Below are 461,373 nucleotides of genomic sequence, written 5' to 3'. Positions count from 1 at the left end.
AGGAGGACCATGCCGATAATGCCTCCGGGGACGGGCCAGCCGACCGCCGACGACAGGACCGCCCCGACGGCGTAGAGGCCGTAGAGGACGGCGAGGCCGGCGACGGCGCGTGCGACGGTCCGCGGCGGCGGGATGCTGTCTGCGCTCATCCTGTTCTCCCTCGTTACCTTCCGTGCTGCAGAAGAGAAGTTCCTTCTCGTGGAACCTATCGCCCCCGCAGGGCGCTCTTGGCGTCGATCATCGCATGATTGACAGACAAGTCATCAGTACTTACGATCGTGACGAACCGAACCACTTCAAGGAAGAAGGTCCGTTGTGTTCGCATCAGGTACGACGCGGCGAGTGACGATGACGACTGCCGCACTGACCGCCACCGCCCTCGTCCTCACCGCCTGCGGTCGTTCCGACGCCGGGACGACCGTCGAGACGGCCGAGGCGATCGACGGCTCGCCCGCCACGGGGGAGATCACCATCTGGGCCGCCGAGAACGAGGGCCGGGCCCTGTCGGCCACCGCCGAGGAGTTCCAGGCGGCGAACCCCGACGTCACGATCACCGTGACCCCGGTGTCGTTCGACGAGCTCCCCCGCAAGGTGGACACGGCCATCGCCAGCGGCGAGGTCCCGGACATCATCCAGCCGAGCACCGGTCTGCAGTCCTACGTGTCCGCGGGCGGCATCGCCCCCGTCCCCGACGGTGTCACCGACACCTCCGACTTCTTCGACTCCGCGGTCTCCGCCGTCACCTTCGACGACGTCCTGTACGCCGTGCCCTGGTACGTGACCGTGCAGTCCTTCTACTACCGCGCCGACCTGGCCGAGGAGGCCGGGCTGGACGCCCCCACCACCTGGGAGGAGAACCTCGAGTTCGGGGCCGCCCTCCGGGAGGACGGCGCCGACAGCGGGACCTTCGTCGCGCCGTCGGGCACCCTCGCCTGGCAGACGATCCTGCCGATGATCTACCAGGCCGGCGGCTCCGTCATCGACGACGGGGAGTTCACCCTGGACACCCCCGAGGTCGTCGAGGCGCTCGGCCACTACCAGGAGTTCTTCGCCCAGGACATCTCCGACGTGCAGAAGGTGATCACCGCCGCCGGCGAGATCGAGGCCGCCTTCGCCGACGGCAGCATCGGGTCCTACATGACCGGGTCGTACTCCTACGACTTCGCGCTCGACGCCCTGGGCGGCGACGCGTCGAAGCTCGGTCTCGCCCCCCTGCCGGAGGGGCCCGTCAACGGGATGGGCTACATCGGCGGTTCCGGGCTCGCGGTGATGGCCGACTCCGACAACCAGGAGTCCGCGTGGAAGTTCGTGCGCCACGCCACGTCCCCGGAGAACGCCGTGGCCGCCTACGAGGTCTCCGGTGTGCTGCCGGCCAACCAGGCCGCCTGGGAGTCCGGGGCGCTCGCGGAGAGCCCGACCGCCGAGACGTTCGCGACCCAGCTCGAGAACAGCGTCCCGCTGCCCCAGGTGCTCACCTGGACCCAGATCCGCGACCTGCTGGCCACCTACGGCGAGCAGCTCGCCCGCGAGGTCATCACGCCCGAGGAGGCCGCGGCGGAGATGCAGCGCGAGGCCGAGGCGATCGGGACGGGAGAGCAGTGACGACGCTCGCACCGAAGGCCCCCGGCCGGAAGAAGCGGAGCTCGCAGGCGCTGGCCGGGTGGCTGTTCTCCCTGCCGTTCGTAACGGTCTTCGCCGTCTTCTTCGCCTGGCCCATCCTCTGGTCGCTCTTCATGAGCCTGACGGACATGACGAGCCGGGACCTGCGCACCCCGTTCAACGTGGAGCTCGTCGGTCTCGACAACTTCGCGGCGGTCCTGAGCGATCCGGTCTTCTGGCGGTCGCTCGGGAACACCGGGGTGGTGGTGCTCGTCGCCGTGCCCGCCGTGCTGGTGATCGCCCTGTTCCTGGCCGTCGCGCTGAACCGCGGCATCCGCCGGGGCAAGGGCTTCTTCCGCACCGTCTACTACGTCCCCGTGGTCACGAGCATCGTGGCGATCGCCGTCGTCTGGAAGTTCCTCTTCGCCGACAACGGCACCGTGAACGCGATGCTCGCGACCATCGGGATCGACGGGCCGGCCTGGCTCGCCGACACCTTCTGGGCCCTGCCGACCATCATCCTGCTCGTCATCTGGCGACTCTTCGGACTGGTCATGGTGCTCTTCCTCGCCGGCCTGCAGGCCATCCCCCAGGACGTCCACGAGGCGGCCCGGGTGGACGGCGCGGGCTCCTGGCGGCGGCTGGTCTCGATCACCGTCCCCATGCTCGTCCCCACCATCCTGCTGGCGAGCGTGCTCATGACCGTCTTCATCGTGCAGGTGTTCGAGGAGCCCTTCGTCATCACCCAGGGCGGTCCGCTCAACTCGACCCAGTCGGCCGTGATGTACATCTACGACGAGTTCGGGTTCGGGCAGTACGGGACCGCTGCGGCCGCGAGCTACATCCTCTTCCTGGTCATCGGCCTGCTGTCGCTGATCCAGTTCCGAGTCCTCAGGAGCCGTACATGATCGACACGCCCCCTCAGGTGGCCCCCCGCTCGGACGCGGTGGTGCCGGACCCGTCGTCACGGCGGCGCCGCGGCCGGTCGCCCTCGGAGAGCCGGGGACCCGTCGCCACGACGGCGATCTACGTCGCCCTCGTGCTGGGCACGATCGTCACCCTCAGCCCGCTCGTGTGGAACGTGCTCAGCTCGTTCAAGCCGTCGGGCGAGATCCTGCTGGCACAGAGCTGGTGGCCCGAGACGTTCACGCTGGAGAACTTCTCGCAGCTGCTCTCCGGCGGCGAGTTCCCCCGGTACTTCTTCAACAGCGTCGTGGTGTCCGTGGCCATCGTGCTCGGCAACATCCTGCTGTGCTCGGCGGTCGGGTACGCCCTGGCCAAGCTGCGGTTCCCGGGTCGGGGCATCGTGTTCGGCGCGGTGCTGGTGACCTTCATGGTGCCGTCGCTCGTGCTGTTCGTGCCGCAGTTCGTCACCGTCGCCAGCCTCAACCTCACGAACACCTACGGCGGGCTCATCCTGCCGCTGATCATCACGCCGCTGGGCGTCTTCGTCATGCGGCAGTTCATCTCGCAGCTGCCCGACGAGCTGCTCGAGGCCGCGCGGATCGACGGGTCCGGCGAGGCGCGCCTGTTCTTCCGGATCATCCTGCCGCTGTGCGGGCCCGCGGTGGCGACCGTCGGGATCCTGTCGTTCGTGATGTCGTGGAACAACCTGCTCTGGCCGCTCGTGGTCGCGCAGACGAGCGACATGTACACGCTGCCGGTGGCCCTGACGACGATCTCGCAGGCCGAGGGGAGCGTGGCCTACGGACCGCTGCTGGCCGGCTCGCTGCTGACGATCCTGCCGATCATCGTCGTCTTCGTCTTCTTCCAGCGCTACTTCATCGCCGGCATCGCCTCGACGGGAATCAAGTGACCACGACCTCCGGACCGACGACGCAGCGGTGGTGGGACTCGCCGTTCCGGCTGCTGCAGACCAACCTGCGCGAGGACGACGTGCTGCTCGACGCCGAGGCGTCGGTCGACCAGCTCGTCGACCTCGGCTACGACACCTGGCTGTGCAACGCGGGCGGGATCTCGTACTTCTACCCGGTGCACGAGCCGTACCAGCGTGCCGCGCCCCGACTGGCGCAGCGGGCCTCCGGCGACATGGTCGGCGACGTGGTCCGCGCGGCGCACGCCCGCGACGTGCGAGTGCTCTCCCGCTTCGACTTCTCGCGGCTGCCGGCCGACGTCGTCGCGGAGCACCCCGACTGGGCCTTCCTGGACCAGGACGGTCGTTGGTACACCGAGGACGGGTTGACCGCGATCTGTCCCCGCAGCGACTACCACGAGGTGCTCGCTCCGCGGATCCTGCGCGACTTCGTGGAGCGCTACCCGGTCGACGGCGTCTTCTTCAACTGGTTGCAGTACCCCGAGGTCGCCTACAGCGGTCGGTACAAGGGTGTCTGCCAGTGCGACCGGTGCCGTGCGGCCTTCGCGGACGCCCACCCCGGCGTTCCCCACCCGACGGCGCTGGGCGAGCCCGGCTACGACCGGTGGCTCGACGTCGCCCAGCAGCGGCTCACCGAGCTGGCCGAGCGCTACTCGCGGGTCGTCAACGAGGTCCGGCCGGGAACGCCGCTGATGCTCGCCGACGTCCGGATGGACATCGCCTTCCTCGAGATCAACTCCTCGCTGGGCGGGCACGACAGCGACCGCTGGTGGGTCCACACGCCCGGCGAGATGGCGAGCCTGCACCGGACGTCGGACCCCCGGGTCCCGGCGCTGGTCCACGCGTCGGTGAACATGGGCCTGCCCTACCGGCAGATCGCGGAGGAGCCCACGCAGTTCCGGCGCTACGTCGCCCAGGCGCTCTCCCGGGGGGCGCTCCCGTCGTCGGTGGTGGTCGGCACGGTCGACGTCGGCAGGTTCCCCTGCCTGCCCGCGGCCTCCGACCTGCTGGGACTCCTGCGCGAGCGGACGGACCTGTACGCCGACTACCGGTCGGCGTCGACGGTGGCCCTCCTGCGCCCGCGGGGCGGCACGGCGATGAGCGCCATGCAGCACACGGTGGACCACGCCGAGTACCGCGGCGTCTACACCGCCCTGCAGGAGGCCCACGTCCCGTTCGACGTGCTCGGGCTGCAGTACCAGGAGCAGCTCGTCCACGACGACGTCGTGGCGCGCTACGACGTCGTGGTCGTCCCCGGCACGGCCGGGATCGACGAGGCGTTCGCCCGCGCCCTGGACGACTTCGTCCGGGGCGGAGGGTCGCTGGTGGTCACCGGAGACGGGTTCCGTGACGGCCGGCCCGTGCTGGAGTCCGCGCCGGCCGCGGCTCTCGTCGAGCGGTTGTCCGGGATCGCGGAGCTCGGTGGCCGGTACGTCGGTCCGTCCGACGACCGGGTCGACGTCCCCCTGCACCCGGTGATCGGGCACTTCGACCGGGTGGAGACGCAGGGCGGCGTCACGTCCGGGGTGCTCGCGCTGAGCACGCAGACGCCGTTCGGGCCGCCGGAGATCACCGGAGGCAACACGACGTCCGGCGGTGATCCCGCGCTGCTGCACGGCACGTTCGGCGCCGGTCGCACGAGCCAGCTGCCGTGGGCGGTCGGCGCCACCGTCCACCGTTCCGGTCTCACGGCCCTCGGCGACCTCGTCGCCCGCGAGGTGGAGGTCCTGCGTCCCCGTCCGGAGATCGTCGGGGTCGACCTGCCGCGCGGCGTGGAGCTGACCGTCGGCGTCAGCCGAGGCCGCGTGGTCCTGCACCTGGTCAACCACTCGGGCGGGCGGGGCGACCGCGTCCGCGAGCCGATCCCGATCACGGGATCGGTGACCCTCACGGGGGCATGGGCGGCGCTGGCCGCGCAGGGCGTCCGCGCGCTGGTCGCCGATCGCCGTGTCGTTCCCCTCGAGGTGACCGACGGCCTGCGGGTCCCCGTCACCGTCGACGACGTCCTGGAGGTAGTCGAAATTGGCTGAGCTCACCCGCAACCTGCACCGGGCCTTCTACCCGTCCCGGCTGCCGGGCGACCGGGAGCCGCTGCTGCTGCTCAACTCGCTCGCGACCACCACCGAGATCTGGGCACCGATGATGTCGCGGCTGACCGCGTCGACGAGCGTGCTGTGCGTCGACTACCCCGGGCACGGCCTGTCCCCGGCCCGGGAGATGCCGGCCGATCTCGACGACCTCGCGGCCTCCATGCTGGAGGTGCTGGACGAGTTCGGGATCGAGCGCGTCCACGTCGCGGGCGTGTCGATCGGGGGGATGGCGGCGCTGCGCCTCGCCGAGCTCGCCCCGGACCGCATCGCCTCGATCACCGTGATCGGATCGACGCCGGTGATGGACCGCAGGATGTGGCAGGCCCGCAAGGAGCTGGTCCAGCAGTGGGGGACCCGGGGGATCGTCCCCGACGTGCTCGAGCGGTGGTTCACCTCGACCTACGCGACGGCGTACCCGGACGTCGTGGCGCAGTACACGACCATGCTCGAGGGCACGGCGGACAGCGCCTACGCGGCCTTCTGCGACGTCCTGGGCCCGGCCGACCTGCGCAGCGTGCTGTCCGCGATCTCCTGCCCGACGCTGGTGGTCTCCGGGTCCCACGACGCCGCCGCGACCGTCGAGGACGGCCGCACGATCGTGGACGCCGTCCCGCACGCCCGTCACGTCGTCGTCGACGGGGCGGCCCACATGCTGCAGGCCATGGCGACGGACGCGGTGGCCGACCTGATCCTGGAGCAGGTCGGCCGCGGCACCTGAGAGGAATCCGCCCCACGTACGAGGGCCCGTCGACGGACTCAGCCGTCGACGGGCCCTCGTGCGTGGGGGCGTCGCTCCCTAGGAGGTCGGCTCGAAGGCGCGGCGCACGCGCAGGTGAGCGGAGTCGAGGTGGTCGGTCAGGCGGCGCACCGCGGTGTCGGCGTCCCGGGAGCGCAGGGCGTCCAGGACGCCGGAGTGCTCGGCCGCCACGTCGGCGATCGACGCGCGCCGGTGCCCGGCGCTGCCGATCGTCAGCAGGATCTCGCCGGTCACCATCTCGTACATCCGGGCGAGGCGCTTGCTCCCGCTGGCCCGGACCATGGAGGAGTGGAAGTCGATGTCGGCGCGCACGAGCCCGGGCCGGTCGTCGAACTCGCCGGCGATGTCGAGCGCTCGCTGCGCCTCGAGCATGGCGCGCGGCACCTCGCCGACGTCGGCGAGGAGCCGCGCCGCCGTGACCTCGATGGTCGTGCGCGCGAGGAAGAGGTCGTCGACGTCGTCGGCCGTGAGCTCGGTGACGGTCGCCGACTTGTAGGTGGCGCGCTGCAGGAGGCCGACGCCGACCAGGCGCTCGATGCACGCCTTCGCCGTCGGCCGGGCGATCTCGTACTCCCCGACGACGCGCGCCTCGGTCACGCGTTCCCCCGGGGCGATCTCCCCGGTGGCGATGCGCTGGCGCAGGGAGTCGAAGACGGCGTCGCTCAGCGTCGTGGTGGACACGGGGATCGGGGAGGTCGGAGCGCTCACGCGGCCATTATGACACAGAAGGTGAGATTGTCAGACAGGTTTACCCTCGTGTGAGGAACGGCACCAGCCGCTCCACGACGGCGTCGGGCCGCTCGACCGGGAGCCAGTGCGCCCCCGCCAGCTCCTCGTACCGCGCGTGCGGCACGGCGTCCGCGATCGCGCGCAGCATCGCCGGAGGTGTCGACGGGTCCGCGTCGCCCGCCACCACGAGCGTCTCGGCCGCGACTTCGGGCAGGGACGGGCGCAGGTCGAGCGCCCCGACCGCCTCGGCCGTGCGGGCGTACCCCTCGGGGTCGGTCCCGACGAACATCGCCCGAGCCGCCTCGATCGCGTCCGGGTGCTCCGCGGCCCAGCCGGGGGTGAACCACCGGGCGAGGGAGCCCCCGGCCAGTCCGTCCAGCCCCTCGGCTCGTGCGGTCGCGGCCCGGTCCTGCCAGACCTGCTTGTCGGGGAAGTACGCGCTGCTGCACAGCACCGCGAGGGAGGCCGTCCGCCCCGGGGCGCGCGCTGCCAGGGAGAGCCCCACCATCGCGCCGAGCGAGAGGCCGACCACGTGGGCACGCTCGACCTCGGCGGCGTCCAGCACCTCGAGGGCGACGTCGGTGAGCGTCTCGATCGTGATCTCGTCGCGCAGCGGGCTCCCCCCGTGCCCCGGGGAGTCGTAGCGCAGGACCCGGAAGGACGGGGCCAGCGCGTCGGTCACGTCGTCCCACAGCTCCAGCGGGGCGCCGAGCGGGTTGCTCAGCAGCACCGTCTCGCGCCCGGGGCGGGGCTCCTCGCTGGCGGTCCATCGCACGTCGGTCATGCCGTTCCTTCCGTGGAGAGGAGGGCGAGCTCGAAGTCGACCACCTGGTCGACGACGAACTCGAGGTGGTGGTCGGTGGTCGTCGGGACGACGTCGGCGGCCGCCCGGGTGAGGCGGACCGTCGCCCGCGGGTCGACGCCGCGGACCCGGACGGTCAGCGGTCCGACCGGGCGGAAGTGCTCGACCGCCTCGTCCTGCGCGCCGGGGTTGTCGAGGTTCACCAGCGCGACGGCCACACCGTGGGCGGTGTGCCAGCTCCGGACGTCCACGACGCCGTCGCCCGCGACCGTCACCGTCGGTCCCTCGGCCCCGAGCGCCCAGGAGGCGAGGCCGCCGAGGACCGCCCGGTGCTCGGTCGCGCGGTCCACGAAGAACCGGGCGTCGAGGTCGGCCCCGAGGAACGCCCGTCGACCGCCGTCCTCGTGCCAGGCCAGGGCCTGCTGCCCGCCGGCCGGCGGCAGGCCGGCGGCATGGGTCGGGATCATGTGCTCCGAACGGTTCCACTCCATCGCCGTGGACACCGTGTCGTCGACCCGGTCGAACCCCACGAGCCAGTTCCCGCCGGCGACGACCTCGTCCGGGGCGAGCTCGGGGAGCATCCGGCGGACGAACGGCTCGTCGCCCACGTGCAGGTAGGACACGAGGTCGAACCCGTCCGGCGGGGGCGCCGTCCGCCGGATGCCCACGAGTGCGCCGACGGGGTCGCCCGGGTGCGGCGCGCCCCAGGCGTCGACCAGGCCCGCGGTGCCCACGACGAGAAGGTGGCCCCCCTCCGCCACGAACCGCTCGACGCGGGACACGGCCTTCGTGCTCAGGGCCAGGCCGCTGGGCAGGACCAGCGCGGAGAGGCCGTCGAGCGACTCGGTGCCGTCGGCCAGGACGAGCTGGTTCGGGATGCGGCAGCGGGACAGCAGGAGGTGCCACCCGGCGACGGCGTCGCCGACGGCGGGCCCCGGCGTCGCCGCGCCCCACGCCTGCAGCCAGGCGCTCTCCTGGGACCAGACGATCCCGACGTCGGCCACGGACCGGCGGTCCGTCAGGACCTCCGCGTTCTCGGCGAGCCAGGCGTCGAACTCCACTACGCCGTCGACCCAGCGCCGGTTGTGCTGCTTGCCGGAGACGGCGTGCCACACCGGCAGCTCGCCGTGGGCCAGGGCCTCGGCCATCTGCAGCCGCAGCTCGGCCGGCTCCTTCGAGGTGTGCCGGCCGCCGCCGCGCAGGCGGGCGGTCGACTGGATGCGACCGGCGGGTCGCCCGGCGGCGACGGAGCGCACCACCTCCGAGCTCAGCCCGACCTCCCAGAGCCCGTGCGAGGGGGTGGTCCGTCCGTAGTCCCCGGACCGGTCCTGGTTGTCGCACATGACGAGCGTGAGCTCACGGGCCCACTCGTTCCACGGCAGCCCGCCGCCGAGGTTCGGCACCGCGGAGGTGTTGAACGACAGCCCCGGACCGAGGCGGCGCGTGAACGCCACCAGGTCGCGCATCCGCTCCAGCGCCGTCGTGCGCAGGAAGCGGACGTACTGCCGGAACGTCGGGTCGGACGGGTCGTCGGCGACCGGGTAGTCGACGGACCCGCTGAACGCGCGCCACCGGGCGAGGCAGCGGTCGCAGTAGCACGCCATGCGCAGGGACGGGGGTGCGAGCGCCACGGTGGGGAAGCCGTTCGTGAAGAATCCGGCGACGTCGTACCCGTCGACCACCTCGCTCAGGAGGTCCGGCAGGTACTCCGTGAACAACCCGGAGTTGATGCACGAGTAGTACATCTCGTTCTCCAGCCGGTGGCCGCCGGGCTGGCCCCAGGTGCCACCGGTGACGTCGTTGAGCGTCCGCGAGCGGCCCTCGGCGTCGGTCATCATCCACTCCGGGTGCAGGTCCCGGAAGCGCTGGTCCACGACACCGACGTCGAGCCGCCCGATCACCTCGACGCCCTGGGCGCGCGCCGCGTCGACCAGCTCGCCGAACAGGTCACGTCCCGGGACGCCCTGCGCGACGGGGTGTCCGGCCAGGCGTGTCGGGTGGTAGGCCATGATGCCGCCGCAGTTGAGCAGGACGGCCTCGAGCCGCATGCGTGCCCACAGGTCGGCCCAGTAGTCGACGTCCAGGAGCCGGACGTCGTCCTCGGTCAGGTTGACCTGACCGATGCGCGTGATCCCGTCGAGACGGGTTCCTCGCGTCGTCGCGTGCGTGGTCGTCGTCATCGTGCGTCGGCTCCTGTCGTCGCCATGGTCTGCTGCGCCTTCTTCTCGCGACGCATCCGGTGGAGCAGGGGCTCCGTGTACCCGTTGGGCTGCTCGGCGCCCTCGAGGACGAGTGCCCGCGCCGTGCGGAAGGCCGTGCCGGGCCCGGTGGGTCCGACGAGGGGTTCGTACGCGGGGTCGTGGGCGTTCTGCTCGTCGACCACCCCGGCCAGGCGGTACAAGCTCTCGTCGACGTCGTCGACGCCGACGACACCGTGGGTCAGCCAGTTGGCGAGCAGCTGGCTGGAGATGCGCAACGTCGCGCGGTCCTCCATGAGGGCGACCCCGTCGAGGTCGGGCACCTTCGAGCACCCGACGCCCTGGTCGACCCAGCGCACGACGTAGCCGAGGATCGACTGGACGTTCGTGTCGAGCTCGGTGCGCACGACGTCGGCCGGGATCTCGCCGTCCGCCAGCGGCGGGACGAGAAGGTCGTCGAGCGGCGCGCCGGGACGGCGGCCGAGCTCCGCGCCGACCGCGAAGGCGTCGACCTCGTGGTAGTGCAGCGCGTGCAGCGTCGCCGCCGTCGGCGAGGGGACCCAGGCGGTCGTCGCCCCGGCCCGCACCTGCGCGCCCTTCTGCTCGAGCATCGCGTGCATGAGGTCGGGCATCGCCCACATGCCCTTGCCGATCTGGCCGTGGCCGAGCAGGCCGCTGGTGATCCCGGCGTCGACGTTCGACCGCTCGTAGGCGGCCAGCCACGGCTCGTCCCGCATGGTGCGCTTGGGGACCACGGGACCGGCGTGCAGCGAGGTGTGGATCTCGTCCCCGGTGCGGTCCAGGAAGCCGGTGTTGACGAACGCCACGCGCTCGCGGGCGGCGTGCAGGCACGCACGCAGGTTGACCGAGGTGCGGCGCTCCTCGTCCATGATGCCGATCTTGAGGGTGTTCGGCCGGAGCCCGAGCATCGTCTCGACGCGGCCGAAGAGGTCGACGGTGAAGGCCACCTCCGCGGGGCCGTGCATCTTGGGCTTGACGACGTACACGGAGCCGGTGCGCGAGTTCCCGCCGGCCGTGGGGCCCTGCAGGTCGGCGAGCGCGCCGAGCGCCGTCATCGCGGCGTCGAGGATGCCCTCGGGCACCTCGTGCCCGGCGCCGTCGCGGACGGCGTCGGTGGTCATGAGGTGCCCGACGTTGCGCACGAGCAGCAGCGACCGGCCGGGCAGCCGGAGGGTGCCGCCGTCGGGTGCGGTGAAGAGGCGGTCCTCGCGCAGGGTGCGGCGGAACGTGGTCCCGTCCTTGGCGACGTCGGCGCCGAGCGACCCGCGCATGAGCTCCCACCAGTTGCGGTAGCCGAGCGCCTTGTCGGCCCCGTCGACCGCGGCGACCGAGTCCTCGAGGTCGACGATCGTGGTCAGCGCCGCCTCGACGAGGACGTCGGCCACCCCCGCGGGGTCGTCCCGCCCGACCGGGCGGGTCCGGTCGAGGACGATCTCCACGTGCAGGCCGTGGTGGCGCAGCAGCACCGAGGCCGGGTCCCGACGGTTCCCCCGGTAGCCGACGAGCACACCGGGGTCGACCGGCGCCGTGGGGCCGTCGCCGGTGACCACCACCAGCGACTCGCCCTCGACGCGGTAGCCGACGGCGTCGGCGTGCGAGCCGTGCGCGAGCGGGGCGACCGTGTCGAGCAGCTCGCGCCCTCGCCGCACCGCCGCGGCGCCGCGACGGGGGTTGTAGCCCGACGTCCTGGCCTCCGGCCCCTCGTCGGGGATGGCGTCGGTCCCGTAGAGGGCGTCGTAGAGCGAACCCCACCGGGCGTTCGCGGCGTTGACGGCGAACCGGGCGTTGAGCGCCGGGACGACGAGCTGGGGTCCGGCCGTCGTGGCGATCTCGGGGTCCACGTGCTCGGTCGTGACCGCGACCTCCCCGGGGTCGGGCTCCAGGTAGCCGATCTGCTCCAGGAACGCGCGGTACGCGGCCGGCTCGGGGGCTCCGGGGTGATCGGCGTGGAACCGGTCGATCTGCGCCTGCAGGCGCTCTCGTGTGGCCAGCAGCGCGCGGTTGGCGGGGCCGAGGTCGTGGAAGAGGACGGCGAGGTCTTGCCAGAACCGGGCCGGGTCGAGCCCGGTCCCGGGCAGCGCGGACTCCTCGACGAACGCGACGATCTCGGCCGCCACGTCCAGCCCGGCGCGCGTCGCCCGCTGCCCGCTCATCGGGCGGCCTCCGGGTCGGCGCCGAGGCGGGCCAGCACCTCGGCCGCGATCTCGGCGTCCTGGTCCGGGTGCCCCCCGGCGACGCCGAGACCGCCGACGTGCAGGCCCTCGAACACCAGCGGGACGCCCCCCTTGATCCGGGTGAGCAACCCTCCGCTGCCGTGCTCCAGCGCCACGGCGAGCTCCGGGGACATCTGCGCGGTCGGCCGGCCGGTGGAGGCGGCGGTCGCCGCCTTGCGTCGGCTCGTCTCGAGGCTGTGGGGAGTGGCGCCGTCGGCGCGGGCGAACGCGACCGGCGTCATGGCGGGGTCGACGACGGTGACGACCGCGCGCACGCCGGAGCGCTCCGCGACCTCGAGGGCGATCTCGACGGCGCGTGCGGCGGTCGCGTAGGTGATGGCGGGTCTGAGGGTGTGCGTGGACATCTGTGCTCCCGTCGGCGCCGGGACGGCGGTACGGATCGGTGGGTCGGGGTGATGCGACGACGGCGACGCTGCTGGCGCATCCCCGCCACCGTAGCATTAAATGGAAAAGCAGTTCCGTAGAACGGAAATCGGAGGGGTCAGGACACGGCAATCGCGCGGATCGCCGTGTGACATCAACTGTCAGGCAATGTATCTTGATTGGCAATAAGCGCGGTAGCCCTCGACGAGGAAGGACTCCATGGACGACGAAGCCCAGGACGCGGGCGGGCGGACGCTCGCCGTGAACTGCTCCCTGCTGATGAAGGACCTCCCGGTCGCCGAGCGCCTGGAGCGCGTGCGGGACGCCGGCGCCACCGCCGTCGAGTTCTGGTGGCCCTTCCCCACGGCCGACCCGGACCCCGTCGAGGTCGACGCCTTCGCCACCGCGATCGAGACCTCCGGTCTGGACCTGGTCGGGCTCAACCTGTTCGCCGGCGACATGGCCGGTGGCGACCGGGGCGTGCTGTCGTGGCCGGGTCGGGAGGACGAGCTGCGCGCGAGCGCCGAGGTCGCCCGCATCCTGGGTCGGCGACTCGGCGTCCGGCGCTTCAACACGCTCTACGGCAACCGCTCCGACGCCTTCGACCCCGCGGTGCAGGACGCGCACGCCGACCGGATGCTCCGCGAGATCGCCCCGGTGCTCGGGCAGGACGGGGGCATCGCCATGATCGAGCCGGTCAGCGGTGCCGAGGCCTACCCGGTCCGCACCGCCGCGGACGCCGCCGCCGTCGTGGCGCGGGCGCGCGGCTCCGCCGGACCGACGAACGTCGGCATCCTGCTGGACCTCTACCACCTGGCGGTCAACGGCGACGACGTCGTCGCGGCGATCGAGCGCTTTGGCGCCGACGCCGCGCACGTGCAGCTCGCGGACGCCCCCGGCCGCGGGGCGCCCGGGACCGGCGACCTGCCGCTGGTCGACTGGGTCCGGCGGCTCCGGGACGTCGGCTACACCGGTCACGTCGCGCTGGAGTACGCCGACACCTCGCACGACCCGCTCTCCCTCGTGGACCTCGACGCATGGAAGGACCTGGCATGACCACCATCGGATTCATCGGACTCGGAGTGATGGGCGCTCCCATGGCGGCGAACCTCGTGACCGCAGGGTTCGACGTCGTCGGCTACAACCGGTCGGAGCCCAAGCGTGCCGCGCTGGTCGAGGCGGGTGGCCGGGCCGCCGGGTCCGTCGCGGACGCGGTCCGCGGGGCGGACGTCGTCGTCACGATGCTCCCGGACAGCCCCGACGTCGAGGCCGTGGTGCTGGGCGAGGACGGGGTGCTCGAGCACGCCGCGCCCGGGACCCTGCTCGTCGACGCCAGCACGATCCGGCCCGACGTGAGCCGGGTGGTCGCCGAGCGCGCCCGCGAACGGGGGGTGCGACCGCTCGACGCGCCGGTCAGCGGTGGCGAGGCCGGCGCGGTCGAGGGGGTCCTCTCGATCATGGTCGGTGGCGAGGCGGCCGACTTCGACGCGGCGCAGCCCGTGCTGCGCGCCGTCGGCTCGACCATCGTCCACGTCGGACCCGACGGCGCCGGTCAGACCGTGAAGGCGGCCAACCAGCTCATCGTCGCGGGCAATATCGAGCTCCTCTCCGAGGCCCTCGTCTTCCTGTCGGCGCACGGCGTCGACCTCAAGGCTGCCGTCGACGTGCTCGGGGGCGGACTGGCCGGCAGCACGGTGCTGCAGCGCAAGGCGCCGGGGATGCTGGACCGCACGTTCGCACCGGGGTTCCGGGTCGACCTGCACCACAAGGACCTCGGTATCGTCCTCGACGCGGCCCGGGCGGCCGGCGTCGCCGTCCCGCTGGGCGCGAGCGTCGCGGACCTCATGGCGTCCCTGCGCGCCCAGGGCGGCGGGTCGCTCGACCACTCGGCGCTCCTGCTGCAGGTCGAGCGTTTGTCCGGCCTCGCCGCGGACGAGCTGGGGGACTCCGCGGATGCGTAGGGCCGCCGAGCGGCGACTCGTCGTCTCCCAGGTCGCGCTGGACGACGAGGCCGTCCGACGTCTGCACGGGCTCGCGACGGACTTCGACGTCGTCGTCGAGCGAGCTCCGTCCGCCGAGCTCCTCGCGTCGGCCGAGGTGGTCGCCGGACGCATCGATCCCGAGCTGGTACCGGCCGCGTCGGCGTTGCGGTGGAACCACCTGTGGACGGCCGGGGCCGACGCCGACCTCTCCGCCGAGATGCGCACGGCCGAGCAGGTCGCGGTGACGTCGTCGGCGGGCAACGGTGCCGTGCCGCTCGCCGAGCACGCCCTGATGCTCATGCTCATGCTGGACCGGGACGCACCCCGGCTGCTGACCGCACAACGCAAGCGGAGCTGGGACCGGTTCCGGCACCCGGAGCTGGCGGGGCAGACGGTCGGCGTCGTCGGCATGGGTGCGGCCGGGCAGGACCTCGTCGGCAAGGCGCGGGCGTTCCACCTGCGGGTCGTGGGCCTGCGCAACCGCCCCGAGGTCGCCGTGCCCGGTGTGGAACGGATGTACGGCCCGGACGACATCCTCGCGTTCGCCGCCGAGTGCGACTACCTGGTCGTCGCCGCGCCGCTGACCCCGCAGACCCAGGGGATGATCGATGCCCGGGTGCTCGCGGCCATGCGGCCCACGGCCGCTCTCGTCAACGTCTCACGCGGCGAGATCATCGACGACGACGCACTGCTGGCGGCCCTGACCGAGGGCCGGCTCTCCGGGGCCGGCCTGGACGCGCACACCGTCGAGCCCCTGCCGGCCGACTCGCCGTGGTGGACGGCACCGGGGGTCATCGTCACCCCGCACAACGGAGCGACCACGCCCCAGACGCTCGACCGCGCCGTCGCGATCTTCCTGGAGAACGTCGAGCGCTACGTGGACGGCAGACCGCTGCGCAACCTGGTCGACAAGTCGTCGGGGTACGCGCTGGTGTGAGGCAGGTGGCGGGGACGGTCCGAGGTCGGGAGGGCGCCGTGCGCCCTCCCGACCTCGGTACAGTGCTTCCGTATCGTGAAACAGGGTTCGGAGGCAGCGTGGCGGAGTCGAGGCAGCCCGGGAACGTGCAGTCCGTGGCGAGGGCCTTCGGGCTGCTCGAGGTGCTCGGTGAGCGCGGAGGGCAAGCAGGGCTGAGCGAGCTCGCCGAGGCGACGGGCCTCGCGATGCCGACGATGCACCGGCTCCTGCGCACGCTGGTCCAGCTCGGCTACGTGCGCCAGCTGCCGTCCCGCCGGTACTCGCTGGGGCCCGGGCTCATCCGTCTCGGCGACCGGGCGACCCGCCTCCTCGGGACGTGGGCACGGCCGGCGCTCGTCGAGCTCGAGGAGGCCACGCGGGAGACCACCAACCTGGCGCTGCTCGACGGGGACAGGGCGGTCTACGTGGCACAGGTGCCGTCCCACCACCAGGTCCGCATGTTCACCGAGGTCGGACGTCGGGTCTTCGCGCACTCGACCGGCGTCGGCAAGGCCATGCTGGCCCAGCTTGACGACGAGGACGTGGTCGCCATCCTCCGGCGGGCCGGCATGCCGCGGTACACGGACAACACCCACACGACGGAGGCCGGGCTCCTGGCCGACCTGGACGAGATCCGCACCCGCGGGTACGCCGTCGACGAGGGGGAGCAGGAGGTCGGCGTGCGCTGCTACGCGGTCCCGGTACCCGGTGCGCCCACGCCGACCGCGGTCTCCGTCTCCGGTCCGGACACCCGCGTCACGCTCTCCGCCGCGCGATGGATGCTGCCCGCGCTCGAGCGCGCGGCCGACGAGCTCGCCGACGCGCTGAGCTCCACCGAGCCGGACCTCGCGCCGCACTGACCCTCCGGTCGGCCGTCGGCCCGGTCAGGTCCCCAGGACGAAGGTCTGGATCGCGATGACCGCGGCCCCGCGCGCCCACTCGGTGAACGAGGGGCTGAGCGTCGCGATCACGGGGTCGTGCGCGAGCGGGTCCCGGTCCGCGTGCAGGCCCGCCTGCATCGCCTCCCGCGCGACGTCGGCGAGGCGGACCCCCTCGCCCCCGAGCACCACCCGCTCGGGCATCGTGAAGTTGGCGGCGGCGGCGACGAAGCGGCCGAGCGCGCGTCCGGCGTCGTCCACGACGCGGCGGGCCGCGGGGTCGCCGTCCTCGGCGAGGTCGAGCGCCTCGTCGTAGGCGACCTCCCGGCCGAGGGCGACCGAGACCTGCGTGGCGATCGACCGGATCGTCAGCATGGCCACCGCGCACCCGCGGTGCCCGGCGAAGCACGGGGGACCCGACGGGTCGAGCGGGTGGTGGCTGGCGAGCCCCAGGCTCGCGTCCTCGTTCGTCACGAGCCGCCCGTGCGCCACGAGCCCGAAGCCGACCCCGGCCCCGACGGTGATCAGCGAGAACGTGGCGGCGCCGTGACCGGCGCCGAACCAGTGCGTCGCCTCGGTGAGCGCCGTGACGTCGTTCGAGACGACCACGGGCAGGCCCGTGCGCGAGCGCAGCATGTCGCCCAGCGGGACGTCTTTCCAGCCGAGGAAGGGGGCCCGGACGACGTCCGAGGCCTCGACGACGTGTCCGCCGAGGGCGACGCCGACCGCGGTGACGTCGGCCGGTGACCCGGCGGCCAGCTCGCTGATCAGGCCCGCGACCGTGTCCGCGACGGCGAAGGGCGAGTGGTCGTCCAACGGCGCGTCGGCGGAGGCCACCACGCCGGCACGCAGCGTCGTCAGCACCCCGTGGGCGGTGTCCCCGGTGATCTTGACCCCGACGAAGTGGTGCGCCTCGGGGACGATGTCCAGCGGCCGCGACGGTCGGCCGACCCGCGATCCGGCGGGGGAGTCGTCGACCTCCACCAGCAGGCCGGCGTCGAGCAGCGGCTTGGTCAGGCGGGTGAGGCTCCCGGCGGAGAGGTCGAGCCGACGGGAGAGCTCGGCCCGCGACAGGGGGCCGTCGAGCAGCACGTCGAGCGCGACGGCGTGGCCCGGTCCGCTGAGCGGTCCCCACGGTGCTGGCGTCATCGCCCCAGTGTGGTGGATTAAATTCCACGGCTCAACAAAGCAGGCGCTGTTACTTCAACTCCAGAACGAAGGACTCCCTCGAAAGTGAAGTTGCTCACGTCCATCGGGGATCTTGACACCCCTATTAGTTCTGACGTAGAAATAACTAGTACCGACGACGAAGAGGTCACCATGACGATGCAGACAGACCTGGCTGACACCGCTGACACCGCTGACACCGCTGAGACGGCGGCCGCCACCATCCCGGGCCCGACCGACGGGCTGTGGCACCTGCGGGCCGCCGGGGTCAGCCTGGTCCTCGAGGTCGCCCGCAGCGCTCTCCCGCAGATCCTGCACTGGGGCGCCGACCTGGGGGACCTGCCCGCGGACGAGCTGGACGCCCTGCGCGCGGCGGCCGTGCCTCCGGTGGCCTCCGGCACCCCCGACGCCCCCGTGCCCCTGACGATCCTGCCCGAGCAGTCCGCGGGCTGGCTCGGCACCCCGGGCGTCACCGGCCACCGGGACGGCGCAGACTTCTCCACGCGGTTCCTCGTGGAGCAGGTGCGGCTCGTGCACGACGTCGAGCGCGACGGCGCACCCGTGGCGCACCGGATGACCGTCGACGCCCGCGACGCCGAGGCCGACCTGACCCTGCGGATCGAGATCGAGATGCTCCCCGGCGGACTCGTGCGTGCTCGCGGGCGGCTGCGGAACACCGGCGCCGCGGTCTTCACCGTGGGCTCCCTCGACCTCGCGCTGCCCCTGCCGCGCGAGGCCGACGAGATCCTCGACTTCACCGGCCGCCACCTGCGCGAGCGCAGCCCGCAGCGGCACGACTTCGTGGCCGGGACCCACCTGCGCGAGTCCCGGCGCGCACGCTCCCACGACGGGACCCTGCTGATGACCGCCGGACGCCGCGGGTTCGGCTACCGCTCCGGCGAGGTCTGGGGCGTGCACGTCGCCTGGTCGGGCAACACCCGGACCTTCGCCGAGCAGGGCATGCCCACCGGCGAGCGGCTGCTCGGCGCCGGCGAGCTGCTCCTGGCGGGCGAGGTGCGGCTGTCCACCGGCCAGGCGTACGAGAGCCCGTGGGTCTACGCCTCCTACGGCGACGGTCTCGACGAGCTCTCCCACCGGTTCCACACCTACCTGCGTTCCCGGCCGCAGCACCCCGGCTCCCCGCGCAAGGCGCTCGTGAACGTCTGGGAGGCCGTGTACTTCGACCACGACCTCGACCGGCTCACCGCGCTCGCCGACGCCGCGGCCGCCGCCGGCGTCGAGCGGTACGTGCTCGACGACGGCTGGTTCCGCGGGCGCCGCGACGACACCGCCGGGCTCGGCGACTGGACCGTCGACGACGACGTGTGGCCCGAGGGCCTGCACCCGCTCGCCGACCACGTCACCGGGCTGGGCATGGAGCTGGGCCTCTGGTTCGAGCCGGAGATGGTCAACCCCGACTCCGACCTCGCCCGCGCGCACCCCGAGTGGATCCTGCAGACCGGGAACCGGATGCCGCCGGAGGCACGCCACCAGCAGGTCCTCGACCTCGCCCACACCGGCGCCTGGGAGCACGTCTACGGCCAGATCGACGCGATCCTCGCCGAGTACCCGATCGGCTTCGTCAAGTGGGACCACAACCGCGACCTCGTCGACGCCGGTCACACCGCGACCGGCGGGGCCGGCGTCCACGCCCAGACGCACGCCGCGTACCGGCTGCTGGACGCGCTGCGCGCCGCCCACCCGCACGTCGAGTTCGAGTCCTGCGCGGGCGGTGGCGGCCGGGCGGACCTGGGCATCCTCGAGCGCACCGAGCGGATCTGGACCTCCGACTGCATCGACGCGCTCGAGCGGCAGACGATCGAGGCCGGTACCGGTCTGCTCGTCCCGCCCGAGATGCTCGGCTCGCACATCGGGTCGCCGACGTCGCACACCACCGGGCGCCGGCACGAGCTGAGCTTCCGCGGGGCCACCGCGTTCTTCGGCCACCTCGGCATCGAGTGGGACCTCACCGCCGCCTCCGAGGCCGAGCGGAGCGAGGTCGCGCGCTGGGTGGCGGCGTACCGGCAGCACCGTGACCTGCTGCACCACGGTCGGAGCGTCCGCACCGACGACCCCGACCCCGCCCTGCGGGTGCACGGCGTCGTGCGCGAGGGTGCCGGCGAGGCGATCTTCGCCGTCGTGCAGCTGACGACCGGCGTGTGGGCCCCACCGGGCCGCGTCCGTCTGCCGGGGCTGGACCCGGACACCACCTACGACGTCCGCCCCCTGGCTCCGGGAGACGAGGTCGAGCCGGGACACGGCGAGGCGCTCCCTCCGTGGTGGTCCGACGGCGTGCGGCTCAGCGGGCGGACGCTCGCCGGTGCCGGGGTCCAGCTGCCCCACCAGTTCCCCGAACGGAGCGTCCTGCTCCACGTGACCGCGGTCTGAGAAGCCCTCCCCCCCGAGAAGCTCGCGACGAAGCGACAGGAGCGACGACATGGCAGTCGTGACACCGCCGGCCCCGCCGGCACCCGGAGCCCGCGCACCGCGACGGCTGCGCCCCTCCGGCCGACCGCGCGGGGACCTGCGCGCGGCGATGGTCTTCCTCATCCCGGCGACGGTCGGGTTCGTGGTGTTCTACCTCGTCCCCGCCGTCCGCGGGGCCTGGTTCAGCCTCACGGACTACTCGGTGCTGGCACCACCGCAGTTCGTCGGTCTCGACAACTACCGGCGCCTGGTCGACGACCCGCTCTTCTGGAACGCGATGGGCGTGACCGGCTACTACGTCGTCATCAACATCGTCGTGCAGACGGTCGTCGCCGTCGGCCTCGCGGTGCTGCTGCAGCGGATGACCCGCTCGATCCTCGTGCGGGGTGCGGCGCTGCTGCCGTACTTCGTGGCGAACGTCGTCGTCGCGCTCGTCTGGTTCTTCATGCTCGACTACCAGATCGGCATCGTGAACGTCCTGCTGGGCAAGGTCGGGATCGACCCCCAGGCGTTCTTCGGCGACCCCGCTCTCGCGCTGCCGACGATCGCGCTGATCAACGTCTGGCGGCACATGGGCTACACGGCCCTGCTGGTCTTCGCGGGTCTGCAGACCATCCCGCCGCAGGTCTACGAGGCGGCGTCGCTGGACGGGGCCTCGGCGTGGCGCCAGTTCCGGTCGATCACCCTGCCGCTGCTGCGGCCGGTGCTCGCGCTGGTGCTCGTCGTCACCGTCACCGGGTCGTTCCAGATCTTCGACACCGTGGCCGTGACCACCGGCGGCGGCCCGGTCGACGCCACGCGCGTCATCTACCTCTACATCTACGACCTGGCGTTCGCCCAGCTCGACTTCGGCTACGCGTCCGCGCTGTCCGTCGTCCTGTTCGCCGTCCTGCTGATCGTCGCGCTCGTGCAGCTCCGGCTGCTGCGGGCGGGCGAGTCGGACAACTCCTAGGAGGCCCCCCCGTGTCGACGACGACCACCACCCCCTCCACCGCGGCCGGGCCGACCACGGCCCCGGCCGGGCCCCGACGACCGGCGCGCCGCCCGATCCCCTGGGGACGCATCGGCGGCTGGATCTGCCTCGTGGTGATCCTGCTGATCACGATCTTCCCGTTCTACTGGATGCTGCGCACCGCGCTGTCGGACAACCGGGCGCTCGCCCTGGAGGCCGACAGCCTGCTGCCCGCCGAGTTCACCCTCGACGCCTTCCGGCGCGTCTTCGGGCTGACGACGCTCGAGGAGTCGCTCGCCCAGGGCGGTGCCGGTGGCCGGATCAACTTCTGGCTCTACCTGCGCAACTCGGTGATCGTCGCGGCGTCGATCACGCTCGGGCAGGTGCTCTTCTCGGCCATGGCCGCGTACGCGTTCGCGCGGCTGCGGTGGCCCGGACGCAACGCCGTCTTCGCGCTGTTCCTGTCGGCGCTCATGGTGCCGGGCATCTTCACCGCGATCCCGAACTTCGTGCTCGTCAAGGAGCTCGGGCTGCTGAACACGTTCCCCGGTCTCATCCTGCCGACGTTCTTCATGACGCCGTTCGCGATCTTCTTCCTGCGCCAGTTCTTCCTGGGGGTACCCCGCGAGGTGGAGGAGGCGGCGCTCATCGACGGCGCGGGCAGGGCCCGGGTGTTCCTACGGATCGTGCTGCCCATGACGGCGGCTCCGATCACCACGCTCGCCGTGCTGACGTACATCACGGCCTGGAACGAGTACTTCTGGCCGCTGCTCGTGGGCCAGAGCGACGACGTGCGCGTCCTGACGGTCGCGCTGGGCATCTTCCGCTCGCAGACGCCGCAGGGCAGCCCGGACTGGTCGGGGCTGATGGCGGCGACGCTGGTCGCCGCGCTGCCGATCGTCCTGCTCTTCGTGGCGCTCGGTCGTCGCATCGTCAGCTCCATCGGCTTCTCCGGGATCAAGTGAGGACCTCATGCACCGCAGTGACACGACCCCGACCCAGCCCGGGATCGCCCGCCGGCTCCGCCGTCCCGCCGCCCTCGTCGCGACCGGAGTCCTCGCCCTGGCCGGGTGCGCGACGCCGTCGGGCACCGGCGGTCCGGACGGCCAGGTGACGCTCACCTACTGGATGTGGGACGCCAACCAGGTGCCCGGCTACCAGCAGTGCGCCCAGGACTTCGAGGCGGAGAACCCGGACGTGCTCGTGAACCTCGAGCAGTACGGCTGGGACGACTACTGGACCCAGCTCACGGCACGCATGGTGGCCGAGAGCGCCCCGGACGTCTTCGTCGACCACGCCCAGCAGTTCGGCAAGTACGCGAGCTTCGACCAGATCCTCGACATCAGCGATCGCGTGGAGGCCTCCGACATCGACCTGGACCAGTACCAGGACGGTCTCGTCGACCTGTCGCGCGGACCCGACGGCGGGCTCTACGGCCTGCCGAAGGACTGGGACACCGTGGGGCTGTTCTACAACGCCGACATGGTGGCCGAGGCCGGCTACGCGCCCGAGGACCTGTGGGAGCTCGAGTGGAACCCGCGCGACGGCGGGACGTTCGAGGAGTTCCTGGCCCGGATGACCGTGGACGAGAACGGGGTCCGCGGCGACGAGCCCGGGTTCGACCCGAGCCGCGTGGACGTCTACGGCCTCGGGTACAACGAGAGCGGCGGCGGGTTCGGCCAGGTGCAGTGGGCGCCCTACGCGCTGAGCAACGGCTGGACCTACGCCGACACCAACCCGTGGCCGACGTCCTTCGACTACGACGACCCGGCCCTGGCCGAGGCGATCGGGTGGTGGCGCTCCCTGATCGAGAAGGGCTACATGCCGCCCTTGCCCGTGGCGACGTCCGGCATCGGGACGATCGAGTCCCTCGGTTCGGGCGGGTACGCCGCGCTGATCGAGGGCTCGTGGAACTCCCGGGCGATGGCGGAGCTCCAGGGTGTCGACGTCCGGGTGGCGCCCACCCCGGTCGGGCCGACCGGTGAGCGCGCGTCGGTGTTCAACGGGCTGTCGGACGCGATCTACGCCGGCACCGAGCACCCCGACGAGGCCTGGCGCTGGGTCGAGTACCTGGCGAGCCCCGCGTGCCAGGACGTCGTCGCGGCCGAGGGACGGGTGTTCCCCGCCATCTCGAGCTCCTCGGAGAAGGCCGTGGCCACGTTCTCCGAGCTCGGCATCGAGGCCGACGCGTTCGCCGTCCACGTCGAGGACGGGACCGGCACCCTCTCGCCGGTCACGGACCGCTGGTCGGAGGTCCAGTCGATCATGCAGCCCGCGATGGACGAGGTCATGTCCTCGACCGACGACCCGGGTCCGATCCTCGCCGACGCCGACGCCCGGGTGGACCGGGTGATGGCGGACGAGTGACCGGCGGCGCCGGGGTGCCGGTTCAGACCGTCACCCCGGCGCCGAGCGCGACGAGCTCGGACCGGTCCACGATCTTCGTCCGCTCGCGGCCCGACGCCGCACCGAGCCGCTGCTCGGCCGCGTCGATGCGCAGCCATCCCTCCCAGTCCACGACCGGCACGCCCCGCTCGCGCAGGATCGCGTCCGCGGCCCCGGACCCAGGGCGCCGCTGCCCGGTGTCGGCGGCGAGCAGCGTCTCCACGGTCTCCTTGGCGTCCGACCGGGTGGCGCCGATGAGCCCGACCGGGCCCCGCTTGATCCAACCGGTCGCGTAGAGGCCGGGCACGGGGACGCCGTCGCCGTCGAGCACGGCCCCCCGCGTGTGCGGGACGACGTGCCGGACGGGGTCGAACGGCACGCCCGGAACCGGGGAGCCCACGTAGCCCACGGCGCGGTAGACGGCCTGGACGGGATGGTCCTCGAGCTCACCGGTCGGCTCCGCGTGCCCGAACCCGTCCGGTGCCGTGATCTCGGTCCGCAGCCCCTCGACACGGTCGGTGCCGAGGATCGCCGCCGGAGCGCGGTGGAAGTGCAGGTGGACGCGGCGCGAGGCCCGACGGTCCGCGGCGGGCACCGCCGCCCACCGCTCGAACGTCCGCACGACTCGCCGCTTAGGGGCGAGCTGCCGCACCATGCGCTCGGTGTGCTCGTCGCGCACGATCTGCGCCGGGTCGACGACCACGTCGACGTCCTCCTGCTCGCCGAGCTCGCGCAGCTCGCCGGGGGAGAAGCGCACGTCGACGGGTCCCCGTCGGGCGAACACGTGGATGTCGCGGACCGCGTTCGCGGCCAGGCCCCGGCGGACGTTCTCCGACAGGTCGGTCCGCTCGAGCGTCCGGGCGTGGCGGATCAGCATCCGGGTGACGTCGAGGGCGACGTTCCCGGCTCCGACGACGGCGACGGTCTCGGCGTGCAGCGGCCACTCGCGCGGGACCTCGGGGTGGCTGTCGTACCAGGAGACGACGTCGGCCGCGCCGAACGACCCGGGCAGGTCGACGCCCGGGACGTCGAGGCGGGCGTCGCGCTGCGCCCCGGTGGCCACCACGACGGCGTCGTAGACGGACCGCAGCTCGTCGATCGTCATGTCGGTGCCGACCTCGACGTTGGCCAGCAGCCGCACGTCGGGGTGGTCGAGCATGCCGTGCAACGAGTCGACGATCCGCCGGATCTTGGGGTGGTCCGGGGAGACGCCGTAGCGCACCAGGCCGTACGGCGTGGGGAGACGCTCGACGACGTCGACCCGCGTGCCCGGCGCGAGCTCGGTGAGGAGCCCGGCCGCGTAGACGCCCGCCGGCCCGGCGCCGACGACGGCGACGCTCAGCGGCCGCACGCCCCCGGTCACGACGCGCCCCCGCCCTGCGGGATCGCGGTGACGACCGCGTGGTCGCGGGGCACGACGCCGAGCCGTGCCGCACCGCCGGGCGAGCCGAGGTCGTCGAAGAACTCGACGTTCGCCCGGTAGTAGTCGCTCCACTCCTCGGGGACGTCGTCCTCGTAGTAGATGGCCTCGACCGGGCACACCGGCTCGCAGGCGCCGCAGTCCACGCACTCGTCCGGGTGGATGTACAGCGAGCGCTGCCCTTCGTAGATGCAGTCGACCGGGCACTCCTCGAGGCAGCCCTTGTCCTTGACGTCGACGCAGGGCTCGGCGATCACGTAGGTCATGCCCGGCGACGCTAGGACCTCGAGCGCGCTCGAGATCCAGGGTCCCGGGCGGGCCGACGGGTGTGACCCTCGTCTCCGTTGACCTCGACCGGGGTCGAGGTCCTAGGTTCGTCACGGATCATCCCTCCGACCACCGAAGGACACCCGATGACCGTCTACACGCTGCCTGACCTGCCCTACGACTACAGCGCCCTCGAGCCGCACATCAGCGGCAAGATCATGGAGCTGCACCACGACAAGCACCACGCCGCCTACGTCGCCGGCGCGAACACCGCGCTGGACAAGCTGGCCGAGGCGCGCGAGTCGGGCGACCTCGCGGCGGTCAACCTGCACGAGAAGAACCTCGCGTTCAACCTCGGCGGGCACACCAACCACACCATCTTCTGGAACAACCTGTCCCCCGAGGGCGGCGGCGAGCCCACCGGCGAGCTGGCCGAGGCCATCAAGGACCAGTTCGGCTCCTTCGCCGCGTTCCAGGCGCACTTCGCCGCCACCGCCACCGGCATCCAGGGCTCCGGCTGGGCCGTGCTCGGCTGGGACTCCATCGGCCAGCGGATGCTGATCTTCCAGCTCTTCGACCAGCAGGCCAACGTCCCGGTCGGCATCACCCCGCTGCTCATGCTCGACATGTGGGAGCACGCCTTCTACCTGGACTACCTCAACGTCAAGGCCGAGTACGTCAAGGCGTTCTGGAACCTCGCCAACTGGCAGGACGTCGCCGCCCGCCTCGAGCGCGCCCGCACCCAGACCGCAGGCCTTCTCGCCTGACGCACCCCGCACGACGTCGAGCGTCTCTGTTCCTCAGGAATCAGCTCGTGATTCCTGAGGAACAGGGACGCTCGACGTCGTGCGTGCGAAGGACCAGCCCGTGATTCAGGCCGCGGTGGCGGGCCGGGCGTACTCCTCGTCGGTGACGTGCTCCAGCCAGGTGGTGGACGTGGCGGGGTCGTCGGTGTTCTCGAGCATCGCGAGGTGCTCCATGAAGCTGTCCGGCGTCGCGCCGTGCCAGTGCTCCTCGTCCGGCGGGCAGTAGATCGTCTGGCCCTGCCCGGCCTTGACGACCGTGCCGTCGCGGGTGCCGACGAGCGCGAACCCGTTGGTGACGTGCAGCGTCTGGCCACGAGCGTGCGAGTGCCACGCCGTGCGGGCTCCCGGGGCGAACCTGACCTTGGCGACGACCATGGTCTGGCCGGCGTCCTGCGGGTAGGCGATGGGGTCGAGCCACACGTCGCCGGTGAACTGCTCCGGCGGGTTCTTGGTGGTCGGGGCAGCGGTGAGGACCTTCATGGGGTCGTCCTTCCTGTCGTGGGTCAGGCGTGCTCGTCGGTCGGAGCGTCCTGGGTGGAGGTGGTCGGGACGAGAGCGGGGTGGCCGGGCCAGTCGTGCGACGCGGCCCAGCTCGCCAGCAGCCGCAGGCGTTCCTCGGAGGCGCTGCCGACCTCCGCCGTGTAGACGAGGAACGACAGCCCGGGCTCCGCGGTCAGGTCCATGCTCTCGAAGTAGAGGTCGAGGTCGCCGACGACGTCGTGGTGGAACCCCTTGCTGCCGGTGCCGTGGTGCCGCACGTCGTGAGCGCCCCAGCGGGTGCGGAACGCGGGGGACCGGGTGGACAGCTCGCCGACGAGGTCGTGCAGCCCCTTGTCGTGCGGGTCGCGGCCGGCCTCGGTGCGCAGGATCGCCACCACGACGTCCGCCGCGGCCTCCCAGTCCGGGTAGAAGCTCTCGGACCGCTCGGGGTCCAGGAACGTGAACCGCGCGAGGTTCGGCGTCTCGTCACCCGCCGCGAGCACGTCCGCGTAGAAGGCCCAGCCGAGCCGGTTGGCCGCGAGGATGTCCATGCGTCCGTTGCGGACGAACGCCGGGCCCTCGGTGACGGCGTCGAGGGTGAGCTGCAGCGCGGGACGGGCGACCCAGCGCCGGGTGCCGCGCCGACGGGGCCGCACCTGCACGGCACGGTTCGCCGTGCGGGCGAGGTCGAACAGGTGCGACCGCTCGGCCTCGTCGAGCTGCAGGGCGCGAGCGAGGGAGTCCAGCACCGGGTCCGAGACGCCGGAGAGGTTCCCGCGCTCGAGGCGCGCGTAGTACTCGACGCTCATGTCGGCGAGCATCGCGACCTCGCTGCGCCGCAGCCCGGGCACGCGGCGGTTGCTGCCCGGGGGGAGGCCGGCGTCCTGAGGCGTCACCTTGGCGCGACGCGAAGTCAGGAACTCACGTACGTCCTGGCGGTTGTCCATGCTTCGACGGTACGAGCGGTCGGGGTGACGCGCGAGGTACTGCCAGTACACCTCTCGTCAGTGCCTCGCGGGAACGACGGATCCGTCGTTTCCTGGAGGCAGTCGAGAGGAGCACCATGACCACCTGGACACCCGACGAGCTCAGCGCGGTCGGCGACGCCGGCGAGCTGCACATCGCGCCCGCGCGGACCGACGGCAGCTTCCGCCGTCCGACCACCATCTGGGTGGTGCGGGTCGGCGACGAGCTGTACGTCCGGTCCTACCACGGGCCCGACGGCGGCTGGTACCGCCAGGCGCTGCGCAGCGGTCGAGCCCGGATCGACGCCGGCGGCGTCGAGCGCGAGGTCTCGCTCACCGAGCCGACCGACGACGTCGACGCCTCGATCGACGACGCCTACCGCACCAAGTACGGGCGGTACAGCAGCTACGTCGCACCGATGATCGCGCCCCCGGCCGTCGCCGCGACCCTGCGGCTCGAGCCCCGCTGAACCGCAGCTCACGCAACCCCACCCACGCACCTGAAGGAGATCTCATGACGGACCGCGAACCCTCCGGCGCCGAGCGCATGTTCGGCGACTTCGCCCCGGGCCTCGTGCACTACACCGACGACGTGCTGTTCGGAGACGTGTGGAAGCGACCCGGGCTGTCGCCCAAGGAGCGCAGCCTGGTGACCGTCTCCGTGCTGGCCACGAACGGGAACACCGAGCAGCTCACCTTCCACATCTGGCTGGCCAAGGAGAACGGCAACTCCGAGGAGGAGGTCGTCGAGGCCCTCACCCACCTCGCGTTCTACGCCGGCTGGCCGCAGGCCATGGCCGCCATGGCCGTCGCGAAGCAGGTCTTCCGCGGGGAGTCCTGACCCGGGTCCCGAGGACCCGACCCCCGGCCGCCCGGCGGCCATCGTCCGAACGAGGAGCTCGATCATGCGTGGAGCAGTACTGCACGGACCCGGGGACGTCCGGGTGGAGGAGCGGGAGAAGCCGACGCTGCTGGCGCCGACCGACGCGATCATCAAGGTCACGGCCGCCTGCGTCTGCGGGTCGGACATGTGGCCGTACCGTGGCATCGAGACCGCTCCGGGCCCCATGCCCATGGGGCACGAGTACGTCGGTGTCGTCGAGGAGATCGGTGCCGACGTGAGGAACGTGGAGGTCGGCGACTTCGTCGTCGGGTCCTTCTGGGCCTCGGACAACACCTGCCCGATCTGCCAGGCCGGCTACCAGAGCCGGTGCGTGCACGCGGAGTACGTGGGGATGAACGGCGCCCAGGCCGAGTACCTGCGGGTCCCGCAGGCCGACGGCACCCTGGTGGCGACGCCGGGTCAGCCCGACGAGGACCTGGTCCCGTCGCTGCTGGCGGCCTCGGACGTGCTGGGGACCGGCTGGTTCGGGGCCGTGGCGGCCGAGGCGGGACCGGGCAAGACCGTCGTGGTGGTCGGTGACGGCGCGGTCGGGCTGAGCGCGGTCCTCGCCGCCCAGCAGCTCGGGGCGGAGCGCATCATCGCCATGTCCCGGCACGAGTCGCGGCAGCGGCTGGCCCGGGAGTTCGGCGCGACCGACATCGTCGCCGAGCGCGGTGACGAGGGCGTGGCGAGGATCAAGGAGATGACCGACGGGCTGGGCGCGCACAGCGTGGTCGAGGCCGTCGGGACCCAGGAGTCGATGCTTCAGGCGATCCAGTCGACCCGGGCCGGCGGGCACGTCGGGTTCGTCGGCGTCACGCACGACGTCTCGCTGCCCGGCGAGCTGCTGTTCTTCTCCGCGGTCCACCTGCACGGCGGACCGGCCCCGGTGCGTCAGTACCTGCCCGAGCTCATCGACCTCATCTGGCGTCGTGAGATCGACCCGGGCAAGGTCTTCGACCTCACCCTGCCGCTGGAGGAGGCGGCCGAGGGTTTCGCGGCGATGGACGAGCGCCGCGCCGTCAAGGCCATGCTGCGTCCCTGAGCGCGACGGACTCGACGGGCACGACGACGGCGCGTGGCCTCTCCCCGAGCGGGAGAGGCCACGCGCCGTCGTCGTGCCGGGACCGGACCTGTCAGAAGTCCGCGCAGGTCAGGTACTCGAAGCTCTCCCGCGCGAAGCTCGCGTCGGTCGGTGCACCGTCCATCTCGATGACGTAGTACTTGACCTTGCCCTGGGCCGCCTCCAGGACCGACGGCCAGTCGATGTCACCCTCGCCGACGACGGTCTGGGTGCCGAACGCCGGGGTGGGACCGGACAGGTCGCCGTCCTTGATGTGCAGCAGGTCGATGCGGTCGCCGTACTCCTCGAGCAGCTCGACGACGTCGGCGCCGCCGTCGGTCGCCCAGTAGACGTCCACCTGGAACGCGACGTACCGCGGGTCGGTGTTCTGGGCCACGGCCTCCCACCAGCTCATCGTCTCGCCGGTGGCCGGGTCGGTGACGTCGAGCGCGAACTCGTTCCAGTGGTTGTGGCCGAAGTGCTTGCCGGTGCCGGCCTTGACGGAGGCCTCGCCGGCGGCGTTCATCGCCTCGGCGGTCTCCATGGCGCTCTCCCACGACGTGCTGCCGCCGAAGAACGGGACGCCGGGTCCGGCGAAGCCGCCCGAGCCGGTGTACTTCTGGCCGATGGTCTTCGCGAAGTCGAAGGTCTCCTCGAAGGCCTCGGGGTCGGTGCTGCCGTGGGAGCTCGGCGCCTTGAGACCGTGCTCCTTGAGCAGCGCGCGGAACTCCTCGGCGGTGCGGCCCTCGTAGCTGCCGCCGAACGGCTCCACGTTCTTGTAGCCGATGTCGGCGAGCTCGCCGAGGACGGCGTCGATCCCGATCTCCTGCTGCCAGCCGCTGTAGCTGTAGAGCTGGAACGAGATCTTGCCGGCCGGCACGGAGCGGCCGGAGCACTGGTCCGAGGCGCCGGCAGCCGTGCCGTGCGGTGCGTCGGCGACGGCCGGCGCGGCCGCCACGAGGGGGAGGGCGAGTCCTGCGGCCGCTGCGGTCGTGGCGGCTCGGGTCAGGAGAGAGCGTCGCATCGTCGGGAATCCTCTCGAAAGGGGGCGGTGTCCACCGTCGGACACCTGGAGTCGGGGCGAGCGCCGGCGGTTCCCGTTCGGCGCCCGCCCCGTACTTATGAAAGATAACAGCAGAAGCCGACGTGGCAATACCCCTCTTCGGCGTCCGAGCCATCAGAAGTGGCGGCCGGGGCCGCCGTGGTGGCTTTGCGCCACTGGCATGACCCCGCCATGGATCTCCTTGCCCGTGACGCCGTCGCTCCTGGAGTATCCCTCGTGATCCCCCGCAAGAAAGTCATGACGTCACCACATCGACGTCATCTCTGGCCCACGAGGCACGAGGAGCTGCTCAGTGAACAAGTTCAGGCGATATCTGGCGGGCGCGTGCGCCGGGGCGCTGCTGGCCCCCCTGGTCGCACTGTCCGCCCAGGCGGACGACGCCGACCCGTCGACCACCGCCGCGCCGCCCGAGCCCGGGACGGAGAGCGCCGTCGTCACGCTGCTCACCGGTGACCGGGTGCACGTGACGACCTACCCGGACGGCGCGATCGCCGCCGACGTCGACCCGGCGGAGCGTGCCGACGGCGTCGTCCCGACCTTCAGCAAGCAGGAGTACGACGGCCACACCTACGTGGTCCCGTCGGACGTCGCCGCGCTCGTCCCGGACCTCCTCGACCCGGCGCTCTTCGACGTCCAGGAGCTCGTCGCCGCGGGCTACGACGACACGAGCAACGACGGCATCCCGGTGATCGTCGACTACGGCGACACCGTCCCGACCGCCCGCAGCCGCAGCACCCTCCCCCGGCATCGAAGTCGAGCGCACGCTTGCGTCGATCGGTGCCGTGAGCGCGGACATCGACACGGACGACGCCAGGGCGCTCCTCGCGGCGCTGGACCGGCAGGCCGCGGCCGCAGAGCGCTCCCGCGCCCGGACCGGCGGCATCGAGAAGATCTGGCTCGACCACGAGGTCGAAGGTCTGCTCGACGTCAGCACCCCGCAGATCGGTGCCCCCGAGCTGTGGGAGGCCGGCTACACCGGCGAGGGCATGACGGTCGCCGTGCTCGACTCGGGCGTGGACAGCACCCACCCCGACCTGGCCGGCAAGGTCGTGGCGGAGAAGAACTTCAGCACCTCGCCCACCGCGACCGACCGCCACGGCCACGGCACCCACGTCGCGACGACGATCGCCGGCACCGGCGCCGCCTCGGACGGCACGTACCGTGGCGTCGCCTACGACGCCGAGATCATCAGCGGCAAGGTCATCAACAACTACAACTCCGGCACCATCTCGGACATCATCGCCGGCATGGAGTGGGCCGTCGCGAACGACGCCGACGTCGTCAACATGAGCATCGGCACGCGCCGCCTCTACACCGACGGCACCGACCCGGCCAGCCAAGCGGTCGACGAGCTGAGCGCCGAGCACGACACCCTGTTCGTCGTCGCGGCCGGCAACGACGGCTCCGGCTCCAACACGATCACCGCGCCCGGCGCCGCGAGCTCGGCGCTCACCGTCGGCGCCGTGAACGACGCCGACGTCGTGGCGGGCTTCTCCAGCCGTGGCCCGCGCGCGGGCGACAACGCCCTCAAGCCGGACGTGACCGCGCCCGGTGTGGGCATCGTCGCGGGCCGCGCCGCCGGCACGAGCCGCGGTTACGTCGTCGACGACCACTACACCGCTCTCAGCGGCACGTCCATGGCAACGCCGCACGTCGCGGGCGCCGCGGCCCTGCTGCTCCAGCAGCGCCCGGACCTCACCGGACAGGACGTCAAGGGCCTCCTGGCCTCGACGGCCTACCTCGCGGAAGGCACGGTGTTCGACCAGGGGACCGGCCGCGTCGACCTGCCGTACGCGATGTCGACGACGGTCCTCGCGGACACCGGCTCGCTCAGCCTGGGATTCTTCGACTATCCGCAGGACGCCACCGCTCCGGTGACCCGCTCGGTCACGTACACGAACGTCGGTGACGCCGACGTGACCCTCGCGGCGGACCTCCAGGTCACCGACGAGAACGGCGACGCCCCGGCGGCCGGTATGCTCACCTTGCACGACGACGCCGTGACCGTCCCGGCCGGCGGGACCGCGCAGCTCTCCGTGACCGTGGACCCGACGCTCGGCGAGCCTGGCGTGTACGCGGGCCACCTCACGGCGACGGATGCCGACGGCACGGAGCTCCGTGCGGGGGTGGCCTTCACCAAGGAGGCCGAGCGCTACGACCTCGTGGTCTCCACGACCGACCGCAACGGCCGGCCGGCCGGTGGCCTGAGCAGCATCGACGTCATCAACGTCGACGACCAGGCGCGCTTCTACGAGCCCGCCGTCCGCTACGACGCCGCCGGCACGGCGACGTTCCGTGTCCCGGTGGGCCACTACAGCGTCTCGGGCCTCACGTACTCCTACGACGAGTCCGGCCGGTACGCCGTCGAGGCGACCGCGACGCTGGCGCCCGAGGTCCTGGTCACCGAGGACACCGACGTGAGCTTCGACGCTCGCACCGCCGTTCCCGTCGACGTGGACACCCCGCAGGAGAGCGAGGTGCACGGGACGCAGGTCTCCTACCTGCGCACGGACGCCAAGGGCAGCCCGTACCCGCACACCTGGAGCATGTCGGCCCCGGTCGAGTCGCTCTCGGTCACCCCGACGGAGGACGTCGAGGTCGGCGGGTTCGAGTTCTACCACGCACAGACGCTCCGGGCCCCGGAGATCCGGATGACCGCCGGCGGCAGCCTCGACCTCACCGCCTACTACGCGCGGTACAGCGAGCGTCTCGACGGGGCCCTCGAGACGGAGCTGGTCGACGTCGGCTCCGGCACCGCGGAGGACTTCGCCGCGGTCGACGTCGAGGGCAAGGTCGCGCTGGTCACCCAGGACGGCTACTCGTTCGGCGCGCAGATCGCGGCGGCCGGCGAGGCGGGGGCCGCGGCCATCGTGCTCGCCGGCAACCAGCCGGGGCTCGTCATGACCAACGGCGTCCCCGGTGCGGTCCCGCACCTGACGACGACCTTCGAGGAGGCCGAGGCCGCGAAGGCGCTCATGGTCGACGGCAGCGTCGACCTGGACGTGGTGGCGATCGCGGCCAGCCCCTACCTCTACGAGACGATGTTCCCGGAGACGGGCGGTGTCCCGTCCGAGCTGGACTACGCCGTCACGCCGGAGAACTCGGCGACGGTCACGGCCACGTACCGGGCACAGGTGGAGGGTGTCGGCATCGCCGACACGCGTCACCGCTGGCGTCCCTGGGAGTCCACGGCGTTCGGCCTGCTCCGCATGCTCGAGGCGCCCCTGGTGCGCACCGAGATGGTGACCGCTGGCGACACGCTGTGGGCTCACAACTACTACATCAACTCGACGCCGACGCGCCCGTACAGCGCCTACCTCGCCGACTCCCGTCACCCGTACGAGGCGGGCTCGACCATCGACGAGGACTTCCTCACGCAGGTCATGGCCCCCGGGTTCGCGCTCTACGGGCCGGACACGGCCACCCGCACCGGGGACGCGCTGAACCTCTACGTGCCGGAGTGGACCGACTCGGACGCGCGCTGGGGCGAGGTCTACTACCGCACGGACACCTCGTCGTTCCGGCTGTACACGGACGGTGAGCTGACGGCGCAGAGCAGCCGGGCCCGCGGCACCTTCGACGTGGGCACCGAGCCGTCCGAGCTGAGGATCGAGCTCGACGTGGCCAGGGACGCCGACTGGTGGACGATGTCCACCGAGACCTCGACGGCCTGGACCGTGCAGAGCACGCCGCAGGACGGCGAGACCGAGGTCCTGCCGCTGCTGCGGGCGCGCCTGCAGCCCGACGTGGACCTGCTCAACCGCGCGAAGGCCTCCGCCCACCACGTCGATGTCACCGTCGACCACCAGCCGGGTACCACGGCTGCCCCGATCGCCGAGACCCGCTTCTGGGTCTCGACCGACGACGGCGAGACGTGGCGCGAGGTCCCGGTGCGCCGGCACGGCAAGGACGGGCTGCGCGCCGTCGTCAACCGGCTGCCGGCCGAGGCGGAGTACGTCTCCGTGCGGGTCGAGGTCACCGACACGGCCGGCAACGTGCTGGAGCAGGAGATCACCCGGGCCTACGGCCTGCGCTGATCCCGAGCTGCGGCGGCCCGGCCGCCGTGGAGCCCGTGGCCCCCTCCCGTCCGCACGGGAGGGGGCCACGGGCCGTCCGCCGTCGGTCCTGCGGGAACCGGCCCCACGGGTTGCCCAGCGTGTGCTCCCACGGCGGGCGGTAGCCGGTCGGCTCCGCGGCGGCGCACCAGGCGGGCTGCACGTCGGTGCGGATCACGGGCGCCACCGTCTCCTTGCCCTGGACGAGGACGTGTCGAGCCGGCCGGCGTCCGTCGCGGCCGTGGCTGGTCCGGCGTCCGTCACTCCGTCGCGGTGACGCCGCGTCGTCCCCGCGTGCGTCAGGACCGCCCGGCCGCACCGCCCGCCAGCGCCGCCAGCTCCGCCCGGTTGGCCGCGCCCACCTTGCGCAGCAGGTTCGCGACGTGGAACTTCACGGTGTTCGCGCTGATGGACAGCTGCTCGGCGATCTCGCCGTTGCGGCGGCCGGCGGCGACGAGCGCGAGCACGTCGCGCTCGCGGCGGGTCAGGGCGACGTCGGCGTCCAGGCCGAGCTCCGGCGTGGGCGGGTCCAGGGGCAGCGTGATCGCCAGGTTCGACCCCCACCCGCGGGTCGCGTCCACGAGGAACGTGCCGTGCAGGGCGCTCACCCGCTCGGCGATGGGCCGCAGGCCGTCGTCGTGGACGTCCCGGTCGCCGGAGCCGTCGTCCCGGATCCCCATGAGCAGGTTGCGCCCGTCGCAGTCCCAGTGGATGCGCACCCGCCGGGCGTCCCCGCGGTCCAACAGGCCGAGGACGGCGTTGCGCACGATGGCGCGGGCCTCGTGCGCGACGACCTCCGGCAGCGCACGCCCGGTCGGCGGCGGTTCGACGAACTCGACGTCGAGCTGACCGAACCGGATCAGCGGCCGCAGGTCGTCGCGCAGCAGCGCGAACGCGCCGACCACGGGTTCCAGCATGTTGCCGACCCGGGCCTCGGCGGTGGAGCGCAACGTGACCAGGGCTCCGGAGGCGACGTCGACGGCGGTCGCCCGGGCCGTGGCGTCGTCGAGCCGACGGGAACGCAGCACGGCGAGGATCGACTCGAGCTGCACGGCGTGCCGGTCGGACTGCTCGGCCAGGGCGCGGCGGTACTCGTGCACCAGGGAGTCGGTCGGCGCCGGGGCGGTGTCCACCCCGGCACGCTACCCCTGAACCTGCCCGGACGGGTAGGTCGGCCACCCACCCGGGGCGATGTCAGAGCCCGTCGCCCGGACGCACGATGGCGGCATGCCCGACACCGCAACCATGCTCGACACCCGTTCGACGGCGGCCGCCGCCGTCGACCTCGTCCTCGGCGAGGTGGAGTCGCTCCTCACCCGCATCCGGCAGGAGCAGTCCGACCGGCTCCAGGAGCTGGCCGAGGCGGTCTCCGCGGCGGATCGCGTCTTCGTGCACGGTGCCGGCCGCTCCGGCATCGCCGTGCGCGGCCTGGCCATGCGCCTCATGCACCTCGGCAAGCCCACCTTCGTCGTGGGCGAGACGACGACGCCGGCGATCGGTCGTGGCGACCTGCTGCTGTCCGTGAGCGGCTCGGGCAGCACACCCGGTGTCCTGCGGGCCGCGGAGTCGGCCTGCGGGGCCGGCGCCCGGGTGGCCGCCATCACCAACAACGCCTCGTCCCCGCTCGGCCGCCTCGCCACGGTCACCCTGACCGTCGGCGCCGCGTCCAAGACCGACCACTCCGGGACGGCCTCGGCCCAGTACGCCGGGAGCCTCTTCGAGCAGGGCGTGGCCCTGGTCGGGGACGCGCTGTTCCACGACCTGTGGCAGCGCTCCGGCCTCGCCGCGGCCGACATCTGGCCGCGGCACGCCAACCTCGAGTGAGCGGCCGGCGGCCCGGACCTCCCACCTCACCACCTCGCACCGACGCACGACCGAAAGGCACGACCATGAAGCTGCAGTTCGCCATGGACACCCTGACCACCTCCCAGGCCCTGGAGTGGGCGGCCGCCGCCGCGCCGCACGTCGACATCCTCGAGCTGGGCACCCCGCTCATCAAGAGCGAGGGTCTCGCCGCCATCACCGCCGTCAAGGACGCGCACCCGGACAAGACCGTGTTCGCCGACCTCAAGACGATGGACGCCGGTGCGCTCGAGGCCGAGATCGCGTTCAAGGCGGGCGCCGACCTGGTCACCGTGCTGGGCACCGCCGGTGACAGCACGATCGCCGGTGCCGTGCAGGCCGCCGAGACCCACGGCAAGGGCGTCGTCGTCGATCTCATCGGCGTCGCCGACAAGCCGGCCCGCGCCCGCGAGGTCGTCGCCCTCGGTGCGACCTTCGTCGAGATGCACGCCGGTCTGGACGAGCAGGCCGAGGAGGGCTACTCCCTGGAGACCCTGCTGCGCGCCGGTGGCGAGGCCGGGGTGCCCTTCTCCGTCGCCGGTGGCGTCAAGGAGAGCTCGATCGCGGCCGTGCAGGACTCCGGTGCCCAGGTCGCCGTCGCGGGCAGCTCGATCTACAGCGCCGACGACGTCGCCGCCGCGGCCGCGGCGCTGCGTGCCGCCATCGCCTGACCCGTTCGTAGCACCCCGGTGCCCCGCGCCCCCGCGGGGTACCGGTCGGTCGCCGAGGTACCGGCCGGTCGACGTCTGATGCGTCGACCAGCCGGTACCGCGGCGACCTTGCGGTATCTCGGCGGCGACGAGCCGACCACGCGTCCCGCAGACCACGGCGGGGCCCGGCAGGTGACCAGGCCCCGCCGTCGGCGTTCAGTCCTGCGCCGCGCTGTCGAACTCGGCGCTGCCGATCGTCTGGAACCATTCCCGGACCTGCTCGGGGTCGTCGGTGAAGGTCAGGGCCAGCGACAGCAGCACGCGGGCCTTCTGCGGCGTCAGGTCGAGGCCGCCGACGATGCCCGGGGTGCCCCCGTCATAGATGGAGCCGGAGCCGGTGCGGGTGGTGGTCACGAACACCACGCCCTCCTCGACCCCCGCATCCCGTGCCTCGCTCTGCGCAGTCGAGATGCCGCCCGCGCCGTGGCCGGCGGTCACGATGCCGTCCACACCGTCGTCGACGAGGGCCTCGATGGGCACCGCCGAGGCCTCGACGTGGCTGAAGACGACCTCAGCCGTCGCGACATCGTCGAACTCCACCGTCGACAGGTCGAACGGGGTCTGCCAGGAGTCGGTGCCGCAGTCCTGGATCCGGGCGGGCTGACGCATGTGACGGAAGTTCTGGCCATCGACCGTGCCGAGCGCCCCGTAGCGGCCCCCGTTGAACGTGTCCGTCCGCCAGGCGTCGGTCTTGGTGACCTCCCGAGCCGCGTAGTACTGGTCGTTCATCAGCATGACCGTGCCGTAGCAGGTCGTCTGCTGACTGGCCGCGAGTCGGATGGCGTTGAAGAGGTTCGCCTCCCCGTCGAACGAGAAGGTGTTCGACTGCCGCATCGATCCGGTGAAGACGACCGGCTTCGGCGACTGGACCGTGAGATCGCTCCAGTAGGCGATCTCCGCCATGATGTTGGTCCCGGTGTTGACCACGACGGCGTCGACCTCGTCGTCCCCGAGAATCTCGTTGAGCTGAGTCGACATGTCGAACAGTTCGTGCACGGTAGTCCGTGCCGAGCTGCCCGGGATGGCGCCGTCCACGATCGACAGGTCGGCGACCTCCGCGATGTCCGGCTGGATCCGCTCGAGGATCCCGGCGATACCTTCGGGGACACCGTCGCCGCCGTAGTTCGTATAGTCCGCGGGACCCTCCGCGGTCGACGTGATGGTGCCTCCGCCGTCCAGGATGACGACGTTGGGGAGGTCCGTGCTCGCGGACTCGTCGAACTCGGCTGCCGTGGGGAGCGGGGAGGCGGCGGCCGCGGCCTGCTCGGGGTCGTCCGTCGTGCAGCCGCTGGCGACGAGGGCCAGGGCGAGAGCCCCGACGCCCAGCGGTATCCGAGAGGCGAGGGTGCGACGTGACGTGGCCATGATGAGGACTCCGATCTGTGTCAGGAAAGCCGCCGTCGGGCGGCGCGGAGACCACGCTACGAAGCCCCCGAGGGGTCGTCCGGGCCGGTCAACACCGCAGAAACACAGGGGTTCCGACGGGCCCCGGCGGCGGTCGCGCACCGATCGACGAGCCGCCGGGGTTGCGCCGGCCCGCGTCCGTGCGCGCGCTGAGCGTCAGCACCGTGCACGCTCCGGTCCATCGTGCCGCGAGCTGGGTAACGCGCCCGTCACCCTCCGTCTCGGCCGGCGACCTCCAGGCCGAACCCGTCGAACCGGCGGGCCGACGCGCGGATGGCGTGCGCCAGCGGTCGGAGGAGCGGATTCGAGTCCCCGGACCGGTGGGCGAGGTACGTGCGCCGGAAGTCGGGTGCCACCACGGATCGACGGACTCCTGGTGACGGGTCGGAGACTCCGAGAGCGGGCAGCAGAGCGACCACGATCCCGGCGGCCACGAGACTGCGCAGCATGGCGTGGTCCCGGGGTCGATGCGTCGCCGTCGGCGTGGGTAGTCCCTGGGCCAGGAACAGGCGGTCCACGTGCGGTGGTGCGCCGAGGTGACCAGGAGCCGACGCGAACGGCTCGTCGACGAGCCGCGACAGGTCCCCGGGGTCCTCGTGCAGGTCGTGGCGGTCGTGCGCGGTGACGAGGACCAGCGATTCGCGGAGGAGCAACGAACGGTGAAGGTCTTCGTCGGCAGGCTCCGGGAACCCCCAGACGAACCCCAGGTCCACCTCCCGGGCCTTGATGAGATCCACGACGTCCTCGCTGAGCGGCCGCTCCACGAGTTGGACGTCGGCTCCTGGGCGGTGCCTCGCGAAGTCCGCGAGCGCCGGCGGGACGATCGTGGTGCCTGCCGCGCGGAAGTAGCCCAGCCGGACGACTCCCTCGCGCCCGGACGCGAGGGCTCGGGCGTCGCGACGGAACGCGTCGGCCTCCTCGATCAGGATCCGGGCCTTGTCGGCGAGCACCCGCGCGGCCACGGACGGGCGGATCGACCGTCCCGTGCGCTCGAAGAGCGTCAGCCCGAGGCTGCGTTCGAGCTGGGCGAGGTGACGGGACACGGCCGGAGCGCTGTACCCGCTCTGTCGAGCGGCTGCTGCGACCGACCCGTGGTCGACGACGGCGACGAGGCTGTGGAGCGGGGTCAGGTCATGCATCGTGAACCTGCCGCCAGGTGCCGACGGTGAGGGAGGCGACGCACACGGCTAGTCCGAGGGCTGTCCAGAGCGCGAGACCGTGCTCGAAGCCGGTCGCCGTGCGCAGGCCCAGGGTGACAGCGGGCACCAGGCTGGCGACTGCGGTCGCGGCGTTGAACGTGAGGGCCCCGGCGGTCACGCGGACCCTCGCTGGGAACATCTGCGCCAGTGCGACATAGACGGGTGTCGCGCTCAGGCCGACGGGGACGGAGAAGACCACGCCGCCGGCGACGGCGAGGGGAAGCGACCCGGAGGAGCCGCACAGGAACAGCACGGGGAAGGCGGCGGCGACGCCGGCGGCCGCGGCCGCCATCGTGCGCCGGATCCCGAGTCGCTCGCACACCGGGGCGAGCAGCAGGATGGACACGACGAGCCCCGCGTACGTCGCGGTGTTCGCGACGAGGGCATCGGGCGCGGTCAGCCCGTGCAGGAGCATCTCGTTGAGGTGGCCGCCGAACGCTACGGACAGCCCGATGCAGTAGAGCACGGCGATGCCGACGAAGGTCAGCATCGGCCCGCGCTGCGTCGCCAGCGCATCGGTCACGGGCAGGCGCGCTGCCTGGCGCGGGGGCGGGGAGGGGTCCGCGAGTCCAGGGCTCTCGGATGCTCGTGCGCGCAGGACGATCGCGATCGCACCGAGCGGGACCGTCACCAGGAACAGCACGCGCCATCCCCAGGCGGTCATCGCCTCTGTGGACAGCACCAGGGACAATGCGGTAGCGGCGAGCGAACCGGCGAGCGATGCACCGAACGTGCCCGCGGCGAGCCAGCTGGCCGTGCGGACCTGGCGACCCGGACCGGCGTGCTCCGCGGTGTACGAGACAGCGCTCGACATCTCGCCGCCGACGGCGAACCCCTGCGCTGCCCGCAGCGCGACGAAGAGCACCGGGGCGGCCAGGCCGGCGGCCTCGTAGCCCGGCACCAGTCCCATGGCCACGGTGACTGCGCTCATGAGCAGCACGCTCGTGAAGAGCGCCTTCTTGCGCCCGTGGCGGTCTCCCAGGTGCGCCAGGACCAGTCCGCCGACCGGCCGGACGAAGAATGCTGTCGCGTAGCCGGCCCAGACGAGCAGCAGGGAGACTTCCGGGTCGTCAGCAGGGAAGACGGCGGCGGCGACGTAGGCCGCGACGACTCCGTAGACCGCGAACTCGTACCACTCGATGGCGTGCCCGGACACCGCAGCGGCGAGCGCGCGGCGGCGGGTCCTGGTGGGGTGGGCGACTTCGTCCTGGATGAGCACGTGATGTCCTCCCGTGGCGTCGGAACGCGAGCGACGTCGGCGAACAGACTGCCTCATGGTCGAGCCGCACCCCGGCGGCGGCTCGCACGCTGAGATGCCGAGGCCCTGGGGCTCGTGACGCGCGAGCCGGTCACGAGTCCCCGGAATACCGGACGCTTGCCCGGGGCTTGTGCCTGACGTGCCTCCGACGTCGACGTCCGTGGGCCTGCGCTCCGAGCGCGGGCCGATCCTGCTGTCCCTCATGCTGTCCACGGCCCTGGTGGCCCTGGACGCGACGATCATCGCCACGGCGTCGGCCACGATCGCCCGGGAGCTCGGGGCGTTCGAGCAGGTGCCGTGGCTCTTCTCGTCCTACCTGCTGGCCCAGGCGGTCAGCACGCCGTTGGCGGGCCGGCTGTCGGACATCGTCGGACGCAAGCGGGCGATCCTCGCGGGCGTCGGGCTGTTCTTCCTGGGCTCCGTGCTCTGCGGTGCCGCGTGGTCCATGGGGGCCCTCGTGGCGGGGCGGGTGCTGCAGGGCCTCGGGGCGGGCGCGGTGATGCCGGTCTCCCAGACGATAGCCGCCGACATCTACACGCTCGAGGAGCGCGCCAGGACGCAGGGCTACCTGGCCTCGGTGTGGGCGATCTCCTCCGTCGTCGGACCGACCCTCGGCGGGGTGTTCTCCGAGTTCCTCTCCTGGCGGTGGATCTTCTGGATCAACGTCCCGCTGTGCCTCCTGGCGGCCTGGATGCTGATCCGCCGCTACCACGAGTCCCCGCTCGGCGGTCGGCGCGAGCCTGTGGACTACGTGGGCGCCGCGCTGCTGACGGCGGGCAGCGCCCTGCTGCTCCTCGGGCTGCTCGAGGGGGGCACCTCCTGGGCGTGGCTGTCGGCGCCCTCGATCGGCGTGCTCACGGTCGCCGTCGTCCTGCTGGCGGTCTTCGCCCGGCACGTGCGGCGCGTCGCCCACCCGATCCTGGACCTGCGGCTGCTGCGGCGCCGGGTGATCGGCGTGGCCACGGCGATCTCGCTGGTGGTGGGCATGGTGGTCCTGGGACTGGTCACCTACGTGCCGATCTACGCCCAGGGGGTGCTGGGTTTCGGGCCGCTGCTGGCGGGCTTCGCGCTCGCGGCGATGATGGTGGGCTGGCCGCTGTCGGCGACGAACGCCGGGCGGCTCTACCTGCGTCTCGGCTTCCGGCTCACCGCGATGATCGGCTCGGCGCTGGTGGTCCTCGGCACGGCGTCGACGCTGCTGCTGGGTGCCGACTCGCCGTTGGTGGCGGTGATGGGCACGACGTTCCTCGTCGGTACCGGCATGGGGCTGACGGCGGTGCCGACGCTCATCGCCGCGCAGTCGTCGGTGGACCACGGCGTCCGCGGTGCGGTCACCGGGGTGAACATCTTCGCCCGGTCCCTGGGCTCGGCGCTCGGCGTCGCCGTCTGCGGCGCGATCGTCAACTCCGTCGCGGCGGTGGGTCCCGACGGCACCCCGTCCGGGCCCGACCTCATGGACGCGATCCGCCTGGTGTTCGTCGTGGTCGCGGTCTCCGGCGTCCTGATCGCGGTGCTGGCGGTGTTCCTGCCCGCCGACCGTCAGGCCGCCCGCGAGCGCCGTGCCGCCGGTGGCCGCGACGCTGCGGGCTAGTGCTGCCGAGGTGTTGTGCGCGGGGTCCGACGGCGCTACCTTACACAGTAAGGGGCGTGCGCCCCGGAAGGGGAGGACCTCCATGTGGCACTGGATCGCCGGCCTCGTCGGAGGCCTGCTGGCCCTGGCGCTCGCCGCCGTCGTCGGCCTCGTCGTCTCGATGCGCACCAAGTGGCAGCCGGGGCTGCGCCTCGTCCGGCGCCTCAACAAGCGGTTCACCAACCCGCGCGTGCTGGCCACGGCCGGTCGTCCCGGGGGGTCCGCGGCGGTGATCCGACACGTGGGCCGCCGCTCCGGGCGGTCCTACGCGACGCCGATCGGTGTGGAGGTCGGCGACGGCGTCCTGGTCACCCTGCTGCCCTACGGCCCGACGACGGACTGGGTGCGCAACGTCCTCGCGGCCGGCGGCGCCCAGGTCACGGTCCAGGGCCGGACCTCAGAGGTGACAGACCCCCGCGTCGTACCCGTCGCCGAGGCGTCCGCGCTGCTCCCGGCGGGGGAGCGCCGGCTGGCCGCGGTGTTCGGCGCGACGGAGGTCCTGCTGCTGACGCCCGCCGTGTGAGCCGACGCGGCGCCCCGCCGTCCGGCCGGTTCTTCGTTCGTCCGGAGATCCGACGCGTTCCGTGGGAGACTTCCGGACACCGGGTCGGACGTGCCGTACGCATCGGTACCTCGCGCATGCGGGGGTGGTGCGGTCATCCGCCGGGAGACGGGGGGAGTGGTCAGCATGGCGCCGGAAGGAACGACCGGAGGGGTTCGCGTCGCACGCCAGGGCGCTCTCTGGGTGATGTGGGGCGACATCGACTTCAGCGTCACGCACGCCGTGCGGGACCAGCTCGCGGCCACGCTCGACGGCCGGCCCAAGACGGTGGACCTGACCCGCGTGACGTTCATGGACTCCTCGGGGCTGCACCTGATCCTCATGGAGGTCACCCCCGAGAGGCGACCCGTGCTCGTCGGGACCCCGGACGGCGTCCGCGACCTGCTCGAGCTGAGCGGTGCGATGGAGCTGGTCGACCTCGTCGACGAGCTGCCGCCGCCCGACCCGTCGGGCGGACCGGCGCCAGGACCCGCGCCGATCCCTCCGATCGCCGGCTAGACCCGCCGCCGTCGCGGCGGACGGCCCACCATGCTGGAGCACGCGAGAAGGGACTGCCGTGACCGTACGACAGGACGACGAGCTGCCGAACACGCCCCCGCCCGCCCAGTTCGACGAGGTGGCCCGCTGGACGCTGAGCGAGGTCGAGGAGGTCGCCGGTCTGCGGGCCGACCTCCAGGCGCGGCTGGGTGCTGACGGCTCGGGCGACCTGGCCGCCGTGACGGAGAAGCTCGTGCTGATCGTCTCGGAGCTGGCGACCAACGCCGTGCGGCACGGTCTGCCTCCGACGGTGGTCCGGCTGATGCACGGCACCGACGGCGACTGGCTGCTCGACGTGGCCGACCACGACGTGTCCTCCCCGCCCGTGCCCGCCGGCGACCGGGACCCGGGGCACGGGGGCCTGGGTCTGCGGATCGCCCGGCGTCTCTCGCTCGCCGTGGGGTGGTACACCACCGAGACCGCGAAGCACGTCTGGGCGACCGTGCCGGGTCCGGTTCCGGCGGCGACCCCGGCCGAGTGATCCCGGGCTACGCCGCGCGCTGACCGAGCCACGGGGCCAGCGCGTCCTCGCTGCCCAGCCATGCGAGCCCGCCGTCGGCGATCTCGTCCGAGGCGGCCAGGGCCGCCTGGAACGCCGCGGTCAGCCGCGCGCGCAGGGCCTCGCCCTCGTCCACGGTGCCGGCGCCGACCACGACGATCCGGGTGTGCGGGGCGGCGCCCGCCGCGACCTCGTCCCACGTGCCGAGGTCCGCGATGCACAGCTGGCCGCCCGCGCCGTCCCACAGGCACAGCGAGTCCGGCCGGTTGGCCACGGAGAAGGCGCCGCGCGAGCGCAGGCGTCCGGTGCCGAGCTCCTCGACCTGGTCCAGGAGCCGCTCGGGGTGGAACGGCCGGGACGAGGTGAGCTCGAGGCTCCAGCTCCGGTCGACGTCGGTGCCCCCGGCCGGGCCGCGACCGGGGGCGAGCGCCCCGCGGGCACCCAGGGGGTGGGCGCGGCGCTCGGCGGTCTCGCTGCGGTGCCGGAACGCCGCGAGCTGGTCCACGACGAGGGCGTGCAGCCCGTCGACCCGCCGTGAGTCGGCGCCGCGCAGGCGGTCGACGAGCCCCGAGCCGGTGGCGTCGGTGCCGCTGGTGACGACGACGTCGGCCTGCTCGAGCTGGGTGGCCAGGGCCTCGCCGACGCCGCGCTCGTCGTCGTCGGTCAGGGCCAGGCCGCGCTCCGCGCACCAGTCGTCGCCGAGCAGGTCGTCCTCGACGGAGGCGAGGTCGACCACGACGCCGCTGCTGGCCAGGCGCAGGTTCTCGAGCTCGCCGCCGGGCTCGCACATCGCCGCCAGGCCGCGGGTGATCGGCAGCGGCTCGGCCGTCACGGGCAGGGCGAGCACGACGTCGGTCCAGCGGCCGGTCGCGGCCAGCCGGGCGATCGTGGGGACCGCGTCCTCGCGCACGCAGCACGAGACGCAGGCGTGCTCCAGGGGGAGCGTCTCGTCCTCGACGACGCCGGTCACGTCCACCACGACACGGCGCAGGGCGCTCTCGGCGATCAGCAGGTCGTGCTTGATCGTGACGGTGCTCGGGGCGTCGAAGGCGAGCCCGGTCAGGGCGCTGTCCCGCAGCACGGGGTCGACGCCGACGAGGACGCTGAGCGAGGTGTGGAGGTCCGGCATGGGAATCTTCCTAGATTGAGAATCATTATCAGCAGTGGTTCACTGTAGCCCACGCCGCGTGGCTGTCCAGCGCGCCGGCACGTCCTGAGAGGAGATCCACATGTCCGCCCACTGTCAGGTGCACGGCACCTCGCCGGGCTTCGGGCACTCCGTCTCGCACTCCCACGTGCGGACGAAGCGACGGTTCGACCCGAACATCCAGACCAAGCGCTACTGGGTGCCGTCCCTGGGGCGGAAGGTCACGCTGCGGGTCAGCGCCCGCGGCATCAAGACCATCGACCGCCGCGGCATCGACGCGGTCGTCGCCGACATCCTCGCCCGAGGGGAGAAGGTCTGATGGCCCAGCGCACCGACCTGCGACCCATCGTCAAGCTGCGCTCCACGGCCGGCACCGGGTTTACGTACGTGACCCGCAAGAACCGCCGCACCACCCCCGACCGGCTCGTGCTGCGCAAGTACGACCCGGTGGTGCGCCGCCACGTCGAGTTCAAGGAGACCCGCTGATGGCCAAGAAGTCGAAGATCGCCGCGGAGGCCCGCCGCCGCGAGACGGTCGAGAAGTACGCCGAGCGGCGCGCCGAGCTCCAGCGCGTCATCGCCTCGCCGTCGTCCACCGACGCCGAGCGTGCCGTGGCGACGATGGAGCTGCGCCGTCAGCCGCGCGACGCCAGCCGCACCCGGCTGCGCAACCGCGACGTCGTGGACGGCCGTCCGCGCGCCTACCACCGCAAGTTCGGGCTCTCCCGCATCCGGCTGCGCCAGATGGCGCACCGCGGCGAGCTGCCCGGCGTGACCAAGTCGAGCTGGTGATCACCGCCGTGAAGAAGGACATCCACCCCACCTACGGCCCGGTCGTGTTCCGCGACGCGGGTGCCGGGTTCGCGTTCCTGACCCGGTCCACGCTCGCCGGGGACACCCCCTCCGGTCCGGGTCGGCCCACCGCGACGATCGAGTGGACCGACGGCAACACCTACCCGGTGATCGACGTCGAGATCTCCAGCGCGAGCCACCCGTTCTGGACCGGCAGCGCCCGCGTCGTCGACACCGCCGGCCGGGTCGAGAAGTTCCGCCGACGCTACGGAAAGGCAGACGCCCGATGAAGGTCCGTTCCTCCCTGCGGTCCCTGAAGAACCAGCCGGGATCCAAGGTCGTGCGCCGTCGCGGGCGCACCTACGTCATCAACAGGCTCCACCCGAAGTTCAAGGCCCGCCAGGGCTGAGGAGGACATCATGGCCGTCCCGAAGCGCAAGACGTCCCGGTCACGCACCCGCAGCCGCCGGGCGCAATGGAAGACGACCGCACCCGCCCTGGTGCCGGTCGACGCCGGCGGTCGGACCGTGCAGGTCCCGCCCCGGCTGGCCCGCGCGGTCCGCGAGGGGAGGGTCGACGTGCCGTGACCGGGTGCTGGCAGACTCCCGCTCATGACCGTGCTCGTCGAACCCGCCGGTGAGGCCGAGATCGAGGCGGGTGCCCGGCTGATCGCCGAGTCGTTCCGGGACGACGCCGTCGTGCGCCGGATCGTCCCGGGCGACCACGACCGGGTCGCACGCCTGACCGACGTCTACACCGCGGCGCTGCGCACGGGTGCCTGCGTGTCCGGGACCGTCGACGTCGCCCGCGCCGGTCCCGGCGGACCGATCCTCGGAGTAGCCGCGTGGGAGGGGCCGGAGCGACGGCGTCACCTGCCGACCGAGCTGCGGGAGCTCCCGCGCTACCTGCGGGCGCTCGGGCTGCGGCACCTGCCCGCGGTGAGGTCCCGCCTGGCCCGCTGGGCGCGGCAGCGCCCGGCGACGGCGCACTGGTACCTGGCGGACCTCGCCGTGAGTCCCGCGGCCCGTGGCCGCGGCGTGGGCTCTGCCCTGATCGCGCACCGGCTGGGCGTCGTCGACGCGCAGGCCCGACCTGCGTACCTGGAGGCCACCGGTCCCGGCAACCAGCGTCTCTACGAGCGCTTCGGCTTCCGCGCCCAGGGCCCGGTCGCGGACGACGCCGACGCACCGGTCGGCATGCTGCGGCCCGCCGCGGAGGAGTGACCCGCCCGATCACCGGCCCCGCGTTCCCGGACCCTCGCTCAGTACTCCTCGTACACCGCAGGGTCCTGGTCGTTGTTCCGGCCGTCGGGGCGGGCGAGCCCCGCGACGGCCGCCATCTCCTCGGCGGAGAGCTCTAGGTCGGCGGCCTCGAGGTTCTGGCGCTGCCGGTCCGGCGAGGTCGCCTTGGGCAGGGGCAGCACGCCGAGCCCGACGTGCCAGGCCAGGATCACCTGCGCCACGGTCACGCCGCGGTCCGCGGCGATCCGGGTCAGCACCGGCTCGTCCAGCAGGCTGTTGGCGCGCCCGAGCGGGCTCCACGCCTCGGTGACGATCCCGCGAGCGGCGTCGGCGGCGCGCTGCTCGGCCTGGGGGAAGTAGGGGTGCAGCTCGACCTGGTTCACCACGGGCGTCACCCCCGTCTCGGCCACGAGGCGGTCGACGTGCTCGGGCAGGAAGTTCGACACCCCGATGTGGCGCACGAGGCCGCGCTCGCGGGCCTCGATCAGCGCCCCCCAGGCCTCGACGTACCGGTCCTGCGACGGGTTCGGCCAGTGGATCAGGTACAGGTCGAGGTGGTCCAGGCCCGTGCGGTAGACGCTCTCCTCGATCGTGGCGACGGCCGCGTCGTGGGCGTGGTGCCGCCCGGGCAGCTTGGAGGTGACGATCACCTCGTCGCGCGGGACCCCGGAGGCCCGGACGGCGGCGCCGACCGCCCCCTCGTTCTCGTAGTTGAACGCGGAGTCCAGCAGCCGGTAGCCGGCGTCCAGCGCCGCGGCGACCGTGCGCACGCCGTGCTCGCCGCGCAGGGCGGCGGTGCCGAACCCGACGGGCGGCAGGCTCAGGTCAGCGCTCGGCGAGCGCGGCGTCGACGGCATCGAGGAAGTCGTCCAGGTCGTCGGGGGTGCGGGAGGTGATGAGCGTCCAGCCCTCGGCCGGGTCCACGATCACGGGGGCGTCCTTCCAGGAGGCGCCGGCATTGCGCAGGTCCGTCTCGAGGGACGGGTACGACGTCGCGGTCTTGCCGGGGACGACGCCGGCCTCGACGAGCAGCCACGGTCCGTGGCAGATCGCCGCGACGGGCCGCCCGGACCGGGTGAAGGACCGCACGATCTCGGTCGCGGCGGGCTGCCGCCGCAGCGTGTCGGCGTTGAGGGTGCCGCCGGGCACGAGCAGCAGGTCGAAGCCGGCCGGGTCGACGTCGTCGAGCGTCACGTCCGGGGTGACCGTGCGGCCGGGGTCCTTGTCGCCCACGAGCGTGGCGACGTCGTCGGACGTCGCGGCGGCGACGGTGACGACGGCGCCGCTGTCGCGCAGGTGCTCCAGCGGGACGACGAGCTCGTCCTGCTCCACGCCGTAGTTCGACACGACGGCCAGGACGGTGCGGTCGGTGAGGTCGGTCGCCATGGTTCGCTCCTCTCCTCGGGGGCTCCCCACGGTAGGAGGCTGCTCAGGTATCCGCGCGGCGAGCCCCGCGCCGCCGGCTCAGCCTCCGGCGGTGTCGCGCCGCGTGAGCTCGACGACCGGGATGTGCCGGTCGGTGGCGCGTTCGTACGTCGCGAACTGGGACGCGGAGTCCTTGATGCGCCCCCACACCTCGTCCCGCTCGGGGCCCTGCAGCTCGCGGGCGCGCACCGGGACGGTCTCGCCGTCCACGACGATCTCAACGTCGTCCGGCCGGGCGGCGAGGTTGAGGTACCAGGCGGGGTTGGTGGCCGCGCCGTTGGCGGAGGCGACGACGTACCACCGGTCCTCGCCACCGGGGAACCAGGCCAGCGGGATGGTGCGCGGCTGCCCGCTGCGCCGTCCCACCGTCGTCAGGGCCAGCAGGCGCATCCCCAGCACCCGGCCGCCGCGGCGTCGGATGCGGCGCAGCGCCAGACCGTTGAACCAGCGCACGAGCCGACCCGGCTTGCGCGCTCCGCGGGTGCCGGTCGAGTGGCTGAAGGTCATCGGGTCTCCGATCGTCGACGACCTCCACCCTACGCAGCGCCCCGCTCAGGTCTGCAGGACGGCGTGCTGCGTCGTCGTGCTCTGGGGCAGGTGCCCGAGGAACCAGTCGCGGGCCAGCACGGCCGCCTGGTCCAGCGTGCCGGGCTCCTCGAAGAGGTGCGTCGCACCGGGCACCACCGACAGCTCGTTCTCGCACCGCAGCCGACGCTGGGCCCGACGGTTGAGGTCCAGCACGCACGGATCCTCGCTCCCGACCAGGAGCAGGGTCGGCGCCCTGACCTCGTGCATCCAGTCCGCGGCCAGGTCGGGCCGGCCCCCGCGGGAGACGACGGCGGAGACGTCGTGGCCGAGCTGCGCGGCGGCGCGCAGGGCGGCGGCGGCACCGGTGCTCGCTCCGAAGTACCCGATCGGGAAGTCGTCCCACCCCTGCTCGGCGCGCAGCCACCAGGTCGCGTCCACCAGCCGGGCCGCCATGCGCCGGATGTCGAACACCATCGGCCGCTCCCACTCCTCGCGGGCGGTCAGCAGGTCGAACAGCAGGGTGCCCAGTCCCGCCTCGTTGAGCACCTGAGCGACGTGCCGGTTGCGCGGGCTGTGCCGGCTGCTGCCGCTGCCGTGCGCGAAGACGACCAGTCCCACGGGGCGGTCCGGGACGGTGAGCTGTCCGTTCAGCATGACGGCGCCGGCCCGGATCTCGACGGCCTCGTCCCGTGGAGCCGGAGGATCTGCCGGGTCCCCGACCGGGTCGTCGGGGTGGTTCGCCGCCCGGTCGAGCAGCTCCATGACCTGCCCGTCGTCGACCTGCCGGAAGTCGGCGTACCACTCGCCCACGGCGCGGAAGCCGCGGGGGCTCTCCACGAAGACCACCTCATCTGCCACCTCCTTCAGGGCGTCGAGCGCCGGGGCGGCCCCCACGGGCACGGCGACGACGACCCGTGCCGCGCCGCGCTCCCGCGCGACGAGGCAGGCCGTGCGGGCCGTCGACCCGGTCGCGACGCCGTCGTCCACGACGACGGCCGTCCGGCCCTCGATCGGGACCAGCGGGTGGTCGCGCCGGATCCGGAACAGCCGTCGCTCGAGCTCTGCGCGCTCGGTGGCCTCGGCGCCCGCGAGCTCCTCGGCCGTGATCTGGGCGCGTCGGACGACCTCGTCGTCCACGACGCGCACGTCGCCCTCACCGACCGCACCCATCGCCAGCTCGGGCTGGAAAGGGACGCCGAGCTTGCGCACGACGATCACGTCGAGCGGCGCGTCCAGCGCGACGGCGACCTCGAACGCCACGGGGACCCCGCCCCGGGGGAGGCCGAGGACGACGACGTCCTCGTCGCGCAGCCCGGCGAGCGCCTCGGCGAGGCGCCGTCCGGCCTGGGTGCGGTCGGTGAAGGGCATGACTCCACGATGCGCTGCGGCGGTGCGGGGCAGAAGGGCCGTTGGTCCCGAATCGGCAGGGGACTCGGGTCCCTCCGTCGCGCACCTGTGGACCGCGGGGTCGGCGAGCGGCAGGATGGTGGCGAGGCCGAAGGTGACGAGACCGACCGGTGGAGGTCCACGATGGACGTCGAGAAGAGCAGCGAGAAGAAGAGCAAGAGCGAGCTCCAGAAGCTCTACAAGGCGGTGATGTTCGCGCTCGTCGTCGCGGCGGTCACCAAGGAGCTGCAGAAGGATCCCGCGGACCGCGAGTGGCACGGGACCGTGGCCGGGTTCGTCCCCTACGAGTTCCGGATCCCGACCTTCGCGCGGGCCAAGGAACGGCTGTGGGACCCGGAGGCCGAGCACGTCATCGGCCCGCAGGTCTTCGGCGTCGGGTGGACCGTCAACATCGGTCGTGTCGTCGCGGTGGTCAAGGACCGCTTCGCCGACTGACGGGCCGGCACGGGCTCCCTCAGCAGGGTGTCCCTCACGCGGCCGCTCCGGTCTGGCTGCCGACCTGGCCCCCGGCACGGACATCGGCCGCGCGTCCGACCGGCCGACCCGACCGGTCGGTGAAGTCCCAGCGCCCCGAGCGCCAGCGCATGCTGATGCCCCGTCCGTCGACGTGCTCGTGGTGGTGCCAGCACAGCAGCGCGGCGTTGTCGACGCTCGTCCTTCCGCCGTCGGCCCAGTGGGTGACGGCGTGGTGGACCTCGCACCGGGACGGCGGCTCCGAGCATCCCGGCCAGGTGCAGCGTCGGTCGCGCGCGATCACCGCCCGCCGGAGCTGACCGGTGACCGTGCGTCGTCGTCGCCCGACGTCCAGGGCCGCGCCGTCCGGGCCGAAGACGATGCGGGAGATCTCGCCGTCACAGGCCAGCCGGCGCAGGACGGAGGCGGGGACCGGGCCGCGGCCGTCGGCGAAGGTCGCGACACCGGTCTCGTCGACGACGCGTCGGGCGTCGACCCGCCGGTCGTCGAGGCGCCGTGACGGCGGCGGTGCCGCCGTGCCGCTGGTGCTGTCGACGGTGGCCGGGCCCGAGAGCAGGTCATGCAGCTCGCCGTAGGAGACCATGACGCTCAGGTGCGGCCGGACGGCAGCCCCGCCGCCGACTGCCCCGTGGTCCAGGACGGTCCGGGCCAGGTCCGCGATGCCCTGGGCGCGTCGCTGCGTGGAGGTGCGGGTGTCGTCCGCCGCCGGTGCCCCGACGACGCCGTCCAGCGCGGCCCGCAGCGCCTGGCCGTGCTCCTCGGTGAGGAACCCGGCCACGTGGTAGCCGTCCCAGGTCGGCGAGACCTCGAAGAACTCCTTCTCGCGGGCGCGGGCGTACCCGCGCTCGTCCGACTCCGGGTCGGCGACGTGCGCGAACCGGCGCACGAGGCGGCGGAAGGCCCCGACCGGGTATCGGGCGGCGAGCCCGAGCAGGTACTGCTCGCCGGTGGGCGGGGTCCGTGCGGCCGGACCGGCCTCGACGTCAGCGGCGGCGTCGGGGTCGGTCGACCCCGGCTCGAGCTCCCCCGGTGCGAGACCCGCGACCGGTGCGGCCAGCGCCTCGCGGCGGGCCGTGGAGGTCGGCGCGACGTCCACCATCACGCGCAGGTGGTCCGATCCCAGGTCGCCCTGGCGGGCGGCCGCGGCGCTGACGGGCAGGACGTCCTGCAGCGTCCGGGCCGTGCGGGCCTCCCGGCGGGCCGTCGCGAGGGCGACGTCCTCGGTCCGCGAGAGCCAGTGCGCGAACGACCGTGACCCGTCCAGCGCCCAGGTCCCCTCGTCCTCCAGGCGCGCCAGCAGGCGCAGCCGGACCGCGGCGACGCGCTCCTGGACGGCCCGCAGGCGGGCGCTGAGGTCGGACAGGGCGACGTCGTCCGTCGCGAGAGGGCCGTCGCCGGCCGTGAGCGCCTCGACGGCCGACTCCAGCTGGGCGAGGGCCTGGTGCGGCGACATGGCGGGCGACCTCCTTTCCGGGGACCGGGCGACGTCGCGGGGGGCGCGGCGCCTGGCACGAATCTATCGAACATGCGTACGAACAGCCAGGTCGGCGGACGCTTCCGTGCACATCTGTGGAGGAGCGGAATGTCCACAGGCCCAGCGTCCTGCGGCGACCGCACGCGGGCGGGGACCCCGGACCGTGCGGTGGCCGCGAGGCGTGGGCCGCGTGCGGTCGGCCAGGCCCCGGCGGGGCCGGACTCCGTCGTTCACGGGCGTGTGGAACGCTGGGTGGATGAGCGCGTCCCAGCCCTTGCCCGACCTGCCGTTCGCCGAGCTGCACCTGCACCTCGAGGGGACCCTCGAACCCGAGCTCGTCCTGGAGCTGGCCGAGCGCAACGCCGTCACGCTGCCCTTCGCCGACGTCGACGCGCTGCGCCGCGCCTACGCGTTCAGCGACCTGCAGTCCTTCCTGGACCTCTACTACGCGAACATGGCCGTGCTGCGCACGCCCGAGGACTTCGCGGACATGACCCGTGCCTACCTGGCCCGTGCCGCGAGGGGCGGGGTGCGCCACGCCGAGGTGATGATCGACCCGCAGGCGCACCTCGTCCGCGGCGTGCCGCTCGAGGCCGTCATGGAGGGCGTCGACGACGCGCTGTCCACCAGCGAGCGCGACCACGGGGTCTCGACGGCGCTCTTCGCCGCGTTCCTGCGCGACCGCCCCGAGGGCGAGGCCCTCGACGTGCTCCACCACCTGCTCGGCATGCACGCCCCGATCACCGGCATCGGGCTGGACTCCGCCGAGGCCGGCCACCCGCCGTCGGACTTCGTCCGCCTGTACGACCGGGCACGCGCCGAGGGTCTGCACCTCATCGCGCACGCCGGGGAGGAGGGGCCGCCGGCGTACGTCGTCGAGGCCCTGGACGTGCTCGGCGTGGACCGGATCGACCACGGCGTCCGCTCGCTGGAGGACGACGCCCTGGTCGAGCGGCTGGTCGCCGAGCAGGTGCCGCTGACCGTGTGCCCGCTGTCGAACGTGGCGCTGCGCGGCGTCGACCGGCTGGAGGACCACCCGGTGCTCGACATGCTCGACCGGGGGCTCAACGTGTCGGTCCACTCCGACGACCCCGCGTACTTCGGCGGCTACCTCGACGACAACCTCGCGGCCCTGACCGACTCCCTGGGGATGACGACGGAGCAGCGGGCGCGCCTCGCGGCCCACTCGATCCGCTCCGCCGTCCTGCCCGCCGACCGGCGCGCCGCCCTGCTGGCGGAGGTCGAACCGGACCCGACGTGACAGGGTGGTCACCATGACCTGGGCGCGCACCCTGATCATTCGGCCGGCGGTCCCGTGCTGACCGCGCTCGCGGCGCTCCCGATCGTCGCGATCCTCGTGCTCATGGTCGCGGTCAGGTGGTCCGCGGCCGCGGCGGGAGCCACCGCGGCCGTCGGCGCGATGGTGCTCGCGCTCACCGCCTTCGACTTCGGCGGCACGGGCTTTCCGTTCGGGCCCCTCGAGGGGATCGTCGGGGTGCTCGCAACCGCGGCCTGGGTGGCCCTGACGGTGATGCTGATCATCGGCCCGGCGCTCGGCATCCACCACCTGCAGCAGCGCACCGGCGCCACCAAGGCGCTCGAGGCCGGACTGGCCCGCATCACGCCCGACCCGCGGGTCGCGGCGCTGCTCATCGTCTGGTTCTTCTGCCTGCTCATCGAGGGCGCCGCCGGGTTCGGCACCCCGGTGGCGCTCGCGGCCCCGTTCCTCGTGGCCGCCGGGTTCAAGCCGGTCACCGCCGTCGTCGGCGCCATGGTCGGCCACGCCTCCGCGGTGCCGTTCGCCGCCGTCGGCACCCCCACGCTCGCCCAGCTGGCCATCGTCGACTACGCGCCCCGCGAGCTCTCCTGGGCGGTGGCCCCGTACATGGCCGTCGCGGGGCTGGTGCTCGCGTTCGTCGTCGCGCGTCTCGTCGGCACCCTGCTGCCCGCCGCGGGTCCGCCGTGGACGTGGATGGCGGTCGCCTACGTCGCGTTCTTCGCCCCGAACCTCCTCATCGCACGGTTCGTGGGGCCCGAGCTGCCGTCCCTGATCGGGGCGATCGGCGGGGCGATCGTCTTCGTGCTGGTGGTGCGGTGGGTGATCCGACGACGTTCCCACGTGTCCCGGGCCGCGGCGGTCGGCGCGCTGCAGGCCGAGGAGGACGCCGAGGAGACCGTCGTCGAGGCCGCCGCCGAGGAGCACGCCCCGCCGATGAGCTTCCTCGCCGCGACCGCGCCCTACCTGGTGCTCGTCGTCCTCGTGCTCGTCACGCGGCTGGTCGGGCCCGTCCAGGACACCGCCCGGTCGGTGGTGTGGCGGTGGGAGCTGTTCGGCCACTTCTCCGAGAGCATCGAGCCGCTGTACCACCCCGGCCTGCTGCTGGCGCTGTCCTTCGTCGCCGGCGCCCTGTGGCAGCGCGCCGCCCCGGCCGACATGGGTGCCGCCTTCCGCCGCGCCACGCTCCAGGTGGTCCCGGTGTTCGTCGCCCTGGTGGCGATGGTGACGGTCGCGTTCACCATGTCCGAGTCCGGGATGACCACCCAGCTCGCCGTCGCCGCCGCCGGTGCCGGAGCGTTGTGGCCCGTGCTCTCGCCGTTCGTCGGTGCGCTCGGCACCTTCATGACGGGGTCCGCCACGGCGTCCAACATCCTGTTCACCGAGTTCCAGGACCAGACGGCGCTCGCGGCGGACCTCGACCCGGTGCCGTTGCTCGGGGCGCAGGGCTCCGGGGCCGCGATCGGCAACATCATCTGTCCGCACAACGTCGTCGCGGCCGCCGCGACCGTGGGTCTCGGCGGCCGCGAGGGCCAGGTGCTGCGCCAGGCGCTGCCGGTCGCCGCGGTGTGCCTGGTGCTCATCGGCGCGATGGCCTGGGTGATCGTCTGACCGCCCTCAGCGCACGCTGGACCAGCCCGGGACCTCGCCGGTGTGCGGGGTCCTCCCGGGGACGCGGTCCCTGCCGACCGGCTCGACGCGACGGTCGTTCGCCACCGTCCGGTCGCAGGACGTCGGCTGCTCCGGGGTCGGCAGCGTGACCTGCCCGCCGTCCGGCACCCCGGAGAACGTGGCCACGAGCACGGTCGGCGCGTCCGCGGGGTTCCACGCGGTGTGGACCTTGGTGCCGGGGTCGAGGAACGCGTCACCGGTCGTGTAGCCGCGCTCGACGCAGTCCGACGCCTGCTGGTAGACGAGATCTCCCTCGACGACGGACACCACGACCGGGCCGGGGTGGGTGTGCCAGGGGAAGCGCGCCCCGGGCTGCACGGTGATCCGGGCGACCACGAGGTGCCCGGCGTCCCGGACGCGGATCACCTCGCGACGTTCCCCGGACAGCTTGCGCGTGAAGGTCACGCCGACGTCGTCCGGAAACCCGGCGTGGCCGGCGAGCACCTCGACGGCGATCGGCGGCGGGGCGCCGTCGTCCGTGGTCGCGTTCGCCGTGGTCACGGTGGTGGCCATGACGAGCGTGGCGAGGAGCACCGCGGTCCGACGGCGGAGGCGGTGCAGCGGGGTCGTGCGGAGTCGGACGGTCATGGCGTCTCCCGGGGAGCGGGGGCCGGCCGTGCGCCGGCCCGTTCCTCCTAGCCTTCGACGGCGGGTGCGGGCTGCCCATACGACATCCGTCGTATCCGTGCTCCGGCCCGTACCTGAGGGCGCGAGCTGCTGGGCGGCGTCCTACCGTGGAGTCGGGCGACCCGGGAGGACCGATGACGCACATCGACCCCACGACGGACGACTACGCGGTGCTGCGCGACATCCTCGATCTGGCCGATCCGCGGCGGCATCCGCCGTCGGTCGACGTGGTGGGCGAGATCCTGCGGCACCTCGAGGCGTTGCTGCGGTCCGATGGCGTGGCCTTTCACGCGATGGACGTACGCGACTTCTCCCTCCAGCACGCGCAGGAGTCGTTCATGGGTGAGCTCTACGTGGCCGGGCCGGAGGGGCTGGGCCCACCGGACGTCGAGGCCGACGGGTGCCAGGTGCTCCTCGACCACTGGTGGACCTCGACGTGCAGCCTCATCGAGCGCACGGCGGCGCCCGTGGCGACGAGCATCCGGGAGCACTACAGCGAGCGGCGCTGGGCGCAGCACCCGGTGCGCCGGGACTACCTGCGTTACGACGACGAGATCCTCCTCGGCTACCCGGACGGGCCGTGGAAGTCCCTGCGCCTGCTGGCCGGGCGCGAGGGCGGCCCGATCTTCTCCGACCGCGAACTCACGATCTGCCGGCTCCTGCTGCCCTGGCTGCGTGATGTGCTCGCCGCCGTCGTCGTCCCGCCCCCGCCGCCGGCCGGCTGCCTGACCGAGCGGCAGGTGGAGATCCTGCGCCTGGTCGAGCTGGGCATGTCGAACGCGGAGATCGGCGCGGCGCTGACGATCTCGCCCACGACGGTGCGTACCCACCTGGAGCACGCGTTCGAGCGCCTCGGTGTGACCTCGCGGATGGCCGCGGTCGCCGCGGCGTTCGGCGGGCCGCTCGTCCCGGCACCGAGCGCCGGCGGCTGAGCCCGCCGCGACGGGGACTCGATCCTCGGGTCGTATCAGCCCGCCCGTGCGGTGGCTCCCTGCCAGGAAGAGCGACCGCACGGCCCGACGTGGCCGGGACGCCACCCGACCACGCGTGACCGGTGGAGGACCTGCCGGAGGTGGGGGATGCGACGACACACCAGCCGGGCGACGGCACTGCTGCTGGGAGCGCTGCTCGTCGCCGGATGCACCGCACCGGTGGACGACGACGGCGCGAGCCCCACGCCGTCCGACACCGCGGTCGACGGCGGCACCTCGGCGCCGCTCGACCCCGACGTCGCCGGTGAACCGCCGCTCGAGGGCGGTGAGGAGCCGCCGCTGCCGCCGGACGACGCCGGCCCGACGCTGACCATCGTGGGGCTCCCCGCGGGCGGCGGGGCGGCCGGCCTCGTGGACGACGCCTGGTGCGGGGCGATCGCCGTCGGTCAGGCTCCGCCCGACGGCGTGGAGCTTGAGGTCACCGGGCTGCGGACCGACCCGGGGGGCCTGGAGACACCCGCTCTGGCGTGCCAGGACGTCCCGGCGTGCCTCGGCAGCACGCTGAGCCAGGAGCAGCACCTCTGCGCCGTCGCCGTCGTCCCGCCGCCGGGGGCCGACCAGGTGCGGGTCGCTGTCGACGTCCGCCTGGAGTGCGCGGAGGTCACGGCGTGCGAGGAGTACCGGGCGTCCGTGACGCCGGGCTTCTGGTGGGTCCTCGACCGACCTCTCGAGGCCGGGCCGGCGACCGCGCCGAGCGATCCCGAGGTGCCGGACGAGCCGGAGGGAGCGGACGAGCCGGAGGGACCGGACGAGCCGGAGGGGGAGGGCTCGCCGTGACCCCGTCCCCCGACGCCGGCACGGTCGGGCGCGTCGGCGCGTTGCTCGGCTCGATCGTGGCACCGGCGACCCTGGTCACCGGCATCCTGTTCTACTTCGGCTACGTCTCGACGCGGGCCTACTTCCTGTACTTCGGCGTCGACGTCGACGTGCTCGGCTTCGGCACCCAGGACTACGTGATGCGCAGCCCGCAGCCGCTGCTCGTGCCGATGCTGCTCGTGCTCGTGGTGGGCGCCCTGCTGGTGCTGGGCGACGCGGCCGTGCGTCGCCGTGCCGCCCGGGCGTCGTCCCCGGTGGTCGGACACATGGTGCGCGTGGCCGTGGTCGGAGGTTCCGTGGTGCTGGTCGTCGGGCTCGGTCTCATGCTGGCCTACCCGGCACTGGGCGGCTGGGCGCTGTTCCCCCTCGTGGCCCCGCTGGTCCTCGCCGCCGGTGCCGCCCTGCTCGCCTACGGGCTGTCGTGGGCCCGGCACCGCGCCGAGGCGACCCACCGCGCCGAGGTCACCGGGCACGGCCACGAGGCGACGCAGACGGCCGGCGGGCCCGAGCCCGGGAGGGCGGCGGTCCTGCTGCTCGTCCTGACGGTGCTGGCCGCGGTGTTCTGGGCCACCGCCACGGTGGCGCAGTGGTCGGGGACCGACCGCGCCAAGGCGCGGGCCGCCGACCTGAGCACGCTGCCCGCCGTCGTGCTCGACACGCCGCAACGGATGTTCACGGGCGACGACACCATCGCCGAGACCCGCCTGGAGAACGGCGACCCCGGGGAGCCCGCCTACCGCTACCGCGGGCTGCGGCTGCTCGTCGAGGGGGCCGGGGTGCTGTTCCTCGTGCCGGAGGTCTGGACCGAGCACGGCTCGACCTTCGCCGTGCCGATGGACGACGTCCGGGTGCGGTTCCGGTTCGTCAACGACCCGCCGTGAGTCCCGGTCGCCGCGAAGCGGTCGGCATAGCTGCGTACGTCGCGGTACCAGGCGCAGGTGTCGTCCGCCGGGACGGTCGCGTCTCCGAGCGCCGCCTCCACGGCGAGCACGGCGCGGACGTGGGCGACCCGGTCGGCGACCAGGACCCGGTGCTCCCGGTCCCGCAGCGTGACCGCGTCGGCGAAGTCGCTCCGGTCGCCGCCGCGCCGGAGCCCTTCGCGCAGCGTGGCCTCCAGGTCGTCGTGGACCGCGGCGTACCGCGCCCCCAGGCGCGGCGACAGCCGACCCGCGTCCGGCCCGGAGACGCCCATGCGGCGGAGGTAGCGGTCGAGCGGGTCGCCGTCGGCGTGCAGCGTGCCGCTGCGGATGGCCGTCCAGAACCCGACCGTCAGGGCCGTCCGCTCCCGGCCGGCGTCGCCGGCCGACAGGTGGCCCGCACGGGCACGGTGGAGCGCCTCGAGCGTCCTCCAGTAGGCGGTGTCCGCCAGCAGGTCGACCAGGGCGTCCCGTCGGGCGGCCAGGGCGGCGCCCGTCGTCACCGTCACCTCCGCGAGCGCGGCCAGGGCTTGCGCGGGCCGCGGGCAGGGCAGCCATCGTCCGGCGGTCGGCGTGGGCTGCGGTGTGGGCTCAGGGTCCGCCGGTGCGGACGCCGTCTCTTCCTCCGGGAACTGTCGTGGAGCGAGTGCCGAAGCCTGCGACGCCGGTCCGGTGCTCGTGACCGCATCGCCGGGTAGGCCGAGGAGGCTCACGACCAGCACGGCCGCCACGACGGCCGTGTGCAGCCGGTGAGCGCCGTCGCCGGTAGGTGGTGCTGGGTGGACCATGGAACGCTCCGCGGACCGTGGCGCCGTCGTGGGCACGACGCCGGGTGCTCCTGCACGCTAGGCACGAGGACGTGCCCGCCGGGGGTCGTCCGGGCACGACGGGTAGCGGAGCGGTCCGGATGAGTAGCCGGCGGTCGCGAGCGGTCCTCACGCCGGTCGGAGCGTGGCGACGAGCGCGTCGCGATGGTGCACCCCGAGGTGGTCGTAGACGTGCTGCAGGTGGTTCTCCACGGTCCGGCGCGACAGCGAGAACCGTGCCGCGGCCTCGGCCGGCGTGGCGCCGTCGACCACGGCCCAGGCGATCTCGCGCTGCCGGGGCGTCGGGGTCCTGGGGAGCCACCACGGCTCGGCGCCGTCCCAGCGGTGCAGGAGGCGCAGCACGGCGGCGCGCGCGGTGCCACGCACCGCGGCGTCGAGGTCGTCACGGCGGCACACGGCTCCGAGGAGGCGCAGCGCCGGCGTGACCAGGCCGCCGGCCTCGAGGCGTGCTGCGACCTCGACCGACGCCGACGCGTCGTCGGTGACCCGCGCGGCGGCCGCGGCGTGCGCCAAGGCGCTGATGCCGCCGATCTCCGCGGGCAGACCGGTGGCCACCAGCTCGTGCACGGCGCGCGGTACGACCTCGGCCGGCCCGCACTCGAGGTACACGAGCGCGAGGTACCCGAACCGTCGGGAGGCGAGGCAGCGTCCGACGACGGTCGCGGCGTCCGGTCCGGGCGGTGCGCCTGTCCCCTCGGCGTCGGCGAGGAGGCACCGTGCACGCCAGGTCAGCAGCTCGAGCGGGTCCGGACCGGGGTCGTCGGGGTCCACGAGGGTCGCGGCGGCCTCCCGGGCGGTCGCGACGTCGCCCCGGTAGACCAGCGACCCCGCGTGCGTGGCGTGCTGCAGCTCGGCGAAGCGGAACGGTCCGGGGCCACCGGTACCCGGGGGCGTGCTGGACATCCACACGCTCTCGCGGACGCGGCCGGTGCTGGTCACCAGCAGTCCCATGCTGCCGCCGACCATCGAGATCAGCTCGACGTCGTGACTGGCACGGGCCAGGGAGAACGCCTCGGCGGCGTGCCGTGCCGTGGCGTCGCCGTCGCCGGACTGCAGCGCCAGCCAGGCGCGGGTGAACGGCACCTGGGTGCGCATCGGGTCGGACACGGGCAGGGCGTCGGCCGAGCGCACGAGGGCCGGCAGGTGTGCGCGGCCCTGGTCGGGACCCAGCGTGTTGGCCACCAGGATCGCGACCCCCGACCTGGTCTCGGTCGCGGCCGGCGAACCGTCCGGCAGCGCGGTGATCGCCGCGGCGAGCGCCAGCGGGTCGGCGTCCGGGGGCAGCGGCCGGTAGGTCCACAGCCAGAGCGTGGAGCGCAGCACGAGCGTCCGCGCGTCGTCGCCCGGCAGGTCGGCGAACCGTGCGACCACCCGGTGCGCCCGCTCGAGGTCTCCCAGGGCGACCCCGTGGAAGCGCACCGCCCAGTGCGCGGCGGCGACGTGCTCGGAGGTCCCCTCCAGCGCGAGCCGCTCGAGCCGTGGCAGGGCCTCGTCCAGGCGGCCCTCGAGCGCGAGCGCCTGGGTCTCGACCAGCTCGCGGACCTCGCCGTCGAGACGCTCGGCGACGGCGTGGGCGGTCGCCGTGTCCCCGTGCGCGACGGCGCGGCGCGCGGTGCGCTCGAGCAGCGCGGCCGGGACCGGGCGGGCGGCGCGGTCGTGCCACTCGACGACCAGCCGCGGCGCGACGTCGGCGTCGGGCCGACGGGCGAGCTCGTCGAGGAGCGTGCCGTAGATCAGGTGGTGCCGGGCTTCTCCGGCGTGCAGCAGCCAGGCGCGGCGCAGCGGGTGGTCGACCCGCAGCACGTCGCCCGACGGGTCCACCAGTCCGAGAGACTCCAGCGCGACGAGCTCCTCCTGCCACCGGGCGAGGAGGTCGGCCGGCACGGGTTCCGCGGCCGCGACCAGCTCGAGGACCTCGCGCAGCCGCGGCGGGAGCACGCGGCAGGCCCGGCCGACCAGGACCTCCAGCGCCGGTGCGTCGCGGAGGTCCTCGACGCCGTCGAGCGCGGCCCGGGTCAGCTCACGGACGTAGAGCGGGTTGCCGCCCGACAACGCGGTGATGGCGGCGAGCCGCTGGTCCGGCACCGACCGGTGCCCCGCCCAGTGCCGGACCAGCCGTGCCGTGGAGTCGCCGTCGAGCACGTCGAGCGTGATGCGTCGGACGGCGGACTCGGTGACCAGCGCCTCGAGGTCGTCGGGGAGGGTGGTGGCGTTCCGCTGCGTCGCGGCGAGCCGTACGACCCCTGCGAGGACGGCTTGCCGGACCACGGTCGCCGTCGCAGCGTCGACGTGCTGGGCGTCGTCGATCCACAGGACCAGTCCCGGACGTGCGGACCAGGCGCGCAGCACGGCGGCCACCGTCTGCGGGAGCGGGTCACCGTCGGCGATGAGGCCGAGCGGTGCGAGCGTGCCGAACGGGTGTGCCGCCGTCGTCGGAGCGGCCAGGACGCGCTCGATCGGTGCGTGCACGCGCCCGCCGCCGAGAACGTCGCGCACGAGATACGTCTTGCCGATGCCCGCCGGTCCGGACAGCACGACCGAGTCGCCCGAGGAGAGGGCGGCCTCCAGGGCTGCTCTCTCCCGGTCGCGACCGATCAGCGGCGGCTCGAACACGGATCCCCCCGGGCCGGTGTCCCTCCATGACCGCGTGGACCGCGATGCCCCGCAACCGGGGCGGCCGTGGGCGGCCGGGTGAATGTTCGCGACGTGGCCACGGAGAGCGCCACCGCGTCGTCACCCGGGGACCGGCGCGGCCCCCAGCTGCCACTACCGCGCTGAGCCGACGCGGGCTGTGCCGAGGTCGAGGACGACGTAGCCGTGTCCGTCGAGCTCCACCACGCCGGCCTCGGTCCGCACGCCCCGACCGACGAGCGGCGTGGCGTCGGCCGCGCCCGGCAGGGGCAGCTCGACCGGGTGCCGGCCGGGGTTGAGCACGACGGCGAGCGACCCGCCGTAGGTCGCCGATGCCGTCGCCGTCGGCGTCCGCGAAGCTCTGCGGGTAGATCTGGTGGAGCACCGTCCGGTCGAGGCGGCTCGCCAAGTCTCTGCGGGGATGTCGGACCCTCGTGGACCTGATCCGGGGTCGTGGCGACCACGGTGCTCCTCCTTCGGCGGGGTGGGCGGGGCTCTCCCGCCCACCTGCTGGCGTCGGCCGGGGCGGGTCCCGGGAGGCGCACCTCCGGGACCCGCCCCTCAGCCGGATGCGACGTCACTCGGCGTGCGACGACCTGCGCCCGGAGGAGCCGAACTCCTCCATCTCCATCAGCGGGCGCAGCGAGTCCTCCACGGCGCCGTCGGCGACGTAGTCATGCATCGCGTCGTCCGCGAGCGCGTTGCCGAGTGCCGCCATGATCATGCCCTGGTCGAGGGCGAGGTAGCGCTCGGAGACCTGCCCGGAGCGCACCGCGACGGCGTCGTAGAAGCCGCCCGGGCCGTAGGCGTCGAAGTCCCGTGCGATGTTGCGCAGGTTCTTGACGGCCTCCTGCGGCGCGTACCGCAGGGCCAGGAACGAGGCGTGCGGGGTGACGACGCCGTCGCCGTACTCGGTCGGGGCCTCGGAGCCCTCCCGGCAGCCCTCGTACGGCTGGTCCACGGAGGTGCGCTCCTGGTCGGAGGTGTATCCGGGGCCGTCCATGCCGAGCTGGTCGACGCCGTACTCGCGGTAGCCGCCGGCGGGGTCGTTCGACGGCGAGAAGCCCCAGTAGCCGTAGTCGGCCTCCTCGAGGCCGTGCTCGATCTGCCCCTGGACGTACAGCGGGCGGTTGACGGAACGGTAGACCGATGCATCGCATCCACGGCAAGGAGCCCGAGCCTCCGCCGTGACGACGGTGGCCCGGGCTCCCGGGGCAGAGGTGCGGCGTCAGCTCGGGACGACGGTGCCCTTCCACTCGTACTTGCGGTTGGGCTCGTCGATCGGCGTCTGGGCCAGGTGGTTCGTGTAGTTGGACATCACCTTCTGGGCGATGCCCAGGACGATCTCCAGCACCTGACGCTGGGTGAAGCCGGCGTTCAGGAACGTCTGCACGGTCGCGTCGTCGACCTCGCCGCGCTGACGGACCATGGCCAGCGTGAACGTCCGCAGCGCCTCGAGGTGCGGGTCGTGCAGCGGGGTGCCGTCGCGCAGCGCGTCGATGACCTCGTCGTCGACCCCCATGCCCTTGGCGATCGCCGTGTGGGCCGGAACGCAGTAGTGGCAGGAGTGCTCGACGTTGATCGACTGCCAGACGACCGTGATCTCGTCGGCGTCGAAGCTGGTGGAGCTCTGGAAGAGGCCGTGGAGCTTCTGGTAGCCCTCGAGCAGACCGGGGGCTTCCGCCATCACCGCGTGCAGCCCGGGGATCCGCCCGAAGCTGCGCTTCGAGGTGTCCAGCAGCTCCTGGCTCTCGGCCGGGGCCGTGCTCTCGTCGTGCAGCGTGAAGTCGACCATGGGTCTCTCCTTGTCGTCGCCGTGTGCTGCGTACCCTCTATTCTGTACCGAGCGGTACCAAATAATGCAAGCGCTGCTCCCGACGGTCGATGGGCGCTCGTAGGATGGGGTGATGGGCGTGCAGGAGAGGGCTCCCGCCGGGCGCCCGCGGTCGTTCGACGAGGAGTCGGTCCTCGCGGAGCTGACGGCGCTCTTCTGGCGGCAGGGCTACGGACAGACCTCGATGGCCGACATCGTGGCGGCCAGCGGGGTCCACAAGCCGAGCCTGTACCGCGCCTTCGGGGGCAAGGACGAGCTGTTCACCACGGTGCTGCGCCGCTACCTGCGGGAACGCATGGAGATGTTCACGCGGCTGATCGCCGAGGCCGGTCCGGGCGTCGACGGCGTGCACCGGTTCCTGGACCTCGTCGGCGTCGACGCCGCCTCCGAGCGCGGACGGGACGGGTGCCTGATGGTGATGTCGTCCAACGAGCTGCGCGGCACGCTGGGCGACTACGACTTCGGAGCCGACTACCGCCGGCAGATGCACGAGGTGCTGGGCACCCTCGTCCGGCGCACGCTTCCGGGCGCGCCGGACGACGACGTGGTGCTGCGGCTCCGCACCGACCTGCTCACGACCCACCTGCTGGGCCTGCACGTCGTCATGCGGTCCGGGGCCTCGTCCGAGGAGATCGGACGCTGCCTCGCCGCCATGCACCACGTCGTCGACACGTGGTGACCGGCGCTACTCGACGGTGACCCCGACTCCCTCGGCGATCCGGGTGTTCTCCCGGTTGCCCCGGACGGTGTTGTCGACCAGCCGGACGTCCTCGCCCGCGTCGACCCGGACCCCTCCGGAGTTGGCGACCACCAGGTTCCGCTTCACGAGCACGTCGGTCGGCACGCCGCTCGCGTGACCGTCGTCGCCGGGGTCCTCGGCCAGGTGGATGCCCCAGAAGTCCTCCGCGCGGTTGGACAGCACGGTGTTGTGCCGCACCACGGTCCCCGGTGCGTTGCGCACCTCGATGCCCGACCGCACGTGGTCGCCCCGGCCGCCGGTCACCACGTTGCGCTCCACGACGGTGTCGGGGGTGCCCAGGATGAGCAGGATGCCCTCACGGTTGTTCTTCAGCACGTTGCCGTGGATCCAGTTCCCCGGGCCGGCGGCGTCGTGCTGGGTGGCCGTCCCACCGGTGTTGCCGAGCGCGATCGCCGCGGCGCGGACGTCCTTGACGGTGTTGTGCCGGATCTCGTTGAGGTACTCGTCCTCGCCGTGCAGGTCGATGGCGTCGAGCACGCCGCCACGGATGGTGTTCCCGGCGACGAGGTTGTTGTGGGTGTAGTACTGCAGCAGGATCGCGTGGCGCAGGTGCGTCCCCTCGAACACGTTGCCGACCACCGCGTTGTGCCGCGAGTCGTCGGTGTACGCGTAGCGGTCCTTGCCGGCCGTGCCCTGGATGGAGATGCCGTAGCCGTTGCCGCCGCCCGCCACGCTGGTGGCGTCGCGGAACGTGCCGCCGCGCACCGTGACGTCACGGCTCTTCTCGATGCGCACGCCCATCTTCTGGAACCGCTCGACGACGACGTCCTCGACCAGCACCTGTCGGCTCGCGCGGGATCCGAGGTTGGCCACGACGACGCCGTACGCGGGGCCGCCGCCGGCGGTGGAGTCCTGGTGGTCGGTCGACAGCGGACCGTCGTAGGTCGAGCTCACGGTGAGGTCGCTGACGGCGACGTCCTGGACGCCGTAGCCGCGCAGCACCTTGCCGGACTGCGTCGCGGGGGTCAGCGCGGACTCGAGCACGGAGCCGGCTCCGTCCCCGCGCAGGTCGATGCCGGAACGCAGGGCCACGTTGGTGGTGGGGTCGGCCGGTTCGGTGGTGAGCAGGTCGTAGGTACCGGCCGGAAGGTAGACCTCGTCCCCCGGCTCGGCGGCGTCCAGGGCGGCGCGGATCGCGGTGGCGTCGTCGCCGGTGCCGGCAGCCGGGTCCGCACCGTGGTCGCGCACGTCCACGGTGCGGCCGGTCACGGCACCGGGCTCGGCCGGGCGGTACCTCGTGCCGTCGGGCTCGACGAGCCCGGGCTCGGTCCAGGGCTCCGCGTCCGGGTCCGGTGCGGGCAGGAGGTCGGAGAGGTCGTCGACCACGGCCCCCTGCGGGTTCGGCGGGTAGACGCGGACCTCCGTGACGCTGTTCCAGCCCGAGACGCTGTTGCCGTAGCCCAGGTAGCGCACGTACCGGGCCTGCGAGCCGGTGGTGGCGTCGTCCTCGAGCGTGACCGGTTCGAGGTTCGACGACGTTCCCGAGCTGGCCTGGTCGGTCGCGGCGGAGCGCCAGGTGGTCCCGTCGGTGGAGAGCTCGACGCCGAAGAGCGACTGTCGCTCGTCGCCCTTGTGCCACGCCACGCCGAGGTATCCGACGGAACGCTCCTCGCCGAGGTCGAGCTGGAGCCACTGGGGCTCGTCCGGAGACGAGGTGAGGGACGACCAGCGGGTCGTGGGGTCGTCGTCGATCGCGAACTCGGGCAGGTTGCCGTCGCTGCTCAGCGCGCGTGCCGAGTCGACGGTCCAGTGCGCGGGCGGGTCGACGACGTCGGCCCGGACGGGGTGCGTCGGTGCGGACGGGAGGGTCTGCGCGGCGGCCGGACCGCCGAGGAGACCGAGGAGGAGGGCGGCGGCGGAAGTGGCCGCCACCTTTGGTGCAACGATTCGCCATTGGATCATGGCCAAACTGTGGCACTATGCCGCCGCCGAAGCAAGACCTGGCACGACGATTGCTGCATCGATGCACCAGGCTGATCGCGAAGTGCCCGCTCCTGCCACCCGATCAGCGGGTGACGGGCTCGCTGGAGGAGAGCCTGGCGAGCTCGGAGCGCCGGGGAAGGACCTCCCAGTCGCCGTCACCGGTGCAGGCGTAGGCGCCGACGGCGGCCGCGGTCGCCAGCGCCGTCGGCACGTCCCGACCTGCCAGCGCGTCGGCGAGGAATCCGGCGACGAACGCGTCGCCGGCTCCCACGGTGTCCCGGACGTCGACCGGCACTCCTGGTGCGGAGAACTCGCCGCCCCTGCTCGCCGCGACGGCCCCCTGCGCCCCCCGCTTGACGACGGCGGTCCGCGCGCCGAGGTCTCGCAGCTGCCGCGCGGCCGTCGGGGCGTCGTGCTCGTCGCACCCGAGCAGCGCAGCCTCGTCCAGGCCGGCGAAGACGATCTCGCACCGGGGGACGACTTGCGCGTAGAGGCGTCGTGCGTCGTCCGCGGACCACAGGGACGACCGATAGTTGAGGTCGAACGAGACCGGGACGCCGAACGCGACGGCACGGTCGACGAGGTCCAGGGTGAGGGCGCGGGCCGACGGCGACAGCGCAGGAGTGATCCCGGTCAGGTGGAGCATGCTCGCCGACCGCACCGCGTCGTCGGGGACGTCCTCGGGCCCGAGCCTCGAACCGGCGCTCCCGGCGCGGTAGTACCAGATGCGCGTCTCCATGGTGGAGCGCCGCTCCTTGAGCATCAGGCCCGTGGGTGCCCCGTCGTCGCGCAGGCACGTGGTCGCCACGTCCTCCCCGCGCAGCAGCCGTTCGACCAGGTCGCCGGCGGAGTCCGCGCCGACGCGGCCGATCCAGGCCGCCGGCGCACCGAGGCGACGCAGCCCGATCGCCACGTTGCTCTCCGCGCCGCCCATCCCGAGCGACATCAGCGTGCTGTGCTGCAGCGGCTCCGGACGGGTGCTGCCCACCAGCACCATGGTCTCACCGACGGTGAGGACGGGACCGGGGGCCGTCATCGCGGCGCGACCACGCGCTGGCGCTGCGAACCCAGCCCGTCGATGCCGAGCTCCATCACGTCGCCGGGCTGCAGCCACGCCGGTTCGGCCATGCCGTTGGCCACGCCGGGCGGGGTGCCCGTGTTCACCAGGTCGCCCGGTTCGAGCACCATGTACTGGCTCAGGTGCCACAGGAGCTCGTACGGGTCGAACACCATCGTGCCCGTGCTGCCCGACTGGCGGCGCGCACCGGAGACGTCGAGCCACATGCCCAGGGCCGAGACGTCCCCGACCTCGTCGGGTGTGACCAGCCAGGGACCGCACGGGTTGAACGTCTCGGCGGACTTGCCCTTGAGGATCTGGCCCCCGTGCTCGTCCTGGAACGCGCGTTCGCTCACGTCGTTGCAGACGACGAACCCCGCGACGTGGTCACGAGCATGGTCGGGGCTGTCCAGGTAGCTCGTCCGGCGGCCCACGACGAGGCCCAGTTCCACCTCCCAGTCCAGGCGGGAGAAGCCTCGCGGCGCCCGGACGTCGTCGTACGGCCCGACGAGCGTGTTCGGTGACTTCGAGAACACCAGCGGAAGGGCCGGTACCTCCGCGCCGATCTCGACGGCATGGTCGCGATAGTTGAGGCCGGCGCACAGGATCTGATGCGGACGCGCCACGGGCGGCCCGACCCGCCGTGCGCCGAGCGCCTCGACGAGACCTGCCGTCACCCGGGACTCGACGCGTTCCGCCAGCCACCCGAACCCGTCGGGGAGCGTCGTGGCGTCGATGTCGGGCACCAGGTCGCCGACGTCGACGTAGGCGTCGGGGCCGACGACGACGGCCGGCCGTTCGGCGCCGACCGGCCCGAGGCGTGCGAGCTTCACTGCAGCACCCCGTCCTCGTCGGTCACGACCGGTGCTGTGGCCCCCGTCGGCGACGCGGTCGAGTCCCGCACCACCAGCTCGGGGCGCAGCAGCACCGACCGGCCGGGCTCGCGGTCGTCCTCCTTCAGCGCCTCCTCGAGGCTCAACGACGCCATCCGTGAGATGGGCTGGCGCACCGATGTCAGCGGCGGGTCGTACAGTTCCGCGAGGATGATGTCGTCGAAGCCGACCACGGACACGTCCTTGCCGACGTGCAGGCCCTGGTCACGCAGGCCGCGGCAGAAGCCGAGCGCGGTCATGTCGTTGATCGCCACGATGCCCGTGGGCGGCTCGACGGTCCCGGAGAACAGGTCGTGCGCGGCCTGCCGGCCCACCTGGGCGGCCTCGACGTCCCCGAACGGGGCGCCGCCACCCGCCGTCCACGTCGGCATCGCCGCCGGGTCCAGGTCAGCCCCCTCGAGCGCCGTGCAGAACCCGCGGAAGCGGCCGGTGCGGTTGACCGCCGCGAGCGACCCGGAGACGAAGGTCAACCGTTCGTGGCCGAGCTCGGTCAGGTGGGAGGTCGCGAGGAAGCCGCCCACGTGGTTGTTGATGCTGACGCTGACGACCTCCTCCGGGTCACCGGCCTGCGCCGGTCGGTCGAACGTCACGAGCCGCAGCCCCCGCCGGACGATGTCGGCGAGGTGGTCGAGCGTCGGCAGGGAGGAGCACAGGACGATGCCGCGCACCCCGTCCTCCCACAGCTCCTCGACGTACCGGCGCTCGCGGTCGGGGTCGCGTTCGCTGTTGCACAGCAGCACGTTGCACCCGACGGCCAGGGCCGCGACCTCGAGCTCCCGGGCGAACGCTCCCCAGAACGGGTTGCCGACGGACGGCACGATGAGCCCCACCGTCTGCGTGCGTCCCGTGCGCAGCTGGCGAGCCGCACGGTTGGGTCGGTAGCCGAGCTCGGCGATGGCGCGCTCGATGCGCTCCTTGGTGGCCGGCACCATGCGGTTGGTGCGGCCGTTCAGCAGGTTGGAGACGGTGCTGGGCGAGACCCCAGCGGCTGCTGCGACCTGCTGGATCGTCACGCGTGTCACGCTTCCTCCAACGTCATCGGTGGTGCACGTCATGTGCATCGTTACAACCATCCTAGCCCAGACCGGGGCCGTGGGGCGGTGCCCAGAGGGCCTCGCATCGTGATCATTTCTTGATCTAGCAGGGAGTTGACGTGCCCGTGGCCCTGTGCCTAGTTTAGTGCATCGTTACACCGGCATCGTCGCCACCGGCGAGGTCGACACGCACCAGCCGACCGCACAACGTGAAGGATCAACGATGATCATCAAGAGTCAGTCCCGTCGACGGTTCACGGGCGTCGCCGCCCTGGCCGCCGTCGCACTGGGGATCACCGCCTGCAGCTCGGGCACGAGCTCGGGCACCGACGCCGAGGGCGGCAGCGATGACGTCTCCGGCGACATCACGCTGCTCACCCCGATCTTCGAGGGCACCGACGGACAGCAGCTCCTCGAGGACGAGCTGCTCCCGCAGTTCTACGAGGACTACCCGGACGTCACCGTGTCCGTGGACTACACGACCTACGGCAACCTCAACGAGAAGCTCACCACCGCTGCGGTGTCCGGGGCGGTGCCCGACGTCATGATGATGGGCGTCGGCTGGATCGAGGGCTTCGCCGACCGGGGTCTGCTGGCCGACCAGAGCGAGCTCGGCAACACCGAGGAGAAGCTCCTGGAGACCTACACGCCGGCGATCGTCGACGCCGGGACGTGGGACGGCGGCGTCTACGGCATGCCGATCATGCTCGACACCCGCTACGGGGTCGCCAACATGGAGCTGCTGGAGGAGGCCGGCTATGACGCACCGCCGTCGTCCTGGGACGAGCTCGTCGAGATCTCCGAGGCCCTGACGGTCCGCGCCGACGACGGCACGCTGGAGCGCGCCGGGTTCGACCTGCTCTCGAACGACCCGCGACAGGTCTTCGAGACGTTCCTCTTCTCCGCCGGTGGCGACCTCTTCAACGAGGACGTGACCGAGCCGACGTTCAACGGCCCGGAGGGTGTGTCGGCGCTGCAGCTCATGACCGACCTCATCAACGAGCACGAGGTCGAGGACATCGGCTTCTCCTCGCCGGACGCCGCCGTCAACCCGCTCCTGAACGGACGGGCCGCGATGGGCCTCGCCCACAACAACCTGTGGACGCAGGGACTCGAGGCGGACCCCGAGATGCTCGAGAACCTCGAGCCCTTCGTGATCCAGGGCGAGGGCGAGGGCATGTTCTTCGGCGGCACGTTCGCCACCCGTTCTGCCACGTCCCAGCACCCCGAGGCCGCCCAGGCGCTGCTCGAGTTCCTGGCGAGCCCCGGACCGGCGCTGGCTGCCAACGAGCAGCGCGGCAACGTCCCCGCGCTGACCGAGCTGCTCGACAGCGACTACGTGCAGTCCAACCGGTTCGTCCAGTTCTCGATGGAGAACCTCGACGTGGCCAAGCGTGAGGGCGGCCCGCCCTCGTGGCTCGAGGTCCGCGGCGACTTCGCACCGGCCATCGAGTCGGCACTGCTCGGTCAGGCCGAGCCGCAGGCAGCCCTCGACGACCTCGCCGCGCTCGTCGACGAAGCGATGGCCCGCCAGTAGGACCGACCCGTCTCGGGGCGTCGGGGCGGCCGAGCGCCGCCCCGACGCCCCTCGATCGAAGTGGGAACCATGACAAGCACCGAGACCCCAGCGGGGGCCGGACTCGCCGCGCGCAAACCCGCACCGGTCCGACGCCACAAGTACTCGCGGGCGGAGCGCAAGCTGCGACGCACGGGTTGGCTGATGATCACGCCGGCTCTGCTGCACCTCGCCCTGTGGACCGCCATCCCGGTGGTCGCCACCTTCGCGCTCGGGTTCACCAACTACAACGTGTTCTCCCCGCCCCAGTGGGTCGGGTTGCAGAACTACGTGGAGATCGTCCAGGACCCGGTCTTCCGCAAGGCCACCTGGAACACCATCGTCTACACCTTCTGGACCGTGCCGGTCTCGATGGCCATCGCGCTCGTCATCGCCGTGGCCCTCAACCAGGGCCTGCGGTTCCAGAAGTGGTACCGCACGGCCTTCTTCCTGCCCCAGGTCACCGCGACCGTCGCGATCGCCATGGTGTGGCTGTGGATCTTCAACCCGCAGCAGGGCCTGCTCAACGCCTTCCTCGGCCTCTTCGGCATCCCCGGGCAGGCATGGCTCGCCGACCCCGACTGGGCGCTGTGGTCCGTGATCCTCGTCGGCGCGTGGCAGGGCATCGGGATCAAGATGCTGATCTACATCGCCGCGCTGCAGAACATCGACGGGAGCCTGTACGAGGCCGCGTCGGTCGACGGCGCGTCCACCGTGCGCAAGTTCTTCGCCATCACCGTCCCGATGCTGAAGCCGGCCACGTTCTTCGTCCTGGTCATCTCGATCATCAACGCGTTCCAGGTCTTCGACCAGATCTACGTGCTCACCAACGGCGGCCCCGCCAACGCGACCACGATGATGACCTACGAGGTCTACCGGTCCGCGTTCGAGGAGTTCCGCATGGGAATGGCCTCCGCGCAGTCGGTCGTCCTGTTCATCTTCCTGCTCTTCATGACGCTCGTCGGTCGACGTGCCACCCGAGAGGACCACTGATGGCTCTCCTCACTCCCCGGACCTCCACGAGCCCGTCGGCGACCCGGACCGTCCGCGCGACGAACCAGTCGTCCGTCCGGCGACGCAACAAGCTCATCCTGCACCTGCTGCTGATCATCGGTTCGGTCACGATGGTGATCCCGTTCGTCTGGATGCTCTTCACCTCGGTGAAGAGCCCGGCCGAGCTGGCGCAGTTCCCTCCGACCTTCTTCCCCCACGAGTGGCACTGGTCAAACTACGCTGAGGCGCTCGACGCCGCGCCGTTCGACAAGTACTTCCGCAACTCGCTCATCATCGCCACCGGGCACACCCTCATCACGCTGGTCATCGGCTCCATGGCCGGGTACGCGCTGGCGCGTATCCGCTTCCGCGGGCGGGAGATCATCTTCCTGTCCATGGTCGCGATGCTCATGATCCCGACCTACACGAAGATCGTCCCGCAGTTCCTCATCGTGAAGTTCATGCCCCTGTTCGGCGGCAACGACATCACGGGACAGGGCGGCAGCGGCTGGCTGGACAGTTGGTGGGCCCTGCTCATCCCGGGCGGCCTGAGCGCCATGTCGATCTTCCTTTTCCGGCAGTTCTACCTGACCCTGCCCAAGGAGCTCGAGGAAGCGGCGCGCCTGGACGGTCTCGGCGAGTTCCGGATCTTCGCGCAGATCTACACCCCGCTCATGAAGCCGGCCGTCGCGACGGTCGCCCTGCTGACCTTCCAGGAGAGCTGGAACAACTTCCTGTGGCCGCTGCTGGTCACGACCTCGGACGACCTGCGGGTGATCCAGGTCGGCCTGGCGGTCTTCCAGCAGGTGGAGGCCACCGCCTGGCAGTACCTGATGGCCGGCACCACCTTGGCCACCGTCCCGATGGTGCTGCTGTTCGTCATGGCGCAGAAGTACTTCATCCAGGGATTCACCAACTCGGGCATCAAGTGAGCCCGACCACCTACGAAAGAGGAACCATGCAGCACGTACTCAGCGGGCGCACGGCGCTCGTCACCGGCGGCGGTCACGGGATCGGCGCCGCCCTCGCCCTCGGGCTCGCCGAGGCGGGCGCCGACGTCGCCGTGCACTACGCGCACTCCGGTGACGCCGCGGCCACCGTCGTCGACAAGATCACCGGCATGGGGCGGCGCAGCATCGCCGTCCAGGGCGACCTGACCGACCCCGAGGCGGCGCGCACCGTCGTCGAGTCGGCCGCGGGTGAGCTCGGCGGCCTGGACGTCCTGGTCAACAACGCCGGACACCTGGTCGGCCGCGCAACCGTGGCGGAGATGACCGACGAGCACTGGGCCAAGGTCTGGAACGTCAACGTCTCCAGCACCTTCTACGTCACCCGTGCCGCGGTGGGTCATCTGAAGGCGAGCAGCGCCGGACGCGTGGTCACGATGGCGTCGCTCGCGGCGGAGAACGGCGGCGGTCCAGGGTCCGTGGCCTATGCCGCCGCCAAGGCCGGCATCGTCGGGTTCACCCGGGGGCTCGCCAAGGAGCTCGCCGGTGACGGTGTCACCGTCAACGCGCTCGCTCCCGGGTTCATCGGGGACACCCCGTTCCACGACGCGTTCACGCCGCCCGAGGCGCAGGCCAACATCGTGGCGGGCATCCCGCTGGGGCGTGCCGGTACCGTGGACGACGTCGCCGCGGTGACCACGTTCCTCGCCTCCGACGCCGCCGGCTACGTGACCGGCCAGGTCCTCGACATCAACGGGGGGCTCAACTTCCGATGACGACGGTCCCCACGGCGCCGGGCGGCTGGTGGCACGACTACGTCTGCCCCACGCACCACGTCGAGCTGTCCGGCACCGCCCCCGGGGGCCACGGGTGCCCCCGGGGGTGCGTGGTCGCCGGCGAGAAGTACGACGCCGCCCTGCGCACGTTGGACCACCAGCGCTGTGCCCGCGAGGTGCGATGCCTGGCCCGGACCGGGGAGGCCGCCGACCGGCGCCACGCCGTCGCCCTGCTCGGTGAGATCGCGAAGGTCTACGGCGACGTCGTCGGACCGGGCTGGAACGACGCCGCCGAGTCCTGGATGCTCCGCGGCAGGATGTTCGCCCAGGCGCTCACGGAGGCGCAGTGGGCGGTGCAGGTCGCCGACGCCGTGCTGGTCCTCGGGCCCGAGGCGCACGTCGCGGGCGTGGACGACCTCCTCGAAGGCCTTCTCGCCACCTTCGAGCAGGCCTACGGCGTGCTGGTCGACGAGCGGCAGGACGAGCGCAACAACTACACGGCGTGGCTGTGCGCCGCCGGTGCACTGGTCTCGCGCGCCCTCGACGCTCCGCACGAGGTGGTCGCCACGTGGCACACCCGGGCGCTCGCCCACCTCGAGATCGCCGTCGGCGACGACGGCTGGGAGTGGGAGGGGTCCACCTACTACCACCTGTTCGTGCTGCGCGCGTACCTGCTGACGTTGCGGGACGCCGTCCCTGCGGACCTTCCTCGGCCTGCGGTCGAACGCCTCGCCGCGATGGTGCGGGTGCTCGCCGAGGTGGCGGCTCCGGACGGTACCCTCCCGGCGATCCACGACGGCCCCTACGACCGGGTGCCCATGCACCAAGAGGTGCTCGAGATCGCCGCCATGGCCCGTGGTCTGCTGGCCCCGGCCGGGCTCGAGGCGGTGGCGACGGCGGCCAGGGCACGGCTCGGCCGGGCCGACGACGGCCTCGACCGGCTGCTGGACGGCTGGTTCGGCGGGCCACCGGTGCAGGTCCCCGCGCCGACACGGGGCAGCGTGTACTTCCCGCAGGTGGGTTACGCCGTCCTGCGGGACGACGCCGACACGTGGCAGGCCGTCGTGGACGCCGGACCGCACGGGGGATCCCACGGCCACCACGACAAGCTGGCCCTCTACCTGTACGGCACCGCGCCGTGGCAGCCCGCACCCGGGGTGCCGCCCTATGCGAGCCCGTTGCGGCGTGGTCACTACGCCCGAACCCTCGCGCACCCGACCCTCCGTGTCGACGGCCGGGACCAGCACGAGACGACCGGCCGTGTGGAGCGCTGGGCGCCCGAGGCCGGGCTGGTCGTGACCAGCGCCGAACCGTACCCCGGGGTCCGGGTGCGCCGCGCGACGCGCCTGACCGCCGGTGTCCTCACGGACGTCGTCACGGTGGAGGCCGACGAGCCGCACGAGTTCGTCCTCGCGCTGCGGCCCGCCGTCGACCTGACCGTCCGGCACGTGCCGGACGGTGCCCGGACCACCTGGACGGCCGACGACGGCGCTACCCTGCACGGCACGCACGCCGCCTCTCCCGGTGCCGCGCTCGCCGTCGTGCCCGGCCGGGGGCCGTCGGACGACCCGGCCGCGGTCCGGTCGGTCGCCGACTGGACCCTGACCGGTGATCGCGCGGTCTTCGCCTCCTTGTTCCAGCAGGGCCCGGATCCCGCGCCGGCCCGCATCGACCTCGCGCCCGACGGCGCCACCTTCCACCTGACCACTCCCGACGGGGAGAAGACCATCGAGGGAGCACCATGACCCGACCGCTGCTGATCGCCGACCGTGAGGAGACGCTGCGCGCCGAGCTGCACGACGTGCGCCGCCCGCAGTTGCGCCGCCTGGTGGACGAGTGCGAGCGCCTGACCTCCCTCGAGCTGCCCGAGGAGCACCCCCTGGCGTCCATCACCTACCTGGGTGCGGGCGCCGCGAACCTGGCGCTGGCGTACCGGCTGACCGGCCAGGAGCACTACCTGACCGAGCTGCGGCGCTGGCTCGTGCCGTCCCTGTCGTTCCCGCACTGGGGCCGGGCCAACATGCCGGACCACGACCTGGACGCCGGCTGGATCCTCCACGGCCTCGGCCAGGCCTACTCCTGGGCCGGTGACGCACTGCCGGACGACGAGCGCGAGGCCCTGCGCGACAAGCTGATCCTGCAGGGCACCCGGTTGTACGAGTTCGCGGTGGAGTCCGAGGGCGGCTGGTGGTCGTCGTCGTACTGGCAGAACCACAACTGGATCTGCTATGCGGGGCTCGCCACCGCCGGGTACGCGCTGCGCAACGACCACGAGCAGGCCGCGCACTGGACGGAGCGGGCCAAGGAGAACTTCGACACCGTCCTGGACATGCTGCCCGAGGACGGGTCCAACAACGAGGGCGTCGTCTACTGGCGGTACGGCGTGCCGTGGATCGTCACCTACCTGGACCTGCTCAAGGCCGAGGAGGGCATCGACTGGTTCGCGCGCAGCGACTACCTGCGCGAGACGTTCTGGTACCGGCTGTACCAGGCGGCGCCCGACCTGGAGCGGATCATCGACCACGGTGACTGCCACGACCGACGCAGCGGGCACCCGGTGGCGATGTACTACAAGCTCGCCGCCGAGTACCGGATCCCGCAGTGCCAGTGGCTCGCCGAGAAGGTGGCCGACGACTTCTTCTGGCGCGAGGCCTACGAGAGCGGTGTCCGGCCCGGGGTGCGCGCCGAGGCCTACCAGGAGCTGCTGTGGTTCGACCCGCAGGCGCCCAGCGCGGACCCGTACGACCTGCCGACGAGCCGGTGGTTCCGCGACCTGGGTCTCGTCGTCGGCCGCACGTCCTGGGACGCCGACGCCGTCATGGTCTCGTTCAAGGCGTCCCCGGGCGGCGGGCACAAGGCCTGGGAGACGGCGCACCGCATCAAGGCGGAGAAGGGCTGGACCACCCTGAACGCCGGGCACCACCACCCGGACTCGGGCACCTTCACGCTGCTGGGGCACGGCGCCTACCTGGCGCTCGACGAGGGGTACTCGTCGAGCAAGCGCACCGCGCACCACAACGCGGTGCTCGTCGACGGCAACGGGTTCGTCAACGAGGACCGGTACCACGTCTTCGAGAACCTGCCCTACGAGCACCAGGCGAGCATCCTGACCGCCACGCTGGCGGACGGCTGGGTGCACGCCGTGAGCGAGACCGCGGCGATGTACGACCCGTCTCTCGGCGTCGAGCGTGCCCGCCGCCACCTGGTGCTGACCCCGAGCGGTGCGCTCGTGGTCCTGGACGACCTGCGTGCCGCCGCGCCGCGGACCTGGACGTTCCTGCTGCAGACCGAGCACCCGGCCCGCGCCGAGGGCGACCGTCACTGGGTCGCCGAGGCCGGGACGGGCCGTCTGCGCGTCACGGCGCTGGACGACGCGGTCGACGTCGAGACGGTGCCGACGCCGGTGCACGCCAACCCGACGTCGTCGACCCCGAGCCTGGCGATCGAGAAGACGCTGCACACCCTGCGTCGCTCGACGGCGCCGACCACCCGTGGCCGTTTCCTGACCGTGCTGGAGCCGCGAGCCTGGCACGACGAGGCCCGCGCGGAGGTGTCTGTCGAGGACTCGGGTGACACGGTCACGGTCCACGTCGACCACGACGGCGTCCGCGAGACGGTGACGCTGGATCTCGAGCTCGGCACGCCGGCGGGCGCCGGGACGAGCGGGACCGGGTTCGCGGCCCGCGTCGACGTCGCCGCGACGGCCGGTGCCGGGGCCGGCACGACGGAGTGAGCGTGGCGGCCCGGCCGGAGCACCGCGAGCGCTGGGAGACCCGCACCCTGCGCGCCCTGATGGTGCCCGCCAACCTCGTGCTGGGTGGCCTGATGGCGTTCCTGGTGGCACTGCCCGGGGTGACGCTGCTGCCCGCGCTGGTCGCTCTCGGCCGGGCCTTCTCGGACTGGCACGACGACGGGGACGACGCGGTGGTCACCTCCCTGCTGCGCGAGCTGCGGGCGACGTGGCGCCGGACCTGGCGGGCGGGGATCCTCGCGGGGATCGCCGTCTGGCTGCTCGTCGTCGACGCGTTGTTCCTGCTGGCCCAGCTGGGCACGGCGTCGGCCGGGTTCGCCGTCGTGCTCGGCGGGGCCACGTTGCCCGTCGCGGCCGTCGTCGGTCTCGTCCTGCTGCTGGTCCCGGTGGCCGCTGCGCGGCAGCGTGACGGGACGGTCCGTGACTGGCTGCGCGCCGCCGCGGCGTTCGCCGCCGGGCGCCCGGTGGGCACGCTCGCGCTGCTGCTGATCGGTGCGGCGGTGCTGGCCACCTGCGTGGTGCTGCCCACCCTGGCGCCGTTCGTAGCACTCTCCGTGCCGCTGTATCTCGCGGTCCGGGCCTGGCCGCCGTCGGCCGGCCCTGCGGGCGCGGGCTCGTGACGGGCGGGGAGCCACGGTCCTCGAGAACCGCGCTGTGGGTGCTGTACGGCGACACGCTGACGATGGCGGTCGGCTTCTACATGCTGGTGCCGCTGCTCGCCTACCACTACCTGCAGAACATCGGCCTGACGGTCGCGGTGGTCGGGGTGCTGACGGCGGTGCGGTCCGCGGCGCAGAACGGCGTGATGCCGATCTCCGGCTGGGTCGCCGACCGCATCGGCTACCGGCGGGCGATCGCCGGGGGCGTCCTGATCCGCGCGTCCGGCTTCGCCGTGCTGGGCGCGGTCTCGAGCCTTCCGCTGCTCGTGCTCGGGTCGGTGCTCGCCGGGCTCGGCGGGGCACTGTTCCACCCGGCGTCGTACGCGGCGTACTCGGCGCTCGCCGTCGGGCGCGACTCGGTGCGCGTGTACTCGACGCGGGAGCTGTTCTCCAACGTGGGGTTCGTCCTCGGCCCCATGATCGGGGGCCTGCTCGCCGGGCTGGACTTCCAGTGGGTGGCGTTCGGCTCGGCCGGACTGTTCCTCGTGGCGTTCTTCCTCACCGTGATCGGTCTGCCCCGGGTGCTGCTGGCCGCGGACACGAAGCGGGCGCGGTTCGGCGAGGCGCTGCGGGACCGGTCGTTCCGGCGCTACCTCGTGGTCGTCGCGGCCCTGTGGATGCTGGTGACCCAGCTCTACCTGGTGGTGCCGGTGCGGGCGGCCGACGTGCTGCCGGGAGCGATCGGCGTCGGTGTCGTCTACACCGCGGCCGCGGTGTTCATGGTGGTCACGATGCTGCCGTTGACCGGCTTCATGTCGCGCCACCTCCCGGCTCCGCGGATCCTCGCCCTCGGGTCGGTGTCCCTCGGGACCGGGGTGGCGGTGATGGGGCTGTGGGACTCCGTCGCGGGGCTCGTCGCCGGCGTCCTGACCTTCACGCTGGGTCAGATGCTCTCGCAGCCGGTGATGAACGCCGTGGTCTCCGAGCTGGCCGACGGGCGGGCCGTGGCGTCCTACTTCGGGGCGATGGGACTCGCACAGGCGGTCGGCGGGATCACCGGCAACCTGGCCGGTGGTGCGCTGTACACGCTGGCGGGGACGGACTCCACGTGGGCGAACGTCACGTGGTTCGTGTTCCTCGCCGCGGGACTCGTGATCGCCGCGGTCTTCTGGTTCCGGGGACCGCAGCCAGGGAGCTCCCCGCCCGAGCCGTGACAGGCTGACCCCTCGAACCCGACCGACACCCCGCTGCCGTTCGCCGAGCTGCACCTGCACGTCGAGGGCACCCTCGAACCCGAGCTGGTGATGGCGCTCGCGGAGCGCAACGCCGTGACCCTGCCGAACGACGACGTGGTCGCCCTGCGCCGCGCGTACTCGTTCACGGACCTGCAGTCGTTCCTGGACCTGTACTACGCGAACATGGCGGTGCTGCGCACCCCCGAGGACTTCGCGGACATGACCCGCGCCTACCTGACGCGGGCTGCGGCAGGCGGGGTGCGGCACGCGGAGATCATGGTGGACCCGCAGGCGCACCTGGTGCGTGGCGTGCCCCTCGAGGTGGCCCCGGTGCTGGCCACCAGCGAGGCCGAGCACGGCGTCTCGACCCTGCTGGTCGCGGCGTTCCTGCGGGACCGCCCCGAGGGCGAGGCGCTCGACGTGCTGGACCGGCTGGTCGCGGCGGATGCCCCGATCGCGGGGATCGGGCTGGACTCCGCCGAGGTCGGCCATCCGCCGTCGGACTTCACCCGCCTGTACGCGCGTGCCCGGGCCGAGGGCCTGCGGCTGATCGCCCACGCGGGGGAGGAGGGGCCGGCGTCGTACGTCACGGACGCCCTGGACCTGCTGGGCGTGCAGCGCGTCGACCACGGCATCCGCTCCCTGGACGACGACGCCGTGGTCGAGCGGCTGGTCGCCGAGCAGGTGCCGCTGACCGTCTGCCCGCTGTCGAACGTCGCGCTGCGCGCCGTCGAACGCATCGAGGACCACCCGGTGCTCGCCATGCTCGACCGGGGGCTCAACGTCACCGTGAACTCCGACGACCCGGCGTACTTCGGCGGCTACCTCGACAACAACCTCGCGGCTCTGGAGCGTTCGCTCGGGATGACCGCGGACCAGCGGGCCCGGCTGGCGGCGAACTCGATCCGGTCGTCGTTCCTGCCCGCGGGCAGACGGGACGCCCTGCTCGCCGAGATCGACCACCCCTCCGCGAGGTAGGCGACTCCACCGCGGCGTAGGCCAACATCCCGCGAGGTAGGCAAACGTCTCGCGAGGTAGGCAAGCACTCGCTCACGTCAGGTCGTTGAGCCACCGCCGCGACCGGATACGCCACCCGGCCACACCGATCCGCACGGCCTCCTCCACCAGCACCAGCGCGAACACCAGCACGGGCCCGACGCCGACTACGTCGCGCAGCAGCAGCGCCCCGGGCAGCAGCAGCACCCACTGGGCCCCGACGTCGAGCAGCAGGCAGAACCGCACCTCCCCACCGGCCCGCAGCACACCCAGCACCATGACCATGCTGACGCTCTTGAGCACGAACGAGACGACCAGCACCGCGAACAGGGTCTCGGTGAGTGCGCGGGTCTCGGGCGTGATCGCACCGAACATCCCCAGCACCGCGTCCTGCGCGGCCCACGTGACAACGCAGGTGGCCACCCCGACCAGGAGCCCGAGCCGGACCAGCGCCCACGCCTGGCGGTAGGCGTCCTCGACGTGCCCGGACCCGATCGTGGAGCCGACCACCACGGCGGCCGCGTTCGCGAGCCCGATGGTGAGGGCCAGCGCCAGCGACTCCACGGGGGAGAGGATCGCCAGGGCGGCGGCGGCCGAGACGCCCGTGCTGCCGATCACGGCGTAGAACGCGAAGGATCCCAGGGCCCAGATCGTGCTGTTGCACGCCGCCGGGACGGACAGGCGCAGCAGCGCCACGGTCTGCGCGCGCGTGACGAGACCCAGCTCGGCGCGCGGGAACCGTGCCAGGACGTGCCGCGTGGTGAGCAGGTGCACGGCGAGGAGCCCGGTCTCGACGACGGCGCTGACCAGCGTGCCGTAGGCCGCACCGACGACGCCCAGCCGGGGCGCACCGAGCAGCCCGAAGATCAGCACCGCGTTGAGCGCCACGTTCAGCACCACCCCGACGACGGCGTAGACCGTGCTGATCGTCGGCTGCAGCATCACCCGCAGCCCGGCGGCCACCGCCGAGGTGTAGCAGAACAGCAGGAAGGTGGGGCTGACGATCCGCAGGAACGCGGCGCCCCGTTCGACGACGGCGGCCGAGTCCGTGCCGAGGCCGATCACGGCCTCCGGGACGACGGCGAAGGTGACGAACGCCGCCAGCGCACAGACCGTGGAGGTCGCCCAGGTCAGCCACACCGTCTGGCGCAGCCGCACGGCCCGGTCGGGGCGCTCGCCGCCCCACAGCTGGGCGCCGATCTGCGCGCCGCCGATCGTGAACCCGATGAGGAAGATCGACACGACGAACGTCGCCTTGGACGCGATGCCGATCGCGGCGACGTCGATCTCGGTCTGCGTGCCGAGCATCACGGCGTCGACGACGCTCTTGGAGGAGAACACCACCGTCTGCAGCGTCACCGGGACGGCGATCCGCAGCAGGGACCGGCCGGCCGGGCCGCGCAGCGCCGTGATCACAGCTGCTTGATGACGCGGGCGGGGTTGCCGACGGCGACCGCCCCGGCCGGCACCGACTCGTCGGCGACGCTCTGCGCCCCGAGCACGGCACCGTCCCCGATGTCCACACCCTTGAGGATCGTCGCGCCCGTCCCGATCCAGGCGCCGTCCCCGATGCGCACGGGTGCCGCCGTCGTGCGGGCCGCCTCCCCGGCCGCGCCGCGGCCCCGCAGCGGGTGACCGCTGGAGTCCATGATCGTCACCAGCGGGCCGAACATCACGTCGTCGCCCACCTCGACCAGGTCGTAGGCCACGACCGCCACGCCCTGCAGCGAGACCCGGTCCCCGATGCAGATCCGGCCGGGTGCGCCGTCGTTGACCTGCACCGACGTGAGCTTGACCGGCTGGCTGTGGAAGGTGGGCGCCACGCCCGACTCGACGTAGCACCCCGACCCGACCCGGATCGCGCCGCGGAAGTCCTCCGCCCGCAGCGGCAGCGGGCCGAGCTCGGCGTCGACGGCGCGCGTGAACGCCACCCGGGGCACGTCGAAGAACACGGTGCCCTCGCCGACCTCGACGCCGTGCGCCCGCAGCGCCTCCGTGACCCCGCCCGTCAGCGGCCAGTCGGGTCGGGCGGGGTACAGGTTCTCGTAGGCGACCGGCATCAGGCCGCCCCCTCGGCCTCGCGCCGCGACGCCGAGAGCTGGATGACCTTGTTCAGCGAGTACTTCTCGTTCTGCAGGTCCTTGCCGTAGAAGCTCGTGGTCCACAGGTCGTACTTGCGGTGGATCCGTTCGGCGGCGGTCGCCGAGGACTCCTGGAGGTCGTCGACCTCCTTGGCGTGCGGCCAGTGCAAGGAACGCGCCGCGCGGTCCATGACGAACACGTTGTCCTGCCGGAACAGCCGCACGCCGAGGTCCACGTCCTCGCCGCCCCACCCGGTGAACGACTCGTCGAAAAGCCCGGCGGCGAACAGCGACTCGCGCTCGGCCGAGGCGTGGCACGTCCAGAAGATGTCGAACGGCGCGGGCCAGCTCGTGATGTTCTCGCCGAGGTCGGCGTACTGGCGCTCGCGGACGTCGAGGGCGCCGTGCGTGTGCAGGTGGGCGATGGCGGCGTCGACGTCGGTGGGGTCGAGGTCGGCCATGACGGCCTCGTGGGAGGGGTCCACCTCGAACCCGTAGACGTAGCCGACGACGGCGGTGGGATAGGCCGACTCAGTGTGGATGCGCAGGTGCGTGGCCAGGGTGGTGGTGGCCAGCAGGACGCCGGTGTCGACGTAGACGACGTAGCGCCCCGAGGCGATGGCGGTGCCGATGTTGCGGGCCTTGCCGGCACGGAAGCCGGCGTCCGGCTGCCAGAAGTAGGTGACGTCGAGGTCGTCCGCGAACGAGCGCACGACGTCCTCGCTGTCGTCGCTGCCGCCGTCGTCGACCACGACGACCTCGAACCGGTCGGGCGCGAGGGTCTGGCGCCGCAGGGAGTCGAGGGTGTGGCGCAGCAGGCTGCTGCGGTTGTAGGTGGGGATGACGACGCTGATCTCGGGAAAGGCGGGCACCGGTGGTCCTTTTCTCTCGGCTGCGCGAAAGGGCGGACCGGCCGGGGTCGACGAAGAGCGCGCGGCGTATTCTCGACATTCCGGGGACGGTGGTCCCGGAATATCGACAACCACGACTCGACCGGTCCCGTCCCTGGGTGGGGCGCTGTCAGCCTACGAGGAAATGTCCCGTTGTTCTGGGATCGGATCAGGATGCGAGATCCACGACGAAAAGGGCTTTCCGATGTAGAAAAGGAACGACGACGAAGACGGTCGCGAGCTGATATCAGTTCGCCGCGCCAATCGGAATATGTTCCGTAGAAACCCTAACAAACATTCTCCGACGAGTCGACGTGGGGGAGGCCTGGCCGTGGAGGCCGATGCGGAGGAGCCGGGCCCCGGCCTCAGCCGCCGAGGTCGAGCACGGCGTAGCCGTGCCCGTCGAGGTGCACCACGGCGTCCTCGGTCCGCACGCCCCGACCGACGAGCAGCCTGGCGTCGCCCGCGCCCGGCAGCGGCAGCTCGACCGGGTGCCGGCCGGGGTTGAGCACGACGGCGAGCGAACCGCCGCGCACGTAGGCCATCGGGTAGCCGGTGGCCAGCACCTCGAGCGGTGAACCGACGTCGAGCCGCCTGTCCCGGTGCCGCAGCGAGATCAGGTCGCGCACCAGGTGCAGCAACGAGTCCGGGTCGTCGACCTGGTCGGACACCGTCGGACGGCCGGGGTCCGGGTCCACGGGCAGGTAGGACGACGTCGCGGGCGTCCCGGGACCGAAGCGCCCGGCGTCCAGGTCTCCCCACTGCACAGGGGTGCGCGACCCGGCGCGGTCGTAGGTCGGGCCGAGCCGGGACCCCTCGGTGGTCGGTGTGCCGGGCACGTACCGCATGCCGATCTCGTCGCCCTGGTAGACCGAGGGCATCGCGGGCCAGGTCATGACCAGGACGTGGGCGGCGCGCGCCTGCTCGGCGTCCCGCGGGCCGGCGACGAGTCGTGTGAAGTCGTGGTTCGACGTCGGCAGCCCGACGACGCCGCCGCGTCCCGCGGCGGCGATCGCTGCGGTCGCCGCGGTCCATGCGCGCACGAACGTCGCGGCGTCACCGCGGGCCTCGGCGTCGGCCCAGGCGGGCACGTCGCCCCAGGTGGGCTGGGTGGTGCCGGCGCCGTTGTTCCACAGCGAGCGCAGCGGCAGGCCGTCGTCGTCCCCGCCGAACTGCAGCAGGAAGTCGGCGTGGAAGCCCGCGGGCACGGCGACCTTCGGGTCGCCCCACTCGCTGATCAGGACCCGGCCGGGATAGGTGCGGTCCAGCCAGGCGCGCATCTCCTGCCAGAGGCGTCGCGTCTCGGCGAGCCCGGGGTCGTCCTTGACGAGGGAGGCCGCCATGTCGACGCGGAAGCCGGCGACGCCGCGGTCGAACCAGAACGCCAGGATCTCGCGCAGCGCGGCGCGGTTGGCCTGCGGGCCGGGTGCGTCGACGGGCTGCCGCCACGGTTCGGCCGGGTCGAGGCGCGCGTACCCGTAGTTGAGGGCGGGCTGCACGGGGAAGAAGTTGGGCCGGTAGTACCCGCCGCGCCGACCGAGCCCGGGTTCGAACCCGTCGACGGGCACGTCGCTCCACACGTACCGGTCGTCGTCCGGGTCGTCGATCGCGGCGCGGAACCAGGGGTGCTGGTCCGAGGTGTGGCCGGCGACGAGATCGAGCAGGACCGCGATCCCGCGCCGGGCGGCCTGCTCGGTGAGGTGCTCCAGGTCGGCGTTGGTGCCGTACCGCGGTGCGATGCGCAGGAAGTCGGCGACGTCGTAGCCGGCGTCGGCGAACGGGGAGACGAAGCAGGGACTCAGCCAGATCGCGTCGACCCCGAGCCACGCCAGGTAGTCGAGGCGGTCGGCGATGCCGCGCAGGTCGCCGACCCCGTCGCCGTCGGCGTCCGCGAAGCTCTGCGGGTAGATCTGGTAGAGCACCGTCCGGTCGAGGCGGTCCGCCAGGTCGGTCGTCGCTGGGGTGGTCGCCACGGCGCTGCTCCTTCGTCGGGGCGGTCCGCGACCTACGCGGACCGGTGTGCGGCGTCCACGGTAGGGTATGTAACCGGTTACATCCACCGACGGAGCCGAGGAGGCGTGATGGCGGCGGTGCGACGGCCCACCGTGCGCGACATCGCCCGCCATGCCGGCGTGTCCGTGGCGACGGTCTCCCGGGTCACCAGCGACGACCCGCGGGTCCGGGCCGAGACCCGGGCGCGGGTGCAGGCCAGCATCGACGCGCACGGCTACACGCCCTCGTCGCTCGGCCTGGGGCTCGCCCGACGGCGGCACCAGGCACTGGGCGTGGTCCTGCCCGGCCTGGGCGGGCCGTACTTCGCCGAGCTCCTCCGAGGCGTCGAGTCCGTCGCCGCCGCGCACGACACGGCCGTCACGGTTCTGGGCGCTCACCTGCGCCCCGACGTCGCCGGTGCGGTCGAGCGGCTCGCCCGGCGCACCGATGCGCTGGTCGTCCAGGCCGGCACGGTCGACGACGCGGTGCTCGCCGCCGTCGCCGACGAGGTCGCCGTCGTCGTGCTGGCCGGGTCGCCCCAGCACCCGACCACGGTCCGCACCGACGGCGAGTCGGCGTGCCGGGACGTCACCGCCCATCTCGTCGACGTGCACGGTCACCGTCGGCTGCGGTTCGTCGGCCTCCCGCCGGGCGCGCCCGAGCCGGCCCAGCGGCACCGGGGATTCCGTCGCGCCCTGAGCGAGCGCGGCCTCGTCGAGTCCGGTCCGCCGCTGTCCGTCGGGCTCGAGGCGGTCGACGGCGCCGCGGCGGCACGCGACCTCCGCGCGTCCGGCGACGTCCCCGACGCCCTGGTCTGCGCGAACGACGAGATCGCGTTCGGGCTGCTCGCCACCCTGCCCGGCCTGGGGTACGACGTGCCGCACGACGTCGCGATCGTCGGGTTCGACGACAACGCGCTCGCCGCCCTGGCGGCGCCCCGGCTCACGACCGTTCACCAGCCCACCGCAGAGCTGGGAGCCACGGCCGCCCGGCTCGCCCTCGCGGCGGCTTCCGGGGAGGAAGAACCCACCACCGACCACGTGCTGCCCACCCGGACGGTGGTCCGGGAGTCCTGTGGGTGCTCGCCCGCCCCCGGTGCGCGGCGCTGATCCCGCTCAACCGTGCCCGCAGGACTCCCGCTCGTGGAGGGCATAGGTGGAGTCCGTCAGCCGGAGGATCCTGTCCTGGCGGGTGGCCGAGCCGATCTGGTCGACCGCGCGGGCCGCGATCTCCTCGATGGGTGAGTCCACGCTGGACAGCCGCGGGATGCTGAACCGGCCGGCTTCGCCCACCTCGGCCGCGACGACGGCGAGGTCCTGCGGGACCCGCACGCCGACGTCCGCCGCGGCCCGGAGGAACCCCAGGGCCTGCGGGCCGGAGTCCACGAGCAGCCCGTCGGGCCGTTCTGCTCCTGCCAGGAGCTCCAGTCCGGCCGTGCGGCCGCCGTCCTCGGAGACGTCGGCCCGGAGGACGGTGCTCGAGCCGATCCCCGCCTCGGCGAGCGCGCTGTTCCATCCGGTGTCGCGGCGGGGCGTGATGGAGTACCGGGTCGGGGCGGCGATGCGTGCGAGGCGGCGGCAACCGTGCTCGATGAGGTGGCGTGCGGCCAGGGCCGTGCCGTCGATCGCCACCTCCGGGCGGTCGACGATCAGCACCGGCAGCTCGAACTCGGCGGCCCATCGTGTCTCGTCCAGCGGGTCGACGCTCATCAGGACGATCCCGTCCACCCGGCGTGCGGCGAGCTCGGCGACGTGCTCGCGCTCCCGCTCGGAGCGCCCGTTCGACGTCTTGATCACCACGCTGAGACCGCGGCTGCGGGCGAGCTCGGTCACCCGCTGCGTCATGACGGCGAAGTAGCTGAGCGCGATGTCCGGGAGGATCAGGCCGATGGAGTCCGTCTTGCCGGTCCGCATCGACCGTGCGAGGTTGTCCCGGCGGTATCCGAGCCGATCGATCGCCTCGAGGACCTTCCGGCGTGTCGCTGCGGACACCGGGCGCGGCCCGTCGTTCAGCACGTAGGACACCACGGCGCTCGAGACCCCCGCGGCCCGTGCGACGTCGTTCCTCGTCACCGCCATGCGGCAACTCTACTGGTCAGAGCGCTGCAGTCCTCGCGAAGCAGGGCGTCCGTGCAGGTGAGAGGACTTTTCCTGTCGACGTCTTGCCAGACTCAACACGAGTAGATAGCGTGTGGTCTACACGAGTTGAGCAATGGAGCGACACATGAGTGATGCAGGCGTCACGACGGGCCGGGTGATGGTGATCGGCTCGGCCAACGAGGACTTCGTCTTCGACGTGGAGGCGATGCCCCGTGCGGGCGAGACCGTGGTCGCCGCCGACTTCCATCGGGGCTTCGGCGGCAAGGGTGCCAACCAGGCGGTAGCGGCGGCCCGTGCGGGCGCGGCGACCCACTTCGTCGGCGCGGTCGGTCGGGACGACACCGCAGCCACCGTGGTCGAGAACCTGGTGGCCCACGGGGTGGGGGTCGACTCCGTCCAGCGGGTCGGCCTCCCGACCGGCAGGGCGGCCATCGTCGTCGACCGCGCCGGGCGGAACCAGATCGTCGTCGCGGCGGGCGCCAACGGCGCACTCACGGCGGGCGTCGTCGACGCGGCGCTCGCGGGGCTGGGCACCGGCGACGTGGTCGTCCTGCAGTGCGAGATCGACGCACCGATGGTCGAGCATGCCGCCGTCCGTGCGAGCGGTGCCGGCGCCCGCGTGCTCCTGAACCTGGCCCCGTACGTCGACCTCCGCCGGGAGGCGCTCGTCGCCGCCGACGTCGTCGTCGTGAACGAGTCCGAGGCGCTGGCGCTCTCCGGGGCTCGGGGGAGCGATGCCCGCGACGCCGAGACCCTCGCACGCGCCGCGGGGGACGCGGCCGGCACGGCGTGCCTGCTGACCCTCGGGGAACGTGGCTCGGTCTTCGTCGAACCCGGCGCACCACCCGTCGTCGTGCCCGCCGACGTCGTGGAGGACGTCGTGGACACCACGGGTGCGGGCGACGTCTACGTCGGGACCCTCGCGGCCGTCCTCGCGAACGGCGCGAGCATGCCGGACGCGATGGTCGCCGCCTCGAGCGCCGCGGCGCGCTCGGTCCGAGGGCGAGGAGCCCAGCTCAGCTCGGCGTGAACGGGTCGAGAACGTCGGCCCGCAGCAATCCCTGTCACATCGACGAACTCAACGAAGAGGAGAACCATGATGCACAGGACACGACTGACGGCGACCGCCGGCGCGGTCGCAGCACTCTCCCTCACCGTCGCCGCGTGCGGCGGGGGCGAAGGTTCCGACGCCGGCGGGGAGGTCGGCGGTGAGATCGCCTACTCCTTCTGGGGCAACCCCGACCGGGGCCGGTTGGTGGAGGAGGTCGCCTCCCTCTTCGCCGAGGAGCACCCCGGGGCCACCGTGGACGCCGAGGTGGCCGACTACCTCGCCTACATCGAACGACTCACGGTGCGTGCCGCCGGGGGAGACCTCGCCTGCGCCACCGGCACGCAGACCACCTTCCTGAGCCAGTACGCCGAGAACGGGGTGCTGCGTCCCCTGGACGACCTGATCGAGTCCGGGGAGATCGACACCTCCGAGATCCCGGAGGACGTCCTGGCCGCCGGGCAGGTCGACGGGGAGCAGGTCATGATCCCGACCGGCACGTTCGTGCGTGTCCTCGCCTACAACGCCGACCTGGCCGAGAGCGCCGGCGTCTCCGCGCCGGGCGACGACATGACCTGGGCGGAGTACGCCGACTGGCTGCGGGCCATGCGTGGCGAGCTCCCCGACGGCGTGTACCCCGGGGAGAACGAGGGCGGGATCATGTTCACCCTGACCTCCTGGGTGGTCGGGCACGGCGAGCAGATGTTCGACGGCGACGAGCTCGGGTTCGACCGGGAGCTGCTCACCGAGTACTTCGAGTACTGGATCGGGCTGGCCGAGGACGAGGCCGTCATCCCGCCCGCCATGATCCCCACGATGGAGGGCGCCCTGGAGCTCACCCCGATGGCCACCCGGCAGGTCGTCGCGGGAACGCGGGACATCCCGCACATCTACATCATGGAGGAGGCTCTCGCCGGGGCGGGCGACCCCGAGGACGTGGCGTGGACATCCATGCCGAGCGAGTCGCCGGACCGGCCCGCCAACGTGCTCGGTGCCAACGGCATCTCGATCCCGACCGACTGCGACAACGTGGCGACGGCAGCCGCCTTCGTGGACTTCTTCGCGAACGACACCGACGCCGCCCTCGCCTTCCGGTCCGACAACGGGATCCTCACCAACCAGAGCGCTCAGGACGCCCTGCTCGACGACCCCGAGACACCGGACGGCGTCAAGCAGAACGTCACGATCCTGCAGGAGCTGACCGACGCCGGAGACCTCGCCACGACCACCTATCCCGCGGGCCTCAACACGATGACCAACGAGCTGCGCCGGGTGTACTCCGCGGCGGCCTTCGGCGAGATGTCGGTGGACGAAGCCGTGGAGTCGTTCTTCTCCGCTGCCGACGAAGCCCTCTCCTGAGGCAGCGCACCACACGGGAGCTCCCTGATGACGACCACCACGCAACGCACCAGCTCGCCCGCCGCACGACCGAGGGGCACCGTCGGCCCGCGGTCGCGGCGACGGCGGGAGAACCTGGCCGGCTACGCCTTCATGGCGCCCTGGTTCCTCGGCTTCCTCGGCATCGTCGGCGGACCCGTCGTCGTCTCGCTCTACCTGTCCTTCACCGACTACTCGGTGCTCGGCAGCCCGGAGTGGGTCGGCACGGCCAACTACGAGCGCATGCTCACCGACGACCCACGCTTCCTCTCGGCGCTGCGGGTCACCCTCGTCTACCTGGTGGTGTCGGTGCCGCTGGTGCAGGTGTTCGCCCTGTTCCTGGCCAGCGTCCTGAACCGGGGCATCCGCGGTCTGCCCGTCTACCGCGCGCTCTTCTACGTGCCCTCGCTGATCGGGGGGAGCGTGGCGATCGCGATCCTGTGGCGCTTCGTCTTCCAGGGCGACGGGCTCTTCAACGGGCTGCTGGGGATCGTCGGCATCGACACGGGCTACTCGTGGATCGGTGAACCCGCGACGGCGCTCGACACCCTGATCGTGCTGAACGTCTGGCAGTTCGGTGCGGCCATGATCATCTACCTGGCCGGGCTGAAGAACATCCCGGCGGAGCTCTACGAGGCGGCGACCGTCGACGGGGCGGGGACCTGGCGCAAGTTCGTCTCGATCACCCTGCCGATGCTGAGCCCGGTGATCCTGTTCAACGTCCTGATGAACATGGTGGCCGCCTTCCAGGCGTTCAACACCGCCTACATCGTCAGCAACGGCACCGGCGGGCCGGCGGACTCGACCCTCTTCTACACCTTGTACCTGTACCAGCGCGGCTTCGTCGACTTCCAGATGGGGTACGCCTCGGCACTCGGCTGGGTGCTGCTGATCGTCAGCGCGGCGATCACGGCTCTGCTGTTCGCCCTCAGCCGGCGACTGGTGCACTACGGAGACGAGCGATGAGCACTCTCAACACCACCGAGCCGCAGACCCGCGGGGCCGGCGCCCCGACCCGACGGGGAGGCGCCAGCGGCCGCCGCACCCGCCCGATCGGGCGACCGCAGCTGTACCGGCACCTGATGCTGATCGCGCTGGCGTCGATGATGTTCTACCCGCTGGCGTGGATGCTCGGAGCCTCCTTCCGGGAGGACGGGCAGATCAACGACCCCGGCGTCTGGCCGGGGGAGCACTTCACTCTCGACGGCTACGTCGACGGCTGGGCGGGGGTCTCCGGGGTTCCGTTCCTGCGGTTCATCCTGAACTCGCTGCTGGTGTCGGGCGCGATCGTCGTCGCGAACCTCGTGGCCTGCTCGTTGACGGCCTACGCGTTCGCGCGGATCGACTTCGCCGCGAAGAAGGTGTGGTTCGGGGTGATGCTCGGCACGCTGATGCTGCCGCACCACGTCATCCTCATCCCGCAGTACATCCTGTTCAGAGAGCTGGACTGGATCAACACCTACCTGCCGTTCATCGTTCCGAAGCTGCTGGCCACCGACGCCTTCTTCGTCTTCCTGCTGGTCCAGTTCTTCCGCGCGATCCCGCGAGAGCTCGACGAGGCGGCCCGGATCGACGGCTGCGGTCACGTGGGCATCTTCGCCCGGGTCGTCCTGCCGCTGTCGAAGCCGGCGCTGGCCACCACCGCGATCTTCTCGTTCATCTACAGCTGGAACGACTTCTTCACGCCGCTGATCTACCTGACCGACACCGAGCTCTACACGGTGCCGCTGGCGCTGCGCTCGTTCATCGACGCGACCTCCTACTCGGCCTTCGGGGCCCTGTTCGCGATGTCGGTGATCTCGCTGCTCCCGGTGCTCGGCGTCTTCATCGCCTTCCAACGACTACTCGTCGAAGGCATCGCCACCTCCGGACTGAAGGGATGACACCCATGCGCATCGCCGTCTCGAACGACCACGCCGGCTTCGCACTCAAACCGGTCGTCGTCGATCTGCTGCACGAGCTGGGACACGAGGTCGTGGACGTCGGGACCGACAGCGACGACCCCGTCGACTTCCCCTTGATGACGCAGCGCGTCACCGACCTGGTGGTCGGAGGGCGGGCCGACCGCGGGTTGCTGGTCTGCGGCACCGGCGTCGGCGCCGCGATCGCCGCGAACAAGGTCCCCGGGATCCGCGCCGCCGTCATCCACGACACCTTCGTCGCCCGGCAGGGGGTCGAGCACGACGACGTCAACGTCGCGTGTCTCGGCGCCTGGGTCGTGGGGCGAGTCATCGCCCAGGACGTGGTCCGCGCCTTCCTGGGCGCCACCTTCAGCACGGACGCCGACTTCCGGCGCCGTGTCCAACAGCTCTCCGACCTGGAGACGGCGGCCGCGCGGTCCGGGAGGACCGCGGACGGCGGGCCGGAAGGGGGTCGGTAGGGGACCACCGGGACGGTGGTGCACCGCCGCGCGAGCGTGCGTGGCGGAGACGCAGGATCCACGCGAGAAAGGGCTACACCATGGCGCTCACCGACGAGCGGAAGAAGGAGATCCTCGAGACGGTCAAGCACCTGCGGGTGACTGACATCCGGGACGGTCTCGACTGGATGGGGTACCACCACTTCGGCACGGTCTCCCCGGAGATCCGACCGCTGTGGCGGACCAAGCGGGCGGGCTTCGCGCACACGATGCGCCACATCCCCACCCAGCAGAAGGTCCCGACGATGACCCCGGACGAGTACACCACCTGGGCGTACGAGTACTGGTACGGCGAGGTCTTCGCCAACGACATGGCGGACCTGATCGACGAGACCACGTTCCTCGTCGTCGACACGTGCAACACCCCGACCCCGGCCGTGGGATCGATGGACTCGATGATCTGGGCCGCGCTCGGCGCCCAGGGTGTCCTCACGAACGGCGGTGCGCGGGACACGGACGAGACCCTGGACTCCAAGCACATCGGGGTCTGGTCGCGCTGGGTCGTCCAGCCGATGTACCAGGGCCGGGTGGAGTGGGGAGGCCACAGCGTGCCCGTCGAGATCGGTGGTCAGATCGTGCGTCCCGGCGACCTGATCGTCGCCGACGGCGACGGCGCGATCGTCGTCCCGCAGGACATCATCGACGGGGTCCTGAAGTACGCGATCCAGGAGTCCGAGCAGGACAAGATCGCCCGCGGCTACCTCTTCGACGCCCTCGGCATCCCGCGCAACGAGAGCACCGAGTCGAAGTTCGACGTGCCGACGCACCCGTACGCGCCGACCCCGGAGAAGCTCAAGGCGATGCTCAACCGCGACTGAGCACCCTCGACTGAGCACCCTGCAGGTGGGTGGACCCGGTGCGGGTCCACCCACCTGCCGTCCCCTGAGACCTCCCGGACGGAAGGAACTGCCCTGGCTGTCACCCGGAACGACGTGGCGCGACGGGCCGGGGTCTCCCCCGCCCTCGTCTCCTACGTTCTCAACGACGGGCCTCGTCCTGTCTCTGCTGCGGCGCGCGAGCGCGTGCTCGCGGCGGTCCACGAGCTCGGCTACCGCCCCGACGGGCTGGCGCGCTCCTTGCGCGTCGGGCGGACCAGCACGCTCGGGCTCGTCGTCCCGGACGCGGTGAACCCCTTCTTCGGGGAGCTCGCGCACGCCGTGGAGGACGCCGCCTTCGGCATCGGCTACGCCGTGATGGTCTGCAACAGCGCCGACAGCAGCGCCAGGGAACGTACCTACGTCACGAGCCTCGCCGAGCGCAGGATCGACGGGCTGATCCTGGCCTCCACCTCCGAGGAGACCGACCTGAGCGACCTCACCGACCTCGCGATCCCCGTCATCGCGCTCGACCGTGCCCCCGACGCGGCACCGATCTCCACGATCCGCGTCGAGAACGCCACGGGTGCCTACCTCGGGACCCGGCACCTGGTGGAGCACGCCCACGACCGGATCGCGTTCGTGGGCGGGCCCGACACCGGGGTCTCGACCCTGCGGCGCGAGGGCTACCTGCATGCGCTGCAGGAGGCGGGACGACCTCCGTGGCGCGAGCTGCGCACCTCGGCCTTCACCCTCGCCGCCGGTGCTGACATCGCGAACGAGCTGCTGGCGGGGGACGCCCCGACCGCCGTCATGGTGGCCTCCGAGGTCCAGGCGATCGGGCTCGTCACCGGGCTCGGACGACTCGGTGCCCGGGTGCCGGGCGACATCGCCGTCGTCGCCATGGACGGCACCGCGGCCGGCGCCCATGCGTCACCGCGACTGACGACCGTCGCGCAGCCGATCCGGCGCATGGCGGAGATGGCCGTGACGCACCTGGTCCGCTCTCCCGCGCGGGTGGTGCACGAAGCGCTGCACGGTGACCTCGTGGTCCGGGAGAGCTGCGGCTGTCCGGCCCGGTCGTGAGGCGGGCACGGGCGGGCCCCGGGAGGCGTGCCTCCCGGGGCCCGCCCGTGCCCGACGTCGTCAGCCGCCGTGCGACGACCTGCGCCCGGAGGAGCCGAACTCCTCCATCTCCATCAGCGGGCGCAGCGAGTCCTCCACGGCGCCGTCGGCGACGTAGTCATGCATCGCGTCGTCCGCGAGCGCGTTGCCGAGTGCCGCCATGATCATGCCCTGGTCGAGGGCGAGGTAGCGCTCGGAGACCTGCCCGGAGCGCACCGCGACGGCGTCGTAGAAGCCGCCCGGGCCGTAGGCGTCGAAGTCCCGTGCGATGTTGCGCAGGTTCTTGACGGCCTCCTGCGGCGCGTACCGCAGGGCCAGGAACGAGGCGTGCGGGGTGACGACGCCGTCGCCGTACTCGGTCGGGGCCTCGGAGCCCTCCCGGCAGCCCTCGTACGGCTGGTCCACGGAGGTGCGCTCCTGGTCGGAGGTGTATCCGGGGCCGTCCATGCCGAGCTGGTCGACGCCGTACTCGCGGTAGCCGCCGGCGGGGTCGTTCGACGGCGAGAAGCCCCAGTAGCCGTAGTCGGCCTCCTCGAGGCCGTGCTCGATCTGCCCCTGGACGTACAGCGGGTGGTTGACGGCCCAGGAGTCGGTGCCCCACTCCTCCTCGGGGACGAACAGCGGCACCATGAGTGCCTCGAACATGCTGCCTCCCCAGGTCGGCACGATGTCCATGCCGCGGTAGGGGAGCGTGCCCTCGAAGACGTCGACGCCCAGGTAGCTCTGCCACTCGCCGGACGCCTTGGTCTCCGTCCAGGACCAGTCGCAGGTGGGGGCGAAGGTGCGCACCGGCCCGAAGTAGTGCTCGGCCGGGATCTGCTCCTCGGCGATCCCCAGGTAGGAGGCGATCCGCGGCTCGGTGTTGAACGCGCCGTAGTGGTGGCCCGTGTACCAGACGTCGGTCCCCATGCCGCAGTAGTCGTCGGTGGGCAGGGCCGGGTTGTCCTGGTCGGTGTCCCAGAACCCGCCGCGGATCTGGTTCACGTCCGGGTCGTAGAAGCAGCCGAAGTCCATCCCGTCCCGGATCGCGTCCGCCTCGTCCGCCAGCGACGGCTCGGCGTTCGCGGTGAGGAGCAGACCCGTGGCGAGCCAGCCGTTGTCGACGCTGGACAGGAACGGCTCGACCGGGTCGCCCTCGCCGAGCTCGTCGAGCTTGGCGCCGGTGGCCGGGTCGTACCAGTTGTAGAACATGCCGCTGGCGTCGTGCTTCTCCAGCTCGGCGACGGTGTCCAGCGTGGTCGCCATGCGCTCGCGGGCCTCGTCCGCGCCGATGATCCCCGTGTCGCGCGCGACGACGGTGCTCCACAGGTAGGCGCCGATGTTGGTCGGCGAGGTGTACCCGCCGCGGCTCTCGGCGCTCAGGTCACCGCCGATGTTGTCGTCCGGCAGGCCCGTGGAGTCCACCACGAGGGCCTCGAACGAGGTCCAGGTGTCCTCGGCCCAGTGCTGCAGCAGGCCGGGCGGGGCGCCGCGGGGCGGGGTCGGTCGGTCGTCGGCGGCGCTCGCGGGCATCCCGGCGAGGGCCACGCCGGTGGCCGCGAGCGCGGCCACGAGGGTGCGGCGTCTGGTCATGGGTCGTCTCCTCAACGTCGTCGTCGTGCGAAACGTGCGGGTGCCGCCACCCGGTCGGGTGGCGGCACCCCTCTCCCGGCCCCCGGTCAGGTGGTCGGGAGGCTGCCCGTCCGTGCCACCTTCCCGAGCCAGGCGAGGCTCGGCTTGGGGGTGCGCACGAACGTGCTCCGGTCGACGGCGATCAGCCCGAAGGTCGGGCGGAAGCCGCTCATCCACTCGTAGTTGTCGAGCAGCGACCAGTGCAGGTACCCCTCGACGCGGCAGCCGCCGGCCATGGCCCGTCCCATGCCGGCGAGCGCGTCGCGGGTGTAGTCGATGCGACGGGCGTCGTCGTCGGTCGCCATGCCGTTCTCGGTGACGAGCATTGGGACGCCGCCGGTGATCCGGTGGGAGTACTCCAGCGCCTCGCCGAGGGCCTGGGGGTAGTACTCCCAGCCGGTCAGCGTCTTCTCGACGTCGTCGCCGAACGGGACGGGTTCGCCGTCGGTGCCGATGATGGTGCGCAGGTAGCTCTGCACGCCGACGAAGTCGTCGTCGCGGGCGACCTCGAGGAAGAAGTCCTCGCGCGGCCAGGCGTAGGCGTCGCGGGCCTCCTCGGCTCCGGGCGCGGCCTGGAAGACCTGGTTGGCGATCGACCAGCCGGCACGCACGTGGCCCAGGCCGTGCATGATCTCCACGGCCCGGCGGTGCGCGGCGGCCTGGACCTCCGAGGCCTGCTGGTCGGGTGCGGCGAGGCCGGCGGCGTCGAGATTCGTCCGGCGGCTGGCGCCGAGCATCATCGAGGTGATGTTGGGTTCGTTGATGGTCACGACCCGCTCGACGTCGTCGAGGATCGGCGCGACGGTCTCGACGTACCGGGTGTAGGTGTCGACGGCGTCGGGTGCCAGCCATCCTCCGCGCTCGGCGAACCAGCGCGGCAGCGTGAAGTGCAGCAACGTGACGATCGGCGTGACGCCGGCGGCCAGGCAGGTGTCGATCATGCGGCGGTAGTGGTCGAGCTGGGCGCGGGAGACCTCGCCCTCGGCGGGTTCGATGCGCGCCCACTCCACGGAGAAGCGGTAGGCGTTGAGCCCGGCGTCGGCCAGCAGCGCGATGTCCTCGCCGTAGCGGTGGTAGCTGTCGACGGCGTCGCCGGAGCTCTCGGCGCACAGGCTGCCGGGCTGGTGCTCCTTGGCCCACCAGTCGCTGTTGACGTTGCCGCCCTCGATCTGGTGGGCGGCGGTGGATGCGCCCCAGAGGAAGTCGGGTGCGGTGGGCAGCGTGGTCGCGTCGGTCACGGGGTGGCTCCTTGCGGGGTCGAGCGGATGGGCGGGGCTACTTGATGCCGGTGGTGGCGATGCCCTGGATGATGCGGCGCTGCAGCACGAGGAAGACGACGAGGATCGGCGTCACGATGACGGTGGCCCCGGCGAGCAGCAGGCCGTACTGGACGGTGTTCTGGCCGGTGGAGTACAGGGCGAGCGCGACGGGCAGCGTGTACATGTCGGCGGACTGCACGGCCACGAGCGGCCACAGGAAGTTGTTCCACGACCCGAGGAAGGTCAGGATCCCCAGCGTGGCCAGGGCCGGCCCCGTCTGCGGCAGGACGATGCGGAAGAAGGTCCGGAACTCCCCGGCACCGTCGACCCGTGCGGCGTCGAGCAGCTCGTCGGGGATGTCCAGCATGAACTGGCGCATCAGGAACACGCCGAAGGGTGCGGCCAGGAACGGCAGGATGAGCGCCGCGTAGGTGTTGATCAGGTCGAGGTTCGCCACCAGGACGAACAGCGGCACGAAGGTGATGGTCCCGGGCACCATGAGCGTGGCCATGATGAGCAGGAACAGCGCCTTGCGCCCGGGGAAGTCGATCTTGGCCAGGGCGTAGCCGACCATGGCGCTGAACAGCACCGCGCCGACGGTGACGGCGAGCGCCACGATCACGGAGTTCAGGAAGAACTGCGGGAAGTTCATCCGGTCGAACAGCGCCGTGTAGTTCTCGAGCGTCACGTCCTGGGGGACGAGGGTCGGCGGGAACTGACGGATCTCGCCCTCGGGCTTGACCGAGGACAGGACCATCCAGACGAGCGGGCCGAGCGAGGCGACGAGCCCGACGAGCAGGGCGCCGTTGAGCAGCAGGGCGCGCGGGCCGAACCGACGACGGCGATCGCCGCGGGATGGTGCGGGCAGCTCCGCCGGTGCGGCGCTGGTCGTCGCCGGGGGCAGGGGTGTGGTGGTCACGGGTGCTCCTCTCGCTGCCCGGTCAGTTCTTGGGCCGCAGCAGGCGGAACTGGAGGAAGGACAGGATCGCGATGGCGACGAACAGCAGGTAGCTCATCGCGGCGGACAGTCCGTAGTCGCCGAACCCGAACTGGTTGTAGATCTCGTACGCCACCGAGTTGGTGGCTCCGAGCGGGCCGCCCTGGGTCATGACGAACGGCTCCTCGAAGAACTGCAGGTAGGCGATGCCGGCCATGACGGCACAGAACAGCAGGGTGGGGCGCAGGAGGGGCACGGTGACGGAGCGGAAGGTGCGCACCGGTCCGGCACCGTCCAGGGCGGCCGCCTCGTACAGGTCCTTCGGGATGCCCTGCAGCCCGGCGAGCAGGATCACCATGGAGAACCCCACGTTGCGCCAGACGGCGAGCATGATGAGCGACGGCATCGCCCAGGTGGGGTCGGTGAGCCAGTCCGGACCGTCGATCCCGACGAACCCGAGCACGGTGTTGACCAGCCCGAAGTCGGGCTGCAGCAGGAAGCGCCAGACGACAGCGACCGCGACGATCGAGGTCACGACCGGCGCGTAGAACCCGACGCGGAACACCGAGCGGAACCAGGTGAGCCCGGAGTTGAGCAGCGCGGCGAGCAGCAGCGCGATGCCGAGGGTGAGGGGCATCGCCACCCCGACGAAGTACACGGTGTTGCCGGCGGCCTGCTGGAACTGCGGGTCGGTGACGGCCGTGACGAAGTTGTCGAGGCCGACGAAGTTCACCGCCAGCGGCGAGCGCAGGTCGGCGCCGCGCATGTCGGTGAACGCCATGTACAGCGAGGCGCCCACCGGCAGGATCATGAAGACGGCGAACAGGACCGTGAACGGCAGGGCGAAGCCCCAGGCCGCGTACCCGCGGCGGCGTCGTCGGGCGCTCTCCGGGCGGCGGCCCCGCGTCGCGGGGCCGCCGGTCACCGGCGGCGCGTCGGTGCGCAGCGCCACGGCTCAGCCCAGCCCGTCGCCGATGGAGGTGGCGGCATCCTGCATCTGCTGGGCCGCCTCCTCGGGCTCGAGCTGGCCGTTGACCACCTGTTCGACGACGAGGTTCAGCTCGTGCTCGATCTCGGACCAGGTGGGCAGCGCGGGCGTGGAGCGAGCGGTCTCGAGCGCCTCGCCGTAGACGGCGAGCGACTCGTCCCCGGCCAGGGCTTCGTCGTCCCAGGAGGCCTGGACGGCGGGGAGGTCGTTCGAGATCTCGAACCAGTCCACCTGGACCTCGGGATCGGTGGCGAACTCGACGAACTTCCACGCGGCGTCAGGGTTGGCGGCCTCCGCCGTCACGGCGAGGTTGGAACCGCCGATGAACGAGGCGTCCTGCTCGTCCGGGGGCAGCGCGGTGACGGCGAACTTGTCCGCGAAGTCGTCGCCGGCGGTCGTGAGCAGGTTCGACCGCTCCCACGGCCCCGACACGAAGGCTCCGAGGTCGCCGTCGATGAAGTCCTGGACCTTCTCGTCCTCGACGAGGGTCTGCGGGGCCAGCCCGTCGGCCATGAACGAGGAGTAGAAGTCGAGCGCCTCGACCTGGGCATCGTCGGCGAGCGTGAACTCGCCGGCGTCGTCCACGATCTCGCCGCCGGCCTGCCAGTAGAACGGGAAGTACATCAGCGCGGTGCCGTCGCCGTTGGTCTGCAGGGCGATGCCGTGCTCGGCGCCGGCGTCCTGCATCCCGGCGGCGAACGCGGTGAGCTCGTCCCAGCTCTGCGGCTCGTCGACGCCGGCCTGCTCGGCGAGGTCGGTGCGGTAGTACAGGACCCGTGTCTCGACGTACCAGGGGACGCCGTAGGAGGTGCCGTCGACGACGGTGGTGTCCCAGGCGCCGGGGAAGAACGCCTCGGAGTCGATGCTGTCGGGTGTCTCGGCCAGCCCGCCCAGCTCGACGAAACCGCTCATGAGAGTGGTGCCGGCCTGCAGGACGTCCGGGACCTCGCCCGTCGCCATCGCGGTGTTGATCTTCTGCACGGCGGACTCCCAGGGCACGGGCGTGACCTCGACGGTGACGTCGGGGTTGTCGGCCTCGAACTGCTCGGCGAGCTCGGGCAGGAGCTCGCCCTCGGTGCCCATGGCCCACACCTCCACGGTCCCGGACGCGGGGCCCTCGGAGATCTGGGTGCCCGGCTCGTCGGCGGCGTCGGACCCGCCCGAGCCGGTGCCGGCGTCGTCCCGTCCGCAGGCCGTCAGGCTCAGCGTGAGGACGAGTGTCGAGGCGGTCGCCGCTGCGGCGCGGCGCGATGTGCTGTTCACGGTCACTCCCTTGTCGATCCGTCGAAATTTCGAAACACGCTCTCGAAATCGCCCCGAGACAATAGAGCCGGAACCCCGGACTGTCAACGGGATCATGCGGTTTGCTGTAGCATCTCTATTTCGGAAACGATCAGCAAAGGAGGGGTCGTGGCGGCGGAACAACCCGAGGTGCCGCTCGCGGTCGTGGCGCGCGAGGCCGGCGTGTCCGTGCCGACGGTGTCCAAGGTCCTCAACTCGCGCACGGACGTGGCCGTGGCGACCCGGGAGCGCGTCACCGCCGTCCTGCGCCGGCACGGCTACGCCGTCCGGCCGCGGCGTCGGCGGGCGACCGGCATGATCGACGTGCGGATCGTCGACCTGGAGGGCACCTGGTCCGAGGCCGTCGTGCGCGGCGCGGTCGCCGGGGCGCGCCGGCTCGGGCTCGACGCGGTGCTCGCCGTCGAACCCGATCCGGACGACTGCAGCGCCTGGGTGCGTCACGCCTTGGACCGGGGGACCGACGGCCTCGTGAGCGTCGTCGCCGTCCCGGACGCCGAGGCCCGGCAGGCGCTGGCGGAGTCCGGCACGCCGCTGGTCGTCGTCGACCCCCGGCAGCGTCCGCCCGAGGGCATGCTCTCGGTCAGCGCGACCAACTTCCAGGGCGGCCTGGAGGCCACCGCCCACCTGCTGTCCCTCGGCCACCGGCGGATCGCCACCATCACCGGCGCCCTCGAGCAGGACAACGCCATCGCGCGCCTGGCCGGCTACCGCGCGGCGATGCTGCAGGCTCGGGTCGAGGTGGACGACGACCTCGTGGTCGCCGGATCGTACGGCGTCACGGCCGGGTACGACGGCGTGCAGCGGCTCCTGGAGCTCACCGACCCGCCCACCGCGATCTTCGCCAGCAGCGACGACACCGCGCTGGGCGCCCTGCACGCTCTGCGCGAGCGGAGCCTGACGGTGCCCGACGACGTCTCGCTCGTCGGCTTCGACGACCTGCCGGTGGCGCCGTGGATCGACCCGCCGCTGACGACGGTCCGACAGCCGCTGGCCGAGATGGGGGCCACCGCCGTCGACCTCGTGCACCGGGCGCGCAGCGGGAGCGGGCACACGCTGCGCACCGAGCTCGCCACGAGCCTCGTCGTGCGGGGATCGACGGTGCCGCCCCGGGGCTGAGGAGTCAGGCCGAGGTCGTGTCGCCGACGTCGGCGAGGCGCCGCACCCCGGCCGTGGGCAGCCGGTCCCACCACCGCCGGTAGCGGCGGAACACCGCGGGCTCCCGGTCGGCGAGCATCCCCTGCAGGCGGGCGGCTTCGGCGGCCAGCTCTCGCCACGCGGCGTCGGGCAGCGGCTCGACGACGGCGGCGTCGATGCCGTCGTCCGTCGCCCGCCAGAACCCGACGACGCGCCCGTCCACCAGCACGGTCGCCAGCGTGTCGCCGTTGCGGCGGATCGCCTGGCCGCGCAGCGCCTCGGGCAGCACCCGGGAGCGGTCGGCGTGCGCCAGCAGGAGGCTGTCCCACATGCCCAGCAGGCGTGCGGGGGCGGGGGCGTCCGCCGGCGGCCGCGGGGCGTCGGGCAGGTCGAGCAGCGTGCCGCCGTCGGGCCCGGTGAGCTCCACGAGCTCCGGCCGCAGGGTCTCGACCGCGGGCCCGGTCCAGGGTTTCCGCAGCATCGTGAACTGCGCGAAGTCCCGCTCCGTGGCGGGGCCGAAGGCGGCGAGGTAGCGGCGCAGCAGGTGCACGACGGCGGGGTCGTCGCCGGGTGGCGGCTCGTCGGCGGCCGTGGAGGCGCCGGCGCGGTACACCCGGTCGCGCGGCGAGTACGACCAGGGCGGGCCGGTCGGCACGTGGTGCAGCGGGGCCAGGGTCCGCAGGGCGAACCAGGTGGCCGGGGCCCGTTCGGCGTCCAGGAGCCGGGTGAGCTCGGCGAGGATCTCGTCCTGGGTGCGGGGCCGGTCCACGAAGGCGAGCAGCGCGTCGCGGACGTCGTTCGCCTCGGCGGGCGTGAGGCGGGCCGGGGCGAACCGGCGGTCGTTCAGGCGCGAGCCCCGCAACGGGTGGGTCATCGCCCGGTGGAACGGCGCCCAGTCGTCGCGGTGGACGGCGTGCAGCGTGATCCGCAGCAGGGCGGCCCGCACCACCGCGCCGGTGGCGTAGGCGTCGTCCAGGTCGGCCGGGCGGAACGCGGCGACCCGGTTCCACAGCGCGACGTACGGCGCGGCGGGCTCCTGGGCCTGCAGCGCGCCGACCCGGTGGACGGCGTCCGGCACGGTCAGGTCCGCCCGCTCCAGCAGGAGCTGGCGGGCCAGGGTGGCGCGACCGAGCCCGGCCGGTGTCAGGCGCACCCTCCGAGCCTGGCGCGCGCCACGGCGTCAGGCAATCGGGTGCCGGGACTCAGCGGTTGAAGAGGCGCGAGAAGAAGCTCCCGCCGGCGTTCGGTGCGTCGTCGTGCCCGTCGCACCACTGGGAGGCGGGCACGGAGCGGCGCACGTCGGCGACGTGCTGGCCGCAGCCGCTCCAGGTGGTCTTGCCGCAGGTGGAGCAGGTGGCGGGGAAGCACATGGGTCGTTCTCCTTCTCAGGCGGGGTGTGGGGCTGTCAGGCGAGGGTGAGGAAGAGCTTCTCGAGCTCGGCGGGCGTGAGCCCGTCCTCGGTGGTGTGGTCGGGGTCGACGAGGCACTCCTGCATCGCGTTCGCGACGACGGCGTAGCCGGCCTTGTCGAGCGCGCTGGCGACGGCGGAGAGCTGGGTGACGACGTCGCGGCAGCTCTTGCCGTCCTCGACGGCGGTGATGAGGGCGTCGAGCTGCCCGCGGGCGCGCTTGAGCCGGTTGACGATCTTGCGCTGGGCGGCGGCGTCCTGGGTCGACATCGGTCTGGTCCTCTCGGGAAGGGGTGGGTCAGCGCGCCGGACGGGACGGGGCGGGGTCGGCGGTCTCGGTGGGTGCGGTGCTGACGAGCAGGTCGTCGGCCGCCTGGCCGAGGGCTGCGCGCAGCGTGAGCATGCCGCCGGACAGCGAGGCCGAGTCGAACCCGGCCTGGGCGAGCACGCGGTGGGCGATGTTCGAGCGGACGCCGGAGGCGCACAGCACGCGGACCGGGTGGCCCTTCGCCGCGGCGGTGACCTCGTCGAGCCGCTCGCGCAGCTCGGTGTGGGGGATGTTGAGCGAGCCGGGGATGTGGCCCGAGGCGAACTCGGCGGTGCTGCGGACGTCCAGCACCAGGGCGTCGCGCCGGACCTCCTCGAGCTGGTCGACGTGCCAGATGTGCAGGGTGCCGTCGAGCACGTTGCTCGCGGCCATGCCGGCGAGGTTCACCGGGTCCTTGGCAGCACCGTAGGGCGGGGCGTAGGCCAGGTCGAGGTCGACGAGGTCGGCCACGGTCATGCCGCCGCGGATCGCGGTGGCCAGCACGTCGATCCGCTTGTCCACACCGGCGCGGCCGACGGCCTGGGCGCCGAGCAGGACCCCGTCGCCGGCGCGGAAGTGGATCATCATGTGGATCTGCTCCGCCCCGGGGAACCAGCCGACGTGGTGGCTGGGGTGCAGGTGCAGCGTGTGGAAGTAGACGTCGGTGGCGCGCAGCGCGGCACGGTCGGCACCGGTGGCGGCGGCGGTCAGCTCCCCGACGCGCACGACGGCGGTGGACAGCGTGGGCGGCAGCGGCCGGGCGGTCGCCGGGCGCAGGATGTCGTCCGCCACGAGCCGGCCGGCACGGTTCGCCGGGCCGGCCAGCGCGACGGGGCGACGCAGCCCGGTGACGGCGTCGGTGCTCGTGACGGCGTCCCCGACGGCCCACACGCCGTCGACGTTGGTGCGGCCGTGCTCGTCGATCATGATGGCGCCACGGTCGGTGGCGATGCCGGCCTGCTCGAAGACGGCCGTGTCGGGGCGCACGCCCACGGACAGCACGACGACGTCGGCCGGCAGGCGCGTGCCGTCGGCGAGCACGACGGTGTCGTGGTCGGCGCCCTGCTCGACGGCTGTCGCGGCCAGGCCGGTGCGCACGGTGACGCCGATGCGCTCGAGCTCGGCGGTGACGCGCCAGGCGACCTCGTGCTCCAGCGGGGGCAGCACGTGGGCGGAGAGCTCGACGACGGTCACGTCCAGCCCGCGCGCGGCGAGGGTCTCGGCGGCCTCGAGGCCGATGAACCCGGCGCCGAGCACGACGGCGCGCCCGGCGCCGCGGTCGAGCTGCTCGCGCAGCGCGGTGGCGTCGTCGATGGAGCGCAGGGTGTGCACGCGCGAGGAGTCGAGCCCGTCCAGCGGCGGGCGGACCGCCCGGGCGCCGGGTGAGAGGATCAGCGCGTCGTAGTCGACGGTGTCGGTGCCGTCGTCGGTGAGCACGGTGAGCCGGCGGGACGCGGTGTCGAGGCCGACGACGTCGTGCCGGGTGCGCACGTCGAGGTTCAGCGCGGCGCGGAGCTTGTCCGGCGTCTGGACGAGGAGGTCGTCGGTCTCGGGGATCTCGCCTCCCACGTGGTACGGCAGGCCGCAGCTGGCCCACGACACGTGCTCGCCGCGGTCCAGCACGACGATCTCGGCGCTCTCGTCGAGCCGCCGAGCCCGGGCGGCGGCACTCATGCCGCCGGCGACTCCACCCACGATGACGATCTTCATGGCTGCGAGAATATACCCCTTGGGGTATCAGGACAAGATGACGTCGAGGTGGTCCTCGTCACGACGGCACGTCGCGCGTGCGCGGGCCGACGGCGGTGAGATGGACTCATGGGATCCGCTGCCGCGGCCACGTCACCGCCCGAGTCGCCCTGGGCGTCACCGCCGCAGGCGGTGCTGAGCGCCCTGGGCACGGGGGCCGCGGGCCTGCGGACCGACGAGGCCGCCGAGCGGGTCGCCGCCGTCGGGCCGAACCGCCTCGCGACCGTGCGGCGCGACCCCCTGTGGAAGCGGGTCCTGGTCCACTTCGACGACATCCTCATCGAGATCCTGCTCGTGGCGGCGCTGCTCAAGGCGTTCCTGGGCGACTGGGTCGACGTGACCGTCATCCTCGCGGTGGCGGTGATCAACGCGGGGGTCGGGTTCGTCCAGGAGGGCCGCGCCGAGAAGGCCCTGGAGGGGATCCGCCGGATGCTGTCGGCCTCGGCCCAGGTGCGGCGCGACGACGCCTGGACCGAGATCCCGGCCGACGGCGTCGTCCCCGGCGACCTGCTGCGGGTGAGCTCGGGCGACCGGGTCCCGGCCGACGTCCGCCTGCTGCGCGCGACCAACCTGCGCGTCGACGAGTCCGCGCTGACCGGCGAGTCGGTGCCCACCACCAAACGGGTGGACGCCGTCGTGGCCGACGCCGGGGTCGGGGACCGGACGAGCATGCTGTTCTCCGGCACCCTCGTCGCCGCGGGGCAGGGCGTGGGGGTCGTCACCGCCACCGGGCGGTCGACCGAGCTCGGGCGCATCCAGACCCTCATCGCCGACGTCCAGAGCCTCGAGACGCCGTTGACCCGCCGCCTCGACCGGTTCGGCCGCATCCTGGCGGTGGTCATCGTCGCCATGGCGGTCCTCATGGTGGCCGTCGGGTGGTTCGTGCACGGGTTCGGCGTCGACGAGCTGGTCTCGGCGTCCATCGGCTTCGCGGTGGCCGCCATCCCGGAAGGTCTGCCGGCCCTGGTGACGATCACGCTGGCGCTGGGCGTGCAGCAGATGGCGCGGCGCCGGGCGATCACGCGCAAGCTGCCCGCCGTCGAGACCCTCGGTTCGGTGACCACGATCTGCTCGGACAAGACGGGCACGCTGACCAGGAACGAGATGACGGCCCGGACGGTGCGGACCGCGGCCCGCTCCTTCCTCGTCTCCGGCGCCGGGTACGCGCCGCACGGGATCGTCGAGCTCTCGCCCGACCACGGCGGTCGCCCCGCCGACCCGGCCGCGGACCCGGACCTCGTGGCCGTGGCCGAGGTCATGATGCTGTGCAACGACGCCCGCATCGTGCGCGACGGCGCGACCGACGACGGGTGGGCGCTCGTGGGCGAGCCCACCGAGGGCGCCCTGCGCACGCTCGGCCACAAGACCGGCGTCGACCACGCGGGCTGGCGGCGCGTGGACCTCGTGCCCTTCGAGTCCGACACCAAGTTCATGGTCACGCTCGACGAGGACCCGGCGGGCGGGCTGCACGTGCACCTCAAGGGCGCCCCGGACCACGTGCTCGACCGCTGCGCGACCCAGGTCGGCGCCGACGGCGCACCGGCCCCGCTCGACCGCGCGTTCTGGGACGCCCAGATCGAGGCGCTCGGCGCACAGGGGCTGCGGGTGCTGGCCGCGGCCCGGTCCGACGCGCCGGAGGGGACCACGGAGGTCGACGTGCCCGACGTCGACGGCGGCCTGGAGCTGTGCGGCCTGGTGGGGATCGTCGACCCGCCGCGACCGGAGGCCGTCGACGCGATCGCCCGGTGCCGTGACGCCGGGGTCCAGGTCACGATGATCACCGGCGACCACGCGGGCACCGCGCTCGCCGTCGCCCGGGAGATGGGGATCCATGGCGGTCCCGTGCCGTCCGACACGATGCCGTCCGACACCGTGCTGACCGGGGCGGAGCTGGAGGCGATGAGCGCCGACGAGCTGAGCGCCGTCGTCCAGGACGTCCACGTCTACGCACGCACCAGCCCCGAGCACAAGATCCGCATCGTCCAGGCGCTGCAGTCGCACGGCGAGGTCGTGGCGATGACCGGCGACGGCGTCAACGACGCGCCGGCGCTGACCCAGGCCGACGTCGGCGTGGCCATGGGGATCAAGGGCACCGAGGCCACGAAGGAGGCGGCGGACGTCGTGCTGGCCGACGACAACTTCGCCACCATCGAGCGGGCGGTGGAGGAGGGGCGGCGGATCTACGACAACATCCGCAAGTCGGTGCTGTTCCTGCTGCCCACCAACGGTGCCGAGTCGCTGGTGATGCTCGTCGCGGTGCTGTTCGGTCTCGCGCTGCCGCTCGAGCCGGTCCAGGTGCTGTGGATCAACCTCATCACGGCGATCACCCTGACCCTCGCCCTGGCCTACGAGCCCGCCGAGCAGGACATCATGGCGCGCCCGCCCCGACCGGCGGACGCCCCGATCCTGGACGGGGTCCTGATGCGCCGCATCGTGCTCGTCTCGCTGCTCATCGGCGGGGCGACCCTGTTCGTCTTCTACCGAGCGCGGGCCGCCGGCGTCCCCGTGGCGGAGGCGCAGACGACGGCGGTGACGATGCTCGCCCTGGGGCAGCTCGCCTACCTGTTCAACTGCCGCTTGCTGGACCGCAGCTCGCTGACGCTCGACGTCCTGCGCGGGAACCCTGCGGTGTGGATCTCCGTGACGGTGCTGCTCGTGCTGCAGGCGGGGTTCGTCTACGCCCCGTTCATGCACACCTGGTTCGGGTCGGCGCCGCTCGGGCCCACCGAGTGGGCGTCGGCGGCCGCGCTCTCCGGTGTCGTCTTCCTGCTGGTCGAGGGGGCCAAGGCGTGGGGGCGTACGCACGGCCGGGGGAGTGCGGCGCCCCGTCGCGCGCGCGCCCGGTCGATGTCCTGAGTCGCGGGCGACCGACCGACCGTCGACCGTCCAGGAGAGCGCCGCCGTGCGGGCTGGAGTGATCGGCGGTGTCTGAACTACAGTTTTCGGTATGGCGAAATCTCTGACGCGGCGGACCGGATCGATGGTGTCGATCGCGGCTGCCGCCGCCCTGCTCACCGCGTGCACCACGGCGTCGGGCCAGGACGCCACCGACGACGACCGCCCCGTCGTGCTGACCACCTTCACGGTGCTGGCCGACATCGCCGAGAACGTCGGCGGCGACCACCTGCGGGTCGAGTCGATCACCAAGATCGGCAGCGAGATCCACGGGTACGAGCCGACGCCGGGGGACATCCGGCGGGCTTCCGACGCCGACCTGATCCTCGACAACGGGCTCAACCTCGAGGCGTGGTTCGCCCAGTTCGTGGCCGACGCCGACGCCCCGCACGTCGTCGTCTCCGAGGGGGTCGAGGTGCTCGACATCGCGGACGGCGCCTACGGCGGCACGCCCAACCCGCACGCGTGGATGAGCCCGCTGAACGTCCAGACCTACGTCGAGAACATGGTCACCGCGTTCTCCGACCTCGCCCCGGAGCACGCCGACGACTTCGCCGCGAACGCCGCGGCCTACGACGCCGAGCTGCAGCAGGTGCAGGACGACCTCGTCGCCGAGGTCGAGACCCTGCCGGCCGAGCAGCGTGCGCTCGTGACCTGCGAGGGCGCCTTCTCCTACCTCGCGCGCGACGCCGGGCTGAGCGAGCACTACCTGTGGGCCGTCAACGCCGAGCAGCAGGCCACCCCGCAGCAGGTGGCCGGGGTCATCGAGGTCGTCGAGGCACAGGACGTGCCGGCCGTGTTCTGCGAGTCCACGGTCTCCGACGCCGCCATGCAGCAGGTCGTCGAGGCCACGGGCGCGGCGTTCGGCGGCACGCTGTACGTCGACTCCCTGTCCGAGCCCGACGGTCCCGTGCCGACCTACCTCGAGCTGATCCGGCACGACGCCGACGTCATCGTCGAAGGGCTCACGGGCGCCACCGCCGCAGCCGGGGCGGACTCGTGAGCGGCCCCGGCGGCGCGCCCGCCCTCGAGGCCGACGGCGTCACCGTCCGGTACGGCGACGTGCTCGCCCTGGACGGCGTCACGCTGCGCCTGGGCCGCGGCACCGTGTGCGGGCTGATCGGGATGAACGGCTCGGGCAAGTCCACGCTGTTCAAGGCGCTGCTCGGCATGGTCGACCTCACCGCCGGCACGGTGCGGGTCGACGGCGGCACCCCGGCGCGTGCCCGTCGCCGGGGTGCGGTGGGCTACGTGCCCCAGACCGAGGCCGTCGACTGGGCCTTCCCCGTCTCGGTGCGGGACGTGGTGATGATGGGCCGGTACGGCCACCTCGGGATCACGCGCCGACCGCGACCGGCCGACCACGAGGCGGTCGAGGCCGCGCTGGAGCGGGTGGAGCTCACGGACCTGGCCGACCGCCAGATCGGACAGCTCTCCGGGGGCCAGCGCAAGCGGGCGTTCGTCGCCCGCGGCATCGCCCAGGACGCGCGCACGATGCTGCTCGACGAGCCGTTCGCCGGGGTCGACAAGCGCTCGGAGGCCACCATCGTGCGGCTGCTGCGCGAGCTGGCCGCCGACGGCCGCACCGTGCTCGTCTCGTCCCACGACCTGCACGCCCTGCCGCAGCTCGCCGACGAGGCGGTCCTGCTGCTGCGACGCGTGCTGTTCCACGGGTCCGTCGCCGAGGCGCTGGAGCCGGACAACCTGGCGCGCACCTTCGGGCTCGACGTCTCGGACGCCCGCGGCGGTGGGGCCGCATGACCCTCGTCGACCTGCTCGTCGAACCCTGGACGTTCGACTTCATGGCCCGGGCCTTCGTCACCACGACGATCGCCGCGGTCGTCGCCGCGCTGCTGTCCTGCTGGCTGGTGCTCGTCGGCTGGTCCCTCATGGGCGACGCGGTCTCCCACGCGGTGCTGCCCGGCGTCGTCCTCGCCTACATCCTCGGCGCCCCGTTCGCCCTCGGGGCGCTCGTGTTCGGCGGTCTGGCGGTGGTGCTCATCGGGGCGGTCCGGGACACCGGCCGGGTGAAGGAGGACGCGGCCATCGGCATCGTGTTCACGACCCTCTTCGCCCTCGGGCTGGTCCTGGTCTCGGTGACGCCCAGCCAGACCGACCTCAGCCACATCATCTTCGGCAACGTCCTGGGGATCTCGTCGTCCGAGCTGCTGCAGGTGGCCGTGCTCGCCGTCGTCGGCTCCGCGGTGCTGCTGGTCAAGCGGCGGGACCTGGTGCTCTTCGCCTTCGACCCCACCCACGCCCATGCGATCGGGTTGTCCACCCGGCGGCTGTCCGCGCTGCTCCTGGGCGTGCTCGCCCTGACCGCCGTGGTGACGTTGCAGGTGGTCGGCGTGATCCTCGTCGTGGCGATGCTCATCATCCCCGGCGCGACGGCCTCGCTGCTCACCCAGCGGTTCGGCCGGATGCTGGTGCTGGCGCCGACGATCTCGGCGCTGTCCTCGATCGTGGGGATCTACCTGTCGTACTGGCTGGACGCCGCCTCGGGCGGGATGGTCGTGCTCGTCCAGGGCGCCGTGTTCGCCGTCGTGCTGCTGGCCGGTCCGCGTTCCGCGCTGCTGCGCGGGCGCGCACGGAGGCGCGTCAGGGCACGAGTGTCGCGGTGACCGTCACGACGGCGAGCAGCGGCAGCGTGCCCTGCGCTACGGCGGCACGCCACCGGCGGAGGGACGAGGCGAGCAGCACGAGAGCGGCGGCCAGCATCGCGCCCGTGCCTGCCAGGATAAGCGAGGCGCCGGCAATGTCCGGCCGCGGGCTGTCGAACGGCCCGGTCAGCAGCGTCAGGACGATGCCGGCGACGGCGATGATCGCGAGGAACAGGTTGTAGAAACCCTGGTTGAACGCGAGCTCGCGGGTCGCCGCCGCCTGCTCCGCCGTCGTGCCGAAGACCGCCCGCGCGCGGGTCGTCCAGGCGAACGACTCCAGCCAGAAGATGTAGATGTGCAGGGCCGCGGCCAGGGCGGCCAGGACGAGTCCGGCAGCGATCATCGGTGCTCCTCGAGGGGCGAGGGTGGGACGGTGCTGCCACGATCGTGCCAGACGCGCCGGGCCACCCATGGAGGAGAGCGAACCGTGACAGACCTGACGCCGACCCTCGGCGTGCACTCGGAGGTGGGTCGGCTCCGCAAGGTCCTGGTCTGCCGGCCAGGCCTGGCGCACGAGCGGCTGACGCCCAGCAACTCCGACGACCTGCTGTTCGACGACGTCATGTGGGTGGAGGCCGCCCAGCGCGACCACGCCGACTTCGTCGACGAGCTGACCGTCCGCGGGGTGGAGGTCGTCGAGCTGCACGACCTGCTCGCGCAGACGATGGCGGACCCGCAGGCCCGCTCGTGGCTGCTGGACCGCAAGGTGGTCCCGAACCGGGTCGGCCTGGGGCTCGTGGAACCCGCGCGGGCCTACCTGGACGGGCTGGCGCCGGCAGAGCTGTCCCGGTACCTCGTCGGCGGGCTGTCCACCGCCGACCTGCCCGACGACTACCGCACCGGCTACGTGTCCCTGGCCCACGAGTCGCCGGACGCCCGCGAGTATCTGCTCCCGCCGCTGCCCAACACGCTCTACACCCGGGACACCACGTGCTGGATCTACGGGGGCCTCACGCTCAACCCGCTGTACTGGCCGGCGCGCAAGGAGGAGACGCTGCTGATGAAGGCGGTCTACGCCTTCCACCCCGACTACGGCGACGCGACGGTGTGGTGGGGCGACCCGGAGGTCGACTGGGCCCAGGCCTCCCTGGAGGGCGGCGACGTCATGCCGGTCGGCGGCGGCGTCGTGCTCGTGGGGATGAGCGAGCGCACCTCGCGCCAGGCCATCAGCCAGCTCGCCAAGGCGCTGTTCGACGCCGGTGCCGCGCAGCAGGTGGTGGTGGCCGGCATGCCGCGGCTGCGGGCGGCGATGCACCTGGACACCGTGTTCACCTTCGCCGACCGCGACCTGGTGACCGTCCACCCGCGGATCGTCGACGGCATCCACCCCTACGTGCTCTACCCGAGCGACCGGTCGCCCGGTGTCGAGGTGGTCGACGCCCGGGGCAAGTCCTTCGTCGACGTCGTCGCGGAGGCGATGGGCCTGCCTCGCCTGCGGGTCGTGGAGACCGCCGGCGACGTGTACGCCTCCGAGCGTCAGCAGTGGGACTCCGGCAACAACGCCGTCGCCGTCGAGCCGGGCGTGGTGTTCACCTACGACCGCAACACCCAGACGAACGCCGCCCTGCGGAACGCCGGGGTCGAGGTGATCGAGATCGTCGGTGCCGAGCTCGGGCGCGGGCGCGGCGGCGGGCACTGCATGACGTGCCCGATCGTGCGCGACCCGCTCGACTGACTCGGTCCGTCACCGACGACCCCGGTACGTCGTCGGCGACGGTCGGCCGGGAGCGTCGCGCGCACCCCCGGCCGGCCGCCGCCGATCACCGGCCGCCGATCAGCCGCAGTCGAACGCGTCGTAGGCGACGCGCTCGGTGGCGGACACCTCCTCGCCGTCGATCGTGGCGGTACCCGTCACGGTCGCCTCGCCGGCCGGGACGGACCCGGTGCGTGCCGGGAAGGCCCGGTAGACGCTCCTGCCCGGCTCGACGTCCTCGACCGTCCGGGACCCGTAGGGGGTGTCCACGGTGAGCGAGACCGGGACCTCCTCGGCGTGCTGCGCCCGCACCGCCACGTAGCCGCGGCCGCCCAGGCAGCGCTGCTGCACCGTCGCCTCGACGGCCGGACGGTCCCCGGCGTCGAGCGCCGGGAGCACGACCTGACCCCGCTCCTCGACGTTGCCCGCGACGTCGGTCGCCGCGAACTCGAGGACCTGCTCGGTGTCGGTCAGCGCCCGGGTGAACGGTTCGGTGTACGTGCCCCAGAACGTGCCGGGACCCTCCCACTGGATCCGGTCCACACCGGACCCGGCGTCCGTCGCGGCGAGGGTGACCTCGACGCTCGTGCCGAGATCGCGCACCGTCGCCGTGGTCGCCGGGGCGGTGGTGTCGACCCGGAGGGTGCGAGACCCCTCGCCCACGTTGCCCGCGGCGTCCGTGGCGCGGACGGCCACGGTGTGCTCGCCGTCGTCCTCGAGCACGAACGGCCCGTCGTCGGGGGTCCAGTCCCCGCCGTCGACCGCGACCTCGACCGCGGGGGAGGGATCGCGGTCGTCGGTGGCCGTGACGGTGACCGTCGGGCTGCTGAGGAACCAGCCCGACGTCGCCGGGCCCGGCTCGGCGGACACGGTCACCGTCGGGGCGACGGTGTCCTCGCCGTCGTCCGGGGCCACCACGAACACGGTGGCCTCGGCGTCGACGTCCGTCCCGGTGACATCGCCGGTGACGAAGAACAGGGTTCCGGCCTCCGCGTGGTCGGCCGGGTCGACGGCGTCCCACGTCACCGGGACGCTGCTGTCCCGCGTCCCGTCCGCGTACTCGGCGACCACGGTGCCGGGCAGGACCGGTGCGGTGCCCGCGAGCGTGACGACGCTGACGTAGTCGACGGCGACGACGTCGCCGGGCTCGCCGTCGCGCACGTGGACCGTGCCCTCGACCGGGGCGACGAGCTCCGGGGAGGTGCCCGCGACGGCGAACGACCCGGGCTCGGCCACGTCCTCGGCCGTGACCTCCTCCCACCTCACCTCGACGGTCTCGACCCGGCCGTCGGTGTAGACGGCGTCGAGGTCGGCGGGCAGCTCGGGCAGCACGCCCACGTCGGTGGGCACGTGCACCGGCTCGTGGTCGATCGGCCCGTGCGGGTCGACCGGGTCGGGCTCCTCCGTGCCACCGGTGCCCCAGAGCTCCCACTCGGTGACGCCCACGGCCGAGTAGGAGTCGACGTCGGTGCCCTGCAGGGCGTCGAGGTTCGCCCGGACGCGGGTCGTGGTGACCGGGTCGAAGGTCGTCTCGTTCGGGGTGGTGCGCTCGAGACCGAACCCGCTGGGGCTCGCGACGTCGACGAACTGCTCGGCGTCGGCGTCCCAGTACTGGATCGACCACGACGACGGCACCCGGACGTTGTCGCCGTTCGCGCCGGTCCCGTCCGTCCAGAAGGACATCACCGACCGGTCGACCGTCACCGGCACCGGCCACGAGTACTCCAGCCAGTGGGAGGCGGGGCGTTCCCCGCTCCACGTCGACCAGGCCTGCTCCCAGGTGCCGGTCGGCGCCACCTCGCCGTCGTGGACGGCGTCGAGGCGGTGCCACGGTGCCGTGTAGCTGGCCTCCGGCGTGCCGACCAGCGCCACGTTCGCGGGGGCGTCCTCCGCGGCCGCCGCCACGGCCGGGGCCGTGCCGCCGCCCGTACCGGCCGTCCACAGGGCCGCGCCCGCGCCCGCGACCGCGAGGGCCAGGGCGGTGGCGCCGGCGAGGATCCGCCGCTGCCGCGAGCCGTCGGGGACGTGGCGCTCCCGGGCGCCGAGCGGGACGAGGACCGTGTCGTCGCCGTGCGTGCTCATGCGAACCTCGCCTTCCCCGCCGTGACCAGGATCCGTTGACCGTCGCGACGGCTGAGGAGCCCGTCGGCGGAGAACTGCTCGACGGTGCTCTGCACCGTGCGCAGGAACGCGGCGCGGTCGGCGAACCCGCCGTCGGCCCAGACCGCGTCGAGGAACGACGTGCCGTCGGCGCGGACCGGGTTCGCCACCCGGCTGTCGCGGCCCGCGAACACGACGCGCGGCTCGGACCGCTCGACGTACAGGTGGTACTGCGTGTCGTCGCCGGACCACGCCGGCTCGAAGGTGAGGTCCCCGAGCCGGCGGTACCCGTCGCCCAGGTCGGTGAAGGCGCCGTCGAGCGTCCCGTCCAGCGCCATGTGCGGGTAGAGGGAGAGCCGGAGGAACTCGCGCGACGAGCTGCGTGCCACCAGCACGGTGGGGCCGTTCTCGATGCTCTGGATCACCGGGTTGTCGATCGTGGGCACCGCACGGATGCTCAGCGGCATCGTGACGTCCACGACGTCGCCCGGCGACCAGTCCCGGGACACGCTGACGTACGTCCCGGGGGTCGCGTCCACCTGCTGGTCGACGCCGTTGACCGCGACCGTGAAGCCCCGGCGCACCCAGCCGGGGACCCGGAGCCGCAGGTCGAGCGGTCCGCTGCCCTGCACGGTGAGGCGGCTGGAGCCCTCGAGCGGGTAGGTCGTCTCCTGGACGATCGTGACGCCACGCTCGGGCCACTCGAGCGTGGACGCGAGGAAGAGGTTGACGTAGACGGCGTCGCCGGAGGTGGTGCGGAAGTACACCGAGTCGCGGTACTTCACGTGGTTCTCGAGGCCCGTGCCGCCGCAGCAGGTCCCGGTGTTGCCGTACTCGCGCCACGTCCCGGGGTCGACCGGGTACATGTAGGTCACCTCCGGCGAGGTGTCGGACTGCACGTTCTTCTTCGACCCCACGATCTGGTTGAGGACGCCGCGCTCGTAGTACTCCATGTATCGGGGGTCGAGGGTGTGGAAGAACAGCAGCCGCGACAGCTTGAGCATGTTGTAGGTGGCGCAGGTCTCGGCGTTGCGGGGACCGATGTCCCCGGCGACCGTGTCCGGCGGGCCCCAGTGCTCGCTCTCCCCGTCGCCGCCGTGGGCGTAGGTCCGGCCCGGGACGACCATGTCCCAGAAACCCTCGACCGCGTCGAGGTAGCGCTGCTCGCCCGTGAGGTCGTGGAGCTTGAGATAGCCGGGGAACTGCGGGATGTGCTGGTTGGCGTGCAGCCCGTCGAGGACGTCGTCGCCGGCGGCGCAGGCGTCGACGAGCCGCGTCAGGTCGAAGCACCGCGCGGACGCCAGGTGGGTGTCGTCCCCGGTGATCGCGGCCAGGTCGGCCAGGGACTCGTTCATGCCGCCGTACTCGCCGGCGATGTAGAGACCCCACATCCGGTCGAGCTGCGCGCGCGGGAGCACCGACAGCCGGCCGTGGACCCAGTGCGCCATCGAGGTGGCGATCTCGAGGGCCTGGTCGTTGCCGGTGAGGGAGTACGCCTCCAGCAGCCCCGCGAGGATCTTGTGGCAGGTGTAGTAGGGCGCCCAGATCTCGCCGTAGGGCGCGTACTCCTCGAGCCGGCTGAACTGCCACTCGCCGTACGCGGCGAGGAATCCGGGGTGGGAGTACCGGCCGGTCTCGGCCAGCGCCGCCTGGACCTCGCCGAGGCCCGTGACGATCGCGTCGACCTTGTCGGCGAAGACCTGCTCGCCGGTGCTCGCCCAGGCCAGGGCCACCATCGACAGGAAGTGTCCGCCGTAGTGGCCGCGCAGCAGGTTCGCGGTCTGGGTGTTCTCCCGGCCGGGGTAGTCGTCCGGGCCCCAGGCGTCCTCGTTCGGGTGCCCGAAGCCCTCCCACCCGCCGGGCGGGGCCGCCCCGCGGTCGTCGAGGCCCGCGTTGCGGCGGAAGACGGCGAGCACCCGGTCGACGGGGTACACGCGCGCCAGGTGCAGCATCTGGTCCTGGGACCGGGTGGCGATGCTGGGGGCGAGGTCGACGTCGGCCATCGCGAACGGCCGGGCCGTCCAGCCGTCGAAGGTGACGGTGCGGTCCAGGGACCGCAGGAAGCCGCGGCTCACCGGAGGTGCCGCCGGGGCGAAGGCGCGGACGGGAGGCGCGGTCGCGACGGCGGTCCCGCTGCCGGCGAGCGCGACGGCACCGGCCGTGGCGCCGGCGGCCATCGCGCCGAGGCGCAGGACGGACCGCCGTGAGTAGGTCGGGTCAGGCATGGTGGGTGGACTCCTCGGGTACTCGTCGTCGAGCCGTGGTGTCGTGCCCGGGGTCGCCGGGGGAGGACGACGTCGTCCTCCCCCGGCGACCCCGGGACGGTCTGCCCTCGTCAGGAGCAGTCGATCGCGTCGTGCTCGACCGTCTGCTCGGAGCTCACCTCCTCGCCGTCGACGACGCCCGTCGCGGACACGGTCACGGACCCCGCCGCGGCGGAGACGGACCGCGTGGGGAACGCCTGGTAGGCGTTCTCGCCCGGGGCCACGTCCTCGACCGTCCGGGTGCCGAACGGCGTCGTGAGGGTGAGGTCCGCCGGGACCGCGTCCTCGTTCAGCGCCCGCACCGCGAGGTAGGCCCGGCCGCCGAGGCAGCGGGTGCTCACCGTCGCCGTGACGTCGAGGTCGGGCTCCGACCCGTCGACACCCGGGTCGTCGGCGAGAACGCGCCACTCGGTGACGGCGACGGCCGAGTACGTGCTGCCGTCGCCGTTCGCCTGGAACGTGGCCCGCAGCCGGGACGTCGTCACCGGGTCGAAGCCCACGGTGGTGAACTCCGTCGTGCTCACGTCGTAGGGGTCCGCGCCGGTCACGGGCGCCCACTCCTCGGCCGCGTCGTCCCAGTACTCCACCGACCAGGAGTCCGGCGCGGCGACGCCGTCACCGGTGCCGGCGGGGGAGTCCTGCCAGAACTTCAGCTCCGTGCCGGTGAGCCGGATCGGACGTGACCACTCGTACTGCACCCACTGCGACGACGGGCGGTCGCCCGACCAGGTGCCCCAGAGCTGCGCCTGGCTCGGGTTCGACGGGTCGGCGTCGTCGTGGAGGGCGTCGACGCTGTTCCAGCCCGCCGTGTACGACGTCGACACCGTCGCGATCGGCCCGACGTTGCCGCTGAGCGGCCCGGAGACGTCGGCGGGGATCGTCACGGACCGCGGGGTCCCGACGTTCCCGGCGGTGTCGACGGCCCGGAACGACACCCGGTGCTGCCCCGTGTCGGGGGCGGCGACCGGACCGTCGTAGACCTGCCACTCGCCCGTGCCGACGGCGAACTCCACGCGCGCCACGCCCGAGGTCTCGTCGCTCGCCGTGACCGTGACGGTCCGTGCCGCGGCGTCCAGCTCGCCGGAGGCCTCCGGGGAGACGCTGTCGATCTGGACGTCGAGCGACTGCTCGGCCGAGACGTTGCCCGCGCGGTCGGTCGCGGTGGCGACGACGCGGTGGGCGCCCTCGCCGCTGACGTCGACCTCGGTGGACCGGACGTGGTTCGTGACCACGGGCTCGGCGTCGTCGACCGCCGTGGTCAGCACCACGCGCCCGCCGGAGTCGTCGGTGCCGTCGACGCGTACGCGCACGTCGGAGCGGAACCAGCCCTCGGCGCCGGCGCTGCCGAGCGGGGTGAGCGCGACGTCGGGGGCGGTGTCGTCGTCCGCCGGTGCCTCGGCCGGGATCACGGTCACGTCCGCGCCGACCCGGCCTCCGGCGTACCCGAGCACCGACCCCTCGACGGCGAACGTGCCGGGGACGGCGACGTCCTCGGCCGTCACGTCGTCCCACCAGGCGGGGAGGTCGAGCGTCTCCCCGTCGGCGAAGGTGAGCGGGACCGTCCCCGGCAGGGCGGTCTCGCCGACCTCGACGGTCAGGTCGGGCGTGCCGACCGACACGGGCTGCTCGGCGTGCACCTCCCACTCCTCGACCGCGACCGCGGAGTACGTGCTGCCGTCGGTCGAGGCGTCCAGGACCGCCCGTACCTGCGTGGTCGTCACGGGGTCGAAGGTCGTGTCCTGGAACCCGTCGGTCCCGGTGCCGTAGCCGTCGGCGTCCGGGACCTCGGCCCAGCCGCCGGCGTCGGCGTCCCAGTACTCGATGTGCCACGCGTCGGGTGCCGCCACGCCGATGCCGGTGCCCCGGGGCTGGTCGTTCCAGAAGTCGATCCGGGACCCGGCCAGCCGCATCGGCTGGTCCCAGGTGTACTGCACCCACTGCTGCGGCGGGTTGTCCCCGGTGTACGTCCCCCACATGTCCGGGGGCAGGGGGTTCGGCCGCACGAGCTCGTCGTTGAGCGCCTTCGTCCAGTACTGCGTCGGGACGGGCTCGTTGGAGACGCGGACCGTGGCCTCGTGCGCGACGTTCGCCCGTGGAGTCGTGTCGCGCTCCGCCGCAGGCGTCGTGACGACCGGCTCCATCCGGGGCGGCGACTGGGTGTCGTCCCACTCGACGCGGTCGATCGCCACCGAGCGGCGGAAGTGGTTGCCGCCCTCGGCGTCGGCCGTGTGGTAGGCGATCCACCACTCGCCGTCGAACTCCAGGATGCCGGGGTGGCTCGTCGTCGACGACACCGGCGCCAGGATCCTGCCGCGGGAGGTCCACGGGCCCTGGGGCGAGGAGGCCGTCGCGTAGGCGATGCACGCGTGGTAGGTCGCGGGGGTGCACGACGACGTCGGCCCGGCGTTGTTCCCGGCGTACGCCAGGTAGTAGGTGCCCTCGCGCTCGAAGGCCCACGCCGCCTCGAAGAAGCCCTCGAGCCCCGAGACCGCCTGGATGTCACCGACGGGCGTGCGCATGTCCTGCTCGAGCTCGAGCATGCGCAGCGTGCCGAAGCTGCCCCACCAGACGTAGACGCGGGCGTCGGTGCCCTCGCCGTCGACGAGGACGGTCGGGTCGATGTTGTGGATCGTGTTCGGTTCCGGCACGCGCTGGGAGATGAGCGGGCCGCCGACGTGGTCGGTCCACGGCCCGGTCGGCGAGTCGGACACGGCCACGCCGATGCCGAAGGCGTCGGACGCGGTGGTGTCCCGCTCGGCCACGGGGACGTACCAGTAGTAGCGCTGGTCGACGCCCTGGACGACCTGGCCGGCGTAGGCGCGGCCCGGCGTCGCCCAGTCGAAGACCTCCTCCGGGCGCATGAGGGACGGGTGGTGGGTCCACTCCCCGGCGTCGACGTCCGTCGTCCGGAACGCCCCCCACTCGTTCATGATGAAGTCGTTCTGCGTCGGGCCCGCCTCGTCGTGGCCCGTGTAGACGAAGAGCTGGTCCTGCGCGGTGTCGTTCCCCGGGGCGCCCGCGGGGACCACCAGGGGGGCGGGGTCGGCCGAGTAGTAGCTGCCGTCGGCGAGGATCGGGTTCTCGGTGGACGTGACGGTGTACGGGTCGGCGGCGGCCGCCGGGGCGAGCGTTCCGACGGTCGCGCCCAGCGCGAGGGTCGGTGCCAGCACCCCGACGAGCACGGCGGACCGGGTCCTGCTCCTGCTGCGAGGGAACATGCTTCTCTCCTGGGATCAGGGCCGCGCCCGGGGGCGCGGCCGGCGAGCGGCGGTGACGCGCCGGGCCGGGGCCCGGGACGTCACCGCCGCTGCGACGGCACCTCCGGTCAGCCGCAGCTCGCGGCCTCGTAGGCGCTCGTGACCGTCGACGAGGCGCCCTCGGCGTCCGTCGCGACCACGGTCGCCTCGCCGGCGTCGATCGACGCCGCGCGGGCCGGGAACGCCCGGTAGGCGTTCTTGCCCGGCTCGACGTCGGCGAACTCCTTCGACCCGAACGGCGTGTCGATCGTGACGGCGAGCGCCGCGTCGTCGTCGTTCGTGGCCCGCACCGCGAGGTAGACCTTCCCGCCGAGGCAGCGCGTCTGCGTCGTGACGGACACCTCCGGTCCGGTCGGCTGACCGTCGCCGACCGTGAGCGTCAGGGTCGTCGTCGTGGTGCCGGCCGTGCCGACGTACTCCGGGAGCACCAGGTCACCGTGGATCTCGTACACGCCGGGCGTCTCCACCACCGACGGGTCGTAGTCCCACTCGACGCCGATCGCCTGGTTGTCGCGCGAGCCGTCGTTGTACGAGACCTGGACCGTGGTGGGCAGCCAGGGCTCCTCGCCGACCTCCACGGTCTCGCTGAACTGCTCCGCGCCCTGGATCGAGATGCCGCCCGGGGAGTCCTCGGGCCGCACGTAGATCTGGGCCTCGGCGATCAGTCCGTACGTGGTGTTCGAGCCGTAGACGGTGAACGGGTCCACGTTGGTCTCGGCGACCATGTCCGGCGTGATCTCCTGCCAGGTGAAGTCGACGGTGCCGCGCTGACCGGTGGAGTAGACGACGTCGAGCGACGTCGGCAGGGTCGGCACGGTCCCCGTGACCGTGCGCATGATCACCGGGCTGGCCAGCTCGTCGACGGTGTCCCCGTTGACGCGCCAGCGCAGCACGCCGGTCCCGCCGGCACCGCCCTGGATGCCGGTGATGCGGATCCGCAGGTGGCTCGCCTCGACCGGCTCGAACTCGAGCCGGTTGTACGTGTCGCGCTGCAGGGCGTCGGCGTAGGACGAGTCGCCGGTCAGGGTGACCGGCGTCCAGCTCTCGCCGTCCTGGCTGTGCTCGACCGTGTACGCGTCCGCCTGTGGCATGCGCGTGCCGCCCTGGTCGTCGTACCAGTAGATCTCGGTCGAGGCGACCAGGACCGGCGAGTCCCAGGCGTACTGGATCCACGCCGCGTTCGACTCGCTGGAACCGTTGTTCGGCTGGCCCCAGGTGCCCCAGCCGTTGCCCGCGCCGGGGCCCGAGCTCGAGGGCGTGCTCGGGTCGTTGACGAGGGAGGGGTTCTCCCACGACGCCGAGCCGCTGGTCGAGATCGACGCGGCCGCCCCGAACTCGGCGGAGGCCTCCTTCGCCGTCAGCTCGACCTCGACGTCCCGCTCCGTGGTCAGCTCGCCGTCGTCCGCGGTGAGGCGGAAGACGTAGGTGCCCTCGACGGTCCCGGTGACGGTCGTGGTCAGGGCGTCCGGGTCGCTGACGATGGCGGTGGCGCCCTCCGGGGTGGAGGCCACGGACCACGCCTGGGTGAGCTCGCCGCCCTCGGGCAGCCCGTCGTCGACGACGGTGCCCACGAGGCTCGTGGACAGGTTGCCGTCCTGGGTCAGGTCGGCCGAGGCCGTGACGACGGGTGCGTCGTTGACGACCGCGGGGACGTCCCGCCCGGAGTCGAAGACCTGGATCTCGGAGATCGCGGTCCAGCGGTCCGGGGTGTTCGTGAACGCCACCCGGACACGGTCCGTCGTGACGGTCGGGAACAGGGCCTCGTTGAACTTCGGCCCCGGGATCTTCGGCGCCTTGTACGTGTCCGGCACGCTGGTCCAGCCGCCGTCGCCGTCGGGCACCTGGATCGAGTACCGGCTGGGCTCGTGGTAGCCGCCGTCCTGACGGTCGCTGACGAACCACACCTTGACGTTGTCGAACGACGTCGGCTCGCCGAGGTCGAGCTCGACGTACCCGGTGTCGCCCTCGGTGCCGTAGTTGCCCCAGTACGGCTCGTTGGCGGTCACGCCGTCCGTCACCGCGTCGAGCGACACGGGCCGCTCGGTCGCGCTGATCGCGCCGGGCGTGTAGTTCATCGACCCGGTGCCGGGCGTGTGGAACTCGCGCCACGGGGTCGGGCGCGGTCCGTCCTGGGTGGCCGACGACGAGAGCACCGCGTCGGTGGCCAGGTCGGGCGCGTCCTCGGTGGCGTCGATGCCGGCGGTCTTGAGGTAGGAGACCACGCGCTCGTCCTCGATGGGGGTGTCGACCGCCGCGGGCAGGTCGGCTCCCTCGGTCCCGTCGACCGCGACGGTCAGGCCGTCGTCGGACTCCACGACCTCGTGCGCGGCCGGGTCGTAGACGAAGCGGCCCAGGCCGTCCGCCGCGGCCTTGCGCTCGCCGTCGACGAAGAGGCTGTAGCCCTCGCCGAGACCGTAGTGCGAGCCGTCCGGGTCCCAGACGATCGTCAGGTCGTGGCCGTGGTACCGCAGGTTGTTGACCATGAAGTGGTCGTACCCGAGGTCGATCGGCCAGAGCTCGATCTTGTCGTCGGACCGCGGCTGGATGCCGCCCATGTCCTCGACGTAGATGTAGTTCATGTTGCCGAGCATCACGTGGTTCGGGTTCACGCGGCTGTACGACTGCGTGTCCGGGTTCCAGTTCGCGTAGTACTCGGACTGATTCGGGATCCGGGTGTCACCGTCCGGGTACACGCTCCACGCCATCCAGTCGAGCAGGCGGGCGGCGTACTCGGGGGTGATGTACTTCCCCTCCGGGTCGTAGTGGCGCAGGGCGGAGCGCACCGCGCGGTACTGGACCGTGAAGTTGATGTTGGAGAAGTTGTTCGACCCGCCGATCCCGAACTTGTCCTTGTCGTACTGGTTCGCCGTGTAGAACGGGAAGATCGGGAAGTTGTCCCCGTAGCGCAGGAACCGGAACCCGTCGACGTACTGCTCCGCCTGGTCGGTCGGGATGAGGTTCTGGGCGTAGATGTCGTAGAGGTTCGACTCCTTCGCCGGGATGAGGTCCCGCTCGGCCTCGGACAGCGGGTTCTGGCTGCCCGCCGACGTGGCGCCGTGCGAGGTGCCCGCGAGGAACATCCGCATCTCGTCGCTCCACAGCCGGCCGAGGATCGCGTCGCGGATCTGGTCGGCGGTGTCGCCCATCTCCTGGACCTTCGCGGCGTCGGCGCCGGCCATCTCGTAGAGCTGGCGGGCCGCGTCGAAGTCGCCCCAGACGTAGGCCGACTCGGGACGTTCGATCGTCCACGCCCCCGGCTCGCCGGTGCCGTCCTTCGGGTAGCCGAAGCTGATCGCGTCGGCGTCGTTGCCCGGCATGTAGTTGGTGTCGTAGGCGATCAGCTTGTCGTCGTTGCCGTCGTAGTGCTCGAGCTGCCCGACGCCGTCCCACTCGAAGTAGGACGCGAACCGCTCGGCGACGTCGGCGCCTCCGCCGTGGACGTTGAAGGCCTCCAGGCCCGCCGTGCCGAGGTACTGCGAGTAGTGGTTGTTCCAGCTCGTGTGGCCGGGGCTGTCCAGGAACGCGGACGAGCCGGACAGCTCACCGATGTTGAGCACCTGGCCGTACCCGAGGTACGGGTTGCGGATCCACTTGGTGTCCTGCAGGTGCATCGGCTGGGTGAGCGCGACCGAGTTCTGGTAGAGGTTCGACCCCTCGACGGTCGTCGGGTACTGGTAGACGTACCCGGGCTCGTTGGTGTCGAGGACGTTGTAGCGCTCGCCCCACCAGCGGTAGACGATCGCCTTCTCGATCGGGTCGCTGGGGACGTCGATGTAGGGGATGTCCTGGGCCCAGCGGCGGTTGAACTCCGTGACGCCCTGGCGGAAGGCCTCCGCGGGCTCGAGCACGGCGTAGTCCTCCAGGCTCGGGCGGGTGTCGGGCATCGACGCGCTGTACAGGGCGCCGACGACGGACAGGTCCACCGACCCCCCGGCGGGGACCGTGATCTCCCGCTCGAGGTTCGCGCCGGACCGCTCGAAGCCCGCGGCCTTGAGGTCGACCGTCACCGTGGACCACGGCGTGTCGACCAGACCGTTGTTCGCGCCGCTGGTGAGGGTGTGGCGGCCGGTCAGCTCGTCGGCCGCCTCCCCGGTACCCGTCGCGACGGGCGACGTCGCCCGGACCGTGAACGTGGCGTCCGAGTCGCCGTCGTTGGTGAAGGTGACCGCGGAGACGGCCACGTTGTCGTACGTGATGAACTTCTTGAGGTCGGCCGTGACCCCGGTCGAGCCGACCGTGTAGCGCGCCTTCGCGTGGCTGGGGGCGTTGAAGCGTTCGGCGCCGACCTCGGACACGTCCTCGCCGGGCACGGTCACGCGGTAGAAGTCGCCGAGGTTGTTCGGTCCGCCGGCGTGCGCGTCACCCGCGAAGCCCATGACGCCCCAGCTGCTGTTGCCACGCAGGTAGAGCGAGCGCCCGCGGGTCTGCAGGACGCCGTTGTTCGCCGTCCCGGAGACCCCGAGCACGCGGTCCAGGTAGTAGTCGGTCCCGCCGGCCGCGAGGTCCTGGTCGAAGATCGACTGGTGCATCGAGCCGGCGGTCCACGGGACCCCGGGCTCGAGCGCGGCGGTCGTCTCGGCGACGCCCGCGTACGTCGGGTCGCCGATGTCCATGGAGTCCGTCGTGCCGTCGGTGTACACGCCGACGTCGCTCTCGTTGCCGGGCACGACGTGGTCGTCCGCCGCCGCGGGGACCACCCCCAGCCCGGTCAGTGCCAGGGCGCCGGTCGTCGCGCACGCGACGAGCCTGCTTCTGCGTCTTGCTGACATCACCAAGTCCTCTCCGTCGGGAACCTGCAGGTGCGATCGGACGGATCTGCCGGGCCTGTCCGTCCAGGGCAGGCGTCGTGCACCGAGGGCGGATCGTCCTCGATCGCCGGTTGGGCGACAGTCAAGCACCGGTGCCGAAAGCCTGCAATGGCTTTCGGTGTTTTCGGCACCTGTTTTCTGCCGGGGTGGTCGGGGGAGCGGTGGCGCGGGCGGGCGCTGCCGGCCCGCCGGGACGCAGGACGGCCCCGTCGCGCCGTCTCCGGGGAGGCGACGCGACGGGGCCGTGGGGCGGTGGCGCGCGTGCGGGTCAGCCGGGCGGGCCGACCGGGCTCCGCTCCGCGCGGTCGCGGGCGGCCGACGCCGCGCCCTCGGCGCGGGCGGCGGCGAGCAGGGCGTCCAGGCGCTCGCGGCGCGCGGCGCGCACCGCGCGGAGCCCCAGGACCGTCGCCGCGGCGAGGAGGACCAGGAGGAGCTGGGGCCAGGGGATCGCCCAGGCGGTGACGGTGACGGTCTGCGGCGACGTGGCGGCGTCGACGCCGTCCGCGGGGGTGGGGGTGACCGTCAGGTCGACGGACACGGGGCCCAGGGGCCACACCCGGGGGACCTGGACGGAGGTGCGCACGCTCGAGCCCGGGATGAGGTCGACCGGCGTCGTCGGGGCGCTGCGGGCCTGCGGGACCAGCCCGGCCGCTCCGCTCGCCGCGGCCGCCCGGTCGACGGCGACCGCGACGTTGCCGGTGGCCGTCAGGGTGGCCTCCACGTCCACGGTGCCGGGCTCGAACGGGTTCCAGGAGGAGGCGTGCGCCGCCGTCACGTCCGCCACGGCGACCGCCGCGGAGACCTCGCCGGGCACGTGGACGTCGACGCGGACGCCGACGCGGTTGCTGACCGTGACCGGCCCGTCGCTCGTCGAGACGGCGGCGGCCACGCCCGCCGGGTGGTCGCCGGGCACCGCGTCCTCGGGGACGGCCACGGTCAGGGGGATCACGCTGGTCTCGCCGGCGGCGACGGTGATCTCGTCCTCGAGTCCGATCCAGGCGCCGCCCCCGGTGGGTTCGACGTCGGCCGCCCGGAGGTCGAAGCTGCCGTTCGCGGTGAGGTAGCCGTCCGCCGCGGAGAGGTCGAAGGTGACGCTCGTGGCGCTGCTGTTCGTCAGCGCGACGTGCTCGGTCGTCGATCCGCCGGGCTCCAGCTCCAGGGCGATGCGGCGCCGGTCGTCGGCGCCCTCGGCGTCCGCGGGGGTCAGCGACCAGGTGATGGTGTCGGTGTCGGCCGTGGTCACGGCCGGTCCGGGCGCGGCCGCACCGGCCGTTCCCGGGACGCCGGCGACCAGCAGGGCGGCCGTGCCCGCGCCGGCCGCGAGACGCGCGATGCTCCGGGGCATGGGACCTCCATTCGCGACGGGGTGCCTCGACGGCGTGCGCTCCCGCACCACGGGGCCGCGCGCCGTCGAGGCACCGGTGCCTGCTCTCAGAAGGACTGCTCCATGAGGGTCAGGGTGATGGTGGACGAGTACGACCCGGCCTCGACGTCCGTCGGGGTGCGCAGCGCGAGGTCCGCGGCGACGTCCCACGTCCCGCTCTCCGCGCCCGACTCCCAGGTCGAGACGAGCAGCTCCTGGCCCGCCAGACCGGGGCCGGCGTCCACGGCGCTGTCCACCGGCTCGCCCTCGGAGACGAGTCCCGTGGAGCTCTCCGACAGCAGCGTCGGGGTCCAGCCCAGGTACTCCGCCCCGATCGTCTTCGTCCCGTCGGTGGCGTCGACGAACTCGCCGGCCTGGCCGAGCACGGCCCAGTAGTGGCCCTCGGGGATGTCGGCGGGGTCGCGGGTGTCGGTCACGGTGACGGTCGGCGTCGTCCCCACGAACTGCCGGGCGGACTCGTCCGAGCCCTCCTCGACGAGGTCGACCCCCTCGTTGGCGGCGACGGTCATGGACAGCTCGCCGCCGCCCTGGTCGGTGATGTCGACCGAGACGTCGATCCCCTGGTCGTCCACGTCCTCGGCGGCTGCGGTCCCGGCGCCCACGGTCGCCACCAGCAGCACACCCATCGTGGCGCCTGCGAACCATTGCGTCGTTGCACGTGCGTTCATTGACTTCTCTCCATCGATTCGTCCGGTGCGGTCCGTCGAGCCCGGCCCCGGAGGAGGGATCGCACCAGGTGCCGTCGTCGGCCGGTCGTGGCAGGACCGCGGTGTCCTTCCCCTCCGGAGAGCCGTGCGGGCTCAGCCGTCATGCTCACACAGATCCGGGAATAGTGAAAGGGGTTTCGGCGGGTTACGGTCCCAGTGCACCAGGATTTCGGGCGAATCGCCCGGTCACCGCCGCCGGGCCGCCGGCGCGTCGGTCGCCCGAGGCGCCACCGGGCGCCCGGGGTGGGTCCGGGACAGGTGCGTGCCGTCGTCCGGCAGGTGCCGTGCCGACGCGTCGACGCGCCCGGTCGCCAGGGCGACCCGGCGTCGAGGGCACGAAAAGCGCCGAAACGAACGAAACCGCTTGCCTCAGACGTGGCCGCATGTGAAGGTTCTCGGGAATCAGCAGTATCTCAGCGCCGAGATGTGTCAGACCGTCCGGTCGGGCATCGCGGGCGGAGTGCTGGAGGACGGGATCCTGCCACCACGCTTCGCACCCCTTTTCGGTCGCTGTCACCGAGGAGGACGGCGCCGGGCGACGCCCCGCCGGCCTCACCCGACACGAAGGGCGAGAGACCTGATGAGACACCAGGTGGGAGCGAGGATGCTCTCCGCTTCGCTGGCGGCCGCACTGGCCGCTGCGGCAGGCGTGGTCGGCGTGACGGCGACGGCCGCCGCCACCGACGCCACGACCTCCGACGCCACGTCCTGCTACCAGGCGCCGGCTCCGACGACGAACGCGGCCGTGCTCGCGACGCCGACGGCCTCGTACACCGCGGCGTGGAACGACGTCCGCGCCGTGAACGACGGCACCGTGCTGCACACCGACGGGTCCCAGGACCAGATCTGGGGCACCTACTCCGGCGACCGGCCCGCCCAGCAGTGGCTGGAGCTCGACTGGGAGACGCCGCGGACGCTGACGTCCGTCGGCGTGGCGTTCTGGCACGACAACCCGTCCGCGACCGCCGGCGACGGGGTCGCGGTGCCCGCGGCCTGGACGCTGGAGGCGTGGGACGAGGCGTCGGGCGCGTGGCAACCCGTCGAGCCGGCCGCGGGCAGCGAGTACGGCGTCGCCCCGGACGCGATGAACTCCGTCGAGCTCGCCGCTCCCGTGTCGACGACGTCGCTGCGCGCGACCTTCGACGCGACCGGCGACGGCACCTCCTACGCCGCCGTGGCCGTCAGCGAGCTCGAGGCCCACGTCGGTGACGAGGACGCGTTCGTCGCGGACGACGACCAGGAGCGGCTGGTCTCGGACAGCTTCCACGTCGGTGTCAGCACCGCGACCGGCGGTCTCTACACGCTGCAGAACAACGCCGACACCCCGACCTGCACCAACTACACGATGAACCCGGACATCCACCCGGCGTTCGACATCGACGACTCCCGGTGGACCGGCGACGTGACGCTGAAGGTCGACGGGACGCCGCGGGTGACCGGGCTGTCCGACGACGTGCGGACCGTCTCGCGCGAGGGCGACGCGGTGACCGTGGCGTACACCGGCGACGCGGCGCACCCGAACGGTATCCGCGGGTTCGACCTCGACGAGACCTACACCCTGACCGACGGGGGCAGCGCCCTCGACTGGTCCATCACGCTGGACAACACCTCCGGCGAGTCGGTCGAGGTGCAGGACCTCGCGGTGCCGATGCTCATGAACTCCTGGTGGAACGGGGGCGACCAGACCGGCATCTACGAGCAGAACGTGGGACGGCACTCCTTCGTCGCCCAGGACGGTTCCTACGTCTACTGGCAGCGGCCCAACGGCGTCGGGCCGTTCCTGGTGATGACCCCGAACCCCGGTACCTCCCTGGAGTTCCGGGACAAGGCCCGCACCGGCGAGGGGCCGTTCGGCGAGAACGACCCCGCGTGGGAGGGGCTCGTCGAGCTCGCGATCCACTCGGAGTCCCTGCAGCCGACGCGCCAGGGCAAGATCGAGGGCTACCTGCCCCCGAGCTCCCTCACGCTGCCGGCGGGCGAGGCGCAGACCTACGGCTTCTCCTTCCGGTGGGCCGACGGCTACGCCGACCTGCGTGACGTGCTGTACGAGGCGGGCGTCGTCGACGTCGTCTCGCTGCCGGGGATGGTCGTCCCGCAGGACACGGCGGCGACCCTCGCCGTCCGGGCCCGGGACGGGATCGACGAGGTCGTCGGCGAGGACGGCCGCGACGTCTCGATCAGCCCGACCGGGGAGCGGAACGGCTACGAGACCTACGCCGTCGAGTTCGCCGACCAGGGCCCGCACCAGGTCACGGTGCGGTACGCCGGCGGCCGGGAGTCCGTGCTGCAGTACAACTCCGTCGCGCCCGTCGAGGAGCTCGTCGACGCCCGGGCACGCTTCCTCGTCGACCACCAGCAGGCCCGCGACACCGGTCGCGGCTACGAGGGCGCCTTCCTGCAGTGGGACATGAGCCGGGAGCGGCAGATCACGTGGCACGACTACCCGGGCGGCGGCTGGAAGCAGTGGATGGCCGGCGGGTCGGACGACCTGGGCCTGTCCCCGGCGGCGTTCCTGTCGGAGAAGAACCTGCTGGACCCCGACCAGGAACAGGTCAGCGCCCTCGACTACTACCTCGAGGAGTTCATCTGGGGGTACATGCAGACCCAGACGGACGCCGACGGTGAGCGGACCTACCGGATCTACCACTGGTACGACGGCACGGACGGCTCGTCGCCGGGGACCGCCGACGGCCTCGCGACCTGGCGGGTGATGAACTACCCGCACGTGTGGAACACGTACTACGCCATGTACCGCATCGCATCGACGTACCCCGGGGTCGAGACGGCTCTCTCCGCCGACGAGTACCTCCTGCGGGCGTTCCGCACCATGCGGGCCTACTTCACGCACCCGAACGTCGGCACCCTCGACGACGCCTCGCGGGAGATGGGATCGATGGGCGAGATGACGATGCCCGAGATCGTCGACGCCCTGAGCGCGGAGGACTACACCGCCGAGGCCGAGGAGTTGGAGGGGTACATCGCCACGAAGGCCGACGAGATGCTGCAGCGCGAGTACCCCTTCGCCTCCGAGATGAGCATCGACACCACGGCCTTCGAGGCGACCTACACCCTCGCCAAGCGCTACGGCGACGACGAGATGGTCGACAAGGTGACGCGGGCGTCGATGGCGTCGCGCGGCCTGCAGCCGCTCTGGTACTACTACGGCTCCGACAACCGCCACATGGGGGAGTCGTGGTGGAACCTGGGCTACGAGACCCAGCTCGGCGCGTGGCAGCAGCAGGACTTCCTGCTCACCGACGACGCGGCCGACGCCGGGCTCGATCCGGACGAGGTCATGCGGTCCACCTACGGCGCGTACCTGGCCGGATGGTCCAACATCAACACCGGCCAGATCAGCGAGCAGCCGGTGAACCACGGGGCGGCCTCCTGGCAGTTCCAGAGCCAGCAGGGTGCCGGCGAGGGCCAGTGGGGGTTCATGCCCATGCTGGACGGCTGGTGGGCCTGGTCCGGCGAGGCCGACCTCGGGTTCTGGGGCGGTCTGCGCACCGCGTCGGTCAACGTCGTCGACGACTCCGTCGTCGGTCCGTACGCCTACGGCGGCGAGATGACCCACGACGGCGGGACCTTCACGATCGTCCCGCGGGACGGGGTGCGTCAGCGCCTGGCGATGTACAACCTCGACAGGCTCCACCTCGAGCTCGAGGGGGCCACGTACTCCGAGGCACAGGTGGCCGACGATGCCTCCGACCTGCGGCTGGCGGTCGAGGCCGTCGCGCCCGGTGCGTCGGCGCGACTGACGCTCGGCAACCTGCCGGCGGGGGACTACCGGGTCACCGTGGACGGCGGCGACCCGCGGACCGTCGTGAGCGACGGCGACCGGGCGGTCGTCGACCTGGACGGCCTGTCCGGCGAGGGCGTCGTGACGGTGGTCGACGCGACCGCGCCGGCGACGGCGACGCCGCAGGTGTCGGTGGCGCAGCCGGACTGCGAGGCCGGGACGTCCGGGTCGATCGCCGGTGTGCCGGTCGACGGTGTGGAACGGTACGTGCTCAAGGAGTGGGTCGACGGCCAGGCCGGCGGTCACGTCGCGGCCGGCGAGGTCGGTCCGGGGACGTACGTCGTCCGCGCCTGGCCCGCCGATGGCACCGAGCTGCAGGCCGATGGCGACTGGGAGGCGATCTTCCGCGGCCGCACTCAGCTGATCGTCGAGATCGACGCGTGCGGTCCCGTCGTCCCGGCCTGGGACGCGGAGGTCGTCTACCGGGCCGGCGACCGGGTGGTCCTCGACGGCGCGGTCTTCGAGGCGACCTGGTGGACGCAGGACGAGGAACCCGGCGCGTCGGCCCACGGGTCCTGGCAGGAGATCGCCGAGACCGCGGACGGCGATGCCGTCTGGACGCCGTCGCGGATCTTCCACGCGGATGACGTCGTCGTCCACGACGGAGAGCGGTACGCCGCGCGGTGGTGGACGCGGAACGCCGAGCCCGGCACCACCCCGTGGGGTCCGTGGGAGCCGACGGGCTGACGGCACCCGACCACGGGATCGTGGGTGCACGCGCGAGGGGTGGTGCCGGACGAGGATCCGGCACCACCCCTCGCGCGTCGAGACGTCCCGGTGTCGGGGGACGCGTCCGCGGTGCGCGCGGTCAGGCGACGCGCGGCCCCGTCGAGGCGCGCGGGATGAGGCGCGGGGCCACGACGTGCACCCCTTCGTCGGCCCGTCCGCCGATCGCGTCGAACAGGAGCGCGGCCGCCTGTCGTCCCAGCTCCTCCAGGCGCATGTCGATGCTGGTCAGCTGGGGGCGCGCGTTGAGCGCGAGGATCTCCCAGTTGTCGTGGCCCGTGACGGCGACGTCGTCGGGCACCTTGCGCCCGGTCTCGCGCAGCGTGTCGAGGACGCCGCGGGCGATCTGGTCGCTGCCGCAGATGATCCCGTCGACGTCGGGGTGCTGGGCGACGACCAGACCGGCGGCCGTGCGTCCCCACTCCTCGCTCCACGCGCCGTAGAGGGCGTCGCCCTGCACGATCTCGGCGCCGGCCGCGTCGAGGACCTCGCGCGCGCCGTCGACACGGTCGTGGGCGGCGCCGTAGTCCGCGTCGCCGGTGATGAGCGCGATCCGCCGCCGGCCGCAGGCGAGCATGTGCTCGGCCGCCTGCCGTCCCCCGAGCCGGTTGTCGGTGACGATCGAGGTGTCGTGCGGGTTCTCGGACGGTGCGTAGGCGTAGACGACCGGTACCGGCAGCGGTCCGAGGGAGGGGCGCGGGTCCGGGCGGGCGCCGACGACGATGAGGCCGTCGATGCGGCGGCCGAGCAGCGTCTGCACGTGGTACTTCTCGCGGAGCGCGTCGCCGCGCGCGTCGCAGAGCAGCACGGAGGTGCGGCCGTTGCCGGCGGCGTCCTCGGCACCCATGAGGGTCGGGATCGAGAAGCGGCCCTCGAGGTCGTGCGTCACCAGCCCGATGGTCCCCGACCGGCCGCTGATGAGGTTCTGCGCCATCGCGTTCGGGGAGAACTTCAGCTGCTCGGCAGCGGCGAAAACTCGTGCACGGGTTTCGGCCTTCACCTGGCTCCGGCCGTTCAAGGCTTTCGAGGCCGTCGCGATCGAGACCCCCGCCATCTGGGCGACGTCGGCGAGAGTGGCGGGCCTGCGCTTCTTCTCAGGCTTCGTCGGCATCGTGGCCCTTCCGTCGGCTCGGCGTCGGCACACTCGTCGTCCGACCTACCGTCGACTATATCGGGCAGCGAGGTTGCCGTCAGTCCTTGACACCGCCCGCGCGAGAACCTAATGTGCCGAAAAGGCTTTCGGCCTCGCGTCCGCACCGGGCGTGAACGTTCGACGACGAACTGAGGAGAGCACGATGACGTACCGCACCTTCCGGGGCGCGAAGGGCCTTGCCGCGGTCACCGTGGCCGGTCTGGCGCTCGCCGGACTGACCGCCTGCTCCGACGGCGGCACCAGCGCCGGGAGCGAGCCGGCGGAGATGTCGGCCACCGGCACGGACGACGGCACGACGCTGACGATGTGGACCCGGGCACCGCTGGAGCGCCAGGCGCGCACCCTGGTCGACGCCTACAACGCCTCGCACGAGAACCAGGTCGACCTGGAGATCGTCCCCAACGACGACATGGAGGGCAAGGTCGGCGCCGCCGCCACCAACGGCGAGCTGCCGGACCTCCTGGCCGGCGACGTCGTCCGTCTGCCCTACTGGGTCACCAACGGTCTCTTCACCGACCTGACCGCCCAGATCGACGGGCTCGACTACGTCGACGACATCACCCGCGGCCACGTGGACGCCGGGACCGACGTCGACGGGAACAAGCACACCCTGCCGTTCGTCACCGACATCTCGGTCATGGCGTGGAACAAGGACCTCTACCGCGAGGCCGGTCTGGACCCGGAGCAGGGGCCGACGACCGTGGACGAGTTCCGCGAGCACGCCGAGGCGATCGCCGCCCTGGACAAGGACGGCGTCTCGGGCACGTACTACGGCGGCAACTGCGGCGGATGCCTGGTCTTCACCTGGTTCCCCTCGATCTGGGCCTCCGGCGAGGAGGTCCTCTCCGAGGACGGACGCGAGTCGCTGCTCGACTCCGAGACCGCGCAGGCCGTCTACGACGCCTACGCGGCGATGAACGACGCCGGTGCCGTCGGTGCCGGCTCCGAGGAGGAGAACGGCGCCACCTGGACCGCCCCCTTCTCCAACGGCAACGTCGGCGTGATGCAGTACCCGAACACCGCCGTGTACGCCGCCCAGGAGGCCGGCATCGACGTGGGCGTCGGGGGCATCCCGGGCGTCGACGGCGGGCAGTCGACCTTCCTCGGCGGTGACGCCATGGGCATCTCGAAGGACTCCGAGAACGTCGACCAGGCCTGGAACTTCCTCTCCTGGATGCTCTCGGACGAGACGCAGCTCGAGGTCGTCGCCCAGAGCGGCGACGTCCCCGGTCGCAACAGCCTGCTCGACAACGAGTACGCGCAGGAGAACCCGCTGGCGCTCACCATGAACCAGCTCGCGGCCGACGGCCGGACCCCGGTCGCGGACTACTTCTCCGAGGCCTTCAACGCCGCCAACAGCCCGTGGCTGACGCTCACGCGCAACGCCACCTTCGGGCAGACGGGAACCGTGGCCGAGGACAACGAGGCCATCACGGCCGTCCTCGACCAGTGACCGTGCCGGGCGGCAGGGTCCCCTGTGCCCTGCCGCCCGCGCACCTCCTGCCCGGACCCTCTCTGGAGATCTGATGTCCATCGCTCCCACCCGTCCTCGGGCCGTCGCCGCGGGGACGCCGGACGCCCCGCCGCCACGGCGCCGGCGCCGTGACCGCGGCGTCTGGCAGGGCTGGATCTACGCCAGCCCGACCGCCCTGCTCGTCACGCTGCTCTTCGTCGTGCCGCTCGTCCTCGTCGTGTGGATGTCCGCCGCGGACTGGACGCTGCTCGGCGGCAACTCGGGGGTCAACTTCCCCGAGAACTTCGTCGAGGTCGTCGACCACCGTCTGTTCTGGCCGTCGGTCTGGTTCACCCTGAAGTACACGGTGATCACCACGGCCATCCTCATCGCGCTGGCTCTCGGCCTGGCGATGCTCGTGCAGGAGAGCACGCGCTGGCGCGGCATCCTGCGGACCTCGTTCCTCATTCCCACGTCGCTGGGCCTCGCCTCGGCGTCCCTGCTCTTCTACGCGCTGTACTCGCCGCAGGTGGGACCGGTCTCGCCGGCGCTCGAGGCGCTCGGTCTGGCCGACGCGAACGTCAACGTGCTCGGGACCCCGTCCGGCGCCCTGTGGTCGACGGTCATCCTCATCGTCTGGCGGTTCGCCGGCTTCTTCATGCTCCTGCTGCTCGTGGGCCTGCAGGGGATCCCGCACGAGGTGTACGAGGCGGCACGCATCGACGGCGCCCGGCCGTGGCAGATCTTCGGCCGCATCACGCTCCCGCTGCTGCGCCCGTCGCTGGCGATGAGCACGATCCTGTGCGTCACCGGGTCCCTGCTCGCCTTCGACCAGTTCTTCATCCTGACCAAGGGCGGCCCCGACGGGTCGACGATGACGGTCGTGCAGCTGATCTACAGCTTCGCCTTCGAGTCGAAGCGGGACCTGGGCATGGCCGCCGCGCTGTCGGTGATCGTGCTCGCCGCCCTCGTGATCATCAACATCGTCCAGCTCAAGACGCTGCGGCGTTCGCCGGACGAGTGACAGGGAGCCCGTCATGACTCGACTCAACCGCCTCGCCGGTCGCACACCGTTCTACGTGCTGACCGGTGGACTGGCGATCATCTTCCTCTACCCCATCATCTGGACGTCGATCTCCTCGGTGTCCCCGCAGCCCGGCTCCAACCAGGTCGACGGCTTCGGGTGGGGCAACTACGAGACCCTCGTGGCCTACCAGGACGGCGTCTGGCACTACCTGGGCAACTCGCTCGTCGTGTCGGCCGTGGCCGTGGTGACGACCCTCGTCGTCGCGACGCTGGGCGGGTACGCGTTCGCGCGCTTCACGTTCCCCGGCAAGGACGCCCTGTTCCTGCTCACGCTGGCCATCCTCATGGTCCCGTACGCGGCGCTGCTGGTGCCGCTGGTGATCTGGCTGAAGAACATCGGCCTCAACGACACCCTCGTGGGCGTCGGGCTCGTGCTGGCCGTGTTCCAGCTGCCCTTCGCGACCTTCATGATGCGTATCGCGTTCGAGGCGGTGCCGCGCGAGATGGAGGAGGCGGCGCTGGTCGACGGCTGCGGCACCTTCTCCGCGCTGCGCCGGGTGCTCCTGCACGCGGTCAAGCCGGGTCTGATCACGATCGGGCTGTTCGCGTTCCTCGCCGCGTGGAACGACTTCATGGTGCCGCTGTACCTGGTCAGCGGTGACAACCAGCCGCTGCCGCTGGCGCTGGTCAACATGCGGCAGCAGGTGATGGGCGTCATCGACTACGGGGCCACGCAGGCCGGCGTGGTCGTGCTGACGATCCCCTGCATCCTGCTGTTCCTCGTGCTGCAGCGGCACTACGTCAACGGATTCATGTCAGGAGCGTTGAAGGGATGAGCGTGACCACGACAGCGACGAGGCGGCCCGTGCCGGTGATCCCGGCCCGCGGTGCCCTGCGTCCCCTGGGGCTCGACGAGGTCGAGCTGACCGGCGGCTTCTGGGCCGAGCGCCAGCGGCGCAACGCCGAGGTGTCCATCCCGCACTGCGACCACTGGGAGTCCCGGGTCGGCTGGATCGACAACTTCCGGCACGCGCTCGCCGGGACGGTCGAGCAGCGCACCGGGCGGGAGTTCGCCGACTCCGACGTCTACAAGCTCCTGGAGGCGATGGCCTGGGAGTCCGGCCGCACGAGCGACCCCCGCCTGGACGCGCGGATCGAGGAGATCGCGCTCCTGGTCGAGGCGGTCCAGGACGACGACGGCTACGTCAGCACCAAGTACGGCCGGCCCGGGCAGGAGCCGCGCTACTCCGACCTGGCCTGGGGGCACGAGCTCTACTGCTTCGGTCACCTGATCCAGGCCGCCGTCGCCCGCCTGCGCACGGGGCACGACGACACCCTCGTGCGGGTGGCGCGGCGCGCCGCCGACCACGTCTGCGTCGAGTTCGGCCCCTCCGGGCGCGACGACGTCTGCGGCCACCCGGAGGTCGAGGTGGCGCTCGTCGAGCTCGCCCGCACCACCGGGGAGGAGCGCTACCTCGAGCAGGCGCGGCTCTTCCTCGAGCGGCGGGGGCGCGGCAGCCTGCCCGACATCGAGTTCGGCCGGGCCTACTACCAGGACGACGTGCCGGTCCGGGAGGCCGAGGTGCTGCGCGGCCACGCGGTCCGCGCGCTGTACCTCACGGCGGCCGCCGTGGACGTCGCGGTCGACACGGGCGACGACGAGCTCCTGCAGACCGTCCGCGACCAGTTCGCCCGGACGCTCGCCCGCCGGACGTACCTGACCGGGGGGATGGGGTCGCACCACCAGGACGAGGCCTACGGCGACGACTTCGAGCTGCCGTCGGACCGCGCCTACAGCGAGACCTGCGCCGGCATCGGGTCGGTGATGGTGGCGTGGCGCCTGCTGCTGGCCACGGGCGACACCCGGTGGGCCGACGTCGTCGAGCGCACGATGTACAACGTGGTGGCGACCTCGCCGTCCCGCGCCGGCGACGCCTTCTTCTACACCAACCCGCTGCACAAGCGGGAGCCGGGGGAGGAGGCCGACCCCGACGCGGCCAGCCCCCGCGCGCTCTCGCGCCTGCGGGCCCCGTGGTTCGAGGTGTCGTGCTGCCCGACCAACGTCGCGCGGACCCTGGCGTCGTTCGCCGCCTACGTCGCGACCGTCTCGGACGACGGCGTGCAGATCCACCAGCACGTGCCGAGCCGGATCGCCACGACGCTCGGCGACGGCCGCGAGGTCGAGCTCGAGGTGGAGACGTCCTACCCCGACGGCGGCGACGTCGTCGTGCGGGTGGTCGCGGCGCCGGCGGGGGAGGTCTCGATCTCCCTGCGGGTGCCCGAGTGGTCGGTGGGTCGGGCGAGCCTGGACGGGGAGCCCGTCGACGGACCGGTGGCCACGACCCGGCGGCGCTTCGCCGCGGGGGACGAGGTCCGGCTGCGCCTCGACGTGCAGCCGCGGCTGACCGTGGCGGACGACCGGGTCGACGCCGTGCGCGGCTGCGCCGCCGTCGAGCGGGGCCCGCTCGTGCTGTGCGTCGAGTCGACCGACCTCCCGGCCGGCGTCGGCGTGGACCGGGTCCGGCTCGCGGCGGACGCCGTCCCGCGCGACCTCGACGACGGCGTGCACGTCTCCGGCGAGCTCGTCGAGCGGGAGGAGGGTCCCTGGCCGTACCGGTCGCGTCCCGCGACCACCCCGGGCGCGACCCTCGACGTGCGGCTCGTGCCGTACCACGACTGGGCGAACCGGGGCCCCAGCACGATGCGCGTCTGGATCCCGCAGGACCGCCCGTGACCCGCGCCGGTCGCGCGCGCACCACCGCGCGACCGGCCGGCCGTGGGGCCCGCGTACGCTGGTCCCATGGCCGACAGTCGTGGTGTGAAACCGCCCGTCATCGCCGACGTGGCGCGGGTGGCGGGAGTGTCGGTGCCGACGGTGTCGCGTGTCCTGAACGGTTCGGTGCCGGTGAGCGCCGAGCGCCGGGACCGGGTGCTGGCCGCGGTCAAGGAGCTGGGCTTCCGCCCCAACGGGGCCGCGCGGGCCCTGGCCAACCGCGGTCAGCCCATGATCGCGGTCTTCGCCGGCAACACGACGCGCTACGGCTACGCCTCCACGCTGCAGGGCATCGAGGAGGCGGCCCGGCAGGCCGGGTACATGGTCGTGATCTCGGTCGTGGAGTCGGCGCGGCCGGAGGTCGCCGAGCAGGCGATCGACCACGCGCTGCGGCAGCCGCTCGCGGGTGCCGTGGTGCTGGAGTTCGACCCCCCGGGGGCCGCGGCGCTCCGGGCCGTGCCGGCCTGGCTGCCCAAGGTCGCCGCCGCCGCCGGGAGCAGCTCCGGCGGCGAGTCGGTCCCGCACGCCTACATGGACGACCGTCTCGGGGCCTACCGTGCGACGCAGTACCTGCTCGACCTGGGGCACCGGACGGTCCACCACGTGTCCATCCCGTCGGTGGGCACCGAGAGCGCCCGCCTGGTCGGCTGGCGCGAGGCGCTCACGGAGGCCGGTGCACCCGTGCCGCCCGTGATCGGCGCCGACTGGAGCCCGATGTCCGGGTACGACGCCGGGTCCCGCCTCGCCGCCGACGACGAGGTGACCGCCGTCCTGGCGGGCAACGACGAGCTCGCCATGGGCATCGTCAAGGCGCTGGGCGACCAGGGTCGCCGGGTGCCCGACGACGTGTCCGTCGTCGGCTTCGACGACCATCCGCTGAGCGGGCTGTGGTCGCCGCCGCTGACCACCGTCCGGCAGGACTTCGTGGCGCTCGGACGCCGCGTCGTCGGCCTCCTCCTGGACCAGCTCGCCCCGGGGACGACGGCGTCGTCGGTCCGGATGGTGCCCGACCTGGTCGTCCGGGCCTCGACCGGTCGGGTCGAGGCGGCCGTGCACACCGCGTCCTGACCGCCCCGGTGCCGGATCCCGGGCGCCGGGCCGCGCGTCGTCATGAAAGCGTCGATCAAATTGTGACCACCAATTTCGATGTGAGCGTTGCCATTTCTTCTGATCTACGCTTTCATGGTGGCCACGCGACGACGCCAGAGGCACGGGAGCCACGATGGACAGCACGACCCACGACCGCACGACCCTTCCCCTGTGGGAGCGGGGTGCGCACCTCGAGGTCTCCTGGTCCGACGACTCCCCGGTGACCGCGTACGTCGGCCACGCGGCGGAGGACGCCGCGGGCCGGCACGTCCAGCCGCTGGTCGAGATCCTCGCCGTGGGGCACGGGCACGCCCACGCGAACCTCCGGCACACCGCGACCGCCGTCGGCGCCCGCCTGCGGTACGTCGACCACGAGGTCGGGACGGGGGCGGGGCGGCGCGTCGTGACGGTCCGCCAGCGGGACGAGGTCACCGGTCTCGAGGTGACCTCGCACCTGGTGCTCCCGGACGGCCGCACGTCGCTCCAGGCCTGGACCACGGTGCACCACGGCGGCGAGGAGGAGATCGTCCTCCAGGCGGTGTCGTCCCTCGTCGTGGGAGACCCGGTCGGCGCCGGGCCCGTCGCCGACGTCCAGGTCGTCGAGGGCAGCAGCGAGTGGCTCGCCGAGTCCCGGTGGACGACCCGTGGTCTGCGCGACCAGGGCATGCTCGCCGAGGCCCACCTCGCGGTGCACCAGCAGCAGGACGCGCGGGGGAGCCACGCCGTCGTCGGCCGGGGCGCCTGGTCCTCGGGCGAACGCGTGCCGGCGGGCGCCCTCGCCTCCCGGACGTCCGGGCTGGGGCTCGCCTGGCAGGTCGAGCACAACGGACCGTGGCGTGCGGAGATCGCCGAGCGGCTCACGGCCGCGGGCGACGGGACGGTGTCGCTCGGGCTGTTCGGGCCGACCGACACCGACCACGCGTGGTCCCGCGTGCTGCGCCCCGGCGAGACCTTCACGAGCGTGCCCGTGTCGATCAGCGCCGTCGTCGGCGGCTGGCAGGACGCCGTGGCCGAGATGACGCGCCACCGCCGCCACCTGCGGTCCGCCCCGCGGGCCGGCGGCGCGATCGTCTTCAACGACTACATGAACACCCTGATGGGGGACCCGACCACCGAGAAGCTGCTGCCGCTGATCGACGCCGCGGCCGCGGTCGGCGCGGACTACTTCTGCGTCGACGCGGGCTGGTACGACGACGACGGCGACTGGTGGGACTCGGTCGGGCTCTGGGAACCCTCGCGGGCGCGCTTCCGCGACGGCGGCCTCGACCGGGTGCTCGACCACGTGCGGTCCGCGGGGATGGTGCCGGGCCTGTGGCTCGAGCCCGAGGTCGTCGGTGTGCGGAGCCCGCTGGCCGACTCGCTGCCGCACGAGGCGTTCCTGCAGCGGCGCGGGACCCGGGTGGTCGAGCAGGGACGGTACCTGCTCGACCTGCGCCACGAGAGCTCGCGCAAGCACCTCGACGCCGTGGTCGACCGCCTCGTGGACGACATGGGCGTCGGCTACCTCAAGCTGGACTACAACGTGACGCCGGGCGTCGGCACCGACCGTGCCGCGGACAGCCCCGGCGACGGCCTGCTCCAGCACGCGCTCGCGTACCAGTCGTGGCTCGACGGCGTGCTGCGGCGGCACCCGGACCTCGTCGTCGAGAACTGCGCCTCGGGCGGGCTGCGCGCGGACTTCGCGATGCTGTCCCGTCTCGAGCTGCAGTCGACCTCCGACCAGCAGGACCCGCTGCTGTACCCGCCGATCGCGGCCGGTGCCCTGGTGTCGATCCTGCCGGAGCAGGCCGCGAGCTGGGCCTACCCCCAGCCGGACATGAGCGCCGAGGAGATCGCGTTCACGATGATCACCGGGATCTCCGGGCGCCTCTACCTCTCGGGCCGGCTCGACCAGATGGACGCCGCGCAGCGGCGGCTGGTCCGCGAGGGGGTCGAGGCCGCCCGCTCCTGGGACGACGCCGACCTCGACGGCGCACCGTTCTGGCCGATCGGCCTGCCGTCCTGGGAGGACGACTGGGTCGCCGTCGGCAAGGCGTCGGCGACGCACAGCCGGATCGCGCTCTGGGCGCGGTCGGGCTCCGCCACGACGATCGACCTGACCGTGCCCGAGGGCACGGTCGAGATCCTCTACCCGCGCGCGGCCACGGACGACTGGGAGGTCTCCGAGATCGCGCCCGGCCGTCTGCGGGTACGCCCCGGAGCCGCCCGGCCCGGCGCACGCCTGCTGCAGATCACCCACCCGACGGGCTGACCGACCGACCAGCCCCCGTCCGCACCGGGTCACCGACGACCCGGGAGCATCGAAGGAGTCGATATGAAGAAGTATCTGACAGCGGCCGCCGCCCTGGCCTCGGTCGCGCTCGTCGCGACCGGCTGCAGCGACCCGAGCGTCTCGGAGGCTGAGCCCGCCGCCGGCGACGGTCCGACGGAGGAGGCCGGCTACTGGCCGGAGCCGACCGCCGACCTCAGCGGCACCAGCCTGACGATCTGGGCCGCCCAGAACTCGACCACCGTGCCGGACTCGGTCGTCGGCGAGTTCGAGGCCGCCACCGGCGCCGAGGTCGACGTCGTCACGATCCCGGACCCGTACGAGCAGGGCGTGCAGACCAAGGTCGCCACGGGAGACCTGCCCGACCTGGCCTTCTGGCAGCCGACGGCGTCCATGCTCACGGCCCTCAACGCGCCGACGAACCTGCAGCCGCTCGACGACGCACCCTGGCTGGACAGCTTCAGCCCCGGCGTGCGGGACATCACCGGCTTCCTGGACGACACCCGGTACGCGGCCCTCATCAGCAGCCCGGCCGTCGAGGGCGTCTACTACAACAAGGAGGTCTTCGCCGAGCACGGGATCACCGGGACGCCGGCCGACTGGGACGAGTTCCTCCAGATCGCCCGCGACCTCGAGGCCGAGGGCCAGACCCCGTTCTTCGAGATGGCGGGCGACCGGTGGGCGACCCAGTGGTGGGTGCAGGTCCAGCTGGCCGACGCCGCCGCCGACGGCCTCTGGGACCGGATCAACACCGGTGAGGAGGCGTTCACCGACGAGACCGTCCTCGGGGCGATCGAGACCTACCAGGGCCTGATCGACGAGGGCCTGTTCAACGAGGACATCGCCACGGCCACCTTCGAGGACCAGGGCGACGCGCTGCTCGCGGGCGGCGCCGCCATGGCGGTCCAGGTCAACTCGTTCTTCGGGCAGCTCCAGGCCAAGGCCGACCCGGCCGAGCTCGACGAGACGATCGGGTTCTTCCCGATCTCGCCGAGCGGCAACGTCGGCACCTTCATCCCGGACCAGTCCAACGCGCTGGTCGCGTTCCGCACCGGCGACGCCGACCGCGAGGCGGCCGCCCGCCAGCTGCTGTCCTTCTGGCTCGGCGACGGGTACGAGGGCTTCGTCGAGGCGCAGAACACCGTCTCGCTGCGCACCGACGTCACGACGCCGGACTCCGTGCCGCAGGCGCTGCTCGACGTGCACGACTCCCTCGGCGACTCCGTCGGGTCGATGCAGGCGCTCGCCGTGGCCAACCCCGACCTCTACATCTACCTGGCCGACATGATCCAGGGGACCACCACCCCCGCCGAGGTCGCCCAGCAGACCCAGGACCAGTTCGCCCAGCTCGCGCGCGCCCAGGGCGTCGAGGGCTTCTGACCGACCGTGGTGCCGGGGCCGGACGTGTGTCCGGCCCCGGCACCGTCGAGGTGATGACGTGACGACCCCAGACCTGGCCACCCGGCCACCACGCACCGAGCCCGCGCCGTCCGCCCGCGGTCCGCAGCGCCGTCGGCCGCAGGACCGCCACCGGGCGAACCACCCCGCGCGGTTCCTGCTCCCGGCGTTCGCCGTGCTCGCGGTGTTCTTCTTCCTGCCGACGCTCTTCAACTTCGTCTACGCGCTGACCGACTGGTCCAGCTTCAAGGCCGAGATCGGCTTCGTCGGGCTGCAGAACTTCCGGGACCTGATCACCAGCGGGACCCTCCTGGCCTCGCTGCGCATCACCCTGGTCTACGCGGTGCTCGTCGCGATCTTCCAGAACCTCTTCGGTCTGCTGCTGGCGCTGCTGCTCGAGCGGGACACCCGGGTCAACCGGTTCGCCCGCGTGATGTTCTTCGTGCCCGTGGTGATGTCGGCCCTCGCCGTCGGCTACGTCTTCCAGGCGCTGCTGAAGCCCGACGGCGCGGTGAACCAGGTGCTGTCGGCGGTGCTCGGGCAGCAGATCCAGATCCCGTGGCTCGGGAGCACCACCTGGACGCTGGTCGTCGTGGCGCTCGTGCACGCCTGGAAGTGGATGGGGCTGTCCATGCTCATCTACCTCGCGGGCCTGAAGACCATCTCCGAGGACGTGCTCGAGGCGGCCCGCCTCGACGGCGCGTCGGCGTGGACCACGTTCCGCGAGATCCGGTTCCCCCTGCTGGCCCCGGCCGTCACCTTCAACGTGGCCACCGCGCTGCTCGGGTCGATGAACGGCTTCGACATCGTCCAGGCGACCACCGGGGGAGGCCCGGCGCGCACCACGGAGGTCCTGAACATCTTCATCTTCCGCACGTTCGGCCAGGGCCTGTTCGCCCAGGCCACGACCATGAGCCTGGTGCTCTTCGTCGTCGTGGTGGCCCTCGCGTTCCCCGTCATCCGGACCCTGCGCAAGCGGGAGGAGGTCCTGTGAGCACCACGGCCGTCACCCCCACCCCCGCCCGCACCCGGCGGCGCTCGGTCGCCGACCGCCACGGCGTGTGGCGGCGCCTGCAGCCCGTCGTGGCGGTCGCGGCGGTCGTCGTCCTCGTCGCGGCGCCCCTGTGGGTCGTGCTGGTCACCGCCGGCAAGACCCAGGCCGAGGCGCTCAACCCGAACCTCGCGCTGCCGACCACCTGGCACTACCTGGAGAACTTCACCGAGGTCTGGCAGCAGGGACGCGTCCCCGCGGCGCTCGGCGGCAGCCTCCTCGTCATGGTGCCGGCCGTCCTGGGCGTCCTCGCGCTCGGGTCGCTGGCGTCGTGGATCCTCGCCCGCCGGTCCACCCGTCCGTTCGCCGTGCTCTACGCCCTGGCGATCAGCGGGATCGTGCTGCCCCCGGCGGTCGTCACGATCGTGCTGGTCCTTCGGCAGCTCGGCCTGGCCGGCACCGCCGTCGGCATGATCGGCGTGTACATGGGCATGTACATGTCCACGGTGATCTTCTTCGTCACCGGGTTCGTCCGCACGATCCCGCACGAGCTCGAGGAGGCGGCCCGGGTCGACGGCGCGGGTCCGCTGCGGGTCTTCCGCACGATCATCCTGCCGCTGCTGGTCCCCGTGCTGTCGACGGCGACCATCCTCATCTGCCTCTACGTCTGGAACGACGTCTTCTACGCCTTCTTCGTGGTCGGCGGACGGCTGGACACCCTCCCGCTCAACCTGTTCCAGGTCGCGAGCGCGGGCCTCTACCTCGACAACTGGCATCTCATCTTCGCCTACGTGGTGCTCATGAGCCTGCCGCTGCTGGTCGTCTTCATCGTGGCCCAGCGGCGCATCATCTCCGGCATCACGTCGGGCGCGGTCAAGTAACCACCCACCACACCGAGAGGAACCAGCAATGGCGCTGAGACGAACGACGGCCACGGCGACCGCCGTGGCGATGATCGCCGGACTGGGGGCAGCCGTCGGCGCGATGCCGGCCACGGCCGCCCCCGGGACGGTCGAGGTCGACCTGACCCGGAGCACGGGCGAGATCTACGGCGGCGCCACCGGCGTCCTGTACGGGCTGAGCGACGACGGCGTCCCGAGCGACGACCTCATCGCCGGCCAGCGGCCGCGCACCGTCGCCCAGAAGGCGCCGGGCGGCGAGCAGCACCCCAACGGCGACGCGCTGGAGATCGCCGCCCCGTTCTTCGCCAACGGCGGCGAGCAGGTCGTGGTCTACATGCAGGACGAGTACAGCCGGTGGCCCTACCAGGAGCCGGAGGACGTCCAGGCCGACTACCTGCCCCGCCTGCGCGCGCAGGTCCAGGCGGTGCTGGACTCCGGGCAGGACCCGGAGAGGTTCGCCTGGGTCCCGTTCAACGAGCCCGACTGGATCTGGTACCAGGACTGGTACGGCGGGGACCGGGAGAAGTTCTTCGCCGACTGGGACGCGGCGTACGCCGCGATCCGCTCCGTGGACGACGACGCGCTGATCGTCGGTCCGAACGAGGCCCACTGGCGCCCCGGCCCGGTGCGGGAGTTCCTCACCCACGCCCAGGAGTCCGGCACGGTGCCGGACATCATGGCCTGGCACGAGCTCGGCACCGGGTCGCTGGGCGACGGGACCAACGGCTACCGCACCCGCTACCAGGAGTACCGCGACCTCGAGGCCGAGCTCGGCATCGGGCCGCTGCCGATCAACATCGACGAGTACGGCAACCGGCAGGACATGGGCAACCCCGGGCGCCTGATCCAGTGGCTGTCGATGTTCGAGGACACCAAGGTCGACGCCGACATGGCGTTCTGGACCTACGCGGGCAACCTGTCCGACCACGCCGTCCAGACCTCGATGGGCAACGGCGGCTGGTGGCTCAACACCTGGTACTCCGACCTGACCGGCCACACGGTCGAGCTCACGCCGGAGGCCGAGAACACGCCGGACACGATGCAGGGGATCGCCGCGCTCGACGAGGCCCGGCAGACCGCCACGGTGCTGCTGGGCGGCAACCCCGAGGGCGGCTCCCTGGTCCTGCACGGCGTGGACCAGACCATCGGCGACGAGGTCGACGTCTACCTCGAGACGACCGACTTCACCGGGCAGGAGGGCGAGACCTCGGCCCCGCGCGTGGACCGCGTGCAGCGTCTGGACGCCGTCGGCGGCGACGTCACCGTCACGATCCCGGGCGACGGCGAGCAGGCCGCCTACCGGGTCACCGTCGTCCCGGCGACGTCCGACGCCGTCGACGAGCCGGAGACCGGCTGGTCGGCCTCGTACGAGGCGGAGGACGCCGACCTCGTCGCGGCCCAGGTCTACGACCAGGCCGCCGACTGGGACTACGCCGCGTCCGGGCGGCAGGACGTCGGGTCGTTCAACACCCCGGAGTCCCGGGCCACGTTCGACATCGAGGTGCCGGCCGACGGGACCTACGAGCTGGGGATCCTGCACGGGTCGAACACGCAGTGGGGGCAGCACGCGCTGTACGTCGACGGCGAGTTCCGCGAGCGCATCACGTACTCGGCGACCCTCGGCTGGTCCTACCGCGGCCGGACCGAGGTCCCCGTGGACCTCACCGCGGGGGCGCACACGATCTCGCTGCGCGCGAGCGACGACGACGGTGCGCTGGACGTGCACTACGACATCACCCTCGACCGGATCGACGTCGCCGAGCCGGAGCCCGACACGCTGCACTTCCCGCTGTGGCGCTCGCGACTGTGCGGTGACGTCTCGGTGGACCACTCGACGGCGGCCCGTGCGGTCACCCTCGCGCCGGGTGCGTCGTCCCAGACCTTCGTCGGGGCTCCCGAGGACGGCTACTACGACCTGGTGCGCACCGGCGCCTCCGACGTCGAGGGCACGGTGCAGGTCACGGCCTCGGGTCGTGACCTGGGCGCCGAGGCGGGGTACGTCCCGGCCGGCGCGGCGACGGTCACGACGACGGTCTACCTGCACCGGGGGGTCAACGAGCTCGTGCTGACCAACACCGGTGACACCCCGGTCTCCATCGACGGGCTGAGCACCGTGCGCGACCGGGACGCCGACGCCTCGACCGCGCAGGTGGAGGCGGAGGACCTCGTGCTGGAGGGCGAGGCCGCCGCCCAGGAGAGCCGGTGGGCCTCCCAGGGCACCTACGTCGACGGGCTCGGGCAGAACGGCTCCCTGGTGTGGGAGCGGCCCGCCGACCTCGGCGCGGGGGAGTACGTGCTGAACGTCGCGTACGCCAACGCCCAGGTCAACCTCGGGCACCCGTACAACACCGACGTCGTGAGCCGGTTCGTCGACACGACCGAGGACGGCGGGGCGACCACGCGGTCCGTGTACCGGCACAACTACACCTGGGACGGGTTCTGGGACGTGACCTCGGGCCTGACCCTGGAGACCGACGGCGGCACCCTCCGCTTCGGACGGAGCGACGGGGCCGCGCCGAACATCGACCGGCTCTCGCTGTCGCCGCTCACCCTGGGCACCACTGTCGACGACGGTGCGCAGGACGGGCTCGCGCTCGAGGCGAGCGTGCAGCAGCGCTGCCTGGGTGGCAACGGCTTCGTGGCGGTGCGGGCTGTCAACGGCGAGGACGTGCCGATGGACGTCGAGCTGTCGACGGCCTACGGCTCCCGGACGGTCACGGACGTCGACCCGGGCGGGAACGCCTACCGGTCCTTCCCGGCGCGCACCGGGTCCGTCCCGGCCGGTGAGGCGACGGTGACGGGCACCGCGACGATCGACGGTGAGGAGGTGTCCGCGACCGAGCAGGTGCCGTACGACGCGTTCGACTGCTCCTGACGGGCGCGGCCGGCGGTGACGCCGCCGGTCCGTCACGGCCCTCGTGCTCCGGTGCCCGGAGCACGAGGGCCGCCGTGCGTCCGGGGCCGGTTTCGCTTCTGTTCGTTCCGCGGCCGGAGCGTTCCCCCTGTTGAGAAGCCTGTGGACGGTCGCTAGCGTCGGCTGCGGATGTTGACGTCAACATCCTGGCAACGACGCCGGCTGCCCAGCGGGCAGCGCGAACGAACGGAGAGACGATGAGGTCTCGTCATGCACTCGTCGCGTCGACCGTCGCGGCACTCGTCCTGTCCGCCGCCGTGGTGCCCGCCGGGCACGCGGCCGACGGCGTACCGACCACGGACGACCCGCCGACGTACACGCGGTACGGAGCGATCGACGACCCGGGGCGCATCGCACCCGACTACTTCCAGCCGCTCTGGTACGACACCGACGGTCGGCACGTCCAGGCCCACGGCGGGCAGGTCGTCACGGTCGAGGAGAACGGCCAGACCGTCCACTACTGGTACGGGGAGGACCGCAGCAACGGCTACTGGGACAGCCCCGGCGTCGCGGTCTACCGCTCCACCGACACGCTGAACTGGACGAACGAGGGGATCGCGCTGCGCAGCGTCGCGACGGCGAGCGAGCTGGAGGACCCCTACTTCGACGATCTGTACAACACGGTGGCCGACGACGGTACGGTCGACACCGCGCGCGTCGACGAGCTGAACTACTACCTGAACTCCGCCCAGGCGTCCGACTACACCGCGATCTTCGAACGGCCGAAGGTCCTCTACAACGCCCAGAACGACACCTGGGTGATGTGGTGGCACGCCGACGGGCAGACCAGCGTCGGCGGCAGCACGTACTCGCGGTCGATGGCCGCCGTCGCGGTGTCCGACAGCCCCACGGGCCCGTTCCGCATGACGGGGTCCTTCCGGCTGTACAACCGTGCCGACTACCAGGCGTGCACCGGCTCGGCGGTCCCGGGCCAGGCGCGGGACATGACCGTCTTCCAGGAGGACGACGGCAGCGCGTACATCGTGTACTCCTCCGAGGAGAACCACACCCTCTACATCGCTCGTCTGAACGCCGACTACACGAACGTCGAGCACACCACGACCCAGGACCCGGTCGGCATCCAGTACTCCGAGGACGGGCAGTACCCGTACCTGTTCGCCGACGGGTCGCCGCAGGCCCCCGTGCGCGGGGACGACTTCCAGATCGTCAAGGAGTGCGGCCACCTCGAGGCGCCCGCGGTGTTCGAGCACGGCGGCACCTACTACACGGTCGCGTCCGGGGCGACGGGCTGGGCGCCGAACTCGCAGAGCTACTACTCGGCCGACGACCTCTTCGGCACCTGGATCCGCGGCGTCGAGGCCGACGACCCGGCCGAGAACATCTCCTACGACGCCATCCCCGAGGGCGGCGACGGGCGGCTGTCGGTCGGCGACGGCCGCGGGACGACCTTCGGGTCGCAGTCCACGGACGTGCTCTCCCTGGGGGGCGGGCGGCACGTCTACCTCGGCGACCGGTGGAACAACGGCGCGGCCGACTCCACCTACGTGTGGCTGCCGATCACCGTCGGCGAGGGCGGACGGCTCGAGATGCGCAACCCCGCCGACGAGGACCCGACCGCCTGGGGGTCCGGCTGGGACGCGACGTACTGGGACGACCAGGGCGCGGGCGAGGAGATCTGGACCGTCGTCGACGACGGTCTCCCGGAGACCGTCCTGCGCGGTGCCGACCCGGCCGCCGTGCTCCCCGCGACCGTGTCCGTCCAGGCGGGGACGACGACGTCGGACGTCGCCGTCACCTGGGACGCCGACCTGGACCTGCTCGGTCGGCAGACCGTGACCGGCACGCTGGCGGCCGGCGCCGGTTTCGGCGCCGGGCGCCGGTTCACGCGGGAGCTGACCGTGTGGGAGCACGGCACCGTCAACCTGGCGCGCGACGCGACGGTGTCGGCCTCGAGCCGCACCGGGCTCGCGGCCACCACCGTGGACGGGGACACCCGCTCCAAGGGCTGGGACGACTGGTCCAGCAGCGGGTACCCGCTCGACTCGTGGCTCGAGCTGACCTGGGACGGCACGCAGGAGCCCGACGAGGTCGTGCTGCACACCTACGCCGACGGGGCGGGTGCGACCTGGCCGTCACGCGTCGACCTCCAGTACCGGGACGCCTCGGGCTCCTGGACCGACGCCGGGGTCGGCGCCGACGTCGTGCAGGACCCCGCGGCCGGAGCGCCGGTCGTGCAGCTCGACGCCGCGGGGATCCCGGCGACCACCGGGCTGCGCGTGCTCCTGCACACCGACACCAGCACCTGGCAGTCCGTCGCCGAGGTCGAGGTGTGGGGACCGCTGGGGGACGTCGACGTGTGCAGCGCGGCGGGGACGACCGTCTCCGCGTCGTTCCACCAGACGCAGTACGAGACGATGCCGGCGCAGCGTGCCTGCGACGACGACGGCGCCACCGCCTGGTCGACCTGGGACGGCGGCACCACGCACGACCCGGTGACGTTCACGGTGGACGCGGGCTCCCCGTTCGGGGCCGACGAGATCGTCTTCACCAACACCGAGGGGACCCTCGCGGACGTCAGCGTCGACCACCGTGCCGCCGACGGCACGTGGCAGCCCACGACGGCGCAGGACGTCGCCCCGGCCGCCAACGGGGCGGTCACCACCGTGGGCTTCGACGCGGTGACCACCGACGCGCTCCGGCTGACCTTCGCCACGCCCGGCTCGTACCTCAAGATCAGCGAGCTGTCGGTCCCGGCGCAGGCCCCCGTCGACCTGTGCACCCTCACCGGGACCCAGGTCGCGGCGTCGTTCCACCAGACGCGGTACGAGGCCATGCCGGCGCAGCGGGCCTGCGACGGTGACACCGGCACGGCGTGGTCCACCTGGGACGGCGGCTCGTCGCCGGACGAGGCGACCTACGAGGTGCTGCCCGAGACCGCCGTCTCGGTGGACGAGCTGTCGTTCACGAACACCGAGGGCACCATCGCCTCGGTCGACGTCGCCGCGCGCGGCACCGACGGCCTGTGGACGACGGTGGCGACGGGGGTGGCCCCCGCGGCGAACGGCCAGCCCACGACCGTCGCGATCGACCCGACCGTCGCGACCGGGTTCCGGCTGACGTTCGCCACGCCGGGCTCCTACCTGAAGGTCTCCGAGGTCACGGTGAGCGGCCTGCCCACCGCGCCCCCGGGCGCCTGAGGAACGGCCGCGGGGCGGGACGGGTCAGCGCCCGGTCCGCCCCGCGGCGTCCAGCTCCTCGATCGCGGCGATCAGCGTCGCCGCGTCGTGCGGACCCTGGTGGCGCACGCCGTCCAGGAAGAAGGTCGGCGTGCCCCGGGCCCCGCTGAGGCGGGCGCTCTCGGCGTGGTCGCGGACGCGGGCGTGCAGCGACTCGTCCGCCAGGTCCGCGTCGAACTGCTCGACGTCGAGCCCGAGCTCGTCGGCGTAGCCGCGCAGGTCCTCCGCCTCGAGGCGGGACTGGTGCGCGAAGAGATGGTGGTGCATGTCCCAGAAGCGCCCCTGCCGGTGCGCGGCCTCGGCGGCGACGGCGGCCAGGTGGGCGTGCTGGTGCACGTCGTCCAGGGGCAGGTGACGCACCACGTAGCGGACCCGGCCGTCGAGCTCGTCGCGCAGGTCGCGCCACATGCCGGTGGCGCGGGCGCAGAACGGGCACTCGTAGTCCAGGTACTCGACGATCGTGTGCGGGGCGTCGGGCTCGCCCTGGACGTGGTCGTGACGGGGGTCCACCGGGGGGTCGAGCGTCGTCGGCAGGTCGGCGGTCTCCTCGCCCCACCGCACACGGGCCAGCCGGAACAGCGCCCAGGCGACCAGCGAGGCGAGGACGAGCGCCAGCAGCACGCCGACCGTGGCGGCCTGCACCTGCGACTCGTCGTCGAAGGCGAGGCCGATCACCAGCAGGGACACGGTGAACCCGATGCCGGACAGCGCCGCGCCGCCCAGCACGCTGCCGGGGCCGACGCCGTCGGGCAGCGTCCCCAGCCCGGCCTTGACCGCCGCCCAGGTCCCCAGGCTGATGCCCACCAGCTTGCCGATCACCAGGCCGCCGACGACTCCCCAGGTGATGGACGAGGCGAGCGCCTCGCCGAGCGCGCCGCCCCGGAGGTCGATCCCGGCGTTGGCCAGGGCGAACAGCGGCACGACGACGACGTTCACCGGGGTGTTCAGCACCTCGTGCAGGCGATGGTTGACCGAGATCGACCGGGAGAGCCCGAGGTGGACGTCCCGGGCGACGCTCGCGCTGGGCGACTGCCAGTAGGCGCGGTAGAGGTTCTTCGTGCGCACGACGTCGGCCCGCCGGGTCAGGGCGGCCGGGACCAGCAGACCGGCGAGCATCCCCGCGATGGAGGGGTGGACACCGGCCTGCATCGTGGCGCCCCAGAGGACGACGACGACCAGCACGTAGGGGGTGCTGCGCCACTCACGCATCCGCCCGAGCAGCCACAGCGCCCCGAGGCACGCGGCCGCGATCAGCAGCGGACCGATCCGGACGTCCTCGGAGTAGACGACGCCGATGATCGTCACCGCCAGGAAGTCGTCCACCACGGACAGGGTCAGCAGGAAGACCCGCAGCTGGTTGGACATCCGTGGCCCCACCAGGGCCAGCACCCCGAGCAGGAACGCCGTGTCGGTGCCGACGACGGCGCCCCATCCCTCGGGTGCCGCGCCGCCGGCGATCGCCAGGTAGATCAGGGCCGGGACGACGACGCCGGCCGTGCCCGCCACCAGCGGGACGAGTCGCTGGCTGCGCCGTCGCAGCGACCCGACCGACAGCTCCTGGCGGACCTCCAGACCCACGACGAAGAAGAACAGCACCATCAGCCCGTCGTTGACCCAGTGGTGCAGGTCCATGTCGAAGGCCAGGTCGCCGATCTCGAGGTTGACCGCGGTCTCCCACAGCGCCGAGTACGCCCCGGAGAGCGGCGAGTTTGCCCACAGCAGCGCGAGCAGCGTGACCGACAGCAGCAGCACGGCCGCGCCGGTGTCGGTGCGCAGCCGCTGAGTCAGGTCGAGGCGGGCCATGCGGTCTCCTTCAGGGGGCTGTCGGGAGCGTACGACGGCGGTGCGCGCGGCGCAGGCCCGCTCAGCCGAGCGGCCGGACGACGAGCGCCTGCGCCAGCCGGCCGAACGGCCCGGCGGTGTCGTGCAGGACGGAGGCGGTCGTCCCGGTCCCGCCCGCGCCGAACGTCACGGTGGTGTCCAGGCCGAGCCACCCGTCCGTCGGGTGCCGGAACAGGTGGGCGGTGAGGTCCAGGTTGGGGTAGGCGACCCGGCGGGGGTCGGCGCGGACGGTCATGCCGTTCGCGACGTCGAGCAGGCCGGCGGTCCGTGCGAGGGCGCCGACCTCCTCGTCCTCGACGAGGGGGACGTCCGTGCGCACCCATGCCGTGCCGCGACCGGGTCCGGCGAGGGTCCGTCGGACGTCGAGCGAGGAGATGAAACCGCCGGGCCAGTCCGTCGTCGGGTCCCACGAGGGGGTCTCGTCGGGTCCGGGGACCGCCGACGGCGCGCCGTCCGCGAGCTCGGTCGTGTCCGCGCGGCCGGCGAGCCAGGCTCGCAGCGTGGCGACCGTGCGGCCGGCGCACGACACCTCCGACTCGACGAGCTCGACCCCGCGTCCGGGGCGGAGCACGCGCACGGCGGTGTCCATGGGCGCCAGGGGGTACGGGCCCCAGACGTCGAAGGTGAGGCGGACCGGTGCGAGGTCGTCGCGTCCGCGGGCGGTGCGGTCGGTCTCGACGAGATGGGTGAGCAGACCGAACGTGGGTGCCACGTGCTGCTCGTCGGTGCGCCAGGCCCCGCCCACGAGGTCGGTCGGGGCGAAGGTCGAGGCGTCGGTGCGTCGGAAGTAGGCCATGGCGGCCATCCTGGCAGGGGCCGTCCCGCCCCGGGGGCGCGACGGCCCGGGACGCCGTCAGGGCGTCCCGGGCCGTCGACGTCACGGTGTCACAGGCGCACGAGGACCTTGATCTTCTCGCGCGAGTCCATGAGCCGGTAGCCCTCGGCGACGTCGTCGAGGGAGACCTCGGCGTCGAAGACCTTGCCGGGCTCGATGGTGCCGTCGAGGACCTGCGGGATGGCGGCCTCGAGGTAGGCGCGCACCGGCGCGGGCCCACCGTTGAGGGTGACGTTCTTGCCGAACAGCGACATGAACCCGACGGGGGCCTCCTCGTACTGGGGCACGCCGACGCGGGAGATGACGCCCCCGGGGCGGACCACGCCGTACGACTGCTCGTAGGCGGGCATGTGGCCGACGGCCTCGAGCACGACGTGCGAGCCCTCGCCGCCGGTGAGCTCCATGACCTTCGCGATGCCCTCCTCGCCGCGCTCGGCGACGACGTCGGTGGCACCCCACTCGCGGCCGAGGTCGGTGCGGTCCTTGTGGCGGCCCATGAGGATGATCGTCGAGGCACCCATCTGCTTCGCCGCGAGGACGGCGGAGAGGCCGACGGCGCCGTCACCGATCACGGTGACGGTCTGGCCCGGCTGCACCTTGGCCATGAAGGCGGCGTGGTAGCCGGTCAGGTACACGTCGGACAGCGTGAGCAGGGAGGGCAGCAGGGCCTCGTCGACGTCGTCCGGGATCTGCACCAGCGTGCCGGAGGCCTGCGGGACGCGGAGCTTCTCGGCCTGGGCCCCGGAGAAGAACCCGCCGTGGGAGCAGGCGGTCTGGAAGCCGTCCCGGCAGACGGAGCAGGTGTTGTCCGCGTAGGCGAACGGGACGACGACGTGGTCGCCGACGGAGACGCCGGTGACGTCGTCCCCGATCTCCTCGACGACGCCGATGGCCTCGTGGCCCATCGGGACGCCCTGCTCCGAGGCGGGCATGGAGTGGTAGGGGTGCAGGTCGGACCCGCACACGCAGGCCAGGGTGACGCGGACGACCGCGTCGGTCGGCTCCTGGATCGTCGGGGCCGGCAGGTCCTCGACGCGGACGTCGCCGGCGCCGTAGATGACGGATGCGCGCATGGTGGTGCGTACCTCTCGTTCGGTGGGGGACGTGGTGTCGGACGACGGATGACGTCGACCGCCGACGGCGACGCTAGGCGGCCTCGCCGGTCCGAGACAGTCACTGTCAGTACATGCTCCGGCGGTCCCCCTCAGGGGCCGACGGGTCGGTGGCCGCCCGCCCGGTCGGCGGCCGCGGTGGCGGTGACGGTGGCGCGCCGGACCGCGAGGCGGCGCCGAGGGCGAGGCCGACCAGGGCGCCGCCGACGTTGGCGACGATGTCGCGGGGGTCCGACAGCCGGTTGGCCAGCGGGATCTGGGCGACCTCGACGGCACCGGTGAGCAGCACGGCGGCGGCCAGCCCCCACGCCCCGCGGAACCGCGCGGCCAGCAGGCCGGCCGGGACGAACAGCAGGATGTTGAGGACGAACTCGCGTGCCGTCCCTGTGGTCCACGTGGCGGACGAGAGCCAGGCGGCGGGGTTGAGCACGCCGAACGGCACCTGGTCGACCTCCCGGCCCCACGGCCGGGGCGTGAGGGTGAGCAGGGCCAGGAACCCCAGGTACGTCAGGGCGGTCAGGGCCCACGTCACGTCTCGCGCGGCAGGGTCGCGCCGAGGGGTCTCGCTGCGGTCGTCCATGGCTCGACGCTAGGAAGGTTCCCGGCCGGCCGACAGGTCCTGTCGGTACACCTCTCGTCGGGAACTCCTCGACGAGAGCCGGCCGTGGTCGGGTGGTGTTCTCACCACGGCGGAATCATTCCGCGCCCCGGGTGTTGTCACCCGTGAAGCCTGTGGCCGCCGCCACCCCCGACCCCTCGAGGAGCCCCATGACGATCGCCACGACCCGACCGGAGACCGACGCGCTGCCCACCGGTGGCGTCGTCCACCTGCTCGGCGAGGAGGTCCCGGCCCCGGCGTGGCTCGTCCAGGTCGGTGACGACGTCTACCTGCGCTTGGCCGAGCCCCGTCCCGTCGTCGACGCCCGCGGTCGCGGTCGCGTCCGGGTCGGCGGCGCGGAGCACTTCGTCGTGCTGAGCGAGGTCGCGCCGGAGATGCACGACGCGCTCGACGACGCCTTCCGCGCCACCTACGGCCGGTGCCGCCCGGAGCAGGTCGCCGCGATGGTGTCCGACGACGCCGCCGCCTCGACGTACCGGCTGCGGCAGCGCCGTCCGACCGTCGCCGAGCGCGTCGCGGACCGGCTGGGCGCCTGGCAGCAGCGGGCCCGGGTCGCGCGGGACGTGGCGGTCACGGACCGCACGCCGTGCCCGTGCTCGGCCTGACCGGACGCGCCGGGCCCGGCCGACCCGACCGCTGCCGGTCAGGAGCCGGCGACCTCGAGCTGCAGGACCCGGTCGTCGTCCGGCCCGGGTGAACCCCGCCCGTCGGTGTTGTTGGTGACGATCCACAGCTCGCCGTCCGGCGTGACGACGGCGTCGCGCAGTCGGCCCTCGTCCTCGACGACGACGGCGGAGGTCGACGGGTCGTCGACCGGTACGGCCCGCAGCACCTCGCCGCCCAGGTTCGCGACGAACAGCGTGCCGTCCAGGTGGGCCAGCCCGCTGGGGCTGGCGTCGCCGGGCCGCCACTGCTGGACCGGGTCGACGTACCCCTCGGCGCCGGCGACGCCCTCGACCTCCGGCCAGCCGTAGTTCGCGCCCGGCTCGACGACGTTGAGCTCGTCCCAGGTGTTCTGCCCGAACTCGGTCGCGAACAGCGTGCCGTCGTCGGCCCACGCCAGCCCCTGCACGTTGCGGTGGCCCAGGCTGTAGACGAGCGAGCCCGGGAAGGGGTTGTCGTCCGGAGGCCCGCCGTCGGGCGTCATCCGCAGGATCTTGCCGGCGAGCGAGTCCGGGTCCTGCGCCCGGTCCGGGTCCCCGGCGTCGCCGGTGGTGGCGTAGAGCATCCCGTCGGGGCCGAACGCGAGCCGTCCGCCGTCGTGGAAGCGGGCAGCGGGGATGCCGTCGACCAGGGTGACGGGGTCACCCAGCGTGAAGGCGCCGGGCTCCCCGTCCAGGGTGTACCGCTGGATCCGGTTGCCGTCGCTCGTCGTGGAGTAGACGTACAGACGGCGGTCGTGGGCCGCGAGACCGAGCAGCCCCGCCTCGCCCGCGGTGTCGACGCCGGCCACGACCCCGACCTCCCGGGCCGCGCCGTCGTCGGCGAGCTCGAGGATCCGCGCGCTGTCGCGCTCGCTGACCAGCGGGGTGCCCTCGACGAACGTCACGGACCACGGGGCGGCCAGCCCGGTCGCGACCGTCGACGCCTCGCCGGTGGGGGAGGCGGGCAGCGAGCTCGCGGCGCTCTCCGGGGCGGCGCCGTCGGAGCCGCCGCCGTCGTCCGACGCGTTGCACGCGGCCAGCAGCAGTCCGGCCAGCACGCTGGCGGCAGCGGCCCGGGACGGTGTCGTCGGCACGTGTCACTCCTGGCGGTCGATCCTCGCGGCCGATCCTGCCCGACCGCCGTCGGCAGCGCACGCGCAGGCCCTGACCTGGTGCGCGCCGGACGTGCTGCGCGGGACGCGAGCATCGGGCACTATATGTCTCCGGTCCGCGGAGAAGACGCGGCCCAGGGAGAGACCGAGTGAGGATGCCTGTGGACGACCAGCAGACCCAGGGCGGCGTGCACGCCGACCCCGAGCGTGCCCACTGGACGATGTGGGGTGAGGTCGACGCAGCGGTGAAGAAGCGCGTCGGCGAGGAGCTCGAGGCGCACCTGGCCGCCACCGCCGACGAGCCGCTGACGGTGAGCCTCGCCGACGTGACCTTCATCGACTCCGGTGGGCTCCGGCTGCTCTACCTGGCCGCGGAGGCCAAGCCCACCCCGCCGGTGCTCACGGGCGTCCCGGATCGTGTGCTCGATCTACTGAAGCTGAGCGGTGTGGATACGCTGTTCGTTCTCGCGGACTGAAGGAGGCGAGATCGTGGACACCAGGATCACCGCCGCGCCCGCGCCCGACGGGTTCCGCGAGGTCAGGTCGTGGCCGCTCCTGACGATCGACGAGATCGCCGCGCTGCGGGGCGATCTCGAGGCGAACCTTCCCGTCGCGCGGGGCACGAGTCTCGACGAGGTGCCCGAGTCGGTCCTGCTCGTCGCGAGCGAGCTGGCGACCAACGCGATCGAGCACGGCGGCGGCCCGGCGGCCGTGCGGCTGCTCGCCCGGGAGGGGGAGTTCCTCCTCGACGTCGCCGACCGGACCCCGTCCTGCGCACCGCAGGTCGCCGAGGACCCCTCCGCCCGCGGTGGCTTCGGCCTGCTGCTGGCCGCCCGGCTGGCCGACGCGGTCGGCTGGTACGCCACGAACGCCGGGAAGCACGTCTGGGCGAGGTTCACGGCGGCCCGGCGGGAGCCGGTCGTCCCGGCCTGACGGGCGTCCCGGCGCGCTGACGGTCCGGCTCAGTCGCGCCGCACGACGACGGCGGTGGCGTCGTCGTCCGAGTCCGGGTCGCGGACGAGCCGGACGAGAGCAGACGCTCCCGGGCCGTCCTCGCTGGCCCGGCGCAGCCGCTCCAGGGAGTCGACGATCGACTCGTCGCGGCGTTCGACCAGGCCGTCGCTGAACAGCACCAGCGACCCGCCCGGCGCGACCTGCGCCGTCCCCGTGCGCGCCTCGCGGCGGCCCACCCCCAGCGGAGGGGTGCCCAGCGCCTCGGCGACGACGGCGCCGTCGGGACCGACCACGACGGGCGGCGGGTGACCCGCGGTCACGTACTGCGCCGCTCCGGTCTCCGGGTCGAGCACCGCGACGACCAGCGTGGCGACCTGGCCGGGCAGGGTGGAGCGCAGCAGCTGGTCGACCTGCTCGACCGCCTGCCCGGCGGTGCTGCCGGTGACCAGCAGGGCGCGCAGCGCGTTGCGCAGCTGACCCATCGTGGCGGCGGCGGAGAGGCCGTGCCCCGAGACGTCGCCCACGACGACGGCGAGCCGGTCGTCGGTGAGCATGAGCGCGTCGTACCAGTCCCCACCGGCCAGGCCGCCGCCCGAGGGCTCGTAGACCGCGTCGATGGTCCACCCCTCGACGGTCGGCAGCTCGGTGGGCAGCAGGCTGCGCTGGAGTGTCGCGGCGGCGCGGATGTCCCGCCGGCCGCGCAGCAGCAGGCCTTCGCCGAGGTAGGAGCGCAGCGAGGTCGCCACGTCGATCTCGTCGTCGGTCCACGCCTCGCTGGTGCCGCGGACGATCTCGCGCCATCGGGCGAAGGACTTGCGGGGGGAGAGGCGCACGGTGTCGCCCTCGCGGCGCGCGATCGCCTTGTTGCGCGGGTCGCCGCCCCAGTCGACGCTCTGGACGACCTCGCGGCGCAGCCACACGGCCACGGCCCCGCCGGGAACGACGAGCGCCAGCATGCCCGCGGCGTCGGGCACGAGGGTCGCCAGCTCGGGTTCCTGGCGCGCGAGGCGGTCGGTGACCAGCACCTCGACGTCCAGCTCGGCCAGCGCGTGGGCCAGCCGGCGGCAGACCTCCTCCTCGGGTGCGTCGCCCTGCCGTTCGACACGGCCCTCGGCCACGACGAACGCGGCGTCCGCGTCGACCAGGTCCAGCAGACCCGGGTCGCCGGTGAGGGCGCTGGTCAGGGGGACGTCGTCATCGCGCGTGACGGCCACCAGACGCGCCAGGACGCCGGCCGAGCGGCGCGCGGCCGAGGCGCGGTCGTCCTCGGCCTGGGTCACGAGCCGGGCGGACAGGGTGGAGCCGAGGAACTCGGCGGCGGCGCGCGCCGCGTAGGACGGCGCGTGCGGGCCGCTGTAGTGGTGGCAGGCGATGAGCCCCCACAGCCGGCCGTCGCGGAGCAGGGAGATCGACATCGAGGCGTCGACGCCCATGTTCTGCAGGTACTCGACGTGGATCGGGGAGACGCTGCGCAGCGTGCCGTAGGTGAGGTCGAGCGGCCGGCCGCTGACCGGGTCGTCGGTGGGGACGACGTCGGCCGGGCGGTAGCCGACGTCGGCGATGAGCCGGATCCAGTTCTTCTCGTACAGCGCGCGGGCCTGCGGGGGGATGTCCGAGGCCGGGTAGTGGAGGCCGAGGAACGGGTTGAGGTCGTCCCGGCGGGCCTCGGCGACGACCTCGCCGTTGTAGTCGGGGTCGAAGCGGTAGAGCATCACGCGGTCGAAGCCGGTGAGCTCGCGCACCCGGCGCACCGCGACGTCGTAGAGCTGCTGCAGCGAGCTGGCCCGGTCGAGCTCGGTCAGGGCGTCGCGCACGGGTTCGAAGGTGCTCGTGTAGGTCAGCGAGGTGGGGCCGGAGAAGGGCTCGAGCTCGACGACCAGGACCGCGGGGCGGCCGTCGAGGGCGGAGTCGGGGGCGTGGTGCAGCACGGCCTCGAACCGCCGGGGCGACCCGTGGACGGCGATGTCGATCTCGACGGGGTTGCGCAGGCGGGGGTCGTCCACGCTCGCGACGTGCGTCAGGAGCGTCCGGGCGGCCTCGTCGCCGACGGCGGTGGCGAGCGGGGCGCCGAGGACCGTGCCGAGGTCGACGCCGAGGACGTCCGCGACGTTCTCGGTGCACTGGTGGACGAGCCCGTCGTCGGTCCGCAGCGCGAGCAGCACCCCGCGCGGCTGGATCCGCCCGGGGATGTGGATGGGCTCGCGCGCGCAGTTGTCGAGGTCGACCGCCTCACCGGGAGCCAGGAACCCCTGCTCGGTCACACCCACCTCCGATGGTTCGTCCGAAGGCACGAGGATACGGGTGCCGGGGGCACCTCACGAGCCGACGCGACGTGCGCCGCGCCACGGTCCGGACGGCCGCGGGGATCAGCCCCGGCGGCGGGCCGCGGTGAAGTAGCGGGCGACGGCGAACGCCGTGGCCAGACCGCTCGCCACGGTGACGGCCGTGTCCACCCGCGTCCGGGGACGGGACCCCCCGACGCCCCGGAGCAGCGCACCGCCCACGAGGGCGTTGAGGCCGCCCCACACGACGTTCTCGACCGGGGTCGAGTCCCCGACGCCCGGCGGGTCCGCGAACGGGCTCGGGAAGGGCTCGCCGGCCAGGCCGTGCACCGTGTGCGGGACGGCGTTGACCAGCAGCGCCGCGCCGAGGGCGTGGGCGAGGAGGCCGGGTACGGAGGTCTGCGGCGTCGTCGTCATGGCGGCACGCTATCGGCGCGGGCCGCGGTTGCGGGTCAGCCGAGCAGGGCGTTGCCGTACCGCAGCAGGACCGCGGCGACCAGGAGGATGATCCATGCCGCGGTGAGGTAGACGTCGGCGTCGATGCGGACCATCGACAGGGCCCAGCGCTGCACCCGCCGGGGCAGGTACAGGTTGTTCTCCATGACGTTCCAGTGCAGGAGGGTCATGAAGACGACGGTGGTGGACAGCGTCACGAGCAGGCACCACGGGCACAGCGCGTGGATGACGAAGTACGACTGCGCGAACAGCCAGTAGGCGAAGAGCAGCCCGATCGTGTAGACGCCCTGCGCCGCGGCCATGAACCAGCGGGGGAACTGGACGCCGCCGAGGCCGGCGACCGCGATCGTGATGACCACCGGTTCGGCGATCAGCCCGAGGAAGGCGTTGGGGAACCCGAGCAGCTGCGCCTGCCACGACAGCGCGACGCTGCCGCAGGAGAGCACCGCGTTGATGTCGCAGGACAGCTCCGTGCCGGGGTCCGCCGCCAGCACGACGGCGTCGATCGACAGCACCAGGGAGGCGGTCAGGCTGATCAGCGCGGAGAACAGCATCCCGCCGAACACCCACGTGCGGGAGTGGCGGCGACCGGGCGGCTGCGAGACCTCGCGTGGCTCCATGGGAGGAAGCCTAGGAGCCCGCGGGGGCCTCGTGTCACCACTTCGGCGCAGGTCAGGCTGATCGTGAGGCAGGTCACGTTCGCATCGTCGAATCGGTTCGCAAACGTTGAAAAGTCTCGGTGAAATAACGGGGGTTGCGTGACCTGAAGCCCACCGGCTACTGTCGAACCGGTTCGCAACAAGGAGGCGCAGTGGCCACCATCGGTGACGTTGCCAAGGTCGCGGGAGTGTCCCGCAGCACGGCGTCGTACGCACTGTCCGGCAAGCGGGCGATCTCGCACGACGTCCGTCGTCGTGTCGAGGACGCCGTCCGGCAGCTCGGGTACACGCCGAACGCCGGCGCGCGCGCCCTGGCCACCTCGCAGACGCGGGTGATCGGTCTCCTCGCCCAGTTCTTCGACGACGAGTTCGCCCCCGCGATGATGCAGTACATCCGCGGCGTGACCGACACCGCCCGCGAGCTCGGGTACGACACCCTGCTGGTCTCCGAGGCCGACGGCCCGAACGCCCTGCGCCGCATCACCGACTCGCGCATGGTCGACGGCGTCGTCCTGCTGAACGTCGCCGAGCAGGACGACCGGCTGCCCGTGCTGCGCACCGCCGGCGCCCCGGGCGCCCTGGTCGGCCTGCCGCGCGACACGACCGGCGTCGACGTCTTCGACCTCGACTTCGAGGAGGCCGGCCGCGCGATGGTCGACCATCTCGCCGCGCTGGGGCACCGCGCGCTGCTGCTCGTCTCCCAGCCCGACCACGTCGTCGAGCGCGGCGGTGCGTACGTGTGGCGTCTGCGCGACGCCGCCGTCGCCCAGGCCGCGCTGCGCGGGGTGCGCCTGCACACCGCGTCCGCCGCCGCGCACCAGCCGCAGGTCGGGTCCGACCTGCGCACGCTGCTCGAGCAGCACCCCGACGTCACCGGGCTGCTGCTCAACAACGAGGCCGCCGCGGCAGCACTGCCCAGCGTCCTGCAGACCCGCGGGCTCTCCGTCCCGGCCGACCTCTCGGTCGTCGGCCGCTTCTCGGACGAGTTCGCCCGCAACTTCTCGCTGCCGTACTCCTCCGTGGAGAGCGCCCCCGACCGGTTGGGGAGCATGGCCGTGCGCCAGCTCGTCCGCCGCATCGAGGGTGGCGGCGAGGTGACCGAACCGCACGTCGTCCGGTACATCACGCCGGAGATCGTGGACCGAGGAAGTACGGACCGACCGCGCGTCTGACGCGCGGCCGGTCCGCTCCGCCCGCTGCCACGGGCGGGTACGACACCCACTCACGGAGATGAATTCAAGGAGGAGTACCGTGATGCGAAAGTACACCCTGCGGGGTGCCGGGATCCTGGGGGTCACCGGCCTCACGTTCGCGCTGGCCGCCTGCGGATCCAGCGACGACGGCTCGACCGGCGCCGACGGCGGCGAGTCCGGTGACGCGCCGGGCGGCACCTACACCTGGTGGGACCCGTACCCCCAGCACGACGGCTCCTCCGACTGGGAGGCCCGCGTGCAGGCCTGCGGTGAGGACGCCGGCGTCACCATCGAGCGCACCGCGTACGACACGACCGCGCTGACCAACCAGGCGCTGCTGTCGGCCCAGGAGGGCACGTCGCCCGACGTCATCCTCATCGACAACCCGGCCGTGTCCACGCTCGCCGACACCGGCATGCTGACCACGGTCGACGAGTTCGGGCTGGACACGTCCTCGATCGACCAGAACCTGCTGGACGCGGGCGTCGTCGACGGGAACGCCTACGGCATCCCCATCGGCGCCAACACGCTCTCGCTGTACTACAACGCCGAGATCCTGGACGAGGCCGGTGTCGACCCCGCGTCGATCACCGACTGGGACTCGCTGACCGCCGCCCTCGAGCAGGTCACCGGCGCCGGGAGCAAGGGCATCACCTTCTCCGCCATCGGAACCGAGGAGGGCACCTTCCAGTTCCTCCCGTGGTTCTGGGGCTCCGGTGCCGACCTGAGCCAGCTCGACTCGCCGGAGGCCGTCGAGGCCCTCGAGCTGTGGAAGGGCTGGCTGGACGAGGGCTACGCGCCCAACACCGTGATCAACAACTCCCAGAACACCGTCTGGGAGGAGTTCCTCACCGGTGACTTCGCGTTCGCGGAGAACGGCACCTGGCAGGTCAACAGCGCCGCCGAGGCCGAGTTCGAGACCGGTCTGGTCCAGCTCCCGGCCAAGGACGGCGGCGTCGCCCCCGCGCCGACCGGTGGTGAGTTCATCGTCGCGCCCGTCCAGGAGGACACCGCGCGCTACGACGTGACCCGCCAGATCGTCGAGTGCATGACGACGCCGGAGGGCTTCGTCGAGACGGCGAACACCTTCGCGTACTACATCCCGCCGACGGCCGAGGGCCAGGAGGCGCTCCTCGAGGAGAACCCCGACCTGGAGCCCTGGGTCGAGGCCGTGCAGAGCGCCAAGGGCCGCACCAGCGACGGTCTGGGGACCGACTACCCGCTGATCTCCGAGGCGCTGTGGACCGCCGTCCAGAACGCCATGTCCGGGGCGGCGACCCCGGCCGAGGCCCTCGAGACGGCGCAGGCCGACGCCGAGGCCGCCACCAGCTGACCGGCGTCCCGCCTGTCAGCCTGAACGCACCCCGCGCTCACCCCGCGTGAGCGCGGCCGTCGAGAAGGACCTCTGATGACCAGCACCCCGGCAGACGTCGGGACGCGCGGGGAGTCGCGCGGCGCGGCGGGCACCGAGCCCGCCGCGCCGTCGGCCCCCCGACGCCGACGGACGCTGAGCTCGAGCCAGTGGGCCGCGGTCGGCTTCGCCGCACCGCTCCTGGTGTACCTCGTGCTCTTCTACGCCTACCCGCTGATGCGGAACATCGACCTGTCGGTGCACGACTACACGATCCGCGCGTTCGTGCAGGGCAACGCCGAGTTCGTGGGGCTGCAGAACTACGTCGACGTGTTCAGCTCGTCGACGTTCCCGACAGCCCTGTGGAACACGGCCGTGTTCACCTTCGGGTCGATCGCCTTCCAGTTCACGCTCGGCCTCGCCCTGGCCGTGTTCTTCAAGTCGAGCTTCCGGCTCTCGACCACCCTGCGGGCCATGTTCCTCGTGCCCTGGCTGCTGCCGCTGATCGTGTCGGCCTCCACGTGGGCCTGGATGCTCAACAGCGAGAACGGCATCGTCAACTCGGTGATCACGGCCTTCGGCGGCGAGCAGATCAACTGGCTCACCGACCCCGACACGGCGCTGCTGTCCGTGACGATCGCCAACATCTGGCTCGGCATCCCGTTCAACCTGGTCATCCTGTACTCGGGGCTGCAGAACATCCCCGGGGACGTCTACGAGGCCGCGTCCCTCGACGGCGCCGGTGCCTGGCGGCAGTTCTGGTCCATCACCTTCCCGCTGCTGCGCCCGGTGTCCGCGATCACGATCCTGCTCGGGCTGATCTACACGCTCAAGGTCGTCGACGTCATCTGGGTCATGACGACGGGCGGGCCGGGCGACTCGTCCACGACGCTCGCCATCTGGTCCTACCGGGAGGCGTTCGGCACGGGGCAGCCCGACTTCTCGCCGGCCGCCGCCGTCGGCAACCTGCTCATCGTCATCGCGCTGGTGTTCGGGTTCCTGCACCTGCGCCTCCAGCACCGACAGGAGGCCACGTCATGACCGAGCGCAAGGTCTGGTGGAAGACGGCTCTGGGTCTCGTCTTCACCGCGCTGATGCTGTTCCCCGTCTACTGGATGGTGAACGTCTCCTTCACCCAGACGCGCGACCTGCGCGCGGACCCGCCCCACTGGTTCCCCTGGGACCCCACCTTCGAGGGCTACGAGGCGGTGTTCGCCCAGCAGCTGCCCGCACTGGGCACCAGCCTGCTCATCGGGCTCGGCTCGGTGCTGCTCACCGTGGTGATCGCCGCTCCGGCCGGCTACGCGCTGGCGCTGCTGCACCTGCGGGGCGGCCGCACGCTGAACTTCCTGCTGCTGGTGGCGCAGATGATCCCCGCCGTCGTCATGGCGATGGGCTTCTACGCCGTCTACAACAACCTCGGGCTGCTCAACACGATCCCGGGGCTGATCGTGGCCGACTCGACGATCGCGGTGCCGTTCGGCGTGCTGCTGTTCACGGCGTTCATGTCCGGCATCCCGCGCGAGCTGCTGCAGGCCGCGCGGGTCGACGGGGCGGGGGCGTGGCGCACCTTCTGGGAGATCGTCATGCCGATGTCGCGCAACTCGGTCCTGACGGTGTCGCTGTTCGCGTTCCTGTGGGCCTGGTCGGACTTCATCTTCGCCTCGACGATCAACCGCAACGGCGATCTCATCCCGATCACCCTGAGCATCTACAACTACATCGGCAACAACACGACGCAGTGGAACGCGATCATGGCGACGGCCGTCGTCGCCTCGATCCCGGCGGCGATCCTCCTGGTGATCGCCCAGCGCTACGTCGCCGCGGGTGTGACCGCGGGCGCCATCAAGGACTGAGACGTGACCGAACCGACGATGACCGACACCACCCCGGCGTCCGTGCTGGCGCGCCCGGTGGTCCCCGCACCGACCTCCGGTGCGACATCTCGCGGGCTGGGCCTCGGCGAGGCCCACCTGCGCGGCGGGTTCTGGGGCGAGCTCCAGACGACCAACACCGCGGCGACGTTCGACCACTGCCTGCAGTGGATGGAGCACCTGGGCTGGCTGGCGAACTTCGACCGCGTGGCCTCCGGCACGACGTCGACGGAGCGTCCGGGCTGGCAGTTCTCGGACTCCGAGGTCTACAAGCTCCTCGAGGGGCTGGCCTGGGAGTTCGGGCGCACGAAGGACCCGCGGGTCGACGCCACCGTGCGTGCGCTGACCGAGCGGATCGCCGCGGCGCAGGACGAGGACGGCTACCTCAACACCTGCTACGGCCACGCCGAGCAGCAGCCCCGCTGGAGCGACATGGCCATGGGCCACGAGCTGTACTGCGTGGGCCACCTGCTGCAGGCGGCGGTGGCGCGGTACCGGACGGTGGGCGACGACCCGCTGGTCGAGGTCGCTCGCCGGGCGGCCGACCAGGTCTGCGCCGAGTTCGGTCCCGACGGACGCGACGGCCTGTGCGGGCACCCGGAGATCGAGGTCGGTCTGGCCGAGCTCGGCCGGGCGCTCGGCGAGCCGCGGTACACGGCCCAGGCCGGCCTGTTCCTGGACCGGCGCGGCCACGGCAGGCTCGCCCCGATCCCGCTGCTCGCCCCGACCTACTACCAGGACGACGTCCCGGTGCGGGAGGCCGACGTCTGGCGCGGCCACGCCGTGCGGGCCCTGTACCTGGCCGCCGGCGCGGTGGACGTCGCCCTGGACACCGGTGACGCCGAGATGCTCTCGGCCGTGCAGCGCCAGTGGGACCGCACCGTGGAGCGTCGCACGTACCTCACCGGCGGCATGGGCTCGCGCCACCAGGACGAGGGATTCGGCGACGACTGGGAGCTGCCGCCGGACCGCGCCTACTGCGAGACCTGCGCGGGCATCGCCTCGGTGATGGTCTCGTGGCGGCTCCACCTCGCCACGGGAGACGTCCGGTACGCCGACCTCATGGAGCGCACGTTCTTCAACGTCGTGGCGACCTCGCCCCGGGGTGACGGCCGCGCGTTCTTCTACGCCAACCCGCTGCACCAGCGCGAGGCGGGCGAGGACGTGCCGATGGACGCGGAGAACCCGCGGGCCGAGGGCGGCGTGCGCGCCCCCTGGTTCGAGGTCTCCTGCTGCCCCACGAACATCGCCCGCACGTTGGCGTCGTGGCACACCTACCTGGCCGCGGTCGACGGTGACACCGTCTCGCTGGTGCAGTACGCCGCGGCCGACCTGCGGGTCGCCCTCGACGACGGTGCCGCCGTGGCGCTGGCGGTGTCCACCGACTACCCGGTCTCCGGCCGGGTCACGGTGGACGTCACCGAGGCGCCCGGACGTCCCGTCACGCTCCGGCTGCGGGTGCCGCACTGGGCCGACGGCGCGACCGTGAGCACCGACGGCGGCGCCCCCCGCGCCGTCGCGCCCGGCTGGGCGGACGTGACGGTGGCGACCGGCAGCACCGTGGTGCTGGAGCTGCCCGTGGCGCCGCGGCTGACCTGGCCGGACCCGCGGGTCGACGCCGTGCGCGGGTGCGTCGCCGTCGAGCGGGGGCCGCTGGTGCTCTGCCTGGAGTCCACGGACCTGCCCGACGGTGTCGACATCGACCGGGTCCGGATGGACACGTCGGTCGCCCCGGTCACCGCCGGGGACGGGGCGCAGGTGCGCGCGGTCGTGCTGCCGGACTTCGCCCAGCCCGCCGGGCGTCCGCCGTTCGGCCCCCCGGCGCCGCCGGCGGGCGGCGAGCCGGTCGACCTGCCGATGGTCCCGTACCACCGGTGGGCCGAGCGCGGACCCTCGACCATGCGCGTCTTCCTGCCCACCGCCTGACCACCCGCGCCCCGTTCCCGCACCGTCGTCGAAGGAGACCACGTGACCACACCACCTGTCCCCGGTGACCTGTCCCTGCAGGTCGACGGCGCGCGGCTGACCTGGCGCGGCGAGGGCGAGACGCTGGTCGTCGAGCCGTGGGGCGCCGACGCCGTCCGCGTGCGCTCGACGCTGCAGGGCGACGTCGAGGACGCCGACTGGGCGCTGCTCGCGCCGGCGGCGTCCGACGCCCGCGTCGAGACGCGCGCTGACGGGGCGACCCTGACGGTCGGCCGGCTGCGGGTCGAGCTCACGGTGGCCGCCTGGTTCCACGAGATCGTGGGGTACGAGGTGACCCGGTGCGACCTGGCGTTCTACGACGCCGTCGACGGCCGCCCGCTCCTGCGCGAGCAGGACCGGGGCGGGTCGCTCAACCTCACCGCCCGCCGGCTGCGGCCACGGCTCGGCGGGGACCTTGAGCTCACGGCGTCCTTCGAGACTCCGGCCGACGAGAAGCTCTACGGCATGGGCCTGTACCAGCAGGACCTGCTGGACCTGAAGGGCTCCACCCTGGAGCTGGCCCACCGCAACTCCCAGGCGAGCGTGCCGTTCGTGCTGTCCAGCGCGGGCTACGGGTTCCTGTGGCACAACCCGGCCGTGGGCCGGGCGACCTTCGGGCGCAACCGGACCGAGTGGACCGCGGAGTCGACGCGCCAGCTCGACTACTGGGTGACGGCGGGGGACTCCCCGGCGGCGATCACGCGGGCGTACGCGGACGCCACCGGCCACGCCCCGATGATGCCGGAGCGGGGTCTGGGGTTCTGGCAGTGCAAGCTGCGCTACACCTCGCAGGACGAGCTCCTGGCGGTCGCGCGCGAGCACACGCGGCGCGGGCTGCCGCTGGACGTGATCGTCGCGGACTTCTTCCACTGGCCCCGCATGGGCGACTTCCGGTTCGACGAGGAGTTCTGGCCGGACCCGCAGGCGATGGTCGACGAGCTGGCCGAGATGGGCGTCGAGCTCATGGTGTCGGTCTGGCCGCAGATCGCCACGACGTCGGAGAACTACTCCCACCTGCGGCGGAACAACCTGCTGGTCCGGGCCGAGCGCGGCCCGGACGTGCACATGGCGTTCCAGGGGCCCAGCGCGTTCCTCGACGTGACGAACCCCGAGGCGCGGCGCTGGCTCTGGGACACCTGCCGGGAGAACTACGGCCGCTACGGGATCCGCACCTTCTGGCTCGACGAGGCCGAGCCCGAGTACGGCGTCTACGACTTCGACAACTACCGCTACCACGCCGGCCCGAACGTCCGGGTCGGCAACGTCTACCCGCAGCACTACGCGCGGGCCTTCGCCGAGGGGCAGCGGGCCGACGGCGAGACCGACGTGGTCAACCTGCTGCGGTGCGCCTGGGCCGGCAGCCAGCGCTACGGCGCCCTGGTGTGGTCGGGCGACATCTCCTCGACCTTCACCGACCTGCGCCGCCAGGTGGTCGCAGGCATCCACATGGGCGTGGCCGGCATCCCGTGGTTCACCACCGACATCGGCGGGTTCCACGACGGGGACGCGACCGACCCGGACTTCGGTGAGCTGCTCGTGCGCTGGTTCCAGTTCGGCGCGTTCTGCCCGGTGATGCGCCTGCACGGCGACCGGCTGCCGTACCGCGAGGTGACCGCGGCCGACGGGTCGCCGCGGCTGCGCAGCGGCGGGCCGAACGAGCTGTGGAGCTTCGGCGAGGAGGTGTACGCCGTCCTCGAGCGCTACGTCCACCTGCGCGAGGACCTGCGCGGCTACGTCCGCGAGGTCATGCGGACGGCGCACGCCGACGGCCAGCCCGCCATGCGCGGGCTCTTCCACGACTTCCCCCACGACCCGGCCTGCTGGGACGTGGCGGACCAGTTCCTGCTCGGTCGCGACCTGCTGGTCGCGCCCGTGCTGGAGGCCGGTGCCCGCGAGCGCGCGGTGTACCTGCCGGCCGGCGCGCGGTGGACCGACGCCGCGAGCGGTGCGGTGCACGACGGCGGGACCACCGTCGTCGTCGACGCACCCCTCGACGTGGTGCCGGTGTTCCTGCGCGACGGCGCGCTCGGCGACCTGGTGGGTCGGACTGCCGGACGCACTGCCGGACGGACCGCGGGGCGGTCCGGGTCCGTGACCGGGGGGACGCCGGTGGGCTGACGATCCGCCGGGGCGTGCCGTCGTCCGCCGGTCATCGAACCGGTTCGACGCAGGCCCCGGGCATCGCCACGACGACGTGACGAGAGGAGGGGACGCTGGACCCCGCCGGGGGGCGGGGGCTCGTACGACGAGGTTCGAGGCGCGCACGACGCGGCGCGCGACGACGAAAGGTACTCATTGATGAGGACGACACCTCCGCGGCGCTCGCCGCGGCGCACGACCGCGGCGCTGACCGCGGCGACGATGCTCGGTGCCGGCGTGTTCGGCGGGGCCGTCGCGGCCCCCGCGGCCGCCGCCACGCCCGACCCGGACCTGCACTACGCGATGGACGACGTCACGGACACCACGGTGCCGGACTCGTCGGGCAACGGCCTCGACGGGACCCTGGCCGGGGACACCGCCCTGACCACGGCCGCCGACGGTTCCGCCGCCGGCGCCCTGGACCTGCTGGGCGGCCACGTGGTCATCCCGCGCGACGCCATCGACGGCGCCGCCGACCTGACCGTCTCCGCCCAGGTGCGCTGGGACGGCGAGGGCGGGCCCTGGCAGCGGGTCTTCGACCTCGGGACCGACACGTCCCGCTACCTGTTCACCACGCCGTCGAACGGCGGGGACCTGCGCGCGGCCGTCACCAGCGGCGGCGCCGGCGGCGAGTCGCAGATCACCGGGCACGGGCCGCTGGAGGCCGGGGACTGGGTCACCCTGACCGTCACCCTCGACTCCGGCGCCGGCCAGATCACCACCTACCTCGACGGCGTGGCCGTCGGCTCGGCCGAGACGTCCGTGGCGGGCACCGACCTGCTCACCGACGCCGCGGCGCAGGCCGGCTACATCGGGCGGTCGTTCTACCCGGACCCGGCGTTCGACGGTGCCGTGGACGACTTCCGGATCTACCGCTCGGCCCTCAGCGCCGAGCAGGTGACCGAGCTGACCGAGGAGCTCGGCGGCACGGTCCCGACGCTGGAGGGGCTGAGCACGGACGTCTTCGAGGTGCGCACCTCGGCCGGGTCGGCCCCCGACCTGCCGTCCGCCGTCCGCGCGTCGTACTCCGACGGCTACGATCGGGACGTGCCCGTCACCTGGGACGACGTCGACCCCGCCGACTACGAGACCTCCGGGACGTTCACCGTCGCCGGTGACGCGGCCGGCACGACCGTGACCGCCGAGGTCACCGTGCACCGCGGCGAGCTGAAGGTCGACCTGGGCACCGACACCGGTGAGTTCTCCGGCGGAGCCTCCGGGCTGCTGTACGGCCTCTACGGCGAGGGCATGCCGACCGACAACCTCGTCGAGGGCATGGGCGTGCAGTCCGTGGCCACCAAGGCCCAGGACGGCGCCCAGCACCCCGGCTCCGACGCCCTCGAGGTGCTCGGACCGCTGGCCCGCACCACCGGCGGGGACGTCTACCTGCGCGTCACCGACTGGTACCGCGGCTTCCCCTACCAGTGGCCGTCGCCCGACCAGCCCGACGCCACGCCCGCCGAGAAGCTCGAGAGCTACCGCTCCGTGCTGGACGAGCAGCTCGACATGATCTCCACGCTCGACGCGGACACCCGCGAGCACCTCGTCATCGAGCCGTACAACGAGCCCGCGGGCAACATGTTCGGCACGGGGCAGTGGAGCCTCGACCGCACCTCGTGGCTGTCCGACCCCACCGACTACTTCGCCGCGTGGGACGAGACGTACCGCACCATCAAGGAGCGGTTCCCGGACATGCGCGTCGCCGGGCCGGGCGCGATCGAGCTCTGGCCCCAGATCGAGGGCTTCCTCGAGCACACGGTCGCCGAGGGCACCGTCCCGGACATCGTCACGTGGCACGAGCTGACCCACCCGCAGGCCATCCGCGAGTCGGTGGCCGAGTACCGCGAGTGGGAGGCCGACGTCTTCGCCGGTACCGAGCACGAGGGCACCGAACTCCCCGTCAACGTCAACGAGTACGCCTTCAACTACCACACCTCGGTCCCCGGTCAGATGATCCAGTGGATGTCGGCCATCGAGGACGCCAAGGTCCAGGCGATGATCGCGTTCTGGAACATCAACGGCAACCTGTCCGACTCGGCCGTGCAGACCAACCGCGGCAACGGGCAGTGGTGGCTCTACAACGCCTACAGCCGGATGACCGGCCACACCGTCGAGGTCACGCCGCCCTACCCGGGCCAGAACTACAGCCTGCAGGGCCTGGCCACGCTCGACGAGCAGCAGCGGCAGGCCCGCGTCGTCCTCGGCGGGCAGGACGGCCCCGCGCCGGTCGACCTCGTGAACGTCCCGTCGGACGTCTTCGGCGACGAGGTGCGGGTCACCGCCCGCGAGATCCCGTGGACCGGTCAGCTCGGCGACTCCGCCCAGCCCCGGCACCTGGCCGACCTCACCGTCCCGGTGACCGACGGCGTCGCGACCGTGGCCTTCGACGGGTCGCAGCTGCCCGAGCTGGCCGAGTCCAGCGCCTACGAGCTGATCGTCACGCCGGTCGGCGCGGGGGAGACCACGGCGTCGACCCCGACGCTGTGGCAGGGCAGCTACGAGGCCGAGGACGCCGAGTACACCGGTTCCGGCTACTCGCTCAACGGTCCCGAGGGCTCGCCGCAGGACGTGGCGAAGTTCTACACCTCCGGCGGGTACAACGTCGGTGGCCTGCGCACCGGGTCGGACGGCGTCCTCGACTTCGAGGTCACCGTGCCCGAGGACGGCACCTACGACCTGTCGGTGTTCTCCTCCACGATGAACCGGTTCGGGCTGGTCCAGGAGCAGGGGCCGACCAACGTGTTCGTCCGGGTCGACGGCGGGGCCGAGCAGGAGATCCACCTGCCGCTGGCCTACAAGTGGGTCGTGTGGGACCACGCGGACACCACCGTCGAGCTGACCGCCGGGACGCACACCATCTCGCTGGCCGCGCAGAGCCTCGACGGCTCCGGCGCCACGCAGGGTGACGCGATCATCGACCGCATCACCCTGGCCCTGCCGAACCCCGAGGCCGCGACCTCGGTCTACGAGGCCGAGACCGCCGTCCTCGACGGGGGGACCGCCACCTACGAGGTCTCCGACGTGTCCGGTCCGGGCGCCGTGGAGCTCGCCGAGGGCGATTCCGCGACGTTCTGGGTGTACTCGCCGGTCGACGGCGAGGCGCACCTGGGTGCGGACCTCGTCGGCTCCGCGGGTGACGGCACCCTGGCCGTCAACGGTGCGGACGTGCTCGACCTGGGCACCTCCCAGGAGGTCGCCGCCCACCTGGCCGGCGGCGTCAACAAGATCGTCGTCACCGCCGGTGCCGACGGCGTCGTCCTGGACCGTCTCACGGTGGCCCCGGGCGAGGGGCTGCTGGAGCCCGCCGAGTACCAGGCCGAGGACGCCGAGCTCACCGGTGACGCGTCCGTGGGCGAGTACTCCCTGGCCGAGGGCGGCGCCGCCGTCACCGGCGTCGGGGGCGAGCCGGGCAACGACAACACGCTGACGTTCCACGTCGAGGCGGCCGAGGCCGGCCGGCACGCGGTCGTCGTGCGGTTCTCCAACCCGGAGCAGGTCGACGGCACGCACTACAACCCGAACCCCGTCGCCCGGCACGCCGACATCTCGGTGAACGGCGGCGACGCCGAGCGGGTGCCGTTCGTGCCGACGTTCCACGAGAACAACTTCTTCGAGCGCACGATCGTGCTCGACCTCGTCGAGGGCGAGAACACGATCTCCCTGCGCGGCCAGGAGATGCCGAACTGGGACGGCGAGACCTACGCGTCCGAGATCTGGCCGGCGGACTACCTGCTGCGCTCGCAGTGGGCCCCGATCGTCGACCGGATCACCGTCTCCCCGCTGGCCCACGTCGTGGTGCCCAGCCCGGTGACGGTCCAGGTCGCCACCGAGTGCCGAGGGAAGGCCGCGTTCGTCGTCGCCGAGGTGACCAACACCTCCGGCGAGCGCACGGACGTCACCGTCACCGGGCTCGGCGACGAGCGGACCCGGGACGTGCTGAAGCCGGGCAAGACCTGGAGGCAGCCGTTCTCGGCCGAGTCGCCGACCCTCGAGGCCGGCGAGCTGACCGTCACCGCGGGCGGGGTCACCACGACCCACCCGTACGAGGCGGTCACCTGCCGGTGATCCCCTGAGGGGACGTCGAGCGTCTCTGTTCCTCAGGAATCAGTCCGTGATCCCTGAGGAACAGAGACGCTCGACGTGCTGGCGTGGGACCGGCCGGTGCGGCTCAGTCCAGCCGCGCCGGCCGGTCGATCACCCGGGACATGACGATCGCGGTGCGCGTCTTGTCCACGCGGGCGTTGACCCGGAACGACTCGACGATCCGTTCGACGTCGGACATCGACCCCGCCATGATCTGCACCAGCGCGTCGGCCTCGCCGGTGACGGTGTCCACGCGCACGACCTCCGGGATCGGCCCGAAGTCCCGCTCCAGGGCGGCCGGCGAGATGTTGCCCCGGCAGAAGATCTCCACGTAGGCCTCGATGCGCCAGCCCAGCTCCTCCGGGGCGACCCGCACGGTGAACCCGGCGATCTCCCCGCGGGCCTGCATCCGGTCGACGCGACGCTTGACGGCCGTCGCCGAGAGTCCGACGGCGTCCCCGATCTCCGCGTAGGACGCCCGGCCGTCGCGCAGCAGGATCGCCACGATCTCGCGGTTGGTCTGGTCCATCCCCACTCCTCGACGCAGGTTCGTTGCGCCCAGGGTACGGAATAATGCGACATTGCGTCAGGATGCGCAGGAAACACGCCGTTCGGGTTCATGTCTGTCCCCCTAGCCTCGCTGCATGACGTTGCTCACACCGCCCGTCGCGCAGACCGCGACGACCGGCACCGACCGCACGCCGACCGCACGCCACTACCTCATGTGCCCGCCCGTCCACTTCGACGTGGTCTACGCGATCAACCCGTGGATGGACCTCACGGTCCCTGTCGACGCCGGCCACGCCGTCGTGCAGTGGCAGGCGCTCAAGGCCGCCTACGAGGCGCACGGCCACACCGTCGACGTCGTCGAGCCCGAGCCCGGCCTGCCCGACATGGTCTACGCCGCCAACGGAGGTGTCGTCGTCGACGGCCAGGCGCTCGCCGCCCGGTTCACCCACCCCGAGCGGCAGCCCGAGGGCATCGCCTACGACGCCTGGATGCGCGACGCTGGCACGCGGCACGGCCTCGTCGCCCTCGGACAGGCGGCGGAGCTGAACGAGGGGGAGGGCGACCTGCTCTGGGACGGCGAGGTCATGCTCGCCGGCACCGGGTTCCGCACCTCCCGCGAGGCCCACGCCGAGGTCGCCGAGCGCCTCGGTGTCGACGTCCTCACCCTCGAGCTCGTCGACCCGCGCTTCTACCACCTCGACACCGCGCTGGCCGTGCTGACGACGGCGTCCGACGACGGCACCCGCCCGGAGGTCGCCTACTTCCCCGGGGCGTTCACCCCGGAGTCCCAGGCGGTCCTGAGCGAGCGCTACCCGGACGCGATCCTCGCGACCGAGGCCGACGCGGACGTGCTCGGCCTCAACGCCGTCAGCGACGGCAAGCACGTGTTCCTGTCCGACCGCGCCACCGGGATGCACGCCGCGCTGCGCGAGCGGGGGTACACCCCCGTCGGCATCGACCTGTCCGAGCTGCTCAAGGGCGGCGGCTCGGTCAAGTGCTGCACCCTCGAGCTCCGACCTGCGCAGGAGGTGCGCTCATGACCACCGTCGACCTGCTGGACGTCGCCGCCACCGCCCGCTGGGTCGCCGAGCGCGGCCCCGAACGGATCATCACCGAGCTCGCCGACGCCCTCGCCACGGACTTCCGGCGCTGGCCGGAGCTCGACAAGCGACCGCGCATCGCCTCGCACTCCCGCGACGGCGTCATCGAGCTCATGCCGACGTCCGACGACGTCACCTACGGCTTCAAGTACGTCAACGGCCACCCGCTGAACCCGGCGCGCGGCTTCCAGACCGTGACGGCCTTCGGCGTCCTCGCCGACGTCCAGAACGGCTACCCGACGTTCCTCGCCGAGATGACGCTGCTCACGGCGCTGCGCACGGCGGCGACGTCGGCGCTCGCCGCCCGCACGCTCGCCCGGCCCGGCGCCCGCACCCACGCGCTGATCGGCACCGGCACGCAGGCCGAGTTCCAGGCGCTGGGCATGCGGGCCCTGCTCGGCGCCACCCACGTGCGGGCCTGGGACGTGGACCCGGCGGCGCGGGAGAAGTTCGTCCGCAACGCGCGGGCGCTCGGCTTCGACGTGCACGAGGCCACCAGCGCGGCCGACGCCGTGGCCGGGGCCGACGTCGTGACCACGTGCACCGCCGACAAGCGCAACGCCACCGTGCTGACGGCGGACATGCTCGCGACCGCGGCGCCCGGCGTGCACGTCAACGCCATCGGCGGGGACTGCCCGGGCAAGACCGAGCTCGAGGCGGGCATCCTCACCGCACCCGGGACCGCCGTCGTCGTCGAGTACACCCCGCAGACCCGGATCGAGGGGGAGATCCAGCAGCTCGCGGACGACCACCCCGTCACCGAGCTGTGGGAGATCCTCACCGGCCAGGCCTCGGGCCGGACGGACCCGGATCAGGTGACCGTGTTCGACTCCGTCGGGTTCGCCGTCGAGGACTGGACGACGCTGCGGTTCGTGCACGCCGCCCTGCGGTCCGACCCGGCCGGACGCGAGCTGCTGGCGCAGGTCGACCTCATCGCCGAGCCGACCGACCCGAAGGACCTGTTCTCGCTCGTCGCGGCGCCGCTGCTCCAGCCGCAGGGCTGATCGCGCCGAGGCCTCCGCCCGGCCCGGTGGGCTCAGGTCCGCACGGGCCGGGCGGTGGCGACGTCGTCGACGATGTCGATGATGGCCCGCAGGTTCGCGATGAGTGCCCCGTACAACGGCCAGTACCGGCCGGACAGGTCCTCGTCGGACAGGTCCTCGGCGAGCCGACCCACGTCCTGGCGCAGGGGTGCGACGTCCTGGTCCGGATCGGCGACGCGGCGGCCGACCTCCTCGAGCAGGTCGAGGTACCGGTCCTTGAAGCGCGGGTCCCAGTCCGAGGCCTCCCGACTCGCGTCGCGGACGTGCCGGGCGACGGCCTGGGTCTGCGCGACGCCCTCCTCGAGCCGCAGGAGCACCTCGGGGTAGGTGGCCAGCGCGGCGCCGGGGTGCCGCCGTCGGCGTGGGTTCCACCGGCCGGCCTCGCGGGCCGTCCGGACGAGCGACCAGGCCTGGTCGAGGTCCCGCTGGATCGACCGGGTGCGTTCGATCCAGTCGTCCTCGGACTGGGAGTCCCAGGGCTGACGCATCTCCGTGGCCATGTCGCCCAGCAGCTCGCCGAGTCGTTCGTCGACGTCGTCGATCTGCCGCTGCGCGCTGCGGTCGTTCAGCGGCGGGAAGGCGACCAGGTTGACCAGCAGCGCCACCCCCACGCCGACGGCGGTGTCCAGCAGGCGGTCGGGGAGCAGCTCGATCGCGCGCTGCTCCGACAGGTCGTAGCCGGTGGTGACGACGAACAGGACGGTGGTCGCGACGGTGAGCCCCTCGGTGCGCAGCCCGGGCAGTCGTCCCAGGAGCAGCCCGACCAGCAGCGCCAGCCCGAACGACCACACGGTGGCCTCGAAGAACTGCACGACGACCAGGGAGACCAGGATCCCCGTCGCGACGGCGAGGACCGTCTGCGCGCCACGCCACAGCGTGCGGTGCACCGTCTCGTGCATCGTCAGCAGGGCGACCCAGGGTGCCAGGAACGACTGCTCGAGCCCGAGGGCGAACCCGGCCACCGCCCAGGCGACCATGGCGGCGACGACGGACTTGACCAGCTGCAGCACGTCGGTCTGGTTCGCCGGGGACGCGAACCAGTCGCGGAGACGCGACCAGGGACGGAGCTGTTCGGTGGTGCGCACGTCCTCAGTCAAGCGGAACCTGCGGCGCGTTTCCTGTGCAGGGACTTGCCAGCACCGGGTACACCGCTGCGATCATGTCCCCGGCGCGGGCGGAGCCCGCCGTGGCAGGCCGGTGGACCGGCAGGGGAGAGGGAACGCGTGAGGGCGAGGCAGGACGCCTCCGGGTCGTCGGGCGCCGACGACGTCGCGCGGCAGATGCGTGCCGCGGCCGCTGCCCGGGGCCACGACGACGGGCCGGGTGCCGAAGGGACGGTCGACCCGGACATCGTGCGGACCGCCCTGGCCACGCTGTCCCACGACGACCAGCAGCTGCTCTGGGACCTGCACGTCCTGGGCCGGCGGATCGAGGTCGTGGCGCGCGAGCTCGGCGTGCACGTGAGGTCGGCGGCGCGTCGGCTGCGGCAGGCCGAGGACCAGCTCGGCCGGGCCCTGTCCGCCGCCCACGCCCGCGGCGGACCGCGGCGGGCGTGCGTCGAGACCCGGCGCGACCTGCACGCCTACGTCCAGCACCGGCTCGGTGGCGGCCGGCGGCAGCTGCTCGAGGACCACCTGTTCGGCTGCACCGGGTGCCTGCGCGCCTTCATCGACGTCCGGGAGTCCTCCTGGGCGCTGCGGGACATGGCGCCGGTGCTGCTCAGCGGGGCCGCCGTCTCGGGGATGTCGGTACCGGTCGTCGTCGGCGCGTCCGGTGCGGCGGCGTCCCACGGCGCGCTCGCCTGGCTGGGGCCGTTCGGCGCCGCCCTCGTCGCGGCCGGGGAGTGGTTCGTGCAGGGCGCGCGCCGGCTGGTCGGGCGCCCGGTGGCCCTGGCGGCCGGCGTCGGGGTCGCCGCGGTCGCGGTCGCGGCCGGCGCCCTCGTCGGGGGCGACGTGCCGGACGAGGCGCCGCCCACCGCTCCGGTGGCGATGGAGCGCCCTTCGCCGGCCCCGACGCCGCGGGAGACCACGGGTCCGTCCCCGGAGCCGTCCCCGGAACCCGAAGCGTCCCCGGAACCCGAACCGTCCCCGGAACCCGAACCGTCCCCGGAACCGGAGCCGACGCCGGAACCGACGCCGGAGCCGACCCCCGAGCCCCCGGACCCGGAGCCCGCCGTCGTCCCGGAGCCGCCGGCGGACCCCTCGCCGGAGCCCCCGCCCGGCCCGGAGCCCACGCCGTCCCCGGAACCGGAGCCGACGCCGGACCCGACCCCCGAGCCCCCGGACCCGGAGCCCGAGCCGCCACCCGAGCCGGTCACGACCACGGTCGGGCTCGACCTCGAGGAGCGAGGGGAGTTCCGGGTCGTGCCGAGCCCCGGGGTCGAGGTCGTGGCCGTCGAGGCCGCGCGCGGCAACGTCCGTATCGAGCAGACCGAGGACGGCGTGTGGCGCGTGTGGACCCCGGGCGGGTCGCCGGGCAGCGTGACCGTGCAGGTCAGCGCGCCGGAGGGAACGACGCCGGAGGCGTGGCTCGACGCCGTCGACGAGCGCTGAGCCCGCCCGTCATCCGCGGGACAGCAGCACCAGCACCTCGTAGTGGCTCGTCTGCGGGAACATGTCCAGCAGCACCGCTCGTCGGGGGCGGAGCGAGGGCATCTCGGCCAGATCGCGTGCCAGGGTCCGGGCCTGGCAGCTCGAGTAGAGCACGTGCTGCACCGCGGACGCCTCGAGCCGGCGAGCCAGGTCCGTTCCGATGCCCCGCCGGGGCGGGTTGACCACGACCAGCTCGGGGTCGTCCCCGCTGCCGAGCGCGAAGCCGGTCGCGTCCCCGGCGGCGAACCGGACACCCGCCATGGCGCGGCGCCACCAGTCCGCGTCCCGGGAGCCGACGACGGCGCCGGCGGGCAGCGTGGCCAGCTCGGACGCCGTCGTGGTCGCCGAGGCGACCGCCTCGGCGGAGATCTCGATGCCGGTGACCGACCGGCCCGGGGCGGCGACGTGCAGCGCGAACCCGCCGACGCCGCAGTAGAGGTCCCACAGCGTGGCCGGGTCGATCTCGTCGATCCACCGTCGTGCCTGGCGGTACAGGGCCTCCGCGACCCCGGTGTTGGTCTGGAAGAAGCTCTGCGGACGCAGGTGCAGCGTGACCCCGTCCAGCCGCATGGGCAGGGTGGCGCGCTCGGTGAGCACGATCTCCTGCTCGCCCTCCAGCACGGCGGCGTGGGCGGGCTGGACGTTCACGCTCAGCACGGCCAGCCCGGGCAGGCGCTCGTGCAGCCAGGGCAGGTGCTTGCGGATCCGGTCCAGGGCCTCGGTGGAGCGCAGCACGAGGCGGACCATCAGCTCGCCGTCGGGGGAGAGGGTGACCAGCACGTGCTTGAGCTCCCCGCGCCGGGCGGCGGCGCGCGGGGTGACCTTGCGGCGTGCACCGTCGGCCGGTGGCGCCAGGTCGTACGGCTGCAGGCGGGCTCGGGTGATCAGCTCGGCGAGCGGGCCGAAGGCGGCCTGCAGCGCGGGCGGGTACAGGCCGCAGTCGGTCAGGTCGACGCTCTGGCCCGCGTAGGGTCCGGGCGGCCCGACGATGCCGAGCACCGGCTCCTCGACGGTGCCCGCGACCACCATCTTCGCCTTGTTGCGGAAGCCGCTCTCGGGTCCGACGACGGCCGGCAGCCAGGAGACGTCGTCGTACGCCGCGAGCAGCTCGCGCACGTGCGACTCCTTGTCGCGGACCTGCTCGGGGCGCGCGATCTCGATGAGGGTGCACGAGCGGCACCGGCCGGCGTCGTAGTGGGGGCACTGCACGGCCCCATTGTCCCGTGCGTCAGTCGGGGAACCGGTCCGCGATGCCCCGCAGCCGGTCGACGTAGGCGTCCCAGTCCGTCGGCCAGATGTTGGTGGCGCTCGGCTGGAGCCCGACCTCGCCGTCGATCTCCTCTCGCAGGATGTCCGCGTGGCCGGCGTGACGCTCCAGGTCGGCGAGCACGTGGACGATCACCCGGTGGAGCGTGACGTCCCCGCGGTCGCCCCACCACGGCACGCGGCCGGGTGCCCGGAGCGGCAGCGACTCGATGGTCTCGTCCGCGAACTCGGCGACCCGGCGGTACAGGTCGCGCAGGCCGTCGGCGGTCTCGTCGGCCTCGGCGTAGAAGTCGGCGTTAGCCGCGCGATCCAGGGGGTCTCCTCCGGCGTCGGCCAGTCGCGTCCGAACGTCTCGCCGAAGTACCCGATCTCCACGCTCGCGGCGTGCTTGACCAGACCGAGCAGGTTCGTGCCCGTGCCGGTCCGGGGCGTGCGCAGCGCTCGCTCGGACAGCCCCTCCGTCTTCCACAGCAGCGCCTCGCGGGCGTCGCGCAGGTAGCGGTGCAGGGTGGCCCTGACCTCGTCCTCGTCCACGTCGACCTCCTCGTCGTCACCGGCGAGCCTAGGTCGCCCCGGGGACACGCACCGGCCGGATGTCGAGAACCGCCGGGTGGCTCCGTCCCCGGGGTGTCGGCACGATCGGAGAAGGCCCGATCGACGACGTCCTCGAGACGAAGGAGAGAACGACCATGGCGAAGTACCTGTTGCTCAAGCACTACCGCGGCGGCCCGGAGCAGCGTCCGAACGCCCGCGAGCCGATGGACCGCTGGACGCCCGAGGAGGTCTCGGACCACATCGCGTTCATGCAGCACGTCGCCGACGTGCTCACCGAGCGCGGCGAGTTCGTCGACGCCCAGGCGCTGTCCCCGGAGGGCACGTTCGTGCGGTACGACGGCGAGGGGCGCCCGCCGGTGACCGACGGTCCGTTCGCCGAGACGAAGGACGTCGTCGCCGGCTGGATGATCATCGACGTCGAGTCGACCGAGCGGGCCCACGAGGCGGCGGCGTTCCTGTCCTCGGCACCGGGGCAGGGCGGCAAGCCCCTCGAGGAGTGGATCGAGGTCCGGCCCTTCATGGCGGACGCTCCTCCCACGGACGGATGACGGTGCCGCCCGGAGGCGCCACGGCCCCGGACGCCCGCGTGACCGAGCTCCTGGCCGAGCTCGGTCCGCGGGTGCTCGGCGTGCTCGTGCGCCGCGGGGCCGACTTCGCCACGGCCGAGGACTGCGTGCAGGAGGCGCTGCTCGAGGCCTCCCGACGCTGGCCGGACGGGATCCCCGACGAGCCGCAGGGATGGCTGGTCACCGTGGCCTGGCGCCGGTTCCTGGACGTGCAGCGCTCCGAGACGGCGCGCCGTCGCCGGGAAGATCAGGTCCACGCCACCCCGGACCCGGGTCCCACCGAGCAGTCCGACGACACGTTGCTGCTGCTGAGCCGCTGCTGCCACGAGGCGCTCAGCCCGGCGTCGGCCGTGGCGCTGACGCTGCGCGCCGTGGGCGGGCTGACGACGGCGCAGGTCGCCCGGGCGTACATGGTGCCGGAGGCGACGATGGCCCAGCGCATCAGCCGGGCGAAGCGCACGCTGTCCGGCCGGTCCTTCGACCGTCCGGGGGATGTACAGAACGTGCTCCGCGTGCTGTACGTGATGTTCACCGAGGGGCACACGGGCGAGGTGGACCTGGCGCGGGAGGCGATCCGCCTGACCCGGCAGCTCGCCGTCGCCACGGCCGACACGGAGGTCGCCGGGCTGCTCGCCCTCATGCTCCTGACCGACGCCCGTCGCGCTGCCCGGTGGACGCGGCGCGGTGAGCTGGTGCCGCTCGCCGAGCAGGACCGGTCGCGGTGGGACACCGTGGCGATCGCCGAGGGCGTGCAGGTCCTGCACGCCGCGCTCGCCGACGACCGGCTGGGGGAGTACCAGGTCCAGGCGGCGATCGCGGCCCTGCACGACGACGCCCCGCGGGCAGAGGACACCGACTGGGTGCAGATCCTGGAGTGGTACGACGAGCTCGTGGCGCTCGCCGACTCCCCGGTCGTGCGGCTCAACCGGGCGGTCGCCGTCGGGCACGTCGACGGGGCGCTCGCGGGACTGCGGGCGCTGGAGGCCGTGCCCGACCGGGTGCCCCGGCGGACCGCCGCCGCGGCGTACCTGCACGAGCGCGCCGGCGACGTCGGGGAGGCGTGGGAGCTGTACGCGCGGGCCGCCGACGAGGCGGCGACGCTGGCGGAACGGCACCACCTCCTGCGGTGCGCGGCTCGGCTCCGGGGATGAGGTGAGGCATGCCTCAGCCCCGCTGCTATCGTGGGAGACGTCCTGACGCCTCGTCATGAACATCCGTGGAGGTCCCATGCCCGTCGTCGCCCCCAAGGGCACCCTCTCCGTCCTGCTGCGTGACGGCACGCGCCGGGAGCACGAGCAGGCCGAGAACGAGGGGTTCGTCGCGCGTCTGATGAGCGGCGGCCTCGACGTCGCCGCCTACGCCGACCTGGCCGCTCAGCAGCACGCCGTCTACACGGCGCTGGAGCAGGCGAGCGAAGCCGTGCGTCACGACGCGCGCGGGGAGGCGCTGGTCTTCGACGAGCTGACCCGGGTCCCGGCGATCGAGCGCGACCTGGCCCACCTGTACGGGCCGGACTGGCGCGAGCGCGTCCGCACGCTGCCGGCCACCCGGACGTACGTCGCGCGGCTGCACGACGTCGGCACGCGCCTGCCGCAGTACGCCGCCCACGCGTACACGCGCTACCTCGGCGACCTGTCCGGCGGACAGATCGTGCAGCGCATGATGCAGCGTCACTACGACATGGGGACGGCCGGGCTGGAGTTCTACGACTTCCCCGAGATCTCCAGGCTCAAGCCGTTCAAGGACCTCTACCGCGAACGCCTCGACGCGCTGGACCTGAGCGCCGACGAGGTCGACCTCGCCGTGTCCGAGGCCCGCGAGGCGTTCCGCCTCAACCGGGCCGTGTTCGTCGAGCTCGGCGCGGCCCACCCCGGTCGCTGACGGCGCCGCGCCGCTAGGGTGCGGGCATGGCCGTCACCCTCGCGCGCTACAGCGCAGCCGTACTCGTGTGCGGGGCGGCGATCCTGCTCTTCGCCGTGCACGTGCGTCCGCTCGGCTACGTGCCGCTCGTCGCCGGCGTCGTGCTCGGACTCCTGGTCGACCGCGTGCTCGGCCGCGATCTCGGCCTCATCGCGCTCGGCATGGCGATCGTCTCGTCGATCTCGCTGAAGGCCGACCTGTCGAACGCCGGGATGGCGCGGTTCACGGTGGCGCTCTCGCTGGCCGTGCTCGTGCCCTGGGCGCTGTCGAAGTACTGGTTCCGGGACGACGACGGCGCGGGGGCGGTGCGGTTCCCGGCATTCACGGGGCGCCGGTGGACCCGCGGCCAGTGGCTGTACCTCGTCGTGGTGGTCGTGGTCGGCTACCTCGTGCTGCCCTGGTACTTCCTCGGTTCGGGCGCCTACCTCAACTGGCCGCCGCTCGAGGGCGACAGCGACATCGCCCGGCTGTTCGTGGGTGTCAACGCGGTGGGGATCTGGGACGAGCTGTTCTTCATCTGCACCGTGTTCGCCCTGCTGCGGCGGCACTTCCCGCTGCAGGCGGCCAACGTCCTGCAGGCCATGGTCTTCGTGTCGTTCCTGTGGGAGCTCGGCTACCGCGAGTGGGGTCCGTTGCTGACGATCCCGTTCGCGCTCGTCCAGGGCTGGATCTTCGCCCGGTACAAGTCGCTGCCGTACGTCGTCACGGTGCACCTGCTGTTCGACGCCGTCGTGTTCGCCGTGCTCGTGCACGGCCACCACCCGGAGCTGCTCGACATCTTCGTCACGGCACCCTGACCGGGCTCCCGGCGCGCCGGACCTCTCCGGCGGGTGCGGTCGAGCGTCTCTGTTCCTCAGGATTCAGCCGCTGAGTCCTGAGGAACAGAGACGCTCGACCGGCGCGGTGGGGGTCAGGCCATCGCCCGATCAGAGGTCGTCGAGCATGTCCTGCATGCGCCCGATCTCCGCGAGCTGGCCCGCGCCGATGTCGTTGGCCAGCTCCTGGGTGCGGAAGTTGATCCCGTCGACGGCCAGCTCGGTGGACATGGTCACCGCACCCTGGTGGTGCTGGATCATGCCCTCCAGGTAGAGCCGGTCGAAGGTGGTGCCGGACGCCGCCTCGAGCTCGGCCATCTGGGCGTCGCTGAGCATGCCCGGCATGTCCTCGGGGTCGTGGTCGTGGGCGTCGTCGACCGGCGCCCGCGGGCCGCTGCCGTCGCCGTCCTCGAGCTCGACGGGCACGGGCAGGTCGTGCCCCTGCAGCCAGCCCGCCATGCCGTGGATCTCGGCGCCCTGGACGTCGTAGATCCGCGCGGCGAGCGCCAGGACGCCGGGGTCCTCGGCCCGGTCCGGCGCCAGCTCGGACATTTCCAGCGCCTGGGCGTGGTGCACGATCATGTCGCTGATGAAGGTGGCGTCGGCCCGGTTCCACTCGTCGTCGGCCCGCGGAGGTGCGACGTCCTCTGGTGCGACGGTGGCGTTCTCCTCGCCGGGCCGGCCGGGCTGGACCACGACGCTCTCCGGCGTCGCGGCCGCCTCGGTCGTGGCCGGTGACCCGCCGCCGGTGCAGGCGGCCGCCGTCGCGGCGGCGACCAGCACGACGGCCGTCCCCGTCGCGCGCCGGAGCCGGCGCCGTCGAGCCCTGGGTGCTCCCTGTACGTCCACTGTCACCATCCGGTTAAATCTCTGCACATACCCTGGTGACGGGCGTCACACCGGGTGAAAGTAGGGGGACCCTACCAAGGAGGTGTGACGCCTGTGCGTCATCTGACCACGAGACAGCGGCGTCGAGCCCTGGCGGCCGGAGCGCTCACCAGCGCCCTCGCCGTCGGTTCGTTCGCCGTCGCCGCCCCGGGATTCGCCGAACCCGGTGGCGACGCGCCCGACGACGGCAGCGAGCTGCCCGCCCAGAGCATCGTCGCCCTGGACGACTCCGCGACACCGGAGGGGCTCACGGAGCCGGGCACCACGGACGCGCTGAACATGGAGCTGCTGGCGAACATCCCGAAGAACGGGGCGTTCGCCGCCGAGAACTCCTACAGCTCCGACCTCGCCTTCGCCGGCGACTACGCGTTCGCGGGGAACTACAACGGGTTCACCGTCTACGACATCTCCGACCCGGAGAGCCCGACGCAGGCCGCGCAGGTCGTCTGCCCGGGGTCGCAGAACGACGTCTCCGTCTACGGCGACATCCTCGTGCTGTCCACGGACTCCTGGCGCACCGACGACTCCTGCGAGAGCGAGTCGATCTACCCGGTCGGCGTCGACTACTGGGAGGGCCTGAAGGTCTTCGACATCTCCGAGCCGACCGAGCCGGAGTACGTCGCCGCCGTCGAGACGCAGTGCGGCTCGCACACGAACTCCCTGGCGCCGAGCAAGAACGGCCAGACGCTGTACGTCTACGTCTCGTCGTACTCGCCGCACCCGCTGCTGTCGGACTGCCAGCCGCCGCACGACAAGATCTCCGTGGTCGAGATCCCGACGAAGGCTCCGGCCGAGGCCGCGGTCGTCTCCACGCCGGTGCTCTTCCCGGAGGGTGGCTACACGAACACCTCCGGCTGCCACGACATCACCACCTACGTGAAGCTGGACCTCGCGGCCGGTGCGTGCATGGGCGACGGCATCCTCATGGACATCTCCGACCGGGCCGACCCCGAGGTGATCTCCACCGTCCGTGACACCGAGAACTTCGCCTTCTGGCACTCGGCGACGTTCAACAACGACGGCACGAAGGTGGTCTTCACCGACGAGCTCGGTGGCGGCGGCGCCGCGACCTGCAACGAGACCGTCGGCTCAGAGCGGGGCGCCAACGGGATCTACGACGTCGTCGACGGCGAGCTGGAGTTCCGCAGCTACTACAAGATCCCGCGGACGAACACGAACACCGAGAACTGCGTGGCCCACAACGGCTCGCTGATCCCGGTCAAGGACAAGGACATCATGGTCCAGGCCTGGTACCAGGGCGGGATCTCGGTGTTCGACTTCACCGACTCGTCGAACCCGACGGAGATCGCCTGGTTCGACCGGGGCCCGCTGTCCTCGGAGCGGATGGTCCTGGGTGGCTCGTGGTCGGCGTACTACTACAACGGGTACGTCTTCTCGAACGACATCCAGCAGGGGTTCGACGTCCTGGAGATCGACGACGCGGCCGGTGTCGGCAAGCAGAAGCCGAACACCTACCGTGAGCTGAACCCGCAGGGGCAGGTCCGCTTCCACGGCTGACCCTCTCCCGGGCGCATCGAGCGTCTCTGTTTCTCAGGAATCAGCTGCTGGTTCCGGAGGAACAGAGACGCTCGACCCGTGCCGGGGACGGGACGACGCCGGCGCGTGGATCAGGAGCGACGCCGCAGCCGGGACTCGACCAGCGGCACGGCGACGGCGACCAGGGTCAGGGCGGCGCCGAGGTACATCGCCGGGCCGGGCGGCGTCGCGCCCGGGACGAGCAGGTCCAGCAGCAGCGCCCCGACGATCTGGCCCGCGATGAGGCCCAGGCCCAGCAGCAGCACGCCGATCCGGTGCACCACGGCGGCCTGGACGGCGATGAAGACGATGCCGAGCAGTCCGCCGGAGTAGAGGACCAGGTCCAGCGGCCACCGTGTCGGCAGCGCCCCGTCGGGTGCGCCGCCCACGAGCACCGACACCGCGAGCGCGACCAGCAGCGCCGCCGTGCCGACGCCGAAGTTGACGAAGGTCGCCGCGGCCACGCCCGGGAACGTCGACGACGGCGCCCGCCCGGCTGCCGGTGCAGGGACGGCCGCCGCCCGCACCCGCCCGTTCATCGCCTGCTGCCACGCCTGGACCACCCCGGCGAGCAGCGGGATCACCGCGAGGTGCACGTCCTCGACCCGTCCGACGGACCCGGACACGGCGACGACGACGGCCACGACGGTCAGGGCCGGGCCGACGGCGCGACCGAGCGTGATCAGCCGGACGCCGCCCGGTGCGAGGCCGAGCCGGTCCACCGCCAGCGAGCTCGTCGACTGCCCCGCCACGATCGCGACCATGAACAGGGCGACGCCGAGGGAGGAGACGGTCAGCCCCTGGGCCGCCACGTAGAAGCCGCCGCCCAGACCCCCGAGCACCTCCCACGGGCGCAGCCCGCCGGTGCGCAGGGCGCCGCGCACGTGCCCGACGGCGGACCGCGCCGCGGGCCAGCACAGGACCGCGACCGTCAGCCACAGCAGGCCCGAGCCGAACGAGATCACCGCCGCGGCGAACGCGGAGCCCACGTGCTCGGCGAGGGTGCCGTTCACCCGGGACTGGGACGCGGCGGCGATCCCGCCCACCACGGCGGCGGCGACTCCGGCGACGGTGCCGGCGCTGCGGGCAGCGGGCTGGGCGGTCACCCGCGGAGTCTACGGCGCGGGCGGCACGGGCCGAGCGGCGCGGGATGACACCATGCCACCGTGACGACCGACGTCGGCTCCCGGCGAGGCGCCCGCCACGCCCGCACGACGGAGCTCTCCACCCTGCCCGACGGCGGGCACGGTCACGGGCACGGTGGTCCCGTGCCGCCGGCGCCCTGGCGCACCCGGCTCGTGCTCGCCCTCCTGGTGCTGCCCGCGCTGGTCGCCACCGGTCTCGGCCTGTGGCAGCTGTGGCCCGCCGAGGCCGGGATCCCGGACCGGGTGCCGGTCGTCGTCGAGGGCAGCGAGCTCGTGTCCGCGACCGTCGTCGGACCGCTCGAGGGGGAGGCCGCCGGGGACGCGTCGTGGCCCACCACCGACGACTCGACGATCGGCAACGTCGAGATCCGCCTGGCCGACGGCAGCACCTCCGGCATGCAGGCCGAGCCACGGTTCGAGCTGGAGCCCGGCGACCCGGTGATCGCGCTGTACATCGGCGACTTCGCCGAGACCCCCGTGCCGTACGTGTTCATGGACTACGAGCGCGAGGTGCCCCTGGGGATCCTCGCCGTCGCCTACGTGCTGGTCGTGCTGCTGGTCGCCCGCTGGCGCGGCCTGGCGGCCCTGGTCGGCCTGGCGGTGGCGTTCGCCGTGTTCGTCGGGTTCACGTTCCCGGCGCTGCTGTCCGGCGAGAACGCGATGGGCGTGGCCCTGGTGACGTCGTCGGCGGTGATGCTGGCCGTCCTCTACCTGGCGCACGGCCTGACGGCCCGGACGACCGTGGCGCTGCTGGGCACCCTGGCAGGGCTGGCGCTCACCGCGGGGATCGGGGCGTGGGCGACGGGTGCCGCGCAGATCACCGGCGCCTCGGAGGAGATCGCGCAGAACCTGCCGACGATCGCGCCCGGGGTGGACCTGCGCGGCATCGCGCTGTGCGGGCTGGTGCTGGCCGGCATGGGTGTCCTCAACGACGTGACGATCACGCAGGCCTCGGCCGTGTGGGAGCTGCGGGCGCTGGCCCCGCTGGCCCCGCGGCGGATGCTGTTCGCCCGGGCGATGCGCATCGGGCGCGACCACATCGCCTCGACCGTCTACACGATCGCGTTCGCCTACGTGGGCGCGGCCCTGCCGCTGCTGCTGACGGTGTGGCTGCTCGACCAGACCCCGATGATGACGCTGACCTCGGGGGAGATCGCCGAGGAGATCGTGCGCACGCTGGTCGGGTCCATCGGGCTGGTGCTGGCGATCCCGATCACGACGGCGATCGCCGCGGTCACCGTGCCCACGGGCGCTGCCCTGGCGGCGAGCGCCGGGGTCGGCCACGATGGTGCGGACCCGACCCCGGAGGACGACGTGCCGACCCGACCCGACGAGCGAGTCTGACGCCGTGCCCGAGCAGCCGGACCCGCCGCGCGAACCGGCCCCCGTCGGCCGGGACGCCTTCATCTCGCGCGAGCCGCAGCCGCCGGCCGGTGACGACACCCGGTTCGACCCGCACTCGCGCTGGATCGACCGGTTCGGGATCCTGCTCGCCCTGACCGGGCTGACGGTCGCGCTGCTGTCGCTCGTGGACATCCGGGCCGCGGGCGACGAGCTCGGCCCGGCGCTGGCCGGCCTGGCGACGACGCTCACGGTCGGGGCGACCCTGGGTCTGGCGCTGCGCGCGGCGGGCCTGCGCACCCGGTGGCGGCGGTGGGCCTACGTCGTGCTGGGCGTGCTGGTCGCGGTGTCCCTGGTGATCGTGCTCCTGCTCGACACCTCGGACGCCGTCACGTCCGCGCCCCCGCTGCTGCTCCTCATCGCGGCGCTGGCCCCCGTGGTCGTGGTGCGGCGGCTGGTGCACCACCGGATCGTCACCCTCGCGACGGTGCTCGGGGCCGTGTCGGCCTACCTGCTCATCTCGCTGATGTACTACTACGCGTTCCTCACGGTGGACAACCTCACCGAGTCTCCCTTCTTCGGCACGGAGCAGCCGACGACGTCGTTCATGTACTTCTCGCTGACGACGATCACGACGCTCGGGTACGGCGACCTCGCGGCCGTGACGCCGGTGGGTCGGCTCCTCGCCACGAGCGAGGCGATCGTCGGGCAGGTGTACCTCGTGGTCTTCGTGGCGATGATCGTCAGCCTCGCCGCGAGCCGCGTGCAGCACTCGCGGGGCTGACGCCCCCCACGTTTGATAACCGTTCTCATACGTGGTTGACTGCGGTCTGTTGACGCGAATGGTTCTCATTCGCGTCGGGGCGTCCGTGGCGCCCCCGCAGCTCCCGGCGCCGTGCCGCTTCCCGGCGTCGTCCCCGACGAGGAAAGAAGTCCGATGACCACCCGATCCCGCGCCGCCACGGCGCTCGCCCTCGCGCTGCCCCTCGGCCTCCTGGCCGCGTGCGGCACCGATGCCGAGGAACCGGCCACCGAGACCGACCCCGCCGCCGCCGAGACCGAGGACTCGGCGGACAGCGCTCAGGGCCCCACCGAGGTCCAGTCCCGCACCGCCCGCGTCGCCGTCACCTACGACGGCGGCATCAAGGTCCTCGACGCGATGACCCTCGAGGAGGTCGGCGACGTCGAGCTCGAGGGCTTCAACCGCCTCAACCCGGCCGGCGACGGGCGCCACCTCGCGGTGTCCACCACCGGTGGCTTCCAGCTCCTCGACACCGGGACCTGGGGCGAGGGCCACGGCGATCACTTCCACTACTACACGGCCTCCCCGGAGCTGACGGACGTCACCTACGACGCCGAGAGGCCCGGGCACGCGGTCGTCCACGACGGCACCACCGCCTTCTTCGACGACGGCACCGGGCACGTCGAGCTCGTGGAGTCGCTGCACGTCGCCGAGGCGGACGCGGAGGTCGAGACCGTCGAGCTGCCCGACGCCCACCACGGCGTGGCCGTCCCGCTGAGCGACGGGTCGCTCCTCGTCACGATCGGCACCGAGGAGGAGCGCACCGGTGTCGCGGTCCTGGACGCCGACGGCGAGGAGGTCGCCTCCTCCGGCGACTGCCCCGGCGTGCACGGCGAGTCCGTCGCGCAGGGAGAGGCCGTCGTCCTCGGCTGCGAGAACGGGGCCGTCGTCTACGCCGACGGCGAGTTCACGCAGGTCGAGACCCCGGACGAGTACTCGCGGATCGGCAACCAGGCCGGTTCGGAGGCCTCGCCCGTCATCCTCGGTGACTACAAGACCGACCCCGACGCGGAGCTCGAGCGGCCGACCCGCGTCAGCCTGATCGACACCCGGGACGCGAGCCACCGGCTCGTCGACCTGCCGGGCTCGTACAGCTTCCGCTCCCTGGCCCGCGGTGACGACGGCGAGGCGCTCGTCCTGACCACCGACGGATCCCTGCAGGTCATCGACCCCGAGTCCGGCGAGATCACCGCCTCGATCCCGGTCGTCGACTCCTGGGAGGAGCCGACGGACTGGCAGCAGCCGCGCCCGACGGTGCTCGCGCTCGACGGCTCGGTCTACGTCACCGACCCGGCGAACCAACAGATCCACGCGGTCGACCTCGTCGAGCAGGAGGTCTGGCTCACGGCCGACCTCGGCGTCGCGGCGAACGAGCTCTCCGGCGTGTACGGCGAGCCCGCGGCGGAGCACTCCGAGGAGGAGCACGGCGACGAGCACTCCGAGGAGGAGCACGCGGACGAGGACCACGCGGACGAGGGTCACGAGGACCACGACCACTGAGCGACCCGCTCGATCCCTCCCACGTCAGGTCCGGCGCGGCGGTGACGCCGCGCCGGACCTGACGCGTTCTCCGTCCTGCGGGGGAGGCGTCGACGTGGTGCTCCTCCGTACGCTGGACGGATGCCGCGCCTGCGAGCCCCCGAGCTGATCACCGAGTGGTTCGGCCTCGACGCCGACTTCGAGCGCACCCCGACCGATCCCGCCGACGCCTATCGCCGCGACGTGTGGCTCGGCCTCGTCCTCGTGGTCCTGGCGGTCGCCGGCTCCGAGGTGGCACGGTCGGCGGGTCTCCTGGACGAGGAGACCCCGCCCTGGCTCGTGGCGCTGCTCTCCGCGGCCGGCGCCCTGCCGCTGGTCGTCCGCCGTCGCTACCCCCTCACGGTCCTCGCGGTCGCCTACACGCACTTCCTCGTGCTCGGCCTCACCGTGCCGTCGATCCCGATGACGGTCGTCCTCCAGGCGGTCTACTTCGTCGCGCTCTACTCGGCCGTCGCCTGGGCGCGGGACCGGCAGGCGATGGTCGTCGTGGTCGGGGTGTGCCTGCTGGTCATGTTCACGTGGCTCCTGTGGCAGCTCGCGGTCGGGTCGGGACTGCAGCAGGCCGCCGAGTCGCGGGGCCTCCTCGACGACCCGCCCGGGTACCTCGACCCGATCACCGCGATGGTCGCCCACATCTGGCTGGTCAACATGGCCTACTTCCTCGGCGCGATCGCGATCGGGCAGGTCTCGTGGAACGCGGCCCGGCGCCGGCAGCAGCTCGCCCACCAGGCGGCGACGATCGAACGGCAGTCGGCCGAGCTGCAGCGTCGCGCGGTCGTCACCGACCGGCTGCGCATCGCCCGCGAGCTCCACGACGTCGTCGCTCACCACGTCTCGGTCATCGGCATCCAGGCCGCCGCAGCCCGCCGGTTGCTCGCCAAGGACCCGGTCCTCGCCGCCGAACCCCTGGCCACCATCGAGTCGGCGTCCCGGGAGGCGGTGACCCAGATGCGCGGCCTCGTGGGGACCCTGCGCGACACCGGGTCCGAGACCGCGTCCGACGGCGGGTCCGACGGTGGGTCGGGGGCGCGTTCTCCCGGGCCCGGACTGACGGACATCCCGGCGCTGGCGGAGGCCGACGACGGTCTCGACGTCACGTTCTCGCTCGTCGCCGAGCCGCCCGGTGCCGACACCGAGGTCCCGGCACCCGTCGCGCTGAGCCTGTACCGGACCGTCCAGGAGGGACTGGCCAACGTGCGCAAGCACTCCACGGCCCGCACGGCCTCGGTCACCGTCCGTGTCGACCGGCGACCCGAGGCATCGGCCGGCTCTGCGGGGTCCGCCGGCTTCGCCGAGGTCGAGGTGCTCGACGACGGGCGGACGCGTCCCGGTTCCTCCGGCACCGGGCTCGGCCTGGTCGGGCTGCGCGAACGGGTCGCCGCCCACCACGGCGTGGCCGAGATCGGCCCCCGGGTGACCGGCGGCTACCGTGTGCGCGTGCGACTGCCCCTGCCCCAGGACCCCGCATGACCTCGGTGCTGCTCGTCGACGACCAGCGGCTCGTGCGGTCGGGATTCCGTCTCATCCTCGCTGTCGAGGACGACCTCGACGTGGTCGGGGAGGCGTCGGACGGTGTCGACGCGGTCGCCGCGGCCCGGGAGCTGCGTCCCGACGTCGTGCTCATGGACGTCCAGATGCCCGTCATGGACGGGATCGAGGCGACCCGGCGGATCGTCGCCGAGGACCTCTCCCGGGTGCTGGTGCTGACGACCTTCGACGACGACGCTTACGTCTTCGACGCCCTGGCCGCCGGGGCGTCCGGGTTCCTGCTGAAGAACGCCGACGCCGACCACCTGGTCGAGGCGGTCCGGACCGTCGCCGACGGGCACGGTCTGCTGTCCCCGCAGGTGACACAGCGGGTCGTGAAGCGGATGGTCGCCGGCGGGGCGACAGGTACCGGGACGGTCGATACCGGGCGGGCCGGCGCCGGGACGACGGGTGCCGGGGCGGTCCGGGGCGCCGGGGTGCCGCCGTCGGCCCCGGACCTGGACCGCCTGACCGCCCGCGAGCGCGAGGTGCTCGTGCTGGTGGGCCGGGGGATGTCCAACGCGGAGATCGCCGCGGAGCTGTTCCTCGGCGAGGCGACGGTCAAGACCCACGTGTCGAACGTCCTGGGCAAGCTCCACCTGCGCGACCGGGTCCAGGCGGTCGTCTACGTCCACCGGCACGGACTGGCCGGGAACGCCTGACGGTGTCGTCGCCGGTCAGCCATCAGCCGGTGATGCCTGACCGTCCGCGTCGCCACGTGGCCGCGACGGCGTCGCCGGTCGGCCGTCCGGCCCCGATACCTGACCCGCCGCGACGTCGGGGCGGTCACCTCACGACGGCAGGACGAACCGGTGGTCCACCGGGGGACGCTGCGGGAACCAGCCCTCGGCGGCCAGGACGGCAGCCACCTCCCGGGCGACGGTGCCGTCCCAGGCGTCCCGTCCGGTGTAGCGGCGTACCAGCGTCCGTCGGCCGGCGATCCGGTTCTGCCGGGCGCGGTCCGCGACGACGGCGTCGAGCCGGGAGTGGACGTCACGACCGTCGATCTCGACCAGGAGCGCGCTGTCGCCGGGGAGCAGCCACGCCAGGTCGACCCGGGCCACGACCAGCCCGGACGACGTGACCAGCCGGAGCTGCAGCGCGTCCGGCGCGACGCCGGCGTCGACGCAGCCAAGGCGTGCCCAGGTCTCGGCCGGCGACTCTGCCCGGGGATCGCACTCGTCCCACCAGGACCGGCGCGCGGCCGCCCCGACGAGGTCGCCGGACTTCTCCCGGGCCCGGTCGAGGCCGGCGCGCGAGACGAGGCCGCGGTGGCCCGCCGAGTCCATCATCGCGACGGCGCGGTACCGCGGCAGGGCGGGGACCGCCTGGGCCAACGCGTCCTCCGGGAGGGCGCACGCGACGCCGTCGACCTCCGACCAGCGGCGGAGCCGCAGCCGGCGGACGCGGACCGGGTCGGGGCCCCGGCGGGCCGACCCGTCCGGGACCGTGACCTCGGGCCGGACGTCGAGCGGTGCGCCGTGGACGCCGTGCAGGACCAGCGCGGCGACGCCGGTGACCACCGTGCCGGGGCACGCCAGCGGCCCGAGCAGGGAGGCCCGGCGGCGAGCACGGTCCAGCCGGTCCCGCGCCGGGTCCCCGCCGACGCCGACGTCGTACACACCGCGGACCGGTCGGCTCCAGCGCCCCTGGGCGACCAGGCGTGCCGCCTGCTGGCGGGTGACCCCGGACGACCGGCACTGGTCGATCGAGAGCAGTCCCTCCTGCCGGGAAGCGATCCGGTGAGCGCGGTCCGGGACGACGAGCGGTGGGGAGGGCACCGTCCCAGCAGACCAGCCGGCGGGATCCCCCGGACCGGTCGTCCACAGGGTGTGGACACGGCGACGTGCCCGGTCAGGCATCCGTCGCCGAACGCTGACCGCGGACGACGTCAGCAGCGAGCGACGACGTGCTGCGTCAGCCGTCCGACGGTGATGCCTGACGATTCGCGTCGTCGCCCGCGTGGTGGACCCGCGCGAATCCCCCTTCCGGCGGATCCGCCCGCGGCCCGTGCTCCGTAGGTTGGGAGCCATGTCCACTCTCGAGGTCAGGGACCTGACCAGAACCTTCGGCGACCTGCGGGCGGTCGACGGCGTCTCCTTCGCCGCCCGGGGCGGCATGCTCACGGGGTTCGTCGGCTCCAACGGCGCCGGCAAGACGTCCACGATGCGCATGATGATGGGTGTCCTCGCGGCCACCTCCGGGGAGGTGCTGTTCGACGGCGCCCCGGTGACCCGCGCGGACCGGCGCACGTTCGGGTACATGCCCGAGGAGCGCGGCCTGTACCCCAAGCAGCCGGCGCTCGACCAGCTCGTCTACCTCGCCCGGCTGCGTGGCATCCCCGCCGCGACGGCGCGTGCCGAGGCCCTGGAGCACCTGGAGCGGCTGGGGCTCGGCGAGCGCGCCCGCGACCACGTGGAGAAGCTCAGCCTCGGCAACCAGCAGCGCGTCCAGATCACGGCGGCCCTCATGGGCCGGCCGCGCGCACTGATCCTCGACGAGCCCTTCTCGGGGCTGGACCCCACCGCGGTGGACGACATGGTCGACCTGCTGCGACAGCACACGGCCCGGGGGGTCCCGGTACTGTTCAGCTCGCACCAGCTCGACCTGGTCGAGCGCCTGTGCGAGCGTCTCGTGATCCTGCGCGGCGGCCGGGTCGTCGCGGACGGCACGCCGGCCGAGCTGCAGGAGACCGGCACGCTGCGGCACCGCCTGGTGCTCGACGGCGACGCCGGTTGGGTCCGGGGTGTACCCGGCGTGCACGCCGTCGACGTGGACGGTCCGACGGCGCTGCTCGAGCTGGCCGACGACGCGGCTGCCCAGCGCCTGCTCGCCACGGCGCTCGAGCGCGGTGCGGTCCGCGAGCTCTCCCCGGTCCGCCCCTCCCTGGCCCAGATCTACCGCGAGGTGACCTCATGACCACGTCCACCCAGGAGCAGGCCCGGCTCGTACCGACCCCGGCGCCCGAGTCCCCGGACGACAGCACCCGCGGCGCCTGGCGTCTGGTGATGCAGCGCGAGATCGTCACGCGGGTGATGAACAAGGCGTTCGTCATCGGGCTCGTGACCTCACTGGTCGTCATCGCGGCGCTCGCGGCCTTCTTCGCCTGGCAGGCCAACCGGGTCGACACCTCCACCGTCGCGGTGAGCGGCGCCGACAGCGCGGCTGTCGCCGCGGCCACCTCGGCCGGCGAGGTCGCGGCGGCGGAAGGGGGCAACACCGAGGTCGAGGTGCTCGAGACCGCCGACGCGGACGCCGCGCGCGCGGCGCTGGAGTCCGGCGACGCCGACGCCTGGCTGCACCCGGGCGACGACGGCTGGGTGCTGGCCGGCCAGGGCGAGCCCGGCGGTGACCTGCAGCGGTACGTGTCCACCGCCGTCGAGCAGCAGGTCGTCGCCGCGAACGCGGAGGCCGCCGGCACGTCGGTGGCCGAGCTGTCGGCCGGTGCGGAGCTGACCACCGAGGCCCTCGAGCCCGACGCGGTCGGCGAGCAGGCGCTGTTCTTCGCGACGTTCGCGCTGTCGTTCCTGTTCTTCGCGGGGGCGATCACGTCGGGCAACATGATCGCCAGCTCGGTGGTCGAGGAGAAGCAGTCGCGGCTGGTGGAGATCATCGCGACGGCGGTGCCGCTGCGCCAGCTCCTGGCGGGCAAGATCCTGGGCAGCTCGGTGATCGCCGTCGGGCAGAACCTGCTGTTCGCCGGCGTCGGGATGGTCGCGGTCTCGGCGAGCCCGGTGTCGATGGCATTGCCCGCGCTGTCGACGTCGTTGATCTGGTTCGTGGTGTTCTTCGCCGTCGGGTTCCTCGCGCTGGCGGCGCTGTACGCCGTGGCCGGTGCCCTGGCCAGCCGCGCCGAGGACCTGCAGTACACGGCGACCCCGATGACGTTCCTGGTCATGGGTGTGTACTTCGTGACGTTCACGGCCTCGGGCACGTTCCTGACCGTGCTGTCGTACGTGCCGATCGCCTCCGTGGTGGCCATGCCGGCCCGGATCCTCTCCGGGGACGCGGCGTGGTGGGAGCCCGTGATCGCGCTGGTGCTCCTGGCCGCGTTCGCCGCCGTGGCGCTGCTCGTCTCGGAGCGGGCGTTCCGCGGGTCGCTGCTGCAGACCGGCGGACGCATCTCCTGGCGGCAGGCGCTGCGCCCGCAGGGCTAGTCGAGGGACTTTCTTGGGGCAATCATGAGAGATAGATTGCCGGACATGGCTCGACGACGTGATCCCGTGCAGTTCGACCTGGTCCCGGACGAGGACGGGCCAGGAGACGCAGGGACGAGTGCTGCTGCCGGGTCGGCCGGCGAGCCCGTCGAGCCCGGCTGGTTCGGCCGCCGCGTCGCCGGACCCGTCCGGGAGCGCTGGCGGGCGACGCCGCGCCGCCTGCGGGCCGGGATCGTCGGCGTCACCGCGGTCGCCGTCGTCGGGACGGCGGCCGGGGTCGCCGCGCTCGACGCCCGGTCCGACGCCGCGCACGCCGAGCACATGGCAGAGATGCCGGGCGGCGTCGCGGACCTGTCCGTCCCGCTGGAGGAGACCTGGCGGGTGGAGACCGACGAGGGCGTCGTCGCGGTGCTGCCCGGCGGGGTCGTCGTCACGCGCGACGGGACCGACGTGCTCGGGGTCGACGTCGCCACGGGGGACGAGGTGTGGCGCCACGAGCTGGGGGCTCTCGTCGAGTGCGGCCCGGACAACCTGCGCGGACTGCTCTCCACCGGTATCGAGGCCCTCGTGTGCGTGCACGGCACGCCGGAGCGCACCGCCACCGTGCTGGACGCCTCGGGCACGGTGCTCGGCGACCGGGAGCTCGGTGTCGCCAACCACGGGCAGCGGGGTGCCTGGGTCGACGGTGCACCGCAGGTCCTCCCGGCGGGGGACGGCACCGTCGCGGTGCTCGAGGGCGGCGCGCGGGAGCTCACGCTCGACGGGGAGGATCTGGAGACCGGCCTGGCGCAGGCCCGCGCCGACGGCCGCTGGCAGGACCCGACCGTCCGGGTGGAGGACGTGCTGACCGGCGAGGTCCGCGCCGAGGAGACGCTCGTGGTCCGCGCGGAGGACCTCGCACCCTGTGGCACGGGTACGAGTCGCGACCGGGTGTTCGTCAACCCCTCGCTGTGGGCGTGGGGCTTCGCCGTCCGGCTCGACGTGTGCGGGCGGTCGGTGACGGTGACCCCCGACGGCGAGCGCCACGAGGCGATGCGCGTGCCGTCGGTCGACGGCGGGTTCCTGGAGTACACCGCCGACGAGAGCACGCGCGTGCTGGACGCCTCCGGCGCCGAGGAGGCCGTGGTGCCGGGGTCCGTGCTCCCGCCGCCGGCTCTGGACGCACCGGGCGGGCCGCGCCTCGTGTTCGTCGGGTCCGACCGGCTGTCCGCCGTCGACGACGCCGGGGAGCGCCTGTGGACGATCGACGTGGCGGGCTTTCCGCGGTACCTGGCGCGTGCCGGTGGCACGGCGGTTCTCGCGATGGTCCCGGAGAACCGCGTCCAGGCCGTCGACCTGGACACGGGGGAGATCCGGTGGACACGCGACGACGTGGTCACGACCGAGCAGGGGGGTGTCGGGGCAGCGGCCACCGACGGGGAGATCGTCCTGGTGACCGTGTCCGGCGGCCCGCAGACCGACCTCGTCGCCCTCGACCTCGCCGACGGTCGCACCCGCTGGAACCAGGCGTACGACGCCCGCTACGGGCAGGTGACGGTGATCGACGGGCGGGTCGTCCTCGCCGACGCGATGGGCGGAGGGTACATCCGCACCGTCGACGGGGTGCAGGTCGAGACCTCCGACGCCGCACTCGTCGGCCTGGCGAACTAGATTCACGGTATGGGCCGACCACGCCGGGACGACGTCGTCACCTTCGACGTCTCCCACGACGCCGACGACGGGGTCGACGACGCCGCCCGCACCGGCGACGGGCGGGCGGACGGCGGCGCCGCGGCGCCCCGGCATGACCGGGTCCGCCGCTGGTGGCGGGCCGCGACGCGGCGCCAGCGCCGCACGGCGACCGCCCTCGTCGCCGGCGCGGCCGTGGTGCTGACCGGCGGCACCGTGGCGGCGTCGACGCTGGCGAACCACGTCGAGGCCGAGCGGCTGCGCACCGCCCCGGGCGGGGTGCTCTCCCTGGACGGGCCGCTCACCGAGGTCTGGAGCGCCGACGTCAGCAGCATCGCGGCCGTGCTGCCCGCGGGCGGGATCGTCACCACCGAGGGTCCCCGGGTCGTCGCCCGGGAGGTCGCCACCGGTGCCGAACGCTGGGAGGTCACCCTGACCGGGGCGGTGGAGTGCGGTCCCAGGCCGCGGCTGGACAGCGTCGCGGAGTGGACGGTGCCCGTCGAGACGGTGACGTGCGTGCACGGCCGGGCCGGGAACCGTGCCGTCACGGTGCTCGACGCCGACGGTGCCGTCGTCGGGCAGCGCGGGCTGGCGGCCGAACGGTACGGCGGCCAGGCCCGGTCGGTGGTCGCGGCGGCGGACGGCGCGCTGGCCGTCACCGAGCACGACACCGACCTGCCGGAGCGCCTCACCTTCGCCACGCCGGACGAGATGTTCTCCGAGCTGAGCCAGATGGAGGTCGACGGAGGAGACACGCGGACCTGGCTCGAGGACGCGCTGACCGGGGAACGTCGGCAGACCCTGGACCTGGTCGAGCTGCCGTGGGCGCACGGCGTCGACTGCTACACGCTGGGGGAGGACGAGGTCGACTCCTCCGGCCTGGGGACGGCCGGCCGGGCCACGCTGGACCTCGGCGCGACGCTGGGGACGCCGACGATGGTCGGCTTCGCGGGCTGCGCCGCCGACGGCGCCGCGACCTACACGGGCGTCCCCCTGGGGTACCGGTCCGCGCTCGCCACGACGTGGCCGCGGCAGTCCGTGCGCCAGCCGTACCCGGACGAGCGCTTCGTCGTGCCGGCCGGGGAGGGCAGCAGCCTCCTCGCCGACGACGGCGAACCGGTCCTCGACGTCCCCGGCCTGCGTCTGGAGGTGCCCGCGACGGACGGGACCGCCGGCGACGGGTACGTCGCCGTGGAGGGCGCCGAGCGTGTCGTCCTGCTCGCCGAGGACGGGAGCGAGCGATGGAGCGCGCCGGGTGAGAGCCCCCGCGTCCTGGTGCGCACCGACGACCTCGTGGTGGTCAGCGGCTGGGACGAGCTGGTCGGCTACGACGCGGCCGACGGGACCGAGCGGTGGCGGCTGGCCCCCGACGCCGGTCCGCGGCGGTACGTGCTCTCGGCGGTCACCGACGGCGTCCGGATGACGGGCGTGCTGATGGACGTCTCCGTCGAGGCCACGGCCGAGCTGTCGCTGTTCACGCTCGACCTGCGCACCGGGCAGGAGGTGGCCCCGCGGGTGCGGGACGTCGCCACGCGCACCGTGCTGGCCGTCGACGGCCACCTCGTCGTGCCCGAGCTGCCGGCCGACGAGGTGCTCCTCGGCGACGCCACGACGCCGGTGGTGGGGCTGCGGGTGCTGGCTCCCGGCGAGGGCGGGGCCTGATGGCGAGGCGCCGTGACGACGCGATGGTCTCCTTCGACGTCTCGGTCGACACGTCCGTCGACGCCGGCGCGGGGCACGACGGCGGGGCGAGGACGCCGGAGCCGCCGCGGCCGGGGTGGCTCGAGCGTGCCGCGGCGTGGTGGCGGGCGGCGTCCCCGCGTCGGCGGCGCGCGACGGTGGGTGTCGGCGGCGGCGCGGTCCTCGTCCTGGTGGGCGGGCTGGTCGCCGGCGGGGCGGCGGCGGCCCACCTCGAGTCGGAGCGGCTGCGGGCGGCACCGGGTGGCGTGCTCTCCCTCGCGGGCGAGCTGACCGAGGCGTGGAGCCGGGACGGGTCCGGGGTGGTCGCCGTGCTCGACGGCGGCCGGCTGGCCTTCGTCGAGGACCGGACGCTGGTCGTGCACGACGCGGCCGACGGCAGCGAGGTGTGGCGCGCCGCGCTCGGACCCGACCTGGAGTGCGGCCCGCGACCGCGGCTGAGCAGCGGGGTCGAGTGGACGATGCCGAGCACGACCCTGACGTGCGTGCACGGCGACGACGGTGAGCGCACCGTGACGGTCCTGGACGCCGACGGTGCCGTCGTCGGGGACCGCGTCCTGGACCCGGAGGTCTACGGCGGCGAGCACGTGCGGGTCGCGCCGGCCGCCGCCGGCGGCCTGGCCGTGGTCGAGCACGTGATCGACCTGCCCGGCCGTCGGACGGTCGAGAACTCGCCGACCACCCAGCAGCTCGTCGAGGAGATCGACCCGAACGGCCTGGGCGCGGCGACGCTGCGGGTGGAGGACGCGCTCACCGGGCAGGTGCGTGCCGAGAGCACGGCGAACCGCTGGCCGATGTCGCTGCAGGACTGCGTGTGGTTCAGCGCCGACGCCGAGGGACGACCGCGACCGGCGACCACCCGGATCGAGCTGTGGGGGGTGCGGCAGCCCGTCGCGACGCCGTCGGTCGTGGGCTACCAGATGTGCCAGGGCGGCACCGGGCTGGCGACCGATGGCACGCCGCTCGACGTGGCCGACGTCACCGGCGTCTCGTTCGCCGACCTGCAGGGTCTCGGCGTGGTGGAGCCGTTCCCGGGCGGTGGGCAGGTCGTTCCCGGTCCCCGGGGCGGCACCGTGCTCGTGACCGCCGAGGAAGGTCGGCGGGAGGACCTCGGCGGTCGAGTCCGCGTCCCCGTGGCGCAGGTGGGGCCGGTCGAGCCGGAGCTGGTCGTCGTCCGCGAGCTCAGCACCGCCGTCGGGATCGGCGGCGACGGCGCCGTCCGCTGGGAGGCGGAGCTCGGGGGCGACCCGGACGTGCTCGCCCGCGCGGCCGGGACGACGGTGGTGGCGACCGACGCGTCCTCGGAGCTGGTGGCGCTGGACGACGCCGACGGGCGCGAGCGGTGGCGCGTCGACCTGGTCCACCCCGCCCCGGACGGTCGCTGGGTCCAGCCCACCTCGGCGGTCACCGACGGTGAGCGGGTCACGGTCGCGCTCGTGGAGGGCCTCGACGGCGGTCCGACCTGGGCCGGCAGCCTGGTGACGGTGGACCTCGCCACCGGGGACGCCCGCCGGACGGAGCTGGACGGGGACGGGCTGCCGTGGGTCACCGCCGTCGACGGCCACCTGCTGCTTCACGAGCTCGACCCGGGCGGCGGGGGATTCGCCGCCTGGCCGCGGATCGCTGCGGTGAAGATGCTCGAACCGCGCTAACGTCGGGGTGTGGGGCGACGACGCGGTGCCCCCCAGGGGGCGTTCACGTTCGACCTCGTGCCCGAGGACGGGTCCGAGGCCGGGCAGCACCCTGCGGGCCGGCGGGTCGCGGAGGAACCCGAGCCGGGTACCGCCCCGGAGGCCGAGCCCCCCGCCCTGCTCGCCGGTGCCCGACGGCGCTGGGCCGACCGGCCCCGCCTGCTGCGGTGGGGCGTGCCGGTGGCCGCGGTGGTCGCGCTCGCCGCGGTGGTCGTGGTCGAGGGCGTCGTCGACCGGTGGCGCGGGGACGACCTGCGGGCGGCGGCGGGCGGGGTGAGCGACCTGTCGGGTCCGCCGTTCGAGTCCTGGCGCCTCGACGAGGACGTCGGCGGCATCGGGCTGACCGGCGGACTGATCGCGATGGAGGGCGACGTGGCCGCCGTGCTGCACCACGACGAGCTCGTCGGGGTCGACCTGCGGACCGGTCAGCCCGTCTGGACCGTCGAGCTGACCGCGACCGACGCGAGCTGCGGGCCCGGGCTGGCGATCTGGGGCGACACCGTCGACCTGCGACCGGCGGAGCTCGTGGTCTGCGTCGCCGGGACGACCGACGACGCGGTGGACGTCACCGTCGTGGAGGACGACGGCAGCGTCCTGGTGCGCCGCACCGTCGAGGGCGAGCACGACCTGCTCGTGCCGGGACCCCGCGGCACCCTGGTGTCGGCGACGTGGACCGGCGACCCGGACGACGTCGACGTGGAGCTGCGCGGCGACCCGCTGACGAACCTCACCGTCCTCGGCGACATCGACGACGGGTACGACCTGCAGCTGCGGGCGGTGGACGCCGTGACCGACGAGGAGCGCTGGGCCACGACGGTGCCCTTCGGGACCGTCCGCGACGCCACGCAGTGCGTCAGCTGGGACACCGGGGGCCGCAACGCGCAGGTCGACCGGCGGGCCACCCTCGACCACGCGGTCAGCCAGCAGCTGATCGGGGTCGCCGGCTGCGGCATCCTCGCCTACGTCACCCCCGACGGGAAGCGGCTGGACCTGCCGGACGACGACGGCGACGACGAGGCGGGCACGGTGCGCCGGGTCCGGCCGCTCGCCGACGGCGGCTTCGTCGTCTCCTCCGGCGTCTGGAACCTGCCGGTGTGGGACCACGCCGTCCTCGGTCCGGACGGCGAGCACTGGTACACCGTGGAGGGGAGGCTGCTCGAACCCCTGTCCACCGTGGGCGGGGGCGGCGGCCAGCAGCTGGTCGCCCACGCCGCCCGCACGGTCGCGCTGGACCAGGACGGTCAGGAGCTGTGGACGGCGGACGTGAACACACAGACGTTCCTGGCCCGGACCGAGGAGGTCGCCGTCGTCCTGGACGTCCAGGACCGCGTCCTCGGGCTGGACCGGTCCGACGGCACCGTGCGCTGGGTGCGCGACGACGTCGTCACCCAGTTCACGGCCCTGGAGGGCGGCGGCCGGAGCGGCGAGCTCGAGGCGGCGTTCACCGACGGCGCCGTCGTGGCCGTGGTCGTGCCCACCTACACCGGCGAGCGGGTGGTCTCCCGGTGGCGTGCCGTCGACGTCAGGACGGGGGAGGACCTGTGGTCCACCGAGCTGGCCGCGGACGGCTGGGGGCTGGAGCTGGCGGCGTCGGGCCACCTGCTGCGGTGGTCCCCGCGGGGCCTGACGGGCTACACGACCGGATCGTGAGCGTCCGACGGCGGACCGTGGTTGGCTCGACGGCATGACGGGGTACGACGCCTGCTTTCTCGACCGCGACGACCGGCTGCGCGTCCCGCTGCCGGTACCGGCCGACGGCGGGCCCGACCCGGCCGAGCTGCGCCGGCTCGACCACCCGCACTTCAGCGTGCTGCTGCACTCCGGGCGCCGGCTGGCGGTCGCCACCGCCTGCATGATCGACGGCGCCCGCCTGCAGCCGCTGGCCCGCTCCGGGTCGTGGCGGCTCGACCCCCAGGCGCCGCCCGCGGAGCAGGCCGACAACGACCTGTACCACCACAACGTCCTCGACCGCGGTCATCTCGTGCGCCGCCTGGACCCGATGTGGGGCACCGAGGAGGAGGCGCGCGACGCCGGCGAGGCGACCTTCGTCTACACCAACGCCGCCCCGCAGGTCGACGAGTTCAACCAGTCCAAGAGCCTGTGGAACGGGCTGGAGGACCACGTCCTGGCGTTCGCCGACGCCCACGACCACCGGGTCGTCGTGCTGACCGGCTGCGTCTTCGCCGACGCCGACCCCGTCTACCGTGGCGTCCCCCTGCCGCGACGGTTCTGGAAGGCCGCCGCCTGGGTGACGGAGGTCGACGGCGAACGCGTCCTGCGCTCGGCGGGGTTCCTGCTCGACCAGTCGCCCCTGCTCACCGACGCCGAGCTGAGCACCGCCACCGGGCGGGCGCTCGCGGTGGGGAACGTCCCGCCGCTGGGCCCGTACCGCACCTTCCAGGTACCGGTCGCCGACCTCGCGGACCTGACCGGCCTCGACCTCGGCCCGCTGGTCGGGGCGGACGTGGTGCCCACCGAGCGCAGGGCCCTGGAGCCGCTGGCGGCGGCCGGCCCGCCGTCCGCGGGCTGGACGGAGCTGAGCGAGCCGGCCGCCATCACCCTCGGTCCCCGCTGAGCGGGTCAGGAGGTCTTGACCTCCCCGCGCTGCACGCGCCGGACGCCGACCGCCAGGGGCAGGCCGACCCAGATCGCCGCCGACGTCGCCAGCTGCGCCCACCCGGTGCCGCCGAGCGGCTCGCCCATGATCAGCGGGACGGACGACGTGGAGAGGTCGAGCCAGGGCCACACGTCGGACCAGGCGGTCAGCAGCATCGTGATCGCCCCGACGATGGTCGGCACCGCGAGGAAGACGACGATCGCGGCCGGGGTGCTCTGCAGCGCCAGGCCGAACGCGACGCCCTGGACCATCCACAGCACGATCATCAGGGCCATGCCGGCGGTCATCGCGCCGAGTCCCCAGTCCGGCGAGGCGTCGCGCAGCGTCACCACACCGAGGTGGGCGACGGCGGCGATCCCCACGGCCACGACGAAGAATGCCAGCCCGGAGCCGACGGCGGTCAGCAGCTTGGCCCCGACGACCCGCCCGCGCCGGGGTTCGAGCGTGAACGTGGTCAGCGCGGTGCGCTGCGACCACTCCGCCGTGGTGGCCAGGATGGCGACGATCGGCAGCAGCATGGCCAGGGGTGTGGAGGTGTTCGAGACGAACGTCTCGAACGACACGTCGCCCTCGCCGACCAGGGCCGTCACGGTGACGACGCCGGCCGTCAGCAGCGCGATGGTGACGAACAGCCACCGCACGGCCCGGGTGTCGAGCTGCTTGCGCCACTCGACCAGCGTCAGGCGGGAGAAGGGGACGGGGCGGATCTCGGCCGCGGTGCGCGCGCCGGTGCGCGTGCCGGGGCGGTGGCCGGTCCGGGTCTGGTCGACGGCGCTCATGCCGCCACCTCCTCGCGGGCGTCCGCGGCGGTGAGCTCGAGGAACAGCTCCTCCAGCCCGCGGGAGTCGGCGGGGCGCAGCTCGGTCACGAGGACGCCCGCGCCGACGGCGGTCCGCGCCACGGTCTCGGCGTCCGCGGCGACGGCCAGCCCGCCCTGGGCACCCGGCTCGACGTCGACGCCGGCGCGGCGCAGCGCGGCGGCCAGGGCGACGTCGTCCAGCGAGCGGACCACCATGCCGGCCGCGCGCAGCAGCTCGTCCTTGGTGCCTTCCGCCACGACCCGGCCGCGGCCGATGACGACGAGCCGGTCGGCGACCTGCTCGATCTCGGCCAGCAGGTGGCTGGACAGCAGCACGGTGCCGCCACGGCCCGCGAAGTCGCGCAGCAGGTCCCGCATCCACCGGATGCCGGCGGGGTCGAGGCCGTTGGCGGGCTCGTCGAGGATCAGGACGTCGGGATCTCCGAGCAGCGCGGTCGCGAGGCCGAGCCGCTGACGCATCCCCAGCGAGTAGGTGCGCACACGACGTCCGGCCTCGGCGGGAGTGAGCCCGACGACGTCGAGCACCTCGTCGACGCGGCGCCGGTCGACCCCGGTCAGCAGCGCCGACAGCGTCAGCGTCTCGCGGCCGGTGCGACCGGCGTGCTGGGCCGAGGCGTCGAGCAGCACGCCCACGCGCCGTCCAGGGTTGGCCAGGGCCGCGTACGGCCGGCCGAGGACGCGGGCCGTGCCGCTCGTCGGCGGTGTCAGGCCGCACATCATGCGCATGGCGGTCGACTTGCCGGCGCCGTTGGGGCCGAGGAAGCCGGTGACGACCCCCGGATCGGCCGTGAACGAGACGTCGTCCACGGCCAGGACCGGGCCGTACCTCTTGGTCAGGTGCTCCACGGTGATCATGCCCTCAGGCTCCCGTCCGGACGCGGGCGCGCACATCGCCCGTGCGGCGGGTCCGTCTCGTCCGGTCGGAGGTTCCGGCTCATCCCTTCGGCTGATGCCCGGCGTCGGGCCGCGGCCTAGGCTCGCCACGTGCCCACCCCGTCCGCCGACCCGTACCGGGTCGACCCGAGCGACGCTCCGTCCCCGGCCGCCGGTGCGCCGGACGGACCTCCGGTCCGGTGGCGGCGGGTCTGGGCCGAGACGTGGCGGCTGCTGGCGGCCTTCGCCGTCAGCATGCTGGTGGCCGGTGCGGTCGTGTGGGAGGTGGAGACCGGCCAGCGCGCGTCCAGCCCCGACCGCCTCGCCCTGGACATCGCCGTGGGGCTGCTCTGCTTCGGTCTGGTGGTGCTGCGCCACCGGTTCCCCACGGCTGTCGCGCTGCTGATCGCGGCGGCGTCGACGGTCTCGGTGTTCGCCTCGGGACCCTTGACGCTCGCGGTGGTCTCGCTCGCGACGCACCGGCGCTGGTGGCGCATCGGCCTGGTCGGGGTGGTCTTCGTCGTGGGCGGCTGGGCCTACGGGGTCCTCTACCCGGTGGACGACGGCACGACCTGGGTCGTCGACGTCGCCAGCGGTGTCGGACTGTTCGCGCTGATGGTCTGGATCGGCGCGTACGTCGGGCTGCGGCGGGAGCACGTCGCCGAGCTGCACGAGCGGGTCGCGACGGCGGAGCGCGAGCAGGCGAGCCGGGTCGCCCAGGCACGGGCGAACGAGAGGGCGCGGATCGCCCGGGAGATGCACGACGTGCTCGCGCACCGCATGTCGCTGGTGGCGATGCACGCCGGCGCGCTCGCGTACCGCAGCGACCTGCCGCCGGAGAAGGTCGCCGAGACCGCCGGCCTGGTCCGCGACAGCGCCCACGAGGCGCTCGGCGAGCTGCGCGAGGTGCTCGGGGTGCTGCGCGGGCTGGACGGTGCGGACGCCGAGGGCCCGCCCGAGGGGCCGCAGCCGACGCTGGCCGCCGTCGAGGAGCTCGTGGCCGCGACCCGGGACGCCGGGGTGCCGGTGCGTCTGGTCGACCGCACCGTCGACGTGGACCGGTTGCCGACGGCGACGTCCCGCACCGCGTACCGGATCGTGCAGGAGGCGCTGACGAACGTGCGCAAGCACGCCGCGCGGATGCCGGCGTCGGTGGTGCTGCGGGGCGGCCCCGGTCAGGGGCTGTGGATCACGGTGTCGAACCCGGTCGCGGAGGCGGAGCCCGTGCCGCGCCGCGGTGACGGCGCGGTGGTGTCGCCGTCGGGGCTCGGCCTGCTGGGTCTGGAGGAGCGGGCCGAGCTCGCCGGGGGGTCTCTCACCGCAGGCGCGTCCGGCGACTCCTTCGCGGTGCGGGCGTGGCTACCGTGGGCGTCATGACCGACGCGATCTCCGTGGTGGTGGTGGACGACGACCCCCTGGTGCGGGCCGGGCTGGGCCTGATCCTCGGCGGGGCGCCCGAGGTGCGGGTCGTGGGCGACGCGGGGGACGGCGACGACGGCGTGGCCCTGGTACGCCGCCTCCGGCCGGACGTGGTGCTCATGGACATCCGCATGCCCCGTGTCGACGGGATCGAGGCGACGCGGCAGCTGGCCTCGACGGACGCCGACGCGCCGCGCGTGATCGTCCTGACCACGTTCGACACGGACGACATGGTCGTGCGGGCGCTGCGCGCCGGGGCGGCGGGGTTCCTGCTCAAGGACACGCCGCCGGACCGGCTGGTCGCCGCCGTGCGGGCGGCCGCGGCAGGGGAGCCGACGCTGTCGCCGTCGGTGACGGCCCAGCTCATCGACCGGGTCTCGGGCGGCGCGGCCGCGGAGTCGGAGGTCGGTCGCCGGGCGGCACGCCGCCGGGTGGAGACCCTGACCGCGCGGGAGCGGGACGTGGCCGTCGTGCTCGCCCGGGGACTGTCCAACGCGGAGATCGCCGGTGAGCTGTACATGAGCGTGCCCACCGTGAAGACGCACGTCTCGCGGATCCTCGACAAGCTGGCGGCGGGGAACCGGGTGCAGGCGGCGATCGCCGTGCACGACGCCGGACTCGCGAGGTAGGCAAGTCCTCGGCGAGGTAGGCAACTCTTCGCCGAGGTAGGCAACTCTTCGCCGAGGTAGGCAACTCTTCCGCGAGGTAGGCGATTCTTCGCCGAGGTAGGCAACTCCTCCACGAGGTAGGACACTGCTCACCGGTGCGTGGCCGACCTGGCCGGAGCCCGCCTCCGGGACGTCGTCCGCCGGGACGCTCAGAGGCGCTCGCGCAACCAGGTGATGTCCGTGGCGACGTCGCCCTTCGTCTCGCACACGACGGGTGCACCGGCGGCGCGGATCACGTCGAGGAGCAGCTCGGGCGGGATCTCGCCGGCCCCGAAGTTCGTGTGCCGGTCAGCCCCGGAGCCGGCGGCGTCGCGCGAGTCGTTGGCGTGCACGAGGTCGATCCGGCCGGTGATCGCCCGCACGTCGTCCACCACCGTGGACAGGTCGAGGCCCCCGGCCCAGGCGTGGCACGTGTCGAGCGTGAAGCCGACCTCGACGTCGCTGTCCGCCTGCTGCACCGCTGTCCACAGCTCCGCGATGCGGTCCAGCCGCCGTGCCATCGAGTGGTCGCCCCCGGCCGTGTTCTCGATGAGCACCGGGACGTCGGTGTCGAGCGCCTCGATCGCCTTGCGCCAGTTGTCGAACCCCTTCGCCGGGTCGTCCTTCGCCGTGACGTGCCCGCCGTGCACGACCACGCCCCGCGCGCCGATCTCGCCGGCGCCGGTCATGATCTGCTGCAGCAGCTTGCGGCTCGGGATGCGGATGCGGTTGTTCGTCGAGGCCACGTTGATGACGTACGGCGCGTGCACGACGACGTCGATCCCGGCCTCCGACGTCGCGGTCCGGAAGGCCTCCGCCCCGCCCGGGTAGTCCAGCGGCGGCACCTTCCACGCCTGCGGGTCGGACAGGAACACCTGGACGACGTCGGCCCCCATCTCCTGGGCCTCGGTCACGGCGTCGGCGAGGCTGACGTGGGCACCGATCGGCATGCTCATGCCCGACAGCCTACGAGCAGGGTCCGACGACGCCTCGGGAGCGTCCGCTACGGTGTCTCCGGTCAACCAAGTCGACGGGTGAGGGTGCGGATGTCCCTGGTGATGCTGGCCAACATGCTGGTGCCGGTCGTCGTCGCGCTCGCTCTGGTCGCGATCGCGGTGGCGCTCGTCCGCGGTGGTGCGCGCGGCGCCTCCGTGCCCACCGACCGGCCCGGACTGCTCGAGCAGCGGCTGGAGCACCTCGACCGGCTGCACGCCGCCGGCCGGATCAGCGACGTCGAGCGTGCCGACGCCCGCGCCCGCCTGCTCGGCACGCTCTGAACGGCCGGTCCCGGCCGGGTCACCGTCGTCGTAGGCTGGTCGACATGCCCAGCACACCCCCGCTCGCCTACGTGATCGCCGGCTCCGAGGCCACGGGCGGCGCCGGCATCCAGGCCGACCTCAAGACCTTCCAGCAGCGCGGCGTCTACGGCGTCGGCACGCTGACCTGCATCGTCTCCTTCGACCCGCTGAACGACTGGGCGCACCGGTTCGTCCCGGTCGAGCCGCAGGTGATCGTCGACCAGATCGAGGCGGCCACGGCCACCCACGACCTCGACACGGTGAAGATCGGCATGCTCGGCACGCCCGCGACCGTCGACGTCGTCGCGAAGTCCGTGTCCACGCGACCCTGGCGGCACGTGGTCCTCGACCCGGTCCTCATCTGCAAGGGCCAGGAGCCCGGTGCCGCGCTCGACACCGACACGGCGCTGCGCGAGCGCGTCCTGCCGCACGCGACCGTCGTCACCCCCAACCTGTTCGAGGCGGCGACGCTGGCGGGCATGGACCGGATCGACGACGTCGCCGACCTGACCGAGGCCGCCCGTCGCGTCCACGCGCTGCTCGACACCTCCGCGGGCCCCCGCTACGTGGTCGCCAAGGGCGGGGCCGAGCTGCCCGGCCCCGACGCCGTCGACGTCCTGTTCGACGGCGAGGAGGTCACGGTGCTCACGGCCCCGAAGATCGGCGAGGAGCGCGTCTCGGGTGCCGGCTGCACGTTCGCGGCCGCGATCACCGCCGAGCTGGCCAAGGGAGCCGACGTCCCGGCGGCCGTCGAGGTCGCCAAGGACATGGTCACGGCCGGCATCCGTGCCCGGGTCGCCGCGCACACCTCCTTCGACACCGTCTGGCAGGGCGCCTTCACCGGCTGACGTCGGTCGTCGGTCGTCCGCCCGCCTGGCGGACGCAAACTATGTCTCAAGCGCGGTTCCGCTTAGTCTGAAGCGCGTGAGCGACAACTACGGACACCAGAGCCCGAGCACGGGCGCGATCGAGCGTGTGGTCGCCCGTCACGAGATGCCCGACCCGCTGCGCGACGACATCCGCCTGCTCGGCGGCCTCCTGGGCGACGTCCTGCGCGAGGCCGGCGGCCAGGACCTGCTCGACGACGTCGAACGCCTGCGCGAGCTGACGATCCGCGCCTACGGAGTGGACGACGGCGGTGCCGCGCTGGCCGAGGCCTCCGACGTCGTCGCCGGCTACAGCCTGGAGCGGGCCGAGCAGGTCGCGCGTGCCTTCACCTGCTACTTCCACCTGGCGAACCTGGCCGAGGAGTACCACCGCGTGCGCGTGCTGCGGCAGCGCGAGGCGGAGTCCGGGGCGGCGATCGAGGAGTCGCTGCCGGCGGCCTTCACCCAGCTGACCGAGGAGGTCGGGCGTGACGAGGCGCTGCGTCGCCTGTCCGAGCTCGAGTTCCGCCCGGTGCTGACCGCGCACCCCACCGAGGCCCGCCGTCGGGCCGTCTCGGGTGCCGTGCGGCGCATCTCCGACCTGCTGGCCGACCGCGACACCGTCGAGCTGGGCGGCACCTCCCGCTCGGAGAACGAGCGACGGCTCATCGCCGAGATCGACACGATGTGGCGCACCTCGCCGATCCGTGCCGCGAAGCCGACCGTGCTCGACGAGGTCAAGACGGCGATGGGCGTCTTCGACGCCACGCTGTTCGAGACCTACCCCGAGGTCTACCGGCGTCTGGACGACTGGCTGCTCGACGGCGACGCGGGTCGGACGAAGCCCGTCGCGAGCCCGTTCGTCTACCTCGGGTCGTGGATCGGCGGCGACCGGGACGGCAACCCGAACGTCACCGCCGAGGTGACGCGCCAGGCGGCCACGCTGGCCGCCGAGCACGCGCTCACGGCGCTGGAGCAGGCGGCGCGGGCCACCGGTCGCAAGCTCACTCTCGAGGAGGCGTCCACCCCGGCGTCGGACGAGCTCAAGGCGCTGTGGCAGCGGATGCGCCAGCTCTCGGAGGACCTGGCCGCCCAGGCGGCGGCGGAGTCCCCGAACGAGCCGCACCGTGCCGCCGTGCTGGCCATCGCCGGCCGCGTCGGTGCGACCCGCGCCCGCGACGCCGACCTGGCCTACCGCGAGCCGGCCGAGCTCGAGGCCGACCTGCAGATCGTCCAGGACTCGCTGGTCGAGGCCGGTGCGAACCGCGCCGCCTACGGCGACCTGCAGCGGCTGGTGTGGCAGGTGCAGAGCTTCGGCTTCCACCTCGCCGAGATCGAGGTCCGCCAGCACTCGCAGGTGCACGCCGCCGCGCTGGAGGAGATCCACGACAAGGGTGTGCACGGCGACCTGTCCGACCGCACCCGCGAGGTGCTGGACACGTTCCGTGCCCTGGGCGCGGTGCAGAAGCGGTTCGGCCAGCGGGCCGCGCGCCGCTACATCGTGTCGTTCACCCAGGCGCCGGAGCACATGGCGGCCGTGTACGAGCTGGCCGCCCTGGCGTTCGAGGGCACCGACGACCCGCCCGTCGTCGACGCGATCCCGCTGTTCGAGACCTTCGCCGACCTGGAGAACTCGGTGGAGATCCTCGAGGCGATGCTCGAGATGCCGCAGGTCCAGAAGCGGCTGGCCGAGAACGGCCGCCGCGTCGAGGTCATGCTCGGCTACTCCGACTCCTCCAAGGACGTCGGCCCGGTGGCGGCGACGCTGGCGCTGCACTCGGCGCAGTCCCGCATCGCGCAGTGGGCGCAGCGGCACGACATCACGCTGACGCTCTTCCACGGTCGCGGCGGTGCCCTCGGCCGCGGCGGCGGCCCGGCGAACCGCGCCGTGCTGGCCCAGCCGCCGCACTCGGTGGACGGCCGGTTCAAGCTCACCGAGCAGGGCGAGGTCATCCTGGCCCGCTACGGCAACCCGACCATCGCCGCGCGGCACATCGAGCAGGTGGCCGCGGCGACGCTGCTCGCCTCGGCACCGTCGACGGAGAAGCGCAACGCGGAGGCCACCGAGCGGTTCGCCGGCATGGCGTCCGCGCTGGACGCCACCTCGCGGGCCCGGTTCCACGAGCTCGTGCAGTCCGAGGGCTTCCCGCAGTGGTTCGCCGAGGTGACGCCGCTGGAGGAGGTCGGTCTGCTGCCGATCGGCTCCCGCCCGGCCAAGCGCGGCCTCTCGGTCAACTCCCTGGACGACCTGCGCGCGATCCCGTGGGTCTTCTCCTGGTCGCAGGCGCGCATCAACCTCGCCGGCTGGTACGGCCTCGGCACCGCGCTGCGCGAGTACGGCGACCTGGAGCAGCTCCGGGCCGCCTACGAGGAGTGGCCGCTGTTCACCACGCTGCTGGACAACATCGAGATGTCCCTGGCGAAGGCGGACGAGCGCATCGCGAGGATGTACCTGGCGCTCGGCGACCGGGACGACCTGGCCGACATGGTGCTCACCGAGATGCACCTCACCTACGAGTGGGTGCTCAAGGTGACCGGCAACCAGTGGCCGCTGGCCAGTCGTCGCGTGCTCGGCCGGGCCGTGCAGCTCCGGTCGCCCTACGTCGACGCCCTGTCGCTGCTGCAGGTCCGTGCGCTGCGGGCGCTGCGCACGCAGGGTGCGAGCGAGGGGCTGTCGCTGGACGAGGGCGAGTGGGTCGACGGCGGGTACAAGGACCGCTGGCGCCACCTGCTGCTGCTGACGGTCAACGGCGTGTCCGCCGGCGTGCAGAACACGGGCTGACGGTGTCCGACGGCGGGGCTCCCGCGGGTGCTGCGGCGCCCGCGGGAGCCGGTCCCGGCGTGTCCGCGGCGCCGGCCCTCGAGCTGGCGGTCCAGGACGTCGCCGGTGTCGAGGTCGCGGCGTCGGTCGGTGCCCGTCGGGTGGAGCTGTGCGCCGCCCTGGGCGCGACGGGCGGGATGACGCCGGGTCCCGGGCTGCTGGCCGCGGCCGTGGAGCGGGCCACCGCGGTCGAGGTGCACGTGCTGGTGCGGCCGCGACCCGGCGGGTTCGTCCTCGTCGACGGCGAGCTGGACGTGCAGGTGCGCGAGGTCGCCGCTGCGGTGTCTGCCGGAGCGGACGGCGTGGTCGTCGGCGCGCTGAGCGCGGACGGCACCGTGGACACGGTCGCGCTGCGCGAGCTGGTGGCGGCGGCCGAGGGCACCGAGGTGACGTTCCACCGCGCGTTCGACCAGCTCGCCGCACCGACGGCCGCCCTGGACGCGCTGGCCGGGCTCGGCGTGACCCGGGTCCTCACCTCCGGCGGGGCGCCCCGCTGCGCCGACGGGGTCGACCGGCTGCGGGCCTGCGCCGTCCACAGCCGGGACGTCCTCGACGGTGCCGTCCAGGTCATGGCCGGCGGCTGCGTGCGGGTCACTGACGTCCCCGTGCTCGTCGAGGCCGGTGTGGACGCCGTGCACCTGTCCGCCAAGCGCGTCGTGACCGACGACGGCGGGCCCGGCGGCGGGGGAGGCAGCGGCTACGAGGTCACCGACCCGGTCGTGGCCGCCGCAGCAGCCGCCGCCCTGAGCGTCGCGCGATGACCCGGGCTCCGGGGCGGGTCAGGCGGCGATGATCCGCAGGGGCGCACCGTTCGGGTCCGCGACGTCGACCATCCGTCCGTACGGCGTCTCGGCCGGGGCGTCGGCCACGGTCCCGCCGAGGTCGACCGCCCGCGCGGCCGCGGCGTCGACGTCCGCCGCACCGAGGTAGACCATCCAGGTCGGGCGGCCGTGCTCGCCGAGCACGGCGGCGGCGTCGAAGAGTCCCGCGGTCGCCGCGTCCTCGGCGCCGTGCGTGGCGTAGCGGAAGTCGTCCCCGCCGGGCATCTCGTGGACGTCCCAGCCGAGCGCGTCGCGGTAGAACGGCAGCGCCGTGTCGTAGTCGGTCGTCCACAGCTCGAACCAGCACGGCGCACCGGCTTCGGCCAGCCGGACGAAACCCGGGTGCCCGGTGGCCTGCCAGCAGCCGATCTGCCCGCCGACGGGGTCGGTGGCGAACAGGTAGCGGCCCATCCCGGGCACGTCCTGCGGCGGGACGTCGACCGTGCCGCCGTGGGAGCCGATCCGACCGGCGACGGCCTCGGCGTCCGTCGTCCACAGGTAGACGTGCCAGCCCGGCGTCTGCTCGTCGCCCTGCAGCGGCACGATGCCCGCAACGGGCGCGCCGCGGTGCGTGAACTGCCCGTAGTGCCGGAAGTGCTCACCGAGATCCCGGTGCTCCCAGTCGAACAGCGCGGTGTAGAAGGCGACCGCGGCGTCGAGGTCGGTGGCGGCCAGGTCCATCCAGCCGGGCGCCCCCTCGGGCAGCTTCTCCACAGGGGGCATCTCAGGGGCTCCGTTCCGACGGCGTGGTGGGTCCCCACAGACCATCACGCCTGCAGGGCGCTCACCACCCGGTGCACGCTCGAGGTGAGGCCCCACCGGGCGGCCAGCGCGTCCAGAGCCTCGGGGTCGGCAGGAGCGTCGGGCAGGGTGTCGTCGAACGGTTCCAGCGGGGCGTCGTCGGCCACGCGGACGACGCCGGGGGCCACGGCGAGGTAGTCCGCCGCGGCGGCGATCCGGGTGCGCTGCGACGGCGTGACGCCCTTCTCCCCGGTGGCCGCCGCCTCAAGCACACGGTCCAGGGTCCCGAACGCGGCCAGCAGCTTGGCCGCGGTCTTCTCCCCGATGCCGGCCACGCCGGGGAGTCCGTCGGACGGGTCGCCGCGCAGGACCGCCATCTCGGCGTAGGCCGTGCCGGTCGGCACGCCGTACTTCTCGGCGAGCCGTGCCTGGTCCACGACGTCCGGGTCCCGCACGCCGCGGGCCGGGTAGAGGACGGCGATCCCGGCGTCGTCGTCGACGAGCTGGAACAGGTCGCGGTCGCCGGTGACGATGCCGACGTCCGGGCCGGAGCGAGCGTGCGCGTCCGGGGTGCCGCCGTCGGCCGGGGTGCCGCCGTCGTCCCCCGGAGCGCCGGAACCCCGGCCGGCGAGCTCCCGGGCGACGAGCGTGCCGATCACGTCGTCGGCCTCGAAGCCGGGCGATCCGACGCGGGCGATGCCCAGCGCGGCGAGCACGTCGACGATCACCGGGATCTGGGCGCGCAGGTCCTCGGGCATCTCCTCGACGTCGGGTCCGTCGGCGCGCAGCTCGGCGACCCGGTGCTCCTTGTACGTGCCGATCGCCTCGACGCGGAACGCCGGGCGCCAGTCGTCGTCCCAGCAGGCCACCAGGCGGTCGGGCCGGTGCTCGGCGACGAGGAACGCGATCATGTCGAGCAGGCCGCGCACGGCGTTGACGGGTCGGCCGTCGGGGGAGCGCAGCGAGTCCGGCATCCCGAAGTAGGCGCGGAAGTACAGCGACGCGGTGTCGAGCAGCAGGAGGCGCATGGGGCCAGCCTTCCACCTCGCCGGTCGTGCCGGCACCCGGGGCGCGCCACCCGCACGCGGGCCCTCAGCCGAGCAGCGCCGCCACCAGCCCGAGCCCGGCGACGACGGCGAGCACCGAGACCGCCAGCGTGCTCAGCGCGTGCAGCACGGCCCGGGCGGGGCGGCCTGTGCGCAGCATCGCCGCGGTCTCCAGGATCGACGTCGAGAACGTGGTGAGGCCGCCGCACACCCCGACGACGAGGAAGAGCTCCCAGGCGGGCCCCGCCGTGCCGAGGGCCAGCCATCCCGCCGCCAGGCCGATGAGGAACGACCCGAGCGCGTTGACGAGCCAGGTCCCCCACGGGAATCCGTCCGGGCGTCGCGCCTTGATCGTGTCCGCGAGCCAGAAGCGGGCCGCCGCACCGAGCCCGCCGCCGAGCCCCACGAGCAGCGCCCCCAGCAGCCCGCTCACCGGCCCTCCTCCGGGTGCAGCAGGCGCCCGAGAGTGCTGCGTCGGCCCCGCAGGCCGAGGAGCGCGCCCAGCAGCGCCGCCAGGGTGCCGAGGACCAGCGTGGCCCCGACGTAGCCGGCCGCGACGAGCCAGGCGCCGTCCCCGGTGAGCCCGGTGGTCTCCAACGCCAGGGAGGAGTAGGTGGTGAAGCCGCCCAGGACACCCGTGCCCGCGAACAGCCGGACCCGTCGCAGCCGCGGAGTCTCCGGGCCTCGGCGGGCGACCGCCTCGAGCAGCCAGCCGAGCAGGAACGCGCCGAGGACGTTGACCGCGAAGGTGCCCCACGGCCAGCCGCCCGAGGACGGCGGGAGGAGCAGCCCGACCCCGTAGCGGGCCATCGAACCGGCAGCACCTCCGGCCGCCACCAGGGCGAGGAGCCGGAGGTCCCGGTGCGGGGCGCGGTCGGCGGTCACGGTGCCCATCCTCGGGTGACCACCCGGCGGAGGTCCACCCGACCGTGGCTACGCGTGCTCGGCCGGCAGCCGGTCCGGCAGCCCGAACCGGGGGAACCAGGTGGCCGTGTCGAGGAACGTGGTGATCCCCGTGATGCGGCCGGCGCCGTCGTCCTCGAGCACGACCAGCCCCCACGGGGTCCAGCCGCCCTCGGGCGCGGCCCGGTACTGCCCGAACGCCATCGAGCCGTTGGCGTGCACGCGCAGGCACCGCGACCCGCGGCACCCGTGGCCCGGGCCGACCATCCAGCGCACGACCTCCGCCGGACCGGACACCCACAGCGTGTACGGCGGCATGTTGAGCACCGCGTCGTCGTGCAGCAACGCGACCAGGGCGTCCATGTCGTACCGCTCGAACGCGTCGAGGTACCGCTCGAGCAGTGCCTCGTCGACCTCGCCCCAGCGGTCGGCGTCCCGGGAGAGGTTCTTCGACCCGAGGGTCGCGCGGGCCCGCTGCAGCGCGCTGTTCACCGAGGCCACGGTCGTGTCGAGCAGCGAGGCCGTCTCGGCGGCCGACCAGCGCAGCACCTCCCGCAGCACCAGCACCGCACGCTGCCGCGGCGGCAGGTGCTGCAGCGCTGCGACGAAGGCGAGCCGGACCGACTCCCGGCCCACGGCCATGTCCGCCGGGTCGCCCTCGCGGGGCAGCACGGCGTCGTCCGGCACGGGCTCGACCCAGCGCTCCTCGGTGAGGGTCTCGCCCAGGTACTCGATCTCGGCCGGCTGCGGGCCGCCGATGCCCATGGGGCGCTCGCGCCGCCTGGCGGACCCGAGCGCGTCGAAGCACACGTTGGTCGCGATCCGGTACAGCCAGGACCGCAGGGAGGACCGCCCCTCGAACCGGTCGTACGCGCGCCAGGCCCGCAGCATCGTCTCCTGCACCGCGTCGTCGGCGTCCGCGGCACCGCCCAGCAGCCGGTAGCAGTAGCCGGTCAGCTCACGGCGGTGGACCTCGAGCCGTGCGGCGAGGTCGCGAGAGGTGCCGGCGTCCGGGGAGGCCGTCTGTGTCATGCCTCACACGCTAGGCGGTCCCTCCGACACCCGCGCGGAGGACTCAGGTGCGCCGGCGGCGGGCCTCCGCGCGCGTCCACGGCAGCACCCGTTCGACCAGCGGGATCGAGCTGGTGGGCGAGGTGCGGCGCACGACGGGCACGACGCCGGTCAGGGGGCGCGCCGACCGGTCGATCTCGAACCAGACCGTCTTGCCCGCGCCCTGGGCGACGTGCCGGCCGACCGCGTCCCCGGCCAGGTGCTGCTCCACGCCCCAGCGGGAGGCCAGGCGCTCGAGGAACTGCACGCCGCGTCCGGACAGGTCCTGCGGCTCGGGGGCACGCAGCACGGGTGCGCGGGTGCAGCCGTCCCGGACCCCGACGCGCAACCGGTGGGCGTCGACCTCGACGGTCGCCACGATCGGCCCCGCCCCGTGCTCCAGCGCGTTGGTGAGGATCTCGCTGGACAGCAGCATCGCCGTGCGCCGGTGCTCGGGGTCGACGCTGCAGGACTCGAGCACGTCGTCGACCCAGCGGCGAGCGGGCCCGAGGTCGCTGAGGTCCTCGTGCGCGACCTTGCGCTCGGCCGTGGCGGGGCCGTCCTCGGACGGCGGACCGGACGGCGCGGGCACGCGGGCCCGCGCGACGAGGACCGCCACGTCGTCGCGCTGCGAGCGGCCGACCAGCCGGCGCACGAGCGCGCGGGGCAGGGCGGCGGTGGCCTCGCCGTGCACGTCGGCGAGCGCCTGCTCGAGCTCGGCGATCCGGTCGTTCACCTGGACGCCGCGCCGCTCGACCAGGCCGTCGGTGTACAGCACGAGGGTGTCGCCGGGCAGCAGACGGTCGACGTGGTCGTGCCGGACCGTGCTCGGGTCGATGCCCAGCAGCATGTCCGGACGCGCCGCGAGCTGCTCGACCGTGCCGTCGCGGCGCAGCACCAGCGGCGGCGGGTGGCCGGCGTCGGACCAGGTCAGCGTGTAGCCGCGTTCCGGGGTGCCGTCGGGCCCGCTGTCGCCCTGCGGCTCGGCGTCGTGGTCCAGCCGGACGACGACGGCGGTCGCCAGGGCGTGCAGCCCGAGCTGGGCGTCCGCCCGGTCGAGCCGGGACAGCAGCTGTGCCGGGCCCTCGTCGTGGCTCCAGGCCAGCACGCGCAGCATCGAGCGCAGCTGGCCCATCTGGGCGGCCGCGTTGACGTCGTGCCCCGCGACGTCCCCGATCGTCAGGATCGCGGTGCCCTCCTCGCGGACGACCGCGTCGTACCAGTCCCCGCCGACCTGGTCGGTGCGCGCGGCCGGGGCGTACGTCGTGGAGATGTCGAGGTGAGCGACGTCGGGCGGGTCGGTCAGCAGCGACTCCTGCAGGGTGGTGGCGACGCGCCGGCGCGCCTCGAGCAGCGCGACGCGTTCCAGCGCCATCGCCACGTACCGCGTGACGGTCGTCTCCAGGGCGGCGGTGCCGGCGTCGTGGTCGCGGGCCTCGTCCCAGACGCAGACCACGACGCCGATCACGTCGTCGTCGGCGATCACCGGCAGGAACGAGCGGGCTCCCGTCGACGTCAGGCCGAGGCCGGCCATCGCCGGGTACGCGGCGATCATCTCGGAGTGGTCGCGGTAGAACCGGGTGCGGTGCTCGCGCACGACGGCGGCGTCCGGCCGGGGGGCGTCGAGGCGCAGGCTGCGCATCTCGTCGGGGAAGCCCGGCTCCTGGTGCCCGACGGTGACGTAGCGCAGGTGGCGGCGGTCGGCGTCGACCAGGGCCAGGGAGCACCAGCGGGCCCCCATCCCGGTGCCGACCACCTGGGCGATGGTCTCCTCGACCTCCTCGATGGTGGTGACGCCGGCGAACCGTTCGGACAGCCCGAGCAGGAACTGGGCACGCTGGTGGGCGCGGAAGGCGACCTGCTCGGCGCGCCGGGCGCGTTCCCGCTCGGCGCGCAGCCGCAGCTCGCCGGTGCAGGCGGCGGCCAGGTCGGACAGCGTGGCCAGGTCGGCGTCGGTCCAGTCGCGCGGGTCGTCGCACAGCGCCCACAGCGCCCCGACCACCTCGCCGCGGCCGTCCTCGACCGGGTAGCCGGCGATGGCGCGCACGCCCATCTCGGCGATGAGGCCGCGGCCCGCGACCAGCGGTTCCGCGGCGACGTCCGGGACGATGAGCGGCGTCCGGCTCTCGGCGACGATGCCCGTGGCCGGACGGTCGAGCTCGTAGACCCGGCTGCGCTGGACGTCGTCGGGCAGCCCCGAGGCGCCCGGGAGGTGCTGCACGGGGCCGTCTCCGAGCACGATGAAGCACGCCGCCGGCACGTCGAGCGTACGGCGGGCGATCCGGACGATGCGGTCGAACACCTCGTCCGCGGTGTGGTCCCCGGGAGCGCCGTGGGTCAGCGAACCCAGGACGTGGGTCGCGGGCACCGTCCCAGTATGGCCCGGCCGGCCCGGGTCCGGGGGACGGATCCGGGCCACGTCGGTGATCCGGCGTCCCGGCGACCAGCCAGTTCGCGGCTTCCCGTTGCGATCTACGTCACACCGCGCGCACACTGGGAGTCAGGACCAAGACGGGGGTGGCACCGTGGTGGGAACCGCTGGAACGTTCGACGCCCTGCCCATGCTGGGCCGTGGCAAGCACCGCAACCCGAAGAAGGGCGCCTGCTTCATGGAGCTCGCGTCGTTCCTCGCCGGGGAGCGCTGGAGCGATCATCCGCAGTGCACGCACCCGCTCCTGGCGATGCTGGCGCGTGCCGTCAACGACCTCATGTCGGACCGGAACCGTCCGCAGCTCGCGCCCATGATCCCCTCGGTGATCGGGCTGAACAGCGACGACCCGCGCTGGGACGTGCACATCGCCCTGCGTGCCGCCCAGACGGCTCTCCCGGTCGCGCCCGCCGACCGGCAGCAGACCCTCGCGGTGGCGATCTACGGCGCCGAGCGCATGCTCGACGTCCTGGACGCCCGGCCCGAGGGCACGATGTCCGTCGAGAGCGTCGAGGCGCTGAGCGCGGTGCCGAAGACCTCCGAGTGGGCCCGCCGGTTCTGCGCCGGCACCCACGTCAAGCCGAAGCGGTTCGTGCGGGACGCCGCCCCGTCGGTCGTGTCCACGGCCGTGCAGGGCATCAGCGAGGCCTACGTCGGCGACGCGGACGACCGCCTGCGGAACCTGCTGGGCGACACCATCGCCGACGCCCGCCGCTGGGCCGGGCTCGAGGAGACGGGGACCGCGCTGCGCGAGGACCAGTGGTCCGACGTCGTGCGTCCCGCCGAGGTCTGAGCCGACAGGTGCCCCGGACCCGGGTGTGACCCGGGGAACGGCCCGCGCGCACGCGGTCTGGTAGACCGGAGACGTGATCGAAACCAGCGCCAGCCCGCTCGACCAGCTCAGCCTCGCCGACCTGCGCCGGCGGACCTCCGTGAAGTGGACCGCCTACCCCGAGGACGTCCTGCCCCTCTTCGTCGCCGAGATGGACGTGCCGCAGGCGCCGTTCGTCGTCGACGCCGTCACCCGGGCCCTGCAGGTCGGTGACACCGGCTACGACCGGGGCACGGCCTACGCCGCCGCCCTCGTGCCGTTCGCGCAGCGCCGCTGGGGCTGGACGCCCGACGAGCGCACCAGCCGCACCCTGCCCGACGTCATGGTGGCCGTCGTCGAGATCCTGCGCGTGCTCACCGCTCCCGGGGACGCGGTCGTCGTCACCCCGCCCGTCTACCCGCCGTTCTACGGGTACACCCGCAACGAGGGTCGCCGGATCGTCGAGGCGCCGCTGACCGACGCCGGCCGGCTGGACCTGGGCACGCTGGAGTCGGCGTTCCGCGAGGCCACCGGCGGCGGACCCACCAGCACCCGGCCCGGGTCGGGCCGCCGTGCGGTGCTGCTGCTGTGCAGCCCGCACAACCCGACCGGCACCGTGCACACCCGCGACGAGCTCGAGGCGGTGCTGGCGCTCGCCGGCCGCTACGGCGTGCGGGTCGTGGCCGACGAGATCCACGCCCCGTTCACCGTCGCCGACCTGACCGACGGCGCCACGCCGTTCACGCCGCTGCTGTCCGTGCCCGGCAGCGGCTCGGCGATCGCCGTGCACTCGGCCTCCAAGGCCTTCAACCTCGCCGGGCTGCGTGCGGCGACGGCGCTCGCCGGCCCCGACGCGGCCGACGACCTGCGCCGCATCCCCGAGGAGGCCGGGCACGCCGTCAACCACCTCGCGGTGCTGGCGCACGCCGCCGCGTACACCGAGGGAGACACCTGGCTGGACGCGCTGCGGGCCGGCATCGTGCGCAACCGCGAACTGGTCACGACGCTCCTGGCCGAGCACGCCCCGGCCGTCCGGGTCCACCCGGGCGAGGGCACCTACCTGATGTGGCTGGACGTGCGCGACGCCGTCCCCGCCGACGTCGACCCGCACCGGCACGTGCTGCGCACCGCGAAGGTGGCGCTCGGCGACGGGCGGGACTTCGGCAGCAACGGCGCCGGGTGGTTGCGGCTCAACCTCGCCACCTCGTCCGAGATCCTCACCGAGGCCGTCGAGCGGCTGGGGACGGCGCTCGGGCGCTGAGGGGCGGCCGGGCGGGGCGTGACCCGCCACGGTCGTCAACCCCGAAGTGGAGGGCGCGCAGCGCCCGTGAACGCGACCGTGCCGGGTCACGCCCCGCCCGGCCCCACACGTCACGCCACGCCGAACGCTTCCTCGAGGGTGTCGCCGCTGTGGTGCAGGTAGGCGGCGAGGTCCTCGCCGACGTAGCGCAGGTGCCACGGTTCGCCCCGGTAGCCGGTGATCTCCTCGCCGCCGGCCGGGTAGCGCACGACGTAGCCGTACCGCCACGCGTGGTCCGCGACCCAGTCCGAGGCGGGCGTGCCGCCGAACTCCGTGAACGGCACCCCGGCCTGGGTGACGTCGGCCGCGAGCCCGGTCTGGTGCTCGGAGTGCCCCGACCGTGCCGAGAAGCGCGACGCGGCCTCGGCGCCGTACCGGGAGGCGTACCGCTCGAAGAGGCGCTCCTGGTAGCCGGCGGGACGGAACCCGGAGACCAGGACCAGCCGCTTCCCGGTGGCCCCCTCCGCGGCCTCGGCCAGCTCGGCGAGGGCGTCGGCCGCCGCCGGTCGCAGCTCGACCCAGGTGCCCTGCACCGCCATGTCGGGCGCGACGAGCCGGTCCGGCACGAAGTCGCGGGGCGTGACGCCGCGGTCCTTGGTCACGAGCACGGTGAGGTCGCGGGGGTCCGTGGACGCCTCCCACGTCGTGCGGACCACCTTGACCCCGCTGACGGCGGGGGCCACCTGCGCGGTGCCGGGGGCGAAGAGCCGCCAGCGGGTGACCGGTGCCTGTCGCCAGTGCCGGGTGAGCTCCATCGCGGCGGAGTAGGTGCCGTCGTCGGGCATCGTGGTGGTCCACCGTGTCACCCAGCGGCCGTCGACCTCCTGCTGCAGCTCGAGCGTCCTGCCCTCGCCCGGGGCGATCGCCACGCCGTCCGCCCAGTCGGTCCCCGCGGTCCGCTCCTCGAGCGGGGACCAGCCCACGACGCCCGTGTGCGCACTTGGCGGGGTCGGCCCGGGCGGGTACGGCAGGGACAACGCCGCCGCCGTGGCAGGGACGGCGAGCGGCACGGCGACGGCTGTCGCGGTCACGAGGGCACGCCAACGACGTCGGAGCAGGGCAGCGGGCACGCCCGCACTCTGCCAGACCGGTCGTTCCCCTGGCTACGCGCTCCGGGTCAGCCGAGGTGTCGGTAGCGGTTGATCTCCCGCATCAGACCGTGGACGCTGCGAGCCGTCGGGTTCAGCGACCCGGAGACGGAGTCGTGGTTCGCTCCGTCCATGGTGCGGTTGCTCAGCCCCTTGCGGGAGCGGACGAAGTCGTCGCGGACCTCGATGTTCTTCGTGACCGTGCGGGTCTGCTTCTCGTGCCGGTAGCGCTTGTCCGCGTTGCGGTACCGCGCGAAGATCACGAAGAAGAAGACGAACCCGGACAGGAAGAAGACGAGCCCGAAGGCACCGGGATCCCCGTCCGAGCCGGTGGAAGCCAGGACGGCCGCCGCGATCATGAGCCACCTCCGAGGACGAGGACCACCGTGCCGACGACGATGCCCGCGGCCTCCACGACCGCCGACGTCAGCAGCAGCCGGGGATAGTTGATCGGCACGCTGCCCATCACCGCGCCGGTCCGGCCGTTCACCGCGACGTAGTGCGTGACCGACCGGCCGTCGCGTCCGGTCTGGTGGTAGCTGTACAGCCACACCGGCAGGTAGGCCGACACCCACCGCTGCCCGCGCACGTCGAGCTGCTCGCTGTGCCACCGCACCCCGCGGTCGTAGAAGCGCAGCGTGTCGTGGACGGCGTGCCGGGCGACGTCCTTCGACTGCGCGTCCACGATCGGCGCCAGGTCGCCGATGTTGGTGTCGCGACGCTCGGAGGTGAACCCGGCCAGGTAGTTCGAGTCGTAGGTGACCGCGTTCTCGAGGTCGAAGGGCCGGATCGCGTTGATGACGTTGTTGGTGGTGCTGAGCCCCTGGTCGAGGCGTTGCTGCGACGAGACGACGGCGAGGTCGTGCACCTCGACGTCGAAGGCGCGGCCGACGTCGTAGAGGTCCGCGTCGTAGCGGGTCTCCGACCGGTCCTCGCCCACCGAGACGGTGTAGCTGCGGGTCTGGTGCTCGCCCTGTCCGCGGAACGCGGCGTGGGCGTTGACGTCGACGACCATGTAGGGCAGGTAGGCGCCGAGCACGTTGTCCGGGTTGAACTCCTTGCGGAACCGCGGGTGGGCGAAGAAGCGGCGCTTGCGCACGAACGTGGCGATCTTCCGCACGGCCTCCTCCTTCGGGAGGCTGAACGGGAGCACCATGTCGGGCACGGCGCCGTTGGGCACCTGCTGGTTCATCGACAGGGTGTTGCGGCACCAGTGGCAGCGCGCCTGGGTGCTGCTCGCGGTGTCGATGACGATCTCCGCGCCGCACGCGCTGCACTTGAAGGTGAGCACGATCTCGGCGGACGGGACGATGTCGGACGAGCCCGACCCCATCGTGACGCCGCGGAGCTCACCGACGCCGGCGTCCAGGCCGAACGCCTCGTTGGCGCTCGGCGTCGACCACTCGTCGCGGCAGTAGTGGCACCGCAGCATCCCCGAGCCGATGTTCAGGGCGATCTGCGTCGCCCCGCAGCGCGGGCACTTGGTCAGTCCGTCGACGGCGTCGGCGTCGGTGTCGATCACGCGGGGGCCGTGGTCGGGCTCCGGCGGTGCCGTCGGTGGGGCGGGGGCCTGCTCGTCGGAGGCCGGTTCGGTCACGTCGTCCATCGCCTACAGCCCGAGCGCCTTCTTCTTGGCGGCGTCGTAGTCCTCCTGGGTGATGAGACCGGCGTCGAGCATCGCCTTGAACCGGGTGAGCTTCGCCATGGCGTCCTCCTCGGCCGGCTCCGCGGACGCCTGGGGCGGCGCCTGCTGCGGGGGGACCTGGCCGGCGGGCTGCTGCAGACCGCCCATGGCCGCGCCGGTCGCGTTCATCCCCATGCCGAGGAACGCCATGTCGGAGCCCCCGCCCCCGCCGTTCTCCCCGGCCGCCTGGAACCCGCGGGCGGCGGCCTGCTGCATGAACGAGTTGCCGCGTGCGCCGCCGAGCGCGTCCGCCTTCTTGACGTCGGAGAGCAGCTTGCGGGTGTCCGCGTCGTACTCGATCGCCTGCAGCGCCACCTTGACGATGGTCAGCCCCCGGTCCGACGTCCACCGGTAGGACTCCTCGACGGCGTGGCTCAGCGACTGCGCGAAGCCGATCGCGTCGCCCTGGATGCGGGCGATCCGGTTCCCCTTGCTCGGGTCGTTCGTGTAGTGGGAGAACGCGGCCGCCAACGACCCCACCAGCTCGTTGAAGAGCTGGCTGGCCGCGTCGTTGTCGAAGTCGCCGAAGTCGAAGACCTTCGCGTCGTAGCTCAGGTACGTCAGCGGCACGAAGTTCTTGACCAGCAGCACGGGGTCGACGATCCGCAGCGAGTAGCTGCCGCGCGTGATCGCGCCGACCTGGGCGCGCAGGTAGGCGTCGTCCCAGTAGATCTCCGACTGCGTGCCGAAGCGGTTGTTCGGGATCTCCTTGAGGTTGACGTAGAACGCGAGCTGCTGGGAGCCGGGCCGCCCGCCGAACTTGAACCGCTCCCAGGAGGTCTTCACCGTCGCGCTGAGGAAGCCGTCGTCGGCGAACACGGACCGCGAGTTCTGGTCGTCGGAGGTGAAGACGTAGCCGCCCGGGTCGCTGACGAGGCCGGTCAGCTCGCCGTCCTGGAACGTCATCAGCGCGTACCCCTCGGGGACGACGATCCGCGAACCGTTGGTGATGATGTGCTCGGACCCCTGGGTGTTCGCGCCGCGTCCGGCGTCCTGGCCCTGGCGGACCGCCGGGAACAGCGCCGCCGTGGGCGCGAGGCCCGGGGGCGGGACGATGAAGTCTTTCCACTGGTCGGCGAGCGTCCCGCCGAGAGCGCCGGCGAATGCCTTGATGAACCCCATGTGCTTCCTCGTCTTCGATCCGTGGACATGATCCCGGCACGGCCGGGCGCTCCGGTCGCCTCCGACCGTACCGAGCAGGAGGGCCCGGACGGGACCGTGTGTCGTGCGCGGCCGGATTTCACCCGCTCGACTTTGTTGCCGCGCGGAACCTTCCGCCCACGTGCCGGCCCCGCTACGCTCGCCGGGTGCGCCGTCGGACATCGTGTGCCCTGACCGTCCTCCTGACTCCTGCCGTGCTCGCCGCCGCCGCGGCGTGCACCGGGCCCGAGCGGCCGGCTCCCGGCGAGACGGCGCAGGCGCTGGCCGACGGCCTGGCGCGCCAGGACCTGTCGGCGCTGACGCTGGTGTCCGACACCAGCGCCCTGCCGGAGCAGCACCTGGCCGAGGTCGTCGAGCCCCTGCTCGCGGCCGCCGAGGAGACGGGCGCCGCGCCGAGCGTCGAGGTGGCCGAGGTCGTCGAGGCCGAGACGGCCGAGGACGAGCCGCCGCGGGCCGCGGTCACGCTGACCTGGAGCTGGCCGCTCGCGCCGGGCCACACCTGGGACTACACGACCGGGACCGAGCTGGTCTGGGCGCCGCCGCCCGAGGACTCCGAGGAGGCCGGCACCTGGGAGGTGCAGTGGCAGCACGACCTCGTCGCCCCCGACCTCGCCGGCGGCGAGCGCCTCGAGCTCGAGAGCCTGCAGCCCGACCGCGGCGACCTGCTGGACATCCACGGCGAACCGCTGGTCACCGAGCGCGACGTGTGGCGCATCGGCATCGACAAGACCTACCTCGAGCCCCCGCGGTACGCGGAGCAGGCCGAGGCGCTGGCCGAGCTGGTCGGGCTCGACCCCGCGGCGTACGCGGACCGCGTGGCCTCCGCCGGGGAGAAGGCCTACGTCCTGGCGATCACGATCCGCCAGGACGAGGCGACGTCAGGGGTCTCGTTCACCGCCGACGACGCCCGGGCGATCGACGGGGTGAACGTGCTGGCGGACACGATGGAGCTGGCCCCGACGTCGTCGTTCGCGCGGTCGGTCCTCGGTCGCGCGGGGGAGGCGACGGCCGAGATCATCGAACAGTCCGACGGCGCGGTCGAGCAGGGCGACGTCGTCGGGATCTCCGGTCTGCAGCGGCAGTACGACGCGGCGCTGACCGGCAGCGAGGGTCTGGCCGTCCACGTCGTCGACGGTGACGGCGAGGTCGTGCGGGACGCGTACCGCGTCGAGGCCGTCGACGGTGCGGACGTCGCCACGACCTTCGAGCCCGACCTGCAGATCCTCGCCGAGGAGGTGCTGTCCGACGTCGAGCCGGCCAGCGCGATCGTGGCGGTCCGGCCCTCGACGGGCGAGGTCCTGACGGCCGCCAGCGGTCCGGGCGGCGAGGGCTGGTCGACGGCGACGCTGGGCCAGTACGCGCCGGGGTCGACTTTCAAGGTGGCCACCGCGCTCTCGCTGATGCGTGCCGGGGTCTTCCCCGAGGACGAGGTCACCTGCCCGACGTCGGTCACCGTGGACGGCCGCACGTACGAGAACGTGCCCGGCTACCCGCAGGACGCCACGGGGGCGGTGTCGCTGCGCACGGCGTTCGCGCACTCGTGCAACACCGCCATGATCGGCGAGGGGGCGGAGGTGCGGCAGGCCGACCTCGCCGCCGCGGCGGTGGACCTGGGGCTCGGGGCGGCGTCGTCCGTCGGGGCCCCGGCGTTCCTGGGCGAGGTGCCGACCGAGGCGTCCGCCACGGGGCACGCCGAGGCGCTCATCGGCCAGGGTGCGGTGCTCGCCTCCCCGCTGGGCATGGCCACCGTCGCCGCGTCGGTCGCGGCGGGGGAGCGGGTCGAGCCCGTGCTGGTCCGGCCGGTCGAGGACGACGGCGGCACGGACGACGGCGCCGCGGACGACGGCGGCACGGACGACGGCGGCACGGACGACGGCGCCGCGGACGACGGAGGCACGGGGGCCTCGCCCTCGGCGAGCGCCTCGCCGGACGGCTCGGACTCCTCCGAGGCCGCCTCCGACGCGCCGGAGCCGGCCGGGTCGGCGGGCGGCCTGACGCAGACCGAGGCCGCCGACCTGCACGACCTGATGGGCGCCGTCGTCGCCGAGGGCAGCGCCTCGGCGCTGGCGGACGTGCCCGGGGTGAGCGGCGCGAAGACGGGGACGGCGCAGTACGGGGACGGGTCCCGGCAGCACGCCTGGATGCTGGCGATCGCGGACGACCTGGCGGTCGCGGTCTTCGTCGAGGACGGCGAGTACGGGTCGACGACGGCGGGCCCGCTGATGGGCCGGTTCCTCACCGGGCGCTGAGCGCCCGGGTCCCGGCGCGCGCCGGGCGGCGGTCCGTCGTCCGGCCGGTCAGGGATCCGGCCGGACGACGAGCAGCCGACGGGTCGTCACTCGGGGCGCACGAACCCGGCGTCGTCGCACATCGCCTCCAGCGCGGTCACGGCGTCCTCGACGGCGCCCGGATCCCCCGACGTGCCGTTCAACGCGTCGTCGAACGGCTCCTGGATGGCCTGCAGGATCGCTGCGGGACCGGTGTCGGCGTAACGGATCTGGGCGTCGAGGCGGTCGCGGACGATGGTGAGCTCCGCGGTGTTCTCCTCGGTCGCCGGGGAGGAGACCTCCGGAGCCCACGTCGTGACCCGGTGGTCGATCGAGAGCTCGCCGCCGTCGTAGTAGCCCGCGCAGGTGGCGGCGATGTCGACAGCACCCTCCGTCTCCGTGGAGGCCTCCGGGGTGGGGGAGGAGTCCGCCGCCGGCTCGACCGAGTCCGGTCCGGCGCAGGCCGTGAGCAGGAGGGCAGCGGAGACAGCCGCGGTCGCGGCGAAGAAGGAGCGCATAGGAACGATTCGACACCGAGTTGCCCCGGGCAGGCAACTTGCTCGGGCCTCTCGTGGCGTGTCTCACATGGTGGTCAGGTCCCGGGGCGCCGGAGCGACGGCCTGGCGCCCCGGGACCGCCTCATGCGAAGCGTGCCGACCGCTCGACGACGCGCCCCGCGCCCCGCCCGCCGTCGGCCGTGGCGTCCCAGGAGTACACCTCGGTGCCGGTGACGAAGACGCGCTCGGCGCGGGCGTTCACGTCCAGCGGGTCGTCGGACCAGACCACGACGTCGCCGTCCAGGCCGGGGCGCAGCGCGCCGATCCGGTCGTCCAGCCCGAGGATGCTCGCCGGGTTGGTGGTGAGCGCCTCCAGGGCCACCTGCCGGTCCAGCCCCTCCTTGACGGCCAGGGAGGCCTGGTGCACCAGGAAGTTGATCGGCACCACCGGGTGGTCGGTGGTGATCGCGACCGTCACGCCGGCCTCGGCCAGCCGGGCCAGGTGCGCGATGTCGCGGTTCCGCAGCTCGACCTTGGTGCGCGTGGTGAACATCGGCCCGAAGATCACCGGGATCTCGCGCTCGGCGAGCACGTCGGCGACCGCGGCGCCGTCCGTGCCGTGGTTGACCACGAGCCGGTAGCCGAACTCGTCCGCGAGGCGGATCGCGGTGGCGATGTCGTCGGCGCGGTGGGTGTGCTGGTCCCAGGCGAGCTCGCCGTCGAGCACGCGGGCCAGCGTCTCCTTGGTCAGGTCGCGGGCGAACGGCTCGCCCTTGGCCTCGGCGGCGGCGCGTGCGGCCGCGTAGTGCTGGGCGTCGAGGAAGGCCTGGCGGATCACCGAGGCCACCCCGAGCCGGGTCGACGGCGTCTTCTTCTGCTCGCCGTACACTCGCTTCGGGTTCTCGCCGAGCGCGCTCTTGACCGACACGGCCTCGCGCAGGACCTGCTCGTCGACGGTGCGCCCGCCCCAGGTCTTGATGGCGACGGTCTGCCCGCCGATGGGGTTGGCGGACCCCGGCTTGACGACGACGGAGGTCACGCCGCCGGCGAGCGCATCGCGGAACCCCTCCTCCTCGATGTTGATCCCGTCGAGCGCGCGGAACGCGGCACCGTTCGGGGCCGTCTTCTCGTTGGTGTCGTCGCCGGCCCAGCCCTCGGCCTCCTCGTGCACGCCGACGTGACCGTGGGACTCGACGAACCCGGGCAGCACCCACCGGCCGCCCGCGTCCACGGTGGGGACGCCGTCGGGGATCTCGACGCCGGCGCCGACGGCGGTGATGACACCGTTCTCGACGAGGACCGTGCCGTGCTCGATCGGGTCGCCGGCGACGGGGACGACGTGGCCGTTCGTGATGGCGACGGAGCTGCGGGTGGTGCCCGGGGTGGTGGGCTGCTGCGTGGAAGTCATGGGGCCATCTTGCCTCGGGCATCGGACGCGTCCTGACGCGCCGGTGCGCGTGGCGCGGGAGAGGCCGGGGACCGAGGTCCGGCCGGGCGACCGAGGAGGAACGCGACCGGTCCCAGCACCGGCAGCAGGACGATCACCGCCAGCCACAGCAGCTGGCGGGGCGCCGTGGCGAAGACCGTCCGTGCCCACAGCACGACGCTGGTGACGAACAGGACCAGCGCTGTCAGGGCGAGCACGCTCCAGACGACGTCGTACCAGGGGCCGAGCATCAGGGTCACCTCCGGGCGGGAGCAGGGGCACGACCGGCCCGCCTCACGCCCGACGCGGTCCGGCCTTCACCCTGTCAGTGGCCGGCACCCTCCCGATCCTGACAGGCGACGACGAGATCCGGGGCGGGGTGGCCTCACCCGGTCCTCACTCGGCCGGCACGTTCTCCTCGACCTCGCGCAGCCACGCCGCCGCTGACGCGTCCGACGGCATCCGCCAGTCCCCGCGCGGCGACATCGTGCCCCCGGCCGAGACCTTCGGCCCGTTCGGCAGCGCGGAGCGCTTGAACTGCGAGGCGAAGAACCGGCGGAAGAACACCAGCATCCACCGTCGGATCGTCGCGAGGTCGTAGGTCGACCGGTCGTCGTGCGGGTATTTGGGCGGCCAGTCGCCCACGGAGGCGTCCCGCCAGGCGTGCCACGCCAGGAACGCGATCTTGGACGGCCGCATCCCGCACCGCAGCGTCCAGTACAGCGTGAAGTCCTGCAGCGCGTAGGGGCCGACCATCGCCTCGGTGGACTGCGGCGCCTCGCCCTCGCCGGCCGGCACGAGCTCGGGGGAGATCTCCTGCACGACGATCTCGCGCAGCACGTCGCCGACCTCCGCCGGGAAGTCGCCGGAGTCCGCCACCCAGCGGATGAGGTGCTGGATCAGCGTCTTCGGCACCCCGGTGTTCACCGCGTAGTGCGACATCTGGTCGCCGACGCCGTAGGTGCACCACCCCAGCGCCAGCTCGGACAGGTCGCCGGTCCCCAGCACGATGCCGCCGCGGTGGTTGGCGATCCGGAACAGGTAGTCGGTGCGTAGCCCGGCCTGGACGTTCTCGAAGGTCACGTCGTAGACGGGCTCACCGGCGCCGTACGGGTGGTCCAGGTCGCGCAGCATCTGCTCGGCGGCGGGCCGGATGTCCAGCTCCTCGAACCGCACGCCCAGCGCGCGCGCCAGGCGGGTGGCCCGGTCCTTGGTCTCAGACGACGTCGCGAACCCCGGCATCGTGACGGCGTGGACGTCCGTGCGGGGACGGCCGAGCCGGTCCATCGCCTTCGCGGCCACGACCAGCGCGTGCGTCGAGTCCAGGCCGCCGGAGACCCCGACGACCACCTTCGGCTGCCCGATCGCGGCCAGCCGCCGCTCCAGGCCCGTGACCTGGATGTTGTACGCCTCGTAGCAGTCCTGCGCGAGCCGCGCCGCGTCGTCGGGCACGAACGGGAACCGGTCCACGTGCCGGCGCAGGCCGAGGTCGCCCGACGGCGGTCCCACCCGCCACTCGACGGTGCGGAAGTCCCTGGTCCGGTCGCCGAGCGCGCGGCGGTTGTCGTCGAAGGTGCCCTGGCGCAGCCGGTCCTGGCGCAGCCGGTCGAGGTCCACGTCGGCCACCGCGCGGCGCGGTCCGGCCGGGAAGCGTTCGGTCTCGGCGAGCTCGTCGCCGGCCTCGTAGACCATCGTCTGCCCGTCCCAGGACAGGTCGGTCGACGACTCGCCCTGCGACGCCGCGGCGTAGACGTAGGCGGCGTGGCAGCGCGAGGACGCCGAGCGCACCAGCAGCCGGCGGTCCTCGGCGCGGGCGATGGTGATCGGGCTCGCGGACGGGTTGAGCAGCACCGTCGCCCCGGCCAGCGCGGCCTCGGCCGACGGCGGCACGGGCACCCACATGTCCTCGCACACCTCGACGTGCACCGTCAGCCCCGCGACGTCGGAGGCGCGGAACAGCAGGTCCGGGCCGCAGGGGACCTCGTCGTCGGCGAACGGCAGCCGCACGGTCGCCCCGCGCAGGTCGGCGCCGGAGGCGAACCAGCGCTTCTCGTAGAACTCCCGGTAGGTCGGCAGGTAGGACTTCGGGGCGACGCCGAGCACCCGGCCGCCCTGGACCACCACGGCGCAGTTGTGCACGCGGCCGTCGATCTCCAGCGGCGCCCCCACCACCAGCAGCGGGCGCAGGTCGTCGCTGGCCTCCACGATCTGCTCCAGGGCGTCGGTGACCGACTCGAGCAGGGTGTCCGCCAGGTGCAGGTCGTCCAGCGCGTAGCCGGAGACCGACAGCTCGGGGAACAGCGCGACGGCCACCCCGTCGTCGTGGCAGGCCCGGGCCTGGTCGAGGATCGCCGCGGCGTTGGCCGCCGGGTCGGCGAGCGTCACGGGCACGGTGCAGGCGGCGACGCGGGCGAAGCCGTGGGCGTAGGCGTTGCGGAAGTCCACACCCCGAGTGTGCCCGACGACACCGGGTCGACGTTGGCCGAGCGTCGGACGGCGGGGCTATCGTCGGCCACGTGGCGCAGAATTCCGAGGGCCCCCGGCCTCGATCCCGACCGTCCGCCTCGTCCGAGGGGCCGGACTGGACACCGGTCCGCCCGCAGCGACGGAACCGGCTCATCGCGGCGATCGTGGCGCTCGCGATGCTGCTGACCGCCGTCGGCGGCACGGCCGCGATGCTCTTCGGCGCGCTGTCCGCCAGCGCGCACGACCAGCTGCTGTCCACCGACCCCGAGGACGGGGCGTCGCTGGACGAGCCGGTCGACACGCTGACCCTGACGTACAGCTCCGACATCATCGCCGACGGCACCCAGGTCCGGGTGACCCCGCCGTCGGGCGAAGCCGTCGACGCCGAGGTGAGCGTCGACGGCCCCGTGGTGACCGCCACGGTGGGCGAGCAGGTCGCCGGTGGCGAGTACGAGGTCGCCTGGCGCGCCGTCTCCTCGGACGGGCACCCGATCGAGGGCGGCTTCGCCTACACGGTGACGGGCGGCCAGGACACCGCCGAGCAGGCCGACGAGCCGGTGCCCGCCGCGTCCGCCGAGGCCGAGCTGTCCGAGTCGGGCGAGATGGAGGGGCTCGGAGCGGCCGCCCCGGCCGACGAGTCCTCGCCGTCGGCGCCCGCCGAGGACGACGCGTCCGCCGCCGGGGCCATGCCGGTGCTGTACGGTGCCGCGCTCGTGGCGATCATCGGTGTCGCGGCCGTGCTGCTGATGCGGACGCGACGCCGTCTGCACGACGACCACGGCCAGGGCCCCACCCAGGGGCCGCTGAGCTGACCAACCGTCCGTACGGGTCCGGCTGGCGCGCCGAAGAGGCCAAAAGTCGCAGGAACCCGCGGATGTTCCATAGTGTGTTCCCGGTCCACCGGTTCCACCGGGCTGACCGTGAACGTGACGGCGCACGGCTCCGTGCGTCGTGATCCGGAGAAGGGATTCACATGTCGCTGAACAAGTCCGAGCTCGCCTCGGCCATCGCCGCCAAGGCCGACCTGACCAAGTCGGACGCCGAGGCTGCGCTCAACGCCTTCCAGGAGGTGCTCATCGAGTCCCTCGGCAAGGGCGAGGCCGTCAAGGTCACCGGTCTGCTGTCGGTCGAGCGCGTCGAGCGTGCCGCCCGCACCGGCCGCAACCCCCGCACCGGTGAGGAGATCCAGATCCCGGCCGGATACGGCGTCAAGATCAGCGCCGGCTCGCTGCTGAAGAAGGCTGTCGCCAAGTGATCCTCCGCTGACCTCGGTCAGCGCCTCGGAGGCCCGTCGTCTGCGGAGTCGCGGACGGCGGGCCTTCGCGCGTCCGGGGTCCCCGACAGGGCTCAGAGGTCGCCCTTGCGCTCCAGGTAGCGCATCGCCGCCCACCCGAAGGGCACCCGGCCCCAGTAGGTGACCAGCCGGAACAGGATGGTCGTGGACAGCGCGATCGACGCCGGGATGCCCGCGGCCGTCAGACCGGCCGTCAGCGCCGCCTCGACACCGCCCAGACCGCCCGGAGTCGGCACCAGCGCACCCAGCGCGTTGCCCACCAGGTAGATGACGGCGACGTCGATGAGGTTGAGGGACTGGCCGAAGGCGGCCAGCGCTGCGTCGAACGCCAGCACGTACCCCAGCGACATCACCACGTTGCCGCCGATGCCGAGCGCCAGACGGGTCGGCTGGCCGAGCATCTGCGACAGCCGCGGCCAGACCTGCTCCAGCGTGGGCCGGATCTTGCCCCACACCCAGCGGCGGATCGCCGGGACCAGCAGCGTCGCCACGACGACGGTCGCCACCCCGGCGATGGTGAGCAGCACCGTGATCGAGGGCAGCTCGATGAGCCCGCCCGACCCGGTGAAGATCGACAGCACGACCAGCAGCACCACGGTGACGACGAACTGCGACACCTGCACCAGCGCCACCGTCGCGACGGCCATCGGCAGCTCGACGCCGCGCCGGGTGAGCATCCGCAGGTTCAGCGCCGCGGGACCGATGCCGGCCGGTGCCGCGAGCGCCACGAACGACCCCGCCATCTGCGTCAGCGTGGCGCGCCAGAGCGGCAGCCGTCGCGGGGAGAACGCGACGAACGTCAGGGCGGCCCCGAACCACGTGATCGCCCCGAGGGCGAAGGACGCGACCACCCACCAGGGGTTGGCCCGGCTCACGGCGTCGGTGATCTCGTCGAGGTTCATGGTGGTGACCAGGGCGGTCACCACCACGATCGACAGCGCGAGCGTGACGACGGTCCGTGCGCCGAACCGTGTGATGTTCTGCGGCTGGACGTCGACCTGCGGCAGCCGTTCGACGAGGGCGTCGCGCAGCTCGTCGAGCATCCCGCGCCGCTGCCGCACGGCCACGCGCGTCACGGCCGGCAGGGCGATGGACTGCAGCAGCGGCCCGACGGCGGCGACGTCGTCGGCGTCGAGCGCCCGCACCGCCGAGGCGACGGCGCGGCGCGGGCCGACCCGCAGGGCCAGCAGCGCGAGCATCTGGACCAGGTCGAGCCGGCGGCCCAGGACGGTCGAGGCGATCTCGCCCTGCTCCCAGCCCGTCAGCCAGACGCGGGGTCGGGGGCCGTCGGAGTCGACGAGCAGCACGTCCGGCGTGAGCGCGTGGTGCGTCAGTCCGGCCTCGTGCGCCCGCCCGAGCTGCGCCCAGGCGGCGGCCAGGACGGCGTCGCCGCGCGCCCCGGCGAGCGCCGCGTCGGGCAGGTCGCGCCAGGGCACGGCACCGACGGCGTGCTCGGTGACGAGCACGATCGAGTCTGCGGCCTCGCCGACGCCGAGCAGGCGCGGGGTGCGGACGTGCGCGGCGTCGGCCGCGTAGGTGAGCATCGCGGTGCGCTCGGCGACGGCCTTGAGCGACACCTGCGCCCGGCCCTCCAGGCCCCGCAGGCGCAGGCCGCGCCACAGCCGGGTGAGCACGCCGACGACGTGGCGGTCCCCGTCGAGGACGACGACGTCGCGGCGGTCCCCGTCCGGGGTGAACATCGCGTAGACCCGGGCGTCGCCGGTGCGGGTCAGGGCCCGGGTGGCGGGGTCGGCGAGGGTCTGCGCCGACGGGATCCGGGAGCGTGGGTCGTCGGCACCGGTGCCGGTGGTGCGGCGGGTGCCGTACCGGGGTCGGTTGCGCAGCAGGGCCCGCAGCGTGGTGCGCGAGGTGACCTCGCCGGAGGCGTCGACGTCGGTGACCGTCTCGTCGGGCAGCTCCGGGCGAGCGGCGTCCTCCGCGGCCCCGGCGTCGGCGGGCGCCGTGACGTCGCGCACGCGCACCAGCGTCGTCGGGCGGAAGCCGGCGCGGCGCACGGCGGTGACGAGCTCGCCGCCGTAGGCCCGCTCGGAGCGCACGCCGGAGGCGTACTGCACGGTCTGGCCCGCCAGGCGGCCGAGCAGCAGGGCGACCAGGACGCCCGGCAGCGGCGCCTGCCCGGTGATGAGGGCGATGATCAGGGCGAGGTAGAGGACGTTCCACGACCAGCGCACGGTGCGCCGGCGGGTGCGCGGGCCGGCGGTGGTGAGCAGTGCCGCCAGGCCCGCCACGTACCCGGGGATCGTGATCTGCCAGGCGCCGTCGCGGAAGATCGACAGCGACCGCAGCAGCTCGTCGCCGCCCCACCAGTCGACCATCAGCACCGCGAGGACGCCGAGCACGAGCCCGAACGTGGCGGCGACGATCGACTCGACGACCTGGCGGCCCAGGCGCCGGACGGCGAGCTCGACGAGCACCACGACGGGCACGAACAGCGTGACGAGTCCCTCGAGGACGACCACGGGGATGAACAGCAGCTCGCCGAGGAGGGTGTTGAACGCGCGCACGTCGGCGGTGACGCCCTCGGTGGTGCCGTGGGCGACGACCGACAGCACCAGCACCAGTGCGACGCCGACGGCGCTGCTGATGATGCCGAGCAGGTCGGAGGGGTTGCGCACCCGCTGCTCGGGCGTGTCGACGACGCGGACGAGGCCGGCGTCGTCGTCGGGGACGCCGCCGGCGAGGAAGAGCGCGTCGAAGGCGCCGGTGGGCGGCTGGGCGTCCTCCCGGCGGGAGGAGCCGACGTCGTGCACCGTGCTCGGCGGGGTGCCGGGGCCCGCGGGGGCCTCGCCGCTGGCTCGGGACATATCGGCGAGTCTAGGTGCGCGGGCCGCGTCGGGCCGGTCGAGAGAGGGTGATCCGTGCCCGGGTCGACCGTCGGTCGGTCAGGTCATCCGACGCCGAGGGCCGCGAGCCAGTCGGCCGGCAGGAAGGCGTAGCCCACGAACGCCACGATGTCGAGCAGCGTGTGCGCGATCACCAGGGGCAGCACGCGGTGCCGCCCCCAGCGCGAGGTGTAGAACCAGGAGAAGACGATCCCCATCACCACGTTGCCGAGGAACGGCCCGAAGCCCTGGTAGAGGTGGTACGAACCGCGCAGCAGCGCGCTGGTCACGACGAACGTCACCCGGTGCCAGCCGAGGTCCGCGGTGCGTTCGTGCAGGTAGGCGACGGCGACGACCTCCTCGAGGAGGCCGTTCTGCAGGGCGGCCAGGACGAGCACGGGGACTGTCCACCAGTAGTCGGCCAGGGCGCTGGCCTGGATCTCCACGGTGATGCCGAGCGCGCGGCCGAGCGTGTAGAACGCCAGCCCGGGGATGCCGATCGCGGCGGCGAGCGCGAACCCCCAGGCGGTGTCGCGGCCGGGGCGGGCGGCGTCGAACCCGATGCGGCGCAGGGTCCCGGGCCCGCGGGCGCTGAGGAGGTAGATCGCGAGGGCGACGGGCAGCACGGCGAAGGCGATGCCGAGCAGCTGGTAGGTCAGGTCGAGGTAGGGGCGTGCCGACCGGGTGGCGTTCAGGGTGGCGGACTGCTCGGCCAGCGCGGTGCCGGAGGTGAGCCGGGCGAGGATGTTGACGACCGCGTAGATCGCGCTCTGTCCGAGGCTGAGGCCGAGGACGAGCCAGATCTCGGCCCCGGTCCGACGGCGTTCCTGCGGCGTGCGGGCCGGCGCGGCGGGCGCGGGCGGGGTCCAGCGGTCCTGGACGGCGGGCTCCGGTGCGGTCACGGCGCCAGCCTAAGTGCGCCGGCCTCCCGCTGTGGGCATGAAATCTGCAGGTCCGGACCGGTGCGGACCTGCAGGTTTCATGCCCACAACGAGGGGGTGGTCAGGGGTTCGACGGCGGACGGCCCGGACCGCGCAGCAGCACCTGCTTGCGTGGCGGAGGTCGTCGCGGGCCGCGATCACATTGTCGGGTCTTGTCGGACCGCTCGGCCCGTGGCATGATGCAAAGTAGTTTGTAGCGCAAACCTCGAAACGGATCCCCCTCAGGAGTCGATCGTGAGCACCGAGTCCGAGAGCAGTCCCGACCGACCGCTCGACCCCGCCGCCACGCTGGACCTCATCGCGCAGTCCCAGCGCCGCGCCCGTGCCGGGACGGAACCCGACGGCCGGCTGCTCTGCCTGGTGTGGGGGGTCGCCTGGCTGGTCGGCTACACGGCGCTGTGGTGGAGCGCCCGCGCGCTCGGTGGCGCGCCGGACGCCCTCGCCTTCGCTCTGTTCGGGGCGCTGCTCGGCACCGCCGTCGTCATCACGATCGTCCACGCGCTCCGACGCACGGCGGGGACCCGCGGGCCCGAGCGCCGCGCCGGGGCGCGGTGGGGGACCGCGTGGCCGATGGCCTTCCTCGTGTTCCCGGTCGTCATGGCCGGGCTCGGACGGGCGGACGCGTCGGGCGAGGTCGTCGGCCTCGTCTCCAACGCGCTGGCCTGCGTCATCATCGGCGTGATGTACCTGACCGGAGGAGCGCTCTTCGACGACACGGGCCTGTACGTCCTCGGCGTGTGGATCCTGCTCACCGGCGGTGCCGCGACGCTCGCCGGGATGCCGGCCACCTATCTCGTCATGGCCACGGTCGGTGGGGGCGGATTCCTCGCCATCACGCTCGTGTGGCACGTGCTGCTCGTCCGGCGCCGCCGCGAGGGCGGGGTGCCGTCGTGACCGAGCTCGACACGGTCATCCACGCCCCGGCGCGCCTGCGGGTGGTCTCGACGCTGGCCGCGCTGAGCGCCGGCGAGGAGATCACCTTCGCCAAGCTGCAGAAGCTCCTGGACATGACCGCGGGCAACCTCTCGACGCACCTGCGCAAGCTCGAGGACGCCGGCTACGTCCGGCAGACCAAGGAGTTCGCCGGGCGTCGGCCCGTGACCTACCTGGCACTGACGTCCGACGGGCGCCGTGCCTTCGAGGACTACACCACCACCCTGCAGGACCTGTTGAGAGGAGCCGGATCATGACGGTCATCTCCGTCGACGGCGTCACCCGCCGGTTCGGCGAGGTCGTCGCCCTGGACGACGTCACCCTGGACGTCGGCCCCGGCGAGCTCGTCGGCCTGCTCGGCCCGAACGGCGCCGGCAAGTCGACCCTGCTGTCGCTGGTCAGCGGCCAGCGGAGACCCGACACGGGCGGTGTCCGGGTGCTCGGCGGGGACCCGCGCGACGCCGCGACCCGCACCGGGCTGGGGGTCACCCCGCAGGAGACGGGCCTGCCGCCCACCCTGCGCGTCGGCGAGGTCGTCGACTTCGTCGGCGGGCACTTCCCGGACCCGATGCCGACCGCCGCCCTGCTCGAGCAGTTCGGCCTGACGGACAAGGCCCGCAAGCAGACCGGGTCGTTGTCCGGCGGTCAGAAGCGACGGCTCGCCGTCGCCCTGGCGTTGGTCGGGCGCCCCCGGGTGATCCTGCTCGACGAACCCACGACGGGGCTCGACGTCTCCGCGCGGCAGGCCCTCTGGGGCGCGATCCGGCGGTACCACGCCGAGGGCGGGACGGTGCTGCTGACCAGCCACTACCTCGAGGAGGTGCAGGCGCTGGCCGAGCGCGTCGTGGTCATCGACCACGGCGTCGTGCGGGCCGACGACTCCCTGGACGGGATCCTGCGCCGCGTCGGCCTGCGTCGGGTGCTGCTGCGTGCCGCGACCGACCTGACCGGGCTCCCCGGAGTCGCCCGGGGCGAACGCCGCGACGACGGCACGCAGGAGCTCTACACCACCGACTCCGACGCGCTGGTCCGGGACCTGGTCTCGGCCGGCGTGGAGTTCTCGGACCTGCAGATCCGCGGGGCCAGCCTCGAGGAGGCCTTCGCCGAGATGGTCGCCGCGGACACCCTGGAAGGAGCCCACCGATGACCGCCACGACCGCCGCCGCGCAGGTCCCGCCGTCGGGCACCGTGAGCCCGGCACGCCTGACATGGCTGCACCTGAAGTTCCAGTTCCTGGAGACCGTGCGCATCCCCGTCGCCGTGCTGGGCAACATGCTCTTCCCGTCGCTGGCGATGTTCTTCTTCGTGGTCCCGCAGAGCGACGTGGCGCAGAACCCGGTGTACGCGACCATGGCCGTGGCCGGTCTCGCCCTCTTCGCCGTCTGCTCGGCGAGCCTGTTCACCTACGGGCTCGGCGTGGCCGAGGACCGCCAGCTCCCGTTCGACCCCTTCGTGCGGTCCCTGCCGGCCGGCCCGGCACCCCGCATGGTCGCGCGGATCCTCAACGGCGCGATCTTCGCGCTGTTCGGGCTGGTGCCGCTGATCGTCATCGGCTGGCTGTTCACCGCGGCCTCGGTGACGCTGCTGCAGCTGCTGGCCGGGGTGGCGACGATCCTGGCCACCTCGGTGCCGTTCGTGCTGCTCGGCATGGCCGTCGGCTACTCGCTGTCGGCCAAGGCGGCCCTGCCGGTGGTGCAGGTCGTGCTGTTCCCGCTGGCGTTCGCCGGCGGGCTGTTCCTGCCGCCGGTGGCGTTCCCGGACTGGCTGAACACGCTGTCCCAGGGGACCCCGACCCGCGCCGGCCGCGACCTGCTCGTGCAGGCGCTGACCGGCGAGGCCGCCTATGCCGCGGCGTGGCCGGTGCTGATCGGCTGGACCGTGCTGTTCGCCGCGCTGGCCGTCCGTGCCTACCGCCGTGACGAGGGTCGACGCTTCCGTTGATCCCCGCCCTCCGTTGTGGGCATGAAATCTGCAGGTCAGGAGCGATCCTGACCTGCAGATTTCATGCCCACAACGGGAGGGCGAGGTGTGCGTGGCGGCCGGTCAGCCGGCGCGACGCAGCCGCAGCGAGTTGCTCACCACGATCACCGACGATGCCGCCATGGCCGCCCCCGCGATCATCGGGTTGAGCAGGCCGGCCGCCGCCAGCGGGATCGCGGCGACGTTGTAGGCGAACGCCCAGAACAGGTTCTGCTTGATGATCCGCAGCGTCCGGCGGGACAGCCGGACGGCGGTGGCCGCCGCCCGCAGGTCCCCGCGGACCAGCGTGATGTCGCTGGCCTCGATGGCGACGTCGGTCCCGGTGCCCATCGCCAGGCCGAGGTCGGCGGTGGCCAGGGCGGCGGCGTCGTTGACGCCGTCGCCGACCATCGCCACCGTGCGCCCCTCGCCCTGCAGCCGGGACACCGTCGCCGCCTTGTCCTGCGGCAGGACGCGGGCGATCACCTCGTCGATGCCGACCTCGGCGGCGGCCGCGCGGGCCGCTCCCTCGGCGTCCCCGGTGAGCAGCACCGGACGCAGCCCGAGGTCGCGCAGCTCGCGCACGGCCTCGGCCGACGTCGGCTTGACCGGGTCGCGCAGCACGAGCGCGGCGCGCGCGGAGCCGTCCCAGGCGACGACGACGGCGGTCGCCCCGTCGCTCTCGGCCTGCTCGACGGCGTCGCGCACCTCGTCGGGCACGTGGACGTCGGTCTCGTCGAGCCAGCTCGGGCGCCCCACGAGGACCCGCCGGCTGCCGAGGCCCCCGACGCCGAGCCCGGTCTCGCCGAGACCGGAGTGGGCCGTGCGCACGACCGCCTCGACGCCCCCGCCGGGGACGGTGCGGAAGTCGAACACCTGCAGGGCGCCGACGGCGACGCCGTCGTCTCCGGTCTCCGCGGGGCGACGGCTCTCGCCGGCGGAGGGGGCCTCGGCGACCGCCCGGGCGATCGGGTGCTCGCTGCGTGCCTCGACGGCGGCGGCGTACCGCAGCGCCTCGTCGGCGTCGACGCCGGGGGCCGGGACGACGTCCTCCAGCGCCATCGCGCCGGCGGTGACGGTGCCGGTCTTGTCGAGCACCACGGTGTCGATGCGGCGGGTGGACTCCAGGATCTCCGGTCCCTTGATGAGGATGCCGAGCTGGGCGCCGCGGCCCGTCCCGACCAGCAGGGCCGTGGGGGTCGCCAGACCGAGGGCGCACGGGCAGGCGATGATGAGCACCGCCACCGCCGCGGTGAAGGCGAACGGCAGGTCCGCGCCGGCGAGCAGCCAGCCACCGAGCGTCAGCACGGACAGCGTCAGCACGATCGGCACGAACACGGCCGAGATGCGGTCCGCCAGGCGCTGCACGGGGGCCTTGCCCGTCTGCGCCTGGGCGACGAGGCGGCCGATCTGCGCCAGCGTCGTCTCCTCGCCGACGCGGGTGGCCCGCACCAGCAGGTGGCCCGAGGTGTTGACGGTGGCGCCGGTGACCGCGTCGCCGGGTCCGACGTCCACCGGCACGGGCTCACCGGTCAGCAGCGAGGTGTCCACCGCCGAGGTGCCCTCGACGACCTCGCCGTCGGTGGCGATCGTGGACCCGGGGCGCGCGGTGAACAGGTCGCCGACGCGCAGGGCGGACACGGCGACGAGGTCGGTGACGTGCCGGCCGTCGTCGCGGGTGACCGGGGTGCCGTCGGGCCGCGTGCGCACGCGTTCGGCCTCCTTGGCACCCATGGCCAGCAGGGTCCGCAGGGCGTCACCGGCCCGGCGCTTCGAGCGGTGCTCGGCGTACCGGCCGGCCAGCAGGAAGGTCGTCACCACGGCGGCGACCTCGAAGTAGAGCTCCGGGGCGCCGGCGTGCTCCCGCGAGGGGAGCAGGGAGACGTCCATGGTCATGCCGATCTCGCCGGCGCCGCCCAGCAGCAGCGCCCACAGCGACCACAGCGTGGCGGCCACGACGCCGATCGAGACCAGGGTGTCCATCGTCGACGAGCCGTGGCGGGCGGCGCGGGCGGCCGCGGTGTGGAACGGCCAGGCGCCCCAGGTCACCACGGGCAGCGCGAGGGCGGCCACGACCCACTGCCAGCCGGGGAACTGCCACGCCGGCACCATCGAGAGCGCGACGACGGGCACCGTCAGCACCGCGGACACGCGCAGCCGGCGCAGCAGGTCCGCCCCGCGGTACTCGGCACCGCCCGCGGCGGGTGCCTCGTCGCTCGCGAGGGGTGCCTCGTCGCTCGCGGCGGGTGCCCCGTCGGTCCCCGCGGCCGTCTCGTCGGTCGGGGGAGCGGGCTCCGCGGACGACTCCGGCTCCGGCTGCGGCTCCGACGGCACGGCGGCGGCCCGCGACCGCGTGACGGTCGCGGTGTACCCGGCGGAGGCGACGGCCTGCAGCAGGTCGTCGTCGTCGTGCTCCTCGGTGAGGACCACGTGCGCGCTCTCGAGCGGCAGGTTGACGGTGGCCTCGACACCGGGCAGCTTGGCGAGCTTCTTCTCGACCCGCGCGACGCAGCTGGCGCAGGTCATGCCCGACACGGCGAGGTCGACCTCGCGCACGGCGGGGGTGGGGGTGGTGGTCATGGGGTGACTCCTGGGGACGTGCGGGGATGTCACCGGCGACGGTCCGGGGTGGCGGCCGTCGTGGTCGGGGCGCCGAGGGGTGGTCGGCGCGGCGCGGAGGGTCCGCGTCGTCCCGGGGGACGGCGGATCGGCGGACGGTCCGCGGTGGCGGGTGCTCCCGCAGGCTGGGGGTGCGGGGAGCGCTCAGTCGTCGGCGCCGCGTGCGGCGTCGTCGTGCGCCCGCTGCTTGGCGGGAGCCTGCTCGGCCTGCTGGGCGGCCAGGGCGTCGGTCTGGACCTCGACGGAGGCGACGGCGTAGCCGGCGGTGTCGACGGCGCCGCGCAGGGCGTCCTCGTCGACGGGCTGGTCCGAGAAGACGCTCACCTCGGACTCGCCGTCGGACTCGAGCACGATGCTGACGTGCTCGACCCGCTCGACGGTCTCGAGCTGCTCGGTGACGCGGGCGACCGAGTCGGCGCTCGTCAGGCCGGTGACGCCCAGGGTGGTGACGGTGCTCATGGTGCTCCTGTGTCTCCTCGGGTCAGCTGCGGACGAGGCGGCCGATGGCGGCGGTCGCCTCCTTGACCTTGGCGGCTCCTGCCTCGTCGGACTCGCGCGCGGCGTCGACGACGCAGTGGTTGAGGTGGTCCTCGACCAGCGCCAGGCTCACGGACTGCAGCGCCTTGGTCACGGCGGACACCTGGGTGAGGATGTCGATGCAGTAGACGTCGTCGTCGATCATCCGGGCGATGCCGCGGACCTGCCCCTCGATGCGGCGCATGCGCTTGAGGTAGGCGGCCTTGTCCGAGGCGTACCCGTGCGGGCCGTCGTGCTCCGCGGGAGCCGGGTCGTCGCGGACGGCGGCGCTCTCGGGGGCGGCTGCTGCGGTCTCGGTCATGGCTCCAGCATACCCTCAGGGGGTATGCGGTCAAGAGGTCTGCGCCACAGGACCGCGGCCGCGTCGGCGCCGCCGGCGCGGCCGACGCCGGACGCGGGCCGGACCGGCCGGCGCACCGCTACTTCTTCTTCGACTTCTTGTTCTTCTTCTTGGACTTCTTCTTCGAGTCCTTCGTCGAATTCTTCGAGCCCTTGTCCTTGTCGGACTTCTTGTCCTTCGACGACGACTTCGACGACGCCTTCGAGGACGAGGACTTCGACGGGGCGGCCGACGTGCCGGTCGAGGCGGCCGACGCGGACGAGCGGGCCGGCGCGGGCTCGCTGCCGGAGACGCGCGCCTTGAACCCCGAGCCGGCGCGGAACCGGGGCACGACGGCGGCGGGGACGTCGATCGTGTCGCCGGTGCGCGGGTTGCGGGCCGTCCGTGCAGGTCGCTCGGCGCCCGTGAACGTGCCGAAGCCGAGCAGGGAGACGCGCTCGCCTGCGGAGACGCTCTCGACGATGGAGTCCAGGACGGCGTCGACCTGCCGGCGGGCCTCGGTGGGAGTGCTCTCGGTGCGCTCCGCGACCGCCGCGGCGAGCTCGGACTTGTTCATCTCTGTTCCTCTCCTGCCACCGTTCCGGGTGCGCGATGCGTCAAGGTGCACAAACGTACAGAAATGTGCCGGTCGTGACCAGGGTCTCGTGAATGCGCGCGAGACGTGGGACGCCGTGCCGCGCGGGGGCGAATTCGTGAGAGAGTGACGGAAAGCGCTTACACGGAGGGGACGATGACCCGGACGATCAACGACAACGGTGCGTGGTGCTGGTTCCAGGACGAACGTGCCCTGACGGACCCGGGCACCGGGACCCTGGTGGTGGGGTCGGTGGCGGCGCCCGAGGGCCCCGGGGGCGAGGCCCGGGCCGGAACCATCGAGCTGACGGTGGTCGACCTCGCCACCGGGGGGTCCGTCGTCGTCCCGCTGCACGAACGGCTCGAGGCCGACGACCACGACGCCCCGGCGCTCTGGCGGCGCCGGGACGGCCGCTGGCTGGCCGTCTACGCCAAGCACAAGACCGACGACCTCACCCGCTGGCGGATCAGCGACACGGACGATCCCCGTGGCCCGTGGGGGCCGGAACGCACCTACGACTGGAGCGAGCGCACCGGCGGCGCCGGCGTCACCTACGCCAACCTGCACGAGCTCGACGGGCGGCTGTACTGCTTCGCCCGCGCCGTCAACGACGACCAGTGCGCGCTCGTCTCCGACGACGACGGCGAGACCTGGGCCTACGCCGGCAAGCTGTTCACGCGGCCCAAGGTCGGCTACGTCAACGGCTACACGCGGTACTCCTCACGCCCCGGGTCGCCCGACCGCATCGACGTCGTCACCACCGACCACCACCCGCGGGACTTCGACAACTCGATCTACCACGGCTACCTCGCCGACGGGGCGCTGCGGCGCTCGGACGGCAGCGTGCTCGACCCCGACCCGCTGCACGGCGAGGGGCTCTCGCAGGAGGGGCTGACGACGGTCGTCGCCGCGGGCTCGGTGCACGGCGGGGTGCCCGTGACCCACTGCTGGACCACCGACGTCCGACGCGCCGCCGACGGCACCGTCGCGATGGTGGTCACCGCGCGCCACGACACCCCCGACGACCCGGCCGACGCCTTCGAGCGGTTCCGCGACGTCACCGACCATCGGTTCCTCTACGCCCGGCTCGCGCCCGGCGGCGAGTGGGAGGTCCACCACCTCGCCCTGGCCGGCCCCGGGCTGCTGCCGCACGAGCAGGACTACACGGGCCTGGCCGCGATCGATCCCGAGGACCTCGACTCGCTGTACGTCTCGACCCCCGTCGACCCCCGCGACGGCACCGTGCTGGCGCACCACGAGATCTTCCACGGCCGCACGGCCGACGGCGGCGCGACCTGGGCGTGGACGGCCGTCACCGAGGACTCCGCCGTCGACAACCTGCGTCCGATCGTCGCCCCCGGCGACCCGGGGAACCGCCCGTTGCTGTGGTTCCGCGGGGAGATGACCGCCTCGCAGCACTACCGGTGCGAGGTGGTGCTGCACGGGTCGTGACGCGGACGCACGTCGGCCCCGGTACCCGCTGGGGGTACCGGGGTCGGGCGGTTCCGGCGTCGCGCGGCGTCAGGCCGTCGCGGCCGCCGCGGCCCGCGCGGCGGACGGCAGCGCCTCGAGGACGCGACCGACGGCGTCCTCGTCGTGCGCGGCCGAGCAGAACCAGGCCTCGAAGAGCGACGGCGGCAGGTTCACGCCCGCGTCGAGCATGGCGTGGAAGAACGGCCTGTGCCGGAACACGTCCTGGGCCTGGGCGTCCGCGAACGACGCCACGCCGTCGCGCGCCGCGGCCTCGCCGAAGAAGACCGAGAACAGCGAGCCGACGCGCTGCACACGGTGCGGCACGCCCTCGGCGTCCAGCGCCTCGCCGAGCGCGCTCGAGACGGTGTCGGCCACCTGGGCCACGCGCTCGTAGACGAGCTCGTCGGCCAGCCGCAGCGTCGCCAGGCCGGCCGCCACGGCCACCGGGTTCCCGGACAGGGTCCCCGCCTGGTACACGGGACCCGTCGGCGCCAGGTGGTCCATGACCGACGCCGGTCCGGCCAGCGCGGCCACGGGCATCCCGCCGCCCACGACCTTGCCGAAGGTGAACAGGTCGGGGGTCCAGTCCTCGCCCTGCTCCCGGGCCAGCCCCCAGTAACCGGCGTCGGAGACCCGGAACCCGGTGAGCACCTCGTCGAGGATCAGCAGCGCCCCGTGCTGCGACGTCAGCCGGCGCAGGCCCGCGTTGAAGCCCGGCGCCGGCGGCACCACGCCCATGTTGGCCGGGGCCGCCTCGGTGATGACCGCGGCGATGCGGTCACCGTGCGCGGCGAACGCCGCCTCGACGGCCGCCAGGTCGTTGTACGGCAGGACGAGCGTCTCGGCCGCGGAGGCCTCGGTGACGCCGGCCGACCCCGGCATGGACAGCGTCGCGACGCCGGAGCCGGCCTCGGCGAGCAGCGAGTCGACGTGCCCGTGGTAGCAGCCCGCGAACTTCACGACCAGCGGACGGCCGGTGACGCCGCGGGCGAGGCGCACCGCCGTCATCGTCGCCTCGGTGCCCGTCGAGACGAGCCGGACGTGCTCGGCGGCCGGGACGCGCCGTCGGATCTCCTCGGCCAGCTCGACCTCGCCCACCGTGGGCGCCCCGAACGACAGGCCCCGCGAGGCCGCTTCCTGCACGGCGGCGACCACCTCGGGGTGGGCGTGGCCGAGCAGCGCCGGACCCCAGGACCCCACGAGGTCGACGTACTCGCGCCCGGCCACGTCGGTGACGTACGGGCCGCGCGCGGAGGCGAGGAACCGCGGGTCCCCGCCGACCGAGCCGTAGGCGCGCACCGGCGAGTTCACCCCGCCGGGGATCGCGTCCTGCGCGCGCAGGAACGCGGTGTGGTTGTCGGCGGGGGGCGTGGCGCCCACCAGCGCCGTCTCGACCTGGCCGAAGCCTGCGGTGTCCGTCATCGTCGTCCTTCCGTGGAGAGTGGCAGCGGGGGCGTCAGGGGCCGTCAGGAGGCTCCGGCGAGCCAGTCGGCGATCTCGAGCGCCCAGTAGGTGAGGATCACGTCCGCACCGGCCCGCTTGATCGCCAGCACCGACTCCAGGACCGCGCCCCGGCGGTCGATCCAGCCGTTCGCGGCCGCCGCCTCGATCATCGCGTACTCGCCGGAGACCTGGTAGGCGGCGACCGGCACCTCGGCCCGGTCGGCCACGCCGCGCAGCACGTCCAGGGAGGGCCCGGCGGGCTTGACCATCACCATGTCGGCGCCCTCGGCGATGTCCAGGTCGGCCTCGCGCAGGCCCTCGCGGGCGTTGGCGGCGTCCATCTGGTAGGTCCGGCGGTCGCCCTGCAGGGCCGAGTCGACGGCCTCGCGGAACGGGCCGTAGAAGGCGCTGGCGTACTTGGCGCTGTAGGCGAGGATCGAGACGTCCTCGAAGCCGGCGTCGTCCAGCGCGTCGCGGATCACCGCCACCTGGCCGTCCATCATGCCCGACGGCGAGACGACCTCGGCCCCGGCCTTCGCCTGGGCGACGGCCGTCGTGGCGTACCGCTCCAGCGTGGCGTCGTTGTCCACCGCGCCGTCGCGGGTCAGCACGCCGCAGTGCCCGTGGTCGGTGAACTCGTCCAGGCAGGTGTCCGCCATGACGACGGGCCCCGGCCGCCCGGTCTCCGCCTCGGCGGCGGCGACGGCCTCGCGCGCGATGCGGATGCCGCGCTGCAGGATCCCGTCCGGCGCGTCCCCGGCGGTGCCGCGGGCGTCGCGCACCGCCGGGATGCCGAACAGCATCACGCCGCCGACGCCGGCCCGGGCTGCCGCGGTGACGGCGTCGGCCAGCGTGGCCTCGGTGTGCTGCACCTGGCCGGGCATCGAGGCGATCGGTGCCGGCTCGGTCAGACCCTCCTTGACGAACAGCGGCAGCACGAGGTCCGCCGCGTGCAGGCGGGTCTCGGCGGCCAGCCGCCGCATGCGCGGGGTGGTCCGCAGACGGCGGGGCCGGTAGACGATGCCGGACGTGCTCATGGGTTCTGCTCCAGGGCGGTCGTGACGGCGGCGGCGAGGCCGTCGTCGGTCGGTGCGGACGCGACGCCCGCGACGGTCAGCCCGACCTCGCCGGCGACCTCGGCCGAGGGGCGGCCGATCGCGACGACGGGGGCGGCGGTGCCGAGCTGGTCGGCGACCTCGCGGGCCACGGACCCGGAGGTGACGACCACGAGGTCGTAGGCGTGGGCGACGACGTCGGCGGGCAGCTCCGAGCGCACCGTGCGGTAGGCGGTGACGACCTCGGGCGTCCAGCCGAGCCGGGTCAGCCCGTCGCGCAGCGAGGGGCGGGCGCGGTCGCCGAGCGGCAGGAGGACACGGTGCGGGGTCGGTGACGCGGTCCCCTCGGACGGACCGGGGAACGCGGCGACCAGACCCGCGGCGGAGGCGTCGGTGGGCACCAGCTCCGGCTCGATGCCGACGGACCGCAGGGCGCGCACGGTGGCGGGTCCGACGGCGGCCCACCGGGTGGGTGCGGCGGCGAGCGCGGCCTGCGTGGCCGGGGTGCCGGCGTCTGACCCCGGGAGCGCGCCGGCCAGGGCGTCGACGGCGTTGACGCTGGTGATCACCGTCCACGCGTAGCGGCCGTCGCGCAGGCGGTCCACGGCGTCGCGCAGCGCGTGCTGGTCGAGGGCCGGTGCGCGCTCGATCACGGGGGCGACGGTGACGTCCGCCCCGGCGTCGCGCAGCCGCCGCGCCAGCCCGGCCGCGCGGTCGGGGGAGCGGGGCAGCAGCACGGACCGTCCCGTCAGGTCGGGTCCCGGGCCCGGTGCGGTCACGGGACCTCCGGGTCGTCCGTCCCCGTCGGTCCCCGCTGCGGCTCGCGCGGGGCCGGCGGTGCCGCGGCCGTCAGGGGAGCCAGCCGGGCGGCCCCGTCGGCCAGCAGCCGCTCGGCGACGCGCACGCCGAGCTCGCGGGCCTCGGTGTCCGCCGCGGCGTCGGCCAGGTCCGGCCCGACGGCGACGCGCGCGGTGTGCGTGAGCTGCTCGGCGCCGTCGACCCGGCCGACGACCGCCGACATCACGAGCTCGCCGTCCTCCAGCCGGGCGTAGGCGCCGATCGGGGCGGAGCACCCGGCCTCGAGGCGGGCGAGGACCGCGCGCTCGGCGGTGACCGCGAGCCGGGTGGGCCGGTGGTCCAGGGCGGCGAACGCCTCGGCGAGCGGGCCGCCGTCGGCCAGGTCGGCGCTGCGGGCCTCGACCGCGAGGGCGCCCTGGCCGGGGGCCGGGGCCACGACGGCGGGGTCGAGCACCTCGCTGACGACCTCGGTGCGGCCCAGACGGCTCAGGCCGGCGAAGGCGAGCACGACCGCGTCGAGGTCGGCGTCCTCGCCGAGCGCGCGGGCCAGCCGCGTCTCGACGTTGCCGCGGATGTCGACGATCTCCAGGTCCGGACGGGCGGCCTGGAGCTGGGCGGCGCGCCGCGGCGAGCCGGTGCCGACGCGGCCGCCGCGGGGCAGGGTCTCCACCGTGAGCCCGTCGCGGGCGCACAGGGCGTCGCGGGGGTCCTCGCGCTCGGGGGTGACGAACGCCAGCTCGGGGGGCTGGGTGGTCGGCAGGTCCTTCAGCGAGTGCACGGCGACGTCGCACCGGGACTCCAGCAGGGCTTCGCGCAGCGCTGCGACGAAGACGCCCGTGCCGCCGAGCGCGGACAGCGAGGTGGTGCGGTCCGCGTCGCCCTGGGTGCGGACGTGCACGAGCTCCACCGGGTGCTCGAGCAGCTCGGTCAGGCGGCGGGCCACGAAACCGGACTGGGTGGTGGCCAGCCGGCTGGCCCGGGTGCCGAGGCGCAGGTGTTCGACGTCGAGGGGGCTCACCGGTTCAGTCTCTCGCGAACCGAGGGGTGCGGGACAACTCCCGCGGGCCCACTCCGGCGGATCTCACACAGGACCAGTCGCCGATTCGACGGCGAGCGCGGAACGCACAGCAGCAGCGTATCGACCGAGCCGCTCGTCACGGGGTCGCGGCCACCCAGGCAGCGGGAGCCGGAGGTTGCCCGCGAGGAGCGCATCCTCCGAGCCGGCAGTCCAGTCCCGTCGGAGCACTGCTCGGCGGTCGGGACTCAAGAGGTCGATGGCGTCGGTCGCGAGCTGACGTACGGCAGCGGTCGCTTCGTCGAAGTCGGTCGCGGTGAGATGTGCCCGACCAGCAGCGGTGTCGTACAGCCGATCGCGGACGACGTGCCTGAACGTTCCCCGGTTCATCGGGTCCACGCACCAGTACATGGCACAGGCAAGGTCGGGGGCGTCCTTGTAGTTCGGCTGTTGGACCCGGTCGAGCCAGGCCCTGAGCTTGAGCAGGGTGTATCCGGCGACCGTGGGGAGCCGCACTGGTCCAGCGCCGTTGACATCGATCACCTGCGCGTCGTTCCAGACGTCCTGGAAGCCGAAGACGCTCATGACGTCCTGGCGTGGCGGCGGGGTGACTTCACCATCTGGCTCTTCGATCGTCTCACCGAAGGGCATGAGGTCGACCGGGATGCCTCCCACGAGGAACCTGATCCCGTTCGTCGAGCCTGAGACGCGTTCGAGACGATCTGTCAGTGCGCGGTACCTGTCCCAGTCCTCGACAGCCAGTGCGATATCCAAGTCGTCTGTCTGCCGCAGCGCGTCGTCGTGGCCGCATGCGTGGTGCAGAGCATCGCGGCAGGTGGCGCCCACGATCATGACCTCAGGAAGATCCCTTTCGCCCCTGCGTAGTTCGTGCAGCACCGTGGCCACTGCGGAGTGCCGGAGGTGTTCTTCAGCCGCCCTGGTCAACCAGGTCTCCCCGCATCGCTCGTGCAGTCTCTTGTTGTCTCGGCTCTCGAGAGGCGAGCAGGTCGGCGTAGACGAGAAGCGCGGGTGCTCTCCGGATCGAGGGTGCCCCGGTGTTCCTGCCGAGTGGTGACGTCGGCTCGGTCCAGAACTTGCGGCGCACGATGATGTTGGCTGACTCACCCGGTTCGGGCCTGCGCCAACGTGAGCGCGCGATCAGTGCGGGTTCCAGTTCCTTGGCGTACAGGGTGAGGTCAGTTCCGCGGATGTTGTCCGCGGCGTACTCGCCGCTCACACGGACGCTGCTCCCCGTCGCCTCCCATGCGCTGAGATCGGGCTTCCCGCAGAATCTGCCGAGCTCGAGTGATCTTCCGAGTCCGAGGGGGAATGCTGTCGCCCATCGATCGAGCAGCTCTTCTCGGCGGGCGATGACGGAGGCGCCGAGAAAGAGGTAGTCCTCCTCCGTGAGTGCCTTGATGGTGGTGTGCGCGGTGCCGGGCGATACGCCGGCGACGTCGGCGATGGCGCGGATCGGCATGCTCACCAGGTCTGGCCAGCTGAGCAGGCAGAAGATGACCTGGGCGCGTCCTGCGCTCATGAGGTTCGTCTCCTGTGCCGTCGACAGTCTGGTCTTCCGCTCGGTCCGTGACGCCGTGCGGCGTCCATGAACGTCGATGTGCACACCGGGGGCGCGAACGTAGGCGTTCCCCGCGGCATCGATGTGCCAGCCTCCGCGTTCTCGCGTGCGCTCAGCGACGGAGAGGGGGATCTTGTCGCCGATGAGCAAGAGGTCCTCGAGGCTGTCCGCCGCCCGCAGAGCTCGGCGATGCTCCGGGTCTTTGGCGTCGAACCACCACCACCGTCTCTCGGACGACATCCCGTCGACCTCGATGCGGGCCACCGGGCCCGCGAGGGTCAGTTCGACCCCGTCGTCGTGCCATCGCGTTGCGATCCGCTTGACGAGTGTGTCGACGTCTGACACTGCTGCACCCCCTCCGTGTCCTTGTATTGTCCGCCTAGACGTCTAGCGCGGCAAGACGTCTAGGCGGGCAGGACGCGCGCGAGGCCGACGTGTGTTCATCGGCGACGGAGGCATGAAGCTGAACCTCGGGGAGACCACGGCCATACGGGCTGTTTCCGATGGCGGATGGGCGGCGTGACAGCATGAGCAGCAGGCGGGTGCGGCGGGCGCCCGGTGACGGAGAGGAGCGCACGATGGACGCCGTCCGGCACGACATCGCTCTGGTGGCGCACGACAACAAGAAGGTCGAGCTGCTGCGCTGGGCGGAGTTCAACCGGGGCACGCTCTCTGGTCACGCGCTGTGGGCCACGGGCACGACCGGCACGATGCTGGAGTTCGAGCTGGGGCTGCCGGTGCACCGGCTGCTCTCGGGCCCGGTCGGGGGAGACCAGCAGATCGGCGCCAAGATCGCCGAGGGCACGATCGACATGCTGATCTTCTTCTGGGACCCGCTCGAGGCGCAGCCCCACGACCCCGACGTCAAGGCGCTGCTGCGCCTCGCCGCCGTGTGGAACGTGCCGATGGCCTGCAACGTCGCCACGGCGGACATGATGATCTCCTCGCCGATGATGCACCAGGACTACACGGCGAACCGCCCGGTGATCGACCAGCGCGGCTGGGTCGGCGGGGAACCGGCCGAGTGATGGCCCTGCGCTTCGAGGAGCTCGACTTCCAGCCGACCCCGATGGGCGAGATCAGCCTGCGCCGTCGGTACGACCCGGCCGCGCGCCAGGACGTCTACGAGGTGCGCCTCGGCGACGAGTACCTGATGTCGAGCCTGTTCACCGCCGCCGAGCGGGCGCTGGCGACCCTGGCGCTCGACGTCCTCGACACCGGTCCCGACACAGGTCCCGATACGGGGCTGCGGGTGCTGGTCGGTGGTCTCGGCCTCGGCTACACGGCCCACGCCGCGCTGGCCGACCCGCGCGTCGCGGCCCTCGACGTCGTCGAGTACTCCGCGCCCGTGCTGGACTGGCACCGGCGCGAGCTGCTGCCCGACACCGCCGGCCTCGCCACGGACCCGCGCTGCCGGCTGGTCCAGGACGACTTCTTCCGCCGGATGGGTGCCGCCCCGCAGGACCGCTACGACGCGATCCTGCTGGACATCGACCACACCCCGGACCACGTGCTGCACCCGAGCCACGCCGCGTTCTACACCGCCGACGGGCTGCGGGCGGCGGCCGAGCACCTCACGCCGGACGGCGTGTTCGCGCTCTGGTCGGACGACCCGCCCGAGCCGGTCTTCGAGGCGACCCTCGACGAGGTCTTCGCCGAGTGCGCGTCCCACCCGGTGCGGTTCCCCAACCCGATCACGGGCGGGGAGTCCGCCAACACGGTGTACGTGGCCCGCGGACGGGCCGCGCGGTAGTCCGGCCCGGTCGTCCCACCGGCCGACGGCCCGGGCCGGAGCGCCGGTCAGAGTCCCGCGACCGCCGCCTGGGCGTGCGCGACGATCGAGGCGAGCCCGGTCCCGGCGACCCACCCGCCGGTGGTGGCCAGTCCCGGCGTGCGGCCGACGGCGGCCGCCAGGTCGGCCACGGCCGCCCGGTAGGCGGGGGTCGGCGGGGGCAGCGCACCGTCCCAGCGCTGCAGCAGGTGGTCGACCACCCGGTCCGCCACCGGCACGCCGAACAGCTCGGCGGCGTCCCGCGCGGCCTCCTCGGCCGTCGGGGGCACGGTGGGCTCGCCCAGCCGTCCGTAGGACAACCGCACCACGTGCATCCCCTCGCCGGCGGCGGCGCGGACCCGGTCGGCGAGCCACGGCCACTTCGCCGTCGCGTGGGTCATCGCCTTGGCGCGGACCGGGCCGGCGTCCGGCGCCACGAGCATGCCGGACCCGCGAGGGGCGGCGTCCAGCTCGGGGGCGTCCAGCAGCAGCGTCGCGAGCCACACGTCCGCCCCCTGCTCCGGGCGCGGCACGACGTCGGTCCACGGCTCGAGCATCGGTGCCACGGCGGGCGTGGCCACGACCAGGCGCGGGGCCGTCGTGGTGTGCACCGACCCGCGGCCGCCGCGCACCTGCGCGGCCGTGGCCCGCGAGCGCACGACCCAGCCGCCGTCGTCGGCTCGCTCGATCCCCACGACCTCGTGACCGAGCCGCAGCGTGGTGTGGATGGGGCCGGTCGCGTCGGTGGTGGGCGAGTCGGTCCAGTCCTCGGCGCTCGCGGCGATCTGGCCGGCCAGCGCCTCGACGATGCCGTGCAACCCGCCCGCGATGCCGCGCACCGCCGACCCGGCCGGTGCCGCGGCCCGCAGGCCGGCGACGGCACGAGTCAGCGAGCCCTCGACGGCGAACCGGTCGCGCAGGCCGGGAGCGACCGCGGCGACGTCCAGCCGGTCCAGCGGCGCGGAGTGCACGCCGGTGGCGACGGGTGCGACGAGCCGGTCGGTGGCCCGTGCGCCGAGCCGGGCGCGCACCAGCGCGTCGAGGTCGTGGGCGTCCGCGCCGACGAACCGCGGCAGGACCCGGTCCAGGGACGCCCGGGCCACGCCCGTCCAGCCGATCACGTGGCGGACGTCGGACGCCCACGGGACCGCGGGGATGCCGAGCACACCGGCGGCGGGCAGCGGGAAGGGTCGGCCGGCGGCGTAGCCCCAGGCGGTCAGCGGCGCGGGGGCGACGACGTCGAGGCCGAGACGGGCGGCGAGCTCGGCGACCGCCGTGCCGCGCGAGGCGAACGACTCGGCGCCGAGGTCGATCGGCACGCGCGGCAGCGACTCGAACGAGCCGCCGCGGATGGGGCCGCCGAGGCGCGGGGACGCCTCGAGCACGATGGTGTGCAGGCCGCGGTCGATGAGCGTGCTGGCGGCGACGAGCCCGCCGATCCCGCCGCCGACGACGACGGCGTCCACCTGCTGGCTCACAGCGAGTGCACGAGCTCGACGACGCGGGTGAGCACCGTCGGGTCGGTGGTCGGCGGGACGCCGTGGCCGAGGTTGACCACGTGCGCGGGGGCGGTGCGACCCCGCTCGACGACGTCGCGCACGTGCGCCTCCAGCGCGGGCCACGGGGCGCCGAGCAGCGCCGGGTCGATGTTGCCCTGCAGCGGCACGTCGTCGCCGAGGCGGCCGGCGGCCTCGTCCAGCGGCGTGCGGTAGTCGACGCCGACGGTGCGGTGGGTCACCCCGGCGTCGACGAGGACGTCGCGCAGGGCGGGCAGCAGGTGGCCGGTCGCGGTGCCGAAGTGGATGCCGGGCACGCCGGCGTCGTCGGGCGTGCGCAGGTCGGCGACGTGACGCAGGGCCCGCGTGGACGACGGCGCGACGTGGGTGACGTAGTCGGCCAGCGACAGCGACCCGGCCCAGGAGTCGAAGAGCTGCACGGCGCTGGCGCCGGCGAGGACCTGGGCCCGCAGGAACCGGCCGGTGAGGTCGGCGGTCCAGGTCGTCAGGCGCTGCCAGGTCTCCGGGTCGGCGTGCATGAGGGTGCGTGCGGCCAGGTGGTCCCGCGACGGGCGCCCCTCGACCAGGTAGGCGGCGAGCGTGAAGGGCGCGCCCCCGAACCCGATGAGCGGGGTGGATGCGGCGCCGTCGGACAGCTCGGAGACCGTGCGGTGCACGGCCTCGGTGATCGGGGCCAGCGCGGCCTCGTCGAGGTCGCGGGAGACGAGCTCGTCGATGTCGGCGGCCGTGCGGTACGGGCGGTCCATGACCGGGCCGACGCCGGAGGCGATCTCGACGTCCACCCCGGCGAGCTTCAGCGGCACGACGATGTCGCTGAAGAAGATCGCCGCGTCCACGCCGTGGCGACGCACCGGCTGCAGCGTGATCTCGGCGGCCAGGTCGGGCCGCAGGCACGACTCGAGCATCCCGATGCCCTCGCGCACCTCGCGGTACTCGGGCAGCGAGCGGCCGGCCTGCCGCATGAACCACACGGGCAGGCGATCCGGTCGTTCTCCCCGCAGCGCCCTGACCAGGGGCGACGCCGACGTGCGGCCGTCGGCCAGGGGGTGGGTGGACGGCAGGTTGCTGACGCTCGGCGTGGGGGATGTCACGGTTGACGATTCTGCCCCCACGCCGGGGTGAACTTAAAGTGGAGCCACTGTGGTTCTCCTCTCCCTCACCGCCTCCCACCGCGAGCTGGACCTGGACGCGCTCGAGCGCCTGTCGTCCGGCTCGCACTCCGTGGGCCGTGAGGTCGTGGGCACGTGCCGGCCGGTCCAGGGCGCCGTGGTGATCTCCACGTGCAACCGCTTCGAGCTGTACCTCGACGTCGACGCGCCCCTGGACGGCGACGCCGTCCGGCACGCCACGCGGCACGTGGCCGACCTCGTCGCCGCCTCCTCGGGCGTCACGACGGCCACCGCCGCGGACTCCTTCACCGTGCGCACCGGCTCCGAGGTCGCCCAGCACCTGTTCGGCGTCGCCGCCGGGCTGGACTCGATGGTCGTCGGGGAGCGGGAGATCGCCGGGCAGGTGAAGCGCTCCCTGGTCACGGCGCGCGAGGACGACACCACCTCCAAGACCCTCGAGCTGCTGTTCCAGACGGCGTCGCGCACCTCCAAGCGGGTGGGGCACCACACCACGCTCGGCGGGGTCGGGCGCTCGCTGGTCGCGCTCGGTCTCGACCTCGCGGGGGAGACCCTGCCGCCCTATCCGGCCGCGCGGGCCGTCATCATCGGCACGGGCGCCTACGCCGGCGCCTCCGTCGCGGCCCTGCGGGCCCGCGGCTGCACCGACGTGCGCGTCTACTCCCGCTCCGGCCGGGCCGCCGACTTCGCCGCGTCGCACGACGTCCAGGCCGTCGGCACCGGGCTCGAGGAGCTCGTCGAGGCGCTCGAGGACGTCGACGTCGTCGTGTCGTGCTCGGGTGCACGGGGGCGTGCCCCGGGCGCTCCGGGTGCCGCCGGGGCGGAGGCCTCGCTGGCCTACGTCCTGGACGCGGCGGCCGTGGCCCGCGCCCGGGAGCGCGCCGCCGCCCGGGCCGAGGACGCGCCGGAGCCCCCGGCGCTGGTCATCCTGGACCTCGCCCTGCACCGGGACGTCGACCCCCGGGTCGCCGACGTCGAGGGCGTGCTGCTGTACGACCTGTCGACCCTCAAGGCGCACGCTCCGGCCACGGACCACGCGGAGCTGGAGCGGGCCCACGGCCTGGTGGACGACGCCGCCGTCCGGTTCGAGGAGACGCGGCTGGGCCGCGCGGCCGACGCCGCCGTCGTGGAGCTCTTCGACGACGCCGAGCAGCAGGTCGACCGCGAGGTCGCCCACGAGACCGCCCGTCTGGCGGACGAGCTGGCGCCCCGGGGCCAGCGGCCGACCGAGGCCGACGTCGAGCGCATCGCGCGGTCGGTGCGCCGTCGGGTGCACACCGCGCTGCACGACCGGATCGTGGCCGTGCGGGCCGCCGCGCTGGCCGAGGCGCGTGCCGCGGAGGCGGCGGTCGTCGAGGGCGCGGAGCAGACGCTCCGGACGTCTCGGGCAACACCGGCCTCACGCGCATAGCGTTCTTGTCGGGCGAGAGTGGGCGACCTCCGCTAGTCTCCGTCCCGAGGCCGGTCGACCGGCCGACGAACGAACTCGTGGAAGGACGCACCACCGATGGACAGCTTCTGGGACTACATCTGGTTCCTGCTCTGGATCTTCCTGTTCATGGCGTATCTCATCGTCCTGTTCCAGATCTTGACCGACCTCTTCCGGGACCACACCCTCAGCGGGTGGTGGAAGGCGGTCTGGGTCGTCTTCCTCATCTTCATCCCTCTGGTGACCGCGCTGGTCTACCTCATCGCGCGCGGTCGCGGCATGGCCGAGCGCAACCTCGCGGCCGTGAAGGAGTCCAAGGCGGCGACCGACGACTACATCCGCTCGGTGGCCACCCAGCCGGCGCCGGCGGACCAGATCGCCTCGGCCAAGAAGCTGCTCGACGAGGGCACCATCACGCCCCAGGAGTTCGAGTCGATCAAGGCCAAGGCCCTCTCCTGACCTGAGCAGGTCTGACGCGCCCGGGGAGAGTCCGGCGCGTGATCGTCATCCCCGAAGTGGAGGGCGCGCAGCGCCCGTGAACGCGATCGCGCACCGGACTCTCCCCGGGCGCGTTCGCGTCGGCAGGGAGGTTTCGCTCATGCGTCTCGGCGTCATCGACATCGGTTCCAACACCGTCCACCTGCTGGTGATGGAGGCACGCCACGGCGCGCGGCCCGTCCCGCAGGCGAGCCACAAGACCACCGTGCGGCTCATGCGCTACCTGCAGCCGGACGGGTGCCTCTCTCCCGACGGCGTCGCGGCGCTGCAGGAGGCGGTCGGCGAGGCCGCCGGGGTCGGCCGCGAGCACGGGATCGAGGGCACGATGGCCCTGGCCACGTCGGCGCTGCGGGAGGCCACCAACGGCCCGGAGCTCATCGAGGACCTCTCCGAGCGCATCGGCGTGCCGATCGAGGTCCTGGAGGGTGACGAGGAGGCGCGCCTGACGTTCCTGGCGGCGCGCCGCTGGTACGGCTGGGGTGCGGGCCGGTTGCTGCTGCTGGACATCGGCGGCGGTTCGTTGGAGATCGCCACGGGGGTGGACGAGTCGCCCGACGTGGCCCTCTCGGTCCCTCTGGGTGCGGGACGGATGACACGCGAGTTCCTGGCGGCTTCGGACCCGCCGAGCCCGAAGGACGTCGAGCGGCTGCGCAAGCATGCGCGCCGCGTGCTGCGCGACGCCGTCCGACCCGTGACGAAGGCGCCGGGTCCGGACCATGCGGTGGCGACGTCGAAGACGTTCCGGTCGCTCGCGCGTCTGGCGGGCATGCCTCGACAGGTCATGGGGACGGGGGACCGGTGGCGGATGCGGCAGGAGCACCTGGCCGACTGGGAGCCGCGGCTGGCGAAGCTGTCCTCGGCCGACCGCACGGTGCTGCCGGGGATCGGGCCGGGCCGGGCCACGCAGGTGGTCGCCGGGGCGGTCGTCGCGGAGGAGACGATGCGTGCGCTCGGTGTCGACGAGGTCGAGATCTGTCCGTGGGCGCTGCGCGAGGGGGCGATCCTGCAGCGGCTCGACCGGCTCTGACCCCACCTCCGCCGTTGTGGGCGTGAAATGTGCGGCCCCGGACCGGTCCGAGGCCGCACATTTCACGCCCACAACGGCGGGGAGGTGCCCCAGGGGCGGGCCGGCGTGGGGTAGTCGGCCACGGGGAGCGCCGGACGCGCCGTCGTCACACGCCCGTGGGCGACGGTGGCCGACGACGGCGGCACCGCGGCGGGCGGATGGTCCGCGTCGCGCCCGGGGGCGTCCAGCAGCCAGGTCGCCGTCCGGGCCAGGGACACCGAGACCTCGCGTCCGCGGCCGTCGCGCGTCCTGTCGGTGAGCGCGTCCAGCACCCCGGCGGCCAGCAGGTAGCCCGTGGCGTGGTCGAGGGCCTGGGCCGGCAGGGCTCCCGGCGGGCCGCCGTCGGGCGCCTCGATCATCGCGATGCCGCACGCCGCCTGGACGATGGAGTCGAACCCGCGCCGCGTCCCCCACGGGCCGGCGGTGCCCCAGGCCGAGACCCGGGCGTGCACGGTGCGGGGCGGCACCACCAGCCCGTGCGCCTCCACGGCGCCGGGCCGGTATCCGGTGACGAGCACGTCGGCCGTGTCGAGGAGCTCCTGGGCGCGGGCCCGGCCGTCGCGTCCGCCCAGGTCGAGCAGCGTGGATCGTTTGCCCTGGCCGGTGTCGAGGTGCTGCGCGGCGATCTCGGCGGGTTCCGGGGGGTCGACGCGCAGCACGTCCGCGCCGAGCAGCGCGAGGGTGCGGGTGCCGACCGGGCCGGCGACGACGCGGGTCAGGTCCAGCACCCGGACCCCGGCGAGCGGTGTCGGTCCGGTGACCTCCGGTGCGCCGCGCCCGGGGGTGTCAGCGGCGGCCACCGGCTCGTCCGCGGCTGGACGGACGGCGGTGCGGACCAGCGGGCCGACGGCGGCGGCCCGGCCCGGTGCGGACGCGCGCCACTCGGCCTCCGTGCGGACCCGCACCGCGATCGCGCCGGCCGCCGCGGCGTCGTCCTCGACCGTGCAGGCCGCGGCCGTCGCGAGCCGACCGGCCAGCTGGTCGCGGGTGGCGTCGTCGGGCAGGTCGAGCAGTCCCAGCAGCCGGGTGCGGTGGTGGGGGTAGTTCGCGTGGGTGCGGACCCAGCCGTCGGCGGTGGGGAAGAACCCGGAGTGCGGGGCGAACCCGGCGACCGGTGCGTCGTCGATCCGCAGCAGGCGGTCGGATCCGAACGAGGCGGCGACGCGGGACGGGTCGAGCGAGGCGTCCACGAGGGGGCCGGTCGCTCCCGCGCGGCGGGCAGCCCTGCGCAGCTCCTCGAGCGCGTGGGTGGCGAGGTCTGCGACCGGCAGGGTCGCGGCGAGCCAGCTCATGGGGCGACGCTACGGCGGATCGGGTGCGTCGGGGAGAAGACGAAAAGTGATCGAAACGATTCGTGCCGTGGCCGGAAACCTCGTCGTCCTAGCGTCGTGCCAGGCCGCGCACGAGCACGGCCCCACCCGACCGGAGGAGTACGTCCGTGAGGATTCCCTGCATGCGTGTCGTGGCGACAGGAGCTGCCGCGACCCTCGCCGGAACGGCCGCCGTGGCCGTCGGTGCCGCGCCCGCGGCAGCTGCCGACCAGCCCGACGCCGCGTTCCTGGCCCCCTACTACAGCGAGCTCGACCTCACCGGTGACCGGCAGGTCACCACCGCCGACCTCGAGGTGCTGGCCGACGCGCTCGGCACCGGCACCAGGTCGAAGGGCTGGCACGAAGTCGCCGTCGCCGACACCGACGGCGACGGCGAGATCACTGTCGCCGACCTGGCGGACCTCTCCCAGCGCATGGTCTACGACGACGGCCCGTTCGACCTCGTCGAGGCCTCCGTCGTCGACATGCAGGCCGCGATGAACGCCGGTGTGACGACCTCGGTGGAGATCACCCAGGACTATCTCGATCGTATCGACGCCTACGACCGCACCCTGGTGGACCCGGCCGAGGACGGGCGTCCCCTGGCGTCGATCATCTCCACCAGCGATCTGGCCCTCGACAGGGCCGCGGAGGCGGACGCCGAGCGTGCCGCGACCGGCATGACGAGCATGCTGCTCGGCGTCCCGGTCGCGGTGAAGGACAACTACAACACCGTCGACATGCCGACCACCGCCGGTTGCGGCTGCTGGGACGACAACCTCACCACCGACGACGCGACCATGGTCGCCGGGCTGCGGGACGCCGGCGCGGTCGTCATGGCCAAGGCCAGCCTCGACGAGTTCGCCTACGGCTTCTCCTCGCAGTTCACCTCGTACCAGGCGGCCGGCGAGACCACGTACGTCGCCAGCCCGTACGACACCTCCCGGACCGCCGGCGGCTCCAGCGGCGGCACGGGCGCGGCCATCGCGGCGAACCTGGCCGGGATCGGCTTCGGGACCGACACCGGCGGCTCGATCCGCGTGCCGTCCTCGTACAACCAGCTCGTGGGCGTGCGACCGACCGTCGGTCTCGCGAGCCGCGACGGGATCGTGCCGCTGGCGCTCAGCCAGGACACCGGCGGCCCGATGACCCGCTCCGTCACCGATGCCGCCGTGGCGTTGGACGCCGTGGTGGGCGTGGACGAGAACGACCCGGTCACCGCACGGCAGGAGGGACTGGTCCCCGAGTCCTACACCGCCTACCTCGACGCCGACGCTCTCGACGGCGCCCGCATCGGCTACGTGCCCTCGATGCTCGGGAGCAACGCGACGACCACCCGCCTCTGGGCGGAGGCCGTCGAGACCTTCGAGTCCCTCGGGGCCGAGGTCGTGGAGATCGAGGCGCCCGAGGCCTTCGCCACGGTGCTCGCCGAGGGCTCCGGCAGCACGCCGGAGTTCCGGCACGACCTCGCCGAGTACGTCGAGGCGTACCTCGCTCCGGAGGTCGAGGCACGCACCCTGCCGGAGATCGTCGACACCGGGCGGTTCGTCACCAGCAGGCAGCGGACCTACGAGCGTCGTGCGGCGGTCACCGAGGAGGAGTACGAGGCGTGGGCCGGCCCGGACGGTTCGCACACCCAGCTGCTCGCGATGGGCAAGGAGCTCGTGACCGGCATGCTCGACGAGGCCGAGCTCGACGCCCTGGTCTACCCGTCGGGGAATCCCTACCGCACCCAGGGCCGCAACCTGCGCCTGAGCCCGAACACCGGCATGCCGTCCGTCACCGTCCCCATGGGGCAGGCGATCCCCGCCGACGGCACCATCGACGGCGCCGGCGTCAACCTCGAGTTCCTCGGCCGCGACTTCGACGAGGGCTCCCTGCTGGGCCTGACCTACTCCTTCGAGCAGGCCACTGGCGCGCGGACGGCTCCCGCCCTGTACGGGGAGATCGCCCCGTGAGCCGCGCGACCACCACGACCACCCGCCTTCGGAAGGACCGGACCATGACCACAACGCCCGCGCGGGTCGGCAGGACCCGTCTCCTGGCAGGGGCCGGAGTCCTCGGCCTCGCCCTGTGCGCCGGCGGCGCCGCCGTGGCCACGGCGGACGACGCCGAGACGTCGTTCGCCGTGGAGGTCTCGGACGTCGCGCCGGGCCCCGGCGAGACCGTCGAGGTGACCGTCACGGCGTCCGACGCCGTGGACCTGTACGCCTACGAGCTGACGCTCGAGTACGACCGCCGCGACCTCACCTACGTGAAGGGGTCGGCCACCACGGAGATCTCGGGCTTCACGAACGAGTCCGTGTCAAAGGGGTCGCTCGAGGTCGTGCACACGAAGCTCGGGACGTCTCCGGCGGCGTCCGGCGACATCGACCTGGCCACGATGACCTTCCGGACCCACGGGCCGGGCGAGGCCGAGATCGACCTGGCCTCGGTCGTCACCGTGAGCACGGACCGGGACACCGCCACCGTCGACGACGCCGGCGTGGCGACGTTGACCGTCAGCACGCCAGGACGCGGTCGCGGCTGAGACCGTCGAGGGCCGGGCGCCGTGCGCGCCCGGCCCTCCGCGTGCGGCCCGGCGCCGGACTCCGACTCGCCGGATGCCTGCCGGGCGGGCGCGGCGACCGACGAGCGGGGGCCGTTAGGATGCGACGTATGGCCAAGTCCACCACTGAATTCGTGCTGCGTCCGTTCGAGGGTCTCCCGGGGGAGGCCGACTGGGTCTCGATGCGGGAGATCGTCCCCTCGGCGACCGCGCCCGCCCGCACCACGGCCGAGCACGGGAGCAAGGACGTCGTCGTCGCCACGGTGCTGCCCGGTGGATGGGCCGCGATGCACCGCGAGGACGGCACGGTGCTGCTCGGCGTGCAGGGGATCCTCAACTCCGACGACCTCAGCCGGGACCTGGCCGCCGCCCTGCTGGCCGCCCTCGAGGGCGAGCCGGGAACCGGCGTCCTCCCCGAGCACCTCGAGGTGGACCCCGACGGTCCGCGCCTGCAGGACGTGCTGGACGACTCGGTGTCCTTCGAGGTGACCGTCCACGACGGCTACGAGTACTGGATCGACTCCGACGCCGAGATGACCGACGAGATCAAGGCGGGTCTGGACGAGGCCGCCGACCAGTCGGTGCCGACCGTCAAGGTCGAGGGTGTCGAGGCCGCCTACTGGTGCCGCATGAGCCGAGAGTTCGTGCGCTGGGCCCGTACGGAGGACGAGGACCGCGTCGTCGACGCGATCGCCCGCATGCACGCGAAGCGCGACTCGGGTCTGGCCGGTGGCAAGTTCCTGGGCATGTTCCGCGCCTGCGGTCTCGTGGTGCCGGTGTGGGAGCTGCCCCGCGGCACGGAGGCCGACGAGCTCGCCGAGCCGATGCAGGATCTGTCGAGCCGGTTCGAGGCGGCGCTCGCCGTGGACGAGCCGCTCGACGCCACCCAGCGCCGCGCTCGCGCCGGGATCGTGTCGCGTCAGGTGACGTTGCGCTGACCCGCACAGATTTTTCACCCGCTCCGCCCCGCCGGACCGCTCGACCTGCCCACGAAGCCTCTACCGTGGGAGTAGGATCCTGAGGGAAGTTCTTTGCACTTCCGTTTCCCGGTCCGACGGACCGGGACGATCGACGACCACGGTCGTGACCACCGCACGAGGCAGGGAGCTGTGAACGCGGACCAGGGGGGAACGAGGACCGGCGACGACGTCGTGCCCGACGGAGGCGTGCGCGGTGTCCCGCAGCGCTCGTCGGGCCGACGTCCGAGCATGCCCGTGGCGAAGACGCCTCGACCGCCCACCACGCGGGACGGTCGCAGCACGCAGCGTGTCGCCGTGATCGTGCCGGCGAAGGACGAGGAGGAGCGCATCGCCGCGACCGTGCGTTCCGCGCGGGCGATCCCGCACGTGGACCTCGTGCTCGTGGTCGACGACGGGTCCGAGGACGACACCCAGCACGTCGCCCGCGAGGCGGGCGCCGTCGTCGTGCGTCATTCGCACAACCGGGGCAAGGCGGCCGCGATGGAGACCGGTGCGGCCGTGGTGGCGATGCGCGACGCGGACGGGCGCGCCCCCCGGCTCCTCCTTTTCGTCGACGGCGATCTCGGTGATACCGCGGTCAACACCGCGCCACTGGTCTCCCCGGTCCGGGCAGGTGTCGCCGACCTGGCGATCGCGCTCCTGCCGCAGCAGAAGGGTGCCGGCGGTCGCGGCATCGTCGTCGGCGCGGCGCGGCGCGCCATCCACCGGATGACCGGATGGAGCCCGACGCAGCCGCTGTCCGGCATGCGGTGCCTGACGCGGGAGGCCTTCGAGGCCGCGACCCCGCTGGCCCGAGGGTGGGGTGTCGAGACCGGGATGACGATCGACCTGCTGCGCGCCGGCTATGTCGCCGTCGAGGTGCCGTGCGACCTGCGCCACCGGCCGTCGACGAACGACCTGGCCGGTCAGCTCCATCGAGCCGGCCAGTACCGCGACGTCATGGCGGCGGTCGGTGCGCGGCAGGTGCGGCGGGCCGTCGACAGGATCGGACGAGCGGGCCGGTCGGGAGCCAGACGCTGACACTCTCTGCCGGCGTGGCCGTCCGGCCCGCCGGGCCGGTCGAGTTCCGCCATTTCTTCGCGCCGTGATCACTTCGTGATCCGGGCGTGTGGCTTCGTCCTGTCATGAGGTGTTCTGCACCAATTCCTCGCGCTGTGCGCAGGGCGACACCGTCGTGGCCCCACGGGGCATCGACGCAGGTCAGCGCGTGTCGCCACGCTCGGCGGGGCCTCGCTGTGCGTCCACTTCTCAGCAGGACCTGGACGGCGACACCACGGTCTCCGGGCGCGAGGACGCCTGGACCCAGGGCGTCCTCGACCCGGGATCACCGGATTCGCGATGCGCAGACTGCTCTTCGTGGCCATCGGGTCGAACTCGTTCCCGGCGGGGGTCCATGCCGCTACGACAGTTCATCGATTGTTCGGACATTGTGCCCCAAACAACTCAAGTCTCCTGGGAAACGGCACTTTCGACGCGCTGAGCCTCCACGATTCTGGCACGGTCGGAACTGGCTCTGCGGGCATCCGGGCCTGCGGGGGGAGCAGTGACGTGTGGGAGGGGCATCGATGCTGGGACGCCGGGGGCGGGCCGACGGGGGAACGACACGGCACGCGAGTCGGCGGACGGACCGTCGGTTCCGGCGCGGCTGGTCCGTGCTCGGAGTGCTCGCGCTGGCACTGCCGTTGGTGGCGGTACCGGCGACGACGGCGTCCGCGGCGACCTGGGGCATCCAGAAGGTCGAGGTGTCCGAGGGGCCCTACGGACCCGGCGACCAGGTGCAGTGGGTCGTCTCCTTCTCCTGCTCCGACCCGAACTCCGATCCCTGCGTCCCCACCACCATGACCGACGAGCTGCCCGACGGGCTGACGCTCGTCGACGCATCGATCCAGAACCAGGGCAGCGCGGTCGGAGGCAGTCTCGACACCGACGGCGACACCGTGACCTACACGGCCGACAGCGTCCCCAACGGCGGCCAGGTGCAGATCGCCGTCACGGCACAGATCGACGCGGACATCCCGTACAGCGCCGACGGCGTGCCGATCACCAACACGGCCACGGTCGACTCGGACAACGCGGACGAGGCGTCGGCCTCCGACGACATCACGCCGACCGTGCCGCTGATCCTGGACTCCGAGACCACCAAGTCCATCGACCCGGAGGGTGCGCTCGCCGAACCCGGCACGCCGGCGACGATCACCCTCGGCAGCACCAACACCTCCAACGACCCGGTCGACACCCTCGTCGTCCAGGATCCCGTCGACCCGTCGGCGACCCCCAACCCGTTCACCTACCTGGAGTACACGGGCACCGGGGACATCACCATGCCGCCGAACGCCGACACGGTCACCGAGGAGTACTGGGACGGCGACTCGTGGGAACCGCTCGACGACTCGGTCGACCCCGCCACGGTCCAGGGAGTGCGCTACACCTTCAGCGGCGACATCCAACCCGGGGCGACCGCCACGATTCCGGTCGAGGTCCAGCAGAGCGATGCCGTCGTGGATCTCACCACACAGACGATCATCACCAACGACGTCTCGTCCTTCGTCACCCACGGTGAGGACCAGTCCGAGCCGACGACGGCGGAGGACACCTACGAGATCACTCCGGTCAACAACGACGTCTCCGCGTCCAAGAGCTTCGACCCCGCGACGGTCAGCGCGGGCGACCCGACCACGGTGACGGTCGGTGCGACGAACACCGGGACCTCGACGCCGTCGCTGACCATCACCGAACCCGCACCCGGCACCCCGAGCCCCTTCGAGGGCGATGACGCGATCACGTTCACCGGGTGGGGCACGGACGGCGCCGGCGCCGGAGTGTCGTGGCCGGCCGAGGCAGCCTCCGCCACGGTGACCTTCACCTGTGCCGACGGTTCGACCCCGACCGAGTCCACCACGACCGTCGACACGCTCCCCGACCCGCCCGAGACCTGCGAGGTGCTCGGATTCGCGATCACCTTCGACGGGGGCATCCTCGCCGGGGGCGAAGCGACCGTCCCGTTCACCGCGGACACCGACCCTGACCAGGGTGCCGACGAGGTCACGCACCCCAACGAGATCTCCGCCGAGGTGCCGAACGCGGAAGACTCCGCCTCGGCGGACCTGGTCACCCTGACCGACCGGCTCGCCACCGGCACGGACAAGGTCATCTCACCGTCCACCTTCCCCGCGGTGCCGGGCCAGTCCGTCATCGTCCAGCTGCCGTCCCAGCTGCTGCCGTTCGGGCCGGACGGTTCGACGGCGAACGCCGACCAGGTCGTCATCCAGGACCCGATCGACCCGACTTCCCCGGACGACTTCTCGGACAACTTCACCCCGACGGCCGTCCGCTCCACCGACGTGCCGGCCGACTCCACCCTGACGGTCAACTACTGGAACGGCACGGACTGGGTCCCGGCCCCGGACTGCGGCCCCTACACAGGACCCGACACGGTGAACTGCGACCTGCCGGACGACGCCCAGGGCGTGCAGTTCGTCTACGACTCGACAGCTGACGGGTTCCCGCCGGGCACCAGCTTCCAGCCGAACTTCGTCGCCGACTACACGGGCCCCACGGACCGTGACGACCCGATCGAGAACTGCGGGTCGTCCAGCGCCTCGTCGGGCACCGTGGACCCCACGGACCCGGCCGTCGGGTGCGACACCGTCGATCCGTACCCGGTGGACCCGGGGCCGGGCATCAACTTCATCGCCAAGGACTTCCTCGGCGAGCAGCCCGTCAGCGTGCTGGCCCGCTCCGACGACGAGGTGACCGCCCAGATCACGTGGTCGACCTACGGTTTCGACGGCGTCGATCCGATGGTCGTCTCCGACGTCGCCGACCCGGAGACCACCGCGATCGCCGACTCCTTCTACGACGCCTTCGACCTGGTGCGCGTCGAGCCGATCGACGGCGCGGCGGACCCGCTGATCCAGTACGACGCGATCGTCGGCGTCGAGCTCTACGACGGTTCCGACTGGGGCCAGGCGACGAACTCCACATGCACCACGACGGCTCCCTGCGACGGCGGCATGCCCGGGGTCGACCTCACCGACGCCGAGGTCGAGTCCACGGTGTCGGTGCGCGTCGTCTACACCGAGTCCCCGTCGCGCAGCGCGACTCCTGCCGACCCGACCGAACCCGCCGCTGGTGACGGTGTCGCCCGCTCCACGCAGGCGGACGGCCGGCACCTGGATCTGACGTTCCAGGTGCGGGACACCAAGCGCTCCGACGGTTCCCCGGTGCTGGGGTCGACCAACGGCACGCTGTACAACACCTCGGACCCGGGGCTGGTCAACGACACGGCGCGCGGTACTGCCACGTTCGACGGCGACGAGTACACCGACGTCGACGACGACGACGTGCTGATCATCGACCAGCCGCTCAACGTGGCGGTCGCCAAGGAGTGGACCGGTGGGCCGATCTCGGTACCTCCGCCGGGCACCCCGGCCCAGTTCTACCCGTCGACCACGGTGAGCATCACCGGCACCAACGCCTCGAACGCGAAGGTCGACCAGCTCCGGCTGGTGGAACCGGGAGCACCTGACTCCGGTGACGTCCAGACGGCTGCCGGCACAGCGCCGTTCGACGTGTTCGACCTGACCGGTATCGACCTGACGCCCCCGGACGGGGCGACGTCCACCACGGTGACGCTGACGTATGACGACGGCACCACGGCGGACTTCGACGAGGTGGGTGCCGAGGCTCTCGTGGCGGCGGACCTGGTCGACGTCGTCGGCATCGAGGTCTCCTACGACGGGCTCGTCGCACCTGGTGCGACCGGTTCGATGGACCTCACGCTGCGGCTCCGGGAGACGGACCGCGCCACGGGGGAGGCCCTGCTCGACGACGCGGGAGCGATCGTCACCCAGAACCCCGTGCCGGACGGGGCGGTCGCGACGATCGACGACCCGGGCGGCACCGACGACGACGTCCGGCAGGCCTACGACGACGCCGACATGACGCTGCAGACGGCGTCCATCGACCTCGAGGTCGGCAAGTCGTTCGCCCCGGACACGGTCGTCGAGCCGTACCACGGCGCGAACATGTCCGAGGACCCGGTGGTCATGACGCTCACCGGGCAGCCGCTCGGCCCGTCGCGCAGCGTCGAGATGGTGCTCGTCGACGACGACCCGCAGTTCTGGAACCAGTACGACTTCGTCGGGTTCGACCCGAGTGCCGCGCTGGTCGACCCGATCCAGCAGGTGCAGGTGGACGCGTTCGTCGGCGGGGTGTTCTCCGGCAACCCCGGCTCCACCGACCCGGTGACCCGCGCCGGTGGAGACTGGGTCGTCGACGACGACGTGTCGGCGACGTTCGACCTGCCCGACGGCGTGACTCCCGAGGACGTGCAGGGCCTGCGATTCACCTTCAGCAAGACCGACGGGTCCGTCTGGGAGAACCCGGCGACCCCGACGCAGCCGGTGCCGATCCAGATCCTGCGCCGGGACGACCTGCGCTCGGGCGGCGAGGTGCTGCCGGACCTGGCGGCGAACCCGTCGGCTCCCGGGGAGGACGCGCCCGGCGTCGCGAGCAACACCGTCCAGGGCACGACGACCGGTGCCGACCTCGTGGTCGACCCCGACACCGGGGACGTCGTGCCGGTCAGCTCCGGCGACGAGGCCGAGGCGTCGATGCTGTACCAGCACGCCACCAACGCCGTGGAGATCGTCAAGGACTTCCGCGGTTCGCTGGACGGGACCGAACCTCCCGACGCCGTGGTGCCGATGAACATCACGGTGACCAACACGGGAGACCGGCCGATCGTCGACCCCGTGATCACCGATCCGATGCCGACGGACGCCGACGGGCCCCAGCTCCGGCTCGCGGACGTCGACGAGCCCTACTCGTACGCGCTGCAGGGCGCCGCCCCGGACCCCGCGAACGGGAGCCCGCTGCCCACCGATCCCGACGACGTCACCGTCGACAGGGCCGGCAACATCTCGTCGCTGGAGTTCACGTTCCCCGAGGGCTCCGTGCTCGAGGTGGGCCAGTCCTACACCATCACGGTGCAGGTACAGTTCCGCGTCACCCTGGCGGCCAACACCGTCGTGGAGAACACCGCCGGCGTGACCGGTGACCGCCCCTGGGACCAGTGCGAGACGACCCTGAACGAGGAGACCGGCGCGTGCGAGGCCAGCGCCGACGTGGTGACCGTGCCCTCGGCCGTGCTCAGCCAGTCCAAGTTCGTCAAGTCCACGGACGACGAGTACCCGCTGGGGATCATGGTCGACCCCGACCAGCCGGGGAACGTGGCACCGGAGGACTGCGCGCCGAACGCCGCCGGCTTCTACGCCTACCCGTGCACGCCGATCATCCCGCCGGGTGGCGACGAGACCTGGCGCATCCGCGTGGACAACGTCGGCAACCTGCCCATGGACAAGGTCGTCGTCTACGACCGGTTCCCGGCCGTCGGTGACACCGGGTCGTTCGCGAACTCCGAGCGCGGGTCGGCCTGGGGGCCGTACTTCACCGACGACCCGCTCCCGCAGGTCGTCAACACCCCGGAGGGCTCGACGGTCGACTACTTCTACACCACCGTCGACGACTACTGCATGGACGACATCAACGATCCGGTGGACGAGCCGGTGTGCCCGCAGGACCCGGAGGCCGGGTGGGCGCCGTTGACCACCGATCTGGACGTCAGCATCCTGCAGGAGATCACCGCGATCAAGAACGTCATCACGTTCCCGCAGGATCAGCTCTTCGCGCCGGGCCAGTTCATCGCGCTCGACGCGACCTCGACCACCCCGCCCGTTCCCGAGGCCGGAGACCGGTCGATCGCCTGGAACTCGGCCGCGGCCTCGGGTGTGGTCGTGCTGCCGAACGGCACCGAACAGAACCTGCTGCCCACCGAGGGCACCAAGGTCGGCGTCGCCACGGCGTCGGGCACCCTCGAGGTGAACAAGATCGTCGCCGGCGAGGGTGCGCAGTACGCCCCCGACTCCTTCCAGCTGACCGTGCAGTGTGCCTCGGCCGTCGGCACCTGGGTCGAGGCGGACCTCGACCCGATCACCATCACCGTGACGCCAGGTACTCCGACGGTCGTGCCCGAGCTGCCGTACGGCGCCGAGTGCACGCTCACCGAGGACGGCAGCGACGGCCAGACCGAGCTGCTCGTGACGCCGCAGACCGTGACCGTGGACACCGAGACGATCGACGAGCAGAGCGAACCGGCGTCGATCACGGCCACCAACGTGTACAACCTGTCGAGCCTCGTCGTCGACAAGGAGGTCGTCTCCGACGCCGTCGACCAGGACGGAGAGCCGATCACGTTCGGTCCGTTCGACGGCACCGTCGAGTGCACGTTCCTCGGGGAGGCCGTGTACGCGGACGGGTACGACGCGGACACCCCGATGACGTTCGAGCTGAGCGACGGCGACTCGGTGGAGTTCACCGGCCTGCCCGTCGGCTCGGAGTGCGCCGTCACCGAGACCGGGACGGGGAACGCGTCGTCCACGACGATCACCGTGCAGCACGGACTGCAGGAGCCGGAGACCTACGACGGCACGAGCGCGGTCCTCGACCTCCTCGGCGACGTCGTCCAGATCCCGCGCAACAGCGTCACGCTCACCAACACGTTCGACGTCGGGTCGCTCGACCTGCTCAAGGTCGTCGACGGCGACGGCGCGGACGCCTACGGCACAGGGCCCTTCACGATCGAGGTGCTGTGCACCTTCGACGACGACGGGGACGGGCCGGGCGCACCCCGGACCGTCTACGAGGACACGGTGACTCTCGGCGGAGCCGGCCCGCTGGAGGCGCAGATCTCGAACGTGCCGGCCGGTGCCGTGTGCACGGTCACCGAGACCGACGACGCCGGGGCGACCGGCGCCGTCGTCGTCCCGGAGACCGTGACCATCGGCGCCTCCGAACCCGTCGAGGTCGTCGTGACCAACACGTTCGACGTCGGGGCGATCGAGGTCGCCAAGGAGCTGCAGGGGCTCGGCGCGCTCTACGGGCCAGGACCCTTCGAGGTGACGCTCGCGTGCACGTACGAGGACGCCGAGCTTGCGATCCCCGGGGGTGCGACGCGCACGCTGGAGGCGGGCGACACGATCCTCTACGAGGGGCTGCCCGTGGGCTCCGAGTGCCTGGTCACCGAGACCGGGGACGGCGGTGCGACGACCGTCGAGATCTCCACCACGGTCGACGGCGGCGAGCCGGGAGAGGTCGTCGTCACCGGTGGCGACGACCCCGTGGCGATCACCGTGACCAACACCTTCCAGCTCAGCCCGCTGCTGGTGGAGAAGGTCGTCGACGGGGAAGCGGCCGAGTTCGCGCCGTCGATGCCGGACCTGTCGGCGCTGCCGGCGCTGCCGGAGCGTCCGATCGACCTCGCCGAGCTCGCCGAGTTCCTCGCCGAGCTCGACCTCAGTGCCATCCCGTTCGACCAGATGCCGTACCAGGTGGAGATCGGGTGTTCGCTGAACGGCAGCCCCGTACCGATCCCGAGCGGTCCGACCCGCCGGTTCGGCCCGGGCTTCGCGGCCGCCTACTACGGGCTGCCCGACGGTGCCGTCTGCACCTTCACCGAGGTCGACACCGGCGGCGCCACGGCGGTGAGCATCGATCCGGAGACGGTGACGGTCGACGAGACCTCCCTGCTGGAGGACCCGGTGGTCGTCACCGTCACCAACACCTACGACGCCGGCGCGATCGAGGTCGTCAAGGAGGTCGACGGTCCCGGGGCACCGTTCGTCTCGGCGCCCTTCGAGGTCTCGCTGGCCTGCACCTTCCAGGGCTCACCGATCGACGTCCCCGGCGGGGCGACCCGCGCGGTGACCCCGGACGTCCCGGCGCTCTACGAGGGGCTGCCGGTGGGTGCCGAGTGCACCGTGACGGAGGTCGACGCGGCCGGTGCGGCCGCGACCACGATCTCCACCGCCGTCGAGGGGGGCGAGCCCGGGCAGGTCGCGGTGCCGGCCACGGACGCCGGGCCGGCCGAGGTCACGGTCACAAACACGTTCGACGTCGGGTCGCTCGTCGTGGACAAGGTCGTCACCGGTCCTGGTGCCGACCAGCTCGGCGGTGGCCCGTTCGAGGTGACCGTCGAGTGCACGTTCCAGGACGCCGGGATCGAGATCCCCGGAGGTGCGGTCCGGGAGCTCACGCCGGGCGACCCCGTCACCTATGCCGGGCTGCCCGCCGGTGCCGAGTGCCTCGTGACCGAGACCGACGACGGCGGTGCGACCGCCAGCGAGGTCTCGAGCGTCGACGGAGGCGCCGCCGGGGCCGTGACCGTCGTCGCCGGCGCACCGGGATCGGTGACGGTCACGAACACGTTCGACGTCCCGCCGCCCGTCCCGGGACCGCCCGGTCCGCTGCCGCAGACGGGCAGCGACGTCTCGGCGATGGTCGCTGCGGCCGTCCTGCTGCTGCTCACCGGAGCCGCAGTGCTCGTCTCACGACGCCGCGGTCTGTGGTGAGCACACTGGGACCGGGTGGGGCGCGCCGGTGGTCGCGCGTCCTGCCCGGGACCCGAGGCCGTTCGCGGCCGGGTCAGGCGGCGGTGCTGAAGTCGCGGCGGTGGCGCCGCGTGCGCACGACGGTGCGGTCGGCGACGAGCTCGTCCGCCTCGACGTCCGCGCCGGCCTCGACCATGGTGTCCTCGCCGAGCTGGGCGTAGGCGCCCACGCGGGCCTCGTCGGCGACGACGGTGCGGCGTCCGACGTGCACGCACTGGCCGACCCGGGCGCGCGTGCCGACGACGGCGTCGACGTCGATCCAGCTGAAACGGCCGACCCGGGCCTCGGCGCCCACCCGCGCGCCGGCCTCGACGTAGGCGCCGGCTTCGATCCGGGCCTCCGGGTGGACGGTCGCGTGGGGGGAGACGTAGCCCAGGCCGTTCTCGTGTCGGACGTACCGCGTGACGTTGCCCGCGTCGTCCTCGATCTCGACCTTTCTCGGGATGCGTCGCACAACTCTCCTTGGCTGTTGGGCTTGTTCCACTTTGCACAACGTCTGTGCGGGCGCAAGGATTCCTGGTTTCACCCCCTCGACGCCACCCGCCGGGCGTCACGGTCTACCCGGTGTTCGCCCGGCGGGCCCGTCGTGGATGCACCGCGGCCCCGGCCGTCGCGAGGACGACCGGGGCCGCGGTGGGCGAGCCGGGGCTCAGTAGCGGAAGCTGGTGAGGAAGTCGAAGCTGTCCTCGGCGAACTCCGGCGTGGACGGGGCGCCGTCCCGCTCCACGACGTAGAGCTTCACGTGGCCGTGCGCGGCCCGCAGGATGGGACCCCACTCCAGCTCGCCCTCGCCGACGTCGGTCGGGATGCCCCGCTCGTCGCCGTTGAGGAGCCCGTCCTTGATGTGCAGCAGCTCGACGCGGTCGCCGTGCTCCTCGAGCAGCTCGGCGACGTCGTACCCGGCGTCGGCGGCCCAGAGGGTGTCGAGCTGGAAGGTCACGTACCGCGGGTCGGTGAGCTCGACCAGGTGCTCCCAGGCGCTCTTCACCTCGCCGGTGTCGGGGTCCGCGATCTGGGTCGTGAACTCCCACTGGTGGTTGTGGCCGAAGATCTTGCCGGTGCCGTTCTTGACGGACCGCTCCCCGAGGCGGTTCATGGTCGCGGCGGTCTCCGCGACCTCCTCGTAGGTGCTGGATCCGTCGCGCGCGATCCCCGGCGCCGCCCAGCCGCCGGAGCCCGTCCAGCGCTGCCCGAGGTCCTTGGCGTTCTGGAGCGAGGTGTCGAACGTGGCCTCGTTCGTGCTGCCGTGCGACGAGGGCGCCTTCATGCCGTGCTCGCGCAGCTCGGTGCGGAACTCGGCGGCCGAGTAGTCGCCGTACGAGCTGAAGCCGCCGCCGGGGCTGCCGAAGGGCTCGACGTTGCGGTAGCCGATCTCGTCGAGCTCGTCGATGACGGTGTCGATCCCCTCGGAGAACGTCCAGCCGAGGTAGCTGAACAGCTGGATCGAGATCTTCTCGGCCGGGACGGTCCGACCCTGGCCCTGGCCGGGGAAGTCGTCGCCGTGCGGGTGGTCGGGAACGGCGGCAGCCGGTGCGCCGGCCATGAGGCCGGTGGCGAGCAGGGCTCCGGCGGCGGTGGTGGCGATGGTGCGACGGGTCTTGTGCGTAGTCACTGCGTTCCTCCTCGGATGGGCAGCATCGGTGCTGCACAGGTGGATCGGTGGGCGGCTGCGGTGCCGCCCGGGTGGTGGGGCGGGGCCTCGGTGGCCCCGCCCCACCCGGTGCTCCGGAGAGCGGCTCAGCCGAGCTGGGCGATGAGCGCCTCGGCGTCGCGGATCAGCACCTCCTCGTCGGTGGCGTCGGCGAACCGCTGCAGGGCGTTCGCCGCCTGGGCGTCGCGGCCGGCGTCGGCGTGCCGCTCGGCCTGCTCGAGGAAGGCGTGCAGGCGGGCCGACTCGGACGTCGACAGCTCGCCGGCCTCGTCGAGGCGCTCGAGGTGCGCCGCGAGGTCGGCGGCCGAGGTGGTGACCGTGAAGCTCGCGGTCGCCTCGGCCGTGTTGCCGGCCTCGTCGGTCGCGGTCGCGACGACCTCGTGGTCGCCGAGGTCGAGCGTCCACAGCTCGATCTCGCCGGCCTCGATCTCCTCGCCGTCGAGCGTGAGGCTCCACGACGCGACACCGGAGGTGGCGTCCGAGGCCTCGGCGCCGAGGTCGAGGACCTCGGAGGAGCCGAGCTCGTCACCGTCGGCCACACCGGTCACTGCGACCTCGGGGGCCGTGGTGTCGATGGAGACGGTCACCTCGCCGGGCTCGGAGACGTTGCCGCCGGTGTCGATGACGCGGTACTGGACCTCGTGCACGCCGTCGTCGGACAGCGTGACCGGACGGATGCCGAACCAGGGGTGGCGGATGCTGTCCCAGGTCTCGCCGCCGTCGTACGACACCTCCGCGTCGCCGATCTCGCCGTCGTCGGTCCCGTTGACGGAGAGCGACACGGAGCCCGTGTACCAGCCGTTGTCACCGGTCGGCTCGGACGGGTTCAGCGAGTGGCTCGCCTCGGGCGGGGTGACGTCGCTGACGCCGTCGCCCTGGAACTCCAGGGTGTCGAGCTCGACGCCGCCGGTGGAGGTGACGAAGAGCTCGCCGGTGCCCTCGGGGAACGCGGTCACGTCCGCGGCCACGGTGGACCAGCCGGACGAGTCGAGGTCGGCGGTGGCGAAGGGCTCGGCGTCGGCCGCGCCCCAGCGGAGCGCGATCGTGCCGGTCCCGGCCCCGGTCACCTCGACGCCGTCGATCCCGGCGAAGTTCACCGGGTCCCAGGCGAGGTGGTCACCGGCGTCGAACGAGACGACCTTGGACAGTGCGCCCGCGGTGTCGTCGCTCACGACCTCCACGCCGGAGAACGTGTCGGCGTGCTCGGCCTCCTGGGTGAAGGTGTTGAGCAGCAGCGACGTCTCGGCCACGGCCGGCGGGATGTCCCCGTTGCCCTGGTCGGTGTAGTTCGCCACGACGACGGCGTACAGCTTCTCCGTCTCGCCGTGCTCCGGGGCGTCGGCCGGGGTGACCCAGGCGCCGGAGCAACCGCTGCCGAGCACCTCGGGGTGGGCGTGCGTGTCGTGGCCCAGACCCAGCGTCCAGGACAGGTTCGAGCACACCGTGTCGGTGCCGTCCTCCGGGTCCGAGGTGCTGAACGCGTACGGCACGGCGTCGCCCCAGGCGAAGAACGCGCCGTCGGCCGGGTAGTCGGCGGTCAGCGTCGGCGCCACGTTGCCGACCGTGATCAGCTCGGAGGTGAGGCCGATGCGGCCGGCCGGGTCGGTGACCCGCAGGCGAGCGGTGTACTGGCCGAGCTCGGAGTAGGTCGTGGTGATCTCCACGCCGGTCTCGTCGAACGTGCCGTCACCGTTGGTGTCCCACTCGTAGGTGAGCTCCTCGCCCTCGGGGTCGGTCGAGCCCGAGCCGTCCAGGGTCACCGTCAGCGGCGCCTCGGAGGACGAGATCGGGTCGGCTTCGATGACCGCGGTCGGGGCCTTGTTGCCCTCGGCGTAGTCGACGCGGTACAGGCCCGCCTCCGGGTTCTGCCGGAAGAAGCCGTTGCCGTAGTCGAGGATGTACAGCGACCCGTCGGGACCGAACTCCATGTCGATCGGGCCGTCGGTGATGGCCTGCACGTTGTCGGTCAGCGCCGCGTTGGGCAGCACGTGCTCGACGTGCGTGACGGGGCCGTCACGGTCCGGGATGGTCAGCCCGGCGATGTAGTCCTGGGAGAACTCGTAGAAGAACGCCTTGCCGTCCCAGTACTCCGGCCACTGGGTCTCGGGACCCTCCGGGTCGAAGGCGAAGGTCGGGCCGCCCATCGGGCCCTGGCCGCCCTGCGGGTCGAACTCGACGAACTCGTCGAACGGCTGGTCGCCCGGGTTGTCGCCGTAGTAGACCTGCGGCGCCGTCGCCGGCGGCAGGACGTCGAGGCCCGTGTTCCAGGTGGAGTTGTTCTCCGCCCCGGCCTCGCAGTCGAACCAGTCGCCCGGCGTCGCGGTCTCGAAGTCCCACTCGTTGTAGTTGGCGTTCGGGCCGTGGCAGTACGGCCAGCCGCCGTTGAGCGGCGTCGTCGTGCTCTGCCACTCGACGTAGCCCATCGGGCCACGCTCGTCGCTGGCGACACCGGAGTCGGGACCGTAGTCGCCCCAGCTCACCGCACCGGTGACGTCGTCGACGTCGATCCGGAACGGGTTGCGCAGGCCCATCACGAAGATCTCGGGACGGGTGCCCTCGGTGCCCGGCTCGAACAGGTTCCCCTCGGGGATCGTGTAGCTGCCGTCGTCCTCGGGGTGGATCCGCAGGATCGCGCCGCGCAGGTCGTTGGTGTTGCCGGCGCCGCGCCGCGAGTCGAACCCGGGGTTCATGCCGGGGGCGTTGTTGTTGGGGGCGAAGCCGTTGGAGCCCGGGGTACCGGCCGGCGTGTTGTCGCCGGTGGACACGTAGACGTTGCCCTCGGCGTCGAAGTCGATGTCACCACCGACGTGGCAGCACTGGCCGCGCTGGACCTCGACCTCGAGGATGTCCTGCTCGGTGCTCATGTCCAGGGCGCCGGCCTCGGCGTCCCACTGCACGCGGGTCAGCTGGTTGTAGCCCTTCCACTGGTCCCAGTAGGACTCGTCCTCGCCCTCGGGCAGGGAGTTGGGGGCCGAGCCGGACGGCGTCGTGGTGGGGTAGCCCTCGACGTCCATGACGCGGGGCGCGTAGTACAGGTACACCCAGCCGGACTCCTCGAAGTCCGGGGCCAGGGCGATGCCCTGCATGCCGTCCTCGGAGTTGGCGTAGACGTCGACGGTGTTGACCACCTCGGTGACGCCCGTGCTGGGGTCGGTGTGCCGGATCGCGCCGTCGCGAGCGGTGTGCAGCACCGACCCGTCGGGCATCACGGCCATGGCGATGGGCTCACCGGTGTTCTCGGTGAGCAGGATCTTCTCGTAGTTGGACCAGTCGAGCGCCGCCTCGGCGCCTTCCTCGGAGCCGTGGTCGACACCGTCGTGGGCCGACGCCGTCGCCGCTGCGATCGGCAGTGCCAACGCCGCGGTGGCTACCGCCGCGAGAGCACGTGAACGCATAGAATGGGACATCGCACTTGCCTTCCTGGATGTAGTGCGTGAGTGCCCCGCCGACGTCCCCGTCGCCGCCACGACGGATACGGACAGGGCGGGGTTTCTCATTCCGGGGTGTGGAGCAGGAGCCTCCTCTCGCGTCCGTGACGGAGAGCGTGCTGTGACCCGTTCCGCGGCGACGTCGCAGCGATCACGGGTCCGGTAGGCGACTGAATCGCCCGCTGGCGCGGCATCCGCGCCGCGCGGTCGTCAATGACCATGGCCCCGAATCTAGGGGCACTTATGACGAGTGTCAACCAAAAGATGTGACTCAGTTGGCAGACATCTGTCGAGAATCGTCGGTGCGGAGCACGAGCAGACCGATGAGCGGCACCGCGGGGAACAGCATGATCGTCACGACCCGGATGCCGTAGTCGTTCGCGAGCGCGCCGCCCACGCCCGCGATGAGCAGCGCCACCAGCACCGGGCGCAGCAGCGGCCACGCCTCCTCGGCCCGCTCGAGCCATCGCGCGGAGAAGCGTGGACCCGCCCACAGGGCAGCCACGACCCCGAGCAGGACGGCCAGCGACAGCCAGGCCGGCGGACCGCCGTCCAGGGAGCCGAGGGCGTAGCCCGCCTTGCGCCAGATCGTCTCGACGGCGGTCCCGTCCACCACGGACTGCACGAAGGCGCCCAGGTGCGAGCGCTCCGCCGGCGGCCGCAGCCAGTCCAGGACGCCGATGACGGCGACCAGCAGCACGCCGGCGCCCCCGGCGACCAGCAGCTTGCGCCAGGTCAGCCGCGCGCCGAGCGCCGCGAGCACCAAGACGGCGAACACCGGGACCAGGACCAGCCCGCCCCCGACGTCGACGCCGAACGTGGGCCAGACCGTCACGACCAGCGCGACGAGGCCCACGACGCCCGCGACGACGGCGCCGGCGACCCGACCCCACCGCCGTGCGACGACGGTCGCGAGCCCCGCGGCGGCGAGCACCGCCACGACCGCGTAGACCGAGTACGTCGGGTTGCCGAAGCCGTAGAACCGGCCGCCCAGCGTGGGCGCCGCGCCGAGCGGGCTGCCGCGGTGCAGGGGCGTGCCCAGCACCGCGTCCAGGGTGAGCACCACGAACGTGACCGTGGCGAGCACGACCGTGCCCGCCCACGCCGGGCGACGCGGCGCCAGGGTCCCGACGAGAGCCACCAGCGCGGTGCCGCCCGCGAGCGCCACCCACAGACCCGCCTGCGGGTCCGGCATCCGCCACCACGACCAGGTCGTCATGAGGAACGAGGCCGCCGGGATCGCCGCGCACACCAGCAGGACCGTCTCCAGCGCACCCGTCCACAGCCGGGTGGTGCGGTCGGAGGCGCGTCGTCGGACCGTCGGCAGCAGGAACACGACCAGGCCGAAGGCGGCGAGGGCGACGTTGGTCGGCAGCCCGGTCACGGCGCCGGTGACCTCGCGCAGGCCGTGGTCCCGCTCCGTCAGGGACGACAGGTCGCGGACCGTGGCGCCCGTGCCGCTCGGACGCTGCTCGCTGAGCGTCACGGGCGCCCCGGAGAAGTCCGTCGGCCGTGGCAGGTCGAAGTCCGCGACGAGGGTCGGGGGCAGGTCCAGCAGCCGGACGACGCCGACCCAGCGGGTGGCCGAGGACGCCAGGTACGACGGCGCGGCGTCCGTGTGCGTCCGGGCGACGCCCACGCCGAGCGCCGGCCGCGTGGGCGCGGGGTTCCCCATGTCGGCGACGAGCACGGTGACGTCCCGCGGGGCGGCGAGCAGGACGCTGCGCACCGTCGCGTCGACGTCGCGCAGCATGGCGTCCCGCTCCGGCCCGGGTTGCGTCGCGTCCGTCGGCACGGGCCGGGCGTCCGATCCCTCGCCGGTCGGGTGGTAGGGCGCGGCGCCGGCGTCCACGACGGTCACCGGGCACGAGAACGCGTCGTCCGGGTCCTGCAGCGCGGCGTCCAGGGTCCGGTACCGCTCGACGGTGCCGTCGCGGCCCGCGAGCGTCAGGGCGGCCGCGGGGCCGACCGCCGTCGTGCAGACGTCCCCCGCGGACAGGGTCTCGCCCAGCACCCCGGGGTGCGGGTTGAACTCCGAGACCGCCTGCTCGGCCTGCAGCGCGTCCCAGCCGTCGACGACGGCGCCCTCGCCGTCCGCCGTCACCCCCCAGTCCGTGCAGCGCCAGGTGCCGTCGTCGAACGCGCCGGTGACGGTGCTGCGGCCGGCCGACAGGCTGAGCCACCCGGCGGCCCGGCAGTCCCCGGACGGTCCGGTGGTGGTCGTCGTCATCCCGCCGGCGCTCGCGCCGTCGCGCAGCAGGCCCCACAGGGTCGGGGTGCGGGTGGGGGAGACGTCCTGCCAGCGCAGACCGTTCGTGCCGACGACGACGACCGGTTCCTCGTCGGTCAGCACGGGATCACCTCCGGCGGTGACGTCCCCGGCGTGGGACATGCCGCCCGCCGGCACCGCGGCGCCGCCGAGCTGCAGCGCGACCACGACGCCGGCGGCCACGCCGAGGATCCGGCGTCCCGTGCCCCGGGCGGCGCCGGAGGGCGCGGCGGGCGGGGTGAGCGCCGCCTCGAGGCGGCCGACAAGCAGCAGCGGGGTGCCGACGAGCAGCACGTACATCGCCACCACGACGCCCGAGTCGTTGACGACGGTGCCGACGACGCCGACGGTGACGACCGCCAGGACGGCACGGCGCAGCAGGGGCTCGCGGGCGTAGGCCGCGGCGACGCCGTCGAGCCGGGCCCGGCGCGGGTCGATCACGGCCCAGGCCGCGAGCGCGCAGACGACGGCGGCGAACGCCCCGGCGGGGTTCGCCACCGTGGCCCAGGCTCCGGCCGCCTTGCCGGCGATCACCGCCAGGGCGGTGCCGTCCAGGACGGAGTCGACGAACCCGCCCAGGTGCGTCGCCGGGGGCAGGGCCCAGTCCAGGACGGCGACGACGGCGACCACGAGGGCGGAGGCGGCCAGCACGAGCAGCACGCGCCGCCAGGTCAGCCGGATCCCGGCGACGCCGAGGACCAGCACGGCGAAGGCGGGCACGAGCGCGAGGATTCCGCCGAGGTCGGCGCCGAACGGCGGCAGCCCGTCGACGAGCACGGTGACCGTGCCGACCGCGGCGGCCGACCACGCCTGGGCGCGGCGGGAAGCGCCCCGGTCGCGCAGCAGCGCGGCGATGCCGGCGGCGAGCACGAGGCCGACGACGGCGTACACGGCGAACACCGAGTTGGAGAACCCGTAGAAGCGCGCCCCGAGCGAGGGGGCGGGGCCGAGCAGCGACCCCTGCTGCAGCGTGGTGCCGGTCAGGCCGTCCACCGTGAGCACGAGCCAGGTGATCGCCGCGAGGGCCGTGGGCAGCCGCCACGGCGTGCGCGGCAGCAGCAGCCGGGCCCACCACGCGCCGAGCGCCACGGCGAGCGCGGCGGCACCGATCGCGAGGCACAGGACCGCGACCGGGACCGGCCACACCCACCAGCGCGACAGCGTGGCCAGGGTGGCGGCGGCGGGCAGCGAGGCCACGACGGTCAGCACCGCGATCGCCAGCCCCGTGCGCCACGGCGGCGGGACGGCCGCGGGGGACCCCGCGGACGCGGCGTCGCCGGTGCGCCGGCGACGCCCGAGCAGCAGCCCGGTCACGACGCCGACCACGCCGAGCGCGAGCACGCCGACCAGCACCGGCGTCATGCGCGGCAGGGTCTCGGTCAGGACGGACAGGTACTGCCGGTTCTCGACGGTGCGGAACACCGACAGCCGACGGTCCTCGCCGCGTTCCAGCGGGGACCCGGTGAACGCGGAGACGAGCCCGGCCAGCCTGCTGTCGGGGTCCTGCTCGGCGGCGGCCAGCTCGTCGGGATCGGCGTCGGTGAGCAGGGCGTCGGCCAGCGTCGCGGACAGGTCGCCGGCCACCACCACGCCGGGCCAGCGTGACGAGGTGGAGGTCAGCCAGGTGGCCTGGCCGCCCGGACGCGTCCAGTCCACCACCACCTGCAGGTCGGCGGGTCCCAGCGGGGTGTCGGCCAGACCGGCCACGACGAGCCGGCCGCCGGCGGGCAGCAGGTCGGCGATCCGTCCGACGGCCGCGTCGACGGCGGCGACGGCGTCGGCCCGCTCGGTGGCCGCGTCCGGGAGCTCGCCGAGGTCGACCACCGTCACGGGGCAGGTGGTCAGGTCCTCCGCCGCCGTGACGTCGTCGGGGTCCGCGAGGTAGCGGGGCACGTCGCCGGACCGGTCCGCCGTCGCGAGGGCAGCGCCCGGGCCGACCGCCGTCGTGCACGTGCCCACCGTGCGGGCCAGCTCGCCGAGGGTGCCGGGCTCGGCACCCGTGGAGGCCAGGGCGTCCTCGTCGACGAGCGCGCCCCAGCCGGGCACCTGCGTGGGCCCGGCGTCGTCCGCCCCCCGGACCGCGGGCAACGGCGGGCAGGGCTGCTCCGGCTCCCCGGCCGTCGCGCGGCCGTCGTCCTCGCCGTCGTCACCTCCGCCGGTGCTGTCTCCGTCCGCGCCCGCGCCGGTGTCCTCGGGCCGCTCGGTCACGACCCGGCTGCCCGCGGAGAGCGAGAGCCAGGCGTCCCGCGGGCAGGTCGGGGTCAGGGTGCGGACCGAGACCGACGCGACCGACCCGCCGCCCACCAGCCGCCACAGGTGCGGGGTGCGCGCGGCGTCGATGTCCGTCCACTGCAGCCCGGCGACGCCGGCCAGCACGAGCGGCGTGTCGGTCGGGGCGGCGGACTCCTCGGCGTGCGCGCTCGTCGGCAGGACGACGGACGCGGCGGTGACCAGGAGCGCCACCACGGCGACGACGAGTCGGACGAGGAGACGCACCCCGTCAGCCTATGCGGCTCAGGCGGGCGCGCGGACCACCAGCGCCCCGGGCTCGACCCACGTCTGGATCTGGACCGCCTTGCCGAGCACCTCGCCGTCGACCTGCGCCTGCTCGCCGTCCTCGACGCGGATCGTGGCCCGCCGGGCCTTGACGTGGTCGATCCGGCCGATCTTGGCCCGCATGTCGTTCTGCACGCCCATGCCCTGCGCGACGACCTCGCCGAAGAGCTGTGCCCAGCCGGCCAGCCCGCCACGCGTGTCGATCGCCGCGACGTCGAGCACGCCGTCGTCCAGCGCCGCGTCCGGCAGCAGGTTGATGCCGCCCGGCAGCCGGCCGCAGTTGCCGACCATGATGCTGCGCAGCCTGGCCTCGACCGGTTCCTCGTCGTCGACGGTGATGCGGGTGGCCATGCGCCGACCGTGCAGGTGGCGCGCCCCGGCCAGGAAGTAGGCGACCCAGCCCATCTTCGCCTTGAGCTGGTCGTCGGCGTCGGCCACCATCGCGGCGTCGAAGCCGAGGCCGGCGATGACGAGGAACAGGTGGTCGGTGTCGTCCGGCTCCTCGTCGGGCGGCCGCTCGGTGACGCGGACGCGGCCCACGTCGATCGACCGGTCGATCCCGCCGAGGACGACCGCCAGCGCGTCCTTCGGGTCCGTCAGCGGCAGGTCGAGGTTGCGTGCCAGCAGGTTGCCCGTCCCGGCCGGGATGATGCCCATCGGCACCTCGGACCCGAGCATGCCCTCGGCGACGGCGCGGACGGTGCCGTCCCCGCCGGCCGCGACGACGATGTCGGCCCCGTCGCGCACGGCGGCGCGGGCCTGCCCGATGCCGGGGTCGTCGACGGTCGTCTCGTAGAAGCGTGGTGCCGGCAGCGCCGCCTCCCCGGCGACCCGGCGCACGGTCTCCATCGCCTGCTGCGTGCTCTCCTTGGAGGGGTTCACCACCACGGCGAGCTGGGGACGCTGCGGACGGTCGGCCGGCGTCGCCCGACCCGACGACGGGGCGGCGGCGTGCCGGCTGCGTCGCAGGACGACCAGCGCGACCACCAGTGCGGTCAGGCCGACGACCAGTGCGACGATCCCGACGGTGAGTTCCCAGGGCATGTCCGAAAGATAGGGCTGATCCCCCTCGACCGCACGACGGCGTCGGCGGCGCGTCGCCGCGCGGACGTCCGGGAGCGGAAGCCCTCGCGGCCGTTAGGCTGGCGGGCGTGATCGACATCCGTCTCCTGCGCGACAACCCCGACGCCGTCCGCGCGAGCCAGCGTGCCCGCGGCGAGGACCTCGACCTGGTGGACGCGGCGCTGGCCGCCGACGCCCGCCGGCGCTCCTCCTTGGCGGAGTTCGAGTCCCGGCGGGCCGAGCAGAAGGCGATGGGCAAGCAGGTCGCCCAGGCGACCGGCGACGAGAAGGCCGCGCTCATCGGCCGGACCAAGCAGCTCGCCCAGGAGGTCAAGGACCACCAGGCCGCCGTGAACGAGGCCGAGGCCGAGCTCGACGAGCTGCTGTTCCGGATCCCGAACATCGTCGAGGGCGCCCCGGCGGGCGGCGAGGAGGACTTCGTCACCGTCAAGGCCGTCGGCACGCCGCGCGACTTCGCGGCCGAGGGCTTCGAGCCGCGTGACCACCTCGACCTCGGCGAGGGTCTCGGCGCGATCGACACCCAGCGCGGCGCGAAGGTCTCCGGCTCGCGGTTCTACTTCCTCACCGGTGTCGGCGCCCGCCTCGAGCTCGCCATCCTGCAGGCCGCGATGGACAAGGCCGTCGCCGAGGGCTTCACCCCGATGATCACGCCCACGCTCGTCACCCCGGAGACGATGCGGGGCACCGGGTTCCTGGGGGAGCACTCCGACGAGGTGTACCGCCTCGAGCGGGACGACCTGTACCTGGTCGGCACCTCCGAGGTGGCGCTCGCGGGCTACCACGGCGACGAGATCATCGACCTGTCCGACGGCCCGAAGCGGTACGCGGGCTGGAGCGCCTGCTACCGCCGCGAGGCGGGCTCGCACGGCAAGGACGTGCGCGGCATCATCCGCGTGCACCAGTTCCACAAGGTGGAGATGTTCAGCTACTGCTCCGTGGACGACGCCGAGGCCGAGCACCAGCGTCTGCTCGCCTGGGAGGAGGCCATGATGGCCGCGGTCGAGCTGCCCTACCGGGTGATCGACACGGCGGCCGGGGACCTCGGCACCAGCGCGGCGCGCAAGTTCGACTGCGAGGCGTGGCTGCCCACCCAGCAGCGCTACCTCGAGCTGACCTCGACCTCCAACTGCACCACGTTCCAGGCGCGGCGGCTCAACGTGCGCGAGCGCGCCGAGCACGGCACGCGGACCGTGGCGACCCTCAACGGCACCCTCGGCACCACCCGGTGGATCGTCGCGATCCTGGAGAACCACCAGCAGCCGGACGGCTCCGTGCGGGTCCCCGAGGGACTGCGCCCCTACCTCGGCGGACTCGAGGTCCTCGAGCCGGTGCGCTGAGATGGCCCGGACCCTGCCTCCGGACGGCCCGATGCTCGTCGCCCTCGACATCGACGGGACCCTGCTGTCCTACGACGGCGACCTCACCGACGCCGTGCGCGAGGCCGTCGGGGCGGTCCGCGAGGCCGGGCACGAGGTCGTGCTCGCCTCCGGACGGTCGCTGCTGGCCATGCTCCCGGTCGCGTCCGCGCTCGGGATCGAGACCGGGTGGATGGTGTGCTCGAACGGTGCCGTCACGGTCCGGCTGGACCCGGCGTCGTCGCAGGGGTGGGCCACCGAGGACGTCGTGACGTTCGACCCCGAGCCGGCGCTGCGCCTGCTGCGCGAGCAGCTCCCGGACGCGCGGTACGCCGTCGAGGACCTCGGCGTCGGGTTCCGGATGACGGAGCACTTCCCGGACGGCGAGCTGGAGGGCGAGCACGTCATCGTCCCCATGGAGGACCTCTGGTCGACCGAGGTCACCCGTGTCATCGTGCGCCGGCCGGACTCGACGTCGGGGCACTTCCACGAGCTGGTCGAGCACCTCGGCCTCGAGGACGTCACCTACGCCGTGGGGTGGAGCGCCTGGATGGACCTCGCCCCGCTGGGGGTGTCCAAGGCGACGGCGCTCGAGCAGGTGCGGCGACGGCGGCACCTGCAGCCGCACCGCACGGTCGCGATCGGCGACGGGCACAACGACCTCGAGATGCTGCGCTGGGCGGCCCGCGGCGTCGCGATGGGGCACGCGGACGACGCCGTGCAGACGGCCGCGGACGAGGTCACCGGGCCGATCGAGGACGACGGCGCGGTCGAGGTGCTCCGCTCCCTCCTCCCGCCGAGGTAGGCAACTTTCCCACCAGGTAGGCAAGGTCGGGCCGAGATAGGCAAAACCTCGGCGAGGTAGGCAACTTTCCCACCAGGTAGGCAAGGTCGGGCCGAGGTAGGCAACGTCCGGCTGCGCGGCCGGACCTCCGAGGGGGACCTGCCTACCTCGCCGAGAAGTTGCCTACCTCGTCCTCGTTCTGCCTACCCCGCGGAGAAGTTGCCTACCTCGGCGGAGCGCGGGGTCAGTCGCGGGCGGTGAGGACGATCGGCCCGTCGGCGGTGATGGCGATCGTGTGCTCGCTGTGCGCCCCGCGCGAGCCGTCGACCGAACGCAGCGTCCAGCCGTCGTCGTCGGTGTAGATCTCGTCGGTGGTCTCCAGGAACCACGGCTCGATGGCGATGACGAGCCCGGGACGCAGCGGGAAGCCTCGGCCGGCGCGGCCGTCGTTCGGCACGTGCGGGTCGCCGTGCATCGTGCGTCCGACACCGTGACCGCCGAAGTCGGTGTTGATCGTGTAGCCGGCCTCCCGGGCGACCGCGGCGATCGCGGCGGAGATGTCCCCGACCTTCTTCCCCGGCTGCGCGGCGGCGATCCCGGCCTCGAGCGCGACCTCGGTGGTGCGGATCAGCTTCTCGTCCGCGGCGGCGCGCTCCTCGGACGGCGACTCCCCGACGACGAAGGACATCGCGGAGTCCGAGACCCAGCCGTCCACGGCGACCGCGAAGTCGAGGGTGAGCAGGTCGCCGTCGACGAGGTCGTAGTCGTGCGGGAGCCCGTGGAGCACGGCGTCGTTGACGGAGGTGCAGATCACCTTGCCGAACGGGCTCGCGCCGAAGGAGGGGTGGTAGTCGATGTAGCAGGACTCGGCACCGCGCTCCTTGATGAGCCGGTGCGCCAGGGCGTCGAGCTCGAGCAGGTTGACGCCGGGCTCGGCGGCCTCGCGGACAGCCTGCAGCGTCTCGGCGACGAACCGGCCGGCAGGACGCATCTCCTCGATCTCACGGGGCGTCCTCAGCTCGATCATGGTGGTCCTTCCGGTGCGGTCCGACGGTGTCGGCTCAAGGGTGTCACAGATCCGACCCCGTCTTGATCGTTACGGCATCGTCATCAAGTTGTGCACGCTGTGAGGTTGCACCGCGTGAAACCTTGCGGTCGACTTTCACCAGGAACGACGTGTCCGGTGGCGGCCGGTCGAAGTCCTGGACGGGTCCGACGGCGGACGGCCGCCGGGCGACCACACACGATGGAGTGGAGGGTCTGCGATGACACGAAGGACCACGACGAGCGCACGCCGACGGCTGGCGGCGGTGGCCGCCGGTGCCGGTCTCGCCCTCGTGCTCGCCGCGTGCGGCGGCGGGGACGACGACGGCGGTGGCGGCGACGACATGGGCGAGGGCGGTGGCGGAGGTGCCGCCGCGGACATCGACTGTGCCGCGTACGACGAGTTCGGTGACCTCGAGGGCACGAGCGTCAGCATCTACACCTCGATCGTCGACCCCGAGCAGACGCAGCAGGAGAACTCCTACGACGCGTTCGAGGAGTGCACCGGGGTCACGGTGGAGTACGAGGGTTCGCGCGAGTTCGAGGCGCAGCTGCTCGTCCGCATCCAGGCGGGGAACACGCCCGACATCGCCTACATGCCGCAGCCGGGCCTGCTGAACACGATCGTGTCCGACTTCCCGGACGCCGTCGTGGAGGCTCCGGAGGCGACCGCGGCCAACGTCGACGAGTACTTCAGCGAGGACTGGAAGGAGTACGGCTCGGTCGACGGCACCTTCTACGCCGCCCCGCTGGGCGCGAACGCGAAGTCGTTCGTCTGGTACAACCCGGCGATGTTCGCCGACGCCGGCTACGAGGTCCCCGAGACCTGGGACGAGCTGATGGAGCTCAGCGAGACGATCGCCACCGAGCAGGAGGTCCTGCCGTGGTGCGTGGGCTTCGAGTCCGGTGACGCGACCGGCTGGCCCGGTACGGACTGGATCGAGGACGTCGTGCTCCGCACGGCCGGCCCCGACGTGTACGACCAGTGGTACATGCACGAGATCCCGTTCAACGACCCTCAGATCGTGGACGCGTTCGACACCGCCGGGGAGATCCTCAAGAACCCGGACTACGTCAACGCGGGACTGGGCGGCGTGGACTCGATCGCCACCACGCCGTGGGACCAGGCCGGCGTCGGTGTCCTGGACGGCACCTGCTGGATGTACCGCATGGCCAACTTCTACGCCACGCAGTGGCCGGAGGGGACCGAGGTCGGGTCGGACGGTGACGTGTACGCCTTCTACCTGCCCGGCGACGGGGAGACCCAGCCGATGCTGGGCGGCGGGGAGTTCGTGCTCGCGTTCGAGGACCGCCCGGAGGTGCAGGCGTTCCAGACCTACCTCGCCAGCGCCGACTGGGCCAACCAGAAGGCCATCGCCACGCCCGACGGCGGCTGGATCAGTGCGAACAACGGCCTGGACGTGAGCAACCTCGCCACGGAGTTCGACCAGGACGCCGCCGCGATCCTCGCCGACGAGAACACCGTGTTCCGGTTCGACGGCTCGGACCTGATGCCCGGTGAGGTCGGTGCCGGGACCTTCTGGACCGGGATGGTGAACTGGGTGACCGGCTCCTCCACCCAGGAGGTCACCGACCAGATCGAGAACAGCTGGCCGTGACGTCCCTGGACCGGGTCCGCCGACAGACGGTCGGCGGACCCGGTCCGTCCTACGCCGTGAGGAGAGAATGTCGTGGACTGGTTGCTGAATCCTGACACGGTCACCCAGAAGTTCGTCGTCATGGGCGTCGGCATCGCGCTGTTCGTCGCGGTGATGAGCCTGATCCTGTTCCTGGTCGACCGGCCGAAGCGCATCCCGTCGTGGGTGGTCGCCGTGGGTTTCGTCGGCCCCGCCCTGCTGCTCATCGCCTACGGTCTGCTGCGACCGGGGCTCGAGACGCTCTACAACTCGTTCTTCAACCGCACCACCACCGAGTTCGTCGGTCTCGACAACTACGTGACGATGTTCACCGGTGCCCAGTTCCAGAAGGTGCTCGTCGTGACCGCGGCCTGGGTGGTCCTGGCCCCGCTGGTGAGCACGTTCGTCGGGCTGGTCTACGCGGTGCTGGTCGACCGGGCCCGCTTCGAGAAGGTCGCCAAGACGCTGATCTTCATCCCGATGGCGATCTCGATGGTCGGCGCCTCGATCATCTGGGGCTTCGTCTACGAGTTCCGGCCCGACCAGCCGGGCATCGAGCAGATCGGTCTGCTCAACCAGCTGCTGGTCTGGCTCGGACTGCCACCCCAGCAGTTCCTCATCGGCGAACCGTGGAACACCGGGTTCCTCATCGTCGTCATGATCTGGATCCAGACCGGTTTCGCCATGACGGTGCTCGCGGCGGCGATCAAGGCCATCCCGGACGACATCGTCGAGGCGGCTCGCCTCGACGGGCTGCACGGGATGGGGATGTTCCGCTACATCACCGTGCCGAGCATCCGGCCGGCCCTCGTCGTCGTCCTGACCACCATCGCCATGACGACGCTCAAGGCGTTCGACATCGTCCGCACCATGACCGGCGGCCAGTTCGGCACCCAGATCATCGCGAACGAGTTCTACACGCAGGCGTTCCGCCAGAACAACCAGGGACTGGCCGCTGCGCTCGCCGTGGTCCTGTTCATCCTGGTCGTGCCGATCGTCGCCTACAACGTGCGGCAGATGCGTAGGTCGGAGGAGATTCGATGAGTACGACGCCGCCCGTCCCCACGACGAACCCCGAGACGGAGGACACCGCTCCGGTCAAGGAACGCAAGCTCACCCGCCTCGAGAAGCGGGCCATCGCCACCAAGGGCCGTCTGACCTCGCCGTGGGCCTCCCTGACCGCGGTGATCCTGGCGATCCTGTGGACGATCCCCACGGTCGGGCTGCTCGTGACGTCGTTCCGGCCGGAGATCGACATCCGCCGCAGCGGCTGGTGGACCGTCATCCCCGGTATCTTCACGGGCGAGACGGAGTTCACGCTCGACAACTACGACCAGGCGCTCTACGGCAGCGGGACGGGACTGTCGGAGGTGTTCATCAACACCTTCGTCATCACGATCCCGGCGGTGATCATCCCGATCACCGTCGCGCTGCTGGCTGCCTACGGGTTCGCGTGGATCGAGTTCCCCGGCCGCAACCTGCTGTTCGTGGCGGTCTTCGCGCTGCAGGTGGTGCCCATCCAGGTCACCCTCGTGCCGCTGCTGACCAACTACAACAACTGGGGCATGGCCGGGTCGTTCTGGGCCGTGTGGTTGTCCCACTCGATCTTCGCGCTGCCGCTCGCGGTGTTCCTGCTGCACAACTTCATGAAGGACATCCCGCGCTCGCTCGTCGAGGCGGCCCGCGTCGACGGCGCCGGCCACGTGAAGATCTTCTTCCGCGTGCTGTTCCCGCTGCTCGTGCCGGCGATCGCGGCGTTCGGGATCTTCCAGTTCCTCTGGGTCTGGAACGACCTGCTCGTCGGCCTGACCTTCGCGGCACCGGAGTACCGGCCGCTGACGGTGGCCGTCGCCGAGCTCGCGGGTACCCGCGGCGGTGACTGGCACATCCTGACCGCCGGGGCGTTCATCTCGATGATCGTGCCGCTGATCGTGTTCCTGCTGCTCCAGCGCTACTTCGTGCGCGGGATGCTGGCGGGGGCGGTGAAGGGGTAGCTCTCGTCCCTGGCGGGGATGCGCAAGGCCTTCGCGACGTCGCGTTCACGGCCGCAGGGCGGCCTCCACTTCGGGGACGACGACGTCGCGAAGGCCTTGCGCATCCCCGCCGGACCTGGGTCCGGTGCGCGGGACGACGGCGGTGCTCAGACGGTGTGCTGCACCGGCGCGGCGGCACCCTTCGGGCTGGGGCCGAAGCGGTTCTGGCCGAGCGAGCCCTCCAGCACCATGAAGACCAGCAGGACGATGGGGCCGACGAACGGCACGAGGCCGATGAACCACCAGAAGCCGGAGCGGTCCGTGTCGTGCAGGCGGCGGACGGTCACGGCGAGGTTGGGCAGGAGGAGCGCGAGGCCGACGACGACGACGAGCAGGTAGCTGGCGCCGAACTCCGGCATCATCGTCTCGGCGTTGATCGAGTAGCCGCCGGTGGCGGCGACGACGACCGAGACCACGATGTTGACCAGGAACAGGAACAGCGCCCACCACCAGAACTCCGAGCGGCGGGCTCGGCCCGAGAAGGTCGCGTACTTGCTGAAGACGGTCTTGACGGCTTCGCCGAATCCCATGATGTGCCTTTCGTGACGGTCGATCGTCGCCACCCTGCGTGCCGACGCGTGCCGAACCTAGGGCACCGCACACCTCACGTCCAGGAGATCATCAGGGTTTCTCCACATCGGGTCGTCGGCGCTGGTCAGCCCGGCAGGTCGGATCAGCTCGGCAGGTCGGACCGGTACCTCGGGTCGCGGCCGAAGCGGTTCGGTCCCGTGGTTCCCTCCAGCACCATGAGCACGAGCAGGATGATCCATCCGACCAGGGGGACCAGGCCGATGAACCACCAGAAGCCGGAGCGGTCGGTGTCGTGCAGACGGCGCACGGTCACCGCCAGGTTGGGGAGCAGCAGCGCCAGACCGACCAGGAGCGTCACGAAGTACATGCCGCCGATCTCGGGCATCCCGGTGTCCGGGTCGAGGGTGAAGCCACCCGTGGCGGCCGCGATCACGGAGAGCGCGATGCTGACGAGCAGCACGAACAGGTACCACCACCAGAACTCCGCGCGGCGTGCCCGCCCCGAGAAGGTCGCGTACTTGCCGAAGACGGTCGTGACGGCCTCGCCGAACCCCATGCCGAGCTCCTCGTGCAGGTCGATGGACATCTCGTCCCGGAACCTCTCGGTGACATCCTGGCGGCTGCGGCCGGACCTCGCGCGGCGACACGACCGCGCCGCGTAGGCTCCCCGCGTGCCCGACGCGACCTCCCCCGCCCGGCCCGGCTCGCCGCCGTCGGCCCCTGGCGGCCTTGCCGACCGTGTGCCGGCACCGCTGCTGTTCGTCGCCTCCGGGCTGACGCTCTACCTGGGGGCGGCCGTCGCGGTCGGTCTCTTCGACACCCTCGGCGCGCCCACGGTGAGCTGGTGGCGGATCGTGCTCGCCGCCGTCGTCCTGGTGGCCTGGCGCCGTCCCTGGCGCCGGCGCTGGACCCGCCAGGAGCTCGTCGGCGCCGGGCTGTTCGGCGTGGCGCTGGCCGCGATGAACATCGTCTTCTACGTGGGCATCGACCATCTGCCGCTGGGCGTGGCGGTGGCGATCGAGTTCACCGGTCCCATCGCCGTGGCCGCGATCACCGGGCGCGGCTGGCGCGAGCGCGGCGCGATCGTCGTCGCCGCGGCCGGCGTGATCCTGCTCGCCGGCGTCACGCTCGAGGGGGACCTGGCCCGCTCCGACGCGCTGGTCGGCCTGGTCGCCGTGCTCGCCGCCGCTGCCTGCTGGGCGGGGTACATCGTGCTCGGCAAGCGCGTGGCCGGCGGCGGGGCGGGGATCGACGGGCTCGCCGTGGGCATGGCGACCGGTGCCGTCGTGTTCGCGCCGTTCTTCGCGGGCTCGGTCACCACGGTGGTCCCGGACCTGCGCCTGCTCGGATTCCTGCTCGTGGTCGCCGTGTGCTCGTCCGTGGTGCCGTACGTGCTCGACCAGGTGGTGCTGCGGCGGATCGGCACGGCGACCTTCGCCGTGCTGCTCGCTCTGCTGCCGGCGACGGCCACGGTGGTCGGCGCCGTCGTCCTGGGGCAGCTGCCGAGCTGGCCGGAGATCGTCGGCCTGGTGCTGGTGTCCGGAGCCATCGCGATGACGGCGACCGGGCGCGAGTAGGGCGTCGGCTCAGAGGTACTGACCCGGCGACGCGGCGTCGTCTCCGTCGTCCGGCCCCCTGCCCGCGAGACCCGGTCCGGGGCGTGCGCCGCGGGGGAGCTGACGCCGCATCTGGTCGAGCTGGTGGTGCGCCTCCATCTGCTGGGCGACCAGCGCGGTCTGGATGCCGTGGAAGAGCCCCTCGAGCCAGCCGACGAGCTGTGCCTGGGCGACCCGCAGCTCCGCGTCCGACGGCGGGTCGTGGTCGGTCAGCGGCAACGTGATGCGGTGCAGCTCGGCGACGAGATCCTCCGAGAGCCCGTCCTCCAGCTCGGTGAGCGACCTCTCGTGGATCTCGGCGAGCCGCCCGCGCGCCGCGGCGTCCAGCGGGGCGGCACGTGCCTCGTCGAGGAGCTTCTTGACCATGCTCCCGATCCGCATGACCTTGGCCGGTTCGGAGATGCGGGAGGTCTCCGGTGCGGCGGGTGAGGTCTCCGCGGTCTCCGGTGCCGACGCCTCGCCGGGATGCTCGTCCGTCATGGTCCCAGTCTGCCCCGCACGCGTCGCGGCGTCAGGGCAGCAGGAGCACCTTGCCGAAGGCCTCGCCGGACTCGAGCATCCCCAGGGCCCGGTCCGCCTCGTCGAAGGACAGCCGGGCGTGCACGACCGGGCGGATCCGGCCCGCGGCGACGAGCGGCCACACGTGCTCCCCGACGGCCTCGACGATGGCGGCCTTCTCCTGCGGGCTGCGCGACCGCAGCAGGGTCCCGGTGACGAGGGCGCGCTTCGCCATGAGGCGGGCGAGGTCGAGCTCGCCGGTGCGCCCCTGCTGCAGCCCGATGACGACGAGGCGGCCACCCGGAGCGAGGGCGCGCACGTTGTCGCCGAGCGCCCCGCCGCCGAGCACGTCCAGGACGACGTCGGCGCCCCGGCCGTCGGTGGCGGCCCGTACCGCGTCGACGACGTCCTCGGCGCGGTGGTCGACGACGACGTCGGCCCCGAGCTCGCGGCAGCGCGCGGTCCGCTCGGGTCCGCCCGCGGTGGCGACCACGCGGGCCCCGAGGGCGTGGCCGAGCTGGACGGCCATGCTCCCGACGCCGCCGGACCCGCCGAGGACCAGCAACGTCTCGTCCGCCTGCAGCCGCGCGGTGTCCACGAGGTTCGTCCAGGCCGTGCAGACCGCTTCGGGCAGCGCGGCCGCGTCGACCAGATCGACGCCGTCCGGTCGGGGGAGGGTCTGGCTCGCGCGGACGACGACCTGCTCCGCGTAGCCGCCCCCGTCGAGCAGGGCGACGACCTCGTCGCCGACACGCCTGTCCGACACGCCCGCGCCGAGCCGGGCGACCGTGCCGGATATCTCGAGCCCCGGCCACGCGGGAGCGCCTGGCGGCGGAGGGTAGAGTCCGGCGCGTTGTAGCAGGTCAGCACGGTTCACGCCACTCGAGGTGACGTCGACGAGGATCTCGCCCTCGCCCGGTTCGTCTGGTTCGACCTGGCTCGTGGTGAGTTTCGCTGTGGGCCCATCGCCCGATATCGTGACGGCTCGCACACCGACGAAGACTACTCGCGCGCGCCGTCGTGCGTGGGGAAGCGGTCCCGCCGGCGGGTGGCGACATGCCGGAGGTTCGGGGAGGGTGACCCCCCGCCGACCTCGAACGATAAGTGATGGAGAGAGGTCCAGATGCTCCGCAGGTTGGGCGTTCGCGGGAAGATCCTGGCGACACTCGCCGTGCCGATCTTCGTCCTGATGCTGGCGGCGGCCTACATCTCCTGGGGCGCGCTGCAGGATGCCGTCAGCGCGGACCAGACGTCCGAGCTCGTGGACAGCCTCGAGGCGCAGGACGCCGCGGGCACCGCGGTGGCGACCGAGCGCGCGCTCGCCATCGCCGCGCTCAACGGTGCCGACGGTGCGATGGAACAGCTCGTCGCCGCGCAGGAGCAGACCGACGAGGCCGTCGATGCTCGCGACGAAGAGCTGCGTGCTCTCGAGACGGACGCCCTGAGCGTCAACGTCCAGGACGCCATCGACGTGACCCTCGAGGACCGGCGCGCGCTCGACGAGCTGCAGCGCAAGGTCATCGCGGGCCAGATCACCGAGACCGCCGCCACCGGTCAGTACACCGACATCATCCAGCGGGCCCTGGACCTCCCGCGCGCGGTGTCGGCGTCGTCCACGGACTCCGGGCTGGCCGAGCTGCTCAACGCCTACGTCGCGATGGACGAGGTGATGCTGGCCAACACGATCGAGCGTCCGATCGTGGGTCTGGCGCTGGCCGACGCCGCCCGCGCGGCGCAGCAGGGCGAGGACCGCGACGGCGAGCTGGTCGGCCGGATGGTCAACGCCATCGAGACCACCGACGAGCTGCAGGTGGCCGCGCAGGCGCAGGCCGACCGCCTCGGCCTGGACATCACGGTCCCGCCGCTCTCCGACGAGCTGGACGAGCTGCGGTTCAAGCTCCGCTACGTGAACTTCTCCTCCATCGACCCGGAGACCGCGAACAGCTGGTCCGAGCTCTCCGCCGGCTGGATCGACTCGATGCGCCCGGTGCGCGACGAGGTCCGGACCGAGACCGTCAGCTACGCCGCGCAGGCCTCGGCCGACGCGCGCAACCAGGCGATCGGCACGGTCGCCGCGACGTTCGGCATCGTGCTCATCTCGCTGGTCCTGGCGCTGGTCATCGCCCGCCGGATCGTCACGCCGCTGCGGCGCCTGACCGTCGCGACGGCGGACGTGCGCGACCGCCTGCCGCAGATGGTCGAGCAGATGGCGGTGCCGGGCCAGGCGCCCGAGATGGACGTGGTCCAGATCCCGGTCGAGTCAACGGACGAGATCGGCCGTCTGGCCAACGCGTTCAACGAGGTCAACGCCACCACGATCGAGGTGGCGCGGGAGCAGGCCGCGCTGCGCGGCTCGATCGCGGAGATGTTCGTCAACGTGGCCCGCCGCGACCAGGTGCTCCTGAACCGTCAGCTCGCGTTCCTCGACGAGCTGGAGCGGTCCGAGGAGGACCCGGGCACGCTGTCCAACCTGTTCCGGCTGGACCACCTCGCGACCCGTATGCGCCGCAACGCCGAGTCGCTGCTGGTCCTGGCGGGCATCGACTCCGGCCGCCGCGTGCGCACCCCGATGCCGATCTCCGACGTCATCCGGACGGCGTCCTCCGAGATCGAGCTGTACGACCGGGTCCGGCTGAACCTGCAGGCCGACCCGCACATGCTCGGCCACAACGCGCTGAACGCGGCACACCTGCTGGCCGAGCTGCTGGAGAACGCGACGATGTTCTCCGAGCCGCACACCGCCGTCGAGGTCACGGCCTCGCGCGACACGCGCGGCGTCGTCGTCTCCGTCGTCGACCAGGGCCTGGGCATGTCGGCGACCGAGATCGCCGACGCCAACGCCAAGGTCGCCTCGTCCGCGGCCTCCGACGCGGTCGGCGCCCAGCGCCTGGGCCTGTTCGTGGTCGGCCGCCTGGCGCAGCGTCTGCGCGTCCACGTCGACTTCTCGAGCGGTCGGGACGGCAAGGGCACGGTCGCGACCGTGACCTTCCCCGACGAGCTCTTCGTGGCCGACGAGGCGATGCCGCTGCCGCAGCCGACCGACCCGCTGGAGGCGTCGACCCAGGCCTCCGTGGCCCAGCTGACGAGCCCGTCGACCGACACCCCGCTGCCGCAGGGCGAGCCGTCGACCGTCCCGGTGCCGGGGGAGGACCACGCGCCGGCGTCGGCTCCCGCGCCGGCTGAGCCCGCTCCGGCTCCCGCTCCCGCTCCGGCCGAGCCTGCACCCGCGGCGCCGGCCCCGGCCACGTCGTCGATGCAGAGCGTCGCCCCCGAGGCGCCCGAGGTCGAACCGGTCGACATCGCGGCGCTGACGGACGGCACGACCCGCGCCGGCATGCCGCGTCGCCGCCGTTCGGAGACCACCGCGACCCCGACCGAGGCGATCGTGCTGCCGCCGCTCGAGACGCCGCACCTCGAGGAGTCGGACCCTGGAGACAGCGCGTGGGCCCCGCCGACCGCGGTCGAGCCGGCCGCGGCGTCGCTGCCGAGCCGCCGGCCGTCCCCGACCGGGCCGCCGGAGCCGGAGGCGCAGTCGGGTGCCATCGCGCTGCCCGACGCCGAGCCGACGACGGAGCCCGTCGCCCCGCAGCAGCGCACGGGCCTGTTCTCCAGCTTCCGGACGATGGACAACCTCGCCGAGAGCACCCTGCAGCTCGACGCGGTGACGGACGACCCGGCCGACGTCCCCGAGCTGGAGACCTCGACGTCCGAGTCGGCCCCGGCCCCGCGGGTCGAGGAGGAGGCGCCGTCCGAGCGCCCGGAGTCCGACCAGGTCGTGCCGCCGTCGCCGGTCCCGGCTCCCGCGCCGGCGTCCGCCCCGGTCCCTGCGCCGGCACCCGTCCCGGAGCGTCCGGCCGCGTCGGAGCCGACGTCCGCGAGCTCGGCTCCCGCGCCGGAGCGGACCGCGGCGACGCCCGCTCCTGCTCCGGCCTGGCAGCCGCCTGCGGAACCGGCCCCGGCCGTCCCGGCCGCACCGGTGGCGGACCACCGGCCGGCACCCGCGACGCAGCCCGAGGTGGCCTCGGCCGACTCCGCGCCCGTGGCGTCGAGCACCTCCTTCGCGGCGTTGCCCGCCTTCGAGGAGCTCATGTCGGACCTCCCGACGCGACGCACGGAGGGCGGCTCGTCGACGGCGCACCGCAAGCGTGGGCTGTTCGGTCGCAAGCCGGCCCCCAAGGACGCCCCGGAGTCCGCCGTCGGGTCCGTGGCCCGCGGAGGATCCGCGCAGCCGGTCGGCTCGGCCGGCGGGGTGGACCCGCTGTCCGCGCCGTCCGCCGACTCCTCGGCGACGCCGTCGACCGTGCCCGCACCTCGTGACGGCGGCCCGGCCCGAGCCGAGGACGCCTCCCAGGACGCCGCCCCGCAGGGCGGCTCCGCACCGGTGCCGGCACCGCGTCCCGACGAGCTCCCGCTGCCCTCGGCCCAGCGTCGACCGGCCGACCGGCCGTTCGACGAGGCCTGGGGAGCGGCGCGTCCGGCCGGCTCCGCACCGTCGGCCTACTCCCCGCCCGTGGCGGACGAGGTGCCGTTCCGGCCGGAGCCCGCCGCCTCGTCGGCGTCCGCGTCGGCGGAGCCTGCTCCGGCCGCGGGGGAGACCCAGACCGACCCGACGGTGAACGGGGAGCGTCCGTCCCGGACGTCCTACGGCGACTCCGTCCTTCCGCTGCGATCCACCGAGACGGCCGACGTCGACGCCTTCGACCCGCAGGACGTCTCCGACACCGTCGAGGCGCGGTCGGAGTGGATGGCCTCGGCCGTCCTGTACGAGGAGATGTCCACGCTGATGCAGCGCGGTGTCTTCCAGGAAGAGAACGTGACGACGACCAACGAGGAGCAGACCTATCGTCCCGCCAGCGTGGCACCGGCAGCCAACGGGCTGACGCGCCGCGACCGACGCGACGAGACCGTGGAGCCCCCGGAGCGCTTCACCGCCCGTATCGAGCGTGACCCGGAGCAGCTGCGCGCTCGGTTGTCGGCCTTCCAGACCGCCACGGCGCGTGGCCGGTCGGAGACGACCGACGAGGGGGCCTCGACGAATGGGCCCCTGAGCGTGAATGATGTCCAAGGATCGGCTCCGCACCAGCGGTGACCTGCGCAGATCAGCGCACTTGACGAGGAGGAAGCGTGACCCTCAGTACTGAAGCGACCAACTTCGGGTGGCTTCTCGACAACTTCGTCCGGACCGTTCCGGGCAGCCGCCACACCCTGGTGGTCTCGGCCGACGGTCTCCTGATGGCGATGTCGGACCAGCTCGACCGGACGAGCGGCGACCAGCTCGCCGCCATCGTGTCGGGGATGTCGAGCCTGACCCGTGGCGCCTCGCGCCAGCTCAACGGCGGCAACGTCCGCCAGGCCATCATCGAGATGGACAACGGGTACCTCTTCCTGATGAACGTCTCGAACGGCTCGGTCCTCGCGGTCGTGGCCGACGGGAACTGCGACATCGGGCTCGTGGGATACGAGATGGCTCTTCTGGTGTCCCGCACCGAGTCGACGCTGACGCCGCAGCTGATCTCCGAGATGCGCGGCAACCTTCCGGTCGACGGCAACCAGCGCTCCGCACAGGTGGGATGAGGTAGAGCATGACGCACGCACCGTTCGGTTCCCTGGGCGCGCAATCCGCGGACGGCTACGAGGCTGCCACGGTGCGTCCCTACGCGGTCACGGGAGGTCGTGTCCGCTCGTCGATGTCCGACCTGCCGCTCGAGGCGCTCGTCGAGGTGATGCCGGGGGCGGTGAGCAGCCACGGTCTGACACCGGAGAAGCGCGCGATCCTGCAGCACGCCGCGCACACCTACGTGTCGATCGCCGAACTGTCGGCGCTGCTCAAGCTCCCCCTCGGTGTGGTCCGCGTCCTGGTCGCGGACATGCAGGAGGAGGGGCACATCACCGTGCACACCTCGGCCCCGGTGAACGTCCACACGGGCCACGGCAGCAACCACTCGGGACTTTCCCTGAGCGTCTTGGAGAGTGTTCTCAATGGCATTTCCGCCCTCTGACAGTGCGTCGCCCGCAGGCTCGGGCGGGTTCGCTCCCAGCTGGGCGCCGGTCTCGCAGCCTGCCGGTGCGATGAGCGCGTCGACGGGCGGCGCGGCTCCCTCCGTCGGTGCGAGCGGCGGCCCGGCGCGCCAGAGCGTCCTCGGCGGCGCGGCGTCGGCTCCGGCCGCTCCCGCGGCGTCGGCCGCCCCGCAGCAGGGTGGTGCGGTCGCGGAGACCGAGGCGGCCGCACCCGCCACCCCGGCGCAGAACCAGCACCCCGCCCCGCCGGCGCAGAGCGCCACGGCGGCGGAGACCCCTGCCGCTCCGCAGGCCTCGAGCGGTGCGGCCCCCGCGTCCGCGCAGACCGCCGGTCCGGCGCAGTCGACGGCGGGCGAGAACAGCGCCGCCCCGACCGTCACGAAGATCGTGGTCGCCGGCGGCTTCGCCGTGGGCAAGACGACGTTCATCGGGTCCATCTCGGACGTCGAGCCGCTGAACACCGAGGCGGCCATGACCGAGCACTCCATGGGTGTCGACGACGCCGGCGGGGTGACCGACCGCAAGACCACGACCACCGTGGCGATGGACTTCGGCCGCGTGTCGCTGCCGGGCAACCTGTGGCTGTACCTGTTCGGCACCCCCGGTCAGGACCGCTTCCTGTTCATGTGGGACGACCTGGTCCGCGGCGCGATCGGCGCCGTGGTGCTCGTGGACACCGACCGCCTCGAGCAGTGCTTCCCGGCCATCGACTACTTCGAGTCGCGCGGCGTCCCGTTCGTCGTGGGCGTCAACTGCTTCGACGGCGTGGCCAAGCACCGCCTCGAGGACGTGCGGGAGGCGCTGCAGATCCCGGCGCACGTGCCGATGCTCTACACCGACGCGCGGTCGCGTGCGGCGACGAAGCAGACGCTGATCTCGCTGGTGCAGCTCGCGATGCGGCAGCTGCGGACGGGCAGCCAGCCGGCCTGACGACGTCGGACGACGGTCGGGGGACGGAGCTGCTCCGTCCCCCGACCGCCGTTCTGGGCCGGAAACGGGCCCGACTACACTGTCGGGCCGAGGAGGGCTGACAGAGCGGCCGAATGTGACGGTCTTGAAAACCGTTGTTGCGCAAGCAACCGGGGGTTCGAATCCCCCGCCCTCCGCCGGACGGACCGGGGTGCGACGCACGACGTCGCACCCCGGTCGTCGTCTCAGCGGATCTCGACGAGGGGCAGCCGCAGTGCCCCCGGTGCCGTCGGTGGCACGGCCGGTCGGCGGGGAGCGGTCGTCGCGACCGGGGTGTACACGCTGCCCGGGGCGGGCCGGCGGTCGGGCTCGTCCCGGTTGGGCCAGAGTGCGCAGGCGCGCTCGGCCATGGCGGTGATCGTCAGCGACGGGTTGACCCCGAGGTTGGCGGTCACGGCCGAGCCGTCGACGACGTGCAGACCGGGATACCCGTGCACGCGGTGGTAGGGGTCGATCACCCCGGACTCCGCCGAGACCCCGATGGTGCATCCGCCGAGGATGTGCGCGGTCATCGGGACGTCGAACGGGTCGCCGATGCTCCCGCCGGCCACCCCGCCCATCTTGTCGGCCATGGCCCGCACGACGTCGTGGGCGACCGGGATCCAGGTCGGGTTGGGTTCGCCCGTGCCCTGGCGGGACGTCAGTCGGCGGCCGAACAGCCCCCGCCGGGTGACCGTGGTCAGGGAGTTGTCGCGGTTCTGCATCACCAGGGCGATGACCGTCCGCTGCGACCAACCGCGCAGGTTCAGCAGCGTGGGCAGGTGCCGACGCTGTCGCCACAGCTCGGCCACCCAGCGCCGGACCCGCGGACGGTCGTCGGGACGGCGCCGGCCGTCGACCAGGACGGTCTGCAGCAGACCCATCGCGTTCGATCCGTGGCCGTAGCGGACCGGCTCGACGTGCGTGTCGGCGTCGGGTGCGAACGCCGAGGTGATCGCGACCCCGCGGGAGTAGTCGGGCGCGTCCGGTGCGCCGGGTGGGCGCACCGCCCCGAGCAGGGCCTCGGAGTTGGTGCGGGTGAGCTCGCCGAGGCGGTCGGACAGCCGGGGGAGCGTCCCGTCGTCGCGCATCGCGTGCAGCAGTCGCTGCGTCCCGAGCGTGCCGGCCGCGAGGACGACCTGCCCGGCGTGCAGTGCCCGGCGTCGTGACCAGGGGCGCCCGGTGCGGTGCGTCCGGACGGTGTAGCCGCCGTCGGACCGGGGAACGACGGCCGTGGCCGTGGTCAGGGCGTGCACCTGGGCGCCTGCCCGCTCGGCCAGGTGCAGGTAGTTCTTCACGAGGGTGTTCTTGGCGTCGTGCCGGCACCCCGTCATGCACTCGCCGCAGTGCAGGCAGGCGTGGCGGTCGGGCCCCGCGCCGCCGAAGTAGGGGTCCGGCCGGGCGGCACCCGGCTCCGTCGACGCAGGATCCCCGAGATGCACGCCGACGCGGGCGGTGCGGCACGTCGCACGGACGCCCATCTGCTCGGCGACGTCGCGGACCACCTCGTCGGCGGGCGTGGTGCGGGAGTAGTCCACGACGCCGAGCATGCGCTCGGCCTGGTCGAAGTACGGGTCGAGCTCGGCCTCCCAGTCGGTGATGCCTCGCCAGGCCGGGTCCTGCCAGAAGCGTCCGACGGGCCGGTACAGCGTGTTGGCGTAGACGAGCGACCCGCCGCCGACACCTGCCCCGGCCAGCACCACGACGTCGCGCAGCCGGTGGATGCGTTGGATCCCGAAACATCCGAGGGCCGGTGCCCAGAGGAATCGACGCAGGTCCCAGGACGTGCGAGGGAATTCGTCGTCCGGGAACCGGCGCCCGGCCTCCAGGACACCGACGCGGTACCCGCGCTCGGTGAGTCGCAGTGCGGCCACGCTGCCGCCGAACCCGGAGCCGATGACCAGGACGTCGTAGTCCTCACCGTCTGTGGTGCGCGTCATGCCCCGACGATACGACGGCGCTTTGCCCCATCGTGCCCCGGGCGGTTACTCTGGTCGCCGCGGCACGGAGACGTGGTTTCTCGTCGGCCGCAAGGAGACGTCGCATAGTCTGGTCTAGTGCGCCACCCTGCTAAGGTGGTAACGGGGCAACCCGTTCGCGGGTTCAAATCCCGCCGTCTCCGCCAGGAAGGCCTCGGTGCTCGACGCCCGGGGCCTTTTCTGTTGCAGCTCTACCGGCTGCTCGTGGCGTCGGTCACGAACGGCGGATCCGGTTTGGGGATCGGCCGTCAGGGCGGTAGAGTTCTCGTCGGCCGGTGCGAACGCATCGGACGGTCTGCGCCCGTAGCTCAACGGATAGAGCATCTGACTACGGATCAGAAGGTTGGGGGTTCGAATCCCTCCGGGCGCGCCAGACACGACGCCCGTCAGCACTGCTGGCGGGCGTCGTTCTCGTTTCCGGGCACGGCGCGGACGTCCCGCGCCCGCGGAACAGCCGTGATTCCTCCTCGTGGATGCCCCACGAGTGGAGCAGGTCGCCTCCGGCGGACGGGTGCGCGACGACGCGACGACGCGAGGCCACCACGCAGGGGCCGCATCCCGCGCGGGCGGCCGGCCCGCTCCACCCGGCGCACGGCGCCGTCGGCACGACACCCCGTTTCCCCGCCCCGGGGTCGGCCGGCTGCAGCTCTCGTCCCCGGGGAGCGGCCGGCGGCCCGTCGCCCGACGGTCCCTGCCGGTCGGCGGTTGATCGGGTGCCCGCTCGTCGGCGCCCGCTCTCCTCGGGTGCTCGCACGCCGAACGGACGAGAGGTGTTGTCCCGCGGCGGTGCGTCCTGTCGCCCCGGTGTCGACGCGGAGGACCCGACGATGGAGCCCGGCAGCTGCTCGCCGGGCGAGTCCGGCGGCGCCGACCGGGCTCAGGAACCCGCCCACGGGGCCGTCACAGCCGGATCGGCGGCGGAGAAGCGCGGAATTCCGCCGTTCTTGTCGACAGTGGCGCGCGCCACGTCGTCCCGCGTTGACTCTCGGGGATACACGTCGGTAATGTTCTCTGACGTCAGCCCGACGGGCCGACGGACACCAGATGAACGAACCGCGAAGGTTCAGTTCGGTGGCCGGGCCGGAGCTGACGACCACCACCCTCCGGGACAGGTAGCATTGTGCGCCCTGAACCGGGTGGAGCAGGACGCTCTTTTGTCCGAGTCGTCATTGATCGCGAGATCAGGGCGGTTTGCAGAGAGAAAAGCGAAATGCTAAGTTAGAGGGGTTGCCCCGGACGGGGTCGGGACGGGATGTTCCGGTCTTGGATGGTGTGTGTCGGTTGTTTGAGAACTCAACAGTGTGCTTGATAGTCAATGCCAAATTTTGAACCTTCATTGGTTCCTTTGGACTAGATTGGACAGCTAGTTTTGCTAGTTTGTTTGGTCTGGCCAGTATCGATATGGCATCGCCGGCCCGTGGTGGTTGGTGGTGTTTTCTCTCTTTTACGGAGAGTTTGATCCTGGCTCAGGACGAACGCTGGCGGCGTGCTTAACACATGCAAGTCGAACGGTGAAGCCCAGCTTGCTGGGTGGATCAGTGGCGAACGGGTGAGTAACACGTGAGCAACCTGCCCTCCACTTCGGGATAAGCCTTGGAAACGGGGTCTAATACCGGATATGAGCGCCTGCCGCATGGTGGGTGTTGGAAAGTTTTTCGGTGGGGGATGGGCTCGCGGCCTATCAGCTTGTTGGTGGGGTGATGGCCTACCAAGGCTTCGACGGGTAGCCGGCCTGAGAGGGCGACCGGCCACACTGGGACTGAGACACGGCCCAGACTCCTACGGGAGGCAGCAGTGGGGAATATTGCACAATGGGCGAAAGCCTGATGCAGCGACGCCGCGTGAGGGATGACGGCCTTCGGGTTGTAAACCTCTTTCAGCAGGGAAGAAGGCCTTCGGGTGGACGGTACCTGCAGAAGAAGCGCCGGCTAACTACGTGCCAGCAGCCGCGGTAATACGTAGGGCGCAAGCGTTGTCCGGAATTATTGGGCGTAAAGAGCTCGTAGGCGGTTTGTCGCGTCTGGTGTGAAAACCTCAGGCTCAACCTGGGGCGTGCATCGGGTACGGGCAGACTAGAGTGCGGTAGGGGAGACTGGAATTCCTGGTGTAGCGGTGGAATGCGCAGATATCAGGAGGAACACCGATGGCGAAGGCAGGTCTCTGGGCCGCAACTGACGCTGAGGAGCGAAAGCATGGGGAGCGAACAGGATTAGATACCCTGGTAGTCCATGCCGTAAACGTTGGGCACTAGGTGTGGGACTCATTCCACGAGTTCCGTGCCGCAGCTAACGCATTAAGTGCCCCGCCTGGGGAGTACGGCCGCAAGGCTAAAACTCAAAGGAATTGACGGGGGCCCGCACAAGCGGCGGAGCATGCGGATTAATTCGATGCAACGCGAAGAACCTTACCAAGGCTTGACATGCACCGGACGCTGCCAGAGATGGTGGTTCCGCAAGGTCGGTGCACAGGTGGTGCATGGTTGTCGTCAGCTCGTGTCGTGAGATGTTGGGTTAAGTCCCGCAACGAGCGCAACCCTTGTCCTATGTTGCCAGCGGGTTATGCCGGGGACTCATGGGAGACTGCCGGGGTCAACTCGGAGGAAGGCGGGGATGACGTCAAATCATCATGCCCCTTATGTCTTGGGCTTCACGCATGCTACAATGGCCGGTACAGAGGGCTGCGATACCGTAAGGTGGAGCGAATCCCAAAAAGCCGGTCTCAGTTCGGATTGGGGTCTGCAACTCGACCCCATGAAGTCGGAGTCGCTAGTAATCGCAGATCAGCAACGCTGCGGTGAATACGTTCCCGGGCCTTGTACACACCGCCCGTCAAGTCACGAAAGTTGGTAACACCCGAAGCTCACGGCCCAACCGGTTTTCCGGGGGGAGTGGTCGAAGGTGGGACTGGCGATTGGGACTAAGTCGTAACAAGGTAGCCGTACCGGAAGGTGCGGCTGGATCACCTCCTTTCTAAGGAGCACATACCTTCTGCCGGTCGGCCCCTGGGGGGTCGGTCGGGTCGCAGGGGGTCATGTACAGCCGCTGTAGGCGCCGAACGTGCGTCTGGTGGTTGCTCTGGGTGGAACATTGACCGTACGGCCGCCTGCGGGTGGGTCGGATCAGTACACCGCGTGCGGTGCCTCCTTGGGGGGTGCCGGTTCGCGGTCGGAACGTCCGGGCTGCTGGTGGGGGGTCGGTAGAGCACACTGTTGGGTCCTGAGGCAGCCGGCCACGTTGTTGGTCGGGGTCTTTGATGGATACGGGTCGTCGGTCGGTCGCAGACCGTCTTCATGCTGTTGCTGGTGGCGCGAGCTGCTGGTGGGTGTGGGGGTAGGTGCGCATCGTGGGCCGGCGGGTTCGTCCGTTGCTTGAGAACTGCACAGTGGACGCGAGCATCCCAGATGTTCAAGTACATCCCCATCGTCGTTGACGGTGCGGGGTGTGTTTTCTTGGATTTCTGTAGCAATTTTGTAGTGTGTCGAAGTTTTGAAGGGCACATGGTGGATGCCTTGGCACTAGGAGCCGAAGAAGGACGTTGTAGCCTGCGATAAGCCTCGGGGAGCTGGCAAACGAGCTGTGATCCGAGGGTGTCCGAATGGGGGAACCCGGCCGCAGTCATGTGCGGTCACCGACGCCTGAATGTATAGGGCGCCTGGAGGGAACGCCGGGAAGTGAAACATCTCAGTACCGGCAGGAAGAGATATTCCGTGAGTAGTGGCGAGCGAAAGCGGATGAGGCCAAACCGTATGCGTGTCAAGCTGTCAGGCGTTGCGTGTGCGGGGTTGTGGGACCTTCTAGGAGTCTCTGACAGGACTCCGGCCAGTAAGAAAGTCGTGTGATAGTCGAACCGCATTGAAAGGCGGACCGTAGAGGGTGTGAGTCCCGTAGACGAAATCGCGCGGCCTGGTGGAGGGGATCCCAAGTAGCACGGGGCCCGTGAAATCTCGTGTGAATCTGGTAAGACCACTTGCTAAGCCTAAATACTACCTAGTGACCGATAGCGGATCAGTACCGTGAGGGAACGGTGAAAAGTACCCCGGGAGGGGAGTGAAATAGTACCTGAAACCGTGTGCCTACAAGCCGTCGGAGCCTCCTTGGTGGGGGTGACGGCGTGCCTTTTGAAGAATGAGCCTGCGAGTTAGTGCTCGGTGGCGAGGTTAACCCGTGTGGGGAAGCCGTAGCGAAAGCGAGTCCGAACAGGGCGATTGAGTCGCCGGGTCTAGACCCGAAGCGAAGTGATCTAGCCATGGGCAGGTTGAAGCGCCGGTAAGACGGCGTGGAGGACCGAACCCACTTAGGTTGAAAACTGAGGGGATGACCTGTGGTTAGGGGTGAAAGGCCAATCAAACTTCGTGATAGCTGGTTCTCCCCGAAATGCATTTAGGTGCAGCGTCACGCGTTCCTTGCCGGAGGTAGAGCTACTGGATGGCCGATGGGCCCTACCAGGTTACTGACGTCAACCAAACTCCGAATGCCGGCAAGCCAGAGCGTGGCAGTGAGACTGCGGGGGATAAGCTTCGTAGTCGAGAGGGAAACAGCCCAGACCACCGGCTAAGGCCCCTAAGCGTGTGCTCAGTGGGAAAGGATGTGGAGTTGCCCAGACAACCAGGAGGTTGGCTTAGAAGCAGCCACCCTTGAAAGAGTGCGTAATAGCTCACTGGTCAAGTGATTCCGCGCCGACAATGTAGCGGGGCTCAAGTACACCGCCGAAGCCGTGGCGCTCACACAAGCCCAGCAGCGACTTGATCGCTGTTCAGGTGTGTGGGCGGGTAGGGGAGCGTCGTGTGGGCGGTGAAGCCGCGGAGTGATCCAGCGGTGGAGACCACACGAGTGAGAATGCAGGCATGAGTAGCGAAAGACGGGTGAGAAACCCGTCCGCCGAATGACCAAGGGTTCCAGGGCCAGGTTAATCCGCCCTGGGTAAGTCGGGACCTAAGGCGAGGCCGACAGGCGTAGTCGATGGACAAGGAGTTGATATTCTCCTACCGGCGAAGAACCGCCCATACCGAATCCGGTGATGCTAACCACCCCGAACCACCACCGACGTCCTTCGGGACGTCACCGGTGTCTAGGCGTGGGACCCGAACCGGTACTAGGTAAGCGTGTTAACAGGGGTGACGCAGGAAGGTAGCCCGGCGTGGCGATGGTTGACCACGTCCAAGGCCGTAGCCCGTCTCGTAGGCAAATCCGCGAGACACCAAGGGTGAGAGTCGACGGTGACCGCGTATGCGGGAAACGGGTGATCCTCAGCTGCCAAGAAAAGCCTCGACGCGAGGTTCTAGCCGCCCGTACCCCAAACCGACTCAGGTGGTCAGGTAGAGAATACTAAGGCGATCGAGAGAATCGTGGTTAAGGAACTCGGCAAAATGCCCCCGTAACTTCGGGAGAAGGGGGGCCTGATCCGTGAACCCACTTGCTGGGGGAAGCGGTGAGGGCCGCAGAGACCAGGGAGAAGCGACTGTTTACTAAAAACACAGGTCCGTGCGAAGTCGCAAGACGATGTATACGGACTGACGCCTGCCCGGTGCTGGAAGGTTAAGAGGACGGGTCAGCTTCGGCGAAGCCCAGAATTTAAGCCCCAGTAAACGGCGGTGGTAACTATAACCATCCTAAGGTAGCGAAATTCCTTGTCGGGTAAGTTCCGACCTGCACGAATGGCGTAACGACTTCTCCGCTGTCTCGACCACGAACTCGGCGAAATTGCACTACGAGTAAAGATGCTCGTTACGCGCAGCAGGACGGAAAGACCCCGGGACCTTTACTACAGCTTGGTATTGGTGTTCGGTGCGGTTTGTGTAGGATAGGTGGGAGACTATGAAACCGGCGCGCCAGCGCCGGTGGAGTCGCCGTTGAAATACCACTCTGACCGCATCGACCATCTAACCTCGGTCCGTGATCCGGACCAGGGACAGTGCCTGGTGGGTAGTTTAACTGGGGCGGTTGCCTCCCAAAAAGTAACGGAGGCGCTCAAAGGTTCCCTCAGCCTGGTTGGCAATCAGGTGTCGAGTGCAAGTGCACAAGGGAGCTTGACTGTGAGACCGACAGGTCGAGCAGGGACGAAAGTCGGAACTAGTGATCCGGCGGTGGCTCGTGGAAGCGCCGTCGCTCAACGGATAAAAGGTACCCCGGGGATAACAGGCTGATCTTCCCCAAGAGTCCATATCGACGGGATGGTTTGGCACCTCGATGTCGGCTCGTCGCATCCTGGGGCTGGAGTAGGTCCCAAGGGTTGGGCTGTTCGCCCATTAAAGCGGCACGCGAGCTGGGTTTAGAACGTCGTGAGACAGTTCGGTCCCTATCCGCTGCGCGCGCAGGAAACTTGAGAAGGGCTGTCCCTAGTACGAGAGGACCGGGACGGACGAACCTCTGGTATGCCAGTTGTTCCGCCAGGAGCACCGCTGGTTCGCTACGTTCGGGAGGGATAACCGCTGAAAGCATCTAAGCGGGAAGCCTGCTTCAAGATGAGGTTTCCAACAGGCTAGACCTGTGAAGGCACCCAGCTAGACCACTGGGTAGATAGGCCGGAAGTGGAAGACAGGACCAACGACTGTCGCAGCTGACCGGTACTAATCAGCCGACAACTTCAACACACCTACACTGCTTGCTCCGCGTCCACTGTGCGGTTCCCGAGAAACGGGCACCACCCCCACCCCCCCGCCACCCTGCGTGGCACCCGGGGAAACCCGGTGGGGACCCGACAACTCGATACTGTTACGGCGGTCACAGCGAAGGGGAAACGCCCGGTCCCATACCGAACCCGGAAGCTCAGCCCTTCAGCGCCGATGGTACTGCCCTGGAGACGGGGTGGGAGAGTAGGACGCCGCCGGACACCCTTCACAGCAGGCCCCCAACCCCTCGCGGGTTGGGGGCCTGACTGCTTTCCCCCCCACCACACGCCCACCGCGCCACCCGGCCGGCCTGACACCGCCGACGTCCGCGCCGGGCAGGGTTCGTCCTACGTCCCGTCGAGGGCGGCAGCGCACCAGGACCGAGGGCGTTCCGTCCTGGTGCGGGGTACGCGGGACGTGCACACCATGAGGGCGGGTGAGCGAGCGGGTGAAGACATCCGCCCAGGTGGCGGTCGTCACTCGGGGGAGTACGGTGGCCCCACCGGCCCCGGTCCGGTCCGGGGACAGTCGGGAGGAGATCCGATGAGCTCGCCGTCGTCGTCGCGGACCATGAGGGGCTCTGCGCTCTCGAGCGTCACCGACGCCCTGTCCACCGGTACCCAGCTCGTCGTGGGCCGCTATCGGATCGACGCACCGTCGGGGGCGGTCTGGTGGTCGGACGAGGTCTATCGCATGTACGGCTGCGAACCGGGCGAGATCACTCCCACCGTGGACCTCATCCGTGCACGCACCCATCCGGACGACCGCGCGCGCGTGTCCCGGACCGCCATCGTCTCCCTGCGCGCCGGTCGCCCGTTCAGCAGTGCGCACCGCATCATCGACCCGCACGGCAAGGCGCGCACCGTCGTCATCACGGGCCGGGGGCAGGTCGCCGACGACGGCACGATCGCGCAGGTGGGCGGCTACGTCCTCGACGTGAGCCCGGTCGCCCGCGAGACCTTGGAGCGCGAGACGCACCGCGCCGTCGGGCGGGCCATGGTCTCGGCCGCCGCCGTCGAGCAGGTCAAGGGGTCGTTGATGGTCGTGCGGGGCGTCGACGAGTCGGCGGCCGCCGAGCAGATCAGCGAGGTCGCGGCACGCGCCGGGATTCCGGTACAGGCGGCGGCAGCACAGGTCGTCACCGCGCTCCGGTCCGCGACCGGCGAGCCCGACGACCGTCTGCGGACCGCCCTGGAGTCCGTGCACAGCGTGGACCGGCCGCACGGGCACGAGGCCCAGCTGGCGCGCCGGCGTCAGAGCAGCTCGCGCTGACCGCACGCCGGACGGCCCGGACGGCGCGGGCCGCCGGTCCCGGACCTGTCGCGTCCGGTGTCGATCGCGTCAGACCGTCGAGACCTGGTGCGCGCGCCGGTCGACGGCCTTGGCGACGCCCTGGCGGGCGAGCCGCCTCGCGAGCACCGCGGCGCCACCGGTGACGGCGGCGAACGTGATGGCCTGGAGGATCGGGATGTCGTCCGCGTCGAGGTCGATGGGCGCGTCCTTGCCCGTGGACTTCTCCCAGATCGTCTTGATGAGCTTCTGGGCCACCCAACCGGCAGCGAGCGTCGCCGCCATCGTCCCGACCTTGACGGCCAGCGTCGGCTCGGTGCTCTCGGACTGTTCCACGGGTCCTCCTGTCGATCGGTGCGCCGGGTGGTGCGTGACGGCCGTCTCACGGCGGGCGTCCGCACCACGAACGCCACCACCGTAGCGCGCTCACGGTGTGTAGGCTCGGAGGGAACGACAGGGGAGCGCCACCGGCGCTGAGAGTGCGGACCACCGCAGACCCTCGAACCTGATCCGGTTAGCACCGGTGGAGGAAGTCGGGCTTCTCGATCCCGTCGCATCGGACCCCCGATCGGCGGACCCCCTTCTCGCACGTCTGAGGAGGACAGATGAATCGTCGTACCCGTCGCACGCTGGCGACCACCGCCGTCGTCGCCCTGCTGCCCGCGCTGGCGGCCTGCACGGGCGAGGACACGCCGGGCGAGGCGCAGAGCTCGCCCACGACGTCCGCGAGCGAGAGCGGCACCCCGGAGCTGTCCGGCACCGTCACGCTCGTCACCCACGACTCCTTCGCCCTGAGCGAGGGTCTGCTGGAGTCCTTCGAGTCCGAGACGGGCCTCACGGTCGAGCAGGCCGCCGCCGGTGACGCCGGCACCCTGGTCAACCAGCTCGTCCTGACGGCCGACAGCCCGCTCGGCGACGTCGTCTACGGGGTCGACAACACGTTCGCCTCGCGCGCCGTCGAGGCCGGCGTGTTCGAGCCGTACACCCCGGACGAGCTCGACCCGTCCGTCACCGACCTCGTCGACCCGGCGCTCGAGGGCCTCACCCCGATCGACAAGGGCGACGTCTGCCTCAACGTCGACACCACCTGGTTCGAGGACGAGGGGGTCGAGCCGCCGAGCACGCTCGAGGACCTCACCGACCCGGCCTACGAGGACCTCACGGTCGTGACGAACCCGGCGACCTCGTCGCCCGGGTTCGCGTTCCTGCTCGCCACCGTCGACGCCTTCGGCGAGGACGGCTGGGAGCAGTACTGGGCCGACCTCGCCGACAACGGCCTCAAGGTCACCGACGGCTGGTCGGACGCCTACTACGTCGACTTCTCCGGCGCCGGGGAGGGCGGTGAGCGGCCGATCGTGCTGTCGTACGCGACCTCGCCCGCGTTCACGGTCACCGAGGACGGCAGCGAGACCACGACGGCGGCGCTGCTGGACACCTGCTTCCGCCAGGTCGAGTACGCGGGCGTCCTGGCCGGGACCGACAACCCGGACGGTGCCCGCGCCCTGGTGGACTTCCTCGCCTCCGCGGAGGTGCAGGCCGACGTCCCGCCGAACATGTACATGTACCCGGCCGACGACACCGTCGAGCTGCCGGCCGAGTGGGAGCAGTTCGCCCCGTTGGCCGAGGACCCGTTCGACGTCGCGCCGGCCGAGATCGACGCGCACCGCGACGAGTGGATCGAGCAGTGGACGGCGACGGTCATCGGGTGACGTCCCCCGCCAGCGGCGGGGCGTCCGTGCGGGCGCCCCGCCGTCGACCGGCCCCGGGGACCTGGCTGTGGTGGGCCCTCGCCGCAGGGCTGCCCCTGCTGTTCCTCGGGGTCTTCTTCGCGTGGCCCGTCGCGGCCCTGGTCGTCCAGGGCTTCTTCGCCGACGACGGCGGCACGCGGGTGCTCGACCTGTCCGGGTTCGGGGAGGTCCTGTCCCAGCCGCGCACGTGGCGCGTGGTGGGCCAGACGCTGGCGCAGGCGACCGTCGGCACCGCCCTGGCCGTCCTGCTCGGGCTGCCCGGCGCCTACGTGCTGTACCGGTGCCGGTTCCCCGGCCGGACGCTGGTCCGCGGGCTGGTGACCGTGCCGTTCGTGCTGCCGACCGTCGTCGTCGGCGTGGCCTTCCGGGCGCTGTTCGCCCCTGGGGGCACGTTCGGCTGGCTCGGCGTCGAGGAGTCGTTCGCCGGGGTCGTGATCGCCCTGGTGTTCTTCAACTACGCCGTCGTGGTGCGCACGGTCGGCGGGCTCTGGGAACGGCTCGATCCGCGTGCCGAGCAGGCGGCCCGCTCCCTCGGCGCCAGCCCCTGGCGGGCGTTCCGCACGGTGACGCTGCCCGCCCTCGGGCCCGCGATCGCGTCCGCGGCCGCCGTGGTGTTCCTGTTCTGCGCGACGGCGTTCGGCGTCGTCCTCGTCCTCGGCGGGATGCGCTACGGCACGATCGAGACCGAGATCTGGATCCGCACCACCCAGTTCCTCGACCTGCGCGCGGCCGCGGTGCTCAGCATCCTGCAGCTCGTCGTCGTCACCGGGGCGTTGCTGGTCAGTGCCCGGCTGCGCGCCCGGCGCGAACGCGCCCTGCACCTGAGCAGCGACCGCTCCGCCGCTCACCGGTTCTCCTGGCGCCGGGCCTCCGACGCCGTGCCGGCCCTGGCGACGCTCGTCGTGGTCGGCCTGCTGGTCGTGACGCCGCTGGCGGGTCTGGTGGCCCGTTCGCTGCGCGCCCCGGACGGTAGCTGGGGGCTGGACAACTACGTCGCGCTGGGGACGACCGGCGGCCGCAACGCGCTGTCGGTGACGGTGTGGGAGGCGACGGCGAACTCGTTGCGCACCGCCGCCGTCGCGGCCGTCATCGCCGTCGTCGTCGGCGGGCTGGTCGCCCTCGTCGTCTCGCGCCGGCCCCGCTCGCCCGGGCTGCGCCGCGCCGTCGGGACGCTCGACGCCGTGTTCATGCTGCCGCTCGGCGTCTCGGCCGTGACGGTCGGCTTCGGGTTCCTCATCACCCTGGACCGCCCGCTCGGGTTCGACGTCGACCTGCGCACCTCCGGGCTGCTGGTGCCGATCGCCCAGGCCGTCGTGGCGATCCCGCTGGTGGTGCGCACCGTCCTGCCCGTGCTGCGAGCCATCGACCCCCGGCTGCGGGAGGTCGCCGCCACGCTGGGGGCAGCGCCCGGTCGGGTGCTGTGCACCGTCGACGGGCCTCTGACGGCCCGTTCGCTCGGGCTGGCCATCGGGTTCGCGTTCGCTGTGTCGCTGGGCGAGTTCGGCGCGACGTCGTTCCTCGCCCGCCCGGACACCGCGACGCTGCCCGTGGTCATCTACCGGCTCATCGGGCAGCCGGGCGCGGAGAACTACGGCATGGCGCTCGCGGCGTCGGTCGTGCTCGCGGTGCTCACCGCGACGGTCATGATGGTGGCGGAGCGCCTGCGCGGTGACGCGGGCGGAGGGGAGTTCTGATGGCCGGGGCCGAGGGCCTGACCGTGCGCGACGCCGTCGTGCGCTACGAGGGCACGCGCCGCGACGCGGGCACGACGGCGGTCGACCACGTCTCCCTCGACGTCTCCGTGGGGGAGATCGTCGCGCTGCTCGGCCCCAGCGGCTGCGGCAAGTCGTCCCTGCTGCGCGCGGTGGCGGGGCTCGAGCCGCTGGCGGCCGGCACCGTGACGTTCGGCGGGCAGGACCTGGTCCGGGTGCCGGTGCACCGGCGCGGGTTCGGGCTGCTGTTCCAGGACGGCCAGCTGTTCCCGCACCGGGACGTCGGGCGCAACGTCGCCTACGGCCTGGAGATGCAGGGCGTGCCGGCCGCCGAGCAGCGGGCGCGGGTGGCCGAGCTGCTCGAGGACGTCGGGCTCGCCGGCTACGGGCGCCGCGCCGTGGCGACGCTGTCCGGCGGGGAGAAGCAGCGGGTGGCGCTCGCCCGGGCGCTGGCCCCGCGGCCGCGGCTGCTGCTGCTGGACGAGCCGCTGTCCGCCCTGGACCGGCAGCTGCGCGAGAAGCTCGCGATCGACGTGCGCGACACCTTGCGGTCCACGGGCACGACGGCGGTGTTCGTCACGCACGACCACACTGAGGCGTTCACCGTGGCCGACCGCGTCGCCGTCATGGACGCCGGCCGGCTGCTGCAGGTCGACACCCCGGACACCCTGCGGGACCGTCCGGCGACGGACCGGGTGGCGGAGTTCCTGGGGCTGGCCGGCGCCTGACCGGACGCCCGCTCAGCGCACGAAGACGGCGCGCGCGTGCCCCATGAGCAGCAGCAAGGGGTCGCGCCGGGCCACGAACTCGTCGTCGGGCACGAGGCCCAGGCCGTACCGGCGGTGCAGCATCGCCAGCTCGGTCGCGGCCTGCTGGTAGTCCGCCAGCGCGCGGGCCGGGCCGTGGCCTCGGGTGCTGCGCACCTGTTCGCGCGCGAGACGCCGGGTCCGCAACGACGACAGCATGCGGAGGTCACCGGGGGCGACGACGCCGAGCGCGGCGTACTGCGGCAGGTGCTGCTGCACGAGGCCGACGATGCGGCGCCGGTCGCGGTGCAGCACCACACCGAGTCCCACGAGCACCCCGACGCCGAGCAGATAGGCCAGCCCGACGCCGACGAGGCCGGCCGCGGTCGAGGCGTTCCACACGGCGTGCAGCGCGACGGCCCCCGCGAACCCGGCCACGACCGGCAGTACGCGTCGGCCCCGCGGACGCAGCGCCGCCGTCGCGACGCCCACGCCGATCAGTGCCGTGCACAGGGGGTGCAGGAGCGGGGAGACGACGCCGCGCAGGACGAACGTCCACGCCAGGGCGCCCTCCGGGGCGAAGGCGTAGTAGCTGATGTTCTCCACGGTGGCGAACCCGAGCGCGACCATGGACCCGTAGATGATCCCGTCGGTGGGGCCGTTCAGCTCGTGGCGGCGGAACCACAGCAGCCCGACGAGCACCGCGCCCTTGGCCAGCTCCTCGACCACGGGCGCGGTGAGCGACGCCGTGGCGTACAGCCCGAGCTCGGCGCCGAGCATCGGCCGCCACACCAGGTCGAGGCCGGCGGTGTTGACGACGGTCGCGAGCAGGACGGCGACGCCCGCGCCCCAGCCGAACGCGGCGACGAGGGCGTCGGGCGGCTCGGGCTCGAGGCGGTCCAGCGCGAGGATGCCGGCCAGCAGCAGCGGCAGGGGGACGAGCGCCAGCACGACGGCGGTCGCCACGCCGGTCGCGCCGCCGCGCAGCAGGAGCGCCAGCGCCACGAGCAGGCACACCGACGACACGGCGACGGTCACCACCACGCCGACCGAGGGGCGGGCGGTGGGACGTCCCGCGAGGATCGCCCGGGGGTCGAGCGGCACGGACACGGCGCGGCGGCGGCCCGGCTCAGGCGCGGTGGGCGCGGTAGTACTCCACGAGGCGGCGCGTCGAGGCGTCCTGGTCAGCCAGCGCGGCGTCGTCCCCGGACACGGCGGGGGCGACCTCCAGCGCGAGCTTCTTGCCGAGCTCGACGCCCCACTGGTCGAAGGAGTCGATGCCCCACACGACGCCCTCGACGAACGTGATGTGCTCGTACAGCGCGACGAGCTGCCCCAGCACGGACGGCGTGAGCGCGGGCGCCATGATCGACGTCGTGGGCCGGTTGCCGGAGAAGGTGCGGGCGCTGACCAGCTCCTCGGCGGTGCCCTCGGCCCGGACCTCGTCGGCGGTCTTGCCGAAGGCGAGCGCCTTGGTCTGCGCGAAGAAGTTCGCGAGGAACAGCTCGTGCACGTCGGCGCCGGCGGCCACGGCCTTGCCGTCGCCGGCGTCGTCGGTCAGGGGGTAGGCGGGCGTGGCGAAGGCGATGAAGTCCGCGGGGATCGTCCGGGTGCCCTGGTGGATGAGCTGATAGAAGGCGTGCTGGCCGTTGGTGCCCGGCTCGCCCCAGAAGACCTCGCCCGTCTGCGTCGTCACGTCCGAGCCGTCCCAGCGCACCGACTTGCCGTTGGACTCCATCGTGAGCTGCTGCAGGTAGGCGGGGAACCGGTGCAGCTGCTGGGCGTAGGGGAGCACCGCGTGGGTGTGCGCGCCGAGGAAGTTCGTGTACCAGACGTTGAGCAGACCCATCAGCGCGGGCACGTTCTGCTCCAGCGGCGTGCTGCGGAAGTGCTCGTCGACGGCGCGGAAGCCCGCGAGCAGCTCGCGGAAGACGTCCGGGCCGAACGCGACGGCCAGCGACGTGCCGATCGCGGAGTCGACGGAGTAGCGGCCGCCGACCCAGTCCCAGAACCCGAACGCGTTCGCCGGGTCGATGCCGAACGCCTCGACCTTGTCCAGCGCGGTGGAGACGGCCACGAAGTGGGCGCGCACGGCGGCCTGCTGGGCGTCGTGGTCGTCCTCGATGGCGCCGACGGCGTGCAGCCGGTCCCACAACCAGGCGCGGGCCATGCGCGCGTTGGTCAGGGTCTCCAGGGTGCCGAAGGTCTTGGAGGCGACGATGAACAGCGTCGTCTCGGGGTCCAGGTCGGCGGTCTTCTGGGCGAGGTCCGTCGGGTCGATGTTGGACACGAACCGGACCTCGAGGTCCTCGCGGCCGTACGGCTTCAACGCCTCGTAGACCATGACCGGCCCGAGGTCGGAGCCGCCGATGCCGATGTTGACGACCGTGCGCACCGGCTTGCCGGTGATGCCGCTCCACTCGCCGGAGCGCACCTGCTCGGCGAACGCGGCGACCTTCTCGAGCTCGCGGGCGACGTCGACGTCGATCTCCTGACCGTCCACGACGAGTGGCGGCTCGGTGCCGGGCGCGCGGCGCAGGGCGGTGTGCAGCACGGCGCGGTCCTCGGTGACGTTGATGTGCTCGCCGCTGAACATCGCCTCGATGCGATCAGGAAGGTTCACCTCCCGCGCGAGCCGGACCAGCAGCTCGAACGTCTCGTCGGTCGCCAGGTTCTTGGACAGGTCGACCATCAGGTCGCCCGTCGTGTGGCTGAACCGCTCGGCGCGCCCCGGGTCGGTGGCGAACCATCCGCGCAGGTCACCCCGGAACTCCTGGTGGTGGCGCAGCAGCTCGCCCCAGGCGGGCGTGGTGGTGGCGTCGACAGGGGAGGTCGTCATGACGCCTACCGTAGTGACCGCGGGGGCCGCGTGCTCGTGCGGTCCGCACGGTGAGCGCTTACCCGTCCGGTTCGTCCCCTGTGGCGCCCGCCCTGCGCTGGTGCCAGGATCGGAACCGGCCGGGAAAGGGCCCGGTCGTGACGCACGGAGGAAGGACCCCGCATGGCCATGTTCACCGTCTGGAAGTTCGACGATCCGGAGGGCGCCGGCAAGGCCGCCCGCATCGTCAAGGATGCCGCCTCGGAGGGCCTGATCACGCTGGTCGACCACGCGGTCGTCGAGTGGCCCGAGGGCGAGAGCCAACCGAAGACCCACGGGGTGAACGACGACGCCGCGAGGTCCGGGGGCTGGGGCGCGCTGTGGGGCCTCCTGATCGGCGCCCTGTTCTTCATCCCCGTCGTCGGTGCCGTCGCGGGGGCCGCGATCGGCGGGCTCAGCCGCGCGCTGTCGAGCACCGGCATCAAGAAGGACGACCTCGAGCGGATCCGGGCCGAGATCGTGCCCGGGACCTCCGGCCTGTTCCTCATCTCCGAGCAGGGCGACCCGGACCGTTTCCGCGAGCGCCTGCACGGTCTCAAGGCGACCCTGATCAGCTCCAACATGTCGGACGCCGAGACCCGCGAGCTCAAGGAGATGTTCGGTTCCTGATCGGCCCGGCGCGACCGGACGCCCCCGCACCCCTCAGGGTGCGGGGGCGTCCGTCGTCCTGACAGGACGTCGTCGTGGATGAGAACTCTCTCATCGAACGTTCCTGCTCCTCTCATGCCCAGCCCGCACGGTGGTGTCGACCGCAGGACTCGGAGCGAGGTGAGGAGACGACATGAATCCGACCGTGACGAAGCGATGGGCCGTGGGAACCGCCGCCGTGCTGGGAGTCGGCGCCGTGGGTGCCGCAGGGACCGGACTGTTCGGCACGTTGCCGCTCGGTGAGAGCGCCGCAGCGGTGACGATCTCGGCGGCCGACAGGGCCGCGGCCCTCGGCGACGACGGTGACGGCGGGACCAGCAGTGCCGGGGCGCCGCCGTCGCCCGCTGCCACGGACGTGGCCGGATCGGTGACGAGCACGACGTCGGCGCGGTCCGCTCAGTCGGCGCGGTCCGCTCAGTCAGCAGGGGCCGCGACCCAGCGCGCCGGGACGGGGTCGGCTCAGAGCGCCCGCTCCGGGCCCGACGCCCAGAGCGCCCAGAGCGCCCGGTCGGCGCGCAGCGCCGACTCCCCGGCCACCGCGCCGAAGCAGTCCGCGCAGTCGGCACCGTCGGCGGAGTCCGCGGCGCCGGCGCCAGAGGAGCGCTCCGCGCAGTCCGCGCAGTCCGCGCAGTCCGCGCAGTCCGCGCAGGCGGTGCCGTCGGCCGCGTCGGCGGAGTCCCCGGTGTCGGCGGCGGCGTCGCCGGTCCAGTCCGCGCAGAGCGCGGAATCGGCCGAGAGTGCGGAGTCCGCCGACAGCGGCGAGTCGGCCGACTCCGGCGACTGACCGGCGACCAGATCGCCACCGCGGCCCGCGGCCTGCCGACACGGCGGTCGCGGGCCGCCGTCGTCCGGGCAGGAACGCCGGGAGGCCTGCGGCCGGAGTGAGATGAGAGAGCTCTCATCGCCGTCTCCGCAACGTCTCATACCGGGGTTGCAGGATGGGATCGTCCGCAGGAAGCGGGCCGTCCGAACCTCTGAGGAGAAGTCATGAAGCCGTCCGTGAAGAAGCGTTGGATCGTCGTCGGGACCGCCGCCGCCCTGGGCGTCGGCGCCGTCAGTGCTGCTGCCGCCGGCCTGGACGAGCAGGTCGACACCGCCGACAGCGTCGCCGCGGTCACGCTGGCCGACGATCGCGGCGGCGACGACCCGGCGGACGGCTCCTCCGACCCGTCGGGGCCGGCGTCGACGGACGTCACGGACCCCTCGCCGGCGTCCGCCGACTCGGCGACCGCGCAGAGTGCCTCGCCCGCCCCGCAGCAGGCGCAGAGCGCCCAGAGCGCTCAGTCCTCCCAGAGCGCCGAGAGCGCCGAGTCCGCTCAGAGCGCCGAGTCCGCGCAGTCCGCGCAGTCCGCGCAGTCCGCGCAGTCCGCGGACTCCGGCCGCTGAACCCGTGTCCTCCTCGTCCCGTCTCCTGGACCGGCGTGCTGCGCGCGCGCTGAACGCCGGTTCTGGCGAGGATGGTCCGATGGCACAGAACGACCTGGACCTGCTGACGGGCGAGGAGGCGACCGAGCTGCTCGCGACCGCGGTCTCCACCGCGGGCGGAGAGCTCGTCGACTGGTCGGTCCGGCAGGTGGACCACCGCCCGGGCCGTTCGACGACGGTCGCCTACCGCGCGCGGGTGCGCTGGGCGGACGGCACCGACCCGGGACGGGTGCGCACGGAGACGCTCGGGGCCTCCCTCGGGCGCCCGGGGGACCAGCAGGTCCCCGGCGTGCTCACGCTGGACGACGGCGAGCACGCGGTCGCGGTGTGGCGGTTCCCGGGCGACCCGGCGCTGCCGGCGCTGGCGACCGCCTACGACGCCGAGGCGGTGGCGACCCTGCTGGGGGACCTGGGCGTCCCCGAGGTGGCGCGGGGCCCGGTGACGCTGAAGGTGCGGGCGTACCGTCCGACCCGCCGGGCGGTGATCGAGGCCAGCACACCGGGTGCGCGCGTCTTCCTCAAGGTGGTGCGTCCCGAGAAGGTCGACGACCTGCACGCCCGGCACGCGCTCCTGGCCGGCGCGGGACTGCCCGTGCCCAAGCCGTTGGGTCGCAACGCCGACGGCCTGCTGGTCATCGCCCCGCTGACGGGTGAGTCGATGCGGCACGCCGTGCGCGACGGGGGCCCGGTGCCGACCGCCGCCGAGGTGGTCGCGATGCTCGACCGGCTGCCGGACAGCGTCGCCGAGCTGCCGCTGCGCACGTCCTGGAGCGAGAACGCGGGGCACTACGCCTCGGTCATCGCCGCCGCGATGCCCGCGGAGGCGGAGCGCGCCCTGCACCTGGCGGAGACGATCGTGACCCGGATCGCCGACCAGCGGGCCGAGGACCCGACGCACGGTGACCTGTACGAGGCGCAGATCATGCTGGCCGGCGGTCGCATCACGGGGTTGCTGGACGTCGACTCGGCCGGTCCGGGACGGCGGGCCGACGATCTCGCGTGCCTGGTCGCTCACGTCGAGACGCTGTCGCTGCTGCGGGGATGGGACAGCGAGCGCCTGCACGCCCTGGCGATCGAGTACGCGGCCGGGTTCGCCGGCGTCGTGGACCCGGTCGAGCTGTCGGCGCGGGTCGGCGGTGTCCTGCTGTCCCTGGCCACGGGTCCGCACCGGGTCCAGGAGGCCGACTGGCCGCACCAGACCTCTCGCCGTCTGGACGCCGTCGAACGCTGGCTGGGCGGGGTGCCGGGGTGAGCTCCCGCCGTCGCTGGTGGCGGCCGTCGGCGTTGTCGGTGCGCAGCAAGGTCGTGCTGTCGGTGCTGGTGATGTCCGCCCTGGGGATGGCGGTGGCGTGGGTGGTGACGGACGCGATCCAGACGCGCGCCGTGCTCGACCGGATCGACAGCGAGCTCGAGCAGGAGGTGCAGGAGTTCCGGGTGCTCGCCGAGCGGGGCATCGACCCCGACACCGGCGAGGCTTTCACCAGCGTCGAACAGCTGTTGCGGATCGCGATCGAGCGCAACGTGCCCGGCGCCGACGAGATGCTCGTGACCTTCGTCGAGGGCGAGGCGGAGCTCTACTCGCCGTCGTGGGCGGGTGCCGTCCTCGAGGACGCGGAGCTGCAGGAGCTCGTGGACCGCGTCGGGCCGCGGACCCAACGGGTGCTCGAGGACTGGATCGAGACCGATGTCGGGCAGATGCACGTCATCGTCGTGCCGGTGCACGTCGAGGGCAGCGCCGAGTACGGCGCGTACGTGGTCGGGGTGGGCACGGACCGTGCGCTGGCCGCGCAGCGCGAGCTGCGGCAGACCTTCGTGCTCGTCTCGCTCGGCACCCTGGTGCTGGTGGGCGCCGTCGCGTGGTGGGTCGTCGGGCGGCTGCTGCATCCGCTCGAGCTGCTGTCGGCGACGGCGCAGCAGGTCGGAGGGGACGACCTGACCCGGCGGGCACCGGTGCACGGCGAGGACGACGTCGCCACGCTGGGGCGGGCGTTCAACACGATGCTGGACCGGCTCGCCGCCGCCTTCGAGGCCCAGCGGCAGTTCCTGGACGACGCCGGTCACGAGCTGCGCACGCCCCTGACGGTGCTGCGCGGCCACCTGGAGCTGCTGGAGCCCGACGACCCGGCCGACGTAGCCGAGACGCGCGCCCTGCTGCTGGACGAGACACGTCGGATGAGCCGGATCGTCGAGGACCTGGTGCTGCTGGCCAAGTCCGAGCGACCGGACTTCGTCGTGCCCGGCGAGGTGGACCTGGGACCGCTGACCGACGACGTGCTGGACAAGGCCCGGGCGCTGGGCGACCGGACCTGGTTGGTGGACGCCCGGGCGGAGGGGCAGGTGCCCGGCGACGAGCAGCGACTCACCCAGGCCGTGCTCCAGCTCGCCGACAACGCCGTGAAGTTCTCCCGGCCCGGGACCCGGATCGCGGTCGGCAGCGCCGTCGTCGGCTCCACCGCGCGGCTGTGGGTCCGCGACGAGGGGCCGGGGGTGGCGCCGGCCGACCGGGAACGCATCTTCGAGCGGTTCGTGCGGGTCGGCGAGCCGGACGTGCGAGGCTCGGGGCTGGGCCTGGCGATCGTGGCGGCCGTCGCCACCGGGCACGGCGGGACCGTGGCCGCCGGGCCCGGGGTCGCGGCGCACGACGGCGCGGCCGAGCACGGCCTGCAGGTCACCCTGGCCTGGCCGGTGGACGGCGCGACGGACGGCGGGACGGACGAGAGGGCGGACGGGTGAGCAGGATCCTGGTGGCCGAGGACGAGGACCGCATCGCGCAGTTCGTGCGCAAGGGGCTCCGGGCCCACGGGTTCGCCCCGACGGTGGTGTCGGACGGGCTGTCGGCGGTGCAGCACGCCCTCGGCGGCGAGTACGACCTCATGGTGCTCGACATCGGGCTGCCGGAGATCGACGGGTTCGAGGTGCTGTCCCGGCTGCGGGGCGCGGGGTCGTCGATGCCGGTCATCATCCTCACCGCCCGGGACTCCATCACGGACCGGGTCACCGGGCTGGAGGGGGGTGCCGACGACTACATGGCCAAGCCGTTCGGCTTCGAGGAGCTGCTGGCGCGGATCCGGCTGCGGCTGCGGGACCCGGGGCGTGCCGAGCGGGAGGTGCTGGAGCACGGCGGGGTCGGCCTCGATCTCGGCGCGCGGCGCATCACGGTCGACGGGCGCGCCGTCGACCTGTCCGCGCGGGAATTCGCGCTGGCCGAGGTGTTCCTGCGCAACCCGGGCCGGGTGCTCTCGCGCGAGCAGTTGCTGTCCCGGGTGTGGGGCTACGACTTCGACCCGGGCTCGAACGTCGTCGACGTGTACGTGCGCTACCTGCGCCGCAAGATCGGGACGGAGCGCATCGAGACGGTGCGGGGGATGGGCTACCGGCTCGTCTGACTCGCCAGGTAGGCAACTCCTCCGCGAGGTAGGCGTTTTCGCGCCGAGGTAGGCAACTCTTCGCCGACGTAGGCAACCTTGCGGCGAGGTAGGCAAGCCGACCGTGAGGTAGGCGAGCAACGGTTCGTCCGACGTCGGATCTCCCGGAGGGCGGTCCCTCTCGGCCGACGCGGACTCGCCACCCCGGCTACCTGGACCGACGTGGATCGGCCTACGTCGGCCGGAGGTTGCCTACCTCGGCCGGGAGCTGCCTACCTGGGTCCGAGGTTGCCTACCTGGGCCCGAGGTTGCCTACCTGGGTCCGAGGTTGCCTACCTCGGCCGGGAGCTGCCTACCTGGGCCCGAGGTTGCCTACCTGGGTCCGAGGTTGCCTACCTGGGTCCGAGGTTGCCTACCTCGGCCGGGAGCTGCCTACCTGGGCCCGAGGTTGCCTACCTGGGCCGGAGGTTGCCTACTTCGGCCGGAGGTTGCCTACCTCGGCCGGGAGCTGCCTACCTCGGCGAGGGGGCGGGACCCGTGCTGGACCGGACGACGAGCGACGTCGGCAGCCGCAGGTGCTGCTCGCGCGGCGTCCCCTGCAGCAGGTCGAGCACCATGCGCAGCGCCTCGGCGCCCATGCGGTGCAGCGGCTGGGCGACGGTCGTCAGCGGCGGGGTGCACGAGGCGGACTCGGGGATGTCGTCGAACCCGACCACGGACAGGTCCTCCGGGACGCGCAGACCCTTCTCGGCCGCCACCTCCAGCACGTGGATCGCGGACTGGTCGTTGGCCGCGAAGACCGCGGTGGGGCGCTCGCCGGACGGCGGGTCCAGCAGCTCGCGGGCCGGGGCGTCGGCGGTCTCCGGCCAGTAGCCGCCCACCCGGACCCAGTCCGGGTCGACCTCGATCCCGGCCGCCGCGAGGGCCTGCCGGTAGCCGAGCTCGCGCAGCCGGGCGGACTCCAGGTCCGTGCGGCCCCCGAGGTGGGCGATGCGACGGTGGCCGAGCCCGATCAGGTGCTCGACGGCCTCCCGCGCACCGGAGGTGTTGTCGCTGTCGACGGTCGGGGTGCCCTCCGGGCCCGTGTGCGGGTCGATGGCGACGACGGGGATGCCCTGCGCCTCGGTCAGCACCAGGGTCGGGGTGACCACGATCGCGGCGTCGATGAGCGTCCCGGCCAGCCGGGACAGCGACCGGCGCTCCCAGCCCACCATGGACCCGCCGTCGGACCCGCCGGAGTAGGCGAGGAGCTCGTAGCCGGTGCCCTCCACGGCGCTGGAGATCCCCTTGAGCAGCTCGGTGGAGTACGGCTCGAAGCCGGCGACCAGCACCCCGACGACGTTCGTCGACTGCTGCCGCAGGCTGCGGGCGACCAGGGAGGACTCGTACCCCAGCTCGGCGACGACGCCGAGGACCCGCTCCGCGGTGGCGGGGGAGACCCCGTAGCGGTTGTTCACGACCTTGGACACGGTCGCGACGGAGACGCCGGCGGCGCGCGCGACGTCGGAGATCGTCACGCGTCCTGCGGGGGCAGCGGGACGGGTGCTCGGTGTCGGAGGCTCGGCGGCGGTGCTCACAGTCAGACAGTATCCGTCACCGCCGCCGGGGAGACATCGGCGGGACGTCATCACGAAATCGTTATCGAAAACGATTGACGAACGTGACGCCGCTTTGCCAGAGTGGTGCTCGGCCGGGCGGGCACGAGGCGTCGCCCGAGCAGTCGATCCACCGTCGAAGACGACCGAGGGGTTCACGATGACGAGGACAACGCGAGGTGCATCTGCCGTCGCTCTGGGTGCGAGCGTCGCGCTGCTGGCCGGTGCCTGCGCCGGCCAGGGCACGGCCGACCAGGAGTCGACCGACGACGGCGGCTCTGCCGCCGCCTCCGAGGGAGGGGAGGTCACCCTCGAGTGGTGGCACAACTCCAACACCGGTGAGGGCAAGGAGTACTACGACCAGGTCGCTGCCGACTTCTCCGAGGCGAACCCCGGGGTCACCGTCCAGGTCGAGGCCATGCAGCACGAGGACATGGTCACCAAGCTCCAGGCCGCCATGCAGGCCGGGACCGACGTCCCGGACGTCTTCATGAGCCGTGGCGGCGGTGAGCTGCAGAACGACGTCGACGCCGGGCTGCTGCGCGACCTCAGCGACGACGCCGCCGAGACCATCGACACCATCTCGGGCTTCACCGGCCAGTACACGATCGACGACGGCGTCTACGCCCTGCCCTTCTCCATGGGCATCGTCGGGTTCTGGTACAACAAGGACCTCTTCGCCGAGGCCGGCATCGACGACGTCTCCCCGGACCCCACGTTCGAGGAGTTCTCCGGCTACGTCGAGCAGCTCCAGGCGGCGGGGATCGACCCGATCTCCGTCGGGGCCGGGGACAAGTGGCCCGCCGCGCACTACTGGTACTACGGCGTCGTCCGCGAGTGCGAGTTCGACACCGTCGAGGCCGCCATCGAGAGCGGCGACTACTCCGACGAGTGCTTCCTCGCCGCCGGCGAGAACGTCCAGGCGATCCTCGACCAGGAGCCCTTCAACCCGGGCTTCCTGGCCACCGGGGCGCAGGACGGCCCGACGTCCGCGTCCGGCCTGCTCGCCGCCGAGAAGGTGGGCATGGAGCTCGCCGGTCACTGGGAGCCCGGTGTCGTCGGCGGCCTGCGCGAGGACGAGCAGGTGCCCGACTGGATGGGCTGGTTCGCCTTCCCGACCTTCGAGGGCCAGGCCGGCGACCCGGCCGACCAGATGGGCGGTGGCGACGCCTGGGCGGTGTCCGCCGACGCTCCGGACGAGGCGGTCGACTTCGCCGCGTACCTGCTCTCGGACGAGGTCCAGCAGGGCTTCGCCGAGCTCGACATGGGCCTGCCGACGAACCCGGCCGCGACGGACTCCCTGTCCAACGAGACGCTGGCGCAGCTCATCCCCGTCCGCGACGGCGGCGGCGAGACCCAGCTCTACCTGGACACCCGCCTCGGCCAGTCCGTGGGTGGCGCGATGAACGACGAGATCGCCCTGCTGTTCGCCGGCGAGGCCGGCCCGCAGGACGTCGTCGACGCCATCGAAGAAGCCGCGGCGTCGCAGGGGTGAGCACGATGGCGGACGACGCAGCCGTCCCGACGGCCACCGCGTCGCCTGCCCCCTCCTCCGGTCCGGCTGCCGGGACGACCCCCCAGGGTCGTCCGGCAGCCGGACGTCCGGCGGGGGGTCGGCGGGCGGCTGACTCGACACTTCGCAAGCGTCTGGAGATCGCGTTCTTCGTGACGCCGGCCCTGGCGATGCTCGCCGTCTTCGTGGTGTGGCCGATCCTCACCGCCGTCCAGATGTCGGCGTACCGGTGGAACGGCCGCGGGCCGATGGAGGACTTCGTCGGGATCGGCAACTACGTCTCGGTGCTCACCGACGACGTGTTCCTCGACTCCCTGCTCAACAACCTGTTCATCGTGGCCGCGTCGATCGCCATCCAGCTGCCGCTCGGCCTCGCGATCGCGCTCCTGCTCAACCGCAAGATGTGGGGCCAGGGTGCGCTGCGCACGATCATCTTCGTGCCGTACGTCCTCGCCGAGGTCGTCGCCGGCGTCATCTGGTTCCAGCTCCTGCAGCCGCAGTACGGCCTGCTCGACACGCTGATCAGCGCCGTCGGCCTCGAACCGCCGGCCCAGGGCTGGCTCGGGGACGTCGACCTGGCGCTGTGGACCGTCATGGGCATCCTGACGTGGAAGTTCATCGGCCTCGCCGTGATCCTCTTCCTCGCCGGTCTCCAGGGCGTGCCCGAGGAGCTGTACGAGGCCGCCCAGCTCGACGGTGCCTCGTGGTGGCAGGTGCAGCGCAAGATCACGATCCCGCTGCTCGGCCCGACGATCCGGACCTGGGCCTTCCTGTCCATGATCGGGTCGCTGCAGCTCTTCGACATGGTCTGGATCCTCACCAAGGGCGGTCCGGCCAACGCCACGAGCACCATGGCGATCTTCCTCGTGAACGAGGGCACCCGGAGCAACAACTTCGGGATCGCCGGCGCCGCCTCCGTGGTCCTCTTCGTGATCGCGCTCGTGATGGCGGTGCTCTACCAGCGACTCTTCCTCAGCCGAGACGCCAAGGGGGTGGCGTGATGACCACGTCGACTCAGACACCCGCCGCGCCGACGACGGCGGTCCGACGCCGTCGCCGCGGGAGCGCGGGCAGGTTCCAGGGCGGCAACCCGGTCGTGTACGCGGTCGCGTTCGTGGTGGTCTGCGCGACCCTCGGGCCGGTCGTCTACGGCGTGCTCGGCGGGTTCCGCAGCAACGCCCAGCTCGCCGAGTCCCCGGCATCGCTGCCCGACCCGTGGGTCGTCAGCAACTACACCGGCGTCGTCACCAACCCGGACTTCTGGCAGTACACGCTCAACTCGGTCGTCGTCGCCGTCGTCACGACGGCGCTGGTCGTCGTCTTCGGCGTCATGGCGGCCTACCCCCTGGCGCGGTACGCGTTCAAGGGCCGCGAGGTGCTGTTCATGGTGTTCGTCGCGGGGCTGCTCTTCCCCGCGACCGTGGCCGTGGTGCCCCTGTTCATCCTGCTCACCCAGAACTTCGGGCTGGGCAACACCTGGTGGGGCGTCGCGCTGCCCCAGGCGGCGTTCGCCCTGCCGATGACGGTCGTCATCCTGCGCCCGTTCCTCCAGGCGCTGCCGAAGGAGCTCGAGGAGGCCGCCCAGCTCGACGGCACCAGCCGGATCGGCTTCTTCTGGCGGATCCTCCTGCCGCTGTCCGGCCCGGGCATGGTCACCGTCGGCGTGCTCGCCTTCGTCGGGTCGTGGAACGCCTACCTGCTCCCGCTGCTCCTGCTGCAGGGCGACATGAAGACGCTCCCGCTCGGCGTCGCGGACTTCTCGTCCGAGCACTCGTCCGACACGGCCGGCGTCTTCGCCTTCACCACCCTCGCCATGATCCCGGCGCTGGTGTTCTTCCTGGCGATGCAGAAGCGCATCGTCAACGGTCTGCAGGGCGCGGTGAAGGGATGACCGCGCAGAACGAGGTTCCCATGTCCGGTGCCGTGCGCACCCCCGTGCCCGCGATGCCGACGGTCTCCGACCGCGTCGCCGCGCTGCACGCCGAGATGACCCTGCCGGAGAAGACGGCCCAGCTCGTCGGCTACTGGCTCGACCAGGGCGGCGAGGTCGTCGCGCCGATGCAGGACGAGATGGCCGCCGGCCAGGCGGGTCCCGAGCGGCTCGGCGAGATCACCCGGCACGGGATCGGCCACTACACCCGGGTGTACGGCACGCGGCCCGTCGACCCCGTCGAGCGTGCCCGCTGGCTGTGGCACGAGCAGCGGCGCCTGCGTGCGACCACGCGGCTCGGCGTCCCCGCCCTCGTGCACGAGGAGTGCCTGACGGGGCTGGCCGCGTGGCAGGCCGCGACGTTCCCGACGCCGCTGGCCTGGGGCGCCTCGTTCGACCCGGACCTCGTCGCCGAGATGGGCGACGTGATCGGCCGGTCCATGCGTGCCCTGGGGATCCACCAGGGCCTGGCCCCGGTGCTCGACGTCGTGCGCGACCCCCGGTGGGGCCGTGTCGACGAGTGCATCGGCGAGGACCCCTACCTCGTGGGCACCGTCGGCACCGCCTACGTCCGCGGCCTGCAGGGTGCCGGGGTGCACGCCACCCTCAAGCACTTCGTCGGCTACTCGGGATCCCGTGCCGGACGCAACCACGCCCCGCTCGCCGCCGGACCGCGGGAGCTCGCCGACGTCTTCCTGCCGCCGTTCGAGATGGCCGTGCGCGACGGGGGCGTGCAGTCCGTCATGGCGTCCTACAACGACGTCGACGGCGTGCCGGTGCACGCCTCCGACGAGCTGCTCACCGGCGTGCTGCGCGAGCAGTGGGGCTTCGACGGCGTGGTGGTCGCGGACTACTTCGGCGTCGCGTTCCTCGAGGTGATGCAGCAGGTCGCGGCGGACCGGTCGGACGCCGCCGCCCAGGCGCTCGCGGCCGGGCTGGACGTCGAGCTGCCCACCGGCGACGCCTACCTCGACCCGCTGGCGACCGCGGTGCGCGACGGACGGGTCGACGAGGCCCTCGTCGACCGGGCGGTCCTGCGGGTGCTGGCGCAGAAGGAACGGCTGGGCCTGCTGGAGGACGACGCGTTCGCCGACGAGCCGCCGTCGGCCGTCGACCTCGACTCGCCCCGGCACCGGGCCGTCGCCCGGCGGCTCGCCGAGGAGTCGGTCGTCCTGCTGTCGAACGACGGGACCCTGCCCCTGGGACGGTGGACGAAGGCACCGGCCCGCGTCGCCGTCGTCGGGCCGAACGCCCACCGGGCCGACGCGCTGATGGGCTGCTACTCGTTCGCCAACCACGTGCTCGCCCACCATCCCGAGCACCCGCTCGGCTTCGAGATCCCGAGCGTGCTGGAGTCCGTCGGCACGGCGTTCGCCGACGCCGGCCTCGACGGGCCCGACCTGCTGCACGCCCGCGGCTGCGACGTCGAGGGGGAGGACACCTCCGGGTTCGCCGAGGCGGTGGCCGCGGCGTCGTCGGCGGACGTCGCCGTCGTCGTCGTGGGCGACCAGGCGGGCCTGTTCGGCCGGGGCACGGTGGGGGAGGGCAACGACGTCGAGTCGCTGGACCTGCCGGGCGTGCAGCGCGAACTGGTCGAGGCGGTCGTCGCGACCGGGACGCCGGTGGTCATGGTGGTGCTGTCCGGGCGGCCGTACGCGATCGACTGGGCGCTCGACGGCGACCGGCGGCCCGGCGCCGTCCTCCAGGCCTTCTTCCCCGGCGAGGAGGGTGGACCGGCCGTCGCCCGCGTGCTGACGGGTGCGGTCGCCCCGTCGGGGCGGCTCCCGGTGTCCCTGCCCCGGTCGGCCGGTGCGCAGCCGTACTCCTACCTGCACCCGGTGCTCGGCGGTCCCAGCGACGTCACCTCGACCGACTCCACGCCCCTGCGGCCGTTCGGCTTCGGTCTGTCGTACACGACGTTCGAGCACGCCGACCTGCGGGTGGACGACGCCGTGGCGACCGACGGCACGCTGTCGGCCACCGTGCGGGTCACGAACACCGGGGACGTGGCGGGGTCCGAGGTCGTGCAGCTGTACGGGCACGACCTCGTCGGGTCGGTCGCCCGGCCCGTGGCCCAGCTGCTCGCGTACCAGCGGGTCGCCCTCGCCCCGGGAGAGTCGGCCCAGGTCGTGTTCTCGGTGCCGGCGACCCGGTTCGCGTTCAGCGACCGGCGCCTCGCCCGGGTCGTCGAGCCGGGCGAGGTCGACGTGTGGGTCGGTTCCCACGTGGCGGCCGTGGCCGAGGAGGCGCGGGACCTGCGGGCGGCGACCCGGGGTGCGATCCGGAACGAGCGGGCGGCGGCGAAGCGCGCGCTGCCGGGCACGGCGACGCCCCGCGCGCGGGTGGACCTCACGGGTCCGGTGCACGTGGTGACCGGCGACGACGCCCGGGTCGCGACGGCCGTCGTCCTCCGGGAGCCGTGACCCGGGCCGGGGGCCCTGATGCCGCGGCGCGGGGCGTGGCAGAGTGGACGGATGCGGATCGACATCTGGTTGTGGGCCGTCCGGCTGTTCAAGAGCCGGTCGGTCGCGGCCTCGACGTTGCGCTCGGGCAAGGTGCGCGTCAACGGCACCGTCGCCAAGCCGGCGACGCAGGTCCAGGTCGGCGACCGCGTGACCTGGCAGGACCCGTTGCGGCAACGCGTCGTCGTGGTGCGCGAGCTGCTGCCCAAGCGCGTCGGGGCGCCGCTGGCGGTCAAGGCCTACACCGACCAGAGCCCGCCGGTGCCGACCCGCGAGGAACGCGCCGCCGTCGGTCTGCGCGAGCGGGGCGCCGGACGGCCCACCAAGAAGGAACGCCGCGAGATCGACAAGCTCCGGGGCCGACGGCGGTAGGCGGGCTCGCGCGGGGCCGACCGGCTCAGAGGCGGTGCAGCAGGGCGATCAGCTCGTCGGCCATCTCCAGCTTGCGGGCCAGGTCGGCCCGGCGCTCCTCGGCGGCCGCCACGTACGCGGCGAGCCGGCCCCGGGCGCCGGGGTGCCCGTCGTCCGCGCCGACGCCGTCCCGCCCTGCGCCCTCGGCGCCGAGCTCGTCGGCGACCCGCAGCAGGTCGGCCATCTCCTCCAGGGAGAAGCCGAGCGGCTTCATCCGACGGATGAGGAGCAGCCGCTCCACGTCGGACTCGGTGTACAGGCGGAACCCGCCCTCGGACCGCGCCGACGGGCGCAGCAGGCCGACCTCGTCGTAGTGGCGCAGCGTGCGCAGCGACAGCCCGGTCCGCTCGGCGACGGCTCCGATGTGGTGCATGGTCGGGTCGTGAGACACGAGGGTGAACTCTACCCTCACGTAAGGGTAGAGTTGCGCCCGTCGCGGGCCGTCGTGCGCCCGGCGCCGGGGACCGCGACACCCTGACCTCCGCGCGACGCCGCGCCTCCAGTGCCCTGTCCCCGGCCGGGAGCCCGTCGTGCGCGGTCCCTCTCGGTCCGCCGTGCGCCCACGGCGCCCACCGAACCGAGAGGAAGCCTCCGCGTGTCGAACGACCTGCGTGCCTCCCTGCCCGATCCGGCCCCCGAGCCCCAGCCCGTCACCGGCGCCCCCGAGGCCACCTCCACGGGCTCCTTCCGGGCCGCCTTCAGCTCGATGACGCGGCTGCGCACCGAGGTCCTCGCCGGCCTCGTCGTCGCGCTCGCCCTCATCCCCGAGGCCATCGCCTTCTCGATCATCGCGGGCGTCGACCCGAAGATCGGCCTGTTCGCCTCGTTCACGATGGCGGTCACCATCGCCTTCGTCGGCGGCCGCCCGGCGATGATCTCCGCCGCCACCGGCGCGATCGCCCTGGTCATCGCCCCCGTCGTGCGCGACCACGGGCTCGACTACCTCATCGCCACCGTGATCCTCGGCGGGCTGATCCAGGTGGTGCTCGGCCTGGTCGGCGTCGCGCGGCTCATGCGGTTCATCCCGCGCTCGGTGATGGTCGGGTTCGTCAACGCGCTGGCGATCCTCATCTTCACCTCGCAGATCCCGCACCTGTTCGGCGACGCGGTGCCCTCCGAGCAGCGGTGGACGGTCTTCGTGCTGGTGGCCGCCGGCCTGGCGATCATGGTGTTCTTCCCCCGGCTGACCAAGGTCGTCCCGGCGCCCCTGGTGGCCATCGTGCTGCTGACCGTCGTCACCGTCGTGGCCGCGATCGCCGTGCCCACCGTCGGCGACCAGGGCGACCTGCCCGACTCGCTGCCGGCCCTGTTCTTCCCGGACGTGCCCCTGACCCTCGAGACGCTGCAGATCATCGCGCCCTACGCGTTCGCCATGGCGCTGGTCGGCATCATCGAGTCGCTGCTGACGGCCAAGCTCGTCGACGACGTCACCGACACCCACTCGAACAAGACCCGCGAGACCTGGGGCCAGGGCGTGGCCAACCTGGTCACCGGGTTCTTCGGCGGCATGGGCGGCTGCGCCATGATCGGCCAGACCATGATCAACGTGAAGGTCTCCGGCGCCCGCACACGGCTGTCGACGTTCCTGGCGGGCGTCTTCCTGCTGATCCTCGTGGTCACCCTCGGCGACGTCGTCTCCATCATCCCGATGGCGGCCCTGGTCGCCGTGATGATCATGGTCTCCGTGGCCACGTTCGACTGGCACTCGATCCAGCCCTCCACCCTGCGCAACATGCCCGTCCCGGAGACGGCCGTCATGCTCGCCACGGTGGTCGTGACCGTGTGGACCCACAACCTGGCCTACGGCGTCGTCGCCGGCGTCGTGGTCGCCGCGGTGCTGTTCGCCCAGCGCGTGGCGCACCTGACGACCGTCACCCGCCTCGACGCGTCCGACGAGGACGACGAGCGCGTCTACGCGGTCGACGGCGAGCTGTTCTTCGCCTCGTCGAACGACCTGGTGTACCAGTTCGACTACGCGGGCGACCCGCGCCGGGTCGTCATCGACATGTCCAACGCCCACATCTGGGACGCCTCGACGGTCGCCGCGCTGGACGCCGTCGAGCACAAGTACGCCGCGCACGGCAAGACGGTCGAGTTCCGGGGGCTCAACGAGGACAGCCGCGAGCGCCTGGACCGGCTCGCCGGGAAGCTCGGCGCCGAGCACTGACCCCACGCCCGGCCGGCAGGGAGCGGCGGCGCTAGGGTCGCCGCATGGTGAGCGAGCGGATCCAGGCCCTGCTGGCCGAGCATCCCGTCTGGGACGGCCACAACGACCTGCCGTGGGAGGCCCGCGAGCAGGCCGGCTACGACTGGGACGTGCTCGACATCGCCGGGCCGACGGCGGACCGCACCCACACCGACATCCCCCGGCTGCGGGCCGGGGGAGTCGGGGCGCAGTTCTGGTCGGTCTACGTGCCGACCACGATCGCGGGGGCCGACGCCGTCGTCGCGACGCTCGAGCAGATCGACGGCGTGCACCGCATGGTCGAGCGGTACCCGGACCAGCTCCGGCTCGCCACCACGGCCGCCGAGGTCGAGGACGCCTGGGCCGCCGGGCGCATCGCCTCCCTGATGGGCGCCGAGGGCGGGCACTCCATCGACGGGTCCCTCGGCGTGCTGCGCATGTTCCACGCCCTCGGCGTGCGGTACATGACGCTGACGCACAACGACAGCACCCCGTGGGCCGACTCGGCCACGGACGCCCCGAGCGAGCACGGCGGCCTGAACGCGTTCGGCCGCGAGGTCGTGCTCGAGATGAACCGCCTGGGGATGCTCGTCGACCTGTCCCACGTCGCCACGGGCACGATGCACGCCGCGCTCGACGTGACGGACGCACCGGTCGTGTTCTCGCACTCCAGCGCCCGCGCCGTCTGCGACGTGCCGCGCAACGTGCCCGACGACGTCCTGGGACGCCTGGCCACGAACGGCGGCGTCTGCATGGTCACCTTCGTGCCGCAGTTCGTCACGCCCGCCGTGGCCGAGTGGAAGGAGGAGGCCGCCGAGGCCGCCGCCGCGCAGGGGATCCGCGCCACCGACTACCTGGCGTTCAGCGGGTTCCTCGCCGACTGGCGCGAGACGCACCCGGCCCCGCCCACGCGGCTGTCCGACGTCGTCGCGCACGTCGAGCACGTGCGCGAGGTCGCCGGGATCGAGCACGTCGGCCTCGGCGGCGACTACGACGGCGCCACGGGGTTCGCCCCCGAGCTCGCGGACGTCTCGGGGTACCCGGCGCTGCTGGCGGCGCTCGCGGACCGCGGCTGGTCCGACGCCGACCTCGGTCGGCTCACGAGCGGCAACGTGCTGCGGGTGCTGCGCGACGCCGAGCGCTGACCGGCGGCTCCCCGGCGGTGCACCCGCCCGGGCTCAGACGCCGAGGGACCGCTGCGACCAGGAGACCCCGAGCGCCTGCAGCACGTCGTGGGGGTCCCGGTGGGCGGCCTCGGAGTAGGCCTGCAGGGACATCACCGAGGCCGTGAGCATCGTGGTCATCACCTGGCGGGCGAGGCGCGGGTCCTGGCTCGCCTCGTCGAGCAGCTCCTGGACGATCGCCGAACGGATCCCGAGGTCGGGCTCCGCGCAGGCCGTCAGCAGTGCGATCGTCGTGGCTCCGGCATCGGTTTGCATGACGTCCCCCCGGTTGTCAACCCCCTGATGACTCCGGTCTACAGCACGCGGTGTCAGCACGCGACCGGGGCGCTGCGCGGCGACCCGCTACGATCGGCGCGCGGCGGCCACCCGGGACCGCCGGGACGACGACGGAGCGCCAGTGACACCGAAGGACCGGACCGCACGGATCGACCGGGGGCGGCCGGCCCGTCGCGCCGCCTCCGCCCTGCTCGCCACGGCGCTGGCCCTCGCCGGGCTGGTCGTGCCCGCCGCCGTGCCGACGGCCCTGCCGACCGCCGCCGCCGACACGGCCGGCCTCACCGAGGAGGGGCACGCCCGCTACACCGTCCGCGCGAAGGGGGCGGTGACGGCCGAGGTCACGTCGACGATCACGAACGTCCTGCCCGACCGGGGCGGCCGCTCCTACTACTGGGACTCCTACGGCATCGTGCTGCCGACCAGCGCACGGGACGTCACGGCGACCAGCGGCGGCTACCCGCTGACCGTCCGGTTCGAGGACGGCGCGGACGCGACGACGCACGTCGCCGTCGCCTCCTTCGCTCCGCTGCGCTACGGCCGGACGCGGACCATCGAGTGGCGCTACGACATCGCCGGGGACCCGGTCCGCTCCGAGTCCTGGACCCGGGTCGGCCCCGGCTACGCGACCTTCGCCGCCGTGGCGCCCGGCGACGAGGGACGGGCGACCCTGGAGATCGTCGCGCCGCGGTCGATGCAGCTCGACACCCCGGCCGACGTCCGGCGCGACCGGGACGGCAAGCGGGTGGTGTACACGCTGGCCGCGGACGAGGACGGCGTCGCCTGGGCGCCGGTGTCGTTGCGCGACCCGGACCGGGCCGACACCCGCGACGTGCGCGTCGGCGACCACGTCATGACGGTGCACGGTTTCCGCGGGGACACGGAGTGGTCGCGGTTCGCCGCCGAGCAGGTCGAGGTCGGCATCCCCGTGCTGGAGGACCTCGTGGGCGCCGACTGGCCGGCGAACGTCCACCGGGTGCGCCAGGACTCGTCGCCGAACGTGCTGGGCTACGGCGGCTGGTTCAGCCGGTACGAGCGCGAGATCGTCGTCGACGAGAGCCTCGACGTCGGCCTCCTGCTGCACGAGCTGACCCACGCCTGGTTCAACCACGCCACGCTCGACGACCGTTGGCTCATCGAGGGGGTCACCGAGGTCGTCTCGCAGCGCGCCGTGGAGCGCACCGGCGCGGAGTCCCCGGCGCGCGAGGCCCCGCGCCGGAAGTCCGACGTCGCCTTCCCGCTCGCCACCTGGGAGCCCGCCTTCACGCTCGACGACGACGCCGAGGCCTACGGCTACGACGCGGCCTACACCGTCGTGCAGCGGCTGACGGCCGACCTCGACGACGACGCGTTCCGCGCGCTGATGTCCGACGTCCACGACGGTGCCAGCCGGTACGCCGCACCGGACCGTCCGGGGCAGTTCCGCGGCATCACCGACTGGAGGAGGTTCCTCGACCTCCTCGAGGCGCACGACGTCGGCGAAGGAGCCGAGAAGACGCTGCGGCGCTGGGTGCTGGACCGCCGTGGCAAGGAGGTCCTCGGGGACCGTGCCGAGGCGCGGGAGGCCTACACGGCGCTCGACGCGACCGACGGCGACTGGTTGCCGCCCCAGGGACTCCGGTCGACGATGACGTGGTGGAGCTTCGGCGCCGCCGAGCAGGCGGTCGAGGCGCTGGGGGACGCGCCGCGCCAGGCCGCCGAGGTCCAGCAGGTCGCCGGGGACACCGGGCTGCCAGTGCCCGACGGCGTCCGGGAGGCCTACGAGACGGCGAGGAACGAGGACGCCTACACGGCGCTGGCGCCGATGCTGACCGAGACCGCGACGACCATGGACCGGGTCGCCTCGGTGACGGCGCAGGTCGCGGTCGAGCAGGACCCCGTCACCGAGCTCGGCCGGTACCTGCTGGAGGTCGACGCCTCCGCCGCCGACGCCCGCGCCGCCCTCGCCGACGGCGAGCTGGAGCAGGCCCGCGACCTGGTCGTCGCCACCACCGAGCAGGCCGACCGCGCGCAGCGGGTCGGTCTCGCCGTCGTCGGCGGTGCGCTCCTCCTCCTCGGGCTCCTCGTGCTCGTGCCGTGGCTGGTCGTCCGGGGGGTGCGCCGTCGTCGGCGCCGCCGGGCCGTGCTCACCGCGTCACGGGTCGTCGCCGTCGTGGCGGCGCCGGAGACCGGCGCGGAGCCCGTCGCCGACCGCGAGGGGGACGCCGACACCGAGGACGCGATGTCCTGATCGGGACCTTCGTCCCGTGTGAAGGGACCATGGACCCGCAGGTCAGGGACGTTGCACCCTGCCTGGCGGGGGCCTCCGACAGGAATTCTGGACTCGACGCCGGGAACGTCCCGGCGTCGAGGACCGGACACCCCCGGTCGAAGGAGGAGATCCTCATGACCACCGCCTCCGCGCACCAGGCCTCGGCCCCCACCGTGCGCGAGACCTCGTTGTCCCCGGTCGCGGCGTTCACGTTCGCGATCGTGCGGCTTCTGCTGGCCGTCGAGTTCCTCTGGGCGTTCTTCGACAAGACGTTCGGCCTGGGCATCGCCACACCGGCCGAGCGCGCCTGGATCGAGGGTGGCTCGCCCACCACCGGCTACCTGGCCAACTCCGAGGGGACGTTCGGCGGCTTCTTCAGCTCGCTCGCCGACAACGTGTTCATCGACTGGCTGTTCATGCTCGGCCTGCTCGGCATCGGCCTCGCGCTGCTGCTCGGCATCGGCATGCGCATCGCCGCGGTCTCCGGCGCCGTCCTCATGATGCTCATGTGGCTCGCCTCGCTGCCCCTGGCGAACAACCCGTTCGTGGACTACCACCTGGTCGACGCCGTGCTGCTGATCGGCCTGGCGGCGATCCTCGCCGGCGACACGCTGGGTCTCGGCAAGCGCTGGGCCTCGACCGACCTGGTGCAGCGCTTCCCCTGGCTGCGCTGACTGCGTAACGTGGGCGCATGGGCGATACCGTGCGCGTGTTCCTCGTGGACGATCACGAGATCGTCCGTCGCGGCGTCGCCGACCTCGTCGAGGCCGAACCGGACCTCGAGGTGGTCGGCGAGGCCGGCACCGCGGCCCAGGCCCTCGCCCGCATCCCCGCTCTCACCCCGGACGTCGTCGTGCTGGACGTGCGCCTGCCCGACGGCGACGGGGTGACCGTGTGCCGGGAGCTGCACTCCCGCACGGACGTCGCCTGTCTGATGCTGACGTCGTTCGACGACGACGAGGCCCTGTTCGACGCCATCATGGCCGGGGCCGCCGGGTACGTCCTCAAGCAGGTCCGCGGCACCGACATCGTGGCCGCCATCCGCACCGTCGCCGCCGGCGGGTCCACGCTCGACCCGCGCACCACCGCCGCCGTGATGGAGCGGATGCGGGCCCAGCAGCGCCACGAGGACGACCCGCTCGACGTGCTGACCGAGCAGGAGCAGCGCGTGCTCGCCCTCATCGGCCGGGGGATGACCAACCGGCAGATCGGTGCCGAGCTGTTCCTGGCCGAGAAGACGGTGAAGAACTACGTCTCCAGCGTGCTGGCCAAGCTCGGGCTGGAGCGTCGGGTGCAGGCCGCGGTGCTCGCGACCCGCCTCGAGGACCGCCACTGACCACGCGGCGCCCGTCACGGGGCTGATCACGCGCCGAGCGGGACCTGCCAGCGCAGCGCCGTCCCGCTGCTCGCGGTCTCGACGTCGAACGACCCGCCCAGGTCGACGGCCCGCTGCTCCAGGTTGCGCAGCCCGCTCGGCGTCACCCCGTCCGGGATGCCGTGGCCGTCGTCGCGCACCGAGAGCACGAGATGGCCGTCCGTCGCCGTGACGTCGATGGTCACGTGCCGCGCCGCCGCGTGCCGGGCCACGTTGGACAGCGCCTCGCGCAGCACCGCCACGAGCTGGTCGGCGGTCGCGCCGGGCACGACGGCGTCGATCGGGCCGGACAGGTGCAGCGCCGGCGGGAACCCCAACGACCGGCGTGCGGCGTCCGACTCGGCGATCAGCCGGGCCCGCACCCCGGTGCGGCGGTCGGGCTCGTCGGCATCGCGCAGACCGCGGATCGTGGTGCGGATGAGGCTGATGGTCTCGTCCAGGTCGTCCACGGCGCGGCCCACCCGGTCGGCGTCGGCGGGCGGGCCGTTCTCGTCCAGCCGCCGTCCGACGCCCTGCAGGCTGAGCCCGGTGGCGTACAGGCGCTGGATCGCCAGATCGTGCAGGTCCCGCGCGATGCGGTTGCGCTCGCGGACCACCGCCAGGCGCTCGCCGTCCAGACGGCGCTGCGCCAGCTCCAGGGCCACCGCCGTCTGGGCCGCGAAGGCCTGCAGCGAGTCGATGACCACGCTGGAGAAGGGCGGGGTGTGGCGGCGGCGGCCGACCGACAGCACCCCGATCGTCTGTCCCGGCCCGCCCAGGGGGACCGCTGCGAGCGGCCCGACGATGTCGACCGGCCGGAAGGCGAGGGTGGTGCGGTCGTCCGTGGCGGCGTCGGCGGTCATCACCGGCTGGCCGGAGATGTAGGCGTCGGCGGCGAACGTCCCCTGGGTCGGCAGCGTCGTCCCGACGAGGCCGTCGACGCCGGCGCCGGAGACGGAGCGGATCACGAGCTGGTCGGCGTCGTCGGCCCGGGTGGCGAGGACGGCCGTGTCGGCCTCGGCGACGCTCATCGCCTCCTGGGCGACGACGTCCATCACCGACTGGGGGGAGGAGCCCGCGGCGATCTCCCGGGAGATCGCGTGGTTGCCGCGCGCCCAGCGTTCGCGCAGCCGGGCCGCCGAGTACAGGCGGGCGTTCTCGACGGCGACGCTCGCGGCGGAGGCCAGTGCCTCGGCGAGGTGCTCGTCACGGGCGGTGAACTCCCCGCCGCCGCGCTTCTCCGTCAGGTAGAGGTTGCCGAACGGGCGGCCGCGGACGCGCAGGGGCACCCCGAGGAAGGAACGCATCGGCGGGTGGTGGGCAGGGAAGCCGACCGAGCGCGCGTCGCTCGACATGTCCGCCAGTCGCAGGGGGTCGGGGTGGCGGATCAGCTCGCCGAGCAGCCCCTTCCCGCGGGGGTAGGGGCCGATGGCCTCGATCTCCTCGGGAGTCAGCCCGACCGTGAGGAACCGGGAGATCTGCCGGTCGTCGCCGAGCACCCCCAGGGCCCCGTAGCGCGCGTCGACGACGTCGGTCGCGGCCTGCACCAGGCGCTGCAGCGTGCTCTCGAGGTCGAGGCCGCGCCCGACCGAGACCACCGCCGCGAGCAGCAGGTCCACGTCGTCGTCGCGCACCCTCCCACCGTAGCGGGCCGGGTGCTGTCCGGCCCGGGACCTTCGACCCGCCTGATCAGGGCGTGCGGCACTGCCGGGCGGTGCCGTCCCCGTGGCGTACTGGAGGCATGACGAAGGAGGTCGCCATGAACAGCACACGAGTGATCGTCGGCGTGGACGGCTCGATCGCCGGGGAGCAGGCCCTGGACTGGGCGGCTGCCGAGGCCGTGCGCCGACAGGGAACCCTGACGGTGGTGAGCGCCTACACGGTCGCGACGACGCCGGCCGACGCCGGCTTCGGGCTCGGCGAGCAGGCGGTCCGTGAGCGGGCGGAGGAGGGCGTGGCGAGCGCGGCCGAACGTCTCGTGGCGCTGCGTGAGCTGCGGCCGACGGCGGCACCCGCCGTCGACGACGTCTCGTGGGAGGTCGTGTCCGGCACGCCGGCCGGCGTGCTCGTGGGACACACCGGTGTCGACAGCCTCGTGGTCGTGGGGCAGCGTGGTCTGGGCGGCATCGACCGGGTCGTCCTGGGCTCGGTCTCCTCGGCCGTGGCCGCGATGGCCCACGGGTCCGTCGTCGTGGTCCCGACCGACCCCGTCGCGCAGCACTCCGTCGGCGCCAACGACCGGGTGGGACCGATCTGGCGGGTCGTGGCGGCGGTGGACACCGACGAGCAGGCCGACCGGGTCCTGGAGCAGGCGTTCGCCGAGGCCGACTTCGCCGCCTCGCCGTTGCACGTGGTGCACGCCGTCCACCCGGACTTCATCGCCGGCCCGTACGCGATGGCCAACGCGCTGTCGCAGGAGTACCGCGACGAGGCACGGGTGGCCATGCACGACATCATGGCGCGCTGGACCGAGAAGTTCCCGGACGTCGAGGTCACCACGGAGGTCGTGACCGGCGTGCCGATCGACGTCCTGCAGCAGCGCCTCAACCGGCACGACCTCGCCGTCGTCGGCGGGCGCAAGCACTCGCCGATGGTGGGTCGCGTGCTCGGTTCCATGCCGGACCGGCTGGTGCACCACGCACCCTGCCCGGTCCTCATCGCCCACGAGCCGGCGTAGGACTCGTGGGACACGTCCCGCCCGGCCGACGTCCACCGGCGGCCGGGCGGGATGCTGCTAGGGGAACAGCGGTCCGGTCAGGCTGCGTGACCCGTCCGTGAGTTGCCACTGGATCGTGGCGTCCTGCCAGAGGTCCGCCGGGTCGACACTCCCGCTGCTCGAGCTGTCGGGGGCCCAGACCGCCCAGTAGCCGTTCGAGACGTTCGCTTCCAGCACGTCCCCGGTACCGGTGGTGACCTCGACGCTCTCGACGTCGTCGCCGGCGACGCCGACCGCGATCTGGTGCGGGCCGGATCCACCAGCGGACACTGCCCAGGCTTCGTTGTCGGCGGGATTCAGCGATGCTTCGGACGCGCTGGTGAACGAGAGTTTCTCGTACGGCGGGTCCGCCTCCTGGATGCATGCGCTCATCGTGCGGCTGTCCACATCGGCGTACAGGGCCAGGCCGAGATCGCCGCGCCGGTCCTCCAGGACGGGGGAGACCCGCTCTCCGGTCTCCCAGTCCCGCACCGAGCGGCACTCTGCACGGCGTGCCTCGGCGAGCGGGTTCCACGAGTCCGCGCCCGGCCAGGCGTCGTCGAGCGAGACGGTTGTCGTGGTGCCGTCGTCGAGGGTTGCGTGCACCTGGATCTCCGCGTCCTCCGGAATCTCCTCCGCCTCGACGTCGTGGGCCCACCAGGTGCCGTCGTCGAGGAAAGCCTCGATGACGGCACCGCGATCGCGGTCGCGCCAGCGGGCCTCCACATCGACCGACGTCACGTCCTGCCCGGCGAACCCCCAGACGAAGATCCCCCGTTCGGTGACCTGCCCCTGCGGTCGGACCTCGTCGGCGTCCGGGGTGTCGCCCGGCAGCGTCCAGTACCCCGTGGTGACCGTGCCGTCGTCGTGGGACGTGAGGCAGACGCCGGCAACCCGGCTCTCGGGATCGGTCACGATCTCGACGTCGGCGCCTGCGGACGACCGCGCGATGGTCCGCCACACGATGTCACCGGTCAGCTCCTCCAGGTCGGCGATCTCCGGGACCTGATCCGCGCACGACTGCTCGGGGGACGACAGCCACGCCGGGGCCACGTCGGGTCCGACCGGGGAGAGGACGACGGCCGTGCCGGTCACGGCGACGACGCCTGCGACGGCTGCGGCGAGGGTCCAGCGTCGTCCGCGTCGCCGGCGGGCCTGCTGGACGGTGTCGAGGGGGGTGACCACGTCGATCTGGTCCTCGTCGAGGTCCAGGCGGTGCGACGCGCCACTCGTACCGGGCGTGGTGGGAGCGGACCGGGCCGCGGTGGGACCGTGCGGGTCGGTGACCGCGACCTCCAGCTCGGCGCGGGCCGCCGCGAACCGCTCCGGGTCCGGCGACCCGGTCGGCGCGAGACGGGCGAGGCGCTCGTCGACAGGGTGCTTGCTCATGCCGACCTCCTCGAGGACGGGGCGTCGCTCGTGCGGCGCGCGGTGGGTGCGGTGCCGGGGTCGTCGACGGCGGCCGCCAGCCGCCGTCGTGCCCGGTGCAGCCGGACGTGCAGGGCGGCGGTGCTGCACTCCGCGACGTCGGCGGCCTGCGCGGCCGAGAGCCCGTCCCAGGCCACGAGCAGGATCGCCTCGCGCTCCCGCTCGGTCAGTGAGGCCAGGCCGCGCAGCAGCGCGTCCCGTTCGGCGGTCAGCGTCTCCGGGGCGCTGTCGACCGCCGGCGCCGCGGCCTCCAGCCGGGTCAGCTCGGCGTCGAGCTCACGTCGGCGGACCTGGGCGCGCAGGGCGTTGCGTCGCAGGTTGCGGGCCACGACGAGCAGCCAGGGCAGGGCGTCGTCGGGGACGTCCTCCAGCCGGCGCCACGCCACCAGGAACGTCTCGGACAGCAGGTCCTGGGCGGTGTCCGGGTCGGTGTGCCGCAGCAGGTAGGCCTGCACGCGCACGGCGTGGTCGTCCCACACGGCGGCCAGCCGAGCGGCTGCGGCGTCGTCCGGCGGGACCCGGGCGGCGTCGTCGGAGGAAGCGTTCACACCACGTAGTGTCCTGGCCCGGCCGGGACTGACATGTCAGCCTTCTTCGGACCGCAGCCGGGGTTCCGTGCGCAGCTCGGGGTTCACACCGGCCTTGTCGGCGTAGAAGGCGCGGATGCGGTCCATGTCAGCGGTGACGTCGCCCGTCAGCTCGATCGTCGGCCCCAGCCCGGTGGTCATCGTGGTGCGGTCGACGTAGCCCAGGGTGACGGGCAGGTCGGCCTCGCGCGAGATCCGGTAGAAGCCGGACTTCCAGCCGTCGCCGGAGCGCGTGCCCTCCGGGGTGATGACCAGGTGGAACGTCTCTCCGGCGGCCACACGGGCGAGGATGTCGGCCACGACGCGCGAGGGGTCGCGGCGGTCCACCGGGATGCCCCCCAGCGCCCGCATCACCGGGCCCTTCCAGCCGGTGAACAGGGTGTGCTTGCCCAGCCAGCGCACGTCGATCCCCAGCCGCCAGGCGATGGCGAGCATCAGCACGAAGTCCCAGTTCGAGGTGTGCGGGGCACCGATGAGGATGCCGGCGCGGTCGGGGGCCGGAGTGGTCCGCAGCCGCCAGCGGCTGATCAGCCAGTACAGGCGCGCGATGCCGCGACGGAGCGAGGTGAGCATCTGCTGATCGTACGTGCGGCGGCGTCACGACGGACCGTCCGCGGCCGTCCGGTGTCATGATCGAGAGCATGACGAGCGCGGAGCAGGCCTGGTCCGGGGTCGACGCCTACCTGGTCGACGAGGTCGTGGGCGAGGACGACGTCCTCGCCGCGGCGCGTGCGCGCGGACGGGAGCGGGGCCTGCCGCCGATCGACGTCGCGCCGAACCAGGGGGCGTTCCTCGCGCTGGTCGCGCAGCTCGCCGGCGCGCGGCGCGTGCTCGAGCTCGGCACGCTCGCCGGCTACTCCACGATCTGGCTCGCCCGGGCCGTGGGGACCGCGGGCCACGTGACGACGGTCGAGCGCGATCCCCGGCACGCCGAGGTGGCGCGGGAGAACCTCGACGAGGCGGGCGTGGGGGAGCGGGTGCGCATCGAGGTCGGTGCGGCGCTGGATGTCCTGGCCGGGCTCGCCGACGCCGGGACCGAGCCGTACGACCTGGTGTTCGTCGACGCCGACAAGGCGAACATGCCCGCCTACCTGGAGCTGGCGCTGCGGCTGACGCGGTCCGGCAGCGTGATCGTCGGAGACAACGTGGTCCGTCGCGGCGCGGTCGTCGACCCGTCGGACCAGAGCCCGGACGTCGCCGGCGTGCGGGCGTTCCTGCACGAGCTGGGGACGGACCCGCGCCTGGAGGCGACCGTGCTGCAGACGGTCGGGTCGAAGGGCTGGGACGGGTTCGCGATCGCCCGCGTGCGCTGAGCGCGGCGGTCAGCCGGGCGCGGGCCCGGTGCCCGGGGCCGACGTCGGCGGGCCCGCTTCCGTGCCCAGGCTGCGGAACCGCTCGACGATCTTGATGACGATCGCGACGACCGGTGTCGACAGGGCCGCGCCGAGCAGGCCGAACAGGGCGCCGCCGGCGATCGTGGAGCCGAGGATGACGATCGGGTGCAGCTTGAGGGCCCCCTGGGTCATGAACGTCTGGATGATCGTCTGCACCGCGTTCTGGGCGATGAGGATGACCGCCAGCATGACCACGGCGTCGAACAGCCCGCCGGATCCCAGGGCGATGAGGACCGCGAACGCCCCCGAGACGATCGCGCCCAGGAACGGCACGTAGGACGTGATGAAGGTGATCACGGCGATGGTGAACGCGAGCGGCAGGCCCAGCAGCCAGGCGGCGAGCCCCACGATGATCGACACCACGATGCTGGAGGCCGTCAGCGCGAGGAAGTACCGGCGCATCGCCCAGGTGCCGTCGTCGATGATGCCCGCCCCCACCTGCGGGTCCACGCCGATGTTGCGGGAGGTCCACCGCATCAGCAGGTCCCAGTCGGCGAGGATGAAGTAGAGCAGGAACACGCCGACGAAGGTGCCCATGACCAGCGCGGCCGTGCCCGAGAACACCGTCCCGAGCTGGGCGGTGAAGCCCGACAGCAGCGCGGTGCCCCACTCGGGGAGCCCGTCGGTGGTGTCGGTGAGGCTCGGCAGCGTCAGACCCAGCTCCTGGGCCCACGCCTGGAGGGCCTCGAACCCGTCGGTGAGCTGGGCGCCGATCTCGCTGGCCTGCTGGACGACGCCGCGGACCGCGAGGCCGATCGTCCCGACGGCGACGGCGAGCAGTCCGGCCAGCACGACCAGCGCGGCCAACCAGCGCGGCACCCAACGGGCGAGGACCGCGCACAGCGGGGCGAAGAGCGCGCCGACCACGAGCGCCACGAGCAACGGGACGAACAGTCCGGAGACCGCGCCCGTCAGCAGGTAGACCGCGACCGCGGCGAGGGCGATGCCGACGAGCGCCCACGCCTTGCGCCCCCAGCGCAGCAGCGTCGAGCCGCGTCCGGTCGCGACGGGGTCCGCAGGGTGGCTCATGCGCCGAACCTATCCGAGCAGGTGGCGGACTGCGTCCGCAGCGGAGCGGCGCGTCAGAGCTTGCGCAGCTGGTGGAACATCGGGCAGTCGAACGGGTCGCGGGCCTGCAGGCCGACCCGGTTCAGGTAGCGCACGACGATGCCGTACGAGGCGATCAGGCTCGTCTCGGTGTAGGGGATCCCCAGGTGCGCGCAGTGCTCGCGCACGATCTCCCGGGCGCGGGCCAGGTGCGGGCGCGGCATCGAGGGGAACAGGTGGTGCTCGATCTGGAAGTTCAGGCCGCCCATGAGGATGTTCATCCACCACCCACCGCGGATGTTGCGCGAGGTCAGCACCTGCTTGGACAGGAAGTCCAGCTTGCTGTCCGCGGGGATGAGCTTCATGCCCTTGTGGTTCGGGGCGAAGGAGGCGCCCATGTACACACCGAAGACGGCCATCTGGACGCCGAGGAAGGCGAAGGCCAGCCCGACCGGCAGGAAGACGAACAGCACCGCGAGGTACAGGCTCAGGCGCAGGCCGATGACGACGAGCTCGTTGATCCGGGCGCGCAGCGTGTCCGGCTTGCCGGTGAAGAGCGAACGGATCGACGTGACGTGCAGGTTCAGGCCCTCCAGGGTCAGGAGGGGGAAGAACAGCCAGCCCTGGTAGCGGTGGATCAGCGCCAGGAAGCCCTTCTGCTCCCGGGCCTGGTCCTCGGTGAACGCGATGGTGTCCATCGCGATGTCCGGGTCCTTGCCGACCTTGTTCGGGTTGGCGTGGTGGCGCGTGTGCTTGGTCATCCACCACGAGTAGCTGATGCCGGCCACGCCGTTGGCGAGGATCCGCCCGACGCGGTCGTTCACCGGGCCGGAGGCGAACACCTGCTTGTGCGCCGCCTCGTGCGCCACGAACGAGAACTGGGTCAGGACGAGACCCAGGGCGCCGGCCATGAGGAGCTGGAGCCAGGAGTCGCCCAGCAGGACGAAGCCCGTGACGATCCCGCCGAGCGCCGCGGTGAGCACGCCGAGCGTCCACAGGTAGTAGCGGGGGGTCTTGCGCAGCAGCCCGGCGTCCCGGACGGTGCGGGACAGGGCGGCGTAGGTGCTGGTGACAGGGTTGTCGGCGCGCAGCGCGGCGGAAGTCATGGACGTCCTCGTCGTCGGGGGTGTCGACTTCTCAGCCGCGGTCGTGGGGTGATGCTCGTGTAACAGATGGCCCCACCGTACGGGGTCGGGGCACCGGAGGAGCATGCGTCTCGTGAACGTCGTGTGCACGTGTCCCCGTTCCTCGACCTGGACGTGACGCTCCGGCCGCGGGCGGCGGGAGTGCGATCGGCCACTCCGTGCTGTCCCGGCTACCTCCCCGGGGGACACTGGGAGACAGCAGCATCCGCCACATTGAGGAGCACTCCGTGCACCAGGGAACTGTCCGATGGTTCGACGCCGACCGAGGGTTCGGTTTCATCGACCGCGGGAACGACGCCGAGGACCTGTTCGTGCACGCGTCCGAGATCGTCGGCGACGACGGTCCGAAGCAGCTGCGCGAGGGGCAGGCCGTCGAGTTCGAGGTGAAGGACAGCGACCGGGGTCCGCAGGCCCGCCGCGTCCGGGTCACGGGCGACCAGCCTGCCGACGCGGCCCTGGGCGTGCTCGGCAGCGTCAACTGGTACGAGCCCACCAAGGGCTACGGGTTCGTCACGCCCGACGACGGTCGCGGCGAGATCTTCGTCCACAGCTCGGCCATCGTCACCGGCGGCGTGATCGCGGAAGGGCAGCGTGTGGCGTTCCTCGTCGTCGACGGCGAGAAGGGGCCGCAGGCGGACCACCTGCTCCCGCTCGCCGCGGAGGCCGCACGGTCGGCCTCGGACGGCGCGGACGGCACGGTGTCCTTCTTCGACGAGTCCAAGGGCTTCGGGTTCATCGTCCCCGACGCGGGCGGCGAGGACCTCTTCGTCCACGCCAGGGCGCTCGGCCCGGGCATGACCTCGCTGGCCGAGGGCTCGCGGGTGACCTACGACGTCGTCGACGGCGACCGGGGGCCGAACGCCCGCGACGTGCGGCTCGTGCGCGGCTCCGGGGGAGCGCGCGCTGGCGCCGACCGTGGTCGCTCGAACCGTCCCGCCCGGTCCGGTGGGCCGGTGCGCGGGGGCGAGGGCACCGTCGCGCGCTACGACGCGGACCGTGGCTTCGGATTCATCACGCCCGACGCCGGCGGTGACGACCTGTTTGTGCACGTGTCGGTCGTGCGGGGCGAGGACTACCTGGAGGAGGGCGACCGGGTCCGGTACACGGTGCGCCAGAGCGACCGGGGGCCGCAGGCCGACAAGGTCGAGCTGCTCTGACCCCGGGGTAGTCGGCCGCCGCAGGTGCCCGGGGCAGGATGCTCGGCCTCGTCGCGGGCGGCAGCTACGCGAGCTACCTCGTGGCGCTCCTCGTCGGGGTGTCGAGCGCGTTCTCCTGGACGTACGCCGCCCCCGGAGTGCGGCCTGCGGCGGATCCTGCTGCTCGCCCTGGCTCTGCTGGCCGGTCGGCTGCCGGTGTGTGACCCGCTTCACCACTGGCGAACACGCCTTCCACCTGCGGGAATATCGACGACCTCGACAAGGTTGAGCCAGACAGACTCAACTTCGCGCCTCTCGACTGGACACGCGCCGGGCGGCGACTTACGTTGAGTGCAGACGACTCAACCCCCCGCACGAACGAAGGAGCCAACATGTCCCGTGCTGTCGGTATCGACCTCGGCACCACCAACTCGGTGGTCGCCGTCCTGGAGGGTGGCGAGCCCACCGTCATCGCCAACGCCGAGGGCGCCCGCACGACCCCGTCGGTCGTCGCGTTCTCCAAGACCGGCGAGGTCCTCGTCGGCGAGGTCGCCAAGCGCCAGGCCGTCACGAACGTCGACCGGACCATCTCCTCGGTCAAGCGCCACATGGGCACCGACTGGTCCACCGAGATCGACGACAAGAAGTACACCGCGCAGGAGATCAGCGCCCGCATCCTGGGCAAGCTGAAGCGCGACGCCGAGGAGTACCTGGGCGAGCCCGTCACCGACGCGGTCGTCACGGTCCCGGCGTACTTCAACGACGCCGAGCGCCAGGCCACCAAGGACGCCGGCCAGATCGCGGGCCTGAACGTCCAGCGCATCGTCAACGAGCCCACCGCGGCCGCCCTGGCCTACGGCCTCGACAAGTCCAAGCAGGACGAGCTCATCCTCGTCTTCGACCTCGGTGGCGGCACCTTCGACGTCTCCCTGCTCGAGGTCGGCAAGGACGACGACGACTTCTCGACCATCCAGGTCCGCGCCACCTCCGGCGACAACCGCCTCGGCGGCGACGACTGGGACCAGCGGATCGTCGAGCACCTCATCAAGCAGGTGAAGAACACCGAGGGCGTCGACCTGTCCAAGGACAAGATCGCCCTGCAGCGTCTGCGCGAGGCGGCCGAGCAGGCCAAGAAGGAGCTCTCCTCCGCGACGAGCACCAACATCTCGATGCAGTACCTGTCGATGAGCGAGAACGGCCCGGTCCACCTGGACGAGAAGCTGACCCGCGCGCAGTTCCAGCAGCTGACGCAGGACCTGGTCGACCGCACCAAGGAGCCGTTCCACGCCGTCATCCGCGACGCCGGCATCTCCGTCTCGGAGATCGACCACGTCGTGCTCGTCGGCGGCTCGACCCGCATGCCGGCCGTGGCCGACGTCGTGCGCGAGCTCACCGGTGGCAAGGACCCGAACAAGGGCGTCAACCCGGACGAGGTCGTCGCCGTCGGCGCCGCCCTGCAGGCCGGTGTCATCGGCGGTGAGCGCAAGGACGTGCTGCTCATCGACGTCACCCCGCTCTCCCTCGGCATCGAGACCAAGGGCGGCGTGATGACCAAGCTCATCGAGCGCAACACGGCCATCCCGACCAAGCGCAGCGAGATCTTCTCCACGGCCGAGGACAACCAGCCCTCGGTGGCGATCCAGGTGTTCCAGGGCGAGCGCGAGTTCACCCGGGACAACAAGCCGCTGGGCACCTTCGAGCTCACCGGCATCGCCCCGGCCCCGCGCGGCGTCCCGCAGATCGAGGTCACCTTCGACATCGACGCCAACGGCATCGTGCACGTGTCCGCCAAGGACCGCGGCACCGGCACCGAGCAGTCGATGAAGATCACCGGCGGCTCCGCGCTGCCGCAGGAGGACATCGACCGCATGGTCAAGGACGCCGAGGAGCACGCCGAGGAGGACAAGAAGCGTCGCGAGGAGGCCGAGACCCGCAACCAGGCGGAGTCCTTCGCCTACTCGATGGAGAAGCAGATCGCGGACAACCGCGACAAGCTCCCCGCCGACGTGGTCTCCGAGGTCGAGGGTGACATCGCCGCGGTGAAGACCGCCCTGGAGGGCGAGGACGCCGAGGCCATCAAGTCCGCCTACGAGAAGCTCGGCGCCTCCTCGCAGAAGATCGGCGAGGCGCTGTACTCGGCCGAGCAGGCCGCGGGTGCGGACGCGGGCGCCGAGGGCGCCACCGCCGGCGACGCGCCGTCGTCGGAGCAGGAGAGCTCCGACGAGGACGTCGTCGACGCCGAGATCGTGGACGACGAGGACGACAAGAAGGACTCCAAGTGACGTCCGACGAGACGCAGGGCACCCCCGAGCCGGAGGAGAACGCCGGCTCGGGGGACACCCCCTTCCACTTCAGCGACAAGCGCAAGGTCGACCCCGCCACGGGCCACAAGCGCGAGACGACCGAGGGCGGGACGCCTGCCGACGACGCCGCGACGTCGTCCGGCGAGGGCGACCCGCTGGAGGCGCTCGACTTCGAGCCCGCCGGCGAGGCCGCCGAGGACTCCGAGCTGCTGGCGGCCAAGGCCGAGGCGGCCGAGAACCTCGACGCGCTCCAGCGCGAGCGGGCGAGCTTCACGAACTACCGCAACCGGGCGCTGCGCGACCAGGAGGCCGCGCGCACCCAGGGCACCCAGGACGTCCTGGCGGCCCTGCTGCCGGTGCTCGACGACATCGAGCGTGCCAAGGCGCACGCCGAGCTGTCGGGCCCGATGGCGGCGATCGCGGAGAAGCTCGACGCGACGCTCGGCAAGTTCGGCATCGAGCGGTTCGGTGCCGTGGGCGAGGAGTTCGACCCGACCGTGCACGAGGCACTCATGCACAACACGGACGCCGACGCGCAGACCACCACGGTCAACCTGGTGGTCGAGCCCGGCTACCGCATCGGTGACAAGGTGGTCCGCGCCGCCCGCGTGGGCGTCGTCGGCCCCGAGTGACCGCTCACCCCGGAGCAGCCGCTCGCGAGATCGACGTACCCGCCCGAGATCGACCCACCATGGGTCGATCCGGGACCGGGTACGTCGATCTCGCGGGCACCGCAGAGAAAGGAACGTCGTGACCGGCCAGGACTGGATCGAGAAGGACTTCTACGCCGCGCTCGGCGTTCCCAAGGACGCCGACGAGGCGGCCCTGAAGAAGGCGTACCGCAAGCTGGCGCGCCAGTACCACCCGGACCAGAACCCGGGTGACGCCGCCGCCGAGGCGAAGTTCAAGGAGATCGGCGAGGCCTACGCCGTGCTCTCCGACCCCGAGCAGCGGCAGCAGTACGACGCGCTGCGCTCCATGGCCGGCGGCGGCGCCCGGTTCGCCGGGGCCCCCGGAGGCGGCGCCGGCCAGGCCGGGTTCGAGGACGTCTTCAGCTCGATGTTCGGCGGCGGCGCCGGGCGGGCCGGCGGCCCGGGCGGGCCGCGTGTCCAGTACCAGCAGACCGGCGGGTTCGAGGACATCCTCGGCTCGATGTTCGGCGGCGGGATGGGCGGACGCTCGGCCGGTTTCGGCGGCCCGCAGCGCCAGAAGGGCGCCGACGTCGAGACCCGCGCGACGCTGCCCTTCCGCGCCGCGGTCGAGGGCACGACGGTCGAGCTGACCGTCGACGGCCGGACGATGACCGCGCGCATCCCGGCGGGGGTCCACGACGGGCAGAAGATCCGTCTGCGCGGCAAGGGCCGTCCGGGCATGAACGGCGGGCCCGACGGCGACCTCCTGATCGCCGTGCACGTCGAGACCCATCCCGTGTACACGATGGACGGCGTCAACCTGCGCATGACCCTGCCGGTCACGTTCGCCGAGGCGGCGCTGGGCACGACCGTCGAGGTCCCGACGCTCTCGGGCGAGACGGTGCGGCTCAAGGTCGCGGCCGGGACGCCGTCGGGCCGGGTGCTGCGGGTCAAGGGCCGGGGCGTCGCGACCAAGAAGCGCACCGGCGACCTGCTCGCCACGATCCAGGTCGTGGTGCCGCAGAAGCTCAGCCGCTCGGCAAAGAAGGCGCTGGAGGAGTTCGCCGCGGAGGTCGACACGGGCGACGTGCGCGCCGAGCTCGCCGCCAAGGCCGCGCAGTAGACACCGGTAGCCTCAGGGCGCGAAGGAGGTCGAGATGGTCACCGACGACGCACCCGTGCTCACGGTCTCGCAGGCCGCGCAGCTCTCCGGCATGCACCCCCAGACCCTGCGGCAGTACGACCGGCTCGGACTGGTGGTCCCCCGGCGTGCCCGGGGGAGGGGTCGGCGCTACTCGCGGCGCGACGTCGCGCGGCTGCTCGAGGTGCAGCGCCTCGCCCAGGAGGAGGGCATCAACCTCGCCGGGATCAAGCGGATCCTCGACCTGGAGCACCAGGTCCTCCAGCTCGAGCGGCGGCTCTCCGAGCTCGCGGGGCTGATCGCCGCCCGCGAGGAGGCGGAGGGGCGCGTCTTCGCCGCCGGGTCCGGCGGCGACGTCGTGGCCGTCCCGCTGGGCCGGCGGGTGCGGCGCTCCGAGCTGCGCCTCGACGTCGACACCCGCCGTGAGCGCGGCGGCGCTCTGGTGCTGTGGCGACCCTCCGGCGGGCGCGGTCGGTCCGCGTGACGTCCCGACGAATGACGAAACACCGGACTTTCGGAATTCATCAATAGTGCGGTAAGGCTCTCCTCACCTTTCTGAAGTAAGCATTCCCTTCCTAGGCGAGAAGGGGGAATTGCTTCTATCATCGAAATGGTTCGGCGAAGATCCAGCGACATGAGGAGCGGCCATGACCACGCTGATGGAGATGCCCGAGGTCACCGAGTGTTCGGTGGACGGCTGCAGCTACAACCACGACCACGACTGCCACGCGGGTGCCGTCACCATCGCCGGGGTCCCCGGCGACGCCGCCTGCGCGACGTTCATCCCGCTGGGCACCAAGGGTGGCCTCGACAAGGTCGTCGCCCACGTCGGCGCGTGCCAGCGCCTCGACTGCGTGCACAACAAGGATCTCGAGTGCTCGGCCTCGTCGATCCGCGTCGGCGCCGGTCCGCAGGACGACCGCCACGCCGACTGCCTGACGTTCAGCCAGGCCTGACGGCGGCCCGCACCACGAGAGCCCGGACGGCACCAGCCGTCCGGGCTCTCGTCGTCAGGTAGGCGATCCGTGCGGCGGACGCCCCGGCCGGCGTCGTCGTCAGCGCCGCAGGTGCTCGAGCAGGTTCAGCGCCGCCGCGTGGTCCTGCGGCAGCCGCTCCATCCACACCCGGACCGGTCGCCGCATCGTCTCGGCGACCCCGAGGATCTGGGCGTTGCGCTCGATGATGCGGCGCACGCTCTGGGACAGGCGGGGGAGGTCGGGCGTGCGTTCGCACAGCACGGTGAAGACGCCGTCGCTCAACGAGGCCATGGGGTGCCCGTCGCCGAAGACCTGGTCCAGCGTCCGGCCGACCGAGGCGGCCCGCGCCATGCGCTGCCACGGGTCGAGAGCCTCGACCGCGACGTCGACGACGACGAGGCAGTGCGAGTCGGTCACCGCGGCGGTGTCCCGCGCCGCCCGGCCGTAGGTCTCGCGGAGCCGTTCACCGAGGTAGTCGGCGGTCGGCAGGCCGGTCGCCGGATCGCGCACCCCGCTCAGGGTGGGGCGACCGTCACGGCCCTGCACCCAGCCCAGCGCCGCGCCGCGGACCACGTCGACGTCCACGGGGGCGCCCACCGTGCGGTACAGGCAGGCGACGTCCTCGAGGGTCTCGTCGAGGCCGATGCCGGCGGCGCTGCGTGCCCCGCCGAGGCGGTGCGCGGGAGCCTCGGGCGACCTGCCGTCGATGATCGCCTCGACCACGGCGTCCACCGCAGGGTGGTACCAGTCGCCCGGGCGCAGCCAGACCTCGGTCAGGCTCATGGTGCGCCAGCGTTCGCGCGTGTCGACGGCAAAGGTGTCGCCGGTGGGCAGGCTCATGCTGATGTGACTCCCATGGGCTCCCACTATGACGCAGAAACCCGACCTGCGGGTGGGTGAAACGTGCTACTCCATGATTCACCCGGTGAGGGCTCGGCGACGTGCGGGTCGTGCGGCTAGAGTGTGTCTGTCCCGTGTCGATGCGGGTGCAGTGGCCGACAACAGGGCGAGAAGCGGACGATCGTGACCGACGTCTACGTGGGATCAGGCGGAACAGCCCCCAGCGACGGGGAGCTGATCCTCGAGGTGCGCGGAGGCAGCCTCGACGCGTACGGCGCCCTCTACGAGCGGCACAGCGGTGCCGCCCGGGTCCTGGCCCGGCAGTACGTCCGGTGCGACGGCGACGCGGACGACGTCGTCTCCGACGCCTTCCAGCGCGTCCTCGGCATGCTGCAGCAGGGCAACGGCCCCGACACGCACTTCCGCGCCTACCTCTTCACCGTGGTGCGACGCCTGGCCGCCGACGTCGCGCACGGTGCACGCCGGACCCGCCCGACGGCCGACGACGGCACCTTCGAGCACGCCCTCGGGCCGTCGGCGTCGCCGGAGGACCCGGCACTGGCCGGGTTCGAGAACTCGGTGGTCGCCCGCGCCTACGAGTCGCTGCCCGAACGATGGCAGGCCGTGCTCTGGTACACCGAGGTCGAAGGGCTCTCCCCGGCCGAGGTCGCGCCCATCCTCGGGCTGACGCCGAACGGCGTCTCGGCGCTGGCCTACCGGGCTCGAGAGGGTCTGCGGGTCGGCTACCTGCAGCAGCACCTGAGCAGCGAGCCTGCCGACTCGTGCCGGGTCGTCAACCCGCTGCTCGGCGGGTACGTGCGCGGCAGCCTGGCCCGCCGCGAGGTCACCAAGGTCGACCGCCACCTCGAGGTGTGCGCCGAGTGCCGCACGCTGGTGCTCGAGCTCGGGGACGTCGCCCACGGCATGCGGGCCGTCGTGGCCCCGCTCGTGGTGGGCCTGGCCGGCACGGCGATCCTCGGTGCGCTCCCGCTGGGTGCGGCGACGTTCGGTGCCGGTGCGGGCGCGGGCGCGGGTGCCGGGGTCGCCGGGGCGGGGGCCTCCGGAGCGGCCGGCACGGGCGCTGCCGCGGGCACCGGGACCGGTGCTGCGGGTGCTGCGGGAGCCGGGACCGGTGCTGCGGGCGCCGGCACGGGGACGGCGGTCGGGACCTCGGCCGCCACCGGCGCTGCGGGCGCAGGGGCCACCGGAGCCGGTGCCGCCGGCGCAGGTGCGGGAGCTGCCGGTGCCGGTGCCGCGGGGGCGAGCGCGGGGGCCGGTGCGGGAGCTGCCGGGGCCGGTGCGGGAGCTGCCGGGGCCGGTGCGGCGACGGCGGCGAGCACCACCGCGGCCGGGGCCACCACGGTGACGCTCACCTCGGCCGGGACCGCGACGGCCGCGACGGGGACCGCGGCGACGGCCGCCGGAGCCACGGCTGCCGGGGCCACCGCCGCCGGCGTCTCCGGGGCGACGGTCGCCGCGTCCACCGGGGCCGTCGCCGCCGCTACGGTCGGCGTCGTCTCCGTCCTGGGCGCGATCGGCGACGCGGACGTCTCGCAGGAGATCCCGGACGGCCCGCTCCTGGCCGTCGAGTCGACGCCCTGGCCCACCACCGACGGTGACGAGGCCGCGGCATCGCCCGCGCCGAGCCCGGAGCCCAGCGAGGACCCCACCGACCCGGCGAACCTGCTCGTGGACCCGTCGGCGCAGGACGAGCTCGGTGTGGTGGACCCGGCGGTCGTCAGCGTGCTCGTGCCGCAGGCCGCCGAGGAGCTCCAGCCGCGGGCGACCGAGTACCTGACCTTCCAGGTGACCAACCCGGGCGGGCGTCCTGCCGTCGACGCCCACGTGCGGCTCACCCTGCCGGCCGGCATGCAGCACGCCCGGGCCGCGACCGTCCGCGGTGCCGCGCCGGTGCCGCGCCCCCTGACGCTCGAGACTCTGCCCTGCACCGCGACCGCGCAGCCGCAGGAGGTGCTCTGCCGGCTCGGCACCATCGAGGCCGACGAGCTCGCCACGGTGCGGGTGCCCGTGTTCGTGCGCGACGGCGGCTCCTACGACGTCGTGGCCGAGGTCTGGGCGGAGGGTCTGGAGGCGCGCCGGCTGGCGCTGCCGCCCACCCGCGTCGACATGTTCGGCCCGGAGCTGACGACGCGGGCCGCCGACGTCGAGGTGGCGGCCAACCCCGGGCTGGCGGCTGTGCCGTTCTCGGTCCGCAACACCGGGGACCAGGTGACCGCCGAGGACTGGGCCGTCCGCGTCCGCGTCCCGGCCGGCCTCGTCCCGCACTCGGTGTCCGGGGGGCTGGGGTGCGAGGTGGCCGACGTCGGCGCGTGGCTCTGCACCGGCGGTGCGCTGCAGCCCGGCGAGGTCGTCGAGGCGACCGCGACGGTGGTCGCCGACGGCCGCACCGCGGCGGGCGCCTACGCCGTCGCGGTCGAGCCGACGGCGACCGACGGCCCGACCATCTCCTCGGCGTCCTCGGTCGAGGTGCCGAGGGGCTGGGCCGGGGTCCTCGCCGGGGTCGGCGGGATCCGGGCCGAGTGCCGCGCCACGGGTGGCGTCGGCGAGGCCGACGCGGTGGTGATCGGCAGCTACACGAACACGACGGGGCGGACGGTCACCGCGGTGCTGCGTGCCGCCGGGTCCACGGCGTCGAAGAACCCGGAGCTGGCACCGGGGGAGCGGGCCACGCTCACGGTCCCCGACGGTCTGCGCGTGCCGGCGGGCAGCGGCTCGTGGACGGTCTCGACGACCGTGGCGGGCGTGACCTACAGCCGCACGGTGGGCTCCGGGACGCACGGCGCGGCCGAGTGCTACGACCCGCGCTGGGACGTGGAGACCTCCGCTCGGGTGGTCAACGACGGCGGCCGCGTGACGGTCCAGGGCACGATCGTGAACCATGGCGACGAGCCGATGCAGGCCGGGATGTCGGCGCTCGGGTCCGAGGCCGACCGCATCCGGCTCGACGCCGGCGAGCGCAGCACGTTCTCCGTCGCCACCGGCAGCACCAGCACGGACGCGGGCGAGGTGTCCTTCGACCTGTACCGGTGGGTCACCGACGCCGACGGGGACCAGCCCGCTGCGGGCGTCGTGCCGGCCACCACGCCGACCGCGACGTTCCCGGCGGCGACGATCTCCCCGGCGGCGGGCAAGGTCGTGCCCGCCGGTGCCTGCCGCTACGACCCGGTCGCCGAGACGTCCACGCGCACCTTCACCGTCCCGCTCGACAACCGGGACTCGACGCTGCCGGTGGTGTTCACGATCGATCTCGGCGACCACGTCGAGGAGGTCCGGCTCGCCGGCGGAGAGTCCGCCCGGGTGGACGTGGACGTGCCGTGGGGCACCGGCGAGGCGGAGGTCCTGGCCGACGGCCGGCCGCTGGCCACGGTCGACCTGGAGTTCGCGGGCTGCTCGACCGCCCCGGACTGGCCGGACGCCGAGGTCGAGGCGGCGCCGCAGTGCGAGGGTGGCGACGCGCGGCTCGTGGTCGACGTGGTCGCCGACGGCGGGCGCACGTGGCGTGCGACGCTGCTGCGCGACGGCGACGCGGTCACGACCCGGAAGCTGCCGGCCGACGGCGCGGTCCGGTTCGTCGACGCCGCCGGCGGGGCGCGGCTCGATGCCGGAGCGGTCACGGTGCGCCTGACCCGGACCATCGAGGGCACCGCGTACTCCGTGCAGCGGACGGTCGAGCACGAGGGCACCTCGTGCATCGTCGTCGCCCCCGGGGCGTCGCTCGACGAGAGCGCTGTCCAGATGGACCGCTACGGCGACTACGCGAAGTCCTGGCGGGAGGTCGGCGTCGTCCTCGACAACACCGCGTCGACCGTGGACGTCGTCTTCCACGTCCACGGTCCCCGAGGGCTGGACACCGACGTGGCGGTGCCGGCCGGGACGACCCGCACCGTCGAGCCGCGACGGATCGACGGCCGCCAGGGCGGACGGTGGACCGTGTCCGCCGGGAGCTGGTCGACCGCTCTCGAGGCCGACACGTTCACCGCCGCCGAGGCCGGCTGGTGCAGCCCGCGCATCGCCTGGGGCGAGCACTACGAGGCCGGTGACGTGCGCTCCTGGAACGGCTTCGACTACCGCTACGAGGGCTGGGACGACGAGGGGCTGCCTGCGGCGGACCGGAGCCGGGCTGCGGAGAAGAAGGGGCGCGGCCAGGGCGGCGCCGACGAGTCGTGGTACGACGCCGCCGAGTGGGAGGGCGTCTGGATGGGCCAGTGGCGCCAGTGGGAGCGGGTCGGGCTCTGCGAGTACCGCTGACCCGGCCCGCCCGGACGTCCCGGGTCGGGGGCCGGCTCAGACCACGCCGTAGAGGCGGTCGCCCGCGTCGCCGAGTCCCGGCACGATGAACTTGTGCTCGTTGAGCCGCTCGTCGACGGCGGCCACGACGACCTGGACGTCGGCGCGTTCGCCGATCGCCTCCTGGACGACCTGCAGCCCCTCGGGCGCGGCCAGCAGGCACACCGCGGTCACGTCGCGGGCGCCGCGCTCCAGGGCGTAGTCGATCGCCGCCACCAGCGTGCCGCCGGTCGCGAGCATCGGGTCCAGGAGGAAGACCTGCCGGTCGGTGAGGTCGTCCGGCAGCCGGTTGGCGTACGTGACGGCCTCGAACGTCGACTCGTCGCGCTGGAGCCCGAGGAACCCGACCTCGGCCGTCGGCAGCAGCCGCGTCAGGCCGTCGAGCATGCCGAGCCCGGCGCGCAGGATCGGGATGACGATCGGGCTCGGATGGCTCATCCGGACCCCGGTGGTCGTGGTGACCGGGGTGATGATCTCCTTCGGCTCGGTCCGCACGTGCCGGGTCGCCTCGTAGGCGAGCAGGGTCACGAGCTCGTCGACCAGCAGCCGGAAGATCGGGGACGGCGTCGACTCGTCGCGCAGCACGGACAGCTTGTGGGCGACGAGCGGGTGGTCGGCGATGTGCAGGCGCATGGTCACACGGTACCGGGAGCGCCGGGCCTGGCGCGGCACGTGCGACGGGCCCGGCCGGTCGTGCCGGCCGGGCCCGTCGGGCGGTCGTGCGGGGGTCAGCCCCGGTGCAGGCGGCGGCGTGCGACGAACAGGCTCACGCCCGCCGCCACGAGCAGCGCGGCGACGCCGGCGACCACGCCCACCGTGGCGCCGGTGCGCGGCAGCTCGGCCTCGGGAGTGCTCTCGGCGACGGTCTCCGCGGGGACCTCGGTGCCGTCGTCCGACGGCGGGTTCGCGCAGGTGTCCGACGCCGCCGGGTACTCGACGACGGTCGAGTGGTCCGGGTTGACCTCGAACAGCACCCGGACGCCGTCGCGGGTCCAGGCGTAGTTGCCCTCGGTCTCGACGTAGGTGCCGTCCTCCTGGAGCTCCCAGCCCGGCCACTGCAGCGGCTCGGTGGTCGACGCTCCGGGCCACACCACGCGTCCGGCGAGCGGCTGGTCGGTGAGCACGACGTCGTCACCGTCGCCCGGGTGGAGGAACGTCACGGTCAGCGGCGTCTCGCCGTCGGCCTCGACGCCCTCGGGCAGGTTCACCTCGTAGGCGAGGAACGGGACCTCCCCCTCGCAGACGGCGGCGACGTCGCCCGGCACGAGCTCGCACGACGTGTCGGTGAAGGTCCCGTCCACGGGGTAGCGGGCCGTCGTGTCGTCGACCGCGGTGTACCCGTCCGGCAGGTCGCCGAAGACGGCGCCCTCGGCGGCCGTGGCCACGACACCCTCGTGCGTGGAGGAGTAGGTGACCTGCTCGCTGTCCTGCGGGACGACGAGATCGTCGTTGTCGGTGCCGCAGACGTCGACGACGGTGGGCGGCTCGGGCACGACGAGGACCGGTTCGACGTCGCACTCGGCCCCGGTGAACGCGAAGGTCCACGAGGTCTGCGCACCGTCGGCGAGCACCACGCCCTCCGCCGGGGTCGCCGTGACGACGGCCTCGGAACGGTCGTCGCTCCAGGTGGTGGAGTAGTCCGCGAGCTCGGAGGAGGGGAGGTCCACGCGGGCCTCGGCGTCGCACTCCTCGACGGGGGTGGGCGCGGGCAGCGTCACCGGTTCCGGCGCGTCGCACGCGGGGACCTCGACGAGGTCGGTCAGGTCGTCGTGGCGCCAGTCCACGAGGTGGCCGTCGAAGCCGCCCTCCGGCCAGACGATCTCGAGGGGGATCTCGAACCCGTCCGTGACGTCGGCGACGTCCTGCTGGACGCCCCAGCCCGTGCCGCAGACCTCCTGCGGGAGCTCCTCGACGGGGAAGTCGTCGGCGTCCCAGAAGCTGTGGCCGTCCCGCTGGACGATCAGCTCCTGCGGACCCGAGTTGTGCCACGCGGCCGGCTGGTCCGGGTGCACCTTCTCGTACAGGTACAGGCCGGTGACGAGCTCGTCGGCGGGCTCGACGTCGGTGGTGCAGGGCTCCGTCAGCCCGGACCACTCCCGGTCCCACTGGTCGTCGTCGTGGGCGTCCACGTCGACGTGCCAGGTGTGCGCGACGCTGTCGTCGAGCGTGAACGTCGCGGCGTAGCTCGACGTGAAGGTCGAGTCGTCGCGGGTCTCGTCGTCGACGGTGACCGTGACCTGCGCGCCGGAGTAGTAGCGCAGGTCGACCGCGAGCGAGTCGCAGGTGGCGTCGATGTCGGGGGTGTGCGCGGAGGCGGGTGTCGCGGTGGCGACGAGGAGCCCTCCGAGCGCGAGCGTCGTGGTCGCGACGCTCGCGAGCAGCTTCTTCACGATGGTGATCGATCCCTTCGGCAGGACGGCGCGCACGCACGGTGCGCGGGAAGGAAGAGGGGGACGAGGGACATCACACCACCAGTGCGGAGAAAAAGGAACAAAAGGACCAGGAATCATGAACCGGACGCGGACATTTCACCCTCTGCCGTGCGGGGCCGGTCGGCTCTACGCTGGCCGGGGACGACGACGAGGAGGAGCCGTGGACGAGCGTGGCCTGGCCCTGCCGTGGGCGGAGGACGCCTTCCCGCCGCGCACCCTGAACGAGCGCCGCGCCGTGTGGGGGCACCTCATGGGCGTCGCGCTGCACGAGGCGACCCACGCCCTGGCGACCAACGACGTCCCGGTCGGCGCCGTCGTCGTCTCCCCGGACGGGAGGCTGCTCGGGCTGGGGCACAACCGCCGCGAGGAGACCGGGGACCCCACCGCCCACGCCGAGGTGCTGGCGCTGCGGCAGGCCGCCGTGAGCTGGCGGGAGTGGCGGCTGACGGACTGCACGCTCGTGGTCACCCTGGAGCCGTGCGTGATGTGCGCGGGCGCGCTCGTCGCGGCCCGTGTCGGGCGGCTGGTGCTCGGCGCCTGGGACCCGAAGGCGGGGGCGACCGGGTCCGTGTGGGACATGGTGCGTGACCAGCGCGCCCTGCACGAGGTCGAGGTGATCGCGGGCGTGCGGGCCGACGAGTGCGCCGCGGTGCTGCAGGAGTTCTTCGCGGCCCGTCGCTGAAGGACCCCCGCCCCCCGGTCGCTGTGGGCGTGAAATCTGCAGCTCTGGAGCGCTCGGGGCTGCAGATTTCACGCCCACAGCGGGTGGGGGACGACGGGGACGGCGGGGTGCGGAGGTCGGGACAGCCCTACCGTGGGGACGTGGGTCCTCCGCATTCCCTGCCGCCGCGCGCCTGCCTAGTGTCGAGGACATGACCAGCACAACTGCGGCACCGCGCGACACCGCGCCGGCCGTCACGAGCCTGCCGGGACTGCTGCGTGCACCCTGGGCGGCGGCCACGTGGCGGGGCCTCGCCCAGCTCGCGCTGGGTTACCTCTGGCTCGTCTCCGTCGGGCTGGTGGTCTTCGACCTCGTGCTCGTGGCGGTCTCCCTGGTGCCCGCGCTCGGGCTCGGGCTCCTCCTGCTGCCGCCGACCCTGTGGGTGGCCCGGTGGTTCGCCACCGCCGAGCGCGCTCGCCTCGCCGCGCAGACCGGCGTCGCGCTGCGCGACCCGGGACGACGACGCCCGACCCGGCCCGGCTGGTGGGGGTGGACGAAGGCCGAGCTCACCGACCGGCGCGGCTGGCTCGCCACCGCGTACACCCTGGCCGGACTGGTCGTGGCGACGGTGTTCCTCACGCTCGCCGTGGCCGCGGCGAGCGGCGCCGTCGCCGCCGTCGTCCTCGGGGTGCGCCGCGTGGCCGACACCGACCTCTCCGCGCTGTGGGCGCTCCCGATCGCCGTCGTGCTCGCCTGGCTCGCCGCGGTCCTGGCCCAGCTCGGCAACCTGGCCACCACCGCGCTGGCCCAGGCGATGCTCGGTGTCTCCCCGGCGGCCGCGGCGCGCTCCGCCCAGCGTGCCGCCGAGGCCGAGGCGCGCGCTGCGGAGACCGACGCCGACACGGCCCGCCGGCGTGCCGTCGAGCTCACCGCCACCCGAGCCGCCGCTCTGGAGGCCGCCGACGCGGAACGACGCCGCATCGAGCGGGACCTGCACGACGGCGCCCAGCAGCGCCTCGTCGCCCTCGGCGTTGCGCTCGGCTCGGCCCGCCGGTCCGCCGACCGGGACCCGTCGGCCGCGGTGGCGGCCGTCGAGCACGCGCACACGGAGGTCAAGGAGACGCTGGCCGAGCTGCGCGACCTCGTGCGCGGCATCCATCCCGCGGTGCTGGCCGACCGCGGCCTCGACGACGCCCTGTCGGCCCTGGCGGCCCGCAGCCCCGTGCCGGTCCGGGTGGAGGCCGGCCCCGACCTCGACAGCGCGGGGGCCGGGGTGCAGGCCGCCGCCTACTTCGTCGTCGCCGAGGCGCTGACCAACGTCGCCCGGCACGCCGGGGCGACCCGCGCCCACGTGCGTGCCACCGTCGTCCCCGGGCCCGGGACCCCGGGGCCGGACCGCCTGCTGATCGAGGTGTCCGACGACGGCCGCGGCGGTGCCGAGGCACGGTCCGGTTCCGGGCTCGCCGGCCTGCGGGGCCGGGTCGCCGCCCTGGACGGCACGTTCGACCTGACCAGCCCGCCCGGTGCGGGGACCCGCCTGCGAGTGGAGCTGCCGTGCGCATCGTGATCGCCGAGGACTCCGTCCTGCTGCTGGACGGACTGACCCGGCTGCTGCAGACCGAGGGGCACGACGTCGTCGGCCACCGCACCGCCGAGGAGATGGTCGCCGCCCTCACCGAGCCGGGCGCCACGCTGCCGGACCTGCTCGTCACCGACGTGCGGATGCCGCCGTCGCACACCGACGAGGGGCTGCGCGCCGCGGTGCACCTGCGCAGCCTGCACCCCGAGCTACCGGTGCTGGTGCTCTCGCAGTACGTCGAGCAGCGGTACGCCGCCGAGCTGTTCACGCACGGCACCCGATCCGTGGGCTACGTGCTCAAGGACCGCGTGGCCGACGTCGACGAGTTCCTCGACGGCGTCGAGCGGGTCGCGGGCGGCGGCACCGTCCTCGACCCCGAGGTCGTCTCGCAGGTGCTCGCCCGCTCCCGCCACGACCTCGACGAGCTGACCGCCCGGGAGCGCGAGGTCCTCGGGCTCATGGCCGAAGGGCTGTCCAACACCGCGATCGCGGACCGGCTCGTGGTCGGGTCCGCGGCCGTGGAGAAGCACGTGACCAACATCCTCACCAAGCTGGGGCTGCCCGTGGACGCGGACACCCACCGCCGCGTCCTGGCGGTGCTGCGCTGGCTGGACCGGAACGGAGACGCACGATGAGCCACGACCTCTCGACCACGCAGCCGCGACGCAGCGGCGCCGCCCGGGTGCTCCTCGCCCTCGGCCTCGCCGTCGGCGTGCTGATGGTCGTCTGGGGCGCCCTGCACGTGATCGACTGGGCGCTGTCCGAGACACGCACCAGCCAGGAGTCCTACGACGCCGCCGAGCAGGTGGAGCTGGTCGCCGACGGCGACGTGACCGTGCGGGCCGACGACGGCGCGACCGACGTGAGCGTCGAGGTCGTCTCCCGCGGAGGGCTGGCCACACCGGAGTACACCGTCTCGACCGGCGACGGGTCGCTGGTGCTGGAGAACACCTGCCCGGACCGGGTGTGGTGGTCGTGGACGTGCGCCGGCGAGCTGCACGCCGTCGTCCCCGCCGACACGGTGGTGAGGGTCGACACGGCGAACGGCGAGGTGCGGGCCGAGGGGCCAGCCGGCGCCGTCGACCTGCGGACGTCGAACGGCGACGTGGTCGCGACGGACCTCGGCGGGTCGTTGGAGGCGCGCACCTCCAACGGCGAGATCGAGGCGACCCGGGTCGGCGGGGACGTCGACGCGCAGACCTCGAACGGCCGGATCGACGTCGCCGACGTGGCCGGCGGGGCCGTCGCCCGGTCCTCCAACGGCGACGTCGAGCTGCGGGACGTCGGCGGGGACGCCGAGGCGAGGACCTCCAACGGCGAGGTCGACGTCGCGGGTGCCGGGGGCGACGTCTTCGCCCGGACGAGCAACGGCGACGTCGCGGTGGTCGGCGACGGCGAGCCGGTGGCGCTGACCATCGAGACGTCGAACGGGCAGCAGATCATCGAGGGGCCCACCGACCCGGCGGCCTCGCGGAGCGTGGAGATCCACAGCTCGAACGGGGACGTGGCCTACCGGGCGCCCTGAGTCGTCGAGGGCCCGCCTCCCCGTGCTCAGAGCGCGGGGACGCGGATCCCGAAGACCTCGTACGCCGCCCGGCGGGCCGCGTGCCAGCCGGACATCCCGTGCACGCCGGGGCCCGGCGGCGTCGACGCGGAGCACAGGTACACGTGCCCGGCCTGCCGGTACGGGTTCGCCGCGGCGGTCGGGCGGGCGATCATCCGCCACAGGCTCGTGCGCCCGCCCGCGATGTCGCCGTCGACGAGGTTCAGGTTGTGGCCCGCCAACTCGGCCGCGGGGGTGCACCGCGTCGCGACGACGGCGTCCCGCACCCCGGGGGCGAACCGCTCGAGCTGGGCCAGCACTGTCTCGGTGACGTCCACCGTCGACCCGGACGGCACGTGCGTGTACGCCCACACCGGTCGCCGGCCCCCGACCTCGCGGTCCGGGTCGACGACGACCGGGTCGCTGACCAGGCAGACGGGCGCCTCCGCGTGCTCCCCGGCGGCGACGGCGGACTCGGCGCGCGCCATGTCGGCCCGGGTGCCGCCCACGTGCACGGTGCCGGCCCGGGCGACCTCGGGGTCCGCCCAGGGGATCGGTCCGTCCGTGACCAGGTCGACCTTGGCGGCGGCGTTGCCGGTGGGGAACCGCGACAGCGCGCGGTGGCAGGTGGGGAACAGGGCGTCACCGATGACGTCGACCAGGGTGCTGGCGGGGGTGTCGAACAGGTAGACGTGCGCCGAGGGCAGGTCGGTGCAGACGCGCACGGGATGGTCGGTGACCACCGTGCCGCCGTGCGCCTCGAGGTCGGCCAGCAGCGCCGCCGCGATCGCCCCCGAGCCGCCGCGCGGGATCGGCCAGCCGCCGTCGAAACCGCCGGGGGCCGTGGCCTCCGAGGGGGTGCCGTCGGGCGTGGCGTGCGCGAGCGCCCCGAGCAGCAGCGCCGTCCCCGCGGCGCCGAGGGACGGCATCGGGGCGATGGTGTGCGCCGCGACGCCGGTCAGCAGCGCGGCCGCCTCCTCGGTGCGGAACCGCGCCCCCCACGCCCCGGTGCCCTGCTCGAGCATGGCGGCGCCGAACCGGGCCGCCCCCAGCAGGCCGCCGACGTCGGACACGCCCCGCGGCATCGACCGCTTGTCGCTCATCCCCACCGCGACCACCGCCTCCCACCGTGCGGCCAGCGGACCGAGCAACGACCGCCACGCCCCGCCGTCGGACCCCAGCCGCTCGGCCGTGCGCTCCAGGTCGCGGTAGGCGATCCCCGCGCGTCCGTCGGGCAGCGGCTGGGCGTAGGAGACCTCGGGGGTCAGCAGCTCGACCCCGTGGGCGGGCAGGTCGAACGCGCGGAAGAACGGTGACGCCCACGCCATCGGGTGCACGGCCGAGCAGACGTCGTGCCGCAGCCCGGGCGACAGGTCCAGGTCGAGCGTGCGCGCGCCGCCGCCGGCGGTCGACCGTGCCTCGAGCACCGTCACGGACAGCCCGACCCGGGCCAGCGTCACGGCGGCTGCCAGCCCGTTGGGTCCTGACCCGACGACGACCACGTCCTCCATGCAGGCAGCCTAGGGCGAGCGGTCGAGCCCCGCGCGCACGGCCCCGGTCACCTCCGGGGCGAGGGTGCGGGCGAACGTCGCCGTGAGGTGCCCGTGGTCGAAGTACGCCGTCACCCCGCCGACGACCGGGTGGCAGACGTCGTCGCACATCAGGTCCTCGACGCTCGTGACGCTCACCGCGCCGGTGGTGTCGGCGCTCGCCGCCGCGGCCAGCGGGTCCGGCTCCAGCGCCGTCGCCGGCGGCGCGCCGCAGGCCTCCGCGTCCCGGTGGAGCTGCAGGCACTCGGGGACGTTCTCCGGCATCGCGGGCGTGTCCCGCAGCACGACGACGCCGATCCCGGCGTCCGTGAAGGCCGCCAAGGTCTCGGCGTAGGCCTCCTGGGCCACCGCCTCCTGGTCCGACGGCGCCACGCCGGCCAGCGGCTGGTTCGTGCGGTCGGACATGACCACGAGGTCGTAGTCGCCGGCCACGACGCTGTCCACGGCCCACCGGTTGATGTCCCGGCAGGCCGCCGACTCCGACGCGTCGGGGAAGGCCAGCGGCCGGTCCACGGTGTAGCAGACGGACTGCAGGTAGGTGTCGAGCCGCCAGCCCTCGGTGTCGATCGCGTCCTGGAGCGCCGGCAGCCAGTGCCCGGCGTGGGAGTTGCCGACCAGGGCGATCCGCGCCGTCGGGTCCTCCTCCTCGCCGTAGGTGCAGGTGTTGCGCGTGGTGAAGGGGGCATTGTTCCAGCAGCCGTCGGCGTACACGGCCGGCTTGTCCTCGGCCGCCGCCTCGGGCGGCCACACCAGGCCCGGGTCGTCGCAGGTGTCGTCGCGCACGACGGCGGCACCCACGCAGGGCGCGGCCGCGGCGACGGCGGCGCGGGCCTCGGTCACGGCCTGGCGTTCCGCCGCGACCGCCTGCTGCTGCACGACGACGGCACCTCCGCCGACCACGACGACGCACCCGGCCAGCAGCACGAAGGTGGCGGCCAGGCGGCGGGTGAGCAGCGGCTGCCAGCGCAGGCGCTCCTCGACGTGCCGCCGGGACAGGCCCGCCAGCACCAGCGTGGCGGCGAGGACGGCCACCATGTCGAGCGCGGTCAGGTCGCGTCCGATCGCGAACGGCACGATGACCACCAGCGGCCAGTGCCACAGGTAGGCCGAGTAGGAGCTGTCGCCGAGCCACTGCGCGGGCCGCCACCGCAGCAGGGCGCCCGGTCCCGCGCGGGTCTCGTCGGCGTCGGCGGCGATGACGAGCAGGGCGCCGACGGTCGGCAGCAGCGCCGTGTACCCCGGGAACGCGGTCGCGGCGTCGTAGGTGAGGACGGCCGTGACGATCATCGCCAGACCGAGCCACGCCGTCGCCGCCCGGAGCCCGTCGTGGCGCAGCAGCGCGCTGGACGCCCCGGCGCGGAGCGCGAGCACCGCCGCGAGCAGGCCACCGAGCCCGAGCTCCCAGAACCGGGTCGTGGAGACGAAGTAGGCCGCGGCCGGCTCGGTGCTCGTGGCCCACACGGACCAGCCGAGAGAGGCCGCGACCACCGTCGCGGTCAGCCCGACGGCGAGCACCGCCGTCGGGCGTCCGCCGTCGCGGCCGGCGCGTCGGCTGCGACGCAGACCGAGCCAGGCGACCGCGGCGAACAGGATCGGCCACAGCAGGTAGAACTGCTCCTCGATGGACAGCGACCAGTAGTGCTGCACGGGGGAGTGGAGCTCCTCGGCCGCGAGGTAGTCCGTCTCGGTCGCGGCCAGCACCCAGTTCTCGACGTACAGCGCCGAGGCGAGCACCTCGCGGCCGACGGACGGCAGCGTGGTGACGGGCAGCCAGACGGCGGCGGCGAGCAGCGTGGCCAGCAGCACGAGGCTGGCCGCCGGGATGAGGCGGCGCACCCGGCGTCCCCAGAAGTCGAGCAGGTCGCGGCCGCTGCGGATGGGGCGGCGCAGCAGGTGGCTGGTGATGAGGAAGCCGGAGACCACGAAGAACACGTCCACGCCGACGTACCCGCCGGTGACCGCGGCGGGCCACAGGTGGAAGCCGAGCACCGCGGCGACGGCGACGGCCCGCAGACCCTGGATGTCGGTCCGCGGGGAGGAGGGTGTGGACACGCGTCAGAGCATCTCATCCGCTGCTGGGAGCGGCTCGGTGCTCCTCAGAGCAGATCGGCGAGGGCTGTCAGCGTCTCGGTCGCCCCGGCGTCGACCTTGACGGTGGCGAGCGGGTCGCCGCGGGTCTCGCCGCGGTTGACGATGACCACGGGCTGGCCGTTCTTGGCCGCCCGACGCACGAACCGCAGCCCGCTCATCACGGTCAGGGACGTGCCCGCCACGAGCAGGGCGTCGGCGGACTCCACGAGCGCGAACGCCCGGTCGACCCGTTCGCGCGGCACGTTCTCGCCGAAGTAGACGATCTCGGGCTTGAGGACCCCGCCGCAGAACTCGCAGTCGGCCGGGTGGAAGTGGGAGGTCTTGGCGATGACGGCGTCGGCGTCGGGGGCGACCTCGATGTCGGCGACGGTGGTGCCGCCGTCGAGCACGGACTCGACGAATCCCGGGTTGAGCGCGTCGAGGCGTTCGGCGAGGTGGGACCGGCTGATCGTGCGGCCGCACTGCAGGCAGATCACGGAGTCGTAGCGTCCGTGCAGGTCGATGACGGTGCGCTGGCCGGCGTCCTCGTGCAGCAGGTCGACGTTCTGGGTGATGACGCCGCGCACGATGCCCCGGTCCTCGAGGTCGGCGAGGGCGCGGTGCCCGGCGTTGGGGTGGGTGCGGTGCACGTGCTGCCAGCCGACGTGGTTGCGGGCCCAGTAGTGGCGCCGGAAGTCCGCGTCGCCGACGAACTGCTGGTACGTCATCGGGTTGCGCGGCGGCGAGTCGGGGCTGCGGTAGTCGGGGATGCCGGAGTCGGTGGAGATGCCGGCACCGGTCAGGGCGGTGACCGTGCGGCCGTCGAGAAGCCGCGCGGCGTCGTCGACGGTCCCGTGGTGGATCACCGCGTCCGGCGGGAGCTCCCAGCGACGGTCCTGGTACGTCGGGGCGAGCAGTCGGACGGCGGGTTCCACCCCTCGAGAGTACGACGGCGGGTCCCGCGGCGCGGTGGGTCGCGTCACCGTGGCCCTGTTGCCCCGGTCACCCGGCTGTCCCGTCACCCAGCTGCCTGGTCACCCGGTCGCGTCGAGCGTCTCTGTTTCTCAGGAGTCAGCCCGGGATTCCTGAGAAACAGAGACGCTCGACGGCGTGACGTGTCTTGACGACTCTTGACGACGTCATCGGAGAACGGTTACCGTGACTAGAAACCGGTTTCTGGCGTCGGTCGACGAGGTCCGACGCGCATCTCGACGAGGAGATCCATGACACCGACAGGCAAGCGCATCCGCTCGTCGCTGGCCGTGCTGACGGCCGCGGCCCTGACCGCGACGGGGGCGGTGACCGCAGCCGCGGTCGGACCCGCCACCGCCCTGAACGCCGACGACCTGACGCCCGGCGACTTCACGGCCGACTTCGTGGCCACCGAGGACTTCACCGTCCGGGCCACCGAGGCCAAGAAGGTGACCGTCGGGGACACCGACCGCCTCTCCGATCGGGGGGAGGTCTACACCCAGCGGCTCAAGCTCAACGGCTCGGGCAGCGCGGAGTACCGGTCGATCCACTTCACCGCCACCGAGCCGACCGAGCTCGTCGTCCAGACCCGCAGCAGCTCCGGCAGCAGCGACCGGGTCCTGGCGCTGCACGACGCCACCGGCGAGATCGCCCAGATCCCGGCGCTCGCCGACGACAGCGGCGAGCCGATCGTCACCGAGACCGTCGACATCCCGGCCGCCGGCGACTACTTCCTCACCTCCCCGAGCTCGGGGGTCAACGTCTTCTTCGCCCAGCTCGGCGCGAGCGACCCGGTCGAGCGGGCGCCCTGGGCCGACGTCGCGGCGCCGGTGGTCGACGGCATCGCCCTCGACCCCGCGGACCCCGCGGACCTGGAGGTCGACTACACCGGCCTCCTCGGCGACGATGGCGGCGACGTCGCCTACGCGACCCTCTACGACGCCTCCGGCGCGAAGGTCGACCAGGCGATCACGGGCGAGGACGGACCCGGCGGCACCCTGACGCTCACCCCGCCGGCCTCCGGCGACTACGAGGTCGAGGTGCGGCTCACCCGCGCCGGCGAGGGCGAGCCGAAGACCTCCGCGCGCGTCGGGTTCGACGGCTTCTCCCTGCCGCTGGTCGGACCGGAGATCACCGGGGCCCTGACCTCCGCCGTCGACGGCACCGACGCCACGGTGAGCCTCGAGTGGACCGCCACCGACGAGGCCGAGACCTACTCCGTCGAGACGAGCCAGGGCGGGGCGGACTTCGCCACGGCCGTCGACGGCGTGACCAGCACGGCCGTGGACGTGCCGGGCCTCACGGCCGGCGCCACGTACCAGGTCCGCGTCGTGGCGCACCGCGGTGCGGACGCGGCGGCCGGTCCGGCGACGGACGTCGAGGTCGCCACCTCCGTGGAACGCTGGCAGATCGCCGACGTCGGCTCCAACGCCGGCTCCGGGGGTCAGGTCGTCGACCACGGCGACGGCACGATCACCTTCGACGCCAAGGACAGCTCCACGAAGTTCGCGAGCTCCGAGGACGGCTTCCAGTACTACTTCACCGAGATCGACCCGGAAGAGGAGAACTTCACGCTGAACGCCACCTTCGAGGTGGTCGACGGCTCGACGAAGGACAACCAGTCCGGGTTCGGCATCATCGCCATCGACGACCTGGTCGCCGAGTCCTCCCCGCACCGCTACTTCAACTCCGCGGGCGCGGTGGTCACCCGCTACAACGGCGGCACCGACGACGTCGTCAACGGCACCCCGGGCGCTCGGTTCGTCCAGGGGTACACGGGAGCCACCGACGACAACACCGCCGGCTCGCGCGACGACAGCGACTCGGAGGAGTTCGACCCCGACTACCGCCCCGAGATCACCTCGGGACCGAAGTTCGCCGAGGGCGACGTCTACGAGTTCACGCTGCGCCGGTCCAACACCGGCTTCCACGCGATCTGGCGCGGCGCCGGCGACGGCGGCGAGGACATCGAGGTCATCCAGTACGACCCCGAGATGCTGCTGCAGCAGAACGCCGACACCTTCTACGTCGGCATGGCCACGGCCCGCAAGATCGTCGTGGACGTCACCTCGTGGGACTTCACCACGATCCACCCGGACGACGACGAGCCCGCCCAGGAGCCGCCGACGGAGTACGTGCCGACGAACCTGTCGGTCGACGTCACCCGGACGACGCCGGAGCAGCAGCTCGACGTCCCGCTCGTGGCCGACTTCCACGGCACCGGGCAGATCCTCGACGCGGCCGGTGACGTCGTCGTCGACGGCCTGGAGCTCGTCCCCGGCGAGCAGGCCCTCGGCACGGTCGATCTCGAGCCGGGCGTCAACGAGCTCACCGCGCGGGCCACGCCGGAGGGGGACCAGCCGCAGCTCGGAGAGTACGAGGAGCTGGAGTCGTTCGACCCGGTCGACGTGCCCGTCACGATCACCGTGGACTCCTACGGCGAGCCGGGCGAGTCGATCTGGGTCGCGCCCGACGGCACCGCGGACGGCGCGGGGACGCAGGACGACCCGCTGGACATCCACACCGCGGTCGACTTCGCGCAGGCCGGTCAGCAGATCGTGCTGACGGGCGGCACGTACACGCCGCAGCACAACATCGTGGCCGAGCGGGGCCGCGACGGCACCGAGGGCGCCCCGATCACCCTGATGTCCGAGCCCGGCGACCGTGCCGTGCTGGACCTCGGCGAGTCGCCCGACGGCGGCCTGGTGATCCGCGGTGACTGGTGGCACGTCTACGACCTGGAGATCACCGGGTCGGCCGACAAGGCCAAGCCGATGCTCGTCCAGGGCCACCACAACGTCGTCGAGCGGGTGGAGTCCCACCACAACAAGGACACGGGAATCCAGATCTCGGGGCTCTCCGCCGAGCCGCCGTCGATGTGGCCGTCGCACAACACGATCCTGTCCTCGGTGTCGCACAACAACGCGGACACCGGCGGGAACGACGCCGACGGGTTCGGGGTCAAGCTCACCGTCGGCGAGGGCAACGTGCTGCGGTACAACATCGCCCACCACAACATCGACGACGGCTGGGACCTGTACGCCAAGTCCACCACCGGCCCGATCGGCACCGTCGTCGTCGAGGACTCCGTGGCCTACGCCAACGGGTTCCTCGAGGACGACCCGACGTGGACCGGCGAGGGCAACGGGTTCAAGCTCGGCGGCGAGTCCATGCCGGGCGACCACCTGCTGCGCAACGCGCTCAGCTACGGCAACCTCGCCACCGGCGCGACGTCGAACTCGGGCCCGGACGTCCGGCTCGACGGCGTCACCACCGTCGACAACGAGCGGGGCGTGCGGCTGGAGACCAACGCCGGCACCACCGCCTACGAGGCGAGCGGCGTCATCTCCTGGCAGAACCCGGACTCCGACGCCCTCGGGCTGAAGCAGGACGACACGTCGCTGCTGACGGACCCGTCGAACTACTTCGACGGCACGACGGCGGACGCGTCCGACGGGCGGCCCGCCTCCGTCGGCGCGGACTGGTTCGTCTCCGTCGACGCCTCGGCCGTGACGCCGGAGATCGCGGCGGACGGCTCGATCGAGATGCACGGGCTCTACGAGCTCACCGACGTGGCGCCGTCGGACACCGGGGCGCGGTTCACGCCGAACCCGGACCCGACGACCATCGAGCTGCTGCCCGAGGTGTCGGGCGGCGAGCCCGGTCCGAGCCTCTGGTACGCCAGCGCCGTCTACGTGGCGGGCGACGTCGTGCAGCACGAGGGCACGGTCTACGAGGCCCGGTGGTGGACCCGCAACCAGGAGCCCGGTGCCTCCGCGTGGGGCCCCTGGACCGAGGTCGGCTCCGCCGAGGCCGCTCCGGCGGTCGCCGAGTGCGTCGAGTCGTGGGACGCCTCGACGGTGTACGTCGGCGGCGACCTGGTGTCGTCCGACGGCGTCACCTACCGGGCGCTGTGGTGGACTCGCGGGCAGGAACCCGGCGACAGCGTCTGGGGCCCCTGGACCGCGGTGGAGCAGTGCGCCTGACCGCGAGGTAGGCCACCTCCGGCCGAGGTAGGCACGATCCCTGCGAGGTAGCACCGTGAACGGAGCTACCTCGCAGGGATCGTGCCTGGGCGCCTCGTCTCAGGCGCCGTCGCCGGGCATGGAGCCCTCGGCCGGGGGCTGACCCCCACCGGGTCGGCCCCCGCCCCCGGGCATCTCGCGGTCACCGGGCGCGCCGCCCCCGCCCGGGCCCATCGTCGTGGCGATCGACTCCACGGCGGTCGCCGTGCCGACGTCGGTGCCGTCGACCTGCACGGTGTAGCTCTGTCCGGCGACGATCCCGTCCGCGGTGAGGTGGAGGGAGGACAGCGACTGCCCGGCCGCGACCGAGGCGACCTCCTGGCCGTCGGCGTCGAGCACGGTGATCGTCGACCCGGCGTCGGCCGAGCCGTCCAGCGTGAGCCAGCCGTTCGCGCTCGTCACCGTGCCGTTGGCGTCGACCGGGCCCTCGCCGCCGTTCGCCGCCGCGGCGATGACGATCTCGCCACCGGTCACGTCGATGACCCCGTTCGAGTCGAGGCCGTCACCGCCGGCCGCCACCGTCACGGACCCGCCGGTGACCGTCAGGGAGGCGCCCGCCTGGACGGCCTCGCCGCCCCCGCCCCCGCCGGGGCCGGCCATCTCGGTCGACTCCTCGGTCGAAGCTGCGTCCTCGGTGTCGTCGTCGGCCTCCTTGACCGTCGCGTTGAGCCCGTCGTCGGACGAGGTGATGTCGACGGTCCCGTCGGAGATCGCGATGACCGCGGCCTCGAGGCCCTCCTCGGACTCGGTGACGCTCAGCGTCCCGCCGGCGACCGCGACGTCGGTGAAGCCCTGCACGCCGTCGGAGCCCGCCGCGACGGTCACCTCGCCGCCCAGCAGCGCGACGTACCCGGCGGTGGCGTCCGAGTCCTCGTCCGACTTCAGGCCGTCGCCGCCGGCGGTGACGTCGATCGTGCCCCCGGTGACGACCAGGTAGTCCTTGCCTCGGACCGCGTCGTCGACCGCGTCGACCGTGATGTCGCCCGCGGTGATCGCCAGCCCGTCCTTGCCGGTGATGCCGTCGTTGCTGTTGCCGACGACCTCGAGGGAGCCGGTGCCGGAGATCGCCAGGTCGGCGGTCGAGTACAGGGCGGCGTTGGCCGCGTTGTCGCTCTCCGTGTCCGCGTACTCGGAGGCGTCCTCGAGCCGGTTCGTCGAGCCGTCGGCCAGCACCACCGACACCTGGTCGGCGTCCTGGACGTCGATCGCCGCGCCTGTGGAGGACGTGATGTCCGCGCCGTCGAGCACGAGCCGCACCACGCCGTCGTCCTCGGACTCGACGACGACCTGGCCGGCGAGCTCACCGGACAGCCGGTAGGTCCCCGGCTGGGTGATGGTGACCGTGTCACCGTCCACCTCGACCCCGTCGGCGGCGCTCGGCGAGGACAGGTCGATCGCGATCTCGTCGGCGGAGTCCCAGGAGCTGTCGGCCAGGGCCACGGTCTCCGAGGCGTCGAGGTTCTCGGCGAGCACCTCCGCGGCCGTCAGGCCGGCGGAGGAGGCGGTGAGGACCGTGGCGTCGTCGGAGGATGTCGAGTCCTCGGTGGTGGTCGAGCTCTCGGAGGTCGTCGCTGCGGCCGACTCCTCGGAGGTGGTGCTGCAGGCGCCGAGCGCGCCGACGGCCAGCGCCGCGGCGGCAGCTCCTCCCAGGGACTTCGACCAGGTCGAACGGGTCCAGCGGGGCAGGGTCTTGGGGTTCATGAGAGTCCTCTCGGGTGGTGCGTCTCAGGCGGCCAGGCGCTCGCGGCGCAGGCGTCGCCAGGGATGGTCGGGCAGGTCGGGGCGCAGGACGGCGAGTCCCGTCGCGTACTTGGAGATGCGGTCGGGGCGGTGGCCCGATCGCCACAGGAGACGGTCGACGGACGACGGCGCGGTGCCGGCCTTGGTCTCGACGACCACCAGGTCGCCGATGTCGGCGCGGTCCCGGGCGCCGTCGTGCCCGCCGCCGTCGGACGCGAGGTGCCGCCACGTCAGGGCGGTGTCGAGCGTGACGCGGGCGTCCGGCGTCAGCAGGGTGGTGCGCCGGTAGCGCGAGCGCAGCACCGGTGCCAGCCCGGACGACGGCGGGGCGGCCAGCCGGGCGGCCGCCAGCCGGTCGTCGACGAACTCGACGGCGTCGTCGTCGAGGGTGCACGCCGCGGGGTCGGCGGGGCACCGCTCCTTGACGGTGACGCCGCGCGCGGCGCGGGTCTTGACCTCGAGGAACGTCCCGCCGGTGTCGACGTAGGTGCGCGTGCGGACCTTGAACCGCCGCCGCCGACGGCGCGCGGCCTGGTGGAACGTCACGAGGTCGGGGGTGTCGAAGTAGGTCGAGGAGTAGGTGAAGGTGCGGGTGTCGCCGATCTCCAGCGCCCGGGTGGACGGGTCGAGCGCAGCCAGGAGGCCGCGGGTCTCGTCGGCGGTGAGGACGTACTTGCGGTCGACCCGGGTCTGCAGCGCGGCCTCGGCGTTCAGCTCGTCGAGGGTGACCGGCGCCAGGTGCTCCACGGTGCTCATCGGGTCGTCTCCAGGGCGCGGGGCCGCTCGGCAGCGGCCGGTGCCGCCGTCGGGCGTGCCGCCGTCGTGCCCGGGGCGACCCGGTAGCGGACGTCGACGACGGTCGTGTCGTTGGCCAGGTCGAGCTTGACCACCGAGGCTCCGAGGATCCGGGCGCCGAGGAGCTGTTCGAGGTGCTCCACGAGGGTGTCGTGTTCCGGCAGGGCCCGGTCGACGACGATCTGGGCGGTGCGGTGCCGGGCGAAGAGCCGAGGGTGGTCCGCGACGGCCATGACCAGGACGACCAGGCCCATGCCGGCGACCGCCAGCCAGCCGACCGAGGATCCGAGTCCGCCGAGCAGTCCGAGGGCGAGGGCCGCGAAGTAGTAGGCGACCTCGTGCTGGGACAGCTCGCGGGACCGCAGCCGGATGATCGACAGCACGCCGAAGAGGCCGAGGCCGAGGCCGGCGCCGACGCTGCTCTGCGCGAGGACCGTCGCCACGGCCAGCACACCGACGTTCACCCCCAGGTAGGCGACGACGAGGTCGCGGCGGCGGTGCCGGGGGAAGTAGAGGGCGAACACGAGGATCGTGACGGCGAGGGCGTCGATCGCGTAGAGCAGGGCGGGTGTCATGGTGCTCCCGGGACGGGGACCGCTGGGTCCGTGGGTGGGTAGGTGACCTAGTCGACCCTGTCGAGCCGATGTAGCCCTGTGACCTGCCTGCCGACTTCCTGGGAGTGCTGGGGATCTCCTGGACGGCGGTGTCCCGCACGGCGCCCGCGGTCGCCGGACTCCGACGTCGCACCTAGCGTGGCCAGAGGCCGCGCCCCGACCCGGGGCCCGGCCGCCCCGACCGACCAGGGAGGACCCCATGGCCGAGAACGCCTTTCCGCCGCAGCAGCAGGAGCCGCCGGGCTGGACCGCGCAGATGGACCCGGTCCCGGACCACGGCGAGGACTCCTACCGGGGCAGCGGCAAGCTCGCGGGCAAGTCGGCGCTCATCACCGGGGGCGACTCGGGGATCGGCCGAGCCGTGGCGATCGCGTTCGCCCGCGAGGGCGCCGACGTCGCGATCGGTTACCTGCCCGAGGAGCAGGAGGACGCCGAGGAGACGGCGCGCTGGGTGCGCGGGACGGGTCGGACGGCGGTGCTGCTGCCCGGTGACCTGACCGACGAGGCCACGGCGCGGGCGCTGCCCGGCAAGGCCGCGTCGGAGCTGGGCGGTCTCGACGTGCTCGTCAACAACGCCGGCTTCCAGATGGCGCGGCGCGAGTCCTTCGAGGACGTCACGACCGACGAGATCGACCGGATCCTCAAGACCAACCTGTACGCGCTGATGTGGGTGACGCAGGCAGCCCTGGAGCACCTCAACGAGGGCGCCAGCATCATCAACAACTCCTCGATCCAGGCGTACCAGCCCTCGACGTCCCTGGTGGACTACGCCTCGACCAAGGCGGCGATCAACAATCTCACCGTGAACCTGGCCGCCGAGCTGGGGCCGCGCGGGGTGCGGGTCAACGCCGTGGCGCCGGGTCCGATCTGGACGCCGCTGCAGCCCTCGACGCAGCCGGAGGGCAAGCTGGAGGCGTTCGGGCAAGACACCCCGTTGGGTCGCGCCGGGCAGCCGGCCGAGGTCGCCCCCGCGTTCGTGTTCCTGGCCTCCTCGACCGACGCGAGCTACGTCTCGGCCACGGTGCTGGGCGTCACGGGCGGCAAGCCGGTCTTCTGACCAACGTCGGTCGTTGTCGGTGTGGGCGTGCACGGTGACGGACGTCGCACCCGGCCGGATTTCGTGGATGCGGCCCCGTTCGGTATCCTCGTATGGCCGGTTCGACCGGCGAAGGTAGCGTGTCCGAGCGGCCGAAGGTGCAGCACTCGAAATGCTGTGTGGTTCATAGCCACCGTGGGTTCAAATCCCACCGCTACCGCCCTCCGAAGGGCCCCTGACCAGGTGAGACACCGGTCCGGGGCCCTTCGTCGTTCCCTGGTTGACTCAAGGCGCGGCTCCGCCGAGCTGGCTGGTATGTCGAGCGGGCCCCGCGCTTCGCTCGCTGCGCGCACCCCGCCCGACATCGTCCCAAGGCGACGAAGGGCGCCCGGGGTCAGTTCCGGGGCAGCCCTCTGTGCGCGCTTCGCCTGATCGCTCAGTGCGACGTCAGCTCCTGCTTGCCGTGCTGCGGCGTGTCCCGTCGGACCGCAGCGATCAGCGCGGCAAGTTCCGGGACCACGTGAGGCTCGGCGTCGAGCGCGCTGTCGACCTGGTCGAGCTCGCGAGGGGTGAGCTGCAGGACGCGGTCACGTAGCAGGACCTCACGGGCGTGCTCCATAGCCGCCCCGAGCACAAATGCCGACACGTCCTGTTGCTGCGCCGCGGCGGCCTCACGGATGGTCGCGAGAGCATCGGGCGACAGGCGCATGTGCAGACGCTCTGACCGCGCGTTGGCGGTAGGCATGGTGCCTCCTCGTGGCTGGGGAGTGTACCTACACGGTACGCACGTGGTGCGTACGGTTCAACTGGATTGCGCTGCAGCGAACGTCGCTCGCAGGTCCTTCGTCGTGAGGAACAGACTGAGCTCGTGGTCCAGAAACCGGCGAAAGCCGTGCTTGAGGTAGAAGCAGGCAGCGTCCTCGTGGAGCGCGTGCACGACGACGACCTCGAAGCCGACGTTGTCCGCCGCTGCTAGCAGCCGTTGGAGGGCGTCGACGAGCAGCAGCTTGCCGACGCCCTGACCCTTGTAGTCGTTGTCGACAGCGAGCCGCGCAAGGAGCATCGCCGGCACCGGGTAGCGACGCATGAGTCCCATCGCTGACTCGCCATCGGCCGCTGACAGCTCGAAGGTGCGCATGGAGAAGTAGCCGGCGACGCGCTGGGCTTCCTCGTCGAGCAGCAGAGTGGTGCGGACGTTGTCCTTCTTCTCGCTCTGGCCGGCGTAGCGAGCGAGCCATTCGTTGAGCTCCGGTTCTCCGCAGTCGAACGGATGGAGCTTGATGGCTGCCGAGGTGAACGGCCGCGCGATGAGCATCGTCGTTGGCGCCTTTCCGATCGCCAGGACTCGAGCGGCCGCCACCCTACGGCGAGGCGGTGACAGGAAAGCGTGCAGGCGAGAGGTGGAGATGCGCCTGATCGCGTGCAAGCGCGATCTGCGGCGCAGCCCGAGGTGCCGCCTCAGCGGATCAGCGAACGCAGCTGCTGACGGACCCGTGCATAGGCCGCGACACCGTCCCGGTCGGGAGCGGGAACGCGCACGACCGGCGGGTGACCCATCGGTGGGGTCGCGAGGTCGCGGAGCGCGTCGTGATACGCGCGCTGTCGCTGGCGCCCGCCTGGTCCGAAGGCGACGGCTGCCTTCGACGCGAAGTACCTGTCCGACCGTGGCGCCCATCGGACGCAAAGGTCGCGGTACTGCTCGAGATCGAACGCCAGTGGTGCACCGGCGGGGTACAGGTCGAGCGTCGTCAAGCGATGCGAGGTGAAGTGCTGTGACTCGTCGATCTCGACGAACGTGCCTGTCGGCGCGTGCACGAAGTCGCCGGGCAGTGCCGTGAGTCGCTTCTCCGCTTGGGCGGTGGGGTCTCCTGAGAGCGCCTCGAAGATCTCAGTCATGACGCGGCTCGCCGCGTCTGCTCTCGCCGGGAGTCCGAGATGGCCCCGTTGATTGAGCCAAGGCACTCGTGCCCGGCTGAGCACTACTCCGTCGTCGGCGGCCGCCGCAGCGAAAGCCTTCTCACAGTCTCCTACTGGCATGGGTGCTTCCCCTCACGACGGCGTGTTCCGCCGACCCGGCGGGAGCAGCGACAAGACCGTCAGTACCCCCGCAAATGCGTAGGTCACGGGACTCAGCCCGCCGTGACGGAGCCCCGCGACGACGGCCACCCGTGCAGCGAGGCCGCGCCGCCCAGGTGGGTTCGGTGCCGGACGCGGTGCGCCCCGCGCCGCGATGCGGCGGTCGTCATCGGTCGCAGAGCCCATTGCTCCGAACGTAGGGCTCCGCAAGAGCCCGGTCAACGATTCAGCGCCCGGGCAGCAGCGAGTCCGCCGTCGCCGACCCGGGAGCCCCGACGTCGGACAACGCCGGGAGGTCCAGGTCGACCGGGCCTACGGCGGTACCGCGCAGGTCGTCGAGCACGGCGCGGATCAGCCCGGGCAGGAAGTCGTGCCCGCGCCGCACCGCCCAGGGGACGCCGGCGATCGTCAGCCAGGCGGCCCGTTGCCAGGCCGACGGCGGTGGTGGAGGTGCGGGGAGCCGGTCGAGCAGCACGCGGCATGTCTCCCGCTCGGTAACCGGCGCACCCTGAGCGCCACCGACGCTAGCGGGTCCGGTGAGCTCCGGCAGCGCCGTCCGCAGGGCAGCGCAGCCCGCCGCGGCGATGTGCCGGTGCCCGAGCGGCGAGGGGTGGACCCGGTCGACGTACCAGGCCCCGACCCCAGCGCGCCGGACGGCCGCGGCGATGTCGAACAGCACCACGGACGGCCCGCGGGTGCCATGGTCGCGCGCCGCGGTGGCGCGCACCATGGCGTTGACGGCGTCCATGCGTGCGCGCATGACCTTCCGGGCCCGGCCGGGGAACAGCTCGAACAGGCCGATCGGCGGCAGTGTCGCCAGCACGACGGCGGTGCCCCGGGCCCGCAGCGCCCGCACGCAGGTGGACAGGTGGCGGCCGACGTCGACCGGTGAGAACTCGGTCCGCAGCGCGTCGTTGCCACCCACGACGAGGGTGGCGACGTCGGCCTGCACGGCCAGCGCCGCGTCGAGCTGTTCGGCCACGACGAGATGGGCTCGCGCCCCGTTCCGGGCTACGTTGGTGAAACGGGCCGCCCCGGCGAGCGTGGCCAGGTGCGCCGCCCAGCCGGGACCGTAGGGGGCGTCGGCGGTGACGGCGTCGCCGACCCCGGCCGTGATGGAGTCGCCGAGGCCGACGACGACGGGTCCCGCGCTCATCGCACACCTCCGGTTGTGGGCATGAAATCTGCAGGCCGAACCGGGGTCGACACTGCAGATTTCACGCCCACAACAGGTGGGGGAGCAGCCGGTGGGGGAGCAGCGGGTGGGGGTGCCGCGCCGTGCAGGGCGAGCATCGCGCGCCCCGTCGCCGCCCAGGGGAACAGCTCGGCCCGCTCGCGCGCCGACTCCCGGCGCTCGGCCACCGGCCGGGAGAGCACGTCGGCCATGGCCAGCGCCAGCGCGTCCGGCTCGGGTGCGGCCGACGCCCCGGCCGCGCCGACCACCTCGGGCAGCGCGCTGGTGTCGCTGCACACCACCGGGGTGCCGCACGCCAGGGCCTCGAGTGCGGCGAGCCCGAAGGTCTCGATCGGGTCGGGGGCGAGGACGACGTCGGCGCTGGCCAGCATCGCTGCCACCGCGTCCCGGTCCGGCACGAAGCCGCAGAACCGGTGTGCGATCCCGAGCCGCTCGGCCCGGTCGCGCAGCGCGGTCAGCCGCGGTCCGCTGCCGGCGACGACGAGCCGCACCCGGACACCCTCGGCGGCCAGCCGTGCGACGGCGTCGACGGCCAGGTCGACCCGTTTCTCCGTGGACAGCCGGCTCATCACCAGCACCGTCGCCTCGCCGGACGGCGCCAGCCGGCGTGACACCGCGCCGTCGTACCGGTCGGGGGTGAACCGCTCCAGGTCGACGCCCAGCGGCACCCGGTGCAGCGGCGGCAGCGCCGTCGTCGGGCGCTGCTCGACGAGCCGCGTCACCTCGCCGGCCGCGAACCCGGTGGTGGCCACCAGCCGGTCGAACCGGGACAGCGTGTGCAGGTTCCACCCGTCGGCGAGCGCCGTGGCCGCACCCCGCGCCGCCCCTGGCCGGGCGCCGTGCCCGGCTCCCGGCCAGAAGGAGGACAGCACACCGTCGAGGCGCTCGTGCAGCATGAGCAGCGACGGCACGCCTGCCTCGCGCGCCCACAGCCCGACGCCGGTCAGCGAGGCCCGATCGGAGACCTCCACCCGGTCGGGTGCCAGGTCGTCCAGGACCGCCCGCACCAGCCCGGGGCGGGTGACCATCCGGTAGCCCGGCACACCCGGCACCCGCGGGGCCGGGACCTGCACGACCCGGACGTCCGCGGCCCACCGGACCTGCGCCGTCGGACCCGGGACGACGAGCACCGGCTCGTGACCGTGCGCGAGGTACTCGCCGGCCAGCGCGTGCATCGCCGTGCGGATCCCGCCGGACCGCGGCGCGTAGGCGTTGGCCACGTGCACGATCCGCATCTCACACCCCCGAACGCACTCGGATCGCCGCCTCGTAGTGCTCCACCAGCTCGTGGCAGACCTTCGCCCAGGTGCGCCCCAGCGCCCGTTCGCGGGCGGCCGCACCGAACGCCCGGCGCTTGCGGCCGTCGCCGAGCAGGTCGTCGACGTGCGCGCGCAGCGCCCGGTGGTCGCCCGGCGGGTACAGCCAGCCCGTGTGCGAGTGGGAGACGACGTCGATCGGCCCGCCCGCGGCCGGCGCGACGACGGGCACCCCGGAGGCGTGCGCCTCCTGCAGCGTCTGGCCGAACGTCTCCAGCTCGCCGGGGTGGACGAACACGTCCAGGCTCGCCATCGCCCGCGCCAGCTCCTCGCCGCGCAGCAGCCCGGTGAAACGGGCGTCCGGCAGGATGCTCTCCAGCAGCGGCCGCTCGGGTCCCTCGCCGACGACGACGAGCCGGACGTCCGCACGGTCGTGCAGCACCCGCAGCGCCTCGACCTGCTTCTCCGCGGCGAGCCGCCCGACGTACCCGACGAGCAGCGGCCGGCCGGCGCCGACCTCGCGCCGCCAGGCCGCGTCGCGCGCGTCGGGGCGGAACAGCTCGGTGTCCACACCCCGTCCCCAGCGGTGCAGGCGCGGGATGCCGCGTGCGCGGAGGTGGTCGATGGTGGGCGTCGACGGCGCGAGCGTGACGGTGGCGCGCTCGTGGAGGTTGCGCACCCGTCGCCACAGCAGCGGCTCGAGGTGGCGCATCCCGTACCGGGCCGCGTAGCTCGGGACCTCGGTCTGGTAGATCGCCACCGTCGGCACGCCCAGGGACTCGGCGGCCTGCATGCCGCGCCACCCGAGCGTGAACGGGGAAGCCAGGTGCACGACGTCGGGTTCGAACGCGGCGAGCGTGCGTTCGATCCGGGTGCGCTGGCCGAGGACGACACGGACGTCGGGATAACCTGGCAGGCCGACGGAGGGCACCTCGACGACGGGTGCGCCGTGCACGAACGGCGGGATCTCGCCGTCGTCGGTGTCGGGAGCCAGGACCAGCGCGTCGTGCCCGGTGCGCCGGAGATGCTCGAGGACCCGCAGGACGGAGTTCGTCACCCCGTTGACCTGCGGAAGGAAGGACTCTGCGACGATCGCTACCCTCACGCTCCGCACTCTGGCGGCCGTGGGTGACCAGCGGGGGAGCGGTCGGCGACGTGTCGGGGTCGCTCCGAGGAACGGGCGGGAAACCTTCGGTGCGAACTACGCGGACCGGGCGCCGCCGGGCGACGTGGCCGCGACCCGGGCCCCGGGGTCCCGCCAGCCGAGACGCACGAGCTGCCAGACGGCGCCGGCCAGGAGCACGACGAGCGCGAGGTTGCGCAGCGCCTCGACGACGACGATCCACGTCTCGCCGCCGAGGAACGGGCCGTAGGCCACCGGGTAGACGAGGTAGGTGGCGTAGGCGACGAGGATCATGCCGAGGGCCGGCGGCCACCACGCCTGCTGGGACCGCCCCTCGGGCAGGGATGCCAGGGCGACGGCGACGGCCGGGCCGAGCCAGGCGACGAACTGCGGCGAGCCGACCTTGTTGAACACGATGAGGGCGACGAGCTGCGCCGCGGACGAGAGCAGCACGATCTCGTACACCCGCTCCGGGTGGCGCCGCGCGGCCCACCAGGTCAGCGCGGCGACGGCCAGGACGGCGAGGATCAGCAGCCAGTCCAGCGTGTTCGCCACGGCGCGGGCGGTGTCGCCGAGGACCTCGTAGGTGAAGATCTCGTCGTTGTACTCGATGCGCACGCCGGGGTCCCACCAGCGGGCGACGGAGAACCATGTGGCGGCCACGGACTCGACCTGCAGGGTGCGGCTGCCCTGCTCGCCGAACACGCTCAGCGCGCGCACGCCCGCGCCGCCGGCCAGGGCCAGCCCGACGACGACGGCGCTCACCGCGGCCCCGGGGACGACGACGGTGCGCAGCAGGTCGCGCAGACTGCGGCGGGTGGCGGCGATCGCGACGACGACGGCGCCCGGGGCGATCTTCACCCACGCACCCGCGGTGGCGACGGCGACCGCGACGCGCGGGTGGCGGCGTGCCACGACCAGCGCGACGAGGATCATCGGGGCGACGACGCCGTCGAGCCGGCCGAGGAAGATCGGACCGAGGGCGAGCAGGAACAGCAGCCACCACCAGGCGCCGAGGACGCCGCGCGGCGTCATGCGCACGAGCACCACGGTCGCGACGGCGTCGAGCAGCACGATCATCGCCGTCCAGGCGATCTCGTAGCCGAGCAGGTCGTCGGTGAACACCCCGGGCAGCCCGACGGGGACGAGCGCGCCGGCCGGGTAGACCCACGCGTAGTCCAGGACGGGCCAGTCGCCGTTCGCCAGGCCGTGGCGGGCCCACCACTCGTAGAGGGTGACGTCGCCGAAGATCGTGTTCTGCCAGGTGATCGCCTCGTGGACGAGCCGGGCGTGCACGACGACGAAGGCGAGCGCGAGCAGCCAGGGCGAGGAGAGCAGCCGCCCGCCGCGGTCGGTGGTGCGGGACGGGGGAGTCGCCGCGTCGGCGGTCACGTCGGCGGGCGGGTCGGCAGGCACGGGCCACATCGTGTCAGACCCGTGACCCGGCGACACGCGCTGATACTGCGTATCGCTTGACGAGATACTCGGTCGCAGCGCATGATGGACGCAGGCCGACGCCGTCGTCACCAGCCTCTGCGGCGGCGCGGCCGCCCCCGTGGAAAGCGAGACCCTCATGAGCCGCCCGGCACCCACCCAGATCGGCGTCACCGCGCCCGACTACGACCTCTCGGCGCCCTCGGACGTCGACTACGCCCGCGCGTTCGCCGACGTTGCCCCGGAGGTGCGCGAGCACCAGCTCCGCGCGCGCCGGTTCGTCCAGGACGAGGTGCTGCCGGTCATCGACGGGTACTGGGAGCGCGCCGAGGTGCCGTTCGACCTGGTGAAGAAGCTCGCCGAGCACGACCTGCTGCGCGACGGCGTCGACGTCGCCGGCCGCCCGACGGTCTCCCTCATGGCCGAGGGGCTGGCCAGCATGGAGATCTCCCGCGGCGACGGCTCCGTCGCGACGATCTGCGGCGTGCAGGGCGGGCTGGCGCTGCGCTCCATCGTCATGCACGGCTCGCCCGAGCAGGTCGAGCAGTACGCCGAGCCGATGGCGCGCGGCGAGATCCTCGGCGCCTTCGCCCTGACCGAGCCCACGCACGGCTCCGACTCGGTCTCCCTGGAGACGACGGCGCGGCGCACCGTGCGCGACGGCGTCGAGGGCTACGTGCTCGACGGCGAGAAGAAGTGGATCGGGTTCGGCTCCTGCGGTGACATCACCGTGGTGTGGGCCCGCCTGGTCGACTCGGCCGACGGCGCCGGGGACGGCGACGGCCAGGTGCACGGCTTCATCGTCCCGCAGGACGCCCCCGGGTACACCGGCACCACCATCGAGGGGAAGATGTCGCTGCGTGCCATCTGGCAGGCGCACATCGAGCTCGACGACGTGTTCGTGCCCGCCGGCGCCGCCCTGCCCGGTGCCACCTCGTTCAAGGCGACCTCCGCCGTGCTGTTCGCGACGCGGCTGACCGTCGCGTGGTCCGCCGTCGGGCACGCCGTCGCCTGCTACGAGGCCGCGCTGGCCTACTCCACGCAGCGCGTCCAGTTCGGCAAGCCCCTGGCCGCCCGGCAGATGGTCCAGGAGCGGCTGACCCGGATGCTGTCCACCGTGACGCAGATGCAGCTGCTCGTGGGGCGCCTGACCGAGCTCGCCGAGGCCGGCGAGCTCACCGGCGAGCAGGCGTCGCTGGCCAAGTACACCTGCACCCGCGGCGCCCGCGAGGTCGCCTCGATCGCCCGCGACATGCTCGGCGGCAACGGCATCCTGCTGGGCAACCGCGTGGCGCGGCACTTCGCCGACATCGAGGCGCTGCACACCTACGAGGGCACCGAGTCGATGAACGCGCTGATCATCGGCCGCGACCTCACGGGGATCTCCTCCTTCGCCTGACCCCCCGGACCCCGGCGTGGATCGACGCCGGCCCGTGCACCTGCTGGTCCGATCACCAGCCGGCGAGGCGGTGCACACGCGGCGAGCGCCGTCCCACCACGACGTGGGACGGCGCTCCGTCGTTCCGCGCTCAGGTCCCGCTCGACCCGACCGTGGCCGGGATGATCACCGCGGTCATCACCGCCGCGTTGATCTCGTCCACGGCCTTCTTCACGGCCTCGTGCGCCCAGGACGACCTCACGAGCTGCTTCGCGCGCGCCTCGGCCTCGCGCCGACGCTCGCGCGGCACGAGCCGCTTCACCAGAGACGTCCCCTGCGCCACCGCGAGCAGCCCGGCCGTCTCCGGGCGGGGCTGCCGGGACCCGAGCAGCACCGCCTCGCACTCGGCGCGCAGCGCCAGCTCGTGCGAAGAGTCCGCGGCCGGCCACGTCGTCCGCGGGAAGATCCCCAGCACGCGACCCTCCTCGCGCCGCAGCACCCGCTGCTCGGCCAGCCCGGCCAGGAGGGACCGTCGTACGCCCTTCGACAGCGGCGCGACGAGGTTCTTGGGCTTGCGCGCCCGGTGTCCGACGACGGCGAGCGCCCCGTCCAGGACCGGGTGGCCCGTGGGGGAGGGGTCCACCACCACGACGGTGCCGGCCCGCGCGGCCGAGCCGGCGGCCGTCGTCGTGCCCGGTCCGGCCACGTCCACGCGACCGGCCAGGGCGAGCTCGAGCAGCAGCGCGCCGCCGAGGCGGTAGTCCAGGTTGGTCACCCAGGCGTCCGGGGTGCCGGCGGCGTCGTCGTAGGTGAGCAGCAGCAGGTCCTCGGCGATGAGCATGCGTCCATCCTCGCGCGCCGGCCGGACGCGGCGCCTCCCTCGCGCGACGGAGATCCGGCGGTCAGCCCGGCTCGGGCACGGCCGACTGCTCGCGGCGGTGCACCCGCCACCACACGAAGAAGCCGACCAGCGTGAACGCGCCGTAGAACACGTACATCAGCGACGTGGCGAAGTAGCCGGCCGACCACAGCAGCGGGACCCCGACCAGGTCGACGGCGACCCAGACCAGCCAGAACTCCACCCAGCCGCGGGCCATGCCGTAGGTGGCCAGCAACGAGCCCATGAAGATCCACGCGTCGGCCCACACCGGCTCGTAGGAGCCCAGCGCCCGGAACAGCGGCGTCAGCGCGGCCGTGCCGCCGACCAGCGCCCCGGCGAGGAACGCCCGCTGCGGCCACGTCGCCCAGTGCGGATGCACCCCCTCGGCGCCCGACGACGGCACCTTGCCGTCCGCGCGGACCTCCAGGTCCTGGCGCCGGGTCTCGCGCCACCGCATCCAGCCGTAGACGGACACGGCGATGAACATCACCTGCCGGCCGGCCTGGCCGAGCATGTCGGCCCGGCTCGCGTCGCCGAACACCGACCCGAGGAACACGGTCAGCAGCAGCACGTTGCCGACGATGCCCACCGGCCACGCCCACACCTTGCGGCGCATCCCGCCGAGGGCCGACGCGAGCCCGAAGGCGTTGCCGATCACCTCGCGCCACAGGATCTGCTCGTCGCCGATCGTGAAGGTGGCGTCGAACAACCACTCGATCATCGGAGCCCCCTCAGGCGAGCACGTCGCGGACGGCGCGGGCGACGTCGTCCGGCCCGGCGCCCTCCTCCAGGACGGCCACGACCACGCGCTTGCTGCCCGGTCCGCGGCCGTCCGGCTCCGGGGGAGCCTCCGACGGGGCGAGCGCGGCCGGGTCGGCGGTCGCCTCCGACGGCGCGGCGGCGACGCGGCGCAGGTCCGCGAACGCCTCCTCCAGGTCGGGGCGCAGGTCCAGGTACGGGTTGCGCAGCCAGCGGCGCAGCACCGCGTTGTGGACGGCGACCACCGAGGCGGCGAAGGCGATCGACATCGTCGACGACGACCGTTCGGCCGGCAGGGTGTCGCGCAGGTAGGCGGTGAACGCCCGCTCGTAGCGGTGGGTGGTGACGAGCTCGCGGTCGCGCAGGGCCGGGACCTGCTGCAGCAGCCGGTGCCGGGCCAGGGAGGTCTCGCGCTGGCCGACGTGGTGGTCGAAGACCAGGCGCGCGGCCCGGCACACCTCCAGGTACGGGTCGACGGCGGGGTCCCACGCGGCGTCGCGGTTGTTGGACTCCTCGCTGGCCCGGGCCTCGGGACGCGTCGCGGCGAGCATCACCACGACCTCCTCCAGCAGCAGCTCGTGGTCGGCGAAGACCACGTCCTCCTTGGACCGGAACCGCCGGAAGAACGTGGCCCGGCTGACCTGCGCGGCGTCGGCGATCTCCTCGACGGTGGTCCGCTCGTAACCCTGGCGGGAGAACAGGTCGATGGCGGCGTCGACGGCCTGGGCGTGAGCTTGCGTCCGTGCGGCGGTCATGGGCAGGAGGCTACTCCGCCGGGCGCCGGGATCGGGATTCTCACCGCCGCGCGCGCAGCGCGAACACGAGCACCCGGACGCTGAGCAGCGTGCCGACGAAGGCCAGGCCCGCGCCGAGCACCCAGTACAGGTCGATGCCGGGCATGAGCATCGGTCCGGTGGGGGAGACGATCATCAGGACGGCGCCCACCAGCGAGGCGGCGGCGATGACCGCGGTGACGAGCTGCTGGACCAGCGAGGTGAGGAACGTGCGGTCCTCGGGGTGGGCGAAGGAGCGCACCGTGACGGTCAGGTTGCCGTCCTGGAGGTCCTCGACGACCTGCGTCAGGCGTCGCGGCAGGCGCTGCAGCGACGGCGCCATGCCCGCGAGCTGGCGGGTCACCCGGTCGCGGACGGCGCGGGGGCCCATCGTGGACGTCAGCAGCGGCGCGCCGATCTCCTGCGCCGCTGCGACGAGGTCGTAGCCCGGCGCGACCAGGGCGAGCGCCCCCTCCAGCGAGGCCATCGTGCGCAGCGCCGAGGCCGGGCCGGGCGGGACGGTCATGCCGGCGTCGGCGAACAGGGAGATCATCGCGCCGAACAGGTCGCCGGAGCCGGACGGACCCGTGCCGTGCCGGAACCGGACGATGATGGCGCCGAGCCGCCGTTCGACGTCCCGGGCGTCCAGGTGGCCGGGCTGGTCGAGCAGCTCGCGCAGGGCGTCGAGGGCCGCGATCGAGTCGTCGCCCTGGACGGCGAGCAGGAACGCGCCCAGCGCCATGCGCTCGGACTCGTCCATGCGGCCCATGGCGCCGAGGTCCAGCAGGCCGAGCGTGCCGTCCGGGCGCACGAGGATGTTGCCCGGGTGCAGGTCGGCGTGGAAGACCCCGGTGACCACGAGCTGGCGCATCGCGCTGCCGAGCAGGGAGTCCGCCATGTGCCGGCGCTCCTCGGCGTCGATCGCGGCGAGCACGTCGGCGGCCTCGCCGAGCGGGACCCCCTCCATACGGTCCATGACGAGCAACGTCGGCCCGGAGAGCTCCGGGTGCATGACGGGCAGCTGGACGCGGGGGTCGACGCCCCCGGACGTCGCGGCCAGCGCCCGGTCGAGGTTGAGCGTGTTGCCGAGCTCGACGGTGTAGTCGAGCTCCTCGCTCAGCGACGCCGCGAACCCGGTGACCAGTCCCACGACGCCCAGCGAGCGGGCCCACTGGGTGTCCCGCTCCAGCCGCCGGGCGAGCCGGCCGAGGATGCGCAGGTCCACCTCGACCTGGGCGCGGGCGCCGGGTCGCAGCACCTTGACCACGACCTCCCTGCCGTCGAGCAGCCGTGCGGTGTGCACCTGGCCCACCGAGGCGCTGGCGAGCGGGGTCCGGTCGAACCGGGCGAACGCCTCCTCCAGGGGACGGCCGAGGGCGTCGTCGACGGCGGCACGCACCGTCTCCCAGGACTCGGGCGGCACCCGGGCCTGCAGCTGGGTGAGCTCGTCGGCGACGACGTAGGGCACGAGGTCGCGGCGGCTGGAGAGCATCTGGCCGAACTTCACGTAGGTCACGCCGGCGTCGGACAGCGCCAGGCGCAACGACCGGGCGTGCGCGGCGAGCGCGCCGGCCGAGCGCTCGGTCTCGCCGTCGGCCCCGCGGCGCAGGAACCCGCCCAGGCCGCGCCGGACGAGGATCGTCACGACCTGGGCGTACCGGCGGGACTCCTGCCGCCCCTCGCGCAGGCCGCGCAGCGCCTGCAGCGGGGTGGGCAGCCGCCCGGTCGGCACGAGGACCTCGAGGACGAGCAGCACGCCGAGCGCGACGGCGAACATCCAGGCCCAGGCGACCAGGAGCAGCAGTCCCAGGCCGAGCGCCGACCCGGTGCTGGTGATGTCCACCGCCAACGCGTCGGTGCCCGTCTCCAGCAGCGCGGAGCCGAGGCCGAACACGACGAGCGTCGTCGCGATCGAGCGCATCCAGCCCACGGGGGCGTCGAGCGTGCGGCGTGCGGCGGCCGCCAGGAGCAGCCCGGAGGCGAGCGTGACGACCAGGGCGAACAGACCCGAGAGCCAGGACATGACGACCACTGTGGCGCAACGGGGCCCGCTCGGCGCGTTCAACGGGCGCCGCCCACCCGCGTCGCGTCGTCCGGCGGGCGAGACAGGGACTCGCCAGACCAGGTGAGGCTTGCCTATCCTGACCCGGTGACCCACCCCCTGCTCGACGTGCGCGGCCTGCGCGTGCGGCATCACGTGCCGCACGACGACGGCGGCCACACGCTCGGCGCGCCCGCGCCCGACGCCGTGGACCTCGCCGTCGCGCCCGGGGAGGTCGTGCTGCTCCTCGGGCCGTCCGGCTGTGGCAAGTCCACCCTCGCGCTGGCCACCAACGGGCTCGTGCCGCACGTCCTTCCCGCCGAGGTCACCGGGACCGTCACCACCGCGGGCCGCGACGTCGCCACCACCCGGACGCCCGAGCTCGCCGGGGACGTCGCGATGGTCTTCCAGGACCCCGACGCCCAGGTCGTCACCGGCTCCGTGCTCGACGAGGTCTGCTTCGCCCCGGAGAACCTGTGCCGGCCCGCCGACGAGGTGCTCGCCCGCGCCGAGACCGCGCTGCGGCAGGTCGGGCTGTGGGAGCGGCGCGGAGACGATCCCGCCGTGCTGTCCGGCGGCGGACGGCAGCGGCTCGCGATCGCCTGCGCGCTCGCCGCCGGGGCCCGGATGCTCGTTCTCGACGAACCCACCGCCAACCTCGACCCCGCCGGCGTCGAGGAGGTGTACGCCGTCCTGCGCTCCGTCGTCGGCGCGGGGGACCGGGGCGTGCTGCTCGTCGAGCACGACCTCGACGTCGCCGCGGCGTTCGCCGACCGGGTCGTGGTGCTCGACGGCGCCGGCCGGCCGGCCGCCGACGGCCCCGCGCGCGAGGTGCTCACCGGGCAGGCCGAGCGACTGGCCGCCCTCGGCGTGTGGCTGCCCACCGCGACGCTCGCCGGCCTGCGGCTGCGCGCGGCCGGGGTCGGGATCGACCCGCTGCCCCTGACCCCCGACGAGCTCGCCACCGGGCTCGAGCGCCTCGACACCGCCGGGCGGCTGCCCGCCCCGGCGACCGCCGTCCACCCGACCGCCGCCGCACCGGAGCCGGCCCGCGACACCGTGCTCGCCGTCGACCACCTCACCGTCCGCCGCGGCGGACGCACCGTCCTGGACGACGTGTCCCTCGCCGTCGGCCGCGGCGAGCTCCTCGCCGTCGTCGGCGCCAACGGCGCCGGCAAGAGCACCCTGGCCCAGCTCGCCACCGGCGTGCTGCGCCCCCGGCGCCGCGACGTGGCCGGCACCGTCCGGGTCGCCGGGCTCGACCCCCGGCGCGCCGACGTGCGCGACCTCACCGCCGCCGTCGGCTTCGTGTTCCAGAACCCCGAGCACCAGTTCGTCACCGGCCGCGTCGACGACGAGCTCGCCGTCGGGCTCCGCGCCCGCGGCCTGCCCGCGGACGAGGTCGCCGACCGGGTCGACCAGGTCCTCGACCGCCTCGGCCTGACCGCTCTGCGTGACCGGCACCCGTTCTGGCTCTCCGGCGGTCAGAAGCGCCGGTTGTCCGTCGGCACCGCGCTGGTCTGCCGCCCCGAGGTGCTCGTCCTCGACGAACCCACCTACGGCCAGGACCGCGAGCGCGCCGTCGAGCTCCTCGACCTGCTCACCGCGCTGCACGACGACGGCACCACCGTCGTCGTGGTCTCCCACGACATGCAGCTCGTGGCCGAGCACGCCACCCGCGTCGTGGCGCTCGCGGACGGTCGCGTCGTGGCCGACGGACGTCCCGACGTCGTGCTCGGCCGGCCCGACCTGCTCGCCGCCGCCGGGCTGCGACCCCCGCCGCTGGCCCGCGCCACCCGCGGCCTGCGCGACCCCGCCTGGCGGGCCGTGACCCGGCTCGCGGACCTGCCGCTCACCCCCGCTCTGGCGGAGGTGGGCCGGTGAGCGTGCTCGACCTGCGCACCGTCAACCCGCTGGTCAAGGTGCTCGGCCCGATCCCCGTGATGATCTACGTCGTCACGACCCGCGACGTGCTCACCCCGGCGCTCGTCGGACTGCTCGCCTTCGCCCTCCTGGCGCTGCTGGGTCACCAGCGCCCGCGCGTGCTCGCCGCCGTCGCGCTGGGCACGGTCGCGCTCGTGGCGGTCATGACCGTCTCGTTCGGCCTGCTGACCGACCCCGCGACCGTGGACGACACCACCCCGCTGGCCCGGGTGGGGCCGCTCGAGGTGTGGTCCGGCGCGCTCGCCACGGGTCTGGCCACCGCCGTGCGGACCGCCGCGCTGCTGCTGCTCGTGCTGCTCGGCGGGCTGACGACGTCGGGCGCGGACCTCGTGCGGGCCATGACCCAGCAGCTGCGGCTGCCGTACCGCGTCGGGTACGCGGCGCTCGCGGCCCTGCGGTTCGTGCCCCGCTTCTCCCACGAGCTGGAGGTCGTCCGCGGCGCCCACCGGGTGCGCGGGGTCACCGCGGGACGAGGGCCGGTCGGCGCCGTGCAGCGCCAGGCCGGGTACGTCGTCCCGCTGCTGGCCGGCGGCATCCGGCACGCCGAACGGTTCTCCCTGGCGATGGAGGCCCGCGGGTTCGGCGCGCACCCGACCCGGACCGAACGGGTCGTGGTGCCCTTCGGTGCGCGCGACCTCGTCCTGCTCGCCGTCCTGTGGGCGGGGGCCGCCGCCTGCGTCCTGCTCGCCGCCTCCGTCTGACCGTCCCGACCCCGGAGTCCCCATGTCGTCGTTGACCACCCGCTATCTCATGACCTGCGCCGCCATCGGCGCGGCCGTGGGTGTGCTGCTCGTCCCCGCGAACTTCGTCAGCGCCCCGCTGGCCCTGGCGGCGCCGTTGGTGTTCGCACCGATGGCCGGCCTGTGGGTGACCGGGCCGGTGCTCGCCCTCGCCCTGGTCCGGCGACCGGGTGCTGCCGTGCTGACGTCGTTCGTGGCAGGTGTCATCAGCTCGGCGTCGCCGGTCGGCGCCACCTCGATCCTGACCTGCGTGATGGTGGGGGTCGCCGTCGAGGTGGCGTTCCTGGTGACCGCCTACCGGGTGTGGCGGCCGTGGCTGTTCTACGTCGACGCGCTCGCCTCCGGGGTCGCCTACCTCGCCACCTGGTGGCTGTGGACGGACATGTCGTCGTGGGCTCCGGGCGTGATGGTGGCCTTCGGCGCGATGATGCTGGGCAGCTTCGTGCTGTGCACCGGCGTCGGGCTGATGCTCGCGAAGCGGCTGGCCCGGGCGGGTGTCGCCCGTGGGCTCGCCTCGGCGTCCGACCGCGAGGTGTCCGAGGCCCTGCCGAGGTAGGCAACTCTCTGCCGAGGTAGGCAACTTCCTGCCCAGGTAGGCAACTTCCTGCCCAGGTAGGCAAGTTTCTTCCGAGGTAGGCAAGGTCCGGCCGACATAGGCAACCTTCCGCCGAGGTAGGCAAGTTCCTTCCGAGGTAGGCAACAGCCTGGCCGGGAGGTTCACCGCGCTGTGCTTCCTCGTCCCGGCTTGGCCTACCTCGCCGGCGGGTTGCCTACCTCGCGGGAGAGTTGCCTACGTCGGCGGGTTGTCGCGGCGGTCGGGGGCGTCGAAGCCGGCGTGCCGCCGTCGGTCCCGCTGCAGGTACCGGACCTCGCGGATCAGCACGGCCGCGGAGAGCCCGAAGATCACCCAGGCCCACGGCCGTCCTCGCAGCGCGGCGAAGAGGGCGACCAGGGTGAACGCCCCCGCCACGACGACGGTCAGGACGCTCGCCCAGCGGACGTTGCGCACGATCGAGAGCACGACGCCGAGCCTACCCACCCGCCGGCCGCAACGGGGTGACGTGGCAACGGGGTGACGTGGCAACGGGGTGACGTGGCAACGGGGTGGCATGGCGACGTGGCGACGTGGCGACGGGTGGCGGGGTGGCGACGGGACGACGCCGAGGCGGCAGCAGCGGCGTGAGATGCCGCACGATGCCCTCGAACCGATTCGGGTGCCCGGGTATCGTGCCCGTGATGACTTCCACCGACACCACGCCCGTCGTCGACGTCTACATCGACCCCACCTGCCCCTTCGCCTGGGTGACCTCGCGCTGGGCGCTGGAGGTGGCGCAGCACCGCGACGTCGACCTCACGTTCAAGCTGATGAGCCTGTACCTGCTCAACAAGGACAAGGACATCCCCGCCGAGTACCGCGAGCGGGTCGAGGCAGGCCGCGCGCAGGGCCGCGTCGCCGCCGCGGTGCAGACCGACCACGGCCACGACGCCCTGTCGGCGTACTACACGGCCTTCGGCACCCGCTGGCACGACCAGGACGTCAAGGACGTGGACGTCGTGATCCGCGAGTCCCTCGCCGAGGCCGGCCTGCCCGCCGAGCTGGCCGACGCCGCGACCAGCGACGCGTACGACGAGGCGCTGGCCGCGTCCCACCACGCCGGTATGGACCCCGTCGGCCAGGAGGTCGGCACCCCCACGCTGCACGTCGACGGCGTGGCGTTCTTCGGCCCGGTCCTGACCCGCGTGCCGCGCGGCGAGGAGGCGACCCGCCTGTTCGACGCCGCCGTCACCATGGCCGGCAACCCCCACTTCTACGAGCTCAAGCGGTCCCGCGACGAGCACCCGGTCCACGCCTGAGGAGCACCATGACGCTCGACCTGCGCATCTTCACCGAACCCCAGCAGGGCGCCTCGTACGACACCCAGCTCGCCGTCGCGCAGGCGACCGAGCAGCTCGGGTTCAGCGCCTTCTTCCGGTCCGACCACTACCTCGCCATGGGCGGGGACGGCCTGCCCGGCCCCACCGACTCGTGGACCACGCTCGCCGGCATCGCCCGGGAGACGTCCACGGTGCGCCTCGGCACCCTCGTGTCGTCCGCGACGTTCCGCCTGCCCGGGATCCTCGCGATCCAGGTCGCCCAGGTGGACCAGATGTCCGGCGGGCGGGTCGAGCTCGGCCTGGGCACCGGGTGGTTCGCCGCCGAGCACGCGGCCTACGGGATCCCGTTCCCGGACAAGCGGTTCGGCCTGCTCGAGGAGCAGCTCGAGATCCTCACGGGCCTGTGGGGCACGCCGGTCGGGGAGACCTTCGACTTCGCCGGTGAGCACTACACGCTCACCGACTCCCCGGCGCTGCCCAAGCCCGCCCAGGCGCAGATCCCGCTGATCGTCGGCGGCGGCGGGCCGAAGCGCACGCCGCGGATCGCGGCCCGGTTCGCGACCGAGTACAACCAGTCCTTCCCCGAGATCGACGCCATCGGCCCCCGCATCCAGGTCATCGAGAAGGCGCTGGCCGACGCCGGGCGCGCCTCCGACTCGCTGACCCAGTCGGTGGCGCTGGTGCTCGCCGTCGGCAAGGACGAGGCGGAGTTCACCCGCCGTGCCGACGCCATCGGGCGCGAGCCGGCCGAGCTGCGCGAGCACGGCATCGCGGGCACGGTCTCCGAGGCCGTCGACCGGCTGGCGTCCCTGCGCGACCAGGGCGTCGAGCGGGTGTACCTGCAGGTCCTGGACCAGCAGGATCTCGACCACCTGGAGCTCGTGGCGCGGGAGATCGCCCCGCAGCTCTGACCCGAGGCCACTCCCACCCGCTGTGGGCATGAAATATGCCCCCCGAACCCCGTTCGGAGGTGCATATTTCATGCCCACAGCGGCGGTGCAGGCGGCGGGCGTCCGACGGCGGCCCGTGTGAACGGGTCGTTGCACCGCGTGTGCTCGGGTGTTGCCGGTTGGTGGAGATGTTCGGGGGAACGGCTTTCCCCCGAGACGAGGTCCGCGTACCCGCTCTAGCGTGATGAGCAGACGACGAGGTGGGTCCCCGACGAGGGGGCCCACCTCGTGGCATTTCGAGCAACGTCATGACCGCCCCTCCCGAAGGGACACCCGGATGACCACGCTGGACCCCCGAGCCCCGGAGCTCCCGCCTCCGGCCGGCAGCCCCTCCGCCACCCCGACGACGACCATCCAGGGAGACCCCCGCGCCGCCGCCCGCCGCCGCGACGCGAACGCCGCCGCCCACTCGCCGTCGCTCATGCTCATCATGCTGCTGGCGACCCTCGGCGCCGTGGCGTACGCGGTCTTCCTGCTCAACCCCGACCACCGCGGCGACTGGCTGCCCTACTCGCTGGTCCTCGTCGCCGAGTCCGTGCTGCTCATGCTCGCCCTGCTGGCGATGTGGACGGTGCTCTCCTCCGGCTACGACCCGCGCGACTTCCCCTACCACCAGGCCCGGGAGCGGCTGTTCGACGCCCCGGAGATCCTGCGCGACGGCGCCACCGACGAGCCGACACGGTGGCGGATGTTCCTGCACGACCGCCCGGTGACCGTCGACATCTTCATCACCACGTGCGGTGAGGACGTCGACACCATCGCCCGCACCGTCCGCGCCGCGGTCGCGGTGCACGGCGAGCACCGCACCTGGGTGCTCGACGACGGACGGGACGACGAGGTCCGCGACCTCGCGGCCACGCTCGGGGCCCGGTACATCCGGCGCCTGTCCAGCGGCGGCCAGAAGGCCGGCAACGTCAACCACGCGCTGAGCATCGCCAAGGGCGACTACTTCGTCATCCTCGACGCGGACTTCGTGCCCCGCACGGACCTGCTCACCGAGACGGTGCCGTTCTTCGTCCGCGACGAGGTCGCGTTCGTCCAGTCGCCGCAGACCTACGGGAACATGAACTCGCTCATCTCCCGCGGCGCCGGCTACATGCAGGCGGTCTTCTACCGGTTCGTCCAGCCGGGCCGGAACCGCTTCAACGCCGCCTTCTGCGTCGGCACGAACGTCGTCTTCCGCCGCGAGGCCATCGACGACATCGGCGGCATGTGCACGGACTCCAAGTCCGAGGACGTCTGGACCTCGATCCACCTCCACGAGCGCGAGTGGCGGTCGATCTACATCCCGCAGACGCTCGCCGTCGGGGACACCCCGGAGACGATCGTGTCCTACGCCAAGCAGCAGCTGCGCTGGGCCACCGGCGGGTTCGAGATCCTCCTGCAGCACAACCCGCTGTCCCCGCGACGCAACCTCACCGTCGACCAGCGGCTGCAGTACTTCGTGACCTCGACCCACTACCTGTCGGGGATCGCGCCGCTGCTGCTCCTGCTCGTGCCGCCGCTGACGATCTACCTGGACCTGACCCCGATGCAGCTCGACGTGTCGGTGGGCACCTGGGCGCTGTACTACCTGGGCTTCTACGGCCTGCAGATCACCCTGGCCTTCTTCACCCTCGGGTCCTTCCGGTGGGAGGTGCTGCTGCTGGCGGCGGTGTCGTGGCCGATCTACGTCAAGGCGTTCTGGAACGCCCTGACCGGCAAGCAGCAGGCCTGGTCGGTCACCGGACGCGCGGGCGGGGCCACGTCCCCGTTCGAGGTGATCGTCCCGCAGACGCTCTGCTTCGTGTTCCTGGCGGTGACCTCCGCCGTCGGGTTCTGGAAGCACTGGGGCGACCCGGTGCCGAACCTGTCCCTCGCCTGGAACCTCACCAACACGATCATCCTCGGCGGCTTCCTCGTCACGGCCGCCAAGGAGCACCGCGAGGCGATGGGCGCCCGACGCAGCGCCCGCCGCGCGCACCGTCGGCACGCCCGCCGGGCTGCCGGCCCACCTGCCCGGACCGTCACCGTCGGAGGTGCCGCATGACCTGGACCACGCGGATCAAGCTCGCTGTCGGCGTCGTGCTCGTGCTCGCGCTCTGCGCGACGCTCACCCTGGTGCTCAACCGGCGCGAGAGCCAGGCCACCTCGGCCCAGGCCACGATCGTGGCCGAGGAGGTCGCCGTCGGGACCGACTACGCCGGCACCATCGTCGAGTCCTACGTGGAACCCGGCGACACCGTCGACGAGGGCGACCCGGTCTTCACCATGCGCAGCCTGCTGCTCGCGCACGACCTGTCGATCGGCGTCGTCTCGCGCAAGGCGACGACGTACGAGGTCACCGACGCCGGCGAGATGACCGTCGTCGCACCCTCGGACGGCACGGTCGCCGAGATCAGCTCGACCCCCGGCGGGTTCGTCCAGGCGGGTGACGTCATCGCCCGGCTGCACCGCGAGGGGTCCACCACGGTGGACGCCAAGCTCCTGCTCGACCCGGCGGACTTCGCCCGGATCGCCCCGGGCGCCCCGGTGAGCATCACGATGCCGGACCAGCGCGAAGTCCCGGGAGAGGTGGAGTCGATCTCGGTGGCCAACACGCGCAACCGCGCCGAGGCGACCGTCGTCATCGACAGCGCCACGCTCGAGCAGCAGGCCGGTGACGGCCTGGTCCTGCCCGGGACGCCCGTGGTGGCGAGCGTGGAGCTGCACGACGAGGGAGCGATGGCCGACGTCGACCTGGCGTTCCAGCGGTTCCTGCAGAGGATCGGTCTGTGACACGTCGGGCGATCGCCCTGCTGCTCGCCGTGGGCCTGGCCGCTGCCGGGTGCACGACGGCGGAGCCTGCCGGGACGGACGCCTCGTCCGGTTCCGCCCCGCGCACCGGCTCGGTGGCGGGTGCCGAGGCGCCGGCGGTCGACCCCGGAGTGCTCCCGACGGTCGAACGGGAGCCCGGCACGTTGCGGCTGGCCGAGGGGCTGCCGCCGCCGACCAACCGGTGGTTCTCCGGCCTCGTGTTCGGCGACGAGGCGCAGCCGGTCTTCCCGCTCCCGCTCGCCGTCGGGCTCACCGCCTCCGGGTTCGCCTACGGGCTGCCCGAGGTCCGGGCCGACGGCACGCTGGTCGCCGGGGCGTACGCCCCGCAGGTCGAGATCGACCTCGGGGAGGGCGTGACCGGCGTCGTGACCGGGTACGACGCCGCGACGGTGTCGGTCGACCTGGTGGCCGGCGACGAGTCCGTCCGGGGCACCCTGCACCTGACCCGTGGGTCCCCGGTCGTGCGGTACACCGCGCGGGCCGCGCACCCCGTGGGGCTGAGCCGGGCGTTCGGCGTCGACCCCGGCGCGGGCCTGCCCGAGGACACCGCCACCACCGACGTCGACGGGCGCTCCCACGTGCTGACCGGCGTCGCGGGGACCGACGTCGGCGCCGAGCTCGACGAGGCCGGCACGACCCTGGAGCTCGACGCGGGGGAGTCGGTCGCCTGGCTGGTCGCCCCGGACGGCGCCGAGGGTGCCGAGACGCTGGGGAACCTGGCGGAGGCGGCCTCGGATCCCGTCGAGGCGTCCACCGTCGGCTACGCGACCGACCCGGACGCCGTGACCACCTCCGTCGGGTACGCGACGGCGTCGGGCGGCCCGGCCGTCGTCGTGCGCTTCCCGCACCAGCGCGACGTGGCCGACGACGCCACCTGCGGTCTCGGGACGTACGCCACCGTGCTCGGCACGGTCGACGTCTGCCTCGGCTCGGAGCTGTCGTGGCGCTCGACGGCCCGTGACCCGGTGGTCGGCCTGGACCTGTCCGGGATCGACGGGGCCGCCCGCGAGGAGCTCGTCGATCAGGTCGCCGCCGACGCCGAGCGCGTGCTCGACGAGACCCGCCCGGCCGACACGTACTTCGGCGGCAAGGCGCTGGCGCGCGACGCCAACCTGTGGACCCTCGCCCGGGACCTCGGTCTGGACGACGTCGCCGCCGACCTGCGCGAGAGCCTGCTGACCGACCTGCGGCTGTGGACCGACCCCGACGGCTGCGCCGAGCGTCCCGAACGCTGCTTCACCTGGGAGCCGACGCTGCGGACCGTCGTCGGGCAGGCCACGTCGTTCGGTTCGGAGGAGGGCAACGACCACCACTTCCACTACGGCTACTTCCTCTACGCGGCGGGCGTGCTGGCCGCCGACGACGCGGCGCTCGCGGAGGAGGTCGCCCCGGTCGTCGACCTGCTCACCGCCGACGTCGCCGCCGCGGCCGACGTGCCGGCCGAGGACGGGCCGCCGATCCCTGCGCTGCGGACCCTCGACGTCGTCATGGGGCACTCCTGGGCGTCCGGCCCGTCGCCGTTCGGGGACGGGAACAACCAGGAGTCCGCCTCCGAAGCGGTGTCGGCGTGGCACGGGCTGGCGCTGTGGGCGGACGCTCGCGCGGCCGCTGGGCTGGAGGACCGGGGCCTGACGGCGCAGGCCCGGTGGATGCTGTCGCTGGAGGCGGCGTCGGCCCGGGCCTACTGGACGGACTTCGACCGGTCCGACCCGGCCGCCGAGGGTCTGGAGGCCGACGTGACCTCGCTGGTGTGGGACGGCAAGCGCGAGCGGGCGACCTGGTTCTCCGCCGAGCAGAGCGCCGCGCTCGGGATCGTCGTGCTGCCGGTCACCGGGGCGTCCGCCTATCTCGGGGACGACCCGGAGCGCGTGCGGGACAACCTGGCCGAGGCGCTGGGGACCGACGACCTGTGGGAGCAGGAGTCGGCGTGGGACGTGATGTTCGGCGACCAGCTGCTCATGTACGCCGGGCTGCTCGGGCCCGACGACGCGGCGTCTGCCCTCGAGGTGGCACGCGAGCTGCCGGCCGAGCGGGTCGACGACGGCTCGACCCGGTCCTGGATGCTGGCCTGGCTGCACCAGCAGGCCGCCTGAGGCCGCCGGCGGTCCGGGGCCGCGCTGCGCCGATAGGGTGAGCGCGTCTTCACCAGGGTTCACGAACGGAGCATCATGCAGCTGGGCTGGACGAAGCACGGCGACGGCGCGAGCATCTCCCCGGGAGCGGTCGTCGCGCCGGGCGAACGGCTCACCTGGCCCCGGACGATCGGGGTGGGGCTGCAGCACATCGTCGCGATGTTCGGGGCGACCTTCCTCGTGCCGCTGCTGACCGGGTTCCCGCCGTCGACGACGCTGTTCTTCTCTGCGATCGGGACGATCGGCTTCCTGCTGATCACCGGGAACCGGCTGCCGAGCTACCTGGGGTCGAGCTTCGCGTTCATCGCGCCGATCAGCGCCGCCACGGCCTCGGACGGGCAGGCGGCCGCGATCGGCGGCATCTTCGTCACGGGCGTCCTGCTGGCGGTCGTCGGCGTGGTCGTCCACCTGGCGGGTTCACGGTGGATCGACCTGGTCATGCCGCCGATCGTCACCGGGGTGATCGTGGCCCTCATCGGGCTCAACCTGGCACCGGCCGCCTGGGGCAACTTCCAGGTCGCGCCGGCCACGGCCGTGGTGACCCTGGTCGCGGTCGTGCTGGTCTCGGTGCTGTTCCGCGGCATCCTCGGACGGCTGGCGATCCTCGTCGGCGTCCTCGTCGGGTACGCCTTCGCCGCGGTGCGGGGCGAGGTGGACTTCACCGCGGTGCAGGACGCGAGCTGGTTCGGGGCCCCCACGTTCACCGCCCCGAGCTTCGAGCCGGGCGTGCTCGGCCTGTTCCTCCCCGTGGTGTTCGTCCTGATCGCCGAGAACGTCGGCCACGTGAAGTCGGTCGCGGCGATGACGGGCCAGAACCTCGACGACCGGATGGGCCGGGCGCTGCTGGCGGACGGTGTCGCCACGACCCTGGCCGGCACCGGTGGCGGGTCCGGCACGACGACGTACGCGGAGAACATCGGGGTCATGGCGGCCACGCGCGTCTACTCGACGGCCGCCTACTGGGTGGCCGGGATCGGCGCCCTGCTGCTGTCGTTCTCGCCGAAGTTCGGCGAGGTGATCAACACGGTGCCGCCGGGGGTGCTCGGCGGGGTGACGACCATCCTGTACGGGATGATCGGCGTGCTGGGCTTCCGCATCTGGGTGCAGAACCGCGTCGACTTCGGCGACCCGGTGAACCTTACGACGGCGGCGGTCCCGCTGGTCATCGCCATCGCGAACTACACGTGGGCGGTCGGCGACCTCGCCTTCGAGGGCATCGCCCTCGGTACAGCGGCGGCGCTCGTCCTGTACCACGGGATGCGGTGGATCGGCCGGTGGCGGGGGACGACGCCGGACGTGGCGTCGCCGGCCTCGGCCGCGCCGCCCGCGGAGACGGACGAGACCGCAGACCGGTCGTCCTGAGGCGCTGTCGGCCCGAGGCGCGCTCGGCCGGAGGCGCTATCGGCGCGAGGCGCGGGGCCTCTCAGGCCTCCTCGGAGCTGTCGTCCGCGTTCGGACCCCGCTGGTAGCCGTACTCGCGCGGGATGGGGTCGATCTCCTCGGCCGGGAGGCAGCCGGGCAGGTTGGCCATCGGCTCACCGTTCTCCAGGGGGACCTCCTCGACCGGCAGCGGCTCGCGCCACTCCTGGCCGACGAGCAGGTCGACGAACTCCCCGGGACGGTCGTCCAGCACGAGGCGCACGTCCGCGTACTGCGCGGCGAGCGTGTACGCCTCGCGGATCCCCTTGAGGCCGTAGCGGATCTCGGACCGGCCCTCGATCTCGTAGGTGAAGTCACCCGTGTCGCGGACGTTGAAGCCGCGCTCGGTGAGCACGTCCGCGTTGGCGCCGGCCAGGTTGAAGTTGATGTCGGCAGCGTTGTACACGCGGACGTTGACGTTGTTGTACTGCATCGGCGGGGCGCCGTCCGGCCACCTCTCGTTCACCGGCAGGCAGGCGGGCTCGATGGTCGCCGCGGCGGCGCTCGGCGTGTGGATGGGCTCGCTGAAGGGCGCCTCGATCGTGTCGGTGTAGACGGCGAGCGCTCCCAGGCCCAGGACCACCAGCAGGGCGATGAGGAGACCGAAGACGACGGCCTGCCGTTCGTGCTTGCGGCGGCGACGAGTGACGCGCGCCGGGTCCTGGGCTGGTGAGGTCACGCGAAGAAACTACCTGAGATTCACCGGATCGGGCGGGTCAGCCCACCGTCAGGACACGGGCGTGCAGGATGGGCCGCTGCTGCAGGGCGGCGCGGACGGCCCGGTGCAGGCCGTCCTCCAGGTACAGGATGCCGCGGTACTCGACGACGTGCGCGAAGAGGTCCCCGAAGAACGTCGAGTCCTCGGCGAGCAGGGCGTCGAGGTCCAGAGTGCGCTTGGTGGTGACCAGCTCGTCCAGGCGCACCTGCCGAGGAGGGACGTCCGACCAGTCCATGGATTCCTCGCGCCCGTGGTCGGGGTAGGGGCGCCCGTCGCCCACGGCCTTGAAGATCATGGATGTCATCGTAGGCGCAGCCGACGACACCGTCCGGGAGCACACGTCAAAGGATGGTCACGATGGCGTCACGATACGACCGGCCCGTTTTGTCCGTGGGCGGGTGATTGTGGTCCGCCAGGGGCTCTCTGCCGTTGACGGGAGGAGTGCTGTCGGTCGAACCTGGGAGACGTGATGGTCGTGGGAGCGCTCTCACGACCATCCACGGACAGCAACCGGATCAAAGGAGATCTCCATGTCCCGCCACCTCCGCACCCGCGCGGCCCTGGCCACGGCCGCTCTCGCCGCCACGACCGTCGCGGCGCTCTCCGTCGGACCCGCCCTCGCCGACCCGCCACCCCCCGACGACCCGCGCCTCTGGGTGAACCCCGAGAGCTCGACGCTCGAGCACGTCGCCGAGCTCGGACTCGTGGGGGACGCGCGGGCCGACGCCGTCGCCCTCGCCGCGGTCCCCACGGCGACCTGGTTCACCGGCGGCACGCCGGTCGAGATCAAGCAGGACGTCAAGGACGTCGTCGTGCACGCCCACGCCGCCGACGAGATCCCCGTGCTCGTCGCGTACAACCTGCCGTTCCGGGACTGCGCCCAGTACTCCGCCGGGGGCGCGACGAGCCAGGCCGAGTACGAGGCGTGGATCGACGGGTTCGCCAAGGGGATCGGGAACAAGCAGGCCGTCGTGGTCCTCGAGCCCGACGGGCTCGGCATCATCCCCTGGTACACCACGTTCGAGGGCACGCAGGAGTGGTGCCAGCCCGACGAGGCCGATCCCGAGACCGCCGCGGACGAGCGGTTCGCGATGCTGAACTACGCCGTCGACGCCCTCGGCGAGCTGTCCGGCACGCGGGTCTACCTCGACGCCGGCCACAGCGGGTGGCTCAACGTTGGCGACAACACCGACCGGCTCCTGAAGGCGGGCGTCGAGCGCGCGGACGGCTTCTTCCTCAACGCGTCCAACTACCAGTACACCGCCAACTCCGTGGCGTACGGCCGATGGATCAGCTCGTGCCTCGCGCTGGTCACCGAGGTCGGCGGGGCCCTGGGCGACTGCGGCAACCAGTACTGGAACGGTGGTCCCGCGACCGACTGGCAGGGCGCGGCCATGACGCCCTACGCGCAGTGGACGAGCGGCCCCGTCGACGAGGTGCCGCTGGAGCAGAACACGATCGGGATCGACTCGCGGTACGCCGCCGCCCTCGGCGACGTCGAGCCGAGCGTGTCGTTCGTCGTCGACACCTCCCGCAACGGCCAGGGGCCCTGGGACCCCGCGACGTCGGAGAACACCTACAGCGACCCGGAGGACTGGTGCAATCCGCCCGACCGCGGCCTGGGCGAGCGCCCGACGCTCGACGTCGCCGACCCGCTCGTGGACGGCTACCTGTGGATCAAGGTGCCGGGCGAGTCCGACGGGCAGTGCTTCCGCGGCACCGGCGGCCAGCTCGACCCGGAGCGCGGGATCGTCGACCCGCCGGCCGGGGAGTGGTTCGTCGAGCAGGCCGACGAGCTGATCGACCTGGCGGTCCCGGCGCTCTGAGGGCCGGTGGGTCCTACTCCTCGGTGTGCCCGAGGTCGGGGCCCGGCACGCACCGCACGGTGCGCGTCGTGGCCCCGTGCAGCTCGAGCACGACGATCTCGTTCTCGGCCCGGACCACCGGCCCGGGCAGGTAGAGCGTGCGCGTCGGCCCGGCGTTCCAGTACCGGCCCAGGCAGAAGCTGTTGACCCACACCACGCCCTTGGTCCAGCCGTCGAGGCGCAGGAAGTGGTCGACCCCGGCCTCGCTCGCGAAGGTGCCGCGAGCGAGGGCGGGGCCGGCCAGCGGGCGGCCCGGCGGCGTCACCTCGGACGGCGGCGTGGCACGCAGGGTGTCGGTGACCGCGGTGCGGAGCGCGCCGCCGTCGTCGTCGAACCGCAGCGGCGTGGTCTCCCAGCCGGTGAGCTCACGCGTCGCCGTGCGGACCGGGCCGAGGATGCCCTTGGGCTCCCCGATCCGGGAGCCGTAGTTCACACGGCCCTGGTCCTCGACGAGGAGCGTGAGCTCCCCGGCGCGAGCAGGCAGGGCGGCCGCGTGGATGCCCGCCGTGCGGTCGAGCAGCCCGACGGGTTCGCCGTCGAGCGCGACGAGCGCGCGGTCGCGGACCCCTTGGACGGTGACGACGGCGTCGTCGGCGCGGACCTGCGTCGTGTAGCGCACGAACCCGTCCCACGCTCCGAGGTCGTCGTGGGTCGGCGGGTGCTCGCTCCGGTGCGTGTCACCGAGCAGCCCGACGACGTCGTGGAGCGGGACGGCCCGGTCCAGCGTGACGGCGAGCTGCGGGGCCGGCGGAACCGCGGCGGGCGACTCGGGCGGCACGTCCCGGTGCCGGGCGACGACCTCCTTCAGGAGCCGGTACTTCGCGGTCGGTGCTCCGTGCTCGGCCAGCGGGGCGTCGTAGTCGTAGGACGTGGTGATGGGGCGGTACACGCCCTTGTCGTTGGCGCCGGAGGTGAGGCCGAAGTTCGTGCCGCCGTGGACCATGTACAGGTTCACCGACGCGCCGGCCGAGAGCAGGGCGTCGAGGTCTCGCGCCGTCGCGTCGGGCGCGGTCGTGTGGTGGTGCAGACCCCACGAGTCGAACCAGCCGTTCCAGTACTCCATGCACATCAGGGGCCCGGTGGGCTGGTGGCGGCGCAGCAGGGCGAGCCGTTCGGGGCTGCGGGAGCCGAAGTTCGCCGTCGTGTGCAGCTCGGGCAGGCTGCCGCGGGACAGGTGCTCGTCGTCGGCCTGGTCGGAGGTGAACAGCGGGAGCTCGATCCCGGCGTCGCGCAGCATCCCGGCCAGCGTGCGCAGGTACTCCTGGCGCACCGGGACGGGGTCGTCGCCGTAGGCGCCGTACTCGTTCTCGACCTGCATCATCAGCACCGAGCCGCCCCGGGTGACCTGCCGCGGCGCGACGATCGCGGCCACGGCGCGGTAGTAGTCGCCGATCGCCGCGAGGAAGCGCGGCTCGGCGCGCCGGACGCCGACGGCGGGGTCCGCCAGCAGCCAGGCGGGCAGGCCGCCACCGGTCCACTCGGCGCAGATGTACGGGCCGGGACGCACGATCGCGTGCATCCCCTCGGCGGCGACGAGGTCGAGGAAGCGGGCGAGGTCGCGGCGGCCGTCGGTGCGGAACTCGCCGGGTGCGGGGGAGTGGTGGTTCCACGCCACGTACGTCTCGATGGTGTCGAGCCCCATGAGCCGGGCGGAGCGGATCCGGTCGGCCCACTGGTCGGGGTGCACCCGGAAGTAGTGCAGCGCGCCGCTGACGATCTGCAGGCGCTCGCCGTCGAGCAGGAAGTCTTCGTCGCCGATGTCGAAGCGTGGCATGAACCGATTCAACCATGCGCGGACCGGGAAACGGCGAGGGGCCCGCGCCAATCTGGTGCGGGCCCCTCGGACCGGCGGAGGATGGGGGATTCGAACCCCCGAGGGCGTGAACCCAACACGCTTTCCAAGCGTGCGCCATAGGCCGCTAGGCGAATCCTCCTCGTGGCGCTGCCTGGCGGTCCGATGTGCACATCGGCGCCGGGCAACCCCAGCAGAATAGCGGACGGAGTGCCCAGTCTCCGAATCGGGCCGGTGTGAGGTGCGCGACCCCTCCTGTGGTCCGGGGGCACGGTTTCGAGGTGAGGGCATGTCTCGGTTAGGCTGGGGGCAGACCCCTCGTGCGGCGTCATCTCGCTGAACTCCCCCAGGGCCGGAAGGCAGCAAGGGTAGGTGGGCTCTGGCGGGTGCGCGAGGGGTCCTTTGCTGCCCCGGACCGGTTCGTCGGTCCGATGTGAGCGGCGACTCCATCCCTGCTGACCAGGCATTTCTCGCCAGGCAAGACGCTAGGCGTCCGGATCGCAAGATTTCATGGCCGCGGAGTTGGTGCCGAGCCCCGCCGGATGGTCTTCTCCTCGCATGCACCGCATCGCTCCCGCCGCACCCCGCACCGCGCAGACCACCCTGCGTGGCGTCATGTGCGCCGCCGCGATGCCCGCCACGCGAATGTGCGGTCGCTGACCGACCAGCACTCCGCCGTCGTCCCCCGCTGACGACACCCGGGCCCGTCGTGCGCTGATGGCCGCGACCTGCCACCCCACCTCTCAGCTCCCTGCGCCACGGCGAGACCTGCCGCCGTGCGCGCCCGCCCGGAAGGACCCCTGTCATGACCCTGCGCTCCACCCTGCTCACCACCGGCGCCGCCGTCTCCGTCCTGGCCCTGGCCGCCTGCTCCGGCGACGCCGCCGCGACCGCGAGCGGTACCGCCGAGGACCCCGTCCGCATCGGCGTCGTCTCCGCCGGCGAGGCCTACTGGGACACGTTCGCCGAGGCCGCCGCGGCCGAGGGCATCGAGGTCGAGATCGTGAACTTCTCCGACTACCAGCTCCCCAACCAGGGGCTGTCCGACGGCGACCTCGACCTCAACCAGTTCCAGCACCTGCAGTTCCTCGCCGGCTACAACGTGGCGCGCGGCGACGACCTCACCCCGATCGGCGCCACCGCCGTCTACCCGCTGGGTCTGTACTCGACCGCTCACGCGAGCCTCGAGGAGATCCCGGACGGCGGCCAGGTCGCGATCCCCAATGACGAGACGAACCAGGCGCGGGCGCTGCTCGTGCTGCAGGACGCCGGGCTGCTCACCCTGCGCGACGGCGGGAACTCGTTCTCCACGCCGGCCGACGTGGTCGCCGAGGAGTCCCGCGTGTCGGTGACGCCGGTCGACGCTGCGCAGACCGCGATCGCCCTGGCGGACGTCGACGCCTCGATCATCAACAACGACTTCGTGGGCGACGCCGGCCTGGCCGAGGACGACGCGATCTTCACCGACGACCCGGACTCCGCGGCGGCCGAGCCGTACATCAACGTGTGGGTGGCCCGGTCCGCCGACGCCGAGGACGAGACGCTGGCCCGGCTCGTGGACATCTACCACTCGCCGGAGATCGAGGCCCAGGTCCTCGAGGCCTCCGGCGGCACGGGTGTGATCAAGGACAACGACCCGGCCGACCTGCAGGCGATCCTCGACGACATCGAGACCAACCTCGCCGCCGAGTGATCCCGTCACCCCCGCCGAGGTAAGCGACCTTCTGCCGAGGTAGGCAAGTTCTCCACGAGGTAGGCACCTGTCGCCCGAAGGTTGCCTACCTGAGCGGGAACTTGCCTACCTCGCCGGAGATTCGCCTACCTCGCCGGAGATTCGCCTACCTCGCCGGAGATTCGCCTACCTCGGCGAGAAGGTGCCTACCTCGTCCATGAAAGGAGTGCCGTGAGCGAGCCGATCATCAGCTTCCGCGACGCGGTCAAGGAGTTCCCCGCCGCCCGCGGGCCCCGTCGTCGGCGACGCGGACGACGCGGCGCCCCCGTCCGCGCCGTCGACGGCGTCACGCTCGACGTCGCCGCCGGCGAGATCTTCGGCGTCATCGGCTACTCCGGAGCCGGCAAGTCCACCCTCGTGCGGCTCGTCAACGCCCTGGAGACGACGACGGCGGGTTCCGTCGTCGTCGACGGCACCGACCTGACGGGGCTGAGCGAGGCACGGCTGCGTCCTGTCCGCGCCGGGATCGGCATGATCTTCCAGCAGTTCAACCTGCTGGCCTCCCGGACCGTCGCCGGGAACGTCGCCTACCCGCTGGAGGTCGCCGGCTGGTCGCGCGCCGACCGGCACGCCCGGGTGCGCGAGTTGCTCGACTTCGTCGGCATCGGCGACAAGGCCCACGTCCACCCCGCGCAGCTGTCCGGCGGCCAGAAGCAGCGCGTCGGCATCGCCCGGGCGCTGGCGACCAGCCCCCGGGTCCTGCTGGCGGACGAGGCCACCAGCGCGCTCGACCCGGAGACGACGGCGGACGTGCTCGCCCTGCTGCAGCGCGTCAACCGCGAGCTCGGCATCACGGTCGTGGTGATCACCCACGAGATGGAGGTCGTGCGCTCGATCTGCCACCGGGTCGCCGTCATGGAGGCCGGTCGCGTGGTCGAGCTGGGCGACGCCTACCGGGTGTTCAGCGCACCGCAGCACCCGGTCACGCGCCGGTTCGTCGCCTCGGCGCTGCGGGACGTGCCGTCGCCGGCCGTGCTGGACCGGCTGCGCGAGCGCCATCCCGGCCGGGTCGTCACGGTCCGGATCGACGAGGTGGCCGGGTCGTCCGCGCAGGTCACGCGGGTCCTGGCCGAGCACGGTGTGGACGGCACGATCGTCTACGGCGGCATCACCGAGGTCGCCGAGCGCCCCTACGGCTCGCTCACGCTCGAGCTCGTCGGGGACGACGCCGCGGTGCAGGCCGCGCTGGACGGCCTGCGGGACGCCACGACCGTCGTCGACCACGGCACCGCCACCCGACCCGCCGCCGACAGGAGCGACCGATGAACCCCGACCTCGTGCCCGTGCTGTGGCAGGCGTTCGGCGAGACCGTCTTCATGGTGCTGATCACCCTGGCCGTCGGCGGCGTCTGCGGTCTCGCGCTCGGCCTCGGGCTCTACCTGACGCGGCCCGGCAACCTGCTGGAGCACCGCGGCGTGTTCGCGGTGCTGAACGTGGCCGTCAACGTCGTGCGTCCGATCCCGTTCATCATCTTCCTCGTGGCGCTGGGTCCCGTGACCCGCGCCGTGGTCGGGACGACGATCGGGACCGGGGCGTTCACGTTCGCGATGTGCGTCATGGCGTCGTTCGTTTTCGCGCGGCTGGTGGAGCAGAACCTCGTCTCGATCGACCCCGGCGTCATCGAGGCGGCCCGGGCGATGGGTGCCTCGCCGCTGCGGATCGTGCGCACCGTCGTCGTCCCTGAGGCGCTGTCCCCGCTGATCCTCGGCTACACCTTCCTGTTCGTCGGGGTGCTCGACATGTCCGCGATCGCCGGTTACCTGGGTGCCGGTGGCCTGGGCGACTTCGCCATCGTGTACGGCTACCGGCAGTACGACTGGGCGCTGACGGCGCTGGTCGTGGTGATCATCATCGTCATCGTCCAGCTCGTGCAGTGGCTGGGGAACTCCCTGGCGCGGCGGGCGCTGCGGCGCTGACTCGTCGGCGTCGGGGGACGAGCTGCCCCGCGACCAGCGCCAGCATCGCCAGGCCGAACCCGGCGAGCTGGGCCGGGCCCATCGACTCCCCGAGCACCCCGGCACCGAGGACGGCGGCGGTCAGCGGGGACAGCAGCCCGAGGAACGCCACCGCCACGACGGAGAGCCGGCGGATGCCGGAGAACCACAGCGTGTACGCCACGAGTCCGCCGACGATCCCGAGCCAGAGGTAGCCGCCGAGCGCCGGGGCGTCGATGCCCGCCGGCACCCCGCCCTCGAGCAGCGCGAACGGCACCAGGGCCAGCCCGCCCGCGGTGAGCAGCCACCCGGCGAACCCGGTGGCGCCGACGCCGCGTGGCGGACCCCACCTCTTGGTGAGCGTGACGCCGAGCGCCATGACGCCGGCACCGCCGACGCCCGCGGCGAGACCGACCGGGTCGAGGGCGGCGTCCGGTCCGAGCACGACGAGCCCGACCCCGAGCACCCCGACGACGCCCCAGGCGAGGCGCCACACGGACCACCGGTCGCCGAGGACGACGACGGCCAGGACGGTGGCGACCAGCGGTTGGGCGGCGCCGAGCGTCGCGGCGACCCCGCCGGGCAGGCGTTCGGCGGCGACGAAGAGCAGCGGGAAGAAGGCCCCGATGTTCAGCACGCCGAGGACCGCCGCCCGCCACCACCAGGATCCGCGCGGCAGGGTCCGCGCGATCGCGAGGGCGAGCAGCCCGGCGGGCAGTGCGCGCGCGGCGGCGGCGAACAGTGGGTGACCCGGAGGGAGCAGCTCGGTGGTCACCAGGTAGGTGGTGCCCCACACGACCGGTGTGATCGCGGTCAGGGCGATCGTGCCGCCGTGCGCCGCGGCCGGAGGGTGAGGAGGCGCCGTCGCGGGTGACGCCGGAGCGGTGGTGGTCATGGATCCACGGTGCGGTGCCACGTACTCATGAGTCCAACACATGCTTGTCATGTCATCGATCGTGGATGACGATTGATCGATGGAGCTCCAGCAGATGCGCTACGTCCTGGCCGTCGCGGAGACGGGCAGCTTCACCCGGGCCGCCGAGCGGTGCTTCGTGGTGCAGTCCGCGCTGAGCCACCAGGTGGCCGCGCTGGAGCGCGAGCTCGGGGTGCGGCTGTTCGCCCGCACGAGCCGCCGGGTCGAGATCACCGCGGCGGGAGGCTTTCCTGCCGTCGGCGCGACGCGCGCTGGAGGCGGCGGACCGGGCGGGCGCCGACGCCGCCGCTGCTGTCGGCCAGGTCCGCGGCACGTTGCGGCTCGGCATCATCCCGTCGGTGACCGCGTTCGACGTGCCGGCGGTCCTGCGACGCTTCCGCGAGGCGCACCCGCAGGTCGGGGTGTCGCTGCGGGTGGACTCCAGCGTCGAGCTCGTGGCCGCGGTGCGGGCGGGCGAGACCGACGTCGCGGTGCTGGGGCTGGCGCAGGGTGAGCCGCCGTCGGGCGTCCGGCACCGCGAGCTCGTCCGCGAGCGGCTGGTGGCGGCCGTCGCGTCGGACCACCCGCTCGCGGGGCGTCAGCGGACCGGCCTCGCGCGGCTCGCTGACGAGACCTTCGCGGACTTCCCGACCGGGTCGCCGGGCCGGGCGCAGAGCGACCGGGCGTTCTCCGCGGCCGGCCTGCGGCGCGAGGTGGCCTTCGAGGTGCCGACCACCGACCTGCTCCTCGGACTGGTCCGCGAGGGCCTCGCCGTGGCGATGCTGTCCGAGCCGCTGGTGGCGGGGGCCGACGGCGTGACCGCCGTCCGCGTCACGCGCGGCCCGCAGCGGGTCCAGTACGTCGTGTGCGACGACCTCAACCCGAGCCCGGCGGCGCTGGCGTTCCTGGCCCTCGTGCCGTGACGTCGCCCGGGGGTCACCCCCGCGCGGCGATCTCCAGCCCCACGGGCGTCTCGGCGTCGTGCACTCCGTCGAGCGAGACCAGCGCCTCGGCGACGTACTGCGCCACGTACCGCGCGCCGGCCGTCGTGAAGTGGGTGTTGTCCTGCTGCATGGCCTCCGGCACCTCGAGACCGGCCGCGGCGGCTGCGCCGTGCGGGAACAGCGCGGCCGAGGCCTCGACGCCGAGCCACGTGTACAGCCAGCGCGTGAACACCGTCAGCTCGATGAGCGGGACGTCCCGATCGGCGGCCAGGGCCCGCACGGTCGCCGGGTAGGCGCCGTGGGACCAGCGCAGCGAACCGTCGTCGGCGAACCACCGGCGCTCGACGCTCGTGGCGAGGACCGGTCGGGCCCCGAGCGCCCGCACCTCGGTGACGAACTCGTCGAGCCGACGCCGGTACCCGCCGTCCGCGGCGAGCTCGTCGGGCTCCTTCTGGTCGTTGTGCCCGAACTGGATGATCACGGTGTCCCCGGGGCGGATCGCCTCGACCACGCGCGCCCAGTGGCCCTCCTCGCGGAAGGACCTCGTCGTGGCCCCGCCGATCGCGGCGTTGTGCACGTCGTCCGCGACGAGCGGGACGAGCTCGTCCCCCCAGCCCAGCAGCGGGATCTCCGGGCGGCCCGAGGTGGCGCCGTGGTCGGTGGGGGCGACGGTCGAGTCGCCGGCGAGATGGATCGTCATCGGTCCTCCGGATCAGCGTTGAATCGATTAAACCGTAGCCTCGCCCGCGCCCCCGGTCAACGCCCGCCGGGCGGGATGTTCCTGTCGGCCCCGACGTCTACAGTTGCAGGGGTGACCACCGCTCTGTACCGCCGCTACCGGCCCGAGACGTTCGCCGAGGTGATCGGCCAGGACCACGTCACCGCGCCCCTGCGGCAGGCGCTGCGCACCGGTCGCGCCAACCACGCCTACCTCTTCTCCGGGCCGCGCGGCTGCGGCAAGACGACGTCCGCGCGGATCCTGGCGCGCACGCTCAACTGCCACCGCAACACCCCCGAGAAGCCGCTCGACACCCCGTGCGGCGAGTGCCCCTCGTGCGTGGAGCTGGCCCGCGGCGGTCCCGGCTCCCTCGACGTCGTCGAGATCGACGCCGCCAGCCACAACGGCGTCGACGACGCCCGTGACCTGCGCGAGCGCGCCACGTTCGCCCCCGCGCGGGACCGGTACAAGATCTTCGTGCTCGACGAGGCCCACATGGTGACCTCGCACGGCTTCAACGCGCTGCTCAAGATCGTCGAGGAGCCGCCGGAGCACATCAAGTTCGTGTTCGCGACGACGGAGCCGGACAAGGTCATCGGCACGATCCGCTCGCGCACGCACCACTACCCGTTCCGCCTGGTCCCGCCGGACGTGCTCGGGCCGTACCTCGAGCAGCTCTGCGCGGCCGAGGGCATCGAGCCCGGCGCCGGGGTGGTGCCGCTGGTCACGCGGGCCGGCGGGGGGTCGGTGCGGGACACCCTCTCGGTGCTGGACCAGCTCATCGCCGGGTCGTCCGGCACGGTCGAGTACGACCTCGCGGTGAGCCTGCTCGGCTTCACCCACGCGACGCTGCTGGACGACGTCGTGGACGGGATCGCCGCCCGTGACGGCGCCTCCATCTTCCGCGTGATCGACCACGTCATCGCCACCGGTCACGAGCCGCGCCGGTTCGTCGAGGACGTCCTGGAACGGCTGCGCGACCTCATCGTCATCGCGGTCTCCGGCGAGGCCGCCGACGCCGTGCTGCGCGACCTGCCCGCCGACCGGCTCGAACGGATGCGCCACCAGGCCGCTCACCTCGGCTTCTCGGAGCTCTCCCGCGCCGCCGACCTGGTCAACACCGCCCTGACCGAGATGACCGGCGCCACCTCGCCCCGGCTGCACCTCGAGCTGCTGTGCGCGCGCCTGCTGCTGCCGGGCGCCGACGACGGCACGGAGGGCCTCGCCGCCCGCCTCGACCGGCTCGAGCGCGGGGCGGTCGCGGCCGGCCCCGTCGGTGCGGCGCCGGGCACGACAGCGGCACCCGCCGACGGTGCCGAGGACCAGGCTGCCGCCGAGCCGGCAGCCGCCGCGTCCGGGACGTCGGGGCTGTCCGGCGCCGCTGCGGCCCGGGCCGCCCTGGCCCGGAGCCGCCGTCCGGTGGCAGAGGTCTCCCCGCCGGCGTCCGACCCCGCACCGCCGTCGGTGGCCGCGTCCCAGCCCGCCCCGGAGCCCGGGGCCGAGGTGGACACCGAGGCCGAGCCGACGTCGGCACCCGAGCCGCACGTGCCGGTCGAGGACGCCGCGGTGCCGTCGGCGTCCGCCGTCGGCCCGGACGTGGAGGCGCCCCCGGCCGAGGAGCCTCCGACCGAGGAGCCCCCGGCCGAGGAGCCTCCGACCGAGGAGCCCCCGGCCGAAGCGCCCGAGGACTCGGTGCCCGAACCCGTGGAGCCCGCGGGCCCGGCGGCAGAACCTCAGGACCCGCGCCCCGCAGCACCGCCGGCGCCCGCCTCGCCGGCCGGGCACACCCCGGAGCCGACGAGCGCGAGCGGTCCGACGGCGGAGGACCTGCGCCGCCGGTGGGAGGAGATCGTCGCCAACCTCGGCAGCCCCGTGACGCGGGCCCTGGTCGAGCAGAACGCCCAGATCGGTGCGCTGTCCGGGGACCGGCTCCAGCTCAGCTTCCAGACCGAGGGGCTGGCGCGGAACTTCTCCCAGCCGCGGCACACCGAGGCGTTCGCCGAGGCCGTCTACCAGACGCTGGGTCTGCGGGCCCAGATCGAGGTGACCGTCGGGGCACCCGGGCCGGCCGACCCGCCGGCGTCGGGGCCGACGTCCGCGTCCGGGCCGCGCCGCAAGCCGCCGGTCGACCGGCCGTCCGCTCCGGAGCCGCCGCGAGGTGCCTCGCCCGGGCCGCACGGGGGCGGGCACGCTGCGGCGTCGCAGGTCTCCGCCGCCTCGGCGGGACAGGGCGGCCTCGCCGTCGCCGAGCGCGTCGAGACCGCGCCGGCTGACGCACCGGTCGACGCAGCGCCCGGACCGTCGCCCGACGCAGCGCCCGACACCGCGGCCGCCGACGCGGCCGACGCCGCCTGGCTCGCCGGGGCCTCGGCCGCGACCTCGCAGAGCGCGGCGTCCGCCGCCTCCGCCGCGCCCGGCCGTGCACCGGCCCGCCCGGAGCCCGCGCGAGCGGTCGCCGCGACCGTCGCCCCGCCGCAGCCGCCGTCGGAGGCCACGGGGTCCCCGGCCGCGCCGGCACCGTCGACGCCCCCCTCGTCCGCGCCGTCGACGCCCTCCACGGCGCCGCCGTCGCCCTCCACGGCGTCGGCGGACGCCCCGGTTCCCGCGGCGGAACCGGACCCGTGGCCGCACCGGATGCGCTCGGCGCCGCAGGAGACGGCGTCGGCACCGGACACGGCACCATCCGCCACCGACGGCTACGACGACGCCTCGGACAGCGACCCGGAGCTCGTGTCGTCGGGCCTGGTCGGCGTCCCGCTCGTGGTCAAGATGCTCGAGGGCACGATCATCGACGAGACGACGGACGGCCCGTGACGGTCCCGGCGACCACCACCCTGTACATCTTCTCCGCCGTCGTCCGGCGCGACGGCCGGTGGCTCGTGGTGCGCAAACGGCACACGGAGACGTTCATCCAGGTGGGCGGCAAGATCGAGCCGGGGGAGAGCCCCCGGGACGCGCTGGTGCGCGAGTGCCACGAGGAGATCGGCCTGGAGGTCGACCCGCCGCGGGTGCGGGCGCTCGGCCACCACCACGCGGTCGCCGCGAACGAGCCGGACCACGTGGTCGACGCCCACGCGTTCGAGGTCGAGCTGCCGCCGGGCTTCGAGCCGGAACCGCGGGCGGAGCTGGCCGAGGTGAGGTGGATCGACCCGGAGCACCCGGTGACCCCGTACCCGCTGGCGCCGCTGTCGCGGGCGCTGATCGCCCGCTTCGGCGCGGATCAGCCCGGGACGCCGTCGAGGTAGCCGGTGCGGTCGGCCGCGGTGATCTCGCGCAGGACGCGGGCGGGGTTCCCGGCCGCGACGGTGCGGGCGGGCACGTCGCGCGTGACGACGCTGCCGGAGCCGATCACGGCACCGTCGCCGATCGTCACCCCGGGGTTGACCGTGACCCCGCCCCCGATCCAGACGCCGTCGCCGATCCGCACCGGCCGGGCGTAGCACGCCCCGGCCGCCCGCTCGCGCGGGTCCAGGGCGTGGTTCGACGTGTAGATCCCGACGCGCGGCCCGAGGAGCACGTCGTCGCCGATCGTGATGCCGCCGCCGTCGAGCATCACGCAGTCGAAGTTCGCGTAGAAGTTGTCGCCGAGGCGGATGCCGTCACCGAACTCGCAGCGGAACGTCGGCTCGAAGTGGGCGTTCTCCCCGGCCTGGTCGACGAGCTCGCGCAGCAGGGCGAGCCGTGCGTCGGCCGGCCGGCCGAAGGCGGTGTTGTAGGCGTCCGTGGCCAGCACGGCGCGTTCCCGGGCCTGCACGAGCTCGTCGGTCGTGTCGTCGTACATCGCCCCGGTGCGGAGGTGCCGGCGCTGCGCGCTGAGGTCCATCGGGTTCCCTTCGACGTCCTGAGACTACCGACGCGCGGCGCGCGTCGGTACCGGAGCGTGCACGGCCCGCGGCCTGGCAGAGTGGGGTCTGTGACGACGACGCACCGCCTGCCCCGTGCCACCCCGGCGTCCCAGGGCGTCGACCCGGAGTCCCTGCGGCGGCTGGTCGCCGCGCTCGACCAGGTCCGCGACGTGCACAGCCTCATGGTGCTGCGGCACGGCCACGTGGTCGCCGAGGCGTGGTGGGACCCGTTCGCCCCGGACGAGCCGCACCAGATGTTCTCCGTGTCCAAGGCGGTCACCGCCACCGCGATCGGGATGGCCGTGGACGAAGGTCTGCTGAGCATCGACGACCGGGTCGTCGACCTGCTGCCGCACGACGCGCCGTCGGACCCGGACGAGCACCTGGCGGCGATGACGGTGCGGCACCTGCTGACGATGACCAGCGGGCACGGCACCGACACGATGAACTTCACGCTGCGCAACCTCCACCGCCCGGGCGGCAGCTGGGCGCGGGACATCCTCGCGTCCACGGTGATCCACGCCCCGGGCACCCGGTTCGTCTACAACACCGGGGCGACCTACCTGCTCTCGGCGATCCTGCACCGGCTCACCGGGGAGCGGCTGCTGGACTGGTTGACCCCGCGGCTGCTCGACCCGCTGGGCATCTCGGGCGCCACCTGGGAGCAGTGCGAGCAGGGCATCGACGTCGGCGGGTACGGGCTGACCCTGACCACCGAGGATCTCGCGTCGCTCGGCCAGCTCTGGCTGCAGCGCGGCCGGTGGGGCGAGCAGCAGCTCGTCCCGGCCGCGTGGGTCGACGAGATGACGTCCGCCCAGGTGGACAACGGCCCGGACGAGAAGCCCGACTGGGAGCAGGGTTACGGCTACCAGTTCTGGCGGTGCCGGCACGGCGCTTCCCGGGCCGACGGCGCCTTCGGGCAGTTCGCCGTCGTCTGGCCCGAGCACGACGCCGTGGTCGTGCTGACCAGCGGGACGACGGACACCGCCGCCGAGCTCGACGCGATCTGGGACACGCTCGGTGGTGCGTTCGGCCCGGTGCCGGGCGCCGGGACGGGCGGCGGGGCGTCCGACGCCGGGGACGGCCCGACGTCGGACGCCCCCGACGACCTCGCGGTCGCCGTGCCGGAGGGGCGCGCGCACGTCGTGCTCGAGGACTTCGTGCGGGGTTCCCGCTTCGTGCTGACGCCCGAGTCCGGGCACGACGCCGCGAGCCCGGGCGGGCCGCTCCTGCACTGGCACGCGATCTCGGTGGACCGTGTCGACGACGAGCTCGCCCTGACCTGGGAGGCCGACGCCGGTGGTGCGGCGCGCACCGTGCTGTGCGGCACCGGGCGCTGGGTGACCGGGCGTGCCGGGCTCGAGCCCGGCGAGGAGGTCGCCGTCGCCGGGGCGGCCGCCTGGACCGGGGCGCACGAGCTGACGCTGCGCCTGGTGCGCCGCGGCACGCCGTTCGTCCTCGAGGTCCGGCTGGCCTTCGGCGGCGACGGCGAGGGCCGCTGGGTGGAGGTGGCGGCCGACCAGCCGGTGTCGTTCGGCCGGACCGATCTGCTGCGCGCCACCGGGCTCGGGGTGGGCGCCGGGGTGTGACCTGACGGGGACGTCGTCCCCCCCGCCGCGGGCCGGGGTCCGGACGGCAACGGTGTCAGGAGTCCCGACGACGGGGGCCGTTGGTCCCTACCGGCGTGGCCGGGCGGGGCGATGGGCTGGGGGGGGGAGCAGCACCGGTGACGGCGAGTCCCGGTGACGACCCACCCGTCCGAGGGAGAGCACCATGTCGACGCAGGACGCCGAGCACCGGCCGCCCGCCGGGACCGTCGACGACCGGCCGCGCGGGCTCACCGGCTGGGCCGCGGCGCACCCGGTGGCCGCCTTCGTGGTGCTCGCCTACGCGATCTCCTGGACGCTGTGGGTGCCCGTCGTGGTCGGTGCCGGCGGGGCCGTCGCCCAGGTGCTGTTCGTGGTGGGTGGGCTGGGCCCGGCGGTCGCGGCCCTGCTCGTGACCCGCCGCATCGGGGCGCCCCTGGGCCCGTGGGCCCGGCAGATCGTCCGGTGGCGCGTCCCGCTGCGCTACTACCTCTACGCGCTCGGCCTGCCCTCCCTGCTGTTCGCGATCGTCAACGTCGAGCTGGCGATCGTCGGCCAGGAGGTCGACCTCGCCCTGCTCGGGGACCGGCTGCCCGCCTACCTCATGACGTTCCTGGCCGTGGCCACGATCGGCGGCGGGTTCGAGGAGCCCGGCTGGCGCGGGTTCGCGTTGCCCCGGCTGCAGGAGCGCTTCGCCCCGCTGGCCGCGACCTGCCTCCTCGCCCTGGTCTGGGGAGTCTGGCACCTGCCCCTCTACGGGCTCGGGTTCGTCGGCCCGATGGTCTTTGCCTTCTACTACACGTGGCTCTACAACCGCACCGGCAGCGTGCTGCTGTGCATCCTGCTGCACGGGAGCTTCACGCCCGCCCTCGACCACCTCGTGCTGCGTGCGGACAACCTCGCGGTCGACGTCGCCATCGGTGCCACCCTCGTGGCCGGTGCGGTCGTGCTCGTCGTCGTCACCAAGGGGCGCCTCGGTTTCGACGCCGCGAGGAACAGCGCCTACCGCACGGCCTGAGCGGTCGTCGGGACCGTCAGACCGCGCCGCGCGAGCCGGCGGCACGCAGGGCGTCGAGCCAGCGGTCCAGCACCGCGACCGAGTCGGGCACGAACGCGTGCTCGTCGACCATCTCGACGAGCCGTCGCGGGGACACCCACCGGCCCCAGGCGATCTCCTCGGGCTGCCAACGCACGGGCCCGTCCCAGGTGCAGGTGAACAGGAACGCGCGGTACCGGGTGTGGTCGTCGGCGTAGTCGCGCTCGCCGAGACGCAGCAGCGGCACGCCCTCGACGCCGAGCTCCTCGGCGACCTCGCGGCGCGCGGACTGCAGCGGGGACTCGCCGGCGCGCAGCACCCCGCCGGCGCAGAAGTCGTAGCGCCCGGGGTAGACGTCCTTGGTGTCGGTGCGGCGGTGCACGTAGACCTCGCCCGCGCTGTTGCGGACGACGACGGCGGTGGCCGCGTGGCGCAGGTTCTCGGACCGCACGCGGTGGCGCGGGGCGGTGCCGCACGGCGCGCCGGCGTCGTCGAACAGCGCGACGGGCTCGTCGGCCGGGTCGGACTCCATGACTCGCATCATGCCGGAGTTGTCCCCGCCGCGCCGTAGGCTGAGCGCGTGTACGAAGGTGCGGTCCAGGACCTGATCGACGAGCTCGGCCGGCTGCCCGGTGTCGGGCCCAAGAGCGCGCAGCGCATCGCGTTCCATCTGCTCGCCACGGACGCCGCCGACGTGCGGCGGCTCGTGGACGCCCTGACCGAGGTCAAGGCCCGCGTGCAGTTCTGCGAGACCTGCGGGAACGTCGCCGAGTCGGCGACGTGCCGGGTGTGCGCCGACCCGCGTCGCAGCGACGAGGTGATCTGCGTCGTCGAGGAACCCAAGGACGTCGTGGCCATCGAGCGCACGCGGGAGTTCCGCGGCAAGTATCACGTGCTCGGCGGGGCCATCAACCCGCTGGAGAACGTCGGGCCCGACGACCTGCGGATCAGCGAGCTCATGTCCCGGCTGGCCGACGGCGCGGTCACCGAGGTGATCATCGCCACCGACCCGAACGTGGAGGGCGAGGCGACGGCGACCTACCTCTCACGGCTCATCGGGCCGATGGGTGTGACGGTGTCGCGCCTCGCGTCCGGGCTGCCGGTCGGGGGAGACCTGGAGTACGCGGACGAGGTCACCCTCGGTCGCGCGTTCGAGGGGCGTCGCGTCGTCGGCAGCTGACCGAGCAGGACCCGGCGTCATGGGGAGTCCGGCCGGTCGTCGAGCGGCGCGACCTGGATGTTCCGGTAGGAGACCCGGTCGCCCGGACCGTGGTTCTGCACGCCCACGAACCCGGACGACAGGTCCCGTGCCGGGTCGGTGCCCGTGAAGTCGTTGACCAGCGTCCCGTTGAGGAACACCCGGACGGTGCCGTCCGCGACGCGGATGTCGTACGCGTTCCACGCGGGCACCGGGTTCAGCGCGTCGGCCACGGCCTCCGGGTCGGCTCCCTGGAACGTGTAGACCGCACCGGTGGTGCGGTCGGCCTCGTCGCTGGCGTCGATCTGGACCTCGTAGCCCTGGTCGACGGCGACCCAGGGGTCGTCGCCCGGGTCGGGGAACCCGACGAACACCCCGCCGTTGGAGCCGTCGACCAGCCTCCACTCGAGCCGGAGGCTGTAGGGACCCTCCAGCTCGTCGGTGTGCCAGAGCAGTCCCAGCCCGCCCGCGGTCTCCAGGGTGCAGTCGTCCCGGCGGCCGAACGAGCCCGCGCCGGCGAGGCGCCAGTCGTCGAAGCTCGCGAGCGTGCCGTCGAACAGCGCGGTGTAGCCGGGGTCCGGCTCCGCCGGGGAGCACAGGTCCGGGTCCGCGCCGAGCGAGAGCACGTCGAGGGCCACGTGGCCGTCGTCGCCCGCGCCGCGCTGCACCGTGATCGTGTTGGTCCCGGCCTCCAGCACGAGGTCGCGCGTGGCGACGTCCCAGCTCTCCTGGTCGCCGGTGCTGGGCAGTACCCACTGCTCCGCCGCGCTGCCGTTCACGGACACCGAGACGGTCTTGGCGCCCTCGAACGGGGTGGGGCCGTTGGCGTAGCGCAGGTTCACCGGCTGCGGACCCGCCTCGTCGGCGGTGACGGTGAACGAGACACCGTCGCCGACCGCACGAAGGCCTTCGACGAACCCCGACCCGGAGTAACCGTTCCGCTCGGCGGACGACCGGGCCGAGCCCGTCAGGTCGGACCGCTCGGCCTCGGAGTAGCCGGTGTCGGCCGAGGTCGCTGACGCGGGCGAGTCGCCGGGCGGGCCGTCCGCCGGTGCACCGGGGCCGGGCGGTCCGCAGCCCGGGAGCACGAGACACACCAGGCCTGCCGCGCAGAGGAGTCGGGGTCGGGGCACTCGCACAGGCATCCTCCTCGACGACGGCGCCCTCGACACTAGGTGGCCCCCGGCCCGTGGGCAACGACGAGCGGCCGGGCCCGGTCGGTCGCCCGTCGCCGCCGCTCGCCTGGCGCCCCGCCGCCTCGACGGTGGAGACTGGAGCGCAGGACGACGGTCCGCCGGGCGCTGACCGACCGGCGGCAGGGACCACAGGACGGATGAGCACCGTGTCAGAGATCTCCGCAGACTCCGAGCTCCGCGAGGTCGCCGACCAGATGTCGACCCAGGCGCGCACCTTCCTGTCCACCACGTCGCAGGTCGCCGGGGGAGGGTTCCCCGGCGCCGAGCTGTCGCTGCTGATCCTGGCCACCTCGGACCTGCTGGCCGCCGGCGCACGGTTGGCGGCCATCGTCGACGTCGTGCCCGTGCAGCGGTTCGAGCCGGACGCCGGGCGGGAGACCGACGTCGACCCGTTGCGCGTGGCGCTGGCGCAGATGTTCGACGGCTTCGACGACTACGTCGAGGTCGTCGACCCGGTGCTCGGCACCGAGCTGGGGCAGGCCTCGCTCTCCGGCGACCTGGCCTGCGTCACCGAGGAGATCGCCAAGGGTTTGCAGCACTTCGACGACGGCCACGAGCTCGAGGGGCTGTGGTGGTGGCAGTTCTCCTACCTGTCGAGCTGGGGCGAGCGCGCCTCCTCGGCGCTGCGGCTGCTGCAGTCGGTGCTCACGCACCTGCGCCTGGACGTCGAGGCCGACGTCGCCGCCGAGGCGGAGTACGACGCCCTGCACTCCTGAGCAGCACCGCGTCAGCAGCACCGCGTCGTCTGCCGGTCACGGGGAGTTCACCGCGACGGCGCGGACGCGCTACCGGGGCGTCCTAGCGTGCGGCGGGACCCGTCACCTCACCCCGGAGGATCCCCGTGCCCCGTCGTGGCATCCGTCCCTCGCTCACCCGTGCCGGCGCGGCAGCGCTCGGCCTCACCCTGTGCGGCGGTCTGCTCGCGCTGCCCGCCCAGGCGTCCGTCGTCGACGACCTGATCGGCACCGCCGCCGACGACGCCGCGATCGACCTGCGCCCGCTGGGCTCGTACGAGACCGGCATGTTCGACGAGTCGGCCGCCGAGATCGTCGCCTTCCACCCCGGCTCGCAGCGCCTCTTCTCGGTCAACGCCCACGTCGGCGAGGTGACGGTCCTCGACGTCGCCGACCCGGCCGCGCCGACGAAGCTCGTCGCCGTGCAGACCACCGGCGTCGCGTCCGACGACGGCTCCACCGTCCCGGCCGGGGCCGTGGCCAACTCCGTCGCGGTGCGCGGCGACGGGCTCGGCGTCGTCGCCGTGGAGTCCCCCACCTCGACCGACGCCGGCTGGCTGGTCTTCTTCGACGCCGCCGGTGACGGGACCGCTCTCGGTGCGGTGCGCGTCGGGGCGCTGCCCGACATGGTCACGGTCACGCCCGACGGTGCCCGCGCCGTCGTCGCCGACGAGGGCGAGCCGAACGACGACTACACCGTGGACCCGGAGGGCGACGTCGCCGTCGTCGACCTGCCCGCCGAGGTCGCCGCGCCGGCGCAGGACGCCGTGCGCCTCGCCGACTTCCACGCGTTCGAGGCCGAGGGCGCCCTCCCGGAGGGCGTGCGCGTCTTCGCGGGGATCGACGGCATCGACCACCCCGTCTCGCGCAACCTCGAGCCCGAGTACGTGTCCGTCTCCGGGGACTCGGCCACCGCGTATGTCGCGCTGCAGGAGAACAACGCCGTGGCCGTCGTCGACCTGGACTCCGCCGAGGTCACCGAGATCTGGCCGCTGGGCGCCAAGGACCACTCTCTGGAGGGGCAGGGCATCGACCCGTCCGACGAGGACGGCCCCGACGGCGAGGGCGCGATCGACATCCGGACCGTCCCGGTCAAGGGCCTCTACATGCCGGACGGCATGGATGCCTACACCGTCGACGGCGAGACCTACCTGGTCACGGCCAACGAGGGCGACGCCCGCGAGTTCGGCGACTACGAGGAGCCGGCCCGCCTCAAGGACCTCGGCGAGGACGGCATCGCGCCGATCTGTGCCGACCACCCCGCTGCGGACCGCACCGACGACGCCGACCTGGGGCGCCTCGACGTCTCGCTGGCCTCCGGGCTCCGGGCCGACGGCGAGTGCTACGACGAGCTGTACGCGTTCGGCGGCCGGTCCTTCTCCATCTGGACCACGGACGGTGAGCAGGTCTTCGACTCCGGCGACGACTTCGAGCAGATCACCGCGCAGGTGGCGCCCGAGTTCTTCAACTCGAACAACGACGAGTCCTCGTTCGAGTCACGGTCGGACAACAAGGGGCCCGAGCCGGAGAGCGTCGTCGTCGGCGCCGTCGACGGGCGCACCTACGCCTTCGTCGGCCTGGAGCGTGTCGGCGGGATCATGGTCTACGACGTGACCGACCCGGCCGGCGCGGCGTTCGTGCAGTACGTCAACAACCGCGACTTCTCCGTCTCGGTGGAGGACCTGGTCGACGCGGGCGCGAGCACGGCGGACGCCGTGGCCGCTGCCGGGGACCTCGGCCCCGAGGGGCTGGCGTTCATCCCCGCCGAGGACTCGCCGACGGGTGAGCCGGTGCTCGCCGTCGGCAACGAGGTCTCGGGCTCCACGACGCTGTACGCGATCGACGGGCCTGCGCCCACCGAGGCCCCGGCCCGCGGCACGATCAGCGACGACAACGCCCACGACGGCGTCCGCGGCGGCGACTACACCGTCTCGGTCGACCTGTGGTGGGGCCAGAACGCCACGTCGGTCCGGCTCTTCGAGGACGGCGAGCTCGTCGCGACCCGGAACCTCGTCGACGCCACGCCGTCGGCCCAGCACGTGGACTTCGCCCTGTCCGGCCGCACGGACGGCACGTACACCTACACCTGCGAGCTGGTGAACGCCGCGGGCGTCACCGACTGCCGCGACCACCGGGTCAAGGTCACCGACGCGGCCCCGGCCCGGCCGAAGCTCAGCCACGACAACTCGGACCAGGACGGCGCCTACACGGTCAGCGCCGACCTGTGGTGGGGCACGAACGCCACGGCGTGGACCCTGCTCGAGGACGGCACCGAGATCGCCACGGGCGAGCTCGAGGCCGCCACGCCGTCGGCCCAGCACGTCGAGGTGCCGCTCGAGGGCCGCGCACCCGGCCGGTACACCTACCGCGTCGTCTTCACCAACGACCTCGGCGCCACGAGCTCGAAGGAGCTCACGGTCCGCGTGAAGAAGTAGGGCGCTGACGAGAGGGTGCCGGTCGGCCTCCGGGCCGTCGTCGTCGGACGGGAAGCGCAGGTCGCGCAGCGACCGTGAGCGCGACGGCGGTCCGGAGGCCGACCGGCACCCTCGTGCGTGCCACCGCTGGACCGGCACCGTGCGAGGATGCCGATCGTGCTCGACCTCGACCCCACCACCATCGCGCTGCTCGTGCTGGCCGGACTGGCCGCCGGCTGGGTCGACGCCGTCGTCGGCGGGGGCGGGCTCATCCAGCTCCCGTCGCTGCTGCTCGTGCCGGGGATGTCGCCGGTGCAGGCGCTGGCGACCAACAAGCTCGGCTCGATCATGGGCACCTCGGTCAGCTCGATCACGTACTACCGGCGCGTCGGCCCGGACCTGACCACGGCCGGGCCGATGGCGGCCGCGGCGCTGGCGGGCGCCGTCGGGGGAGCGGCGCTGGCGACGCAGATCCCCGCCGAGCTGTTCACGCCGATCATCCTGGTGGTCCTCATCGGCGTCGCGGTCTTCACGCTCGCCAAGCCGCAGCTCGGTCAGTACGACGACCTGCGCTGGGAGGGCAACCGCCACCGGTGGACGGCGGCCGGGATCGGCCTCGTCATCGGCGCCTACGACGGTCTGCTCGGGCCGGGTACCGGCACCTTCCTCGTCATCTCCCTGGTGAGCGTCCTCGGGTACGCGTTCCTGCCGGCGTCGGCCCTGGCGAAGATCGTGAACTTCGCCACGAACCTGGGCGCGCTGATCTTCTTCGTGCCGGCCGGCGCGGTGGTGTGGGGCCTGGGGCTGGCGATGGGCGTCGCCAACCTCGTCGGCGGCTACGTCGGCGCCCGGATGGCGGTGTCGAAGGGCAGCCGGTTCGTGCGCGCGGTCTTCGTCGTCGTGGTCGGGGCCCTCATCTGCACGCTCGGGTACGACGTCGTCACGGGTGCCGCGTAGCACCCCTCCCGCGGGGCGCCGATCGACCCTGATGTGACGCCCGGCACACCGGTCGCCGGTCCGGGTCGCTACGATGGAGCGCGCACACACAAGAAACCGGCGGGCCGTTGGAAGAGACGGAGGCCGGCGACAGAAAGGTTGCATGCATGGCACTGGTCGTGCAGAAGTACGGCGGGTCGTCCGTGTCGGACGCCCGTTCCATCAAGCGCGTGGCCAAGCGCATCGCCGAGGCCAAGCGCGCCGGCAACGACGTGGTGGTCGTGGTGAGCGCCATGGGCGACACCACCGACGAGCTCCTCGATCTTGCCGCCGACATCAGCCCCCGTCCGCCGCAGCGCGAGATGGACATCCTGCTCACCGCCGGTGAGCGGATCTCGATGTCCCTCCTCGCGATGGCGATCGACAAGCTCGGGGTCAAGGCGAAGTCCTTCACCGGCCAGCAGGCCGGTCTCCTCACCGACGCCGTCCACGGCAAGGCACGGATCGTCGACGTCGTCCCGCACCGCATCCGCCAGACCCTCGAGAAGGGCCAGGTCGCGATCGTCGCGGGCTTCCAGGGCGTCAGCAGCGGCAACGACGTGACCACGCTCGGCCGCGGCGGCTCCGACACGACGGCGGTCGCGCTGGCCGCCGGCCTCGACGCCGACGTCTGCGAGATCTACACCGACGTCGACGGCATCTTCACCGCGGACCCCCGCATCGCGCCGGGCGCTCGCAAGATCGACAAGGTCACCTACGAAGAGATGCTCGAGCTGGCCGCGTCCGGCGCCAAGGTGCTGGCGCTGCGCGCCGTCGAGTACGCGCGCCGCTACCAGGTCCCGGTGCACGTGCGCAGCTCGTTCTCGGGCAAGAACGGGACGCTCGTCAAGGGCACCCACGGAGACCTCATCGACCCGAACGCCAGCTCCGAGGAGCAGGAGGAAGCAGCCATGGAAGACCCGATCATCTCCGGCGTCGCGCACGACCGCAGCGAGGCCAAGATCACCATCGTCGGCGTGCCGGACACGCTGGGCCAGGCGGCCCGCATCTTCGAGGTCGTGGCCGCCGCCGGCACGAACATCGACATGATCGTCCAGAACGTGTCCGCCGCGGACACCGGTCTGACCGACATCTCCTTCACGCTGCCGCACGCCGACATCCGGTCGACGACGGCCGCGCTGAACGCCGTGAAGTCCGAGCTGAAGTTCGACGACCTGCAGGTCGACGACGAGATCGGCAAGGTCTCGCTCGTGGGCGCCGGCATGAAGTCGCACCCGGGCATCTCCGCCCGCCTGTTCGGCGCGCTGCGGGACGCGGGCATCAACATCGAGATGATCTCCACCTCGGAGATCCGCATCTCGGTGGTCACCCGTGCCGACAACCTGGACGACGCCGTGCGCGCCATCCACACCGCGTTCGAGCTCGACTCCGCCGAGGGCGAGGCCGTGGTCTACGCCGGGACGGGGCGGTGAGTCGCATGGCCCAGATCAACACCACGGGCGTGAACGTCGCCGTCGTCGGCGCCACCGGTCAGGTCGGCGCCGTGATGCGCAAGCTGCTCGCCGAGCGCGCCTTCCCGATCAAGGAGCTGCGGCTGTTCGCCTCGGCACGGTCGGCCGGCTCGACCCTCACCTACGAGGGCGTCGAGGTCACCGTCGAGGACACGGCCGCCACGGCGACCGAGGACCTCGCGGACATCGACATCGCCCTGTTCTCCGCGGGCGGCGGGACGTCGCGCGAGCACGCGCCGCGGTTCGCGGAGGCGGGCGCCGTCGTCATCGACAACTCCTCCGCCTGGCGCCTCGACCCCGAGGTGCCGCTGGTGGTCTCCGAGGTGAACCCGGAGGCGATCAGCGAGGCGGGCAGGGGCATCATCGCCAACCCGAACTGCACCACGATGGCCGCGATGCCGGTGCTCAAGCCCCTGGCCGCCGAGGCCGGGCTGGAGCGCCTGCGGGTCGCCACCTACCAGGCCGTGTCCGGCTCCGGGCTCGGCGGCGTCAAGGAGCTCGCCGACCAGGCGCGCGCCGCGACGTCCGGTGACCTCGAGGGCCTCACCCACGACGGCTCCGCGGTGGAGTTCCCGGCGCCGGAGAAGTACGTGGCGCCGATCGCGTTCGACGTCGTGGCGCTGGCCGGCGCGATCGTCGACGACGGGTCCGAGGAGACGGACGAGGAGCAGAAGCTCCGCAACGAGTCCCGCAAGATCCTCGGTCTGCCCGACCTCGCCGTCGCGGGCACCTGCGTGCGCGTGCCGGTGTTCACCGGCCACTCGCTGGCGATCCACGCCGAGTTCGGCGACGCGATCACGCCGGACCGGGCCCGCGAGCTGCTCGCGGACGCCCCGGGCGTCGAGCTGGCGGACGTCCCGACGCCGCTGGGCGCGGCCGGTGCCGACCCGTCGTTCGTGGGCCGCATCCGCACCGACCAGTCCGTCCCGGACGGTCGCGGGCTGGTGCTGTTCGTCGCGAACGACAACCTGCGCAAGGGTGCCGCGCTCAACGCGATCCAGATCGGCGAGCTCGTGGCGGCCGACATCGCCGAGCTGGCGACCTACGACGCCACGGACGCCGAGTCGGTGACGGCCTGACGCCGAGGTAGGCAACCTCCCGCCGAGGTAGGCAATCCTCCGCCGAGGTAGGCAACTTCTCGGTCAGGTAGCACGCGGAGCCCGGGGTGAGCATCGCGCTCGCCCCGGGCTCTGTCGTGTCCGACGGCGGAGCGTCCGCCGGTCAGGACGGGCGTGCCCCGACGGCGGGCGCCGCGACCACGATCGCCGCCGCCGCGAGCAGGTGCCACACGGTGTGCCCCCACGGCTCGACGAAGCCGATCAGCGCTCCGACGCCCAGGACGACGACGGCGCTCACGAGCCGGGCGCGCAGCGTCGGCCGGGCCAGTGCACGCAGCAGGATCAGCACCACGGCGACCCCCGAGGCGATGCCCTGCGCGACGATGGAGGCCCACGGGTCGACGGCGGCCAGGACCGCGTCCGCGAGCGTCGGGCCCAGCCACCACCAGGTGCGCATCCGACGGCCCGTGAGGTCCGCGACCGCGTCCGCCGCGACCAGGGCGTAGGCGCCCAGGAGCGGCGGGTCGTGGACCACCGGGTTCCACGACGGTGCAGGACCGTGCTGGATCACGGACCCGACGCCGATGCCGATCGCCAGGACGCCGAGCGCGGCCCGGGTGCGCGCCGCGGAGCCGGGCCCGTCGCCGTCGCCGGGGTGCCGCCGTCGGGCGACGATCCAGATCCCCGCGACGACGAAGGTCAGGCTCGACCAGGTGTCCGCGGCGTCCATCTCCCCAGCATCTCCCGCGTAGCATGGTCGCGTGAGGCGAGCGCACGGCGCGCGGCCCGGGAGCCGTGACGGACGCTGGCACCACCGTGCCGCGCTCGCCGTCGTCCTCGGCTTCCTCGCCCTCGTGACGGGCCACGGGTTCGCCATGGCGGCACCGCCGGCGGGCGACGGCACCGTCGCCGCGGCCGGACACCACGCCACGGCCCTGGTCGAGCCGACAGCACCGGATGCCGCGACCGCTCAGGTCGTCCCCGGCGCGGCACCCGCCGCCCCGTGCGTCGACTGCGGTGCCCCGCACCACGATGCGGCCATGATCTGCGCGTTCATGCTGCTCGTCGTCGTGCTCCTGGTCCTGGCGGGGCCGCGTCGCCTCGTCCGGGACCTGCCGTCCGACCTGCCGCGCGTCACCAGCCGTCGTGCGGTGCCGCGGCTCCTCCCCGCCCCGGATCTCCGGGCTCTCGGGATCAGCCGGACGTGAGAACGGCCGGGCCGGCCCGTCGCGCGAGCGACGCCGGCCCCTGAGCCGTCCCCTCCGGACACCTCGATCCCGCACCGATCCCGAAAGAGAACCGACCATGCCGCTCCACCGCGCCCGTCAGCGGGCCCTGCTCACCCTGACCGCCTCCGTCGCCGCGCTGACGCTGGCCGCCTGCTCCGCGGGCGAGTCCACGCCGACGACGGACGACGAGACCGCCGCTGCCGACACCGCCTCGTCCGCAGCGCTCGCCGACGCCGGCCTCGCCGGTCTCGACGGCCGCGAGATCGTCGACACGCTCGACGCCCTGCCCCTCGCCGACCGCCCGACCGACCTCATGGTCTCGGTCCGCCCCGACGAGCTGCTCGTCACCACGGCCGACGAGGGGGAGACCACGGTCTCCCTGGAGGGCGAGGACTTCTACGTGTCGATCGCGCCCTACGTCGACCAGACGCACGAGTGCTACTTCCACAGCCTGACCACCTGCACCGGCGAGCTGCAGAACGCCGAGGTGGACGTGCTCGTCACCGACGACGCGACCGGCGAGGTCGTGCTCGACGAGACCCGGACGACGTTCGACAACGGCTTCGTCGGGCTCTGGCTCCCGCGCGACCTCGACGCCACCGTGACGATCGAGCACGACGGGCTGAGCGCCAGCACGCCGCTGTCGACGGGCGGCGCCGACGACGCGACCTGCGTCACCACGATGCAGCTGACGTAGCGTCGGCCTACCTCGGCGGGAGGTTGCCTACCTCGGCGGGAGGTCGCCTACCTCGGCGGGAGGTCGCCTACCTCGGCAGAGGGGTTGACGGACACCTGCCTCTGTGGTTCATTAGTTGAGTAATGAACCACAGAACCGCGGAGACGGAGGGGAGGGCGCGTGTTCGACGGGCCTGAACCTCTCTACGTCCAGATCGCCCAGATGATCCGGTCGCAGGTCCTCGCGGGAGAGCTCGCGGAGGACGAGCAGGTCATGTCCACCACCCAGTTCGCCACGACGTTCCGCATCAACCCCGCCACCGCGGCCAAGGCCTTCGCCGGACTGGTCGACGAGGGCGTGCTCTACAAGCGACGGGGTCTGGGCATGTTCGTCGCACCGGGGGCCCGGCAGCGGCTGCTCGAGCACGACCGCACGGCGTACTTCGACGACGTGCTCGCCCCGGCGCTCGCGCAGGCCGCCGTCCTCGGCATCTCCGACGACGAGATCGTCGACCACATCCGCCACCGCTCGACCACCACGGAGGAGTCATGACGGCCCCCGCCCCCTTCGGCGCCCGGCTGGACGACGTCGTCGTCCGGTTCGGCCGGCAGCGCCGGGTGACCCGCGACGGCGGCACCTACCGCGAGGACGCCTCGACGGCGCTCGACGGCGCGAACCTGACGGTCCGGCCCGGCACCATCACCGGCGTGCTCGGCCGCAACGGCGCCGGCAAGACCACGATGCTCTCCCTGCTCGCCGCCTACCGGTGCCCGACCAGCGGCCGTGTCGCCGTCGGCCCCGAGGGCGACGCGGACTCCTGGGAGGACCCGTGGGAGAACCCGTGGGTCACCGCGAACGTCCAGCTCGTCAGCGAGGGCGGCGGCGTCCAGGACGACGAGAAGCTGCGCGAGACGCTGCGGTACTACGCCGACCTGCGCCCGCACTGGGACGCCGACACGGCCGAGCGGCTCCTGGACCTGTTCGAGATCAGCACCCGCAAGAAGCCGAACGCCCTGTCGCGGGGCAAGCGGTCCGCCGTCGGCGCCGTCCTCGGCCTGGCGTCCCGGGCGCCGCTGACCATCTTCGACGAGGTCTACCTCGGCATGGACGCCCCGACGCGGTACGCGTTCTACGACGAGATCCTCGCCGACTACGCCGCCCACCCGCGCACCATCCTGCTGTCCAGCCACCTCGTCGAGGAGGTCGAGCGGCTGTTCGAGGACGTCGTCGTGCTCGACCGCGGCCGCGTCCTCCTCGCCGAGACCGCCGAGGAGATGGCCCGGCGCGGCTTCAGCCTCACGGGGCCGACGATGGCGGTCGAGCGTCTCGCCGGGGACCGGAAGGTCCTGCACCGCCAGCAGCTCGGCGGCACCGTCCAGGTCACACTCGAGGGGGCGCCCGACGACGGCACCCGCGCCGCCGCCCGGGAGGCCGGCGTCGAGCTGGGTCACCTGCCGCTGCAGGACCTGTTCGTGCGTCTCACCGACCCCGCCGCCCACCGGGCGACGGTCGCCGGCCGCGACGCCGACGCGTCGAGGGGAGCTGGGCGATGAACGGCACGGCAGCCCTCGTCGACCGCGTCGCACTGGTCCGCCGCGCCGAGTCGGCCGCTACCCGGCGCGCCGCGAGGTCGCTCGGCGTCCCGAACGTCGTCGTCGGCTCCGGGTTCTGGGTGGTGCTGGCCGTCGTCGCGGTGACCGTGCCCCTGATCGTCGACCGGGCCGGACACCAGATGGACGTCGGAGTCCTGGCGACCGGCGGGTACAGCGCCCGCTGGTTCGCCTTCGCCCTCGGGTTGATCATGTGCGCCACGATCACTGCCACCCACGTCGCCGCCGGTGGCACGCGCCGGACGTTGTTCCGCGGGGCGCTGCTCGCCACGGCGGGAGGCGGTGTCTTCTACGGACTGGCCTACACCCTCGCGCAGCTCGGGGAGCGCCGACTCTTCGACGAGCTCGGGTGGCCGTGGGAAGCGCCGGACTTCCTGATCTTCGGCGGGCAGGCCGGCGACCTGCTCCTGACGCTCGTCGGTGCCACCCTGACGATCGCGGTGTACATCCTCGTGGGCGTCGCGGTGGCCGTCGGCTACCTGCACCACGGCGCCTGGCGGGGCACGCTGCTGCTCGTGCCGAACGCGGCGTTGCTTGCGGTGGCGGAGGTGGCCGGCCGCGCCGCATCCTGGAGGGACGACGTCGGTCTCGGGCTCGGGCGCGCGTCCGCCGTCGTGGTGACTCTGCTTGTCCTCGCCGTCGTCGTGGCCCTGGCCGCCGGCTGGCTGCGCGCGATGCTGTTCCGCCTCCCGATCCGGCCGTCGAGGTGACCGTCATGACCGCACCGACCGTGGCCCCCGGCACCGCACAGCGCCGTCCCACCCGGCGTCGTCCCAGCCGCGTCGACCCCGGGGTCCGTGCCGCTCGGCGGCGCTTCCTCCGCGTGCTCACGATCGTCGGGCTCTGGTTCTGGGCCTTCTGGGCCCTGCTCGTCGTCGGCGTCCTGATCGTCGTCGAGCAGTGGGGCGGCGAGGCCGTCGGGTTCACCTACGACGTCGCCGGCAGCCCGGCCCGGTGGATCCCCTTCGTCGTCGGCATCGTCGTCACCGCGGGCGCCCTGCCCGTGCACGTCGGTGCCGGGGGGACGCGCCGCGCCTGGGTCGACGGCGCCACCCGGGCCGCCGTCGTCGTCGGCCTGGCGTTCGGCGTGCTGACCGTGGTGCTCGCGCTCGTCGAGCAGCAGGTCTACGCCGAGGGCGATCGCCCGTGGCAGGTCGACACCGGGACGGTCGCCCTCGACACGGCCGGCGGGATCGCCGTCGCCGTGACCGCCGAGTCCCTGGTCATGGTCACCTACCTCCTGGTCGGCGTCGCGATCGCCGCCGGCTTCCGACGGTTCGGGCCCTGGCGCGGGACGCTCCTCGTCGCACCGCTCCTCGTTCCCTGCGCGCTCGTCGACATCGCCACCCGGACCGGCATCGCCGGCACCCCGTGGCGCGGCGGGTACGACGACGTCGCCCTCGGCGCGCTGTTCGGCGTCGGCGGCGCCCTGGTCGTCGCCGCGCTCGCCTACGCCGTCGCCCACCTCGTGCTGCGCTCCGCGCCGCTGCGTCCCTGATCCGCTCGCCCGACCGAAGGAGCGCCCGATGACCGAACCCGTCGTGGAGGTCAGCCACCTCCGCAAGACCTACGGCGACAAGGTCGCCGTCGACGACGTGTCCTTCGCCGTCAGCCCCGGGGAGATCTTCGGGATCCTCGGGCCCAACGGGGCCGGCAAGACCACGGCCGTCGAGACCCTGGCCGGCATGCGCCGGGCCGACGGCGGCACCACCCACGTGCTGGGTCACGACACCCAGAAGCACCCCACGGCCGTCCGCGACGTGCTCGGCGTGCAGCTCCAGGAGGCGACGCTGCACGACAAGATCACCGTGGGAGAGGCCATCCGGCTCTTCGCCGGCTTCTACCCCGCCCCGGCCGACCCCGACGAGCTGCTCGCGCTGCTGGACCTGACCGACCACGCGGACAAGCAGTTCCGCAACCTCTCCGGGGGACAGAAGCAGCGGCTGTCGATCGCGCTCGCCCTGGTCGGCAACCCGCAGGTCGCCATCCTCGACGAGCTCACCACCGGGCTCGACCCGCAGGCCCGCCGCAACACCTGGGACCTCATCGACCGAGTGCGCGACACCGGCGTCACCATCCTGCTGGTCACGCACTTCATGGACGAGGCCGAGCGGCTGTGCGACCGGCTCGTGGTCATCGACGGCGGGCGCATCGTGGCCGAGGGGACGCCCCGCGGACTGATCGACGGCCTCGAGGGTGACCGGACCGTCGTCCTGCGCTTCGCCGACGAGGTCGTCGGCGCGGCCCGCGAGGTGCTCGACCGGCTCGCCGCCACGCATCCCGACGTCGCCCGCGTCGAGGAGATGGACGGGGTGCCCGGCGAGAGCGCCGTCACCGGCACGCCCCGGGTCCTCTTCGCCGTCGTCCCCGCCCTGGCCGAGGCCGACCTCGTGCCCGACGACGTGCGCACCGTCACCCGGACGCTCGAGGACGTCTTCCTCGCCGTCACCGGGCGGACCTACGCCGAGCAGGACGAGGAACCCGCGCTCGCCACGGAAGGAGACCGGTCATGACCACGACGACCGCTTCGGTGCGCCGAACCGGCAGCCGCGCCGGATGGCGCGGGTTCCGGCGCCTGCTGACCACCGAGTTCCTGGTGTGGTTCCGGGACTTCGCCGCCCCCTTCTTCGGGGTCGTCTTCCCCACGCTCATCCTGCTCGGGGTGGGGTTCCTCATCCCCGGCATGCGCGAGCCGATCCTGGACGCCCCGCCGGACTCGGTCTGGTACGGCATCACCCCGATCGCGACCTACGTGCCCACCATCCTCGCGATGGCCGTCGGTACCGCGTCGCTCACCGTCATGCCCGTCACCCTCGCGACCTACCGTGAGAAGGGGGTGCTGCGGCGGATGTCCACCACGCCGATGCGACCGCAGGGCATCGTCGCGGCGCACCTGGTCATCAACGCGATCACCACGCTCATCGGTGTCGGGCTGGCGCTGCTCGTCGCGGCCCTGGCCTTCGGGGTCCCCGCGCCGCAGCAGCTCGGTGTCGTCGGGCTCGGCTTCCTGCTGGGGATGGCGGTGATGCTCGCGCTCGGCATGCTCGTCGCGGCGGTGGCGCCCCGGGCGTCGGCCGCCAACGGCATCTCGATGTCGATCTACTTCCCGATGCTGCTGCTCGCGGGGGTGTGGACGCCCGGACCGGTCATGCCGGACCTGCTGCAGCAGATCGGCCAGTTCAGCCCGCTGGGTGCCGCCGCGCAGGCGTTGTCGATCGGGTGGTTCGAGAGCGGGTTCCCGCTGCTGCAGCTCGTCGTCATGGCGGTGTGGACGACGGTGCTGCTGCCGCTGGCGATCCGGCTCTTCCGCTGGACCTGATCCGCGCGGGTGGTCTCGGACCCGACCGCGCGGCCCGCCACGCGTCGGCATAGCCTCGGGGCATGAAGCCGTTCCTGCTGCTGGCGACGCGGCCCGAGGACGTCGCCGCGGACGGGGAGTACGAGGCGATGTGCCGGTTCGGCGGGCTCGCCCCCGACCATCTCCACCGGGTCCGGCTCGAGGCCGACCCGATGCCGCGCGTCGACCTCGACGCCTACTCGGGGGTCATCGTCGGCGGCGGCCCGTTCAACTCGTCCGACCCCGACGACGTGAAGTCGGACGTGCAGCACCGGGTGGAGCGGGAGATGGCGGGACTGCTCGACGAGGTCGTCGACCGTGACTTCCCGTTCCTCGGCGCCTGCTACGGCGTCGGGACCCTCGGCACCTACATCGGGGGAGTGGTGGACCGCCACTACGGCGAGGACGTCGGCGTCGTCACCGTCGAGCTCACCCAGGAGGGCGCGGACGACCCGCTCCTGGCGGGGGTGCCGTCCGCGTTCGCGGCGTTCGTCGGCCACAAGGAGGCGATCCGCGAGCTGCCGCCCCACGCGGTGCGGCTGGCGTTCTCCCCGTGGTCGCCGGTGCAGATGTTCAAGGTCCGCGAGAACGTCTACGCCACCCAGTTCCACCCGGAGCTCGACCTGGCGGGGCTGACCGAACGGGTCCGCGTCTACCGGCACCACGGGTACTTCGACCCGGAGGAGGCGGGGGCCGTCGTCGCGCGGGCGTCGGCCCGGCCCGTCACCGAGCCGATGCGGGTCCTGCGCAACTTCGTGGCGCGCTACGCCCGCGCCTGAGACCGCGGGGGATAGGCTCGCCGCATGCCGATCCCCGACCACGTCGTGTCCCTGCGTGCCCGCGTCGGCACCGACCTGCTCTGGCTGCCCGGCGTCACCGCCGTCGTGCGGGACGACGACGGTCGCGTGCTGCTGGGGCGGCGCGCCGACTCGGGCGAGTGGGCCCTGCCCAGCGGCATCCTCGACCCCGGCGAGCAGCCCGCCGTCGGGATCGTGCGCGAGGTCCTCGAGGAGACCGCCGTGGAGATCGAGGTGACCGCGCTCGCCGTGGTGTTCAGCACGCCCGTGGTCACCTATCCCAACGGCGACCGGACCACGTACCTGGACTCGTTGTTCTGCGCGCGACCCGTGTCCGCCGAGGCCGCCGCCGGTGCCCGGGTGGCCGACGACGAGTCGCTCGCGGTCGACTGGTTCCCCGACGACGAGCTGCCCGACGTCCTCGCGGACTCGGCGCGCGAACGGCTCGCCCTGGAGCGCACCTTCCGTGCCGACCCCGCCGGGGGAGCCCTGTTCGCGCGCCCGTGAGCCCGGATGGTGGACGCCGGTGGACGCGGCCCGACGGCGGGCGTACTGTCGTGGCCGTGGACATCCGTTGGTATTGGCGCTTTACGCCGGCTCCGCTGGGAGCTCGGCGGGCTCGCGCCTGACCGACACCTTCCACCGGAGCCAGCACAGGGCCTGGGACGCACGCCGCGTCCGGGCCCTTCGTCGTCGGACGGGCCTCCGGTCGGGATCGGAACGCGTGCGGCGACGCCGCCGGACCGCCGACCACGACCCCACGACCAGGAGCCCCGCGACGATGAGCACCACGACCTCCGACACCACCCCTTCCGCGCGCACCACCGACGTCGAGCGAGATACTGAGCTGATGGCCGAGACCTCCGACCTGCGCGTCCGTGCGCTGGACCCGCTGCCCGCACCGCGTTCCATGCGCGCCCGGCTGCCCCTGGGCACCGCCCGCAGCGACCTCGTGACGACCTCGCGGCGCGAGGTGCGCGACGTGCTGCGCGGCGAGGACGACCGGCTCGTCGTCATCGTGGGGCCCTGCTCCGTGCACGACCCGGAGGCCGCCCTCGACTACGCCCGCCGGCTCGCGCCGCTGGCCCGCGAGCTGTCCGAGGAGCTCGTGGTGGTCATGCGGGTCTACTTCGAGAAGCCGCGCACCACGGTCGGGTGGAAGGGCCTCATCAACGACCCGCACCTGGACGGCTCGCACGACGTCCACCACGGCCTGCGACTCGCCCGCGAGGTCCTGCTGGGCGTGCTCGACGCCGGTGTCCCGGCCGCGTGCGAGTTCCTCGAGCCGACCTCTCCGCAGTACATCGCCGACGCCGTCACGTGGGGTGCGATCGGCGCGCGCAACGCGGAGTCGCAGGTCCACCGCCAGCTCGCGTCGGGGCTGTCGATGCCGGTCGGGTTCAAGAACGCCACGGACGGGGACGTGCAGATCGCCGTGGACGGCTGCATCACCGCCGCCAGCGAGCACACGTTCTTCGGGGCGGACGCCGAGGGTCGGGCGGCCGCCGTCGAGACCGCGGGCAACCCGGACTGCCACGTCATCCTGCGCGGTGGCCGGGGCGGTCCGAACTACGGGGCCTCCGACGTCGCGGACGCGCTGGCCGTGGCCCGCACCTCCGGCCTGGGCGGTGCCGTGGAGGAGGGCGTGGTCGTGGACGCCTCGCACGGCAACTCCGGCAAGGACCACGTGCGCCAGGCCGAGGTCGTGCGCGAGATCGCGGCACGCCTCGCCGACGGGGAGCGGGGCATCACCGGGCTGATGCTGGAGAGCTTCCTCGAGGCGGGCGCGCAGAAGCCGGCGCCGCTGGACGAGCTCGTCTACGGCCAGTCGGTCACGGACAAGTGCATGGACTGGGGCACGACGGCGGAGCTCCTGACGGTCCTGGCCGAGGCGGTCCGCACGCGGCGCGCTTCCTGAACCCGGGCCGGCGTCCGTCGTCCCACCCTCGGTGGGTGAGCGTCATCCCCGGTTGCGCGAGCGTCTCTGTCTCTCAGGATTCAGCCGCTGATTCCTGAGAGACAGAGACGCTCGACGGGCCCGGTGGGGCAAGCGGATCAGGCATCGACCCGTAGCACGGTGCCGGCGGGCAGCGGCGCGGGTCGCCACCCGGCCGGACGCAGGACCCTCGCGACCTCGGCCCCGACGCGTCCGTGCCAGGCGTCGGCGCCGGTGAAGCGACGGACGACGGTCCGTGACGTGTCGATCCGGTTCTGCCGGACGCGGTCGCGGTAGACGGCCTCCGGTGCGGAGTGGACGTCGCGCCCGTCGATCTCCACCAGCAGCGCCGTGCCGCCGGGGAGTCGCCAGGCGAGGTCGACCCGGGCGAACACGTCTCCCGCGGCGCCGGCGACGGCGAGCTGCAGCGCGTCCGGCGGAAACCCGGCGTCGAGGCAGTCGAGGCGCGCCCACGTCTCGGCCGGCGACTCCGCCCGGCCGTCGGCCAGCCCCCACCACGAGCGCGTGCGCGCCACGCCCCGGCGGCCTGCGGCGGCTCGATGCGCCGCCACCAGGCCGCTCGGCGTCAGGAGACCGCGGTGCAGCGCGGAGTCCATCAGGGCCACGGCAGGCCGACGGCGCAGCTCGGGGACGGCCTGGGCCAGCGCCACCTCGACGGGAACGCAGCGGAACCCGTCGACGTCGACCGACGAGGGGACCGGTGAGCGTCGCAGCCGGACCGGCGGCCGGGCGGCTCGCGGTGCCCCGGTCGGCATCGCCACCTCCGGGCTCACCTCGATCGGTGCGCCCTGGACGCCGTGCAGCACGAGGGCGCAGACGCCGGTGGCGACCGACCCCGGGTGCGCGAGGAGCCCGAGCACGGCGGCCCGGCGACGTCGGTGCTCGATCGGGTCGTCGGCCCGGTCCCGGGTGGCGGGGTGGCCGGTGTCCACGACGCCGCGTGCCGGGCGTTCCCAGTCCTTGCTGCGGACCCTGGCCGCGATCTGCTCGTGGCTCATCCCGGAGCCGATGCACTGACGCACCGACAGCAGCCCCTCCTGCTGCGCAGCCAGGCGGAGCAGGCGCGGGGAGAGGGGGCGGGGGCGGCCGGGCACCCGTCGAGCCAACCAGAACGGCGCCGGCGACCGCCGTCGTCATCCACAGGTACCCGCCGAGCGTCTCTGTTTCTCAGGAAGCACGCGCTGATTCCTGAGAAACAGAGACGCTCGCGCGAGTGATTCGCCCATCCGGAACGGCCTCGGCACCGAACCACTCATGTCCCGGAACGTCCGGGACACACGACGGGAAAGGGTGCGGATCGACCGCGAGCCTTCGGTGGGGCACACTGTCCGAGTGCCATCACCCGAGACGACGCCGCTCGACGACGCCCTCGTGGCGTGCGCCGCAGGGACGCCGGACGCGTTCGGGCCGGTCTACGACGCACTCGCTCCCGCCGCGTACGGCACGGCGATCGGTGTGCTTCGCGACCCGGACCACGCCGCCGAGGTGACGCAGGAGGTGATGGTCGAGGTGTGGCAGACCGCAGCCAAGTTCGATCCCGCCCGCGCCACGGCGCGCACCTGGGTCGTCACCCTGGCCCGCCGCCGGGCGGTGGACCGCGTCCGTGCCGAGCAGGCGCGCCGCGACCGCGACCAGCGCGACCTCGACACGAGCGTCGCCGGCTCCGGTTACGACGTCGTCTCCGAGGACGTCGAGCGTCGCCTTGAGGGTGCCGCGGTGCGGCGCTGCCTCGAATCGCTGACGGGCACGCAGCGCGAGGCCGTCGTCGACGCCTACTACGGCGGGCGCACCTATCGCGAGGTGGCCGAGCGGCTCGGCGCCGCCCTGCCGACCGTCAAGACCCGCATCCGGGACGGCCTGATCCGGCTCCGCAACTGCCTGGGGGTGAACCATGGCTGACAGCACGCACGACGCCTGGGACCTCCTGCCCGCCTACGCGCTCGACGCCGTCGACGACCTGGAGCGCCGCACGGTCGAGCGGCTCCTCGACACCGATCCGGCGGCCCGGCGGGCCCTGGACGAGTACCGCGAGGTGGTCGCGGCCTTCACGGTCAACACCCAGCCGCCTCCCGCGCTGCGCGACGCCGTGATGTCCCGCATCGAGCAGGGGACGACGGCGGCACCCGGCGAGCGCTCCACCGTCGACGACGTCGCGTGGTCCGGTCCCGACGTCGAGACCCGGACGGGACCCGGCCACTCCTCGGGCGACGGGAACGTCGTGCCGATGGCTCGTCGCCGTCGGCGCTGGGGACTCGTCGCGGCCGCAGCCGCCGCCGTGGTCGCCGTGGCGGTGCCCACGACCGTCGCGATCCAGGCGACCGTCGAGCAGAACCAGCTCCAGCAGCAGGTCGACACCGTCGCACAGATGATGGCCGACCCGTCGGCGCAGCTCCTGCGCAGCGAGGTCGCCGGTGGTGGCCAGGCGTCCGTGCTCGTCGCGGGCGAGGACTTCCTGTTCAGCGCGAGCGACCTGCCCGACGTCGGTGCCGACTCGACCTACCAGCTCTGGCTGGTCGGTGCCGAGGGCGGCGTGACGTCGGCGGGCCTGCTGGACCCGCAGGAGGGGTCGGTCGAGCAGCTGCTGCAGGGCGTCGACGGCGTCGGGCTGGCGGTGTCGGTCGAACCGGCCGGCGGCTCCGAGCAGCCGACCACGGACCCGGTCGTCGTGCTCGCGGAGGGATGACCCGGAGCGAGCGTGCGAGTGCAGGGGCGTCCCGACCGTGAGTGCTGTGGGGTGACCCGGAGCGAGCGTGCGAGTGCAGGGGCGTCCCGACCAGACCAGTCCGAGGGATGACCCGGAGCGAGCGTGCGAGTGCAGGGGCGTCCCGACCCTGAGAGCTGTGGGGTGACCCGGAGCGAGCGTGCGGTCCGCACCGCCTCCCGTCCGGCTCGAATGGTCGAGCGACGGTCCGCCACGCATGACACCGGCCCGCCTCGTCGTGCGACGAGACGGGCCGGTGCGGGTGGAGTCCCCAGGCCCCGATCGCCCCCTGCGCGTCCGGGATCCGGGGAGGTGGGATCACATCGACGGCATGAGGACCGAGTCGATGAGGTAGACGGTGGCGTTCTGCGTCATGACGCCGCCGCAGATGACGTTGGCGTCGTTGACCATGAGCTCGTCGCCCTCGCCGGTCACCTCGACGGTGTCGCCCTGGACGGTGGTGTGCTCACCGGGGATGTCCTCGGGCAGCGCCTGGCCCTCGACGACGTGGTACGTCAGGACCGAGGTCAACAGGTCGGCGTCGGTGGACAGCGTGTCGATCGTCTCGGCGTCGACGGCCGCGAAGGCGTCGTCCACCGGGGCGAACACGGTGAACTCGCCGCCGTTGAGGGTGTCGACGAGGTTCACGTCGGGGTTGAGCTCACCGCTGACGGCGGAGACCAGCGTGGTCAGCAGCGGGTTGTTGGAGGCGGCCACCGCGACGGGCTCCGTGGACATGCCCTCGATCGAGCCGGCGCCGTCCGGCACCTGCGAGGCGTAGTCCTGGCAGCCGGGGCCGACGAGGTTCGCGGCCGGGTCCATGGTCATGTCGTCCTCGGACTCCATGTCCTCCTCGGCCATGTCGTCCTCCGACTCCATGTCCTCCTCCATGGACTCCTCGGTCATCGTGTCCTCCGAGCCCGACATGTCGTCGCCGGTGTCGTCGGAGGAGCACGCGCCGAGGGCCAGCAGAGCCAGGGTGGCGAAGCCGGCGGCGGCGGTGCGGGTGCGAGTGGATGCGTTCATCGTTCTCTCCTTGCCTCGTCGCCCCGACGTCTCCGGGGCTCGTCATCCAGGGGTTCGGAACGGGGGACGGGTCCGGATGGGTTCGGATCGGAACTTTGCCGATCTGTGATCTCGCGGCCCCCGGAGCGAGCCCGCATCATCGGGGGATGAGCGACATCTGGCGATTCGACGGGCGCATCCTCGGCGTCGGGACGGCGTCCGGGACGCGGGTCGTGGTCGGGATGTGGGACCGCTCGCCGTTCGGGGCCTTCGCCGACGCGATGGTGGAGGACTCCGCGGGACGCCGCCTGCTGCTGGCCCCGCGACACGTCGCCGACTTCGTCGCCACGACCTACGGGTTCGACGACGTCGTCGAGACGCCGGTGCGGGTCGGGCACGACGGCGGCACCCCGGCCGACGGCGGCACCCCGGCGCCGGGCGGGTGGCTCACCGCCGAAGCCGGTCCGCTGCGCCTGCGTGCCGCCGTCGGGCACCGCACCGCGCTGGGCCGACTGCTCCGGCTGGTCCCGCGGCGGCTCGCCACCGCGCCGTCGTTCACCGTGCTCACCGACCCGGTCGCCCGGCTCGTGCTCGACGGGGTCCGGACGCGGGGCAGTGCCGGGAACGGGCGGCTCGAGACCTACGGGGCCACGGACGTCCACACCGTCACGCAGGTCCACGCCAGCTGGGAGGGGGAGGAGCTCGGGGCGCTCGCGGACGTCGACCCGCCGGTCCGCTTCGGGTTCGGCTCGACGCCCCGCGCACCGGTCCTGACCAGCGTCACCACGACCGTGCGGGGCTGAACGGCGCGGCTCGACCCGTCCGGGACGCTCTCGGCTCCGAACCCCGGGCATGGAGACGCTCATCCTCATCGGTCTGCTCGGTGGCCTGGTCACCGGCATCTCGCCGTGCATCCTGCCGATGCTGCCGGTCATCTTCTTCGCCGGCGGCGTCGAGGGGGCGCGGGACCGGGCCGCGACGGGTGAGTCCTCCGCGGACTCCGGAGACACGCCGGGGCGTGCCGGCGTCGACCCGGCCCTCTTCGCCGGTGCGCCGACCGCCGTCCGGGTCGACCGTGCCGGCCGCGTCTCCAGCAGTCCGCCGGCTCCCTCCGGGGGCACGGCCACGCTCACGCTCACCGGCGGCAGGCCGTCCGCGCACGACGGCGCCACCTCGCCGCAGCCGGTCGTCGCCCGCGGTGCCGAGCCCCGGCACCGCCGTCGGCGGGCGCCCCGGTCCTGGCGTCCCTTCCTGGTGATCGCGGGCCTGGTCGTCAGCTTCAGCGTCTTCACGCTGCTCGGCTCGCTGATCCTCGGCGCGCTCGGGCTGCCGCAGGACCTGCTGCGCTGGCTCGGCATTGCCCTGCTGACCGCGATCGGCGTCGGCATGATCGTGCCCCGGTTCGAAGGGGTGCTCGAGCGGCCCTTCCAGCGCATCGCCTCCCTGGGGTCGCGGCGCTCCCCGCGCCAGGACCGCGGCGCCTTCCTCCTGGGTCTCGGTCTGGGCGTGCTGTACGTGCCGTGCGCCGGGCCCGTGCTGGCCGCGATCACCGTGGCCGGCGCCACCGGGCGGATCGGACCCGGGACGGTCGCGCTGACCGTGAGCTTCGCCGTCGGCGCCGCGATCCCGCTGCTGGTCTTCGCCCTGGCCGGACGGCGGGTGGCCGAGCGGGTGCGCGGGTTCCAGCGGCACCAGCGCGGGATCCGCATCGGCGGCGGCGTCGTGATGATCGCGCTGGCCGGCGCCCTCGCGCTGAACCTGCCCGCGCAGCTCCAGCGAGCCCTGCCGGACTACACCGGCACCCTGCAGCAGCAGATCGACGCCAACGAGGACGTCCAGGACGCCCTGGAGCTCGGCGGCATCGTCACCGACGCCAACCGCGAGCTGTCCAACTGCACCAGCGGGGACACCGAGCTGGCCGAGTGCGGCACCGCGCCGCCGCTGACCGGCATCACGCAGTGGCTCAACACGCCGGACAACACCCCCGTGGATCTCGAGGACCTGCGCGGGACGGTGGTGCTCGTCGACTTCTGGACGTACTCGTGCATCAACTGTCAGCGTGCGCTCCCGCACGTCAACGCCTGGTACGACCGCTACGAGGACGCCGGGCTCGAGGTGATCGGCGTGCACACCCCCGAGTTCGCGTTCGAGCGGGAGACCCGCAACGTGATCGCCGGCGCCGAGGATCTCGGCGTCGACCACCCGATCGCGCAGGACAACGCCTACTCGACGTGGACCGGCTACCGGAACCGGTACTGGCCCGCCGAGTACCTCGTCGACGCCGACGGCACCGTGCGGTACCTGAAGTTCGGCGAGGGCGACTACGCCACCACCGAGCAGCACATCCGTGACCTGCTGCGCGAGGCCGACCCCGACGTCGCGCTGCCCGCGCCGACGGACATCGAGGACACGACCCCGGACGCCGACACGACGCCGGAGACGTACCTCGCGCTCAACAAGGTGTTCAACTACGCCGGGCCCACCGACTACGGCAGCGGTGAGCGGCGGTTCGCCGCACCCGCGGAGCAGCCCGAGGACACCTTCTCCCTCGACGGCCGGTGGGACGTCGACTTCCAGGGCGCGACGGCGGTGTCCGACGACGCGACGTTGCGGCTGGCCTACCGGTCCACCGGCGTGTACTCCGTGCTGGGTGGCGAGGGCACCGTGACCGCTCGCGTGCTGGCCGACGACGGCTCCGTGCGGGCCGAGCGCGAGATCGACGTCGCGGGCAACCCGACGCTCTACGACGTGCTGCGCGGCGAGGAGCACACCGAGGGCGTCGTGGAGCTCGAGGTGCCCGCCGGGGTGTCGGTGTACACCTTCACCTTCGGCTGACCCACGGCCGTCGCCGATCGAGCGACTCTGTTCCTCAGGAATCGCGCGCCGATTCCTGAGGAACAGAGACGCTCGATGCTGCTGGCGCAGGACGGTCAGTCGACGAAGCGTTCCAGTTCGCGCCGGTCGACCGGGCCGTCGCGGCGGATCAGCTCCTCGGCGTCGTCCATCCGGTCCCAGACGTTGACGCCCATCGCGCCGTTGACGCGCTCGCCGTCGACCCAGAACACGACGCACTCGCGGTCCTCGGCGGACCCGCTGATCACGACCTCGCCCTCGGTCAGGCCCTTGGCCTCCATGCCGAGGTCGAACTGGTCGGAGAAGAAGTAGGGGAGCACGTCGTACGGCTCGCCGGAGCCCAGCACCGACCGGGCGGCGTGCTTGCCGGTCTCGTCGGCGACGGCCCAGTGCTCGATGCGCAGCAGCCGGTCGTACCGGCGCGACGGGACGGCGGCGATGTCGCCGACGGCCCACACGTCCGGTGCGGAGGTGCGCAGCGTGCCGTCGACGGCGATCCCGCTGCCGAAGCCGTCGACGAGGTCGATGCCCGCCTCGGCGGCGAGCCCGATCTCCGGGGTGACCCCGATACCGACGACGACGGTGCGGGCGTCGAGCACGGTGCCGTCGTCGAGCTCCACGCCGCGTACCCGGCCGTCGTCGCTGCGCAGGGACATGACCGTCCGGCCGTGCAGGAGGCGCACGCCGTTGTCCTCGTGCACGCCGGTGAAGATCCGGGCGACCTCGTCGCCGAGGGAGGCCAGCGGGTGCGGGCCGCGCCCGACGACTGCCACGTCCCGGCCGAGCTGACGGGCCGACGCCGCGACCTCCATGCCGATCCACCCGTCGCCGACCACCACGACCGGGCCGTCGTCGTCGAGCGCCTCGGCGAGCCGGTCGGCGTCACGCACGGAGCGCAGGTAGTGGACACCGTCGAGCTCGGCGCCCGGCACGTCCAGCCGCCGCACGCGCGAGCCGGTGGCCAGGATCAGCCGCGAGTACCGCTGGGACCCGCCGGGCGCCGTCGTGATGGACCGCGCGCCGACGTCGAGCCCGGTGGCGCTGGTGCCGGTGCGCAGGTCGACGCTCTGGTCGGCGTACCAGTCGGCGTCGAGGGGGCGCAGGTCGGACTTCTCGGCCTCGCCGCGCAGGTACTCCTTGGACAGGGGCGGGCGTTCGTAGGGGACGGCGGACTCGCCGGCCACCACCACGAGCGGGCCGTCGTAGCCGCCGTGGCGCAGGCCCTCGGTGGCGCGGGCGGCGGCGAGACCACCTCCGACGACGACGATCGGGTCCATCGGTCCTCCTCGGCGGATGTCCGGTTCTCGGCCCAGCCTGCCACGTGCGGGCGGGGCCCGCCGGTGCGGCGCCGGGACGTCCCGGCCGCGGGACGTCAGGTGGCGGCGTCGAGGTCCTTCTGCCGGGTACTGGTCGCCAGCGCGCCGACGAGGAGCACGGCACCGGAGAGCAGCAGGTACAGCGACAGCAGCAGGGCGATCGTCGTCGCGCCCTCGGCGGGCTGGGCGAGCAGGACGACGCCGAGCACGACCCACAGCACCGCGTTGACGAGCTGCCAGTCCCAGGCCATGGTGCGCGCGGTGCGGCCGCGCAGGCCGGCGACGACACCCATCACGCCGGCCGCGCAGGCCCAGACACCGACGACGAGGACGAGCAGGTCGGCGGTCATGGAGGGCCAGAGCACCACCAGCAGTCCGGCGACCACGCTCGCGAGCCCGACGACGAACCGGACGGTGATCTCCTGGGCCGCCGGTCCCGACTCCTTCGCCGGTCGGTTCTCGATCGCGAGGAGGGCGCCCTGCGCGACGATGACGAGTCCTACGAGCCAGCGCAGCCAGGTGATCCCCTCGTCGGGGTTGATCAGCAGCAGGACGCCGACGACGAGATAGGCGGCGGCCCGCAGATAGACGAGCCCCCACAGTCGGCGGGCTGTCCCTGCGGTGCGCTGCGAGAGCGGCGTCGCCGCGTCGTCGGCCATGGTCGTCCTCCTGGTCGTCGGTCCCGTGGTGGCGATGCTACGAGCACGGAGCGGTTCTCGCGCTCTGACGTGCAATGACGGTGTCCCGGGCGCCGAGAGCCGGGCGCGGGGTGACCCACCTCGACGCTGTGGGCGTGAAATCTGCAGGCTTCCCCGGCGGAGACCTGCAGATTTCATGCCCGCAGCGGTCTTGCGGGGATCAAGTCGAGGCGCGGACGACGACTCGGCTCGGCTCCGTGGGTCCCGGCGGCAGGGGTTTGCCGTCCAGCACGGCCTCCACGCTCGCGGCCAGGTGCTGCGCCTGCGCGGCGCTGGGCTGGGCGATCGTCGTCAGCGGCGGATCTGCCAGCGCGGCGGCCGGCACGTCGTCGAGCCCGACGACCGCGAGGCGACCGGGCACCTCGACGCCCTCCGCACGCGCCCCGGCCAGCACGGCGAGCGCGACCTCGTCGTTGTAGCAGGCGACCGCGTCGACGCCGTCACGCGACCACCGCCGCACGACCTCCGTCGCCGGCACGCCGGGGTCGACGACGGCGAGCTGCGGCTCGGGCAGTCCGGCCTGCGCGCAGGCCCGGCGCACGCCGTCCGTGCGCAGCTCGGCGAACTCGCGCAGCCGATCGTCCGGCGTGGTGGCGATGGCCAGGCGTCGGTACCCCTGCGCCACCAGGTGCTCCACCTGCAGCTCGCCGAGGCCCCGCTGGTTGCCGGCGTCGATGCCGGGGTGTCCGCCGTCGTCCACGGACCCTGCCCCCACGACCTCGATGCCGGCCTGACGCAGCGCCCGCAGGTCCTCGGTGGGGAAGTGCGTGAGGCCGACGACGACGCGGGGTGTCACGGCCTTCCACAGCTCGCGCAGCGGTCGCGTCGAGCGGTGGTGGTGCACCAGCAGGAAGAGCCCGCGCTGGGCGAGGTTGTCGGTCAGCAGGTCCAGGACGGTGTCGACGACGGGGCCGGTGGGCCAGTCGGGCAGGACGCACACGACCAGGTCGCTCTGACCCCGGCGCAGGGCACGGGCGGCGGCCGACGGCGCGTACCCGAGGTCGGCGGCCGTGGCCAGGACGTGGTCGCGCGTCGCGGTCGAGATGTTCGTGCCGGGGGTGTCGTTGAGGACGTAGCTGACGGTGGTCCGGGACACGCCGGCGGCGCGTGCGACATCGGCACTGGTGACGGGCATGAATCCTCCACGACGGTGTGGAGCGCACTCTACGCGGCGGGCCGTGACCGCGGATGCAGGAGCCACGCGACGACTGCCGCCAGGGCCGCGACGACGAGCCAGACCAGGCCGTGCGCCAGGGCGTCCCGGGCATGCGCGGCCAGGTCGGCCGCGTAGGCGAGGTCGACGTCGGCGAATTGCGTCGACAGGTAGAGCCGGTTCCCCCAGCGGAAGCCGTCGGCGACCGCGAGGCCGGTGCCGACCACCAGGACGAGGCGCAGGAGTCCGTGGAGGCGGTCACGGGAGGTCGACGGGGGCGGTGCGGACACGGGCCACACCGTAGCAGCGGCCCGCCCGTCGGCCGGTGCCGGGCGGAACTGGCACGGAAATGACGAGAGGCCCCCTGACCGTGCTGGTCAGAGGGCCTCTCGGCTGGTCGGGGTGACAGGATTTGAACCTGCGACCTCTTCGTCCCGAACGAAGCGCGCTACCAAGCTGCGCCACACCCCGAGGGACTGCACCCGCACCACGGCGACCCGGCGAGCCGGATCCCTCGTGCGGAAGCCTGCTCAGAATAGCCGACGATGGCCCCGGAACGAAAACTCAGATCCGGCCCCGTGCCGTGAACGTGATCAAGGTCGCTTCCGGGCGGCACGCGAACCGCACCGGGGCGTACGGCGAGGTCCCGGCGCCGGCCGAGACGTGCAGCCACGTCGAGTCCGCGCCACCCGGTGCGTCGGGCCGCGGTCCGGGCCAGCCGTGCAGCCCCTTGGCCCGTCGACGGTCCAGGTCGCAGTTGGTGACCAGCGACCCGTAGAACGGCAGGCAGAGCTGGCCGCCGTGGGTGTGCCCGGCGATGATCGCGTCGGCGTCGTCGGCGTGCATCTGGTCCAGCACGCGCCGGTACGGGGCATGCGCGACGCCCAGTCGCAGCGTGGCCGGCTCGTCGTCCGTCCCGGCCGTCGTCTCCGGGAAGACGTCCCGGTCGAGGTGCGGGTCGTCCACACCGGTCAGGGCGACGCGTCGCCCCTGGACGTCGACGGCGTCCCGGCGGTTGGTGAGGTCGGCCCAGCCGGCCTCGCGCATCGCCGTGACCATCCGCTCCCACGGCAGGTCAGGGGTGTGCCGCACCGGCCCCCGCGCGTCCGGGAGCAGGTAGCGCGCCGGGTTCTTGAACGTGGGGGAGTAGTAGTCGTTGGACCCGAGGACGAAGGCACCGGGCCGGTCGAGCAGCGGCTCCAGGGCGTGCAGCAGCGGGTCGACGGCGTCGTGGTGCGCCAGGTTGTCCCCGGTGTCGATCACGAGGTCGGGCTCCAGGGCGGCCAGGGACCGCACCCACTCGATCTTGCGGTGCTGGCCGGGCGTCAGGTGCAGGTCGGAGACGTGCAGGACCCGGAGGTCGCGCTCGCCCGGGGCGAGCACCGGGACCGACACACGGCGCAGCGCGAAGAGCTTGGTCTCGAGGTGCGCGTAGGCCAGCCCGGCGACGCTCAGGGCGGCGAGGCCGCCGACCAGGGCGCGGGGGTTCAGTCGTCGCCCCCGTCGCCGTCCTGGCCGTTGCCGTTACCGTTGCCGCCGCCGTTGCCGGGGTTGTCCCCGCCACCGGAGGAGTCGCCGCCGTCGGAGGACCCGCCGGAGTCACCGCTGTTGCCGGGGTCGGACGACGAACTGTCGTCGTCCGAGTCGTCGCTGGACGACGACGGCGGAGCCGGCGGGGCCGGGGGAGTCCCGATCATGGACTGGTCCGGCGGGCCGAAGTCCTCCACGGGCATGCCCTCGATGGCCTGGTCCATGTAGGTCTTCCAGGCCGGTGCCGCGACGGAGGAGCCGTACAGCGGGTCGAACCAGTCGCCGTTGACGAACATGCCGTTCGTGTGGTCCTCGGTCGCGTTCTCCACCGTGCCGACCCACACGGAGGTGGACAGCTGCGGCGTGAACCCGGTGAACCACGTCTGCGTCGACAGCTGCGAGGTTCCGGTCTTGCCGGCGACGGGCCGACCATCGGCGAGACCGCCGAGACGATAGGCGGTGCCACGCGTGAACACGTTCTCCATCGCGTACACCACCGTGTTGGCGATGTCGCTCGGCAGCGCGTTCTTGTCGCAGTCGGCCTGAGGGACCTCGTACTCCTCGCCCCGCGGACCGGTCACCCCGGTGATCGCGACGGGCGTGCAGTAGGTGCCGCCCGAGGCGAAGGTCGCGTACATCGCGGCCAGGTTCATCGGGGACGTCTCCTGGGTGCCGACGATCATCGGCGCGAAGATGTCGATGTCGCTCTTGGTGGCCGGCTGGCTCAGCGGCCCACGGTTGTCCCCGAACGAGGTGCTGGTCGGTCGGTAGCCCATCTGCCACGCCGTGTCGCGCAGCCCGCAGAGGTTGAGCTCGTGACCCATCGACGCGTAGGCGGTGTTGACCGACAGGTAGGTGGCCTCCAGCACCGGGATCGTTCCGCTGAGGACGCCCTCGGCGTTGGCCGGCGCCCAAGTCTCGGAGCTCGTGATCGGCCGGCAGGGGGCGTTGAACGTGTTCACGGGGCGCTCCACCTTCGTGGCCGTCACCTGCTCGAGCAGCGTGTGCCCCTCCTTCAGCCACTGGGAGAGCACCACGGGCTTGAAGTTCGACCCGGGCTGGAAGCCGCCCGAGGCGCCGTGCACGTAGTCGGCGTTGTAGTTGACCGTCGTGTCGCGGCTCGCGTTCCCGGCGGCCCGCGTCCCCGTGTAGGGCACGTTCTGCGCCATCGTGAGGATCTTGCCGGTCCCCGGCTCGACGGTGACGATGGACGCCTCGAGGTTGCTCTCGTCGCCCGCCGGCACGGCCTGCTTGATCGTCTTGAACGCCGCCCGCTGCTTCTTCATGTCCAGCGTGGTGTGGATGTCCAGACCGCCGCGGTAGAGCAGCTCCTGACGGTCGGCCCGCGTCTCCCCGAAGGCCTCGTCGAGCAGCAGCTCCTTGATGACGTAGTCGCAGAAGAAGGCCGAGTTGTTGGCCGTCTGGCAGCCGGCCGGGGACGGCGTGACGTTCAGCGTCTCCTCGATGGGCCGGTCGAGCGCGTTGTCGCGCTGGTCCAGCGAGATGTACCCGAGGGAGTACATGTTCTTGATGACCAGGTCGCGGCGCTCCTGGGCCAGCTCCGGGTTGCGCGTCGGGTCGAACAGCCCGGGCGCCTTGGTGATCCCGGCGATCGTCGCCGCCTGCACCACGTTCAGGTCGGAGGCCGTCGTGTCGAAGTAGTAGCGGGCGGCCGACTCGACGCCGTAGACGCTCGCGGCGGCGAACTGCGCGATGTTCAGGTAGCCCTGCAGGATCTCGTCCTTGGACATGCGCTCCTCGAGGGCGATGGCCATCTTCGCCTCACGGAGCTTGCGGTCGATCGTCGACTCGTGGGCGTCGATGACGGCGAACTGGTCGCCGTCCTGCTGCGCCGACTCGATGAGCATGTTCTTGACGTACTGCTGGGTGAGGGTCGAGGCGCCCTGCGTGTCCTCGCTGGTGAGGTTGTTCACCACGGCGCGCGTGATGCCCTGCGCGTCGACGCCGTTGTGCTCGTAGAAGCGCTCGTCCTCGATGGCGATCACGGCGTTCTGCATGTGCTCGGAGATCTCGTCGAGCGGCTTGACGATGCGGTTCTGGTAGTAGAACGTCGCCAGCAGCTTGCCGTTGGAGGCGTAGATCCGGGACTGCTGGGACAGCGGCCTCGGCTCGAGCTCGGCCGGCACGTCGTCGTAGATCTCGACGGTGCTGTCGGCCATCGCGTTGACGCCTGCGACCGCCGGGATCACGAAGCCCGCCGCCAGCACGCCGCCGGTCCCTGCCGCCAGGAGGAAGGCGAGCAGCAGCGCGACCATCTGCGTGGCCGGGATCGTGCGCGTGATGCGACGGGAGTCGCGAGAGTCAGGAGCCGCCATGTTCCCAGCCTAGAGGGTCGGTCCTCGCTGTCGCGCCGGGGACTCGGGGCGCGTGTGCAGGTCCTGTGGAGTCGTGGTCGCGGGGTCGTGCCGACGTTCACGGGAAACATGCTCGGGCTACGATCGGCCGCATGGCTACCACGTGGGAGTACGCGACCATCCCCCTGTTGATCCACAACACCAAGGCGATCCTCGATCAGTGGGGCGCGGACGGCTGGGAGCTGGTCCAGGTCGTGCCGGGTCCCGACAGCGCGAACCTCGTCGCCTACCTCAAGCGCCCGTCGGGTGAGTGAGGCCGGCGTGAGCATCGACGACCGCCTGGCCGAGCTGGGCCTCGCCCTGCCCGACGTCGCCGCGCCCGTCGCCGCCTACCAGCCGGCGGTGCGCTCGGGGCAGTACGTCTACACGGCGGGCCAGCTGCCCTTCGTGGACGGCACCCTCGCGACCGTCGGCAAGGTCGGCACCGAGGACGGGCTCGTCGACCCCGCGACGGCTGCCGACCTGGCCGCGACCTGCGCCCTGAACGCGCTGGCCGCGGTGCGCAGCGTCACGGGCACGCTCGACGGGGTCCGCATCGTCAAGGTCACCGGCTTCGTGGCCAGCGACCCGTCCTTCACGGGACAGCCCGCCGTTCTCAACGGCGCCAGCGAGCTCCTGGGCCGGATCTTCGGCGACGCGGGCACCCACGCCCGCTCCGCCGTCGGCGTCGCGGTGCTGCCGCTGGACGCGCCGGTCGAGGTCGAGCTGATCGCCGAGCTCACCGACTGAGCCCAGGCTCCTGACGCGGGCGGTGACGCGTCCCGCTGCTGGGGCGGGCGGTGACGCGTCCCGCTGCTGAGGCGGGCGGTGAGGCGTCCCGTCGCGCGGCCGCGTTCACGGGCGCTGCGCGCCCTCCACTTCGGGCCTGACGGCCGCGCGACGGGACGCCCCACCACCCACCCGTGTGTGCTCACCGGGCGCCGCGCTCGCCGCGGACTGCACAGCAGGTGGAGACGACAGACCCCCGGACGCCGTCATCCACCCCGAAGTGGAGGGCGCGCAGCGCCCGTGAACGCGAGCGTGCCGAGGGTTTCTGCCGTCCCCGCGGACGACCAGGACTCAGCGCGCGCGGCGCTCCAGCCGGTCCATGTCGAGGAGCACGACCGCGCGGCCCTCGCGCCGCACCCAGCCGCGCGTGGCGAAGTCCGCCAGCGCCTTGTTGACCGTCTCGCGCGAGGCGCCGACGAGCTGGGCGAGCTCCTCCTGGGTCAGATCGTGCGCGACGCGGACGCCCTCGTCGTTCGGCTCGCCGAAGCGCTGGGAGAGGTCGAGCAGGGCCTTGGCGACGCGGCCGGGGACGTCGGAGAACACGAGGTCGGCCAGCGTCTCGTTGGTGCGGCGCAGGCGCCGGGCGAGCGCGCCGAGCAGCGTCGTGGCGACGTTCGGGTGCGCGGCGACCCACTGCACGAGGGCCTGGTGACGCAGCTCGTAGCACAGCGCGTCCGAGACGGACGAGGCCGTGGCCGTGCGGGGGCCCGGGTCGAAGAGGGACAGCTCGCCGAACATCTCGCCCGGGCCGAGGATCGACAGCAGGTTCTCCCGACCGTCGCTGGAGCGGCGCCCCAGCTTGATCTTGCCCTGCGCGATCACGTACAGCCGGTCGCCCGGTTCGCCCTCGCGGAACAGGACGTCCCCGCGGCCCAGCTCGACGGGGATCATCGACTCGAAGAGCGCCTTCGACTCCTCGCTGTCCATGTCGGCGAACAGGGGGGCGGAGAGCACGACGGTGTCGTCCACAGCAATCCTCACGTTCTCGGGCCTCTGCCCGGTCGGGGCGAGGCGCGTGTCTGACAAAATGTGTTCCAGGTCTCAGTCTGCCTCACACCAGGGCATCGTGCCTGGACGCGCCGTGCTGGCCGCGCCGTGTCGGAGTGACGTCCGGGTGAACGATCGGCAGTGTCCGCGCGTTCCGCGACTCGGCTCCCGTTCCACCGTCGGAGGCTGGGGATACGCTGCCCGCATGGTCGAGACGTCGCAGCAGCCTACCCCCACCGGGGAGTCCCGTCTGGCCCTCGTCCGGCGGGCGCGGCGCATCGACCGCGTCCTGGCCGAGACCTACCCCGACGCGCGGGCCGAGCTGGACTTCACCACGCCCTTCGAGCTGCTCGTGGCGACCGTGCTCTCGGCGCAGACCACCGACGTGCGGGTCAACGCCACGACGCCGACCCTGTTCGCCCGCTACCCGGATGCCGCTGCGCTCGCCGCGGCCGACCCGGCGGAGGTGGAGGAGATCCTGCGGCCGCTCGGGTTCTTCCGGGCCAAGACGCGCTCGGCCGTCGGCCTGGCGCAGGCGCTGGTGGAGCGGCACGACGGCGAGGTGCCGCGTCGGCTGACGGACCTGGTCGCGCTGCCGGGCGTCGGCCGCAAGACGGCGAACGTCGTGCTCGGCAACGCCTTCGGCATCCCCGGCATCACCGTGGACACGCACTTCGGACGGCTCGCGCGGCGACTGGGTTTCACCCGGGAGGAGGACCCGGTCAAGGTCGAGCACGCCGTCGGCGAGCTCTTCGAGCGCAAGGACTGGGTGATGCTCAGCCACCACCTCGTCTGGCACGGTCGCCGGGTCTGCCACGCGCGGCGGCCGGCCTGCGGCGCGTGCCCGGTGGCGCGCTGGTGCCCGTCGAACGGAGTCGGCGAGACCGACCCGGTGGCGGCGGCGAAGCTGCTGCGCCCCGGCCCGCGCGGCTGACGGTCAGCGCTGCTGGTCGGCCAGCCAGTCGAGCAGCAGACCCGTCACGGCCTCGGGCGCTTCCTCGGCCAGGAAGTGCCCCGCGTCGTCGACGACCTCGAACCGGAAGTCGCGCGCCACGGCGGCGCCGTCCAGGTCGGCTGTCTCGCGCCGGAGGAACCCGTCGGCCGCCCCGTGCAGCTGCAGCACGGGCACGTCGATCCTGCGCCGGAGCGCGGCCAGGTACCGCCGGCCCGCCGGGTGCGCCGACGTCCGGGACAGCCAGCGCAGCGTGTCGACGGCGCTGTGGGCCGCGAAGGGGATGCGCAGCACCTCGCGGTAGCGGGCGACGGCCTCGGACTCGAGCGGCCGGTCGGACCCCGCGTCGAGCAGGCTGGGCACGCCGTCGCCGTCCTGCAGCCGCCGTTCGAGCACGCCGGGCAGCTGGGCAGCGGCGAACAGCCGTCGGGCGGCCGGGGTGAGGATGCCCCGGCCGGGCACGTGCAGCCGCGCCGGGTGCGGTGCTCCGAGCGCCGCCACGCCCGCGGTCACCCCCGGCTGGAGCGCGGCCATCGCCCAGGCGAGCGCGCCGCCGGTGCCCGCGCCGACGACGACGGCCCGGTCGTGGCCGAGGGAGCGGATCACGCCGGCGACGTCCCGGGTGCGCGTCGGGACGTCGCGTCCCGAGGGCGGCTTGTCGGAGGCGGCCACGCCGCGCAGGTCGAGCGCGGCGACCTGGACGCCGGCGTCGGCCAGGTCGGGGATCTGGTGGCGCCAGGCCCACCAGAACTGCGGGAAGCCGTGCAGCAGCACCACGAGCGGTGCACGGTCGCCGCGGGTGGGCCGCGGGCCGGCGGAGGCGACGTGGAAGCGGGAGCCGTTGGCGGCGACGAACTCGTGCCGCCACGGCCCGTCGACCAGGGCGCTGGAGTAGTCGGCGGCGTCGGACATGGCGGTCACGGCCGCAACCTACCGGGTCAGCCGCCCGAGGACACCTGCGGCGAGCCGGGGGTGTCGCGGTCCGTCCCGCCGCCGGAGGACTCGCCGGCCGTGGACGCGGCGGGTTCCTCGCGGGGCTCCTTCGGCGGGTCGAACCGGTAGCCGACGTTGCGCACCGTGCCGATGAGCTGCTCGTGCTCGGGACCGAGCTTGGCGCGCAGCCGCCGGACGTGGACGTCGACCGTCCGGGTGCCGCCGTAGTAGTCGTAGCCCCAGACCTCCTGCAGGAGCTGAGCCCGGGTGAAGACCCGGCCCGGGTGCTGCACGAGGTACTTGAGGAGCTCGAACTCCTTGTAGGTCAGGTCGATCGGACGGCCGCGCAGGCGTGCCGTGTACCCGCCGGCGTCGATGGCCAGCTCGCCGGCGGAGATCTCCTGGGGCGAGTCCTCGGTCGGGCCGTGCGCGGACCGCTCGACGACGAGCCGCAGCCGTGCCTCGACCTCCGCGGGGGAGGCGGACTCGAGCAGCAGGTCGTCGGCGCCCCACTCGTGGTTGACGACGGTCAGGCCGCCCTCGGTGAGGATGAGCACCAGCGGCACCGTCAGACCCGTGGCGTGCAGCAGACGGCAGGTGGTCCGCGCGGCGACGAGGTCGCGGCGGGCGTCCAGCAGCACGACGTCCGAGTCGGGGGCGTCCACGAGTGCCGAGGGCTCCATGGGCAGCACGCGCACCTTGTGCGAGAGCAGGCCCAGCGCGGGCAGGACCTCGACCGAACCGCCGGTCGCCGGCGTCAGGATCAACAGTTCGGCCACGTGCACTCCTCCCGAGACGGGTTGACGTCAAGGTACCCTGCCGCGCCCCGCAGGTCACAACGTCTTGGCATGGGAGACTCGTCGTCGTGACCGTGACCTCCCGTGCCGTGACGACGGCCGTGCTCGCCACGCTCGTGGCGGCCGCGGCCTACCTGGGGCCCTGGTGGACGGTCGGCGCGTCCGCGCTCCTCGTCGTGCTGCTGGCGGTCGGCTGGGCGCCGCTGCTGCGGCTGCCGGCCGACGGCGCGACGTCGACCGTGGTGCTGCTGGCGGGGCTCGGCGGCCTCGCCGTCACGTGGTTCACCGAGGGCGAGCCCGTGCTGCGCAACCTGCCCGCCGTCATCGCGCTGTCGCTGGTGCTGGCGTTCGTGGCGCAGATGCTCCGCAGCGGCGGGCGTCCGCGCCTGGTCGAGTCCGTCAGCGGGATGACCGCCGGCGTCGTCGTCTCCGTCGCGGCCGCCGGCTGGCTGGCCACCGCCGGCACGGACGCCGGCGCAGGGCTGGTCGTGACCAGCGCCGTCGGGCTGGCCGTCGCGTCGGCGGTGGCGGCCCTGCCCGTCGCCGGCGGCTGGATCGGGTCGCTGCTCGCCGTCGCGCTGGGCGGGGCGGCCGGTGCCGGCACCGCGTCGGCGCTGCGCGAGGTGGAGCCGGTCCACGGGCTCGTGGTCGGGCTGGTGGCCGGTCTGGTCTCGGCGGCGCTGCGGCTGCTGTTCGAGCGCCAGCCGGCGCTGCAGCGGTGGCGGGCCGGCGTGGCGGCCGCTGCTGCGCCGGTGACGATCACCGGGATGCTGGTGTTCGTCGTGGGCCGCACGCTGCTGTAGCCGGTCCGGGACGCTCACGAGGTCTTGCGCACCGCCTCGCCGGCCAGCTCGATCCGGACCGTCTTGGCCACGAGCACGCCGCCGGTCTCCAGCGCCACGTTCCACAGCAGCCCGTACTTCTCGCGCTCGAAGTCCGCGGTCGCGCTGAACCCGAAGATGTTGTTGCCGAACGGGTCCGCACCGGCGCCGCCGAACTCCGCGTCGAGCGTGATCGGGTGGGTGATCCCGCGGATCGTCAGCTCGCCGTGCAGGAGGAACTTCGCGCTGGTGCGGTCGGCGGCCGGGCCGACCTGGGCGCTGCGGCCGGGGGAGCGTCCCTTGAGGGCCGCCCAGGAGAAGATCGGGTCCGGCTCGGCACGCCACTCGATCCCGGTGGAGCGGAACTCCATGGTCGGGTGGTTCTCCACGTCCAGGAAGTCGGCGCTGCGCAGGTGCGTGTCGCGGTCCTCGTTGTGGGTCGTGATCGACGTCGTGTCGATGATCGCGCCGACGGACGACGCCAGCGGGTCCTCGGCGACGTGGATGCGCGCGGTGCCCCGGCTGAACTCCCCGCGCACGGGGCTGACCATCATGTGCATCGCCTGGAAGCCGATGCGCTTGTGCCCCTCGTCGAGGTCGTACGTGCCGGGTGCCGGGATGACCAGGTCGTTCCAGGTCCGGGTCGGGGCGTCGGTCATCGTTCCTCCTGAGGGGGCCGGCGTCGCCGGGCAGCGTCGTGGACGGGCGTCGTGGACAGTCGTCGAGGTCCCGGTCGGGGCCGCGTAGTCTCCGGGTCGTCGACGGTCGGGAACATTCATGCAAACGGATATGTTCCCACCCGACGGTGATCTGAAGGAGGCCATCGCATGACCGCACAGTGGACAGCCCTCGTCGCGCTGCTCGTGGTGACGACCGTGCTGGGACTGGTGTGGCGCTCGGCGCAGGGCCGGGTGCGCGCCACGGCGCCGTCCGGCGATGACGACGCCGACGCACGCTGGACCGACGAGCTCGCCGCCCAGGGGGTCGCCCCCGGTGAGCGCGTGACGTTCCTGCAGCTCTCGGCGGAGGTCTGCTCGGCCTGCCGGTCCACCGCCCGGACGCTCGGGTCGCTGGCCGCCGAGGAGCCGGGCGTCGTGCACCTCGAGATCGACGTCGACGACCGTCCCGACCTGGTGCGTCGCGCCCAGGTGCACCGCACCCCCACCGTGCTGGTGCTGGACGGCACCGGTGCCGAGGTCGCGCGCGCCTCCGGCGGCATGACGCCGGCGCGCGCCCGCGAGGCGCTCGGTAGCGTGGAGGCCGCACCCGTCCCCGGGAGGACCGCATGAGCCTCGAGACCTCGTCCCCGCCACGGATCGACCCCCGCGGCCCCCGCGTGGGTGCGGGCATCACCGCGGTGCTGCTGGCCGTCGTCGTGCTCCTGGGCCCGACGACGTCGGCGCTCGTGCTGCTCACGGTCGTCGCGCTGAGCTTCGTGCCCGGCGCGGTCCGCGGTCCGCAGGCCACCTGGCAGGGCTGGCTCTTCCGGACGCTGATCCGTCCGCGGCTGGCCCCGCCCGAGGAGCTGGAGGACGTCCGTCCGCCCCGCTTCGCCCAGACGGTCGGACTCGTCGTGACCGGGGTCGGCGTCGTGGCCGGCTGGGCCGGGGCGCTCGCCGTCCTGCCGTGGGCCGCCGGGCTCGCGTTCGTCGCCGCCGCGCTCAACGCCACCGTCGGGCTGTGCCTGGGCTGCGAGCTCTACCTGCTGGGACGGCGGCTGCGCCGCGCCCCCTCCTGATCCGCGCCCCCTCCTGATCCGCGCCCCCTCCTGATCCGCGCCCGGGCCCGCCCCGTGGGCCGTCCCGTCGTGGCTCGTCCCCCGGTGCGGGGACGCGCCGGTCAGTAGACGAGCGCCTGGGCCCCCGGGCGCAGCGACTCCTCGACGAACACGGGCGCGCCCGCGACGCGCACGCCGTCCAGGACGTCGTCCGGTCCGATGTCCCGTCGGGCCGCGCACTGGGAGCACACGGTCACGGTCCCGGTCGCCAGCACCGCCTCCAGCAGCTCGGCGGCCGGGGCCGCGTGCTCGAGCGCCAGCTCGTCGGCACGGCCCGGCACCCCGAACCACGCCGCCTCGCCGGTGAGCCAGAGGGACACGTGGACCCCGGCGGCGGCGGCCGCGGCGGCCACCGTCAGGGCCTGGTTCGCGGCTTCCGGGCGATCCGTCCCGGACGTCGTCTTGACGACGAGCGAACGCTGCGCTGTGGTCTCGGTCATACGTGGACCCTAGCCCGACGCCGATGGGTACCATCGAGGCATGTCGATCCACGCGCTCGAGATCTTCTTCACCAGCCTGCTGGTGGTCACCGTCGGTGTGATCACCTGGTTCGCGGCCTACGTCGTCTACAAGCTCTTCCACGGTCAGCGCTGATGCCGTTCACCTTCCCCGAGGGGCTCGCGCCCGAGGTGTACCCGCTGGCCTGGCTGGTCGGCCGGTGGACCGGGGGCGGTGTCATCAAGTACGAGGGCATCGAGGAGACGGAGTTCCGCCAGGAGCTCGTCTTCGACCACGACGGCGGACCGTACCTGCGGTTCGAGTCGACGCTGTCCGTCCGCTCCGGCGCCGCCGCGGACGGTGAGACCACCGACGGTCAGGTCGGCGAGAGCGCCGCCTTCGACACCGTGTGGTCCACCGAGACCGGCTACTGGCGCGTCGCCTCGGAACGTCCCGAGGGGCTGGGCGAGAACCAGCACCCCCTCGAGGTGCTCGTCACCGACGCCTCGGGGCGGCTCTCGCTCTTCCTCGGCGTCGTCGGCGACGGCCGGGTGGACCTGGCCACGGACTTCGTCGCCCGCACCTCGACGGCCGCCGAGGTCACCGCTGCCAAGCGCCTCTACGGCAACGTCGAGGGCCGCCTGCTCTGGGTCGAGGAGCTGGCCGCCTTCGGCCACCCGATGGGGTCCTACGCGTCCGGAGAGCTCGACCGCGCATGACCTACCGCAGCCCCCTGCTGAACCGCACCGGCGCCGTCGCGGCGTCCGGACCCGACGCCGGCGTCGCCTGGCACTACGGCGACCCGGTGGCCGAGCAGCGCGCCCTGGCGCGCGGCGGGGCCGTCGTCGACCAGTCGCACCTCGGCGTGGTGCGTCTGACCGGACCCGACCGCCTGAGCTGGCTGCACTCGATCACCTCGCAGGACGTCGAGCACCTGGCCCCGCGCACGTCCACCGAGCTGTTCGTGCTCTCCCCCCAGGGGCGCACGGAGCACGCCGTGGCGCTCGTCGACGACGGCACGTCGACGTGGTTCATCACCGAGCGCGACCACGTCGAGCCCCTGGTGGCGTGGCTCGAACGGATGAAGTTCATGATGCGGGTCGAGATCACCGACGTGACCGACTCCTACGCCGCGATCGGGGAGCCCGTCGACGCCGAGGGCACCGAGACCGAGCCGGTGACCTGGCGCGACGCCTGGCCCGAGGTCGTCGGCGGCGGCACCCGCTACGGCCCGCCCGCCGCCGAGCACCCCGGTGCCGACCGCGACTGGCGTCTGGTCCTCGTCCCGCGCGAGCAGCTCGCCGACGCCGTGGCCGAGCGCGAGGCCGCGGGCTGGCGCCTGGCCGGCACCTGGGCCACCGAGGCGTTGCGCGTGGAGGCCTGGCGGCCGCGGCTCGCCCGCGAGGTCGACGACCGCAGCGTCCCGCACGAGCTCGACTGGCTGCGCACCGCCGTCCACCTGCACAAGGGCTGCTACCGCGGGCAGGAGACCGTCGCGCGGGTGCACAACCTCGGCCGTCCGCCGCGCCGCCTCGTCATGCTGCACCTCGACGGCTCCCAGCACGTGGTGCCCGAGGCCGGCGCCGAGGTCCGCCGTGACGGCCCGGACGGCAAGGTGGTCGGGCACGTCACGACCGTGGCCCGCCACCACGAGCTCGGCCCCGTGGCGCTCGCCGTGGTCAAGCGCAACGTCCCGACCGACGCCACGCTCGCCGTCGTCGGCCCGGTGGGTGCCGGCGAGGACGCCGAGCAGATCGCCGTCGCCGCCGCCCAGGAGGTCGTGGTGCCCGGCGAGGGCGTCTCCGCCGACCGGCCCGCCGCACGCGGGGAGACGATGCGCGGGCTGTCCCCGCGCGGTAACGAC

At 72.9% G+C, this 461,373-nt stretch carries 389 protein-coding genes, 6 tRNA genes, 3 rRNA genes, 1 other RNA gene, 3 pseudogenes and 1 riboswitch (2 of these 403 running past the window's edge); of the genes and pseudogenes, 232 read left to right on the top strand and 170 right to left on the bottom strand.

Annotated elements, in window-relative coordinates; genetic code table 11:
• Positions 1-149 carry the beginning of a CidA/LrgA family protein gene (locus PO879_RS15880; protein WP_278235826.1) on the bottom strand. The gene continues 244 nt to the left of window position 1, outside the view, so only the first 149 of its 393 coding nucleotides appear in the window; the start codon lies at positions 147-149; the stop codon falls past the left edge of the window.
• A 199-nt stretch (positions 150-348) separates the two neighbouring features.
• Here PO879_RS15880 and PO879_RS15875 point away from each other — a divergent pair, with 199 nt between their 5' ends.
• Genes PO879_RS15875 through PO879_RS15855 form a run of 5 tightly spaced genes read left to right on the top strand, consistent with a single transcriptional unit; the run spans position 349 to position 6,241 of the window.
• On the top strand, positions 349-1,602 hold the full coding sequence (locus PO879_RS15875) for an extracellular solute-binding protein (protein ID WP_278235825.1): 1,254 nt from the start codon (positions 349-351) through the stop codon (positions 1,600-1,602).
• Positions 1,599-2,507, top strand: a complete 909-nt coding sequence (locus PO879_RS15870; protein ID WP_278235824.1) for a sugar ABC transporter permease — start codon at positions 1,599-1,601, stop codon at positions 2,505-2,507. The genes PO879_RS15875 and PO879_RS15870 overlap by 4 nt, the downstream gene beginning before the upstream one ends.
• Positions 2,504-3,415, top strand: a complete 912-nt coding sequence (locus PO879_RS15865) for a carbohydrate ABC transporter permease (protein ID WP_278235823.1) — start codon at positions 2,504-2,506, stop codon at positions 3,413-3,415. Before PO879_RS15870 ends, PO879_RS15865 begins: the two co-directional genes overlap by 4 nt.
• Positions 3,412-5,463 carry a hypothetical protein gene (locus PO879_RS15860; RefSeq protein ID WP_278235822.1) on the top strand — a complete coding sequence of 684 codons (2,052 nt, stop codon included), beginning with the start codon at positions 3,412-3,414 and terminating at the stop codon, positions 5,461-5,463. The genes PO879_RS15865 and PO879_RS15860 overlap by 4 nt, the downstream gene beginning before the upstream one ends.
• Positions 5,456-6,241 carry an alpha/beta fold hydrolase gene (locus PO879_RS15855; protein WP_278235821.1) on the top strand — a complete coding sequence of 262 codons (786 nt, stop codon included), beginning with the start codon at positions 5,456-5,458 and terminating at the stop codon, positions 6,239-6,241. The genes PO879_RS15860 and PO879_RS15855 overlap by 8 nt, the downstream gene beginning before the upstream one ends.
• A gap of 78 nt (positions 6,242-6,319) precedes the next feature.
• On the opposite strand, the gene PO879_RS15850 is transcribed toward PO879_RS15855, so the two are convergent.
• Genes PO879_RS15850 through PO879_RS15830 form a run of 5 tightly spaced genes read right to left on the bottom strand, consistent with a single transcriptional unit; the run spans position 6,320 to position 12,608 of the window.
• Positions 6,320-6,988 (bottom strand): GntR family transcriptional regulator, encoded by a 669-nt coding sequence (locus PO879_RS15850; RefSeq protein ID WP_278235820.1) that lies wholly within the window; start codon positions 6,986-6,988, stop codon positions 6,320-6,322.
• A gap of 40 nt (positions 6,989-7,028) precedes the next feature.
• On the bottom strand, positions 7,029-7,793 hold the full coding sequence (locus tag PO879_RS15845) for an alpha/beta fold hydrolase (protein ID WP_278235819.1): 765 nt from the start codon (positions 7,791-7,793) through the stop codon (positions 7,029-7,031).
• Positions 7,790-9,991: a beta-galactosidase trimerization domain-containing protein gene (locus PO879_RS15840; protein WP_278235818.1), complete on the bottom strand. Its 2,202-nt coding sequence runs from the start codon at positions 9,989-9,991 to the stop codon at positions 7,790-7,792. The genes PO879_RS15845 and PO879_RS15840 overlap by 4 nt, the downstream gene beginning before the upstream one ends.
• Positions 9,988-12,183, bottom strand: a complete 2,196-nt coding sequence (locus PO879_RS15835) for a malate synthase G (RefSeq protein WP_278235817.1) — start codon at positions 12,181-12,183, stop codon at positions 9,988-9,990. Before PO879_RS15835 ends, PO879_RS15840 begins: the two co-directional genes overlap by 4 nt.
• Positions 12,180-12,608 (bottom strand): heme-binding protein, encoded by a 429-nt coding sequence (locus PO879_RS15830; RefSeq protein ID WP_278235816.1) that lies wholly within the window; start codon positions 12,606-12,608, stop codon positions 12,180-12,182. Before PO879_RS15830 ends, PO879_RS15835 begins: the two co-directional genes overlap by 4 nt.
• Before the next feature lie 238 nt (positions 12,609-12,846).
• On the opposite strand from PO879_RS15830, the gene PO879_RS15825 reads away from it, so the two are divergent.
• The 4 genes from PO879_RS15825 to PO879_RS15810 all read left to right on the top strand — a co-directional run bounded on the left by PO879_RS15825 (position 12,847) and on the right by PO879_RS15810 (position 16,424).
• Positions 12,847-13,683: a TIM barrel protein gene (locus tag PO879_RS15825; RefSeq protein WP_278235815.1), complete on the top strand. Its 837-nt coding sequence runs from the start codon at positions 12,847-12,849 to the stop codon at positions 13,681-13,683.
• A complete protein-coding gene (locus PO879_RS15820; protein WP_278235814.1) occupies positions 13,680-14,588 on the top strand; it encodes a 2-hydroxy-3-oxopropionate reductase in 909 nt (302 codons plus the stop codon). The genes PO879_RS15825 and PO879_RS15820 overlap by 4 nt, the downstream gene beginning before the upstream one ends.
• Positions 14,581-15,546: a D-2-hydroxyacid dehydrogenase gene (locus PO879_RS15815; RefSeq protein ID WP_278235813.1), complete on the top strand. Its 966-nt coding sequence runs from the start codon at positions 14,581-14,583 to the stop codon at positions 15,544-15,546. Before PO879_RS15820 ends, PO879_RS15815 begins: the two co-directional genes overlap by 8 nt.
• Before the next feature lie 98 nt (positions 15,547-15,644).
• Positions 15,645-16,424 (top strand): IclR family transcriptional regulator, encoded by a 780-nt coding sequence (locus tag PO879_RS15810; protein ID WP_278235812.1) that lies wholly within the window; start codon positions 15,645-15,647, stop codon positions 16,422-16,424.
• A 24-nt stretch (positions 16,425-16,448) separates the two neighbouring features.
• Here the strand turns inward: PO879_RS15810 and PO879_RS15805 are convergent, their stop codons facing one another.
• Complete coding sequence (locus tag PO879_RS15805) at positions 16,449-17,591, bottom strand: ROK family transcriptional regulator (RefSeq protein ID WP_278235811.1); 1,143 nt, start codon at positions 17,589-17,591, stop codon at positions 16,449-16,451.
• Between the two features lie 84 nt (positions 17,592-17,675).
• On the opposite strand from PO879_RS15805, the gene PO879_RS15800 reads away from it, so the two are divergent.
• The 4 genes from PO879_RS15800 to PO879_RS15785 are packed head-to-tail and all read left to right on the top strand — an operon-like array spanning position 17,676 to position 23,355.
• Positions 17,676-19,997, top strand: a complete 2,322-nt coding sequence (locus PO879_RS15800; RefSeq protein ID WP_278235810.1) for an alpha-galactosidase — start codon at positions 17,676-17,678, stop codon at positions 19,995-19,997.
• 49 nt (positions 19,998-20,046) lie between these two features.
• Positions 20,047-20,988, top strand: coding sequence for a sugar ABC transporter permease (locus PO879_RS15795; protein ID WP_278235809.1), 942 nt, complete (start codon positions 20,047-20,049; stop codon positions 20,986-20,988).
• A gap of 11 nt (positions 20,989-20,999) precedes the next feature.
• On the top strand, positions 21,000-21,953 hold the full coding sequence (locus PO879_RS15790) for a carbohydrate ABC transporter permease (RefSeq protein WP_278235808.1): 954 nt from the start codon (positions 21,000-21,002) through the stop codon (positions 21,951-21,953).
• Positions 21,954-21,960: 7 nt separating this feature from the next.
• Entirely contained in the window at positions 21,961-23,355 is a 1,395-nt protein-coding gene (locus PO879_RS15785) for a sugar ABC transporter substrate-binding protein (protein ID WP_278235807.1), read from the top strand.
• A 22-nt stretch (positions 23,356-23,377) separates the two neighbouring features.
• Here PO879_RS15785 and PO879_RS15780 read toward each other — a convergent pair whose 3' ends face one another.
• On the bottom strand, positions 23,378-24,736 hold the full coding sequence (locus PO879_RS15780) for an FAD-dependent oxidoreductase (protein ID WP_278235806.1): 1,359 nt from the start codon (positions 24,734-24,736) through the stop codon (positions 23,378-23,380).
• Positions 24,733-25,059 carry a ferredoxin gene (gene fdxA, locus PO879_RS15775; protein ID WP_278235805.1) on the bottom strand — a complete coding sequence of 109 codons (327 nt, stop codon included), beginning with the start codon at positions 25,057-25,059 and terminating at the stop codon, positions 24,733-24,735. Before fdxA ends, PO879_RS15780 begins: the two co-directional genes overlap by 4 nt.
• Positions 25,060-25,206: 147 nt before the next feature.
• Here fdxA and PO879_RS15770 point away from each other — a divergent pair, with 147 nt between their 5' ends.
• On the top strand, positions 25,207-25,827 hold the full coding sequence (locus PO879_RS15770) for a superoxide dismutase (RefSeq protein ID WP_278235804.1): 621 nt from the start codon (positions 25,207-25,209) through the stop codon (positions 25,825-25,827).
• 105 nt (positions 25,828-25,932) lie between these two features.
• Here the strand turns inward: PO879_RS15770 and PO879_RS15765 are convergent, their stop codons facing one another.
• Entirely contained in the window at positions 25,933-26,346 is a 414-nt protein-coding gene (locus PO879_RS15765; RefSeq protein ID WP_278235803.1) for a cupin domain-containing protein, read from the bottom strand.
• A gap of 23 nt (positions 26,347-26,369) precedes the next feature.
• Positions 26,370-27,293, bottom strand: coding sequence for a helix-turn-helix transcriptional regulator (locus tag PO879_RS15760; protein WP_278235802.1), 924 nt, complete (start codon positions 27,291-27,293; stop codon positions 26,370-26,372).
• Between the two features lie 116 nt (positions 27,294-27,409).
• Between PO879_RS15760 and PO879_RS15755 the strand changes: the two genes are divergently transcribed.
• The 3 genes from PO879_RS15755 to PO879_RS15745 all read left to right on the top strand — a co-directional run bounded on the left by PO879_RS15755 (position 27,410) and on the right by PO879_RS15745 (position 29,239).
• A complete protein-coding gene (locus PO879_RS15755) occupies positions 27,410-27,781 on the top strand; it encodes a DUF2255 family protein (protein ID WP_278235801.1) in 372 nt (123 codons plus the stop codon).
• Positions 27,782-27,825: 44 nt separating this feature from the next.
• A complete protein-coding gene (locus tag PO879_RS15750; RefSeq protein ID WP_278235800.1) occupies positions 27,826-28,152 on the top strand; it encodes a carboxymuconolactone decarboxylase family protein in 327 nt (108 codons plus the stop codon).
• Positions 28,153-28,216: 64 nt separating this feature from the next.
• On the top strand, positions 28,217-29,239 hold the full coding sequence (locus tag PO879_RS15745; protein WP_278235799.1) for a zinc-dependent alcohol dehydrogenase family protein: 1,023 nt from the start codon (positions 28,217-28,219) through the stop codon (positions 29,237-29,239).
• Positions 29,240-29,330: 91 nt separating this feature from the next.
• Here the strand turns inward: PO879_RS15745 and PO879_RS15740 are convergent, their stop codons facing one another.
• Positions 29,331-30,281, bottom strand: a complete 951-nt coding sequence (locus PO879_RS15740; RefSeq protein WP_278235798.1) for a sugar phosphate isomerase/epimerase — start codon at positions 30,279-30,281, stop codon at positions 29,331-29,333.
• A 328-nt stretch (positions 30,282-30,609) separates the two neighbouring features.
• Complete coding sequence (locus tag PO879_RS15735; RefSeq protein WP_278235797.1) at positions 30,610-31,116, bottom strand: hypothetical protein; 507 nt, start codon at positions 31,114-31,116, stop codon at positions 30,610-30,612.
• Here PO879_RS15735 and PO879_RS15730 point away from each other — a divergent pair.
• A complete protein-coding gene (locus tag PO879_RS15730) occupies positions 31,103-34,357 on the top strand; it encodes a S8 family serine peptidase (RefSeq protein WP_278235796.1) in 3,255 nt (1,084 codons plus the stop codon). The two genes, PO879_RS15735 and PO879_RS15730, sit on opposite strands and share 14 nt — an antisense overlap.
• Here PO879_RS15730 and PO879_RS15725 read toward each other — a convergent pair.
• Together PO879_RS15725 and PO879_RS15720 are read right to left on the bottom strand one after the other, a co-directional pair.
• Positions 34,332-34,553, bottom strand: a complete 222-nt coding sequence (locus tag PO879_RS15725; protein WP_278235795.1) for a hypothetical protein — start codon at positions 34,551-34,553, stop codon at positions 34,332-34,334. The two genes, PO879_RS15730 and PO879_RS15725, sit on opposite strands and share 26 nt — an antisense overlap.
• Before the next feature lie 121 nt (positions 34,554-34,674).
• Complete coding sequence (locus tag PO879_RS15720) at positions 34,675-35,508, bottom strand: LuxR C-terminal-related transcriptional regulator (RefSeq protein WP_278235794.1); 834 nt, start codon at positions 35,506-35,508, stop codon at positions 34,675-34,677.
• Between the two features lie 94 nt (positions 35,509-35,602).
• Here PO879_RS15720 and hxlB point away from each other — a divergent pair, with 94 nt between their 5' ends.
• Positions 35,603-36,199, top strand: coding sequence for a 6-phospho-3-hexuloisomerase (gene hxlB, locus PO879_RS15715; protein ID WP_278235793.1), 597 nt, complete (start codon positions 35,603-35,605; stop codon positions 36,197-36,199).
• A 65-nt stretch (positions 36,200-36,264) separates the two neighbouring features.
• Positions 36,265-36,888, top strand: coding sequence for a 3-hexulose-6-phosphate synthase (hxlA, locus tag PO879_RS15710; protein ID WP_278235792.1), 624 nt, complete (start codon positions 36,265-36,267; stop codon positions 36,886-36,888).
• Positions 36,889-37,083: 195 nt separating this feature from the next.
• Here hxlA and PO879_RS15705 read toward each other — a convergent pair whose 3' ends face one another.
• The 3 genes from PO879_RS15705 to PO879_RS15695 form a co-directional block, all read right to left on the bottom strand.
• Positions 37,084-38,292 (bottom strand): asparaginase, encoded by a 1,209-nt coding sequence (locus PO879_RS15705; protein ID WP_278235791.1) that lies wholly within the window; start codon positions 38,290-38,292, stop codon positions 37,084-37,086.
• Between the two features lie 248 nt (positions 38,293-38,540).
• The gene (locus PO879_RS15700) at positions 38,541-39,470 is read right to left on the bottom strand and encodes a LysR family transcriptional regulator (protein WP_278235790.1); all 930 of its coding nucleotides are present in this window, start codon (positions 39,468-39,470) and stop codon (positions 38,541-38,543) included.
• A complete protein-coding gene (locus PO879_RS15695; protein WP_278235789.1) occupies positions 39,463-40,749 on the bottom strand; it encodes an MFS transporter in 1,287 nt (428 codons plus the stop codon). Before PO879_RS15695 ends, PO879_RS15700 begins: the two co-directional genes overlap by 8 nt.
• A 199-nt stretch (positions 40,750-40,948) precedes the next feature.
• Here PO879_RS15695 and PO879_RS15690 point away from each other — a divergent pair, with 199 nt between their 5' ends.
• The 4 genes from PO879_RS15690 to PO879_RS15675 all read left to right on the top strand — a co-directional run bounded on the left by PO879_RS15690 (position 40,949) and on the right by PO879_RS15675 (position 43,998).
• Complete coding sequence (locus PO879_RS15690) at positions 40,949-42,379, top strand: MDR family MFS transporter (RefSeq protein ID WP_278235788.1); 1,431 nt, start codon at positions 40,949-40,951, stop codon at positions 42,377-42,379.
• A gap of 82 nt (positions 42,380-42,461) precedes the next feature.
• Positions 42,462-42,941 (top strand): nitroreductase family deazaflavin-dependent oxidoreductase, encoded by a 480-nt coding sequence (locus PO879_RS15685; RefSeq protein WP_278235787.1) that lies wholly within the window; start codon positions 42,462-42,464, stop codon positions 42,939-42,941.
• Positions 42,942-43,166: 225 nt separating this feature from the next.
• Entirely contained in the window at positions 43,167-43,478 is a 312-nt protein-coding gene (locus PO879_RS15680) for an STAS domain-containing protein (RefSeq protein ID WP_278235786.1), read from the top strand.
• A 58-nt stretch (positions 43,479-43,536) separates the two neighbouring features.
• Positions 43,537-43,998 carry an ATP-binding protein gene (locus tag PO879_RS15675; protein WP_278235785.1) on the top strand — a complete coding sequence of 154 codons (462 nt, stop codon included), beginning with the start codon at positions 43,537-43,539 and terminating at the stop codon, positions 43,996-43,998.
• A gap of 7 nt (positions 43,999-44,005) precedes the next feature.
• Here PO879_RS15675 and PO879_RS15670 read toward each other — a convergent pair whose 3' ends face one another.
• Entirely contained in the window at positions 44,006-45,145 is a 1,140-nt protein-coding gene (locus tag PO879_RS15670; protein ID WP_278235784.1) for a GTP-binding protein, read from the bottom strand.
• 100 nt (positions 45,146-45,245) lie between these two features.
• Here PO879_RS15670 and rpmB point away from each other — a divergent pair, with 100 nt between their 5' ends.
• The 7 genes from rpmB to PO879_RS15635 are packed head-to-tail and all read left to right on the top strand — an operon-like array spanning position 45,246 to position 47,177.
• Complete coding sequence (gene rpmB / locus PO879_RS15665; protein ID WP_278235783.1) at positions 45,246-45,482, top strand: 50S ribosomal protein L28; 237 nt, start codon at positions 45,246-45,248, stop codon at positions 45,480-45,482.
• Positions 45,482-45,649: a 50S ribosomal protein L33 gene (gene rpmG / locus PO879_RS15660; RefSeq protein WP_278235782.1), complete on the top strand. Its 168-nt coding sequence runs from the start codon at positions 45,482-45,484 to the stop codon at positions 45,647-45,649. The genes rpmB and rpmG overlap by 1 nt, the downstream gene beginning before the upstream one ends.
• Positions 45,649-45,954, top strand: a complete 306-nt coding sequence (gene rpsN, locus PO879_RS15655) for a 30S ribosomal protein S14 (protein ID WP_278235781.1) — start codon at positions 45,649-45,651, stop codon at positions 45,952-45,954. Before rpmG ends, rpsN begins: the two co-directional genes overlap by 1 nt.
• Positions 45,955-45,962: 8 nt before the next feature.
• Positions 45,963-46,244, top strand: coding sequence for a type B 50S ribosomal protein L31 (locus PO879_RS15650; protein ID WP_278237570.1), 282 nt, complete (start codon positions 45,963-45,965; stop codon positions 46,242-46,244).
• Positions 46,241-46,363 carry a type B 50S ribosomal protein L36 gene (ykgO, locus tag PO879_RS15645; protein ID WP_278235780.1) on the top strand — a complete coding sequence of 41 codons (123 nt, stop codon included), beginning with the start codon at positions 46,241-46,243 and terminating at the stop codon, positions 46,361-46,363. The genes PO879_RS15650 and ykgO overlap by 4 nt, the downstream gene beginning before the upstream one ends.
• A 10-nt stretch (positions 46,364-46,373) precedes the next feature.
• Positions 46,374-46,541, top strand: a complete 168-nt coding sequence (gene rpmF, locus PO879_RS15640; RefSeq protein WP_278235779.1) for a 50S ribosomal protein L32 — start codon at positions 46,374-46,376, stop codon at positions 46,539-46,541.
• Positions 46,542-46,565: 24 nt separating this feature from the next.
• On the top strand, positions 46,566-47,177 hold the full coding sequence (locus tag PO879_RS15635) for a GNAT family N-acetyltransferase (RefSeq protein WP_278235778.1): 612 nt from the start codon (positions 46,566-46,568) through the stop codon (positions 47,175-47,177).
• A 38-nt stretch (positions 47,178-47,215) separates the two neighbouring features.
• On the opposite strand, the gene PO879_RS15630 is transcribed toward PO879_RS15635, so the two are convergent.
• The 4 genes from PO879_RS15630 to PO879_RS15615 form a co-directional block, all read right to left on the bottom strand.
• Positions 47,216-48,052 carry an aldo/keto reductase gene (locus PO879_RS15630; protein ID WP_278235777.1) on the bottom strand — a complete coding sequence of 279 codons (837 nt, stop codon included), beginning with the start codon at positions 48,050-48,052 and terminating at the stop codon, positions 47,216-47,218.
• Positions 48,021-48,581, bottom strand: coding sequence for a type 1 glutamine amidotransferase domain-containing protein (locus tag PO879_RS15625; protein ID WP_278235776.1), 561 nt, complete (start codon positions 48,579-48,581; stop codon positions 48,021-48,023). Before PO879_RS15625 ends, PO879_RS15630 begins: the two co-directional genes overlap by 32 nt.
• A gap of 78 nt (positions 48,582-48,659) precedes the next feature.
• Positions 48,660-49,127, bottom strand: coding sequence for a nitroreductase/quinone reductase family protein (locus PO879_RS15620; RefSeq protein ID WP_278235775.1), 468 nt, complete (start codon positions 49,125-49,127; stop codon positions 48,660-48,662).
• A gap of 45 nt (positions 49,128-49,172) precedes the next feature.
• Complete coding sequence (locus tag PO879_RS15615) at positions 49,173-50,516, bottom strand: phosphoribosyltransferase family protein (RefSeq protein ID WP_278235774.1); 1,344 nt, start codon at positions 50,514-50,516, stop codon at positions 49,173-49,175.
• A 162-nt stretch (positions 50,517-50,678) separates the two neighbouring features.
• On the opposite strand from PO879_RS15615, the gene PO879_RS15610 reads away from it, so the two are divergent.
• A complete protein-coding gene (locus PO879_RS15610) occupies positions 50,679-50,990 on the top strand; it encodes a DUF5808 domain-containing protein (protein WP_278235773.1) in 312 nt (103 codons plus the stop codon).
• Between the two features lie 34 nt (positions 50,991-51,024).
• Here the strand turns inward: PO879_RS15610 and PO879_RS15605 are convergent, their stop codons facing one another.
• Positions 51,025-52,482 (bottom strand): HNH endonuclease signature motif containing protein, encoded by a 1,458-nt coding sequence (locus PO879_RS15605; protein WP_278235772.1) that lies wholly within the window; start codon positions 52,480-52,482, stop codon positions 51,025-51,027.
• Between the two features lie 277 nt (positions 52,483-52,759).
• On the opposite strand from PO879_RS15605, the gene PO879_RS15600 reads away from it, so the two are divergent.
• A complete protein-coding gene (locus tag PO879_RS15600; RefSeq protein ID WP_278235771.1) occupies positions 52,760-53,764 on the top strand; it encodes an adenosine deaminase in 1,005 nt (334 codons plus the stop codon).
• A 54-nt stretch (positions 53,765-53,818) separates the two neighbouring features.
• The gene (locus PO879_RS15595; protein WP_278235770.1) at positions 53,819-55,390 is read left to right on the top strand and encodes an L-lactate permease; all 1,572 of its coding nucleotides are present in this window, start codon (positions 53,819-53,821) and stop codon (positions 55,388-55,390) included.
• Between the two features lie 6 nt (positions 55,391-55,396).
• Here the strand turns inward: PO879_RS15595 and PO879_RS15590 are convergent, their stop codons facing one another.
• Positions 55,397-56,038 (bottom strand): cupin domain-containing protein, encoded by a 642-nt coding sequence (locus PO879_RS15590; protein ID WP_278235769.1) that lies wholly within the window; start codon positions 56,036-56,038, stop codon positions 55,397-55,399.
• A 173-nt stretch (positions 56,039-56,211) separates the two neighbouring features.
• Between PO879_RS15590 and PO879_RS15585 the strand changes: the two genes are divergently transcribed.
• The 3 genes from PO879_RS15585 to PO879_RS15575 all read left to right on the top strand — a co-directional run bounded on the left by PO879_RS15585 (position 56,212) and on the right by PO879_RS15575 (position 58,766).
• Positions 56,212-57,009, top strand: coding sequence for a helix-turn-helix transcriptional regulator (locus tag PO879_RS15585; RefSeq protein ID WP_278235768.1), 798 nt, complete (start codon positions 56,212-56,214; stop codon positions 57,007-57,009).
• 147 nt (positions 57,010-57,156) lie between these two features.
• Positions 57,157-57,846: a hypothetical protein gene (locus tag PO879_RS15580; protein WP_278235767.1), complete on the top strand. Its 690-nt coding sequence runs from the start codon at positions 57,157-57,159 to the stop codon at positions 57,844-57,846.
• Positions 57,843-58,766 (top strand): hypothetical protein, encoded by a 924-nt coding sequence (locus tag PO879_RS15575; protein WP_278235766.1) that lies wholly within the window; start codon positions 57,843-57,845, stop codon positions 58,764-58,766. Before PO879_RS15580 ends, PO879_RS15575 begins: the two co-directional genes overlap by 4 nt.
• A 971-nt stretch (positions 58,767-59,737) precedes the next feature.
• Here the strand turns inward: PO879_RS15575 and PO879_RS15570 are convergent.
• From PO879_RS15570 to PO879_RS15555, 4 genes are all read right to left on the bottom strand, one after another.
• Positions 59,738-62,242, bottom strand: a complete 2,505-nt coding sequence (locus tag PO879_RS15570) for an AAA family ATPase (RefSeq protein WP_278235765.1) — start codon at positions 62,240-62,242, stop codon at positions 59,738-59,740.
• A gap of 153 nt (positions 62,243-62,395) precedes the next feature.
• Entirely contained in the window at positions 62,396-62,563 is a 168-nt protein-coding gene (locus tag PO879_RS15565) for a hypothetical protein (protein WP_278235764.1), read from the bottom strand.
• Between the two features lie 274 nt (positions 62,564-62,837).
• Complete coding sequence (locus PO879_RS15560) at positions 62,838-63,365, bottom strand: glucoamylase family protein (protein WP_278237569.1); 528 nt, start codon at positions 63,363-63,365, stop codon at positions 62,838-62,840.
• Positions 63,366-63,488: 123 nt separating this feature from the next.
• Entirely contained in the window at positions 63,489-64,055 is a 567-nt protein-coding gene (locus PO879_RS15555) for a carboxymuconolactone decarboxylase family protein (RefSeq protein WP_278235763.1), read from the bottom strand.
• Positions 64,056-64,167: 112 nt separating this feature from the next.
• Between PO879_RS15555 and PO879_RS15550 the strand changes: the two genes are divergently transcribed.
• Positions 64,168-64,773 carry a TetR/AcrR family transcriptional regulator gene (locus PO879_RS15550; protein WP_278235762.1) on the top strand — a complete coding sequence of 202 codons (606 nt, stop codon included), beginning with the start codon at positions 64,168-64,170 and terminating at the stop codon, positions 64,771-64,773.
• 6 nt (positions 64,774-64,779) lie between these two features.
• Here the strand turns inward: PO879_RS15550 and PO879_RS15545 are convergent, their stop codons facing one another.
• The 4 genes from PO879_RS15545 to PO879_RS15530 all read right to left on the bottom strand — a co-directional run bounded on the left by PO879_RS15545 (position 64,780) and on the right by PO879_RS15530 (position 69,740).
• The gene (locus PO879_RS15545) at positions 64,780-66,726 is read right to left on the bottom strand and encodes a right-handed parallel beta-helix repeat-containing protein (RefSeq protein ID WP_278235761.1); all 1,947 of its coding nucleotides are present in this window, start codon (positions 66,724-66,726) and stop codon (positions 64,780-64,782) included.
• Positions 66,727-66,859: 133 nt separating this feature from the next.
• Positions 66,860-67,813: a sugar kinase gene (locus PO879_RS15540; protein WP_278235760.1), complete on the bottom strand. Its 954-nt coding sequence runs from the start codon at positions 67,811-67,813 to the stop codon at positions 66,860-66,862.
• A complete protein-coding gene (locus PO879_RS15535; RefSeq protein ID WP_278235759.1) occupies positions 67,810-68,667 on the bottom strand; it encodes a fumarylacetoacetate hydrolase family protein in 858 nt (285 codons plus the stop codon). Before PO879_RS15535 ends, PO879_RS15540 begins: the two co-directional genes overlap by 4 nt.
• Positions 68,664-69,740, bottom strand: a complete 1,077-nt coding sequence (locus tag PO879_RS15530; protein ID WP_278235758.1) for a LacI family DNA-binding transcriptional regulator — start codon at positions 69,738-69,740, stop codon at positions 68,664-68,666. Before PO879_RS15530 ends, PO879_RS15535 begins: the two co-directional genes overlap by 4 nt.
• Before the next feature lie 244 nt (positions 69,741-69,984).
• Between PO879_RS15530 and PO879_RS15525 the strand changes: the two genes are divergently transcribed.
• The 9 genes from PO879_RS15525 to PO879_RS15485 all read left to right on the top strand — a co-directional run bounded on the left by PO879_RS15525 (position 69,985) and on the right by PO879_RS15485 (position 80,595).
• Positions 69,985-71,298 (top strand): ABC transporter substrate-binding protein, encoded by a 1,314-nt coding sequence (locus tag PO879_RS15525; RefSeq protein WP_278235757.1) that lies wholly within the window; start codon positions 69,985-69,987, stop codon positions 71,296-71,298.
• 69 nt (positions 71,299-71,367) lie between these two features.
• Positions 71,368-72,309 (top strand): sugar ABC transporter permease, encoded by a 942-nt coding sequence (locus PO879_RS15520; RefSeq protein WP_278235756.1) that lies wholly within the window; start codon positions 71,368-71,370, stop codon positions 72,307-72,309.
• Positions 72,309-73,241, top strand: a complete 933-nt coding sequence (locus PO879_RS15515) for a carbohydrate ABC transporter permease (protein WP_278235755.1) — start codon at positions 72,309-72,311, stop codon at positions 73,239-73,241. Before PO879_RS15520 ends, PO879_RS15515 begins: the two co-directional genes overlap by 1 nt.
• Positions 73,242-73,267: 26 nt before the next feature.
• On the top strand, positions 73,268-74,032 hold the full coding sequence (locus PO879_RS15510; RefSeq protein WP_278235754.1) for an SDR family NAD(P)-dependent oxidoreductase: 765 nt from the start codon (positions 73,268-73,270) through the stop codon (positions 74,030-74,032).
• Positions 74,029-75,777 carry a heparinase II/III family protein gene (locus PO879_RS15505; protein WP_278235753.1) on the top strand — a complete coding sequence of 583 codons (1,749 nt, stop codon included), beginning with the start codon at positions 74,029-74,031 and terminating at the stop codon, positions 75,775-75,777. Before PO879_RS15510 ends, PO879_RS15505 begins: the two co-directional genes overlap by 4 nt.
• Positions 75,774-77,765 carry a DUF4962 domain-containing protein gene (locus tag PO879_RS15500; protein ID WP_278235752.1) on the top strand — a complete coding sequence of 664 codons (1,992 nt, stop codon included), beginning with the start codon at positions 75,774-75,776 and terminating at the stop codon, positions 77,763-77,765. Before PO879_RS15505 ends, PO879_RS15500 begins: the two co-directional genes overlap by 4 nt.
• Before the next feature lie 2 nt (positions 77,766-77,767).
• Positions 77,768-78,403: a hypothetical protein gene (locus PO879_RS15495; RefSeq protein WP_278235751.1), complete on the top strand. Its 636-nt coding sequence runs from the start codon at positions 77,768-77,770 to the stop codon at positions 78,401-78,403.
• A gap of 38 nt (positions 78,404-78,441) precedes the next feature.
• The gene (locus PO879_RS15490) at positions 78,442-79,596 is read left to right on the top strand and encodes an MFS transporter (RefSeq protein WP_278235750.1); all 1,155 of its coding nucleotides are present in this window, start codon (positions 78,442-78,444) and stop codon (positions 79,594-79,596) included.
• Between the two features lie 33 nt (positions 79,597-79,629).
• Positions 79,630-80,595: an adenosine deaminase gene (locus PO879_RS15485; protein WP_278237568.1), complete on the top strand. Its 966-nt coding sequence runs from the start codon at positions 79,630-79,632 to the stop codon at positions 80,593-80,595.
• A gap of 72 nt (positions 80,596-80,667) precedes the next feature.
• Here the strand turns inward: PO879_RS15485 and PO879_RS15480 are convergent, their stop codons facing one another.
• The 4 genes from PO879_RS15480 to PO879_RS15465 form a co-directional block, all read right to left on the bottom strand.
• Entirely contained in the window at positions 80,668-82,029 is a 1,362-nt protein-coding gene (locus PO879_RS15480; RefSeq protein ID WP_278235749.1) for an MATE family efflux transporter, read from the bottom strand.
• On the bottom strand, positions 82,026-82,673 hold the full coding sequence (locus PO879_RS15475; RefSeq protein WP_278235748.1) for an acyltransferase: 648 nt from the start codon (positions 82,671-82,673) through the stop codon (positions 82,026-82,028). Before PO879_RS15475 ends, PO879_RS15480 begins: the two co-directional genes overlap by 4 nt.
• The gene (locus PO879_RS15470) at positions 82,673-83,566 is read right to left on the bottom strand and encodes a glycosyltransferase (protein ID WP_278235747.1); all 894 of its coding nucleotides are present in this window, start codon (positions 83,564-83,566) and stop codon (positions 82,673-82,675) included. The genes PO879_RS15475 and PO879_RS15470 overlap by 1 nt, the downstream gene beginning before the upstream one ends.
• Positions 83,567-83,949: 383 nt before the next feature.
• A complete protein-coding gene (locus PO879_RS15465) occupies positions 83,950-85,557 on the bottom strand; it encodes an alpha-amylase family glycosyl hydrolase (RefSeq protein ID WP_278235746.1) in 1,608 nt (535 codons plus the stop codon).
• Positions 85,558-85,665: 108 nt separating this feature from the next.
• Between PO879_RS15465 and PO879_RS15460 the strand changes: the two genes are divergently transcribed.
• A complete protein-coding gene (locus PO879_RS15460; RefSeq protein ID WP_278235745.1) occupies positions 85,666-86,685 on the top strand; it encodes a LacI family DNA-binding transcriptional regulator in 1,020 nt (339 codons plus the stop codon).
• A 6-nt stretch (positions 86,686-86,691) separates the two neighbouring features.
• Here PO879_RS15460 and PO879_RS15455 read toward each other — a convergent pair whose 3' ends face one another.
• Positions 86,692-87,654: a LacI family DNA-binding transcriptional regulator gene (locus PO879_RS15455; RefSeq protein WP_278235744.1), complete on the bottom strand. Its 963-nt coding sequence runs from the start codon at positions 87,652-87,654 to the stop codon at positions 86,692-86,694.
• Between the two features lie 145 nt (positions 87,655-87,799).
• On the opposite strand from PO879_RS15455, the gene PO879_RS15450 reads away from it, so the two are divergent.
• The 7 genes from PO879_RS15450 to PO879_RS15420 all read left to right on the top strand — a co-directional run bounded on the left by PO879_RS15450 (position 87,800) and on the right by PO879_RS15420 (position 94,420).
• Positions 87,800-88,705: a PfkB family carbohydrate kinase gene (locus tag PO879_RS15450; RefSeq protein ID WP_278235743.1), complete on the top strand. Its 906-nt coding sequence runs from the start codon at positions 87,800-87,802 to the stop codon at positions 88,703-88,705.
• Between the two features lie 66 nt (positions 88,706-88,771).
• Positions 88,772-90,082 (top strand): extracellular solute-binding protein, encoded by a 1,311-nt coding sequence (locus PO879_RS15445; protein WP_278235742.1) that lies wholly within the window; start codon positions 88,772-88,774, stop codon positions 90,080-90,082.
• Positions 90,083-90,109: 27 nt separating this feature from the next.
• Entirely contained in the window at positions 90,110-91,066 is a 957-nt protein-coding gene (locus tag PO879_RS15440; protein WP_278235741.1) for a sugar ABC transporter permease, read from the top strand.
• Complete coding sequence (locus PO879_RS15435) at positions 91,063-91,983, top strand: carbohydrate ABC transporter permease (RefSeq protein WP_278235740.1); 921 nt, start codon at positions 91,063-91,065, stop codon at positions 91,981-91,983. The genes PO879_RS15440 and PO879_RS15435 overlap by 4 nt, the downstream gene beginning before the upstream one ends.
• A 5-nt stretch (positions 91,984-91,988) precedes the next feature.
• Positions 91,989-92,480, top strand: a complete 492-nt coding sequence (locus PO879_RS15430; RefSeq protein ID WP_278235739.1) for an RpiB/LacA/LacB family sugar-phosphate isomerase — start codon at positions 91,989-91,991, stop codon at positions 92,478-92,480.
• Between the two features lie 80 nt (positions 92,481-92,560).
• Entirely contained in the window at positions 92,561-93,337 is a 777-nt protein-coding gene (locus tag PO879_RS15425) for an RraA family protein (protein ID WP_278235738.1), read from the top strand.
• A gap of 114 nt (positions 93,338-93,451) precedes the next feature.
• Positions 93,452-94,420, top strand: coding sequence for a LacI family DNA-binding transcriptional regulator (locus PO879_RS15420; RefSeq protein ID WP_278235737.1), 969 nt, complete (start codon positions 93,452-93,454; stop codon positions 94,418-94,420).
• A 60-nt stretch (positions 94,421-94,480) separates the two neighbouring features.
• On the opposite strand, the gene PO879_RS15415 is transcribed toward PO879_RS15420, so the two are convergent.
• The 5 genes from PO879_RS15415 to PO879_RS15395 form a co-directional block, all read right to left on the bottom strand.
• A complete protein-coding gene (locus PO879_RS15415) occupies positions 94,481-96,031 on the bottom strand; it encodes a glucoamylase family protein (RefSeq protein WP_278235736.1) in 1,551 nt (516 codons plus the stop codon).
• Positions 96,032-96,117: 86 nt separating this feature from the next.
• On the bottom strand, positions 96,118-97,308 hold the full coding sequence (locus PO879_RS15410; RefSeq protein ID WP_278235735.1) for a family 1 glycosylhydrolase: 1,191 nt from the start codon (positions 97,306-97,308) through the stop codon (positions 96,118-96,120).
• Positions 97,309-97,345: 37 nt separating this feature from the next.
• On the bottom strand, positions 97,346-98,146 hold the full coding sequence (locus PO879_RS15405; protein ID WP_278237567.1) for a carbohydrate ABC transporter permease: 801 nt from the start codon (positions 98,144-98,146) through the stop codon (positions 97,346-97,348).
• Positions 98,147-98,270: 124 nt separating this feature from the next.
• Positions 98,271-99,218: a sugar ABC transporter permease gene (locus PO879_RS15400; RefSeq protein ID WP_278235734.1), complete on the bottom strand. Its 948-nt coding sequence runs from the start codon at positions 99,216-99,218 to the stop codon at positions 98,271-98,273.
• A 3-nt stretch (positions 99,219-99,221) separates the two neighbouring features.
• On the bottom strand, positions 99,222-100,517 hold the full coding sequence (locus PO879_RS15395; RefSeq protein ID WP_278235733.1) for a sugar ABC transporter substrate-binding protein: 1,296 nt from the start codon (positions 100,515-100,517) through the stop codon (positions 99,222-99,224).
• Between the two features lie 147 nt (positions 100,518-100,664).
• Here PO879_RS15395 and PO879_RS15390 point away from each other — a divergent pair, with 147 nt between their 5' ends.
• The gene (locus tag PO879_RS15390) at positions 100,665-101,672 is read left to right on the top strand and encodes a LacI family DNA-binding transcriptional regulator (RefSeq protein ID WP_278235732.1); all 1,008 of its coding nucleotides are present in this window, start codon (positions 100,665-100,667) and stop codon (positions 101,670-101,672) included.
• A gap of 4 nt (positions 101,673-101,676) precedes the next feature.
• Here PO879_RS15390 and PO879_RS15385 read toward each other — a convergent pair whose 3' ends face one another.
• From PO879_RS15385 to PO879_RS15370, 4 genes are read right to left on the bottom strand one after another with little or no spacing between them, the layout of a single operon-like run.
• Entirely contained in the window at positions 101,677-102,843 is a 1,167-nt protein-coding gene (locus tag PO879_RS15385; RefSeq protein WP_278235731.1) for a winged helix DNA-binding domain-containing protein, read from the bottom strand.
• Positions 102,844-102,892: 49 nt separating this feature from the next.
• A complete protein-coding gene (locus PO879_RS15380; protein WP_278235730.1) occupies positions 102,893-103,060 on the bottom strand; it encodes a hypothetical protein in 168 nt (55 codons plus the stop codon).
• A gap of 35 nt (positions 103,061-103,095) precedes the next feature.
• Positions 103,096-103,368 carry a metal-sensitive transcriptional regulator gene (locus tag PO879_RS15375; RefSeq protein ID WP_278235729.1) on the bottom strand — a complete coding sequence of 91 codons (273 nt, stop codon included), beginning with the start codon at positions 103,366-103,368 and terminating at the stop codon, positions 103,096-103,098.
• 28 nt (positions 103,369-103,396) lie between these two features.
• Positions 103,397-105,115: an FAD-dependent oxidoreductase gene (locus tag PO879_RS15370; RefSeq protein ID WP_278235728.1), complete on the bottom strand. Its 1,719-nt coding sequence runs from the start codon at positions 105,113-105,115 to the stop codon at positions 103,397-103,399.
• Positions 105,116-105,223: 108 nt separating this feature from the next.
• Between PO879_RS15370 and PO879_RS15365 the strand changes: the two genes are divergently transcribed.
• From PO879_RS15365 to PO879_RS15350, 4 genes are all read left to right on the top strand, one after another.
• Complete coding sequence (locus PO879_RS15365; protein WP_278235727.1) at positions 105,224-108,010, top strand: HAD-IC family P-type ATPase; 2,787 nt, start codon at positions 105,224-105,226, stop codon at positions 108,008-108,010.
• A gap of 91 nt (positions 108,011-108,101) precedes the next feature.
• Complete coding sequence (locus tag PO879_RS15360) at positions 108,102-109,052, top strand: metal ABC transporter substrate-binding protein (protein WP_278235726.1); 951 nt, start codon at positions 108,102-108,104, stop codon at positions 109,050-109,052.
• A complete protein-coding gene (locus tag PO879_RS15355) occupies positions 109,049-109,810 on the top strand; it encodes a metal ABC transporter ATP-binding protein (protein WP_278235725.1) in 762 nt (253 codons plus the stop codon). The genes PO879_RS15360 and PO879_RS15355 overlap by 4 nt, the downstream gene beginning before the upstream one ends.
• Positions 109,807-110,673, top strand: coding sequence for a metal ABC transporter permease (locus tag PO879_RS15350; protein ID WP_278235724.1), 867 nt, complete (start codon positions 109,807-109,809; stop codon positions 110,671-110,673). Before PO879_RS15355 ends, PO879_RS15350 begins: the two co-directional genes overlap by 4 nt.
• Here the strand turns inward: PO879_RS15350 and PO879_RS15345 are convergent.
• Complete coding sequence (locus PO879_RS15345) at positions 110,651-111,055, bottom strand: DUF1304 domain-containing protein (protein WP_278235723.1); 405 nt, start codon at positions 111,053-111,055, stop codon at positions 110,651-110,653. The two genes, PO879_RS15350 and PO879_RS15345, sit on opposite strands and share 23 nt — an antisense overlap.
• 84 nt (positions 111,056-111,139) lie before the next feature.
• Here PO879_RS15345 and PO879_RS15340 point away from each other — a divergent pair, with 84 nt between their 5' ends.
• Positions 111,140-112,387 (top strand): arginine deiminase, encoded by a 1,248-nt coding sequence (locus tag PO879_RS15340; protein WP_278235722.1) that lies wholly within the window; start codon positions 111,140-111,142, stop codon positions 112,385-112,387.
• A gap of 99 nt (positions 112,388-112,486) precedes the next feature.
• Here the strand turns inward: PO879_RS15340 and PO879_RS15335 are convergent, their stop codons facing one another.
• From PO879_RS15335 to PO879_RS15310, 6 genes are all read right to left on the bottom strand, one after another.
• Complete coding sequence (locus PO879_RS15335) at positions 112,487-114,487, bottom strand: Ig-like domain-containing protein (protein WP_278235721.1); 2,001 nt, start codon at positions 114,485-114,487, stop codon at positions 112,487-112,489.
• A complete protein-coding gene (locus tag PO879_RS15330) occupies positions 114,484-116,730 on the bottom strand; it encodes a beta-L-arabinofuranosidase domain-containing protein (RefSeq protein ID WP_278235720.1) in 2,247 nt (748 codons plus the stop codon). Before PO879_RS15330 ends, PO879_RS15335 begins: the two co-directional genes overlap by 4 nt.
• Positions 116,731-116,840: 110 nt before the next feature.
• Positions 116,841-119,987: a family 43 glycosylhydrolase gene (locus PO879_RS15325; RefSeq protein WP_278235719.1), complete on the bottom strand. Its 3,147-nt coding sequence runs from the start codon at positions 119,985-119,987 to the stop codon at positions 116,841-116,843.
• Positions 119,988-120,094: 107 nt separating this feature from the next.
• On the bottom strand, positions 120,095-124,795 hold the full coding sequence (locus PO879_RS15320; protein ID WP_278235718.1) for a discoidin domain-containing protein: 4,701 nt from the start codon (positions 124,793-124,795) through the stop codon (positions 120,095-120,097).
• A 307-nt stretch (positions 124,796-125,102) separates the two neighbouring features.
• The gene (locus PO879_RS15315; protein ID WP_278235717.1) at positions 125,103-126,179 is read right to left on the bottom strand and encodes a hypothetical protein; all 1,077 of its coding nucleotides are present in this window, start codon (positions 126,177-126,179) and stop codon (positions 125,103-125,105) included.
• A gap of 86 nt (positions 126,180-126,265) precedes the next feature.
• Positions 126,266-126,886 (bottom strand): hypothetical protein, encoded by a 621-nt coding sequence (locus PO879_RS15310; protein ID WP_278235716.1) that lies wholly within the window; start codon positions 126,884-126,886, stop codon positions 126,266-126,268.
• Between the two features lie 643 nt (positions 126,887-127,529).
• Between PO879_RS15310 and PO879_RS15305 the strand changes: the two genes are divergently transcribed.
• Positions 127,530-131,411: a DUF5695 domain-containing protein gene (locus PO879_RS15305; RefSeq protein WP_278235715.1), complete on the top strand. Its 3,882-nt coding sequence runs from the start codon at positions 127,530-127,532 to the stop codon at positions 131,409-131,411.
• A 121-nt stretch (positions 131,412-131,532) separates the two neighbouring features.
• Here PO879_RS15305 and PO879_RS15300 read toward each other — a convergent pair whose 3' ends face one another.
• On the bottom strand, positions 131,533-132,561 hold the full coding sequence (locus tag PO879_RS15300) for a LacI family DNA-binding transcriptional regulator (protein WP_278235714.1): 1,029 nt from the start codon (positions 132,559-132,561) through the stop codon (positions 131,533-131,535).
• Between the two features lie 184 nt (positions 132,562-132,745).
• Here PO879_RS15300 and PO879_RS15295 point away from each other — a divergent pair, with 184 nt between their 5' ends.
• The 11 genes from PO879_RS15295 to PO879_RS15245 all read left to right on the top strand — a co-directional run bounded on the left by PO879_RS15295 (position 132,746) and on the right by PO879_RS15245 (position 150,576).
• Positions 132,746-134,056 (top strand): sugar ABC transporter substrate-binding protein, encoded by a 1,311-nt coding sequence (locus PO879_RS15295; protein WP_278235713.1) that lies wholly within the window; start codon positions 132,746-132,748, stop codon positions 134,054-134,056.
• A 73-nt stretch (positions 134,057-134,129) separates the two neighbouring features.
• Positions 134,130-135,080, top strand: coding sequence for a sugar ABC transporter permease (locus PO879_RS15290; protein ID WP_278235712.1), 951 nt, complete (start codon positions 134,130-134,132; stop codon positions 135,078-135,080).
• A 13-nt stretch (positions 135,081-135,093) separates the two neighbouring features.
• Entirely contained in the window at positions 135,094-135,918 is an 825-nt protein-coding gene (locus tag PO879_RS15285; RefSeq protein WP_278235711.1) for a carbohydrate ABC transporter permease, read from the top strand.
• Positions 135,915-137,816, top strand: coding sequence for a beta-L-arabinofuranosidase domain-containing protein (locus PO879_RS15280; protein ID WP_278235710.1), 1,902 nt, complete (start codon positions 135,915-135,917; stop codon positions 137,814-137,816). Before PO879_RS15285 ends, PO879_RS15280 begins: the two co-directional genes overlap by 4 nt.
• A gap of 66 nt (positions 137,817-137,882) precedes the next feature.
• Positions 137,883-138,923 (top strand): LacI family DNA-binding transcriptional regulator, encoded by a 1,041-nt coding sequence (locus PO879_RS15275; protein ID WP_278235709.1) that lies wholly within the window; start codon positions 137,883-137,885, stop codon positions 138,921-138,923.
• Between the two features lie 154 nt (positions 138,924-139,077).
• Entirely contained in the window at positions 139,078-141,195 is a 2,118-nt protein-coding gene (locus tag PO879_RS15270) for a glycoside hydrolase family 36 protein (RefSeq protein WP_278235708.1), read from the top strand.
• Positions 141,196-141,258: 63 nt separating this feature from the next.
• Positions 141,259-142,593 (top strand): ABC transporter substrate-binding protein, encoded by a 1,335-nt coding sequence (locus PO879_RS15265; protein ID WP_278235707.1) that lies wholly within the window; start codon positions 141,259-141,261, stop codon positions 142,591-142,593.
• A gap of 58 nt (positions 142,594-142,651) precedes the next feature.
• On the top strand, positions 142,652-143,605 hold the full coding sequence (locus PO879_RS15260) for a sugar ABC transporter permease (protein WP_278235706.1): 954 nt from the start codon (positions 142,652-142,654) through the stop codon (positions 143,603-143,605).
• Positions 143,602-144,483 (top strand): carbohydrate ABC transporter permease, encoded by an 882-nt coding sequence (locus PO879_RS15255; protein WP_278235705.1) that lies wholly within the window; start codon positions 143,602-143,604, stop codon positions 144,481-144,483. Before PO879_RS15260 ends, PO879_RS15255 begins: the two co-directional genes overlap by 4 nt.
• 28 nt (positions 144,484-144,511) lie before the next feature.
• Positions 144,512-147,379 carry a CBM35 domain-containing protein gene (locus PO879_RS15250; RefSeq protein WP_278235704.1) on the top strand — a complete coding sequence of 956 codons (2,868 nt, stop codon included), beginning with the start codon at positions 144,512-144,514 and terminating at the stop codon, positions 147,377-147,379.
• A 236-nt stretch (positions 147,380-147,615) separates the two neighbouring features.
• Positions 147,616-150,576 (top strand): glycoside hydrolase family 43 protein, encoded by a 2,961-nt coding sequence (locus tag PO879_RS15245; protein WP_278235703.1) that lies wholly within the window; start codon positions 147,616-147,618, stop codon positions 150,574-150,576.
• A 24-nt stretch (positions 150,577-150,600) separates the two neighbouring features.
• Here PO879_RS15245 and nhaA read toward each other — a convergent pair whose 3' ends face one another.
• The 4 genes from nhaA to PO879_RS15225 form a co-directional block, all read right to left on the bottom strand.
• On the bottom strand, positions 150,601-152,418 hold the full coding sequence (gene nhaA / locus PO879_RS15240; RefSeq protein ID WP_278235702.1) for a Na+/H+ antiporter NhaA: 1,818 nt from the start codon (positions 152,416-152,418) through the stop codon (positions 150,601-150,603).
• Positions 152,419-152,479: 61 nt separating this feature from the next.
• Entirely contained in the window at positions 152,480-153,253 is a 774-nt protein-coding gene (locus PO879_RS15235) for an acyl-CoA thioesterase domain-containing protein (protein WP_278235701.1), read from the bottom strand.
• Between the two features lie 89 nt (positions 153,254-153,342).
• Positions 153,343-154,365, bottom strand: coding sequence for an alcohol dehydrogenase catalytic domain-containing protein (locus tag PO879_RS15230; RefSeq protein ID WP_278235700.1), 1,023 nt, complete (start codon positions 154,363-154,365; stop codon positions 153,343-153,345).
• Between the two features lie 106 nt (positions 154,366-154,471).
• Positions 154,472-154,984: a VanZ family protein gene (locus PO879_RS15225; RefSeq protein ID WP_278235699.1), complete on the bottom strand. Its 513-nt coding sequence runs from the start codon at positions 154,982-154,984 to the stop codon at positions 154,472-154,474.
• 188 nt (positions 154,985-155,172) lie between these two features.
• Between PO879_RS15225 and PO879_RS15220 the strand changes: the two genes are divergently transcribed.
• Positions 155,173-155,628: a DUF2255 family protein gene (locus PO879_RS15220; protein ID WP_278235698.1), complete on the top strand. Its 456-nt coding sequence runs from the start codon at positions 155,173-155,175 to the stop codon at positions 155,626-155,628.
• A gap of 38 nt (positions 155,629-155,666) precedes the next feature.
• Here PO879_RS15220 and PO879_RS15215 read toward each other — a convergent pair whose 3' ends face one another.
• Positions 155,667-156,761: a PQQ-dependent sugar dehydrogenase gene (locus tag PO879_RS15215; protein ID WP_278235697.1), complete on the bottom strand. Its 1,095-nt coding sequence runs from the start codon at positions 156,759-156,761 to the stop codon at positions 155,667-155,669.
• Positions 156,762-156,934: 173 nt separating this feature from the next.
• On the opposite strand from PO879_RS15215, the gene PO879_RS15210 reads away from it, so the two are divergent.
• Complete coding sequence (locus PO879_RS15210) at positions 156,935-157,255, top strand: STAS domain-containing protein (RefSeq protein ID WP_278235696.1); 321 nt, start codon at positions 156,935-156,937, stop codon at positions 157,253-157,255.
• 13 nt (positions 157,256-157,268) lie between these two features.
• Positions 157,269-157,712 carry an ATP-binding protein gene (locus PO879_RS15205; RefSeq protein WP_278235695.1) on the top strand — a complete coding sequence of 148 codons (444 nt, stop codon included), beginning with the start codon at positions 157,269-157,271 and terminating at the stop codon, positions 157,710-157,712.
• A 29-nt stretch (positions 157,713-157,741) separates the two neighbouring features.
• Here the strand turns inward: PO879_RS15205 and PO879_RS15200 are convergent, their stop codons facing one another.
• From PO879_RS15200 to PO879_RS15190, 3 genes are all read right to left on the bottom strand, one after another.
• Positions 157,742-159,994 (bottom strand): SpoIIE family protein phosphatase, encoded by a 2,253-nt coding sequence (locus tag PO879_RS15200; RefSeq protein WP_278235694.1) that lies wholly within the window; start codon positions 159,992-159,994, stop codon positions 157,742-157,744.
• Positions 159,995-160,099: 105 nt separating this feature from the next.
• A complete protein-coding gene (locus PO879_RS15195) occupies positions 160,100-160,432 on the bottom strand; it encodes a hypothetical protein (RefSeq protein WP_278235693.1) in 333 nt (110 codons plus the stop codon).
• Between the two features lie 35 nt (positions 160,433-160,467).
• Entirely contained in the window at positions 160,468-161,091 is a 624-nt protein-coding gene (locus PO879_RS15190) for a vitamin K epoxide reductase family protein (protein ID WP_278235692.1), read from the bottom strand.
• Between the two features lie 191 nt (positions 161,092-161,282).
• Between PO879_RS15190 and PO879_RS15185 the strand changes: the two genes are divergently transcribed.
• From PO879_RS15185 to PO879_RS15155, 7 genes are all read left to right on the top strand, one after another.
• Positions 161,283-162,302, top strand: coding sequence for a LacI family DNA-binding transcriptional regulator (locus tag PO879_RS15185; RefSeq protein ID WP_278235691.1), 1,020 nt, complete (start codon positions 161,283-161,285; stop codon positions 162,300-162,302).
• An 82-nt stretch (positions 162,303-162,384) separates the two neighbouring features.
• Positions 162,385-163,656 (top strand): extracellular solute-binding protein, encoded by a 1,272-nt coding sequence (locus PO879_RS15180; RefSeq protein ID WP_278235690.1) that lies wholly within the window; start codon positions 162,385-162,387, stop codon positions 163,654-163,656.
• A gap of 75 nt (positions 163,657-163,731) precedes the next feature.
• Positions 163,732-164,715 (top strand): sugar ABC transporter permease, encoded by a 984-nt coding sequence (locus tag PO879_RS15175; RefSeq protein WP_278235689.1) that lies wholly within the window; start codon positions 163,732-163,734, stop codon positions 164,713-164,715.
• Positions 164,712-165,530, top strand: coding sequence for a carbohydrate ABC transporter permease (locus PO879_RS15170; protein WP_278235688.1), 819 nt, complete (start codon positions 164,712-164,714; stop codon positions 165,528-165,530). Before PO879_RS15175 ends, PO879_RS15170 begins: the two co-directional genes overlap by 4 nt.
• Positions 165,531-165,533: 3 nt before the next feature.
• Complete coding sequence (locus tag PO879_RS15165; RefSeq protein WP_347568605.1) at positions 165,534-167,474, top strand: beta-L-arabinofuranosidase domain-containing protein; 1,941 nt, start codon at positions 165,534-165,536, stop codon at positions 167,472-167,474.
• A 42-nt stretch (positions 167,475-167,516) separates the two neighbouring features.
• The gene (locus PO879_RS15160) at positions 167,517-169,631 is read left to right on the top strand and encodes a TIM-barrel domain-containing protein (protein ID WP_278235687.1); all 2,115 of its coding nucleotides are present in this window, start codon (positions 167,517-167,519) and stop codon (positions 169,629-169,631) included.
• A gap of 180 nt (positions 169,632-169,811) precedes the next feature.
• Positions 169,812-173,717 carry a LamG-like jellyroll fold domain-containing protein gene (locus tag PO879_RS15155; protein ID WP_278235686.1) on the top strand — a complete coding sequence of 1,302 codons (3,906 nt, stop codon included), beginning with the start codon at positions 169,812-169,814 and terminating at the stop codon, positions 173,715-173,717.
• Positions 173,718-173,820: 103 nt separating this feature from the next.
• Here PO879_RS15155 and PO879_RS15150 read toward each other — a convergent pair whose 3' ends face one another.
• Entirely contained in the window at positions 173,821-174,264 is a 444-nt protein-coding gene (locus tag PO879_RS15150; protein ID WP_278235685.1) for an Lrp/AsnC family transcriptional regulator, read from the bottom strand.
• A gap of 115 nt (positions 174,265-174,379) precedes the next feature.
• Here PO879_RS15150 and ddaH point away from each other — a divergent pair, with 115 nt between their 5' ends.
• Positions 174,380-175,285 carry a dimethylargininase gene (gene ddaH, locus PO879_RS15145; protein WP_278235684.1) on the top strand — a complete coding sequence of 302 codons (906 nt, stop codon included), beginning with the start codon at positions 174,380-174,382 and terminating at the stop codon, positions 175,283-175,285.
• Complete coding sequence (locus tag PO879_RS15140) at positions 175,282-176,349, top strand: ornithine cyclodeaminase (RefSeq protein ID WP_278235683.1); 1,068 nt, start codon at positions 175,282-175,284, stop codon at positions 176,347-176,349. Before ddaH ends, PO879_RS15140 begins: the two co-directional genes overlap by 4 nt.
• A 32-nt stretch (positions 176,350-176,381) precedes the next feature.
• Here the strand turns inward: PO879_RS15140 and PO879_RS15135 are convergent, their stop codons facing one another.
• Positions 176,382-177,473, bottom strand: a complete 1,092-nt coding sequence (locus PO879_RS15135) for an FUSC family protein (protein ID WP_278235682.1) — start codon at positions 177,471-177,473, stop codon at positions 176,382-176,384.
• 138 nt (positions 177,474-177,611) lie between these two features.
• On the opposite strand from PO879_RS15135, the gene PO879_RS15130 reads away from it, so the two are divergent.
• The gene (locus PO879_RS15130) at positions 177,612-178,940 is read left to right on the top strand and encodes a zf-HC2 domain-containing protein (protein ID WP_278235681.1); all 1,329 of its coding nucleotides are present in this window, start codon (positions 177,612-177,614) and stop codon (positions 178,938-178,940) included.
• Between the two features lie 9 nt (positions 178,941-178,949).
• Here the strand turns inward: PO879_RS15130 and rlmC are convergent, their stop codons facing one another.
• Positions 178,950-180,188, bottom strand: a complete 1,239-nt coding sequence (gene rlmC, locus PO879_RS15125; RefSeq protein ID WP_278235680.1) for a 23S rRNA (uracil(747)-C(5))-methyltransferase RlmC — start codon at positions 180,186-180,188, stop codon at positions 178,950-178,952.
• 19 nt (positions 180,189-180,207) lie between these two features.
• Positions 180,208-180,779 (bottom strand): annotated as a pseudogene (locus PO879_RS15120) (DinB family protein).
• A gap of 155 nt (positions 180,780-180,934) precedes the next feature.
• Here PO879_RS15120 and PO879_RS15115 point away from each other — a divergent pair.
• From PO879_RS15115 to PO879_RS15100, 4 genes are all read left to right on the top strand, one after another.
• Positions 180,935-181,348 (top strand): YciI family protein, encoded by a 414-nt coding sequence (locus PO879_RS15115; protein ID WP_278235679.1) that lies wholly within the window; start codon positions 180,935-180,937, stop codon positions 181,346-181,348.
• A complete protein-coding gene (locus PO879_RS15110) occupies positions 181,345-182,517 on the top strand; it encodes a DUF6596 domain-containing protein (protein ID WP_278235678.1) in 1,173 nt (390 codons plus the stop codon). The genes PO879_RS15115 and PO879_RS15110 overlap by 4 nt, the downstream gene beginning before the upstream one ends.
• A gap of 76 nt (positions 182,518-182,593) precedes the next feature.
• A complete protein-coding gene (locus tag PO879_RS15105; protein ID WP_278235677.1) occupies positions 182,594-183,247 on the top strand; it encodes a biliverdin-producing heme oxygenase in 654 nt (217 codons plus the stop codon).
• Positions 183,248-183,273: 26 nt separating this feature from the next.
• Positions 183,274-184,083 carry a CPBP family intramembrane glutamic endopeptidase gene (locus PO879_RS15100; protein WP_278235676.1) on the top strand — a complete coding sequence of 270 codons (810 nt, stop codon included), beginning with the start codon at positions 183,274-183,276 and terminating at the stop codon, positions 184,081-184,083.
• 129 nt (positions 184,084-184,212) lie between these two features.
• Here the strand turns inward: PO879_RS15100 and PO879_RS15095 are convergent, their stop codons facing one another.
• Entirely contained in the window at positions 184,213-184,884 is a 672-nt protein-coding gene (locus PO879_RS15095; RefSeq protein ID WP_278235675.1) for a DUF305 domain-containing protein, read from the bottom strand.
• 159 nt (positions 184,885-185,043) lie between these two features.
• Between PO879_RS15095 and PO879_RS15090 the strand changes: the two genes are divergently transcribed.
• Positions 185,044-186,507, top strand: coding sequence for a hypothetical protein (locus tag PO879_RS15090; protein WP_278235674.1), 1,464 nt, complete (start codon positions 185,044-185,046; stop codon positions 186,505-186,507).
• A gap of 110 nt (positions 186,508-186,617) precedes the next feature.
• Here the strand turns inward: PO879_RS15090 and PO879_RS15085 are convergent, their stop codons facing one another.
• Positions 186,618-187,631 carry a DMT family transporter gene (locus PO879_RS15085; protein WP_278235673.1) on the bottom strand — a complete coding sequence of 338 codons (1,014 nt, stop codon included), beginning with the start codon at positions 187,629-187,631 and terminating at the stop codon, positions 186,618-186,620.
• A gap of 60 nt (positions 187,632-187,691) precedes the next feature.
• Here PO879_RS15085 and PO879_RS15080 point away from each other — a divergent pair, with 60 nt between their 5' ends.
• From PO879_RS15080 to PO879_RS15060, 5 genes are all read left to right on the top strand, one after another.
• Positions 187,692-189,014 carry a YibE/F family protein gene (locus tag PO879_RS15080; protein WP_278235672.1) on the top strand — a complete coding sequence of 441 codons (1,323 nt, stop codon included), beginning with the start codon at positions 187,692-187,694 and terminating at the stop codon, positions 189,012-189,014.
• Positions 189,015-189,018: 4 nt separating this feature from the next.
• A complete protein-coding gene (locus tag PO879_RS15075) occupies positions 189,019-189,795 on the top strand; it encodes a potassium channel family protein (protein ID WP_278235671.1) in 777 nt (258 codons plus the stop codon).
• Positions 189,796-189,948: 153 nt separating this feature from the next.
• Positions 189,949-191,313: a zinc metallochaperone AztD gene (aztD, locus tag PO879_RS15070; RefSeq protein ID WP_278235670.1), complete on the top strand. Its 1,365-nt coding sequence runs from the start codon at positions 189,949-189,951 to the stop codon at positions 191,311-191,313.
• Between the two features lie 120 nt (positions 191,314-191,433).
• A complete protein-coding gene (locus PO879_RS15065) occupies positions 191,434-192,822 on the top strand; it encodes a histidine kinase (RefSeq protein WP_278235669.1) in 1,389 nt (462 codons plus the stop codon).
• On the top strand, positions 192,819-193,541 hold the full coding sequence (locus PO879_RS15060) for a response regulator transcription factor (protein WP_278235668.1): 723 nt from the start codon (positions 192,819-192,821) through the stop codon (positions 193,539-193,541). The genes PO879_RS15065 and PO879_RS15060 overlap by 4 nt, the downstream gene beginning before the upstream one ends.
• A 129-nt stretch (positions 193,542-193,670) precedes the next feature.
• On the opposite strand, the gene PO879_RS15055 is transcribed toward PO879_RS15060, so the two are convergent.
• Complete coding sequence (locus PO879_RS15055; protein ID WP_278235667.1) at positions 193,671-194,660, bottom strand: type IV toxin-antitoxin system AbiEi family antitoxin domain-containing protein; 990 nt, start codon at positions 194,658-194,660, stop codon at positions 193,671-193,673.
• A gap of 250 nt (positions 194,661-194,910) precedes the next feature.
• Here PO879_RS15055 and PO879_RS15050 point away from each other — a divergent pair, with 250 nt between their 5' ends.
• From PO879_RS15050 to PO879_RS15020, 7 genes are read left to right on the top strand one after another with little or no spacing between them, the layout of a single operon-like run.
• The gene (locus PO879_RS15050; RefSeq protein WP_278235666.1) at positions 194,911-195,798 is read left to right on the top strand and encodes an ATP-binding cassette domain-containing protein; all 888 of its coding nucleotides are present in this window, start codon (positions 194,911-194,913) and stop codon (positions 195,796-195,798) included.
• Complete coding sequence (locus tag PO879_RS15045) at positions 195,795-197,036, top strand: ABC transporter permease (protein WP_278235665.1); 1,242 nt, start codon at positions 195,795-195,797, stop codon at positions 197,034-197,036. The genes PO879_RS15050 and PO879_RS15045 overlap by 4 nt, the downstream gene beginning before the upstream one ends.
• A 45-nt stretch (positions 197,037-197,081) precedes the next feature.
• The gene (locus PO879_RS15040) at positions 197,082-198,686 is read left to right on the top strand and encodes a PQQ-binding-like beta-propeller repeat protein (protein ID WP_278235664.1); all 1,605 of its coding nucleotides are present in this window, start codon (positions 197,082-197,084) and stop codon (positions 198,684-198,686) included.
• A 9-nt stretch (positions 198,687-198,695) separates the two neighbouring features.
• A complete protein-coding gene (locus tag PO879_RS15035; RefSeq protein WP_278235663.1) occupies positions 198,696-200,366 on the top strand; it encodes a PQQ-binding-like beta-propeller repeat protein in 1,671 nt (556 codons plus the stop codon).
• A complete protein-coding gene (locus tag PO879_RS15030; RefSeq protein WP_278235662.1) occupies positions 200,366-202,054 on the top strand; it encodes a PQQ-binding-like beta-propeller repeat protein in 1,689 nt (562 codons plus the stop codon). The genes PO879_RS15035 and PO879_RS15030 overlap by 1 nt, the downstream gene beginning before the upstream one ends.
• 9 nt (positions 202,055-202,063) lie before the next feature.
• The gene (locus PO879_RS15025) at positions 202,064-203,743 is read left to right on the top strand and encodes a PQQ-binding-like beta-propeller repeat protein (protein WP_278235661.1); all 1,680 of its coding nucleotides are present in this window, start codon (positions 202,064-202,066) and stop codon (positions 203,741-203,743) included.
• A 34-nt stretch (positions 203,744-203,777) separates the two neighbouring features.
• On the top strand, positions 203,778-204,668 hold the full coding sequence (locus PO879_RS15020; protein WP_278235660.1) for a DNA/RNA non-specific endonuclease: 891 nt from the start codon (positions 203,778-203,780) through the stop codon (positions 204,666-204,668).
• A 5-nt stretch (positions 204,669-204,673) separates the two neighbouring features.
• Here the strand turns inward: PO879_RS15020 and PO879_RS15015 are convergent, their stop codons facing one another.
• Together PO879_RS15015 and PO879_RS15010 are read right to left on the bottom strand one after the other, a co-directional pair.
• On the bottom strand, positions 204,674-205,489 hold the full coding sequence (locus tag PO879_RS15015; protein WP_278235659.1) for an ABC transporter permease: 816 nt from the start codon (positions 205,487-205,489) through the stop codon (positions 204,674-204,676).
• The gene (locus PO879_RS15010) at positions 205,486-206,385 is read right to left on the bottom strand and encodes an ABC transporter ATP-binding protein (RefSeq protein WP_278235658.1); all 900 of its coding nucleotides are present in this window, start codon (positions 206,383-206,385) and stop codon (positions 205,486-205,488) included. Before PO879_RS15010 ends, PO879_RS15015 begins: the two co-directional genes overlap by 4 nt.
• A 129-nt stretch (positions 206,386-206,514) precedes the next feature.
• Here PO879_RS15010 and PO879_RS15005 point away from each other — a divergent pair, with 129 nt between their 5' ends.
• Together PO879_RS15005 and PO879_RS15000 are read left to right on the top strand one after the other, a co-directional pair.
• Positions 206,515-207,780 carry a histidine kinase gene (locus PO879_RS15005; protein WP_278235657.1) on the top strand — a complete coding sequence of 422 codons (1,266 nt, stop codon included), beginning with the start codon at positions 206,515-206,517 and terminating at the stop codon, positions 207,778-207,780.
• The gene (locus PO879_RS15000; RefSeq protein ID WP_278235656.1) at positions 207,777-208,451 is read left to right on the top strand and encodes a response regulator transcription factor; all 675 of its coding nucleotides are present in this window, start codon (positions 207,777-207,779) and stop codon (positions 208,449-208,451) included. Before PO879_RS15005 ends, PO879_RS15000 begins: the two co-directional genes overlap by 4 nt.
• A 188-nt stretch (positions 208,452-208,639) precedes the next feature.
• On the opposite strand, the gene PO879_RS14995 is transcribed toward PO879_RS15000, so the two are convergent.
• Positions 208,640-209,425, bottom strand: coding sequence for a deoxyribonuclease IV (locus tag PO879_RS14995; protein WP_278235655.1), 786 nt, complete (start codon positions 209,423-209,425; stop codon positions 208,640-208,642).
• A gap of 90 nt (positions 209,426-209,515) precedes the next feature.
• On the opposite strand from PO879_RS14995, the gene PO879_RS14990 reads away from it, so the two are divergent.
• The 4 genes from PO879_RS14990 to PO879_RS14975 all read left to right on the top strand — a co-directional run bounded on the left by PO879_RS14990 (position 209,516) and on the right by PO879_RS14975 (position 214,215).
• The gene (locus PO879_RS14990) at positions 209,516-209,746 is read left to right on the top strand and encodes a hypothetical protein (RefSeq protein WP_278235654.1); all 231 of its coding nucleotides are present in this window, start codon (positions 209,516-209,518) and stop codon (positions 209,744-209,746) included.
• A gap of 44 nt (positions 209,747-209,790) precedes the next feature.
• Positions 209,791-210,615 (top strand): hydroxymethylpyrimidine/phosphomethylpyrimidine kinase, encoded by an 825-nt coding sequence (locus PO879_RS14985; protein ID WP_278235653.1) that lies wholly within the window; start codon positions 209,791-209,793, stop codon positions 210,613-210,615.
• Between the two features lie 145 nt (positions 210,616-210,760).
• Positions 210,761-213,415, top strand: coding sequence for a phosphoenolpyruvate carboxylase (locus PO879_RS14980; RefSeq protein WP_278237565.1), 2,655 nt, complete (start codon positions 210,761-210,763; stop codon positions 213,413-213,415).
• 59 nt (positions 213,416-213,474) lie between these two features.
• The gene (locus PO879_RS14975; RefSeq protein WP_278235652.1) at positions 213,475-214,215 is read left to right on the top strand and encodes a copper homeostasis protein CutC; all 741 of its coding nucleotides are present in this window, start codon (positions 213,475-213,477) and stop codon (positions 214,213-214,215) included.
• An 18-nt stretch (positions 214,216-214,233) separates the two neighbouring features.
• Here PO879_RS14975 and PO879_RS14970 read toward each other — a convergent pair whose 3' ends face one another.
• The 6 genes from PO879_RS14970 to PO879_RS14945 form a co-directional block, all read right to left on the bottom strand.
• On the bottom strand, positions 214,234-214,998 hold the full coding sequence (locus PO879_RS14970) for a VOC family protein (RefSeq protein WP_278235651.1): 765 nt from the start codon (positions 214,996-214,998) through the stop codon (positions 214,234-214,236).
• Positions 214,999-215,042: 44 nt separating this feature from the next.
• Positions 215,043-216,044 (bottom strand): 5'-3' exonuclease, encoded by a 1,002-nt coding sequence (locus PO879_RS14965; RefSeq protein ID WP_278235650.1) that lies wholly within the window; start codon positions 216,042-216,044, stop codon positions 215,043-215,045.
• A gap of 64 nt (positions 216,045-216,108) precedes the next feature.
• Complete coding sequence (gene crcB, locus PO879_RS14960; RefSeq protein WP_278235649.1) at positions 216,109-216,495, bottom strand: fluoride efflux transporter CrcB; 387 nt, start codon at positions 216,493-216,495, stop codon at positions 216,109-216,111.
• On the bottom strand, positions 216,492-216,947 hold the full coding sequence (locus tag PO879_RS14955) for a CrcB family protein (RefSeq protein ID WP_278235648.1): 456 nt from the start codon (positions 216,945-216,947) through the stop codon (positions 216,492-216,494). The genes crcB and PO879_RS14955 overlap by 4 nt, the downstream gene beginning before the upstream one ends.
• A gap of 48 nt (positions 216,948-216,995) precedes the next feature.
• Positions 216,996-217,997 carry a sigma-70 family RNA polymerase sigma factor gene (locus PO879_RS14950; protein WP_278235647.1) on the bottom strand — a complete coding sequence of 334 codons (1,002 nt, stop codon included), beginning with the start codon at positions 217,995-217,997 and terminating at the stop codon, positions 216,996-216,998.
• A 43-nt stretch (positions 217,998-218,040) separates the two neighbouring features.
• Entirely contained in the window at positions 218,041-220,383 is a 2,343-nt protein-coding gene (locus PO879_RS14945) for a SpoIIE family protein phosphatase (protein ID WP_278235646.1), read from the bottom strand.
• 160 nt (positions 220,384-220,543) lie between these two features.
• Between PO879_RS14945 and PO879_RS14940 the strand changes: the two genes are divergently transcribed.
• Positions 220,544-221,236, top strand: a complete 693-nt coding sequence (locus tag PO879_RS14940) for a hypothetical protein (RefSeq protein ID WP_278235645.1) — start codon at positions 220,544-220,546, stop codon at positions 221,234-221,236.
• Between the two features lie 73 nt (positions 221,237-221,309).
• The gene (locus PO879_RS14935) at positions 221,310-222,515 is read left to right on the top strand and encodes an aminotransferase class I/II-fold pyridoxal phosphate-dependent enzyme (protein ID WP_278235644.1); all 1,206 of its coding nucleotides are present in this window, start codon (positions 221,310-221,312) and stop codon (positions 222,513-222,515) included.
• Positions 222,516-222,625: 110 nt separating this feature from the next.
• Here the strand turns inward: PO879_RS14935 and PO879_RS14930 are convergent, their stop codons facing one another.
• The 4 genes from PO879_RS14930 to PO879_RS14915 all read right to left on the bottom strand — a co-directional run bounded on the left by PO879_RS14930 (position 222,626) and on the right by PO879_RS14915 (position 226,448).
• Positions 222,626-223,477 carry a M15 family metallopeptidase gene (locus tag PO879_RS14930; RefSeq protein ID WP_278235643.1) on the bottom strand — a complete coding sequence of 284 codons (852 nt, stop codon included), beginning with the start codon at positions 223,475-223,477 and terminating at the stop codon, positions 222,626-222,628.
• 194 nt (positions 223,478-223,671) lie between these two features.
• Positions 223,672-224,001, bottom strand: coding sequence for a hypothetical protein (locus tag PO879_RS14925; RefSeq protein WP_278235642.1), 330 nt, complete (start codon positions 223,999-224,001; stop codon positions 223,672-223,674).
• Positions 223,998-225,248, bottom strand: a complete 1,251-nt coding sequence (locus PO879_RS14920; RefSeq protein ID WP_278235641.1) for a TFIIB-type zinc ribbon-containing protein — start codon at positions 225,246-225,248, stop codon at positions 223,998-224,000. The genes PO879_RS14925 and PO879_RS14920 overlap by 4 nt, the downstream gene beginning before the upstream one ends.
• A 3-nt stretch (positions 225,249-225,251) precedes the next feature.
• Positions 225,252-226,448 (bottom strand): SPFH domain-containing protein, encoded by a 1,197-nt coding sequence (locus tag PO879_RS14915; RefSeq protein ID WP_278235640.1) that lies wholly within the window; start codon positions 226,446-226,448, stop codon positions 225,252-225,254.
• Positions 226,449-226,633: 185 nt separating this feature from the next.
• Here PO879_RS14915 and PO879_RS14910 point away from each other — a divergent pair, with 185 nt between their 5' ends.
• Entirely contained in the window at positions 226,634-228,736 is a 2,103-nt protein-coding gene (locus PO879_RS14910) for a penicillin-binding transpeptidase domain-containing protein (RefSeq protein WP_278235639.1), read from the top strand.
• An 86-nt stretch (positions 228,737-228,822) separates the two neighbouring features.
• On the opposite strand, the gene PO879_RS14905 is transcribed toward PO879_RS14910, so the two are convergent.
• From PO879_RS14905 to PO879_RS14890, 4 genes are all read right to left on the bottom strand, one after another.
• Entirely contained in the window at positions 228,823-229,272 is a 450-nt protein-coding gene (locus PO879_RS14905; RefSeq protein ID WP_278235638.1) for a hypothetical protein, read from the bottom strand.
• 121 nt (positions 229,273-229,393) lie between these two features.
• Positions 229,394-230,659: an amidohydrolase gene (locus PO879_RS14900; RefSeq protein ID WP_278235637.1), complete on the bottom strand. Its 1,266-nt coding sequence runs from the start codon at positions 230,657-230,659 to the stop codon at positions 229,394-229,396.
• Positions 230,656-230,928, bottom strand: a complete 273-nt coding sequence (locus PO879_RS14895) for a hypothetical protein (protein ID WP_278235636.1) — start codon at positions 230,926-230,928, stop codon at positions 230,656-230,658. The genes PO879_RS14900 and PO879_RS14895 overlap by 4 nt, the downstream gene beginning before the upstream one ends.
• A 145-nt stretch (positions 230,929-231,073) precedes the next feature.
• Positions 231,074-233,122, bottom strand: a complete 2,049-nt coding sequence (locus tag PO879_RS14890) for an NAD(+) synthase (RefSeq protein ID WP_278235635.1) — start codon at positions 233,120-233,122, stop codon at positions 231,074-231,076.
• A 71-nt stretch (positions 233,123-233,193) separates the two neighbouring features.
• Here PO879_RS14890 and PO879_RS14885 point away from each other — a divergent pair, with 71 nt between their 5' ends.
• Both PO879_RS14885 and PO879_RS14880 read left to right on the top strand, forming a co-directional pair.
• Complete coding sequence (locus tag PO879_RS14885; protein WP_278235634.1) at positions 233,194-233,955, top strand: copper resistance CopC family protein; 762 nt, start codon at positions 233,194-233,196, stop codon at positions 233,953-233,955.
• Positions 233,956-234,116: 161 nt separating this feature from the next.
• Positions 234,117-234,398: an HU family DNA-binding protein gene (locus PO879_RS14880; protein ID WP_172153495.1), complete on the top strand. Its 282-nt coding sequence runs from the start codon at positions 234,117-234,119 to the stop codon at positions 234,396-234,398.
• Between the two features lie 92 nt (positions 234,399-234,490).
• Here the strand turns inward: PO879_RS14880 and PO879_RS14875 are convergent, their stop codons facing one another.
• Positions 234,491-237,262, bottom strand: coding sequence for a lysylphosphatidylglycerol synthase transmembrane domain-containing protein (locus PO879_RS14875; protein ID WP_278235633.1), 2,772 nt, complete (start codon positions 237,260-237,262; stop codon positions 234,491-234,493).
• An 83-nt stretch (positions 237,263-237,345) separates the two neighbouring features.
• Positions 237,346-238,083, bottom strand: coding sequence for a CPBP family intramembrane glutamic endopeptidase (locus PO879_RS14870; protein ID WP_278237564.1), 738 nt, complete (start codon positions 238,081-238,083; stop codon positions 237,346-237,348).
• 372 nt (positions 238,084-238,455) lie between these two features.
• On the opposite strand from PO879_RS14870, the gene PO879_RS14865 reads away from it, so the two are divergent.
• Genes PO879_RS14865 through PO879_RS14850 form a run of 4 tightly spaced genes read left to right on the top strand, consistent with a single transcriptional unit; the run spans position 238,456 to position 241,095 of the window.
• Positions 238,456-239,115, top strand: a complete 660-nt coding sequence (locus PO879_RS14865; protein ID WP_278235632.1) for a hypothetical protein — start codon at positions 238,456-238,458, stop codon at positions 239,113-239,115.
• Positions 239,112-239,411, top strand: coding sequence for a transcriptional regulator (locus PO879_RS14860; RefSeq protein WP_278235631.1), 300 nt, complete (start codon positions 239,112-239,114; stop codon positions 239,409-239,411). Before PO879_RS14865 ends, PO879_RS14860 begins: the two co-directional genes overlap by 4 nt.
• The gene (locus PO879_RS14855; RefSeq protein ID WP_278235630.1) at positions 239,408-240,301 is read left to right on the top strand and encodes an ABC transporter ATP-binding protein; all 894 of its coding nucleotides are present in this window, start codon (positions 239,408-239,410) and stop codon (positions 240,299-240,301) included. Before PO879_RS14860 ends, PO879_RS14855 begins: the two co-directional genes overlap by 4 nt.
• On the top strand, positions 240,298-241,095 hold the full coding sequence (locus PO879_RS14850) for an ABC transporter permease (protein WP_278235629.1): 798 nt from the start codon (positions 240,298-240,300) through the stop codon (positions 241,093-241,095). The genes PO879_RS14855 and PO879_RS14850 overlap by 4 nt, the downstream gene beginning before the upstream one ends.
• Before the next feature lie 102 nt (positions 241,096-241,197).
• Here the strand turns inward: PO879_RS14850 and PO879_RS14845 are convergent, their stop codons facing one another.
• The 4 genes from PO879_RS14845 to PO879_RS14830 all read right to left on the bottom strand — a co-directional run bounded on the left by PO879_RS14845 (position 241,198) and on the right by PO879_RS14830 (position 245,165).
• Positions 241,198-243,693 (bottom strand): heavy metal translocating P-type ATPase, encoded by a 2,496-nt coding sequence (locus tag PO879_RS14845; RefSeq protein WP_278235628.1) that lies wholly within the window; start codon positions 243,691-243,693, stop codon positions 241,198-241,200.
• 183 nt (positions 243,694-243,876) lie between these two features.
• Positions 243,877-244,191 carry a copper chaperone gene (locus PO879_RS14840; RefSeq protein WP_278235627.1) on the bottom strand — a complete coding sequence of 105 codons (315 nt, stop codon included), beginning with the start codon at positions 244,189-244,191 and terminating at the stop codon, positions 243,877-243,879.
• Between the two features lie 22 nt (positions 244,192-244,213).
• On the bottom strand, positions 244,214-244,570 hold the full coding sequence (locus tag PO879_RS14835; RefSeq protein ID WP_278235626.1) for a metal-sensitive transcriptional regulator: 357 nt from the start codon (positions 244,568-244,570) through the stop codon (positions 244,214-244,216).
• Positions 244,571-244,688: 118 nt separating this feature from the next.
• Positions 244,689-245,165, bottom strand: coding sequence for an HU family DNA-binding protein (locus PO879_RS14830; protein ID WP_278235625.1), 477 nt, complete (start codon positions 245,163-245,165; stop codon positions 244,689-244,691).
• Between the two features lie 174 nt (positions 245,166-245,339).
• On the opposite strand from PO879_RS14830, the gene PO879_RS14825 reads away from it, so the two are divergent.
• Positions 245,340-246,635, top strand: coding sequence for a BNR-4 repeat-containing protein (locus tag PO879_RS14825; protein WP_278235624.1), 1,296 nt, complete (start codon positions 245,340-245,342; stop codon positions 246,633-246,635).
• Positions 246,636-246,704: 69 nt separating this feature from the next.
• Here PO879_RS14825 and hemL read toward each other — a convergent pair whose 3' ends face one another.
• From hemL to PO879_RS14795, 6 genes are all read right to left on the bottom strand, one after another.
• Positions 246,705-248,078 carry a glutamate-1-semialdehyde 2,1-aminomutase gene (hemL, locus tag PO879_RS14820; RefSeq protein ID WP_278235623.1) on the bottom strand — a complete coding sequence of 458 codons (1,374 nt, stop codon included), beginning with the start codon at positions 248,076-248,078 and terminating at the stop codon, positions 246,705-246,707.
• Positions 248,079-248,122: 44 nt separating this feature from the next.
• On the bottom strand, positions 248,123-249,136 hold the full coding sequence (hemB, locus tag PO879_RS14815; RefSeq protein ID WP_278235622.1) for a porphobilinogen synthase: 1,014 nt from the start codon (positions 249,134-249,136) through the stop codon (positions 248,123-248,125).
• Positions 249,133-249,933 (bottom strand): uroporphyrinogen-III synthase, encoded by an 801-nt coding sequence (locus PO879_RS14810; protein ID WP_278235621.1) that lies wholly within the window; start codon positions 249,931-249,933, stop codon positions 249,133-249,135. Before PO879_RS14810 ends, hemB begins: the two co-directional genes overlap by 4 nt.
• Positions 249,930-250,970 carry a hydroxymethylbilane synthase gene (gene hemC / locus PO879_RS14805; RefSeq protein WP_278235620.1) on the bottom strand — a complete coding sequence of 347 codons (1,041 nt, stop codon included), beginning with the start codon at positions 250,968-250,970 and terminating at the stop codon, positions 249,930-249,932. The genes PO879_RS14810 and hemC overlap by 4 nt, the downstream gene beginning before the upstream one ends.
• Positions 250,971-251,033: 63 nt before the next feature.
• Positions 251,034-251,873 carry a hypothetical protein gene (locus PO879_RS14800; protein WP_278235619.1) on the bottom strand — a complete coding sequence of 280 codons (840 nt, stop codon included), beginning with the start codon at positions 251,871-251,873 and terminating at the stop codon, positions 251,034-251,036.
• Positions 251,874-251,895: 22 nt separating this feature from the next.
• Positions 251,896-252,891 (bottom strand): type IV toxin-antitoxin system AbiEi family antitoxin, encoded by a 996-nt coding sequence (locus tag PO879_RS14795; RefSeq protein WP_278235618.1) that lies wholly within the window; start codon positions 252,889-252,891, stop codon positions 251,896-251,898.
• A gap of 233 nt (positions 252,892-253,124) precedes the next feature.
• On the opposite strand from PO879_RS14795, the gene PO879_RS14790 reads away from it, so the two are divergent.
• Positions 253,125-253,574 carry a methylglyoxal synthase gene (locus PO879_RS14790; protein ID WP_347568629.1) on the top strand — a complete coding sequence of 150 codons (450 nt, stop codon included), beginning with the start codon at positions 253,125-253,127 and terminating at the stop codon, positions 253,572-253,574.
• A complete protein-coding gene (locus PO879_RS14785; protein WP_278235616.1) occupies positions 253,574-254,299 on the top strand; it encodes a spermidine synthase in 726 nt (241 codons plus the stop codon). The genes PO879_RS14790 and PO879_RS14785 overlap by 1 nt, the downstream gene beginning before the upstream one ends.
• Before the next feature lie 47 nt (positions 254,300-254,346).
• Here PO879_RS14785 and PO879_RS14780 read toward each other — a convergent pair whose 3' ends face one another.
• Together PO879_RS14780 and hemE are read right to left on the bottom strand one after the other, a co-directional pair.
• Complete coding sequence (locus PO879_RS14780; RefSeq protein WP_278235615.1) at positions 254,347-255,795, bottom strand: FAD-dependent oxidoreductase; 1,449 nt, start codon at positions 255,793-255,795, stop codon at positions 254,347-254,349.
• Complete coding sequence (hemE, locus tag PO879_RS14775) at positions 255,792-256,925, bottom strand: uroporphyrinogen decarboxylase (RefSeq protein WP_278235614.1); 1,134 nt, start codon at positions 256,923-256,925, stop codon at positions 255,792-255,794. The genes PO879_RS14780 and hemE overlap by 4 nt, the downstream gene beginning before the upstream one ends.
• Before the next feature lie 49 nt (positions 256,926-256,974).
• Here hemE and PO879_RS14770 point away from each other — a divergent pair, with 49 nt between their 5' ends.
• From PO879_RS14770 to PO879_RS14760, 3 genes are all read left to right on the top strand, one after another.
• Entirely contained in the window at positions 256,975-258,372 is a 1,398-nt protein-coding gene (locus tag PO879_RS14770) for a glutamyl-tRNA reductase (protein WP_278235613.1), read from the top strand.
• A 96-nt stretch (positions 258,373-258,468) separates the two neighbouring features.
• On the top strand, positions 258,469-258,849 hold the full coding sequence (locus tag PO879_RS14765; RefSeq protein ID WP_278235612.1) for a PLDc N-terminal domain-containing protein: 381 nt from the start codon (positions 258,469-258,471) through the stop codon (positions 258,847-258,849).
• Positions 258,850-258,988: 139 nt separating this feature from the next.
• Entirely contained in the window at positions 258,989-259,915 is a 927-nt protein-coding gene (locus PO879_RS14760) for a Ppx/GppA phosphatase family protein (RefSeq protein ID WP_278235611.1), read from the top strand.
• A gap of 62 nt (positions 259,916-259,977) precedes the next feature.
• Here PO879_RS14760 and PO879_RS14755 read toward each other — a convergent pair whose 3' ends face one another.
• Positions 259,978-261,246 (bottom strand): CoA transferase, encoded by a 1,269-nt coding sequence (locus PO879_RS14755; protein WP_278235610.1) that lies wholly within the window; start codon positions 261,244-261,246, stop codon positions 259,978-259,980.
• A 161-nt stretch (positions 261,247-261,407) separates the two neighbouring features.
• Here PO879_RS14755 and PO879_RS14750 point away from each other — a divergent pair, with 161 nt between their 5' ends.
• The 5 genes from PO879_RS14750 (at position 261,408) to PO879_RS14730 (ending at position 274,202) form a co-directional block, all read left to right on the top strand.
• Positions 261,408-263,222, top strand: coding sequence for an amidase family protein (locus PO879_RS14750; RefSeq protein ID WP_278235609.1), 1,815 nt, complete (start codon positions 261,408-261,410; stop codon positions 263,220-263,222).
• 44 nt (positions 263,223-263,266) lie between these two features.
• Positions 263,267-263,794, top strand: a complete 528-nt coding sequence (locus tag PO879_RS14745; RefSeq protein ID WP_278235608.1) for a cohesin domain-containing protein — start codon at positions 263,267-263,269, stop codon at positions 263,792-263,794.
• Between the two features lie 128 nt (positions 263,795-263,922).
• The gene (locus tag PO879_RS14740) at positions 263,923-264,750 is read left to right on the top strand and encodes a DUF5926 family protein (RefSeq protein ID WP_278235607.1); all 828 of its coding nucleotides are present in this window, start codon (positions 263,923-263,925) and stop codon (positions 264,748-264,750) included.
• Between the two features lie 270 nt (positions 264,751-265,020).
• Positions 265,021-265,812: a glycosyltransferase family 2 protein gene (locus PO879_RS14735; RefSeq protein ID WP_278237563.1), complete on the top strand. Its 792-nt coding sequence runs from the start codon at positions 265,021-265,023 to the stop codon at positions 265,810-265,812.
• A 632-nt stretch (positions 265,813-266,444) separates the two neighbouring features.
• On the top strand, positions 266,445-274,202 hold the full coding sequence (locus tag PO879_RS14730) for a DUF5979 domain-containing protein (RefSeq protein WP_278235606.1): 7,758 nt from the start codon (positions 266,445-266,447) through the stop codon (positions 274,200-274,202).
• A 73-nt stretch (positions 274,203-274,275) separates the two neighbouring features.
• Here the strand turns inward: PO879_RS14730 and PO879_RS14725 are convergent, their stop codons facing one another.
• The 5 genes from PO879_RS14725 to PO879_RS14705 all read right to left on the bottom strand — a co-directional run bounded on the left by PO879_RS14725 (position 274,276) and on the right by PO879_RS14705 (position 285,189).
• Entirely contained in the window at positions 274,276-274,695 is a 420-nt protein-coding gene (locus PO879_RS14725) for a transferase (RefSeq protein WP_278235605.1), read from the bottom strand.
• Positions 274,696-274,890: 195 nt separating this feature from the next.
• Positions 274,891-275,853, bottom strand: a complete 963-nt coding sequence (locus PO879_RS14720; protein ID WP_278235604.1) for a sugar phosphate isomerase/epimerase — start codon at positions 275,851-275,853, stop codon at positions 274,891-274,893.
• A 125-nt stretch (positions 275,854-275,978) separates the two neighbouring features.
• Entirely contained in the window at positions 275,979-279,248 is a 3,270-nt protein-coding gene (locus tag PO879_RS14715; RefSeq protein ID WP_278235603.1) for a PQQ-dependent sugar dehydrogenase, read from the bottom strand.
• Between the two features lie 343 nt (positions 279,249-279,591).
• A complete protein-coding gene (locus PO879_RS14710; RefSeq protein WP_278235602.1) occupies positions 279,592-284,085 on the bottom strand; it encodes a hypothetical protein in 4,494 nt (1,497 codons plus the stop codon).
• A gap of 18 nt (positions 284,086-284,103) precedes the next feature.
• Positions 284,104-285,189, bottom strand: coding sequence for a diacylglycerol kinase family protein (locus PO879_RS14705; RefSeq protein WP_278235601.1), 1,086 nt, complete (start codon positions 285,187-285,189; stop codon positions 284,104-284,106).
• Between the two features lie 107 nt (positions 285,190-285,296).
• Here PO879_RS14705 and serS point away from each other — a divergent pair, with 107 nt between their 5' ends.
• Together serS and PO879_RS14695 are read left to right on the top strand one after the other, a co-directional pair.
• Positions 285,297-286,565 carry a serine--tRNA ligase gene (gene serS / locus PO879_RS14700; protein WP_278235600.1) on the top strand — a complete coding sequence of 423 codons (1,269 nt, stop codon included), beginning with the start codon at positions 285,297-285,299 and terminating at the stop codon, positions 286,563-286,565.
• 1 nt (position 286,566) lies between these two features.
• Entirely contained in the window at positions 286,567-287,388 is an 822-nt protein-coding gene (locus PO879_RS14695; RefSeq protein WP_278235599.1) for an HAD family hydrolase, read from the top strand.
• 223 nt (positions 287,389-287,611) lie between these two features.
• Here the strand turns inward: PO879_RS14695 and map are convergent, their stop codons facing one another.
• Entirely contained in the window at positions 287,612-288,394 is a 783-nt protein-coding gene (map, locus tag PO879_RS14690; RefSeq protein WP_278235598.1) for a type I methionyl aminopeptidase, read from the bottom strand.
• 238 nt (positions 288,395-288,632) lie between these two features.
• On the opposite strand from map, the gene PO879_RS14685 reads away from it, so the two are divergent.
• From PO879_RS14685 to PO879_RS14675, 3 genes are all read left to right on the top strand, one after another.
• Positions 288,633-290,030 carry an ABC transporter substrate-binding protein gene (locus tag PO879_RS14685; protein ID WP_278235597.1) on the top strand — a complete coding sequence of 466 codons (1,398 nt, stop codon included), beginning with the start codon at positions 288,633-288,635 and terminating at the stop codon, positions 290,028-290,030.
• A gap of 72 nt (positions 290,031-290,102) precedes the next feature.
• The gene (locus PO879_RS14680) at positions 290,103-291,092 is read left to right on the top strand and encodes a sugar ABC transporter permease (RefSeq protein WP_278235596.1); all 990 of its coding nucleotides are present in this window, start codon (positions 290,103-290,105) and stop codon (positions 291,090-291,092) included.
• Positions 291,089-292,042, top strand: a complete 954-nt coding sequence (locus PO879_RS14675; RefSeq protein ID WP_278235595.1) for a carbohydrate ABC transporter permease — start codon at positions 291,089-291,091, stop codon at positions 292,040-292,042. The genes PO879_RS14680 and PO879_RS14675 overlap by 4 nt, the downstream gene beginning before the upstream one ends.
• Before the next feature lie 146 nt (positions 292,043-292,188).
• Here PO879_RS14675 and PO879_RS14670 read toward each other — a convergent pair whose 3' ends face one another.
• Both PO879_RS14670 and PO879_RS14665 read right to left on the bottom strand, forming a co-directional pair.
• The gene (locus tag PO879_RS14670; RefSeq protein WP_278235594.1) at positions 292,189-292,611 is read right to left on the bottom strand and encodes a DUF805 domain-containing protein; all 423 of its coding nucleotides are present in this window, start codon (positions 292,609-292,611) and stop codon (positions 292,189-292,191) included.
• Between the two features lie 143 nt (positions 292,612-292,754).
• Positions 292,755-293,198 carry a DUF805 domain-containing protein gene (locus PO879_RS14665; RefSeq protein WP_278235593.1) on the bottom strand — a complete coding sequence of 148 codons (444 nt, stop codon included), beginning with the start codon at positions 293,196-293,198 and terminating at the stop codon, positions 292,755-292,757.
• A gap of 154 nt (positions 293,199-293,352) precedes the next feature.
• Between PO879_RS14665 and PO879_RS14660 the strand changes: the two genes are divergently transcribed.
• The gene (locus tag PO879_RS14660; protein ID WP_278237562.1) at positions 293,353-294,189 is read left to right on the top strand and encodes an EamA family transporter; all 837 of its coding nucleotides are present in this window, start codon (positions 293,353-293,355) and stop codon (positions 294,187-294,189) included.
• A 9-nt stretch (positions 294,190-294,198) separates the two neighbouring features.
• Here the strand turns inward: PO879_RS14660 and PO879_RS14655 are convergent, their stop codons facing one another.
• Together PO879_RS14655 and PO879_RS14650 are read right to left on the bottom strand one after the other, a co-directional pair.
• Positions 294,199-294,708 carry a bacterial proteasome activator family protein gene (locus PO879_RS14655; protein ID WP_278235592.1) on the bottom strand — a complete coding sequence of 170 codons (510 nt, stop codon included), beginning with the start codon at positions 294,706-294,708 and terminating at the stop codon, positions 294,199-294,201.
• A gap of 31 nt (positions 294,709-294,739) precedes the next feature.
• Positions 294,740-295,717: an NAD(P)H-quinone oxidoreductase gene (locus PO879_RS14650; RefSeq protein ID WP_347568604.1), complete on the bottom strand. Its 978-nt coding sequence runs from the start codon at positions 295,715-295,717 to the stop codon at positions 294,740-294,742.
• Positions 295,718-295,849: 132 nt separating this feature from the next.
• Between PO879_RS14650 and PO879_RS14645 the strand changes: the two genes are divergently transcribed.
• From PO879_RS14645 to PO879_RS14625, 5 genes are all read left to right on the top strand, one after another.
• Positions 295,850-299,815, top strand: a complete 3,966-nt coding sequence (locus PO879_RS14645; RefSeq protein ID WP_278235591.1) for a nitrate- and nitrite sensing domain-containing protein — start codon at positions 295,850-295,852, stop codon at positions 299,813-299,815.
• A gap of 35 nt (positions 299,816-299,850) precedes the next feature.
• A complete protein-coding gene (locus PO879_RS14640) occupies positions 299,851-300,300 on the top strand; it encodes a roadblock/LC7 domain-containing protein (RefSeq protein ID WP_278235590.1) in 450 nt (149 codons plus the stop codon).
• Between the two features lie 8 nt (positions 300,301-300,308).
• The gene (locus PO879_RS14635) at positions 300,309-300,725 is read left to right on the top strand and encodes a DUF742 domain-containing protein (RefSeq protein ID WP_171245892.1); all 417 of its coding nucleotides are present in this window, start codon (positions 300,309-300,311) and stop codon (positions 300,723-300,725) included.
• Positions 300,726-301,128: 403 nt separating this feature from the next.
• Positions 301,129-301,674 carry an ATP/GTP-binding protein gene (locus tag PO879_RS14630; RefSeq protein WP_278237560.1) on the top strand — a complete coding sequence of 182 codons (546 nt, stop codon included), beginning with the start codon at positions 301,129-301,131 and terminating at the stop codon, positions 301,672-301,674.
• A 91-nt stretch (positions 301,675-301,765) separates the two neighbouring features.
• Positions 301,766-301,850, top strand: a tRNA-Ser gene (locus PO879_RS14625).
• Between the two features lie 48 nt (positions 301,851-301,898).
• Here PO879_RS14625 and PO879_RS14620 read toward each other — a convergent pair.
• The gene (locus PO879_RS14620; RefSeq protein ID WP_278235589.1) at positions 301,899-303,632 is read right to left on the bottom strand and encodes a GMC family oxidoreductase; all 1,734 of its coding nucleotides are present in this window, start codon (positions 303,630-303,632) and stop codon (positions 301,899-301,901) included.
• A gap of 93 nt (positions 303,633-303,725) precedes the next feature.
• Here PO879_RS14620 and PO879_RS14615 point away from each other — a divergent pair.
• The 6 genes from PO879_RS14615 (at position 303,726) to PO879_RS14590 (ending at position 311,550) form a co-directional block, all read left to right on the top strand.
• A tRNA-Ser gene (locus PO879_RS14615) sits at positions 303,726-303,817 on the top strand.
• Positions 303,818-303,968: 151 nt separating this feature from the next.
• Positions 303,969-304,044 (top strand) — tRNA-Arg (locus PO879_RS14610).
• Between the two features lie 1,070 nt (positions 304,045-305,114).
• Positions 305,115-306,640, top strand: a 16S ribosomal RNA gene (locus tag PO879_RS14605).
• Positions 306,641-307,147: 507 nt separating this feature from the next.
• A 23S ribosomal RNA gene (locus PO879_RS14600) occupies positions 307,148-310,260 on the top strand.
• Between the two features lie 122 nt (positions 310,261-310,382).
• A 5S ribosomal RNA gene (gene rrf, locus PO879_RS14595) occupies positions 310,383-310,499 on the top strand.
• The 16S, 23S and 5S rRNA genes sit together here, the layout of an rRNA operon.
• A gap of 349 nt (positions 310,500-310,848) precedes the next feature.
• On the top strand, positions 310,849-311,550 hold the full coding sequence (locus PO879_RS14590) for a PAS domain-containing protein (protein WP_278235588.1): 702 nt from the start codon (positions 310,849-310,851) through the stop codon (positions 311,548-311,550).
• Positions 311,551-311,619: 69 nt separating this feature from the next.
• On the opposite strand, the gene PO879_RS14585 is transcribed toward PO879_RS14590, so the two are convergent.
• Complete coding sequence (locus tag PO879_RS14585; RefSeq protein WP_278235587.1) at positions 311,620-311,904, bottom strand: DUF4235 domain-containing protein; 285 nt, start codon at positions 311,902-311,904, stop codon at positions 311,620-311,622.
• A gap of 109 nt (positions 311,905-312,013) precedes the next feature.
• A riboswitch (TPP riboswitch) is annotated at positions 312,014-312,117 on the top strand.
• 56 nt (positions 312,118-312,173) lie between these two features.
• On the opposite strand from PO879_RS14585, the gene PO879_RS14580 reads away from it, so the two are divergent.
• The 3 genes from PO879_RS14580 (at position 312,174) to PO879_RS14570 (ending at position 315,756) form a co-directional block, all read left to right on the top strand.
• Positions 312,174-313,277 carry a thiamine ABC transporter substrate-binding protein gene (locus tag PO879_RS14580; protein ID WP_278235586.1) on the top strand — a complete coding sequence of 368 codons (1,104 nt, stop codon included), beginning with the start codon at positions 312,174-312,176 and terminating at the stop codon, positions 313,275-313,277.
• 65 nt (positions 313,278-313,342) lie between these two features.
• On the top strand, positions 313,343-315,010 hold the full coding sequence (locus PO879_RS14575) for an iron ABC transporter permease (protein WP_278237559.1): 1,668 nt from the start codon (positions 313,343-313,345) through the stop codon (positions 315,008-315,010).
• Entirely contained in the window at positions 315,010-315,756 is a 747-nt protein-coding gene (locus tag PO879_RS14570) for an ABC transporter ATP-binding protein (RefSeq protein WP_347568603.1), read from the top strand. The genes PO879_RS14575 and PO879_RS14570 overlap by 1 nt, the downstream gene beginning before the upstream one ends.
• A 12-nt stretch (positions 315,757-315,768) precedes the next feature.
• Here PO879_RS14570 and PO879_RS14565 read toward each other — a convergent pair whose 3' ends face one another.
• Positions 315,769-316,878, bottom strand: a complete 1,110-nt coding sequence (locus tag PO879_RS14565) for a PrsW family intramembrane metalloprotease (protein ID WP_278235585.1) — start codon at positions 316,876-316,878, stop codon at positions 315,769-315,771.
• Between the two features lie 25 nt (positions 316,879-316,903).
• Positions 316,904-318,613, bottom strand: coding sequence for a glucose-6-phosphate isomerase (pgi, locus tag PO879_RS14560; RefSeq protein WP_278235584.1), 1,710 nt, complete (start codon positions 318,611-318,613; stop codon positions 316,904-316,906).
• Between the two features lie 162 nt (positions 318,614-318,775).
• Between pgi and PO879_RS14555 the strand changes: the two genes are divergently transcribed.
• The 6 genes from PO879_RS14555 to PO879_RS14530 all read left to right on the top strand — a co-directional run bounded on the left by PO879_RS14555 (position 318,776) and on the right by PO879_RS14530 (position 324,111).
• On the top strand, positions 318,776-319,261 hold the full coding sequence (locus PO879_RS14555) for a DUF1269 domain-containing protein (protein ID WP_278235583.1): 486 nt from the start codon (positions 318,776-318,778) through the stop codon (positions 319,259-319,261).
• Positions 319,262-319,433: 172 nt separating this feature from the next.
• The gene (locus tag PO879_RS14550; RefSeq protein WP_278235582.1) at positions 319,434-320,084 is read left to right on the top strand and encodes a hypothetical protein; all 651 of its coding nucleotides are present in this window, start codon (positions 319,434-319,436) and stop codon (positions 320,082-320,084) included.
• A gap of 203 nt (positions 320,085-320,287) precedes the next feature.
• A complete protein-coding gene (locus PO879_RS14545) occupies positions 320,288-320,686 on the top strand; it encodes a hypothetical protein (protein WP_278235581.1) in 399 nt (132 codons plus the stop codon).
• Between the two features lie 79 nt (positions 320,687-320,765).
• The gene (locus PO879_RS14540; protein WP_278235580.1) at positions 320,766-321,977 is read left to right on the top strand and encodes a phosphotransferase; all 1,212 of its coding nucleotides are present in this window, start codon (positions 320,766-320,768) and stop codon (positions 321,975-321,977) included.
• Positions 321,974-323,458 carry a HAMP domain-containing sensor histidine kinase gene (locus PO879_RS14535; RefSeq protein WP_278235579.1) on the top strand — a complete coding sequence of 495 codons (1,485 nt, stop codon included), beginning with the start codon at positions 321,974-321,976 and terminating at the stop codon, positions 323,456-323,458. Before PO879_RS14540 ends, PO879_RS14535 begins: the two co-directional genes overlap by 4 nt.
• Positions 323,455-324,111: a response regulator transcription factor gene (locus PO879_RS14530; RefSeq protein WP_278235578.1), complete on the top strand. Its 657-nt coding sequence runs from the start codon at positions 323,455-323,457 to the stop codon at positions 324,109-324,111. The genes PO879_RS14535 and PO879_RS14530 overlap by 4 nt, the downstream gene beginning before the upstream one ends.
• Positions 324,112-324,602: 491 nt before the next feature.
• On the opposite strand, the gene PO879_RS14525 is transcribed toward PO879_RS14530, so the two are convergent.
• A complete protein-coding gene (locus tag PO879_RS14525; RefSeq protein ID WP_278235577.1) occupies positions 324,603-325,607 on the bottom strand; it encodes a LacI family DNA-binding transcriptional regulator in 1,005 nt (334 codons plus the stop codon).
• A gap of 238 nt (positions 325,608-325,845) precedes the next feature.
• Between PO879_RS14525 and PO879_RS14520 the strand changes: the two genes are divergently transcribed.
• From PO879_RS14520 to PO879_RS14500, 5 genes are read left to right on the top strand one after another with little or no spacing between them, the layout of a single operon-like run.
• The gene (locus PO879_RS14520) at positions 325,846-327,180 is read left to right on the top strand and encodes an extracellular solute-binding protein (RefSeq protein ID WP_278235576.1); all 1,335 of its coding nucleotides are present in this window, start codon (positions 325,846-325,848) and stop codon (positions 327,178-327,180) included.
• A gap of 5 nt (positions 327,181-327,185) precedes the next feature.
• Positions 327,186-328,199: a sugar ABC transporter permease gene (locus PO879_RS14515; RefSeq protein ID WP_278235575.1), complete on the top strand. Its 1,014-nt coding sequence runs from the start codon at positions 327,186-327,188 to the stop codon at positions 328,197-328,199.
• On the top strand, positions 328,199-329,089 hold the full coding sequence (locus PO879_RS14510) for a carbohydrate ABC transporter permease (protein ID WP_278235574.1): 891 nt from the start codon (positions 328,199-328,201) through the stop codon (positions 329,087-329,089). Before PO879_RS14515 ends, PO879_RS14510 begins: the two co-directional genes overlap by 1 nt.
• A gap of 20 nt (positions 329,090-329,109) precedes the next feature.
• Entirely contained in the window at positions 329,110-331,551 is a 2,442-nt protein-coding gene (locus PO879_RS14505) for a glycoside hydrolase family 3 N-terminal domain-containing protein (protein WP_278237558.1), read from the top strand.
• A gap of 51 nt (positions 331,552-331,602) precedes the next feature.
• Complete coding sequence (locus tag PO879_RS14500; protein WP_278235573.1) at positions 331,603-331,962, top strand: RNA-binding S4 domain-containing protein; 360 nt, start codon at positions 331,603-331,605, stop codon at positions 331,960-331,962.
• 25 nt (positions 331,963-331,987) lie between these two features.
• Here the strand turns inward: PO879_RS14500 and PO879_RS14495 are convergent, their stop codons facing one another.
• Positions 331,988-332,374 carry a MerR family transcriptional regulator gene (locus PO879_RS14495; RefSeq protein WP_278235572.1) on the bottom strand — a complete coding sequence of 129 codons (387 nt, stop codon included), beginning with the start codon at positions 332,372-332,374 and terminating at the stop codon, positions 331,988-331,990.
• Between the two features lie 333 nt (positions 332,375-332,707).
• Here PO879_RS14495 and PO879_RS14490 point away from each other — a divergent pair, with 333 nt between their 5' ends.
• Positions 332,708-334,168 (top strand): SulP family inorganic anion transporter, encoded by a 1,461-nt coding sequence (locus tag PO879_RS14490; protein WP_278237557.1) that lies wholly within the window; start codon positions 332,708-332,710, stop codon positions 334,166-334,168.
• 44 nt (positions 334,169-334,212) lie between these two features.
• Positions 334,213-335,331, top strand: a complete 1,119-nt coding sequence (locus PO879_RS14485; RefSeq protein WP_278235571.1) for a dipeptidase — start codon at positions 334,213-334,215, stop codon at positions 335,329-335,331.
• A 33-nt stretch (positions 335,332-335,364) separates the two neighbouring features.
• On the opposite strand, the gene PO879_RS14480 is transcribed toward PO879_RS14485, so the two are convergent.
• The gene (locus tag PO879_RS14480) at positions 335,365-335,625 is read right to left on the bottom strand and encodes a hypothetical protein (RefSeq protein ID WP_278235570.1); all 261 of its coding nucleotides are present in this window, start codon (positions 335,623-335,625) and stop codon (positions 335,365-335,367) included.
• Positions 335,626-335,767: 142 nt separating this feature from the next.
• Here PO879_RS14480 and PO879_RS14475 point away from each other — a divergent pair, with 142 nt between their 5' ends.
• The 3 genes from PO879_RS14475 (at position 335,768) to PO879_RS14465 (ending at position 339,230) form a co-directional block, all read left to right on the top strand.
• A complete protein-coding gene (locus PO879_RS14475) occupies positions 335,768-337,873 on the top strand; it encodes a hypothetical protein (protein WP_278235569.1) in 2,106 nt (701 codons plus the stop codon).
• A gap of 155 nt (positions 337,874-338,028) precedes the next feature.
• Positions 338,029-338,568: a hypothetical protein gene (locus tag PO879_RS14470; RefSeq protein WP_278235568.1), complete on the top strand. Its 540-nt coding sequence runs from the start codon at positions 338,029-338,031 to the stop codon at positions 338,566-338,568.
• Between the two features lie 17 nt (positions 338,569-338,585).
• Positions 338,586-339,230, top strand: coding sequence for a response regulator transcription factor (locus PO879_RS14465; RefSeq protein ID WP_278235567.1), 645 nt, complete (start codon positions 338,586-338,588; stop codon positions 339,228-339,230).
• A gap of 26 nt (positions 339,231-339,256) precedes the next feature.
• On the opposite strand, the gene PO879_RS14460 is transcribed toward PO879_RS14465, so the two are convergent.
• Positions 339,257-340,882 carry a GAF domain-containing protein gene (locus PO879_RS14460; protein WP_278235566.1) on the bottom strand — a complete coding sequence of 542 codons (1,626 nt, stop codon included), beginning with the start codon at positions 340,880-340,882 and terminating at the stop codon, positions 339,257-339,259.
• A gap of 125 nt (positions 340,883-341,007) precedes the next feature.
• On the opposite strand from PO879_RS14460, the gene PO879_RS14455 reads away from it, so the two are divergent.
• Complete coding sequence (locus tag PO879_RS14455; protein ID WP_278235565.1) at positions 341,008-341,925, top strand: universal stress protein; 918 nt, start codon at positions 341,008-341,010, stop codon at positions 341,923-341,925.
• 57 nt (positions 341,926-341,982) lie between these two features.
• Here PO879_RS14455 and PO879_RS14450 read toward each other — a convergent pair whose 3' ends face one another.
• Genes PO879_RS14450 through PO879_RS14440 form a run of 3 tightly spaced genes read right to left on the bottom strand, consistent with a single transcriptional unit; the run spans position 341,983 to position 344,531 of the window.
• Positions 341,983-343,332, bottom strand: coding sequence for a hypothetical protein (locus tag PO879_RS14450; RefSeq protein ID WP_278235564.1), 1,350 nt, complete (start codon positions 343,330-343,332; stop codon positions 341,983-341,985).
• The gene (locus tag PO879_RS14445) at positions 343,329-343,919 is read right to left on the bottom strand and encodes a sigma-70 family RNA polymerase sigma factor (RefSeq protein WP_278235563.1); all 591 of its coding nucleotides are present in this window, start codon (positions 343,917-343,919) and stop codon (positions 343,329-343,331) included. Before PO879_RS14445 ends, PO879_RS14450 begins: the two co-directional genes overlap by 4 nt.
• 36 nt (positions 343,920-343,955) lie before the next feature.
• Positions 343,956-344,531 carry a 1-acyl-sn-glycerol-3-phosphate acyltransferase gene (locus tag PO879_RS14440; RefSeq protein ID WP_278235562.1) on the bottom strand — a complete coding sequence of 192 codons (576 nt, stop codon included), beginning with the start codon at positions 344,529-344,531 and terminating at the stop codon, positions 343,956-343,958.
• A 68-nt stretch (positions 344,532-344,599) separates the two neighbouring features.
• On the opposite strand from PO879_RS14440, the gene PO879_RS14435 reads away from it, so the two are divergent.
• Positions 344,600-345,271 carry an O-methyltransferase gene (locus PO879_RS14435; protein WP_278235561.1) on the top strand — a complete coding sequence of 224 codons (672 nt, stop codon included), beginning with the start codon at positions 344,600-344,602 and terminating at the stop codon, positions 345,269-345,271.
• Positions 345,272-345,280: 9 nt separating this feature from the next.
• Here PO879_RS14435 and PO879_RS14430 read toward each other — a convergent pair whose 3' ends face one another.
• Entirely contained in the window at positions 345,281-346,381 is a 1,101-nt protein-coding gene (locus PO879_RS14430; protein ID WP_278235560.1) for an AI-2E family transporter, read from the bottom strand.
• A 53-nt stretch (positions 346,382-346,434) separates the two neighbouring features.
• On the bottom strand, positions 346,435-347,505 hold the full coding sequence (locus PO879_RS14425) for an acyl-CoA desaturase (protein ID WP_278235559.1): 1,071 nt from the start codon (positions 347,503-347,505) through the stop codon (positions 346,435-346,437).
• Positions 347,506-347,771: 266 nt separating this feature from the next.
• Here PO879_RS14425 and PO879_RS16295 point away from each other — a divergent pair.
• The 7 genes and pseudogenes from PO879_RS16295 to PO879_RS14395 all read left to right on the top strand — a co-directional run.
• Positions 347,772-347,966, top strand: a pseudogene (locus PO879_RS16295) (cold shock domain-containing protein); the annotation flags it as partial.
• A 39-nt stretch (positions 347,967-348,005) separates the two neighbouring features.
• The gene (locus PO879_RS14420) at positions 348,006-348,701 is read left to right on the top strand and encodes a cold shock domain-containing protein (protein WP_347568628.1); all 696 of its coding nucleotides are present in this window, start codon (positions 348,006-348,008) and stop codon (positions 348,699-348,701) included.
• A gap of 371 nt (positions 348,702-349,072) precedes the next feature.
• Positions 349,073-350,962 (top strand): molecular chaperone DnaK, encoded by a 1,890-nt coding sequence (gene dnaK / locus PO879_RS14415; protein ID WP_278235557.1) that lies wholly within the window; start codon positions 349,073-349,075, stop codon positions 350,960-350,962.
• Positions 350,959-351,615: a nucleotide exchange factor GrpE gene (gene grpE, locus PO879_RS14410; protein WP_278235556.1), complete on the top strand. Its 657-nt coding sequence runs from the start codon at positions 350,959-350,961 to the stop codon at positions 351,613-351,615. Before dnaK ends, grpE begins: the two co-directional genes overlap by 4 nt.
• Before the next feature lie 118 nt (positions 351,616-351,733).
• Positions 351,734-352,738, top strand: coding sequence for a DnaJ C-terminal domain-containing protein (locus PO879_RS14405; RefSeq protein WP_278235555.1), 1,005 nt, complete (start codon positions 351,734-351,736; stop codon positions 352,736-352,738).
• A gap of 34 nt (positions 352,739-352,772) precedes the next feature.
• Positions 352,773-353,240, top strand: a complete 468-nt coding sequence (locus tag PO879_RS14400; protein WP_278235554.1) for a MerR family transcriptional regulator — start codon at positions 352,773-352,775, stop codon at positions 353,238-353,240.
• A 163-nt stretch (positions 353,241-353,403) separates the two neighbouring features.
• Positions 353,404-353,712, top strand: coding sequence for a DUF1540 domain-containing protein (locus PO879_RS14395; protein ID WP_278235553.1), 309 nt, complete (start codon positions 353,404-353,406; stop codon positions 353,710-353,712).
• A gap of 99 nt (positions 353,713-353,811) precedes the next feature.
• Here the strand turns inward: PO879_RS14395 and PO879_RS14390 are convergent, their stop codons facing one another.
• Positions 353,812-354,573, bottom strand: coding sequence for a hypothetical protein (locus tag PO879_RS14390; RefSeq protein WP_278235552.1), 762 nt, complete (start codon positions 354,571-354,573; stop codon positions 353,812-353,814).
• A 183-nt stretch (positions 354,574-354,756) separates the two neighbouring features.
• Between PO879_RS14390 and PO879_RS14385 the strand changes: the two genes are divergently transcribed.
• Positions 354,757-358,842: a sigma-70 family RNA polymerase sigma factor gene (locus PO879_RS14385; protein ID WP_278235551.1), complete on the top strand. Its 4,086-nt coding sequence runs from the start codon at positions 354,757-354,759 to the stop codon at positions 358,840-358,842.
• 36 nt (positions 358,843-358,878) lie between these two features.
• Here the strand turns inward: PO879_RS14385 and upp are convergent, their stop codons facing one another.
• Together upp and PO879_RS14375 are read right to left on the bottom strand one after the other, a co-directional pair.
• Positions 358,879-359,514 (bottom strand): uracil phosphoribosyltransferase, encoded by a 636-nt coding sequence (upp, locus tag PO879_RS14380; RefSeq protein WP_278235550.1) that lies wholly within the window; start codon positions 359,512-359,514, stop codon positions 358,879-358,881.
• Between the two features lie 95 nt (positions 359,515-359,609).
• Complete coding sequence (locus PO879_RS14375) at positions 359,610-361,307, bottom strand: hypothetical protein (protein ID WP_278235549.1); 1,698 nt, start codon at positions 361,305-361,307, stop codon at positions 359,610-359,612.
• A 256-nt stretch (positions 361,308-361,563) separates the two neighbouring features.
• Between PO879_RS14375 and tadA the strand changes: the two genes are divergently transcribed.
• The 4 genes from tadA to PO879_RS14355 all read left to right on the top strand — a co-directional run bounded on the left by tadA (position 361,564) and on the right by PO879_RS14355 (position 365,078).
• Entirely contained in the window at positions 361,564-361,995 is a 432-nt protein-coding gene (gene tadA / locus PO879_RS14370; RefSeq protein ID WP_278237556.1) for a tRNA adenosine(34) deaminase TadA, read from the top strand.
• Positions 361,996-362,185: 190 nt separating this feature from the next.
• Positions 362,186-363,541, top strand: coding sequence for a sensor histidine kinase (locus tag PO879_RS14365; RefSeq protein ID WP_278235548.1), 1,356 nt, complete (start codon positions 362,186-362,188; stop codon positions 363,539-363,541).
• On the top strand, positions 363,529-364,188 hold the full coding sequence (locus PO879_RS14360) for a response regulator transcription factor (protein ID WP_278235547.1): 660 nt from the start codon (positions 363,529-363,531) through the stop codon (positions 364,186-364,188). The genes PO879_RS14365 and PO879_RS14360 overlap by 13 nt, the downstream gene beginning before the upstream one ends.
• Positions 364,185-365,078: a DUF4097 family beta strand repeat-containing protein gene (locus PO879_RS14355; RefSeq protein ID WP_278235546.1), complete on the top strand. Its 894-nt coding sequence runs from the start codon at positions 364,185-364,187 to the stop codon at positions 365,076-365,078. Before PO879_RS14360 ends, PO879_RS14355 begins: the two co-directional genes overlap by 4 nt.
• Positions 365,079-365,104: 26 nt before the next feature.
• On the opposite strand, the gene PO879_RS14350 is transcribed toward PO879_RS14355, so the two are convergent.
• The 3 genes from PO879_RS14350 to PO879_RS14340 are packed head-to-tail and all read right to left on the bottom strand — an operon-like array spanning position 365,105 to position 369,651.
• Complete coding sequence (locus tag PO879_RS14350) at positions 365,105-366,607, bottom strand: NAD(P)/FAD-dependent oxidoreductase (RefSeq protein ID WP_278235545.1); 1,503 nt, start codon at positions 366,605-366,607, stop codon at positions 365,105-365,107.
• A 9-nt stretch (positions 366,608-366,616) separates the two neighbouring features.
• A complete protein-coding gene (locus PO879_RS14345) occupies positions 366,617-368,698 on the bottom strand; it encodes an acyltransferase family protein (RefSeq protein WP_278235544.1) in 2,082 nt (693 codons plus the stop codon).
• A gap of 44 nt (positions 368,699-368,742) precedes the next feature.
• A complete protein-coding gene (locus PO879_RS14340; RefSeq protein WP_278235543.1) occupies positions 368,743-369,651 on the bottom strand; it encodes a Sir2 family NAD-dependent protein deacetylase in 909 nt (302 codons plus the stop codon).
• Positions 369,652-369,939: 288 nt separating this feature from the next.
• Between PO879_RS14340 and PO879_RS14335 the strand changes: the two genes are divergently transcribed.
• Positions 369,940-373,674, top strand: coding sequence for a carbohydrate-binding protein (locus PO879_RS14335; RefSeq protein ID WP_278235542.1), 3,735 nt, complete (start codon positions 369,940-369,942; stop codon positions 373,672-373,674).
• A 99-nt stretch (positions 373,675-373,773) separates the two neighbouring features.
• Here PO879_RS14335 and PO879_RS14330 read toward each other — a convergent pair whose 3' ends face one another.
• Genes PO879_RS14330 through PO879_RS14320 form a run of 3 tightly spaced genes read right to left on the bottom strand, consistent with a single transcriptional unit; the run spans position 373,774 to position 376,823 of the window.
• Positions 373,774-375,414, bottom strand: a complete 1,641-nt coding sequence (locus PO879_RS14330) for a carbohydrate-binding domain-containing protein (RefSeq protein WP_278235541.1) — start codon at positions 375,412-375,414, stop codon at positions 373,774-373,776.
• Positions 375,415-375,438: 24 nt separating this feature from the next.
• A complete protein-coding gene (locus PO879_RS14325) occupies positions 375,439-376,209 on the bottom strand; it encodes a polyphosphate polymerase domain-containing protein (protein WP_278235540.1) in 771 nt (256 codons plus the stop codon).
• Positions 376,206-376,823 carry a DUF4956 domain-containing protein gene (locus PO879_RS14320; protein ID WP_278235539.1) on the bottom strand — a complete coding sequence of 206 codons (618 nt, stop codon included), beginning with the start codon at positions 376,821-376,823 and terminating at the stop codon, positions 376,206-376,208. The genes PO879_RS14325 and PO879_RS14320 overlap by 4 nt, the downstream gene beginning before the upstream one ends.
• A gap of 238 nt (positions 376,824-377,061) precedes the next feature.
• Between PO879_RS14320 and PO879_RS14315 the strand changes: the two genes are divergently transcribed.
• Both PO879_RS14315 and PO879_RS14310 read left to right on the top strand, forming a co-directional pair.
• Positions 377,062-377,919: an SDR family oxidoreductase gene (locus PO879_RS14315; protein WP_278235538.1), complete on the top strand. Its 858-nt coding sequence runs from the start codon at positions 377,062-377,064 to the stop codon at positions 377,917-377,919.
• A 113-nt stretch (positions 377,920-378,032) separates the two neighbouring features.
• Positions 378,033-378,118 (top strand) — tRNA-Ser (locus tag PO879_RS14310).
• A 216-nt stretch (positions 378,119-378,334) separates the two neighbouring features.
• Here PO879_RS14310 and PO879_RS14305 read toward each other — a convergent pair.
• From PO879_RS14305 to PO879_RS14275, 7 genes are all read right to left on the bottom strand, one after another.
• Positions 378,335-378,643: a DUF1778 domain-containing protein gene (locus PO879_RS14305; protein WP_278235537.1), complete on the bottom strand. Its 309-nt coding sequence runs from the start codon at positions 378,641-378,643 to the stop codon at positions 378,335-378,337.
• 57 nt (positions 378,644-378,700) lie between these two features.
• Positions 378,701-379,213 carry a GNAT family N-acetyltransferase gene (locus PO879_RS14300; RefSeq protein ID WP_278235536.1) on the bottom strand — a complete coding sequence of 171 codons (513 nt, stop codon included), beginning with the start codon at positions 379,211-379,213 and terminating at the stop codon, positions 378,701-378,703.
• Between the two features lie 143 nt (positions 379,214-379,356).
• Positions 379,357-379,794: a hypothetical protein gene (locus PO879_RS14295; RefSeq protein ID WP_278235535.1), complete on the bottom strand. Its 438-nt coding sequence runs from the start codon at positions 379,792-379,794 to the stop codon at positions 379,357-379,359.
• 406 nt (positions 379,795-380,200) lie between these two features.
• On the bottom strand, positions 380,201-381,130 hold the full coding sequence (locus PO879_RS14290; RefSeq protein WP_278235534.1) for an SGNH/GDSL hydrolase family protein: 930 nt from the start codon (positions 381,128-381,130) through the stop codon (positions 380,201-380,203).
• Positions 381,127-382,404: a glycosyltransferase gene (locus PO879_RS14285; protein WP_278235533.1), complete on the bottom strand. Its 1,278-nt coding sequence runs from the start codon at positions 382,402-382,404 to the stop codon at positions 381,127-381,129. The genes PO879_RS14290 and PO879_RS14285 overlap by 4 nt, the downstream gene beginning before the upstream one ends.
• Before the next feature lies 1 nt (position 382,405).
• Positions 382,406-383,530, bottom strand: coding sequence for a glycosyltransferase family 1 protein (locus PO879_RS14280; protein WP_278235532.1), 1,125 nt, complete (start codon positions 383,528-383,530; stop codon positions 382,406-382,408).
• A 96-nt stretch (positions 383,531-383,626) separates the two neighbouring features.
• Positions 383,627-384,973, bottom strand: a complete 1,347-nt coding sequence (locus PO879_RS14275; protein ID WP_278235531.1) for a glycosyltransferase 87 family protein — start codon at positions 384,971-384,973, stop codon at positions 383,627-383,629.
• A 148-nt stretch (positions 384,974-385,121) separates the two neighbouring features.
• Between PO879_RS14275 and PO879_RS14270 the strand changes: the two genes are divergently transcribed.
• The gene (locus tag PO879_RS14270) at positions 385,122-386,381 is read left to right on the top strand and encodes an acyl-CoA dehydrogenase family protein (protein ID WP_278235530.1); all 1,260 of its coding nucleotides are present in this window, start codon (positions 385,122-385,124) and stop codon (positions 386,379-386,381) included.
• A 130-nt stretch (positions 386,382-386,511) separates the two neighbouring features.
• On the opposite strand, the gene PO879_RS14265 is transcribed toward PO879_RS14270, so the two are convergent.
• From PO879_RS14265 to PO879_RS14250, 4 genes are all read right to left on the bottom strand, one after another.
• Complete coding sequence (locus PO879_RS14265; RefSeq protein WP_278235529.1) at positions 386,512-387,201, bottom strand: GPP34 family phosphoprotein; 690 nt, start codon at positions 387,199-387,201, stop codon at positions 386,512-386,514.
• Positions 387,202-387,262: 61 nt separating this feature from the next.
• Complete coding sequence (pnuC, locus tag PO879_RS14260; RefSeq protein ID WP_278235528.1) at positions 387,263-387,961, bottom strand: nicotinamide riboside transporter PnuC; 699 nt, start codon at positions 387,959-387,961, stop codon at positions 387,263-387,265.
• Between the two features lie 10 nt (positions 387,962-387,971).
• Positions 387,972-388,754, bottom strand: coding sequence for a TetR/AcrR family transcriptional regulator (locus PO879_RS14255; protein ID WP_278235527.1), 783 nt, complete (start codon positions 388,752-388,754; stop codon positions 387,972-387,974).
• 40 nt (positions 388,755-388,794) lie between these two features.
• Positions 388,795-390,795 (bottom strand): AarF/UbiB family protein, encoded by a 2,001-nt coding sequence (locus PO879_RS14250; protein WP_278235526.1) that lies wholly within the window; start codon positions 390,793-390,795, stop codon positions 388,795-388,797.
• Between the two features lie 126 nt (positions 390,796-390,921).
• Between PO879_RS14250 and PO879_RS14245 the strand changes: the two genes are divergently transcribed.
• Genes PO879_RS14245 through PO879_RS14235 form a run of 3 tightly spaced genes read left to right on the top strand, consistent with a single transcriptional unit; the run spans position 390,922 to position 394,053 of the window.
• Positions 390,922-392,697: an ABC transporter ATP-binding protein gene (locus PO879_RS14245; RefSeq protein WP_278235525.1), complete on the top strand. Its 1,776-nt coding sequence runs from the start codon at positions 390,922-390,924 to the stop codon at positions 392,695-392,697.
• Complete coding sequence (locus tag PO879_RS14240) at positions 392,694-393,458, top strand: energy-coupling factor transporter transmembrane component T (RefSeq protein WP_278235524.1); 765 nt, start codon at positions 392,694-392,696, stop codon at positions 393,456-393,458. Before PO879_RS14245 ends, PO879_RS14240 begins: the two co-directional genes overlap by 4 nt.
• 22 nt (positions 393,459-393,480) lie before the next feature.
• Positions 393,481-394,053, top strand: coding sequence for an ECF transporter S component (locus PO879_RS14235; RefSeq protein WP_278235523.1), 573 nt, complete (start codon positions 393,481-393,483; stop codon positions 394,051-394,053).
• A 234-nt stretch (positions 394,054-394,287) separates the two neighbouring features.
• Here the strand turns inward: PO879_RS14235 and PO879_RS14230 are convergent, their stop codons facing one another.
• Positions 394,288-394,518, bottom strand: a complete 231-nt coding sequence (locus PO879_RS14230) for a hypothetical protein (protein WP_278235522.1) — start codon at positions 394,516-394,518, stop codon at positions 394,288-394,290.
• 215 nt (positions 394,519-394,733) lie between these two features.
• On the opposite strand from PO879_RS14230, the gene PO879_RS14225 reads away from it, so the two are divergent.
• The 6 genes from PO879_RS14225 (at position 394,734) to PO879_RS14200 (ending at position 402,612) form a co-directional block, all read left to right on the top strand.
• Positions 394,734-395,351, top strand: coding sequence for a DsbA family protein (locus PO879_RS14225; RefSeq protein WP_278235521.1), 618 nt, complete (start codon positions 394,734-394,736; stop codon positions 395,349-395,351).
• Between the two features lie 8 nt (positions 395,352-395,359).
• Entirely contained in the window at positions 395,360-396,283 is a 924-nt protein-coding gene (locus tag PO879_RS14220; RefSeq protein ID WP_278235520.1) for an LLM class F420-dependent oxidoreductase, read from the top strand.
• A 316-nt stretch (positions 396,284-396,599) separates the two neighbouring features.
• Positions 396,600-398,351: a glycosyltransferase family 2 protein gene (locus PO879_RS14215; RefSeq protein ID WP_278235519.1), complete on the top strand. Its 1,752-nt coding sequence runs from the start codon at positions 396,600-396,602 to the stop codon at positions 398,349-398,351.
• Positions 398,348-399,079 (top strand): HlyD family secretion protein, encoded by a 732-nt coding sequence (locus tag PO879_RS14210; RefSeq protein WP_278235518.1) that lies wholly within the window; start codon positions 398,348-398,350, stop codon positions 399,077-399,079. Before PO879_RS14215 ends, PO879_RS14210 begins: the two co-directional genes overlap by 4 nt.
• Positions 399,076-401,211: a glycosyl hydrolase gene (locus tag PO879_RS14205; protein ID WP_278235517.1), complete on the top strand. Its 2,136-nt coding sequence runs from the start codon at positions 399,076-399,078 to the stop codon at positions 401,209-401,211. The genes PO879_RS14210 and PO879_RS14205 overlap by 4 nt, the downstream gene beginning before the upstream one ends.
• Before the next feature lie 75 nt (positions 401,212-401,286).
• Positions 401,287-402,612 (top strand): solute carrier family 23 protein, encoded by a 1,326-nt coding sequence (locus PO879_RS14200; RefSeq protein ID WP_278235516.1) that lies wholly within the window; start codon positions 401,287-401,289, stop codon positions 402,610-402,612.
• A gap of 61 nt (positions 402,613-402,673) precedes the next feature.
• Here PO879_RS14200 and PO879_RS14195 read toward each other — a convergent pair whose 3' ends face one another.
• On the bottom strand, positions 402,674-403,348 hold the full coding sequence (locus tag PO879_RS14195) for a LytR C-terminal domain-containing protein (RefSeq protein WP_278235515.1): 675 nt from the start codon (positions 403,346-403,348) through the stop codon (positions 402,674-402,676).
• A 37-nt stretch (positions 403,349-403,385) separates the two neighbouring features.
• Entirely contained in the window at positions 403,386-403,682 is a 297-nt protein-coding gene (locus tag PO879_RS14190) for a type II toxin-antitoxin system VapB family antitoxin (RefSeq protein WP_278235514.1), read from the bottom strand.
• Between the two features lie 235 nt (positions 403,683-403,917).
• Here PO879_RS14190 and PO879_RS14185 point away from each other — a divergent pair, with 235 nt between their 5' ends.
• Positions 403,918-405,213, top strand: coding sequence for a glycoside hydrolase family 6 protein (locus PO879_RS14185; RefSeq protein WP_278235513.1), 1,296 nt, complete (start codon positions 403,918-403,920; stop codon positions 405,211-405,213).
• Between the two features lie 13 nt (positions 405,214-405,226).
• Here the strand turns inward: PO879_RS14185 and PO879_RS14180 are convergent, their stop codons facing one another.
• Together PO879_RS14180 and PO879_RS14175 are read right to left on the bottom strand one after the other, a co-directional pair.
• On the bottom strand, positions 405,227-407,026 hold the full coding sequence (locus tag PO879_RS14180) for a beta-galactosidase family protein (RefSeq protein WP_278235512.1): 1,800 nt from the start codon (positions 407,024-407,026) through the stop codon (positions 405,227-405,229).
• Between the two features lie 75 nt (positions 407,027-407,101).
• A tRNA-Ser gene (locus tag PO879_RS14175) sits at positions 407,102-407,186 on the bottom strand.
• Positions 407,187-407,353: 167 nt separating this feature from the next.
• Between PO879_RS14175 and ffs the strand changes: the two genes are divergently transcribed.
• The 4 genes from ffs to PO879_RS14155 all read left to right on the top strand — a co-directional run bounded on the left by ffs (position 407,354) and on the right by PO879_RS14155 (position 410,692).
• An RNA gene (gene ffs / locus PO879_RS14170) (signal recognition particle sRNA small type) lies at positions 407,354-407,450 on the top strand.
• A gap of 399 nt (positions 407,451-407,849) precedes the next feature.
• Positions 407,850-408,737, top strand: coding sequence for a MetQ/NlpA family ABC transporter substrate-binding protein (locus PO879_RS14165; RefSeq protein WP_278235511.1), 888 nt, complete (start codon positions 407,850-407,852; stop codon positions 408,735-408,737).
• 210 nt (positions 408,738-408,947) lie between these two features.
• The gene (locus tag PO879_RS14160) at positions 408,948-410,042 is read left to right on the top strand and encodes an ATP-binding cassette domain-containing protein (RefSeq protein WP_278235510.1); all 1,095 of its coding nucleotides are present in this window, start codon (positions 408,948-408,950) and stop codon (positions 410,040-410,042) included.
• Positions 410,039-410,692, top strand: a complete 654-nt coding sequence (locus tag PO879_RS14155; RefSeq protein ID WP_278235509.1) for an ABC transporter permease subunit — start codon at positions 410,039-410,041, stop codon at positions 410,690-410,692. The genes PO879_RS14160 and PO879_RS14155 overlap by 4 nt, the downstream gene beginning before the upstream one ends.
• Here PO879_RS14155 and PO879_RS14150 read toward each other — a convergent pair.
• Positions 410,631-411,605: an EamA family transporter gene (locus PO879_RS14150; RefSeq protein ID WP_278235508.1), complete on the bottom strand. Its 975-nt coding sequence runs from the start codon at positions 411,603-411,605 to the stop codon at positions 410,631-410,633. The two genes, PO879_RS14155 and PO879_RS14150, sit on opposite strands and share 62 nt — an antisense overlap.
• A 79-nt stretch (positions 411,606-411,684) precedes the next feature.
• Between PO879_RS14150 and PO879_RS14145 the strand changes: the two are divergent.
• A pseudogene (locus PO879_RS14145) lies at positions 411,685-411,807 on the top strand (LysR family transcriptional regulator); the annotation flags it as partial.
• 175 nt (positions 411,808-411,982) lie between these two features.
• Positions 411,983-412,546: a LysR substrate-binding domain-containing protein gene (locus tag PO879_RS14140; RefSeq protein ID WP_278235507.1), complete on the top strand. Its 564-nt coding sequence runs from the start codon at positions 411,983-411,985 to the stop codon at positions 412,544-412,546.
• A gap of 13 nt (positions 412,547-412,559) precedes the next feature.
• Here the strand turns inward: PO879_RS14140 and PO879_RS14135 are convergent, their stop codons facing one another.
• Positions 412,560-413,267 carry a rhamnogalacturonan acetylesterase gene (locus PO879_RS14135; RefSeq protein ID WP_278235506.1) on the bottom strand — a complete coding sequence of 236 codons (708 nt, stop codon included), beginning with the start codon at positions 413,265-413,267 and terminating at the stop codon, positions 412,560-412,562.
• Between the two features lie 111 nt (positions 413,268-413,378).
• Here PO879_RS14135 and PO879_RS14130 point away from each other — a divergent pair, with 111 nt between their 5' ends.
• Both PO879_RS14130 and PO879_RS14125 read left to right on the top strand, forming a co-directional pair.
• Complete coding sequence (locus PO879_RS14130) at positions 413,379-416,099, top strand: DNA polymerase III subunit gamma and tau (RefSeq protein WP_278235505.1); 2,721 nt, start codon at positions 413,379-413,381, stop codon at positions 416,097-416,099.
• Positions 416,096-416,530 (top strand): NUDIX domain-containing protein, encoded by a 435-nt coding sequence (locus PO879_RS14125; RefSeq protein WP_278235504.1) that lies wholly within the window; start codon positions 416,096-416,098, stop codon positions 416,528-416,530. Before PO879_RS14130 ends, PO879_RS14125 begins: the two co-directional genes overlap by 4 nt.
• Here PO879_RS14125 and PO879_RS14120 read toward each other — a convergent pair.
• The gene (locus tag PO879_RS14120) at positions 416,506-417,108 is read right to left on the bottom strand and encodes a sugar O-acetyltransferase (RefSeq protein WP_278235503.1); all 603 of its coding nucleotides are present in this window, start codon (positions 417,106-417,108) and stop codon (positions 416,506-416,508) included. The two genes, PO879_RS14125 and PO879_RS14120, sit on opposite strands and share 25 nt — an antisense overlap.
• Positions 417,109-417,198: 90 nt before the next feature.
• Between PO879_RS14120 and PO879_RS14115 the strand changes: the two genes are divergently transcribed.
• Together PO879_RS14115 and PO879_RS14110 are read left to right on the top strand one after the other, a co-directional pair.
• Entirely contained in the window at positions 417,199-418,719 is a 1,521-nt protein-coding gene (locus PO879_RS14115) for a serine hydrolase (RefSeq protein ID WP_278235502.1), read from the top strand.
• 184 nt (positions 418,720-418,903) lie between these two features.
• On the top strand, positions 418,904-419,734 hold the full coding sequence (locus tag PO879_RS14110; RefSeq protein WP_278235501.1) for a type II CAAX endopeptidase family protein: 831 nt from the start codon (positions 418,904-418,906) through the stop codon (positions 419,732-419,734).
• A gap of 16 nt (positions 419,735-419,750) precedes the next feature.
• Here PO879_RS14110 and PO879_RS14105 read toward each other — a convergent pair whose 3' ends face one another.
• On the bottom strand, positions 419,751-420,284 hold the full coding sequence (locus PO879_RS14105) for an NUDIX domain-containing protein (RefSeq protein WP_278235500.1): 534 nt from the start codon (positions 420,282-420,284) through the stop codon (positions 419,751-419,753).
• A 48-nt stretch (positions 420,285-420,332) separates the two neighbouring features.
• Between PO879_RS14105 and recR the strand changes: the two genes are divergently transcribed.
• Positions 420,333-420,932 (top strand): recombination mediator RecR, encoded by a 600-nt coding sequence (gene recR, locus PO879_RS14100; protein WP_278235499.1) that lies wholly within the window; start codon positions 420,333-420,335, stop codon positions 420,930-420,932.
• 17 nt (positions 420,933-420,949) lie between these two features.
• Here the strand turns inward: recR and PO879_RS14095 are convergent, their stop codons facing one another.
• Positions 420,950-422,047, bottom strand: coding sequence for a family 16 glycoside hydrolase (locus PO879_RS14095; RefSeq protein WP_278235498.1), 1,098 nt, complete (start codon positions 422,045-422,047; stop codon positions 420,950-420,952).
• Between the two features lie 236 nt (positions 422,048-422,283).
• On the opposite strand from PO879_RS14095, the gene PO879_RS14090 reads away from it, so the two are divergent.
• From PO879_RS14090 to PO879_RS14070, 5 genes are all read left to right on the top strand, one after another.
• A complete protein-coding gene (locus PO879_RS14090; RefSeq protein WP_278235497.1) occupies positions 422,284-422,862 on the top strand; it encodes a DUF5063 domain-containing protein in 579 nt (192 codons plus the stop codon).
• A 125-nt stretch (positions 422,863-422,987) separates the two neighbouring features.
• The gene (locus PO879_RS14085; RefSeq protein WP_278235496.1) at positions 422,988-425,315 is read left to right on the top strand and encodes a choice-of-anchor I family protein; all 2,328 of its coding nucleotides are present in this window, start codon (positions 422,988-422,990) and stop codon (positions 425,313-425,315) included.
• 147 nt (positions 425,316-425,462) lie between these two features.
• The gene (locus PO879_RS14080) at positions 425,463-426,251 is read left to right on the top strand and encodes a TSUP family transporter (protein ID WP_278235495.1); all 789 of its coding nucleotides are present in this window, start codon (positions 425,463-425,465) and stop codon (positions 426,249-426,251) included.
• Between the two features lie 146 nt (positions 426,252-426,397).
• Complete coding sequence (locus PO879_RS14075; protein ID WP_278235494.1) at positions 426,398-427,702, top strand: aspartate kinase; 1,305 nt, start codon at positions 426,398-426,400, stop codon at positions 427,700-427,702.
• Between the two features lie 5 nt (positions 427,703-427,707).
• Entirely contained in the window at positions 427,708-428,820 is a 1,113-nt protein-coding gene (locus PO879_RS14070) for an aspartate-semialdehyde dehydrogenase (protein WP_278235493.1), read from the top strand.
• Between the two features lie 142 nt (positions 428,821-428,962).
• Here PO879_RS14070 and PO879_RS14065 read toward each other — a convergent pair whose 3' ends face one another.
• On the bottom strand, positions 428,963-429,529 hold the full coding sequence (locus PO879_RS14065) for a hypothetical protein (protein WP_278235492.1): 567 nt from the start codon (positions 429,527-429,529) through the stop codon (positions 428,963-428,965).
• A gap of 31 nt (positions 429,530-429,560) precedes the next feature.
• Between PO879_RS14065 and PO879_RS14060 the strand changes: the two genes are divergently transcribed.
• From PO879_RS14060 to PO879_RS14010, 11 genes are all read left to right on the top strand, one after another.
• On the top strand, positions 429,561-430,007 hold the full coding sequence (locus PO879_RS14060) for a hypothetical protein (protein ID WP_278235491.1): 447 nt from the start codon (positions 429,561-429,563) through the stop codon (positions 430,005-430,007).
• 97 nt (positions 430,008-430,104) lie between these two features.
• Positions 430,105-430,725 carry a CueP family metal-binding protein gene (locus PO879_RS14055; protein WP_278235490.1) on the top strand — a complete coding sequence of 207 codons (621 nt, stop codon included), beginning with the start codon at positions 430,105-430,107 and terminating at the stop codon, positions 430,723-430,725.
• A gap of 159 nt (positions 430,726-430,884) precedes the next feature.
• Positions 430,885-431,256: a GntR family transcriptional regulator gene (locus PO879_RS14050; protein ID WP_278235489.1), complete on the top strand. Its 372-nt coding sequence runs from the start codon at positions 430,885-430,887 to the stop codon at positions 431,254-431,256.
• Positions 431,253-432,257 (top strand): ABC transporter ATP-binding protein, encoded by a 1,005-nt coding sequence (locus PO879_RS14045; RefSeq protein ID WP_278235488.1) that lies wholly within the window; start codon positions 431,253-431,255, stop codon positions 432,255-432,257. The genes PO879_RS14050 and PO879_RS14045 overlap by 4 nt, the downstream gene beginning before the upstream one ends.
• Positions 432,254-433,024, top strand: a complete 771-nt coding sequence (locus tag PO879_RS14040) for a hypothetical protein (protein ID WP_278235487.1) — start codon at positions 432,254-432,256, stop codon at positions 433,022-433,024. The genes PO879_RS14045 and PO879_RS14040 overlap by 4 nt, the downstream gene beginning before the upstream one ends.
• 5 nt (positions 433,025-433,029) lie before the next feature.
• On the top strand, positions 433,030-433,812 hold the full coding sequence (locus PO879_RS14035) for a hypothetical protein (protein WP_278235486.1): 783 nt from the start codon (positions 433,030-433,032) through the stop codon (positions 433,810-433,812).
• Between the two features lie 28 nt (positions 433,813-433,840).
• Complete coding sequence (locus tag PO879_RS14030) at positions 433,841-434,827, top strand: ABC transporter ATP-binding protein (protein WP_278235485.1); 987 nt, start codon at positions 433,841-433,843, stop codon at positions 434,825-434,827.
• Positions 434,824-435,633 carry an ABC transporter permease gene (locus PO879_RS14025; RefSeq protein WP_278235484.1) on the top strand — a complete coding sequence of 270 codons (810 nt, stop codon included), beginning with the start codon at positions 434,824-434,826 and terminating at the stop codon, positions 435,631-435,633. The genes PO879_RS14030 and PO879_RS14025 overlap by 4 nt, the downstream gene beginning before the upstream one ends.
• A gap of 62 nt (positions 435,634-435,695) precedes the next feature.
• Positions 435,696-436,430 carry a glutamine amidotransferase gene (locus PO879_RS14020; RefSeq protein ID WP_278235483.1) on the top strand — a complete coding sequence of 245 codons (735 nt, stop codon included), beginning with the start codon at positions 435,696-435,698 and terminating at the stop codon, positions 436,428-436,430.
• A gap of 24 nt (positions 436,431-436,454) precedes the next feature.
• Positions 436,455-436,955, top strand: a complete 501-nt coding sequence (locus PO879_RS14015) for an NUDIX domain-containing protein (RefSeq protein ID WP_278235482.1) — start codon at positions 436,455-436,457, stop codon at positions 436,953-436,955.
• A 343-nt stretch (positions 436,956-437,298) separates the two neighbouring features.
• Positions 437,299-438,366, top strand: coding sequence for a 3-deoxy-7-phosphoheptulonate synthase (locus PO879_RS14010; RefSeq protein WP_278237555.1), 1,068 nt, complete (start codon positions 437,299-437,301; stop codon positions 438,364-438,366).
• Positions 438,367-438,503: 137 nt separating this feature from the next.
• On the opposite strand, the gene PO879_RS14005 is transcribed toward PO879_RS14010, so the two are convergent.
• Complete coding sequence (locus PO879_RS14005) at positions 438,504-439,499, bottom strand: type IV toxin-antitoxin system AbiEi family antitoxin domain-containing protein (protein WP_278235481.1); 996 nt, start codon at positions 439,497-439,499, stop codon at positions 438,504-438,506.
• A gap of 238 nt (positions 439,500-439,737) precedes the next feature.
• Between PO879_RS14005 and sigK the strand changes: the two genes are divergently transcribed.
• Positions 439,738-440,304, top strand: a complete 567-nt coding sequence (gene sigK, locus PO879_RS14000; protein ID WP_278235480.1) for an ECF RNA polymerase sigma factor SigK — start codon at positions 439,738-439,740, stop codon at positions 440,302-440,304.
• Positions 440,297-441,088 (top strand): anti-sigma factor, encoded by a 792-nt coding sequence (locus tag PO879_RS13995; protein ID WP_278235479.1) that lies wholly within the window; start codon positions 440,297-440,299, stop codon positions 441,086-441,088. The genes sigK and PO879_RS13995 overlap by 8 nt, the downstream gene beginning before the upstream one ends.
• Before the next feature lie 336 nt (positions 441,089-441,424).
• On the opposite strand, the gene PO879_RS13990 is transcribed toward PO879_RS13995, so the two are convergent.
• A complete protein-coding gene (locus tag PO879_RS13990; protein ID WP_278235478.1) occupies positions 441,425-442,132 on the bottom strand; it encodes a fasciclin domain-containing protein in 708 nt (235 codons plus the stop codon).
• Between the two features lie 146 nt (positions 442,133-442,278).
• On the opposite strand from PO879_RS13990, the gene PO879_RS13985 reads away from it, so the two are divergent.
• Both PO879_RS13985 and PO879_RS13980 read left to right on the top strand, forming a co-directional pair.
• Positions 442,279-442,914 carry a hypothetical protein gene (locus PO879_RS13985; RefSeq protein WP_278235477.1) on the top strand — a complete coding sequence of 212 codons (636 nt, stop codon included), beginning with the start codon at positions 442,279-442,281 and terminating at the stop codon, positions 442,912-442,914.
• A gap of 49 nt (positions 442,915-442,963) precedes the next feature.
• Complete coding sequence (locus tag PO879_RS13980; RefSeq protein ID WP_278235476.1) at positions 442,964-444,946, top strand: cytochrome c biogenesis protein DipZ; 1,983 nt, start codon at positions 442,964-442,966, stop codon at positions 444,944-444,946.
• Positions 444,947-445,041: 95 nt separating this feature from the next.
• On the opposite strand, the gene PO879_RS13975 is transcribed toward PO879_RS13980, so the two are convergent.
• The 7 genes from PO879_RS13975 to PO879_RS13945 form a co-directional block, all read right to left on the bottom strand.
• Positions 445,042-446,241, bottom strand: a complete 1,200-nt coding sequence (locus tag PO879_RS13975) for an FAD/NAD(P)-binding oxidoreductase (RefSeq protein WP_278235475.1) — start codon at positions 446,239-446,241, stop codon at positions 445,042-445,044.
• Positions 446,242-446,336: 95 nt separating this feature from the next.
• Entirely contained in the window at positions 446,337-446,939 is a 603-nt protein-coding gene (locus tag PO879_RS13970) for a DUF308 domain-containing protein (protein ID WP_278235474.1), read from the bottom strand.
• Between the two features lie 199 nt (positions 446,940-447,138).
• Complete coding sequence (locus PO879_RS13965; RefSeq protein ID WP_278235473.1) at positions 447,139-448,113, bottom strand: LacI family DNA-binding transcriptional regulator; 975 nt, start codon at positions 448,111-448,113, stop codon at positions 447,139-447,141.
• Between the two features lie 29 nt (positions 448,114-448,142).
• A complete protein-coding gene (locus PO879_RS13960; RefSeq protein ID WP_278235472.1) occupies positions 448,143-448,421 on the bottom strand; it encodes a hypothetical protein in 279 nt (92 codons plus the stop codon).
• Between the two features lie 104 nt (positions 448,422-448,525).
• A tRNA-Pro gene (locus tag PO879_RS13955) sits at positions 448,526-448,602 on the bottom strand.
• A 93-nt stretch (positions 448,603-448,695) separates the two neighbouring features.
• Entirely contained in the window at positions 448,696-449,622 is a 927-nt protein-coding gene (locus PO879_RS13950) for a metallophosphoesterase (protein WP_278237554.1), read from the bottom strand.
• A complete protein-coding gene (locus PO879_RS13945; RefSeq protein WP_278235471.1) occupies positions 449,619-451,997 on the bottom strand; it encodes a transglycosylase domain-containing protein in 2,379 nt (792 codons plus the stop codon). Before PO879_RS13945 ends, PO879_RS13950 begins: the two co-directional genes overlap by 4 nt.
• 131 nt (positions 451,998-452,128) lie before the next feature.
• Between PO879_RS13945 and PO879_RS13940 the strand changes: the two genes are divergently transcribed.
• Positions 452,129-452,290 carry a DUF4177 domain-containing protein gene (locus PO879_RS13940; protein ID WP_171245625.1) on the top strand — a complete coding sequence of 54 codons (162 nt, stop codon included), beginning with the start codon at positions 452,129-452,131 and terminating at the stop codon, positions 452,288-452,290.
• A 7-nt stretch (positions 452,291-452,297) separates the two neighbouring features.
• Entirely contained in the window at positions 452,298-452,765 is a 468-nt protein-coding gene (locus PO879_RS13935; RefSeq protein WP_278235470.1) for a RidA family protein, read from the top strand.
• Positions 452,766-453,095: 330 nt separating this feature from the next.
• Here PO879_RS13935 and PO879_RS13930 read toward each other — a convergent pair whose 3' ends face one another.
• The gene (locus PO879_RS13930; RefSeq protein ID WP_278235469.1) at positions 453,096-453,773 is read right to left on the bottom strand and encodes a Crp/Fnr family transcriptional regulator; all 678 of its coding nucleotides are present in this window, start codon (positions 453,771-453,773) and stop codon (positions 453,096-453,098) included.
• 223 nt (positions 453,774-453,996) lie between these two features.
• Between PO879_RS13930 and nth the strand changes: the two genes are divergently transcribed.
• Positions 453,997-454,725 (top strand): endonuclease III, encoded by a 729-nt coding sequence (nth, locus tag PO879_RS13925; RefSeq protein WP_278235468.1) that lies wholly within the window; start codon positions 453,997-453,999, stop codon positions 454,723-454,725.
• A 3-nt stretch (positions 454,726-454,728) separates the two neighbouring features.
• Here nth and PO879_RS13920 read toward each other — a convergent pair whose 3' ends face one another.
• Positions 454,729-455,655 (bottom strand): alpha/beta hydrolase, encoded by a 927-nt coding sequence (locus PO879_RS13920; RefSeq protein WP_278237553.1) that lies wholly within the window; start codon positions 455,653-455,655, stop codon positions 454,729-454,731.
• A 26-nt stretch (positions 455,656-455,681) separates the two neighbouring features.
• Entirely contained in the window at positions 455,682-456,455 is a 774-nt protein-coding gene (locus PO879_RS13915; RefSeq protein WP_278235467.1) for a response regulator transcription factor, read from the bottom strand.
• An 86-nt stretch (positions 456,456-456,541) separates the two neighbouring features.
• Between PO879_RS13915 and PO879_RS13910 the strand changes: the two genes are divergently transcribed.
• Positions 456,542-457,276: a hypothetical protein gene (locus PO879_RS13910; protein WP_278235466.1), complete on the top strand. Its 735-nt coding sequence runs from the start codon at positions 456,542-456,544 to the stop codon at positions 457,274-457,276.
• 14 nt (positions 457,277-457,290) lie between these two features.
• Here the strand turns inward: PO879_RS13910 and PO879_RS13905 are convergent, their stop codons facing one another.
• Positions 457,291-457,953, bottom strand: a complete 663-nt coding sequence (locus tag PO879_RS13905) for a YceI family protein (RefSeq protein WP_278235465.1) — start codon at positions 457,951-457,953, stop codon at positions 457,291-457,293.
• Between the two features lie 168 nt (positions 457,954-458,121).
• Between PO879_RS13905 and PO879_RS13900 the strand changes: the two genes are divergently transcribed.
• Positions 458,122-458,583 carry a thioredoxin family protein gene (locus PO879_RS13900; RefSeq protein ID WP_278235464.1) on the top strand — a complete coding sequence of 154 codons (462 nt, stop codon included), beginning with the start codon at positions 458,122-458,124 and terminating at the stop codon, positions 458,581-458,583.
• Positions 458,580-459,032 carry a DUF4395 domain-containing protein gene (locus PO879_RS13895; RefSeq protein WP_278235463.1) on the top strand — a complete coding sequence of 151 codons (453 nt, stop codon included), beginning with the start codon at positions 458,580-458,582 and terminating at the stop codon, positions 459,030-459,032. The genes PO879_RS13900 and PO879_RS13895 overlap by 4 nt, the downstream gene beginning before the upstream one ends.
• Before the next feature lie 101 nt (positions 459,033-459,133).
• On the opposite strand, the gene PO879_RS13890 is transcribed toward PO879_RS13895, so the two are convergent.
• Positions 459,134-459,511 carry a DsrE family protein gene (locus tag PO879_RS13890; RefSeq protein WP_278235462.1) on the bottom strand — a complete coding sequence of 126 codons (378 nt, stop codon included), beginning with the start codon at positions 459,509-459,511 and terminating at the stop codon, positions 459,134-459,136.
• Positions 459,512-459,664: 153 nt separating this feature from the next.
• Between PO879_RS13890 and PO879_RS13885 the strand changes: the two genes are divergently transcribed.
• Entirely contained in the window at positions 459,665-460,228 is a 564-nt protein-coding gene (locus PO879_RS13885; RefSeq protein WP_278235461.1) for an FABP family protein, read from the top strand.
• Positions 460,225-461,373, top strand: partial view of a glycine cleavage T C-terminal barrel domain-containing protein gene (locus tag PO879_RS13880; protein ID WP_278235460.1) — the 5' portion only. It continues 21 nt past the right edge of the window; the window shows 1,149 of its 1,170 coding nt (coding positions 1-1,149); it begins with the start codon at positions 460,225-460,227; its stop codon lies off the right edge, out of view. The genes PO879_RS13885 and PO879_RS13880 overlap by 4 nt, the downstream gene beginning before the upstream one ends.

The organism is Isoptericola sp. AK164, assembly GCF_029643425.1.
GTDB lineage: Bacteria > Actinomycetota > Actinomycetes > Actinomycetales > Cellulomonadaceae > Isoptericola > Isoptericola haloaureus.
Note: the sequence above shows the minus strand (reverse complement) of the source record. Positions and strands in the feature narration are given on the sequence as shown.

Coding starts and splice junctions, on each gene's coding strand:
- PO879_RS15875 (WP_278235825.1), top strand. CDS start 349: ATGACGACTGCCGCACTGACCGCCACCGCCCTCGTCCTCACCGCCTGC.
- PO879_RS15865 (WP_278235823.1), top strand. CDS start 2,504: ATGATCGACACGCCCCCTCAGGTGGCCCCCCGCTCGGACGCGGTGGTG.
- PO879_RS15845 (WP_278235819.1), bottom strand. CDS start 7,793: ATGACCGACGTGCGATGGACCGCCAGCGAGGAGCCCCGCCCCGGGCGC.
- PO879_RS15840 (WP_278235818.1), bottom strand. CDS start 9,991: ATGACGACGACCACGCACGCGACGACGCGAGGAACCCGTCTCGACGGG.
- PO879_RS15835 (WP_278235817.1), bottom strand. CDS start 12,183: ATGAGCGGGCAGCGGGCGACGCGCGCCGGGCTGGACGTGGCGGCCGAG.
- PO879_RS15830 (WP_278235816.1), bottom strand. CDS start 12,608: ATGTCCACGCACACCCTCAGACCCGCCATCACCTACGCGACCGCCGCA.
- PO879_RS15825 (WP_278235815.1), top strand. CDS start 12,847: ATGGACGACGAAGCCCAGGACGCGGGCGGGCGGACGCTCGCCGTGAAC.
- PO879_RS15820 (WP_278235814.1), top strand. CDS start 13,680: ATGACCACCATCGGATTCATCGGACTCGGAGTGATGGGCGCTCCCATG.
- PO879_RS15815 (WP_278235813.1), top strand. CDS start 14,581: ATGCGTAGGGCCGCCGAGCGGCGACTCGTCGTCTCCCAGGTCGCGCTG.
- PO879_RS15805 (WP_278235811.1), bottom strand. CDS start 17,591: ATGACGCCAGCACCGTGGGGACCGCTCAGCGGACCGGGCCACGCCGTC.
- PO879_RS15795 (WP_278235809.1), top strand. CDS start 20,047: ATGGCAGTCGTGACACCGCCGGCCCCGCCGGCACCCGGAGCCCGCGCA.
- PO879_RS15785 (WP_278235807.1), top strand. CDS start 21,961: ATGCACCGCAGTGACACGACCCCGACCCAGCCCGGGATCGCCCGCCGG.
- fdxA (WP_278235805.1), bottom strand. CDS start 25,059: ATGACCTACGTGATCGCCGAGCCCTGCGTCGACGTCAAGGACAAGGGC.
- PO879_RS15770 (WP_278235804.1), top strand. CDS start 25,207: ATGACCGTCTACACGCTGCCTGACCTGCCCTACGACTACAGCGCCCTC.
- PO879_RS15765 (WP_278235803.1), bottom strand. CDS start 26,346: ATGAAGGTCCTCACCGCTGCCCCGACCACCAAGAACCCGCCGGAGCAG.
- PO879_RS15760 (WP_278235802.1), bottom strand. CDS start 27,293: ATGGACAACCGCCAGGACGTACGTGAGTTCCTGACTTCGCGTCGCGCC.
- PO879_RS15755 (WP_278235801.1), top strand. CDS start 27,410: ATGACCACCTGGACACCCGACGAGCTCAGCGCGGTCGGCGACGCCGGC.
- PO879_RS15750 (WP_278235800.1), top strand. CDS start 27,826: ATGACGGACCGCGAACCCTCCGGCGCCGAGCGCATGTTCGGCGACTTC.
- PO879_RS15745 (WP_278235799.1), top strand. CDS start 28,217: ATGCGTGGAGCAGTACTGCACGGACCCGGGGACGTCCGGGTGGAGGAG.
- PO879_RS15740 (WP_278235798.1), bottom strand. CDS start 30,281: ATGCGACGCTCTCTCCTGACCCGAGCCGCCACGACCGCAGCGGCCGCA.
- PO879_RS15735 (WP_278235797.1), bottom strand. CDS start 31,116: ATGTCCGCGCTCACGGCACCGATCGACGCAAGCGTGCGCTCGACTTCG.
- hxlB (WP_278235793.1), top strand. CDS start 35,603: ATGCCCGACACCGCAACCATGCTCGACACCCGTTCGACGGCGGCCGCC.
- hxlA (WP_278235792.1), top strand. CDS start 36,265: ATGAAGCTGCAGTTCGCCATGGACACCCTGACCACCTCCCAGGCCCTG.
- PO879_RS15705 (WP_278235791.1), bottom strand. CDS start 38,292: ATGGCCACGTCACGTCGCACCCTCGCCTCTCGGATACCGCTGGGCGTC.
- PO879_RS15700 (WP_278235790.1), bottom strand. CDS start 39,470: ATGCATGACCTGACCCCGCTCCACAGCCTCGTCGCCGTCGTCGACCAC.
- PO879_RS15685 (WP_278235787.1), top strand. CDS start 42,462: ATGTGGCACTGGATCGCCGGCCTCGTCGGAGGCCTGCTGGCCCTGGCG.
- PO879_RS15680 (WP_278235786.1), top strand. CDS start 43,167: ATGTGGGGCGACATCGACTTCAGCGTCACGCACGCCGTGCGGGACCAG.
- PO879_RS15670 (WP_278235784.1), bottom strand. CDS start 45,145: ATGCCGGACCTCCACACCTCGCTCAGCGTCCTCGTCGGCGTCGACCCC.
- rpmB (WP_278235783.1), top strand. CDS start 45,246: ATGTCCGCCCACTGTCAGGTGCACGGCACCTCGCCGGGCTTCGGGCAC.
- rpmG (WP_278235782.1), top strand. CDS start 45,482: ATGGCCCAGCGCACCGACCTGCGACCCATCGTCAAGCTGCGCTCCACG.
- rpsN (WP_278235781.1), top strand. CDS start 45,649: ATGGCCAAGAAGTCGAAGATCGCCGCGGAGGCCCGCCGCCGCGAGACG.
- ykgO (WP_278235780.1), top strand. CDS start 46,241: ATGAAGGTCCGTTCCTCCCTGCGGTCCCTGAAGAACCAGCCGGGATCC.
- rpmF (WP_278235779.1), top strand. CDS start 46,374: ATGGCCGTCCCGAAGCGCAAGACGTCCCGGTCACGCACCCGCAGCCGC.
- PO879_RS15635 (WP_278235778.1), top strand. CDS start 46,566: ATGACCGTGCTCGTCGAACCCGCCGGTGAGGCCGAGATCGAGGCGGGT.
- PO879_RS15630 (WP_278235777.1), bottom strand. CDS start 48,052: ATGCCGTCGACGCCGCGCTCGCCGAGCGCTGACCTGAGCCTGCCGCCC.
- PO879_RS15625 (WP_278235776.1), bottom strand. CDS start 48,581: ATGGCGACCGACCTCACCGACCGCACCGTCCTGGCCGTCGTGTCGAAC.
- PO879_RS15620 (WP_278235775.1), bottom strand. CDS start 49,127: ATGACCTTCAGCCACTCGACCGGCACCCGCGGAGCGCGCAAGCCGGGT.
- PO879_RS15615 (WP_278235774.1), bottom strand. CDS start 50,516: ATGCCCTTCACCGACCGCACCCAGGCCGGACGGCGCCTCGCCGAGGCG.
- PO879_RS15610 (WP_278235773.1), top strand. CDS start 50,679: ATGGACGTCGAGAAGAGCAGCGAGAAGAAGAGCAAGAGCGAGCTCCAG.
- PO879_RS15605 (WP_278235772.1), bottom strand. CDS start 52,482: ATGTCGCCGCACCAGGCCCTCGCCCAGCTGGAGTCGGCCGTCGAGGCG.
- PO879_RS15600 (WP_278235771.1), top strand. CDS start 52,760: ATGAGCGCGTCCCAGCCCTTGCCCGACCTGCCGTTCGCCGAGCTGCAC.
- PO879_RS15590 (WP_278235769.1), bottom strand. CDS start 56,038: ATGACCGTCCGACTCCGCACGACCCCGCTGCACCGCCTCCGCCGTCGG.
- PO879_RS15585 (WP_278235768.1), top strand. CDS start 56,212: ATGACGCACATCGACCCCACGACGGACGACTACGCGGTGCTGCGCGAC.
- PO879_RS15580 (WP_278235767.1), top strand. CDS start 57,157: ATGCGACGACACACCAGCCGGGCGACGGCACTGCTGCTGGGAGCGCTG.
- PO879_RS15555 (WP_278235763.1), bottom strand. CDS start 64,055: ATGGTCGACTTCACGCTGCACGACGAGAGCACGGCCCCGGCCGAGAGC.
- PO879_RS15550 (WP_278235762.1), top strand. CDS start 64,168: ATGGGCGTGCAGGAGAGGGCTCCCGCCGGGCGCCCGCGGTCGTTCGAC.
- PO879_RS15540 (WP_278235760.1), bottom strand. CDS start 67,813: ATGACGGCCCCCGGTCCCGTCCTCACCGTCGGTGAGACCATGGTGCTG.
- PO879_RS15525 (WP_278235757.1), top strand. CDS start 69,985: ATGATCATCAAGAGTCAGTCCCGTCGACGGTTCACGGGCGTCGCCGCC.
- PO879_RS15520 (WP_278235756.1), top strand. CDS start 71,368: ATGACAAGCACCGAGACCCCAGCGGGGGCCGGACTCGCCGCGCGCAAA.
- PO879_RS15515 (WP_278235755.1), top strand. CDS start 72,309: ATGGCTCTCCTCACTCCCCGGACCTCCACGAGCCCGTCGGCGACCCGG.
- PO879_RS15510 (WP_278235754.1), top strand. CDS start 73,268: ATGCAGCACGTACTCAGCGGGCGCACGGCGCTCGTCACCGGCGGCGGT.
- PO879_RS15505 (WP_278235753.1), top strand. CDS start 74,029: ATGACGACGGTCCCCACGGCGCCGGGCGGCTGGTGGCACGACTACGTC.
- PO879_RS15500 (WP_278235752.1), top strand. CDS start 75,774: ATGACCCGACCGCTGCTGATCGCCGACCGTGAGGAGACGCTGCGCGCC.
- PO879_RS15475 (WP_278235748.1), bottom strand. CDS start 82,673: ATGCCGGTCGCCTACGAGAACCTGTACCCCGCCCGACCCGACTGGCCG.
- PO879_RS15460 (WP_278235745.1), top strand. CDS start 85,666: ATGGCGGCGGTGCGACGGCCCACCGTGCGCGACATCGCCCGCCATGCC.
- PO879_RS15455 (WP_278235744.1), bottom strand. CDS start 87,654: ATGGCGGTGACGAGGAACGACGTCGCACGGGCCGCGGGGGTCTCGAGC.
- PO879_RS15450 (WP_278235743.1), top strand. CDS start 87,800: ATGAGTGATGCAGGCGTCACGACGGGCCGGGTGATGGTGATCGGCTCG.
- PO879_RS15445 (WP_278235742.1), top strand. CDS start 88,772: ATGATGCACAGGACACGACTGACGGCGACCGCCGGCGCGGTCGCAGCA.
- PO879_RS15440 (WP_278235741.1), top strand. CDS start 90,110: ATGACGACCACCACGCAACGCACCAGCTCGCCCGCCGCACGACCGAGG.
- PO879_RS15435 (WP_278235740.1), top strand. CDS start 91,063: ATGAGCACTCTCAACACCACCGAGCCGCAGACCCGCGGGGCCGGCGCC.
- PO879_RS15430 (WP_278235739.1), top strand. CDS start 91,989: ATGCGCATCGCCGTCTCGAACGACCACGCCGGCTTCGCACTCAAACCG.
- PO879_RS15425 (WP_278235738.1), top strand. CDS start 92,561: ATGGCGCTCACCGACGAGCGGAAGAAGGAGATCCTCGAGACGGTCAAG.
- PO879_RS15415 (WP_278235736.1), bottom strand. CDS start 96,031: ATGACCAGACGCCGCACCCTCGTGGCCGCGCTCGCGGCCACCGGCGTG.
- PO879_RS15380 (WP_278235730.1), bottom strand. CDS start 103,060: ATGTGCTTCCCCGCCACCTGCTCCACCTGCGGCAAGACCACCTGGAGC.
- PO879_RS15375 (WP_278235729.1), bottom strand. CDS start 103,368: ATGTCGACCCAGGACGCCGCCGCCCAGCGCAAGATCGTCAACCGGCTC.
- PO879_RS15370 (WP_278235728.1), bottom strand. CDS start 105,115: ATGAAGATCGTCATCGTGGGTGGAGTCGCCGGCGGCATGAGTGCCGCC.
- PO879_RS15365 (WP_278235727.1), top strand. CDS start 105,224: ATGGGATCCGCTGCCGCGGCCACGTCACCGCCCGAGTCGCCCTGGGCG.
- PO879_RS15360 (WP_278235726.1), top strand. CDS start 108,102: ATGGCGAAATCTCTGACGCGGCGGACCGGATCGATGGTGTCGATCGCG.
- PO879_RS15350 (WP_278235724.1), top strand. CDS start 109,807: ATGACCCTCGTCGACCTGCTCGTCGAACCCTGGACGTTCGACTTCATG.
- PO879_RS15345 (WP_278235723.1), bottom strand. CDS start 111,055: ATGATCGCTGCCGGACTCGTCCTGGCCGCCCTGGCCGCGGCCCTGCAC.
- PO879_RS15335 (WP_278235721.1), bottom strand. CDS start 114,487: ATGAGCACGCACGGCGACGACACGGTCCTCGTCCCGCTCGGCGCCCGG.
- PO879_RS15330 (WP_278235720.1), bottom strand. CDS start 116,730: ATGCCTGACCCGACCTACTCACGGCGGTCCGTCCTGCGCCTCGGCGCG.
- PO879_RS15325 (WP_278235719.1), bottom strand. CDS start 119,987: ATGTTCCCTCGCAGCAGGAGCAGGACCCGGTCCGCCGTGCTCGTCGGG.
- PO879_RS15320 (WP_278235718.1), bottom strand. CDS start 124,795: ATGTCAGCAAGACGCAGAAGCAGGCTCGTCGCGTGCGCGACGACCGGC.
- PO879_RS15315 (WP_278235717.1), bottom strand. CDS start 126,179: ATGCCCCGGAGCATCGCGCGTCTCGCGGCCGGCGCGGGCACGGCCGCC.
- PO879_RS15310 (WP_278235716.1), bottom strand. CDS start 126,886: ATGAACGCACGTGCAACGACGCAATGGTTCGCAGGCGCCACGATGGGT.
- PO879_RS15305 (WP_278235715.1), top strand. CDS start 127,530: ATGCTCTCCGCTTCGCTGGCGGCCGCACTGGCCGCTGCGGCAGGCGTG.
- PO879_RS15300 (WP_278235714.1), bottom strand. CDS start 132,561: ATGCCGACGAAGCCTGAGAAGAAGCGCAGGCCCGCCACTCTCGCCGAC.
- PO879_RS15295 (WP_278235713.1), top strand. CDS start 132,746: ATGACGTACCGCACCTTCCGGGGCGCGAAGGGCCTTGCCGCGGTCACC.
- PO879_RS15290 (WP_278235712.1), top strand. CDS start 134,130: ATGTCCATCGCTCCCACCCGTCCTCGGGCCGTCGCCGCGGGGACGCCG.
- PO879_RS15285 (WP_278235711.1), top strand. CDS start 135,094: ATGACTCGACTCAACCGCCTCGCCGGTCGCACACCGTTCTACGTGCTG.
- PO879_RS15280 (WP_278235710.1), top strand. CDS start 135,915: ATGAGCGTGACCACGACAGCGACGAGGCGGCCCGTGCCGGTGATCCCG.
- PO879_RS15275 (WP_278235709.1), top strand. CDS start 137,883: ATGGCCGACAGTCGTGGTGTGAAACCGCCCGTCATCGCCGACGTGGCG.
- PO879_RS15270 (WP_278235708.1), top strand. CDS start 139,078: ATGGACAGCACGACCCACGACCGCACGACCCTTCCCCTGTGGGAGCGG.
- PO879_RS15265 (WP_278235707.1), top strand. CDS start 141,259: ATGAAGAAGTATCTGACAGCGGCCGCCGCCCTGGCCTCGGTCGCGCTC.
- PO879_RS15250 (WP_278235704.1), top strand. CDS start 144,512: ATGGCGCTGAGACGAACGACGGCCACGGCGACCGCCGTGGCGATGATC.
- PO879_RS15245 (WP_278235703.1), top strand. CDS start 147,616: ATGAGGTCTCGTCATGCACTCGTCGCGTCGACCGTCGCGGCACTCGTC.
- nhaA (WP_278235702.1), bottom strand. CDS start 152,418: ATGGCCCGCCTCGACCTGACTCAGCGGCTGCGCACCGACACCGGCGCG.
- PO879_RS15235 (WP_278235701.1), bottom strand. CDS start 153,253: ATGGCCTACTTCCGACGCACCGACGCCTCGACCTTCGCCCCGACCGAC.
- PO879_RS15230 (WP_278235700.1), bottom strand. CDS start 154,365: ATGCGCGCATCCGTCATCTACGGCGCCGGCGACGTCCGCGTCGAGGAC.
- PO879_RS15225 (WP_278235699.1), bottom strand. CDS start 154,984: ATGGACGACCGCAGCGAGACCCCTCGGCGCGACCCTGCCGCGCGAGAC.
- PO879_RS15220 (WP_278235698.1), top strand. CDS start 155,173: ATGACGATCGCCACGACCCGACCGGAGACCGACGCGCTGCCCACCGGT.
- PO879_RS15210 (WP_278235696.1), top strand. CDS start 156,935: ATGCCTGTGGACGACCAGCAGACCCAGGGCGGCGTGCACGCCGACCCC.
- PO879_RS15195 (WP_278235693.1), bottom strand. CDS start 160,432: ATGACGACGACGCCGCAGACCTCCGTACCCGGCCTCCTCGCCCACGCC.
- PO879_RS15190 (WP_278235692.1), bottom strand. CDS start 161,091: ATGGAGCCACGCGAGGTCTCGCAGCCGCCCGGTCGCCGCCACTCCCGC.
- PO879_RS15180 (WP_278235690.1), top strand. CDS start 162,385: ATGCGAAAGTACACCCTGCGGGGTGCCGGGATCCTGGGGGTCACCGGC.
- PO879_RS15175 (WP_278235689.1), top strand. CDS start 163,732: ATGACCAGCACCCCGGCAGACGTCGGGACGCGCGGGGAGTCGCGCGGC.
- PO879_RS15170 (WP_278235688.1), top strand. CDS start 164,712: ATGACCGAGCGCAAGGTCTGGTGGAAGACGGCTCTGGGTCTCGTCTTC.
- PO879_RS15155 (WP_278235686.1), top strand. CDS start 169,812: ATGAGGACGACACCTCCGCGGCGCTCGCCGCGGCGCACGACCGCGGCG.
- PO879_RS15150 (WP_278235685.1), bottom strand. CDS start 174,264: ATGGACCAGACCAACCGCGAGATCGTGGCGATCCTGCTGCGCGACGGC.
- ddaH (WP_278235684.1), top strand. CDS start 174,380: ATGACGTTGCTCACACCGCCCGTCGCGCAGACCGCGACGACCGGCACC.
- PO879_RS15140 (WP_278235683.1), top strand. CDS start 175,282: ATGACCACCGTCGACCTGCTGGACGTCGCCGCCACCGCCCGCTGGGTC.
- PO879_RS15115 (WP_278235679.1), top strand. CDS start 180,935: ATGGCGAAGTACCTGTTGCTCAAGCACTACCGCGGCGGCCCGGAGCAG.
- PO879_RS15110 (WP_278235678.1), top strand. CDS start 181,345: ATGACGGTGCCGCCCGGAGGCGCCACGGCCCCGGACGCCCGCGTGACC.
- PO879_RS15105 (WP_278235677.1), top strand. CDS start 182,594: ATGCCCGTCGTCGCCCCCAAGGGCACCCTCTCCGTCCTGCTGCGTGAC.
- PO879_RS15100 (WP_278235676.1), top strand. CDS start 183,274: ATGGCCGTCACCCTCGCGCGCTACAGCGCAGCCGTACTCGTGTGCGGG.
- aztD (WP_278235670.1), top strand. CDS start 189,949: ATGACCACCCGATCCCGCGCCGCCACGGCGCTCGCCCTCGCGCTGCCC.
- PO879_RS15065 (WP_278235669.1), top strand. CDS start 191,434: ATGCCGCGCCTGCGAGCCCCCGAGCTGATCACCGAGTGGTTCGGCCTC.
- PO879_RS15060 (WP_278235668.1), top strand. CDS start 192,819: ATGACCTCGGTGCTGCTCGTCGACGACCAGCGGCTCGTGCGGTCGGGA.
- PO879_RS15050 (WP_278235666.1), top strand. CDS start 194,911: ATGTCCACTCTCGAGGTCAGGGACCTGACCAGAACCTTCGGCGACCTG.
- PO879_RS15045 (WP_278235665.1), top strand. CDS start 195,795: ATGACCACGTCCACCCAGGAGCAGGCCCGGCTCGTACCGACCCCGGCG.
- PO879_RS15040 (WP_278235664.1), top strand. CDS start 197,082: ATGGCTCGACGACGTGATCCCGTGCAGTTCGACCTGGTCCCGGACGAG.
- PO879_RS15035 (WP_278235663.1), top strand. CDS start 198,696: ATGGGCCGACCACGCCGGGACGACGTCGTCACCTTCGACGTCTCCCAC.
- PO879_RS15030 (WP_278235662.1), top strand. CDS start 200,366: ATGGCGAGGCGCCGTGACGACGCGATGGTCTCCTTCGACGTCTCGGTC.
- PO879_RS15020 (WP_278235660.1), top strand. CDS start 203,778: ATGACGGGGTACGACGCCTGCTTTCTCGACCGCGACGACCGGCTGCGC.
- PO879_RS15015 (WP_278235659.1), bottom strand. CDS start 205,489: ATGAGCGCCGTCGACCAGACCCGGACCGGCCACCGCCCCGGCACGCGC.
- PO879_RS15010 (WP_278235658.1), bottom strand. CDS start 206,385: ATGATCACCGTGGAGCACCTGACCAAGAGGTACGGCCCGGTCCTGGCC.
- PO879_RS15000 (WP_278235656.1), top strand. CDS start 207,777: ATGACCGACGCGATCTCCGTGGTGGTGGTGGACGACGACCCCCTGGTG.
- PO879_RS14995 (WP_278235655.1), bottom strand. CDS start 209,425: ATGAGCATGCCGATCGGTGCCCACGTCAGCCTCGCCGACGCCGTGACC.
- PO879_RS14990 (WP_278235654.1), top strand. CDS start 209,516: ATGTCCCTGGTGATGCTGGCCAACATGCTGGTGCCGGTCGTCGTCGCG.
- PO879_RS14985 (WP_278235653.1), top strand. CDS start 209,791: ATGCCCAGCACACCCCCGCTCGCCTACGTGATCGCCGGCTCCGAGGCC.
- PO879_RS14980 (WP_278237565.1), top strand. CDS start 210,761: ATGCCCGACCCGCTGCGCGACGACATCCGCCTGCTCGGCGGCCTCCTG.
- PO879_RS14970 (WP_278235651.1), bottom strand. CDS start 214,998: ATGCCCCCTGTGGAGAAGCTGCCCGAGGGGGCGCCCGGCTGGATGGAC.
- PO879_RS14965 (WP_278235650.1), bottom strand. CDS start 216,044: ATGCGCCTCCTGCTGCTCGACACCGCGTCGCTGTACTTCCGCGCCTAC.
- PO879_RS14950 (WP_278235647.1), bottom strand. CDS start 217,997: ATGACACAGACGGCCTCCCCGGACGCCGGCACCTCTCGCGACCTCGCC.
- PO879_RS14925 (WP_278235642.1), bottom strand. CDS start 224,001: ATGATCGCGGCGGCCGTCCTGGCTTCCACCGGCTCGGACGGGGATCCC.
- PO879_RS14920 (WP_278235641.1), bottom strand. CDS start 225,248: ATGGACGACGTGACCGAACCGGCCTCCGACGAGCAGGCCCCCGCCCCA.
- PO879_RS14915 (WP_278235640.1), bottom strand. CDS start 226,448: ATGGGGTTCATCAAGGCATTCGCCGGCGCTCTCGGCGGGACGCTCGCC.
- PO879_RS14905 (WP_278235638.1), bottom strand. CDS start 229,272: ATGCGCTCCTTCTTCGCCGCGACCGCGGCTGTCTCCGCTGCCCTCCTG.
- PO879_RS14900 (WP_278235637.1), bottom strand. CDS start 230,659: ATGACTTCCACGCAGCAGCCCACCACCCCGGGCACCACCCGCAGCTCC.
- PO879_RS14895 (WP_278235636.1), bottom strand. CDS start 230,928: ATGCTCGGCCCCTGGTACGACGTCGTCTGGAGCGTGCTCGCCCTGACA.
- PO879_RS14880 (WP_172153495.1), top strand. CDS start 234,117: ATGTCGCTGAACAAGTCCGAGCTCGCCTCGGCCATCGCCGCCAAGGCC.
- PO879_RS14875 (WP_278235633.1), bottom strand. CDS start 237,262: ATGTCCCGAGCCAGCGGCGAGGCCCCCGCGGGCCCCGGCACCCCGCCG.
- PO879_RS14855 (WP_278235630.1), top strand. CDS start 239,408: ATGACGGTCATCTCCGTCGACGGCGTCACCCGCCGGTTCGGCGAGGTC.
- PO879_RS14850 (WP_278235629.1), top strand. CDS start 240,298: ATGACCGCCACGACCGCCGCCGCGCAGGTCCCGCCGTCGGGCACCGTG.
- PO879_RS14845 (WP_278235628.1), bottom strand. CDS start 243,693: ATGACCACCACCCCCACCCCCGCCGTGCGCGAGGTCGACCTCGCCGTG.
- PO879_RS14840 (WP_278235627.1), bottom strand. CDS start 244,191: ATGAGCACCGTCACCACCCTGGGCGTCACCGGCCTGACGAGCGCCGAC.
- PO879_RS14835 (WP_278235626.1), bottom strand. CDS start 244,570: ATGACCGAGACCGCAGCAGCCGCCCCCGAGAGCGCCGCCGTCCGCGAC.
- PO879_RS14830 (WP_278235625.1), bottom strand. CDS start 245,165: ATGAACAAGTCCGAGCTCGCCGCGGCGGTCGCGGAGCGCACCGAGAGC.
- PO879_RS14825 (WP_278235624.1), top strand. CDS start 245,340: ATGACCCGGACGATCAACGACAACGGTGCGTGGTGCTGGTTCCAGGAC.
- hemL (WP_278235623.1), bottom strand. CDS start 248,078: ATGACGGACACCGCAGGCTTCGGCCAGGTCGAGACGGCGCTGGTGGGC.
- hemB (WP_278235622.1), bottom strand. CDS start 249,136: ATGAGCACGTCCGGCATCGTCTACCGGCCCCGCCGTCTGCGGACCACC.
- PO879_RS14790 (WP_347568629.1), top strand. CDS start 253,125: ATGGACGCCGTCCGGCACGACATCGCTCTGGTGGCGCACGACAACAAG.
- PO879_RS14785 (WP_278235616.1), top strand. CDS start 253,574: ATGGCCCTGCGCTTCGAGGAGCTCGACTTCCAGCCGACCCCGATGGGC.
- PO879_RS14765 (WP_278235612.1), top strand. CDS start 258,469: ATGGACAGCTTCTGGGACTACATCTGGTTCCTGCTCTGGATCTTCCTG.
- PO879_RS14760 (WP_278235611.1), top strand. CDS start 258,989: ATGCGTCTCGGCGTCATCGACATCGGTTCCAACACCGTCCACCTGCTG.
- PO879_RS14755 (WP_278235610.1), bottom strand. CDS start 261,246: ATGAGCTGGCTCGCCGCGACCCTGCCGGTCGCAGACCTCGCCACCCAC.
- PO879_RS14750 (WP_278235609.1), top strand. CDS start 261,408: ATGCGTGTCGTGGCGACAGGAGCTGCCGCGACCCTCGCCGGAACGGCC.
- PO879_RS14745 (WP_278235608.1), top strand. CDS start 263,267: ATGACCACAACGCCCGCGCGGGTCGGCAGGACCCGTCTCCTGGCAGGG.
- PO879_RS14740 (WP_278235607.1), top strand. CDS start 263,923: ATGGCCAAGTCCACCACTGAATTCGTGCTGCGTCCGTTCGAGGGTCTC.
- PO879_RS14735 (WP_278237563.1), top strand. CDS start 265,021: ATGCCCGTGGCGAAGACGCCTCGACCGCCCACCACGCGGGACGGTCGC.
- PO879_RS14705 (WP_278235601.1), bottom strand. CDS start 285,189: ATGCCCTGGGAACTCACCGTCGGGATCGTCGCACTGGTCGTCGGCCTG.
- PO879_RS14695 (WP_278235599.1), top strand. CDS start 286,567: ATGGCCCGGACCCTGCCTCCGGACGGCCCGATGCTCGTCGCCCTCGAC.
- map (WP_278235598.1), bottom strand. CDS start 288,394: ATGATCGAGCTGAGGACGCCCCGTGAGATCGAGGAGATGCGTCCTGCC.
- PO879_RS14685 (WP_278235597.1), top strand. CDS start 288,633: ATGACACGAAGGACCACGACGAGCGCACGCCGACGGCTGGCGGCGGTG.
- PO879_RS14675 (WP_278235595.1), top strand. CDS start 291,089: ATGAGTACGACGCCGCCCGTCCCCACGACGAACCCCGAGACGGAGGAC.
- PO879_RS14670 (WP_278235594.1), bottom strand. CDS start 292,611: ATGGGATTCGGCGAAGCCGTCAAGACCGTCTTCAGCAAGTACGCGACC.
- PO879_RS14665 (WP_278235593.1), bottom strand. CDS start 293,198: ATGTCCATCGACCTGCACGAGGAGCTCGGCATGGGGTTCGGCGAGGCC.
- PO879_RS14655 (WP_278235592.1), bottom strand. CDS start 294,708: ATGACGGACGAGCATCCCGGCGAGGCGTCGGCACCGGAGACCGCGGAG.
- PO879_RS14645 (WP_278235591.1), top strand. CDS start 295,850: ATGCTCCGCAGGTTGGGCGTTCGCGGGAAGATCCTGGCGACACTCGCC.
- PO879_RS14635 (WP_171245892.1), top strand. CDS start 300,309: ATGACGCACGCACCGTTCGGTTCCCTGGGCGCGCAATCCGCGGACGGC.
- PO879_RS14620 (WP_278235589.1), bottom strand. CDS start 303,632: ATGACGCGCACCACAGACGGTGAGGACTACGACGTCCTGGTCATCGGC.
- PO879_RS14590 (WP_278235588.1), top strand. CDS start 310,849: ATGAGGGGCTCTGCGCTCTCGAGCGTCACCGACGCCCTGTCCACCGGT.
- PO879_RS14580 (WP_278235586.1), top strand. CDS start 312,174: ATGAATCGTCGTACCCGTCGCACGCTGGCGACCACCGCCGTCGTCGCC.
- PO879_RS14570 (WP_347568603.1), top strand. CDS start 315,010: ATGGCCGGGGCCGAGGGCCTGACCGTGCGCGACGCCGTCGTGCGCTAC.
- pgi (WP_278235584.1), bottom strand. CDS start 318,613: ATGACGACCTCCCCTGTCGACGCCACCACCACGCCCGCCTGGGGCGAG.
- PO879_RS14555 (WP_278235583.1), top strand. CDS start 318,776: ATGGCCATGTTCACCGTCTGGAAGTTCGACGATCCGGAGGGCGCCGGC.
- PO879_RS14550 (WP_278235582.1), top strand. CDS start 319,434: ATGAATCCGACCGTGACGAAGCGATGGGCCGTGGGAACCGCCGCCGTG.
- PO879_RS14545 (WP_278235581.1), top strand. CDS start 320,288: ATGAAGCCGTCCGTGAAGAAGCGTTGGATCGTCGTCGGGACCGCCGCC.
- PO879_RS14540 (WP_278235580.1), top strand. CDS start 320,766: ATGGCACAGAACGACCTGGACCTGCTGACGGGCGAGGAGGCGACCGAG.
- PO879_RS14520 (WP_278235576.1), top strand. CDS start 325,846: ATGACGAGGACAACGCGAGGTGCATCTGCCGTCGCTCTGGGTGCGAGC.
- PO879_RS14515 (WP_278235575.1), top strand. CDS start 327,186: ATGGCGGACGACGCAGCCGTCCCGACGGCCACCGCGTCGCCTGCCCCC.
- PO879_RS14510 (WP_278235574.1), top strand. CDS start 328,199: ATGACCACGTCGACTCAGACACCCGCCGCGCCGACGACGGCGGTCCGA.
- PO879_RS14505 (WP_278237558.1), top strand. CDS start 329,110: ATGTCCGGTGCCGTGCGCACCCCCGTGCCCGCGATGCCGACGGTCTCC.
- PO879_RS14500 (WP_278235573.1), top strand. CDS start 331,603: ATGCGGATCGACATCTGGTTGTGGGCCGTCCGGCTGTTCAAGAGCCGG.
- PO879_RS14495 (WP_278235572.1), bottom strand. CDS start 332,374: ATGCACCACATCGGAGCCGTCGCCGAGCGGACCGGGCTGTCGCTGCGC.
- PO879_RS14490 (WP_278237557.1), top strand. CDS start 332,708: ATGACGCGGCTGCGCACCGAGGTCCTCGCCGGCCTCGTCGTCGCGCTC.
- PO879_RS14485 (WP_278235571.1), top strand. CDS start 334,213: ATGGTGAGCGAGCGGATCCAGGCCCTGCTGGCCGAGCATCCCGTCTGG.
- PO879_RS14480 (WP_278235570.1), bottom strand. CDS start 335,625: ATGCAAACCGATGCCGGAGCCACGACGATCGCACTGCTGACGGCCTGC.
- PO879_RS14470 (WP_278235568.1), top strand. CDS start 338,029: ATGACCACCGCCTCCGCGCACCAGGCCTCGGCCCCCACCGTGCGCGAG.
- PO879_RS14465 (WP_278235567.1), top strand. CDS start 338,586: ATGGGCGATACCGTGCGCGTGTTCCTCGTGGACGATCACGAGATCGTC.
- PO879_RS14455 (WP_278235565.1), top strand. CDS start 341,008: ATGAACAGCACACGAGTGATCGTCGGCGTGGACGGCTCGATCGCCGGG.
- PO879_RS14450 (WP_278235564.1), bottom strand. CDS start 343,332: ATGAGCAAGCACCCTGTCGACGAGCGCCTCGCCCGTCTCGCGCCGACC.
- PO879_RS14440 (WP_278235562.1), bottom strand. CDS start 344,531: ATGCTCACCTCGCTCCGTCGCGGCATCGCGCGCCTGTACTGGCTGATC.
- PO879_RS14435 (WP_278235561.1), top strand. CDS start 344,600: ATGACGAGCGCGGAGCAGGCCTGGTCCGGGGTCGACGCCTACCTGGTC.
- PO879_RS14430 (WP_278235560.1), bottom strand. CDS start 346,381: ATGAGCCACCCTGCGGACCCCGTCGCGACCGGACGCGGCTCGACGCTG.
- PO879_RS14425 (WP_278235559.1), bottom strand. CDS start 347,505: ATGACTTCCGCCGCGCTGCGCGCCGACAACCCTGTCACCAGCACCTAC.
- dnaK (WP_278235557.1), top strand. CDS start 349,073: ATGTCCCGTGCTGTCGGTATCGACCTCGGCACCACCAACTCGGTGGTC.
- PO879_RS14400 (WP_278235554.1), top strand. CDS start 352,773: ATGGTCACCGACGACGCACCCGTGCTCACGGTCTCGCAGGCCGCGCAG.
- PO879_RS14395 (WP_278235553.1), top strand. CDS start 353,404: ATGACCACGCTGATGGAGATGCCCGAGGTCACCGAGTGTTCGGTGGAC.
- PO879_RS14390 (WP_278235552.1), bottom strand. CDS start 354,573: ATGAGCCTGCCCACCGGCGACACCTTTGCCGTCGACACGCGCGAACGC.
- upp (WP_278235550.1), bottom strand. CDS start 359,514: ATGCGCCTGCACATCGCCGACCACCCGCTCGTCGCCCACAAGCTGTCC.
- tadA (WP_278237556.1), top strand. CDS start 361,564: ATGGGCGTCGCGCTGCACGAGGCGACCCACGCCCTGGCGACCAACGAC.
- PO879_RS14365 (WP_278235548.1), top strand. CDS start 362,186: ATGACCAGCACAACTGCGGCACCGCGCGACACCGCGCCGGCCGTCACG.
- PO879_RS14355 (WP_278235546.1), top strand. CDS start 364,185: ATGAGCCACGACCTCTCGACCACGCAGCCGCGACGCAGCGGCGCCGCC.
- PO879_RS14350 (WP_278235545.1), bottom strand. CDS start 366,607: ATGGAGGACGTGGTCGTCGTCGGGTCAGGACCCAACGGGCTGGCAGCC.
- PO879_RS14335 (WP_278235542.1), top strand. CDS start 369,940: ATGACACCGACAGGCAAGCGCATCCGCTCGTCGCTGGCCGTGCTGACG.
- PO879_RS14330 (WP_278235541.1), bottom strand. CDS start 375,414: ATGAACCCCAAGACCCTGCCCCGCTGGACCCGTTCGACCTGGTCGAAG.
- PO879_RS14325 (WP_278235540.1), bottom strand. CDS start 376,209: ATGAGCACCGTGGAGCACCTGGCGCCGGTCACCCTCGACGAGCTGAAC.
- PO879_RS14320 (WP_278235539.1), bottom strand. CDS start 376,823: ATGACACCCGCCCTGCTCTACGCGATCGACGCCCTCGCCGTCACGATC.
- PO879_RS14315 (WP_278235538.1), top strand. CDS start 377,062: ATGGCCGAGAACGCCTTTCCGCCGCAGCAGCAGGAGCCGCCGGGCTGG.
- PO879_RS14305 (WP_278235537.1), bottom strand. CDS start 378,643: ATGCCTACCGCCAACGCGCGGTCAGAGCGTCTGCACATGCGCCTGTCG.
- PO879_RS14300 (WP_278235536.1), bottom strand. CDS start 379,213: ATGCTCATCGCGCGGCCGTTCACCTCGGCAGCCATCAAGCTCCATCCG.
- PO879_RS14295 (WP_278235535.1), bottom strand. CDS start 379,794: ATGACTGAGATCTTCGAGGCGCTCTCAGGAGACCCCACCGCCCAAGCG.
- PO879_RS14290 (WP_278235534.1), bottom strand. CDS start 381,130: ATGAGCGCGGGACCCGTCGTCGTCGGCCTCGGCGACTCCATCACGGCC.
- PO879_RS14285 (WP_278235533.1), bottom strand. CDS start 382,404: ATGCGGATCGTGCACGTGGCCAACGCCTACGCGCCGCGGTCCGGCGGG.
- PO879_RS14275 (WP_278235531.1), bottom strand. CDS start 384,973: ATGTGGCCCGTGCCTGCCGACCCGCCCGCCGACGTGACCGCCGACGCG.
- PO879_RS14270 (WP_278235530.1), top strand. CDS start 385,122: ATGAGCCGCCCGGCACCCACCCAGATCGGCGTCACCGCGCCCGACTAC.
- PO879_RS14265 (WP_278235529.1), bottom strand. CDS start 387,201: ATGCTCATCGCCGAGGACCTGCTGCTGCTCACCTACGACGACGCCGCC.
- pnuC (WP_278235528.1), bottom strand. CDS start 387,961: ATGATCGAGTGGTTGTTCGACGCCACCTTCACGATCGGCGACGAGCAG.
- PO879_RS14255 (WP_278235527.1), bottom strand. CDS start 388,754: ATGACCGCCGCACGGACGCAAGCTCACGCCCAGGCCGTCGACGCCGCC.
- PO879_RS14250 (WP_278235526.1), bottom strand. CDS start 390,795: ATGTCCTGGCTCTCGGGTCTGTTCGCCCTGGTCGTCACGCTCGCCTCC.
- PO879_RS14235 (WP_278235523.1), top strand. CDS start 393,481: ATGTCGTCGTTGACCACCCGCTATCTCATGACCTGCGCCGCCATCGGC.
- PO879_RS14225 (WP_278235521.1), top strand. CDS start 394,734: ATGACTTCCACCGACACCACGCCCGTCGTCGACGTCTACATCGACCCC.
- PO879_RS14220 (WP_278235520.1), top strand. CDS start 395,360: ATGACGCTCGACCTGCGCATCTTCACCGAACCCCAGCAGGGCGCCTCG.
- PO879_RS14215 (WP_278235519.1), top strand. CDS start 396,600: ATGACCACGCTGGACCCCCGAGCCCCGGAGCTCCCGCCTCCGGCCGGC.
- PO879_RS14210 (WP_278235518.1), top strand. CDS start 398,348: ATGACCTGGACCACGCGGATCAAGCTCGCTGTCGGCGTCGTGCTCGTG.
- PO879_RS14200 (WP_278235516.1), top strand. CDS start 401,287: ATGCAGCTGGGCTGGACGAAGCACGGCGACGGCGCGAGCATCTCCCCG.
- PO879_RS14190 (WP_278235514.1), bottom strand. CDS start 403,682: ATGATCTTCAAGGCCGTGGGCGACGGGCGCCCCTACCCCGACCACGGG.
- PO879_RS14185 (WP_278235513.1), top strand. CDS start 403,918: ATGTCCCGCCACCTCCGCACCCGCGCGGCCCTGGCCACGGCCGCTCTC.
- PO879_RS14180 (WP_278235512.1), bottom strand. CDS start 407,026: ATGCCACGCTTCGACATCGGCGACGAAGACTTCCTGCTCGACGGCGAG.
- PO879_RS14165 (WP_278235511.1), top strand. CDS start 407,850: ATGACCCTGCGCTCCACCCTGCTCACCACCGGCGCCGCCGTCTCCGTC.
- PO879_RS14155 (WP_278235509.1), top strand. CDS start 410,039: ATGAACCCCGACCTCGTGCCCGTGCTGTGGCAGGCGTTCGGCGAGACC.
- PO879_RS14150 (WP_278235508.1), bottom strand. CDS start 411,605: ATGACCACCACCGCTCCGGCGTCACCCGCGACGGCGCCTCCTCACCCT.
- PO879_RS14135 (WP_278235506.1), bottom strand. CDS start 413,267: ATGACGATCCATCTCGCCGGCGACTCGACCGTCGCCCCCACCGACCAC.
- PO879_RS14120 (WP_278235503.1), bottom strand. CDS start 417,108: ATGGACCTCAGCGCGCAGCGCCGGCACCTCCGCACCGGGGCGATGTAC.
- PO879_RS14110 (WP_278235501.1), top strand. CDS start 418,904: ATGTCGACGCAGGACGCCGAGCACCGGCCGCCCGCCGGGACCGTCGAC.
- PO879_RS14105 (WP_278235500.1), bottom strand. CDS start 420,284: ATGGAGTCCGACCCGGCCGACGAGCCCGTCGCGCTGTTCGACGACGCC.
- PO879_RS14090 (WP_278235497.1), top strand. CDS start 422,284: ATGAGCACCGTGTCAGAGATCTCCGCAGACTCCGAGCTCCGCGAGGTC.
- PO879_RS14080 (WP_278235495.1), top strand. CDS start 425,463: ATGCCGATCGTGCTCGACCTCGACCCCACCACCATCGCGCTGCTCGTG.
- PO879_RS14075 (WP_278235494.1), top strand. CDS start 426,398: ATGGCACTGGTCGTGCAGAAGTACGGCGGGTCGTCCGTGTCGGACGCC.
- PO879_RS14070 (WP_278235493.1), top strand. CDS start 427,708: ATGGCCCAGATCAACACCACGGGCGTGAACGTCGCCGTCGTCGGCGCC.
- PO879_RS14065 (WP_278235492.1), bottom strand. CDS start 429,529: ATGGACGCCGCGGACACCTGGTCGAGCCTGACCTTCGTCGTCGCGGGG.
- PO879_RS14055 (WP_278235490.1), top strand. CDS start 430,105: ATGCCGCTCCACCGCGCCCGTCAGCGGGCCCTGCTCACCCTGACCGCC.
- PO879_RS14045 (WP_278235488.1), top strand. CDS start 431,253: ATGACGGCCCCCGCCCCCTTCGGCGCCCGGCTGGACGACGTCGTCGTC.
- PO879_RS14040 (WP_278235487.1), top strand. CDS start 432,254: ATGAACGGCACGGCAGCCCTCGTCGACCGCGTCGCACTGGTCCGCCGC.
- PO879_RS14035 (WP_278235486.1), top strand. CDS start 433,030: ATGACCGCACCGACCGTGGCCCCCGGCACCGCACAGCGCCGTCCCACC.
- PO879_RS14030 (WP_278235485.1), top strand. CDS start 433,841: ATGACCGAACCCGTCGTGGAGGTCAGCCACCTCCGCAAGACCTACGGC.
- PO879_RS14025 (WP_278235484.1), top strand. CDS start 434,824: ATGACCACGACGACCGCTTCGGTGCGCCGAACCGGCAGCCGCGCCGGA.
- PO879_RS14020 (WP_278235483.1), top strand. CDS start 435,696: ATGAAGCCGTTCCTGCTGCTGGCGACGCGGCCCGAGGACGTCGCCGCG.
- PO879_RS14015 (WP_278235482.1), top strand. CDS start 436,455: ATGCCGATCCCCGACCACGTCGTGTCCCTGCGTGCCCGCGTCGGCACC.
- PO879_RS14010 (WP_278237555.1), top strand. CDS start 437,299: ATGGCCGAGACCTCCGACCTGCGCGTCCGTGCGCTGGACCCGCTGCCC.
- PO879_RS13995 (WP_278235479.1), top strand. CDS start 440,297: ATGGCTGACAGCACGCACGACGCCTGGGACCTCCTGCCCGCCTACGCG.
- PO879_RS13990 (WP_278235478.1), bottom strand. CDS start 442,132: ATGAACGCATCCACTCGCACCCGCACCGCCGCCGCCGGCTTCGCCACC.
- PO879_RS13985 (WP_278235477.1), top strand. CDS start 442,279: ATGAGCGACATCTGGCGATTCGACGGGCGCATCCTCGGCGTCGGGACG.
- PO879_RS13980 (WP_278235476.1), top strand. CDS start 442,964: ATGGAGACGCTCATCCTCATCGGTCTGCTCGGTGGCCTGGTCACCGGC.
- PO879_RS13975 (WP_278235475.1), bottom strand. CDS start 446,241: ATGGACCCGATCGTCGTCGTCGGAGGTGGTCTCGCCGCCGCCCGCGCC.
- PO879_RS13970 (WP_278235474.1), bottom strand. CDS start 446,939: ATGGCCGACGACGCGGCGACGCCGCTCTCGCAGCGCACCGCAGGGACA.
- PO879_RS13965 (WP_278235473.1), bottom strand. CDS start 448,113: ATGCCCGTCACCAGTGCCGATGTCGCACGCGCCGCCGGCGTGTCCCGG.
- PO879_RS13945 (WP_278235471.1), bottom strand. CDS start 451,997: ATGGCGGCTCCTGACTCTCGCGACTCCCGTCGCATCACGCGCACGATC.
- PO879_RS13940 (WP_171245625.1), top strand. CDS start 452,129: ATGGCTACCACGTGGGAGTACGCGACCATCCCCCTGTTGATCCACAAC.
- nth (WP_278235468.1), top strand. CDS start 453,997: ATGGTCGAGACGTCGCAGCAGCCTACCCCCACCGGGGAGTCCCGTCTG.
- PO879_RS13920 (WP_278237553.1), bottom strand. CDS start 455,655: ATGTCCGACGCCGCCGACTACTCCAGCGCCCTGGTCGACGGGCCGTGG.
- PO879_RS13905 (WP_278235465.1), bottom strand. CDS start 457,953: ATGACCGACGCCCCGACCCGGACCTGGAACGACCTGGTCATCCCGGCA.
- PO879_RS13900 (WP_278235464.1), top strand. CDS start 458,122: ATGACCGCACAGTGGACAGCCCTCGTCGCGCTGCTCGTGGTGACGACC.
- PO879_RS13895 (WP_278235463.1), top strand. CDS start 458,580: ATGAGCCTCGAGACCTCGTCCCCGCCACGGATCGACCCCCGCGGCCCC.
- PO879_RS13890 (WP_278235462.1), bottom strand. CDS start 459,511: ATGACCGAGACCACAGCGCAGCGTTCGCTCGTCGTCAAGACGACGTCC.
- PO879_RS13885 (WP_278235461.1), top strand. CDS start 459,665: ATGCCGTTCACCTTCCCCGAGGGGCTCGCGCCCGAGGTGTACCCGCTG.